The organism is Phycisphaeraceae bacterium, from assembly GCA_019454185.1.
Taxonomy (GTDB): domain Bacteria; phylum Planctomycetota; class Phycisphaerae; order Phycisphaerales; family UBA1924; genus JAHBWV01.
Genome location: CP075368.1, coordinates 691,159 through 1,152,531, shown reverse-complemented (window position 1 = coordinate 1,152,531; position 461,373 = coordinate 691,159). Strand labels below are relative to the sequence as shown.

394 protein-coding genes, 8 tRNA genes, 1 other RNA gene and 1 pseudogene (2 of these 404 cut by a window edge) are annotated in these 461,373 nt (G+C 63.6%); 185 read left to right on the top strand and 219 right to left on the bottom strand.

What is annotated here, in order from left to right:
- Both KF838_04775 and KF838_04770 read right to left on the bottom strand, forming a co-directional pair.
- A protein-coding gene (locus KF838_04775) for a tetratricopeptide repeat protein (GenBank protein ID QYK49167.1) crosses the window boundary here: on the bottom strand, positions 1–1,308 show its 5' portion. It extends 465 nt beyond the left edge of the window; the window shows 1,308 of its 1,773 coding nt (coding positions 1–1,308); it begins with the start codon at positions 1,306–1,308; the stop codon falls past the left edge of the window.
- Between the two features lie 127 nt (positions 1,309–1,435).
- Entirely contained in the window at positions 1,436–1,651 is a 216-nt protein-coding gene (locus tag KF838_04770) for a hypothetical protein (protein ID QYK49166.1), read from the bottom strand.
- An 89-nt stretch (positions 1,652–1,740) separates the two neighbouring features.
- Here KF838_04770 and KF838_04765 point away from each other — a divergent pair, with 89 nt between their 5' ends.
- The 3 genes from KF838_04765 to KF838_04755 are packed head-to-tail and all read left to right on the top strand — an operon-like array spanning position 1,741 to position 4,279.
- Positions 1,741–2,262 (top strand): DUF2924 domain-containing protein, encoded by a 522-nt coding sequence (locus KF838_04765; GenBank protein ID QYK49165.1) that lies wholly within the window; start codon positions 1,741–1,743, stop codon positions 2,260–2,262.
- Positions 2,259–3,851 (top strand): recombinase family protein, encoded by a 1,593-nt coding sequence (locus KF838_04760; protein ID QYK49164.1) that lies wholly within the window; start codon positions 2,259–2,261, stop codon positions 3,849–3,851. The genes KF838_04765 and KF838_04760 overlap by 4 nt, the downstream gene beginning before the upstream one ends.
- Complete coding sequence (locus KF838_04755) at positions 3,848–4,279, top strand: hypothetical protein (protein QYK49163.1); 432 nt, start codon at positions 3,848–3,850, stop codon at positions 4,277–4,279. Before KF838_04760 ends, KF838_04755 begins: the two co-directional genes overlap by 4 nt.
- A gap of 407 nt (positions 4,280–4,686) precedes the next feature.
- On the opposite strand, the gene KF838_04750 is transcribed toward KF838_04755, so the two are convergent.
- From KF838_04750 to KF838_04685, 14 genes are all read right to left on the bottom strand, one after another.
- Positions 4,687–5,658 (bottom strand): hypothetical protein, encoded by a 972-nt coding sequence (locus tag KF838_04750; GenBank protein ID QYK49162.1) that lies wholly within the window; start codon positions 5,656–5,658, stop codon positions 4,687–4,689.
- Positions 5,659–5,733: 75 nt separating this feature from the next.
- Positions 5,734–6,996 carry an ABC transporter permease gene (locus KF838_04745; GenBank protein QYK49161.1) on the bottom strand — a complete coding sequence of 421 codons (1,263 nt, stop codon included), beginning with the start codon at positions 6,994–6,996 and terminating at the stop codon, positions 5,734–5,736.
- Positions 6,997–7,007: 11 nt separating this feature from the next.
- A complete protein-coding gene (locus tag KF838_04740; GenBank protein QYK49160.1) occupies positions 7,008–8,171 on the bottom strand; it encodes an ABC transporter permease in 1,164 nt (387 codons plus the stop codon).
- A gap of 3 nt (positions 8,172–8,174) precedes the next feature.
- Positions 8,175–8,936: an ABC transporter ATP-binding protein gene (locus KF838_04735; protein QYK49159.1), complete on the bottom strand. Its 762-nt coding sequence runs from the start codon at positions 8,934–8,936 to the stop codon at positions 8,175–8,177.
- Positions 8,937–8,990: 54 nt separating this feature from the next.
- Positions 8,991–10,553, bottom strand: a complete 1,563-nt coding sequence (locus tag KF838_04730) for an efflux RND transporter periplasmic adaptor subunit (GenBank protein QYK49158.1) — start codon at positions 10,551–10,553, stop codon at positions 8,991–8,993.
- A gap of 150 nt (positions 10,554–10,703) precedes the next feature.
- Positions 10,704–11,174 (bottom strand): hypothetical protein, encoded by a 471-nt coding sequence (locus KF838_04725; protein QYK49157.1) that lies wholly within the window; start codon positions 11,172–11,174, stop codon positions 10,704–10,706.
- Between the two features lie 42 nt (positions 11,175–11,216).
- Complete coding sequence (locus tag KF838_04720) at positions 11,217–13,484, bottom strand: heavy metal translocating P-type ATPase (GenBank protein ID QYK49156.1); 2,268 nt, start codon at positions 13,482–13,484, stop codon at positions 11,217–11,219.
- 271 nt (positions 13,485–13,755) lie between these two features.
- Entirely contained in the window at positions 13,756–14,097 is a 342-nt protein-coding gene (locus KF838_04715; GenBank protein QYK49155.1) for a hypothetical protein, read from the bottom strand.
- Complete coding sequence (locus KF838_04710) at positions 14,072–14,368, bottom strand: hypothetical protein (protein QYK49154.1); 297 nt, start codon at positions 14,366–14,368, stop codon at positions 14,072–14,074. Before KF838_04710 ends, KF838_04715 begins: the two co-directional genes overlap by 26 nt.
- Before the next feature lie 78 nt (positions 14,369–14,446).
- A complete protein-coding gene (locus KF838_04705) occupies positions 14,447–18,088 on the bottom strand; it encodes a CusA/CzcA family heavy metal efflux RND transporter (protein ID QYK49153.1) in 3,642 nt (1,213 codons plus the stop codon).
- A gap of 30 nt (positions 18,089–18,118) precedes the next feature.
- Positions 18,119–19,483: an efflux RND transporter periplasmic adaptor subunit gene (locus KF838_04700; GenBank protein QYK49152.1), complete on the bottom strand. Its 1,365-nt coding sequence runs from the start codon at positions 19,481–19,483 to the stop codon at positions 18,119–18,121.
- A gap of 57 nt (positions 19,484–19,540) precedes the next feature.
- Entirely contained in the window at positions 19,541–21,019 is a 1,479-nt protein-coding gene (locus KF838_04695) for a TolC family protein (GenBank protein QYK49151.1), read from the bottom strand.
- A 251-nt stretch (positions 21,020–21,270) separates the two neighbouring features.
- Complete coding sequence (locus tag KF838_04690) at positions 21,271–21,723, bottom strand: hypothetical protein (protein ID QYK49150.1); 453 nt, start codon at positions 21,721–21,723, stop codon at positions 21,271–21,273.
- Between the two features lie 115 nt (positions 21,724–21,838).
- Positions 21,839–22,459, bottom strand: coding sequence for a hypothetical protein (locus tag KF838_04685; GenBank protein ID QYK49149.1), 621 nt, complete (start codon positions 22,457–22,459; stop codon positions 21,839–21,841).
- Between the two features lie 113 nt (positions 22,460–22,572).
- Between KF838_04685 and KF838_04680 the strand changes: the two genes are divergently transcribed.
- The 11 genes from KF838_04680 (at position 22,573) to KF838_04630 (ending at position 30,411) form a co-directional block, all read left to right on the top strand.
- A complete protein-coding gene (locus KF838_04680) occupies positions 22,573–23,721 on the top strand; it encodes a hypothetical protein (GenBank protein QYK49148.1) in 1,149 nt (382 codons plus the stop codon).
- Positions 23,722–23,862: 141 nt separating this feature from the next.
- Positions 23,863–24,120 carry a hypothetical protein gene (locus KF838_04675; GenBank protein QYK49147.1) on the top strand — a complete coding sequence of 86 codons (258 nt, stop codon included), beginning with the start codon at positions 23,863–23,865 and terminating at the stop codon, positions 24,118–24,120.
- Between the two features lie 65 nt (positions 24,121–24,185).
- A complete protein-coding gene (locus KF838_04670) occupies positions 24,186–24,455 on the top strand; it encodes a hypothetical protein (GenBank protein QYK49146.1) in 270 nt (89 codons plus the stop codon).
- The gene (locus KF838_04665; protein QYK49145.1) at positions 24,448–24,996 is read left to right on the top strand and encodes a hypothetical protein; all 549 of its coding nucleotides are present in this window, start codon (positions 24,448–24,450) and stop codon (positions 24,994–24,996) included. Before KF838_04670 ends, KF838_04665 begins: the two co-directional genes overlap by 8 nt.
- Positions 24,993–25,580, top strand: coding sequence for a hypothetical protein (locus KF838_04660; protein QYK49144.1), 588 nt, complete (start codon positions 24,993–24,995; stop codon positions 25,578–25,580). Before KF838_04665 ends, KF838_04660 begins: the two co-directional genes overlap by 4 nt.
- Entirely contained in the window at positions 25,577–27,925 is a 2,349-nt protein-coding gene (locus KF838_04655; GenBank protein QYK49143.1) for a DUF3987 domain-containing protein, read from the top strand. Before KF838_04660 ends, KF838_04655 begins: the two co-directional genes overlap by 4 nt.
- Positions 27,926–28,704: 779 nt before the next feature.
- A complete protein-coding gene (locus KF838_04650; protein ID QYK49142.1) occupies positions 28,705–29,055 on the top strand; it encodes a hypothetical protein in 351 nt (116 codons plus the stop codon).
- Between the two features lie 60 nt (positions 29,056–29,115).
- On the top strand, positions 29,116–29,379 hold the full coding sequence (locus KF838_04645; protein QYK49141.1) for a hypothetical protein: 264 nt from the start codon (positions 29,116–29,118) through the stop codon (positions 29,377–29,379).
- 30 nt (positions 29,380–29,409) lie between these two features.
- Positions 29,410–29,694, top strand: coding sequence for a hypothetical protein (locus tag KF838_04640; GenBank protein QYK49140.1), 285 nt, complete (start codon positions 29,410–29,412; stop codon positions 29,692–29,694).
- Positions 29,695–29,787: 93 nt separating this feature from the next.
- Complete coding sequence (locus KF838_04635) at positions 29,788–30,147, top strand: winged helix-turn-helix domain-containing protein (protein ID QYK49139.1); 360 nt, start codon at positions 29,788–29,790, stop codon at positions 30,145–30,147.
- Between the two features lie 3 nt (positions 30,148–30,150).
- Complete coding sequence (locus tag KF838_04630; protein ID QYK49138.1) at positions 30,151–30,411, top strand: hypothetical protein; 261 nt, start codon at positions 30,151–30,153, stop codon at positions 30,409–30,411.
- A gap of 102 nt (positions 30,412–30,513) precedes the next feature.
- Here the strand turns inward: KF838_04630 and KF838_04625 are convergent, their stop codons facing one another.
- From KF838_04625 to KF838_04590, 8 genes are read right to left on the bottom strand one after another with little or no spacing between them, the layout of a single operon-like run.
- Positions 30,514–32,688, bottom strand: a complete 2,175-nt coding sequence (locus KF838_04625) for a hypothetical protein (GenBank protein ID QYK49137.1) — start codon at positions 32,686–32,688, stop codon at positions 30,514–30,516.
- A complete protein-coding gene (locus KF838_04620) occupies positions 32,685–35,183 on the bottom strand; it encodes an AAA family ATPase (protein QYK49136.1) in 2,499 nt (832 codons plus the stop codon). Before KF838_04620 ends, KF838_04625 begins: the two co-directional genes overlap by 4 nt.
- Complete coding sequence (locus KF838_04615) at positions 35,180–36,760, bottom strand: hypothetical protein (GenBank protein ID QYK49135.1); 1,581 nt, start codon at positions 36,758–36,760, stop codon at positions 35,180–35,182. The genes KF838_04620 and KF838_04615 overlap by 4 nt, the downstream gene beginning before the upstream one ends.
- The gene (locus KF838_04610) at positions 36,744–40,067 is read right to left on the bottom strand and encodes an AAA family ATPase (protein QYK49134.1); all 3,324 of its coding nucleotides are present in this window, start codon (positions 40,065–40,067) and stop codon (positions 36,744–36,746) included. Before KF838_04610 ends, KF838_04615 begins: the two co-directional genes overlap by 17 nt.
- A complete protein-coding gene (locus KF838_04605) occupies positions 40,064–41,455 on the bottom strand; it encodes a hypothetical protein (GenBank protein ID QYK49133.1) in 1,392 nt (463 codons plus the stop codon). Before KF838_04605 ends, KF838_04610 begins: the two co-directional genes overlap by 4 nt.
- On the bottom strand, positions 41,452–42,243 hold the full coding sequence (locus KF838_04600) for a protein phosphatase 2C domain-containing protein (GenBank protein QYK49132.1): 792 nt from the start codon (positions 42,241–42,243) through the stop codon (positions 41,452–41,454). Before KF838_04600 ends, KF838_04605 begins: the two co-directional genes overlap by 4 nt.
- Positions 42,194–42,856 (bottom strand): VWA domain-containing protein, encoded by a 663-nt coding sequence (locus tag KF838_04595; GenBank protein QYK49131.1) that lies wholly within the window; start codon positions 42,854–42,856, stop codon positions 42,194–42,196. The genes KF838_04600 and KF838_04595 overlap by 50 nt, the downstream gene beginning before the upstream one ends.
- 45 nt (positions 42,857–42,901) lie before the next feature.
- Positions 42,902–43,204: a hypothetical protein gene (locus KF838_04590; GenBank protein QYK49130.1), complete on the bottom strand. Its 303-nt coding sequence runs from the start codon at positions 43,202–43,204 to the stop codon at positions 42,902–42,904.
- A 62-nt stretch (positions 43,205–43,266) separates the two neighbouring features.
- Here KF838_04590 and KF838_04585 point away from each other — a divergent pair, with 62 nt between their 5' ends.
- From KF838_04585 to KF838_04535, 11 genes are all read left to right on the top strand, one after another.
- The gene (locus tag KF838_04585) at positions 43,267–43,569 is read left to right on the top strand and encodes a hypothetical protein (protein QYK49129.1); all 303 of its coding nucleotides are present in this window, start codon (positions 43,267–43,269) and stop codon (positions 43,567–43,569) included.
- Positions 43,570–43,898: 329 nt separating this feature from the next.
- Complete coding sequence (locus KF838_04580) at positions 43,899–45,413, top strand: sigma-54-dependent Fis family transcriptional regulator (protein QYK49128.1); 1,515 nt, start codon at positions 43,899–43,901, stop codon at positions 45,411–45,413.
- A 59-nt stretch (positions 45,414–45,472) separates the two neighbouring features.
- Complete coding sequence (locus tag KF838_04575) at positions 45,473–47,761, top strand: DEAD/DEAH box helicase family protein (protein ID QYK49127.1); 2,289 nt, start codon at positions 45,473–45,475, stop codon at positions 47,759–47,761.
- 13 nt (positions 47,762–47,774) lie between these two features.
- Positions 47,775–49,277 carry an N-6 DNA methylase gene (locus KF838_04570; GenBank protein QYK49126.1) on the top strand — a complete coding sequence of 501 codons (1,503 nt, stop codon included), beginning with the start codon at positions 47,775–47,777 and terminating at the stop codon, positions 49,275–49,277.
- A complete protein-coding gene (locus tag KF838_04565) occupies positions 49,274–50,461 on the top strand; it encodes a restriction endonuclease subunit S (GenBank protein QYK49125.1) in 1,188 nt (395 codons plus the stop codon). Before KF838_04570 ends, KF838_04565 begins: the two co-directional genes overlap by 4 nt.
- Positions 50,458–52,182 carry an AAA family ATPase gene (locus tag KF838_04560; protein QYK49124.1) on the top strand — a complete coding sequence of 575 codons (1,725 nt, stop codon included), beginning with the start codon at positions 50,458–50,460 and terminating at the stop codon, positions 52,180–52,182. Before KF838_04565 ends, KF838_04560 begins: the two co-directional genes overlap by 4 nt.
- Positions 52,183–52,184: 2 nt before the next feature.
- Positions 52,185–56,045 (top strand): N-6 DNA methylase, encoded by a 3,861-nt coding sequence (locus KF838_04555; protein QYK49123.1) that lies wholly within the window; start codon positions 52,185–52,187, stop codon positions 56,043–56,045.
- Positions 56,046–56,107: 62 nt separating this feature from the next.
- Complete coding sequence (locus tag KF838_04550; protein ID QYK49122.1) at positions 56,108–57,118, top strand: ATP-binding protein; 1,011 nt, start codon at positions 56,108–56,110, stop codon at positions 57,116–57,118.
- Between the two features lie 298 nt (positions 57,119–57,416).
- On the top strand, positions 57,417–58,664 hold the full coding sequence (locus KF838_04545; GenBank protein ID QYK49121.1) for an ISL3 family transposase: 1,248 nt from the start codon (positions 57,417–57,419) through the stop codon (positions 58,662–58,664).
- 173 nt (positions 58,665–58,837) lie between these two features.
- Positions 58,838–59,260: a hypothetical protein gene (locus KF838_04540; protein ID QYK49120.1), complete on the top strand. Its 423-nt coding sequence runs from the start codon at positions 58,838–58,840 to the stop codon at positions 59,258–59,260.
- 60 nt (positions 59,261–59,320) lie between these two features.
- A complete protein-coding gene (locus KF838_04535; GenBank protein ID QYK49119.1) occupies positions 59,321–60,256 on the top strand; it encodes a DUF4268 domain-containing protein in 936 nt (311 codons plus the stop codon).
- A 362-nt stretch (positions 60,257–60,618) separates the two neighbouring features.
- On the opposite strand, the pseudogene KF838_04530 reads toward KF838_04535, so the two are convergent.
- The 4 genes and pseudogenes from KF838_04530 to KF838_04515 all read right to left on the bottom strand — a co-directional run bounded on the left by KF838_04530 (position 60,619) and on the right by KF838_04515 (position 63,877).
- A pseudogene (locus KF838_04530) lies at positions 60,619–61,706 on the bottom strand (IS3 family transposase).
- Between the two features lie 200 nt (positions 61,707–61,906).
- Entirely contained in the window at positions 61,907–62,230 is a 324-nt protein-coding gene (locus tag KF838_04525; GenBank protein QYK49118.1) for a hypothetical protein, read from the bottom strand.
- Between the two features lie 60 nt (positions 62,231–62,290).
- Positions 62,291–63,358: an integrase core domain-containing protein gene (locus KF838_04520; GenBank protein QYK49117.1), complete on the bottom strand. Its 1,068-nt coding sequence runs from the start codon at positions 63,356–63,358 to the stop codon at positions 62,291–62,293.
- Positions 63,359–63,382: 24 nt separating this feature from the next.
- Complete coding sequence (locus tag KF838_04515; GenBank protein QYK49116.1) at positions 63,383–63,877, bottom strand: hypothetical protein; 495 nt, start codon at positions 63,875–63,877, stop codon at positions 63,383–63,385.
- Between the two features lie 1,112 nt (positions 63,878–64,989).
- On the opposite strand from KF838_04515, the gene KF838_04510 reads away from it, so the two are divergent.
- From KF838_04510 to KF838_04455, 12 genes are all read left to right on the top strand, one after another.
- The gene (locus KF838_04510; GenBank protein QYK49115.1) at positions 64,990–66,111 is read left to right on the top strand and encodes a hypothetical protein; all 1,122 of its coding nucleotides are present in this window, start codon (positions 64,990–64,992) and stop codon (positions 66,109–66,111) included.
- Positions 66,108–67,994: a hypothetical protein gene (locus KF838_04505; protein QYK49114.1), complete on the top strand. Its 1,887-nt coding sequence runs from the start codon at positions 66,108–66,110 to the stop codon at positions 67,992–67,994. The genes KF838_04510 and KF838_04505 overlap by 4 nt, the downstream gene beginning before the upstream one ends.
- A 251-nt stretch (positions 67,995–68,245) precedes the next feature.
- On the top strand, positions 68,246–70,765 hold the full coding sequence (locus KF838_04500) for a hypothetical protein (protein QYK49113.1): 2,520 nt from the start codon (positions 68,246–68,248) through the stop codon (positions 70,763–70,765).
- A gap of 282 nt (positions 70,766–71,047) precedes the next feature.
- Complete coding sequence (locus KF838_04495) at positions 71,048–71,269, top strand: hypothetical protein (protein ID QYK49112.1); 222 nt, start codon at positions 71,048–71,050, stop codon at positions 71,267–71,269.
- Positions 71,262–71,780: a DUF2924 domain-containing protein gene (locus KF838_04490; protein ID QYK49111.1), complete on the top strand. Its 519-nt coding sequence runs from the start codon at positions 71,262–71,264 to the stop codon at positions 71,778–71,780. The genes KF838_04495 and KF838_04490 overlap by 8 nt, the downstream gene beginning before the upstream one ends.
- Positions 71,777–73,363: a recombinase family protein gene (locus KF838_04485; GenBank protein ID QYK49110.1), complete on the top strand. Its 1,587-nt coding sequence runs from the start codon at positions 71,777–71,779 to the stop codon at positions 73,361–73,363. The genes KF838_04490 and KF838_04485 overlap by 4 nt, the downstream gene beginning before the upstream one ends.
- A complete protein-coding gene (locus tag KF838_04480) occupies positions 73,348–73,776 on the top strand; it encodes a hypothetical protein (protein ID QYK49109.1) in 429 nt (142 codons plus the stop codon). The genes KF838_04485 and KF838_04480 overlap by 16 nt, the downstream gene beginning before the upstream one ends.
- A 70-nt stretch (positions 73,777–73,846) precedes the next feature.
- Complete coding sequence (locus KF838_04475) at positions 73,847–76,018, top strand: hypothetical protein (GenBank protein QYK49108.1); 2,172 nt, start codon at positions 73,847–73,849, stop codon at positions 76,016–76,018.
- Between the two features lie 288 nt (positions 76,019–76,306).
- On the top strand, positions 76,307–76,819 hold the full coding sequence (locus KF838_04470) for a hypothetical protein (GenBank protein ID QYK49107.1): 513 nt from the start codon (positions 76,307–76,309) through the stop codon (positions 76,817–76,819).
- 72 nt (positions 76,820–76,891) lie between these two features.
- A complete protein-coding gene (locus KF838_04465) occupies positions 76,892–77,722 on the top strand; it encodes an ATP-binding protein (protein ID QYK49106.1) in 831 nt (276 codons plus the stop codon).
- A 33-nt stretch (positions 77,723–77,755) separates the two neighbouring features.
- Positions 77,756–78,211: a DUF669 domain-containing protein gene (locus KF838_04460; GenBank protein ID QYK49105.1), complete on the top strand. Its 456-nt coding sequence runs from the start codon at positions 77,756–77,758 to the stop codon at positions 78,209–78,211.
- The gene (locus KF838_04455; protein QYK49104.1) at positions 78,199–79,983 is read left to right on the top strand and encodes a DEAD/DEAH box helicase; all 1,785 of its coding nucleotides are present in this window, start codon (positions 78,199–78,201) and stop codon (positions 79,981–79,983) included. Before KF838_04460 ends, KF838_04455 begins: the two co-directional genes overlap by 13 nt.
- A 7-nt stretch (positions 79,984–79,990) precedes the next feature.
- Here the strand turns inward: KF838_04455 and KF838_04450 are convergent, their stop codons facing one another.
- On the bottom strand, positions 79,991–80,215 hold the full coding sequence (locus KF838_04450; protein QYK49103.1) for a hypothetical protein: 225 nt from the start codon (positions 80,213–80,215) through the stop codon (positions 79,991–79,993).
- 30 nt (positions 80,216–80,245) lie between these two features.
- Between KF838_04450 and KF838_04445 the strand changes: the two genes are divergently transcribed.
- Both KF838_04445 and KF838_04440 read left to right on the top strand, forming a co-directional pair.
- A complete protein-coding gene (locus KF838_04445) occupies positions 80,246–82,477 on the top strand; it encodes a DUF3987 domain-containing protein (GenBank protein ID QYK49102.1) in 2,232 nt (743 codons plus the stop codon).
- 171 nt (positions 82,478–82,648) lie between these two features.
- The gene (locus KF838_04440) at positions 82,649–83,995 is read left to right on the top strand and encodes a ParB N-terminal domain-containing protein (GenBank protein QYK49101.1); all 1,347 of its coding nucleotides are present in this window, start codon (positions 82,649–82,651) and stop codon (positions 83,993–83,995) included.
- An 8-nt stretch (positions 83,996–84,003) separates the two neighbouring features.
- On the opposite strand, the gene KF838_04435 is transcribed toward KF838_04440, so the two are convergent.
- The 7 genes from KF838_04435 to KF838_04405 form a co-directional block, all read right to left on the bottom strand.
- On the bottom strand, positions 84,004–84,390 hold the full coding sequence (locus KF838_04435) for a type II toxin-antitoxin system death-on-curing family toxin (protein QYK49100.1): 387 nt from the start codon (positions 84,388–84,390) through the stop codon (positions 84,004–84,006).
- Between the two features lie 6 nt (positions 84,391–84,396).
- The gene (locus tag KF838_04430; GenBank protein QYK49099.1) at positions 84,397–84,624 is read right to left on the bottom strand and encodes a hypothetical protein; all 228 of its coding nucleotides are present in this window, start codon (positions 84,622–84,624) and stop codon (positions 84,397–84,399) included.
- A 147-nt stretch (positions 84,625–84,771) separates the two neighbouring features.
- Positions 84,772–85,038, bottom strand: a complete 267-nt coding sequence (locus KF838_04425; protein ID QYK49098.1) for a hypothetical protein — start codon at positions 85,036–85,038, stop codon at positions 84,772–84,774.
- 3 nt (positions 85,039–85,041) lie between these two features.
- Positions 85,042–85,695, bottom strand: coding sequence for a hypothetical protein (locus tag KF838_04420; protein ID QYK49097.1), 654 nt, complete (start codon positions 85,693–85,695; stop codon positions 85,042–85,044).
- Positions 85,696–85,797: 102 nt separating this feature from the next.
- Positions 85,798–86,049 carry a hypothetical protein gene (locus KF838_04415; GenBank protein ID QYK49096.1) on the bottom strand — a complete coding sequence of 84 codons (252 nt, stop codon included), beginning with the start codon at positions 86,047–86,049 and terminating at the stop codon, positions 85,798–85,800.
- Between the two features lie 99 nt (positions 86,050–86,148).
- A complete protein-coding gene (locus tag KF838_04410) occupies positions 86,149–86,520 on the bottom strand; it encodes a hypothetical protein (protein ID QYK49095.1) in 372 nt (123 codons plus the stop codon).
- Positions 86,521–86,559: 39 nt separating this feature from the next.
- Positions 86,560–86,811, bottom strand: a complete 252-nt coding sequence (locus KF838_04405; GenBank protein ID QYK49094.1) for a hypothetical protein — start codon at positions 86,809–86,811, stop codon at positions 86,560–86,562.
- A 268-nt stretch (positions 86,812–87,079) separates the two neighbouring features.
- Here KF838_04405 and KF838_04400 point away from each other — a divergent pair, with 268 nt between their 5' ends.
- Positions 87,080–87,520, top strand: coding sequence for a hypothetical protein (locus KF838_04400; protein ID QYK49093.1), 441 nt, complete (start codon positions 87,080–87,082; stop codon positions 87,518–87,520).
- The gene (locus tag KF838_04395) at positions 87,511–88,185 is read left to right on the top strand and encodes a hypothetical protein (protein QYK49092.1); all 675 of its coding nucleotides are present in this window, start codon (positions 87,511–87,513) and stop codon (positions 88,183–88,185) included. Before KF838_04400 ends, KF838_04395 begins: the two co-directional genes overlap by 10 nt.
- A gap of 500 nt (positions 88,186–88,685) precedes the next feature.
- Here KF838_04395 and KF838_04390 read toward each other — a convergent pair whose 3' ends face one another.
- On the bottom strand, positions 88,686–89,663 hold the full coding sequence (locus tag KF838_04390) for an SUMF1/EgtB/PvdO family nonheme iron enzyme (protein QYK49091.1): 978 nt from the start codon (positions 89,661–89,663) through the stop codon (positions 88,686–88,688).
- A 506-nt stretch (positions 89,664–90,169) separates the two neighbouring features.
- On the opposite strand from KF838_04390, the gene KF838_04385 reads away from it, so the two are divergent.
- From KF838_04385 to KF838_04340, 10 genes are all read left to right on the top strand, one after another.
- Positions 90,170–90,856, top strand: coding sequence for a tyrosine-type recombinase/integrase (locus KF838_04385; GenBank protein ID QYK49090.1), 687 nt, complete (start codon positions 90,170–90,172; stop codon positions 90,854–90,856).
- 96 nt (positions 90,857–90,952) lie between these two features.
- Positions 90,953–91,753 carry a TIGR04255 family protein gene (locus KF838_04380; GenBank protein QYK49089.1) on the top strand — a complete coding sequence of 267 codons (801 nt, stop codon included), beginning with the start codon at positions 90,953–90,955 and terminating at the stop codon, positions 91,751–91,753.
- A gap of 29 nt (positions 91,754–91,782) precedes the next feature.
- On the top strand, positions 91,783–92,250 hold the full coding sequence (locus KF838_04375) for a hypothetical protein (protein QYK49088.1): 468 nt from the start codon (positions 91,783–91,785) through the stop codon (positions 92,248–92,250).
- Positions 92,251–92,927: 677 nt separating this feature from the next.
- Positions 92,928–93,143: a hypothetical protein gene (locus KF838_04370; protein QYK49087.1), complete on the top strand. Its 216-nt coding sequence runs from the start codon at positions 92,928–92,930 to the stop codon at positions 93,141–93,143.
- A 29-nt stretch (positions 93,144–93,172) separates the two neighbouring features.
- The gene (locus KF838_04365; GenBank protein QYK49086.1) at positions 93,173–96,022 is read left to right on the top strand and encodes a DEAD/DEAH box helicase family protein; all 2,850 of its coding nucleotides are present in this window, start codon (positions 93,173–93,175) and stop codon (positions 96,020–96,022) included.
- Positions 96,019–97,587, top strand: coding sequence for a hypothetical protein (locus KF838_04360; protein ID QYK49085.1), 1,569 nt, complete (start codon positions 96,019–96,021; stop codon positions 97,585–97,587). Before KF838_04365 ends, KF838_04360 begins: the two co-directional genes overlap by 4 nt.
- Positions 97,584–98,432: a hypothetical protein gene (locus tag KF838_04355; protein QYK49084.1), complete on the top strand. Its 849-nt coding sequence runs from the start codon at positions 97,584–97,586 to the stop codon at positions 98,430–98,432. Before KF838_04360 ends, KF838_04355 begins: the two co-directional genes overlap by 4 nt.
- Complete coding sequence (locus tag KF838_04350) at positions 98,429–100,015, top strand: SAM-dependent DNA methyltransferase (protein ID QYK49083.1); 1,587 nt, start codon at positions 98,429–98,431, stop codon at positions 100,013–100,015. Before KF838_04355 ends, KF838_04350 begins: the two co-directional genes overlap by 4 nt.
- Before the next feature lie 26 nt (positions 100,016–100,041).
- Positions 100,042–100,746: a hypothetical protein gene (locus tag KF838_04345; protein QYK49082.1), complete on the top strand. Its 705-nt coding sequence runs from the start codon at positions 100,042–100,044 to the stop codon at positions 100,744–100,746.
- A 208-nt stretch (positions 100,747–100,954) separates the two neighbouring features.
- Positions 100,955–102,280, top strand: a complete 1,326-nt coding sequence (locus KF838_04340) for a hypothetical protein (protein ID QYK49081.1) — start codon at positions 100,955–100,957, stop codon at positions 102,278–102,280.
- Between the two features lie 88 nt (positions 102,281–102,368).
- Here the strand turns inward: KF838_04340 and KF838_04335 are convergent, their stop codons facing one another.
- Together KF838_04335 and KF838_04330 are read right to left on the bottom strand one after the other, a co-directional pair.
- On the bottom strand, positions 102,369–102,521 hold the full coding sequence (locus tag KF838_04335; protein QYK49080.1) for a hypothetical protein: 153 nt from the start codon (positions 102,519–102,521) through the stop codon (positions 102,369–102,371).
- 120 nt (positions 102,522–102,641) lie between these two features.
- Positions 102,642–104,354, bottom strand: coding sequence for a tetratricopeptide repeat protein (locus KF838_04330; GenBank protein QYK49079.1), 1,713 nt, complete (start codon positions 104,352–104,354; stop codon positions 102,642–102,644).
- 667 nt (positions 104,355–105,021) lie between these two features.
- Here KF838_04330 and KF838_04325 point away from each other — a divergent pair.
- A complete protein-coding gene (locus tag KF838_04325; GenBank protein QYK49078.1) occupies positions 105,022–106,704 on the top strand; it encodes an AAA family ATPase in 1,683 nt (560 codons plus the stop codon).
- Positions 106,705–106,766: 62 nt separating this feature from the next.
- Here KF838_04325 and KF838_04320 read toward each other — a convergent pair whose 3' ends face one another.
- Positions 106,767–107,924 carry an IS5 family transposase gene (locus tag KF838_04320; GenBank protein QYK49077.1) on the bottom strand — a complete coding sequence of 386 codons (1,158 nt, stop codon included), beginning with the start codon at positions 107,922–107,924 and terminating at the stop codon, positions 106,767–106,769.
- Positions 107,925–107,998: 74 nt separating this feature from the next.
- Here KF838_04320 and KF838_04315 point away from each other — a divergent pair, with 74 nt between their 5' ends.
- From KF838_04315 to KF838_04305, 3 genes are all read left to right on the top strand, one after another.
- Positions 107,999–108,577: an AAA family ATPase gene (locus tag KF838_04315; protein QYK49076.1), complete on the top strand. Its 579-nt coding sequence runs from the start codon at positions 107,999–108,001 to the stop codon at positions 108,575–108,577.
- Positions 108,578–108,652: 75 nt separating this feature from the next.
- Positions 108,653–108,964 carry a hypothetical protein gene (locus KF838_04310; protein ID QYK49075.1) on the top strand — a complete coding sequence of 104 codons (312 nt, stop codon included), beginning with the start codon at positions 108,653–108,655 and terminating at the stop codon, positions 108,962–108,964.
- Positions 108,965–108,988: 24 nt separating this feature from the next.
- Complete coding sequence (locus KF838_04305; GenBank protein ID QYK49074.1) at positions 108,989–109,381, top strand: DUF2924 domain-containing protein; 393 nt, start codon at positions 108,989–108,991, stop codon at positions 109,379–109,381.
- A 385-nt stretch (positions 109,382–109,766) separates the two neighbouring features.
- Here the strand turns inward: KF838_04305 and KF838_04300 are convergent, their stop codons facing one another.
- The 4 genes from KF838_04300 to KF838_04285 all read right to left on the bottom strand — a co-directional run bounded on the left by KF838_04300 (position 109,767) and on the right by KF838_04285 (position 113,560).
- A complete protein-coding gene (locus KF838_04300) occupies positions 109,767–110,615 on the bottom strand; it encodes a transposase (GenBank protein ID QYK49073.1) in 849 nt (282 codons plus the stop codon).
- A gap of 437 nt (positions 110,616–111,052) precedes the next feature.
- On the bottom strand, positions 111,053–111,856 hold the full coding sequence (locus KF838_04295) for a hypothetical protein (GenBank protein QYK49072.1): 804 nt from the start codon (positions 111,854–111,856) through the stop codon (positions 111,053–111,055).
- Entirely contained in the window at positions 111,853–112,701 is an 849-nt protein-coding gene (locus KF838_04290) for a hypothetical protein (GenBank protein ID QYK49071.1), read from the bottom strand. The genes KF838_04295 and KF838_04290 overlap by 4 nt, the downstream gene beginning before the upstream one ends.
- Positions 112,694–113,560, bottom strand: a complete 867-nt coding sequence (locus KF838_04285; protein ID QYK49070.1) for a hypothetical protein — start codon at positions 113,558–113,560, stop codon at positions 112,694–112,696. Before KF838_04285 ends, KF838_04290 begins: the two co-directional genes overlap by 8 nt.
- Before the next feature lie 95 nt (positions 113,561–113,655).
- Here KF838_04285 and KF838_04280 point away from each other — a divergent pair, with 95 nt between their 5' ends.
- Positions 113,656–114,504, top strand: coding sequence for a transposase (locus KF838_04280; protein ID QYK49069.1), 849 nt, complete (start codon positions 113,656–113,658; stop codon positions 114,502–114,504).
- 42 nt (positions 114,505–114,546) lie between these two features.
- On the opposite strand, the gene KF838_04275 is transcribed toward KF838_04280, so the two are convergent.
- Together KF838_04275 and rnpB are read right to left on the bottom strand one after the other, a co-directional pair.
- Positions 114,547–115,875, bottom strand: a complete 1,329-nt coding sequence (locus tag KF838_04275) for an aminoacetone oxidase family FAD-binding enzyme (protein ID QYK49068.1) — start codon at positions 115,873–115,875, stop codon at positions 114,547–114,549.
- A 1,245-nt stretch (positions 115,876–117,120) separates the two neighbouring features.
- An RNA gene (gene rnpB, locus KF838_04270) (RNase P RNA component class A) lies at positions 117,121–117,578 on the bottom strand.
- A gap of 80 nt (positions 117,579–117,658) precedes the next feature.
- Here rnpB and KF838_04265 point away from each other — a divergent pair.
- On the top strand, positions 117,659–118,699 hold the full coding sequence (locus KF838_04265) for a hypothetical protein (protein ID QYK49067.1): 1,041 nt from the start codon (positions 117,659–117,661) through the stop codon (positions 118,697–118,699).
- A 15-nt stretch (positions 118,700–118,714) separates the two neighbouring features.
- Here KF838_04265 and KF838_04260 read toward each other — a convergent pair whose 3' ends face one another.
- Genes KF838_04260 through KF838_04250 form a run of 3 tightly spaced genes read right to left on the bottom strand, consistent with a single transcriptional unit; the run spans position 118,715 to position 121,922 of the window.
- Positions 118,715–119,575: a class I SAM-dependent methyltransferase gene (locus KF838_04260; protein ID QYK49066.1), complete on the bottom strand. Its 861-nt coding sequence runs from the start codon at positions 119,573–119,575 to the stop codon at positions 118,715–118,717.
- Entirely contained in the window at positions 119,572–120,954 is a 1,383-nt protein-coding gene (locus KF838_04255; protein ID QYK49065.1) for an ABC transporter permease, read from the bottom strand. The genes KF838_04260 and KF838_04255 overlap by 4 nt, the downstream gene beginning before the upstream one ends.
- Positions 120,951–121,922 (bottom strand): ATP-binding cassette domain-containing protein, encoded by a 972-nt coding sequence (locus tag KF838_04250; protein QYK49064.1) that lies wholly within the window; start codon positions 121,920–121,922, stop codon positions 120,951–120,953. The genes KF838_04255 and KF838_04250 overlap by 4 nt, the downstream gene beginning before the upstream one ends.
- Positions 121,923–122,098: 176 nt before the next feature.
- On the opposite strand from KF838_04250, the gene KF838_04245 reads away from it, so the two are divergent.
- The 3 genes from KF838_04245 to KF838_04235 all read left to right on the top strand — a co-directional run bounded on the left by KF838_04245 (position 122,099) and on the right by KF838_04235 (position 128,625).
- Positions 122,099–123,190 (top strand): PCRF domain-containing protein, encoded by a 1,092-nt coding sequence (locus KF838_04245; GenBank protein QYK49063.1) that lies wholly within the window; start codon positions 122,099–122,101, stop codon positions 123,188–123,190.
- 163 nt (positions 123,191–123,353) lie between these two features.
- Positions 123,354–125,087: a VOC family protein gene (locus tag KF838_04240; protein ID QYK49062.1), complete on the top strand. Its 1,734-nt coding sequence runs from the start codon at positions 123,354–123,356 to the stop codon at positions 125,085–125,087.
- Positions 125,088–125,289: 202 nt separating this feature from the next.
- Positions 125,290–128,625 carry a prolyl oligopeptidase family serine peptidase gene (locus KF838_04235; protein ID QYK49061.1) on the top strand — a complete coding sequence of 1,112 codons (3,336 nt, stop codon included), beginning with the start codon at positions 125,290–125,292 and terminating at the stop codon, positions 128,623–128,625.
- 85 nt (positions 128,626–128,710) lie between these two features.
- Here the strand turns inward: KF838_04235 and KF838_04230 are convergent.
- A tRNA-Thr gene (locus KF838_04230) sits at positions 128,711–128,783 on the bottom strand.
- A 116-nt stretch (positions 128,784–128,899) separates the two neighbouring features.
- On the opposite strand from KF838_04230, the gene KF838_04225 reads away from it, so the two are divergent.
- From KF838_04225 to KF838_04215, 3 genes are all read left to right on the top strand, one after another.
- Entirely contained in the window at positions 128,900–129,106 is a 207-nt protein-coding gene (locus KF838_04225) for a hypothetical protein (protein ID QYK49060.1), read from the top strand.
- A gap of 150 nt (positions 129,107–129,256) precedes the next feature.
- Positions 129,257–130,354: a ferric reductase-like transmembrane domain-containing protein gene (locus KF838_04220; protein ID QYK49059.1), complete on the top strand. Its 1,098-nt coding sequence runs from the start codon at positions 129,257–129,259 to the stop codon at positions 130,352–130,354.
- Positions 130,347–131,204: a hypothetical protein gene (locus tag KF838_04215; protein QYK49058.1), complete on the top strand. Its 858-nt coding sequence runs from the start codon at positions 130,347–130,349 to the stop codon at positions 131,202–131,204. The genes KF838_04220 and KF838_04215 overlap by 8 nt, the downstream gene beginning before the upstream one ends.
- Before the next feature lie 99 nt (positions 131,205–131,303).
- Here the strand turns inward: KF838_04215 and KF838_04210 are convergent.
- Positions 131,304–131,377: transfer RNA gene (locus tag KF838_04210), tRNA-Val, on the bottom strand.
- 442 nt (positions 131,378–131,819) lie between these two features.
- Here KF838_04210 and KF838_04205 point away from each other — a divergent pair.
- Both KF838_04205 and KF838_04200 read left to right on the top strand, forming a co-directional pair.
- Positions 131,820–134,450: a sodium-translocating pyrophosphatase gene (locus KF838_04205; GenBank protein ID QYK49057.1), complete on the top strand. Its 2,631-nt coding sequence runs from the start codon at positions 131,820–131,822 to the stop codon at positions 134,448–134,450.
- 406 nt (positions 134,451–134,856) lie between these two features.
- Entirely contained in the window at positions 134,857–135,612 is a 756-nt protein-coding gene (locus KF838_04200) for a queuosine precursor transporter (protein QYK49056.1), read from the top strand.
- An 86-nt stretch (positions 135,613–135,698) separates the two neighbouring features.
- On the opposite strand, the gene KF838_04195 is transcribed toward KF838_04200, so the two are convergent.
- The 4 genes from KF838_04195 to KF838_04180 all read right to left on the bottom strand — a co-directional run bounded on the left by KF838_04195 (position 135,699) and on the right by KF838_04180 (position 137,963).
- Positions 135,699–136,109 (bottom strand): hypothetical protein, encoded by a 411-nt coding sequence (locus KF838_04195; GenBank protein QYK49055.1) that lies wholly within the window; start codon positions 136,107–136,109, stop codon positions 135,699–135,701.
- Positions 136,110–136,245: 136 nt separating this feature from the next.
- On the bottom strand, positions 136,246–136,848 hold the full coding sequence (locus tag KF838_04190) for a hypothetical protein (GenBank protein ID QYK49054.1): 603 nt from the start codon (positions 136,846–136,848) through the stop codon (positions 136,246–136,248).
- Between the two features lie 24 nt (positions 136,849–136,872).
- Positions 136,873–137,658: a RecX family transcriptional regulator gene (locus tag KF838_04185; protein ID QYK49053.1), complete on the bottom strand. Its 786-nt coding sequence runs from the start codon at positions 137,656–137,658 to the stop codon at positions 136,873–136,875.
- Complete coding sequence (locus KF838_04180) at positions 137,655–137,963, bottom strand: hypothetical protein (GenBank protein ID QYK49052.1); 309 nt, start codon at positions 137,961–137,963, stop codon at positions 137,655–137,657. Before KF838_04180 ends, KF838_04185 begins: the two co-directional genes overlap by 4 nt.
- Before the next feature lie 121 nt (positions 137,964–138,084).
- On the opposite strand from KF838_04180, the gene KF838_04175 reads away from it, so the two are divergent.
- From KF838_04175 to KF838_04160, 4 genes are all read left to right on the top strand, one after another.
- Positions 138,085–138,375 carry a virulence protein gene (locus KF838_04175; protein ID QYK49051.1) on the top strand — a complete coding sequence of 97 codons (291 nt, stop codon included), beginning with the start codon at positions 138,085–138,087 and terminating at the stop codon, positions 138,373–138,375.
- A 97-nt stretch (positions 138,376–138,472) separates the two neighbouring features.
- Positions 138,473–139,297: a 3-hydroxybutyryl-CoA dehydrogenase gene (locus KF838_04170; GenBank protein ID QYK49050.1), complete on the top strand. Its 825-nt coding sequence runs from the start codon at positions 138,473–138,475 to the stop codon at positions 139,295–139,297.
- Positions 139,298–139,381: 84 nt separating this feature from the next.
- Positions 139,382–141,439, top strand: coding sequence for a type II secretion system protein GspG (locus tag KF838_04165; GenBank protein QYK49049.1), 2,058 nt, complete (start codon positions 139,382–139,384; stop codon positions 141,437–141,439).
- Position 141,440: 1 nt separating this feature from the next.
- Complete coding sequence (locus KF838_04160) at positions 141,441–143,495, top strand: hypothetical protein (protein QYK49048.1); 2,055 nt, start codon at positions 141,441–141,443, stop codon at positions 143,493–143,495.
- Between the two features lie 25 nt (positions 143,496–143,520).
- On the opposite strand, the gene KF838_04155 is transcribed toward KF838_04160, so the two are convergent.
- The 3 genes from KF838_04155 to KF838_04145 form a co-directional block, all read right to left on the bottom strand.
- Positions 143,521–144,372, bottom strand: a complete 852-nt coding sequence (locus tag KF838_04155) for an anti-sigma factor (protein ID QYK49047.1) — start codon at positions 144,370–144,372, stop codon at positions 143,521–143,523.
- On the bottom strand, positions 144,369–144,956 hold the full coding sequence (locus KF838_04150) for a sigma-70 family RNA polymerase sigma factor (protein QYK49046.1): 588 nt from the start codon (positions 144,954–144,956) through the stop codon (positions 144,369–144,371). Before KF838_04150 ends, KF838_04155 begins: the two co-directional genes overlap by 4 nt.
- 153 nt (positions 144,957–145,109) lie before the next feature.
- Positions 145,110–146,069, bottom strand: coding sequence for a fasciclin domain-containing protein (locus tag KF838_04145; GenBank protein QYK49045.1), 960 nt, complete (start codon positions 146,067–146,069; stop codon positions 145,110–145,112).
- 391 nt (positions 146,070–146,460) lie between these two features.
- On the opposite strand from KF838_04145, the gene KF838_04140 reads away from it, so the two are divergent.
- A complete protein-coding gene (locus tag KF838_04140; protein ID QYK49044.1) occupies positions 146,461–148,416 on the top strand; it encodes a methyl-accepting chemotaxis protein in 1,956 nt (651 codons plus the stop codon).
- A 104-nt stretch (positions 148,417–148,520) separates the two neighbouring features.
- Here the strand turns inward: KF838_04140 and KF838_04135 are convergent, their stop codons facing one another.
- Entirely contained in the window at positions 148,521–149,057 is a 537-nt protein-coding gene (locus KF838_04135) for a hypothetical protein (protein QYK49043.1), read from the bottom strand.
- Positions 149,058–149,307: 250 nt separating this feature from the next.
- Between KF838_04135 and KF838_04130 the strand changes: the two genes are divergently transcribed.
- From KF838_04130 to KF838_04115, 4 genes are read left to right on the top strand one after another with little or no spacing between them, the layout of a single operon-like run.
- A complete protein-coding gene (locus KF838_04130) occupies positions 149,308–151,146 on the top strand; it encodes a methylmalonyl-CoA mutase (protein ID QYK49042.1) in 1,839 nt (612 codons plus the stop codon).
- A gap of 18 nt (positions 151,147–151,164) precedes the next feature.
- Entirely contained in the window at positions 151,165–151,467 is a 303-nt protein-coding gene (locus KF838_04125; GenBank protein ID QYK49041.1) for a nucleotidyltransferase domain-containing protein, read from the top strand.
- Positions 151,468–151,495: 28 nt separating this feature from the next.
- Positions 151,496–151,822 (top strand): DUF86 domain-containing protein, encoded by a 327-nt coding sequence (locus tag KF838_04120; protein ID QYK49040.1) that lies wholly within the window; start codon positions 151,496–151,498, stop codon positions 151,820–151,822.
- Positions 151,823–151,833: 11 nt separating this feature from the next.
- Complete coding sequence (locus tag KF838_04115) at positions 151,834–152,613, top strand: hypothetical protein (protein QYK49039.1); 780 nt, start codon at positions 151,834–151,836, stop codon at positions 152,611–152,613.
- A gap of 357 nt (positions 152,614–152,970) precedes the next feature.
- On the opposite strand, the gene KF838_04110 is transcribed toward KF838_04115, so the two are convergent.
- A complete protein-coding gene (locus KF838_04110) occupies positions 152,971–153,579 on the bottom strand; it encodes a DUF2726 domain-containing protein (protein QYK49038.1) in 609 nt (202 codons plus the stop codon).
- A gap of 136 nt (positions 153,580–153,715) precedes the next feature.
- Positions 153,716–154,051 carry a DUF4286 family protein gene (locus tag KF838_04105; GenBank protein ID QYK49037.1) on the bottom strand — a complete coding sequence of 112 codons (336 nt, stop codon included), beginning with the start codon at positions 154,049–154,051 and terminating at the stop codon, positions 153,716–153,718.
- An 81-nt stretch (positions 154,052–154,132) separates the two neighbouring features.
- On the opposite strand from KF838_04105, the gene KF838_04100 reads away from it, so the two are divergent.
- The 3 genes from KF838_04100 to KF838_04090 are packed head-to-tail and all read left to right on the top strand — an operon-like array spanning position 154,133 to position 156,215.
- Positions 154,133–154,744, top strand: a complete 612-nt coding sequence (locus KF838_04100) for a sigma-70 family RNA polymerase sigma factor (GenBank protein QYK49036.1) — start codon at positions 154,133–154,135, stop codon at positions 154,742–154,744.
- Positions 154,741–155,262 (top strand): hypothetical protein, encoded by a 522-nt coding sequence (locus tag KF838_04095; GenBank protein ID QYK49035.1) that lies wholly within the window; start codon positions 154,741–154,743, stop codon positions 155,260–155,262. Before KF838_04100 ends, KF838_04095 begins: the two co-directional genes overlap by 4 nt.
- A gap of 11 nt (positions 155,263–155,273) precedes the next feature.
- Positions 155,274–156,215 carry a hypothetical protein gene (locus tag KF838_04090; protein ID QYK49034.1) on the top strand — a complete coding sequence of 314 codons (942 nt, stop codon included), beginning with the start codon at positions 155,274–155,276 and terminating at the stop codon, positions 156,213–156,215.
- Between the two features lie 24 nt (positions 156,216–156,239).
- Here the strand turns inward: KF838_04090 and KF838_04085 are convergent, their stop codons facing one another.
- The 9 genes from KF838_04085 to KF838_04045 form a co-directional block, all read right to left on the bottom strand.
- The gene (locus KF838_04085) at positions 156,240–156,653 is read right to left on the bottom strand and encodes a hypothetical protein (GenBank protein ID QYK49033.1); all 414 of its coding nucleotides are present in this window, start codon (positions 156,651–156,653) and stop codon (positions 156,240–156,242) included.
- A 101-nt stretch (positions 156,654–156,754) separates the two neighbouring features.
- The gene (locus KF838_04080) at positions 156,755–157,723 is read right to left on the bottom strand and encodes a hypothetical protein (protein QYK49032.1); all 969 of its coding nucleotides are present in this window, start codon (positions 157,721–157,723) and stop codon (positions 156,755–156,757) included.
- Positions 157,720–160,518 carry a hypothetical protein gene (locus tag KF838_04075; protein QYK49031.1) on the bottom strand — a complete coding sequence of 933 codons (2,799 nt, stop codon included), beginning with the start codon at positions 160,516–160,518 and terminating at the stop codon, positions 157,720–157,722. The genes KF838_04080 and KF838_04075 overlap by 4 nt, the downstream gene beginning before the upstream one ends.
- On the bottom strand, positions 160,515–163,154 hold the full coding sequence (locus tag KF838_04070; protein ID QYK49030.1) for a hypothetical protein: 2,640 nt from the start codon (positions 163,152–163,154) through the stop codon (positions 160,515–160,517). The genes KF838_04075 and KF838_04070 overlap by 4 nt, the downstream gene beginning before the upstream one ends.
- Positions 163,155–163,176: 22 nt before the next feature.
- The gene (locus tag KF838_04065) at positions 163,177–163,590 is read right to left on the bottom strand and encodes a biopolymer transporter ExbD (GenBank protein ID QYK49029.1); all 414 of its coding nucleotides are present in this window, start codon (positions 163,588–163,590) and stop codon (positions 163,177–163,179) included.
- Positions 163,587–164,012: a biopolymer transporter ExbD gene (locus tag KF838_04060; GenBank protein QYK49028.1), complete on the bottom strand. Its 426-nt coding sequence runs from the start codon at positions 164,010–164,012 to the stop codon at positions 163,587–163,589. The genes KF838_04065 and KF838_04060 overlap by 4 nt, the downstream gene beginning before the upstream one ends.
- Entirely contained in the window at positions 164,009–164,779 is a 771-nt protein-coding gene (locus KF838_04055) for a MotA/TolQ/ExbB proton channel family protein (GenBank protein QYK49027.1), read from the bottom strand. Before KF838_04055 ends, KF838_04060 begins: the two co-directional genes overlap by 4 nt.
- A gap of 23 nt (positions 164,780–164,802) precedes the next feature.
- Complete coding sequence (locus KF838_04050) at positions 164,803–165,900, bottom strand: hypothetical protein (GenBank protein QYK49026.1); 1,098 nt, start codon at positions 165,898–165,900, stop codon at positions 164,803–164,805.
- Positions 165,901–165,908: 8 nt separating this feature from the next.
- On the bottom strand, positions 165,909–166,880 hold the full coding sequence (locus KF838_04045; protein QYK49025.1) for a VWA domain-containing protein: 972 nt from the start codon (positions 166,878–166,880) through the stop codon (positions 165,909–165,911).
- 235 nt (positions 166,881–167,115) lie between these two features.
- Between KF838_04045 and pyrH the strand changes: the two genes are divergently transcribed.
- Both pyrH and frr read left to right on the top strand, forming a co-directional pair.
- Positions 167,116–167,850, top strand: coding sequence for a UMP kinase (gene pyrH, locus KF838_04040; protein ID QYK49024.1), 735 nt, complete (start codon positions 167,116–167,118; stop codon positions 167,848–167,850).
- A 96-nt stretch (positions 167,851–167,946) separates the two neighbouring features.
- Positions 167,947–168,510 (top strand): ribosome recycling factor, encoded by a 564-nt coding sequence (gene frr / locus KF838_04035; protein QYK49023.1) that lies wholly within the window; start codon positions 167,947–167,949, stop codon positions 168,508–168,510.
- Between the two features lie 27 nt (positions 168,511–168,537).
- Here frr and sppA read toward each other — a convergent pair whose 3' ends face one another.
- The 3 genes from sppA to KF838_04020 form a co-directional block, all read right to left on the bottom strand.
- The gene (sppA, locus tag KF838_04030) at positions 168,538–170,325 is read right to left on the bottom strand and encodes a signal peptide peptidase SppA (protein QYK49022.1); all 1,788 of its coding nucleotides are present in this window, start codon (positions 170,323–170,325) and stop codon (positions 168,538–168,540) included.
- 112 nt (positions 170,326–170,437) lie between these two features.
- The gene (locus tag KF838_04025) at positions 170,438–170,845 is read right to left on the bottom strand and encodes a metallopeptidase family protein (protein ID QYK49021.1); all 408 of its coding nucleotides are present in this window, start codon (positions 170,843–170,845) and stop codon (positions 170,438–170,440) included.
- Entirely contained in the window at positions 170,826–171,728 is a 903-nt protein-coding gene (locus KF838_04020) for a hypothetical protein (GenBank protein QYK49020.1), read from the bottom strand. Before KF838_04020 ends, KF838_04025 begins: the two co-directional genes overlap by 20 nt.
- 223 nt (positions 171,729–171,951) lie before the next feature.
- On the opposite strand from KF838_04020, the gene KF838_04015 reads away from it, so the two are divergent.
- Both KF838_04015 and KF838_04010 read left to right on the top strand, forming a co-directional pair.
- Complete coding sequence (locus KF838_04015) at positions 171,952–172,881, top strand: AAA family ATPase (protein ID QYK49019.1); 930 nt, start codon at positions 171,952–171,954, stop codon at positions 172,879–172,881.
- Between the two features lie 21 nt (positions 172,882–172,902).
- Positions 172,903–173,145 carry a CDGSH iron-sulfur domain-containing protein gene (locus KF838_04010; protein QYK49018.1) on the top strand — a complete coding sequence of 81 codons (243 nt, stop codon included), beginning with the start codon at positions 172,903–172,905 and terminating at the stop codon, positions 173,143–173,145.
- On the opposite strand, the gene KF838_04005 is transcribed toward KF838_04010, so the two are convergent.
- The 4 genes from KF838_04005 to KF838_03990 all read right to left on the bottom strand — a co-directional run bounded on the left by KF838_04005 (position 173,137) and on the right by KF838_03990 (position 180,076).
- Positions 173,137–176,223 carry an FAD-binding protein gene (locus tag KF838_04005; GenBank protein ID QYK49017.1) on the bottom strand — a complete coding sequence of 1,029 codons (3,087 nt, stop codon included), beginning with the start codon at positions 176,221–176,223 and terminating at the stop codon, positions 173,137–173,139. The two genes, KF838_04010 and KF838_04005, sit on opposite strands and share 9 nt — an antisense overlap.
- A 210-nt stretch (positions 176,224–176,433) precedes the next feature.
- Positions 176,434–177,396, bottom strand: coding sequence for a type II secretion system protein (locus KF838_04000; protein QYK49016.1), 963 nt, complete (start codon positions 177,394–177,396; stop codon positions 176,434–176,436).
- Positions 177,397–177,588: 192 nt separating this feature from the next.
- Positions 177,589–178,935, bottom strand: a complete 1,347-nt coding sequence (locus KF838_03995) for a hypothetical protein (protein ID QYK49015.1) — start codon at positions 178,933–178,935, stop codon at positions 177,589–177,591.
- A 136-nt stretch (positions 178,936–179,071) separates the two neighbouring features.
- Entirely contained in the window at positions 179,072–180,076 is a 1,005-nt protein-coding gene (locus KF838_03990) for a prepilin-type N-terminal cleavage/methylation domain-containing protein (GenBank protein QYK49014.1), read from the bottom strand.
- A gap of 793 nt (positions 180,077–180,869) precedes the next feature.
- On the opposite strand from KF838_03990, the gene KF838_03985 reads away from it, so the two are divergent.
- Positions 180,870–181,370, top strand: coding sequence for a RidA family protein (locus KF838_03985; GenBank protein QYK49013.1), 501 nt, complete (start codon positions 180,870–180,872; stop codon positions 181,368–181,370).
- Positions 181,371–181,395: 25 nt separating this feature from the next.
- On the opposite strand, the gene KF838_03980 is transcribed toward KF838_03985, so the two are convergent.
- From KF838_03980 to KF838_03950, 7 genes are all read right to left on the bottom strand, one after another.
- Positions 181,396–181,956 carry a hypothetical protein gene (locus tag KF838_03980; protein QYK49012.1) on the bottom strand — a complete coding sequence of 187 codons (561 nt, stop codon included), beginning with the start codon at positions 181,954–181,956 and terminating at the stop codon, positions 181,396–181,398.
- A 63-nt stretch (positions 181,957–182,019) separates the two neighbouring features.
- Positions 182,020–183,642 carry a phosphoribosylamine--glycine ligase gene (gene purD / locus KF838_03975; GenBank protein QYK49011.1) on the bottom strand — a complete coding sequence of 541 codons (1,623 nt, stop codon included), beginning with the start codon at positions 183,640–183,642 and terminating at the stop codon, positions 182,020–182,022.
- Between the two features lie 39 nt (positions 183,643–183,681).
- Positions 183,682–184,365 carry a 4'-phosphopantetheinyl transferase superfamily protein gene (locus KF838_03970; GenBank protein QYK49010.1) on the bottom strand — a complete coding sequence of 228 codons (684 nt, stop codon included), beginning with the start codon at positions 184,363–184,365 and terminating at the stop codon, positions 183,682–183,684.
- Positions 184,362–188,402, bottom strand: coding sequence for an amino acid adenylation domain-containing protein (locus tag KF838_03965; protein QYK49009.1), 4,041 nt, complete (start codon positions 188,400–188,402; stop codon positions 184,362–184,364). Before KF838_03965 ends, KF838_03970 begins: the two co-directional genes overlap by 4 nt.
- 44 nt (positions 188,403–188,446) lie before the next feature.
- Positions 188,447–196,552, bottom strand: a complete 8,106-nt coding sequence (locus KF838_03960) for an amino acid adenylation domain-containing protein (protein QYK49008.1) — start codon at positions 196,550–196,552, stop codon at positions 188,447–188,449.
- Between the two features lie 85 nt (positions 196,553–196,637).
- On the bottom strand, positions 196,638–197,009 hold the full coding sequence (locus KF838_03955) for an aspartate 1-decarboxylase (protein QYK49007.1): 372 nt from the start codon (positions 197,007–197,009) through the stop codon (positions 196,638–196,640).
- Between the two features lie 284 nt (positions 197,010–197,293).
- Positions 197,294–197,995 carry a hypothetical protein gene (locus KF838_03950; GenBank protein ID QYK49006.1) on the bottom strand — a complete coding sequence of 234 codons (702 nt, stop codon included), beginning with the start codon at positions 197,993–197,995 and terminating at the stop codon, positions 197,294–197,296.
- 174 nt (positions 197,996–198,169) lie between these two features.
- Between KF838_03950 and KF838_03945 the strand changes: the two genes are divergently transcribed.
- Complete coding sequence (locus tag KF838_03945; protein QYK49005.1) at positions 198,170–198,730, top strand: sigma-70 family RNA polymerase sigma factor; 561 nt, start codon at positions 198,170–198,172, stop codon at positions 198,728–198,730.
- Positions 198,731–198,772: 42 nt separating this feature from the next.
- Here KF838_03945 and KF838_03940 read toward each other — a convergent pair whose 3' ends face one another.
- Complete coding sequence (locus tag KF838_03940) at positions 198,773–199,207, bottom strand: hypothetical protein (GenBank protein ID QYK49004.1); 435 nt, start codon at positions 199,205–199,207, stop codon at positions 198,773–198,775.
- A gap of 197 nt (positions 199,208–199,404) precedes the next feature.
- Here KF838_03940 and KF838_03935 point away from each other — a divergent pair, with 197 nt between their 5' ends.
- The 3 genes from KF838_03935 to KF838_03925 all read left to right on the top strand — a co-directional run bounded on the left by KF838_03935 (position 199,405) and on the right by KF838_03925 (position 204,282).
- Positions 199,405–202,629 carry a protein kinase gene (locus KF838_03935; protein QYK49003.1) on the top strand — a complete coding sequence of 1,075 codons (3,225 nt, stop codon included), beginning with the start codon at positions 199,405–199,407 and terminating at the stop codon, positions 202,627–202,629.
- Positions 202,630–202,686: 57 nt separating this feature from the next.
- A tRNA-Gly gene (locus tag KF838_03930) sits at positions 202,687–202,758 on the top strand.
- Between the two features lie 240 nt (positions 202,759–202,998).
- The gene (locus KF838_03925; protein QYK49002.1) at positions 202,999–204,282 is read left to right on the top strand and encodes an aminomethyltransferase family protein; all 1,284 of its coding nucleotides are present in this window, start codon (positions 202,999–203,001) and stop codon (positions 204,280–204,282) included.
- A 70-nt stretch (positions 204,283–204,352) separates the two neighbouring features.
- Here KF838_03925 and ribD read toward each other — a convergent pair whose 3' ends face one another.
- The 4 genes from ribD to KF838_03905 form a co-directional block, all read right to left on the bottom strand.
- Positions 204,353–205,498 carry a bifunctional diaminohydroxyphosphoribosylaminopyrimidine deaminase/5-amino-6-(5-phosphoribosylamino)uracil reductase RibD gene (gene ribD / locus KF838_03920; protein QYK49001.1) on the bottom strand — a complete coding sequence of 382 codons (1,146 nt, stop codon included), beginning with the start codon at positions 205,496–205,498 and terminating at the stop codon, positions 204,353–204,355.
- A gap of 24 nt (positions 205,499–205,522) precedes the next feature.
- Positions 205,523–206,569, bottom strand: coding sequence for a hypothetical protein (locus KF838_03915; protein ID QYK49000.1), 1,047 nt, complete (start codon positions 206,567–206,569; stop codon positions 205,523–205,525).
- 97 nt (positions 206,570–206,666) lie between these two features.
- A tRNA-Leu gene (locus KF838_03910) sits at positions 206,667–206,752 on the bottom strand.
- A 115-nt stretch (positions 206,753–206,867) separates the two neighbouring features.
- Entirely contained in the window at positions 206,868–207,281 is a 414-nt protein-coding gene (locus tag KF838_03905) for a hypothetical protein (protein QYK48999.1), read from the bottom strand.
- 228 nt (positions 207,282–207,509) lie between these two features.
- Here KF838_03905 and KF838_03900 point away from each other — a divergent pair, with 228 nt between their 5' ends.
- From KF838_03900 to KF838_03860, 9 genes are all read left to right on the top strand, one after another.
- On the top strand, positions 207,510–207,908 hold the full coding sequence (locus KF838_03900; GenBank protein ID QYK48998.1) for a hypothetical protein: 399 nt from the start codon (positions 207,510–207,512) through the stop codon (positions 207,906–207,908).
- Between the two features lie 189 nt (positions 207,909–208,097).
- On the top strand, positions 208,098–212,144 hold the full coding sequence (gene secA / locus KF838_03895) for a preprotein translocase subunit SecA (GenBank protein ID QYK48997.1): 4,047 nt from the start codon (positions 208,098–208,100) through the stop codon (positions 212,142–212,144).
- A gap of 107 nt (positions 212,145–212,251) precedes the next feature.
- Positions 212,252–213,097, top strand: a complete 846-nt coding sequence (locus tag KF838_03890) for a prepilin-type N-terminal cleavage/methylation domain-containing protein (protein ID QYK48996.1) — start codon at positions 212,252–212,254, stop codon at positions 213,095–213,097.
- A gap of 194 nt (positions 213,098–213,291) precedes the next feature.
- Positions 213,292–213,365: transfer RNA gene (locus KF838_03885), tRNA-Pro, on the top strand.
- 115 nt (positions 213,366–213,480) lie between these two features.
- A complete protein-coding gene (locus KF838_03880) occupies positions 213,481–215,046 on the top strand; it encodes a site-specific integrase (GenBank protein QYK48995.1) in 1,566 nt (521 codons plus the stop codon).
- 138 nt (positions 215,047–215,184) lie between these two features.
- A complete protein-coding gene (locus KF838_03875; GenBank protein ID QYK48994.1) occupies positions 215,185–216,426 on the top strand; it encodes a hypothetical protein in 1,242 nt (413 codons plus the stop codon).
- Between the two features lie 291 nt (positions 216,427–216,717).
- Positions 216,718–216,936 (top strand): hypothetical protein, encoded by a 219-nt coding sequence (locus tag KF838_03870; GenBank protein ID QYK48993.1) that lies wholly within the window; start codon positions 216,718–216,720, stop codon positions 216,934–216,936.
- A 1-nt stretch (position 216,937) separates the two neighbouring features.
- Positions 216,938–219,427: a hypothetical protein gene (locus KF838_03865; GenBank protein ID QYK48992.1), complete on the top strand. Its 2,490-nt coding sequence runs from the start codon at positions 216,938–216,940 to the stop codon at positions 219,425–219,427.
- 195 nt (positions 219,428–219,622) lie between these two features.
- Positions 219,623–220,969: a ParB N-terminal domain-containing protein gene (locus KF838_03860; GenBank protein QYK48991.1), complete on the top strand. Its 1,347-nt coding sequence runs from the start codon at positions 219,623–219,625 to the stop codon at positions 220,967–220,969.
- 8 nt (positions 220,970–220,977) lie between these two features.
- Here the strand turns inward: KF838_03860 and KF838_03855 are convergent, their stop codons facing one another.
- From KF838_03855 to KF838_03825, 7 genes are all read right to left on the bottom strand, one after another.
- Complete coding sequence (locus tag KF838_03855) at positions 220,978–221,364, bottom strand: type II toxin-antitoxin system death-on-curing family toxin (protein ID QYK48990.1); 387 nt, start codon at positions 221,362–221,364, stop codon at positions 220,978–220,980.
- Between the two features lie 6 nt (positions 221,365–221,370).
- Positions 221,371–221,598 (bottom strand): hypothetical protein, encoded by a 228-nt coding sequence (locus tag KF838_03850; GenBank protein ID QYK48989.1) that lies wholly within the window; start codon positions 221,596–221,598, stop codon positions 221,371–221,373.
- 147 nt (positions 221,599–221,745) lie between these two features.
- Positions 221,746–222,012, bottom strand: coding sequence for a hypothetical protein (locus tag KF838_03845; protein ID QYK48988.1), 267 nt, complete (start codon positions 222,010–222,012; stop codon positions 221,746–221,748).
- Between the two features lie 3 nt (positions 222,013–222,015).
- Positions 222,016–222,702 carry a winged helix-turn-helix domain-containing protein gene (locus KF838_03840; GenBank protein QYK48987.1) on the bottom strand — a complete coding sequence of 229 codons (687 nt, stop codon included), beginning with the start codon at positions 222,700–222,702 and terminating at the stop codon, positions 222,016–222,018.
- A gap of 102 nt (positions 222,703–222,804) precedes the next feature.
- The gene (locus KF838_03835) at positions 222,805–223,056 is read right to left on the bottom strand and encodes a hypothetical protein (GenBank protein ID QYK48986.1); all 252 of its coding nucleotides are present in this window, start codon (positions 223,054–223,056) and stop codon (positions 222,805–222,807) included.
- 42 nt (positions 223,057–223,098) lie between these two features.
- The gene (locus tag KF838_03830; protein ID QYK48985.1) at positions 223,099–223,461 is read right to left on the bottom strand and encodes a hypothetical protein; all 363 of its coding nucleotides are present in this window, start codon (positions 223,459–223,461) and stop codon (positions 223,099–223,101) included.
- A gap of 39 nt (positions 223,462–223,500) precedes the next feature.
- Complete coding sequence (locus tag KF838_03825) at positions 223,501–223,752, bottom strand: hypothetical protein (protein QYK48984.1); 252 nt, start codon at positions 223,750–223,752, stop codon at positions 223,501–223,503.
- A gap of 259 nt (positions 223,753–224,011) precedes the next feature.
- On the opposite strand from KF838_03825, the gene KF838_03820 reads away from it, so the two are divergent.
- Genes KF838_03820 through KF838_03810 form a run of 3 tightly spaced genes read left to right on the top strand, consistent with a single transcriptional unit; the run spans position 224,012 to position 225,127 of the window.
- Complete coding sequence (locus KF838_03820; protein ID QYK48983.1) at positions 224,012–224,464, top strand: hypothetical protein; 453 nt, start codon at positions 224,012–224,014, stop codon at positions 224,462–224,464.
- Positions 224,455–224,715, top strand: a complete 261-nt coding sequence (locus tag KF838_03815; protein ID QYK48982.1) for a hypothetical protein — start codon at positions 224,455–224,457, stop codon at positions 224,713–224,715. Before KF838_03820 ends, KF838_03815 begins: the two co-directional genes overlap by 10 nt.
- A gap of 16 nt (positions 224,716–224,731) precedes the next feature.
- A complete protein-coding gene (locus tag KF838_03810) occupies positions 224,732–225,127 on the top strand; it encodes a hypothetical protein (protein QYK48981.1) in 396 nt (131 codons plus the stop codon).
- Positions 225,128–225,677: 550 nt separating this feature from the next.
- Here KF838_03810 and KF838_03805 read toward each other — a convergent pair.
- From KF838_03805 to KF838_03780, 6 genes are all read right to left on the bottom strand, one after another.
- On the bottom strand, positions 225,678–226,751 hold the full coding sequence (locus KF838_03805) for a hypothetical protein (GenBank protein QYK48980.1): 1,074 nt from the start codon (positions 226,749–226,751) through the stop codon (positions 225,678–225,680).
- Between the two features lie 44 nt (positions 226,752–226,795).
- Complete coding sequence (locus KF838_03800) at positions 226,796–228,745, bottom strand: hypothetical protein (protein ID QYK48979.1); 1,950 nt, start codon at positions 228,743–228,745, stop codon at positions 226,796–226,798.
- Between the two features lie 526 nt (positions 228,746–229,271).
- Complete coding sequence (locus KF838_03795) at positions 229,272–229,955, bottom strand: hypothetical protein (protein QYK48978.1); 684 nt, start codon at positions 229,953–229,955, stop codon at positions 229,272–229,274.
- Positions 229,956–230,064: 109 nt separating this feature from the next.
- A complete protein-coding gene (locus KF838_03790) occupies positions 230,065–230,682 on the bottom strand; it encodes a hypothetical protein (GenBank protein QYK48977.1) in 618 nt (205 codons plus the stop codon).
- A gap of 149 nt (positions 230,683–230,831) precedes the next feature.
- Positions 230,832–231,461: a hypothetical protein gene (locus tag KF838_03785; protein QYK48976.1), complete on the bottom strand. Its 630-nt coding sequence runs from the start codon at positions 231,459–231,461 to the stop codon at positions 230,832–230,834.
- A gap of 28 nt (positions 231,462–231,489) precedes the next feature.
- Entirely contained in the window at positions 231,490–232,098 is a 609-nt protein-coding gene (locus KF838_03780; protein ID QYK48975.1) for a hypothetical protein, read from the bottom strand.
- Between the two features lie 471 nt (positions 232,099–232,569).
- Between KF838_03780 and KF838_03775 the strand changes: the two genes are divergently transcribed.
- The 8 genes from KF838_03775 (at position 232,570) to KF838_03740 (ending at position 237,340) form a co-directional block, all read left to right on the top strand.
- On the top strand, positions 232,570–233,256 hold the full coding sequence (locus KF838_03775; GenBank protein QYK48974.1) for a site-specific integrase: 687 nt from the start codon (positions 232,570–232,572) through the stop codon (positions 233,254–233,256).
- 108 nt (positions 233,257–233,364) lie between these two features.
- Positions 233,365–233,625: a YegP family protein gene (locus tag KF838_03770; protein QYK48973.1), complete on the top strand. Its 261-nt coding sequence runs from the start codon at positions 233,365–233,367 to the stop codon at positions 233,623–233,625.
- Positions 233,615–233,899 (top strand): hypothetical protein, encoded by a 285-nt coding sequence (locus KF838_03765; protein QYK48972.1) that lies wholly within the window; start codon positions 233,615–233,617, stop codon positions 233,897–233,899. The genes KF838_03770 and KF838_03765 overlap by 11 nt, the downstream gene beginning before the upstream one ends.
- Before the next feature lie 23 nt (positions 233,900–233,922).
- Entirely contained in the window at positions 233,923–234,615 is a 693-nt protein-coding gene (locus KF838_03760; GenBank protein ID QYK48971.1) for an SOS response-associated peptidase, read from the top strand.
- 193 nt (positions 234,616–234,808) lie between these two features.
- Positions 234,809–235,363, top strand: a complete 555-nt coding sequence (locus KF838_03755) for a DinB family protein (GenBank protein ID QYK48970.1) — start codon at positions 234,809–234,811, stop codon at positions 235,361–235,363.
- Between the two features lie 31 nt (positions 235,364–235,394).
- Positions 235,395–236,162: a hypothetical protein gene (locus tag KF838_03750; GenBank protein ID QYK48969.1), complete on the top strand. Its 768-nt coding sequence runs from the start codon at positions 235,395–235,397 to the stop codon at positions 236,160–236,162.
- Entirely contained in the window at positions 236,159–236,791 is a 633-nt protein-coding gene (locus tag KF838_03745) for a hypothetical protein (GenBank protein ID QYK48968.1), read from the top strand. The genes KF838_03750 and KF838_03745 overlap by 4 nt, the downstream gene beginning before the upstream one ends.
- Positions 236,792–236,935: 144 nt before the next feature.
- Positions 236,936–237,340, top strand: a complete 405-nt coding sequence (locus tag KF838_03740; GenBank protein ID QYK48967.1) for a hypothetical protein — start codon at positions 236,936–236,938, stop codon at positions 237,338–237,340.
- On the opposite strand, the gene KF838_03735 is transcribed toward KF838_03740, so the two are convergent.
- The 6 genes from KF838_03735 to KF838_03710 form a co-directional block, all read right to left on the bottom strand.
- On the bottom strand, positions 237,337–240,420 hold the full coding sequence (locus KF838_03735; GenBank protein ID QYK48966.1) for a type I restriction endonuclease subunit R: 3,084 nt from the start codon (positions 240,418–240,420) through the stop codon (positions 237,337–237,339). The genes KF838_03740 and KF838_03735 overlap by 4 nt on opposite strands.
- A gap of 35 nt (positions 240,421–240,455) precedes the next feature.
- Positions 240,456–242,063 carry an RNA-directed DNA polymerase gene (locus tag KF838_03730; GenBank protein ID QYK48965.1) on the bottom strand — a complete coding sequence of 536 codons (1,608 nt, stop codon included), beginning with the start codon at positions 242,061–242,063 and terminating at the stop codon, positions 240,456–240,458.
- A 120-nt stretch (positions 242,064–242,183) separates the two neighbouring features.
- Positions 242,184–242,522 (bottom strand): hypothetical protein, encoded by a 339-nt coding sequence (locus KF838_03725; GenBank protein QYK48964.1) that lies wholly within the window; start codon positions 242,520–242,522, stop codon positions 242,184–242,186.
- 179 nt (positions 242,523–242,701) lie between these two features.
- Complete coding sequence (locus KF838_03720; protein ID QYK48963.1) at positions 242,702–243,967, bottom strand: restriction endonuclease subunit S; 1,266 nt, start codon at positions 243,965–243,967, stop codon at positions 242,702–242,704.
- 345 nt (positions 243,968–244,312) lie between these two features.
- Positions 244,313–245,236, bottom strand: coding sequence for an Abi family protein (locus KF838_03715; GenBank protein QYK48962.1), 924 nt, complete (start codon positions 245,234–245,236; stop codon positions 244,313–244,315).
- Positions 245,237–245,423: 187 nt separating this feature from the next.
- Positions 245,424–247,376 (bottom strand): SAM-dependent DNA methyltransferase, encoded by a 1,953-nt coding sequence (locus tag KF838_03710; GenBank protein QYK49812.1) that lies wholly within the window; start codon positions 247,374–247,376, stop codon positions 245,424–245,426.
- Between the two features lie 1,850 nt (positions 247,377–249,226).
- On the opposite strand from KF838_03710, the gene KF838_03705 reads away from it, so the two are divergent.
- From KF838_03705 to KF838_03690, 4 genes are all read left to right on the top strand, one after another.
- Positions 249,227–249,481, top strand: a complete 255-nt coding sequence (locus KF838_03705) for a hypothetical protein (GenBank protein ID QYK48961.1) — start codon at positions 249,227–249,229, stop codon at positions 249,479–249,481.
- Complete coding sequence (locus tag KF838_03700) at positions 249,472–249,732, top strand: hypothetical protein (GenBank protein QYK48960.1); 261 nt, start codon at positions 249,472–249,474, stop codon at positions 249,730–249,732. The genes KF838_03705 and KF838_03700 overlap by 10 nt, the downstream gene beginning before the upstream one ends.
- Positions 249,733–249,748: 16 nt before the next feature.
- Complete coding sequence (locus tag KF838_03695; GenBank protein ID QYK48959.1) at positions 249,749–250,144, top strand: hypothetical protein; 396 nt, start codon at positions 249,749–249,751, stop codon at positions 250,142–250,144.
- A gap of 361 nt (positions 250,145–250,505) precedes the next feature.
- The gene (locus KF838_03690) at positions 250,506–256,433 is read left to right on the top strand and encodes a Hint domain-containing protein (protein QYK48958.1); all 5,928 of its coding nucleotides are present in this window, start codon (positions 250,506–250,508) and stop codon (positions 256,431–256,433) included.
- Positions 256,434–257,618: 1,185 nt separating this feature from the next.
- Here KF838_03690 and KF838_03685 read toward each other — a convergent pair.
- Complete coding sequence (locus tag KF838_03685; GenBank protein ID QYK48957.1) at positions 257,619–258,143, bottom strand: IS630 family transposase; 525 nt, start codon at positions 258,141–258,143, stop codon at positions 257,619–257,621.
- Positions 258,144–258,166: 23 nt separating this feature from the next.
- On the bottom strand, positions 258,167–258,478 hold the full coding sequence (locus tag KF838_03680) for a winged helix-turn-helix domain-containing protein (protein QYK49811.1): 312 nt from the start codon (positions 258,476–258,478) through the stop codon (positions 258,167–258,169).
- Positions 258,479–259,660: 1,182 nt separating this feature from the next.
- Here KF838_03680 and KF838_03675 point away from each other — a divergent pair.
- Positions 259,661–260,818: an IS5 family transposase gene (locus tag KF838_03675; protein ID QYK48956.1), complete on the top strand. Its 1,158-nt coding sequence runs from the start codon at positions 259,661–259,663 to the stop codon at positions 260,816–260,818.
- A gap of 181 nt (positions 260,819–260,999) precedes the next feature.
- Here the strand turns inward: KF838_03675 and KF838_03670 are convergent, their stop codons facing one another.
- The 3 genes from KF838_03670 to KF838_03660 form a co-directional block, all read right to left on the bottom strand.
- Positions 261,000–261,641 (bottom strand): hypothetical protein, encoded by a 642-nt coding sequence (locus KF838_03670; protein QYK48955.1) that lies wholly within the window; start codon positions 261,639–261,641, stop codon positions 261,000–261,002.
- Positions 261,642–261,949: 308 nt separating this feature from the next.
- Positions 261,950–262,633, bottom strand: a complete 684-nt coding sequence (locus KF838_03665) for a hypothetical protein (GenBank protein QYK48954.1) — start codon at positions 262,631–262,633, stop codon at positions 261,950–261,952.
- Positions 262,634–262,702: 69 nt separating this feature from the next.
- Positions 262,703–263,866 (bottom strand): hypothetical protein, encoded by a 1,164-nt coding sequence (locus tag KF838_03660; GenBank protein QYK48953.1) that lies wholly within the window; start codon positions 263,864–263,866, stop codon positions 262,703–262,705.
- A 166-nt stretch (positions 263,867–264,032) separates the two neighbouring features.
- Here KF838_03660 and KF838_03655 point away from each other — a divergent pair, with 166 nt between their 5' ends.
- Positions 264,033–265,271: a hypothetical protein gene (locus KF838_03655; protein ID QYK48952.1), complete on the top strand. Its 1,239-nt coding sequence runs from the start codon at positions 264,033–264,035 to the stop codon at positions 265,269–265,271.
- A gap of 143 nt (positions 265,272–265,414) precedes the next feature.
- Here KF838_03655 and KF838_03650 read toward each other — a convergent pair whose 3' ends face one another.
- The 6 genes from KF838_03650 to KF838_03625 all read right to left on the bottom strand — a co-directional run bounded on the left by KF838_03650 (position 265,415) and on the right by KF838_03625 (position 274,408).
- A complete protein-coding gene (locus KF838_03650) occupies positions 265,415–266,059 on the bottom strand; it encodes a hypothetical protein (GenBank protein ID QYK48951.1) in 645 nt (214 codons plus the stop codon).
- Between the two features lie 63 nt (positions 266,060–266,122).
- Positions 266,123–267,034, bottom strand: coding sequence for a DUF2950 domain-containing protein (locus KF838_03645; GenBank protein QYK48950.1), 912 nt, complete (start codon positions 267,032–267,034; stop codon positions 266,123–266,125).
- Between the two features lie 70 nt (positions 267,035–267,104).
- On the bottom strand, positions 267,105–268,319 hold the full coding sequence (locus tag KF838_03640) for a DUF3300 domain-containing protein (GenBank protein ID QYK48949.1): 1,215 nt from the start codon (positions 268,317–268,319) through the stop codon (positions 267,105–267,107).
- Positions 268,320–268,361: 42 nt separating this feature from the next.
- Positions 268,362–271,556, bottom strand: coding sequence for a multidrug efflux RND transporter permease subunit (locus KF838_03635; GenBank protein QYK48948.1), 3,195 nt, complete (start codon positions 271,554–271,556; stop codon positions 268,362–268,364).
- 9 nt (positions 271,557–271,565) lie between these two features.
- Entirely contained in the window at positions 271,566–272,738 is a 1,173-nt protein-coding gene (locus KF838_03630; protein QYK48947.1) for an efflux RND transporter periplasmic adaptor subunit, read from the bottom strand.
- 17 nt (positions 272,739–272,755) lie between these two features.
- Positions 272,756–274,408, bottom strand: a complete 1,653-nt coding sequence (locus KF838_03625; protein ID QYK48946.1) for an efflux transporter outer membrane subunit — start codon at positions 274,406–274,408, stop codon at positions 272,756–272,758.
- A 406-nt stretch (positions 274,409–274,814) separates the two neighbouring features.
- Between KF838_03625 and KF838_03620 the strand changes: the two genes are divergently transcribed.
- The 9 genes from KF838_03620 to KF838_03580 all read left to right on the top strand — a co-directional run bounded on the left by KF838_03620 (position 274,815) and on the right by KF838_03580 (position 281,164).
- A complete protein-coding gene (locus tag KF838_03620; protein QYK48945.1) occupies positions 274,815–275,021 on the top strand; it encodes a hypothetical protein in 207 nt (68 codons plus the stop codon).
- Positions 274,993–275,259: a hypothetical protein gene (locus KF838_03615; protein ID QYK48944.1), complete on the top strand. Its 267-nt coding sequence runs from the start codon at positions 274,993–274,995 to the stop codon at positions 275,257–275,259. Before KF838_03620 ends, KF838_03615 begins: the two co-directional genes overlap by 29 nt.
- A gap of 84 nt (positions 275,260–275,343) precedes the next feature.
- Positions 275,344–275,652, top strand: a complete 309-nt coding sequence (locus tag KF838_03610; GenBank protein ID QYK48943.1) for a hypothetical protein — start codon at positions 275,344–275,346, stop codon at positions 275,650–275,652.
- Between the two features lie 509 nt (positions 275,653–276,161).
- Positions 276,162–276,377 carry a hypothetical protein gene (locus KF838_03605; GenBank protein QYK48942.1) on the top strand — a complete coding sequence of 72 codons (216 nt, stop codon included), beginning with the start codon at positions 276,162–276,164 and terminating at the stop codon, positions 276,375–276,377.
- Between the two features lie 148 nt (positions 276,378–276,525).
- Positions 276,526–276,828: a hypothetical protein gene (locus KF838_03600; GenBank protein ID QYK48941.1), complete on the top strand. Its 303-nt coding sequence runs from the start codon at positions 276,526–276,528 to the stop codon at positions 276,826–276,828.
- A 420-nt stretch (positions 276,829–277,248) separates the two neighbouring features.
- Positions 277,249–277,926: a hypothetical protein gene (locus KF838_03595; protein QYK48940.1), complete on the top strand. Its 678-nt coding sequence runs from the start codon at positions 277,249–277,251 to the stop codon at positions 277,924–277,926.
- A 329-nt stretch (positions 277,927–278,255) separates the two neighbouring features.
- A complete protein-coding gene (locus tag KF838_03590) occupies positions 278,256–279,884 on the top strand; it encodes a hypothetical protein (GenBank protein ID QYK48939.1) in 1,629 nt (542 codons plus the stop codon).
- 219 nt (positions 279,885–280,103) lie between these two features.
- Positions 280,104–280,616: a winged helix-turn-helix domain-containing protein gene (locus KF838_03585; GenBank protein ID QYK48938.1), complete on the top strand. Its 513-nt coding sequence runs from the start codon at positions 280,104–280,106 to the stop codon at positions 280,614–280,616.
- Positions 280,613–281,164, top strand: coding sequence for an IS630 family transposase (locus KF838_03580; protein QYK48937.1), 552 nt, complete (start codon positions 280,613–280,615; stop codon positions 281,162–281,164). Before KF838_03585 ends, KF838_03580 begins: the two co-directional genes overlap by 4 nt.
- Before the next feature lie 143 nt (positions 281,165–281,307).
- Here KF838_03580 and KF838_03575 read toward each other — a convergent pair whose 3' ends face one another.
- The 6 genes from KF838_03575 to KF838_03550 all read right to left on the bottom strand — a co-directional run bounded on the left by KF838_03575 (position 281,308) and on the right by KF838_03550 (position 287,175).
- Positions 281,308–281,748 carry an SRPBCC domain-containing protein gene (locus tag KF838_03575; protein ID QYK48936.1) on the bottom strand — a complete coding sequence of 147 codons (441 nt, stop codon included), beginning with the start codon at positions 281,746–281,748 and terminating at the stop codon, positions 281,308–281,310.
- Between the two features lie 103 nt (positions 281,749–281,851).
- Positions 281,852–282,220 (bottom strand): DUF1428 domain-containing protein, encoded by a 369-nt coding sequence (locus KF838_03570; GenBank protein QYK48935.1) that lies wholly within the window; start codon positions 282,218–282,220, stop codon positions 281,852–281,854.
- 104 nt (positions 282,221–282,324) lie between these two features.
- Complete coding sequence (locus KF838_03565; GenBank protein ID QYK48934.1) at positions 282,325–282,792, bottom strand: SRPBCC domain-containing protein; 468 nt, start codon at positions 282,790–282,792, stop codon at positions 282,325–282,327.
- Positions 282,789–283,142, bottom strand: coding sequence for a winged helix-turn-helix transcriptional regulator (locus KF838_03560; GenBank protein ID QYK48933.1), 354 nt, complete (start codon positions 283,140–283,142; stop codon positions 282,789–282,791). Before KF838_03560 ends, KF838_03565 begins: the two co-directional genes overlap by 4 nt.
- Before the next feature lie 82 nt (positions 283,143–283,224).
- Positions 283,225–285,261: a M28 family peptidase gene (locus KF838_03555; protein QYK48932.1), complete on the bottom strand. Its 2,037-nt coding sequence runs from the start codon at positions 285,259–285,261 to the stop codon at positions 283,225–283,227.
- Positions 285,262–285,444: 183 nt separating this feature from the next.
- Positions 285,445–287,175 carry a carbon starvation protein A gene (locus KF838_03550; GenBank protein ID QYK48931.1) on the bottom strand — a complete coding sequence of 577 codons (1,731 nt, stop codon included), beginning with the start codon at positions 287,173–287,175 and terminating at the stop codon, positions 285,445–285,447.
- Positions 287,176–287,227: 52 nt separating this feature from the next.
- Here KF838_03550 and KF838_03545 point away from each other — a divergent pair, with 52 nt between their 5' ends.
- From KF838_03545 to KF838_03535, 3 genes are all read left to right on the top strand, one after another.
- Complete coding sequence (locus KF838_03545; protein QYK48930.1) at positions 287,228–288,127, top strand: pseudouridine-5'-phosphate glycosidase; 900 nt, start codon at positions 287,228–287,230, stop codon at positions 288,125–288,127.
- A 298-nt stretch (positions 288,128–288,425) separates the two neighbouring features.
- Positions 288,426–290,573, top strand: a complete 2,148-nt coding sequence (locus KF838_03540) for a hypothetical protein (protein ID QYK48929.1) — start codon at positions 288,426–288,428, stop codon at positions 290,571–290,573.
- A gap of 182 nt (positions 290,574–290,755) precedes the next feature.
- Complete coding sequence (locus KF838_03535; protein ID QYK48928.1) at positions 290,756–292,171, top strand: endonuclease/exonuclease/phosphatase family protein; 1,416 nt, start codon at positions 290,756–290,758, stop codon at positions 292,169–292,171.
- 18 nt (positions 292,172–292,189) lie between these two features.
- Here KF838_03535 and KF838_03530 read toward each other — a convergent pair whose 3' ends face one another.
- Positions 292,190–292,690 (bottom strand): response regulator, encoded by a 501-nt coding sequence (locus KF838_03530; GenBank protein QYK48927.1) that lies wholly within the window; start codon positions 292,688–292,690, stop codon positions 292,190–292,192.
- A 159-nt stretch (positions 292,691–292,849) separates the two neighbouring features.
- Here KF838_03530 and KF838_03525 point away from each other — a divergent pair, with 159 nt between their 5' ends.
- Complete coding sequence (locus KF838_03525; protein QYK48926.1) at positions 292,850–293,308, top strand: hypothetical protein; 459 nt, start codon at positions 292,850–292,852, stop codon at positions 293,306–293,308.
- A 134-nt stretch (positions 293,309–293,442) separates the two neighbouring features.
- Positions 293,443–294,981, top strand: a complete 1,539-nt coding sequence (gene dacB, locus KF838_03520; GenBank protein ID QYK48925.1) for a D-alanyl-D-alanine carboxypeptidase/D-alanyl-D-alanine-endopeptidase — start codon at positions 293,443–293,445, stop codon at positions 294,979–294,981.
- Here the strand turns inward: dacB and KF838_03515 are convergent.
- The 3 genes from KF838_03515 to KF838_03505 all read right to left on the bottom strand — a co-directional run bounded on the left by KF838_03515 (position 294,964) and on the right by KF838_03505 (position 297,697).
- Positions 294,964–295,641, bottom strand: coding sequence for a signal peptidase II (locus KF838_03515; protein ID QYK48924.1), 678 nt, complete (start codon positions 295,639–295,641; stop codon positions 294,964–294,966). The two genes, dacB and KF838_03515, sit on opposite strands and share 18 nt — an antisense overlap.
- On the bottom strand, positions 295,638–296,501 hold the full coding sequence (locus KF838_03510) for a TraR/DksA family transcriptional regulator (protein QYK48923.1): 864 nt from the start codon (positions 296,499–296,501) through the stop codon (positions 295,638–295,640). The genes KF838_03515 and KF838_03510 overlap by 4 nt, the downstream gene beginning before the upstream one ends.
- Positions 296,502–296,656: 155 nt before the next feature.
- On the bottom strand, positions 296,657–297,697 hold the full coding sequence (locus KF838_03505) for an acetyl-CoA carboxylase carboxyltransferase subunit alpha (GenBank protein QYK48922.1): 1,041 nt from the start codon (positions 297,695–297,697) through the stop codon (positions 296,657–296,659).
- Positions 297,698–297,843: 146 nt separating this feature from the next.
- Between KF838_03505 and proC the strand changes: the two genes are divergently transcribed.
- A complete protein-coding gene (proC, locus tag KF838_03500; protein ID QYK48921.1) occupies positions 297,844–298,725 on the top strand; it encodes a pyrroline-5-carboxylate reductase in 882 nt (293 codons plus the stop codon).
- A gap of 31 nt (positions 298,726–298,756) precedes the next feature.
- On the opposite strand, the gene KF838_03495 is transcribed toward proC, so the two are convergent.
- Positions 298,757–298,933, bottom strand: a complete 177-nt coding sequence (locus tag KF838_03495; protein ID QYK48920.1) for a hypothetical protein — start codon at positions 298,931–298,933, stop codon at positions 298,757–298,759.
- On the opposite strand from KF838_03495, the gene KF838_03490 reads away from it, so the two are divergent.
- Complete coding sequence (locus KF838_03490; protein QYK48919.1) at positions 298,932–299,417, top strand: hypothetical protein; 486 nt, start codon at positions 298,932–298,934, stop codon at positions 299,415–299,417. The genes KF838_03495 and KF838_03490 overlap by 2 nt on opposite strands.
- Before the next feature lie 35 nt (positions 299,418–299,452).
- Here the strand turns inward: KF838_03490 and KF838_03485 are convergent, their stop codons facing one another.
- From KF838_03485 to KF838_03475, 3 genes are all read right to left on the bottom strand, one after another.
- Positions 299,453–300,637, bottom strand: a complete 1,185-nt coding sequence (locus tag KF838_03485; GenBank protein QYK48918.1) for an ABC transporter permease — start codon at positions 300,635–300,637, stop codon at positions 299,453–299,455.
- Positions 300,634–301,695, bottom strand: a complete 1,062-nt coding sequence (locus KF838_03480) for an ABC transporter ATP-binding protein (GenBank protein QYK48917.1) — start codon at positions 301,693–301,695, stop codon at positions 300,634–300,636. Before KF838_03480 ends, KF838_03485 begins: the two co-directional genes overlap by 4 nt.
- A 73-nt stretch (positions 301,696–301,768) precedes the next feature.
- Complete coding sequence (locus KF838_03475; GenBank protein ID QYK48916.1) at positions 301,769–302,470, bottom strand: class I SAM-dependent methyltransferase; 702 nt, start codon at positions 302,468–302,470, stop codon at positions 301,769–301,771.
- Between KF838_03475 and KF838_03470 the strand changes: the two genes are divergently transcribed.
- Positions 302,469–304,577, top strand: coding sequence for a UbiD family decarboxylase (locus KF838_03470; GenBank protein QYK48915.1), 2,109 nt, complete (start codon positions 302,469–302,471; stop codon positions 304,575–304,577). The two genes, KF838_03475 and KF838_03470, sit on opposite strands and share 2 nt — an antisense overlap.
- Positions 304,578–304,586: 9 nt before the next feature.
- On the opposite strand, the gene KF838_03465 is transcribed toward KF838_03470, so the two are convergent.
- Together KF838_03465 and KF838_03460 are read right to left on the bottom strand one after the other, a co-directional pair.
- Positions 304,587–305,624, bottom strand: a complete 1,038-nt coding sequence (locus KF838_03465; GenBank protein ID QYK48914.1) for a hypothetical protein — start codon at positions 305,622–305,624, stop codon at positions 304,587–304,589.
- A 106-nt stretch (positions 305,625–305,730) separates the two neighbouring features.
- The gene (locus KF838_03460) at positions 305,731–306,105 is read right to left on the bottom strand and encodes a cupin domain-containing protein (GenBank protein QYK48913.1); all 375 of its coding nucleotides are present in this window, start codon (positions 306,103–306,105) and stop codon (positions 305,731–305,733) included.
- Between the two features lie 176 nt (positions 306,106–306,281).
- On the opposite strand from KF838_03460, the gene KF838_03455 reads away from it, so the two are divergent.
- Complete coding sequence (locus KF838_03455; protein ID QYK48912.1) at positions 306,282–306,947, top strand: MBL fold metallo-hydrolase; 666 nt, start codon at positions 306,282–306,284, stop codon at positions 306,945–306,947.
- Between the two features lie 84 nt (positions 306,948–307,031).
- On the opposite strand, the gene KF838_03450 is transcribed toward KF838_03455, so the two are convergent.
- The 5 genes from KF838_03450 to rpsL form a co-directional block, all read right to left on the bottom strand.
- On the bottom strand, positions 307,032–307,580 hold the full coding sequence (locus KF838_03450; GenBank protein ID QYK48911.1) for a DinB family protein: 549 nt from the start codon (positions 307,578–307,580) through the stop codon (positions 307,032–307,034).
- Between the two features lie 47 nt (positions 307,581–307,627).
- A complete protein-coding gene (locus KF838_03445) occupies positions 307,628–308,797 on the bottom strand; it encodes a ThiF family adenylyltransferase (GenBank protein QYK48910.1) in 1,170 nt (389 codons plus the stop codon).
- Between the two features lie 34 nt (positions 308,798–308,831).
- Entirely contained in the window at positions 308,832–310,130 is a 1,299-nt protein-coding gene (locus KF838_03440) for a metallophosphoesterase (protein ID QYK48909.1), read from the bottom strand.
- A gap of 217 nt (positions 310,131–310,347) precedes the next feature.
- On the bottom strand, positions 310,348–310,842 hold the full coding sequence (rpsG, locus tag KF838_03435) for a 30S ribosomal protein S7 (protein QYK48908.1): 495 nt from the start codon (positions 310,840–310,842) through the stop codon (positions 310,348–310,350).
- A gap of 130 nt (positions 310,843–310,972) precedes the next feature.
- Complete coding sequence (gene rpsL / locus KF838_03430; GenBank protein QYK48907.1) at positions 310,973–311,347, bottom strand: 30S ribosomal protein S12; 375 nt, start codon at positions 311,345–311,347, stop codon at positions 310,973–310,975.
- A 148-nt stretch (positions 311,348–311,495) separates the two neighbouring features.
- Between rpsL and KF838_03425 the strand changes: the two genes are divergently transcribed.
- Entirely contained in the window at positions 311,496–311,804 is a 309-nt protein-coding gene (locus KF838_03425; protein ID QYK48906.1) for a hypothetical protein, read from the top strand.
- 38 nt (positions 311,805–311,842) lie between these two features.
- On the opposite strand, the gene KF838_03420 is transcribed toward KF838_03425, so the two are convergent.
- Together KF838_03420 and KF838_03415 are read right to left on the bottom strand one after the other, a co-directional pair.
- Positions 311,843–313,309, bottom strand: coding sequence for a serine/threonine-protein phosphatase (locus KF838_03420; protein QYK48905.1), 1,467 nt, complete (start codon positions 313,307–313,309; stop codon positions 311,843–311,845).
- A 68-nt stretch (positions 313,310–313,377) separates the two neighbouring features.
- Positions 313,378–313,977 carry a cob(I)yrinic acid a,c-diamide adenosyltransferase gene (locus KF838_03415; protein QYK48904.1) on the bottom strand — a complete coding sequence of 200 codons (600 nt, stop codon included), beginning with the start codon at positions 313,975–313,977 and terminating at the stop codon, positions 313,378–313,380.
- Positions 313,978–314,143: 166 nt separating this feature from the next.
- On the opposite strand from KF838_03415, the gene recJ reads away from it, so the two are divergent.
- A complete protein-coding gene (recJ, locus tag KF838_03410; protein ID QYK48903.1) occupies positions 314,144–315,925 on the top strand; it encodes a single-stranded-DNA-specific exonuclease RecJ in 1,782 nt (593 codons plus the stop codon).
- Between the two features lie 16 nt (positions 315,926–315,941).
- On the opposite strand, the gene KF838_03405 is transcribed toward recJ, so the two are convergent.
- The 7 genes from KF838_03405 to KF838_03375 form a co-directional block, all read right to left on the bottom strand.
- A complete protein-coding gene (locus KF838_03405; GenBank protein QYK48902.1) occupies positions 315,942–317,201 on the bottom strand; it encodes a tetratricopeptide repeat protein in 1,260 nt (419 codons plus the stop codon).
- Between the two features lie 76 nt (positions 317,202–317,277).
- The gene (locus KF838_03400; GenBank protein QYK48901.1) at positions 317,278–319,572 is read right to left on the bottom strand and encodes a hypothetical protein; all 2,295 of its coding nucleotides are present in this window, start codon (positions 319,570–319,572) and stop codon (positions 317,278–317,280) included.
- A gap of 283 nt (positions 319,573–319,855) precedes the next feature.
- Complete coding sequence (locus KF838_03395) at positions 319,856–320,122, bottom strand: hypothetical protein (GenBank protein ID QYK48900.1); 267 nt, start codon at positions 320,120–320,122, stop codon at positions 319,856–319,858.
- Positions 320,119–320,667, bottom strand: coding sequence for a prepilin-type N-terminal cleavage/methylation domain-containing protein (locus KF838_03390; GenBank protein QYK48899.1), 549 nt, complete (start codon positions 320,665–320,667; stop codon positions 320,119–320,121). The genes KF838_03395 and KF838_03390 overlap by 4 nt, the downstream gene beginning before the upstream one ends.
- Before the next feature lie 41 nt (positions 320,668–320,708).
- Positions 320,709–321,041, bottom strand: coding sequence for a hypothetical protein (locus tag KF838_03385; protein QYK48898.1), 333 nt, complete (start codon positions 321,039–321,041; stop codon positions 320,709–320,711).
- A gap of 78 nt (positions 321,042–321,119) precedes the next feature.
- A complete protein-coding gene (locus KF838_03380; GenBank protein QYK48897.1) occupies positions 321,120–321,554 on the bottom strand; it encodes a prepilin-type N-terminal cleavage/methylation domain-containing protein in 435 nt (144 codons plus the stop codon).
- Positions 321,555–321,656: 102 nt separating this feature from the next.
- Complete coding sequence (locus KF838_03375; protein ID QYK48896.1) at positions 321,657–322,082, bottom strand: prepilin-type N-terminal cleavage/methylation domain-containing protein; 426 nt, start codon at positions 322,080–322,082, stop codon at positions 321,657–321,659.
- A 352-nt stretch (positions 322,083–322,434) separates the two neighbouring features.
- Between KF838_03375 and KF838_03370 the strand changes: the two genes are divergently transcribed.
- From KF838_03370 to KF838_03325, 10 genes are all read left to right on the top strand, one after another.
- Entirely contained in the window at positions 322,435–323,106 is a 672-nt protein-coding gene (locus KF838_03370; protein QYK48895.1) for a class I SAM-dependent methyltransferase, read from the top strand.
- Between the two features lie 12 nt (positions 323,107–323,118).
- The gene (locus KF838_03365; protein ID QYK48894.1) at positions 323,119–324,000 is read left to right on the top strand and encodes a BtpA/SgcQ family protein; all 882 of its coding nucleotides are present in this window, start codon (positions 323,119–323,121) and stop codon (positions 323,998–324,000) included.
- Between the two features lie 140 nt (positions 324,001–324,140).
- The gene (locus tag KF838_03360; protein QYK48893.1) at positions 324,141–324,833 is read left to right on the top strand and encodes a hypothetical protein; all 693 of its coding nucleotides are present in this window, start codon (positions 324,141–324,143) and stop codon (positions 324,831–324,833) included.
- A 139-nt stretch (positions 324,834–324,972) separates the two neighbouring features.
- Positions 324,973–325,653, top strand: coding sequence for a Maf-like protein (locus tag KF838_03355; GenBank protein ID QYK48892.1), 681 nt, complete (start codon positions 324,973–324,975; stop codon positions 325,651–325,653).
- On the top strand, positions 325,650–326,072 hold the full coding sequence (locus tag KF838_03350; GenBank protein QYK48891.1) for a hypothetical protein: 423 nt from the start codon (positions 325,650–325,652) through the stop codon (positions 326,070–326,072). The genes KF838_03355 and KF838_03350 overlap by 4 nt, the downstream gene beginning before the upstream one ends.
- On the top strand, positions 326,069–327,127 hold the full coding sequence (gene lpxK, locus KF838_03345) for a tetraacyldisaccharide 4'-kinase (GenBank protein QYK48890.1): 1,059 nt from the start codon (positions 326,069–326,071) through the stop codon (positions 327,125–327,127). Before KF838_03350 ends, lpxK begins: the two co-directional genes overlap by 4 nt.
- 125 nt (positions 327,128–327,252) lie before the next feature.
- Complete coding sequence (locus KF838_03340; protein QYK48889.1) at positions 327,253–328,866, top strand: MmgE/PrpD family protein; 1,614 nt, start codon at positions 327,253–327,255, stop codon at positions 328,864–328,866.
- Positions 328,867–328,901: 35 nt separating this feature from the next.
- Positions 328,902–329,642, top strand: coding sequence for a hypothetical protein (locus KF838_03335; GenBank protein ID QYK48888.1), 741 nt, complete (start codon positions 328,902–328,904; stop codon positions 329,640–329,642).
- Positions 329,639–330,205, top strand: coding sequence for a TIGR00730 family Rossman fold protein (locus tag KF838_03330; GenBank protein ID QYK48887.1), 567 nt, complete (start codon positions 329,639–329,641; stop codon positions 330,203–330,205). The genes KF838_03335 and KF838_03330 overlap by 4 nt, the downstream gene beginning before the upstream one ends.
- A gap of 56 nt (positions 330,206–330,261) precedes the next feature.
- Entirely contained in the window at positions 330,262–330,489 is a 228-nt protein-coding gene (locus tag KF838_03325; protein QYK48886.1) for a hypothetical protein, read from the top strand.
- A 221-nt stretch (positions 330,490–330,710) separates the two neighbouring features.
- Here KF838_03325 and KF838_03320 read toward each other — a convergent pair whose 3' ends face one another.
- Positions 330,711–331,181, bottom strand: coding sequence for an SRPBCC family protein (locus KF838_03320; GenBank protein ID QYK48885.1), 471 nt, complete (start codon positions 331,179–331,181; stop codon positions 330,711–330,713).
- Between the two features lie 170 nt (positions 331,182–331,351).
- Here KF838_03320 and KF838_03315 point away from each other — a divergent pair, with 170 nt between their 5' ends.
- The 3 genes from KF838_03315 to KF838_03305 all read left to right on the top strand — a co-directional run bounded on the left by KF838_03315 (position 331,352) and on the right by KF838_03305 (position 333,177).
- Complete coding sequence (locus KF838_03315) at positions 331,352–331,945, top strand: hypothetical protein (GenBank protein ID QYK48884.1); 594 nt, start codon at positions 331,352–331,354, stop codon at positions 331,943–331,945.
- A gap of 106 nt (positions 331,946–332,051) precedes the next feature.
- Positions 332,052–332,546, top strand: coding sequence for a hypothetical protein (locus tag KF838_03310; GenBank protein QYK48883.1), 495 nt, complete (start codon positions 332,052–332,054; stop codon positions 332,544–332,546).
- Positions 332,547–332,601: 55 nt separating this feature from the next.
- Positions 332,602–333,177 carry a hypothetical protein gene (locus KF838_03305; protein ID QYK48882.1) on the top strand — a complete coding sequence of 192 codons (576 nt, stop codon included), beginning with the start codon at positions 332,602–332,604 and terminating at the stop codon, positions 333,175–333,177.
- A gap of 66 nt (positions 333,178–333,243) precedes the next feature.
- Here the strand turns inward: KF838_03305 and KF838_03300 are convergent, their stop codons facing one another.
- The 20 genes from KF838_03300 to tadA form a co-directional block, all read right to left on the bottom strand.
- On the bottom strand, positions 333,244–334,446 hold the full coding sequence (locus tag KF838_03300) for a citrate synthase (GenBank protein ID QYK48881.1): 1,203 nt from the start codon (positions 334,444–334,446) through the stop codon (positions 333,244–333,246).
- Positions 334,447–334,628: 182 nt separating this feature from the next.
- Complete coding sequence (locus tag KF838_03295; GenBank protein QYK48880.1) at positions 334,629–335,285, bottom strand: OmpA family protein; 657 nt, start codon at positions 335,283–335,285, stop codon at positions 334,629–334,631.
- Between the two features lie 123 nt (positions 335,286–335,408).
- A complete protein-coding gene (locus KF838_03290) occupies positions 335,409–336,947 on the bottom strand; it encodes an A24 family peptidase (GenBank protein QYK48879.1) in 1,539 nt (512 codons plus the stop codon).
- Positions 336,947–337,234, bottom strand: coding sequence for an exodeoxyribonuclease VII small subunit (locus tag KF838_03285; protein QYK48878.1), 288 nt, complete (start codon positions 337,232–337,234; stop codon positions 336,947–336,949). The genes KF838_03290 and KF838_03285 overlap by 1 nt, the downstream gene beginning before the upstream one ends.
- 10 nt (positions 337,235–337,244) lie before the next feature.
- A complete protein-coding gene (xseA, locus tag KF838_03280) occupies positions 337,245–338,762 on the bottom strand; it encodes an exodeoxyribonuclease VII large subunit (protein ID QYK48877.1) in 1,518 nt (505 codons plus the stop codon).
- A 120-nt stretch (positions 338,763–338,882) separates the two neighbouring features.
- Positions 338,883–339,578 (bottom strand): hypothetical protein, encoded by a 696-nt coding sequence (locus tag KF838_03275; GenBank protein ID QYK48876.1) that lies wholly within the window; start codon positions 339,576–339,578, stop codon positions 338,883–338,885.
- A 207-nt stretch (positions 339,579–339,785) separates the two neighbouring features.
- Positions 339,786–340,913, bottom strand: a complete 1,128-nt coding sequence (locus KF838_03270) for a glycosyltransferase (GenBank protein QYK48875.1) — start codon at positions 340,911–340,913, stop codon at positions 339,786–339,788.
- Between the two features lie 9 nt (positions 340,914–340,922).
- Entirely contained in the window at positions 340,923–341,966 is a 1,044-nt protein-coding gene (locus tag KF838_03265) for an ABC transporter ATP-binding protein (protein QYK48874.1), read from the bottom strand.
- Positions 341,963–343,096, bottom strand: coding sequence for an ABC transporter permease (locus KF838_03260; protein QYK48873.1), 1,134 nt, complete (start codon positions 343,094–343,096; stop codon positions 341,963–341,965). The genes KF838_03265 and KF838_03260 overlap by 4 nt, the downstream gene beginning before the upstream one ends.
- Before the next feature lie 74 nt (positions 343,097–343,170).
- Positions 343,171–343,770 carry a hypothetical protein gene (locus KF838_03255; protein QYK48872.1) on the bottom strand — a complete coding sequence of 200 codons (600 nt, stop codon included), beginning with the start codon at positions 343,768–343,770 and terminating at the stop codon, positions 343,171–343,173.
- A gap of 5 nt (positions 343,771–343,775) precedes the next feature.
- Positions 343,776–343,849, bottom strand: a tRNA-Pro gene (locus tag KF838_03250).
- A 101-nt stretch (positions 343,850–343,950) separates the two neighbouring features.
- Positions 343,951–348,531 carry a hypothetical protein gene (locus KF838_03245; protein QYK48871.1) on the bottom strand — a complete coding sequence of 1,527 codons (4,581 nt, stop codon included), beginning with the start codon at positions 348,529–348,531 and terminating at the stop codon, positions 343,951–343,953.
- A 65-nt stretch (positions 348,532–348,596) separates the two neighbouring features.
- Positions 348,597–350,435, bottom strand: a complete 1,839-nt coding sequence (locus tag KF838_03240; protein QYK48870.1) for a type II secretion system protein — start codon at positions 350,433–350,435, stop codon at positions 348,597–348,599.
- A complete protein-coding gene (locus tag KF838_03235; GenBank protein QYK48869.1) occupies positions 350,432–351,415 on the bottom strand; it encodes a hypothetical protein in 984 nt (327 codons plus the stop codon). The genes KF838_03240 and KF838_03235 overlap by 4 nt, the downstream gene beginning before the upstream one ends.
- On the bottom strand, positions 351,412–352,449 hold the full coding sequence (locus KF838_03230; protein QYK48868.1) for a prepilin-type N-terminal cleavage/methylation domain-containing protein: 1,038 nt from the start codon (positions 352,447–352,449) through the stop codon (positions 351,412–351,414). Before KF838_03230 ends, KF838_03235 begins: the two co-directional genes overlap by 4 nt.
- The gene (locus tag KF838_03225) at positions 352,446–353,396 is read right to left on the bottom strand and encodes a prepilin-type N-terminal cleavage/methylation domain-containing protein (GenBank protein QYK48867.1); all 951 of its coding nucleotides are present in this window, start codon (positions 353,394–353,396) and stop codon (positions 352,446–352,448) included. Before KF838_03225 ends, KF838_03230 begins: the two co-directional genes overlap by 4 nt.
- A gap of 53 nt (positions 353,397–353,449) precedes the next feature.
- Positions 353,450–354,727 (bottom strand): type II secretion system F family protein, encoded by a 1,278-nt coding sequence (locus KF838_03220; protein ID QYK48866.1) that lies wholly within the window; start codon positions 354,725–354,727, stop codon positions 353,450–353,452.
- Between the two features lie 64 nt (positions 354,728–354,791).
- Positions 354,792–356,519 (bottom strand): type II secretion system ATPase GspE, encoded by a 1,728-nt coding sequence (gene gspE, locus KF838_03215; GenBank protein ID QYK49810.1) that lies wholly within the window; start codon positions 356,517–356,519, stop codon positions 354,792–354,794.
- 156 nt (positions 356,520–356,675) lie between these two features.
- On the bottom strand, positions 356,676–357,827 hold the full coding sequence (locus KF838_03210) for a type IV pilus twitching motility protein PilT (GenBank protein ID QYK48865.1): 1,152 nt from the start codon (positions 357,825–357,827) through the stop codon (positions 356,676–356,678).
- A gap of 60 nt (positions 357,828–357,887) precedes the next feature.
- On the bottom strand, positions 357,888–359,618 hold the full coding sequence (gene tadA / locus KF838_03205) for a Flp pilus assembly complex ATPase component TadA (protein ID QYK48864.1): 1,731 nt from the start codon (positions 359,616–359,618) through the stop codon (positions 357,888–357,890).
- 115 nt (positions 359,619–359,733) lie between these two features.
- Here tadA and KF838_03200 point away from each other — a divergent pair, with 115 nt between their 5' ends.
- The 3 genes from KF838_03200 to KF838_03190 are packed head-to-tail and all read left to right on the top strand — an operon-like array spanning position 359,734 to position 362,291.
- Positions 359,734–359,871 carry a hypothetical protein gene (locus KF838_03200; GenBank protein ID QYK48863.1) on the top strand — a complete coding sequence of 46 codons (138 nt, stop codon included), beginning with the start codon at positions 359,734–359,736 and terminating at the stop codon, positions 359,869–359,871.
- Positions 359,861–360,547, top strand: a complete 687-nt coding sequence (locus tag KF838_03195) for a phosphopantothenoylcysteine decarboxylase (GenBank protein QYK48862.1) — start codon at positions 359,861–359,863, stop codon at positions 360,545–360,547. The genes KF838_03200 and KF838_03195 overlap by 11 nt, the downstream gene beginning before the upstream one ends.
- Entirely contained in the window at positions 360,534–362,291 is a 1,758-nt protein-coding gene (locus KF838_03190; GenBank protein ID QYK48861.1) for a methyltransferase domain-containing protein, read from the top strand. Before KF838_03195 ends, KF838_03190 begins: the two co-directional genes overlap by 14 nt.
- Positions 362,292–362,305: 14 nt before the next feature.
- Here the strand turns inward: KF838_03190 and truD are convergent, their stop codons facing one another.
- Both truD and KF838_03180 read right to left on the bottom strand, forming a co-directional pair.
- Positions 362,306–363,472 carry a tRNA pseudouridine(13) synthase TruD gene (gene truD / locus KF838_03185; GenBank protein QYK48860.1) on the bottom strand — a complete coding sequence of 389 codons (1,167 nt, stop codon included), beginning with the start codon at positions 363,470–363,472 and terminating at the stop codon, positions 362,306–362,308.
- A gap of 10 nt (positions 363,473–363,482) precedes the next feature.
- The gene (locus KF838_03180) at positions 363,483–364,460 is read right to left on the bottom strand and encodes an iron ABC transporter permease (protein QYK48859.1); all 978 of its coding nucleotides are present in this window, start codon (positions 364,458–364,460) and stop codon (positions 363,483–363,485) included.
- Between the two features lie 98 nt (positions 364,461–364,558).
- Between KF838_03180 and KF838_03175 the strand changes: the two genes are divergently transcribed.
- Entirely contained in the window at positions 364,559–365,005 is a 447-nt protein-coding gene (locus tag KF838_03175) for a F0F1 ATP synthase subunit epsilon (protein ID QYK48858.1), read from the top strand.
- 18 nt (positions 365,006–365,023) lie between these two features.
- Here KF838_03175 and smpB read toward each other — a convergent pair whose 3' ends face one another.
- Positions 365,024–365,503, bottom strand: a complete 480-nt coding sequence (gene smpB / locus KF838_03170) for an SsrA-binding protein SmpB (GenBank protein ID QYK48857.1) — start codon at positions 365,501–365,503, stop codon at positions 365,024–365,026.
- Between the two features lie 101 nt (positions 365,504–365,604).
- Between smpB and KF838_03165 the strand changes: the two genes are divergently transcribed.
- The gene (locus KF838_03165; GenBank protein ID QYK48856.1) at positions 365,605–366,333 is read left to right on the top strand and encodes a hypothetical protein; all 729 of its coding nucleotides are present in this window, start codon (positions 365,605–365,607) and stop codon (positions 366,331–366,333) included.
- Positions 366,330–366,962: a LemA family protein gene (locus KF838_03160; protein QYK48855.1), complete on the top strand. Its 633-nt coding sequence runs from the start codon at positions 366,330–366,332 to the stop codon at positions 366,960–366,962. The genes KF838_03165 and KF838_03160 overlap by 4 nt, the downstream gene beginning before the upstream one ends.
- A gap of 9 nt (positions 366,963–366,971) precedes the next feature.
- On the opposite strand, the gene KF838_03155 is transcribed toward KF838_03160, so the two are convergent.
- The 4 genes from KF838_03155 to KF838_03140 all read right to left on the bottom strand — a co-directional run bounded on the left by KF838_03155 (position 366,972) and on the right by KF838_03140 (position 370,895).
- Positions 366,972–367,706, bottom strand: coding sequence for a fumarylacetoacetate hydrolase family protein (locus KF838_03155; GenBank protein QYK48854.1), 735 nt, complete (start codon positions 367,704–367,706; stop codon positions 366,972–366,974).
- Between the two features lie 23 nt (positions 367,707–367,729).
- On the bottom strand, positions 367,730–368,659 hold the full coding sequence (locus tag KF838_03150; GenBank protein QYK48853.1) for a hypothetical protein: 930 nt from the start codon (positions 368,657–368,659) through the stop codon (positions 367,730–367,732).
- A gap of 65 nt (positions 368,660–368,724) precedes the next feature.
- Positions 368,725–369,615 (bottom strand): serine/threonine-protein phosphatase, encoded by an 891-nt coding sequence (locus tag KF838_03145; GenBank protein QYK48852.1) that lies wholly within the window; start codon positions 369,613–369,615, stop codon positions 368,725–368,727.
- 122 nt (positions 369,616–369,737) lie between these two features.
- The gene (locus KF838_03140; GenBank protein ID QYK48851.1) at positions 369,738–370,895 is read right to left on the bottom strand and encodes a cobalamin-dependent protein; all 1,158 of its coding nucleotides are present in this window, start codon (positions 370,893–370,895) and stop codon (positions 369,738–369,740) included.
- Positions 370,896–371,030: 135 nt separating this feature from the next.
- Here KF838_03140 and KF838_03135 point away from each other — a divergent pair, with 135 nt between their 5' ends.
- From KF838_03135 to KF838_03085, 11 genes are all read left to right on the top strand, one after another.
- Complete coding sequence (locus tag KF838_03135; protein ID QYK48850.1) at positions 371,031–371,990, top strand: hydroxymethylglutaryl-CoA lyase; 960 nt, start codon at positions 371,031–371,033, stop codon at positions 371,988–371,990.
- Complete coding sequence (locus KF838_03130; protein QYK48849.1) at positions 371,987–372,733, top strand: enoyl-CoA hydratase/isomerase family protein; 747 nt, start codon at positions 371,987–371,989, stop codon at positions 372,731–372,733. Before KF838_03135 ends, KF838_03130 begins: the two co-directional genes overlap by 4 nt.
- Before the next feature lie 217 nt (positions 372,734–372,950).
- Positions 372,951–378,278 carry a S8 family serine peptidase gene (locus KF838_03125; protein ID QYK48848.1) on the top strand — a complete coding sequence of 1,776 codons (5,328 nt, stop codon included), beginning with the start codon at positions 372,951–372,953 and terminating at the stop codon, positions 378,276–378,278.
- A 103-nt stretch (positions 378,279–378,381) separates the two neighbouring features.
- Positions 378,382–379,137, top strand: coding sequence for an enoyl-CoA hydratase/isomerase family protein (locus KF838_03120; GenBank protein ID QYK48847.1), 756 nt, complete (start codon positions 378,382–378,384; stop codon positions 379,135–379,137).
- A 72-nt stretch (positions 379,138–379,209) separates the two neighbouring features.
- On the top strand, positions 379,210–380,136 hold the full coding sequence (locus KF838_03115; GenBank protein QYK48846.1) for an enoyl-CoA hydratase/isomerase family protein: 927 nt from the start codon (positions 379,210–379,212) through the stop codon (positions 380,134–380,136).
- 93 nt (positions 380,137–380,229) lie between these two features.
- Positions 380,230–382,251: an acyl-CoA dehydrogenase family protein gene (locus KF838_03110; protein ID QYK48845.1), complete on the top strand. Its 2,022-nt coding sequence runs from the start codon at positions 380,230–380,232 to the stop codon at positions 382,249–382,251.
- Between the two features lie 141 nt (positions 382,252–382,392).
- Positions 382,393–383,520 carry a pyruvate dehydrogenase (acetyl-transferring) E1 component subunit alpha gene (gene pdhA, locus KF838_03105; GenBank protein QYK48844.1) on the top strand — a complete coding sequence of 376 codons (1,128 nt, stop codon included), beginning with the start codon at positions 382,393–382,395 and terminating at the stop codon, positions 383,518–383,520.
- Positions 383,521–383,530: 10 nt separating this feature from the next.
- The gene (locus KF838_03100) at positions 383,531–384,634 is read left to right on the top strand and encodes an AAA family ATPase (protein ID QYK48843.1); all 1,104 of its coding nucleotides are present in this window, start codon (positions 383,531–383,533) and stop codon (positions 384,632–384,634) included.
- A gap of 58 nt (positions 384,635–384,692) precedes the next feature.
- Positions 384,693–385,673 (top strand): alpha-ketoacid dehydrogenase subunit beta, encoded by a 981-nt coding sequence (locus KF838_03095; GenBank protein ID QYK49809.1) that lies wholly within the window; start codon positions 384,693–384,695, stop codon positions 385,671–385,673.
- Positions 385,674–385,682: 9 nt separating this feature from the next.
- Positions 385,683–385,916 carry a hypothetical protein gene (locus KF838_03090; protein ID QYK48842.1) on the top strand — a complete coding sequence of 78 codons (234 nt, stop codon included), beginning with the start codon at positions 385,683–385,685 and terminating at the stop codon, positions 385,914–385,916.
- A 51-nt stretch (positions 385,917–385,967) separates the two neighbouring features.
- Entirely contained in the window at positions 385,968–387,392 is a 1,425-nt protein-coding gene (locus KF838_03085) for a 2-oxo acid dehydrogenase subunit E2 (protein ID QYK48841.1), read from the top strand.
- A gap of 13 nt (positions 387,393–387,405) precedes the next feature.
- On the opposite strand, the gene KF838_03080 is transcribed toward KF838_03085, so the two are convergent.
- From KF838_03080 to KF838_03070, 3 genes are read right to left on the bottom strand one after another with little or no spacing between them, the layout of a single operon-like run.
- Positions 387,406–389,028, bottom strand: a complete 1,623-nt coding sequence (locus tag KF838_03080; protein QYK48840.1) for a Na/Pi cotransporter family protein — start codon at positions 389,026–389,028, stop codon at positions 387,406–387,408.
- Positions 389,029–389,072: 44 nt separating this feature from the next.
- Positions 389,073–390,218, bottom strand: a complete 1,146-nt coding sequence (locus KF838_03075) for an anti-sigma factor (protein QYK48839.1) — start codon at positions 390,216–390,218, stop codon at positions 389,073–389,075.
- The gene (locus KF838_03070; GenBank protein ID QYK48838.1) at positions 390,215–390,787 is read right to left on the bottom strand and encodes an RNA polymerase sigma factor; all 573 of its coding nucleotides are present in this window, start codon (positions 390,785–390,787) and stop codon (positions 390,215–390,217) included. The genes KF838_03075 and KF838_03070 overlap by 4 nt, the downstream gene beginning before the upstream one ends.
- Before the next feature lie 152 nt (positions 390,788–390,939).
- On the opposite strand from KF838_03070, the gene KF838_03065 reads away from it, so the two are divergent.
- Positions 390,940–391,794, top strand: a complete 855-nt coding sequence (locus KF838_03065) for a DUF4394 domain-containing protein (GenBank protein ID QYK48837.1) — start codon at positions 390,940–390,942, stop codon at positions 391,792–391,794.
- A gap of 89 nt (positions 391,795–391,883) precedes the next feature.
- On the opposite strand, the gene KF838_03060 is transcribed toward KF838_03065, so the two are convergent.
- From KF838_03060 to KF838_03040, 5 genes are all read right to left on the bottom strand, one after another.
- Positions 391,884–392,648, bottom strand: coding sequence for a hypothetical protein (locus KF838_03060; protein ID QYK48836.1), 765 nt, complete (start codon positions 392,646–392,648; stop codon positions 391,884–391,886).
- Complete coding sequence (locus tag KF838_03055) at positions 392,645–393,262, bottom strand: hypothetical protein (protein ID QYK48835.1); 618 nt, start codon at positions 393,260–393,262, stop codon at positions 392,645–392,647. Before KF838_03055 ends, KF838_03060 begins: the two co-directional genes overlap by 4 nt.
- Before the next feature lie 11 nt (positions 393,263–393,273).
- Complete coding sequence (locus KF838_03050; GenBank protein QYK48834.1) at positions 393,274–393,912, bottom strand: lipid-A-disaccharide synthase N-terminal domain-containing protein; 639 nt, start codon at positions 393,910–393,912, stop codon at positions 393,274–393,276.
- Positions 393,913–393,938: 26 nt separating this feature from the next.
- Positions 393,939–394,739 (bottom strand): glycosyltransferase family 2 protein, encoded by an 801-nt coding sequence (locus KF838_03045; protein QYK48833.1) that lies wholly within the window; start codon positions 394,737–394,739, stop codon positions 393,939–393,941.
- Positions 394,740–394,823: 84 nt separating this feature from the next.
- Entirely contained in the window at positions 394,824–396,476 is a 1,653-nt protein-coding gene (locus KF838_03040) for a peptide chain release factor 3 (GenBank protein QYK48832.1), read from the bottom strand.
- Positions 396,477–396,762: 286 nt separating this feature from the next.
- Between KF838_03040 and KF838_03035 the strand changes: the two genes are divergently transcribed.
- The 3 genes from KF838_03035 (at position 396,763) to KF838_03025 (ending at position 398,144) form a co-directional block, all read left to right on the top strand.
- On the top strand, positions 396,763–397,161 hold the full coding sequence (locus KF838_03035; GenBank protein QYK48831.1) for a 2Fe-2S iron-sulfur cluster binding domain-containing protein: 399 nt from the start codon (positions 396,763–396,765) through the stop codon (positions 397,159–397,161).
- Between the two features lie 46 nt (positions 397,162–397,207).
- Complete coding sequence (gene iscX, locus KF838_03030) at positions 397,208–397,453, top strand: Fe-S cluster assembly protein IscX (GenBank protein QYK48830.1); 246 nt, start codon at positions 397,208–397,210, stop codon at positions 397,451–397,453.
- Between the two features lie 70 nt (positions 397,454–397,523).
- Positions 397,524–398,144 (top strand): RlmE family RNA methyltransferase, encoded by a 621-nt coding sequence (locus tag KF838_03025; GenBank protein QYK48829.1) that lies wholly within the window; start codon positions 397,524–397,526, stop codon positions 398,142–398,144.
- Positions 398,145–398,173: 29 nt separating this feature from the next.
- Here KF838_03025 and KF838_03020 read toward each other — a convergent pair whose 3' ends face one another.
- Together KF838_03020 and KF838_03015 are read right to left on the bottom strand one after the other, a co-directional pair.
- Positions 398,174–399,190, bottom strand: a complete 1,017-nt coding sequence (locus KF838_03020) for a M48 family metallopeptidase (protein ID QYK48828.1) — start codon at positions 399,188–399,190, stop codon at positions 398,174–398,176.
- 117 nt (positions 399,191–399,307) lie between these two features.
- Positions 399,308–399,886 carry a LemA family protein gene (locus KF838_03015; GenBank protein QYK48827.1) on the bottom strand — a complete coding sequence of 193 codons (579 nt, stop codon included), beginning with the start codon at positions 399,884–399,886 and terminating at the stop codon, positions 399,308–399,310.
- Between the two features lie 125 nt (positions 399,887–400,011).
- On the opposite strand from KF838_03015, the gene KF838_03010 reads away from it, so the two are divergent.
- Positions 400,012–401,202 carry a hypothetical protein gene (locus tag KF838_03010; protein ID QYK48826.1) on the top strand — a complete coding sequence of 397 codons (1,191 nt, stop codon included), beginning with the start codon at positions 400,012–400,014 and terminating at the stop codon, positions 401,200–401,202.
- The gene (locus KF838_03005; GenBank protein QYK48825.1) at positions 401,202–401,498 is read left to right on the top strand and encodes a hypothetical protein; all 297 of its coding nucleotides are present in this window, start codon (positions 401,202–401,204) and stop codon (positions 401,496–401,498) included. The genes KF838_03010 and KF838_03005 overlap by 1 nt, the downstream gene beginning before the upstream one ends.
- A gap of 1 nt (position 401,499) precedes the next feature.
- Here KF838_03005 and truB read toward each other — a convergent pair whose 3' ends face one another.
- Positions 401,500–402,246, bottom strand: a complete 747-nt coding sequence (gene truB / locus KF838_03000; GenBank protein QYK48824.1) for a tRNA pseudouridine(55) synthase TruB — start codon at positions 402,244–402,246, stop codon at positions 401,500–401,502.
- Between the two features lie 14 nt (positions 402,247–402,260).
- Complete coding sequence (locus tag KF838_02995; protein QYK48823.1) at positions 402,261–404,033, bottom strand: glycosyltransferase family 39 protein; 1,773 nt, start codon at positions 404,031–404,033, stop codon at positions 402,261–402,263.
- On the opposite strand from KF838_02995, the gene KF838_02990 reads away from it, so the two are divergent.
- The 8 genes from KF838_02990 to KF838_02955 all read left to right on the top strand — a co-directional run bounded on the left by KF838_02990 (position 404,011) and on the right by KF838_02955 (position 409,847).
- Positions 404,011–404,913, top strand: coding sequence for a phosphatase PAP2 family protein (locus KF838_02990; GenBank protein ID QYK48822.1), 903 nt, complete (start codon positions 404,011–404,013; stop codon positions 404,911–404,913). The two genes, KF838_02995 and KF838_02990, sit on opposite strands and share 23 nt — an antisense overlap.
- 39 nt (positions 404,914–404,952) lie before the next feature.
- Positions 404,953–405,174: a DUF2798 domain-containing protein gene (locus KF838_02985; protein ID QYK48821.1), complete on the top strand. Its 222-nt coding sequence runs from the start codon at positions 404,953–404,955 to the stop codon at positions 405,172–405,174.
- Between the two features lie 149 nt (positions 405,175–405,323).
- Positions 405,324–405,719 carry a hypothetical protein gene (locus tag KF838_02980; GenBank protein ID QYK48820.1) on the top strand — a complete coding sequence of 132 codons (396 nt, stop codon included), beginning with the start codon at positions 405,324–405,326 and terminating at the stop codon, positions 405,717–405,719.
- A gap of 301 nt (positions 405,720–406,020) precedes the next feature.
- A complete protein-coding gene (locus KF838_02975) occupies positions 406,021–406,452 on the top strand; it encodes a heavy-metal-associated domain-containing protein (GenBank protein QYK48819.1) in 432 nt (143 codons plus the stop codon).
- 14 nt (positions 406,453–406,466) lie between these two features.
- Positions 406,467–407,384, top strand: coding sequence for a transporter (locus KF838_02970; protein ID QYK48818.1), 918 nt, complete (start codon positions 406,467–406,469; stop codon positions 407,382–407,384).
- Positions 407,385–407,447: 63 nt separating this feature from the next.
- Positions 407,448–407,948: a DUF1569 domain-containing protein gene (locus tag KF838_02965; protein QYK48817.1), complete on the top strand. Its 501-nt coding sequence runs from the start codon at positions 407,448–407,450 to the stop codon at positions 407,946–407,948.
- 44 nt (positions 407,949–407,992) lie between these two features.
- The gene (locus KF838_02960) at positions 407,993–409,213 is read left to right on the top strand and encodes a GNAT family N-acetyltransferase (GenBank protein ID QYK48816.1); all 1,221 of its coding nucleotides are present in this window, start codon (positions 407,993–407,995) and stop codon (positions 409,211–409,213) included.
- A gap of 34 nt (positions 409,214–409,247) precedes the next feature.
- On the top strand, positions 409,248–409,847 hold the full coding sequence (locus KF838_02955; GenBank protein ID QYK48815.1) for a MarC family protein: 600 nt from the start codon (positions 409,248–409,250) through the stop codon (positions 409,845–409,847).
- 5 nt (positions 409,848–409,852) lie between these two features.
- On the opposite strand, the gene KF838_02950 is transcribed toward KF838_02955, so the two are convergent.
- Together KF838_02950 and KF838_02945 are read right to left on the bottom strand one after the other, a co-directional pair.
- Positions 409,853–410,878 carry a polyprenyl synthetase family protein gene (locus KF838_02950; protein ID QYK48814.1) on the bottom strand — a complete coding sequence of 342 codons (1,026 nt, stop codon included), beginning with the start codon at positions 410,876–410,878 and terminating at the stop codon, positions 409,853–409,855.
- A gap of 110 nt (positions 410,879–410,988) precedes the next feature.
- Entirely contained in the window at positions 410,989–411,825 is an 837-nt protein-coding gene (locus tag KF838_02945; GenBank protein ID QYK48813.1) for a class I SAM-dependent methyltransferase, read from the bottom strand.
- A gap of 98 nt (positions 411,826–411,923) precedes the next feature.
- Between KF838_02945 and KF838_02940 the strand changes: the two genes are divergently transcribed.
- Positions 411,924–413,276, top strand: a complete 1,353-nt coding sequence (locus KF838_02940) for a UDP-glucose/GDP-mannose dehydrogenase family protein (GenBank protein QYK48812.1) — start codon at positions 411,924–411,926, stop codon at positions 413,274–413,276.
- Positions 413,277–413,324: 48 nt separating this feature from the next.
- Entirely contained in the window at positions 413,325–413,930 is a 606-nt protein-coding gene (locus KF838_02935) for a hypothetical protein (protein ID QYK48811.1), read from the top strand.
- 55 nt (positions 413,931–413,985) lie between these two features.
- On the opposite strand, the gene KF838_02930 is transcribed toward KF838_02935, so the two are convergent.
- Positions 413,986–415,323 carry a hypothetical protein gene (locus tag KF838_02930; GenBank protein QYK48810.1) on the bottom strand — a complete coding sequence of 446 codons (1,338 nt, stop codon included), beginning with the start codon at positions 415,321–415,323 and terminating at the stop codon, positions 413,986–413,988.
- A 762-nt stretch (positions 415,324–416,085) separates the two neighbouring features.
- Between KF838_02930 and KF838_02925 the strand changes: the two genes are divergently transcribed.
- Positions 416,086–416,934: a transposase gene (locus tag KF838_02925; protein QYK48809.1), complete on the top strand. Its 849-nt coding sequence runs from the start codon at positions 416,086–416,088 to the stop codon at positions 416,932–416,934.
- A 301-nt stretch (positions 416,935–417,235) separates the two neighbouring features.
- On the opposite strand, the gene xylA is transcribed toward KF838_02925, so the two are convergent.
- Positions 417,236–418,405: a xylose isomerase gene (gene xylA / locus KF838_02920; protein QYK48808.1), complete on the bottom strand. Its 1,170-nt coding sequence runs from the start codon at positions 418,403–418,405 to the stop codon at positions 417,236–417,238.
- Between the two features lie 111 nt (positions 418,406–418,516).
- Here xylA and asnB point away from each other — a divergent pair, with 111 nt between their 5' ends.
- Positions 418,517–420,478, top strand: a complete 1,962-nt coding sequence (gene asnB, locus KF838_02915) for an asparagine synthase (glutamine-hydrolyzing) (GenBank protein ID QYK48807.1) — start codon at positions 418,517–418,519, stop codon at positions 420,476–420,478.
- A 9-nt stretch (positions 420,479–420,487) separates the two neighbouring features.
- Here the strand turns inward: asnB and KF838_02910 are convergent, their stop codons facing one another.
- Positions 420,488–421,507 (bottom strand): mechanosensitive ion channel family protein, encoded by a 1,020-nt coding sequence (locus KF838_02910; GenBank protein QYK48806.1) that lies wholly within the window; start codon positions 421,505–421,507, stop codon positions 420,488–420,490.
- A 214-nt stretch (positions 421,508–421,721) separates the two neighbouring features.
- Here KF838_02910 and KF838_02905 point away from each other — a divergent pair, with 214 nt between their 5' ends.
- A complete protein-coding gene (locus KF838_02905; protein QYK49808.1) occupies positions 421,722–422,432 on the top strand; it encodes an N-acetylmuramoyl-L-alanine amidase in 711 nt (236 codons plus the stop codon).
- 11 nt (positions 422,433–422,443) lie between these two features.
- On the opposite strand, the gene KF838_02900 is transcribed toward KF838_02905, so the two are convergent.
- Complete coding sequence (locus KF838_02900; protein ID QYK48805.1) at positions 422,444–423,313, bottom strand: YggS family pyridoxal phosphate-dependent enzyme; 870 nt, start codon at positions 423,311–423,313, stop codon at positions 422,444–422,446.
- A gap of 183 nt (positions 423,314–423,496) precedes the next feature.
- Here KF838_02900 and KF838_02895 point away from each other — a divergent pair, with 183 nt between their 5' ends.
- Positions 423,497–423,985 (top strand): redoxin domain-containing protein, encoded by a 489-nt coding sequence (locus KF838_02895; GenBank protein QYK48804.1) that lies wholly within the window; start codon positions 423,497–423,499, stop codon positions 423,983–423,985.
- Positions 423,986–424,116: 131 nt separating this feature from the next.
- Positions 424,117–425,793, top strand: a complete 1,677-nt coding sequence (gene gpmI / locus KF838_02890; GenBank protein QYK48803.1) for a 2,3-bisphosphoglycerate-independent phosphoglycerate mutase — start codon at positions 424,117–424,119, stop codon at positions 425,791–425,793.
- A 42-nt stretch (positions 425,794–425,835) separates the two neighbouring features.
- Here gpmI and KF838_02885 read toward each other — a convergent pair whose 3' ends face one another.
- Positions 425,836–426,081, bottom strand: a complete 246-nt coding sequence (locus KF838_02885; GenBank protein ID QYK48802.1) for a SlyX family protein — start codon at positions 426,079–426,081, stop codon at positions 425,836–425,838.
- Positions 426,082–426,145: 64 nt separating this feature from the next.
- Between KF838_02885 and KF838_02880 the strand changes: the two genes are divergently transcribed.
- Positions 426,146–426,802, top strand: a complete 657-nt coding sequence (locus KF838_02880; protein ID QYK48801.1) for an acyloxyacyl hydrolase — start codon at positions 426,146–426,148, stop codon at positions 426,800–426,802.
- Positions 426,803–426,812: 10 nt separating this feature from the next.
- Here the strand turns inward: KF838_02880 and KF838_02875 are convergent, their stop codons facing one another.
- The 6 genes from KF838_02875 to rpsT all read right to left on the bottom strand — a co-directional run bounded on the left by KF838_02875 (position 426,813) and on the right by rpsT (position 430,199).
- Positions 426,813–427,766, bottom strand: a complete 954-nt coding sequence (locus KF838_02875; GenBank protein ID QYK48800.1) for a diguanylate cyclase — start codon at positions 427,764–427,766, stop codon at positions 426,813–426,815.
- A 21-nt stretch (positions 427,767–427,787) separates the two neighbouring features.
- Positions 427,788–428,132, bottom strand: a complete 345-nt coding sequence (locus KF838_02870) for an Hpt domain-containing protein (protein QYK48799.1) — start codon at positions 428,130–428,132, stop codon at positions 427,788–427,790.
- A 153-nt stretch (positions 428,133–428,285) separates the two neighbouring features.
- Positions 428,286–428,360, bottom strand: a tRNA-Glu gene (locus tag KF838_02865).
- Positions 428,361–428,474: 114 nt separating this feature from the next.
- A complete protein-coding gene (locus KF838_02860; protein ID QYK48798.1) occupies positions 428,475–428,777 on the bottom strand; it encodes a hypothetical protein in 303 nt (100 codons plus the stop codon).
- A 221-nt stretch (positions 428,778–428,998) separates the two neighbouring features.
- On the bottom strand, positions 428,999–429,829 hold the full coding sequence (locus tag KF838_02855) for a CPBP family intramembrane metalloprotease (GenBank protein ID QYK48797.1): 831 nt from the start codon (positions 429,827–429,829) through the stop codon (positions 428,999–429,001).
- A gap of 106 nt (positions 429,830–429,935) precedes the next feature.
- Positions 429,936–430,199, bottom strand: a complete 264-nt coding sequence (rpsT, locus tag KF838_02850; GenBank protein ID QYK48796.1) for a 30S ribosomal protein S20 — start codon at positions 430,197–430,199, stop codon at positions 429,936–429,938.
- 154 nt (positions 430,200–430,353) lie between these two features.
- Between rpsT and KF838_02845 the strand changes: the two genes are divergently transcribed.
- Positions 430,354–430,427, top strand: a tRNA-Arg gene (locus tag KF838_02845).
- Between the two features lie 133 nt (positions 430,428–430,560).
- Here KF838_02845 and KF838_02840 read toward each other — a convergent pair.
- The 17 genes from KF838_02840 to KF838_02760 all read right to left on the bottom strand — a co-directional run.
- A complete protein-coding gene (locus KF838_02840; protein ID QYK48795.1) occupies positions 430,561–433,272 on the bottom strand; it encodes an insulinase family protein in 2,712 nt (903 codons plus the stop codon).
- Positions 433,273–433,324: 52 nt separating this feature from the next.
- Positions 433,325–435,076, bottom strand: coding sequence for a hypothetical protein (locus KF838_02835; GenBank protein ID QYK48794.1), 1,752 nt, complete (start codon positions 435,074–435,076; stop codon positions 433,325–433,327).
- Positions 435,077–435,172: 96 nt separating this feature from the next.
- Positions 435,173–435,463 (bottom strand): PAAR domain-containing protein, encoded by a 291-nt coding sequence (locus KF838_02830; protein ID QYK48793.1) that lies wholly within the window; start codon positions 435,461–435,463, stop codon positions 435,173–435,175.
- Positions 435,464–435,475: 12 nt separating this feature from the next.
- Positions 435,476–436,612, bottom strand: coding sequence for a hypothetical protein (locus KF838_02825; protein ID QYK48792.1), 1,137 nt, complete (start codon positions 436,610–436,612; stop codon positions 435,476–435,478).
- A 2-nt stretch (positions 436,613–436,614) separates the two neighbouring features.
- Entirely contained in the window at positions 436,615–438,747 is a 2,133-nt protein-coding gene (locus KF838_02820; GenBank protein QYK48791.1) for a hypothetical protein, read from the bottom strand.
- A gap of 45 nt (positions 438,748–438,792) precedes the next feature.
- On the bottom strand, positions 438,793–439,185 hold the full coding sequence (locus KF838_02815; protein QYK48790.1) for a hypothetical protein: 393 nt from the start codon (positions 439,183–439,185) through the stop codon (positions 438,793–438,795).
- A 10-nt stretch (positions 439,186–439,195) separates the two neighbouring features.
- Positions 439,196–441,283, bottom strand: coding sequence for a type VI secretion system tip protein VgrG (gene tssI, locus KF838_02810; protein ID QYK48789.1), 2,088 nt, complete (start codon positions 441,281–441,283; stop codon positions 439,196–439,198).
- A gap of 173 nt (positions 441,284–441,456) precedes the next feature.
- A complete protein-coding gene (gene tssH / locus KF838_02805; protein QYK48788.1) occupies positions 441,457–444,147 on the bottom strand; it encodes a type VI secretion system ATPase TssH in 2,691 nt (896 codons plus the stop codon).
- A 46-nt stretch (positions 444,148–444,193) separates the two neighbouring features.
- The gene (gene tssG / locus KF838_02800; protein ID QYK48787.1) at positions 444,194–445,219 is read right to left on the bottom strand and encodes a type VI secretion system baseplate subunit TssG; all 1,026 of its coding nucleotides are present in this window, start codon (positions 445,217–445,219) and stop codon (positions 444,194–444,196) included.
- Entirely contained in the window at positions 445,183–447,063 is a 1,881-nt protein-coding gene (gene tssF, locus KF838_02795; GenBank protein QYK48786.1) for a type VI secretion system baseplate subunit TssF, read from the bottom strand. The genes tssG and tssF overlap by 37 nt, the downstream gene beginning before the upstream one ends.
- Complete coding sequence (gene tssE, locus KF838_02790; GenBank protein ID QYK48785.1) at positions 447,056–447,556, bottom strand: type VI secretion system baseplate subunit TssE; 501 nt, start codon at positions 447,554–447,556, stop codon at positions 447,056–447,058. Before tssE ends, tssF begins: the two co-directional genes overlap by 8 nt.
- A 6-nt stretch (positions 447,557–447,562) precedes the next feature.
- A complete protein-coding gene (locus KF838_02785) occupies positions 447,563–448,372 on the bottom strand; it encodes a hypothetical protein (protein ID QYK48784.1) in 810 nt (269 codons plus the stop codon).
- 116 nt (positions 448,373–448,488) lie between these two features.
- Positions 448,489–448,986, bottom strand: a complete 498-nt coding sequence (locus KF838_02780; GenBank protein ID QYK48783.1) for a type VI secretion system tube protein Hcp — start codon at positions 448,984–448,986, stop codon at positions 448,489–448,491.
- A 95-nt stretch (positions 448,987–449,081) separates the two neighbouring features.
- Positions 449,082–450,578, bottom strand: a complete 1,497-nt coding sequence (tssC, locus tag KF838_02775) for a type VI secretion system contractile sheath large subunit (GenBank protein QYK48782.1) — start codon at positions 450,576–450,578, stop codon at positions 449,082–449,084.
- A gap of 2 nt (positions 450,579–450,580) precedes the next feature.
- Positions 450,581–451,099: a type VI secretion system contractile sheath small subunit gene (gene tssB, locus KF838_02770; protein ID QYK48781.1), complete on the bottom strand. Its 519-nt coding sequence runs from the start codon at positions 451,097–451,099 to the stop codon at positions 450,581–450,583.
- A gap of 40 nt (positions 451,100–451,139) precedes the next feature.
- Positions 451,140–452,165, bottom strand: coding sequence for a type VI secretion system protein TssA (tssA, locus tag KF838_02765; protein QYK48780.1), 1,026 nt, complete (start codon positions 452,163–452,165; stop codon positions 451,140–451,142).
- Positions 452,166–452,219: 54 nt separating this feature from the next.
- On the bottom strand, positions 452,220–461,373 hold the 3' portion of the coding sequence (locus KF838_02760; protein ID QYK48779.1) for a filamentous hemagglutinin N-terminal domain-containing protein. 2,447 nt of this gene lie beyond the right edge of the window; 9,154 of the gene's 11,601 nt are visible here — the last part of the coding sequence; the start codon falls outside the window, past its right edge; it ends in the stop codon at positions 452,220–452,222.

The window sequence follows — 461,373 nt, the reverse complement described above, 5'->3', positions numbered from 1 at the left end:
TTCGAGCTCGACAGCTCGCCTCCACACCCCGATGGCTTTGGAGTACTCCCCGCGATCCATTAGTCCCTTTCCGATCCAAGCCAGTACGTCGGGAGTGCAGTTCCTGAGGAGACTTGGCTCCGGAAACGATGGAGACGCACTCCAAAGCGCCCGCGGTGACATCGCAATGAGCAGTCCTTGGACGTGAAGAGACTCTCGGTCGGTCGACAAACCGGCGACGTTTCCCATCTCATGATTCCAGAGCGCCTGCGCCGCGGATCTGTCTCCAATCACCTCAAAGCACTCTTGAATCCGAGCTGCAGGACCCTTCTCACCAGCCACCACAATGTCGTCGATCCAGAGCGGGCTGCTTTGGTGATTGAGCCAGTATCCAAACAAAGCCTTGCTGGCGTCGAGCCGGGTACTCATTCGCAAGGTAAGGACTTGGGTAACGAGCAGGGCCTCGCGCGGCAAAGGAAGTCTCGACTGCATATCCAATGAGAGTTGCACGAGACACATGAATGCACTGAACAGATCGATCAAGTGCGCCAGTTCCAAGTGAGGAGCGAGACTGACCCGAATGCTGATGAGGGACCATTGAAGGCGAAGCCAGCCGAGAAGTTCCCGTTCATCGTCAGCCGACCTTGCGAAGTGCTTCGCGAGGGCCCGCATGTTGGCGTCGCGGGGCACCGTCATCATGTCCATCCAGTCGTCAACCGTGGACTTCTCGACGCCGATAGAGCGGGCGAGTTCTTCCCGCGTGACATGGCGGGAGGCTCTCTGCATCATGCTCGATATGATCGCCTTCCCGGGTTTCTCATCGGTGACATGGATAACAAACCGGGGCCAGTCGCAGCCGCCCGTGAGTTGCAACAGAGCCGTCACGCGCAACGCAAGTTCAATCACAAGCTGACGACCGAGCACGTACGCTGCGAGAGAGGGATGAGGATCGGGCCAGCCCATCGAGCCTTGCAAATAGATCGCGTCCCACTCAGACAACACGTGATGAAGGACATCGGCCAAGAACTCCTTGGCGTCCGGGGCCCTGCCAGAAGCGTCCATTGGCAGGGCAAACTTCGACAAGAGTCCAGCATCGAAAGCGGCATCGACTACCCACCGGCAAATGTCCCGCTGGCGAGGTTCAGCGACCCACTCGCCACGGAAATACTCGCGGGCGGCCCGACCCAGCGACGGATCGCTGCCAATGTGCTTGGCAGCTCTTTCCCCGCCTACGTCGGGGTTGCCGAGGTCAAACGCCTTCACAAACACGCCAAGCAGCACCCCAGACTTCGGGCAGTTCCATGACCTGATTACCTGATTGCGTTCCATCAGTAGTCTCCTTAATCGACTGCGTCATTCTGGGACACTCGCCTGAAAGGTCAGCCGTGCCGATTGGATAACGCTTGTTTGGAAGCGTGCTCTCAATGGGGAGGTCGGCGGACTTCCAACTCACCTGTTAACCCAGAGCATACCGAACCGATGCCGTCCAGCGAGTCCGATTCGACGGTTTGAACCCGTTCCGATCGGGGACGACGCGCCCGCCCCCACCACGCTCGACCCCGATGCCCCGACCACGCCCGCCGCGCGGCTGGACAACATCGCCGCCATCTTTGCCGAGGGCATCCGCCGCCGGCGGCGACACGTCGCCATTTCGGGGCCGAGCATCGAGCATCAAGAAGGCTCTCCGACTCGACTTGAACTCTCCGAGCATGCCCGCCCTGATGAGTCGCGTGGTTAACGACCACGAGAACGGAGACCCCGATGGCGATCGATGTGAATGCAGCCGAACGGGCCTTGGAACAGATGACGGTGCCGCAGCTGAAGCAGCGGTACGCCAAGGTCTACGGCGAAGAGACGCGGACGCACCACAAGGTGCTGCTGATCAAACGGATTCTCTGGCGGATGCAGGCGCTTCGGGAGGGGGACCTCTCGGAGCGGGCACGCCAGCGGGCACGCGAACTGGCCAACGACGCTGACCTGCGACGAAGCCCGCCACGCGCCCAATCGCCGGACGCGCCCAAGCCCCGGGCCAACGGCGAGAGCGTGGTGAGCGTGCCCATCCACACGCGAGAGGACGGGCGGCTGCCGCCACCCGGGACGGTCCTCCGCCGCGAGTACAAGGGCCGCGCCGTGTTCGTCCGGGTGCTGCCCAAAGGCTTCGAGTTTGACGGAGAGGTCTACCGGTCGCTGAGCGCCATCGCGGCGAAGGTGACCGGCTCGCACTGGAACGGATTCCGCTTCTTCGGGCTCAATGAGCCCGGCACCACGGAGGGCAACGTATGAAATCGTCCATCAATACAGCACCACACAAGCAGTCCGGCGTGCCGACGGTGCGGTGCGCCATCTACACCCGCAAGTCCAGCGAACAGGGACTCGAGCAGGAGTTCAACTCGCTGCACGCCCAGCGCGAGAGTGCGGAGGCCTACATCGCCAGCATGAAGCACGAGGGGTGGGTGGCGCTGCCGGACCAGTACAACGACGGCGGCTTCACCGGCGGGAACACCGACCGACCCGGTTGCCAGCGTCTCATGGCGGACATCGAAGCCGGCAAGGTCGACTGCGTGGTGGTCTACAAGGTCGACCGCCTGTCGCGCTCGCTCCTGGACTTCGCCCGCATGATGGCGGTCTTCGAGAAGCACCGCGTGTCATTCGTGTCGGTAACGCAGCAGTTCAACACCACGCAGTCGATGGGGCGGCTCACGCTGAACATCCTGCTCTCGTTCGCCCAGTTCGAGCGCGAGATCATCTCCGAGCGCACCCGCGACAAGATCGCCGCGTCCAAGCGCAAGGGCAAGTGGTTCGGCGGCAAACCGATCCTGGGATACGACCTCGCGCCCCAGCCCGCGGGCGGGAGCAAGCTCGTGGTCAACGCCGCGGAGGCGGAGCTCGTCCGCGAGATCTACCACTTGTATCTGGAGCACCGCTCGCTCACCAAAGTGGCCCAGATCCTCAACGCCCGCGGCTGTACGAGCAAGCGTTGGACGACCCGCAAGGGCATGGCGGTCGGCGGCCGGGTGTGGGACAAGCACCTTCTGATCAGCCTGCTCACCAACCCGGCTTATGTGGGCAAGGTCAAGCACAAGAAGGAGCTGTTCGCCGGCGAGCACGCGGCCATCGTCGACGAGCGGCTTTGGCAGCAGGTCTTCCAGACGATCAAGCACAACGGCCGCACCGGCGGCATGCACGTCCGCAACCAGCACGGGGCGCTGCTCAAGGGGCTGATTCACTGCGGGCCGTGCGGGCACGCGATGGGCCATACCTACAGCGTCAAAGATGGGAAGGCCGCGTACCGCTACTACGTCTGCTACGTCGCGCAGAAACAGGGCTGGCACGCGTGCCCGTCGGGTTCCTTGCCAGCCGAGCAGATAGAGCGGATGGTGGTAGACCGAATCAAGCACATCGGCGGCGATGCGGCGCTGATAGCGGCGACATTCCGCCAGTTGCAGATCGGCATCCGCTCTCGGAGCGCCCAGATCGACAAGGACCACACGGCGAGCACGCGTGAGATCCAGAAGATTGAGGGCGACATCCGCAAGGCCGCGATGACCGCAGGCACGGACGCCAACGCCGCCGCCCGGCTGGCCGACCTCCACGAACGCCTGGCGACGGCCAGCGAGCGGGCTCGAGTTCTTTGCGCCGAGGCGGAACAGATCGAGAACGAGTCGATCACCCAGTCCGACGTCGCGGCCTCGCTTCGCGAGTTCGCCGCGACGTGGGACGTGCTCTACCCGCGGGAACAGGCGGCCGTGCTTGCGAACCTCGTCAAACGGGTGGACTACGACGGTGCGAAGAAGACGGTGTCGATCACGTTCCATCCGGCCGGGCTGCGCACGCTCGGCCAGGCACCCGTTGAGCACGAGGAGGTCGCATGAAAGACATGCACGACGTCACGATCGAGTTCCCAGTGCACTTCACGCGGGGGGCGGCGGGCCGGAAAGAGGTCAACGTAGGCGTGGAGCCCGCCGCGCCAGCCGTTGAAGCAGGCCACGTGCCCCGCATCGCCCGCCTGATGGCGCTGGCGATCCGGTTTGAGGAGTTGGTTCGGATGGGCGAGGTCGAATCCCACGCCGACCTCGCCCGGTTGGGGCAGGTCACGCGGGCTCGGATCAGCCAGATCATGGACCTGCTGTGCCTGGCTCCGGACATCCAGGAGGAGTTGCTTTTCCTGTCTCGCGTTGAGCGTGAACGGGATGCAGTCAGCGAGCACGAACTGCGCACCGTGTGCGCCGTCTCGGACTGGCGCGAGCAGCGTCGGCGCTGGCGGGAGTTGGCGGGTGCTGCACGCGGCCCACAGAACTGACAACAGCCCGACGGACCTCGTAAACGTGGGAAGCGCAGTCTGAGGCATGCACACTCAAACGACAACCAGCGAGTCTCGCGACCCGGGAGGGTATGCGAAGAGAGGATGGATATCGGGTGTCGAACGGGGCTCCGCCGCTCACGCCCGTCGCCGCCAGGATCGGAGGGACTGGCGCGTCTCACCCGGTGCGGTCGTGCGACCGCACGTGGTGAGTTGAGTGTCCGTATCCACAACTTCCTCAAACCGTTTCTCTCTAGTGAATATGGCCAATTGGCCTAAAAAGTCCGGTTGCCGCGCGACGCCGGGATGTGGGGACACAAGCCGAACGAGCCGATCGGGGTGATGCGGAACCTGGCGGAACCCCGTTTCTGTCCCGCCCGCTGGGGTATTCGACCGTGTCCGTCAGGTCACTGGACCGGATACACCGCCTGGGCATTGACTACCACCGCCTTGCCGTCTGCCGACGAGACGTTACCGATCACGACGATTTCCGTCAGTTCCTTCAGCCCGCGCCGCCCCTTCATGTCCGTTCGGAGGATTTGCCCCTTGGCATCCACCACCTGCACTGTTACTGAGTTCGCGAGGATGTCCTGCTTGGTCTCGCAGCAGTAGTCCCAGGGCTTGGAGCATTTGTCGTCGGGGTTTTCGTTGCAGGCCTTGAGCCCTCTGCCCATCAGCGTAAGGACAGCGCGACCCGCGACGAATGGTTCCTTGCTGCCGCCGACTCGCCCGCGAAGCACGACCTCATCACCTGCCTTGAGCGTTCCGGCCTTGCGGATCTCCGACACGTCCTTGGCGTTCTCGGGCTGCTTCTCGACAAAGAACCCGCTCGGCAGCGGGGCCTTGGACACATGCATCGAGGTCGCGGTGAGCACCAGCGCATCGGTGCCGTTGGCGGTCTCGACTTTGCCCGTCACGAACACCTCCGCGCCCGGCTTGAGCCCGTGCTGGCCATTGAGTCCGGCGCGGAGCGCCTTCCCGTTCGCGTCAACGATCTGCACAGTCGCGCGCCCTTCCGCCGGGATGTCGCACGCGGTGTCGGGCAACTTGTCCGAGGGCGGGCAGCAGCCCTTGCGGGTGGACTCATCCACCAGCGTGAACATCGCGCGGTTCTCCACGAAGGCATCCTTCGACATCGCCACGGTGCCGCGCACCGTGATCGTCTCGCCCACCTTGGCGGACTTCATCGCGGCGGTGATCTCCAGCGCGTTCGCCGGGAGTTCCGGCTTGAGCATGGTCTTCACGTCCGCGACGTTCTTGACCTGCGCTAGTGCCGCCACGGGCGTCAGCATGCCCAATCCCGCCGCGCCCGCGATCAGCATCGCGGCCACCGTCATCGCCCGCATCGAACCCGTCACGTTCATCTTCATCGCTTTCATATCGAAACTCCTTGCAAACGTCGTTGGACTCTTGTCGCCCCGCGGCACACGCCACGGCGGCACACTCGTTCACCATCACACCGCCTTGAGCGCGACAGGGATCGTCGGCCTCAGACAACGAATCGCCGGGGGCAACGCGCCCGCGACGCCCAGGGCCAGGCCCGTCAGCAGCCCCAGCCCGATCACCGTCTCGTCGATCAGCAGCCCGAACGCCCCCATCGAGAACCGCACCGCCAGCCCGTCGAGCAGGAACACGCCCACCGCGCACGCGAGCAGCCCACCCGCCGCCGTCGCCAGCGTCGATTCCTGGATCATCGACCAGACGATCGCCAGCCGCCGGTAGCCGATGGATTGCAGCGTCCCCAGTTCGCGGATGCGCGAGGCGAACGCGGCGTACATCGTGTTCAGCCCGCCGAAGAGCCCGCCGACGGCGATCAGCCCCGCCGTCACCCACGCGACAATCTTGATGGGCCCGAAAAAGCTCGCCAGTTTTCCGTAGTACTCGCGCTCGGTCATGGGCACCAGTTCGAGGTCCGGCCGGGTCTTGGTAAAGGCCGCGATATCACCGAAGTCGGCCCCTTCGCCCGTCGCCTCGTTGTAGGGGTCGAGCGTGAGGACCACGCACGAAATGGTCTCGCGTTTGGTTGCCGTCATGAGGTCTGCCAGCGGGAGCCACACCTCGGCCTCGACAACCGTCCCCGGCGCGCTGAAGCGCCCGACGATCGTCCACGGCCTGCCGTCGATCACCAGCGCCTTGCCGACTTGCACATCGCTCTCCGAGATGCCCAGTACCGTCCCCGTCATGCGACCGACCATCACCTCATCCGCTCCCGATTCGGGCCATCGCCCCTCGGTCAACGACACCGACTCGTGGACCAGCGACGCCGCGGGAGTGACGCCTCGCATCATCACCTGCCGTCCTTTCGGCCTGGGAACCCTGGAGCCGCCCGACCCCTCCGCAACCACCGATTCAGCCCTGCTCTGCGGGTTCGCCGCGCTCTGCGACGGACCCACACGGACTGGGAGCATCACATGAACCTCAGGCGAGACATAGGCCACACCGGCACGCGTGCGGATGCCCGAGACGCTGGCCGCGAGCACACCCGGCACGCCCGCCTCGATCTCGGAGCGCTCGACGCTCTCCTCGCTCCCCGCGCCCATGAGGATGACGTTGTGCTCCCCGCCCGTGGCCTTGAGCGCCCGACTCATACCGTTGACGAACCCGCCCGCGACCAGGATGAGCAGTACAACCATCGCCGCCCCGGCGACAGAGAGGAAGAGCCGCGAGGGCGAACGGCCCAGATTGCGGACGGCGTATGCGAACGGAAGAAGTCTCATATGTCCCTCTTTCAAACGGCCCTGAAGCACGATGCGATCTCTCGGCGGCCCGCCCGCCACGCGGGCACCAGGCCCGCCACGATTCCGACGCCTGCCGAGATGAGCAGGCCCCAGGCCAGGACCGACCACGAGGCGCTCACGCCGATCGAGAGTCCTTCCTGCGACAGACTGAAGTTGCCGAAGTGAACGACGGAGAGAGCGATGCCCGTGCCGAGCGCGCCCCCCAGCACGCCGATGAGCATCCCTTCGCTCACGATCAGGCGGGCGATGAGGCCGGAGCGGAACCCCAAGGTTTGCAAGACGGCGTGCTCCTTGATTCGATCCTGCACGCTCAGCACGATGGCGTTGGCGACAAGCGCCAGCACCGCCGCCAGGCAACCCCAGCCCAGCCACTGCGTGAACTTCACGATCTCCACGATGTCAGCCCCGGCCTGCGCCACGAAGGCCTTCTCGGGACTGGTCATCGTCGGGTCGGCCTCGGTGCGGAACTCGGCATCGATGGCCTCCGCCACGGCCTCCATCTTCGCCGGATCATCGACGCGGACGGTGAACTGCGTGACGCTCCCCAGCCCGCCGCCCTTGCCCGCGGCCTGCTGAAGGAAGTCGAGGTGGACGTAGGCGACGTTCTGGTCCTGCGCTTCGGGGGAGCGGATGATCCCCGCGACTGTGACGGTGATGCCCGAGGCGTCGAAGGACTGGCCGACCTGGAAGCCGCGCCGCGCGGCGAGCGTCTCGCCGACCAGGGCCGAGTCCGAGCGCCTCTCCCACTCGGCCACAGAACCAGAGATGAGTTGCCACTTGCTGGCCCAGCCTTGGGGACCCGCGAGGTCCTCGCGGGGTACGCCCCGGAACGTGATGACGTCCAGCGAGGCCCGGCAGTTGTTGACCACGATCTTGACCGGCACCGCCGAGACTACGCCGGGGATCTTCTCGATCCGGTCCACATAGAACTGCGGCAGCCGGCTGGCGGCGGGGCAGAAGCGGTTCTCGCGGTAGACCACGAGTGTCGTGTCCCCCGCGGCGGCTTGCGTGGATTGGCGCACGCCCTCTTGCAGCGTCTGCACCGCGATGAACAGGAACATGGCGATGGCGACGCCCGAGAGCGTGAGCACGCTGCGGACGCGGTGCCGCCAGAGTTGCTTGAAGACGACGGGCATGAACTTGGGAGCGATCATGGGTCAGGCCTCCTGGGGAACGAGTGGCGCGTGGCGCGTGGCGAGGAGTTCGGCCTCGACCAGGCGGCCTTTCTCCAAGTGCAGCGTCCGCTTGGCATAGGCCGCGCTCTTGGCATCGTGGGTCACGATGATGAGGGTCTTGCCCAGGTCCTCGCAGAGCCGGACCATGAGGTCCATGATCGCCTGCGCCGACTCTTGGTCGAGGTCACCGGTGGGCTCGTCGCCGACGATGATGGTGGGGTCGGTCACGATGGCGCGGGCGATGGCGACTCGCTGCTCCTGGCCGCCCGAGAGTTGACGCGGGTAGTGGTCGTGCCGGTCGGCGATCCCGACGAGCTGCATGGCGGTCTGCACCTTCTCGTGGCGGTCCTTGGCGGACATGCTGTGAAGCAGAAGCGGAAGTTCGACGTTCTCGTAGGCTGTGAGCACGGGCACGAGGTTGTAGAGCTGGAAGACGTAGCCGACGTTCACGCTCCGCCAGTCGGCGAGCTTGGACCTGGACAGCGTGGAGATGTCCGTGCCGCCGATGATGAGTTGCCCGCCGCTGGGCCGGTCGATCCCCGCGATGAGGTTGAGGAGCGTGGTCTTGCCGCTACCCGAGGGGCCCATGAGGGCGAGGAAGTCGCCCGCGGGCACGTCGAGGTCGAGCTCCTGCAAGGGCGTGATGGTGTTGTCGCCCTTCTTGTACGTCTTGGTGAGCCTGCGGCACTGGATCAGCGGAGGGCCTTGAGGAGTTGTTCGTGCGTGAGCGTGGTTCGTAGTCATAAGGTATCTCGTCGATGCCGCGAGTTCGTCGCGGAGATGCTTTGGAACGGGGAGTTACGGGGTTGAAGATGCGGGCTCCGAAGGTGCGGTGGTGCGTTCGCCCAGAACCTTGAGCCGCGTGCCGTCCTTGATTGCGGGTGGGGCGGGCGGATCCAGGATGATGCGGTCGGTGAGCCGGAGTCCGCTTGTCACGGCGGTGAAACCCTCGTCTGCCGCGGGCGTCGTCATGATGTCGCGGCGGCGGGCCACCGGGCTTCCGCCGGAAGTATCTACGACCCAGACCTGGCCTCGCCCATCGCCGATCGCAGCAACGGCGGCCGTCGGGACCAGAAGCAACGAGTCTCCCCCGCCGCCGTCGCCGGTGGAAGGGCCGCCGATGCCGCCGCCCGAGTGCCGCTGAGAAGCCGCCGCGGGTGCGTGGAGTTTGACGCGGGTGAGCATCTCGGGCTTGAGAACGGGCGATGGCGCGTCGAGCGCGACCTTGAACTGCACGGTGTTCCGCTGGATGTTGGCCTCGTGTACGACTCTCGACACCACGCCGCTGAAGGTCCGGTCGGAGAGCGCCTCGGTGCTGACGGTCGCGCGTGTGCCCACGCTCACCTTGGCGGTGTCGGCCAGCGGCACGTCCACACGCACCTGGAGTTTCGCGGGGTCGTAGACGCGGAGGATCGCGCCCGTCATGCCGCTGGCAGAGGCTGATTCGCCGCCCTTGCCGCTCATGCTGATGCGAGAGCCCGGCTCGACCAACCGGGCGAGCACCACGCCCGCGACCGGCGAACGCACCTCCATCCGCTCCAGCCGCAGCGCGGCCTCGTCGTGCAGCACATGCGCCGCGGCGTGGGCCGACTCCGCTTGGGCGAGAGCGGCCCGTGCTTCGTTCACCATCTTTTCCGCCGTGGCGATCTTGGCCTCCAGCCCCCCAAGGCGGATCTCCATCCGCCGGAACGTCCCCTCGCTCAGGCCGCCCACAGCGACCAACTCGCGTTTGCGTGTCACCTCATCGCGCAGTTCGGCGGCGGCGGTCCTCTCAACCTCGACCTGCGACTCGGCGGTCGCGAGCGCCGCCCGAGCCCGGGCCACATCCGTGTTGCGTTCCGCGACGGCCGCATCGGCGGCGCGCAGCGTTAGACGCGCATCCTCGTCGATGAGCCGGGCGACGACCTGACCGGCTTCGATGCGCTCGCCCTCGAGAACCAACACTTCGCGCACCACGCCCTCGGCCAGCGCGGGGACGCTGACCGCGTAGGGTGCCGGTTCGATCCACCCTGGGGCCTGTACCGCGACGGGGCCGAGCGGCGCATCGGATGGGGACTCTTCCGAACTGCCCGCCGAGACCGGAACGGCCCCGGCGTCCGCCGCCCCGACGCCACTCTTCGGAATCGCGGCGGCGACGTGGACCGCAAGCCGTGTCTGGAGCGCATCGCGGGCGGCATAGGCCAGCAGGCCGCCCGTCGCGAGCAGCACGACGGCGGGAATGAGCAGGCGCGTCGCCCATCGCGCCTTAGGGCGCGCGATGACGGTGGTGCTGCCCGCAGGCTGTGGCCTTGGTATGGAATCTGATTGGGTGGGCTGCGGGGCTCGACGGAGCGCCCGCAGGTCGGTCTGCGTGGTAGCCATAGGTGGTTCCTGCAATGCGCCGGCGGCCAAGGACGAATGACCGAGGGCGGGCGCGTAAAGCAAAGACACCCCTCGCACGAGCGGCACGGAGCCGGTCGCGGAAGGACGATGCGGACGCTGGGGAGAGCGAGCGTCCGTTGCAGGATTGAACTACACCACGAGCGCGCAATGCCACCGCAAGGCTTCGCGGTTGGCCTTCAGGTGAGGCGGACCCAAGACCCAGCCCGGTGACAAGGGCACGACCCTGGCATCGTGAGTAGGAATGGTCCACAGGACCGCGAGCGAAAACGTCGCCAGTGCGTCCCATTGCTGCTCGAACGCAGGGAGTCTACTTTCAGCCTTGACACCGGTACCGCCGGATGTGCCCTGGCACGATGGGCAAGATGGGCATTCGTCCGGCGAGAGCGGCGGCTCCTCGTTCGAATCATCCGGCTGCGGGTCCGACGCCCGGTGTGATGCCGTCTCGGTCGAACACCCACCGCAGCAAGAGTCCATCTCTACCGCGACGAGGTGCTTCCCGTCACAGGCGCTTCCCACGAGCAGCGCCGCCTGGCAGCAGCACAGCGGCGTGACCACGCCGATGAGCAGGGCAACCAGAATGCGGAGCAGAGGGTGACGCATAATGCTCATGAGTATATCGGCCAAACGAACGCCAGATTCACTTTACGCGGGGCTCCGACCCTTGTTCGACCCCAGCGTCGCCACCGGACCCGTCCGCCACCCCAACAGCCGCAGCCCATTCCCGACGACGAGGAGGCTCGCCCCGACGTCCGCAATGACGGCCATCCACATCGTCCCCCACCCGCCCAGGGTCAGCGCGAAGAAGACGACCTTGATGCCGACTGCCAGTGCGATGTTTTGGGTCAGGATCGCGCCGGTGCGTCGGGAGAGCAGGACGAACTCGGGGAGCCCCCGAAGGTCATCCTGCATGAGGGCCACGTCGGCGGTTTCGAGTGCGGTATCGGTCCCCGCCGCGCCCATTGCGAAGCCGATGGTGGACTTGGCGAGGGCGGGGGCGTCGTTCACACCGTCGCCGACCATGCCGATCGCGTCCCCGTGCTCCTTCGTGAGGCGTTCAATCTCCGCGAGTTTGTCCTCGGGGAGCATCCCGCCGCGGGCCTCGTCGATGCCGACCGTCTTGGCTATGGCCGACGCGGTGGATTGATTGTCTCCCGAAAGCATGAGCGTCTTGATGCCCATGTCGTGCAGCGATTTGATCGCTTCGACGCTGCTCTCGCGGGGCGTGTCCGCGACCGCGATCACTCCAAGCACCGTGCTCGCCGACGCGACAACCACCGTCGTCTTGCCCTGCACCTCGAAGCCCGCCAGCACCGCCTCGACTTCCGGCGAGCAGACCTGCCGCTCCTCGGCGAGGCGGTGGTTGCCGACGAAGTACGCCGCCCCGTCGATGCGGCCCTCGACGCCCCGGCCCGTGAGCGACTTGAACGCCTCAACGCTCGCACGCTCGCCGCTCCACGCCGCCACAACCGCAAGAGCCACCGGGTGCTGCGAGAGCGCGTCGAGGCTCGCGGCGATACGGAGGACTTCATCCTTGCTCGCGCCGCCGATTGGCTGCACATCGGTCACACGCGGCTTGCCCTCGGTGATCGTCCCGGTCTTGTCGAGCGCCACCACCTTCAACTTGCGGCCGTTCTCCAAGTGGACGCCGCCCTTGATGAGGATGCCCCGCTTTGCCGCCGCCGTCAGGCCGCTCACGACCGTCACCGGCGTTGAGATGACCAGGGCGCACGGGCACGCGATGACGAGCAGCACCAGCGCCTTGTAGAGCCACGGATAGAACGGCTGGCCGAACGCCAACCACGGCACGACCGCGACCAGCACCGCGACGACACACACGATGGGCGTGTAGACCCGTGCGAAGTTGTCCACGAACCGCTGCGTCGGGGCGCGGCTGCCTTGGGCCTCCTGTACGGTTCTGATGATCTTGGCGAGGGTGGTCTGGTCCTTGCCGCCGGTGGTCTTGAACTCCAGCACGCCGGACTCGTTGATGGTCCCGGCGAAGACTTTGTCGCCGACCTTTTTGTCTACCGGCACGCTCTCGCCCGTGACCGGGGCCTGGTTGACGCTCGATTCGCCCGCGACCACCACGCCGTCGAGCGCGAGCCGCTCGCCGGGTTTCACCTGCACAACCGCGCCCACGGGCACCGCGCCCGCGTCGGTCGTGCGCCACGAACCATCCGGCTGCTTGATGCTCGCCTCGTCGGGGGCCATCGCCATCAGCCCCCGCACCGAATCGCGAGCGCGGTCAAGGGCCTTCTTCTCGATCAGTTCGGCGAGGCCGAAGAGGAAGACCACCAGCGCGATCTCCGGCCACGCGCCGATGAACATCCCGCCGATGACCGCCACGCACATGAGAAAGTTGATGTTGAGCGTGAAGGTCTTGAGCGCGATCCAGCCCTTGAAGAATGTGTCGCGGCCCCCCAGCAGCATCGACGCGAGCGACATCGCGATGATCGGCCACGAGGTCTCCTTCACGCCCGCGAAGTACGCCGCCTCCGCCCCCGCCGCCAGCACGCCCGAGAGGATGAACGGCCCGTACTTGATCCACCACGACCGCGCATCATCGACCGGCCCCACCCGCGCGGCATCGGTCGCGCACGCCGCGCCCCCGCAATCGGCCCCGGCGGGCGAGCCCTCCGCGTGCGCGCCCGAGCCGTGCGCCCCCGCCGCTGCGCCGCCAGTGCCCGGGGCCGCGATGATCGTCGGCGTCATCCCCACCGAACGCACCCTGGCCGCGATCGCCTCGCCGGTCACCGCCGCCGCATCGTGCGTGACGGTCATCCGCCGCGTGACGACGTTGCACTCCACGAGCGCCACGCCCGCCATCCCGCCCACGGCCTTCTGCAGCACCTGCTCCTCGGCAGCGCAGTCGAGTTGGGCGATGATGAAAATGGTCGTGGCAGTGGGCATGGTGGATTCTTTCGCAGCGATTCAATTGTCTGCCCGGCGGCCGCGCCCGGGAAGGGTCCGCATCGGTGGTGCGGCCTCACGAATCGGATGGACGACCGCGCGGCTCAGATGCACGGCCAGACACATTTCCCGTCCGGTCGTCCGGTTCGCCTGGACGCCTGTTCCGGCGGGCGGGACGACATGCCGAAGGCCCGAACGATCGGCCAACGGGGTTGCGTGCCTGGCCAACCCGCTCAAACGCTCGCGCACCCCGCACCCGCGCGGGCTGCGGTCACGCTCGCTTGCCCGGGCGCGGACTCATGGGCGACGTGCGACCCGCTCGCCGGGCCTTCCACCACCAACGGAAGGCCACTACGGCCAGCACGGAGAGCGCAATCCCCATGATCGTCAGCATGACCTCCAGGTGGAGGTGTCCGCACTTGCGGTACTCAGACACCGTGAAGAGACAGGCCGCCGTGTCAATCAGCAGGGCGAGGCACGCGACGACCAATGCCCCGATCAGCAGCGAGCGCGGGGACTCACCCCGCGCCCGCCGCTGCGACGGAGCGGACGGAGACCGGGCGAACGAAGCGCCCGATCCACGCTTCTTACTTCTTGGGCGCGGGCTTGCCATGATCGTGCCCGTCGCCTTCCTTGTGGTCGTGGTCGTCGTGGCCCTTGGCCTTGCATTCCTTGCACTCGCCATGCCCGACGACGCGGAGGGCCGTGCCTTCGCGGACCCACAGGTGAGCGCCCTCGCCATCCGCGGTGACGAAGTACTGCGGCTCGGATTTCACGGGCTGGCTCGCGCCCTGCCCCATCATGACGGCGGCCAGCGCGGTGAGGCCGACGCCGGCGGCGAGGCCGACGAGCACGGACTTGGAACGGGGATTGGACTGGTTCATCGAAAGACTCCTATCTGAAAGAACGGAACAGACTCGACCGCTCGTCTCCCGAGGGCAACTCGCCCGCAGGCCTTGCGATCACGGCTTGGGATCGGACTTGGTCTCGGCCTTTGGCGGGGACGGGGGCGGAGCGGTTGGTGCGGGTGGTGGGACGGACTTAGCTGTTGACGAAGAGGACGGCGGGGCGACGTCCTCGCCCGTGCGGCTCGTGCCCGATGTCGCGTGGATCGAGTCGGCCGCACCAAGACCGGCGAGCGCGGGCGTGGGTTCATCCTTCTCCCACACTTCGGGCCTGGGTCCGGGCAAGCCGTCATTGCTCTTGCCGGTAAAGATGCGATAGAGGGCCGGGAGAACAACCAGCGTCAAGAGCGTACTGGAGATCAGGCCGCCGATAACGACGGTGGCGAGGGGCCGCTGCACCTCCGAACCGGTGCCTCGCGCCAGCGCCATGGGTACGAAGCCAAGGGAGGCCACCAGCGCGGTCATCAGGACAGGACGCAGTCGCGTGATCGAGCCGTGGATGATCGCATCTTCCAGCTTCTCGCCCTTCTCGCGCAGCTGGTTGATGAAGATGATCATGACGAGGCCGTTCAAGACGGCGACACCCGACAGCGCGATGAAGCCCACCGCCGCCGAAATGGAGAACGGCATGCCACGGACCCACAGAGCGATCACGCCGCCGGTGAGACCCAGGGGCACCGCCGCAAAGACGAGCAGTGAGTACTTGAAACTCTTGAATGTGGCAAAGAGCAGGAGCAGGATCAGCAGGAAACAGATCGGCACGACGATCGTGAGGCGTTCCTTGGCCGCCACGAGATTCTCGTACTGCCCGCCCCACACCAACCATTGCCCGGCGGGGAGGTTGACCTGCGCCATCTTGACCTGTGCCTCGTTGACGAAGGAACCCAGGTCCCTCCCTCGCACGTTGCACTGCACGACGATGCGCCGCTTGCCGTTCTCGCGGCTGATCTGGTTGACGCCCTCGGCGATCTCGACCTTTGCCACCACGCCCAGCGGCACGAAGCCCATCTCCTCCTGCCCTTGCAGCAGACCGGTGCCCCCGTCGATGCTGGCCAGTTGCACGGCCTGCTTGGGCTCGCCCTCGCCGCGCGGCAGCGGGATCGGGAGTCGATCAAGCATGTCGATCTTGCCGCGCAGGTCGTCTGGAAGGCGCACCACCAAGTCAAAGCGGCGGTCTCCCTCGAAGACCAGCCCCGCTTCGCGGCCACCCATCGCGACCGCCACAACCTCCTGCACGTCCGAAACGTTGAGGCCGTAGCGGGCCAGGGCCGCGCGATCGGGCTCAACGGTCATGACGGGCAATCCCTCGGTCTGCTCGACCTTGGCATCGGCCGCGCCGGGCACGCTCTGGAGCGTTGCGAGCACGCTCGCGGCGGTCTTCTGCATCGACGCGAAGTCGTCGCCGTAGACCTTGACGGCCACATCGCCGCGCACGCCCGAGATGAGTTCGTTGAAGCGCATCTGGATGGGCTGGGTGAACTCGTAGTTGTTGCCGGGGACGGTCTGGAGCGTGAGTTCGAGCAGACGTTGCACCTTGCCCTTGTGGCCTTCGGGCGGCGGTCCGTGGGCGTGCGCATCCTCTTCGCCTCCTTCCGCTCCACCAGCACCGTGGTCGTCATGGCCGGCGTGGGCGTCGCCGTGCGAGCCCATCTTCTCCATCTCCTCGGTCTTCTGGGCGATGAGTTTGTCGAGTTCGGCCTCGCTCCGCCACTGGCTCTTGTCCTTGAAGATGATGAAGGTGTCCGACACGTTGGGGGGCATGGGGTCGCTGGCCAGTTCGGCCGTGCCGGTCTTGGAATAGACGAACGCGACCTCGGGGAACGAGGAGACGGTCTTCTCCACGTCGTACTGCATCTTCTGGGATTGCGTGATCCCGGTGGAGGCGATGCGCATGGCGTGCATCGCGATGTCTTTCTCGTCAAGCGTGGGGACGAACTCTTGTCCCAGCCGCGTGAACAACGCCAGAGAGCCGACGAACAGCACCACCGCAGTCACGACCACCGCGTAGCGGAGTTTCACCGCCCAGCGGACCACCGGCTCGTAGATCACCTTGGCCCACCGCACCAGGAACATGTCCTTCTCCGTGACCTTCCCGGTGATGCACAGGGCCACCATCGCGGGAATGAAGGTCAGGGAGAGGATGAAGGCCGCGATGAGGGCGAGGATGACCGTGATGGCCATCGGGTGGAACATCTTGCCCTCGACGCCCGAGAGGGCGAGGATGGGGAAGTAGACCGTGATGATGATCGCCTCGCCGAAAGCCGTGGCCTTGCGGACCTCCTTGCTCGCGTCAAAGACGATGTGCAGACGCTCCTGGAGCGTGAGGAGCCTGCCCTTGTGGTGCTGCTCCTCCGCCAGTCGCCGCAGGCAGTTCTCGACAATGATGACCGCGCCGTCCACGATCAGGCCGAAGTCGATCGCGCCCAGGGACATAAGGTTACCGCTCACGCGCGTCTGCACCATGCCCGTTGCGGTCATCAGCATCGACAGTGGGATCGCCAGTCCGCAGATGATCGCCGCCCGCCAGTTGCCGAGCATCAGCAGCAGGACCACGATCACCAGGATCGCGCCCTCCAGGAGGTTCTTTTTCACCGTCGAAATGGTCGCGTCCACCAGTTTGGTCCGGTTCAGGACCGTCTTGGCCTTGATCCCTTCGGGAAGCGAGCGCTGGATCGTGGCCATCTTCGCGTCCACCGCCGCCGAGACGGTCCGGCTGTTGGCCCCGATGAGCATGATGGCCGTGCCCACAACCACGTCCTCGCCGTTCTCGCTGGCCGAGCCGGTGCGGAGTTCCCGCCCTAGCCCCACACCCCCCGGCCTAACCACATCGCGGACATACACGGGTACGCCGTTGCGCGTCCCGAGGACGATGCTCTCGATCTCCTCGATGGATTGGATGCGTCCGGTGGCGCGAACGAGGTAACTCTCCCCCTTGTGCTCGACATAGCCGGCGCCGGTGGAGACGTTGTTCTTCTCCAACGCCTCGATCACGTTGTGGAACGTCAATCCGTAGGAGACGAGTTTCATCGGATCGGGCTGGACGTGGTACTGCTTGACGAAGCCGCCGATGGCGTCCACGCCCGCCACATCCTTCACGCCCTTGAGTTGCGGGCGGATGATCCAGTCCTGAACCTCGCGCAGATACGACGCGAGTTCAACTTCGGACTTGAGCCGCCGCCCCTCGGGCGAAAGGTACGAGCCATCGGACTGCCACCCGACCTTGCCGTCCTCGATCTTGGCACCCTTCCCATGCGGGTGCTCGTACTCGACGGTGTACATGTAGACCTCGCCCAGCCCGGTGGCGATGGGGCCCATGAGCGTCTCGACGCCCGGCGGCAGGCTCCCGCCCGCTTCGCGGAGCCGCTCGCCAACTTGCTGGCGCGCGAAGTAGATGTCCACACCGTCGTCAAAGACCGCCGTCACCTGTGAGAACCCGTTGCGCGACAGCGATCGTGTATATTGCAAACCGGGAATGCCAGCGAGCGCGTTCTCCATCGGGAACGTCACTTGCTGCTCGACCTCAAAGGGCGACAGGCTCGCCGCGACGGCGTTGATCTGCACCTGGTTGTTGGTGATGTCCGGGACAGCGTCGATCGGGAGTTTCTGGAGTTGGAAGAAGCCGACGGCGGCGACCACCGCCGTCAGGATCACGACGAGCCAGCGGTTCTTGATTGAGAAGTGGAGCAGGGATTCAAGCATGGGATGGGTCTCCTTGAGCGGCGTACTGGTTTAGTGCTCGTGCGCCGCGGAGCCCTTGCCGAGCTCTGCCTTGAGAATGAACGTGCCAGCGATGACAAACCGCTCGCCCTCGACTAACCCGGCATAGACGGGAACCAAGCCGCCGATGGGCTTGCCGACGGTGACGGCTCGCTTGGCGAAGGTGTTGGGTTCGTTGGCCACGGGGACAAAGACGGCCGGGCCGCCCTCCACGGTCTGGATCGCCTCGTCGGGGATCGCGACCATCGGTGCCGGGTCCGTGCCGCCCGGCATGGATGCCACGATCTCGGCCTGCGCGAACATGCCGGGGCGGAGCATGAGTCCGTTCTCGAGCGAGGCGGGCACTTCGATACGCACTTGGGCGGTGCGGGTGGTCGGGTCCACCAGCGGGGCAATGAACGCAACCACGCCCTCAAACTTCGGGGCGGCCACACCTTCGCTCTCGCCCGTCGCCGAGCCGATGGTGATCCACGCCCTGGCCCCGACGGCGATGCCCGCGAGTTTGGCCTCGGGCACATCGGCCAGCACCCAGAGCAGACGCGTGTCGGCAAGGATCATCAAGGCCTCGCGGTCGGGGCCGACGAGTTCGCCCAGGGTGACCTCGCGTTGCACGACTTGCCCATCGATCGCGGCCTTGATCGCGTGACGCGGCGCGATCTCGCTCGTGCTCGCGAGGGTGGCGACCTCGTCCTGCTTCATTCCAAGGAGGTGCAACCGGTTCTCGGAAGCCATCGCGGCGGCCTCGGCGGCCTTGACGCCCGCGATTGTGGCCTTGTGCTCGGCCTCTCGGCGCTGCACCTCGGTGAGCGAGATGCCCTGCGACTGCTCGTACAGCCCCTTGGCCCGCTCCCACGCGATCTTGCTGAGTTCGACGGCTGGCCCAGCGGTCAGCACCGCAGTCTTCTTCTGGAGGTAGTCCGCCTGGGCCTCGCCGAGTTCGGGGCTTTCGATGATCACCAGTTCCTGCCCGGCCTTGACCATGTCGCCCAATCGAACTTTCACTTCGACCGCGCGGCCCCGCAGCGGCGAGCCCACGTGCGCCATGGCCTCGGTGTTGAACGCGACGCGAGCGGGAGTCACCACTGTCGGCTTCAGCACCCAGAGTTGTGCGGACTCTGCTTTCACGCCGTAGCGTTCGACGGCTTCGGCGGTGAGCTTGACCTCGTCGGTGTGCTCCTGTTTCCCACCGCTTTCAGAGCCGTGGTCGTGGCCCGCGTGCTCATCGGCCTTGGCGGGCGTCTTCGCGCCGTGATCGTGACCATCCCCCTCGGCGTGCTTCTTGCAACCGGTCAAGACGACCAGCATCACGACGGCGGCGGCGATTGCTGGAGAATGGAAGCGAGTGAGTATTCCGTGGTTCATCTTCGTGGTTCTCATAGAGGATCTCGCGATCTGGCTTTGGGTCTCGGCGGTGGTGTTTGCAGGTGGCTGGCGTTAGCGGTACGGGGACGCTGGTAGGGCTGAGAGCGGCGAAGCACTCGCGCTCCCACTCGCCGGAGCGGGTTGCGATGCTGTGGGCGACGAGGGTGAAGTCAGGAGCGGCACGGCCACCCCGGGCCCGCCAACCGCACGCTGGAGACGGACGAACGCGGTTGCGGCCTGCCTCTCAACCTCGATCGCTTTCGCCTGGGTCAGTCGAAGGTCCTGCTCAGCGAGGAAGAGTGCGGTCACATCGCTCTGGCCGGCGCGGTAGGCGTCTTCCGCAAGCGTGCGGCGTTGCTGCTGGAGCGGGATCAACTCACCGCGGATGCGGGCGAGGTTCGCGTTGCTGGCGGTCATAGTCTGATACGCGACGCGAACATCCTCAACGATCTTGCGCCGGGCAAGCGTCAGTTCGTGCCTCGCCTCAAGCTGCTCGGCTGTCACCCGTGCTCGCTTGGCCTGACCCATGTCGAAAATGGGCAGCGGCGTTGATACAGATGGACCTGCAAACCACTTGTCGTCCCGCTGAGCATCGACGCCGACGCTTGCGCCCTCCCACGGCAGCAGGCGAACGATCGCTTCATCATCGCCCAGCGCCCGAAGCTTCCAGGCAATGGCCTGGATCTCAGGACGGTGCAGGAGCGCCGAATCGACCCAACGGGACTCGGGCTGAAGGTCGGTGCCCGGCGCGGTCCACGCATCCAGCGTCCAGGATGCAGCAGAAGAGGGTTCACCGATCAGGCGCGCGAGCCGTAATCGTTCTTCTTGCTCGGAGAGGACGGATTGATCGATCTCGACTTGCAGTTCCACACGCTGCGCCTGGAGGGTGGCCAGGTCGCTGCGCGTCCCTTCGCCGGCGTCTAGCCTGGATTTAGCAACCGCCGCGAGGCGCTCCAGAAGCACCATCCGATCACGCAGCAGCGGCACGAGTTCCGCCGCGGCCTGAGCCGTCGCGTACCGCTCCTGCACCTCGCTGGCAACGTCGATCGCCACGGTCACCGCATCGGCAGCGGCCTGCCGGAGCCGATTGTCAGCGGCGCTGGAGCGACGGGGAATCTGCAGTGCCTGGACAAAGTCCTGTGCCAGCGATGCTTCGATCTGCGGCTTTCCCGGCCCCCATCGGAGCACGACATTCAGTACAGGGTTCGGAAGCAGTCTCGATTGATCCGCGTCCGCGAGCGCAATGCGCACTCGCGCCATCGCGGCCTGAAGTCCGGGGTCGGTGGTGACGGCTCTCTTGAGAGCCTCGGCCAACGTGAGGGTGCCGCCTGGCGCACTTGGCTCGTCGAGCGGGCCGCCGTCGGGGCCGACGGCGATGAACTCGATTGGAGCGGATAGTCCCGCAGCCTCGGCGGCGCTCTGAGCAGCGTCTACGTCCGCCCGTGGCGTAGACTGGCAGCCTGTGTTGAGCGCTGCAGAGATGATCAGCGCCAGAGCGGCCCCGATCGGGCGGTGAAACGATGCGTTGACGTGGGTGCTTCTTGGGTTCATGGTGGACCTTGGTTGCGGGAATGCTGGGCCGGGATGTCCCGTGACCGACGGTGTCCACCACGAGCACAGAATCAGGTCGATTCCGCGAGTGGCCCGACGGCCCGGGTCCGAGAGCACAGGTTGTTGAGATATCCGCACTGTCCGCGGAGGGTGGTCGTCACGTCGCGCAGCGACCATGCGGGTCCATGCGCAATGACAACACGATCACCTCGGCCGATGAAGCGGCGAAAGGTGATCGGGCCAGCTCAAAACTAAACGATGAGGATGACCGAGCGCAAACGCGCAAGCGAGTCGGGAGGACGATCGCGATCGACCTCAGGGTGGCGCGGGCTCACCGGCTGATAGGTCGTGAATGACCAGTGGTCCCAGAGAATCGCCACGAGAGCCGCCGCGAAGACTGGCTCCAAAGACACACTCGATGGAATCAACTTGGCTGCCGCCGCTTGCGAGCTTAGGGGCTCGTCTTCACACGGCGTCGGCGGGGCATCGTCGGATTCGTGGTTGTCATCCGCGGCATGAACCCCAGGATCGATACAAGCCTTGAGACACGCGCCCTGAGATGTCTTGATGCACGCATACTCAATGCGAGTGTCGCCCGAGGCATCCGTGCACCGTACGCCCATTGACGCAAACAGCGTCTGCCCGAGGCCAAAGGCCACAAGGCAGAGGAGGGTAATCAGGTGTTTGGGCAATGATCGGTTCATGGGTATCGAGGTACACAGTATACGGGCTCCTCGCCCGGAAGTTCACGGATCGAATATCGGTCCCTTTCATTGCGGACTGAACGCTGATACCGGTCAATCCGGCCTTGGCGGCAGCTCATTGAGGAGCACCGTGTCGTCTTTGGTTGTTCCTTTCCATCCGACTGAGTCCGAGGCCTCGGTTCGCGGACCAAAGTGGTTGGTGGCGGCATCGATTCTCCTCCACCCACGTCCCGGCGAAGAGATGCGCTGCTTTCAGGAACGACGAGGCGTCGGGATTGGACTTCGACTCTCCGACCGTCGGGTGGAAGTACGCGGGCGGGTAGAGAGCAACGTCGTCGTACTGGGTGACCACGCGAGCGAGGAGCCCCGGTCCGGCTTGATCGCCAACGTACCGGCGCTCGAAGAAAGACTCTTCGATCATCGCCACCATGTGCCACATCGCCGGGTGGTTGGCCGGAAAGCCCATCGCCGCGTTGGAGACGATGTCGAGTTGCTCGCACGCGGCCCAGGCACGAACTTCGGGCGGACACATCTCGTCGAGCGGACGGATGGGCTTCACGTCGGTGTCGAGGTAGACGCCGCCGAAGCGGGCCAGGAGTTCCAGCCGCAGGATGTCCGAGCGCATCACGCAGCCGGGCGTGCCGCCGACGCCGCCACAGGCTTCCCAGGCGTTGCGGTTGAGGATCGGCGGCAGGCTGTGGTCGGTCCACAGCCGCATCTCCCAGTGCGGGTTCATCTCGGCGAAGGCCCGAAAAACCTTCCTGCTTATGCGTAATCGCGATAGGTCCACACGAACAACCGCTCGAGTCGTAGTGACGCCCGGTCCCCAGCGGTTTACGATCGGGCTGCATGAATCAGGAACTGGCAAAGGCGATTGAAGACCTCCTCCGTCGCATACCGGACAAGTGGCAACGTGTGGATACCGACCAGTTCTCGGTTAACGAGCAGCAATCGCTCCTGCGCCTTGTGGGAGCGGGACTTGTGGAACGGCGCAACACCATCCGCCTGGACATGGCGGGCCAGAACGAGGGCTTTGAGGCCACCATCGCCGTGACGGGCGAGGCGGGGTTGCTTCAAGCGATCGAGCCAGCGCTCGCCGAGTCCTGGAGCCGATGGTCGGGGGCCATTGAAGACTGGCGTCGGCGCACGGGGTCGGCCAGCCGGCCGTTCAGGGTCACGAAAATCGGCGGCGACGAATGGCGACTTACCGAGCACGGGCTGCTCGCGAGAGCGGACCTCAGCATTCCCTTGGACCCGAAGCTGTCCCGCGAGCACGCCGCGGTCATCGCCAGTCGAGAGCGGGTGGTCGATTTCGTGATGAAGGCCGGCGCTCTCGAGGATCGCCCTCCGGTACATGGCACCGGACAGCTTGTCTCCCTTCGCAGCGTGGCCGCCGAGACGACCGCACCTTCGAGCTCGCCGCCGACCACCCATGTGAACCTGACCAACGCCACGGATATCGCTGCGGCCTTCCGCGAAGCGATGCTGCCGATGGTGGAGGCCATCGTGGGTGGGGCAGTCCGCGACTCGGGTCGCGCGAAGGCTCCGAATGCACCACAGGCCGGCGCGATGTCATGGCAAGAAGCGATGCGTGTGGCCGAGGAACACGTCAAGAAGCACGGCGGCTTCTTCCCCGGCCGCAACGAACTCGCCAGCATCGTTGGTTGCTCCCCAGCGACGATGACGAAAGTGCTCAAGCACTCCGCGTATCTCAAGGCCCGGCGCGCGGAGTCACCGGGGTCGGGCAAGGCCAAGGAGGTTGGTTCGTCCATCGAACACGGCGACACCCCGAGAGTTGCCAAGTCCAAGCAGGAAGCGATTGATGATCGCATCGACGCCGGAGAACCCCACGCGCCCCTTGACGCCTATCACGCCGGCGATGACGAGGCACCCGCAGACCGCGACGAAGCGATCGCGAATCTGATCGCGCAGCAGAGGGCTGAGCGCATGCGAGAGGAACGCCAGGGGAAAGCAGCCAAGAAGCGGCCGGAGCGATAGGTCGTTGCCAAGCTCTGTGCCCGGTGGTCGCGACCAGTCGCGACCGGTCTCAACCTTGCCAATACCGAGACATACGACGTAGTCACGCGACCACTTGCGGACTTGTAACCGGGCCCATCGCCCGGGAACGGAGTCGCCGCAATGGCAACCGCGTCCCCAGTCAAGTGTCATAGTTCATCGCCGCCGCCTGTTCTGATTACCGCCGGGGTGATCGCCAGTGAGCTCGGCCAACCCATCCATCGCGTCGTGCGGGTCTTGGCCACGCGCCCGTGGATCAAGCCGGCCGCTTTGGCCGGCCGGATCCGGCTGTTTGACCGCCGGGCCATCGAGCAGGTCCGCGCCGAGCTCGTCGCGATCGATCGTCGCCGCGTGCCACTCGGGCAAGGCGGTGCGGCTTGAATACCGCCAACGCTCAGGTTCACACCTCATCGCTCGGTCAAGACCCACGGAGGCTGATCGCGCTCATGCAGCGCATCGGATTCGGCCGGATCGAGTCGCTCCGGGTTGCCGGCGGCCAGCCGGTTCTTGACCCGCCCCCGCGCGTAATCCGCGAGGTCAAGCTGGGCACGGAGCCCGCCAATCAGAAGCATGACGACCCTGCTGACTACACGGTCAAAAGGGCGGTCGTTGATCTTCTTGCCGAACTGGCCAGCGTCGGTACCGCCACGGTTGCCATCGAGGTCCGCCAAGGTCTGCCGGCGCGGCTGATCGTTGAGGAGGTGGCTCGTGGTTGAGATTGCACCTTCTCCCTCTCGCTATAGATTCGATTCGCTCGACCTCGACCGGCTGGGAGCCACGGCCCATGGCGTGGCGACCAGGCTGATCGGTCGCCGCCACCTTGATGACGGCGGAGCGGATCTGCGCGCCGACCTGATTCTGGCCGCGCTCGAGCGCTGGCCCAAGTTCGATCCGTCGCGCGGTCGCCCGATGGCGTTCCTGGCCATTGCCATGACTCGGGCCGGGACGTCGATCTTCCGGGCCCAGCACGCGGCCAAGCGCGGCGGCCAGACGACGACGCTGCCGCTGTCCGACGTGCCGGGGGCCGGACACGGGCGGTACCCGTCGCTCACCTCGGCATCCCCAATCGCTCGGCGGGATTTCGAACTCGACGTTCGCGCCGCGATCGACGCTCTGCCCGAAGACCTCGCCACTGTCTGCAACGACTTCCTGGAAGCGGCCACGGATGGCCGCCGTCGCCCCTCGCTCGGCGCTGCGGCAACAGCCGCGCTGCGCCGCCACTTCGAATCCGTCGGATTCTCGGAGCACATGTCATGACGACTCGCACACTCTCATCAATCCCGCCCAGCACAACGCCCCGGTCCGCCGTGGCGGCCTCGCCCAGTCCCAGGCCCAAGCGGCGGGTGTACCTCGCCGGGAAGATGCACGGATCGGGCAACTGGCGATTGCCGCTGGTGCCGCAACTGGGCGCCTCGCCGTTCGGACAGCCGATCGACTGCGGCCGTTTCATCTTCACTGGGCCGCACTTCGTGCCGTTCGGCGGCGAGAGCCACGAGTGGGTCGGATGGCACGCGGGCGTCGGGCAGCACGACTCAAGCCCATCGTGGCCCGCGCCAGTGAATAGTCGCCCCCGCTGGGTGGTGCCGGGGCTGTGCATTGAGTGGATCAGGGAGTCGGACCTGTTCTTCGCCTGGATCAACGCCACGGACTGCCACGCCACGCTGCTCGAGCTCGGCTGGGCGCACATGCTCGGCAAGCCGGTGTACCTGGCGTTCGCGTCGCGGGACCTGGCGCGGCAGATGTGGTTCGCCCGCAATTGCCCGCGGACGACCGCGCACGTGCATGCCTCTCCCGCCGAAGCGCTCGACCGAGCGCTGGCGTGGGAGGTGCCGTTCGAATGACGCTCCCGTTGCCCTCAACCATTGACGCTGCCCGGCGATATACCGCTGCGGGGCTCTGCGTACTGCCGGCGATCCGCGAGGGCGACGACAAGCGCGTTGCCCTGCGCTCGTGGAAGTCGTACCAGACGCGGCTCCCAACGCCGGCGGAGCACGCGCGCTGGTTCGCCGGGCCCGCCCGGCGTGATCTGTGCCTGGTGTGCGGACGCGTCTCGGGTAACCTCGAGATGATCGACTTCGACCTGGCTGGCGTGGCGTTCGAGCCGTGGCGAGCGCGGGTCGAGGCGGTGTGCCCTGGCCTCATCGATCGCCTTGTCGTCGAGACCACACCCTCGGGCGGTCGCCATGTCGCATACCGGTGTTCGGACCCGGTCTGCGGCAACATGAAACTCGCGCAACGGTCCTTCGACGCACCCGGGGCTGATCCGATCGAGGTTGCGGGCAAGCGCTTCACTCCGCGGAAGGGTGTCGATGGCTGTTGGCGTGCGGTCGCCACGATGATCGAGACCCGCGGCGAGGGCGGGATGTTCCTGTGCGCACCATCGAACGGGTACGTACTCACGACTGGCGATCTTGCCGCGCTGCCGGTGATCACGACCGAGGAACGCGAGTGCTTGCTGGCCTGCGCATGGGAGCTCAACGAGGCTTTGCATCCTGTAGAGGATGGTCCGCGCCCCAAGACACCCTCGGCCTCAATCTCCGGTGACCAGAAGCCCGGCGATGACTTCAACCAGCGCGGCGATGTCCGGGACCTATTGGTCGAGCACGGCTGGACTCGGGTGAGCGGGGGCGAGAACGAGCACTGGGCCCGCCCCGGGAAGGACCGCGGCTGCAGCGCCACGCTCAAGGGCGGCGTGTTCTATGTGTTCTCGACCAACGCCCCGCCCTTCGAGGACGGCCGCGGGTACTCGCTCTTCGCCGTGTACTCGCTGCTCAAGCACGAAGGTGACTTCGCGGCGGCCGCCCGAGCGCTGCGGCGCGAGGGATTCGGCGCGGAACCTGCCTCCGGCGATGTCGATCTGTCCGCCTTCAAGGTCACATCCCCGCAGGCCGAGCCGCCGCCGGCCGCGCCGGTCGATCCCGGCCCCGTGCCGCCGGCGCTCTTGCGCGTGCCGGGGTTCATCGACGAAGTCATCGATTACACGCTCGCCAACGCGCCGTACCCCGAGCCGGTGCTGGCGTTCTGCGGCGCGGTGGCGCTGCAGGCCGCGCTGGCGGGCCGAAAGGTCCGCGACCCGCAGGACAACCGCACCGCGATCTATCTCCTGGGGCTGGCCAACACCGGCACGGGCAAGGACTTCCCGCGCAAGGTCAACCAGCGGATCCTCGCGAGCGCCGGCATGGCCGGCGCGGTCGCGGACGGCTTCGCCAGTGGCGAAGGCCTCGAGGACCGGATGCACCTCACGCCGGCGATGCTCTTTCAGACCGACGAGATCGACACGCTCATGCAGGCAATCACCGGGTACGGCACCAAGCGCGACCCTCGGTACGAGGGCATCATGCAGACGCTGCTGAAGCTGTACACCTCGGCCAACACGATCTACCCGCTCCGCGTCAAGGCCAGCGACGAGGAACCGCGCATCATCGACCAGCCGTGCCTGTGCCTCTTTGGGACGGCGATCCCGGACATCTTCTATGAGGCGCTGTCGCCCAAGATGCTCTCCAACGGCTTCTTCGCACGCATGCTCATCTTCGAGGCCGGACGCCGAGGGCTCGGCCAGGATGTGGATGTGCACGAACTCCCGAAAGCGATTCTCAAGCGGGCGCGGTGGTGGGCGGAGTTCAAGCCGGGCAAGGGCAACCTGAAGACCGCGCACCCCGAGCCCAAACTTGTCGAGCCAACACCCGATGCTCGGGTACGCCTCGGCGAGATTCGCGCCCTGGCCGATGCCGCGTACGCCGAGGCCGAAGCCAAGTCGGATCAAGCGGGGATGGCGCTGTGGGCCCGCGCCAACGAGAAAGCCCGGCGTCTCGCGCTCGTGCATGCGTGCAGTATTGGGCACCGCAATCCCGAGATCTCCGTCGAAGGGGTGAACTGGGCGTGGTCCTTGGTTGAACATCAGACCCGCCGCATGCTCTTCAAGGCCAGCCAGCACGTCAGCGCCGGCGACTTCGAGAGCCAGTGCAAGGCGATGATCCGCGTGCTCCGGGAATGGGCGGTCAAACACCCCGGCGACCCGTGGATGCCCTTCTGGCAACTCAGCCGGCGCTTGGCCTGGTCGCCCCGCGAGCACGACGAGGTCCGGCAGGCGCTGATGGATCAGCGCCGCATCCAGTTCGCCGAGCGGGCGACCGGCGGCACGCCCCAGCGGCTGTACAGGCTCATCGAGGACGTTGCCGGAGCATGAAAACGCGATCCAAAGCCACACAAACCGGTCTGCGCAGCGCCCTTTGCCGCTCAAACACAGCGAAGAAGCGCTCCGGCGCAGCGCGAGCACGGGCGCGGACCCTCGATTCCGCATCGCGAGCGGGGGTGCGCAGCAACCTGTTGCGCCTATTGCAACCTCTTGCGCGCAATAGGTTCATCGCGGAAACATTGAGAAATCATGGAGCAAACAACAACACACCCCCTCTTTACTACCTGTTGCGCCCACCCCCCCCCCCGCGCCGGCGCTGGCGCGACGGGCGCGCAACAGGTTCGGCGCAACGGGCAACCGGCGTGCGGATCGCACGCCATCGACGCACGGTTTCGGACATGCAGTTGGCGTGCCAGGCAGCGCCTACCCGGAGCCTTACAGCCGGAGTCCGAACGGGGAGGGGGAGGGGGTCAATAGGTACTTCCCCGCCAGAATCGAGAGCCGACGCCGCCGGGAACAGCCGCGCTTGGAGACAGAGTTTGTTTGCGCGTCCGAGCGCCGACGGTCGCGTGGCGGGGATTGGTACGCCCCGCCGTGAGGATGCGACGTGGGCGATCGTGGGCCAACCCGTGGCCAGCGGGCGGGTAGGGAAGCCGCGCTATGCGGCCCGCTTTCCCGCGCCGCCCACATGTTTGGCCGAGTTGCCCACATGTCTCAGAATCATCGAGAAATGCAGGCCGATCGCCTTGCCTGTTCGCCATCAGCCGGCCAATGTGTGTCACACGCGAGCGGGAACAACGCACCCCCCGCACGCGACGGAGACCACGACCATGAACGCGACCACGAAGACCACCCTCGACCTCGCCAAGACCCTCGCCAAGAGCGGGTTCCATATCCCCGCGATCGAAATCCACACGCCCGACGGGCGCACCTGGAACATCGCGACGGTGCCCGCCGGGCGCGGCCGCCACCTCGACGGGCACTGGGGACCGCGCCCCGGAGCGCTTGGCGGCTTCCGCCTCTTCGAGATCGACCGCGATACCGACGCACCCAACGAGCACGACGCGATCGATGGCGACACCTGGGCCGCCGACGAGTTGGTCGACTACCTCCGGGCGGTCGGCCAGCCGAAAGACACGACGAGTTGGGACCGCAAGAACGACAACCACCCGACGACCTGAAGCCCGCGTAATGCGGGCTTCGCTTTTTACCAGAGACCACCAACCCAAAGGAGCACGACCATGACGAAGCGCACGACCAAGACCACCAAGCCCGAACCCACCGCCGCCGAGACGTACGCAGCGAGGCGCAACGACATCGCCCGCCTGATGGACGTGCTGCAGATGGAACTCGACAAGCACGCCGAGGGGGCCAAGGCCGACCCGCGGAACTGGGGCTTCGCGGGAAGCCTCGGGAAGGTGCGCAGCGACCTGACCGATCTGGTCGGGTTCCTCAGCAACATGGACCCCGAGCACGTCGAGGCCTTTCTGAACGACGCCGAGTGACCAGAACCACCGACCGCAAGGAGCAACGCCATGAACATCAGAACGATCGTGATCGAAGGCATCGAGAAGGACGTGAAGATCAGCCGCACCGAGCGCGGCGCGGAAGTGACCATCGAGCAGAACACGCGCCACGCGGGCAGGCAGGACATCTGCATCGCGCACATCGCCCGCGACGAGGACCGCGAGCGCCGCTACGCGAAAGCCACCGACGTCGCCAAGGAGGTCTACGGGACCGACCGCCGGGGCCGGGCCGCCGCCACCAACTCGATGGTCCACGAGGTGCTCAACGAGATGGAGCGCGTCGCGGGCTTCTGACAGAACCCACGCGGCGTCGCGGGGAACCGCGACGGCCACGCTTCCCCGCCGCAGCGTGCGACGGGATTCCGCACCAGACAGAAGGAGTTTCACATGGCTCGCAAAGGCACGATCAAGAACATGGGCAAACTGCAGCGCGAATTGAGCGATGCGCGGAAGTCCCGAAAGGCGGCGAAGGCCGCGCCGCCCGCCAAGGAGACGACGCCCACCCCCTCGAAGCGCATCAGCGCCCTCAGCGCGGCGGCGCAGGTGCTCGCCGCGAGCGAAGTGCCAATGCGGGCCAAGGAGATGATCGCCGCGATGGAGGCGAAGGGTCTGTGGACGAGCCCCGGCGGGAAGACGCCCGAGGCCACGCTCTACGCCGCCATCATCCGCGAGATCGCCGCCAAGGGAACGGCCGCACGGTTCAAGAAGCACGAGCGCGGGGTGTTCGTGGCGGGGAAGGGAGCCTGAATCATGAGCACGCCCCCCGCCCCCAGCCGCGAAGCGCAACTCGAAGCCGTGCTGCAGGCCGCGCTCTACCTGCTCGGCGCACGCCAGGACCACATGCTCACCATCGAAGAGTGGACGGACCTCGCGCGGGCCGCCGCCACGTGCCAGGAGCGGATGACCGCCGAGTACCTGACCGACCAGGACCTCGAGGACATCGCCGAGCGCTACGCCCTCGAATGGGACGAAGCGACCGACGGCGCTCTGCCCACGCTCGACGACGAGTGAAGCGTTCATCACGCCTTGCTCCCAGCCGCGACGCGTGTCGCGGCTTTCTCTTCGGTCGCAAGGTGCCGTCCAAACCCCGATGGCGACTCATCGACACATCGATCATCCGGGCTCGACGAGTGTGTCGTCCTGAGGCGAGTGGGCACTGCACGCACATTGCTTGCAACTCGGACATACCAGGCTCACCTTGCCCCGGGATTGATGGCACGGCACGGATAGCACGTCACAGCCAAGGAGGGCATCGATCCATCCCTCACCACGGAACGAGCTGCTGTTGACCAAACGTTCGATGTTCTGCAACTGAATGACCGGGAACCGTGTGCCGCAACGGCATCGAAACACGCCCCATACCGAACTGCATCCAGAGCACTCGACGCTGAATGCCGCCGATGGGAGGTCAAGAAGCTCAAGATTGCCGTGCGCTTCCCAGCAAACCGGACATACGCACAACTTATCGATGCTCACGAATGCTGCGTCAATCTGTGCACGACACTGCTCGGCACGTTCATCTGCATCTCGGCGTGCATGTTGGGCAGCCTTGCCGCCAGCGGATGCCGTGGCCTTGTAGAGGGCGTCCCTTGCAAAGGACAACAGGTCGGCCAGTCCCTTTTCACGCGGCTTCGGGCGTCTCAGCACGCGCCACTCGTCACGATTCTCTCCCCGCACCGTCCACTCCATGCCCGCAGGTGTGCCGGGTATCGAGCATCGCACTTTGGGTGGATACGCAAGCAACTGTGGAGCATGCAGGTGCCACCGCAGGTACCGGGCGACCCGCTCAACGCTCGCGATGTCCCATGGGGAAATGGGCAGTGTCGAGAGCTTCGTTCCGTGCGTAGTGCCAGGCACCCAAGCAGAAGTTGAGTGCCAATTGGCCGAAGGGTGCAGCTCGGCGGGAGAGCTCGCCTGCACGCGAGGCGCGGGCAGGTGTAGAAGCAGGACATGGTCCTCCGAAGCTCCCGTCGCTGCGTCGCCTAGTTGTCGTCGCAGAGATTCAATGTCGCCGCCAGTTTCGCCGTCAAGCACCGCTGGAACGCCAACCACTCGAATGGCGACGCTGCTGCAGCGGATCGTCACGACCGCATCTCGCGGCGGAGTGATAGTGCAATCCGCGACAGGGCCCACCAGCTGGATCGGTATGTCATCAACGGTCGTGCTTTGGAAGGACGCTTCCGGCTGGAGGTGCAGTTGCTTAGCAGCCCGCACTACAACAAGCCAACTGAACCACGACATTGCCGAACACACTGATTGCTGCCGCTCGTAGACCTGCTGATCAGAAAGCGGCCGCTCAGCCCCGAGCTCCGTCCAGCGTTTCCACAGTGTCGCCACTTTGCGATAGTGCGGGTCATTTGAGAGGATGTTTGTATACCTCAAGCCGCTGACGGGCGCACCGTGCGGCACTGCACGGTACAGTGGGGAATCGAGCAGTCCAAGCACTCGTATGTAGAGGGCGTCGAGCCGGGCTTGGGTGTGAACGGCGACATCTGCCGCGGCATCGTCTTGGATAGCCTCGGCCCAGAGTGCGTAAAGACGGTCGCGTCGCCAGTGGTGCCCACTCGCTGCCCCAGAAGCGTGGTCGCTGATCTGGCTCAACATCCGTCGAATGTCTGCCAGCCTCGCCAGCCGCACCTGCAGGTACAGCCTGATGTGGTCAACAAGCCGAGCCGCCAGCCGATTTTCATAGATGTCGGCGTTCTCATCCGGCACTAAGCACAGGACCCTTCGCGGGCGCACACCGAGAACAGTTGGCCGCTCCCAGTCTTCACGGTGGGAGGCGAGCCGAGCGATGGCCTGCCGGGCCACACGCCGCGCTCTCGCTGTGGGAACCAGGTCGGATTCCACCTTGAGATGCGTTCGAGGCATCGCGCACACAGTCTCGAGGAATACGAGATTCTCTTCGAGAATCTCATCGAACATACGAATTCGAAGGTAATCATCGAGTCGCGGCGCCAACGGTGATGCCGCCACCCAGTCGTCCCACACCGCCCGCGAAGCGAGCCTCGCCTCGAACTGCTCATTCATCTGGGAAAGCGCGTCGGTGTCCGCCGACGACGCGAGCACACGCTGGCTGAACTCCCCGTCCCACCTTGCCAATCGGTCGCAATGGACCGACCACGAGCGATCTCGCCGAGGTACGACACGGTCGCCATCAGCAGCCTCTATCTCGTTCACGGCGGCCCCAGCAGGACACGACGGCAACCACCAGCGCCCCGGCACGAGCGCGTTGTCGCCCTTGCGGACGGGTCGCCCCGATAGCAGATCCTTGAGGTCGGTGGTCATGACGCGGCCTCGCCCTCCTCAAACGATCGGGTGCGTATGAGCGAAGTCAACAGCTCCTCACACTGAGTCGGTGCCGGATCGAGCTTGCGGTCCTTCCACCGCGACCGAAGCGCCGTGCGGAGTTCCTGCAGTTCCTTCACGCGTACATCGTGGCGATTGCGCAGCTTTCGCAGAAGCTTGGTGGCGACGACATGGTCGATGGCTTCGCCGACCGTGCCCCCAGCCGCCACGATCACCGGGGCATATCGGGTGATTTGCCTCTCCAGGCGATTGCCCCAGCCGATGTTGAACTTGCCTTTGAGCTCCGGTTCCAACGCTGTGACGAAAGCGTTGGCCTCTGTGGCCTCCCGCACATGGCGCTGGCACGCTGTGTCGAACAATCCGCGAAGCGCGCTGCACGACGCTGGCGGCGGCACTGATGCCGCAGCTGGCTTGAAACTGGTCGGATGCCGGGGCAGTTCCATTGTGTGCGCTCGGTCATACGTCTTGTCCGCAAAGTCCTTGGTCGTTTCGTCGTGGTTGGCGGTACCCACAAACCACACGTTGGGCGGTACCGCAATCGCCGTGCCCTCTTCGAGCAACCGCGTCGGCCGCCTCGGCGGACGACTATCCATCAGCCCAAGTTGCGGGAGATTCGGCTTCTTGGGGCTTTCGAGTTCCGACAACAGATCAGCGCCGAACTGTTCGATGTACGACAGGTTCATCTCGTCCAGCACCACGATGAAGAGACGATCGGACCAGGTAGGGCACTGCGCGGCGTACAGCGCCTTGACAAAGGACGATTCGTGATACTTCTTGTCGAACGCGTTGTAGTACCCGAGGAGGTCCTGACGATCACGCCATCCGGCCTGCACGGCGACGATGTCGGCGTGTCCGCCGAGCGCCTTGGCAAATGCCCTGGGAAGGCTGGTCTTTCCTGTTCCGCTTATTCCCTGAAGAAGGTGAAGGCGGCTCATCGCTAGACCGGCCAGGAAGCAGCGGATCGTGCGGTCGTCGTAGAACAGAGCCTCATCTGCGGCCATCCGATTGCGGACGTCATCCACAACCTGCTTGAGGTTGGGAGGCTGATGGAAGCGTGCTGGGGGATTCTGGTATTCGGAATCCGCAGCGTCCATCCGCTCGAGTTCAGGGTACGGATTGCGGCCCGACGCCTGATTCAGCCGACCTTCAACCTCAATCTGAAGCTGGTCGTTCGCTTCCTTGAGCGCGGCATTCCGTAGTTCGAGGCTGCGCAGCGCCACACGCTGAGTTTCCATCTCGCCCACTGGCATCCGCATTCGTTCGAGTTCTGATCGCGCTTGGGACAGGGCGGCACCCAGGCGTTGGTTCTCGACATCCAGAACGTCGACACGCTCCTGCGCCTTCTTGTATAGTTCCACTGTCGCCTGTCCCGGCCGCGCGTTCAACTCCATTTGCAGACGGTCCACCTCCTTCCGAAGGTGGTCTCGCTCGCTAGTCAGGTCCACAAGCGATGCGCCTCCAGCGGTGCCAAGAATCGCCTCCAGTTCCTTCACTCGCAGTTGCGACCTCTGGAGTTGGTCACCCACGCGCTTCTGTGACTCAACGCCTCGCTCAATGGACCTTTCCAGTGTTTCAATGCGGTCGTTGACCCGCGCGGTCGCCTGCTCCTCGGCCAACAGCTCCATGTCCTTGATATGCTCAAGCTTGTAGGTGATCTCTCGCTGTGCACGCTCGATTTCAACGCGTTCTTTTCCGAGGGCAGCACGGTCTTTGTCGAGGACCTCACGCTCCTGCTGCAACAACGCCCTCTGGGCATCCACATCCGCAACACGGCGCTGGTGCGCGGCCTCGAGTGCGTTCCGGGCATCGCGCAGCTGCTCAGGAAAACCCTCACTCGCCGCAGCCTGTAAAGCGATCAACTCCAGTCTGCGGGCTTCCATTTCGGAATCTCGTTTGGAAACGTCGGTCTCTCTAACCGACAATGCAAGTTCGCGTCGTTCCAGTTCCTCCAGCCTGGTCGCCACTTCTGCTTTCGCCCGCTCATGTGCGACCCGCGCGGCGTCCGCTTGATCCTTCAGGCGATTGAGGGCGTCCCTTGTGTGTCGCACACCGCGAAGGGCCTCAACAAGCTCTGCCCTCGATACCTGCGTACTGACGGGGGGCGCGACACTTGCTGGCGAGGCTTCGGGGCTTCCGCCGTCCTTGAGCGGGTCCGGTGAATCTGTAGTTGCCGGGGCCAACGCCTCGGTCTCTGCCCGGGCTTCGTCGACAAGCTGCTGATCCGACATGGTCTCAAGTCCATCGGTTGGTCCAACTGCCCCAGAAGGGGAGTCCGCACCTAACTGCCCGGACGCGCCGATGCGACTGTGATGGTCTGAAGTGGGAGTTCCCCCCTTCGACAGGGGAGAGCCACCTGCCGATGACAGGATGGTCTGCGCAGAATGCCCAGGCAACCCACCAAAGCCGCCGGTACTTCCGGGATATCCGCCGGCCTGCTGCCAAGGCTTGTTTTTGTTCTTGTTCTTCTTGCTCATGCCTGCCTCCGCGTTGCGACGGGGGCTGACGCAGCCACACCGGCGAGTAGGGTCTCAATCATCCAGTACACCGTTGCGATCAGAAACTCCACGTCATCTGAGCTCGGCGGTGCGCCGCGAGAATGGTGGGCTGCGTCGCCAGCAACCTCGAACGCGCGATCGAGGTCTTCCATAAGGGTTGGTCGAACTCGAGCAGCGAGGCGAAATGGGTGGTCCGGCCGTTCTTTCGCCACGAGGGCCGTTGCCATCACGGTTGCTGCCAGTTTGTAGTTGTTGCCATATTTGACAACTGACCACACTTCTTTCGGTCGCACGGCAAATCGTGTTGGTGGCGGACCCGCAATCCCGCACGAGTGAATAGCTGACAGCATCCAGTTCTTCAGATAGTCTTCGTCACGCGGGGTATTCTGAAGGAGGCGCACTCGCTCATGCAGCGTGGAGAGCGGATAAGCGTCTGACAACGAAGCAAAGCATGCTTCCATCGCCTTGCGCGCAGCCAAGGACGCACGATCAAGGTTGCTGCCACGCTGCCGTGGGTTCTTCGACTCACTGGCCCACAACAGTGCATCTTCCATGCTGACAAGGTGGTCATGCCCACGCCAAGTACGAAAGCTCGTGCCGAGCTTTGTCGCCACCTGATCCTGCGCCATCTGCCAGACCAGAGATGGATCGACCGTGTCTGCCGAGGTGGGGTGCAATGTCTGCTTCCTCGTCAGCCGCCGAATCTGTTGGTCGAACTCCTTGTCGAAAGCACGCAGTCGATCGGCGGAATCCAGAAGCCGGCGGCTCTCGCCCAGTCCGAATGGATCCATGATGCGCCAGTCGTCGCCTTCATCGCCCTCTTCGAGTGCGGTGCTGTAGGCCACCGTGGCGAGGAACATTGGCGTCGCACGCACATCGATGACATTGACGCGCCTCAGAGCCGTCGGGCGGGCGCGATAGCCATCAGGGGCCGTGTCATGCGCGTCGGCGCGCCCCGACGATGCCGATCGCAGATCCCCGAAATGCCGCCGAATGGCTGCGAGAACGTCGTTGGCCTCAGGCACGGCCGGCTCGTCCGGATGCGGCGGTCTCACCGTGATACATCGCTGTTGCCGGGAATCGGCCACTGAGCCGGTTTCGATTCGAAGGCCATCTTCTCCCCGTGTCACGTCGGCATACTGCAGTTGGTCGGCGACCCGAGGCATCACCAGACCCGTAATGCCACACTGGAGAACATGGACGACATTGATGCTCGTTGCCTCTATCTCGCCGGCATCCAAGGCGTCCATCCCTTCGGTTGTGATGCCGGCGCTCTCATCAAGTGTTCCTTGCTGCACGAGGGATTGCTGGATGATCTTGACGAGCTTTCGGTCGATGTTCAGCAGACTGCCGATATGCTCGGCATCCGAGATACGGGCTCGAGCGCAACCGAGCACGGCCCGCTCGAACGGACCGAGGCGGGTGTTCGGACGCGATGGGGCAGCAACTCTCCTCACCCAAACGGGCCAGAGAAGCCACTGGCCCTTGCGGCCATCGGGCCATCGAAGGTTTGCCATCTGGATGGTTGTGGCCAGGTTATCAAATGCGGACGCCATGGGCACCTCCGCAGAACATGTGGAACTGTCGCAACGCTGAAACCCCAGGTTCGTTCGCCAAGACGTCGTCCTTGAACATGTCGGCATCACCAACCACAACCAGTAGCCGTTGCTGGCGGCTCATCGCCACGCACACCCGGTTCTCCAGCAGCAAGAATCCGAACTTCCTTCGGAGGCTGGCTGCGTCCGAGGTGGGAAGCCGGTTGCTGCGCACCAATGAGAGGAACACGATGTCGAACTCCATCCCCTGGAACGAGTCAACCGTTCCAACCCGGAGTCGAGCCCGACTCTCGCTTGTTCCTGAAGTAGATTTCCACGGCGATGTGGGCTGCCACACACCTTGGGGATCCTGTTCGACGATGCCTTGGTGACCGAGCGCCCGATTCAATGCCTCAACCTGCGCGGAATAGAACGTGATGACACCGACGGTGAGGTCGGGGCGATCTTCCATGAGCCGTTTCACTTCGCCAGCGATCCAGTCGGCCTCGAGCGGGCGGCTCTTGCTCTTGCCGCCGAGTTCCTGGCCTCGTTGCAGCGGCATGTCTACCCAGGCTGCCACTTTGCCTGCATACTGACCGGTGAGGCCGTGTGCGAAGTCTGTCGCTGGCCGGCCGTTGGTGAACTGCTCTCCGTAAGGCGCGTAGAACGCGTCGTTCACAAACGTTCCGAGCGCCGGCGGCATGCGATATTGGGTGTCGAGGCGAACATATCGCTTCACGCCGTCTTTTTGCTCCAACGCCCTCACGTGGCCGACCAGCCGTTCGAACATGCTTCGGCCAAGTGCCTCCTTCGTCGCCTCTGTAGCTGTCGTGGAGAGTTCGCGCTCGACGCTCGGCTCCAGAACATGCGGCAGCTGTCGGTGGTCGCCGACGAGAACGATGCGCCTCTCCGCGATGGATAGCGGAATCATCAGGTCCAGAGGATTGCACCTCGCCGCTTCGTCCACGATCACGGTGCGGAAGCGGGGCCATTCTTCGGCCGATAGGTCGATTCCAGATAGCTTCACCGCCTGCATGTCAGTTCCCACGGAATGCTGCACAGTCGACGCGAGGGAAGATGCGTACCGCGAGAGCTCCTCCCGCACGGCCTGCGGATCGGCCTCCAGCTCGTCGATCAAGTCCTCAACGGCCACGGATGCGTCAAACGCGGTGTTTCTGGCGACGCTTTCCAGCTGAGCTTGGACGCGCAGGAGCGCCTCTTCTACAAGCACATTATGTAGTGGGCCAGCTTCTTTCACCCGGGGAGGCTGGAGCCTGTCCATGAGTGCCGTGCGAAGGTCGGCGAGAACGGATAGGCCGGGAGGAACGCCCTCACCCTTCCAATTTGCCATCGACGAGATGACCTGTGTTTCTAGTTCGGTGAGGAATCCTGTGCCGAGTCCCTCAAGCGCGATAAGGGCCTTCGTAGCGCGGTGCGGTCCGTCATCGCTCGCTGATGCAGCAGTCGTCGGGAGGCCGGCGACCGCCCGCAGAGCCAGTTCCTGCTCGAGCGGGAGCCTCTGAGCTGTGGCTGGATTCCTCAGTTGCCGAATCAACTTGTCCAACTGCTCGGCCATTGGAGCGTCCAGCCATGGGCCAGCTTCAGCGAGCACCTGCTGAAGCAGATCAGCACTCGCGTCGTTGCCCGAAGGAGCCTTCTGCTGGGCCAGGGCCAGGCGTCGCACATTGCGTCGAACGACATGCACCGGCGTCGCGGGCTGATTCGCGACGCTGCCCTTGAGTTTGGCAACAAGGTCACGCCTCCAACGCTCGGTCGCATCGCCGTCGTCTGTGTGACCCGACTTCACGCCGATACGGAATGACGGCAGGCCAAATGCCGTGCTCGCCGCAGCAACGTTGTCCACCGCGTCATGCTGGTAGCTCGTCAGGAGCGTCTGACCGAATGGACCTGAATCTCCCTCTCCAAGCTCCGCCAATCGTGCCTGAAGCGCCGCAATCACGCGCGTCTTGCCTGTTCCAGGAGGTCCCTGAATGATCGCGATGTCGGGCGTATTCAGCGCGGCATCAATAGCCATTTCTTGCGCTGGCGTGGGATCTCCCTTGAATGCTTTGCGAGCTACCGGTGATAGAGCGATCTCGCGCCGCCGCTGCTTCACAGGGAAGGGTTTGCCCTCCAGCAATAGTCCTAGCCACGGCACCGGACATCGTGCCGATGCAACCAAGTCTCGTGCCTTTTCGCGTCGCGCCAACCGCTTGCGGTCACCAAACACGGCGATGCTCAAGAAGCCCGTCTGCGGTGGCGGGGGCCAGTCGGCTCCCCTAGGACGGACAATCACGCCGATGGAGTCGACATCGACCGGCGCGCCGACAAAGGTGCGTGCGCCGCCAGGCCGCTCGTCCGAGGCGGCCGGCTCCTCGGTTGCCTGCAGGCCGACGCGATCTTCCCGACAGTCGCGGAGTCGCTCACGCCCCTGCGGATCCAGGCCGGGACATGCAAAGCGAATGCCCTCTCGTACTTCAGACCAACTCGAGTAGGCCAGGTGCCCGAACTCGGTCGCCTCGTTCTCCAGGGAACGGCGTTCGACCTCGTTGTACTCTTTCCAGATGCCTAGGTAGCTGCCTGCCTGTTGAACGAGGGCATTCAGATCGGTGCGCACCGCGGACGCCACCGACCCTTTCGAGGCATCGCGGAAAGCGATGTCGGCTTGGATCAGCCTCTGCGCGGTTGCGGCACCGCCGCTGCTACGGCTTGGGGCAATGCGCTTGACAAACAACGCCGCGGCCTTGCTGTCATCTCCGGGGATCTCTCGCCGCTGGATATCCATCACGAGACGCGGACCATGTACTCGGAAGCCGCTTCCGAGTGCGCTTCCAACTGAGCGCCCCGCTGACACGATGATCCTCCAGCCGTTTTCTTTGTAGGCGGGAGCAAGCAGGAACTCCTGTCGCAAAAACTCCTCGATGGCGTCGAATGTGCCGAGCGATCGGTTCGCCATCAGAGTTTCTGTGAGCTCGTCGTCAACGTGGAGCGCGAGTTCATCAGGCAGCAGGAGTCCACTTGGGAACTCGTGCACCTGCAACAGCACGGCACGACAGCTCGCGGGCGCACCATCGGTCTGCACAATCCACGCGATGCGTGGGAGATCCCGCTGGATCACATCCTCGATCCGACGCCTCGCTCGGGGATCCTGCCCACTGACACGAAACCCACGCTCTCCCACCTTCAGCGTTGGGCCGAGCTCGGGAGAGCTTGTCAGTAGAGCTTCGACGCCAGCGGTCACTGTACCGTCGAATGTCTCGCCGTGAAGGGGGCGCAGCTCAAGCCGTACCACTGATCCGAACATTCCAGTCAACTCTGTGGGCTTCATGACTTCTTGCCTCCCATCAGCCAGAGGTCAAGCACTCGGTGCAGTTGATCGCTCGGTCCAAGATGAATCGTTGTCTGGGGGAGGTCGCCGTCAGCCTTCAGAGTGACGGGCGCATCGGTGAGTGCGTGCCGGCGCGGTGGCTTGCGGAGTTCCAATACCGCCTCCGGCGCACGCCGCTGGACATCCACGCCTTTCCCCGTGAAAGACACGGTAAGCAGTTCAGATGCCGCATGGCCATGAGAGTGACCGGCGGCAAGGCTCTGGTCGATGAGCATCTGATCTCCCGCGGCCAACGCGAACGAGTCAACGACCTGGTCGTGCTTGTCGGGGCCAATGACGTAGCCCCCCGTTTTGTCGTTTAGGGCCGGATCCCAGATGCGGAGCCGCCCATAGAGAAACGGCGATCGCGGCGTTGAGCACCACGGGCACGATTCGGCGGTGCGGTAGAAGGTCGCCTTGCAGTTTGGGCAAACGAGACAGTTGCGGCTCGCACGCTCAAGCGCCTCGGCCCACTCGCTTGCTGACGGGCGTTTGCGTGGATCGGACAATCCGTCTCCGAAGGCCTGTGACGCCAGATGCCGAAGATTGCCAGAGAGCACGACGTCGCGCTCGCGTATCCCTCGACTCGATCGATTCGCAGGATCGGTCGGGTGGTCGATCCAGGGCAGGAGGCCGCACAACGCTCTCTCCTCCAGATCGGGATCGCCTTCCTCCACAAGGTCCCCCTGCAGTGGATGCACTAGGACCAGCGTTGCAAAGGCAACAACGGCGAGTCCATGGGCATCGGTCAGCGTCGACACGAAGCCACGACGGGCAAACACCTCGGGAGCGCCGTATCCGGGCGTATAGACGGGTTGGTTGTTCGGCGAGGATTCATAACGCAAGTTGTCTGCGTCGATCAGATACACGGTGTCCGATGTCGTGACTGTGGAGACGAATATGTTGGCGGGGGACACGTCGCCGTAACACAGTCCCTTGGCGTGCAGCATTGCGAGCGCCGTCGCCGCGCGCCCGCACACCTTCAGCCGGCGGCGGAGTCCGCCGGTATCGAGGTACCAGCGCCGCAAGGAAGCAGTCCCCGATGGAGGCACCATCAGCTGCTTGAGCGAGCTCATGTCTGTGAGAAGGCGCATGATGTAGCCTGCGTTAGGTGATGCGAGCACGGCCTCGGGCTGGGCGATAGGAATGCCTGCAAGGTCCAGGGTTCGAAGGAACTGCAGTTGCCTCTCGAGTCTCTTGGGATCCGTCTTAGAGCCAGCAGCGAGCACCTTCGCTGCGAGTCGGCCACCCTGAACCGCGTAGACGGCACCCTGCCCGCCTTCACCGAGACACTTGCCGAGTTGGTACTTGGCACCCCGAGAGTCAACCACGAAGGTGGGCTGGGTCACGTCGCCACCTCCCCGCCTGTCCACATGACCGCGAGAGTTCGATCGTCCGTAGCTCCTGGGGTCGGCCAGGCCTGGAGTTGCCGTCGAAGGCTCGCCCGCCATCTTCTCGTGCTGAGTTTGCCAAATGTCGCGATCAACCAGTCATGAAAGGCCTGGAGCCGGTCCTGCGACAGGTCCTGTGAAACGCCGTCGCTGGCCAGCAGCGTGCGAAGTTGTCCGGCGCGATCATCGAACTCCTCCACAACCCAACCCCGGCTTTCACGTCCGTCTCCAAGTGCCACCGTCTCTCCGAACTCACCGCCTCGAAGCGGAATCACCCGGGGCTCCGCCGCTCCGTCGGAACGGGTCACGACCGCCAGGCCGTCGCCGAGCCCGCCGACAAGGAGTCGGCCGCCGTGAGTGCGCACGGAAAAAAGGCATGTCGCGGCGCATTCGGTTGGATTGCGCCTTTCCAACCGCGAGTTCCATGCGGCCGTGATACGTTCTGTCAGTTCTGTTGGGGGTGTCTCGGGCTTCATTGATTGCACCGCATCTCTTACCGCACGACAGGCCGCCCGAGAGCCGATCTCGGCGTAGCGGCAAGATCCCACACCATCCGATACCACGAGGACGACACCTTGGGGCAGCCGGCAGCTTGCCCAGGTGTCCTGATTTGCGCGACCCTCGCGGACGTGTCGAGGCCCCGCGATGGATGCGCCGATCGTCCGAACTCGGGGTCGAACAAGTCGGCACGATCCATCAGAAGGTGTCGCGTGCGAGATCGGGGGGGGGTTGGATGGGTGCCGCATTTGGTGTCGCGCTCCTCGAGCGTGACGTGACGCTCATCGTTACCCAGCGGAAAAATGTCTGGACCTGGCGGGCATCGCTCGCTTGCAGTACCACTTTCGCTGGATCGCCGAGGAAAGCGGCGAGCATGGCCTTGTCGGCGTCATCGCCGATGCCGAGCGCGAAGCGATCTGCACGGCTACCTCGCTCCGAGGCCAATAGCCGCTTCACGGGCTCCTTCCACTCGTCTGTTGGTTGGCCATCCGACACCAGCACAATCGCCGGCCTGTACGCACGGCCGGGAATCCGCTGCCGATCCTCCACGAGAGATGTTGCCAAGCTGATAGCTGCGCCTAGTGGCGTGCCGCCGTCAGCCTGCATCGGTGACCAAGCCGCCTTCGACGCGGGAGTGAGCTCGGAGTGGATCTGAGCTCCAGTCTTGCCGAAGGTGATCACGGAGACTTGGATCTCGGCGCGATCCTGAGCTTCGGTCGCAAATGACTTGATCATCTCATCGAGAGCATGATTCAGCGAGTCAATCTTGCCGTTCTCGCTCATGCTGCCGCTGATGTCCGCAAGGACAATCACGGGCAAGGGTCGGGGAGTGGCGATGGTAAAGTCCGACAGGGTGGTCATAGGGTCTTTTCCTCCTGACACGGGAAACGATCCCGTGCAACAAGTTTAGTGCCGTCCGCGCCAGCTGCGCTTGGGTCTGGCCACATGCTGAACAGTGACGATGGCGTCGTCTTTGGAAACAATGACGGCGGTGTCACGCCAGCGGTCAAGGTCGATTCCGTGGCGGCGTTTTGCCTCAACAACCGCACGTTTGCCAAGGAAATAGGCCTTTGAGCCGTCCCCGGCGTGATACTCCTGGCCGTGCGCCACGACGAACTCAACGGCATCGCCAGTGAGCCCTCGCTGCTGGCACCGGACGACGGCGTGGGTGGTGAAGCGAAGGACGTGTCTGGTGTTCAAGGCGACCATTCGCGAGCTCCTTTTCTAACCATTTTGCTGAATGCGAAAGACGTGCCACTCGACACACACCGGTGTGCTGGCCAACGACCTCAGGCGGGATGACCAGCGGGTTCGGCGTCCGCCGTCGGCCGCGGCCGACGAGCGCCAACGTCCTCGTCGCCGTCGGCTTCGGGCTGCTTGAACTCCGCGATGGCACGGACGAACTGGCGAGAAACTGCGATCAGCCGTATGCCGCGGAGATCAAGGATCACCGGCCCAACGTGACCTCCACCTGGCTGGAGAACTGCGCACGCGAGGAATGGCAGAGAAATGGCCCGAATCTGAAGGGGCATTCCAAAGCCAAGCGGCGGCCCCTCGCGGCACGGCCGGCCTGACATCCGCCGCTCCGGTTCCTCTGGGCAGGTACGCGGAGCAGCAGCCACCGAGTGCACCGCCACATAGGCTCCAACGCGAAGGTCGTCGGGGGCGAGGATCGATCCGGATGGTTTCTGGCTCGTCATGCCGGTGCTATGGCAACGGCCGTGCCAAGAGTTGACGCGAGATTTCGGGCGGCGATGCTCGCACCGCCCATGCTGGATACAATGCCCGTTGTCCGCAGCACAAATGGAGTTGTCCAATCGCCCAAGGCATTCGAAAACTCGTCTTCTGCTGGATCGGAGACGCCGACCTGTTTGCCTGGTCGGCCGCCGCTGGCGAAGTCGCCGTGGAAGCTGTGAAGCAGCTCCTCGGTAAGCAACTTCGGCACGTTGAAGGGTCAGGCCCGGTCAAGACCCTGACGGATCAGGTCGAGTTCGATGAGGTTCACCTGCTGAGCGATAAGGAGCCTGAACTCGCCAAGCAGTTCGCTGCCTGGATCGGCTCAAAGGCCCGTGTCCACACCGTCAGGCTTCCGAGTCCCGTCGACTATTCCGCCATCTTCGAGGCCGCTGACGGAGTGCTTGGCAAGGTCACGTCGCAGGTTCAAGGTGAGTGCTCGGTGTCAATCCACCTGAGCCCCGGGACGCCGGCGATGACGGCCGTTTGGGTACTTTTGGGCAAGAGCCGGTATCCAGCGACCTTCTACCAGACCTTCCGCGGTCGCGTGATCCCCACGTCGATTCCATTCGACCTACTCGTCGACTACCTCCCGACCGTACTCCATGCTTCCGATCGGTTGATCCAGGGCGCGAACGTCGCCGACGCCGCCAGTGAAGGCTTCGGAGGCGTGATCGGCCGGAGCCCCCAGATCCGCGAAGCCATCACCCGCGCCAAGCGAATCGCCCTCCGAGACGTTGGCGTTCTCCTCCTTGGCGAGAGCGGCGTCGGCAAGGATGTCTTTGCCCGCGCGCTGCACGCTGCCAGTCGTCGCAGCGCCAAACCCTTCGTCGCCATCAACTGTGCCGCTGTGCCGAAAGAACTCCTCGAATCTGAGCTGTTCGGCCACAAAAAGGGTTCGTTTACAGGTGCAGCCGCAGATCGGGTGGGAGCTTTCGAACAGGCGGATTCCGGCACCCTCTTCTTGGACGAGGTCGGTGAGTGTGACCTTTCGATGCAGGCCAAGCTCTTGCGTGTGCTTCAGCCCGGACAGGATGAGCCTCCATCGGCCCGCACGTTCAAGCGGGTTGGCGATTCCGAAGACAGGCACTCTGACGTCAGGATCATCGCCGCAACCAACCGCGATCTTCAGGCCGAGGTGGCTGCGGGCAGGTTCCGCGAGGACCTGTACTACCGGCTGGCCGCGTTTACGCTGAAAATCCCGCCGCTCAGGCAACGAACGACCGACATCCCCGCCATCGCTGACCACCTGCTCGCCCGGATTAATGCAGACTTCGCCAAAGCCGAACCCGGCTACCAAGACAAGCGGCTTTCTGTGGGCACAAAGAGGTTTCTCTGCCAGCAGGCCTGGCCGGGGAATGTACGACAACTCCAGAATGTCCTCCTCCAGGCGGCAGTGATGATCGATGGTCCGTCGATTGAACCACGAGACATCGAGGCGGGGCTGTCGGACTCTGCACGCGGCGATCGCCTGCTCGGTGCGGAGTTGCCTATCGGCGAGGGTTTTTCGCTCACAAAGCACCTCGAAGAAGTCCAGCGGCGCTATTTGGCCCGCGCCATGCAGGAGGCAAACGGCAAAAAGACCGTGGCTGCCAAGCTCCTCGGCTATCCCAGCTACCAGACGCTTGCGGCGCAGCTTGAACGTCTAAAGGTAGATTGGGACGAGGGATTAGACGGCGTCTAGGGAGGCCTTGCCGTTGGCACGCAGCTTGCATTAGGGTCACTGGAAGGATCAGAACCACGATGAGCCGGAATGAAAGCACAACCCGAAAGGAACTCATCGAGCCGGCGCTCGCGTCGGCTGGATGGGCTTGGACGTCGGACGTCCAGATTGGTCCCGGACGGGTCAACATCACCGGCGATTCGATGTACGACGAGTCGCAGAGCATCATCGCTGACTATGTGCTTCGCTGCCGCCAGCTCCCGTTGGCCGTGCTCGAAGCAAAGGCAGAGCTGGAATCGGCTGCCGATGGAATCCAACAGGGATCGCGGTATGCCCGCCGCCTTGGGATTCGGTTCACAATCGCCACGAACGGCCGGGAATATCTGCTCACCGACACCGAATCCGGCGATCTCGAAACTCTGTCCGCACCGCCAACGCCGGCGCAGATTCTCCACAAGCTCGGAATCGATATCGACTGGGACCGCTGGGCACCGGCCCTGGAGACTCCGTGGCACATTGACCAGGTGACGCGGAAGAACGTTCGGCCTTACCAGGAGATGGCCATTACCAAGGTCATCTGCGCATTCGCGTCGGGTCGCCGTCGCGCTCTGTTGCTCATGGCGACCGGCACCGGCAAGACCTTCACGGTCTTTCAACTGGTCTGGAAGCTCGCGCAGAGTGGCGTTCTCCCTAAGGGACGGGTGCTGTTCCTGACTGATCGGAACTCCCTGAAAGATCAGGCGTACCGAGCGTTCGCCTCGTTTGCCGCGGACGAGCGGGTCGTGATCGACAAGGACACCGTCTCCGCGGGTCGTCACCGCATTGGCAAGGTGTTCTTCGCGAACTACCAGAACCTCGACGAGGAACTCGACGGCAAGAAGCTCTTCGAGCACTACGAGCCCGATTTCTTTGACCTCGTCATCGTCGACGAGTGCCACCGGTCAGGCTTTGGCGACTGGTTCGGCGTGTTTGAGCACTTCAAGTCAGCGTACCAGCTTGGTCTCACCGCCACGCCTCGCGAACTCGACCAGCAGGGCGTCCCCCTGACCGACGCGGAGAAGCGGCGCGACACGTACGAGTACTTCGGCGATCCGATCTATACGTATTCGCTTCGTCAGGCAATCGAAGACGGCTATCTCGTGCCGTACCTGCTCGAGGAGCGGGTGACAAACTTGGACGCCGCGGGCTTCACCGCGCCAGACGGCAAGACTTACGACACCGCGAACTTCGAGCGGGACATCCGCATGCCGGACCGCACGAAGTTCATCGCGGAGGATCTCTGGGCCTTGCTCGGGCAGTACGCTCTGCGCGATGAGAAGACGATCGTCTTCTGTGTGGACGACACACACGCGGCGTTCATGGCCCAGGAACTTCGGCGTGTATCGGGCGATCCCGATTACGCGGCCCGCATTACGCGCTCCGAGCGCAACTCGCACATGCTGGAGCGGACGTTTGCCGAGGTTGGTCGCGCCAAGCCGCGCGTGGCCGTCACCGTCGACCTGCTGACCACTGGGTTTGATGCGCCCGATGTCAAGAACATCGTGTTCGCCAGGCCGATCAAGAGCAGCATCCTGTACAAGCAGATGAAGGGCCGCGGCACACGCCTGTGCGAGGACATCGACAAGCGGTACTTCACGATCTTCGATTACGTCAGGGCCGCGTCGCTCGAAGATGCCGAGTTCGACGGCCATCCTGCAAACGTGCAGAAGAGCAAGGCGGCTTCCAAGAAGAAGCCTTCAACGACCACGCCCACCGAGAAGCCGATCGGCAATGGCGCGACCCTCTTCCTGTCCGCATCAGAGCGGTACGTCTGCTTGGCCGACGGGCGCAAGATCCCGTTTGACGACTACATCCAGCAGTCGAAGGCGATCATTCGCAAGATCGCTCCCAGTTCAGTGGCAGACCTGCTGAAGCTCTGGGTTGATCGCTCGACCCGGCGCGATATCCGGGCAGAACTCGTGGATCAAGACATCCACCTCGCCGCATTCCGTCACTTTCTCGACTTGGAGGAGACCGACGATGTCGACATCCTCTCCAAAGTCGGGTTCGACCTTCCCCGCGTGCCAGCACGTCACGACCGAGTCGTCCGCTTCTGGGACCAGGATTCCCCGTGGCTGATCCGCAATGTTGGCGAGGACTCCGTCCCGGAGCCCGAGCGCTTCAAGTCCAAAGTCTGGGAAACCAGTCTGGATCACTACGCACTCTTCGGAATCGATGATCTGGAAAAGGGCGCCACCTACAGCGCCCCGCAGTTCGTCGAGCAGTTCGGCAGTTTCAGCAGTCTCCTGGCTCGCTACGGCGGAGCCGCGGCCCTCAAGGCGGACCTTGAGGCTGTCAAGCAGCACCTGTATGTCCCCATGATCGCGTGAGAGAAGGATCTCGATGCCCCCAGTCGCCCCCGCCAGGAAGAATGGTTCGCTTGAGCACCGCCGCCAAGAGGTTCAGCAGGCCGTCAAGAACGCTTGCGACCAACTGAACAGCGACGGCGTCAATGCGCGCGACTACGTCGAGCAGTTGGCGTGGCTCTTCTTCCTGAAGGCGTTTGACGAGACCGAGAGCAGGCTCGAGGAGGAAGCGGCGTTCGAGGGCGAGACCTACAAGCGCCGTCTCCGCGGCGAGTTCCGCTGGTCGGCTTGGGCATCGCTCACCGACAAGCCTGACGACATGCTCAAGTTCGTCAACGGTCCCCTTTGGGACAAGCTGACGGGAACGGGCAAGGACGGCGTCGGCGATGACGCCGTTGGAGACAGATTCCGCCGCATCTTCACGTCGGTGCGGAACCACTCCCGCCGTGGGGCAGCGTTCGCCCGCACAGTCGAGCAGGTCAACAGGCTCCACTTCAGCGATGAATCGGACGTCATCGTGCTCTCGGAGTTGTACGAGAACCTGCTCAAGCAGGTCGCTGCGGACTCGGCCGGGTACGCGGGGGAGTTCTACACCCAGCGCCACATCATCCGCGCGATGGTTCAGGTCGTGAAGCCCGGAAAACAGGACCGGGTCTACGACCCTTGCTTCGGGACCGCTGGCTTTCTTGGCGAGGCCGCGGAGTACATCCGCAAGAACTCCGGCCGGCTGAGCGACAGCGACCTCAAGCGCCTTCAGAACGAGACCTTCTTCGGGATCGAGCTGAAGCCACTGACGTACCTGCTGGGCACTATGAACATGCTGCTTCACCGCATCGAGGGCGCCCGGTTGGAGATGGCAAACACTCTTGAGCTTCACAGCGCCAACGTGCCGGAGAAGAACAAGTACAGCGTCATCCTCTCGAATCCCCCGTACGGCGGCAAGATGTCTCGCGAGTTGCAGACCAACTTCACGATTCAATCTGGTTCTACGGAGATCCTCTTTCTGCAGCACATCATGGCCACCTTGGCTAAGGGTGGCCGAGCGGCAGTGATTGTCCCAGAGGGCGTGCTCTTCCGGGGCGGCCCCGACGCGAAGGTGCGAAAGAAGCTCATCGAAGAGTTTGACCTGCACACTGTCCTGTCCCTTCCCGCTGGCTGCTTCTTGCCGTACACGGGCGTCAAGACAAACGTTCTGTTCTTCGATCGACCCTCAGCGGGAGGCGGAACGAAGAGTGTGTGGTACTACGAGCTCACCAACGATGGCTTCGAACTGAGGCAAACCCGCCGCCCCATTCCTGGCGAGCAGCTTTCTGATTTCTTGGGAAAGATGTCCAGCCGTCCAGAGGCCAGCAACTCTTGGAGCGTCTCCTACGACTCGATTGCGAATGCGGCGTTCGACCTATCTGCACGCAATCCGAACACCCCTGCCGACGTCGAACACCAGCCGGCACTACAGCTCGTTCAATCCATTCGCTCGAAGGAAGAGCGCATCACGGAGCTTCTCACGGAGCTTGAGTCACTGCTGGAGGATCCAGAGTGACGCATTCTGCCACATCACAACCCCTTGGCTCTCTCTGTCGACTCCAAAACGGCCGCGCTTTCAAACCGACGGACTGGAGCGACACCGGATTGCCCATTATCCGGATTCAGAACTTAAACGACATCGAGGCGCCATTCAACCATTTCGACGGTGAAGTCGAAGACAGACACCTTATCCGCGACGGCGATGTCCTTCTCTCGTGGTCGGGCACTCCGGGAACGTCGTTTGGCTGCTTTATCTGGGATCGAGGCTCGGCCGTCCTCAACCAGCACATTTTCAAAGTGCAGGTCGACACCGCAACCGTCGAGAAAGAGTTCTTTGTACACGCGGTAAACTCCCGCCTGGGGGAGATGATTGATCTATCTCATGGTGGTGTGGGTCTGCGGCACATCACGAAGTCCAAGCTCGAACAGATAGAGCTGCCCACCCCCCCCCGAGACAAGCAAAGGTCAATTGTCACGCGGATAACGGCAGCTTTGGACCGCGTACATGAAGCCAGTCGGTTGCACTCGACCGCTTTGGCGGAAGCCAATGCACTCCCGGCTGCGGTATGCGGCGACTTGTGCCAATCGGAGGAGTGGCCACTGCTACCAATCGAGTCGGTCGTGTCGAACACCCGGAACGGCCGCTCGATAAAGCCCGGTGGCGAGGAGAGCAACGGGCGAGTGCTCACGTTGTCAGCTGTGCGAGATGTCTTCCTCGACACACAATGCGCCAAGCCCATCGTGCTGGAGCCGAGCGTGGCCAACGACTTCAGCATCAACGCCGGTGAGGTCTTTGTGTCGCGCTCCAACACACGGCAGTTGGTGGGGCTCGCTTCGGTCGCCCTTGAGAATGGTCCTGCCTCGCTGATCTATCCGGACTTGCTCATCAAGCTCGTTCCAGATCCCAGTCGCATCCGGGGCAAGTACTTGGCTTTCGCGCTCCGAATTCCAAGTTCTCGCGATCAGTTGAAAGGTGCCGCCCAGGGAAGCAGCCAAACTATGGTCAAGATCTCTGGTGCGGCCCTTCGACAGATCAGGATTCCCGTACCGCCCTTGGTCGATCAAGATCGAATCATCGCGAAGATGGAGGCGGCCTACGCACTCTCGACTGCACTCCGTTCCGAGTTGCGGTCAATCAATACCGCAGCGCTATCAAACGCGGTCATCCGAAAGCTAATCCCTGGAGCGCCGAACGCGTGAAGATCGCTCGAATCCACATCGAGAACTTCCGCTCGATCAAGTCCCTCGACTTCGACCCCGGGTCCTACTGCGTCCTGATTGGCGAGAACAACTGCGGGAAGTCGAACATTCTGCGGGCGCTCAACCTTGCTCTCGGCGAGACTTGGCCGAGCGAGCGGAGTTTCACTGAGGAGGACTTCCACGGCCAAGACACGGTCAACGACATCGTCATCCAGGTGTACTTCGACACGGTCGTTGAGGAGTGGCGCAACAACTTCAAGATGGAGATTAGGGGCATCGAGCTTCGATGCAAGGCCTACAAGCGAGCCGTGAAGGGCAAGCCCGCTGGCTCGCTCAAAGTCGACTATGTTTGCATCGGCGCCGACGGCAAGGTGGTCTCGTGCCCGGCAGAACCGCTGCAGAAGGGACAACAGTTCAAGGGTCAGTGGTTGCCTCAGAGGGTGAGTGGCGACCTCCGAGAGTCCATTCCCTTCATCTACGTCGATGTCCTTCGGGAGTATGACCGGCAGAACCCCAGCAGCCGATGGTCAGTGCTGCGCAGGCTGTTCAACGAGGTCAACGCGGAGTTCAACAGCGACAAGACCGCCGTCAAAGTGCGGCAGCCTGACGGCTCAGAGGTCAAGATGACTCGCCGCGAGGCGTTCGAGCAGACTGTCCAAGGGGCGTACAAGTACCTCCGCACGGAGCGCTTCGAGGAGATTGAATCGCGCCTTGCGGCCAACGCCATGGAGCAGATGGGCCTTGCCGAAGGCGACAACAAGGTCGGCCTCCGATTCGGGAGCCACGATTCGACCAACGCCTTCAAGTCTCTTGATCTGTACGTGGACCAGCTGGGCATCAGCAGCCCGGCCGGTGAAGTCGGTGCCGGTCTGCAAAGCGCCATCGTCGTGGCCATCTTCCGCACCTACGAGGAGCTGAAGAAGACGGGCGCCATCATCGCGATCGAGGAGCCCGAGGTATTCCTCCACCCGCAGAAGGCCCGGTACTTTGCCGGCGTCTTGCGCACGCTCACCGAGAAGGGCAATCAGGTCTTCCTCACGACCCATTCGCCCGTTTTCGTCCAGATTCACACGCCCGAGTCTGTCGCGCTCGTTCGACGGAACGCCGCTGACGGGACAAAGGTCTCTCAGGCCGCCAAGGTCGAGCTCGCGGAGACCGACCGGCAGGCTCTGCGATTGCTCACCGAGTTCGACTCTCAGCGGAACGAGATGTTCTTCGCCAAGAAGGTCATGCTGGTCGAGGGAGCGACGGAGAAAGTCGCACTTCCGCTGGCCTTCAAGGCTCTTGGAGTGGACATCAACAAAGAGAATCTCTCGGTCATCGAGTGTGGCGGGAAGACGAAGATCCCGCTGTTCGCCCGTGTGGCGAAAGCGCTGGATATTCCCTTCGTGATTCTGGCCGACCACGACGTGCGGGAGATCAAGTCCGATTGGTCAGAGGGTCGCAAGAAGGAGCAGACGGAGAAGAACTTGAAGCACGAACGCTGGAACAGCGACCTTGTGGCCGCGGCCGCCTACGAGAAGCGTGTGTTCTTCCTGCGCCCAACATTTGAAGACGTGATGGGCCTATCTGGCGACGACAGTCAGAAGGTGGACCAGGCGTTCGAGAAGTTCACGACCATTACCGGAGCCACGCTTCCCGCCGCTCTCCGGGATCCGATCCAAGCGCTACTCGGCACGCAGATTGCACAGAAGGCTGAAGAGAAAGCGAGTGTCGCTTAGGCATGGAAAGCCGCGGATGGACAGTTTCTGAAGCCTCGATGGAGGAACTCCGCCGACAAGGTCGGTGGATCAAGGGCATCGAGTTCTCCCCTGAGGAGGTCGGCCTGCTCGCGCTCCTGCTGTATCTCCGCTGGCTCGACCACGACGAAGCCGAGCGTGAGGCAATTGCCTCGTTTGACGATGCGCCGTTTGAGCGCAGGATGCCCCGGTTCCTGAGATGGGAGGCATGGCGTCATTTCAGAGGCGAGAGGCTCTGGGAGTTCGTGCAGCGCACCGTCCCCGATGGCGCATCGAGCGGCTTGGGTCGACTTCCCCGGCGCTTGGACACGCTCTTCGCGGGCACGTTCTTCGCCGCGAAAGGTTCGTCGCCGGCGATTTTGGATCGATTCGTCGACTGGGTCGGGGAACTGGACTTCAGCACCAGGACGGGTAATGACCGCGCCTCAGCGATCTTGGAGCTCGCGATTGACCGCTGCACTAAGCGGCGGGAGTTTGGGCAGTATTCGACGCCGCGGCGGATCGTCGATCTGATCGTTGAGTTCGCGGACCCCAAAGCCGGGGAGCGCATTTACGACCCATGCTTCGGGATGGGCGGACTGCTGGTGGCATGTGGCCGGCGCATTTTGCAGTCCACCAAACGGATACGCGTGCCGGAGTGGGAACGCGTGCGATCCGACAGCCTGTTCGGCGTCGAGATTAATCCTCTGGCGTTCCTCATCGGTGCCACGCGCGTCGCGCTTGCCGGCATCCCCGAGGCCGGTCTTGAACTCGGTGACGCGCTCGAACGGCCGACCGGCAAGTCGGCCGGCGCTGGCTTCGATTGCATCGTTTCAGTGCCCCCGTGGGGACGCCGTTCCGACGTGCTGCCGGAGCGGACCGGGCTCCCGGTGCCATCTGGCGACCTGGCCAATCAGTTCCTGCAGCACATCATGGCTTCGATGAGGCCCGGCGGCCGCGCTGTTGTCGCGCTGCCAGAGGGCGTTTTGTTCCGATCAGGGCCAGACCGCCAGGTGCGCAAGCGCCTGCTCACGGAGTTCGACGTCGAGGGGGTCATCGGCCTCCCCGAAGGCGCATTTGCCCCACTGACCAGCATCCGCACGAGCCTGCTGCTGTTTCGTCGAGCGCCGAGCCGCAAGACGGTGCGATTCCTGTCGGTCCCTGCTTCGCGTCCCGAAGTGATCGGCGAGTTCGCCGCCCTGAAGAACGAGGAGATGGTGGCGCAGTTCCGGAGCGGGTCTGGAGCCGACACCTGGGACCGGACTGTCGAAGACCTCGTCCGCCACGATTGCGAACTGGTGGCCCGCCGATCCGGCGACGAGGAGTTGACCACATTCCTCGATTCTGTGAGGCGGGAGCTTCCCGCATCTCGAATTGTCTCCCTCCGCGAAGTCGCCGATGTTCGCGCCGGTGTGTCATATCAGCGTGACCGGGTGACCGACGTGCCTGGGGGCGATCCAGCGGCGAGCCGGGGTCTCATTCGCGTTGCGGACCTCGTCGAGGGTCGCATCCGACCGCCGACCATGTTTATGGACTTGGCCGTCACAGGCGAGCTGGACGAACGCGCCGTGCTCAAGCCGGGCGACATCGTCGCTTCGATCTCAGGCTCGGTCGGCAAGATCGCGGCCGTCGACGTGCACTCGCAGGGATTCGTGGCATCGAAGAGCATTGCGGTTATCCGCCCACACAGCACCATCGGTGTCGGTTTCCTTGCTGCCCTGCTGGCGTCGGAGCCTTACCAGGCATGGATGAAAGGGCATGCTCGTGGTGTTTCCATTCAGCACCTTTCGCCTCGACTACTCGCGGAACTTCCGATTCCGATGGTTCCGCCGGCGGTGCAGCAGCAAATGGCCGCATCGTCGCGGCGGTCCTTGGCGGAGCTCGTTTCTGTCGTCCGCAGGCCTTCGGCCGTAGACCAGCAGCTTGAGCAGTTGTGGGAGGAAGTTCGATCGATCGATCGGTCCTCGTCCGACCCGCTTCCAGTGTTGCGTCGCTGGTCTGAACTCCTTAGGCACTGGAGAAACCAGACGGTTCACGGAGAGCGGCCTGCGGACCAGCCCGTTCGAGAGTGGCTGCTTCGCACATCGGACGCACTGCGCCCGCTGGCTGACACCGACCGGCTGAAGTCTGGCACGTCGTGGGTCGCCCTGCTCCAAGCTGTGCGATCGAGCCTCGATACCCGCGATGACCACCTGACCAAGTGGCTCGCGAGCACGTCGTTCCAGTGGAGGGAGATTGACGATCGGCTGCGCTCCCGTGTGAGGGAGGCGCTTGCCGCCATGTACGGCGAGGTGCGGCTTGAGTTCAAGCTGCAGCCCAATCCATATGTGGTTGGTTCCCCGGACGGAGTGTGGCTGCTCGTACAGAACCGCTCATCGCTGCCCGTGCGAGAGCTGGAGATCGAGACCAGTCCGCAGGCGGGAGAAGTCATGCTTCCCCTGCTCGCGGAGCAGGCCGAACAGGCGGTACCGCTCGAGTTCGCACTGCCGCTCGTTCCGGGGCCGTTGCCGTTGCACATCACATGGCGGGCCACAGCATTGGATGGCAAGGTGCATGAAGGCAGAACCTCTCTCGTTCTGGACGTGCAGCCGAACTCGGCCGACACCCAACCGCGTGACATCGGCACCAACCCCTACATCGTCGGCCCGATCGTTGACCGCGATGAAATGTTCTTCGGGCGTGGTCCACTGGTTGACCGAGTGCGCCGCCAGGTGAACTCGCCGAATCGCCAGACGGTCATCCTCTTGGAGGGCAATCGCCGGAGCGGCAAATCGTCTGTTCTGCGCCGGCTTCAGTCACCGGAGATGCTGTCAGATTGGCTCGTGGTTCCTTGCCAGTTTCAGGGGGGCGAGGGTGACCCGACCAAACCAGGTCTGCCCACTAGAGAAGTGTTTCGCCTCGTTGCAAGGGACATTGGCCTCGCGGCCATGAAGAGCGGCGTAGAAATCTGGCCTCAAGGCGTCGCTGCTCGTGAACCCGGAACCTCGTTTGATCTCGCCTTCAAGCGAGCGCTCGATCGTGTGATTGGTAGCGACCAGCCGTTCCAGGATTTCGAGCAGTACGTCAAGCAGGTGCTCGTCGCGATGAAGCCGAAGCGACTGTTGCTCTTGCTCGATGAGTTCGACAAGCTGCAGGAGGGTATCGACAGCGGTGTCACAAGCCCCCAAGTACCGGAGAATCTCCGATACCTGCTGCAGTCCCACCCCGAAATCTCGGCGGTGTTCAGTTATTCGCGGCTCATGGGCCGGCTACGGCGGCACTACTGGTCGATTCTCTTCGGCATGGGCATCCCGATGCCGGTGGGCGCATTGGATCCTGCCGATGCTGCACGACTGGTTGAGGAGCCCGTGAAGGGGCGCGTGCGCTTCACAGCGGGTGCCCGGGACATGGTGGTTTCGGAGTGCGCATGTCAGCCATTCCTTATACAGAGTGTGTGCAGTGAGCTGTTTGATAGCCTTGCGGCAGAAGGCGGCCGACTCGTTGACGAGAAGTTGGCACGCAGGGTATTGGACCAGGTCGCAGAGCGGAGCGAGCATTTTTCCACCCTTTGGGACGCGGCCGGCACGGAGCGCCGTCGCCTGTTGATCGCGCTGTGCGAGAGCCTCGCACAAGGACCGGACCCCGTCACATTGGAACTGCTGGAGGCCAAGCTTGCCGAGCAACGCATTCCCTTGCCCAAGAGTGACAGCCTCGGCGAGGATCTGGATGTCCTCCGGCAGCTAGAGGTTGTGTCGCTAAATCGGACAACGCAGGGCTCGGTGTATCGCCTGCTCGTACCCTTGATGGCTGCTTGGGTCCGAAACAACGTGGACGTTGCTGACCAGATGCGGCGTGCCTCTCGGGAGGCTGTGGAGAAGCTTCAGTGAGCACTACGCCATACTCGTTGTCTGCAGTCAATCTCGGGCCGACACTCGGTCGCACTCGCGAGATGACACGCATCGTCAGCGCCCTCACGAAGCCCACGCCTGATCATCTCACAATCGTCGGTCCGAAGCGCTTTGGAAAAACGATGGTCCTGCGAGCGACAGTGGCAGTGCTCTCCGATCCAAAGAAGGGTTACGTGGGCGCAGGCTACTGGGATCTTCGCCATGATCGCCCCGAATCTGACGCCGCGTTCCGTAGCAAGCTCGCCGCTCATCTGAAACAAGCGCTGGTGGCGAATCGACCAGACTTTGCTGCGCTGTTGGACCCCAACGACCCCGCCGGCTTAGGCCTGCAGATGGTGGTTGATGAGCTCGCGAAGACCAAAGAGCGAGTGCTCTTGGTCCTTGATGGATTCGACCATGCACCGATTGGGGATGGACTGACTGTGAATTTACTCGGCCAACTCCGACAGTTGGCCGATGGATCTGCCCTCAGATTCGTAACGGGGAGTCGCGCCAAGCTCCGGGAGGTTTGTCGCACCGTCGCGGCACAGGAGTCCGATTTCTGGAACGTCTTCAACCCGAATCCCATCGAGATTGGCAGATTCGACGATGGCGATTGGGACGATCTGCTCCGACCGTGTGTTGAAGCTGGGCTTACCGTCGAGGGGCCGGCGAAGGCAGAGCTTAAGAACTGGACAAATGGCGTTCCGTTGCTGACCCTCGCCCTCCTCGGCGAGCTGTACGCAGCCTCCGCGACGCGAGGCTCAATCACAAAGGAGATGGTGGACAACACGGCGGCCGAGGCACTGGCGTCCCATGCCACGATTCTTGATGATTTGTGGGATGGCTGCAGTTCAGAGCTTCGAGACGACCTGCGAGCTGCGTCGCATTCTGACGGATGTCCAAGTTCTCAGATTCCGCAGGTGCGACGCCGAGACCTCTTGTCACGGGGCTTTATCGTGGAGACATCTGGGCGCGTGCGACTTGGGTGCCGTGTCTGGCAGTCGTTCATTGAACAACAAGCCAAGTCCGTTGAAGAGGTGGATCGACTTTTTGGATCTTCCGACTTTTGAGTGGGTACGGAAGTGCCGGAGGCCTTTGTCTCTGGTACGGGACGGCCTGGTGATTCGGTCGCCCACACCCCAACCGGCGGAGAATTCTACCGAACTCTTCTGCGTTGCTTGAGGCCTGAGGTTCGAGCGGTTCGGGCCGATTCCCGGGCCGGCCGCGCGCTCCGCCGATTGGGGTGCGGGCTCGACGGGCCGCTGCGGGCGGAGGCGCTGCGGGCAGGGCGCTGCGGGCAGGGCGCTGCGGGCGGAGGCGCTGCGGGCGGGCCGCTGCGGGCGGGGCGCTGCGGTCATAGCGTCCCGCATGGAAAGCAACCAGCTGTATCAGCAGATCCTGGATTTGCGAGCGCCGTGGCGGGTGAGCGAAGTCAAGCTGGACCTCGAGGGCGGACGCGTGGACGTGATGGTCGAGCACCTTGCGGACACGCCGCGATGCTGCCCCGAGTGCGGCAAGGCCTGCCCCGGCTACGACCACTCGCGGCGAAGCTGGCGGCACCTGGACACGTGCCAGATGCAGACGATTCTGACGGCGGATGTGCCGCGGGTGAAGTGTCCCGAGCATGGAGTGCTTCAGGTGAGCGTGCCCTGGGCCCAGCCCAGGGGGCGGTTCACGGCGCTGTTCGAGGCGCTGGTGATCCACTGGCTCGAGCAAGCCTCGATCAAGGCGGTGGCGGTGCGTCTGGGGCTGAGCTGGGACGAGGTGGACGGGATCATGACGCGGGCGGTGGAGCGTGGCTTGTCGCGGCGTGAGCACCGGGCGCCCACTCGGCTGGGCGTGGACGAGACCAGCTTCCAGCGCCGGCACGAGTACGTGACGGTGGTGAGCGACCAGGAGCGGGGCGTGGTGGTGCACGTGGCCGACGATCGCGGCAAGCAGACGCTGGAGGACTATCTGCTGTCGCTGAGCCAGGAGGAGCGCGGAGCGATCGAGGTGATGGCGATGGACATGTGGGAGCCGTACATCCGCGCGGCAGAGGAGCACGTGCCTGAGGCGGCGGAGAAGATCGCCTACGACAAGTTCCATGTGGCCCGGCATCTGGGGGACGCGGTGGACAAGGTGCGGCGGCGCGAGCACCGCGAGCTGATGGTGCAAGGGGACCAAAGGCTCAAGGGCACCAAGCACCAGTGGCTGCGCCATCCCAAGCACCAGGACGACGCCCGGGACCGGGGCCGGTTCGCGGCCCTGCGCACCAGCACGCTCCGGACGGCGCGAGCCTGGTCGCTCAAGGAAGCGGCGATGGAGGCCTGGGAGCACACGGACGAGATCAACGTGCGGGCGATGTGGAAGTGGTGGCTGGGCTGGGCAAGCCGCTGCCGGCTGGAGCCGATGAAGAAGGTGGGGCGGATGATCAAGGAGCACCTCCAGGGAATCGTGACCGCGATCCTCAAGAACGCGACCAACGCCGGGGCCGAGTCGATCAACGCACGAATCCAGAAGATCAAGCGCATGGCCTGCGGCTTCCGAAATCGCGCCCGCTTCCGCAACGCCATCTACTTCCACCTCGGAGGGCTCAACCTCCTCCCCTCCGCAGTTACCCACTCAAATGTCTGAAGCCCCGACTTTTTAGCGATGCAACGCGATTTGACAGGAACATGCGTCGCGTGCTTGAACTTCGCCTTGATGGGCTTCGGGGCACCGTGTCCGCGGGTCTGGAGAGTGCCGTGCGAGCAGCCATTCAAGATCTCGCATCGGATCCTGGAGTATCGATCGGACGAGGGCGGCTCGTGCTGGATCGGGCGTTGTCAGAGGTGGCGAAGCTGGAGAACATTCAGGGTGATGCCATCCCGGCATCCTGGCTATCTGAGTGGAAGAGCAGCGGACGCACGTTCACCGGGATCATGGACGAAGCCCTTCGAACCGGGAAGTTCCCCGCGAAACCGAAGGCCATCCTCGCGGTATTGAGAACCGCGACTGGCGATGTGGGGGCGCGGAGAGTGGCAAAGTTCTTGTCCAAAGCAACGTCCAACCTGCTCGACTTTGTGGCGGCCGTCGGTGATTTCGCGCAACACCCGGAGGGAGAGGAAGTAGAGCCAGGCTTTGCCAACGCTTTTTGCTTCGCTTCCGTGGAACTATGTGCGTCCATCGCGTCGGACCTCCAAGCAGCGGCGACACCAGCGAGGTCGAGCCCAGCGGGCGGCAAGGTGTAGTACATCGCTTGGGAATCCAACGCCACTGGTCGCTTCGGAGCGGAAGTGAAGGAGCCTTTCATGCCAGAGCCGGGTATCGGCAAACTCGAGCGCGTCCCTCTCCGCGAAGTCTGGAAGCATGAAGCCCTGGACTTCACAAAGTGGCTTGAGGGCAACATCGACGTGCTCGGCGAACTCCTCGACCTGGTCCTGACGAACGTCGATCGCGAGCAGGACGCTGGAGATTTCAGCGTCGACCTCGTCGCCGAGGACTCCCTTGGTGAGGCCGTCATCATCGAGAACCAGCTCGGCAAGAGCGACCACGACCATCTCGGAAAGCTGCTGACCTACCTCGCCGCGCTTGAGGCCAAGACCGCCATCTGGATAGTCGGCGAGCCACGTCCGGAGCATGTCAAGGCGGCCGGATGGCTCAATGAATGCGGTCTTGCACGGTTTTACCTCGTCAAACTGGAGGCGGTCCGAATCGGCGGATCGTCTCAGGCACCGCTCCTCACGCTGATCACCGGACCGAGCGAGGGGACGACCGAAGCCGGGGAGAAGAAGAAGGAGCTCGCTGGGCGGCATGATTCCCGTTATCGCTTTTGGACGGGATTACTTGAGCGAGCGAAGCAGCGCACGAAGCTCCACGCCAACATCTCGCCCGGCACCTCCGGCTGGGTGGGAGCATCCGGCGGCCGCAGTGGGCTCGCCTTCAACTACGTCATTCTGAAGAAGGGCGCTCGTGTCGAGTTGTACATCGATGTGGATACCGACTCCGGGGAGGGCAACAAGAAGTTGTTCCGCAGGCTGGAAGAGCAGAAGGCAGCCATCGAGGCGGACTTCGGCGGCGCGATGGAGTGGGATCCGCTCGAGGGTGCACGTGCCTGCCGGATCTCTGCGGCCGTCGACGTCGCCGGTTGGAAGGACGAGACCAACTGGCCCGCCGCGCAGGACGCCATGATCGACACCATGATTCGGTTCGAGAAAGCACTACGCCCCCGGCTAGACAGTTTGTGACCCGTGACGCCTGATCTCTGTGGCCTGCTCACTTTCCCATTCGGCAAGCAGCCAGTCTCCCAGGTGTTCGAAGAGAAGCGCATAGCGCTCTTTCGCGTCCGGTACATCCACAAACTCGATGTGGAAGTGGATCCCGGAAATCTCGATTTCCGACAACGGCAGATCGTCTGAAGATATCTGAGGAGGCGGCAACTCGGGACGGTCTGACCTTCCCCCACTTTCTGTACCAGGTCCTATGAGAGTCGGTTGATTGTACCGGCCATCGCCTCGATCATGAACGAATCCGTCTCGTGGGGGGTAGAGGGGTGAGTTTGAGAGGGGAGAGGGGCCTCGTCTCCCCTCTCAAGATTCGCCGCGTACACCGCCGGCGGGACATACCCCAGCGACGAGTGCGGCCGACGATGGTTGTACTCGTTCTTCCACGCCGCGGCCAGCGCCTTGGCCTCCCGCACATCCGCGAACTCTTCAGCGTTGAGCAGTTCATCCCGCAGCCGCGAGTGGAAGCTCTCGGCGTACCCGTTCTCCCACGGGCTCCCGGGCGCGATGTACAGGTTCTCTATGCCCGTGATCTCGGCCATCCGCCTGAGGGCCTTGGCCACGAACTCCGGTCCGTTGTCGCTGCGGATGTGCACCGGCACCCCGCGGATGATCATCAACTCCGTCAGCACATCAACAACGTCCGCGCCGGTGATGCACCGGTCCACCTCCAGCGCCAGGCACTCCCGTGTGAACTCATCGATCACGCTCAAGCACTTGAGCTGACGGTCACGCTCATCCCGGTCATAGATGAAGTCCACGCACCACACATGGTCCTTGTGCTCGGCCCGACGCCGCACGATGCCGTTCTCCGAGTGGCCCAGACGCCTGCGTTTGTGCTGCTTCTGGGGCACTCTGAAGCCCTCACGACGCCACAGCCGGTGCACACGCTTGAAGTTCACGCGGAACCCTTCGAGCCGCAGCATCCCGCACATCATCCGGTAGCCACGCCGAGGATGCCGACGGACCAGCTCGTGCATCCGCTGCACCAGACGCGCATCATCGTCTCTGGGCACAGCCTTGTACCGCTGGGTCGATCGCGCCTGGCCGAGCACGCGGCACACGCGCCGCTGCGACCGATGCAGTTGATTCTGTACGTGCGTCACGACGCCCCTCCTCCGCGAGGGGCTCGCGGCTTTCCCAGGTAGTCGTTGGCCTCCTTAAGGATCGAGATGTCGATCGCCTGCTCGGCCACCAGCCGCTTGAGCCGCGCGTTCTCGAGTTCCAGATCCTTCAGCCGCCGCGCCTCATCGGCCTGCATCCCGCCGTACTGGTTCCGCCATCGGGTGAAGGTCTGCTCGCTGACCCCCAGAGCCTGCACCACCTGCGCCACGCTCTTGCCCGCCGCGAGCATCGCGTCCGCCTCCCGCAGCTTCTTCACGATCTGTTCCGCCGAGTGTCTTGTCCGCTTCATCTTCGAGAGTCTCCTGGCCGCGACCGGCGGCCCTCGGGACTCTCATAGTTGGTGGATCAGGTTTCGGGGGGCAGGCCAGGTCTCTTGACTTCGGCATGGTCGTGTCCTGTAAAGCCTCGAAAAGCCGAATCGCTTTCAAGCCACAAGAACGCTTCGAGGCGGTATGAATCCCGCAGCGGCCCTGCCAGATGCTCCATCAATCAGGAGCGAAACCACGGATAGCCGCGGTGTTCAAGGTATTTCTCGCAGATCAGCTGCGTTGCTTGTTCCGGCGTTGACGCCGCACATGTGTTGGCGACCGCACCGCCCAAGCCAAACTCACCGGGCACCTTCACACCCGCGCTGTTCTCTGTCGCCATGTGAATATGTGGCACCCAGACCTTTTCCTTGCCGCGGAAGGTCCCGTCACATCCCACCTCAAAGCGAAACTCGACTGCTCCAACGTTGCCCCCGTGCTCGGCGTTCCAGTCCGTGGCCACATCAGGTGAAACCGAAAACCGGTACTCTGTAAGTCGTCGGATCATGACGCAATCGTATCTGATGGCAGCTGCGACGCGATGGGCCCTTCGGGCATCCTGCGGATTTCATCCTGCCAATCGGTAGTAGTGCTTCAGCACGCCACCGAGCCGGGTTCGGCACCGGACTGCCCCCGGGTGATCGGCCAATCGCAGCGGGGGAGGCCTGCCCACCGGCGTGCGGAACTTGATCGACGAGTGCGGGCGCTCCCGGATGTAGTGCTCAAGGAACTCGGCAATCAGGTGATCGAGGTGTCGCGTGCCCAGCACGATGAACCGGTCGAGGCACTCGTCCTGCACGGTCTGAATGAACCGCTCGACGTGGGCGTTGAGGTTCGGAGCGCGATACGGCAGGCGCACCGGCGTGATGTTGTGGGCTCGCAGCGCATCGTCGAACGGTCGTCCGAACTTAGTATCGCTGTCCCGGGTGAGCACGCGGCACTCGGTTGCGCCGTCGCCGGCCGCGGCCTTCAACAGCGGGACCTGCGCCGCGACCCACTCGGCATCAGGGTGCTCCGTGCTTGCCGTGGCGACGGCCCGGCGCGTGGCGACGTTCACGAAGACGAGCGTGTACGCATCGCGGAAGCCCCATTTCGTGACGATCCGGTGCCGCAGGAAGTCGCACGCCCACAGGGTCTTGGCGTGGGACTTGATGAACTGGTCCCAGGTCGCCTCGCCGCGCTCCGGGCCGGTTGGCAGCCCCGCATCCTTTAAAATGTTCACGACGGTGCTGCGGGAGACCTTGACGCCCAGTTTCTTGAGCTCGCCGAGGATGCGGGTGTATCCCCAGCCGGTCTCCCTCGCGAGTCTCAGGACCAGACGCCGGATCTGCTCGGGCGACTTTGGCCGTCCCGGCTTCCGCCCGGTTTTCTTCCTCGGCCGGCGATTGCCGGCATCCCGGATCCACCGCAGGAAGGTCTGTGGACTGACGATCGAAACCATCGCCTTGATGGCCGACCCGAGGGGCTTGGCCAGGCGGACCAGCCGGGACCGCTCCCCGGGCGTGACCCGGACCGGCCCGTTGATCTTCGAGCGGAGGACCTCGTTCTCGGCTTTCAAGTACTGGATCTGGCGGCGAAGGTCAGCCTGGGTGGACCCGGCCAGGACATCAAGCAGGCGGCGGAAGAGATTTGGCATCGCCGAATCGTGTGGGGCCAGTGGCTATTTCGGTGGAGTCGGGGTTGGTCCATCCATGAAATAGCTGAGTGCACTCTCGACCAACGCCTCAGCCTCGGCATCCGATTCGCCCGTTGCCGCGCAAAGGTGACTGAGCGCCGGCACCCACCGGCGGTCCATCAAGTCTGCGAGCCGTTGGCCGTGGATTCTGGCTCTCGCTTCCTCGGTCAGGAATGGGGGCAGCATGCAGAGCGCCAGGCACTGCAGCCCGGTGTATTCGCGAGCCATGAAGTAGAGCCAGTACGGGAATGCCGCATCGAGTTCGCTGACATAGTTGCGGACAGCGGGAATCTCGAACAACTCCTCTGGAGAGTCGTCATAGCCAAAGAACGCAACGTTGACACGTGTTCGAAAGGCCTGAATCCTGGCCGGCGATTGGAGCAATCCCTTCAGGGTCGCGATCGGTCCCGACGTGTCGCAGCTCTCAACCTCGTTGCGGCTGATCACGACCGTCAGAAAGTCGAAGTCCGAAAGGTCCATTGGACGGATTCCATGCGGGTAATGGCCCCGCTGGCGCGAATCGTATCACAGCCATCGATGCGGTTCGGGTAGCGGCTGGCATATCTGAGGCGACGTGACGATGCAGATGTGTGGGCCGGAACCCTCAATCGTCGGGGCTCCGCGGTGGGGTGCGGGGGGAGGGTGCAAAAACGTGCGACTTTGAGACTCGGCACCGTGCAGCCGGCGATTCTGGCCCGCCCGACACCCCGATCCGGTCTCGACCAGTGGTCGGCGTGAGACTTCTCAGCCTGGCCACAACCGACGGGCGCGGCGGCAGAACGAGGGCGTCGCCCATATCGTCCCGGCGGGACCGCGCGGAGGTCGCCCCGCGACGCCAATGGACGGGGCTGGAGTATTTGTACCCCGCTAGCGGCCCTGAAAACGCGGTTTCCGGCTGTCCCCGTTAACGCCCCGTATCGATCGCACACCCCTCGGGCCACCCCGAGAGTGGTCCGCCAACCCTCCGAAACGGTCTTGTACAGGGAGTTCAAGGCCCTCGTCAAAGGTGACGGGGGCCTTATCGTTTACAGACCGGGCGGCGAAATCGCCCCCGTTGCCGTGCTGTGGCGGGGGTTCGGCGCTCTCGGCTTCGATCTGGAGAGCGGGGTGCCCCTCCGAACGACCCCGTTTCGGCACCCAAACCCCCTGAACTCTCTCGCTCTCAGGTCCTCGCAGCGTTTCCAGTTAACAGGAGCGTTCCGAGCGGGGGCCTGATGCGAACGCAGCTTCGATCCAGAGCCGCACCCTTTGCTATATCACCTCATCCTCCATTGGATGAAAGAGACCATCCCGCAACACTCGCAAGGACACTCGGGCCAGGGGAGGGCGTGCCATGCGCCGCGTACTCTTGAACAACTTTCATTCACGCCGGAACCCTGGAGCCCCCGCTTGCACGGTCCGAACCGGCCCGAAGCGGTCTGACTTCTGCAATGAGCAACTCTTCAACACTCTGGTTCTCTCCCGCGCCGAGCGAAGTCACGGCCTCTCGGATCTCGCTCGACTTCGATCTGCGGGCCGCCGACCTGTACTTCCGCGAACTCGTGGTGCCCGAGCTTGGTCGCATCTGGTTTGTGAGGCAGATCTCTTGGCCCTTGGCCGCACTGGCGATCCACGAGGACCTGGCTACCCGCGGCTCGAACCCGCCGAAGCCCACTGCCATCTGTCACGGCATCGAGGCGCTCGCGTGCAAGCTGGAGTACCTCGTCGATCCGCAGGACCCCTCGCGCCGCATCCTCGGGCGGCGAGCGTTTGGTCGCGACACCGAACGTGACGTGTGGTCATTCCACCGGCTGCGCCAAGCGACGAACTACGTCCGCAACACGCACCGTCAGGCCGCAACGCGCGCGATCCGGGTCGATGGTGGTCTCGGTTTCGCGAGTGGCTCGCGATTCGATCAGCTCGAACTGGAGCCGGTCGGGCGAGCGCTGTCCACCGCATTCCTTGAGCAACGCGTCGGGAAAGGCGGCACCAGCATTCGCAAATGGCTGCTCGGTTGGCTGGAAGGCGACCGCGAAATCTCTGGCTGGCCCAAAACCCTCCTGCAAGCGCTGTCCCCCGAACACCCCACCGACGACGAACGCACCCTAGTCCGTTCACGACTGCTCGGCACGTCGACGTCTGCGAGCGAGAAGCGGCTGCGGTTGGCCCGCGCGATCGGTCGCGCAGCCGACCTGCCGAGCATCGAGGATGGCGTCGTCGCTCGTCTCCGCGAGGCGGGTCATCGCGAGCAGGCCAACGAAGTTGTCGTCGCACGCGCGTTCGGCGCGGTACTCGACCGAGCCCGCGACGCAATCTCGCAACTGACAAGCGCGGTGGAGCCTGGACGCGGTGGCGTGAAGCTCGCGACTCTGGCCAGTGACTCGGTGCTCAAGAAGTCAATCAGGGATCTCCGGACTGCCTCAAGGAACTTCGTCGAGAAGGCGAACACGGCGGACGTCAAGGAAGCCACAAGCCGGACATTCGCAGACGCAGTCGCTGCAGGCGACGACGCGGAGGTTATCCGAGTCCTCGTCCGGCGTTCTGGCAAAGTTCTCGGGCTCGCCGACTGCTCAGTCACCCGTGGCCCGCTGTTTCGCGTCGTCGACGCCAGCGGTGAAACGCGCGACCTCGAGGACGGCGCGGACAGCATCGAGCCCGATCGGACGGGTCGAACATTCCGCATGGCGAATCTTCACTCTCTTCTACGTGACGTCGACCAGCGAGGTGTGCGATGAACGCGGAGACGCTTCTCGACATCTTCGTGCCGCCTGAGGGCATGGTCGGGCACAGCGCTGCGCTCGTCGCCATGACCGGCGCGGAGGACTTCCTCGAGGACGCCGTGCAGCGATTCACGGGGCTCCGACCACGGCAACGAGCAGAGCTGGGCAACGTGCTCGTGTTCCTGATGCTGGACGGGCATGCGTCGACATCGCGGAAGGAGGTGCTTCCACCTGGGCGCATCCCCGGTCTCCACGAGTTTCAGCCGCGAGAAGTCGAACCCGGTTCGCTCCTGCACGCGAAGGTCGCGGTGCTCGCGTTCGCCCCGAACCGGACGGGTTCGCCCGTACACCTTCGGCTCGCTGTGCTCACGGCCAACTACACCTACACCTCAGCGCGGCAGCAGCTCGAGCTGGTGTGGGTTGTCGATCTTCCGCTCGGTGGTAGTGCCCCTGTCGAGGACCGGGCCGACGTCGCAGCGGCCGGGGCGTTTGTCGGGACACTCCTCGCGCGGCGGTTCCATCGTGATGAGCAGACGCTTCCGCTGAAGGACCGCAAGCTGACCGCACGGCTCGACACGCTCCTCGCCGCGGCATCTTCGCTTGCTCCTGCGAACCGCAAGCCACGCTTCATCCACTCGCTCGACAGGCCTCTCTACGACCAGATCCGTGAGCGATTCCGCAACGCGATCGACAAACCTAGGAACCTCCTGCTGTGCGGTTCTGGCTTCTACGAGGAACCAACCAAGAAGGCGAGCAAGCCCGCTGTCTTTAGCAAACTTGAGGACCTGGGAGTGTTCACGGCCAATGTGCGGCGGGTAGCAGTCGTCGAGCCGTGCGAAGCGGGTGCCGTGGCGATGTGGGCCAAGGGCGGGGATACTGATGGTTGGGAGGTGGTTCGGGCATACGACGCGCTGGCTCACAATCGCAGACTGCACGCGAAGTTCGTGTACGTGGGCTACTTCCGCGATGGCTATGCGAGCAATGGCTGGCTCTACCTCGGGTCGGGCAACCTCTCGCGCCGGGGTATCCTCACGCACGGCGCGATGGATGAGGGAAATGTTGAAACCGGCATGGTCTTCGCGGTCGACGAACGCCTCGACTGTGAGACGATCAGCCGCCGGCTGTTTTGGTCTGACGAATCCGAGACGGTCGGCGACGAAGACTGGGCAGTTGGCCCGGTGGGCGACGCTCCAGACGCACAGCCCATCCTGGAAGCACCGCCGATCCTCTCGGCGACGATTGAGATTGCGCCGTCCCGACGTCTGCGCCTGCACTGGCGTGATGACTTCTCGGCCGAGTCCCTCGTGAGGATCTCTTGGACGGGTCGTGACTGGATCGACGTAAGGCAAGGGGAGGATGTCCCGCTTCTGGACGGCGAGACTCCAAACGCACTCACTGTGTCCAGCGAGAGCGACCGCAAGTGGGTCGTGCCGGTCGTGGACGTCGCAGGGCGCGTCGGATGGCAGCCTCCGCGCTTCGAGACTTTTGCTGACGCCCTCGCCGCGCTCCTCGACTTCCCGATCCGCCCTGCCGAGGCTACCGACGACGGCGATCGCGATGGGGGCGACGGCGACGGCACCAATGGCGACGGCACCGGGGCAGAACTCGAACATGAGAAGAGCTACGCGTTGCATGCCGCTGCTGAGCTCGTCGAGAAGGTCGCTGCGCTTCAAGCGGCGCTGCCGGAGTCGATGCTCGACGACTGGATTGACCACCTAGACAGGATGTTCCGCGCATCATTCCCAGGGCCCTTGATCGCGACGTGGCGAACGTACCGGCTGGACGTTTTTGCACACCTTCGACAGCCGGAGTTACGATCTCCGCACCTGACTGACAAGCAGCGGGCACGCTACTTCGAGGTGCTCGATAGCGCGGCGTACGCATGGGGGCTCCGATGAGCTTCTCGTGGACGCGTGCGGCTACTGCGCTTCAGAAGCTCGTCACAGAGGACGCGGCTAAGCCACGTGAGGAGCAGCATCTTGACGACGGCCAGCGGGACTCGCTCGCATGGATGGCCAAGCGACTGCCTCAGAGCGGTCTCGTACTCGCCGACGAGGTCGGAACAGGCAAGACACGCATTGCATGCGCAGTGGTTCACGCCGTGCTCGACGCGGGTGGTCGCGCGGCGATCGTCGTGCCCCACGGACTCATGCACCAGTGGATTGCAGAGTCGCGAAAGATACGAGCCAACGCGCCAGATCCAAAAAAGCTGACGACGTTCACCGAGTTTCTCCGTAAGGCCTCCGCCCCCAATGCTTCGTGGGAAGACATCGGCCCGGGTCCCGAACAGTGCGAGTGGTGGCTCATTTCTCACGGGTTCCGCGCGCCCGTGGTGCGCAGCAATTCTAACTGGTGGCGTGCAGCGCTTCCTGCGTTTGTCGAGCTCAATCTGGCGGCAAGGGCCGAGCGGGAGGACGCGCGGACTCGCATCGGAAAGCTCAATCAGATGATGGAGGGCGCGCGGGCATCTTGGTGGGGCTGGAACGGGATGGCGCGAATAGCGAGTGACGTCGCGCCGCGCGTTCGCGGACGACGTGACCTCCGGAAGCGTATCGATGCGCTGCCTCCACTGAGCGTTGCGAGCCAGAACAACGATGCGCTTCTCACACAGTTCGGCAATAGCGGCGATGGGCGGCCCCTGACTGAAGAGCTGTTAGGCCTCTGGCTTGGCAAGTTCGACCTCCTCGTTATCGACGAGGCCCACAAGAGTCGGGGCGAGGTGAACGTGGAGGATGGCGAGCTCGGCGCAGCGTCGGGGACGGTGCTCGCGCGCCTTGTTGATGTGCTACTGAAGCAGTCCGAGGACGGGCGGCGGCTCTGCCTCACAGCGACGCCGATGGAACTGGAGTTGTCTCAGTGGCTTGACCTGCTTTGGCGTGCGCGCAGCGGTCTCGATCACGAGCGTGGGCTGCGGGTCGTCCAGAGGTTGCACCACGCCGCAAACCAAGCTGCTGTAGCGCCAGACGAAGGAAGCCGACTCGACGAGTTGTGTGCAGCAGCGAGGGAGTTCGCCAAGACGCTCGCTCCCCATGTGACGCGGCGTCGACGAGACGAGGATCCGCTTGTCCTTAGCTTCCGTTGTGGCGCGGCGCTACCTGACGGACTGCCTCATCCGCACCGACGGCTCCAGCGCGTGCAGATCGGCTGGACCGAGACGATGGGAAAGGACTCGCCTTGGCTCGACGTGCTCTTCGCTGCTGAGGGCATGAGCCAGAGCGCTCGCGGATTAACACTGAAGGACACCGCGGACTGGCCCCGGGCTGTACGCGACGCCTACACGAAGCTGTCGGCAGGGCACGTCAGCATCGACCTTTCGGAGACGAGCGAACCGCTCCCGGTGCCAGCGCCCGGCGTCGTCGATGATTACACGCGCGGGAAGATTGCGCGCACAGCCTACTGGTACCGACGCCTCCGCGACGGCCGCAAGCGGGTACTCGAAGGACTGCAGCCTGTGAACGGTGTTGAACTTGACCCTGACGCCGAGCACCCGCGCATCCTCGCCGCCGTGAAGGAGATTGAGAGCTGGACGCTGATGCAAGAGAAAGTGCTGGTCTTCGGCGTCTTTCTGCGCCCACTGCGGCTGCTTCGTGACGTGCTCAATGCGCGGCACGCGTTGCGAGCGGCCGACGCCGGGAGGCCCATCGCCCACGCCGTCCACACCGACGCTGCGTTATTCGGGATTGCGTTCCGCCAGCTCGAACGCCTGCGATCGGAGGGCGCACTCTTAGGCCGACTAGCCACGGGCAATGGTGCAGAGGTGCGTCGTGCGCTGATCGACAGCCACAAGGCCTATGAGCGCCTTCGACGGCAGGTGCGTAATCTGGCGAAGAAGTTGGTCATGGCATGGCGCAACGACTCGACACTGCTCGGCGGCGCGCCTGTTGACCGCAGGCTCGAGAGTTCGCTTGAGGACCATCTCGTCTCTTTCGTGCTCGATGACTTTCTTGCCGCGACGTCGGAGACTGACAAAGTGATCCCTGAGCGACTGGTGGCGCTCGCCAACGAGTTCGTGGAGGAACGGCTACGCCCGCTCCTAGGCGAGCTGGGCGACGAGGATGTGGACGAGGAGCAGGCCGTGCTCCGGCAGAAGGCGCTGCGTACGTTGCTCGAGGACGACGATGGACGGCAGAGCTTTCACGCGCGACTGCTCCAAGGAGCGACTGGCTGGGAGACGCGGCGCTACCTCCAAGCCGCGTTCAACCGACCCGGAGCCTCGCCGCGGGTTCTCATCGCGCAGAGTCAGGTCGGGCGTGAGGGGCTCAACCTGCACGAGTCCTGTCGCATCGTCATTCAGTTTCACGCCGAATGGAACCCCGCCGTTCTCGAGCAGCAGATCGGCCGCGTCGACCGCAAGGGCAGCCTGTGGGAGCGGCTCGCCCAGAAGTGGCTCGACGAAGGGGCGCAGGGCGTACCGCCATTCATCGAGGTCCGGCAGCTCATCTTCGAGGGGACCTACGACGCGTTTCAGTGGGATCGTGTAATGCGCCGGCAGCACGTCTTCGATGCGAGCCTCTTCGGCTCGCTTCTGCCTGCAGCCGCATGGCAACGCGTTCCTCCCGATCGCCTCGCCGACCTGCTAGATGCCGCGCCATCTTTTCGGCCGGCACGTGCGGCACCCATAGACTCTTCAGCCAGCGATGTGGGCGTACAGCGATCCGAACCGCAATGATGCTCAACCCTCATGTCGATGCAGTCGCAACCACCGACACAGGTGTTGGGTCGATCACTCTCCATACGACCAGATCCGCGTTGAATGGGAAGACCAGGAAGTTCACTGTCCGGTGAGCAGCGTTCAGCAAGCAAACGCGGCAACCTTCGCGCGACAGATTCGATACCACGCGCAGATATTGGGCTGTGATCCACGGCGGTCTCGAAGGGCCGCCATAGAGGACCACCGATGCCCGATCCGACCCAGCCGCCCTCGGCGCCGCGGCCGCGATGCCGTGCCGACATGTTCGTTGATCCCCGCACACGCCGGCGGGAGTTGGTTGACCTGATCGCGACCGGCCTGGTCCGCATCGCGGGCGCGCCGACGGCGAACATGCCGCCGGAGGATTATCCGGGCGACGGACTTGAACTCCCGGAGCATGCCGCCCTCAGTGTCGTCGCTCGCGGTCCCACGGGTGAACACCCCGAGGCGAACGCGGGCAAGGCTGGAGAGCAGCATGGCTGACGACGTGAAGCGACAGATCGCGGCCCTGGAACAGATGACCGTGGGCCAGCTCCAGACGCGGTATGGCGAGGTCTTCGGCGAGACGGCCCGCTCGGGCAACCGGCAGTGGTTGTTCCGACGGATCGCGTGGCGCATCCAAGCGCTGGCCGAGGGCGACCTCTCGGAACGGGCACGCCAACGGGCGCGGGAACTGGCCCGCGACGCGGATATCCGGGTGCGCCCGCCGAAGGATCAGGAGGTGTGCCCGCCCGCTAAGGCGCGGGCGGTGACGGGCAGGCTGGTTGTTGCTCGCGACGAGCGCATCCCGCCGGCCGGAAGCCGATTGACCAAGGCCTACAAGGGCCGGGAACTCACTGTGACGGTGCGGGTCGACGGCTTCGAGTACGACGGGCAGGTCTACCGGTCGCTCAGCGCCATCGCGCACGCCATCACCGGCTCGCACTGGAATGGCCTGCTGTTCTTCGGGCTGGCCGGGGTGAAGGCGAACGACCAGCGGGAGACGATCGCATGAGCCGACGAACCAACCGGCATCCAGCCGCGAACACCGACGCTGCCCGCGGCACCGTTCGATGTGCCATCTACACCCGCAAAAGCAGCGAGGAAGGACTTGAGCAGGAGTTCAACTCGCTCGACGCCCAGCGCGAGAGCGCCGAGAACTTCATCGCCAGCCAGAAGCACGCCGGGTGGGCTTGCCTGCCCGAGCGATATGACGACGGCGGCTTCACGGGTGGGAACCTTGAGCGTCCGGCCGTGCAACGGCTCCTGGCCGACATCGAGGCGGGCAAGATCGACTGCGTAGTCGTCTACAAGGTGGACCGCCTCTCGCGGTCCCTGATCGACTTCGCCCGGATGATGGAGACGTTCGAGCGCCGGGGCGTGTCGTTTGTATCGGTGACGCAGCAGTTCAACACGACGCACTCGATGGGGCGGCTCACGCTGAACATCCTGCTCTCATTCGCGCAGTTCGAGCGGGAGATCATCAGCGAGCGCACGCGGGACAAGATCGCGGCGGCGAGGAAGAAGGGCCGCTGGGGCGGCGGGAGGCCGGTTCTCGGTTACGACATCGAGTACCTGCCCGGCGGGAACCGACTCGTGGTCAACAAAGCCGAGGCCAAGCTCGTGCGGCGGATCTTCGATCTCTACCTGGAAGCGCAGTCGGTCCAGCAGACGATTAGACGTCTCGACGAGATGGGCGTGAGGAACAAGGCGTGGCAAACCAAGGACGGGAAGCCGTGCGGCGGGAACGGGTTCGAGAAGTCCACGCTCTTCAAGCTGCTCACCAACGTGACCTACCTCGGCAAGGTGCGGTACAAGGCCGAGGTGTACGACGGACTCCACGAGGCCATCGTCGACGAGGACCTCTTCCGCCGCGTCGGCGAGACACTCCGCGACAACCGGACCCACGACGGGAAGGGGTACAGCAACAAGCACGGTGCGCTCCTGCGCGGGCTGGTGCGGTGCACGGCCTGCGGGTCGGCCATGAGTCACCATTTCGCTACCGACGGGCCGAAGCGGTATCGCTACTACGTCTGCGTGCGCGCGCAGAAGCGCGGCTGGAAGCAGTGCCCGGGTCCCTCGTTGCCCGCAAATGACCTGGAATCGTTCGTCATCGACCAGATCCGTGCACTCGGGAAAGACGAGGCGCTTATGTCGGCATCCATTCTCCGTGCGCAACAGCTGCTGAAAGCGGATCTGGACGCCGCGAGCAAGCAACGGGTTGAAGTCGCCGCCCGGCTCGAGGAATGTCGCGCCGACCTTCGGAAGCTGATCGAATCAGGCCGCGACCGCAACGGCTCGGCTGCCATCGCCGGAGAACTGCGAGAGCGGATCCGGGAGCACGACGCGGAGGCTCGGCAACTGGACGCTCGACTCCGGGCGATGCGGGGACGGGTGATCGACGATGACGAACTCGCCGGTGCGTTGGAGGCGTTCGACCCGTTGTGGAACAGCCTCACGATTGCGGAGCGGGAGCGTCTGATCCAGCTCATTGTCCGGAGCGTCGAGTATGACGCGGTCGCCGGGACGATTAGCGTGACGTTTCACGACGGGGACGAAGATCCCCTTGATAAGGAGGCCGCATGCAGCCCGGCATGACGGTGACCAAGCAGGTTCACTTCAACACCCGGAGCCGTGGGCGTCGCGCGATGGGCGTCGGCCCCGCGACGCCACGACCGAACATAGCCGAGGGATCCATCCCGCACGTCTCACGGCTTATGGCGCTCGCGATCAAGCTCGACGGCTTGATTCGATCCGGGGCCGTCACCGATCAGGCGGGCCTGGCGAGGGTCGGCCACGTCTCCCGGGCGCGCGTCACACAGATCATGAATCTCCTGCTACTGGCCCCGGACATCCAGGAAGAGATCCTTTTTCTGCCTGCCACGAGGAAGGGGCGCGACCGTGTGACCGAGTCGGCGCTTCGACGGGTGTCGAGCCATGTTCAATGGGCGGACCAGCGCCGAGAGTGGCGGACCTTGGGGGGGCACTCCGATCGGCCTCGAGGCCGCTAGCGGGGTATTGTTACTTTCCAGAAGCGGCAGGTGCTGGAATCACCTGTCGAGCCATTCTGGAGCACGACGCGTGGGCAAAGGAAAGCTCAGACGGTTCATCAAGCCCGATGTGCTCAGATCCATCGCGCCGGATCGACTTCTCCGCCTCCTCCAACCGCACGAAGCGTACTTCACCAAGCAGGGCTTTACGCTCCCGGCGTCGGGTGAGGTGCTCGATTTGGAAGCGGTCGGCCGTTCGCTCATGAACGTGCCGCAGGCCGGACCCGCACTCCTCGTCGACACGCTGGACTTGATCGATAGGCTCTCGACGCCCAGCGGTCTGGACGCGATTCAACGCGTGCGGCACGGCCTTGGGCTTCCCAAGGCGATGACCGAGGAGCGCTCGGCTGCCGACGTTGCTGTTGAAACCTGGCTTGAGAATCCGGACGTGCTGTCTAGAGCCGATGCGTGCATGCTGTCAACACAGTCACGCACGCTTCGCCTCTTCCGTGCGAGCGCCTCAGCGTCGCTCCGTGACGACCTTGACTCACCAAGCCTCGTCTCGGAGTTGAAAGCTGCCCTGGCGTCCCGCATGAATACGCCTCTAGACAACAACGAGCTTGAGATCTACGCGTTCAAGAACGGCGATGGAGTGCTCTACGTCGTGCGTCGCGGCGGTCCTTACACCCGCGTTGGTGCGATCAAGTCAGGTAAGGCAGAGTCGATCGGCTATGTGCCACTGCAGTTCGACTTCGTGTCGTTCGATGCCCACCACCGCGAACTCGGCGTGAAGGGAGAACCAGTCGGCGAAAGGGACCGGTTCCGGCAGGTGTGGGGCGAAGTGTTGGGGGGGGATCCGGAGGCATTCAAGGATCCGGTCGCGGTCGATCTCAACCCCATCAGGGTCCGGCAACGAGCGTGTCTGCACTGCGATGACGTGCCGGGCATCGTTCGCGTTTCGCTCGTCTCGCTATCCGCGACTGTGCAGCAATCGAGGGGTCACAAGTGGAAGGAGAACGCGGCGAACCTGTTCGACGCATGGGATGCTGTGGGCCAGGGGGTGCCGGAGTACGGCGACCTGACTGCCGCCACGTTCGAGTTCCTCTTCGATGATCGAATGAAACCACGTCGGGTTGAGTGGCGGCAGGGCGGAGATATGCGGGTCGTGCGGGACGATGATGCCCCACTCGTTCAGGAATGGCTGCGTCGCCGCGGGTTCATCCCAGCCGCCGACCCAGTTCGCCCGGCGACGTTCAAGGTGTGGAATCTCCTTGGATCCATCGCAGATTGGTCTGGAACGCTGTCACAGTGGCAACTAAAGGCGGGAGCGGAGTTCCAATGCGTGAAGCCGTTCCTCATCGCCACTGGATGGCCGGTGGCGCAGGCGGAGATCCATGAGCGGGGACTCGCTGGGGCTGTGGCCTCGATCGATACAGCTGACATGCTGGTCGACAGTCTCACGGGCGAGGTCGTCGATGTTAATGTGGACGAGGTCTTGATGTGGGCGATCGATCTGTCCCGCGTGTGCAAGGCCGTCGCTGCAGCATTTGGACTCGTTCCTGCTGACTCGGTGGCGATACGCTCGAACTGGGCGGTGGTGATCGGTGGGTATTCTCCCTTCGCCGGAGAAACGGTGCCCGTCTACTTCGTGACAGCCCCAAGTCCGAGCGCCCTCGAGGGTGCTGCGAGCATTATCAGAGGTGAGGGTCATCGGGCGATCATTCTGACGCCCACGAGGCCTCACGCGCCAGCTCCCAGGTCGCGACAGTTGCTGGGAGTCAACTGGATCGCCCTGGACGAGTTCGCGAGGCTCACGTCCGAAGGTACTTGCAAGCTCAGTCAGCCCGTTGCCACAATACTCGAACCATACCTGAAGCATTACTTCCCCGAACGGTTCGGCCGCACAGCGCGGCCTCGCTTCCCGACCCCGCCCGATGCGCTTTGGGGCGACGTGCACATCAAGTTCGAGCTCGGCGATCGCTTGTCGATTCGAGTTGGCCAGCAGAGCGGCATCTACACCCACCAAGAAATGGACATGGCGGACGGCCGCTCGAAGGTCCCGGACGAGCAGTGGAAACTGCTACGAGACCTTGCCGAAGAGCACGGCGACATGGGGTGGGAGAGCCGCCGTGCCGGAAGAAAAGTCAAGGGTCGTGTGAAACGCCTCAACGATTGTCTCAAGGCCTTTTTCGGTATCTCCACTAATCCGATCACATGGAAGGACAAGGCATACCGCGTCGCCTTTCACCTGTCGCGCGACTGATGCGTGGGCTCCTTTCACACTTGATCGTGCTGTTCAGGGACTGTGGTACGCCTGAGCAAACGCTCCTCGGTTACATGTAACCGGACGGGGGCTGTTCAAATGCAAAATGGGACGCGACGTAACCCCATGCGCTCTAAGCACTTGGGCGATTCCCGTCGCGCGCCGAGTTCCCTCCGGTTACAAGTTGCCAGTCGGACCTGACGGGTCCTTTCCACCCCCAGTCAGGCCCGCGGGAGCTCCCCCGGCCCCGTCGCTCCCCGGCCTCGGCCAGATGGCCCGAGGTGACAAATGGACAGCAGCGGCAGTTCACAGGCGACGAGTTTCGAGCAGTTCGTGATCGAGCGGATCAGGTTCCGGGTCTACCGCCTCCAGCGTGTCTTTCCGCTGAGCGAGCACGACGCGGAGGACGTGGCCCAGCAGATGCAGGTCGAGGTCTTGGGCGCGATGACTCGCTACCGCTCTGGAAGGTCGAGCGAGCGGACCTACGCGTGCCGCGTGCTGGATCGCGCGTACTGCAACCTCGCCAAGAAGCTTAGGAAGCGCCGGGCGACGACCGTCCGTTTGGAGGCGGTCGCTCACATTCTGACGGACGCCCGGGACCCTCGGCCGTGCGTTGACCTCGCTCTCGACGTGGCGGAGGCGGTGTCGGCCTTGCCCGATGGCCTGCGCGGGACGGCGCTCGCGCTGATGCACCACAATCCGAAGGACGCGGCGGACTCACGCGGGCTGCATCGGGGCACTGTCTATCGCCAGATGAGGGCGATAGAGCCGCACCTCGCTCACCTGGTGCGGAACGAGTAAGCGCGACAGATTCGAGCGATCGGCAGAAGTAGTACTCCGGAGGCGGGTCTCTCCCGTCTCCGGAGTACCCCAATGCCCATCACCCCAACCACTTCGCTCCTCGACTCGATCGTCACTGGACGCCGGCCCAAGCCCCGTCGCGTGATGCTCTTCGGCACGCACGGCGTCGGGAAATCCACGTTCGGCGCGATGGCCGAGGCGCCAATCTTCATTCCCTGCGAGGACGGGCTTGCCGACATCGACTGCGCCTCGTTCCCGCTCTGCCACTCTGTTGCCGACGTGATCGGGTGCATGGAGGCGATCTACAACGGCGGGCACTCCTTTAAGACGGTCGTCATCGACTCGCTCGACTGGCTTGAGCGTCTGATCTGGGCCGAGGTCTGCAACGACCAGCAAGTCCCCAACATCGAGTCGATCGGCTACGCGAAGGGGTACTCGTTCGCGCTCGACCACTGGCGGAGGATCCTGCGCGGACTCGATGCCCTGCGCGATGAGCGCGGCATGACGATCGTCCTGATCGCGCACGCCAAGGTTGAGAAGTTCGAGAACCCCGAGACCGAGCCCTACGACCGGTACTCGCCGCGCCTGCACAAACTCGCATCGGGGCTGATCCAGGAGTGGTGCGACGAGGTCCTCTTCGCCACCTACCGCGTCCACGTCCGCAAGACGGGCGAGTCCTTCAACAAGGCAAGGTACAAGGGCATCGGCACGGGCGAGCGGATCATCCGCACCACCGAGCGGCCCGCGCACGTCGCCAAGAACCGCCTCAATCTCCCCGACGAGATCCCGCTCGATTACCGCGTCTACGCCGCCTTCGTGCGCGGCGAGCGCCCGGATGTCGAGGCCCGGACCGACGCAGGCACAGCCGACGAGCCCGCACCAGCCAACACGTCAACCAGTTGAGCCACTGACCCACTCACGAAGGAGCATCCCCCCATGGCAACGCTTACCGGATTCGACGCGACGAACGTGGAACCCAACGCCGGGTTCGACCCGATCCCCGCGGGCACTTACCCCGCCGTCGTCATCGAGTCGGAGATGAAGCCGACCAAGAAGGGCGACGGCAAGTACCTCGAGGTCACGATCGAGGTCCTTGAGGGCGAGTGCAAGGGCCGTCGCATCTGGGACCGCATGACGATCGAGCACCCCAACGAGCAGACGGTGCAGATCGCGATGGGCGCGCTGAGCGCCCTCTGCCGCGCGGTCGGTGTCGTCCGCCCCAACGACTCCTCTGAACTGCACAACATCCCGCTCGACGTGAAGGTCGGGCTCAAGAAGCGCTCCGACACGGGCGAGATGACCAACACCGTCAAGGCATACCTGAAGAAGGGCGGCGCGACCGCGCCCGCAACCGGCGCTGCCAAGGGGAGCAACCCGCCGTGGAAGCGCTGAGCGCCCATCACCAGACGGAGGGGATCGGCGGCGGGCTTGGGGGAGCCCCCGCCGTCCCCGACGGCGCGGGCAGCACCGGGCCGCTGGTCCTGCGCCGCTACCAGCAGGACGCCGTCGATGCCGTCTACGCGCACTTCCGCGCACGGCCCGCGTCCGACAGTCCGTGCGTCGTGATCCCGACGGGCGGCGGCAAGACCCCGGTCATCGCGGCCATCGCCAAGGACGTCGCCACGCTCTGGAACGGACGCGTGCTGGTGCTGGCGCACGTGAAGGAACTGCTCGAGCAGAACGCCGAGAAGATCCGCAAGATGGCCCCGGACGTCCCCGTGGGCGTCTACTCGGCGGGCCTCAGGCGGCGTGAACTCCGGCACCCGGTCACGGTCGCGGGGATCCAGTCGATCTGGAAGCGCGCGGGCGAACTCGGGCCGGTGGACCTCATCATGGTGGACGAGGCCCACATGGTGTCGGACGCTGAGAGCGGCATGTACCGGTCCTTCCTCGCCGACGCCCGGCTCGTCAACCCGAACGTACGGATGCTGGGCCTGACCGCGACGCCCTACCGCTACAAGTCGGGTCCGATCTGCACGCCGGACAACATCTTCAACACCATCTGCTACGAGGTCGGGGTCCGGGATCTCATCGACCTCGGGTTCCTCGCAGCCCTCCGGTCCAAGGCGGGGTCGATGGAGGTGGACACCAGCGGCCTGCACATGCGAGGCGGCGACTTCGTCCAGAGCGAGGTCGAGGAACTCATGGATGACGTGTTCCGCGTCGAGAGCGCGTGCCAGGAGATCATCGACCTGACCCGGGACCGGGCGTCGGTGCTGATCTTCGCGTGCGGCGTTCAGCACGGACAGCACGTCGTCGACGTGCTGCGGCAGAAGCACGGCGTGGAGTGCGGCTTCATCACGGCGGAGACGCCTGCCCCGACTCGGGCCGCGCTCATCGACCGCTTCAAGCAGGCCAGCCTCAAGTTCCTGTGCAACGTCAACGTGCTGACCACCGGCTTTGACGCCCCCAACGTGGACTGCATCGCCATGCTCCGGCCGACGGCCTCGACGGGCTTGTACTACCAGATGGTCGGGCGGGGCTTCCGGCTCCATCCGGGCAAGAGCGACTGTCTCGTCCTGGACTTCGCGGGCAACATCTCGCGGCACGGCCCCGTGGACGCCGTGGTCCCCGAGGAGTGCGCCGTTGAGTTCGGCACCGGGCCCACGAAGGAGTGCCCGCGCTGCGACGCGACGGTGGCGCTCGGAGTCATGACCTGCCCGGAGTGCGGCCACGAGTTCCCGGAGCGCGCTCGCAAGTCGCACCACCACACCGCGGGCACCGAGGGCATCCTCAGCGGGCAGGTGAGCCGCGAGGTCGTCAAGGTGCTGGGCATCTCGTACCACGTTCACCGCAAGCGCGGCGACGACTCCGCGCCGCCGACGATGCGGGTGGAGTATCGCATCGGTCTGGCTGATGTGATCAAGGAATGGGTCTGCTTCGAGCACCAGGGATACGCCCGCGCTAGGGCCGAGGCGTGGTGGACGCGGCGGTCGCGCGAGCGCGTGCCGCTGACAGTCGAGGATGCCGTCGACTGGGCCCGGGCTGGGGCGCTGGCGACGACCCACGAGATCATGGTCGAGCGGACCGCCGGGAAGGCGTTCCCGATCATCGTGCCCCATCGCCTTGGCGAGCGTCCTGCGCCGCTGGAGAGCGACGAGGGCGTCACGGACGCCATGCTGGCGGCGGCGCTGTCGGACCCGTGCACGGAGACGCCCTTCTGATGACCGCTCAGCCCTTGACAGCCCTCGTCACGAGCTTGGCCTTGCGGCACCGCGAGCAGGTGTCCTTGTCGCGCACGAAGTCCGAGGTGAGCCCGAGCGCCGTCGCGATCGGATTGACGGCGATTCTGTTGGTGATCCCCGCCGATGCCGCGATGCAGTCATCACACAGCGCCGGACGGGAGCCGGTTCGGAGCACGTCGACCACTCTTTCGGGGTTGGACTGCCTGGCCATATGCCGCACCTCCTCTGTCGGAGGTTACCAATGACGGCCGTTTCCGCCAACGCGTCTTCTCGTCTCGCGGCGGCACGGTCCTACCTGGCTCGCAACCTCATGCCGGTGCCGATCCCGGCTCGCACGAAGGGGCCCATCGAGAAGAGCTGGCCAAGTTGGCGGTTCACGGAAGCGGACCTGGCGCTGCACTTCGGGGGCGACGGCAACATCGGCCTGATCCTCGGCGAGCCCAGCGGCAACCTTGTGGATGTCGATCTCGACTGCCCTGAGGCGATCGAGTGGGCCTCGGCGCACCTTCCCCCCACCGCCGTCGTAACCGGCCGGGCGGCCAAGCCGAACTCCCACTGGTGGTACCGCTGCCCCGGCGTCGTCACGACGCAGTTCCGTGACCCAGTCACGGACAAGATGCTGGTCGAGCTGAGGGGCACAGGCGTGCAGACGGTCGTCGGCCCGAGCATCCACCCCGACGGCGATGTCTACGACATGCTCGATGGGGAGCCAACAACAGTCGAGCGCGAGGTGCTCGAAGCGGGCGTCCGGGCGCTGGTCCGGAAGATCCTCGAACTCCGGGGCCACGATCCTGATCACTTCGATCGGGACCGGAGCGCCGAGCCGGCGCGGGTCTTCGTGCCGTGCGGCCAGTCGCCGGAGTTGATCGAACGCCGCGCAATTGCCTACCTGGACAGGATCCCGGGCGCGATCTCCGGATGCGGCGGGCACGCCCAGACCTACGCAGCCGCGACGGCGCTGGTGCACGGGTTTGGACTCGGCCCAGAGACCGCGCTGGCCATCTTGCTTGAGCGGTACAACCCGCGATGTGAGCCGCCGTGGACCGAGCGGGAACTCCGGCACAAGGTCGAAGACGCCGCGAGCAAGACGCACCGGATGCCCTTCGGCTGGCTGCGAGACGCGGCATCGGACGCGACTGGCGAGATCGATCTGTCGGGGCTCATGGGAGGCGAAGTCGCGGTCGCGGGGACGGAGGACGCCATGATGGAGATCGACATCGGCGAGCCCGAGACCCCTGCAGATCCCCATCCCGATCCGGGTCCCATGCCGGAGCACTTGCTGGACGTCCCCGGTCTGATCAGCGAGGTCATGGCGTTCAACCTCTCGACCGCCACCCGCGCGCAGCCCTCGCTGGCCCTCGCCGGAGCGATCTCGCTCATGGGGGTGCTGGCCGGGCGGAAGGTGATGGACGAGCGCGGCAACCGGACGAACGTGTACGTCGTGGGGGTCGCGCCCTCGGGCGCGGGGAAGGACCACGCCCGCAAGGTCAACAAGGCGATCCTGGCGGCGGCGGACATGCTGGAACTGGCGGGCAACGAGGACGTGGCGTCCGACGCTGGTCTCATGTCGGCGATCGTTCTGCAGCCCGCGCTGCTCTTCCAGATGGACGAGTTCGGGCGGTTCCTCAGGACGACCGGCGACGCGCGGAAGTCGCCGCACCTGCACAACGTCGTCACGCTGTTCCTGCGGCTGTACTCGTCAGCCGACGGCGTCGTCAAGAGCAAGGCGTACGCGGACACCAAGCGCAACCAGACCGTCGATCAGCCGTGCGTGGTGTTGTACGGAACCACGGTGCCGGAGAACTTCTACGAGTCCCTGACCGCCGAGAGCCTGCGTGACGGGTTCATGGCGCGGCTGCTGGTCTTTGAAACCGGCGTCCTGCCCGAGCGTGTCCGCGCTGCGATGCTGAAGGTACCGGCTTCGATCGTCGAAGCGACCCGCTGGTGGGGCGAGTTCAGGCCCGGCGGCAACCTCGGTGGGCAGCACCCGGAGCCGATTGTGGTGAAGGCCACGCCGGAAGCCCACGCGATCTTCGACGCGCTCAACGACCGGATCGACGCCGAGATGCGGAAGACAGACTGCGTGGCGCCTTCGCTCTGGGCCCGCACCGAGGAGAAGGCCTGCCGCCTGGCGCTGGTGTACGCGTGCTCGGCCAATCGCGAACATCCGGTGATCGATGCGGCCGCCGCTCAATGGGCGTCCGAACTGTCCGAGTACCTGACGCGCCGGATGCTGCACCTGGCCGGCCGCTGGGTCACGGAGGGGCAGTTCGAGGCAAGGGTCAAACGAGTCGTCCGCATCCTGAGCGATGCGGGCAGGCCCATGTCGGCATCGGAGCTGACACGCAAGACGCAGTCCATGAACGTGCGGGAGCGCCGCGACGTGATCGAGCACCTTGTGGCGGCCGAACAGATCACGGTGAAGCTCGAGGGCGGCGTCACCAAGCCGAGGAGCATGTATGCACTCAGGTGATGACGGAGATAGTTCAATCTTTCAAACCTGTTCACGGAGTGACCAAGGGGGCGGTACGTCCACCGAGAACTGGTTTGAAAGATTGAACTATCTCTCTTCTTCTCTATCTCCTCTCTCTCCAGAGAGAGACATGACGGGTACACGGGTCGCTGTGGGAACAAGGGGAACGACATGACGAGCGCGACGACGACAGGGATGGCGATTGAGATGCGGGACGTGGACGAGGTGAAGCCCTACCCGAACAACCCGCGCGTGAACGACGGCGCGGTTGAGGCGGTGGCGAAGAGCATCCGCGAGTTCGGGTTCAGGCAGCCGCTGGTTGTGGACAAAGACGGCGTGATCGTCGTGGGGCACACGAGATGGAAGGCGGCCAAGCACCTCGGGCTGGACAGGGTGCCGGTGCATGTCGCGGACCTGACGCCGGAGCAGGCCAAGGCGTATCGCCTCGCGGACAATCGCACCGCACTGATCGCCGAGTGGTCGGACGAACTGCTCGCGGTCGAACTCGGCGAGTTGAAGGCGCTCGACATCGACCTCGCGGGACTCGGGTTCACCGATGTCGAGATCTCGAAGTTGCTGGAGCCGGGTCTCGAGGTCGGCGCGACGGATCCCGACGACATCCCTGCGCCGCCCGACGAGGCGATCACGCAGCCGGGAGACCTGTGGATCCTCGGCAACCATCGACTGCTCTGCGGCGACAGCGGGAGCGTCGCGGATCTCGATCGACTGCTCGACGGCGCGGTGATCCATCTCTGTAACACGGACCCTCCGTACAACGTCAAGGTCGAGCCGCGGAGCAACAACGCGATCGCGGCCGGGTTGTCATCGTTCAGCGCGACGAACACGCAGCCGCGTAACCACCACCAGCGCTTCGATGCGGCACGCAACCCCGCCAGCAAGAAGGGCACGGGCAAGCAGATGCGCGCGAAGGACCGGCCGCTGGCCAACGACTTCGTCACCGACGAGGAGTTCGATCGTCTGCTCGACGCGTGGTTCGGCAACATCGCGCGTGTGCTGATGCCTGGTGGTGCGTTCTTTTGCTGGGGCGGCTATGCGAACTGCGCGAACTACCCGCCGGTGCTGAAGCGGCACGGGCTGTACTTCTCGCAAGCCATCATCTGGCACAAGATGCATCCGGTGCTGACGCGGAAGGACTTCATGGGTGACCACGAGTGGTGCTTCTACGGGTGGCGTGAGGGCGCAGCGCACCGCTTCTACGGGCCGAACAACGTGCCCGATGTGTGGCAGGTGAAGAAGGTCAACCCGCAGAGCATGGTGCACCTGACGGAGAAACCCGTCGAGTTGGCCAAACGCGCGATGGAGTACTCCTCGCAGCCGGGAGAGCACGTACTCGATTTGTTTGGCGGAAGTGGCAGCAGCCTGATCGCTGCCGAGCAGACAGGCCGCAAGGCGTTCTTGATGGAACTCGACGCGCCGTACTGCGACGTCATCGTGCAGCGCTGGGAGAACTTCACGGGCAAGAAGGCGGAGCGGATCGCCGCGGCGGTGCGATCATGAAGCACGCTTCAATCCACGACGTGCTCCTTCAGGAACGCGGCGATCTCCGGCTTGGCGATCCGGCCCTGCGCGACGCCGAGCACATGGTCAACCAGCGCGTCATCGTCGATGGCCATCTCGATCCCGTTCAGATCGAGGAAGACCAATGCCGCCGCTGTGCCGGTCCGCTTGTTCCCGTCCATGAACGGATGGTTCTGCACGATGTGGAAGAGGTACGCCGCTGCCATCTCAAAGAGATCCCCGTGAAGGCATCTCCCATCGAACATGGCGCGCGGCGTCTCTACGGCGGAGGTCAGCAGGCCTGGATCGCGGAGATCCGGGCTGCCGCCGTAGCGCTCGATCTGATCCTGGTGGATCTGCAGCACGTCATCGACGCGCAGCCATTCCGGGGTCATGCGAGCTCACTCCGCAAGACGCTTCAGGGCCTTGCCGTGCTTGGCGTTGACCTTCGCGAGCGACTTTGCCAACCGGCCATCGCGGCTAGCGTCGCTTGCCCGGCTGATCGTCAGCACCTTCCCGTCGGTGCTGACTTCCAAGGGAGCGCCCGGCTCGAAGTTCAGGAGTTCGAGGATCGGCTTGTCGATGACCAGCGCGTAGCTGTTGCCGTGCTTGGTGAGTGTCTTGATCATGGGGGCCTCCGGGAACCGTTACTACATCGTACATACGAAGTATACACTTCGGCGGTTTGCTCGCAAGGCATGAGCTGCGGGATGCCGCCGCACAAACACCCCGGCCATAGGCCGAGGTGGGGTTGTTCTCGGGCCTCAGGGGTCCGATCAGAGCGATTCTGCTTCGGGCAGCGCGCCGTCGCGTTCGGTGTCCCAGTCCACCTCGTCCTCGACGACCTGATCGAGGTCACGGTCGGTCAGGTAGCCGACCGTCTGCATGCCTTGGCACTTCGCCACCGCGCGGGCGAGGGCCACCCACTCGTCAACCGTCAGCATGTGCGAGATGCGGGCTTCGAGGAGCGCGAGCGCAGCCTCAAGGACGGCGTCGCGGGGATCGAACTCGGGGGAACTCAGGTCGGGCGTCATGGTCGTCATGGCTCACCCGCCCTTCCCGGACTTGGCGGTCGCGGGGGCCGCTGGGGTGCTGGCGAACATCCCGCGATCGACCTTCTTGAAGCGGGCGTCGGTCCCTTTGGCGGCGATCTCGCGGGTGATGGCGGCGTAAAGCGTGGCCTCGGGCGTCTTGCCGCCGGGGCTGGTCCACAGACCGCGTGCGTGCATCACCTCGATCATGTCGATGGCGCGGAGCGGGCGGTCGGACTCGGCGAGAACCTTCGCGGCGGCGTCGAGCGCGGAGATGCGCTTGGGCTTGGCTGGCTTGGCCTTGGGGGTCTTTGCGTCCTTCGCACCCTTGGCCGTCTTGCCACCCGTCGCCCGAGGTTCGCCCGTGGGCGTTCCCTTGGCGGCCTTGGCGTTCTTGCCGCCACCCTTGGCGGGCTTCGTGCCGTGGGCGATCGTGGGCGGCGTCGGGGCCGCGTTCGTTCCCGCAAGAGCGGCCTCAAGTGCCGCGTCGTTCTCAAGCGGGTCGTTCTCCCACCCCTCGGGCTTGGACCCGCGCGATGGCTTGGTCCGCTTGGTGGCATCCTTGGCGGGTGCCGCGTTCAACTTGGCCAGCGCGTCGGCGCGTGCCTTGTCGTTGGCGCTGATCTCATTGGTGGATGCGGGCTTGGTGGTCTTGGTCTTCTTCGACATGACGTTCTCCGTCGTGGGTGTGGAACCCGGCGCACATCGCTCCGGGGAAGCGCGCTGGCACCGGTGTCCCGGAGTGGCGCGTGGGGTCGCTCGTGGGGGGTTTCACCTGCTCTGGACGATCGAGACCTGGAAGACCGAGCCGTCGCCGAAGCGCAGCACGATCCCGGCGTTGGTCGTCATCAATCCGGCCCGCTCGAAGGTCGTGACGCTCGCGAGGTCGTCAAGGTCGTTGACCATGTCGCGGGCGATCTCCGCAAGGGCGATGTCGTCGTCCTCGCCCTCGATCTCCTCACGGGCGTCGAGGATGTTCTGGATGGCGTTGAGCAGGATGTCCTGAAGGTCGGTGTCGTGCATGGTGGTGCTCCTGTCTGTGGTGGGGAGCGCGTGGTCGCGCCCGGTGGTACTGGGTCCAAAAGCAGCGAAGCCCGCCGTCAACTCTCGTTGGGGCGGGCTTCAGGTCGTCGGGTCGGTTGTGGATCGGTCTACGAGGTCGGGGTTGCGGGGCTGGGTTCGGGCCTCCTTGCCGCGTGCCTCGTCGCAGGCATCGCTTCGCCCCTGGCGGTAGCCAGCGTGCAAGCCGGACCTGTACCCGCTCTCGAAGGCGTGCCGCACGATGTCCCGGATCGACCAGACCGGGATCTCGTGGAAGTCCAAGGCGTCGCGACCGCGAGTCTCCAAGGTCTCCAGCAGGAGTTCCGCCTTGGCCCAGTCGAGTTCCTCGTCGAGGTCGTGTCGCTTGGCCAGCGCGTCGAGCGAGGGCTTGCGGTTGAGATGATGTTTGGCGTGGGGGGCGTGGGGGTCGTGGGGGTCGTGGGGGTTCGTCATGAATCGTCTCCTTCGGTGTGTAGTGCGTTGGTCGTTGGTTCAGCGGCTCGTCGGCCTCGGGGCGTACTCGTACCCGGCGTTCACCAGCCGCTCGGCGTCGGCGAGGCAGACCACCCAGTACGCGCCCTCGCCCAGCAACACCGTCCCCGCGCTGGTGTGGTCGGCGATGCTGAAAGCGCTCTCATCGCTGCGGACCACCACCGGTTGGTGGCGAAGCCCGAGGCGCTCGTGCGCCGCCCTCGCGGCGGCCTTGAGTTGGTGGAACGACGAGATCTGGTTCGCGTGCGTCATGGCGTTCTCCTTCGCGGGCGGCTTCGCCCACGTGGAACACATCAAGCCATGACACGCGTACACATGCAAGGCGTCAGCGGCCGGAATATGCTGTATTCCAGCGGATTCCGAGGGGTTTGTGGGCAAGTGGGCAAGCAGGGCGGACATGTGGGGGCGCAAGTAGGCAGTTGCCTACAAGCAGGTGCGACGGGGTGCGGGCGGGTGCGAAGGCATGTGATGGGGTCAGGGGTCGCGGGGGCCGCGTGAGCGCGGCGCATGGGGGCACACGTTGGCAACACGAAGGTCCAGTTCGGGTCTGACGACGGCGCAGGAGAAGGCGATCCTCGCGCTGCTCGACGAGCCCACGGTTGCGCACGCCGCCAAGGCCGCGGGCGTTGGTCGCCGCACGATGTACCGGTGGATGGACGACCCGAACTTCTCGAAGGCGTTCCGCAAGGCGCGGAGGGAGTCGTTCTCGCAGGCGATGGCGGCCAGTCAGAAGTTCGCGCCGGTGGCGGTGCAGGTGCTCGCGAAGATCATGGCCGACACGTCCGCGCCGATGAGCAGCCGCGTCTCGGCCGCGACGGCGCTCCTGAAGTTCAGCCGCGAGTCGATCGAACTCGACGACCTTGCGACGCGCGTGGACGACCTGGAGCGGTCGATGAAGGAGGCGTCGAGTACGCCGCCATCACCACAGCAAGTCAGTTGGGGGGATCGAGCATGCGCCTGACCGGACGGCTGAAGCGGCTGGAGGAGCGGCGCGGCATCGTCGGGGCGTGCCCGAGGTGCAACGGGCGCGGCTGGCCGCAGCACTTCGTGCAGGGGCCGCCCGAGTGCGATCTGACCACCAAGCCCGGCGACCGGATCGGGTGCGACCGCTGCGGGCGCGTGTCGCACCCTCGGCTGGTGATCCTCGACAAGGCCGCGCCGAACCCGCTGGAGCAGTGGCTCGCGGCGGGCGGGACGTTCGCGTCACGTCGTAGCCAGGAGGAGCCGCCCATGCGATCGCTGAGGTCGCGTCTGACTCGGATGGAGCGGCAGTCGCAGCGCGACGACGCCGAGAGCCGCGCCCGCGACAACATGCTCACGCACCGGATCTGCGCCCTGAAGGCAGCGCGCGAGCCGGGCTTGGCGCTGGTGAAGCCCGAGCACACCGACGGCGAGACGTACCGGCACATCCAGGAGACGCTGGCGTGGGCCCGCGGGGACTTCCGGGAGGCGGAGCGCCTGGCGAATCTGGACCCGAACAAGCACGTTCCCCCACCTCCCGGTACGCCGTGGGAGGAGCAGATGCGTCTGGCGCGGGAGGCGCTCGATGCGACCGCCGACGAAGCGCACGACCTGACCAAGCGCGTGGCAGCGGCCGTGCGGGCGGCAAGGGACGCGACGGCGTAGGTGGACCCGTGCGGCCCATGCGGCCCGTTGACTGGGAAGACGCTCACGCCGGGTGCGGGAACGCGGCATCCGTGGGCTACGTTCCGCGATTGAAAGCGGGGCTGGGGGATGGAGTGCAGCCCGGGGCCGTGCGGCCGTTGCGGCCATGCTTTGCACCATGTGTTCTGCCATGCCGCGATACATGCGACACATGCGATACGTTGAAACACGACTTCTGCAGTGCGAGCGTCGCGCGGACCATGCGGCCCCACCATGAAACCAGCCCCTTCCCGTTGAGGAAGAGGCTGGCTGCTGAAGACGCTTGGCCCGATCGGGCCGCGACGCGGATGCTGCTGATCAACCAGTCGCAACAGCGTCTTGGGAGGATCTACGACCAATATACCCCACGTTCTGCTGATCGGCCACCGCTCCCGTCACAGAACCAGCGCAATGCCACAACAGCATCACCGGAGGTCGGAACTTGGGAAGGCACAGAGCCCGGCGGCGAGAAGCCGACTGCCTCAACACCCTTGCGCGAACGCATCGATGAAGTCGAGGAAGTCCACGATATCCACGATCGTGTCGCCGTTGATGTCGGGGTTGCCGAACTGGCCGCAGGGCGCGGGGAGATTGGTGCACGACCCGAAGTCGTCCATGAAGTCGAGGAAGTCGATGATGTCGCCCACGTCTCCGGAGCCGTTGTAGTCAGCGGGACATGATGGCAGGCCAATAGCTTGGGAGACACGAAACCCGAGGTTGAAGCCGTGGCCCCCCCCGTTGATGTCCATGCGGTTGTCGGCCCGCTGGAAGAAATCGCTTTCGTTGTACGACCCGCCGCGGTGGCTGCGGAGGTTGCCGAAAATGACGGCCTCGTTCCACTCCCACACGTTCCCGCCCATGTCGAACGTGCCGTAGAAGTTCGCGGCGTACGAGCCGACGGGCGTGGTGTTGCCGATGACGCTGTTGTAGTTCGCCTGCGAGGTGTTGATCGTGTTGCTCGATGTCGGGTACAGCCAGTAGTTGTCGCTATCGCCGCCCGCGCTGGCGGGCTGGTGGTACGCGGCCTTGTACCACTCATCCTCGCTCGTCACCGCCCACTGCCACCCCACGTTGCGGGTGATGGTGTTGAACCAGATGCCGTCGGGCGTCAGCGTGTACGCACCAGTCTCTGTGTCGCCGTCGCTCTGGCCGTTGTGCAGCCAGTTGGCGAACCTGCACGCATCCCAGAAGGATACGAAGTTCACCGGGTTATTCGCCCGGCCGCTGACGGTCGAGTAGGTGTATGAGCCCGGCGAGCCCGAGCGGGTGATGCCGCCCACCGACCCAGCCATGTTCGTGTTGTACAGGTCGAACGGGTCCGACGCGGCCTTGGCGTTCAGGAACGCCGCGTACTGCGCGTTGGTTACCTCGGTCTGCCCGATGTTGTAGGTGTACGCCACCGAGCCGTAGAGATTGCCCGTGAACGGGTCCGGCGCATTGCCGGGGTTGCCGATCGGCACGGTCGGGATGGTGATCTGGGCGGATGCGCCAGCACAGCACATTCCGATTGCAGCAGACAAGGCCAAGACGCGCGCACACTGAATTCGCATCACGATCACTCCCGCTTGTTTCGTCCGATCGGAAAGTTTGCATGTTACCGAGTGCTGCACTTGGCACAATGCCGCAGCGACTCGATTCGCAAACTTCATGTGCTTGCAATCCTCGCCTGCTCGCCCCTCCATCAACCGGTACCGCTTTGGTCGCCGGAACGAAGCCGCGGGATGCTCCCGCGAACGGCCTCCCCAGCGGTAACCCCAGCGGGAGCAACGGGATGCGAGGACGGCAAGCGAGCAGGAAGGACACGGGCAGGGGGACGCGGCAGGAAATACATGATGTCGCCAACCAACGGGCCGCAAGGGCCGCATGGGCCGCGAGCGAGCGCGTCGAACGAGAGAGCGCGAAACAACGTGTCGCATGTATCGCATGTGTCGCACGAGAAGAACGACCGGTGGAAACCTTGGCCGCCGTGGCCGCAACTGCCGCACGACCCCAGCGTCGGCCCAAGCCCAAGCGCCGCCTGCCGCCCGAGGTGCTGACCGACGACGAGGTCCGGGCCCTGCTCGACGCCTGCGGCAGGTACACCCCCGTCGCCCTCCGTAACCGCGCCCTGATCACGCTGATGTACCGGGCCGGGCTCCGGGTATCCGAGGCACTCGCCCTACATCCCAAGGACGTAGACCTCGAGAGCGGGATCGTCCGCGTGCTGCATGGGAAGGGTGATCGGTACCGGGCCGTGGGCCTCGACCCCGGAGCGGCGGCCGTCGTGGCCACCTGGCTCGCCGAACGCGGCAGGGGCCAACGTGCCGCGGCACGGGCGAACCCCCCACGGGGCCGGGCGGGTGACGGCCAGCGCGACCCACTCGCAGCCGCTCCGCTGCTCTGCACCGCCTACGGCACGCCCGTCACGACCGGGTATGTGCGGCGTCTGATGAAGCGATTGGGCCGCCAAGCCGGGATCGCCAAGCGCGTCCACGCGCACGGGCTGCGGCACACCCACGCCGCCCAACTCCGATCCGAGGGCGTCGATGTCGGCATCATCTCCCGCCAACTCGGGCACCGGTCGCTGTTGACCACGATTCGCTACCTCGACCACGTCCAGCCGACGGCGGTGGTGGATGCGGTGAGGTCACGCCGCTGGGAGATCTGTGCCTGAGCGGTGGTCAGCGCTGCTCGCCCGTTGGCTGGCCAGCCTCCAGATGCCTTTCGAATCCCCCTGTACACGGTTCAAGATCCGCCCGATAATGCCTACATGGCCAGCACTGTGTCGTTGAACCTGGATGAAGAGTTTCCTGCGCTTCGCCGGGCTCCCATCGTCGAAGCAATGATCACGCTCGTCGCTCGCGCGACGCTTGAATGGGCACCCGACGCGATTTTCAAGCAGGTTACCGCGCGGCTTCCCGATTACCCGACTTCTCAACACATGAATCAAGCCCGCTTCTCTTTCGCAATGCAGGCTGATGCTCCGCGCGTTCCGCCAGTGAATCCAGCCACGGCACACGCGACAGCAGAAAATTTGGGGTGGCTTGGATTGCGGCTGGTGTCTGCGGATCAAAGACGGGTCGTCACTCTGGCTCGAAATTCTCTGTCTCTTAGCTGGCTCGGTGAGTACGTGGGCTGGTCAGAGCTCTCAGCGGAGTTAATGCGCCTCTTGACCGTGCACCGGGAGATCGCCGGGATCGAGTCGATCGACCAAATGCAGATTCGCTATGTCAATCGACTGGAAGTACCACAAGAGGATTTTGAACCTGGTCTGTATTTCACCGGATTCGGGACACCTCCGGCCGGAATGGTTCAAGGCCCCTTCCTACATCAGGACACCCTCGCACACCCTTCCTTTCCACAGCACGTGGTCAACCTGGTAAGGACCTTTGAGCAGCCGACGGCGCTGAGTCGGAGTCTCCCCCTGTTGGTGGTGCTGGAGGCAATTCATGCAGAGCCAGTTCCTGTCGAACCTGCTATGATTAACCAACGGCTTCGGGAGATGCATTGGCTGAAGAACTACGCGTTTTTTCAGTCAGTCACGATGGCATTTCGAGATCTGTGCCAATGACTAAGCCTGCGTGGCAACTGGGTGCGATCATGACCTGCTCAACGCTCGTGAACCCCGCTAGCGGGCTCAGCGATGAATCAGTCTACGTTGATATGCGGCTGAGCATGCTGCGAGAACCGCTGAAGGATTCTCGCTCGATCGGTGTGCAGGCGCTCTTGGACGACCTCTACTTGCTGGCAGACGAGTGCGGCAAGGCGAACTGGGATGGTCACGGTGCTGTACCGGTCAGTCCGGATGCTCTCGCTAATGCTGAGGCGTTCATTCGCTGTCTTCGAATGGATTTGCGTGAGGCTTCACTCGGCGCGACCTCGAAAGGCTGGGTGACCATCCAATGGGGCGTCGGTCCCCGTTGGACGCTTTCGATTGCGGTTACAGCTGATGGCTGGCTCCATTGGGCAGCACTCTTTGGATCAGAGCGAGCCCATGGTACAACGCCCTTTTTGGGTTCGATTCCGAAGAATCTTGTTGAGCGCATCCAACGCGCATGCATCACATGACTGCGCCTATCCCTGAGCCAGAAGGAACACCATTAGCTGGTGAAGAGCACGTGGCTCGCGCAGTGCTTTCCGATCGCTGGATTGTGAAATCGACGCAACGAATCCGGCCTGAAGCGTTTGATCCACCTCCGCACGGAAAGCTCTCTGTGCTCCGCCACGCGGAGTGGGCAGAGGAGACACTGTTGCGACGGTGCCACCAGGTTGCTGAAATACGAAAGAAGCGGCTTATTGGCCGCGCAGACCTGACGGTGGACGCGGTTGCTGCCAGTGGCAAGGCAATGGCTGTTGTGGCAGCGCCGCGCGAACACGACCCTTGGCACGCTCACGTTGTGGGGTTTCCCGCTGATGATTCATCGCGACTGAGCGTTCAACAAGAACTCGCGGCCCGTGCGACCTTCGTTCCACTGGAACACCACTCAAAGGCGGAACCCAGCTAGGCGAATGATTCCCGACTGAAGCTGGTTCATTGGGCTGAATGGACTGGCGGAGCGATTACTCTGCGCGGTGATAGAGCCGAGCGAGACACATTCCGCGGTAACCAGGAACACGTCCGACGGATTGAGTGCGGCCCTTGCACGAGGCGATCGACTCCATATTCTCTCAAGGGGAACATCAGACCGACTGTCCGCGCGTCTCGCCCGCGGGAGCGCGATCAGCGATCAGCTCCGTTCCCGCCGTTGTCCCGATCCCCGGCGATGGGCGCACCGGGGCTTGCGGGGCGCGGCTGTCCCGTCCCGCCGCCGGGCCCGTCGTGGGCCGAGCAGATCCGGCCAGCCCGCGAGGCGCTGGACAGAACACTCGAGGACGGGGGCGACGAGATCAAGCCGGTGAAAGCGGCAGTCGAGGCCACCTTCCAGCCATCCGCCGTGACAAGGCCACGGCTGGCTGTGTAAACTGCCCCCACTCCGATGCTGATGGAGGCATGTTGACGACACCCGAACAAAAGGCGCGAGAGGTCATCGACTCGAAGCTGGCCGCTTCCGGGTGGATCGTCCAGTCCTATCGCGACATGAACCTCGGTGCCGGTCTCGGACTCGCCGTGACCGAGTTCCCCGGCGCGCACGGCCCGGCCGATTACCTGCTGTACGTCGACGGCAAGACAATCGGCGTGGTCGAGGCGAAGCCAGTCGGCCACACGCTCCGCGGCGTGGAAGGCCAATCGGCCAGCTACAGCGATGGTCTGCCAGCAAGCCTGCCCGCGTGGCGTCGCCCCCTTCCGTTTCAGTACGAATCCACGGGCGAGGTAACCCAGTTCACCAACTGGATGGAAGCGCACGCCCGAAGCCGCGACATTTTCTCGTTCCACCGCGCCGAATCACTCCGCGAGATGGTGCAAGAGGAAAAGCCCCTCCGGTCTTGCCTGCGCGAGATGCCGGCGCTGACGCCCGATGGTCTCTGGCCAAAGCAGCACACCGCCATCATCAATCTTGAGAAGTCGCTCAGGCTCGCCAAGCCCAAGGCCCTGATCCAGATGGCCACAGGCTCCGGAAAGACCTTCACAGCTGCGAACATCGCGTACCGCCTCATCAAGCATGGTCACGCCCGCCGCGTCTGCTTCCTCGTCGATCGCACGAACCTGGGAACGCAGACGCTGAAGGAGTTCCAGCAGTTCCAGCCACCTGGCGAACGGCACACGTTCGACAAGCTCTACAACATCGCATTCCCTCAAAAGAACCGATTCGACCCGATCAACCGGGTGGTGATCACCACGATCCAACGGCTCTACTCGGTGCTAACAGGCCAGCCGGACCTTGCCGAAGAGGATGAAGAGCGCTCCGCGTTTGAGGGTGCCGGGGGGCCGGGCGCTTTCAGGAAGCCGCCCGTCCCCATCACCTACAACCCCGCGATCCCGCCCGAGTTCTTCGACGTGCTCATCGTCGATGAATGCCACCGCTCCATCTACAGCGTCTGGGGCGACGTGCTGAAGTACTTTGACGCCTTCCTGATCGGTCTCACCGCGACTCCCAGCAAGCAGACCATCGGGTTCTTCAACCAGAACCTCGTGATGGAGTACACCCACGAGCAGGCTGTTGCCGACCGCGTGAACGTGCCGTACGACGTCTACGAGATCCGCACGCGGATCACGGCGCAGGGTTCTCAACTCGACGCGGGCTACTTCGTCGGCAAGCGCAGCCGCAAGACGCGGGCGGAACGCCAGGAGGCCCTCGATCAGGACCTCCAGTACGGTGCAGACGACCTCGACCGCGCCGTTGTCGCCGAGGATCAGATCAGGACCGTCATCCAGACTTTCCGCGACCGCCTGTTCGTGGACATCTTCCCCGGCCGCACCGAGGTCCCCAAAACCATCATCTTCGCCAAGGACGACTCCCACGCCGACGACATCGTCCGCATCGTCCGCGAGGAGTTCGGCAAGGGCAACGACTTCTGCCAGAAGATCACCTATCGCACGGGCGTGATGCGTCTGACCCGCAAGGTGACCGATCCTGACGGCACGGAACGCGAGGAGGCCTACTACGAGAAGACCAAGGGCAAGACCGGCGAGGACGTGCTCGTCGCTTTCCGCAACTCGTTCAACCCCCGCATCGCCGTCACGGTGGACATGATCGCCACAGGAACCGACGTGAAGCCGGTCGAGATCGTCTTCTTCATGCGCTCAATCAAGAGCAGCAACTACTTCGAGCAGATGAAGGGCCGCGGTGTCCGCGTGATGCCCGCCGACATGCTCAAGGGCGTCACACCCGACGCCAAGAGCAAGACGCGTTTCGTCATCATCGACGCCGTCGGCGTCTGCGAGCAGTGCAAGAGCGAGAAGGGGCCAATCGACCGCGAGCCGAACAAGTCGCTCAAGCAGGTCTTGGACTACATCAAGGCCGGCGGCACCGACCCGGACGCCGTCTCCGCCCTGGCGGGCAAGCTCAACCGCCTCGCCGCGGACATGTCGGAGAAGCAGCACGCCGACTTGAATGCCCACGCAGGCGGCAAGACCATCGACACCCTCGTCGGCGGCCTCGTCGCCGCGATCGACGACGCGAACGTCGAGGCCAAGGCGCAGGCCATGAATCCCGGCGTCGCGCTCTCCATGCTCACGGAGAAGCAGCTCGAAGCCGCTGAGCAGGAACTCATCAAGGACGCCATCAAGCCCTTCTATGACCCGAAGCTCCGCGACCTCATCCTCCAGATCAAGCTGGACAACGAGCAGACCATCGACCGCGTGAGCAAGGACGAGGTGCTCGGCGTCGGCTACTCGCAGGCCGCGCTGGACAAGGCCAAGACGAAGATCGAGAACTTCAAGAGGTTCATCGACGAGCACAAGGACGAGTTGACCGCCCTCCAGGTCTTCTTCGGCATGGCCACGCCCGACCGGCTGAAGTTCCGCGACCTGAAGGAACTGGCCGACCAGATCAAGCGTCCGCCCGTCTCCGCGACGCCTGAGGAACTCTGGCACTGCTACGAGGCGATCGAAGCCGCGAAGGTTGCTGGCAAGGGCGGGCAGATCATCACCGACCTCGTCTCGCTCATCCGCCACACGCTCAAGCCGAGTGAGCCGCTGACGCCGTTCGCCGACGTGGTCAGGCAGCGGTATCAGGCCTGGCGGGCCCAGCAGGCGGCGGCGGGGGTGATTTTCACCGCCGAGCAGACAGCGTGGCTGGACAAGATCGCCGAGCATATTGCCACCAGCCTCGCGATCGAGATGGAGGACTTCCACGACGGCTGGTTCGCCCAGCGCGGCAACCTTGGCAAGGCCTATGAACTCTTCGGCGACCGTCTTCAGATCATCGTCGCCGACATGAACAAGGCTCTGACGGCATGACGAACAGCAACGGCCACCACAAAGCGTGCCCGCTGCCTGTTGGATGGGCTGCATGCAGTCTTGCCGATGCGGTCGCGCCCGGAAGGCCGAGAGGCAACCCTGCTGACTTCGTCGGGCAGCCGTTCATCGGCCTTGAGCACATCGAAGCGCATACCACGCGCATGCTCGGCTTTGTGCCCGCCGAGACGATGCGTAGTTCCTGCGTTCAGTTCAGCGCCGGAGACGTGCTCTACGGCCGCATGCGTCCATATCTGAACAAGGTGTGGCTGGCGGATCGCGACGGGCTCTGCTCCGGCGAGTTCATCGTGTTTCCGAGGACGGGGGCGCTTCGCGGCGCGTTCTTGAAGTACCGCCTCAACGCCCAGGACTTCGTGACCTTCACTGATCACGCAACGACCGGGGACCGCCCCCGAGCGGACTTCGCCGACTTCGGCAAGTTCCCGGTGCTCGTGCCTCCTCTCGCCGAGCAAACCCGCATCGCCGACCGGATCGACGAGTTGTTCACCGATCTGGCCGCGGGCGTGGCGGCGCTGGAGCGGGTGAAGCGGAACCTGACGCGGTATCGGGCGGCGGTGCTGCACGCGGCGGTCACCGGGCGGCTCACCGAGGCGTGGCGGACACAGTATGGGCCGCCCGATGAGCCGGGGCCGAAGCTGCTCGAACGTATCCTCGCCGAGCGCCGCCGCCGGTGGGAAGAACTCACGCGGGCGAAGTACGAGAAGGCGGGCAAGCAGCCCCCGAAGAACTGGCGGGAGCGGTATCCCGAGCCGTCGCCGCCGAAGTTGCCTTCAGACGGGTCGCGGCTCCCGAAGTTGCCGGAGGGATGGTGCTGGGCGAGCGTTGACCAGTTGATTTGGGACGGCTCCTACGGCACATCGGTGCGTTGCGACTATGGCGCGTCTGCCGAGCCCGTTCTGCGCATCCCCAACATCGCCAAGGGTGAGCTTGATCTGGAAGACATCAAGAACGCAACGTCGTCCCTTGGCATCGCCGACGATGCAGAGTTCCTGGCTCCGGGCGATCTGCTCATATGCCGCACGAACGGTAGCATCCGGCTTATCGGCAAAGCCGCACTCGTGCGATCCGCGTTTGCTCAACCGACGTACTTCGCGTCGTATCTGATTCGCTTGCGTGCTATCGACATGGCACTGGGCACACATCTGCATCTCACCTTCACATCCGCCCACGGTCGCGCCTTCATTGAAGCCAATGCGGCGTCCTCCGCCGGTCAGCACAACGTCTCGATGACCACGTTGCAGCAGATGCCCGTGGCAGTACCGCCCGCGCGCGAGCAAGCCGCCATCGTCGAAACCGTCAACGAGAAGCTCTCGCAGATCGACGGCCTCGAAGCCGAGATCGAGCGTGGTCTGGCCCGGGCCTCGCGTCTGCGGCAGTCGATCCTCAAGGCCGCGTTCGAGGGCAAGCTTGTGCCCCAGGACCCCTCCGACGAGCCCGCGCGCGTGCTGCTGGAGCGAATACGCGCTGCGGCCGTTTTGGCAGAGGCGCCCCGAGGCGGTAGCAGGACGCGCGGATCGCAGGCGATGACGAATGGAGTCTCTTCATGACTGGCTCATCTCCCCAGCCCGGCCCCATCACAAAAGGGCGAAAGAACGGCGACTTTTCCGCGACCGCAATCAAGACGCTTGAGCAGCAGGCCGCTTCGCGTTGCTGCAACCCCGGATGCGGGCAGCCGACACGGGCACAATCCTGGGACGGCGCGAAGGCGATCAGCATCGGCACCGCCGCCCACATTCATGCGGCCGCGCCGGGCGGTGCGCGGTACGACGCGAGCATGACCCCGGAGCAGCGCAAGTCGGCAGACAACGGAATCTGGATGTGCAGGAACTGCGGTACGCTCATTGACGCGGATGAAGGCGGCTTCCCGGCAGACTTGCTGCGTGAGTGGAAGAAGACGGCGTTGGAGAGCCGGCGTGCGGACGTCATCGCTCCCGCTCGCAGGCTGCACCCTCAACCCTCTCCCAACGGCGTGGCACCCCCGAACGCGGCCGACGTGGAGCGTTACCGCGACTTGATCGCCGAGTTGCCTTCGGACGGCGCGGCGATGACTTGGCTAAGAGACTGGGATGCGGGGGGCTCATTCATCCGCGCGCGGCTTCACCCGCTCGAGGAGTTTTGGAGGCGGTGGACTGCGCCGGAACGGGCGTTCAACACGCCCCGCGTGCAGGCTGCGATGGTCACGATGACGAAGGCGCTGGGCTTGTTCCTAGGCCAGGTGTCCGTCAAGACGTTTCCTCTCAAGGGCGATCTGCAGGGCGTTCCGCCCGAGTGGGCAGACAGACTTCCAGAGAAGTTCGAGGAGGCAGTCGCGGCGATCAATGCGCACGCAGACGCGACAGTGGCAGCCCATGCGGAGTTCATTCGCGTGGCCAAGGAGGAACTGGGAACATGACCCGCGCCGATAGCACCCCGGCATCCAGCGGAACCGCTTCATCGCCTACTGCGAGCCAGATCGGCACGCGCGTATGGTCCTACGCGGGGGTGCTCAAGGATGATGGCCTGTCGTACATGGCCTATGTCGAGCAGCTCACCTTCCTGCTCTTCCTGAAGATGGCGGATGAGCTAACCAAGCCGCCGTACAACCAGCCCAGCCGCATCCCCAAGGGCAAGGACGATGACGGAAAGGCGTTCGACTGCGACTGGCCGAGCCTGCTGAAGCTCGATGGGGCGGAGTTGTACGCCCACTACCGCCGCCTGCTCACGGCCCTCAGTGGGCAGAAGGGGCTGCTGGGCACGATCTTCAAGGAAGCCGAGTGCAAGATCAAGGACCCGGCCAAGCTCCGCCGCTTGATCGTGGACCTGATCGACCGCGAACGGTGGCTTAGTCTCGATCTGGACGTGAAGGGCGTGATCTACGAGGAGTTGCTCAGCCGCAGCGCCGCGGAGAGCACCGGCGGCGCGGGCCAGTACTTCACACCTCGGCCCATCATCCAGGCGGTGGTCGATGTCATGCGCCCCGAGCCAGATGACACGATCATCGATCCCGCGGCGGGCACGGGCGGGTTCCTGACGATGGCGTACGAAAGCGTGCTTCGGCGGCACGTCAAGGAAATGGACCGCGACGAGAAACGTCGCATCCGTGAGTCGCTGGTGATCGCGCAGGAGTTGGTGCCGGAGACAGCGCGCCTGTGCGCGATGAACCTGTACTTGCACGGCATCACCGGCGGCAGGGACGAACTAGCGACGCCGGTCATCAGCGGCAAGAGCAGCTTGGACACGCCTCCAAGCAAGCAATACTCGATGGTGCTGACCAACCCGCCCTTCGGCAAGAAGCAGAGTTTGAAGACCGTGAACGAGGAGGGCGATCTCGACAGCGAGGACGAGGTCGTCGTCCGCCAGGACTTCTGGGTCTCGACCGCCAACAAGCAGTTGAACTTCGTGCAGCACATCTTCAACCTGCTGAAGGTCGGCGGCCGTGCGGCGGTGGTCGTGCCCGACAACGTGCTCTTTGAGGGCGGCCCAGGGCAGAAGATCCGCGACCAGTTGATGAAGCAGTGCGACGTGCACACGCTCCTGCGCCTGCCGACGGGCATCTTCTACAAGCCCGGCGTCAAGGCCAACGTGATCTTCTTCGATCGAAAGCCGCCTCAGGAAAAGCCGTGGACCACACGCCTCTGGGTGTACGACCTGCGGACCAACAAGCACTTCACGCTCAAGCAGAACGCGATCAAGCGGTCGGACTTCGATGAGTTCGTTGACCTGTTCAAGCCCGGGGCGATCCACAAGCGAAAGGCGACATGGAGCGACGCCAAGCCGGACGGCCGTTGGCGCAGCTTTGAGTACGAAGACCTGCTCAAGCGGGACAAGCTCAGTCTCGACCTGTTCTGGATCAAGGACGAGAGCCTTGAGGACAGCGCAAGCCTGCCCGACCCAGACGTGCTGGCGGCGGAGATTGTCGAGGACCTGCAGGACGCGCTGGAGCAGTTCGCCGGGATTGCGACGGCGCTCGCGCCGACGAAACGCAATGCCCGCTGAGATCGCGAGGATTTATCGTGTCGATCGTGCGACTCATCACGCCCTCGGAGTTGGCGGCGAATGTCCGGCGGGACGGCATGATCGCAACCGCCGACTTCTGGGACTCGCATCAGAAGTTCGTTGAGAAGCTGTATGTTGAGGGCGAGTTCTGGGCCGACGCGGTCGCGCGCCTGAAGCGCGAGCGAAGGCACATCGAGGCGGCGGCGATCTGCCGCAACCAACGACCCCTTCCGGCGGCGTATCGGGACCTGTTGATCTGCATTCGGGCGATGATCAGAGTGAGCGATGACCAAGATGCCCTGTTTCGTGAACTCTACACCGCTGCAGTCGAGGCGACAGTTCTGCACCGAGTGCCGTACATCGAGTACGAGGTGAACGGCCACAAGACCGGCTGCCCCGGGTTCAATGCGGCATCTATTCTCTTTGAGCGCATGGCCGCACGCCCTGTCGCAATCGATTACCGGCAGATTGGCTACCGACACGTCGAGTGGCTCAATAAGACTGATTGCATTCGCATATCCCAGCACTGGGGCGAGCCAGCCACTCACGCCGACCCATTCGACCTGTTCGCCGAGCCGTGGCAGGCCGCGATCGGTGAATGGGTCGCCGCACAGCGGCGACAGAGCGATGAGTTTCGAGAGAGCATGTCCAAAATCTTGCGCGGCGAGAACGACCCCGACCGTGGGGAAGTTCAGCGCAAGAGCTGGCTCTCTCGCCTCCTGGGCAGGTAAGCGTGGAGCTGCGCCTTGTACCCGGAAACGATCCCCAACAATTGCACTACCGTGCCTCCTGCCCCTCCCGTCCCCTGGCCGAATGCCGTCGATTGGCTGAGTAGGAGCTTGCCAAGCACCCTGATGACAGGGTCACACAGAAGTATCGATGGCTTCAGCATTACGTGGAGAGCAAGTGTCGGACGCAGGCTGTCGAGGGCGGCGAACGATGAGCAATACGAACGGACCGTCAAAGCCACCAGTTGGGACTCTCGGTGAGGACTTCGTCGAATGGGCGTGCCACGCTCCTTTCGGCAAGGACTTTCTCTTTCGGGGTCAGAAATACCGTGCTGCGTGCAACAACGAGTTCGAGCTATGCGACCTGCTGCTCTTGCTGGACGACACGGCTGTCCTGATAGAGGTCAAGACGGCGGATCGGGAGAAGCGTCCGAACCGGACAGACGAAGACTGGTCGGGCTGGGCCAATACCCGCCTGAAGAAGGCCCTGTCGCAGATCGAGAGGGGTGTGAACGCGATTCGGTCAGGGCTAGTCAAGGCCGTCGAGAACGAGCGGCAGGGCCAGGTGCCGGTCGATGCAGTCAGAATCAAGCACTTCTACGGCATCGCTATCGTGGACCACCCGCAACTCGATAAGATTGGCAAGGGTCCAACCATCGATATCGGGGGCGTTCCGGTCAGCGTGCTGACGACGACACATACTGAACTCTTGGACCTGCTCACCGAACTCTCGACTCCCGGCGATCTGATCGAGTACTTGCAGGCCCGGGAAGCATTCTTCGAAAAGAACATGCTCATGGGAGTCACGGAGCTCGATCTGCTGGCCGTCTACAAAGGCGATCCCGACCAGTTCCGGAGGAACGTCGCAGACCATGATGACTTCATCATCGGCGAGGGCTGCTGGGAGGAGTTCTCCAAACTGGAAGCCCGGAAGCGACGGGATGAGATGGATCAACCCTCCCTACTCGTGGATGCCATCATCGACATCCTGCACGAGGCGCGGTACGCAAAGCTGCCCCACATCGAAGCGCGAAGAGCCCGTTTGGAGCAGCCCGTCGATCCCCGAGAGGCTTACGCCAAGGTCGCGGCGGAACTCGCTAAGATCCGACGGATCGACCGCCGCATCATCGGCGAGGGACTTATCGAGAAGAGCCAGAAGTGCATTGAGCAGAAGCGGGACCGATGGTTTGCCAACTCGCCGATGACGCGAGATAACGCGACTATCGTGTTTATGGTTTCCACGAGCAGCCGCGAGGAGCGGATGAAATCGCTGCAAATGCTCGCGATGGGCGCCATGCTGAAACTCAACGTCAATCGTGTGGTGGGCATCGCTACCGAGCCAGTCAGGGGCGGGCTCGGCTTCAGCGTGGATGCGTTCATGATCAATGGCGACCCCGACGACTACCGGAAGAGAATGTCGCCCGAAATGCTGGAGCACCTTCTCAAGCAGTTCGGGACACCGCGGAAGCCCGATGTCACCGAATTCGGTGGGCAGTCCGGTCCCACGCCTAACGGCGCAGACCAATCCGGGGAGTAGCGGTGATGTCGCCTCAAACAAATGCCCCCGAACCTATCGGTCCGGGGGCATTGGCGCGATCTATGGTCTCACCATCCCGACTTCGAGATCACTTCCCGGGCGGGTTATTGCCGCGTCCACCTCCTGACGGTTTGCCCGTTGTGCTGGGACCATTCGGCGGGTTGCCGCCCCCCTTGCCTCCGCCACCGCTGTTGCCGCCGACCGGACTCTTGCCGCCACTGCTGTTGGACGAGTGTGCCATGCGAACTTCCTTTCGTGTTGGCCTGATCAGGGTGTGGTCTACACGACCATCGCTGACCAAGTTGTGACGGAAGCATCATCGTCTGGAACATTGGCAAGGTCAGCCGCCTGAGTTGGAGAATCAACCCGTCATCGGACGAAGCCATTTGTCGTAGCTCAACCGATTGCCCAAATGCAACGCCACGCGAGCAAGTCGTCCGCCTTCAGCCTTGTCACCCATGGCAAACGCGCATTCGGCGGCGAGATGAGCCGCGGCCGCATAGGTGGGATCTAACTCGAGCGCCCTGACAGCTGCTTTCCCAGCCTCGCAGTACTGCTTGGACGTGAACTGGGCGAGGGCGAGCATGAACGAGCAGTCTTGCGATCCGTGCACTAGACACGGGGGCGCGGACTCAAGGTGCTGGATGGCGTGCCCGGTCCAGCCGCGGTGCAGGTACACCCTCGCGATCTCGGCAACGGGGTAGTCCCAATCCGGTCGCAACTCGGACGCTCGTTTCAACTGCTCAATCGCTTCATCAAACTGTGGATTGGGTGTCGCATGCCACAGTGCGACTCCGTAGTGGCAGTGTGAGTCGGCGGACTCTGGGTCTTTCGCGATCACTTCTTTCCACATCTCGATCGCTTCACGATGCTCCCCGCGCGACATGCGGTCCCTGGCAAGCCAAGCCAGCACGTCGGGCAGCGGGTACTTCGGAATGACGGACTTTCCGATGCGATCCAAGTCGCCTCGGAAAGCGCGCGGGGACATCGCAATCAGGTACGCGCTGCTCTGTTGTATCCGCCTTTGAGCCACTGAAAGCGCAGCCATGTCGTGGTCGGCATCCCATCGCTTGCGAGTAGTCGATTCGTCGCCAATCACTTCGAAGCACTCTTGGATACGCGCGGCTGCCCCCTTTTCGCCCGCAACCAGAATGTCGTCGATCCAGAGCGGGCTGCTCTGATGGTCGAGCCAGTAGCCGAATAGAGCCCTGCTCGTCTCGAGGCGACTGCCTTTGCGGAGGGTCAGCACCTGGGTGAAGAGCATCGCTTCGCGCGAGAGTGGGACTTGTGCTTGCATGGCCAAGGAGAGTTGGACGAGGCACATGAATGCACTGAACACGTCGGCCAAGTGTGCGGGCTCCATGTGAGGACAGAGGGCGGCTTTGATCGCGACGAGCGCCCATTGAAGCCGGAGCCACACCAGGAGCTGCTCTTCGTGGCTAGTCGATTCGGCGAAGTGCTTTGCAAGCGCTCTCAAGTTGATGTCGCGAGGCACCGTCATCTTGTCCATCCAGTCGTCAACGGTGGACTTCTCCACGCCGATTGACAGGGCAAGTCCTTCTCGCGTCTGATGTCGAGACCCTGTGGCCATCAAGCTTGAGAGGATCGCCTTTCCCGGCTTGTCTTCCGTGGCATGGGTAACAAACTGAGTCCAGTCGCATCCGCCGGAAAGCTGTACCAAAGCCGTCACACGCAGGGCCAGATCGATCACCGCTTGGCGACCGAGCACAAACACTGCAAGTGAGGGGTGAGGGTCGGGCCAGCCCGTAGAGCCTTGGAAGTAGATGGCATCCCAATCGGACAACCATTGAACCAGTACGTCGGTCAAGAACTCTTGGGCTGGCGGCGCATCGGTATTGCCATCTCTCGGCAGCGTGAATGTGGAAAACAGCCCCGCACTCGTCGCGGCCTCGACAACCCAGCCGCATATCTCTCGCTGGCGTGGCACGGCCACCCACTCGCCGCGGAAATACTCGCGGGCGCTACGGCCGAGCGACGGCTCGCTGCCGAGATGCTTGGATGCTCTCGCCCCCCCCACATCGGGATTTCCGAGGTCCAATGCCTTCACGAGCACGCCAAGCAACACTCCCGAGGTTGGACACTTCCAGGGATTCCGATCGTGGTCACTCTCCATCAGCAGTCTCCTGTTTCGACTGCCCCATTGTTGGAAACTGGCCCATCGGATCAGCCGTGCGGCTTGGACAATGCGACGCCGGGAAAGTGCCTCAAGGGTGAGTCGGATGGTTATCACGACGGCTGTAAACCACGGCGCTACCGAACTGAGCCCAACCACGGGGCCCGATTCGGTGGTTTGAACCCGTTCCGATCGGGGAGTTCACTCCCGCCACGTGAAAGCGTGGCGGTTTTGCTTGGCGGAATGGGCGGTTTTGGACCTCCGGGCGAGGTCGCGGAAACGTCGTAGTTTTCGGGATCAGACGCGGGGTGGATCGAGACGCCGCGCTCTCTGGTATGGGTGGTCCAAGGAGCGTGCGATGGGAACCCCAAGCGTTCCGGTCCGACTCTCGGCCAAACCTCTCAAACTCTCTCCGACTCTCGGTTAACACATCCGAGGATTTGGCGCGGGGTTGCGATAAGGGGTGCGGCGGGGATCGGAACGATCACGAAACAGAGACCACGCTTATGCTCACCGACATCGGCATACATGTGGCAGGCGCTGTTCGTGTCTCCTCGGAGTAGATCGAGTGCCCATAGACAGAATGCACCAACTCCGCGGTTGTGGCGTGTTCCGCGACTTCTCGTGGCCAGCGGACCTATCGGATTTCGGGCGGTACAACCTCGTGTACGGCTGGAACGGCACCGGAAAGACGACGCTCAGCCGCTTGTTCCGCTCCCTCGAGCTGCGCCGACCGCCGACGGTTGGCGAGGCTGTTCTCAGAGTCGGGGGCACGGATATCGCCGGCAATGAGTTCCCGTCCTCGACGTTTCCGATTCGCGTCTTCAACCGCGATTTCATTCATGAGAGCGTGTTTCCCATTGGCGGCGGCGATGTCCCGCCGATCTACGTCGTCGGCCAGGAGAACGTCGAGAAGGCGAAGGAAGTGGACCGCCTCAAGACTGAGCGGAACGTCAAGCAGGAGGAGCTGGGTGCCGCCCAGCGGGCAAAGGAACAGGCAGATCGGGACTTTGAGAAGCACTGCATCGACCGGGCCAAGGTCATCAAGAATACACTTCAGAAGTCGGGTAGCGCGTACAACAACTACAACAAGTCGGACTATCAAAGCCGGGCGCAGCAGATGGCGGCGAATGGAGACGCCGCCTTACATCGATTGCGCGATGACCAGCGCGAGGCATTGCTGGCGCAACACCACCAGGCGACCCCCAAGCCAAAGGTGTCGGAAGTCATCTATCAGGTTCCCGCCCTTCAGGGGCTGGCTGATCAAGTCGCCGCGCTGCTGCGCACAACCGTCGTCTCGTCGGCCATCCACGCCCTGAAGGATGACTCTGCGCTTGCGGAGTGGGTCCGCCGTGGGCTCGGTTTGCACAATGACCGCCGATCGGACAAGTGCCTCTTCTGCGAGCAATCACTGCCCGCGGGCCGCCTCGGTGAACTGGAGGCGCATTTCAACGCCGAGTACGAACGGCTTCTGCGGGAGATTGATGAGCAGATCCGGGCGTTGGAAGCAGCCAACGGGCAGGCAGCCGGGGTGAGGCCTCCCAATCGGGCTGAACTGTACGATGATTTGCAAGCGGACTTCAGCTCCGCCGAACGGGCGTTCCGGCAAATGATCGATACCGTGCGAACGTACCTCGCCGTACTCGTGGAGAACCTGAAGCGCAAGAGGGGCGTGCCGTTCGCGGCTCTGTCTCTCAGCGAGGCTGTGCCGACTGTTGATACGGCGGCCCTCGACAGGCTGAACGAGATCATCCGGCGGCACAATCAGGCGTGCGACGAGTTCGACCGCCGCGTGAGCGAGGCACGCGATCGCCTGGCTCTCGACATGATCGCGCAGGCCATGGACGAGTTCGTGCGGCTCCGAGATGCCGTGCAGGCGGCAACGACAGCGATTGGTCTTATCGAAGCCGAGATCAAACGACTGACGGCGGAAATCGAACGGCTCGAGAGCGAGATCAGGGAGCATCGCCGCCCCGCCGAGGAACTGAACGAGGACCTGAAGCGGTACCTCGGACACGGCGACTTGCAACTGACCATCAAGGACAACGGCTACGCCATCACTCGGAACGGCGTCCCTGCCGACATGCTCAGCGAGGGTGAGATGTCGGCGATCGCGCTGCTGTACTTCTTGAAGTCGCTGGAAGACCGAACGTTTGATAAGCTGAATGGCACGGTGGTGCTCGACGACCCTGTATCCAGCCTCGACGGCAACGCGCTCTTTCTCGCGTTTGGCCTGATCCGCGAGCGCACTAACAGGCCGTTGAACAATGGCCGACACGCCGGGGCCTGATTCGGTCCAGCGGCACGAGCCCTGCTTGATCGGCCCCGCCTGCTCGGCTCGTGTGGTCCGATTCACCCGGCCAGCAGGTTCTTCATCCGCACGAGGTTGTACGCCGCGGCCGCCAGATCGAAGCACTGGCTGATCTTCTCGCGTCCCACGTGCCTGGCTCTTCTCATCCCCGCCACCGTCTTGGCCCATCCGAAGAACTCCTCCACCAGCTTTCGTCGGCGTTGGCTCTTTTTGAACGCCGCACTGCGTTGCTCGCTGCGTGCGAACCATCGGGCCCAGGTCCCGTCGTCGGCCCGCTCGCTGGTCGGATCGATCTTCCCGGCCTTGATGGCCACGTGCGGCTCGATCCAACGCCGCTCCAGTTCCAAGAGGAACGGCCCCGCGTCGTACCCCTTGTCGGCGCCCAGTGTCGCCGGACGCACGCCGTGCCGCCGCTCCAGATGATCGAGCATCTTCAGCGTGTTCTCCCGCTCGGCCGTGCCGCTGGCCTCGTCGATCCGCACGCTCATCACCAGCCCGTGCCGGTTCTCGGTGAGCGCATGCCCCGAGTGGCAGAGGAACGCGCCCACGCCGTCGCCCTTCCTGTACAGCTTCGCCTCGGGGTCGGTCGTGCTCTGGTGGGTGGCGTTGGTGCGACGCTCCCCCTTGAAGTCCACAGACGGGTTGCGTCCCTGCGTGCCCCCGGCCGATGGCGGAGGAGCGCCCCCATCATCCTCTCCGGCGGCCTCCCGCTCGATCTTCTTGAGACTCTTGAGCGACGCATGGCTCTGGATCAGGGAGCCGTCCACGGTGAAGTGCTCGTCGCTGGTCAGCCCGGCATCAATCGCCTGCTTCACCACGTGGTCGAAGAACTTCTGTGTGATCCCATGCTCGCTCAGCCGCACTCGGTTGTGCGTGAAGACCGAGTGATCGAACACGTCGTCCGACGGCTGGAGGTCCAGGAACCAGCGGAACAGCAGGTCGGTCTTCAGCCGCCGGCACAGCTCGCGTTCGGACCGGATCGTGTACAGGCACTGCAAGAGCAGGGCCTTGAGCAGCGTCTCGGGCGGGATGCTCGGGCGGCCACGATCGCTGTACGCGGCCTTGAACGTCCGGGACATGTCCGCCAGAGCGCGATCGACCATCCGCTTGATCGCACGCAGCGGATGGCCGGGCTCGATCAGGTCCTCGACGTTGAACGTGTGATAGACTGCCGCCTGACGCTCGGGTTTGCCCTTCATACCCAACTGTTCGCAGCACCAGCCGTTGCGGATGCGCCCGCTCAAGAGCACTTTTTCAACGGCCTGCTAAGGGTGTGGGCCAGTTGATTCTTTTGACCCACGACTTCTCGCTCTTCCGGCAAGTCCGAAACTGGTTTCACCATCTGCAGGGCCAGAGAAAGAACGATGTGTCGCAGCGTCCAGCGCGGTTCTTTATGCTTGAATGCATCAGTCGCAACGGACAGCGAACAAGTACTCTTCGGTGGGTTGACTCGCTCTTGGAGCAATACGAGTCCGAGTATCACTTTCTGTTTGCGAGCGTTTACAGAGTTTGGTCGGCCCCGCCAGCGACGAGCATTGCGGACTACTACCACGTGCCCAACATGGCTCGACGTGTGCTCGAAGCCTTCCTGGCGTTCAAGGTGCCACAAGCATCAGGCGAGCTGCACAACGCCCTACAGCTCGTGAGTTTCGACGAGAGCAAAAAGTCTCGCGTCCTCCGTTTCCTGCACACACAGTCCCACGGTGCTGATCTCGATCCTGGGCACGACCCCACCGTTCTCGGTGAATGTCGAGCTGTTCTCGAAGATCTGCTGGCCCTAATGCGCAGCCTCGACGACGGTCACTTCTCTGCAATGGTTCGGTTGGTCAATCAGACCCCGACGGAGAGTTGACGCTCAGCCGTTCGATTGTGCCTCGCTTCTGGATCTCGGTCATCGTTTTCGCCACGATTCGCATCGATTGCGTAGATGGTGGTTAACGCCCCGCTGGCGGGCGGCAACCCATCCCACGCATGCCTGACGCCGGGCTCGCGCACGGACGCACGCATGACCATCGACCTCGACGAGGGGACCGAGCGCGATGACCTCGCGCACCCCCACCTGCTGACCCCGACCAAGCGGCTGCACACCATCGCGCAGATCCTGGCGAACGGCATCCACCGCCAGCGCGAGGATGCCCGCCGCATGGGCGAGTCGGGCAACATCTCGGCCCCGTCAGAAAGAGAGGGAGATGGACTTGAACCCTTGGGACCGGTCCGCCTTGATCGTCCGCTTGGTTGACGCCTTGCGAACCGGAGAGTCTCGATGATCCATACGCCCGATGACATTCCCGCGACGGTGAAGGCCCTTGGCCGACTCACCGTTCCCGAACTGAAGCAGCGCTACGCCGAGGTCTTCGGCGAGCCAACGCGGACGAACCACAAGCAGTACCTGATCAAGCGGATCGTTTGGCGGATGCAGGCGCTCCGCGAGGGCGGCTTGTCGGAGCGGGCACGCCGCCGGGCGGTTGAACTGGCCGACGAGGCCGAGATCCGGCTCACGGCCCCGAGAGCGCCTGCGCCGGGACCCGGCACGGTGATCACCTCCGCGTTCGACGCCGGGCGACCGGCGATGACGATACAACGCGGCGAGCGCGATGCAAGAGCGTGTTGCGAAGAAATCTCGGAGTGTGGGTGTTTGGGCGCGCAGATGGCGTGACTGCGCGCGGTGTTACTGACAACAGTCTGTCAGTGAGGTGGAGTCAAGGGGGAAAATAGCAGATCGCAAATGGCCAGATGGCAGACAGAGGGAGGGGTGGGCGGGTGTGCAGTGATGTGGTGATGAGCCCTGTAGGGGCTGCTGAGTGTGTTGGTGTTGTGCGTGAGTGTTGCGCGATGCGGGGAGAGATTCGGGTCTCCGTTGGGGACCCTCCGCTGAGGAAGCCGCGGCGCGGGGACTTGAACCCAGCCGTCACGGGCTGGGCTGGATTCTGTCGGCACTGCGTGCCTCTGGAGGGTCGCGGTGGGTGCGATGCTGAACGCATCGAAGCACGCGCGTGCAACCGTGCGGCGACGAAGCACCCCGGGCTCGCGAGCTTTTTGCGTCATCGCTTCATTGCCTGTGTGTGTCGATCAAGGATGATGATGGCTTGGATCCATCGACGGACTCGCTCGATGCCGCGCACGTGCGGCGGGATAAGCCCCACATGGTGGGTCATTTCCAGGCGTGCAAACACACGCTCGATCACGCGCCGGAGTGACAGCAGGCCCCTGCCGAAGCCCGTCATGCTCTGCTCCAGCATGTCGATGGCTCGACGGCGGTCCGGATGCGTTCCGGACCGCCGCACGCCGCGACCCACGCGGCAGTCCTTCCGCGGAACCACCAGTTGTCCGCCCTTGCACGCGCAGAGTTCATAGAGCTTCACGCTGTCGTAGTTCGAGTCGGCCAGCACATACCCGTTCAACTCCATGTCTCGCATCATCCGCTTGGCCATCACTGCTTCATGGCAGTGCATGGGCGTGAGACGCCAGGAGACGATCGAGCCCGCGAGATCGCAGATCGCATGGAGCTTGTAGCCGCGCAGTCCCCATGCGCCGAAGGTCGCGGTCCGGTCTCCGGAGTGCGAGGCGACGCGCAGGGCCTTGCCGTCAAGAGCCAGCACCAACGCTCCCGATGCAGAGACCAGATTCTCCGCCTCCGCCGCGGCAAGTAACGCCTGGACGCTGGTGGTTCTCAGCCGCCGGCTCATCCTGCTTGGCGAGGGCAATCGACCACGCCGCCACAACGGCCATGCATCGCGTCGGCACGCCCAGGAGGTGGGTCGTCGGTGCAAGACGGCCCAGAGAAAGGTCAGCACGATGTCCGCATCGGTGAAGGTGAAGCGACCGCCACGCGGGCTCCGATCCAGCTTCCGCACGCTCGCCGCCAACACCCTCCAACTCGCGTTGTCCATGCTCGGTCTCCTGTCTGGCAGCTCCACCAGTGGGACCGAGCATGGCATGAGCCATCAGATCGCGCAAGTCTCCACAATGGAAACACTTGGAACACATGGCGCAAAATGCTCTCGCGCCCGGGGCTCCCTTTTGCGGCATTCGAGTTGAGGGATCCAACGGGAACGAGTGGCGTTTGAGGGGAGTACGCGGCACTTGACCGGGGGTGTCGCTTGTCGCCCCCCCACATTGCGCGACGGCGCTCAACACCTCGGCTACGAGCGATTCGCACTTCGTGCTGTGAGGCGAGCCGGGGCCGTTCGGCCCGCTCCACTAAGGAACGCCCTTCGGGCGATGCGCCCAGATGCTGCGGCGGTCCCTTCGGGACGCGCCTTGCATCTGGCTACGGGCGTGCGCCCGCGTCGCGGGCGAAGAGAGGGGCACGTCGCTGAGCTGGCGATCAGAGCTTCTTTCCCCAGCCGCATTCGGGGCAGCCACGGGAGAAGTCGGCGAGGAGGTCGTAGGAGCATCGTGGGCAATGGCCGCGGCGGGCGCGGCGCCAGCGTCGGAAGGGTGGCCAGGGAGTCCGCACGAGCGTCCAGGCGCCCCAGATGAAACCGCCAAGCACGATGGCGTCGTGCAGCAGCAGGCCCCACACGATGCGCGTCTCATGCCGATTCCCCATTCGCAGTTTGTCGGCATACTGCGCGACTGCCGGCGACGCACGGGGCGATTCGTTCGCCAACCACTCGCAGAAGGTGTCGCGCATGTACGCGGCCTCAGATTCGGGGATCTCTTGCCCGTGCATTGGTTCGAGTGTGAGCCAGTGTGTATCCAATTGCATGAAGGGTGTGAAGAGACCATCGCCGTCTGGATTGAGAATCACTTCCATAAACTTGGCTCGTACGCGTTCATCCCATCCCGGCGGCGGGAATTCGCCGTACTCCGTCACGAGTCGGTCAATGGACGGGTCATCGCGCGGTACCGCCCGCATTCCCTCGGGTGTCGCGAAGAAGTGCATCTGGAACATACCCGCCCGACGCCGCTCGCCCCCGGTCACCAAGACACGCACGAACGACTCCTGCCAGCGGCCAAAATCAATCGATGCCACGATCGCCACCTCGATCAGCAGCAGAACGAGCAGCAGCATGGCCTGTCGAAGCCGCTTCCAGTGTCGGGTGATCTGCTGCAGATCGCTGTGGACATTCGCCGCTTGGTCGAACGGCAAGCGAGCGAGATCTTCGGCGTGCGTCCTTTCGCTCATGATGTGCCTCCCCGCTCTTTTCCCCATGCGCATTCGGGGCAGCCGCGGGAGAAGTCGGCGAGGAGGTCGTAGGAGCAACGCGGGCAATGGCCGCGGTTGATGCGGCGGGCACGGGCAAGTGTTGGGAGCGGTGTGCGGAGGATCGTCCATCCCGACCACGCGAGTACCACCAGCGCAGCGGCATCATGCACGAGGAACGGCCAGACGATTCGCGTGACCGTGCGATCGCCCTTCTTCAACTCTGCGGCGTACTTCGCGGTCTGTGGTGATGCCCAATCAGATTCTGTCGCGAGCCAGTCGCAGAACATTTCTCGGTACGCGGCGGTCTGCTCGCCCGTCAACGGCTGCATCGTGGTGCTCTGAACGAAGCAACTGTAATCAACGATCTGATGAGCGGGGGTCAGGAATCCATATCCGTTCGTGTACAGCCGCGACGAGAGCATGCCGGCAACAGCGATTGGTTGCCATTCCGCAGGCGGGAAGTTCGCTATCGCGGCTTGGGCCTGGTTCCAGTTGTCTGGGTCAACGCCCGCAGTCTCAGCCGCGACACGCTCCATATCCGTTCCACCACCGGAGACGATGCGGACACCGTCTGGCGTGGCATAGAGGCGAGCATCAACCAAGCGGAAAGAGGGACCTCCCCGGCCTGAGAGCATATCGAGAAGGCAACGGAAGACTGTTTGGTTACGGGTGCCAAAGTCGGCGTTCGCCACGATGCCCAGATCAACGACAACGATCGCGATGAACACCATCGCGATGCCCAGCCGCTGCCCGGCACGGAGGATCCGCTCGACTTCGGCGTTGAGGGCCGGAGTTTCGCCGCCTTGCGAGGTTGTATCAGACATGCGGGGTCCTTCCCCAGCCGCATTCGGGGCAGCCGCGGGAGAAGTCGGAGAGGAGGTTGTAGGAGCAGACGGGGCAGTGGCCCTGATGGATCCGCATCGCGGCTCGTGACGTTCCGAGGACCGCACCGGTGATCAGAGTCCACACACTCCACACTGCGGCGCACACAAAGGCGATGTCATGGAGGAAACAGAGAAGCGAGAACGATCGCTCGACGTGATCGCCCTTGCGGAGCGCTCGCCCGACGCGTGCGGCACGCTCGCCATGTCCCGATGCGCCGCTCACAAGCCAGTCGCAGACGATCCCGCGCCACTGTTCGACGGGAAGGTCCTTGTCCTTTGCCGCGGTCGTTGCGCCCAATCTGTAATCCGTCTCGCGACTCCAGGGCGTCAAGAGCCCGTAGCCATACCCCTGAAATCTGACCGGACTCCAGGCGACCCAGGCAACGGGCGTCCAGTGCGGCGGCGGATCCTCGACCAGTGTGCGGCGGTCGTCGGTGTATCCTGCCGCATCCTCCCACATGACGCGCTTTCCCTCCGGCGTTTCGTAGATGAAGACGGTGCAGTGCGGCGTGTAACTCGGATACGTGCCCCGCGGCGGAAACTGAGAGAGCAGCGTCCGATTCGACACGCCGTAGTCCATCATCCTCACCATACAGAGATCAAGAAACAACACGAGCAGCACGCGGCCAGCGATGCTTGAGGCACGCTTGCGTTTGCGGATTCGCGCGAGGTCCTGTTGGATGACGGACTCCGCGTTGGTGGACAGAGGCGTCGGCGGCTCGGGTTGCTCGTCGTTGGTTGGCGGTTGCTCGCTCATGCCTGCATCTGCAACCCTGAGCTTGCGAGCATTTTGCGCCATGTGTTCCAAGTGTTTCCATTGTGGAGACTTGCGCGATCTGATGGCTCATGCCATGCTCGGTCCCACTGGTGGAGCTGCCAGACAGGAGACCGAGCATGGACAACGCGAGTTGGAGGGTGTTGGCGGCGAGCGTGCGGAAGCTGGATCGGAGCCCGCGTGGCGGTCGCTTCACCTTCACCGATGCGGACATCGTGCTGACCTTTCTCTGGGCCGTCTTGCACCGACGACCCACCTCCTGGGCGTGCCGACGCGATGCATGGCCGTTGTGGCGGCGTGGTCGATTGCCCTCGCCAAGCAGGATGAGCCGGCGGCTGAGAACCACCAGCGTCCAGGCGTTACTTGCCGCGGCGGAGGCGGAGAATCTGGTCTCTGCATCGGGAGCGTTGGTGCTGGCTCTTGACGGCAAGGCCCTGCGCGTCGCCTCGCACTCCGGAGACCGGACCGCGACCTTCGGCGCATGGGGACTGCGCGGCTACAAGCTCCATGCGATCTGCGATCTCGCGGGCTCGATCGTCTCCTGGCGTCTCACGCCCATGCACTGCCATGAAGCAGTGATGGCCAAGCGGATGATGCGAGACATGGAGTTGAACGGGTATGTGCTGGCCGACTCGAACTACGACAGCGTGAAGCTCTATGAACTCTGCGCGTGCAAGGGCGGACAACTGGTGGTTCCGCGGAAGGACTGCCGCGTGGGTCGCGGCGTGCGGCGGTCCGGAACGCATCCGGACCGCCGTCGAGCCATCGACATGCTGGAGCAGAGCATGACGGGCTTCGGCAGGGGCCTGCTGTCACTCCGGCGCGTGATCGAGCGTGTGTTTGCACGCCTGGAAATGACCCACCATGTGGGGCTTATCCCGCCGCACGTGCGCGGCATCGAGCGAGTCCGTCGATGGATCCAAGCCATCATCATCCTTGATCGACACACACAGGCAATGAAGCGATGACGCAAAAAGCTCTTGCGCTCAGGGCTCCCTTTTCAAGGTTCGCTACAGGGCTGCGCCGCGGCCCGCGAGGTAGCCGCTGGCCCATGCCCACTGGAAGTTGAAGCCGCCGATGCGGCCGTCGACATCGCAGATCTCGCCAGAGAGGTGAAGACCCGGGCAGGTGCGGGACTCCATGGTGTCAAGCTTGAGTTCGGACAAGGGGACGCCTCCGGCGGTGACCTCGGCGTAGGTGTATCCGCGATCGCCGGTGATAGGGATCCGCATTTCCGTGAGGGCGGTGACGAGCGAGCGGCGTGCGTCGCGCGTGAGGGCGTTGCCGGAGACGCCGGGGGCGACGCCCGCTTCTTTGCAGATGGCTTCAGCGAGGCGTTCGGGCAGGCGGACGGGGAGACGGTCGCTGAGGAGTCGGATGGGTGTGGAGCGGCCGAGGTTCTGGAGGGCGGCGTCGATCTCGGCGGCGGGGATGTCGGGGAGCCAGTTGATGGCGAGCCATGCGCCGGGGTCGTCGTGGCGTGCCGCGGTGAGGTAGCGGGAGATGTCGAGGGGGCCGGGGCCGGAGAGTCCGAAGTGGGTGCAGAGGGTGGAGTTGGTGAACTGGGCGAGGCGTTTGTTGGTCGAGGCGCGGACTTCGAGGGTGACGACAGCCGCGAGGCCGGAGAGGGAGCGGATGAAGCAATCCTCGGGGACGATGAGGGGGACGAGGGCGGGGAAGATGCGCGAGGTGATGGAGTGGCCGAGAGCGCGGACGAAGTCGTAGCCCCTGCCGTCGGAGCCGGACTTGGGGAGAGAGCGGCCGCCGGTGGCGAGGATGATGCGGCGGGCGAGGATGGTTTCGGCTGGTGAGTCGGACTCGGATTTGGTTGCGGAGGGTTCGCACGCGATATGGAAGAGCCCCGCGTCGTCGCGCGTGATGGAGCCCACGCGCCAGGGGTGACGGATCTGGACGCCAGCATCGCGGGCGGCGTCGAGGAGTGCGTTGAGGATGGTGCGGGCGGAGTCGGTCGTGGGGAAGAGTTTGCCGGTGTCTTCGCGTTTGAGTTCGACGCCTCGCTCGCGGAAGAAGTCGATGGTGCGTTCGACGGGGAAACTACGGAGGACTTTCTTGATGGCGTTGCGACTGGAGCCGGCGTATGCGGATTCGTCGACGGCGTGGTGGGTGACGTTGCAGCGGCCGCCTCCGGCGACGAGGATCTTGGCTCCGAGCGTGCGTGCGCCGTCGAGGGCGATGATGGTGAGGGGGTGGCCTTGCTCGCGGGCGGCGCGTCCTGCGGAGATCGCGGCCATGAGGCCCGCGGCTCCGGCACCGATGATGGCGATGTCGATGGGCTCGGCGGGCGTGCGCGGCGGGGTGGGATGTTGGGAGGGGCTCACTCGTGGGATCATTCGCGGGTTGGGAGGGGGAAGCGGGCAAAGGAGGGAATGGTTGTGCCGCCCTTTCAGGGCTCAGGTAGAGGGGCGGAAGCGGGTGGTGGGTTGGCGTTGACCCAGGGCGTTGGTCGTGCCTTCGGCACTCCCGTGCCCTGGGCTCCGGCTATGGCGGCCCGTTGGGCCTTCGGTCATCGAGTCCGGTAGAGTGAAGAGCGATGGACGCGAAGCCACTCATGCCGACCTGTGCCACGTGCGGTTACGACCTTGCGGGGTTGGACAGGGATGGCGTGTGCCCCGAGTGTGCCACGCCCGTGCGACAATCGCAGAACTGGTCGGGACCTGATTGGAAACTCGCCTCCCGCCAGGCCATATGGCTTGCCGTGGCGGCACTCGTCACGTCCTTTCTGCTCGTGTTGCCCGCGCCCGTGTTCTTGGTCCTCGCAATCGTTCGAATCATTCAGGCTCGCCGTCACATCCGCAATGGCACATTGCCGCCGTCTGAGCGGCCCTTTGTCAGCATGGCGATCGTCTTCAGCGTGATGGCGGCGATCGCGATGTCGATCATGGCGGTGATGATTCTTCGATGATCGCTGCGTCGTCGGGTCGGTGACTTGATGGAGAGGGGAACGGCCGTGATCCCAACCAAGCCCGCCTGCATCAAGTGCGGCTATGACCTTGCAGGGTTGCGCGTTGATGACAAGTGTCCGGAGTGTGGTGGATGGGTTTGGAGTTCGGCGCACGCGATCAAAGATCCCGTCGCGGAGCAAGCTGCCCGAGCTCTGGCATTGGGTCGTATCGCACTCGGTGCAACACTCGCGCCCTTTGCCGCATTTCTGCTCGCCATCGGGTGGTTCATCACGGTTCCGGCATGCGTGGCCGTTGCCCTCGTGTCGGGAATCACGGCAGTCGTTATGGCGCGTCGCTGCCGTGGTCTGCAGGAAGACAGAAGTGTGCGGTGGGATCTGAGGCGCAAGGTTCACGCTGCTGAAGTCTTGGGCGTGATGAGTGTCCTGATCATCGCGCTCGCCCTTGCTGCTGTGGTGCTTGGGCTCATCCTGTGATGTCTCCCCCGCCGGCGGATTCACTCTGTCGGGGGCGTCGGTTGCAGATTGGAGTGATGCACACCGCTCTGGAGAGCGGTGCCACCAAAGGCAGTGCCACCAAAGGCAGTGCCACCGAAGGCAGCGCCACGTTGGCGAACTCCAAAAAGGCCACAGGCCCCCGGGGTTTCCGGAGGCCTGTGTCTCGCGCCACGTGCGGCTGGTAAGCCGAGTTCTGTGCCTCGCGCGGTTCCCGGCCCTTGCTTTGACGGGGGCTCGGAGCCGGGCCTTCGCGTGGCGGCGGCCATTTCTCTCGCCGCGCCGTTGCCGACGCGGTCGGGGTCTTTCGACCCCAGCGGTCTACCCGCCCTCGACGCCCGGACAGGCGCTTCCGGCTTTCGCCGGACCGGGGGCTGCTTGACCTTGCACGCGGTGGGGTTTGCCGTGCCTCGGCCGTCACCGGTCGAGCGGTGCGCTCTTACCGCACCGTTTCACCCTTACCTGATCCCCCGAAGGGGCCATCGGCGGTTTGCTCTCTGTTGCACTTTCCCTCGTCCCGTGGCGTGGGACGGGTGGGCGTTACCCACCACCGTGTCCTTTCGTGCTCGGACTTTCCTCGGACCGGCGCGGGTCACCCCGGCCGGGCGCGGCCGCCTTGCCGCACATTGCGGAGGATTCTAGGGGAGGCGAGGCTGGGATGTTGGCGGCGGGATGCGGGGGAGGGCGCGAAGTGGTAGGATCCGCGGATGTCCTCGCGCGTGGCGATCTGGGCGATGCCGAAGCAAGTTGAGCTTGTCCGCCTGGTGGCGAGCGGGGCGGGCCTTGAGATCGCGTGCGCGGGTTCGCCGGCCAAGGGACAGTCGGGCGCGGTTGCCAGCGAGCTGGGGGCGGAGACGCTGGCGGATCTGCGGTCCGCTCTCGCGGAGAAGATCGCGGATGTGGTGCTGATTGCCTCGGCGGGGGACTTCGGGGCGGACCCTGACAGGAATGATGCGGAGTTGCTGGGGGGGGCTGCGGGGCGGGGGTGCCGCGTGGTGTCGTTCGAGCCGCTGCCTCCGAGTTCGATTCTGTTGTCGCGCGGCTCGTGGCTTGAGGGAGCGCGTGGGCTTCGCCCGGTGGATGGGTATCGGTGGTGCCCGACGCTGCGGCACAGCCACGGTTGGAGGCAGGCGCCGGATGCGTTGGAGAGTTTCGGGCGGGTTCGTGCGGCCTCGGTGGAGTCGATCGGTTCCGGTGCGGAGGGGACGCTTGGGGCGCGTCTGATCGGCGCGATCGAGGTGGTGTGCGCGACGCTGGGTGTGCCGGAGTCGATCGATGCGGCGTTCGTCGGCGCGACGTGGCCGGGTTCTGTGCATGCGATACCGGGGGAGTCGCTGCGGGATCTTGAGGGGAGCATCACGGCGAATCTGCGGTTCGCGGACGGGCGTTCGGCTTCGCTGATTGCGTCGAGCGTCGGGGGGCTGTGGCGGCGGGCCGGGACGTTCGTGGGTGAGGGGGGGACGCTGCGGATCAGTGATGATGGGGTGGAGTGGCACAGGCCGGACGGGACGTTGCAGGACCGTTCGCGGCCTCGGGTTGATCGCCCGTGGAGCACGCCGGCGTCGGAGGTTGTGGCGGAGGCGTTGGCTCGGTCGGTCGATCCGTCGATCGACAGCGCACCGGGACCGGCTGGGTGGATGGTTGATCACGCGACGATGCTGATGGTGGCGCAGGCGGCGTTGCTGAGCGCTCGGACGGGTCAGACGGAGAGCATCGAGACGATCCGGCACATGTCGGGGGTTGAGTAGGTTGCGGCGAGGGGTTCAGAGGCGAGCACAGACGCAGGCGATGAAGGATTCATCGAGGTCGGGACCGTCGACGGGCTGCATGTAGACGCGGCCTTCGCCGTCGATGGCGCTCGGCACCTTGTCGTAGACATCGAACGCAGCGAAGCCGGCTTCTTCCATGGCGTCGGCGAGTTCGGGGATGCTCCAGAGGCGCCAGTGGTAGAGGAAGGCGTCGGCGAAAATGGTGTCGATGTCGCCGTCGCGATCGATCTGGAAGTGCATCGCGTTTGTGACGATGCCGGTGATGGGATCGGCCTCGCGTTGCTCCCAGGTGTAGATCACGCGGCGGCCGTCGGGGAGGCGATGCTCGCGCTTGACGTGTCCGGTGGTGAAGGCGGATGCGCCGCCGTAGGTGTCGCAGACGAAGATGCCGCCTCGTTTGAGGCGGCTCCGCGATCGCTTGAGGTATCTGACGAGGGTGCGGCGGTCGTGGATGTAGCCGATGGAGAAGTTGCCGACGAAGATGGCGTCGCAGGGGGGGAGGGATGCGGGGTTGACGCGGTGGATGTCGCGGGTGAGTTTTTGGATGCGCTTGTGCGCGGGGCGGCGGGAGAGCGCTTCTTCATCGAGATCGATGGCAATGGCTCGGCGCTTGGGATCGGACTCAACCCAGCGGTGCGAGAGCGCGGCGGTTCCGGCTAAGTCTTCGCCGAGCGTTGTGCATCGGCGCCCGTGCATGCCGGCGATCATGCCGACCAGATCGTCCGGGGACTGCACGCAGCGTTCGTAGAGATCGTGGCGATCCAGCGGCGCGTGGCTGGGGCTTCCGGGCGGGGGTGCCGGATGCTCTGCCTGAGGCGGCGGGGCGGCTTTGGCTCGTTGCGGCTTCTTGCTCACGCCATCTTGACCCACTTGATGAGGGTCGAGAGGTTCGGCGGCTTGCCGTACATGAGGAGGCCGACGCGGAAGATCTTGGCGGTGAGCCGCAGCATGATGTAGACGCCGATGACGTTGATGAGGATCGAGGCGGGGATCTGCCACATGGGCGGGGGCTCGGTGGAGTTGATCCGGAGCACCATGACGAAGGGGCTGATGGGTGGGAGGAGGCCGAGCACGGTCGCGAAGGTGCCGTTGGGATCGCGGGAGATCGGGAGCCAGAGGAGATAGGGGAGCATGGTGACGAGCATGACCGGGGTCATGAGGGACTGGGCCTCGCGGAGGTCGTTCACGGCGGCACCGATCGCGGCCATCATGGAGGCGATGAGGAAGTAGGCGAGGATGAAGTAGACGACGAGGAGCGCGGCGTTGAGGAAGGTGATGCCGGCGGTGAGCGTGAAGATGATGAGGGAGCCCCATCCGACCGCGCCGTACATCAGGAGCAGCGCGAGGCCGACACCCATCTGGCCGAGGATTTTGCCGGTCATGAGTTCCATGGGTGAGACCGCGCTGAGTATGACCTCGACGATGCGGTTGGATTTCTCTTCGATGGTTGTGGTGAGGAGGTACTGCCCCCCCACCATTACGGAGATCATGATGAGGGCCATGAAGCCGAAGGGGAGGAACATCTGCCACTGGCTGGACTTTTTCTCACCGTCCTTGCTGACGGTGACGGCGTCGGGGCGGGCGACCTGTGTGAGAGACCGGATGTAGGCGGGGTCCTGGCCGGCGGCGGTGATGCGGGCGTCGAAGATGGCTTCGCCGACGACGGAGCGGAGATCGCCGCTGATTCGATCGTCGAGCTTGGGCTTCACGAAGAGATCGAAGCTGCCGTAGGGTTGGGAGGGATCGGCACGTTCGACGGCGCTCGGTGAGATGGAGATGAGGGCGAGGCGGCCTCCGTCCTGGGCTGTTCCTCGTTTGAGAGGTTCTTTCTCGGTTTCGATGTCGGAAGCGGGGTCGAGGACTTCGAGGGTGAGTTCGGTTTTAGGGACGGTGGCGGCGGCCTTTGCGGCCATGTCGATCTGGCCGTCGGATGCGAGCCCCTTCGGCGCGGCCTGCCCCATTGCTTCTTTGAGGCGTGCCTCGCGCGATTCCTGGCGTCTGAGCATCGCTTCGGGCTTCATGGCCTCTTGCACTGCCGGTAGGACGGCACCGGTGGGATCGACGATGGCGATGGTGCCGGAGACTTTCGGCGCTTTCTCGGTCATGAGGATGGGGAGGAGTACGAAGACCAGCCCCATCATGAGAAGGGGGACGATGAACGCGCCGAAGATGAAGCCCTTTGTGAGGGCGGTGGATGCGAACTCACGGGCGGCGACGCGGAGGACCTTTCTCATGACTCGACCTCCTCGGCGGCGATGCCTGAACGGAGCGATTCGCGGACTTCCTGGGCTGACTGGCCCTCACCCTGCACGATCTCGACGAAGATGTCTTCGAGGGTCGGCCTGCGGAGTTCGATCTTTGCGACGGGCATCATTCCGACGATGCGCTGGATGGCATCGCGAGGGGACGTGTCGTCGTGGATGCCGATCTCGAGGATGCCGTCACGATCGGCGACCTCACGGACCCAGGGGAGCGCGGAGAGGTGAGAGGCATCGGCCTTGTCGAGGGGTTCTACGAGGATTGTGCGAGGGTCGTAGTCGGACCTGATCTCGGCGAGGGTTGAGTCGAGCACCTTCTGTCCGCGGTTGATCATGACGATCCGGTCGCACAACTGCTCGGCCTGGTGCATCTGGTGGGTGGAGAAGATGATCGTGCGGCCGAGTGCGTGCTGTTCGAGGAAGAGGTCTCGCATCATGCGCATGTTGACGGGATCGAGGCCGCTGAAGGGCTCGTCGAGGATGAGGAGGTCGGGATCGTGCATGATGGCGGAGAGGAACTGGACCTTCTGCTGCATGCCCTTTGAGAGTTCTTCGCACTTGAGCTTGTAGCACTTGGCGAGATCGACTCGCTCGAGCCACTCGTAGACCTTCTGCCTGAGTCCGTCGGGGGATGCGCCCTTCAACTGTGCCATGTGGCAGAGGAATGCGCCGACCTTCATCTTGCGGTAGAGGCCTCGCTCTTCGGGGAGGTAGCCGATCCTGTCCTTTGATTCGACCGCGCTGGGGCGATCGAGCACGGAGATCGTGCCGGTGTCGGGGAAGATGATGGACATGATCATGCGGATGGTTGTGGTCTTGCCCGCGCCGTTGGGGCCGATGAACCCGACGAGCTCGCCCTTGCCGACCCGAAGGTCCATCGCTTCGACAGCGACTTTGGGTCCGAAGGACTTTCGCAGACCGCTCAGTGTGATGGCATCGCCCACTCGCATTTCCTCCGCTTGGCCCTTGCTCGGGCCGGGCTCGTACTCGGCTCGGACTTCGGATTGCCGCGGGACATCGGCCCTTCCTTCGGCGGCACATTCTATTGACCGACCCAGCCCCGGCTGCGTCGGACCGAGCAATGATTGGGATTCGAGCATAGCGAGGTTTCACGGCATCGATGACTGACCCTTTGCGGACACTCCCTGATTCCCTGCGAGAGAAGCTCGATGAGCTGGAGGCGCAGCACGCTCGGATCGAGCAGGACCTGCTTGATCCGTCCGTTGTGGTCGATCATCGACGCGTGAGAGAGCTCTCCATGAAGCGGGCGGCGAACGAGCCGGTTGCGATGGGGTGGCGGCGACTGAAGGGGATCGCGCGTGAGCAGGGGGAGCTTCGGGCGGTGCTTGATGATCCGGAACTTGGCGAGCTGGCGAGGGAGGAGCTGGCGCGGCTTGAGCGCGAGGGGGGGGATCTGCTGGCGCGGGTGAAGGGGCTGTTGGTGACGACCGACGATCGCAAGGTCGGGTCGGTGATTCTTGAGTTGAGAGCGGGGACGGGCGGGGATGAGGCGACGCTCTGGTGCCGCGACCTGATGGAGATGTACACGCGGTACGCGGGCCGGAAGGGTTGGCAGCACGAGACGATGGAGCTGACTGCGGAGCCGACGGTCGGGGGTGTGCGTCATGCGGTGATGAACTTTCGGGGTGAGGGCGTGTGGTCGGAGCTTTCGTTCGAGGCGGGTGTGCATTCGGTGAAACGGGTGCCCGCGACGGAGACGCAGGGAAGGATCCACACATCGACGGCGACTGTCGCGGTGCTTCCTGAGCCGGAGGAGGTCGAGATCAAGGTCGATTGGGAGAAGGATGTTACCGAGCACCTCACGACTGCGCAGGGGCCCGGGGGGCAGAACGTGAACAAGGTGACGACGGCGTGCCACATGGTGCACAACGCGACGGGGATCGAGGTTCGGATGCAGGAGTCAAAGTCGCTGCAGCAGAACCGGGAGCGTGCCCGGCGGCTGCTGATCGCCAGGTTGTATGAGCGGGAGCGGCAGCGGAAACTCGCGGAGCGGAGCGCAGCGCGGAACGTTCAGATCGGGAGCGGCGAGCGGTCCGAGAAGATCCGGACGTATCGGTACCAGGAGGGGATTGTGGCGGATCAGCGGCTGGATGAGAAGTACCAGCTGCGCGACGTGCTGGCAGGGGATCTGGGGCCACTCTTCGAGGCATTGATGTCGCAGGAGACGGCCCGACGATTGGCGGAGCTTTGAGGGGCGGTCATCGCGGCGCGGTCGGGCGTGCCGCGTTCGTGAAAGGGGTGACGGCGAGAGGTGGAATGGCCGATGAGAAATCGGACACGCGTATACTTCATTGTGGGATTGCGGGGGATCTGGGAGCGTGTACGGACGCCTGAAGGATGAGGGAGAAGCAGCGATGAACGGTGGCCATGCGGACAAGATCGAGATGCAGAACCGGCTCTTCTCGGAGCTTTCTCGTATGTTCGGGCGCGAGGTTCCGCTGTATGACAAGTCGCTGCTTGTGAATCATGTCTGCAACCGGGCTGTGTGCGATCTCCTGGCGAGGATGCACGCGGGATTCTCCGTCAGCGATGCGCAGCTTGAGAAGACGAGCGGGGAGCGTCACGGGGCGATCAGGATCGGCAGGCCGGATGAGTACAGGTTGATCGCGCGGTTCTTCGCGTGCTTTGCGATGGAGCCCCACAACTTCTATGACATGACGAGCGTGGGGCAGAAGAGCCAGCCGGTGATCGCGACGGCGTTCCGCTCGCTGGTGCACCCCGAGCATCGCGTGTTCACGTCGCTGCTGCGGACGGACTATTTTGACCCTGAGACACGGGAGCGGATCGAGTCGACGCTGGCCCGGCGACGGATCTTCTCGGATCGTGCGAAGGACTTGATGGAGCGATCGGAGCGGGCGGGGGGGCTTTCGTGGGAGGATGCGGACGCGCTGATCGCCGAGGGTGTGGAGCGAATCTTCAAGTGGACGGGCCGGGCGTATGACCACGGCCTGTATCTGCACCTTTGCGATGCCGGGTTCAAGATCGCGGCGGACATCGCGTGCTTCGAGGCGCACCACCTGAATCACCTGACGCCGAACACGTTCTGCATGGACCTGTACACGGCGGCGATGAAGCACTGCCTGGGCGAGATGGATGAGCGGATGTTCCGATCGCGGGCGGCGGCGGCGTTGGAGCACGTGCTGCGGACGGGTGACACGGACTTTCTGAGGTTGTGCTTCAAGCACCTGTCGCGGGAGGAGATCGCGGGGTTTGCGCGGAGGACGCCTCACGCTTCGGCGATTGAGGATCACGTGTCGGCCCTGGTCGAGCGGCTCGGGCGGGATGATCTTCGTCTCGCTTTGATGAAGCACTCGGGGTTCAAGGACAGCACGGAGGGGCCGTCGGCGGATACGCCCGTGCTTCTGAGGCAGGACGCGTACAAGGCGTTGACCGAGCCGGTTCACTTTGTGAACCCTGACGGGAGCGAGTTGGACACGGTTCACACGGCACGGTTCGGCGAGATTGAGCAGCGGTTCTACGCGACGACGCCGGAGGGGCGCAAGCTGTACGACGAGTGCCTGGCGGCGGCGGAGTCTCAGAAGGAGAGCGGCTCGGGGGGTGCGAAGCTGGACCCTGCTGCTGCGGACGCGGCGTATGCGAGTCACTTTGCGCGATTCCCCAAGACGCTCGGCGAATTGGTGCGGCGCGGGCTTGTGTATGCGAGGTACGAGGTGACGGCTGAGGGGCGGAGCGCTCGGGGCAGGGTGCACACGACGGACATCCATGAGTTGGTGCGTGACGGCCTGGTCGCGTGCGATGGGTTGCGGTATGAGGACTTTCTGCCGGTGAGCGCGGCGGGGATCTTTGCGTCGAATCTGAATCAGTACGGAACGCGCTCGACGGCGGCGGTCAAGCCGGTGTACACGCGGGAGATGCTCGAAGAGATCATGGGGAAGCCGATTGTGGATGCGGACGCGGTGTACCGGGGGTTGTGGGCCGACTCGCTGCTGAGTGTGTATTCGGAGCTCGGGCTGATGGACCGTGTTGATCCGGCGCAGCGGGCTTCGCTTGAGCGGGATGCCGCGGCGTGCCCTCGCGTTGCTCGGGCACAGTACAGCGAGCGGAGCGTGCTGGCGGCGCGTGCGTGAGGGTGGTTTCGGGTTCCTTCGGGCACCCGGATGCGGTGTCGGGGTGGTTCGAGGGGCGAGGCGCGGCCTGAAGTGTTGGCGATTCTGCGCGCGGATGTCTCCGGGGCTCACCCGGAGCGTCGGTCTGTCGGTATGCTCTGGGGCTCGGCCCTGTGACCATCGCGAGTGGGTGGTCATCGGGACGGTGTGACAGGAGCGTGCGATGAACGATCGGCGTGGAGCGTGGTGGTCTGGGCGGAAGATGGCGGCGTGGACGACGGCGGCTTCGCTGGCGCTTGGCGCGGCGGTCTGGCTTGCGTCGGACGCGAGCGCGGTCACGGGGATGGCTCCGGCACCGGAGGAGTCGGCTGCGGCTTCGAAGGACGCGGCACCACCGGAGAAGCTGACGCTGGATCGGGTCTTTCCGAAGAGGAGCTTCTTCGGGCCGAGTGCACGCTCGATGACGTTCAGCCATGACGGCCGCTTCGCGGCGTTTCTGTATCGCCCGTATGCGGAGCGCCGGCATGGGAACGATCTCTATATCTATGACACGAAGAGCGGGGAGACGCGGCGCATCACGAGTGTGGGGCGCATGTCGGAGTTTCAGGCCGAGGCGAGGAAGGTGCGCGACGATCGCGAGAAGAAGGCGAAGCAGGCGGGGTACTCGGTCAGCCGCCTGGCACGGGAGCAGTATGAGGCGTTGGGGTGGACCGATGGTCTGATTGTGGGTGAGTGGACGGGGGTTGCGCCGGCGGGTGGGACGCCGCTGGCCGGGGATGTTTCGCTCAAGATCACGGAATCTGGATCGGGGAAGAACGGTGGGACGCTGCGGGTGGGGCTTGCGACGCTGACGCTTTCTTCGGTGGAGGTTGATGAGACAGCGGGAACGGGCAAGGCCTCGATCGATGAGGCGGCGTTGAAGGCGAAGGGTGATGTCACGATGCGACTCGAGGGCGGCTCGCTGACAGCGGTTGTGACGCTGTCGGAGCCGGCTCAGACACTGACGCTGACACTCGCGCGCGTCAAGCCGGATGCGGCTGTGACGAAGGGCAAGGCGGTGGCACCCGTGGGCGTGATCGGGAGCATCGGCGAGCGTCTGACTCTGGGCGACGTGGTGCTTGATGATGATGCGGACATCAATGAGGAGAAAGACGGGAAGCCGGTGAAGGATCCCGCGCCGCGCTACGACGGTGTTTCGGCGATCGAGTGGTCGCCGGTTGCGACAGAGATGCTGGTGCAGTCGGGCGGAGATGTCTACCGGCTGACGATTGATGGCACGGCGTGGGAAACCCCGCTCCGTCGGCCGGGGAAAGAGGATGCATCACCCGTGACAGAGGAGTCGGGAGAGGCGGAGGGCGGCGCGGAGTCGTCGGATGAGGCGACGGCGGAGGGCGAGGGGGCTGCATCAGGGGAGGGTGCGGCATCGGGCGAGTCGAACAAGGAGACGAAGCCGGAGGATTCGGCGAAGAAGGGGAAGCAGCAGAAGGTTCAGCTCAAGCCGGCGATTCCATATAGGGGCGAGCTTGTGCGCCTGACGCGGACGCGTGAGCGCGAGTCGGACGTGCAGTATCTGCCGGACGGGTCCGGGTATACGTATCTGCGCGGGGGCGCGCTGCTTCGGGTCGGGTTCGGCGATCATGAGATTGTGCAGCTCGATCCGGAGTTGAAGGATGGCGAGCGGATGGTGGGTTATCGCATCAGCCCGGACATGAAGCGGCTGGTGTTCCTCGCGACGCGGGGGCAGACCACGAACGATCGCGCGGCGACAGTGACGATTGTGAACTATCGGGATCGGTTCGCACGCGCGACCGAGGTCAGACGGCACATGCCGGACAGCCCGTGGCCGGACTCTTACTCCAGCGTCTATCTGTACGATCTGCGTGGGCACGGCAAGGAGGAGGGGAAGCTTGAGCGGGTCTTCACGCGGAAGGTGAGCGGCCCTCGTGACGTGATGCGTGTGCCGGAGTGGTCGCCCGATTCATCGCGGATCGCGTTTGCGGCTTATGACCAGAGCATGGGACACATGAAGATTCTTGAGGCCGGCTTCAAGGTTGATGACAAGGGGGGGAAGAAGGAAGAAGCGAAGCAGGGTGCGAGCGCGGCGGCTTCCGGAGAGGATTCGGCGAAGGGTGCTGGGCAGGATGGCGCGTCGCAGAGCGGAGACGCTTCGAAGCCCGAGGAAGAGGAGCCCGAGTTCAAGATCGAGAACGCGCGGGTTGTGTACGAGTTTCTGCACGCGGGCGGGCCGAACACGCCGGGGATGGTTCGCCCGATGTATCTGCCGGACAGCCGCAGGATGGTGTTCATCACGGAGCTTTCCGGATTCCGGCAGCTCCACCTGCTTGAACCCAGGTACGAGCAGTTGACGCAGGTGACATCGGGGCAGTTTGAGTTGTACCCGTTCCACCTGACGCGAGACAATCGCTTCCTGTTTGCGACCTCGACGGAAGGGGATCCGAACCAGGAGCAGGTGCACAAGATCGATCTCGACACGCTGGCTGTGACGAGACTCACGGAGACACCCGGCGTGTTCAGCGGTGCTGCGGTTCGTGAGGACGGCTCGATGGTGCTGGCGTTGCACGCCGACTTCGGCTCTCCGACGGAGCTCTATGCTGTGATGCCGGGGGGTGAGCACGCTTCAGTGAAGCGGCTGACCGACTCGCATCCGGAAGAGGCGCACAAACTGACTCGTGCGGCTCCGGAGTATTTCACGTATGAGAATCGCCATGGGCAGACGATCCATGGGCATATGTTCAAGCCGGCTGACTGGACGCCGGAGGATAAGCGGCCGCTGCTGATTTATGTGTATGGCGGGCCGCTGGGTGAGCGGAAGATGGCGACGCGCGGGACCTTCGCGGCTCCGAGTTACTTCTTTGCGCGGTACATGGCGGAGAACCACGGGTGGGTGGCGGTGACGATCGATCCGCGTGGGGCGTCCGGGTATGGCGCGGTGTTTGAGAAGGCGAACTTCGAGCAGGTCGGGAAGCCCCAGACGGAGGACCTAGTGGACGGGGCGCGTTGGCTGGTGAAGCACCACGGGGTGGACGAGAAGAAGCTGGCGATGCACGGGTGGTCGTTCGGCGGGTTCCAGACGCAGATGGTGATGTACACCGAGCCGGATGTGTTCGCGGTGGGGATCGCGGGCGCGGGACCGACGGAGTGGCACAACTACAACTCGTGGTACTCGACGGGGACGATCGGAGCGAATCAGCCGGGCAGGACGGACCTTGAGAAGTACTCGCTGCTCCCGCTCGCAAAGAACCTCAAGGGGAAGTTGCTGCTGGTCCATGGTGTCGAGGATTCGAACGTGCTGTATCAGGACACCGTCCGCGTCTACCGGGAGTTGCTGAAGGCGGACAAAGAGGTGAATGTCGAGTTGTTCATCGACCCCACGGGCGGGCACGGGCTTGACGGTGATGTCAAGACGATCGGACGTTACCGCAAGTACGAGGACTTCCTGATCCGCCATCTCGGGAAGGGGACTGCGGCGAAGCAGAAGGTTGAACAGAACGCGGCACCTGCGGAGCCAGCTGGGGCAACCGGCGGCGGTGGCCAATAGCAAGAGCAGGGTTGAATCGGTTTGACGGGTGAGGGGCTTTGCGCCGGGGGGGGGCGCGCGGAGCAAGGGCGTGAGGGGAGAGGAAAGCCGCCTGCCGGACTCGAACCGGCGACCTACGGTTTACAAAACCGTTGCTCTACCAACTGAGCTAGGGCGGCGTCGCACCCATTCTACGCGACCCGAGCCCGGGTGTTTCTTTTTTCAAGCTGCGACATCTGAATTGGGGATCGGTCGTGCGACGGGTCCCTTTGGCTGGGCTTACGAGGTGGCTGTGATGTCACTGGTGCTGGTTCTTGTAGGGGTGTATCTGGCGATCGGTGTTGGGTTTGCGGTGGTGTTCACGGTGTTCCTGGCACCCCGGATGGATGATGCCTCGGCTCGGGGTTCTCTTGCGTTCCGTGTGGTGATCGTGCCGGGTGCGGCGGCGTTGTGGCCGCTTCTGCTGGTGCGTGCGATTGCCGGGAGAACGAGGGGTGCGTGATGAACGAGAGTCAGCAACGGGTTCATCGATGGGTGTGGCCGCTTCTTGCTATCGCGCTTCTTTCACTGTTGGTTGCGGCGGTCGGGCTGCGTCCTCCAGCAACGGATCTCGGCAGTGGCCTTGGCACTCGTCAGCCGTGAGGAGCTCGTGGTGAGTCACTCTTACCGGCTTGTGCAGTGGAATCGTCACAAGGTCGTGTATGACCTGATTCTGGCGGGCGCGATCGGTGTATACCTCGCGGTGTTCGCGGGATTGAGCGTGATGCTTGCTTCGGAGAACGAGGGGATATCCGAGCCGATTGTCGCGATGCGGGCGATCGGTTCTTGCGCGTTTCTTCTGCTGCATGTTGCGTTGGCGATCGGGCCGCTGGCACGGATCGACAAGCGGTTTGCGCCGCTGCTCTACAACCGGCGGCACCTCGGGGTCGCGACTTTCATTCTCGCGCTGCTGCACGCGGCGATTGCCGTGGGGTTCTACGGGGGTTTCGGGGTGGATGACCCGGCGACCGCGGTATTGGCGCGCTATTCCGTCGACAGCTTTGGCTCGCTCACGGGCTTTCCGTTCGAGATTCTGGGCTTTCTGGCTCTGTTGATTCTCTTTGTGATGGCGGCGACAAGCCACGATTTCTGGCTCGCGAACCTCGGTGCCCGTGTGTGGAAGTGGATCCACATGCTCGTGTATGTCGCGTACGGGCTGCTGGTCATGCATGTCGTGTTGGGCGCGATGCAGTCCGAGCGGTCGCTTGTCTACCCGATCGTGCTTGGGCTCGGCATCGTCACGCTCGGCTCGCTGCACGTTGTTGCGGGGTGGCGCGAGGTCCGGAAGGAGAGGAACGCCATCGACGTGCCGACTGGGACCGATTCTCGAGAGCGTCAATGGATCGATATCGGCTCTGTCGATGAGATCCGTCCGGACCGGGCGAAGATCGTCTGTCTGAAGGGGCGTGAGCGCATCGCGGTCTTTCGACACAACGATGCGATCTCTGCCGTGGGCAACGTGTGCGCTCATCAGGGTGGTCCGCTCGGCGAGGGGAAGATCGTTGACGGGTGCGTGACGTGCCCGTGGCACGGATACCAGTATCTCCCGGAGAGCGGGCAGTCGCCGCCGCCGTATTCGGAGAAGGTTGCGACATACCAGGTTCGCGTGGAGGGGCGACGGATTCTCGTCAATCCGGATGCGCTCGCGCCGGGGACACCGGTCGAGCCCGCGCGTTTCCAGACACTGGACGGGGGGAATTCGCGTGAGTGAGACCTCGCCACCACCTGAGGTTCTTGAGGATGATGCGTTCTATGTCGGCTATCTGCCGCTGCCGCGGGAGCACCGAAGGTTCGTGTTTGTGATTATTCCCGCGCTGCTCTGGACGCTTGTGGCGATCGGCTTTGTGATCGTGTGGCCCCGGCGTTCGGCCGGCGACGGCGTGTGGGAGACGGGCAAGCCGATCGAGCGCACGGGCCTGCTCGTTGCAACTCCATACCCGATGCTTCTCGGTTTCGACGACGCGAGCGAGTTCCAGAGTGGTGCGGAGTCGGGTTCGGCCGATGCCGCGATCGGCAGCGCGAGGGTTACGCTCTTGACGGAGATGGGCAAGCGCGGCGCGCTGGCACGCGCAACGCCTCACGATGGCAGGATCGTGACTGTGACGGGCTATCGGTTGCATCGGGATGGGCGCGAGATCCTTGAGCTTGTTCCTGATGAGGACGCGATTACTCCTGCGGCAGACCAGAGAGGTGCTGAGGCCCTTGCACGAGCCGCGGGGCGTGCGCTGTCGCCGCCGTCTGACGAGGCAGGGCGTGTGACGACCCGTCGGGGGGAGATCCTGGATTCGAAGTGTTATCTGGGCGCGATGAAGCCCGGTGATGGGAAGCAGCACAAGGCGTGCGCGATGCTGTGTATACGGGGAGGGATCCCGCCGCTGCTGTTCGGTTCACCGGTCGCCGGCTCTCCGGGTCATGCGCTCGTGCTGGACGTTGACGGGGGGCGCATCGATGACGGCATGATTTCACTGGCTGGGGAACCCGTCATGCTGACGGGCTCGGTCGGGAGGGTCGGTGATCTGGATGTGTTCTTTGTCAGCGGAAGAGTGAGAGATCCGGGTTGAGCTGCGGGAGATTCCCACAACAAAGACACAAGCCGCCCGGCGTGGGGCGGCTGGGGTGAACGGAAGAGTCGTTCGCCGGCTCTTTGATTACGGGGAAAGTGGGCGATACAGGACTCGAACCTGTGACCTCATGCGTGTCATGCATGCGCGCTAGCCAACTGCGCCAATCGCCCATTTCTCTGCGAGCCCGACTGTATCGGCACTTGGCCGGTCGGACCCCTTGTTGATTGTGGGTGGAAGACCCATCGTCGTCAAGGGCACGAGTATAGACCGGCAGGGATCGGTCGTCATCCATGTTCGTATCCGGGATGGGTCGGTGGGGAACGCCCTCTCCCCTCTTTCCACACGCTGAAACGCCTCTTCCAGCTATGCCGAGGGGCACCAGTGTGGAGGTGCCGCGGGGGAGGTGCCGCGGGGGAGGTGCCGCGGGGGAGGGGGTGTGGCCATGCGGGACTTGGGTGTCCGATTTGACAAGCGGGGAGGGTCTGTTGTTACTCTGGGGCGAGATGGCTCAGAACCGGTGCTCGCACGCGAGAAAGCGTGGCACGCCGGACGCTCGTCGGGAACTCATCGCCTGGCAGCACACCCAGCACAATCCAACTCAGGAGTTCGCGCGTGTCCCTCGATCTGAAGGTCCGCTCGGCGTCGGCTTGTGGCCTGCTCACGGGATTCGGCTGTTTCTTGATCCTGTTTGTGATCACGGCGTGTGTGGGACTGGGGTTCGGCGCGGCCGCGCAGGATCTGTCGATCGGTGGTGCTGAGGCGTCTGGTCCCGCGGCATCGGCGGGGGGAACGGGTGGCGAGCATGGATCGCACACACCGGGTGGTGAGGCGAATCTGAAGCTGCCGGATCTCTCGACGGTGGACTTTCTCAACGGCACGATCGACGGTCGCAGCCTGCTGCTGATCGGGATCCTGGTGAGCGTACTCGGGATGGGGTTCGGGCTGTGGATCTTTGTGCAACTCAAGAACCTGCCGGTGCACCGGTCGATGCTCGAGATCTCGGAGCTGATCTACGAGACGTGCAAGGCGTACATGATCCAGCAGGGGAAGTTCCTGCTGGTGCTGTTCGCGTTCATCGGCGCGATCATGCTCCTGTACTTCGGATTCCTGATCCCGACGACGGATGGGGAGGGGAATCCTTCGCGGGGGTTTGAGTTCTACAAGGTCGGGATTGTTCTGGCCTTTGCGCTTGTCGGGATCGCGGGTTCGTATGGGGTGGCGTGGTTCGGGATACGAGTGAACACGTTTGCGAACAGCCGCGCCGCGTTCGCGTCGCTGAGGGGCAAGCCGTTCCCGTGCTATGCGATCCCGCTGAAGGCGGGGATGTCGATCGGCATGGCGTTGATCTCGGTCGAGCTGTTGATCATGCTCGGGATTCTGCTGTTTGCGCCGTCGGATCTTGCGGGGGCGTGCCTGATCGGCTTTGCGATCGGTGAGTCTCTTGGGGCGTCTGCGCTGCGGATCGCGGGCGGGATCTTTACGAAGATCGCGGACATCGGGTCGGATCTGATGAAGATCGTCTTCAAGATCAAGGAGGACGACGCGCGGAACCCGGGTGTCATCGCGGACTGCGTGGGGGATAACGCGGGCGATTCGGTCGGGCCTTCGGCGGACGGGTTCGAGACGTACGGGGTCACGGGCGTTGCCTTGATCACGTTCCTGATGCTCGCGATCAACGCGTCGACCGCGGGGCCGGACTATGAGAAGATCCAGATCCAGCTGCTTGTGTGGCTCTTTGCGATGCGGATCATCATGGTGGTGGCTTCCGCGCTCTCGTACTTCATCAACGAGGCGCTGGCCACGGCGAAGCACGCGAATGCGACGAGGATGAACTTCGAGAAGCCGCTGACGAATCTCGTGATCCTGACGTCGGTGATCTCGATTGTGCTGACGTTTGCGGCGTCGAAGCTGCTGATCCCGGAGGTTCACGGGAACGGGGAGATGTGGTGGATTCTGTCTCTGATCATCACGTGCGGCACCGCGGCGGGCGCGATCATTCCTGAGCTTGTCAAGGTGTTCACCTCGACGGAGAGCCGCCACGTGCGTGAGGTGGTGACATCCTCGGAGCAGGGCGGCGCGTCGCTGAACATTCTGTCGGGGTTTGTGGCCGGGAACTTCTCGGCGTTCTGGCTCGGGATCGTGATCGTGGGATTGATGGGGATCGCGGCGTCGATCAGCGGCATGGGGCTTGGCGAGTTCATGATGGCGCCGGCGGTCTTCGCGTTCGGGCTGGTGGCGTTCGGCTTCCTGGGGATGGGGCCGGTGACGATCGCGGTGGACTCGTATGGTCCGGTGACGGACAACGCGCAGTCGGTGTTTGAGCTTTCGACGATCGAGTCGATCCCGGGGATTGCGGACGAGATCCAGCGGGAGCACGGCTTCGAGCCGGACTTCGAGAAGTCGAAGCGGTTTCTCGAGGAGAACGACGGGGCGGGCAACACGTTCAAGGCGACGGCAAAGCCGGTGCTGATCGGCACGGCGGTTGTCGGCGCGACGACGATGACTTTCTCGATCATCGTCGCGTTGACGCATGGGCTGGAACCCGGCTCGTTGGCGAAGCTGTCGCTCCTGCATCCGCCGTTTCTGCTCGGGCTGATTACGGGTGGTGCGGTGATCTACTGGTTCACCGGCGCATCGACGCAGGCGGTCTCGACCGGGGCGTATCGCGCGGTGGAGTTCATCAAGCAGAACATCCGGCTGGACGGGGCGACAAAGGCGAGCGTGGAGGACAGCCGCAAGGTCGTTGAGATCTGCACGCAGTATGCGCAGAAGGGGATGATCAACATCTTCCTGGGTGTGTTCTTCGCGACTCTGGCGTTTGCGTTCTACGAGTCGTTCTTCTTCATCGGGTATCTCGTATCGATCGCGCTCTTCGGGTTGTACCAGGCGATTTTCATGGCGAACGCGGGCGGGGCGTGGGATAACGCGAAGAAGGTGGTCGAGACCGAGCTCAGAGCCAAGGGGACGCCTCTCCACGATGCCAGCGTGGTCGGCGACACCGTGGGCGATCCCTTCAAGGACACGTCGTCGGTCGCGATGAACCCGGTGATTAAGTTCACGACGCTCTTCGGCCTGCTGGCCGTTGAACTGGCCGTCAGCATGAAGGACCAGACCGATGGGCACCACTCGATGCTGACGGGGGTGCTCACGGGCGTGTTCTTCATTGTCTCTCTGACGTTCATCTGGCGGTCGTTCTATGCGATGCAGATCAGCTCGAGCGCCGAGATCAAGACACACGGGTAGGAGGTGTAGGTCCTGATTCTGCCCCCTCTTCCCTTCGTCCCTCTCCTACTCACCCCCCCACTCACTGCCCCCCCCACTCACCACTCACCACCCCACTCGTGTCCCACTCCTTACCCCTGGTGCCTTCACCACTGGGGGCTGGTCGGATCTTCCTTCCCGGGCTGGGATTGGCTACCGCAACGGGGGTTTCGACCGGGAGACGGGATCCCCTTGACACGGACCGGTTCGAACTCTGGTACAGTGGCGTGTCCCCTCCTTGGGCGGCAGGCAACCTTCGGGCCCTGCCGCCCCTTTGCTTTGATGTGGGGTACGCCATCTGGGCGTGCCCGGAGAATCCGTGATCGGTATCGTCTCGAAGCGGTGGGTCCGGTTCGTTTGTTTTTGCCAGGTCATGCGGAGTCCACTCGTGCTTACCCGTCACACGTCGGCTCTCGATCCGCTGCCGCCCGATATGCTGACGCCTCGGCAGGGCATTTACATCTGGCTCGCGGCGATCTTTGTGACGTGTCTCGTCCTGGCGAACATCATCGGGGTGAAGGTCTTTCGCTTCGAGCTTCCCATCGGGCCGTGGGACATCCCCATCGAGCACACCATGGGCATGCTCCCCTTCCCGATCACCTTCCTTCTCACCGACCTGATCAACGAGTATTACGGCAAGAAGGGCGCACGCCGCGTGGTCTACATCGCGTTCGCAATGGCCGCGCTCGCCTTCATCCTCATCGCGATCTCACGGGCCGTGCCCATACGTGAGGGCATACCGGGGACGGCCACCCAGGCCGCCTTCGAGAACATCTTCGGGGCCGCCGCGCTCATGTACATCGCCTCGCTCATCGCCTTCCTCTGCGGCTCGCTGCTGGACATCGTCCTCTTCGGGTTCTTCAAACGCCTCACCGGCGGCAAGATGATCTGGCTCCGCGCCACCGGCAGCACAGTCATCTCCCAGCTCTTCGACTCCTTCGTCGTCACCTTCACGTTCTTTCTTTTCATCCCGCTCCTCCTCGGCATGGAAACCAAGGCCGTGGGCTGGATCTTCGGTACCGCCCTCACGGGTTACATCCTCAAGTTCGTCCTCGCGGTCCTCGTCACACCCTTCATCTACCTCGGACGCTGGATGATCCGCGAGTGGTTCGGGCTGAGACCGCTGCCGGCGACCGGCATGTGAGAACACTGAGGTTCGACGGAGCGAGTCGAGGCGTGCGACGAGTACCTCTCGCCGATGCCCCGACCAAATGGGTGGGCGAAGGAACATCATGCACCCAGCGACTTGCAGTGCTGGTGCGCACGAATCACCTTGAGAGCCGCCCACGCAGTCCAGCCGATGCTGGCGACGATCAGGACGGTGAATCCAAACCCCGCTTCATACTTAGAACGCCGAGCCGGCGGACCGATGTCCATCGAACCGAGTTCGATGAAGCACACAATCCGCAGATACACCAGCACGGCCATCCACCCCAGCAGCAGCCCGAACACGCAGAAGATCGCTGTCGTCCCTTGCCGCGAACTGAGCAACGCGACTGCGAAGCGATGGCTTCTCGCGGCCTTGGCATCGAGCGAACTCAACCCAGCCACGGTCTTCGCCTCGTATCCCAATGCGACGGAGATCAGAAAGGGAGTGTGAAGGAGCGCGAGTAAGAAATTGAGAGCAGGTCTCGATGACATGCCATCAAGCTCATGCGCGAAGCGCGCGGCCAGCTCGTACATCCTCGTCTCCCAGCACTCGGAGATCCATGCAGGGGGCGTCGGGTGCCTCCACACTCCTACCACCCGAGTCCGGCCTCGGCCGGACTCGGATACTCTACCACAGCCACGCGAAGATCGCGCCCGTGATAAGGCCGTATGCCACACCGTCGATGATGTTCATGAGGATCGCGCGCTTGGATGCGCCGAACCAGAGACCGTTCGGGATGTGGGAGAAGGCGTAGGCGAGGATGCCCGCGGTTCCGGTGATCTGGAAGATGCCGGCGAATGTGGGGCCTGGCCGGGACTCGATTCCCGCGACGCCGCCCAGTGATGCGCCGGACGCGTTGCCGATGGTCACCCATGCGAGGTAGCCGATGGTGACGCTGACGGCGAGGTTCACGCAGAAGGTGCCGATCATGCTCGGGCCCATCTTGGGAGGCGTCTTCCAGAGACTGATGAAGCCGAGTGGGCCTTCTTTCCAGCATCGCTGCACTTCGGGATCCTTCATGGCCTCTTTGCTGCATCCGCCACCGGGGAAGACGTAGTTTCCGGGGGGCAGTCCGAGTGCGCGGATCTTCTCGATCGTTTCCTTCTGGTCCGGGAGTTCTGCCATGTCCTTCTTGTGATGGGGCAGGGCCATCCAGAAAGCAGCACCGGCGATCCACGTCGCGACTGCGGAGACGATGATCGGCAGCCAGAGATTCGTGAGGAAGTCCATCGGTTGCCCCTTGTGAGAATGGCCTCAGTCGTCGAACGCCTGATCGAGGCGGAGCCCACGCTCTCGCAGCGCGACGATGACCGCCTCTTTCGCGAGGTCTTCTTCATACCCCTTGCGGGCGAGGACGCCCATGACTCGACGAGCCAGAACGTTCACATCGGCCGGATCGATCGCTCGACGCGAGAGTTCAGACCTTGCAACTTCAAGTGCTCGCGCGGCATCGCCGTGGTCGCTGCCGCAGGGGGGCGGGTCTTCGGAATCGGTGTGCGTGCCAATTCCACGTGATGCCATGCGATCGGCGAGGGCACGCGCACTGAGTCCTTTGGCCACGGCTCGGCGGCGTTCGTCTTCAACTACTTGGGTATCGCTGATCAGCCCGATTTCGGCCAATCGCTCGATGGCTTCGGTTGCGACCTGTGGATCCGTCCCTTTGGAGGTCAGCCATTGGAGCATCTCGGCACGGGATCGTGCCCGTGAAGCAAGGCGTCTCATCGCCATGGACTTCGCGGCGTTGACACGTTCCATCCGGGCGGCGAGCGTTGCGAGTTCGTCGGTCCAGGGGACGCCGGGGGCGAGGGCGAGTTCCATCGCCTGGGTCGCCAGCAGGGTTGCGACACGCCGGCGGCCCCCCACAAGCACCGAGACGCGTTTGGGAGTGCCCGTGAGTTCTCGCACCGAGACGATCACGCTGTTTGATGCGGAGCTTGAGCCGCTGCTGGTGGGGAAGAGAGCGTCTTCACCGTTCTGCTCGCGTTGTCGCTCGTCCTCATCCACGCGTTCTTTGTCCGGTGCATAGTCTGACCTGCTCACTCCAGCATATCGAGATACCCGGAGATCTCCGAGAGGGCGTGAGAGTCCCCCGCTTTCTTTGCCGCGGCCTTTCCGGCGTGAAGCGTCTCGATCGCTTCGGCGAGGAGTCCGGCATCTTCCAGGGCTTTGGCCTTGTGGTAGTAGGCGTAGCAATAGGCGGGATCGGCGGCGAGGCAGCGGTCGTAGTGCTCGACCGCATCGGATGTCCGGCCCGCCTTGGCGTATTCCTGGGCGAGCCCGTAGAGGGTGAAGGGGTCGTTCGGCTCAGCCGCCAGCACTTTGAGGAGTTGGTCGATGCTCGGCATGCCATAGGATACACGAACGTCGGCACAGTTCCTATACTCTACCGGAGATCGACCTATGGCCATCACGCTTGACGCACCGATCAGAGCTCTTCCAAGAACACACTCCAGAAGTGGAAAGAGTATGTACGCGATTGCCTTTGACATGGACATCGAGTCGCTCCGTCAGAACTATGGCGATCCCTACAACAACGCATACGGCGATATACGGAAGGTCTTGGAAAGGCACGGATTCACACGACAGCAAGGAAGCGTCTATTTCGGGGATGAGACTGTGAACGCGGTTACCTGCGTTCTCGCGGCTGTTGATCTCGCTCAGTCGCTGGCTTGGTTCGGCGCATCCGTCCGCGACATCCGCATGCTCCGAATCGAGGAACTCAACGATCTACGCCCAGCCGTTGATCAGGCGATGTGATTTCACCGACACGACATTCTCCCGTAACCGATACCTTTCTGGAATTCGATACTTCATGCACAACGTCAAGCGTCTCGCTGTTATTGGAGCAGGTCAGATGGGCGGAGGCATCGCCCAGGTCGCCGCCGTCAGCGGCATCGACGTCACCGTCTTCGATGCCTTCCCCGGGGCGACGGACAAGTGCCGGGCCGTTCATCAGAAATCTCTTTCGAAGCTGGTCGAGAAGCAGAAGATCACGCAGGACGTGATGGATGGTGCGCTGAAGCGGATCTCTTTCGTCACGGATCTGGATGGGCTGAGGGGTGCGGACTGGGTGGTCGAGGCGATCGTCGAGGACGCGGGCGTCAAGAAGGATCTTTTCAAGAAGCTGGCCGCGATTCTGCCGGACGACAACGTGGTGCTTGCGACGAACACGTCGAGCATCAGCATCACGGAGATCGCGACCGCGACGGGCGCGGCGGCGTCGCGTGTTGTGGGCATGCACTTCTTCAACCCCGTGCCGCTGATGGCGCTGGTTGAGGTGATTCCCGGGCTTGCGACTGCGCCTGCGGTTGTTGAGCGGACGATCGCGCTGGCTACGGCGATGGGGAAGACACCGCTGAGGGCCAATGATCGCGCGGGGTTTGTCAGCAATCGCGTGCTGATGCCGATGATCAATGAGGCGTTCTACGCGTGGATGGAGGGCGTCGCGGAGCCGGAGGCGATCGACGGCATCATGAAGCTCGGGTGCAACTTCCCGATGGGCCCGCTGCGGCTTGCCGACTTCATCGGGCTCGATACCTGCTTGCACATCATGAACGTCCTCGCCGACGGGCTGAACAACGATCGCTACCGCGCCTGCCCGCTCCTGAAGCAGCTCGTAACCGCGGGCCGCTTGGGCGATAAGTCGGGACGAGGCGTGTACGACTACATGAAGAAGTGAATCTGTTTTGACTCGGCGCGAGGCGGGTGATCACCCTAGAGCCGACGCTGGCGGCATGCCCACGCTTTGTGTTATGCTGCTTCGATGTCGCTGCTGCGAGTCTCGCTTCCACGTCTGCCTGTACGCCGCGTGTATCGGGCGTTTCCCGAGCTCGACGGCTACACGGATGAGCAGTGCGCGAGGTTTGTGAGGGCGGCGAGGGGGAGTGTCCGGCGCAGGGTCATTGCGGGTGCGATCATCGCGCTAGTCACGCTGATCGGTATCAGTGCTGGACTCGTCGGATTCTGGTATGTCCAGAGTACTTGGCTCGATCCCCACCGCTCGCTGAACATCGGCCACCAACTGGTCACCTGGTATGGCCTGCTGCTGAACATCGTCCTGGCCATCGCGGGCGTCACCCTCGGCCCCATACTCGGCTATCTTACACGGGACCTGTTTGTCATCCGTCGTGTCCGTTTCATTCTTCGCACACGCGGCACGTGCATCTCGTGCGGCTACACGCTCGTCGGCCTTTTCGTCGGTGAAGAACTTCAGGTCATCTGCCCCGAGTGCGGCACGACCACCCAGGTCGACCCGGCCCTCGGCGAGCTCGTGACCGATGAGGCCGGGCGCCCGAGCTTCAAGCCGGCTGAGTCTCGGCACAAGGCCCGTATCTTCTGGACACGCCGTCGCCGGCGCGTGCTCGGTTTCGGTTCTCTTGCTCTCGCGATCCTTGCACTGGTGCTTTCGGTTTCATATGAGCTCTTCATCCGTTGGCAAGCCGGCATCGCGCGGCGAGAGCAGCCGAGCGTTCTCGACCTGCAAGCTCTCGCGACAGCGTACCAGCCCGAGGGCACTCGTCCGAGCGATCCGAACGCCTTTGACGTGTTGATGAAGTTGTCTCTGCTGAGAACCGAGGCCGACCACGCGGTGTGGCTTGCTCGGGGTTCGCCTTCTTTCGGCATGTACCCGGATTATCAGATGATCTATGCGCCGGAGCGTGTCGGAGATCTTGGCGAACTGCACGCGGTACGTCTCAGAGAGATACAGGAAGGGGAAGCGGTCGCCCGGATGCTTCTCGAGAAGCAGAGGGAGCTTGGGGTCCCTGAGACACTTGCGATTCTGGCGTCGACGCGGCGGTACGTTCCTGGTTACGACATACCACCCGGGCAGCCGCTGTTCTTGATCCCGCTCAAACATCTTGGTGACAGTCGGCAGCTCGCCATGGCTTGTCTCTCTCGAATGCGTCTGGCGGCGGAGGATCGAGACCTGGCCGCGTTCTCCTCCGCGATGGAGGGCTCGCTCGCACTTGCCCGTGTCCTTCGGCTTGAGCCGAACCTGATCTCGCACCTCGTCTCGTACCACATCGAGATGGAGACACATGGGCAGATACGGCTTGCGCTCGCTTCGAGTCCCGATGCCGAGTGGCTCGACGCCATCTCAGACATTCTTGAGCGGCAGCGGTCGTCGGTGCCGCATGAGTTCTGGATCAGGAGCGAGGCGTTGACCTCGCACAATCTGATCTGCCACTTCTTCAATGAGCCGCACCATGCTCGCTTCGGGCGTTGGTCGCGATCGGTGCGTCAGCTCCGCATGTCGCTGTTTATCGGCGACACCATGAGACAACCATCACGGCTCGGCACTTACTACGAGAACCGGAAGATACTGAGGGAGCAGGAGGAACGCTTTCGCGAGGTCGCGAGTACGCCGCTCCGCGAGAGGGGTCCGCATGATTCGGCGTCCACATCACTTATCCCGGCCTGGTATTGCATCAACACGGATCCGACTGAGACGCTCGATCAATCTGCTGTGCTGCAAGCCGATCGTGACGGGCTCGACATCATGATCGCACTCGAACGCTTCCGTCTGGCTGAAGGTGAGTATCCGGATTCGCTTGAGCGCATCGTTCCGGCGTACATGGAAGCCCTTCCGCTCGATCCCTGGTCGGGGGTTCCGTATGTCTATCGACGACCCGGTGATTCAGATCACTGCGCACCCGCCGGGTATGTGCTTTACTCGATCGGCTCTGACCAAGTCGATAACGGGGGAAGGCCGCCTCCTGCACGTCGAGCCAAATCACAGAACATCGTGATGGGAGCGGCAAAGAAGCGGGACTGTGTCGGGCTCGACTGGATCATCAACTCTGCTGCCAGGAACCACTGACATGCGCGTCCCGATCAAGCATCTCCATCGGGCGTTTCCCGAGCTCGACGGCTACACGGATGAGCAGTGCGCGAGGTTTGTGAGGGCGGCGAGGGGGAGCACCCGGCGAGATCGATTGGTTCGATCCCTCGTCCTTTTCTTGATCATCGGGTTGATCAACGTTGCCTGCTTCGCCTTCGTGGTCATGCTTCTCGGTTTGTCGATCGGCAAGAACGGGGGTCGATTGCCGGGCTTCGGCCCTGGTCCGCGGCAGAGCATCGCCGAGGCCATTGCGATGGTGGCCTTGCTTGTTGTTCTTGTAGGCGTAGGCCCGATTCTGGGATACCTGGCCCGCGACTTCCTGATCATGGACCGGATCCGCTGGATCCTGCGTTCTCGGGGGTTGTGCGCCAAGTGCGGGTATTCCCTCGTCGGGCTCGGCGTGTCCGCAGAGAATCTCGTGACCTGTCCGGAGTGCGGGAGTGTCAACACGGTCGATCCGTCTCTCAGCGAGCTTCAGATCGATGATGCGGGCCATACGCGGTTTCGACCTGAGATCGCCTCAGGGGTGCGGCCTCCTCTGCTGATCAGGATGCCGGGTTGGTGCAAGAGTCTCGCCAGGTCACTGCTTCGGATCGCGGCGGGTGGTCTCGTGATCATGCTCGTCGCCTGCATCGTCTATGAGATATTCCTTCGGGTGCAAGCACGCGAGGCGACTCGCCACTTTCTGACACAGGAAGCGATTCAGAGACTTGTTCTTGAAGCCCAGCCAGCGGGCATGTCGGCGGACGAGCCGGATGCTCTTGAATCGGGGAGAGCACTCGCGGCTCTTGTGCGAGAGATCGGGGAGCGCGTCGGCGAGGAACCAGACTTCAAGCGTGATCGCGCACTCATGCCGGGGTACTGGTATGTCGGCATGAGCGACGAGCAGATTGCAGACTCCTCGTCTATCGACGATGTGGCTCTGCTTGAGCGCGATCTGGCGTTGAGGTGTATTGAAGAGCTGCATCGCACTGATTTCCGCGATGTAGCACGCCAGTTGTGCGATCGTCGACGGGTGGCTTACACGATCGAGGACACAGACGGCTCGGTCGCTGATCATCCGTGGCCCGCAGAGCCCCACTTTCTTTGGCACGTGGTGTATGTCTTTTCGGCTGACGCTCACCTAGCTCGCCAGTCTGGTGATACTGATCGGTTTGCAGCGGCCATCGAGGCCATGCTTGCGATCGCCCGCATCTACTCGTTGCACCCGGGGTTCTCGACCTGGTTCAGGCGGCCAGCCATCGATCTGATGGTGTTCGATCTGCTGATAGACGCTTTCAATGATCGCTTTGTTGACGGCTTGCTTGCCGTCGCGCTGCGGGATGCGATCGAGCGGCAGCAATCCGAGGTCAGATACGAATGGAACTATGAGATCTTGCTGAAGGTGACAGAGGACCAGACTGCCCGCCTTTTCGCGGATCCTTCTGCGGTCAGACTCGGTCCATTCTCATCGAGCATTCGTGATATCAAAGAGCGGTTCGCGCAGAGAGGCGGCGTAGCGAGCGGGCGTGTCGGGACCCTTGCCTCGAACCTCCGTGAGATCGAGGAGATCCGCGGCGCGACTGCGGCGGCGTTCGCTGCGGACCCAGTTCATGCCCCGGGGATCGCGTCTGCGGTTGCCCACCCGGCGCACCTGGTACCTGTTGTCAATCTCTATCGCATGGACCGACTGCTCCTTGATCGATTGCATCGAGACCTGTTGTTTGACGGCCTCAGGGTGATGCTCGCTCTTGAACTGTTCCGGGATGGCAATGGCACGTACCCGGACGCGCTCGACGAGCTCACACCGATGTACATTGAACGGCTTCCGCTCGATCCATTCGACGGCAGACCTTTGAAGTACCTCCGGATCGATCCCACACTGGATGGGGCAGGACGTGCATATCTGCTCTACAGCGTCGGAGCCGACGGGCAGGACGACTTCGGCAGCACGTACACAGATCCACGTTCTATCCAGACTCTGCTGTGGCTGCCAACTCGAGACGATGCGATTGGCATGGACGTTGTTGTCAATCAACGTCGGCAGAAGCGATAACGGCACATGTTCCTGATCACGACTATCACCCCTTCGCGCCGATGACGACGCGACGGGTCATGTCGGAGACCCAGACGCCGCCGGGGGGCTCGATGGTGAGGGCGAAAGCGGCGGCACCGAGTGTGGCGATCCGGGGCTCGATGCGGACGATGACCTCGCCGGTTGCGGGGTCAGGCTTTGCGTCGAAGAGGGCGCCGCTGATGCGCTGGCCCATGCCGCGGGAATCGACGATCCACAACTGGTACTGCTCGATGGTCGGATCGTTGGGCTTGAGGCCGGACAGGCGGAGGAAGCCGGTCTGCTCGGTTTCGGACCAGACGACATCGCCGGTGACGCCCGGCTGCTCAGGGTTGTCCCAATCGGCCATCTTGATGAGGACCGCATCGGTTGCGGATGCGAGGAGTTGCTGACGGACCTCGGCGGCCGAGCGGGTGGCGACGGGCGGGGTGACGTCGGGGGTGAGAGCCGGGGTGGCGGGACGGAGCCAGCCGATGGCGGCGAGGACGAGGGCAGCTGCGGCGGCAAGCCAGCCGGCCATTCTCAGCGAGTCGCTGCGAGCGGGGCTGCTTGGGGTGAACTTCAGAGGAGAGGATGACTGGCTGCTGCGTGCCATACCCGCGACGATGCGCTCGCCTTCGGACTGGATCGACCGCATGAGATGGGCGGGCATAGGTTCAGCGGGGGCGCCGAGTGAGTATGCGAGATCAGCGGCAGCGGCGGCACGTTCGAATGAGCCGTCGTTCAGATCGGGGAACTCGCTGAGCAGTGCGTCGAACTCGGCACGCTCGGCGTTCGAGAGGCCGCTCGTGGCTTCATCGCACAGGAGGTCGAGAAGGCGATCGCTTCCCGCGCTTCCTTGGGGATTGGTGGGGCTCATTCGCCACCTCCCGAGCCGTGCTCTGCGTTCTCTTTCGACACTCCGAGCAACTCCCGCAGGCGTATCAGGCCGCGACGGGCATGGGTCTTGACCGTTCCGAGCGGAAGACCCGTTGCCTCAGCAATTCTTTCGTGCGAAAGCCCGTGGTAGATTGAGAGTCGTAAAACTCTTTGCTGCTCGGGGCTGAGCCCATTGAGGGCTTTCTGGACCTTGATTATCTCATCGGAACGTTCAAATCGTTCATTCTGTTCGCGGGCTCCGTGGTGCTCTGGTTCCACGGCGAGGGTGGTGCGAGCGGCATCGCGTCCGGACTTTCGTGCCCGGTCGATGAGTCTGCGGCGGGCGATGGTGGCGATGAAGGTGACTTCGGCGCCGAGGGAGGCCTCATAGCGGGATGCGCTGCGCCAGACATCGAGAAAGATGTCTTGTGCTGCGTCGTCGGCTTCCTGCTCGTTGCGGGTGAATCGTCTGGCGAGTGAGTAGACCAGGCCGCCGTATGCCTCCATGACCTCGCGGACGGCACCCGAGTCGCCTCGTGCGACGCGTTCGAGCAGCGATCCATGCTGTGCGGCTGTGGTTGTCACGCGGGGAGAGTTTAGTCGCATCCTCTGCGGCATGACAAGAACGGCGGTACTCACAACAGTCGTTCCGCTGGAAACGTTCATGGGGGATAAACGGAACGAGGTCCCGGACGAATGATCGATCCGGGACCTCGTATCGATTCGGGGTGTATGCGATTACTTGGGCATGATGACGGTGTCGATCACGTGGATGACGCCGTTCGATGTCTCGATGTCGGTGGCGACGATGTTCGCATCGTTGATCATCGCCTTGCCACCCTCGACCTTGAACGTGACCTTGCCACCCTGAACCGTCGCGGCGTTCGGCGTCTTGACGACCTGGTCGGCGTAGACGCGGCCGGGGATCACGTGATAGGTGAGGATGGAGACCAGCTTCTCCTTGTTCTGCGGCAGAAGCAGAGAGGCGACGGTCTCCTTCGGCAGCTTGCCGAAGGCCTCATCAGTCGGGGCGAAGACGGTGAACGGTCCCGGGCCCTTGAGGGTGTCAACCAGCCCAGCGGCCTTGACTGCGGTGACGAGCGTCGCGAATGAACCGGCGTTGACAGCGGTGTCGACGATGTCCTTGTCGGCAGGGAGGATCACGGCGTCGATGACGTGGATCACACCGTTGGTGCAGGCGATATCGGTCTTCGTGACCGATGCGTTATCGATCATGACCTTGCCATCCTTGGTGCGGATGTCGATGCGCTGGCCGTTGACAGTTGTTGCGTTGCTCAGATTAACGACGTCCTTGGCCATCACGTTGCCGGGGACGACGTGGTAGGTCAGGATGGCGGTGAGGAGGGCCTTGTTCTCCGGCTTGAGGAGGTTCTCGACTGTGCCGGCGGGGAGCTTGGCGAAGGCCTCGTCGGTCGGTGCGAAGACCGTGAAGGGACCGGGGCCCTGGAGAGTCTCGACCAGTCCGGCGGCGGTCAGGGCTGCGGCGAGGGTCTTGAATGAGCCAGCACCCACCGCTGTGGTGACGATGTCGGCGGGTGCGAGTTCGGAAGCATGCGAAGCGGCGAGTGCTTGGGCACGCTGCACCGGGCAGGTGTATGCCTGGTCGCAGGACTTGGGGGGCTCCGCGGTGCCGGCGAATGCAGAGATGGCGAGGACTCCGATCGTCGTGATGCTCATGAGTGACTCCTTTGCGTGGTGCGTCCCGCGTGTGCACGAGGCACAACGTGGCTCAGCGTTGAGCCCTACGGGCTAAGACTTTGGGGAACGCCGCGAACGCCTCGCGGCATGCCCACGCAATCGCAGCCGCACTGGAAGCGGATTCACGGACGCTTGAAAGAGCGTCAAAGTCTGAGTGCGTTGGCGCCGATGATATGGGGCATTTCTATCCTGTTTCTTCCGGTCGGCTCCATCACATCGGACGTTCGCACCCCCACCCGACCGGGCGAACGGGGCCGCTCGCTGCCACACATATGGGTGGAACTGCGCACCTTGCCTTGACGAAGCGGGGGCATGCACGTGTCGATCTCTTGCGTCCCCGGCGAGTGTGTCGGGCACACAGGAGATGACGATGAAGTTGCTCAACTCACTTCGCGTGCGAACGAAGCTCGCCATTGGATTCGGAGCCGCGCTCGCCTTCATGGCGACGCTGAGCGGCGTCGCGCTCTATCAGGCGTCGAACGCGAAAGAGACCGCGCAGGCACTGTCTGAACTTGCGGTGGAAGTCAACGAGAGCGGAGAGCTGGGCATCGCGGTGAATCGTCTCCGCGCGAACGCGATTGCCTATCTGCTGGACTCGAGCCAGCGCCGGAAGGACCTCTACATGGAGCGTGAGCGGGAGGCGTTTGCTGCATTGGACCATTCGGCGGAGACGTTCGAGCATCCTGCTGCTCTCGAGAAGGTTCGCGATGTGAAGGATGGGGTGAGCGAGTATGCGAAGACGTTTGCACGCATCACGGCGCTTCGCGAGAGGATGCTCTCGCTTTACAGCCAGACGATGGATCCGATCGGCCTGCGTGCCGCGGCGGAGTTCTATGAGCCGGCGGTTGCGGCGTCCAAGGCGGGACACGGTGATGTAGCGGTTGGCGGGTTTGAGGGTGTGCTTGAGATGAATCGCACACGGGTGCGTGTTCAGCGGTACTTGATCTCAAAGAACCCCGAGGACTTTACGGGCGCGATCAATGCTGCGGAGAAGTGCATCGCGTTGCTGAAGGAGACGGCCGCGAAGTCGCCCGCGGAGTATGGCTCACGCTTCAAGGTCGGCGCAGAGCAGTTTGAGCAGTACTGGGCCGCGGCGCAGGAGGTGTATTCCCTGAGCGAGCAGATCGAGACGATCCGGCGTGAGACGCTTGATCCTCTCGCATCCCGGATGAGCGACACCTGCAACGCGTTGGCCACGATGGTGACGAAGCAGGCGGAGGAGGTCTCGGCGGCGTCGATCGGATCGCTGACTCGTTCGAGTCTGAAGACGATGATCATCGCGTTTGTGGCCATCGGCTTCGGCATTGCGTCGGCGATCGTCATCACCCGGAGCATCACGGTGCCGGTGCGGACCGTGATCGACCGGCTGAAGGACATCGCGCAGGGCGAGGGGGATCTCACCCGTCGCATTGACCTCGCACGCAGCGACGAGTTCGGGGAGTTGTCGAACTGGTTCAACCAGTTCGTCGAGCGGATCCACAATGTCATGAAGCGTGTCGCCGAGACCACGAACATTGTCAACTCGGCATCGGCGGAGATCGCGGCGGCCGCTGAGGAGACAGCGACCGGCCTGCAGCTTCAGAGCAAGCAGGCGCACCAGGTCTCGGCTGCGGTCGAGGAGCTGTCGGCAACGGTCGCGGACGTTGCGAAGAAGTCTGAGGGGGCTGCGTCTGCGGCGTCGGATGCGAAGCGGGATGCCCGCGAGGGCGGGACGGTGGTGTCGGACACCGTGACGGAGATGAAGCGGATTGCCGAGGAGGTCGGGACGTCTGCGTCGGCTGTGAACACGTTGGGGCAGAAGTCCGAGGAGATCGGCAGGATCATCGACGTCATCAATGACATTGCGGACCAGACGAACCTGCTCGCGCTCAATGCCGCGATCGAGGCGGCGAGGGCTGGCGAGCACGGGCGCGGCTTTGCCGTCGTCGCCGACGAGGTTCGGAAGCTCTCGGAGCGCACGACCCGGGCGACGGAGGAGGTCGCGTCGTCGATCCGCGATATCCAGGAGAATACCTCTTCTGCGGTGCAGCTCATTGAATCCGGCTCCAGCCGGGTGACAAAGGGCGTTGAGCTCGCGAACGCGGCGGGCAGCGCGCTGGGTCGGATCGTGGACGGCAGCGGCACTGTGGGCACCATGGTGACCTCGATCGCGGCGGCGGCCACTGAGCAGGCGGCGGCAGCGGAGCAGATCGCCCGCTCGGTTGAGCAGATCAATGCGGTCACCAATGAGGCGGCCCAGGGCGCTCAGCAATCGGCACAGGCCGCGAGCCAGTTGCGTCAGCAGGCGGAGCACCTCACGTCACTGATCGGCAGCTTCAAGCTCTGAGCCGCAGGACGCATCAGCCATCGCCGGAGGCGATAACGCACACGGGGCTCCCGATCAAGGACGATCGGGAGCCCCTGTCGTTTCATGCGGGAGGGCGCGGGATCTCACTCGTCCTTGACGCCCATTTCTACGTGCATTTTGTCGCGGAGGGCGGTGATCTCGCGCAGCTTCTTCGCGGCATCGTCGAGTTTGCCGTCGAGGATTGACTCCTCTGCTTCGAGCATGAGTTCCATGGCCGAGAGGAGAGAGCGGTGGTAGCGATCGGCGATCTTGGCGCGTTCGGCATCGTCCGCGCCTCTTGCCAGGGCATCATCGGGGGCGGGCTGACCCTTTGCGGCGACGCACCCCTGCTGCATGGCGTTGATCAGGCGGAGGTTCTCTTCGCGCTTGGCCGCGTCCTGCACCTGCCCGGCGAGTTGACGCAGCGAGCGGTTCATGATGTTCATGGCCTGCGACGTAGGGATCTGCATGCCTGCGCCACGCCCACCGGGGCCCCCCGGGCCACGCGCCCCTCGCTCGCCGGGCTGGGCCTGATTCTGCCCCTGATTCGCGGGACGCTCGGGCTGGAAGGCGAGCACGCTGGAACATGCGACGAGAACGACTGCACCCGCAACCGCCATGGCTGGAACTCGCTTTGACACGTTGGACTCCTCTTTGTGCGAAATGTGCGACAAGGGCAGAACCGGACACGATGCGAAACGCCCACACCCCCGGCGGCGAGGCCGCCATGCACACTCTAACGAGTCGACGCGACCAGTATTGCCTGAACCCCAGCCCCCCCTGACAAAGACTGGCTCGGGCAAACGGAATACGCTAGATTCAGTGGCAGCAGTGCTTTGAATCGATTACCCCCGCCGTTCACTGGGGACTTTCTCCGAGGAGCCGCACGAGATGTCCAGTTCCGAGACGCGACTTCATGCCAAGCCCCATGACTCCTCGAATACCCCCGCGATCGACCCCCATGCCGTAACAATCAGCGGGATCGTGGTGCAGCCGGCGTATGGCCCGGACTCGCCGCCTGAGTCGCTGAAGCACATCCCGCGGGATATCGCGGCTCCGGGTGAGTTCCCGTATACGCGAGGGCTGTTCCCGCAGGGGTACCGCACGCGGCTTTGGACCATGCGTCAGTTCGCGGGCTTCGGCTCGGCCGACGATACCAACCGGCGGTTCAAGTATCTGCTGGCCCAGGCGAAGACCTCGACGAAGGCCAATACGGGGCTCTCGACGGCGTTCGATCTGCCGACGCTGATGGGGCGTGACTCGGACGACCAGTTGTGCATCGGCGAGGTGGGGAAGTGCGGCGTTGCGATCGACACGATCGAGGACATGCACCGCCTGTACGCGGATATTCCGATCGATCAGGTGACGGTGAGCCAGACGATCAACGGACCGGCGGCGGTGATCTGGGCGATGTACCTCGCGCACGCGCTTCAGAGGGGAATCTCCTGGTCGACGCTGGGCGGGACGTTGCAGAACGACATTCTGAAAGAATTCCATTCTCAGAACGAGTTCATCTACCCACCGGAGCCGTCGGTGAAGCTGGTGGTGGACACGATTGAGTTCCAGTCGAGGCATGTGCCACGGTGGAACTCGGTCTCGATCTCGGGATACCACATCCGCGAGGCGGGGAGCACGGCGACGCAGGAGCTGGCGTTCACGCTGCGCGACGGCATGGAGTATGTCGAGGCGTGCATGGAGCGCGGGCTTGACATCGATGACTTTGCCCCGCGGCTGTCGTTCTTCTTCAACTCGCACAACGAGTTCTTTGAGGAGCTGTGCAAGTTGCGGGCGGCGCGGCGGATCTGGGCGCGGGTGATGAAGAATCGCTACGGCGCGAAGTCCGAGCGGTCATGGTTCATGAAGACGCACGTGCAGACGGCGGGGTGCTCGCTGACGGAGCAGCAGCCGCTCAACAACATCGTGCGGGTCGCGTACCAGGCGATGGCGGCGGTGCTGGGCGGTTGCCAGTCGCTGCACACGGACTCGATGGATGAGACGCTGGGATTGCCGACGGAGCAGGCCGTGACGGTCGCGCTGCGGACGCAGCAGATTCTGGCGCATGAGACGGGCGTGACGCGCGTGACGGATCCGCTGGGCGGGTCGTGGTTCATCGAGGCGCTGACGGACAAGATGGAGGCCGATGCGCTGGATTACATCCATGAGATCGACTCGATGGGGACGTACGCGGACTGGCATTCGAAGGGTGCCTCGGGCGCCGGCGCAACGCTGGAGCAGCACGCGGCGTATGCGGCTCGCAAGACTTTCGGGCGCGCGGCGATCGCGGGGATCAACAAGGGGTACTTCCGGCGTCAGATCGCGGAGGCGTCGTACCGCTTCAGCGAGGAGTGCGAGGCGGGGGACCGGATCATCGTCGGCGTCAACGAGTACGTGGATAAGGACGAGAAGCGGCCGATCGACATTCTGGTGATCCCGGACTCTGTCGAGACGGAGCAGGTTGAGCGGCTGAAGGCGTTCAAGAGCAAGCGGGATGCGGGGCATGTGCAGCAGGCGCTCGAGAACATCCGGCTCGCGTGCGTGGGCAAGCACCACACCCTGATCAACGACCTGCCGGGGATCGGGAAGGCGGGCGAGGTTTGCGGCGGGAACCTGCACGCGACGAACGTCATGCCCGCGTTGATCGATGGTGCGCTGGCGAACTGCACGCTGGGTGAGATGGTGCAGGCGATGGCGGATATGTACGGCAGGTACGGTGGTGGGCCGGAGTGGTAAACTGGCGATAGGACACGAATGGTCGCACACCTTTCCATCTCCGACGACCGTATCGCGGACCTCTGCCGCCGGTGGAGGATCGTCGAGTTCTCGCTCTTCGGTTCCGTGCTGACGGACGATTTCGGGCCCGAGAGCGACGTTGACGTGCTGGTGGCGTTCGAGGCGGGAGCGACGCCGACGCTTGAGAGGTGGCTCGACCTTATTGACGAGCTTCGCGCAGTGATCGGTCGGGAGGTCGATGTGGTTGAGCGCCGCCTCGTGACGAATCCGTATCGGCGTCACCACATCCTGACGCATCGCAAGGTGCTGTATGCGGCCTGAGGAACGGGACGCGGCGTTGCTCCTCGACATGGTCGAGCACGCGCGACGCGCGTGCCGGTATGTGGATGGCCGCACGCTCGAACAGTATCGCCGGGATGACATGTTGCGCGACGCGGTAAACCGCGTCGTCCAAGTGATCGGAGAAGCCGCGGCCAAGGTATCCAAGCAGTTCCGCGATGCCCATCCCGAAATCCCGTGGCGACCAATCATCGCCCAGCGGCACATCCTCGTGCACGAATACGGTCACATCGACGATGACAAGATCTGGCGAGTGGCGACGTTGTACGCGCCGCAGTTGATCGCACTCGTCGAGCCGCTCCTGCCGCCTCCGCCCGCCGATCCACTGCCGGAGTGAGGATACTTCCAATGCGTAACGGTCAAGTCGGCGCAGATTCTGATCTGGACCACGTGCGAGGTACGTTTGGCGCCAAGTGCGACCGCTATCGCGAGGCATTGAAGAGCTCGGACTCCAAGGCGGCGATGCAGTGGGACAAGCGCTTCACATCTTCGGAAGAAGAGCGCTGCGAAGGGGCCATCGGAGAGGCCGTGACATGGTGCTATCTCAGGGACCATGGAGTAGCGGCTACGCCGCTTGCTCCCTTGGGAACCACAAAGACACCTGACTTCAGGTGCGCGATTGGCAGCAACGACTTCTATGTCGATGCGGCCACCATTAGAAGCAGTATGTGCATACAGAAATCGAGCATCGTGTTTGAAAGTGATGAAAGCCACGATTCTGTGCATGAAGTAAACCAGTTACGCGTCGAGATTCAACGCATCGCCCGGTCGAAGTTCGCACAGCTTGCCGTTTGCGAAACGCGAACCGCGATCATGATCGCGATGCTTTGCGTCGAGGGACACGTATGGCTTTCCTCAGACGAGATCGAGGAAGCGCTGACTGGACCCGTTGACTGGATCCCGCGATTGGATGCACGTACCGGGCGTATTTCTGGCGAGCGCCTCCGCGCACGGCCCAATTGGACAACCTTCTTTAACAGCGATGGAAAATCGACGGGTCATGGTCTCTCAGCGGTGTTTGTCGGTTCCTTCGGCGCAAGAGCATCGCGCGTCTACGGGATGTCCAATCCGCACGCCACACACCCATGGGATCACAGCCTACTTCCCGCGCCGACGTGCTGCATCTGACGTGTTCCCGGCAACCCACGAATGGCAGAATCTGTGTGGCACAACAAGCCAATCCAAACCGATCCGTGGTTCTGACTCTGAATGGGGCGTGTGGCACCACGATGACCACATACCATGCAACCGAGATCGTCAGCTCTAGGACGCTCTCGGTGCTCGTGATCTGAGCAGCACGAAGTGCTGCACGCTCGTAGCCGGGGCGTGGAGCGAGGTCGCCGAAGGCGACTGTCGCGACAGCCCCGGTAAGGTTTGCCGCGAAGCGGCTTCCTTTGAACGCCTTGAAGTCGCCGGAGGCGACTGGAGATGGGTTCGTCTTGCACCCCTTCGGGGTGCAGGGATTAGGGGGTCCTACCCCGGGGGTCACGCTCGGCTTGGCCTCGCTGACCCCCGGCTATTGACTTCCAGCCCTTTGGGCTGAGGAGTTGCGCCCATCTTCTTCTCCAACTCCTGAGCAACCGCTGCCACGTCGTACTGCGCTCGCGCGGCACACCTCACCAGCACAACGCCCGCCGCCGCACACGCCTTCTCGACAAACTCGTCCCGCTCCTTGCGGCTCTGGCGACCATGCGAAGCATCATCGAGCTCGATCGCGGCTCTCACGTTGAACCCTGAGTCGACGACCACGAAATCGACCGACTTCCGATCGATCTTGTTGTGCGCTCGCTGACGCTCGCTCGCATCCCCTGCATTCGCCTCGATCAAACGCGATAACGGGATCTGTGCGAGCACTCGCCCTTTGCCGCCGCTGATCTGCGCGACGGCCTGCTCCAGTGCCGCAAAGAACCGCTGCTCGGCCGGAGTTAGGACAGACGCATCCCTGCGGCGATACGGCAACGGCCCGTCGGATGACCCGGGCTCCTCACTCGCATCCTTCGCGCGAATGCCCTTTTTGGCTTCGAGCAGTTTCACGAGAAGCGCCAAAGCACCGATCAGCAGTAACAGAGGCAGCAGGACCAGCAGCGTCTTCATAGAGCAGACTCCCTCGCAGCAACGTGCGGGACATGATAGTGCCCAACCCGTGGGACGCACCAGGCCCGTGTCGGCTACAAGAGAGCCGGTGCACCGACTTTCGGAGCACTCAAGCCCCCCCCCCACCACCACCACTTCATCGCTCGTATACGAAGTGGATCGAGGCGATCTCGCGTCGGAAGGTGATGCCGGTTTCGGGTCCGAAGTGAGCCAGCCCGTCGGCTCTGAGGGCGGGGGCGTGGGCTTGCAGGTAGTGCTGGTAATCCGCGCGTGTCGGAAACTCGTAGACGGACCTCACGGTGTGGGTTTCCTCGTCTCCAGGGGTGTCGGGTTCGATCACGAGGAGACGAGCCCGGGTGGCTCCTGAAGCGACGACCGCTTGGACATGGCCACCCGTGAGCCAGCCGAGGTATCGATTGAAAAGGGCTTTGTTCGGGATGGATGCGGTGACGGCGTACTCGACCTGTTGCATGGCGGGAGCGTATGCGAAGGGTCCGATATCGTGTGTTGCAATGACGTGCTCGGTGCGGCGTTATGCCTACCGGAAGTAACCATGAGGACCGCGTTGGTGCAGAGCCATGACGGCCGGACATCCGCGCCAGACCTGACCCAGACGCTCGCTCGTGCGGCGTCGGGAGAGGAGGGCGCGTGGCGAGATCTCGTCGCCCTGTACGGCCGGCGCGTCTTTGCATTGGCCCGGAGCCGGGTCGGCGGCGATGATGCCGCAGAGGAGATTGCTCAGTCCGTGTTTGCAACTGTCGCCATCAAGCTCCGCGAGGGTGGGTATACGGAGCAGGGCCGATTCGAGCCCTGGCTCTTCCGTATTGCGATGAACCGGATCCGGGATGCGGTTCGGTATGCGAAGCGTCGGAGCGGGACGGTGGCTCTGGATGGCTCGCCGGAGCCGAGTTTCGAGGCCAACGACGGGCCGAGCGGGCACGCGGAGCGCGTTGCGCTTCGGGGCGCGATCGAGCGGCTGTCGGATGCGGACCGCGAGATTATTGAGTTGCGACACCACGCGGGGATGGGGTTCAAGGAGATGGCGGAGCTGCTGGACGAGCCGGTCGGGACGCTACTGGCTCGGCACCACAGGGCTCTGCGGAAACTGAGGGAGATGCTCGGGCCGGTGATCGAGGATCAGGAAGAGAGCGAGGGCGAATCATGACAGCGCCTCACGATGACATGACGATGAACGAGATGCCCGAGGACCTGCACGAGATGCATGAGATGCTGGATGCGCTCGGCGACGGGATGCGGTCCGGTCCTGATGCGGGATTCGAGAGCCGCCTTGTGGCGGCTTCGCTCGCGGCGAGGCCGGGAGCGCAGGGACCGGGAGCGGAGGGACCTCGTCTCGTGCATGAAGCCCAGCCGCGGGGCGGGCGGGTGGAACGGCTTCATCGGCGCTGGCTCGCGCCGGCCTCGCTCGCGGCGGCGATGCTGGTCGTGGCATCGGTGTTGGCGGTTCGCATGAGCAGCAACCGGCTTGCGCCGGCGGACTCAGACATGAGACTGGCACTCGTCGCACACACCGATCTTGATGAGATCGCCGAGGCGTGGGACATTCTGGATGACCAGGAGATCTGGTCGGTGGTCTCATCGCTGCGCGGCGAGGCCTCGACACTCCAGAGTTCCATGCAGGGCGACTGGGTGTCGGAGACTTGGAACAGCGAAGACCCGATGTGAAAGGATGCCACATGCGTGCGCACGGACTCTCTTTGATTCTCTCCATCTCGCTCCTGGCGGCATCGGGTGCTGACGCGCAGCAGGGATCGCCCCGCGGCGTGCAGCCCGCATCTCAACCGCCCGTCGCGCCCGCTCGGGCGGCTTCAGACGTGAATGACCCCGCGCGGCTACGAGAATCGCTGGAGCGTCGTCGTGATGTTGCGGAATCGATGCGTGCGCGTCTGGACGAGGCGATCGCACGACTCGACAGGGGAGAAGCGATCGACCCCGGCCTCGTTGAAGGTCGAGCCCCGTTCGGCGGGCCGGACGATAACTGGGCGGATGGTCCCCGTGGTGCTCGTGTCGGGCGGCCTGAGGGGCGCGAGAACCCTGTCGGCCGGCCGGGCGAGGGCGGTGATGTCATCTCTAACGAGGAGATCAGGCGGCTGCGCGGCTTTATCGATGAGAACCTGCCGCTGCTGGCCGAGCGTCTGCGGGCTTCGGAGCGCATGGATCCACAAGCGGCGCAGCGGATGATCACGCGCATCGCGCCTCGTCTGCGTGAGGCGCTCGAGTCCCGCGCCCGCTCGCCTGAGGTGTTCCGGATTCGAGTCGTCGAGCTTGAGCAGGGTTTCCAGTTGCTGGAACTGGCGAGGCGAACTCGCCGCATCGTGGAGACTGAGGGCGCGGAGAGTCAGGAAGCGATGGCCGCGATGGCGAGCTTCCGCGAGCACGCGACAGCGCACTTTGATACGCAGATCCGGCTGCAGCGTGCGGAGGTTGCGGAATTAGAGTCGAGGTTGCTGGAGCTTCGCGCGGAGATCGACCGCCGAACAAGTCAGCGTGAGGCGGAGATCGACGCTCGGGTAGAGGATGTGTTGCGTTCTTCTCGCCCGGATCGCCCACAGGGCGCGAATCGACCTGACCGGACGCCGCCCGGCGAAGGTCAGCGCAGGCGTCCTGGTCCGGAGTGAAGTTCCGGGTAGATTCCGAGTGGGTCAGGAGACGGTTGAGCCGGGGGGCATGTCGGTAGCGGTCGTGAGGATGACGACACGACGCGAGCCATCGTCGGCTGCGTCCTTGGGCTTGTCGCTCGCGGCGAGGAGCATGCCGCGTGATTCCTCACCACGGATGACGCGGGGTGCGAGGTTCGCCACGATGATGATTGACTTTCCGACGAGGTCCGCGGCGGCGTAATGCCCTTTGATGCCGGCGCAGATCTGACGCGGCTGGCCTGAGCCATCGTCGAGCTGGAGTTTGAAGAGCCGGTCGGCCTTGGGGTGATCCTCGGCGTGCGTGATGCGTGCGACACGGAGGTCGAGACGCGCGAAGTCCTCGAACGCCACGAGCGGCTTCGCGTCGGACGACGGAGCGGGCGTGGGCGTGGTTGCGGCGGAAGGGGTGTCGGACATTGCCGTTGGCTCCTGGCTGGTCCCGGCGGCGGGGTTCGGGTTCGAGTGAGGGGAAGTCTAGACGGTGTAAAAAGGGGGAACAGCCGTTCCGTCTTGTGAGGTCAGTCACCAGGGGCGGACGTCGGGTCGGATGGCGAACTGGGGGCGACACGCTCATGAACCCATGCGCCATCGCGGTAGAGCACCAGCGAGGTGTCGATGCCGAAGGCGGATGGGACCAGGTCGGGATTCGGATCTCGAAGGGGTGCGCCGCCATCGATCTCTAACTGCGCGGACCAGACGGTCGCGTCGCCAGCGAGGAGCAAGGACTCGACACGCAGGTGCGCGATGATCTCGTCGGTTCGAAGACGGGGGCCGGGATCGCCACGGCAATGGCCGCACACGATGTCGCGGAACTCCTGGGTTCCGCGTGAGGAGACGAGGCGCCTGTTGCGGCAGTCCGGGCATGGCCATACAGCGGCGTCTCTGTGGAGTCTTGAGAGCCCACCCGCGGACTGGAGGAGCGAGTCGTACCTGCTGAGCGCCCGCAGGACTCGCGGGTCTGAGAGCAGTTGTCGGGCGGAGATCCCATCCCCGGCCCTGACTGAGCCGAGGGCCTGCGCGGCCATCAACGACGCCTCGGGATCTGACTCTGTCCACGAGGAGGGGTCCCAGTCGACACGCGCACGCCTCGGATCGATCGAGGCCGCGATCGCACGAAGCCATGCACGATCGCGTTCGCTGCTGACGACGGTTGTGAGCGCGAGGCACGCGGCGGCGGCGTTGCGATCGTCGCCAGCGGACCGCCATCGTGTATAGGCGATCAGAAAGAGGCGTCGCGCGACTTCTCTCTCGTGCTCTTCGACTGCGATGTCGGCGATCTCTTCGCCGAGCAGAAAGTATGTCTCGGGGTCGGTCGGCGTGAGCGTTGCGAGGCGTGTTTCGATATCGGGGATCGCCGATGCGATTGCGTGCACGCCGCGAGGTCCTGCGGGAGTCTGGTTGGGAACTGCCGGCTGTGCGAGCGAACCAGTAGCCATGAGGCAGCATGCGAGGGAGATGATCGCGGCTTGGATGATGCTGCGCTTCATGGGGATTCCTCCCGCCTGAGGCGAACCGCCCAGATGTGTGCCATAGCGGCTTCGCAGTCTCTGACCTGAGCACCAACATGGACGGCGACGGCGAGGCGGTTGCTGAGCGTTGAGACGATCTCCCAGATCTCGGACGCTCGCTCGGGGTGTTCGCTCGCGACGACAAGGCCCATGAGGCGAGCGATCTCTTGCAACTGGACGATATCACGCTGGATGATGCCGGATGCGATCTTTGATCTTGCGAGAGAGCCCGAGGTGATCTGCGTGAGCGTTTCGGGGTATGCACGCGGGCGTGTGAGATCCTCGGCTGCGGATCTCCACAGCGCTCTTTCCGCGGCCAGGAAGACGCCGAGCTCGGGCGTTGACGCGCGAGTTGGGGATGCCCCGGCGGCCACGACGGGTGCGGAGCGGACAGAGTGCGAGTTTGCCAGTGCGGCCTGGTACAGATCTGCATCGGCGTAATCGCCTCGCGATGCGAGCATCTCGAGGAGTCGGCGAACGAGGATGCGCCGGGCGTCGTATCTCCAGCTCCGGTCGTCGAGACGGAGAGTTGTGTCGCCTGTGAGCATGGTGATGAGTTCGGCGGTCGATGCGGTGCGCGGCGCGGTTGAGATCGCCTCGAGCAGGGCGTTGACCATGACGGGAGAAGCTGATGTACGCGAAACAACGGCCCTTGCGGCCTCTCGGACCTGAGCGGGCGTTCCACGCAAGGCATCGGCCATGACGACCTCGGCGTCCGCCGGGTGGATGTCGGACGAGGGAAATGAGCGGAGCAACGAGGTTCTGGCGTTGATATCTGATCCTGCGTTGATGTATGCGCGAGTCCACATCGGTGGTTCATCGCGACGGAGCGTGTTTGAGGCGCGGGTGGGCGGGCTCGTGGACGCGGGCAGCGACAGATGGGCATCGGCTCGATCGAGCGCCGCGGTCGCCAGGTCTGAGAGCCCCTGCCATCGGAGCCATGCCGCCTCGCTGACACGGGACCATGCTGCGGCGAGCCGGAGTGCGTCGTCGATGGATTGAGAGGCAGATTCGGCGGCGCTGATGCGTGTGATTGTTTCGACGACTCTTGCGTCGAGGGCGGCTCCGTCGGATGCGCCCGCGAGCCCGAATCGCATCGCGTAGTCGTCTCTGAGGCGTCGTCGATCGGCCTCGGTTGCCGCGGCGGCCAGCACCATGGTGGTGTCGATTCCCGGCGAGGAGGACTTCGATGCGATCGAACGGGTCAGAGTCGTGAGTGCATCTCTTGATGTGTCGAGACCATCGAAACGGGCGAGAAGCCAACGCTGGGCCTGCGGTTCCCTGTGCCAAGCGATCTTGGTTACCGCTTGGTCGATCAGAGCGGCGTTCCACGGCTTTGCATGTGCGGAAAGGGCGTCGCCGATCGCGAGAAGGAGGAGGTCCGTCCTGCGTGAGGGCATGGTTTTGGCGACAGCTTCGGCTGCGGCGAGCCACCCCTCCCACGCCTCGGCGGAGCCAGTTGCTGCGATAGTGTTGCTGCTTTGGATGAGATTGGAAATGACACCGGACTCGAACGCGCTTTCGGGTACGGCTCGCTCTCTGCCGCCGGCGTGCGCGATGCGATCATCGATCGCCGCGAGAACTCCCATTGGGAGGTCCCGTTCGACGCTGAGTCTTGCGAGCACGCCGGAATGCCATGCGGATTGGAGGACTCTCTCGCGATTCTGAGAGATCGCACCCGGGTTTATTATGCCGTCGAGGATTCGTTCGGCGTCCTCGACCGAGTCCGCCTGATAGACGGTGTCAACGATGCAGCGCAGGGCTACTGCGAGTTCGGCCGGCTCCAGATCAACCCATATCGAGCCGCCACCTCTCAAGAGTTTGATCAGATCATCTCTTGACTGTTCGCGATCCGGATCGAGACCGGAAGACGCGGCGGTGAGGCGTTGCAGCCATCGCTGCGCCTCGTTCGTCGCGGGGGCGGTGACTACCGGTGCAGAGGGTGAGGTGATCGGTCTGAGGGTGGGGAAGAGTTGCCCTTGTGTATCACGGGCGGGCGTTGAAGACACCTGATCGGCGTCTGGCACAGTCTGTGCTGTGGCCGTTCCGGCTTGAACAGGAGGTTTCGCGGGGAGTGAGAGTGCAATCACAGCGGCGATCACAACGGCCATCCCGGCAAGCGTGATCAGTACGGCGAGCTTGACCGCTGTGGGAACCCGGCGCGAACGGTGCGATGTCGCTTCATACGCCGGTAGCGAGACCCGCGAGGCGGACTGAGGATCGGGAAGCGACCTTGGGGCTGTTGCTGCTGTGGCAGATGGAACTGAGGTAGCGGTGTATCCACCCTCGAGGCGCGCGATGGCTGCCTGCACTTCGTCGGGGCCACACCCTTTGGAGAGTGCGAGCATCATCACACGTGCCTTGGCTCTGTCGTTCCATCCGCCACACGCGGCGATCGCCATGACCGCGTCCTGCTGGAGCATCATGACGAGCCGCTCGTTCTCGGGGATGACGGGGCTTGCCCGCGGTGCCGACCTCGGCGCGGCAGTGTGCGGCCCCCAGCGAAGAAGCATCGCCTGGCGTGTCGGCGGATCGAGCAGTTGTGCGGCCGCGGCGTGGAGTGCAAGCCGGACTTCATCGGCTTCCGGCGTGGTGCCTTCGGGGTGGTTGGCTGTCTGTTGGAGTCGGTCGCGGAGCGCGATGAGGATGGACATGTCATCGCGATCGTCGCTTGAAACATCGAGGATTGCAAAGGGACCGCCGCTCGATGCTCTCGCACCGAGAAACTTGGCAACGAGATCCGACTCGGCTCCACGTGTGGTGCTTCGGGTCATGGCGGCCCTCCCCCAGCACCTGAAGCTTCGTTCAACCGAGCGCGAAGGAGTTCAAAGCGTGTTCGCCAGGGTTCCGGCCCGAGATCGGGCCTGAGCGCGGCGTACTGCGCCATGACTCGCGCGGCCTCTTCCGGGTCATCGTCAGCGAGGAGGCGGAGAGAGTTGTATCGAGACTCGAACCAGTCGGTGGTGCCTTCGCGATATCCGGCGAGCATGGACCGCCACGCTTCGATGGCTACGGAGCGGAGTCCCGCATCCTCGGCGAGTTCGGCAAGACGCCTCAAGACCTGGCCGGTGGCGAGACCCGACTCGTAGATCCTGCGATCGATCGAGATCGAGGTGTCACGCATGGAGCGATCGCCGATTGCTCGCCAGATGTGTGCCGCGGCGGCGGAGACCGTGTCGCAGAGGCCGAATGTCGCGGGATCTGAGAGGCGTGTCGAGTCGGAGCCGATGCGTTCGATGAGTCGGAGGCCGATCGCAACGACTCGGCGCGATCTGGCCTCGTCGTTGGGCGTGTCTCTCCAGAGTTCGAGGGCGTGTCGGTACGCGAGACGGTCGCCCGCTTCGGCGAAGCGCCCGCCGGTTGATGCAAGGCGAGTTGACGCCTCAGCGAACGCATGATCGTCCTTCGCTGCGAGTGCGAGCTGGAGTCTGCGATAGAGCAGTTCAGCGGCGAGATCGTCGCTCTGGTCTTGGCTGCCCGCAAGCGACTCGATGTTTCGGATAGCCAGCGCGGCACGCTCGGTATCGGGATCTTGGGAAGAGAGAACGACATCGAGCACCTGTCGTTCACGCAGAATGAGCTCGGCTTGCAGGGTGCCTGCGGCATCAACGGAAGCGACGGCGATCGCCTCGGTGTCGAGCGTGAGGAGCTCGTCCGCGAGAGCGCGGAACTGGCGAGCGGCCCTGAGGCGATCCGCACCCGAGGCATTGCGCCAGATGCGATAGAGCAAGCGGGAGGCGTATCGCCGAGCGGATGGGTATAAGGGGCTGTTTGCCTGCACGGCCAGCAGGATGTCCGCAGCGTTTGCATCGGTGAGGAGGTTGTCCGAAGCTCGCCGGATGAGGAGTCTGGCGGCACGCTCGGTGGTGGGGAAGCGTTCGAGATAGAGTGTCGCGAGCCGGTCGCGTCTGGGCGCGAGCGATGGACGGTTTGAGTCCACACCCATGTCGAGCGATGCGATCGCAAGCCACATGGCTTCCTCTCGTCGCTGATCCGAGGTTGCGGATGCAGCGAGACGCTCGAGTGTGTCGGCGGACTCTTCGAACCGTCCGGCCAGGAAGAGCGCAACCCCGGCGAGCACCAACGAACGGTCGCGATCGCTCGGGAAGGCGTCCGCATCCGGAGCTGCGGCGGCCTGGCGCAGCAGCGTAGAGGCGTCGCGAAGAAGGATCAGGACCTGCTCGTCTGTCGCCGGCTCTTCTGCCGACTTTCCTGCCGCCTTGTGAGACTCCATCGCACGGTCGTACGACTTGATGGCTCGTACGTACTCAGCGACGAAGCCCTCGGTCCCCACCGGTGTTGAGCCGTACCGGTTGACAAGATCGACGATCTGCCCGAGTTCGCCGTGAGCGATGAGGTCCTTGAACGCGACCTGCGAGAGTGAGGCGAGCATCGCCTCTCGGCCAGCGGCACGTGAGCGATCCTGTGTGGCGTCGAGTGCGATCACAGCGAGAAGCCGGGCGTCTGCGGCTGCGAGAGCGGCTCCCGTGCGGAGGCGTTCGCGCGTGACGAGGCGTTCGATGTCGGCCCAACGTCTGGCGTTGGCGTAGACGACAAGTCTCCGCGTGAAGAGTTGGGAGAGGACATTCTCAGAAACCTCGGGCGCGGTCTGGATGAGATCGAACCACCGCTCTGCCTCGGCATCGTTGCCGAGCATCGAAGCAGCCATTGCGCACCCGATTGCTGATCGGGCGATATGCTCGTATCGGAGCATGGGCTTTGACGCCTTCTCGACTGCGGCGGGCTTTCCCGGCGAGCCCAGGAGCCAGCCGAAATCGGTAGCGGCACCCGTGGCGAGCATCGGTTGTCCTTCGACGAGAGCTCGGTAGTAGCGTGACCAGCCGGAGTAGTATCGCGCGAGTGAACGCTCGCGTCGTGATCGCTCGAGCCGGCGCCGGATCTCGCTTGTATCGGTGCCGGCAACGGCCCTCCGCTCGTGACGCTCGAGAGAGTCGATCACCGTCTGCACACGATTGGCGATGTCCTCGAAGGCGGACGCGACATCACGCAGGATGCGTTGTGCCTCGGCGCGTTCTTCTTCTGTCGCGAGTCTGAGCCGGTGCTTCTCAGCGATCTGCTCGGCGATCAGGTACCGCGACTTGGTGAGATTGAGCCGGAGCAGATAGGACTCTGAATCCGGGACGAGGCGGATGAGTTCGCGACCGAGCGTCTCGATCTCGGCACGCTGCTCGGTCGTGCCGGCGCTCGCGTGCATTCTTGCGTACACCTCGCCGAGCCGATCGGCGATGCGCTGGCGATCTTCACCCGTGGCTTGCATAAGTCGATCGCGCAGGTGGACGGCGAGCAGTGTGTCGAGACCGTTGTCGGTGAGGAATGACTCTGTCGCGTCGATCGGTGCGCGATCGGCGACACCCTGGGCCGAGGCAAGCCCGGCCAGCATCGCGAGCACACATGCCCACACCAAGGTGTGCTCACATTGAGACCGGAACATAGCTCACCTTCGTGAAACCGGCATCCTTCGCGGCCTGGAGCGCGCCCGCTGCGGCTTCGATCGGTACATCGCCCGCGACCCGAACGAACACGCCGGGATCCTTCGGGAGTTGCCTGAGCATGGCCTCAAGCTGCGCGGGCGTTCGCATCAGTCGATCGCCGAGTTTGTAGCCCGGCACGCCTTCGATCTGCTCGACATTCACGACTTGAACCTGCATGTTTGATGCGCCGGCTCCGGAGCGTCGCTCGGCCTGCAATGCCGAGGAGAGTTCGGACTCACGCGTCGACTGGGACGTGAGCATGAAATAGATGAGGAGCAGGAAGACCACGTCGATGAGACTGGTCCAGGGAAGCCGCGCCTCGCCTTCGGACGTAGATTTCGGGCGGAATCTCATGGAGTGCCCCCCGAGGTCGCGAGTTTCCATCGCTCGACGCCGACGTCCTTCAATCGTTCGGCGATGAGGTTGACATATGCCGCGGGGCAGGATCTATCCGCTCGGATGAGGACCTGGAACTGGCGATTCTCGCGGCGTGCGTTCTCGAGTTCGAGCGCGACGACCCTTGAGAGGCGATCGGGTCCGGCGATGACCGCGTCGAGGTACGCGGCACCATCGGCAGTGACGTCGATCACGAGCGAAGCCGGGGCGGCTTCTTCGACCTCTCCCTTGTGTCGGGGCAGGTCCATGCGCATCCTGGCCATCTGCGAGAATTGCGAGGTGAACATGAAGAAGATGATCAGCTGAAAGACGACATCGATCATCGGCGTCATGTCGAAGACCGAGCGTGAATCGCGTGTTTTGCCGGGACGGAAGTTCATGCCGTGCGGGGCTCCCTCGGTCCGGGGGCGGGTGCGGGGCGTGAAGGACCGGCGGTGCGCGGCGCGGGCTTTGATCCGTCTGCGTTACCGGATCGTTCGATGTGGGAGGCGAGTGATTCGACGATCAGGGCCGCGTCGCTGGAGAGGCGATCGATGCGTGTGCGAAGGAAACTGAACGCGGCGGTGCACGGGATCGCGACGATGAGGCCCATGACGGTTGTGATCAGCGCGACCGAGATCGACCCGGCGAGCTGCCCCGGGCGTGCCGTGCCCTCTGTGACCGAGATGGTCTCGAATGCTCCGACCATGCCGACGACTGTTCCGAGCAGCCCGAGCATCGGTGCGACTGCGGCGATGAGCCCGATGGCCTCGGTCCCTCTGTGCAGTCGTGCAACCTCGCGCTGCCCTGCCTCTTCGAGCGCGGTCCTGAGCTCGAGGAAGCCGAAGGATGAACGCGAGCAGCGTTCGAGACCGGACCCGACGACCCGAGTGATGAATGATCCGTTCTCCTCGGCACCGCAGTAGGTGATTGCATCGGCGACCCGACCGGATCGGAGCATCTGATCGAGCATGCTCGCGTGCGAGTCGGGGATCAACGCCTGCTTCCTCAGCACGAGAAACTGGGCGATGATCAGGCCCATGCCGACGAGCGAGAGGGCGATGATGAGGTACCCGATCACTCCGCCTCGCGCGACATAGTCAAGCAGTGATTGTGCCGCGACAGGCGCGGGATCACCGGTGCTTTGTGCGAGCGTGATGAGATTCATGTGGAATGGGACAGTCACGATGTTCATCCTCCTTCATCCGAATCCGGAATCGGGCTTTCTTCTCTTTGGGTCGCGCGGGGCCTCGGCACCGGGATGAGCCCCGGCTTCATCGAGGGGTGTCCCGGGTAGGCGATCTGGAGCTCTCGCCAGAGGACGGACGCAGACTCAGATTCGCCAATCGCTTCGCACGTGTGAGCCGCATCTGCAAGTGCTAAGCCCGCGAGGAAAGGCACGTCCGCCGAGTGGAGCGTGTGGACAGAGATCAACTCGACGATGCCGCGGCGGCGCGACTCGATATCCGACTCGCGGATCAATGATCGACCGAGCGCTGCGAGGCACCAGCTCTTGACCCAGTTGGGAGGATCGGTCTCGAGACGCTTGCGGATGGCATCACGGGCGATGGCGCGAGCGCGGGCGTCCGTGACCCGAGCAGCGACAACGTCGCGAACGAGTGAGACTGCGGGATCCGAGCCGATCATGGAAGGGATCGGCTGCTCCGATCCTTCGGTCTCGAATCTTGCGGCTGCGATGTAGAGATCCATCAGTGTTCGTGCAGGCCCCACACGAGACGCTGAATCTGCGGTCGAGGCGAATGCCCGCAAGGCGGGCGAGTCGCTCCAGATCGGGGGGATCGCGGCGATGAGCGTGACCTCGCGCGAACCGAGCGTCGAGGCCATGCCGATGGATGTTGCGTCGCCTCCCCCGCTGGCGAGCCAATCCAGCCACGGCTCGATGGCGGAGGTGTGGGCCTGGCGCGCGAGGCGACATCTCAAGAGTCCCTCGCTCACGATGGCTGCGGTTGGCCCGCGTTCGCCCCGGTAGTCGGCGATGAGCGATTCGAAGAGGGGCTCTGCGCCCAGAGCGTCACCACGATCGAGACGGGAACGGGCTCTCCAGAGTCGCTCGGCGTTCTCCGCGACTGCACTCCATGACTCGGCCATCGGACCGGTCACAGAGCGGACACGATCGAGTGAGATCTGCTCGGGGGTTCCGGGCTTCTCGGGCCAGGCAACAACGACCGCGTTCGCATCGATCCGCAGCACACGGCCATCGCGCGGCGTGAGTTCTCCTCGCATGGAGATGTCTCCTGCGAGCGACACGCCGACGACTGCGAGGGCCATGCACATGATCAAGGGCCGGAGACCTCCACGTGCGTGTATGTGCCGCCCGAGTCCTGGGCGATCTGTCGCATCTGTCGTTCGGCGCTTCGGTCGCCGAAGGTGATGCAGTGGATCGGGATCTGCATCTCCATGTTCATTTTCTGGAGTTCGGCGACGACGGCCTCATCGAACTGCCCGTCGGTCATGAAGAAGATGGCGTCCGGGCGGGGGCGGGTCGAGAACGCGATCAGGAAGGCGGGCATCGGTACGGTTGCTCCGCCCGGCTCGATACGTGAGAGGGCTGCCCGTATCCACTTTTTGTTTCGATCGATCGCCTCCGACCATGTCCGCCTGTTCTCTAGAAGCGCGGCATCTGACGAGAAGAGAACCACAAGGAACGATGCGCCCTCAAGAAGTTCCTCGATGGAGGCGATGAGTTCCTGACGCGTGCGATTCCACTTTCCGGCGACACCCATGGACCCTGAGACATCGACGATGTAGACAATCCGGGATCCCTCTGCTTCGACGCCGAAGAACGAAGTTCCGGAGCCGCTCACACCTGTCGCCAATCTCGATATGGCCCCGACATCACCCGCGCCTGCGCTGGAGCCGATTGAATCGAGATCGAGCGAGATCGACGACAGATCTGCCATGAGTGAGGTGTCGAGCAGATCGAGTGTGGGCTGGGCTGTGTCTGTGGTTGCCTCAGGAACCACCGGCGCCTGCTGGGGCAGTTCCTGGGCCTGGATCTTTGCGAACTCCTGATCGGTCATGACGGCGAACTCGACCTCGCTTGCCGGGAGCCCGCCGGGCCTTGAGTTCGAGTATGTAAAGACCATGATCAGGCCCGCGAGGAGCCACATGAACAGGTGTACGCCGATCGAGATTGCGATGCCGGCGAGCGTCGCTCTCCGCAGCCAGAGCCAAGCCGACGCGGAGCGATCGGCAGCGTCCGCGTCTTGGGGCTGGCCGATAGAAGTTGGGTCCGATCCATGAACCAAGCGTGTACCTCGGGTTGCCTGCTGTCCCCATTATCGTACAGAATCGGACGGGTCTCCGTCGCCCATTCGCATCCCGCTGCACAAGGTTCGGCGATCCGGGGTGCCGCTTGACGTTGGGGCGCGGGAACCGTTCAATCAGCCGAGGCGTTGGACGCTTACGAGTGCGGATGCCGCGGTCGTATTTACTGTCACGGATCGGCCGCAAGGCCGCGAACCATTGAGGAATGAGCCCTACATGAGCCCCACCACGGCACGGCGTCCTTACAAGCGTGTACTGCTCAAACTCAGCGGCGAGTCTTTCTGTGCTCCGGGCGGTTTCGGGATCGACCCAGCGGAGTTGGGCGTGATCGCGGGCGAGGTGAGGGACGCCTCGCGGCTGGGGGTTCAGCTCTCGGTTGTGGTCGGGGGCGGGAACATTATCCGTGGCGCGGAGCTCGCGGCCTCGGGGCATATCCACCAGGCCACTGCGGACTACATGGGGATGCTGGGTACGGTGATCAACGCGCTGGCTTTGAAGGAGAAGCTGGTATCGATGGACGTGGAGTGCCGCGTGCTTTCGGCTCTGGAGGTCCGCTCGGTGGCGGAGCCGTTTATCCGCGGTCGAGCGGTGCGTCACCTTGAGAAGGGGCGTGTGGTGATTCTCGCGGCGGGAACGGGTAATCCGTTTTTCACGACGGACACGTGTGCCGCACTCCGCGCGACCGAGTTGGAGTGCGAGGTTCTGCTGAAGGCGACGAAGGTTGACGGGGTGTATACCGCGGACCCGAAGCGTGATCCGAGTGCGACCCGGTACGAATCCGTCACTTTCGCTGAGGCGATCAGCAAGCGTCTGGGCGTGATGGACATGACCGCGCTCGCTATGTGCCAGGAGCGGCACATTCCGGTGCTTGTCTTTGACTTCAAGAAGTCCGGGAACATTTCTCGCGTGATCCAGGGGGAGTCTATCGGGACATTGGTCCACAACGGCTGAGCGGCGAGAGCGGCACTATCATGGATTTCCTTTCGTTCGCCACGCGACCGGGCGAGCGGCGTCTGCCGCCGGCCTCGACGCAAAGAGGGCTTCGCCATGACTGATCCGGACACCATTCTCCTTGAAGCCGAAGAGACGATGACCAAGGCGGTCGATTATCTGAAGCATGAGTTGAGGGGCATCCGCACCGGGCGCGCGACACCGGCGCTTGTCGAGTACCTGAAGGTGGACTATTACGGCTCGCCGACGGACCTGAAGGCATTGGCATCGATCACGACGCCCGAGCCGACGCAGATCCTGATCAAGCCGTTCGATGTCGGTGCGGTTTCGGACATCAAGCGAGCGATCGAGACCTCGGGCATCGGGATGAACCCGATCGTCGAGTCGAAGCAGATCAGGATCAGCGTGCCGCCGCTCTCGCGTGACCGACGCCAGCAACTCGTCACCCACTGCAAGAAAATGGGCGAGGAGCAGAAAGTTGCCCTGCGGAATGTCCGGCGCGATGCGAACAAGCACGCGGACGGACTGAAGGGAAGCGGGAAGATCTCTGAGGATGAGATCGAGACGCTGAAGACCGAGATTCAGGACCTGCTCAAGAAGTTTGAGGCCGAGGTAGACCGGCACGTTGAGGACAAGAGCAAGGAAGTCATGGAGCTCTGATCATTCCAGGTCGCGTGGGCTTCCCGATCACCTCACGATGACAGCTCTCGGCATCGAGAGGATCACCGGCTCTCGACGGAGTTGGGACAGCGAAGCCGCTGCGTCACGCACGGCGGGCCACGCCCTTGGTCCGATGATTGTCCTTGCCATCTCGAGCATGGGATTGATCGTGATGGCTCCGCCGACAGCGGCCGAGGGTGAGCGGACCAGCCCGCCGAAGGCGGACTCAATGAACTCGTCGAATCCCATAGGTCCGGGGTAATCGACGATCTCATACCGATCAATACCGAGCGATGCGGCCATATCCGAGATTGCTTCGCTGAGGGAGCCGATCTCATCGGCCATCGCGAGTTGCACGGCCCTTTCTGCCGTGAAGAGCCGCCCCTCGGCCGTCTTCGAGACATCGATGCCCTTTCGGCCAGCGGTCACCCTTGAGAGGAAGATGTCGTAGGTCTCCTTCATCTTGGACCGAACGAGATCGCGTGTCGCGTCGTCCCAGGGTTTGGAGGAACTGAAGACGTCTGAGCCAGGGCCTCTTCCTCGGGAGACCACGCGGACCTTGAGCGTGTCGTAGAGCTCACCCATTGAGAGTTTACCTCCGACCACGCCGATCGAGCCGACGATGCTTGATGGGTTCATGTAGATCCGGTCGCCGGCGACGGCGATGTAGTAACCTCCGGAAGCGGCCATGGAACCCACGCTGACCCAGACGGGCTTTTTCTCGGCAACCCTTTTGACGCCCTGCCAGATCACCTCGCTGGCGATTGCCGAGCCGCCGGGCGAGTCGATTCTGAGCACGACGCCCTTGACGAGTTTCTCATCTCGGGCTTTCTCGAGCGCGTTTCGGATCGTTCGGCTGCCGACGCTCTGCTCGCCGAAGAGCCCGCCGAACGAGGAGTCGCCGTCAACGATCGGCCCCGTGATATGCACGACGCCGATGGCCGGGCCTGTGGGCGTGTTGCTCGGCGTCTTGGAGAGCATCCCGAGAATCGCGAAGGGATTGCTCACGTCGATGCTGCTCTTGCCGGCTCCGATCTTGGCGTCGATCCACTGGACCTGCCCGCCGAGACGAGTAGCTAGGTGCTCGTCGATGGTTGCGAGATCGACGACTGAGTCGATGAGGCCCGAAGCGATCTGATCTTCGGGAAGCGAGAGCCAGATCGAGGACATCGCGGCGTCGAGCTGGGCGTCGGTCAGATTGCGGTTGGTGATGAGCGTGGAGCGCATCGCGCCGTACATGCCATCGAGCAGCTGGTCGATGTTCTGGTCCCACTGAGGGCTGGGCGCGTTGCGAGTCATCTGTTCGTTCGCACCCTTATAGTCTCCGACTTGGATGAGTTCTGGCTTGACACCGATCCATGAGAGCGAGTCCGCAAGGTACATCTCTTCCATGTACATGCCGGAAAGGGCGACGGGTCCGCCGGACTGGACGATCACTTCGTCGCCGAATGATGCGAGCACCAGTTCGACATTGCCGTATGCCTCGGCGAAGACGTGGACCTTCTTCCCGGCCTTGCTCAGGGCAGAGATCGCTTCGCCGATCTCCTGGGCCTGGGTGAAGCCGAGCTCGGCGTCCTTGAGCCGGATCACACAGGCGTTGATCCTGGGATCCTTGGCCATGGCACGGATCCCCTCGACGAGTTGTCGGGTTGTCGGCTCTCCGTCTCCACCCATCAGCCAGGCGAGCGGCGAGGGAGCATCGGCGGGCTTGCCCTTGATCTCGACCATCGCGACGCCGACCTTGTCTGCGGCGAGCGCGGCTCCTGCCAGAAGGAAGGTTGAGAGCGTGACGCTGATGAATCGTGCTGCGGACATCTCGGTATCTCCTCTGGCCGGATTGCGTCGGCCGACGTGACAGTGCTACTGGCATTCATGGGAAACGGTTCCACCCTGTGTCGGGTGCAACGCCAACTTTCAATAGGCGCGCTCAGTCATACCCCAGATCGTAGAGATCGTCCTCGTCGAGCCCCATCTCGTGACCGAGTTCGTGCAGAATCGTCACGCGGATCTCCTCTGCGACGGCTGCATTCGAATCGGGGCTCTCCCACCCCCCCGCCAGCGAGACGATGCCGATCCTGAAGAGATGGATCTGGCTGGGTAGCTCGCCGGATTGCTCGATGGACCGATCCGTGATGGAGTGACCGGTGTGGAGCCCACAGAGTGATTCAGGATCTTGTATGACTTCGGGATCCTCGATTCCTTCAAGAAGATCCGGGGTGGGCTTGTCGAGGACCACGATCGGCACCTCGTCAAGAGCGCGCCGAACCGAGGCGGGAAGGGCACGGATGACCTCTTCGACGAGACGATCGAACCTTTCACGCTCCGCGGGGCTCATCCGAACCCTCCGATTTCGGGGGGCCAATCAACTGATCGAGATCAAGCGGCTCTGACAGCACGGCACGACGGAGCCGCCATGTATCGACGAAGATGCTCACCAATCCGAGCGTGCAGAGCAGAGCCGAGAGGACGGACAGAGCGACGCCGATGCTGCGGAGGACGTCCATCCTGACTGGTCTGAGCCCTCCGGATGCGAGTTGGATGGCATCGCCAAGCACGCCGACGCCGAATGCCGCTGCGAGGGCGTACATCGTCTGACGATCCATGCGTCCTGTCCTCAGGACGAGCGAGCGCGAGACCAGAACTCTGGCGTTGGGTCGAAGGCCGATGGTGATCAGGACGCCGAGCAAGCCACAGAGCAATCGAACAGCGACCCGCTCGGAATCGACTCTCGATGAGAAGTAGTCGAAGCCAAGACCGTTTGCGGTGTTCGAGAAGAGATCCCAATGCAGCCAGGCGAGCGGCAGGAACGCGGCCGAGGCAGCGGCAGCCGCGAGGATCTGGCGTCTGGGGATCTTGGCATGAGGGCGTATGAGAACTGCCGCTCCGAGCCCTGACAGGAGGGTCGCGATGCATATGGCGAGTGGCCCCCAAGACGGGGTCAAGGTGATTGAGAACATGGAGTAGGCCATGCTGCCGAGATGCATCACCCACATGAGGAGAGACACGGCCATCGCTCCGGAGGCCCAGAGCATGAGGCCGGCGAAGGTCAGATGGGGCCTTGCAATAGGTTGCAGTTCCTTGGCGTATGGATCGACGACGGCGAGAATCGTGACGCCGATGGGCAGTCCGCACTCGGGGCAGTTTGAGGCGATTGATAAGCCGCGCAGTTCGTACCGGCAGCGAGCGCACGGGATGTGTCCTGAGAGTTGGTGGCCCACGCGCTCTCGTGGGGGCAGGGGCTCAACAACTCCGGGTACGGAAAATGGATGATCGCTCTCTGGCGATGACGGCATCAGGACTCCGGCCCCTCCGCGAGGCCTTGGTGAAACGTCAGCAACGTCCACAGCGTACACAAACAGGGGCGGCCCGACGAGCCCGCAGCCCGGAGGGGGGCGGACACTATACTCCGCGGCTCAACCCGTACCGAGGACCCGCTCTGCCATGCACGATGCCATCGAACGTTTGAGACGGAACATCGGGACGGTCTTTCTGGGGAATCCCGGGGCGATCGATGCCGCGATCTGCTGCCTCTTGGCACGCGGGCATCTGCTGATCGAGGACGTGCCGGGGGTCGGGAAGACGATTCTGGCGAGCGCGATCGCGAGATCGGTCGAGTGCTCATTCAGCCGCATTCAGTTGACACCCGACATGATGCCGACGGATGTGCTGGGCGTCTCGATATACGAGAAGGACTCGGGTCAGTTCGTGTTCAAGCCGGGAGCGATCTTTGCGAACATCGTTCTTGCCGACGAGATCAACCGGACGACGCCTCGGACGCAGACGGCGTTGCTGGAAGCGATGAACGAGGGGAGCGTCTCTGTCGATGGTCGAGCGCTCACGCTGGACCAGCCGTTCATGGTCATTGCCACGCAGAATCCGTATGAGTTCGAGGGAACCTATCTGCTGCCTGAGAACCAGTTGGACCGGTTCCTGATGCGGATCGACGTCGGATACCCCTCCCCGGCCGACGAGGCACGGGTCATCGAGCTGCGTCCGGCCTCGACGCCGCTGCACGACCTCAGGCCGATCATGCACAAAGAGGATGTCATCCGGCTTCAGCAGGCGGTCGATGCGGTGCGGCTTGACCGGACGCTGGTTGACTACATCGTCTCGCTCGCGAACGCGACACGACGCCACGAGGCGGCCCAGGTGGGGCTCTCGCCCCGCGGCTCGCTCGCGCTGGCTCAGGCGGCACGGGCGGCGGCGTTGATCGATGGACGCGACTATGTGATCCCGGAAGACATCACGTCGAACATCTTCCGCGTCTGCGCCCATCGCGTGATCCCGAGGGCGGCGGTCGCGGAGACCGAGGGTCATGCCTCTCGTCGCATACTTGAGGACTCGATCCGGGCTGTCGCTTCGCCGCTCTGATGAACCGCTGGGAGTCACTGCATGCCACGACTTGTCCGCTTCAGCCAGACCGGCCCAATCAAGATCGACCCATCTACGCTCCCGCTCGATGAGCAGGGGAAGCCGAAACCGATCTTCATCTGTGCGTGCGGGATCAGCGAGAAGTTCCCGTTCTGCGACGGATCGCACAAGGCATGTCGCCAGGAAGATCCGGCGACGCTGTATCAATACGACCCCGCGACGCGACAGCCCACCGAGATCGGACCCGACGCATCGTCAGCGTGATCGGCGGGGCTGGTTCGTGTCGGGGCAGATCAGATCGGCAACGATCTCGATCGGGTGGCGAGCTTCGGTCCCTGCCCCGTCGTGGACCTGATGGCGGCAGGAAGTTCCCGGCGCGGCGATACACGCGTCTGGCCCGGCATTGCGAACCTCGGGCAGGAGCGAGAGTTCTCCGATCTTCATGGAGAGGTCGTACCGCTCGGGCGCGTAGCCGAACGCGCCGGCCATGCCGCAGCACCCGCTGTCGAGCACACGGAGGCGTGGGCCGACGAGACGCATCAGGAGTCGCGATGAGGTCTCAACACCCCAGAGTGCTTTCTGGTGGCAGTGGCCGTGAAGGATGACGGGACCAAGGGCCGCGTCCTTGAGCGTCGGATCGGGCTCGCACCGCTTGGGGTGGCTCTCCCACTCACGCTCGACGAAGTCTTCAATGAGCATCGACTTGGCCGCGAGCTTCAGGCGTGACTCGATGGGCGTCTTGACCTTGAGTTTGAGCCAGTCGTCCTTCATCGCGGAGAGGCACGACGGCTCCAGAACGACGATGGCACGGACCGCGGTGTTGTCGACGAGCGGGCGGAGGCGTGTCATGGTGCGATCCACGGATGTGATCGCGTCTTCGAGCATGCCGAGAGAGATCATGGGGCGTGCGCAGCAGCCCACATCGGCGAGCACGACCTCGTATCCGAGGTGCGTGAGCACACGCCCCGCTGCGAGGCCGATACGCGGCTCGTTGAACATCGCGAAGCAGTCGCCGAAGAGCACAACGGCGGGGCGTTTGCCCGTCGGGCGCGGCGTGGCCCGCACGCCCGCACGCCTCAGGACGCGGTGAAGGGGCTCATCGAAGGCGGGGATCGAACGGCGCGGGTCGAAACCGAGCAGCCGATTGATCGCCCAGCGACCGGGGCGGCTGTTGTTGACGGTGTTCGTGAGCCAGGGGGTCATGGACGCGAGCCGCCCGAGCGCGCGAGCCCGTCCGAGGATCTGTGTCGCGAGCGGCACGCCGGATCGCTTGAAGCGCTGCGCGGTGTACTCGGCCTTGAGCCGGGCGATGTCGACGTTGCTGGGGCACTCGGTCTTGCACGCCTTGCAGGAGAGACAGAGGTCGAGGGTGCGGATTGTCTCCGGGTCGTCCCACGCCGCGCCGTGGGTGCCGGGGGCGTTGAGTTGGCCTGTGATCGCGAGTCGGAGCGCGTTGCCTCGTCCGCGGGTCGAGTGGCGTTCGTCGAGTGTGCCCATGTACGAGGGGCACATGGTGCCGCCGGATTTTTTGCGGCAGACGCCGGCACCGTTGCACATCTCGACGGCGTGGTCAAAGCCGTGCTGGTCGGTGTAATCGAAGTAGGTCTCGACGGCGGGGACGATCGCTGCGCCACCCTCCCAGCGGCGGCGATTGTCGGATTCTGGTTCGCTCGGCGCGGGCTCGATCCTGAGATTCGTGACGATCGAGCCGAGAGGGCGCGGCTCGACGATGTTGCCGGGGTTGAGAAGGCCCTGCGGGTCGAAGACGGCCTTGATGGCGCGGAACGCCTCCATCAGGCGGGGGCCGAAGAACTCTTCGAGCAGGGGGCCTCGCACGCGCCCATCGCCGTGCTCTCCGGACATGACGCCGCCGAGAGAGCGGGCAAGGTTGGCGACCTCGGATGCGATGGCCTGCATGGCGACCCTGTCTTCGGGATCGCGGAGGTTGATGAAGGGCCTCACGTGGAGCACGCCGACGGAGGCGTGTGCCCAGAACGCGGCGGTGGTGCCGTGAGATTCAACGATGCGTCGGAACTCGCGGACGAACTCCCCCAGGCGTTCGGGCGGGACGGCGTTGTCCTCGACAAACGTGACGGGCTTGCGGGCTCCGGGCACGCCGTGCAGCAGGGGTTCGCCGGCCTTGCGGAGTTTCCAGGCGCGCATCATGGCGTCGGGCTCGGTGTAGGTTCGGAGCGATTCCGCTCCGAATCGACGCTTCAAGACAGTGAAACGCTCCTCGATCTCGGCCTGCGCGCCGCGGGGCGTGCCGTCGCCATCCGCGAAGTATTCGACGTAGAGCACGGCGCGGAGTTTCCCGTCGAGCGGCTGGGGCATCAGCGCGACGTAGCGTGCGTACTCGGCGTTCGCGAGCGCGAGGTCGATCACCGTGTCGTCGAGGAGTTCGACCGCGCTCGGCCCGGTGGCGAGGATCGGCATGAGGGCCTCGATCGCGGCATCGACCGAATCGAACGCGATGGTCGCCAGCCCCTTTGCGATCGGGAGGGGGTGGAGTCTGAGCCGAGCGCCGAGCGTGAGGGCGAGGGTGCCCTCGCTGCCGCACAGGAGATGGGCGAGATTGAGGGCGAGCGGGTCGTTGTTGTTGCGCTCGAGCTGGTCGAGCATCATGTCGAGCGCGTAGCCGGCGTTGCGCCGGATCGTGCGCGGGAAGCGGGCGCGGATCTCTTCGGCGTGGGCGAGGACGATGGAGGCGACCCTGCGTGAGAGATCGGCGACGACGGGATCAGACCGACCGGCCCCCTCGTAGAGCGTGAGACGGTCGCCCGTGCCGAGGAGGACGCTCGCGCCGAGGAGATTCTCCGAGGTGCGACCGTACCTGACGGACCGCGCGCCCGCGGCGTTGTTGCCGATGCAGCCGCCGATGTTCGCGTGGCGACTCGTGGCGGGATCGGGCGCGAAGAAAAGTCGCTTCGGCGCGAGAAGGGTGTTGAGATCGTCGATAGCGATTCCCGGCTCGACATCGCAGGTGCGGGCGTGCTCGTCGATCACGAGCACGCGACGACAGTTGGGGGAGAGGTCGATGACGACCGCGTGATTGGTGCACTGGCCGGCGAGACTGGTGCCTCCGCCTCGGGGGAGGATCGGGAGCCGGTTCGCGAGGCAGAATCGCGCGGCAGCGAGTGCGTCATCCGTATCGGCCGGGATGACAATGCCGAGCGGCTCGACCTGGTAGAGCGAGGCGTCGGTCGCGTAGAGCATCCGATCGTGGAGCCCCAGGCGGACCTCTCCGCGGACCACGGCGGTCAATTCGCGGAGCGCGGCGTGGTCTTGCTTCGAGTCAGCGGAGCGGGATGTTTCGGGTGTTTGGATGACGGGCAGGTGCATGGGTGACCCCGGTGGCGAGACTCTATCGCCACCGGGCTCTCTGGATCCTCAGGAAGGGGGGGTGGGAAGGCCACGGGGACCAGAAACATCGGCTCGGAGAGGCGAGCGTACCCAGAGAAGAGGCACGCCGCACTGGAGAGCGATGCCACGCAAGACTGTGCCAGCATAAAGACACACCGCTCTGGAGAGCGGTGCCACCATGGAGCAGATTCAGTCGTAGAAGGGTGTGATGCGGATGCGGGGATCGGATCCGACGACTGTCTCGGCAGTGACGTTGTAGAAGGGGTTGACGTAGCTGTTGGTGCCGATGTAGGCGTTGGCCTCGATGCCCGCGCCTGATTCGCTGCTCTCGCGCTCGTTCTTGAAGATGTTGTCCTTGTAGGTCCGGGGGGGAGCGGTGGTGGAATCGACAAACTCGAACTGGTCGGGATCGGGCTTGTTCGCAAAGGCGACGGACCCGTCACAGACGCCGAGGTTGCCGTTCCACTGCTTGGATGCGCCGTGGATGCGGAGCGTGTTGGATCGGTTGCTTGCCGGATCATCGAAGAGGACCCATGCGCCGGGAGTCCCGTTGTAGCGAGGTCCGCGATTGGCGACGAGGACGCTGTCGCCGTCGGTGTCGAGGCGCCACTCGTCGGCCCGCTGGCCGAAGGGGGGTATGAGCCCGAAGGAGAGATTGGCGTTGGTGCCGCGCCGGCCGGTGCCGATGCCGGTCGCGCTGGCGTCGATCTCCTCGGTGTTTCCGGCGAAGCCGGGATCCCAGAGGGCGTCTGAGGGAGAGGCGGCCCTGTCGGACGAGCCGTATTGATAGTCCTCGGCGCGGGCGATGCGTGGGTTGGTCTCGGCGGCGGAGACGGCCTGCTCGACCTTGAGGAGGTTGTTGAAGATCAGCACGGAGATGATGTTGCCGGCGTTGTCCTTCTCGCGCGGGTGGGCCGCAGCCATGGTCGTGTCGCTGCGATCGAGGCGGCTGGGGAGGGGATAGGCGCCATCGTTGTTGCCGGACCAGACGTGAAGGGCCTGGACGATCGAGCGGACGGAGGTCGAGTCCTGCAACTGGCGGGCGGATTGACGCGATTTGCCGAGAGCGGGTATGAGGATGCCGATCAGCACCGCGATGATGGCGATGACGACGAGGAGTTCGATCAGAGTGAAGGCGGTTCGAACGCGCATTGCTGCTGCTCCATCTCTTAACAGGCCGCCAAACCGACGATCCATTGCAGAGTGTATTCGCACGGGACGTGCCGCGTGTTGCCTCGTTCCGGCGTCCGACGGGGCGAGCGATTTCTCGAAGCAAGCGTGGCCGGACGATTGCTCGCCCGGCCACGACGTGCGGCAATTAGGAAAGCATGAGAACGCCACCGGTCAACAGCCGATCCCATACCAATCGGCAAACAACAAGAAATCGAGTATGTCGATCTCTCCATCCTCGTTCATGTCAGCCAACTCATCCTCGCTACCGTATGCGTCAAGAAAGTCCAATAGATCAAGAATATCCAGAACACCATCATCATTGAAGTCGCCCAAGCAGTACATGCTTAAGAATGCATCAACATCATCTTCATCAATCAACCCATTGCCATCGATATCCGCCAATGGGTGATACTCACCATTCTCGTCATCTTCAATATCGACACCGAGCAGAGAGACGAGTAAGTCGTAATCGACGGGGCGCACATCGCCACTATCATTGATGTCGCCCGGGGCTATGCAATTTAGCGACATCCTTAATCTAGTATCTAGCATAGAAGGTATGTACCGAATCTCTTGCGTAACTTCAACACTACTCGGCTCGCCGTCAATGCTTACTACATACGATGACGAAGAAGCTTCCGTAACAACCTGCGACGATCCACCGCAGTCACCACCGTAAGACGCAATCGATGTCTGTGGATGCGCAAACCACCCTTGCCGCGAGAGAACTGTGCCGTCAGTGGTTACAACTGCCTGACCTTGTTTAATAGAGTTTGTTATATACACGGAAGTACCAGACTCCATAGATCTGACCGTTGACTTCCAGTACACTCTCAGTGTGCCAGTGCCGACGTCACTGACTAGGCAGTCATCATGAAACGAATTATCCCCTTTAACAAGATCAGTACTTACCAAGTCAATTGCAACTGTGATGAGGTCATCGTATGGAACGTTGCTAGCAGTCCGCTCAATCGCCACCCTTGATACACGCTTAAAATGCGATGACGCCGTACTACCAAATCTACTTGGCCCACTGCTGACTTGATAGCCTGCAAGGAATGCGTTTGCCTGCATGTACGATGACATAGGTGTTTGAGAGAAATCAAGCACCTCGTTAGAGTCATACGAAGCTACGGGTTCATAGAATCCTCCAGTTCCAATCTGAATCATGTTATCGTCGGCATATGAACTCGCAGGCGAATCTAGGAGGACACTCCAAGGAACGCGCAGACGTATAAAACCATCGATATCACTTGTACATGCTCCATCCACAACAGCCTTCACGCAGCCAACGTACCAGCCCTGAGAATCGTACTGAATTCCCCTTGCAACAGCTATGCCGCCCGAACCTATTCCAGACCGTACTTCGACTATTGAATCTAAACCACCAGCTGCTCTTCTTATAACACCTGTACAACCGCAGTCTCCAGGTGGTATTGCGCACTGTGCTGCGGCTGAATGGGTCACCGCACAGCTCGCCCATGCAATACAAAATATCCTAGAAATCGACGTTCTCATGCAAGTTCCTCCTATTTTGTGAATCTACAATCAGCAACATGATACGCGAAATGAAATTGCGCCGTGTAGTTTCCAACACGGCGCACTACATTAACAGGTGAACGACAGACGAGCGATCTGTGCTTATCAGTTGGTGTCAATCGAAGAACGGATCAACAAGCCTGCGATTGACGCCTGTGACCTCTGCGCCGCGGTAACCACGGAGGTAGACGTTCGAGTTATCGATGCCGGACGTCACCATATCTCTCGCACTGGAGGAGCTAACTGTCCGGTCGCTGTCCTTCTCGTTCATGAAGAGGTTGTCGTTCTGGGTACGAGAGGCGACGGGAAGGCCGGAGAAGATGAAGGTGACGGAGTCCGGATCGGGACGGGTCTCGAAGTTCACGTGGTTGTCGTTGAAGCCGATGTTGCCGGACCACTTGGTGCGGCTGCCGTGGATCAGGAGGGTGTTGGAGTTGGTGCCGAGGGGGGTCTTGTAGGTGTTATCGGGAGACGACTTGCTGGTATCTTCGAGCTTCCAGCCGACGGTGGTGTCCAAGGTGAAGGACGGGCCACGGTTGCCGAGGGAGGCCTCGGTCGCGACGAAGGTGTTGCCCCACTTGCTCTTGCGGCGGCCGAAGGGAGGGGTGTGGGCGTAGGAGAAGCCACCCGGATCGGTGACGTTCTCACCCGGCCCGATCGCGGTATCGCCGGGATACGCGCGGAAGGCCGGGTCCCAGAGGGCGAGGGACTTGTCGGAGGCCTTGGCGGCTTCCGGCGAGTCGAACTTGTACTTGTCGTAGACCTTGATGTCGCCGTTCACTTCGGCGGGGCTGATGAGCAGTTCGGGGGCGATGAAGGAGTTGAAGACCAGCACCGAGAAGAGGTGGCGGGTGATGTTCTTCTGCTCATCCTTGCCCGCGCCCGGGTCGGCCACGGTGTTGTGGGCCTTGTCGAGGCGGCTGGGGTATGGGTACTCGTCCTGATTGTTCTGGGCCCAGATCACCATGCCCTGCATGATGCCACGCACCTGCGTGGAGTCCTTCAACTGGTTGGCCGCCTGACGGGCCTTTCCGAGGGCCGGCAGGAGGATGCCGATGAGCAGCGCGATAATCGCGATGACCACCAGCAATTCGATGAGGGTAAATGCACGACGCTTCATGTTGGCTTCACTCCGTATATACGAATGAACCAGGGCAGACGCCGGGAACGCCCCGGACGCGAATTGAACCGAATCGCCCGAACGGTATGGGGAGGCCTCAGGAGGGAGGGCACCACCATGTCGGGCAGCCAAACTCAAGTGTAAAGCAGACTCAAACTACGCGATGCTCAACGATCCATGAGCGAGATCCGCGAGCGTGGTTGGCACGCTACACCGAGCCAGTGGATGCTCGTGCGGGGGCTCGATCGAAGCGGGAAGCAGCACGCGACAATTGTCGGCGATGCGTGGACCTTCGCGGGTCGATCATCGGGATGTCGGCTGCGTGTTGGCCCGTGCGATTATCACGGGGGCGGTCAAACGACCGCGAATGAGGGCATGAATGGTTCATGCACAGGACCAGTCGCCAGCCAGCCGCCGGGATTGCGCATCCTGACGGCCCATATAACCTACAACGTTCCTTTCGCGTGTCAAGGGGGGGAGGTTCCGTCTGCACGATTTTGGGTGAAGAATCGGGAGTTCCCCCCCCCCCCCCCCCCCCACGCCCCCGCATCACCCCCATCGCCCGCCCCTTGCGCCTACTCCCCCGTCCACTCCCCCACTATCCTCCCCTCGGGCCTCCCCTCGGGCCTCCCCTCGGGCCTCCCCTCGGGCCTCCCCTCGGGCCTCCCCTCGGGCATCATGCCGCGCGACGTTGGGGGCTGGTGCGTGTATGCAGGGGGTGGGTGCCGCGTAGGGTGGAGGACGGGGGCGATTCCGGGTTTCGTCATGCGAGCGCCTTTGTGGAGTATGAGCGATGAGCCAACCTATCTCGGAGAACGTCGGGACCCACACCGGATCGCCTGAGAAGCGTCTTGCCGAACTCGGGATCGTGCTTCCTCCGGCCCCGAAGCCGGTGGCGGCGTATGTCCCGGCGGTGCGGAGCGGTTCGCTGCTGTTTGTTGCGGGTCAGATCCCGATGCGAGAGGGGCGGCTGTTGCACCAGGGTCGCGTGGGTGTTGAGGTCTCGATCGAGGATGGGATCGCCTCTGCTCGGCAGTGTGCGATCAACGGGCTGGCGGTGATCCGAGAAGCGCTGGGCTCGCTCGACAGTGTTGGGAGGGTTGTGCGGCTGGGGGTGTTTGTCGCGTGCGATGCCGGGTTTCATGACCAGCCCAGGATCGCGAATGGCGCGAGCCAGTTGATGCTCGATGTGTTCGGGGAGGCGGGGCGTCACGCGCGTGCGGCGGTTGGGACGAATGATCTGCCGCTGGGTGCGCCGGTTGAGATCGAGTTCACGATCGAGGCGAGGGGGTGAGACGGCGGCGCGGGGGGCTGAGAGGTCAGCGCGGCTCGTATCGCATCTGGAGGTTCGTGTCGCCCCAGACGCGGAGGCGGACCTTGGCGGGCTCCGTGGGATCGAGATTGGCGATGACGGCGGTTTCGGTCGGCTGGAAGCGGTGGGATGCGCTATCGCCGGGGGAGAGGCGGGCGACGACGATCGTGCCGGGGCCGCGCGAGGCGGAGATGAGCACCTCGGTGTCGCCGGTGTTCTCGATGTCGCTGAAGAAGGATGAGGGCTGGCCGCCTCCGAGGAGGAAACGCTGCGCTCCGGGAACGGTGAGGGCCGAGATGAGATCGGCACGCCGGATGGGCGGGATGCCTCCGACGATGCGGGTTCCCTTGCGCCGGGGCGTTTCGGTCGCTTGCGGTGCGTCGGTGCCTGGATCGACCTCGGGGGCGGACGTCGGCTCGCTCGATGCGGACTGGGACTCGTTCGGCGCGGGGATGTCTCGCGACTGGCAAGAGGGAAGAACGAAGGCCATGAGCAGCACGAGGAGCATCAGGGGTGGAACGGGGCGACGCGGTGCGAGACCTCCGGCATGCCCGACCAGAACTGACATGGGGATGCTCCCTGGGAATTTGTATTGAGGCGATGGTGCTGAGACGTTCGCGGGGATGATCGTTCACGATTGGGCGCGTGCGGCGACGAGCGGCTGTGAGCCGATGTCGCGTCGATAGTGCATTCCATCGAAGCGGATTCTGGAGCACCCCTCGTACGCGCGTCGGCGTGCGTCTTCCAGCGACGCGCCGAGGGCGGTGACGGCGAGCACGCGGCCGCCGGTTGTGATGAGTGTGCCGTCGGGTTCTCTCTTGGTTGCGGCGTGGAGAACGGTGACGCCGTCGATGCTTGAGGCGTCCTCGATGCCTGAGATCGCGGCACCGACGCGGGGCTTGGCTGGGTAACCGGGGCTTGCGATGACGACCGAACAGGCGTGGAGGTCGGTCCAGCGGACATCGGCATCGGCGAGCCGGCCCTCGCACGTGGCGAGCATGATCTCGAGCAGGTCGCTTTCGAGGCGTGCCATGAGCGGCTGGCACTCGGGATCGCCGAAGCGGCAGTTGAATTCGAGCACTTTGGGGCCGGCGTGGGTGAGCATGAGTCCGGCGTAGAGGACGCCCTTGTACTCGATTCCTTCGCGGCGCATCACGTCGAGGATCGGCACAAGGACATCGCGCTCGACGCGGGACATCATGGCATCGTCGAGCGCGTCCGAGGGGCAGTATGCGCCCATGCCGCCGGTGTTCGGGCCGTCGTCTTCGTCCAGCAGGCGTTTATGGTCCTGGCACGGCGGGAGGACGAGGATCGATCGTCCGTCGGTGATGGCGAGCACGCTGACCTCTCGGCCCTTGAGTTTCTCTTCGACGAGCACCGCTGCGCCCGCATCGCCGAAGATGCGTCGGCGCATGATCTGATCGATCGCCTCTGCGGCCTCGGCGAGTGTGCGGGGAACGACCACGCCCTTGCCGGCGGCAAGGCCGCACGCCTTGATGACGGGGAGAGAGGGGAGATCGAGGGAGTAGAGTCTGGCGATGGAGACGGCGAGTTCCTTCAGATTCTGCTCGCTGGGCAGAGGATTCGACGCGCGTCCGTGTCCTTTGGAAGATGAGAGGATGTCCTTGAGGAGCGTCATGTCTGCGGCGGCGTAGGTCGTGCGTGCGAGCGCGGCATCGCCGATTCGGCGGAGTGCGTCGATCGAGCGTCGAAGCATCGGGGCACGCTCGACGCGAGTCTGAAGGTCTCGCAACTGCAGGAATCGATCGTCTGCGAGGCAGGAGGCCTCGATCGCGGCGATGGCTGCGTCGGCATCCGTGAAGGCGCGGGCTTCGGCGGTGGGAACTGCGGCGGCACGCATCAGCTCCTTCGCGTAGGCCTTGTCGGCTTCGAGCCGAGCCCCCGCAGCCGAGGGGCCGAAGACGTGACGGGTCGGTGAGGCGAGCCGATCCGCGAAGCCGTCGGCAAGTGGCTGTTCCGGGCCGATGACGACGAGGCCGATGTTGTGCTTGTCGCAGTACTGGTTGAGGCGGTAGATCTCACGGATGCTGACGGGGACATCGACGGGCGTGCCGATCGCGAGCAGGCCGGCGTTCGCATCCGGCTGGACGTGGAGCGTGCCGAGACGAGGAGATTGGCGGAGCTTGAGGGCGAGCGCGTGCTCGCGGCCACCTGTACCGAGCAGGAGCACATTGACCGTTGACGAGCCGCCGAACCTGGGAGATTGACTGGAATCTTCTGGAGACGTCCGCATGAGCGATCGTATGCGGGAGCGGCCTGAACGGGCGTGTCATCAGCGGGACTGGTTTTGCCCGAGCGCGACTGCTCCGACGTAGCCGGACGGAGCTGGAAGGTCGTGGAGTTCGATGGCGAGTGGCAGCGGTGCGGCGTGCGTGATGAGCGTCGGACCGATGACGCTGACGGTCGGCGGGTCGGTCGCGAAACCGGTGCCGATCGCTTTGAGCGCGGCCTCTTTGCGCGACCAGAGTCGGAAGAACCCGAGCGTGTCGCCATCTTGCCACTTGCGGAGTTCGTCTGGCGACATAAAGACCGCGGCCGCGGCGGGGGATGCCTGATCGGGATCGAGGCGAGCGAGATCGACGCCGAGCGGAAGGTCACGGCACCAGGCGATGAGAGCGAGTTGCCCCGCGCTGGAGGTCGAGATCACGAGAGAACTGATCTGATCAGGCCCCATGACCCGGGGACGGCCTAGTCGATCTGAGTCGATGCGGATATCAGCGGGGTTCAGGTCGTGCTCGCGCGCGATGAGGACTCGCCGCAGCCATCGCCGGCGGATGAACGACTCGCGTGCATCCGGGCTTCGGAACGCCGTCGCACGGAGGCGTTCTGCTTCGTCGATATCCGGCAGGAGGGACTGGGGTTCGGGCAGGAGGCGCATGTCGCCCAGGAAGATGCGCAGGCCGGTCGGTCCGCAAGGGCACTCGATCTCGCTCACACCCGCGAGCGTCGCCGTCATGACGAGGCACCGGCGGGTGATTCACGCGGGGGTGTGATCGCCGCGTTACACGCCGGCGCATCGTGGGTGCAGGCATCGGCGAGTACCCGCTCGAACGCTTCTCCGACGTTGTTGATCGTCTGGAGGCCGAAGAAGTTCGCGTGGTCGCACTCGACCGGGATCAGGTCGAGGCCTCCGATCGCGATGTGCTCCCATCCGAAGGCACCCATGTTCTGGAACATCTCTTCCTGGATCGTGGCGAGGAGCATTGAGGTCTTGCCCCCCCATGGACGGGGCGCGTATGTGAAGTATGCCTTGAGATTCGCGTAGCGTGTGTCCAGGCGGCGCAGGGAACGTGGGATAGGCAGATTGAATCGCTTGAGGGCCTTGTACGCTTTCACTTCGACAACGCCGATGTACATCTTCCTGACGAACTCGACCGGGCCGTTTCGGAAGTGCCAGCGCAGACGCTGTACGAGTGTTCGCTTCGCCAGATTCTGGCCCACGACTCGGGGGACACGAGTGTCGAGGATGACAAGACGCTCGACGGTCTCGCCGCGTTGCGCGAGACGATGCGCGATCTCGAGTGCGATCATGCCACCGAGCGAATAGCCGCCGATGACGTACGGTCCTTCGGGCTGAACCTGGCGGATCGCCTTCTCGTAGGTTGCGGCCATTTCTTCGACGCTTGTCTGGGGCTGCTCGACGCCGTCCATGCCGCGTGCCTGCAATCCGTAGATCGGCTGGTCAGGCGAGGTGACCGAGAGCAGACGCTGGAGGAAGAGCACGTCGCCGTCCATGCCGTGCACGCAGAAGAACGGCGTGCGAGAACCCGTGGCGCGAACTGGTACAAGCGGCGAGCGATGATCGTCTGACGAATCGGCATCAATGACGGCGGCGAGTTCTCGCGGGGTAGGAGCGGCCATGAGCGTCGCGAGGGGCAGGCGTCGTTTGAGCTTGTCCTCGATCAATGCAAAGAGTTTGACAGCGAGGAGCGAGTGGCCACCGAGATCGAAGAAGCCGTCGTCCTGGCCGACGCTGTCGCGTCCGAGGACCTGACGGAACAGCCCCACGACTTCCGAAGCTGTTGAGCCGGGGATCGGCTCGTCCGATGCAGACCCGGCGCGGAGCTTTGTCGGATCTGGGAGCGCGGCCCGATCGATCTTGCCGTTGGGCGTCCGGGGGAGTGCCTCAAGCACGACGAACTCGCTCGGCACCATGAACGGCGGGAGCTTCGATTGGATGTAACGACGAAAGTCGGCTGCATCGAGCGACCCGTTCCTCGGCGCGACGTACGCAATGAGGCGATTGTCGTTCCCTTGGCGTCGTGCGATGACAACTGTTTCACCGACCTCGGGGTGTGCGATGATCGCCTGCTCGACATCGCCGAGCTCGATGCGGAACCCTCGGACCTTGACCTGGTAGTCGGCCCTGCCCATGTACTCAACGACGCCGTCTCTCGAGCGCCTGGCGAGATCTCCCGTCTTGAAGATGGTCGAGATGCCCAGCTCCGGGAACGGATTGGGGAAGAACCGCTCGGCAGTGAGATCCGGACGACCGTGGTATCCGTCGGCGAGCGGATCACCCCCGACATAGATCATGCCGGGAGAGCCGGGCGGCGATGGTTGCATGTCGTGATCGAGCAGGAGTACGGCTGCGTTGTCGATCGGCTTGCCGAGCGGGATGCGCCCGAGGATGATGTCCTCACGCGTCACGGAATGGGCGAGCACGTCCGCTGCGACCTCAGATGAGCCGTAGAGGTTGACGAGCTCAATCCTGGGCGCGACGTCGAGCAGACGCGCAGCGAGTGCGGGCGCAAGAGCTTCGCCGCTGGAAACGACGATCCGCAGCGAGGGAACACGCTTGGCGAGATCGGGCGCATGATCGAGGATTGCTTCAAGCAGGGCCGGGACGACGACGAGGCGCGACACCCTGTTCGCGGCGAGATGGTCTACAAGGGCACGCGGGTCCTTGACGATCTCCTGCGGGATCACCACGGTCTCGATGCCGGCGAGCATCGGACCGAAGACTTCCCAGACGTGGTCAACGAAGTTGATCGTGGTGCACCAGCAGGTGCGTTCGCCCTGCTGGAACGGACGCGTGCGATACATCCACTCGAATCGGTTGATTGCGCCACGGTGCGTGCCTCGCACGCCCTTGGGCTTCCCGGTCGAGCCGGAGGTGTAGATGATGTACGCGGCATCGTTCGGAGTGATCGGAACATCAACCCAGCCGCCGGGCGAGTTGCGTGAGGCACGATCGATACGCATGAATCGAACAGCGTTCGATTCTCCGGTGCCGATCACGGTCTCTCCGAGCGAAGACGCCACGATGATCGCGGGCTTTGCATCTTCGACGATCTGCGACAACCGTGCCTTCGGATATGTCGGATCGAGCGGCACATATGACGCGCCAGCACGGAGAACGCCGAGGAGAGCGACAGGCAGATCCAGCGAGACCTCGACGCACACGCCGACCGCTGCGCCGTGTGTAACACCGGCGGCCATCAGGTCTGAGGCCAATCCTGCAGAGCGTGCATCCAGTTCGGCGTATGTCAACGACGATTTGCCGAATCTGTATGCCACGGCGTCTGGTGACTTCGCTGCTCTGGCGTGGAACGCCGAGACGATCGTTGCGTCACGGTCCCGAGGGTGGGTTGTGCGGAGCGTGTCCGACATTGCGCCGGCCCGGTCTTCTGGAGAGAGCACCGGCACCTCGCGAAGCGGGCGTGATGGATCGGCGGACAACTCTCGCAACGCAAACGCGAACTGTCCGAGCACTTCGCGCACACGGTCGCGATCGAATGCCGCGGCGTCGTAGCGGGCCTCAATCTCCAGATCCTTCCACGGCATCACCATGAATTGCATAGGAACCACGGCCCATCCATAGGACTTCGGTTCTTCGATCGTGAGTGTTGCGGAGCCGTCCCGCCTGGCATCGTCGAGGGGGTAGTTCGCGAGGATGACGAGCGAGTCGAAGAGCCCTTCGCGCCCTGTCATGCCGCACGCTTCCTGCACGGCCCGCAGACGTGTCTGCTCATATGGAGCGGATGCACGCACCTGGGACTGGATCGTCTGAAGGTACTCAGCCACGGTCGAATCGTGCGTGTAACCCGTGCGGATTGGCAGAGCGTTCATCACCAATCCGACGACCGCATCGACGTCGGGCACATCTATTGGTCGAGCCGAGACCGTCATGCCGAAGACCGGTTCGGAGGACATGGCATGCCGCGCCATCACCAGGCCCCACGCGCCGAGGATCAACGTACCGATGGTGACACGCATGGAGCGTGCGGCGGATCTCAATGCCTCATACTCATCGCCTGTGACTTTCACGCTGCTGGTCGAGAGTTCAGCGGAGCGACCAGCGGCCTCTTGCTCGCTGCGTCGAAACGGCAGCGGCGTGAGCGTGTCGTAGCCGGATAGTGCCTTGGCAAAGTGTGACTTTGCTCCGGCGTTCCACGCCGGGTCGGCTTCCTTCGCCGCGATCCACGCGACGACGTCTCGGAGCCGCTTGGCGGGAGGAAGCCCATCCGGCACGCCCCTTGTGATGGACGAATACAACTTGTCGACATCGCCGAGGATGATCGAGACGGACCACGCATCGACGAGGATGTGGTGGAATGTCCAGATCAACCGATGCAGATCTGGCCCCAGACGCACGAGTACGAAGCGAATCAGCGGCGGCTTCGACACATCGAAGTTGCGACGACGATCACTCAGGAGAAACGCATCCAGTCGCGCCTGGGCCGCGTCGGCCGTGAGCCCGGTCCAATCCTCCTCGGTCCACGGGAGGTCGACCTCGCGTGCGATGGCCTGGAGCGGACGCTCGCCCTCGGGCCAGGCGAACCTCGCGCGAAGGGCCTGGTGGCGGTGCACGACCCGCCTCCACGCTTCGCGATAGGCGGCGGTATCGAGTGGCCCACGGATGAGAAACGTGAACTGCTCAAGGTTCGCCGCACCACCGGCTCCATACAGCGAGTCGAAGAGCATCGCCTCCTGCATGGGCGTTGCGGGATAGATGTCCTCGATATTGCGCAGTTGCGGTCGCTCGGCCATGTGGAACCCTCACGTTGCGGAGCATTCTACATGATCGCGTTGCATCACTGCGCGTCTGTGGTTTCGAACAGTGCCGAGAGCTTGGCAAGCCCTGCATCGGAGAGACCGGCAAGCGGGAAGGCATCGGAGCTCGTGCCCGCGCCCGGCTCGGATGCGGAGAGCTTGACCAATGCCGCTCGGTAGCTATCGGCGAGAGCGGCGATCGTCTCCGGCTTGAACAGGTTGGCGCTGTACGTCCAGTCCACGACCATCTTGTGACCGACCACCATGACATCGACCTCGATGTCATAGAAGCGCGGGCTGGCGGGATCACGAGTCGGGCCGCAGCGCGTGCGAGCGACGCCGAGATTCCAACCCGGCTCCAAGGCCTGATCGAACTGGCCGAGGTAGTTGAACGAGATCGGGGCGTTCTCCGAGCGTGCCAGTGACTGGTCCGCGCCGTCCATCCAACGGAGCAGCCCGTAGCCGAGGCCGCGAGCCGGAATCGAGCGCAGGTGGTCGCGCACCGGCTCCACGGCGCCGACCGCGTCGAGCGAGCCGACGTCGAGCGTCGCGGGGAAGAGTGTGGTGAACCACCCCACCGTGCGAGAGACGTCGATGTCCTCCACGCCGATCTGCTCGCGCCCGTGGCCCATCATGTCGATCCGCATCCGCGTCGCGCCTGTGGCGTCGCGCAGCGTCACGCCGAGCGCCGCGAGCAGGATGTCGTTCATCTGCGCACGGTGCGCGGAGGGCGCATCATAGAGAAGTGCCCGGGTCAGAGACTCGTCGAGATGCAGCGTGTGCACTCGCGAGGAGGACTCGATGTTCGCGCCATGAGTGTCTCGCTTCACGCGCGCAGCAGGGGCCGCGGACTCTGCGGCCCACCACGCACGCTCCGCCTGCACCTCCGGAGACCTCGCGTGCTTCCCGAGCAACGACGCCCAGGATGCGAAGGACATCGTCTTCGGCGGCAGCGCGATGGGCTGCGACTTGGACGCCTGGCCGTGCGCCGTGATGAGGTCCTCTACAATGATGCGCCACGAGAGTCCGTCGAGCACGAGATGGTGCGCGACCATCAGGAGCCGTGCCGCAGAGTTGTCCCGCGCCTTGAACAGGACCGCGCTGAACACGGGTCCCTTCGCAAGATCGAGCGAGCCCTGAATCTTGCCACCCTCTCGCTGGATGAGCTCATCGGTCTCCGGTGTGCCGAAACGATCGACCATGACCACCGGCAGCGCGATGCTGGCCTCTGCGACCGGGACGTGCGAAGACTTCCAGGTTCCGCCGGCCCCTCGGGAGAAACGCAGCCGCAGCGCATCATGATGCGCGACGATCGCCTGGAGAGCTCTCTCGATCGATCCCGCGTGAACATCTGCGGGAGTCTCGAGCATGATCGCGGCGTTCCACTGATCCGGACGGACGAGCGGCTGCTCAAGCAGCCACTTCTGGATCGGGATGAGCGCGGCAACGCCCGTGACGGGCCCCGGGTCGATCTTCGCCGCGGCGGAGAGCTTCACGTGGGGCGAGAGCTGCACGATCGTCGGATGATCGAAGATCTGATTCGGCGTGATGAGGATGTTGTGCTTTCTCGCCTTCGCGCAGATCTGGATGCTGAGGATCGAGTCTCCGCCGATCTCGAAGAAGTTGTCGGTGGCGTTGACTGTGGGCAGGCGGAGGACCTCTGCCCAGATCGTCGCCAGCGTCTTCTCAACGTCCGTCGAGGGACGGTCCTCCGGGCGGTCCGAGGACTCGTCAGATCCACGCGCCGGCGCCGGGAGAGCCCGGCGGTCCAGCTTCCCGTTGCTCGTCACCGGCAGGTGATCCAAGAAGACGAACGCCGTCGGCACCATGTACTCGGGAAGGTGCTTGCCGAGGCCCGTCTTCAGGTCCGCGGCCTTGAGGTCGCTCGTGGAGGTGTTGCCGACGACGTAGGCAACGAGCCGCTTGGTGCCGGGGACGTCCTCACGCGCCAGCACCACCGCGTCCTTCACACCCGGCTGCTTGCTCAGCACCTGCTCGATCTCGCCAAGCTCGATACGGAAGCCGCGGATCTTCACCTGGTCGTCGATGCGCCCCAGATACTCGATCGACCCGTCAGGCAGCCACCGGCCAAGGTCGCCCGTCTTGTACATCCGGCCATCTGGCCCCCCCACTGGCGCGTTGTGGGGGTCTTGGACGAACCGCTCGGCCGTCAGCTCAGGGCGTGAGACGTACCCCATGCCCACCTGCACGCCACCGATGTACAGCTCGCCCGGCACCCCCACGGGCAGGGGACGAAGCTCCTGATCCAGCACGTACATCCGCGTGTTGGCGATCGGCTTGCCGATCGGAACGATCGGCTGATTGGGCTTGCACTCCCAGCTCGTCACGTCCACCGCCGCCTCGGTCGGGCCGTACAGGTTCGCCAGCTTCGCGTGCGGGATCCGCGTGAAGAACCGGTCCACAAGGTCCGTCGGCAACGCCTCGCCGGAGCAGACCACGCGGCGAAGGGACTCGCACGACTCCAGGCCACGCTCTTCCAGGAAGACGCGAAGCATCGACGGCACGAAGTGCATCGTCGTCACACGCTCACGCTTGATCAGCTCAACCAGGTACGCGCTGTCGCGGTGCCCCTCGGGCTTGGCCACCACGATGCTCGCGCCCGTGATCAGGGGCCAGAAGAACTCCCACACCGACACGTCGAACGAGTACGGCGTCTTCTGCATCACCCGGTCGCGGCCATCGAGCTGGTAGGCCTCCTGCATCCAGAAGAGGCGGTTCACGATCCCCTTGTGCGCGTTCATCGCCCCCTTGGGACGGCCGGTCGAACCCGAGGTGAAGATCACGTACGCAGGGTCATCCTCCGTCCCGACCAGTTCCAAAGGCTCGGAGGGCGTGATGCCCTTCCCGTGTGGCCCGTCGTCAAGACGGACCACCTGCACCCCGCCGGGAACAGATTGGAACGCCGCGCCAGCGCGTGCGAGCTCATCCCCACGCGTCAGCACCACCGGCATCTTCGCGTCCTGGCACATCCCTACCAACCGGTCGGCGGGATACCCAGGGTCCAGAGGCACGTACGCCCCACCGCTGTAGCTCACACCCACCAACGCCGCCACAAGCTCCACGCTCCGGTCGACGCACACACCTACCAAAGTCCCCGGCTTCACGCCCAAAGACCTCAGCTGCTTCGCGATACCCCACGCCATCCCATCCAATTCCGCGTAACTCACCACGCGACCCTCGAACACCAGAGCAGGTGCAGAGGGCGTCTTCTTCGCCTGGCGAGCAATGAGCGACGCGAGCGTCTGCCCCTTCTCGTACGCCTTCTCTGTCGTGTTGAAGGTCGCTGTGACCTGCTGACGCTCGTTCTCGGGGACCATCGAGTCCGTCGAGGCAAGGTTGTCGGGCGACGAAGCGATCGAACGCATGGCGTTCTGGTAGTACTTGCCGATCTGCTTGACCTGATCGGCGGTCATGTGCTTCGTGTTGTAGTTGAGCACCACGTCCAGACGATCGTCGAAGGCGTCGACGCGGAAGTTGGCGACGAACGCGTAGTGGAACGGATCGGTGAAGTCCACGTGGATGAGCTCGAAGCCCTGCTTGCCCTTCAGCTTGTCGTAGATGTGGAACTTCGTGTAGTTGAAGCCGGTCTCGAACATGTTGTCCTGGCCGGCACGCCCGAGATCACGCAGCAACTGGGCGCCGATGTAACGCCTGTGAGGCAGGGCGCGGAGCTCCGACTCGTACGCGTCCTTCGCGATCTCGGCCCATGTGCGACCGACGCCGAGGTCGAGCCGGTACGGCATCGTGTTGAGGTGGTTGCCGAGGCAGCGGTCACCGCTCGGCTCCTCGATGCGACCGTTCATCACCAGACCCGTCACGATGTCCGTCTGCTTGGCGAGCATGCCGAGCACGCGCATGTGCGTCGCAAGGTAGAACGCCTTGACGGGCATGCCGAGCCGCCGGGCGTGCTCCTCGACCTGCCGGTTGATCTCGTGGGGGATCGGGACGATCACGTCGAGGTTGCGCGGCACGCGCACGTCGCGCCCAACGCCGGGGAGGCGCGGGATCGGCGTGAAGGGGGCGTCGGCCAGGAGGTTTGTCCAGAACTCGCGTGCGGCAGGGTCCGTGATCGTCGAACGCTCGAGCGTCACGAAGTCGCGGTACGTGATCGGATTCGGTGCGTCCGCCGTGTCCTCACCCCCGTTGAGCATGGTGACGTAGCGATCGAAGATCTCCGTCATCATGTTGGAGGTCGACCAGCCGTCGAGGATCGCGTCGTGGAACGTGATGCCGAACTGGAAGGTCTCGTCCGAGCGCTTGTGCACCGTGTAGGTCAGAAGCGGCGGCTTCCGCCAGTCGAACACGTACTCCGCCTCGTCGTCGATCCACTTGGCGAGGATCTCCTTCTGACGCGCCGCGGGCGAGCCCGTGATGTCGTGATACTGGATGATCGTCCGGGCTTCCTTGTGCACCAGCTGCATCGGCTCGCTGAAGGAGCCGAGATCGAAACTGGTCCGCAGGATCGGATGGCGTGAGACGACGCGATCGACCGCACGCTGCAAGAGCGTCATGTCGAGCTTCGCCTTGACGTGGATGCTCATCGCGACCTGGTACAGGTACGAGCCGATCGCCCGCTCGCTGTGGAAGACCATGCCCCCCTGGAGCGCCGACAGCGGGTAGGCGTCGACGATGTTCTCCGGCAGGCGAGCGCGGTCGGCCGCGCTGATAAGTGAGAACGGCTCCGTGCGGAAGCCGCTGGCCTTGACGGGCGTCCCGATCTGGGCGGCGAGCGTGCGGATCGTCGGCGTGCGGAAGAGATCGTGGATCGCGAACGTCAGGCCCGCATCCTGCGCCTTGGCGACGATGCGAAGACCGAGGATCGAATCTCCGCCGATCTCGAAGAAGTTGTCGGTGGCGTTGACTGTGGGCAGGCGGAGGACCTCTGCCCAGATCGTCGCCAGCGTCTTCTCAACGTCCGTCGACGGACGGTCCTCCGGACGGTCCGAGGACTCATCAGACCCACGCGCCGGCGCCGGGAGAGCCCGGCGGTCCAGCTTCCCGTTGCTCGTCACCGGCAGGTGATCCAAGAAGACGAACGCCGTCGGCACCATGTACTCGGGAAGGTGCTTGCCGAGGCCCGTCTTCAGGTCCGCGGCCTTGAGGTCGCTCGTGGAGGTGTTGCCGACGACGTAGGCAACGAGCCGCTTGGTGCCGGGGACGTCCTCACGCGCCAGCACCACCGCGTCCTTCACACCCGGCTGCTTGCTCAGCACCTGCTCGATCTCGCCAAGCTCGATACGGAAGCCGCGGATCTTCACCTGGTCGTCGATACGACCCAGGTACTCGATCGACCCGTCAGGCAGCCACCTGCCAAGATCGCCCGTCTTGTACATCCGGCCATTGGGTTGATTATGCGGGTCCGTCACGAACCGCTCGGCCGTCAGCTCAGGGCGTGAGACGTACCCCATGCCCACCTGCACGCCACCGATGTACAGCTCGCCCGGCACCCCCACGGGGAGGGGACGCAGCTCCTGATCCAGCACGTACATCCGCGTGTTGGCGATCGGCTTGCCGATCGGAACGATCGGCTGGTTGGGCTTGCACTCCCAGCTCGTCACGTCCACCGCCGCCTCGGTCGGGCCGTACAGGTTCGCCAGCTTCGCGTGCGGGATCCGCGTGAAGAAACGGTCCACAAGGTCCGTCGGCAACGCCTCGCCGGAGCAGACCACGCGGCGTAGGGAGTCGCACGACTCCAGGCCTCGCTCTTCCAGGAACACACGCAGCATCGACGGCACGAAGTGCATCGTCGTCACACGCTCACGCTTGATCAGCTCAACCAGATACGCGCTGTCGCGGTGACCCTCGGGCTTGGCCACCACGATCGATGCGCCCGTGATCAGGGGCCAGAAGAACTCCCACACCGACACGTCGAACGAGTACGGCGTCTTCTGCATCACCCGGTCGCGGCCGTCCAGCTGGTACGCCTCCTGCATCCAGAAGAGGCGGTTCACGATCCCCTTGTGCGCGTTCATCGCCCCCTTGGGACGGCCTGTCGAACCCGAGGTGAAGATCACATACGCAGGGTCATCCTCCGTCCCCACAAGCTCCAAGGGCTCGGAGGGCGTGATGGATCCATCATCCAGACGGACGACCTGCACCCCGCCGGGAACAGATTGGAACGCCGCGCCAGCGCGTGCGAGCTCATCCCCACGCGTCAGCACCACCGGCATCTTCGCGTCCTGGCACATCCCTACCAACCGGTCGGCGGGATACCCAGGGTCCAGAGGCACGTACGCCCCACCGCTGTAGCTCACACCCACCAACGCCGCCACAAGCTCCACGCTCCGGTCGACGCACACACCTACCAAAGTCCCCGGCTTCACGCCCAAAGACCTCAGCTGCTTCGCGATACCCCACGCCATCCCATCCAATTCCGCGTAACTCACCACGCGACCCTCGAACACCAGAGCAGGTGCAGAGGGGTGCTGCTTGACGCGGCGACGGATCAGATCGCCGAGTCGCAGGCCCGTCTCGTACGGCGTCTTCGTCGCGTTGAACGTCTCGAGCACGCGGGCGCGTTCGTGCGCGGGCGTGAAGTCAAGACCGGCGAGCGTCTTTGCGCCCGCGTCCGCGGACTTGAGGAGCACCTGGAACTGCTCGGCGATGGCCCGCGCGGTCTCTTCGCCCACAATCTCGCGGCGGAACACGAGGGACACCTTCCCGGATCCGTCTGCGCGTAGCGTGATCGCTGCACGCGGAGCGGCCCCGATCGTCGTTCCCAACTCGATCGCGGCGTGCCACATCGCGCCCTGCTTCAGTTCCGCGACGTTTCTCAGCGTCGGGAATCGGATGGCGACGTCCTTCGCGAATGAACCCATGCGCTCGGCATCCGCAAGTGCGGTGCGGACCCGATCGGCGAACGGAGCCGTCGCGTCCGTGGGCTCGCACTCGATCTTGATCGGTACATGCGAATCGAAGAGGGCGGCAGCCGGCGATCCCGTGGGAACCTGCCCCGGCGTATGCAGCAGCAGGTCGAATGAGGCAGCTCTCGATACGCGGGCCAGATACGCACAGAAGAGCGCCGCTGCGGAGGACGCATCACGCGAACCGACATCGATCGAAAGGACGCCGGACTCGCCTGTCGGCTTGCCCGAGATCAACGGCATCACGATCGGGCTCATGGCTGCGAGCCGCGCGACCCACTTCTTCTCGTGCTTGTGAGCCGCGGCGTCGGTCTTGACGATCTCGGCAAGCGCGTCTGCAGGCGGCGACATCAGCGTGCGCGCGACAGCGAAGCGAGAATCCGTCAGGTTCGCCGGAGTGCCGTCCAGTTCCTTCAGGCCCAGCAGGCGCACATCGCGTGAGCCGTCGGCGGCGGCCATGCGCAGCCAGTCTGGACCGGTGTTGATGATGGTGCCGGGGAGCGCGTGAGGCCCGGACTCCGCGAGCGCGATGCTCGACGCCACGATGAAGCGATCGCCAGTCCAGATGCGAGCTGCGCACAGCGGATTCTCGTAGACACCGAAGTCGAGCGCACGCCCGAGATTCTCGAGCGTCTGTGCAGGCGTGTTGGGATCGATGATTCCCGCGTTCGCCGGACGCTTGTGGCGTCCGAAGAAGGTGCGTGCGGCCTCCGACTGGGGCTTGCGGGCCGTCGTGCCCCGTTCGAGGTGCCCGAGCAACGATCGGAACGCGCGCTGCGCTGCGGCGTAGCACTTGGCGTTGAGGGTGAGGGCATTGTCATCGGGCGCGATCCCGAAGTGCTCCTGGACCAGAATGTCACCGAAGTCCACTCGATCGGACATCACGTGCCAGGTGATCGCGTGCTCCTTCTCGCCAGCCATCAATGCCCACGACGTCGCGTGGATGCCCGCGTAGCGGGGAAGCGGCGCATCGTGGTAGTTGATTGCCATCACACGCGGGAGCGTCAGGGCCGAGGGAGGCAGAACCTCGTCGTTGACGATGCTGAAGAGAAGGTCCACCTTCTCGCCACGCACGGCGGACTCAAGGTCCGCCCACGTCGCGACGTGGGGAACCTTGTTCGTAGCGGCCCAGGATGCGACCTTCGGGTCTGGCGAGGCCACGCAGAGGATCGCGTGGCCACGCGAGCGCAGTTCTTCCGCGGACTGCACGAGCAAGCTGCCCGTGCCGATGACGGCACACCGGAACGACGTGTTGGCGTTCAAGGGGATTCCCTCGGCTGAAATGTCGAGACGTGGACGACCGCTAAGGCGAGAGCATTCTGTCCGGGCATGGCCACGGGCAGAGGGCTCATCGATTGTCGTAGTGGATGATCTCTTCGATCGTGTTATCGGGGCGCATGAGAGCGACCGCGGGCTTGTGGGCGCGGTACTCGTCTTCGGAGGCGAACGCGTAGTGCATGATGATCACGGTGTGGCCCTCGCCGGCGAGGCGGGCTGCTGCACCGTTGATGATGATCTGCTTGGAACCACGCTCACCACGGAAGACGTAGGTCTCGAAGCGCTCGCCGTTGTCGCAGTTGGCGATGACCACGGCGTCATTGGCGCGAAGGCCGACGGCATCGAGGATGTCCGCATCGATCGTGATTGACCCGACGTAGTCGAGCCGGGCCGAAGTCACGCGAGCACGATGGATCTTTGAGTGCAGGATCTTCCGGAGCATTTCTTTCTCACCTCAGTCGAGACATGGAGCAAGCATCAGCCGCCGAGACCTCCAAGGCGTGTTCTGAAGTTGCGTGGTCCGCGTCGGGTTCCCTCCTCGGATCCTTTCCGCGCGGTCAATAGTCTAGTGACTACTCCTGAATCAGATCAATGGATTCCGAACAATCTAAACGTACTTCTGATCAAGAAAGCGTCTGCTAACGACGCTTGATTATGGGTCCAGAGAAGGCCGGGCCCGCCCCTCGCAGCGAGCCCGGCCTGGTTATTTGTCCCTGGGATTGATGCTCAGGCACACCCCTCAGCGAAGACCTGCATGAACTCCAGGAAGTCGAGGATGTCGACAAACTGGTCGGGCATCAGATCGGGATCGCCCCACTGGCCACAGGGCATCGCGTTCCCGTCGCACGCCGCAAAGTCGTCCATGAAGTCGAGGAAGTCGAGGATATCGGAGATTCCGTCGTCGTTGTAGTCCGCAGCACAGCGGAGAGCGACGAAGTTGCCCGAGTCATCGAGATTGATCCAGCCGACGTTCTCGCCCCAGGCGAATCCCTGGAACCGACGTGTGCTGAGATTGAGCCTTGCGTGCTTGCCCATCGCTCCGAGGTGGTCGAACATGCTGAAGTTGATCCAGCCGATGTTCTCGCCCCATGCGAGCCCGCTGAGGTCGCCGTTCGCAGCGATGTTCACACCATAATCGGATCCGTCGGTGTTGCCGTAGCGCGTGCCGCCCGCGGCGGCTGGCGTGCCATTTCCGAGAGAGATCCAGCCGACGTTCTCCGACCAGATTCGACCAGACAGAAACCCGTCATGGACGCGAACGCCATGGACCCCGGCATCTCGCCAGTTCATCCAGCCGATGTTCTCGCCCCATGACCATTTCCGTGTTCCGTCAATCTTGTCCTGGGCCAGTGCGGAGGGCGCGCACGATGCAATGACGATTACGCCAGCCAAAGCCCGAGGTGAGAGGATTTCCTTTGCGAAGTTCATGGTCCGTGCCTTCCTTGAGGTGTGCGTGTGGTTCAGTCCTTCCCCTAGGAACGCAGCAGGATGACGCTCCCCTTGGCTAAGTAGACCAACATTTCTCGCGCGGACTCGGTTATCATGCCACGGTTGAGACCTTCAGCCCCCACACAGGGGCAGCACCCCGCATCGGAGCCCTGCATGGACGCGGCTAACGTGACCCTTGTCCTCCAGCGGATCGCTGACGGCGACCGCGAGGCAGCCGAACAGCTCCTTCCCTTTGTGTACGACGAGCTCCGGCGCATGGCCGGCGCGGCGATGAGTTCCCAGAGCAAGGCCCACACGCTCCAGCCGACGGCCCTCGTTCACGAGGCGTATGTCCGGCTGATCCGGCCCGAGGACGGGTACCAGAATCGCTCGCATTTCATGGCGGTTGCTTCGATGGCGATGCGTCAGATTCTGACCGACCATGCACGTCGGAAGCGAGCAGCCAGACGAGGCGGGGAGGCACACAAGGTCTCTGCTGAGACGGTGCAACTCGAAGGACCCGACCAGGGAGGGGTGGATATTGTCGCCTTGGACGATGCGCTCAGCAAGCTCGCCGAGTTGGACCCGCGGAGGCACAGAGTCGTGGAACTCAGATTTTTCGGGGGTCTGAGCGTCGAAGAAGTCGCGGAACTCCTTGATGTGTCGAGGAGTACCGTTGAAGCCGATTGGCGAGCGGCACGGGCATGGCTCGCGGCTGAGCTGTCAGAAAGCTGACGATCTGGCTAGGTGTGGTTCCGAACGCGATCCGAGTGCAGGTCACCCTGCTTTCATTGTCGGCGAGGACTGAGTCGCGCCATCGATCATCGCATCGCTGACGAGCCGCATAACCATGCGCCACTCGTTCTTGACCATCGGGTCGAGCAGGCCCCCGGTGACTTCCTCCATGGCCTCAAGAAATGTCTCGATGACAAGGTCGTAGTGCTCCGGCTTCGCACCGTAGTTCGCGTGCCGCTTGCCGAGATCTCGAAGAAAGGCCCGTTGAGCCGGGGGATCGGTTAGAAACTGAACGATGGTTTCGAGTGAGGCGACCAGTTTCTGCTGCTGGATCTCAATGGGCTGCGTGAACATCTCCCGGACAGGAGGGGCTTTTTCGAACAAACGCCGATAGAAGGCCGCAGCGAGATCCCCAGCCGCCGGCCTGAGAGCGTTGAAGGAGGCACTAAGTCGTTCGATGAGCCCGCGATCGATCACAATCCCTGGCAGAGGAGAACGGGAATCTTCCCTAAACAGGGGATGCAGACTCACCGGCGGCATGCTACAGGGCTCCTTGTGACGGTAGAGTGTACAACGAGTCAACGTATTTCGCATCGGGTTCCCTTGACCCGATCCTTGCGTTTCGCTCGATTATTCTGATCTATTGGGGGAAACCCGCAGGAGCGTCCGGCAGTATGCAGCATGGAGACTACAAGTCTGCGATGGAGCTCTTTGAGAGAGCTTCGTCGCTCCACCCTGCTGAGCGACGGGCGTTCCTTGATGCCTCTGGTGCTCCTGCTCAAGTTGTCCGCCGCGTTGTTGCCATGCTCGAGGCAGATGCAGCGGAGAACGACGACCGGGGCGGGGGCATGGGTATCGTGGCCCAGTTGGTGCAGGAGGATTCTCAAGAGCAGGCCATTCGGAGCGTCTTGCCTGAGTTGAGAGGGCACTACCGCATCATCCGTCTCCTTGGAGAGGGCGGGTCCGGAGCGGTCTACGAAGCAGAACAGACTTCGCCTCGGCGTTCTGTCGCACTGAAGGCATTGCGACCGGGGCGCACATCACATCGAGCTCTTCGCCGGCTCGAGTTCGAGGCGCAAGTACTCGCCCGACTCCAGCACCCAGCGATCGCGCAGGTGTTCGAGGCAGGCGTTGCGGATTCGGAGCACCCGGATCAGGCCTTCATCGCGATGGAGCTCGTTCGTGGCGTGTCTCTGACAGCCCATGCCCGCTTGAAGCAGCTGGGACTCAGCGAACGCCTGAATCTTTTCCTGGAGATCTGTACAGGCGTCGCGCACGCGCATCAGCGCGGCATCATCCACCGCGATCTCAAACCCGCCAATATCCTCGTGGACGAGGTCGGGCGCCCCCGCATTCTCGATTTCGGCGTCGCCCGAGTCACGGACGAGAGTTTCGGGATCGATGCTTCGATTACCCAGCAGGGCCAGATCGTCGGCACACTTCAATACATGAGCCCGGAGCAGGCGTGGGGTGACCCTTCCGCGATCGATACACGGAGCGATGTCTATGCGCTGGGAGCGATCCTGTTCGAGCTTCTGACCGACAGAGTGCCACTTGAACTCGACGGTCTGCCGCTCGCTGCTGCGCTTGATCGAGTGCGTTCGGCTCGCCCTCCTCTGGCGGGCGATCTTCGCCCCGAGCTTCGTGGAGACATTGAGACCATCATCTCTCGCGCGATGGAGCCGGAGAAGGAACGCCGCTATTCATCTGTCATCGCGCTCGCTGATGACATACGGAACCATCTCGAGGGCAGGCCGATCGAGGCGAGACGGGACAGTCTCTCGTACGTCGCGTTCCGAGTCGCCAATCGTCACCGAAAGAGTCTTGGCGTCGCCATGCTCGCCCTCCTCTCGCTGATCACGTTCGGCGTGATGTCTTCGCTTCAATCGCGTGAGAACGCCCGGTTGGCAGAATCCGAGTCGCACGCACACAGAGAAGCTCGGATCGCGCTCGAAGAACGAACGAGAGAGAAAGAACGAGCGGACTCGACCGCGGAATCGCTCCGGCGGAGTCTCAGTCTCAGCAACATCGCAGTCGCCCACGCGGCGGTGTTTGCCGGCGATCGACGAGGCGTCCGCCGAGCCCTTGACGCCTGCCCTGAGGACCTTCGCGCCTGGGAATGGTCTTTCCTGCGACGCTATGTCGAGCGAGCGAGCACAGAAGCCGCGGTCTTCCCCCCAGGCCAGTTGGGTCTCGATACATTGGGCACAGGTTCCTTGGTCGTGGTATCACACGGCACGGCGGGACTCGCCGTTGTCGATTCAGCACTTGGCACGGTCGTAGAACAAACCGCCCACGACGGCTTTGCCGTTGCTGTGGCGGGAGCAAGCAACGGTGTCATTGCGGTCGCAGACGTGCGAGGGCGCGTCACGGTCAAGCATTCGGTCGGCGAAGCCGTTGCTGCATCATTCGAATCGGGCGTCGGTCAGCCCTGCGGACTCCTGCTGTCCGATGATGGCACCCGCGTCACGGTTGTCGGACAAGCCGGCTTCATCGAAGAGTGGTCTTTTCCCGATTGCGAGATGGTCGCCGTGTGGAAAGTGCCCTATGAGGGCTTCACGCTCGCGATATCCAACCCACCCCAGAGCAATCGCCTCTATCTCGCCGGCACATACGGGGTTGCCCGCCTTGATTTTGCGAGCGGTGCATTTGAGCACCTGCTGACGACTGATGCGTCAGTCCTCAGCGTCGACGTCGATCGTGACGAGCGGTATCTTGCGATCGGCGACGACGTGCGCACGGTCGGCGTGTACCAGCTCAGTGACATGCGCTCGGTGTTTCTCTATCGAGGGCACGGCAGCCGCGTGATCGCGGTCCGGCTCTCGCCCGATGGGTCGCATCTCGCAACCGGCAGCGGCGACTCGACCGTCCGATACTTCAACATCTCAACCGGCGATGAGATCGAGCGATTCCTCGCCCACGAGGCAACGGTGACGGGGCTGGCCTTCCTCGGCCCGGATCGGCTGGTCTCCGCCGGTCGAGACGGTTTCGTAAGAACATGGACATTGTCCATCAATGCTCGAGCAACGTCGGCTCGATGGAAACGGACCGACATCGCTCATCTTCTTCCAACGCACGATGGGCTCTTCATAGCTGGCGAAGGCCCCGCGTTTGCAAAGATCGACGCCGAGAGCGGCGTCTCCCTGTGGTCGGACAACTCGGCAGTCCGCGGGCTGAGACTCTTCGAAACAGACAGCACGCTCATCGGTCTGACCAACGATGGCAGACTCACCGCGTGGATGTCCGATGAGCCGATCTGGTCGGTTGATGTGGGAGAAGCCGCCAAGGGCGGGCTGCTCAGGGATCAACACTTGTCAATCACCGTTGACCATCGGCTCGTGACCGTGGACGCAGCGTCAGGGCGTGTTGTCGAGTCGATTGATTTCGGAGACGAAACGCCGGTCGGCATCGCCGCAGGAGGGGACTGGCGGCTTGTGACCTGCGCCAGCGGGCGTCTGATTGTTGTGCGAGAGGGGCGAATCGCCCGAGTGTTCGATGGTCACGCTGACGGTGCGTGGTGTGCCGCAACACACCCGGATGGCACGCTCGTGGCGACGAGCGGGGAGGACGGCGTGATCCGCCTCTGGGACCCTCGAGATTGGAGTGCAGTCGGCACCATGGGCGGCGATCAACTCGCTATCCTCGGGCTTGATTTTTCACCTGATGGTTCCCGACTGGCGACGGCCGGCTTTGACACCACTGTGAGACTCTGGAGTTTGGCCGAGCGGGCGGAAGTCCTCAGACTCTCAGGACATGTCTGGGCAGTCCAGTCGGTCGCGTTTGATCCAGTATCCGGCAGCTTGTATTCCGGCGCTGCCGACGGCGTCATCCGGCGCTGGCGGGTTCAGGATCGATGGTCATGGAGTGCGACAGGAGCGAGCCCGGGCAGCACGCCGTGACCGTCTCAGTACGTTCCGACGCCGATCCAAACCAATGGCGGGCTATGATGTCCCAACGCGGGCGTAGCTCAGTGGTAGAGCGTCAGCCTTCCAAGCTGAACGTCGAGGGTTCGAATCCCTTCGCCCGCTTTGTCTCTCGTGTTGATGAGATCGTGGGAAGCGGCGAGAGCGGGCGCTGACACGCCTCGATTCAATCACGCGGCGTATTTGCAACGCACATCAACACCCGCACGCATGATCTGATGCATATGGTCGGTGTGCGAACGTTCCCATCCAATCTGCTTGTCGATCGCGGCGCCATTCGGAAGGGCGAATCGCTTGAGACTGGCGGCGTCGCCATAGCGTCAGAGCAACGATTCGAGTGATTTGATGGCATCACCTTCACCGATTCTGGCATTGATGGAAGCCGCCGACCCGAGCATGCGGGCGTATGGCGACGCACCCGAAGGGTTCGCCGAGCCGGTGATGGTTGCCGAGCAGTTTGTCGAGTTGGAACTCGAATACGCCGCCATCCGCAAGCACGCGGCACTCATGGACCAACCGCAGCGCGGCGTGATCGTTGTGACCGGCGCGGACCGCCTTGAGTTCCTGGGGCGGATGATCACGCAGGAGATGGAGGGGCTGGAGCCCTTCCATTGGCGGCACTCGTTTTGGCTGAATCGCAAGGGCCGCATAGATGCCGACATGCGGGTGATCGTCCTTCCCGATCGCGTCGTGCTGGAGATGGACATCCACGCAGTCGCTCGCGCCAAGAAGGGATTGGATGCGTACATCATCACGGAGGATGTGACGCTGACGGAAGCGACGCAGATGGTGCATCGGCTGGGGCTGCACGGGCCCCGTGCGATCGACGCGCTGGCGTCGATCGTCGATGAGACCATCGTGGACAAGTCGGGGGTCATGGGAGGGGCGGAGAAGGGCGCGACACCGGATCGCCCGCGCCTGCACACGTTGGCGCAAGGCCAGGCGACCACGGTCGCCTTCGGTTCCTCGATCGTGACCGTTGTGCGCGATGATGCGACGGGCGAGATCGGGCTTGAGTTGTTCGTGCCGGCGGAGGGAGCACGCTCCCTCTATGAAGCTTTGATGGGGCTGGCGCACGACCACGAGGAAGCGCCAGCTGGTGCGGCGGGCAGGCCGCGGCCCCCCATGCTCCGACCGATCGGGTGGCACGCCTTCAACATCGCACGGATCGAGGGGGGCACGCCGCTCTACAACCTGGACTTTGGGCCAAGTAATCTGCCGCACGAGTGCGGGGATGAGGTGCTGCGTTCGCGCGTGTCGTTCAAGAAGGGGTGCTATCTCGGCCAGGAGATCGTGGCGCGGATGGATGCACGGGGCCATCCCAAGGTGCGGCTGGCGGCGCTGGCGCTGGATGGCGCGGATGCACGCGACGAGCACGGGACACCCCGACAGCCCGTGACGGGCGGACCGGTATTCGCGCCGGTCGATGGGATGCCGGATCCGAACGCCGCGCCGATCGGCGCGATCACGAGTTCGACGGTGAGCCCGATGCGTTCGAGCACGCCGGTCGCGTTCGCGATGGTGAAGTATGCGATGGGCGAGCCGGGCACGAAGCTCTACGTGGCGGCGGAGGGACGGATGGTGGAGGCGACGGTGCAAGCGGGGATGGCGTTCTGGAAGCGATCGTAAGAGAACGCGAAGAAGCAAGAAGAAGACTCACCACCGAGACACAGAGACCACAGAGAAGAGAAATGCTGCGCTAGTCTCGGGAGCGCCGATAGTGCAGTTCGAGGTCGTCGCCGAGGCGCTTGGTGCGGAGCAGTCTGAAGCGGCGGCCCTCGGCCAGGTGTGCGGCGATCCGGCCGCTGGCCGCGCTGAAGGCCTGCTCATCGCCGAGGACGAGGGGCGCGAGATAGACAACCGCCTCATCGATGAGGTCGGCTTCAAGGAGGGAGCCGAGCATCCCGCCTCCGGCCTCGACCATGACGGTGGAGATCTGCTTGTGATCGACGAGGGCGCGAAGAAGCCGTTCGAGATCGAGCCCCTTGTTGAGCCCCCCGCTGAGGACCTCATGCGGCACACCCATGACTTCTACGCCCGCTGCCTCCAGGCGCTCGACCTTGTCGGCCATGAGGTGCGCGGTCGAGAGTTCCTTGGAGCAGCAGACGATGGTCGGCACGACCGCTGCCGTCCGAACCAGTTGGGTGTTCTCGTCGATGTCGAGGCCGGTATCAACGACAACGCGGGTGGCGACGCGGTGGATACGGCGTACACCCCGGGGCGTCAGCATCGGATCGTCGGCGATGACCGTACCCATCGAGGTGAGCATGGCATCAACGCGGGCGCGGAGCTTGTGGACCCGCGCTCGGGACTGCTCGCCGGAGATCCACTTACTCTCGCCGCTGCGAGTGGCGATGCGGCCGTCGATGGTCTGTGCCCACTTGGCGATGACCCATGGGAGGCCGGTGGCGACACGTTTGCAGAAGGGCTCGCTGATCGCGGTGGCGAGGGAGGAGGAGGGATCGAAGCGACAGATGATGCCGGCTTCGCGCAGGATGCAGAAGCCGCCACCAGAGACATCGGCAGGATCAGGGCGTGCGGCGATGACTTCGGCGATACCGGCTTCGATGAGCGCATCGGTGCAAGGGGGCTGCTTGCCGAAGTGGCGGCAGGGCTCGAGCGTGACGTAGGCCGCGGAGCCGCGTGGGTCGTTGCCTTTGGCTCGAGCATCGGCGAGGGCCTCGCGCTCGGCGTGCAGGTGTCCGAATCGCTTGTGGTGGCCGATCCCGATGATACGGTCCTCCTTGACGAGTACGCACCCAACGAGCGGGTTGGGCTCGACATCACCGAACGCGCGGATGGCGGCACGGGCGGCGATGTCGAGATAGCGCTTTGGTTCAGTCATAGCAGGTGCGAGCGGATGTGCGTGTCATGCGTTGCGAATGAGGGCGCGGCGGTCATCGGGTGTGAGAAGTTCTCTCGCGTCTTCGAGCCAGCGTGCGGCATCCTGGCGATAACCGGCCGTGGGTTTCAGATCGATGCTGGCGAACTCGGTGGCGCGGCGGCACCAGTAGCGATTGAATCGGGCCATGGCGAGTTCGCGCACGAGCTTGGCGACCATCGAGGCGAGTGCGACGGACATATGGGCAGACTCGGCTTCGGGCATAAACGTGACGATCATGCGCCGGGTGCGATCATTGACTTCGTAGCGGCAGCAGCGGTCGGACTCTTCGAGCACTTTCACGGAAGCGGTCCAACGCGTGGCGCCATCTGAGCGCGAGCGGCACTCGCGGGCGAGCATGGGGGCATAGTCGGTGCGTCCGCCCTGGCGGTCGCAGACGATGCGTAGCTCGCCCTGCTTGCCACTCCCCCACTTCTCGAAGGCCATGCGGAGATACTCACCGATCGCCAGCACGGTGGCCTCGGCCTTGGATCCGGTCTCGCCGACGATGGCGTTGAAGCGGGTCTCGCCGATGGTGCGGCACCAGAGTCCGAGGCAGTCAACAGACGCGTTTTCCAACGCCGCGCCGAGCGAGTTCGAACCGATGGCAATCGACTGTGCGGACGAGCCGACTGGGACCGGCGTGGGCTTCACCTCTTGGTACCACGGACGCCGCTCAAGCTCGACGCCGAGTTTGTCAAACAGGGCCGCATCATCGGCGGGGAGATCGGGAGCGGCCCCTTCTGCGAATCGCATGAAGGAGAGGACGGCGCGTTCAAGATGCACCAGAGGGTGACGGGTAGTCACGGAGTTGGCGAGCTTGAGTTTCTTCGAGTCGGCGACTGGGATGCGCGGGTTTGCGCCCTTGGCCTCGCGGGGTTCTTTGCACACAGCGGTGGAGAGGAGTTTCCAGAAATCAGGAGCGGGGTCTCCATCCGACCAGTTGCCTGCCCGGAGTGCGGCCGCGCCGACGGATAGTGGCCCCAGCAGGGGTCCGTAACCGGCCTCATCAATCCCGAGCAGGATCAGTGCCATGAAGGTGCATGGTACTGCGTCGGTCGAGAGAGCGGACGATGGAGAGGGGGTTGAAAAACAGAACCGGGCGGCCTTGAGAGCCGCCCGGTGTTCACAATGCGGACGAGAGGAGTCGAACCTCCACGGGGTATTAATCCCACTAGGACCTGAACCTAGCGCGTCTGCCAATTCCGCCACGTCCGCGTGGGGAACGTGAGGTTAGGGGGGCACGAGAGGAACGGCAACTTTGACCAGTACGCGAGCCAGGGGCGTAGAGCATCGCTGAACCTAGGCCAGCAATCGAGCCCTACAGCGAGCCCTACCGCCGGACGATCGTGTCGCCGTAGTGCAGTTCCATGTAGCGGGCGACGTAGTCCACAATCGAGAGGGCCTCGGGGATGTCGGGGTTGCTTGTCGGGCCCATCGGCTCGAATCGCATCCCTTTGAAGCGTGAGACCGCGTCGTTGACTGTGAGGCCGTATTGGAGAGCGATCGAGAAGGCGCGGCAGAATGCCTGGCACATGCCCGACATCGCGGAGCCCTCCTTGGCGATCTTGATGAAAATCTCGCCGGGAGTTCCGTCGGGGTACAGCCCGATCGTGAGGTAGCCCTCGTGACGATCGATGCTGAACTTGTGGGTCAAAGAATCCCGGGTTGCAGGAAGGGACTGGCGAGTCGCGACCATCGGTACGTCCTTGCCGGGGGTCTGATCATGGGACTGTTCGTTGCTCACGCCGAGGGGCTCCGCCGCCTCTCAGAGTGGCCACGCGGAGCATCGTGCTCAGCGGGGCGGTACCGAATATCGGACTCCGAGAGAGGATGGGACCAGAATACGCTCGCTGGCCGGGTTGGTGAAGGGACTGTGAAGGTTCTGGAGTCTTCGGCCCCTTGTTTGTCAAGAATTGCTTTCGGAAGGTGCTTGCTCGGGTGGTAGAACCGGCCGATACTTCTCCATAGCTCAATGAGCACTCGCCCAGACAGTAAGTCGCCCGATCCCACCCGCCAGCGCTGGAGCGGCCTTGCCGTATTGATCGCGGTGGCGATCACCACAGGGTTCGCTCCGAGCTCGTTCGCCTGGGCGGTTCTCCCCGGTGTTGAGCGTGCTCTGTACGCGTCTGGTCGAGAATGCGGGCAAGAGCGTGCTTCGGCCAGGCAGATCCATGAAGCTCTCGCTCGTGCTGTGCGTGAGCTGCTGAAGGGATCTGGCTCGGATCAGGCCATCACGAAGAACCAGTCGGCGGCCTCTTTCCTCCTCTGCGACTCTGTTGCAGCCATCGAGACTCCTGCGGCACCGATCGGCCTCATGCGAAGCGAGACGCTCCTGAGTGGGCGTCTGCCGCAGCCCCCTCCCGCGGCCTGATCGCTCGCGCATCCTTCGTGGGCCGCGCCTTTACACATTCACTTCCATACCAGATTGACGTGCGTGAGGCCGTTCCGGAGTATCGGAAACGCGCCAGCCGCATCGTGTTCGATTGAACAATCGGTCTTACAGCCGAACAGAACCGGCGAACCCTCGCGAGTTCGTCGGCAGCAAGAAGAAGGTAGAGCCATGGCGACACAGGGCATCCCAGTTGTTGGACCGTTGCTGAACAGGATCATCGGTTCGCGGAACGACCGTTTCGTGAAGAAGTACACGACGCGGGTCGCCTCGATCAACGCGCTCGAAGCCGAGACGCGCCTGCTGACCGATGGCCAGTTGCGTACCAAGCTCCTGGAGTTCCGCGAGCGTCACGATAAGGGGCAGACGTCAGAGGATTTCCTTGTTGACGCTTTCGCCATCGCAAGAGAAGTGATGGACCGCTCCGTCGGCATCCGATCGATCTTCAACCCTGATCGCCAGTTCGATGCCTCACGGCTGAACTCCGACGCCCGCGCCATGTACGACGAGACCCGCGCGGCGATGGAGGCCACGCCGATCATCTACCCGCGGACCTATGTCGGAGCCCTGCCGGAGGGCACTGCTCGCGAGACGGAGGACCGCTTTCTCGGCCACTCTTCGCCCGTGCCGGGTTGGATGCAGGTCGAGATTCCCCCGAAGCTCTACGACGCCGTCAGAGAGCTGATCCCCGAGAGCCGCCCGCCGTTCAGAAGCCGGCCGTTCGATGTGCAGTTGATCGGCGCCATGGTCCTTTCCGGGGGCAAGATCGCCGAGATGAAGACGGGCGAGGGCAAGACGATCGTCGGGCCGCTGGCGTGCTATCTGGCGGCGATCGAGCGGATGAAGATCCACGTCGTGACCGTCAACGACTATCTCGTGCAGCGCGACCGCGACTGGACGTTCCCCTTCTTCCACTGGCTCGGTCTGAATGTCGGGGCGATCCACCCGATGCACATGCAGCCGGAGGATCTGAAGCGGCTCATGTATCGGTGCGATGTTGTCTACGGCACCACAGCCGAGTTCGGCTTCGATTATCTCCGCGACAACATGAAGCGTTCGACGGAGCAGCAGGTCCAGAGAAAGCGGCAGTTCGCCATCGTTGACGAGGTGGACTCGATCCTGATTGACGAGGCACGAACGCCGCTGATCATCTCGGGACCGGCACACGAGGATCTTCCTCGGTATGAGCTGGCCGACCGCCTGGCGCGTCACCTCGTAGAGAAGCAGCGTCCGTGGAATGAGGCGGACGAAATCGTTCAGGCGTGCAAACGCAAGATCAAGGGTATCGAGGGCGATATACGGCAGGTACGGGACAAGGGCCAGATCCCCGAGCTTCAGAAGCAGCTCGCTGCGGCAAAGGAAGAGCTGCCGGGTGTGGAGCAGGCCCGCGATCGGCACACCCAGTACTACGAGCTCCACCTCGAGAGAAAGAGCTGCCACGTGACACACGATGGCGTCGCGGAGGCGCAGCGTGTCGCGAACATCGGCTCTTTCTACGTCGGTGAGAACATGGATGTCCCCCACCTCCTTGAGCAATCGCTGAGGGCTCACGCGGTCTATTACCGCGATCGGGACTACATCGTGATGGATGTCCAGAACGCGCAGACCGGACGCCCAGAGCCGAGCATCGTGATCGTCGACGTGAACACCGGGCGGCCGATGATCGGGCGCCAGTGGTCCGACGGCCTCCACCAGGCGATCGAGTGCAAAGAGAAGGTGCCGATCAAGCAGGAGACACAGACGGTCGCAACGATCACGATCCAGAACTTCTTCAAGATGTACAAGCGGCTCGCCGGCATGACGGGCACGGCCGATACCGAGGCACAAGAGTTCCACGACATCTACAAGCTCGACGTGGTCGCGATCCCCACGAACAGATCGGTCGTCCGCCGAGACTTCAACGACACGGTCTACCTCACCGGCAAGGACAAATGGAACGCGATCGTCGATGAGATCAAGGCGTTCAACGACGTTGGCCGACCGATCCTGGTCGGCACCACGAGCGTCGAGAAGAGCGAAACGCTCTCACAGATGCTGACGCGGCGTCACGGCGTCAAGCACGACGTCCTGAACGCCAAGCAGCACGAACGCGAAGCACACATCGTCGAGAACGCCGGCCAACTCGGGCAGGTCATGATCGCAACGAACATGGCCGGACGCGGCACGGACATCAAACTCGGCACGCTCACGCGCGAGGCGCAGCTGGAGCATTGGCTGAAGCGCGGCATCTGCCCGAGAACTGTTACGATTGAGTCCTCGGACGAGCAGCTCCGCGAGGGTATCTACAGAAAGGTCGCGCAGACCGATCTTGAGATGCGCAAGCAGGACGCCGAGCAGACGCCGTATGAAGAGCTGGAACTCCGACTCCTACGCCATTGGGCGACGAAGTACACGATGGTCGGCGAGAAGCAGGCCGCGTCGATGGATGCTGAGTCCCTGCGGAAGGAACTCGATACCAGCGGGCGGTTCCTGCTGCATCGCATCCGCTGGTTCACGAGCATCGAGGATCTGGGCGGCCTGCACGTGATCGGCACCGAGCGTCACGAGTCGCGTCGTATCGATAACCAGCTGCGTGGTCGCTCCGGGCGCCAAGGCGACAAGGGATCGAGCCGCTTCTATGTCGCTCTCGACGACGACCTGATGAAGATGTTCGCCGGCGAGACAACGATGCGGATCCTGGCCCGCATGGGCATGCGCGAGGGCGACGCCATCGAGCATCCGATGCTGAACAAGAGCGTCGAGCGAGCCCAGCGCAAGGTCGAGGAACGCAACTTCCAGATCAGGAAGAACATCCTTGAGTACGACGAGGTGATGGAGCACCAGCGTCAGACGTTCTACGGGCTGCGTCAGCGCGTGCTCGACGGACGCGACGTCAAGGGCCTCATCTTTGAGTATCTTGAAGGCGTTGTCGATGACGCTTGCGATGAGTATCTCGACAAGCACTACGCTACGCAGTGCGCTGCGACATTCGCCGGCCAGAAACTCAGTTGCGAGATCCCGCCTGATCGTCTCCGCGGCAAGGACAAGAACGAGATCGAGATCCTGTGCCGGCGTGAAGCAGTCGCGGACGCGAACACGGTGATCACCGTGACGCTCGGCGAGTACATGCCCACCGAGGGATCGGACGTCGAGATGGACTTCGACTCTGCCGGCCTTATCCGGTGGGCCAGCAACCGCTTCGGCGTTGAGATCGCCCCGGAAGAGGTCAAGGAGCCAACGGCCGAGGTCCGACGCGCGATCCAGGAACGCCTCTCGGTCGCGGCTCAGGCGAAGATCGAGGAGACCGATCTCAGCGGACTCGATGCGTTCTTCGCCCCGGACTACGGCGCGAAGACGCTCGCAACATGGGCGATGAATAAGTTCGGCCTTGAGATCTCCGCCGACGAGATCGTGAAGGCGGAGGAATCTGAGAACTCCTCCGCTCGCGACGCGATCATGGCCCGCGTCTCCGAGATGTACCGCGAGCGCGAGGTCACCTACCCGGTCGAGTTCCGGATGGAGATCACGATGATGGCGGCTCAGCGCGGCCCGCTTCAGGCACTTGAGGCGTTGGCGGCCTGGGCACGACGCCGCTTCGGCGTCGATTGGACCGCGGACACCCTGAAGAGCACGCCGCCTCCGAAGGTGAGAGACATGCTCCTCGAGCAATCAAAGGCGTTTGTCGAGCGTGATCAGCTCCAGAAGGACATCGATGAGGCGATGGCCTTCAAGACAGATGAAGAGTTGGATGCGCATCTGAAGGCGAAGTACGGCGGATTCCTGCCCGAGAACCTCAAATACCTCACGCCAGATGAACGTCCTGATGCAGTGCGTGCGCTCATCGAGAACGTACAGCGAGCCGAGCTCGTGAACCTTGAGCGGACGATCGTGCTGGACATTCTCGATCAAACGTGGCGTGACCATCTCTACGCGATGGATCAATTGCGGGACGCGATCGGTTTCCGCGCGTTCAGCCAGCAGGATCCCAGAATCGCTTACAAGCGGGACGGCTCCGCGCTGTTCAATACGATGCTCGGCGATGTGCGAGAGCGTGTCTCCGACTACATCTTCAAGGCAAGGGTCAGCGCGGCATCACTGCTCGGGCATGTTGTGCAATCTAAGGGCGGGCCGGCCATGCCGCCATTGGGCGGCTCGCGTGGCCCCACAGCAGCGCCACCGGCCGCGCGAGGCCCCGCCATGGGTCCGGGCGGCATCACCGGCCCGGGGCTCGACGGATGAACGCAACCCTACAGATCGCTGGATCCGACAGGTTGAGTCAAGCGTATCCCTCCGTGGACGGGTGGGCCGCCTTAGGATGTCACTCCGCACATGATCGAGGGCTGCCTATGAACTTCGCCAATACCCAGACCCACGTCGATCGTTCCTCCAGGGGCGGCTTCACGCTTCTGGAACTGCTGATTGTCATCGCCGTCATCTCGCTGCTGATCACGATCTCGCTCGCCGTTGGCAGCAAGGTCCTGTCATCAGGGAGAGAGACGCTGACAAGCAACGTCGTGAGGTCGCTCGAAACCTCGTTGACATCGTACATCGCTGATACGGGAGACAAGATCCCGAACCCGCTTGTGGAGCACCCTGATTCAACATCTGGCTCGATTCGGTGGCAGCCCGTCTCGGATGTCCTGCGCGGCTCTGGCGACTCACCCGACGATGAGATGGTGAACTCTGTCGGGTGGTACATCTACCAGATGAGGGACGTCTCTTCCGTGAATGCCACGATCTCCGGTCTTGCGACGAACGTTGTCAAGCAGTTCGCACCCAAACTCGATTCCACTGGGTCTTACCCGGCGTGGGGTCAGCCGCCGCTCACCACCGTCTTCGACGGTTGGGGACGACCGTTGCGTTACGTACATCCCACCTTTGATGGCGTGATCCTGCAAAGTCCTAGGCCATACGACTTCGGCAAGAACCCCGGAGATAGAGGCGGCGGGATCAGCGAGACAGACATCAGGGAACTCGCTCCGATAAAGACAGGCGAATCATTTGCGTTCAACAGTCTGCGAAGAAACATGCGGACAAATATCGACCCAACAGGCAGAATCAACTTGGCCGACAGCGATGGAGCACTCTGCCCGAACAACCGCCCGTACTTCTATTCGGCAGGGGCCGACGGCGATCCGTCCACGATCCTCGACAACGTCTACTCGACGAAGCCGACTTTCCAGACCGAGTGATCGACCGGTTCAGACGATGGCGACGCACTTCCTGCCCCTCCGGATGCTCAAGGAGTGTCAAGCACCCATCCGAGACTCCCAGGTATCAGACCTGTGAAGATCGAGTGGCATCGTACTTTCTGCTTGGCGGAGGGCTATCATCCGCCCGAAGTTCAAGATGTCGTATGCGGCCCAATGCCGCAGCGGCACACATCCGGGGTGTAGCGCAGCTTGGTAGCGCGTCTCGTTCGGGACGAGAAGGTCGCAGGTTCAAATCCTGTCACCCCGATTTCCGTAAGTCTCGCTGAATACGCAGTTTGCGTATACCCGCTCGATGTCGAGTGGTGCAGCCGGACGCCATTTCAGCGCGGTGTTACACCGCGCTTGGCGCTGGAGTGCACCGAATGAGCGGCAAAGAGCGTCGGAAATCCACCCACAAGCAGTTGGAAAAGGGCTCGAAAGAGGGCGGTTTGCGTGCGCGAACCTGCGACCCTCTCGCACCCAAAGCGCAGGTCGCAGGTTCAACGCGAGCTGGGGATCGCGGGCCTCGCAGCGGCGCGCCGAAAGCCACATCAAGAGGTTCATCCAAAACGCCCGCGTACCGCGCGCGGCCAGAGTACGGGCAGGCGATCGTCACGCTGACGGACAAGACCTCTGGCGCGCGGCGTGACTACTGGCTGGGCGAGGTGGGCTCGCCCGAGAGCCGCGAGCGGTATTACCGAACCCTGGCGGCGTGGGAGTCGCGCGGGCGCACCCTGCCGACGTTCGAGGAGTGCGGACTTGTGCCGACCTTCCACGCGATGAAGCGGAGGCGGGCCGAGCTGAACGCCACCGGCGGTGGCACCCGAGGAACCATCGCGGCCGCGTTGCTCCTGCACTGGCGCGAGGTGAAGGACACGGTCAGCTCCAAGCGGGCCAACGCCATCAAGGTGACGCTCCGGCTGCTGCGGGAGATGGACGGCTCGACGGCGATGAAGGACTACGGGCCGAATCGGTTGCGGCTCCTGAGGGAGCGGATGCGCTCCGGCGACGCGGACTCGGACCCGCCGCGTGAGCCGTGGTCGCGTCGGACGACCAACGAGCGGGTTCGGATCGTGCAGGCGTTCTTCAGGTGGGCGGTGGCGAGGGAGATGGTCCACGAGAGCGTGGCGAGGGCGCTGGAGATGGTGGACCCGCTGAAGCGCAGGCGGGGCGAGGCGGACGATCGGAAGAAGGTGCTGCCGGTCACCCAAGACCTGATCGACGCCACACTCCCCCACTGCTCGCGGCAGGTCCGCGCGCTGATCGAGTTGCAGTTGCTGACCGGCGCGAGGCCCGGCGAGTTGGTCGGGCTCCGCGCGATCGACATCCGGACCGATGGGGGCGATGGTGGAGAGGGGGTCTGGGTTTTCGAGCCGCAGGACCACAAGAACGCGCACAGGGGCCACACCCGAGTGATCCTGTTCGGGCCCCGGGCGCAGGAGATCCTGCGCCCGTTCATGTCCAGCCGCCCAGTGGACGCGCCGCTCTTCTCGCCCAGGGAGGCGGAAGAGGAACGCCGTCGTGCGGCACACGAGGCCCGCAGGACGCCCAAGGGATATGGGAATGGGCCGGGCACCAACCGGTCGCGGGCTCCGCGTCGGCCGCCGGGTGACGCCTACGACGTGGGCAGTTACCGGAGGGCGATCTGGCGTGCGTGCGACGCGGCGTTCCCCTTGCCGAAGGAACTGCGGAAGAAGAGATTCGAGACCGCCGAGGCGTGGCGCGAGCGGGTCGGTGACGAGGGCGCGGCGGCGGCCGCGCGGTGGCGGGGTGAGCACCGCTGGAACCCGCACCAATTGCGGCACACCGCCGCGACGCGGATCCGGAAGGAGCACGGGCTTGAGGCCGCGAGCCTGATCCTGGGGCACGCGAGCGCGGTGGTCACCGACGCCATCTACGCAGAGCGCGACCTCGGGACGGCGGCACGGGTGGCGAGGGCGTACGGGTGAACAGCGGCAGACGGCTTGACACGTCTTCAGCCCACTACGACCTGCCTGATCTGGACCGGCCCTTGACCGGGCGCTACGTTGGAGAATCCGAGCCGCGAACCTGTGAATGCGGCCGGATTCTGCTGAAAGGGGACGCGCATGGACGCGACAGAGCTGAGGGCTTTGAGGGCACTGGCGGAGCGTGACGTGTGGCCTGTGAATGAACTGCCGGAGTGGATCGATGTTGACCTCTTGCGTTGTCTCGATGTTGAGGGTGTCATCGAGGGGAGGTACGTGACAGCGCACAACAATGCGAAGTACCCGGGGGACGCTCCGAACATCACCTACAGCCAATCAACGTGGTTCTCACCACTTCAGAAACCGAGTTTGGCTGGCCCATGGGAGAACTGGGTTCGACCCGAGGGATACGACTGCTGGAACCCGCCGCGCGAGATCCGTATCTCGGATAAGGGCAGGGCGGTGCTTGCCCGGGCCGTGCGTTACTCCGAGTCGAAGCACCCGACGGATCCTGAAGCAGAAGAGGTGATGGCCCGGGCCGCGATGTTTCGCGCGTCGGGCGCGGATGTCTATCCGGGGGTGCTCCTCGTCATCCGAGGGGACAACTTCGCGCTGCGGCCTGTTGAGGACGTGGACTACTCGCCCGGGCGCGACGGAATCATCGGTATCGCCATGTGGGGTCTTGAAGCCAATACATCGGTGATTGGCGAGGATGGCGTTGCAGAGGGTGCCGTACGCATGATCGCAGTTGATCGCGAACAGCCCAGAACCGGTCTGTCGTTGGCTGACGCGTGGATCGCACGAGCGGACGTGGTGAGGCGGGTGCTTTCTGGCTCCACGCTGGGCGAGTCGGGCATGGATGCCGTTATGGAAACAGCGGCCATCAGACAAGTCGTCTCGGTGCTGAGGTCCCAAGCCGTCGCTGTTATTGCATTGCTCCCCGAGAATGCGACGGCTGCCCGCGCGGCGCTGGCCCGTGTTGCAGACGGTGAAACTCCGAAGGTGGACGATCTGAACGACGCGATTCAGGCCATCCTCGCGTCAGCGGTGGTCGATCGTTCGGAATCGCCGGCCCCACCAAGGACCGGTGCGACGGAGGACGAGGTCTCGGGAACCTCGAAATCGTCGAATGGCGCTCCAAAGCAACGCGTTCTTAAGGACGTGCATTGGACAGTCCTATGCGAAGTAGCGGCCTCGCTCTCCCCTTTCGAGCCTGCGTTGCGCGCCAACTCCAAGGGCTTGCCGAAGTACGACGCGCTCCTGCGTCGTCTTCGGGAGTTGGAGGTCGAGGGGCTTGTCGAACGCCCGCTCGGGGAGCGAAGCGGGTGGTGCGCTACGGAAAAGGGTCGTCAACGGCTCAAGGACAACGGCTTCAACATCTAGTTGCAAATTGCGCGCCGGTTAGCTGCCATTTCGCTCGCGACGGCGTGCGAACATATTGGCGTGAACGGAAGCCAGCGAAATCACGGGATTGCGGGCGAAGCAACGCGAAGGTTGGGCGACCTCGGCGACGTTCAGCCGTCCGCCGCACCGTCGTACATCTCCCTTTCGCAAGCCGCCCGCCTGGCTCCCGGTCGTCCTTCAGCCTCGGCGACGTGGCGGTGGTGTCGGAAAGGCCTGAAGGCTCGCGATGGGTCGTCTGTCTATCTCAAGCACGTCCGCGTTGGTCGGACAGTGTACACCACTGCGGAGTGGCTCCACGCCTTCTTCGAGGCCGTTGCCGCCGCCGACCAGAAGCACTTTGAGACCCGTGAGTCGCTGGCGGTTCAGGCTTTGGAGGGCGTCCTTGATCGGCCTCCTGCTAGCCCCAGCCCTTGCACGGGTCTGACGGGTCCTGCCGCACCGACAGGTCACGACGAACTCAACGCGGCACTCAAACAGGAGGGACTGTGAGATGATCGCCACCAGCGACCAGCATCCTGATCCTCGTGTCGTCGCCGAGTGCATCCCGGCGGAGTTGAAGACGATGCCGCGATGGGCGTGCTGGAAGGCAGTTTCGAACAGGGAAGGCGGCAAGCCCAAGAAGATCCCCATCGATCCACACACGGGGGGTGCCGCCAAGAGCACAGACCCGGCGACCTGGGGCACCTTCGATGAGGCGATCGCGAGTCTCGCGAGAGACCCCTCGCTCTCGGGCGTGATGTTTGCGCTCGGGGAGGACATCGGGATTGTCGGCGTCGATCTCGACGGCTGCATCGATGCCGACGGGGTCATGACACCCGAGGCACGGGTGCTGGTCGAGGAGTTCGACACCTACGCGGAGCGATCTCCGAGCGGCTCGGGTGTGAAGATGCTCTGCTATGGCAAGAAACCCGGCAAGCGGTGTCGCAAGAAGGACGTTCACGGGTGTCACGAGATCGAGGTCTACTCCAAGAAGCGGTTCTTCGTGATCACGGGCCTGCGTCTCGACGACGTCAGCCCGGTGATCAACGAGCGACAGGTCGAACTGGATGACCTGTACGCGACGATGTTTCCTCCGAAGCCAGAGCCGCCGCCGACGAACTCCGGTGGCGGCTTCTCCGGCGATGACAACGCACTGCTCCAAAGGGCGCGCGATGCAGCCAACGGCGGCAAGTTCACGCGCTTGTACGACGCGGGCGACATCAGCGAGTACGGCGGGGACGACAGCGCCGCGGACCTGGCGCTCGTCTCCATGCTGGCCTTCTGGGCCGGGCCGGACCCGGACCGGATCGACCGGCTGTTCCGTGGGTCGGCTCTGATGCGTGAGAAGTGGGATCGCGAGGACTACCGGGAGCGGACGATCAGCACTGCGCTCGATGGTATGACCGAGTTCTTCGGGCAGAGTCCGCCGCGCGTCAGTGCCTCTGGCACGCCCCTTCCTGAGGTTGAACTCGGCCCCGACGAGTACCGAGTGATCGACCAGGTTGTGGAATCGCTCGCGGCGGATCAGGAGGTCTACCAGCGCGGCGGCGTGCTCGTTCGGGTGGTCCATGTCACCGAGGGGAAGTCGTCGCGATCGGTCATCGTTCCGCTGGAACCGCCGACGCTCCGCGAGGTGATCACGCGCAATGTCGTGCTGCTCAAGTTCGACAAGAAGGCCCAAGACTTCGTTCCCGCTCACCCGCCGGGGTGGCTTGTCACGGGCGTGCACGCGCGCGGCACCTGGCCGGGCATCCGAACACTTGCGGCCATTGCGTCCGCGCCAGTGCTCCGTGCAGACGGCAGTGTGGTGCAGATGCCGGGATACGACGCCCAGACTCAGGTGCTGTACGAGCCGAACGTCGGGTTCCCGGTGATCCCGGACGAGGCCAATCTTGATGATGCGTCGGCGGCGATGGAGCGACTCCTCGACCTGGTGCGTGACTTCCCGTTTGCATCGGACGCCCACCGGGCGGCGTGGCTGGCGGGGCTGCTGACCTTGGTCGCTCGCCACGCATTCATCGGCAACGCGCCCATCTTCCTCATCGATGCGAACATCCGCGGCGCGGGTAAGACCTTGCTCGTGCAGGTCGCGGGCTGGATCGCCCTTGGGCACGACGTGCCCGTGAGCACATACAGCCACGATCCCGTCGAAATGCGGAAGGCGCTGACGACAATGGTGATGGCCGCCGAGCCCATGGTCCTTCTCGACAATCTTGCTGGGGTCTTCGGGAACGACGCCATCGACCGGGCCGCGACGAGTCCGAGGTGGAGAGATCGCATTCTCGGCGGGAACACGCAGGTCAACCTTCCGATGACGACGGTAATCTGGGCCACCGGCAACAACATCACGCTTCAGGCGGACACAACCAGACGCGTGATCCACATCAGGCTGGATTCGCCACTGGAGAGGCCCGAGGACCGCGCGAACTTCGTCCATCGCGACCTGCTCGCGTACGTGGCAAAGCACCGCCAGTCGCTCTATGTCGATGTGGTCACGATCCTTGCGGCATTCGTGCGTGCGGGGTGTCCGCTTCCCGAGGATCTTCGCGCCCTTGGATCGTTCGAGAACTGGTCTCGAGTGGTTCGTGGCGCGGTCATATGGGTCGGTCTTCCCGATCCGTGCTCCACGCGGGATGGCCTGGAAGTCGCCGCCGACGCCGAGAAGGAGATCCTGACGGACCTCCTCGACGCGATGGAGAGATACGACCCGCTCGGCAACGGCGTGGTCTTGGCGACGCTGATGGCGGATCTCTACCCCGCGCTCGGTTCTCCGCCCGCCGATGCCGCGAGCGTAGCCATGCGCACCGCGATCGAAACCGCAACCAACTGCCCGGCGGGCAAGCCCCCCGCCGCGCGCCAGGTCGGCAGCAGGTTCAAGCGGCTGCGAGACCGGGTCGTCGGAGGCCGCAAACTGACGTCCCGGCCGGGTGAGAAGCGGGCCGGAGGCGTGGTGTGGCGGGTCGTGAAGCAGGACCAGACCGGGGAAGGAGTGACTCAGTGACTCAGATGACTCAGAAATCGGTCATTCGCGAGATTTGGCGGAGGGGGCGACGCGGACCGGACGTACTCCCCGCTCTGCGAAATCCTCAGATCGTGCGTCGGCTGAGTCATCTGAGTCACTGAGTCATCGATTGAAGCGTGAGAAGTACGAACGGATGACGGACGGATGGGTCGCTGTGGGAACAAGGGGCACGACATGACGAGCGCGACGACGAACGGGATGGCGATTGAGATGCGGGGCGTGGATGAGATCACGCCCTACCCGAACAACCCGCGCGTGAACGACGGGGCGGTCGAGGCGGTGGCGAAGAGCATCGAGGAGTACGGGTTCAGGCAACCGATCGTCGTGGACAGGGAAGGCGTGATCATCGTCGGGCACACGCGATGGAAGGCGGCCAAGCACCTCGGGCTGGAGAAGGTGCCGGTCCACGTCGCCGACCTGACGCCCGAGCAGGCCAAGGCGTATCGCCTCGCGGACAATCGCACCGCACTGATCGCCGAGTGGTCGGACGAACTGCTCGCGGTCGAACTCGGCGAGTTGAAGGCGCTCGACATTGACCTCGGCGGACTCGGTTTCACGGATGTCGAGATCTCGAAGTTGCTTGAACCGGGCCTCGAGGTCGGCGCGACGGATCCGGACGACATCCCAGCGCCGCCTGATGAGGCGATTACGCAGCCGGGCGACCTGTGGATCCTCGGGAACCATCGCCTCTTGTGCGGCGACAGTGGGAGCGTCGCGGATCTCGATCGCCTGCTCGACGGCGCGGTCATTCACCTCTGTAACACGGACCCTCCGTACAACGTCAAGGTCGAGCCGCGGAGCAACAATGCGATCGCGGCGGGGTTGTCATCGTTCAGCGCGACGAACACGCAGCCGCGCAACCACCACCAGCGCTTCGACGCCGCTCGCAACCCCGGCAGCAAGAAGGGCACGGGCAAACAGATGCGGGCCAAGGACAGGCCGCTGGCCAACGACTTCGTCACCGACGAAGAGTTCGACCGTCTGCTGGATGCGTGGTTCCGCAACATCTCGCGTGTGCTGATGCCTGGCGGCGGGTTCTACATCTGGGGCGGCTATGCGAACTGCGCGAACTACCCGCCGGTGCTGAAGCGGCACGGGCTGTACTTCAGCCAAGCCATCATCTGGCACAAGATGCATCCGGTTTTGACGAGAAAGGATTTCATGGGAGACCACGAGTGGTGCTTCTACGGGTGGCGTGAGGGCGCTGCGCACCGCTTCTTCGGGCCGAACAACGTGCCGGACACGTGGTCCATCAAGAAGGTGAACCCCAACGCGATGGTTCATCTCACGGAGAAGCCCGTCGAACTCGCGCGACGCGCGATGGAGTACTCCTCGCAGCCTGGCGAGAACGTGTTGGATTTGTTCGGAGGATCTGGCAGCACTCTGATCGCGGCCGAGCAGACGGGACGCAAAGCGTTCCTGATGGAGTTGGACGCGCCGTACTGCGATGTGATCGTGCAGCGCTGGGAGAACTTCACGGGCAAGAAAGCGGAGCGGATCGCCGCGGCGGTGCGATCATGAAGAACGCTTCAATCCACGACGTGCTCCTTCAGGAACGCGGCGATCTCCGGCTTGGCGATCCGGCCCTGCGCGACGCCGAGCACATGGTCAACCAGCGCGTCATCGTCGATGGCCATCTCGATCCCGTTCAGATCGAGGAAGACCAATGCCACCGCTGTGCCGGTCCGCTTGTTCCCGTCCATGAACGGATGGTTCTGCACGATGTGGAAGAGGTACGCCGCTGCCATCTCAAAGAGATCCCCGTGAAGGCATCTCCCATCGAACATGGCGCGCGGCGTCTCTACGGCGGAGGTCAGCAGGCCTGGATCGCGGAGATCCGGGCTGCCGCCGTAGCGCTCGATCTGATCCTGGTGGATCTGCAGCACGTCATCGACGCGCAGCCATTCCGGGGTCATGCGAGCTCACTCCGCAAGACGCTTCAGGGCCTTGCCGTGCTTGGCGTTGACCTTCGCGAGCGACTTTGCCAACCGGCCATCGCGGCTAGCGTCGCTTGCCCGGCTGATCGTCAGCACCTTCCCGTCGGTGCTGACTTCCAAGGGAGCGCCCGGCTCGAAGTTCAGGAGTTCGAGGATCGGCTTGTCGATGACCAGCGCGTAGCTGTTGCCGTGCTTGGTGAGTGTCTTGATCATGGGGGCCTCCGGGAACCGTTACTACATCGTACATACGAAGTATACACTTCGGCGGTTTGCTCGCAAGGCATGAGCTGCGGGATGCCGCCGCACAAACACCCCGGCCATAGGCCGAGGTGGGGTTGTTCTCGGGCCTTAGGGGTCCGATCAGAGCGATTCTGCTTCGGGCAGCGGGCCGTCGCGTTCGGTGTCCCAGTCCACCTCGTCCTCGACGACCTGATCGAGGTCGCGGTCGGTCAGGTAGCCGACCGTCTGTATGCCTTGGCACTTCGCCACCGCGCGGGCGAGGCCGACCCATTCATCCACCGTCAGCATGTGTGCGGCGCGTGCTTCGAGGAGCGCGAGGGCTGCTTCAAGGACGGCGTCGCGGGGATCGAACTCCGGCGAACTCAGGTCGGGCGTCGTGGTCGTCATGGCTCACCCGCCCTTCCCGGACTTGGCGGTCGTGGGGGCCGCTGGGGTGCTGGCGAACATCCCGCGATCGACCTTCTTGAAGCGGGCGTCGGTCCCCTTGGCTGCGATCTCGCGGGTGATGGCGGCGTAAAGCGTGGCCTCGGGCGTCTTGCCGCCCGGGCTGGTCCAGAGGCCCTTGGCGTGCATGACCTCGATCATGTCGATGGCGCGGAGCGGGCGGTCGGACTCGGCGAGAACCTTCGCGGCCGCGTCGAGCGCCGAGATGCGCTTCGCCTTGGCTGGCTTCGCGGGCTTGGCCGCGGGGGTCTTTGCGTCCTTCGCCTCCTTGGCCACCTTGCCACCCGTCGCCCGAGGTTCGCCCGTGGGCGTTCCCTTGGCGGCGGTGGCGTTCTTGCCGCCACCCTTGGCGGGCTTCGCGCCGTGGGCGACCGTGGGCGGCGTCGGGGCCGCGTTCGTTCCCGCAAGGGCGGCCTCCAGCGCCGCGTCGTTCTCCAGCGGGTCGTTCTCCCACCCCTCGGGCTTGGACCCGCGCGATGGCTTGGTCCGCTTGGTGGCGTCCTTGGCGGGTGCCGCGTTCAACTTGGCGAGCGCGTCGGCGCGGGCTTTGTCGTTCGCGGCCGTGTCCGGCGCGGGCTTGCTGCTCGTCTTGCTGGCGGGCTTGGACTTCGTCGTGGGGGTCTTCTTGGACATGGTGGTCTCCGTCGTTGGGGTGGAACCCGGCGCACATCGCTCCGGGGAATCGCGCTCGCACCGGTCTCCCGGAGCGGCGCGTGGATGAGCGAGGTGTGGGGATCACCTGCTCTGCACGATGCTGATCTGGAAGACCGAGCCGTCGCCGAAGCGCAGGACGATCCCGGCGTTGGTGGTCATCAATCCGGCCCGCTCGAAGGTGCTGACGCTCGCAAGGTCCTCGAGGTCGCTGACCATGTCGCGGGCGATCTCGGCGAGCGCGATGTCGTCGTCCTCGCCCTCGACCTCGTCCCTGGCGTCGAGGATGTTCTGGATGGCGTTGAGCAGGATGTCCTGAAGGTCGGTGTCGTGCATGGCGTTGCTCCTGTAAACAGCGAAGCCCGCAGGTCGCGGGCTTCAGGTCGTCGGGTCGGTTGTGGCTCGGTCTACGAGGTCGGGGTTGCGGGGCTGGGTTCGGGCCTCCTTGCCGCGTGCCTCGTCGCAGGCGTCGCTTCGCCCCTGGCGATAGCCAGCGTGCAAGCCGGATCTGTACCCGCTCTCGAAGGCGTGCCGCACGATGTCGCGGATCGCGCTGACGGGGATCTCGTGGAAGTCGAGCGCGTCGCGGCCGCGAGTCTCCAAGGTCTCCAGCAGCAGTTCCGCCGTGGCCCATTCGAGTTCCTCGTCGAGGTCGTGGCGCTTGGCCAGCGCGTCGAGAGATGGCTTGCGGTTGAGATGATGTTTGGCGTGGGTGTCGTGGGGGTCGTGGGGGTTCGTCATGAATCGTCTCCGTCGGTGTGTGGCGCGTTGGTCGTCGGTTCAGCGGCTCGTCGGCCTCGGGGCGTACTCGTACCCGGCGTTCACCAGCCGCTCGGCGTCGGCGAGGCAGACCACCCAGTACGCGCCCTCGCCCAGCACCACCATCCCCGCGCTGGTGCGGTCGGCGATGCTGAAGGCGCTCTCCTCGCTGCGGACCACCACCGGTTGGTGGCGAAGCCCGAGGCGCTCGTGCGCCGCCCTCGCGGCGGCCTTGAGTTGGTGGAACGGCGAGATCTGGTTCGCGTGCGTCATGGCGTTCTCCTACGCGGGCGGCTTCGCCCACGTGGAACACATCAAGCCATGACACTCGTACACATGCAAGGCGTCAGCGACCGGAGTATGCTGTATTCCAGCGGATTCCGAGGGGTTTGTGGGCAACTGGGGCGACGTGGCGGACCTGTGGAAGCGCAAGTAGGCAGCCGCCTACATCGGGACGCGACGGGGTGCGGGTGGGTGCGAAGGCACGTGATGGGGTCAGGGGTCGCGTGAGCGCGGCGCATGGGGGCACACGTTGGCAACTCGAAGGTCCAGTTCGGGTCTGACGACGACGCAGGAGAAGGCGATCCTCGCGCTGCTCGACGAGCCCACGGTTGCGCACGCCGCCAAGGCCGCGGGCGTTGGTCGCCGCACGATGTACCGGTGGATGGACGACCCGAACTTCTCGAAGGCGTTCCGCAAGGCGCGGAGGGAGTCGTTCTCGCAGGCGATGGCGGCCAGTCAGAAGTTCGCGCCGGTGGCGGTGCAGGTGCTCGCGAAGATCATGGCCGACACGTCCGCGCCGATGAGCAGCCGCGTCTCGGCCGCGACGGCGCTCCTGAAGTTCAGCCGCGAGTCGATCGAACTGGATGACCTCGCCACCCGCGTGGACGACCTGGAGCGGTCGATGAAGGAGGCGTCGAGTACGCCGCCCGTGCCGCCGCCAACATCACAGCAGGTGAATTGGGGGGATCGAGCATGCGCCTGACCGGACGGCTGAAGCGGCTGGAGGAGCGGCGCGGCATCGTCGGTGCCTGCCCACGCTGCAACGGGCGCGGCTGGCCGCAGCACTTCGTGCAGGGGCCACCCGAGTGCGACCTGACGACCAAGCCCGGCGACCGGATCGGGTGCGACCGTTGCGGGCGCGTGTCGCACCCTCGGCTGGTGATCCTCGACAAGGCCGCCCCCAACCCGCTGGAGCAGTGGCTCGCGGCGGGCGGGACGTTCGTCACGTCGTAGCCAGGAGGAGCCGCCCATGCGATCGCTGCGGTCGCGTCTGAACCGAATCGAGCGGCAGTCGCAGCGCGACGAAGCCGAGAGCCGCGCGCATGACAACATGCTCACACACCGGATCTGCGCCCTGAAGGCGGCCCGCGAGCCGGGCTTGGCGCTGGTTCGCCCCGAGCACACCGACGGCGAGACGTACAGGCACATCCAAGAGATGCTCGCCTGGGCCCGCGGCGACTTCCGGGAGGCCGAGCGTCTGGCTGATCTCAACCCGAACAAGCACGTGCCGCCGCCGCCCGGTACGCCGTGGGAAGAGCAGATGCGATTGGCGCGGGAGGCGCTCGATGCGACTGCCGACGAAGCGCACGACCAGACAAAGCGCGTGGCAGCGGCCGTGCGTGCGGCGACCGGCGCGGACGCCTAGGTGGACCCGTGCGGCCCATGCGGCCCGTTGCCCGGCAACACGCCGAACTCTGGCGCGGGAACTCGCCATCGCCGGGCTACGTTCCGCGATTGAAAGCGGGGCTGGGGGATGGAGTGCAGCCCGGGGCCGTGCGGCCGTTGCGGCCATGCTTTGCACCATGTGTTCTGCCATGCCGCGATACATGCGACACATGCGATACGTTGAAACACGACTTCTGCAGTGCGAGCGTCGCGCGGACCATGCGGCCCCACCATGAAACCAGCCCCTTCCCGTTGAGGAAGAGGCTGGCTGCTGAAGACGCTTGGCCCGATCGGGCCGCGACGCGGATGCTGCTGATCAACCGGTCGCAACAGCGTCTTGGGAGGATCTACGACCAATATACCCCATGATCTGCTGATCGGCCACCCTCTCGCATGGGGAACCCCCAACAACGCCGTGGATCGTTACTTGCGAGGGAACGGAGCCGGGGAATGAAAACACAGGTCACGTTGCGAATGTTGCCTATCAACTGGGTTCGACCGAAGCCCAAGAGGCTCTGCGTGGTCACATGTCAGAGCCCATCGAGAATCGGTTCCTCCGGCGAGATGTAATGGGTTCTTCTGGTCGCAGGCTGCCCGTACAACTCGGGGCGGAGGTAGGTGCCGCGTTCATGATCCGGCTTCATCTTTTCCGTGGCAGGAGGATTGGCACGGACCCAGAGGTCATTGCGAACGGCCGTTACGGTCCAGCAGACCTCAAGCCCGGGAACTCCGCCACCGATGGCGAATGTGCCCTCGCTCACCTTCCGAGCAACATGCAGTGATGGCGAGGGCGCGCCGACGGGCGTGAGTTGGTACTGCGGATCCCTGGCAACCTGATCAAAGTAGTGCGGCAATGCGACCTGCGCGACGCCCGCATCATCGAGCGTCACCGTTCCCCGATACACGAGGTAGGGCTCCGGTCCCTCCGCGCTGTAGTGCAGCAGTAGGCGATTCTCAGGATCCTGCGGGTGGTCGATCACGAACGTCTTTGTGCCGCTCGCGGCGAGCGCCCCGTCGGCGTACACCGCATAGCCGGACGCCGATGTTGTGTAGCCGATCACGCCGTAGGTCGTGCCGTCAGCGCTGTTTGCCTCCCCGTACACGCCACGACCGCTCTGGCCAGAGGAGCGTCCATGGACGCCGACTGCGTTGACGCCCACGCCCGTCGCGCCCGCGACGCCCCGGACTCCGAATCCGAGCGGTGAGTCCGTCACGCCGCGCACGCCAAAGTTCACCCCTGAAGTTTCCGAGGCGCTCCCGTACACGCCGTGACCCGTGGACGACCGCGTGACGCCGAGAACACCGATGTTCGCACCAGTCTCCGCGACGGCTCTGCCATACACGCCACGGCCCGTCGTGTGTAGGCTCTGAGCCCAGAGGCCGTAAGTGGGATCGCCAGTGATTGTCGAGTTCTCGACATAGATGCCAACCGCCCGGTCTGTGCCGGACTGAACGGACAGCCGATGCACGGGTCCGTTCGTTCCGATCCCAACGTTGCCGCCAGTGAAGAAGATGTTGGGATTGTTCTGCACCCAGTTGTTCTGTGCTTGAGCGGAGAGTGAGACGCAGAACGACAACGACAGCACTCCGAGGGTCGCACGCATACGAAAGCCCTTTCTTCATGTGTTGAACGGGATATCTGCACGCGTCACCGCCAGACGCGGGCGTTTCTTGGAGAGAGCATCGTGAAACGGCCAACCGGGATGCGGCCTGTCGCGTAGTCCCACGCCGCGCCGACCTTGGCGTACTGGCCGCCCCAAGCAACCGGCGTTCCACCCTTGCGAACGAATGTGTAGATGTCGCCGAAGCGGAGGTTGTTTGAGTCACCCGGGTTCGTGGATGTTCTCGTGAGGTCGAGTTCTTCTCCACGCTGGATACCGAAGTAAATCGGCTCCGTGTCCCAGTTTGCCGTCCACTGGACGTTGTATCCCCGGTTCTTCTGGCTCTCGTTCCACCACGGACCGCTTGGCACGCCCACGAGCGCGATCCACGGCGCTCGTAGCCGCGCGGCCTGATTCGTCGAGATCGACTCACCCACCAGCGTGAAGTCCTCTCGGATCTCTTCGGAGTGGACCATCTGGACAAACCGACCGTCAAACTTGATCGCCGAGTCGAGCATGAGGCAGCGGTACCTCGTGTCCTGGGCGGCCCAGAAATCCAGCACGCTCTCCCGGTAGAACGCCGGTGTGAGGGGGGTGACAATACGTGCAAGGCACCCCGCGTTCTGCGTCACGTTCCCATCGTCGTCGAGCGACATTCCGCCGCCGGTGTAGAACCAGCCGCGGCGTCTCTCGTCGGACGGCCAGACACCCACGCCGCGCACGTTGTGGTCGGAGATCCCGAACTCGTCCCACGTCTCCTCCATGCTCGCCCACTGGGCGGCAGAGACGCACGGCGTGCCCGGTTGATCTCGCACATCGCCGAAGATGCCGGACGACACGATGTCGCCGGGGTACTGCCCGGCGACGCGGTTGAACATGATCTCGTACTCGTCGCATCCGTTGAGGCAGCCCAGCACCTGCTCCTTCAGCCACGCCGTGTTCGCTGCATACCACTGCGGAACGCGTCCCAGCGGATCGTTGTCGTAGTTCGCGCCGCCGAAGAGATTGATGAGCGCGACGGGCCGACGGTCCAGGCGGCGTTCCGGAGCCGGATTATCCGGCCCATAGGCCTGTGTGGCCGGATCTGGCTGCGTGATCGGCTTGCCGAACTCGATCGTCGCGCGCCGGGCCATCTCGTGGAAGACGAGGTTCAACTGCCCGTCGGTCAGGCGCTCAGTGTAGATCGCCACTTGGTCAACGGAGCCGGGGACTTCGCGGAGCGCGGGGGGCTGGTCAGGATCATCCGGGGGCGGCGGCGGAATGATCGTGTCGAGAAAGTCCGTCCACGTCGTCGGCGGGTCGTTGTTGTCGGTGGCGCGGGCTCCGACGGTGAGCCGCTTGTTGGCTGTGGTGTTGATACCGAAGCCGGTCGGGCCGCCGGTCGTCACGAGTTCGCCGTTGATCCAGATCTCGCGCACGGCACTCGGGCCGCCGGAGGCGCGATAGACGATCAGCGTCCGATTCGCCAGGTTGTCCACGGGCGCGTCGAGTTGCGAGATGAAGAGGTTGCGGGCGAACTCGACGCGGACGCTCGGCTTGGGCGAGGTCGTCGGGATGTAAGCGATGCGCCAGGAGCGATTCGCGTTGGCCGAGCCGCTCCACCGCCCCACAAGATGGGCGGCGGTCGTCTGAGTGGTCCACGCGACCACGGCCAGCGTGACGTTGGCGGGGCCGATGCTCAGGTCCGCCGCGACGGCGTCGAGCGACAAACGACTCTCGGACTGGCTGAACAGCGGGGCTGCCCCGACGTATCGAGTGTAGGGATTGGTCTTGGAGGTCTGGACCCGGAGGCGTGGTTGGCGACCAGTGACGGCCTCGGAGAAGAGCGGGCCGCCGATGCGGAGATTGCGCCACTCGCTCATGGCGATCGTGACCGGCGTCGTGTCACTGTTGGTGCGGGCGACACGCTCGGCCTGTGCATCGCAGTGGACACGAAGTGCTGGCGAGCCATCGTCGTAGCCGGGGAGTTTGCCGACCGGCCAGGCGCTCGGCGTCATGCTCAGATTCTCAAAACCGGTTCCTATGCCGGTGATTCGAAATGCTGTATTGCTCGTAGATTGCCCCGCTGGCGTGCCACGCAGGATGACACAGCCAGCGTCGATCGCACTGACAAATAGTCTTTCGTCATACGCAGTCGATGCATTGCTCTCATTATTAATGGCAATTTGCTCGGTCTGCTTTAGGCGTATAGCCACAGTTACGAGCCAATCGTCGCCGTCTGAGTCAATACTAAATATTGAAGATGCGGCAGGCAACCGTTCGTAGTCAGTAGTTATACGCCTGAACAAATGTCCTGCGTCTGCGTCCCAGCGCCACCCAACAATTGGTCCAAATGTTGCTAGCTGTACATCGCCGATCTTCTTGGTATCAATTACTCTTGACTGATCAACTTTTGGCACGAATTCTACAAGGCCTGTCACTCGGAATACAATACAGATACTGGTGCCTTCAGGGCCAGCAGCGTACGTACTTTCTAATGACCACAGGGCTGGCATGACACAAACTCGTTTCGGGATCACAGTGCTAGAGAGATCGCCTCTTGCGGTTCGCAGCAGCCGCCGCGCCCATCCCAAGAGCGACAACAGTCGGGGATGATGGTATCAGGTTCCGTACAAGTACCGGCACGCCTGAGTCGTTATACTCGTATCCAATAAGCCGCCACTGCGTGAGTGTGACTCGCTGAATCTGCATGAATCCAAACATGCTGAAATCGGACTTCGCATACCCGATATACACACTTCCACCATCGGGAATGGGCCTGATATCGAAGTCACCATCGTCACCCGTCTGGCTGATACTTGCTGGCCTGAGATCGCCGGTGCTGGAAGAGTACACCGGTGTGTCCCAGACGCGCATTGAATTGATTTCCGTATTGAGCTGGTTCAGTCCACCGTCAACAACAAGAGCCGGCGTCTGATATGGGAATGGCGGAAATTGAGGAAGCGCATTACCTGAAATACCTGCCTCAAGTGTTCCGCTAAAGGGCAGTGTAACAAATCCAAGTTTGAGCGAGTTCCGCAGTATCGGGCCAGCAGGGTATGGAGCCGTTGTCAATGCTGGCTCGAACAGCGCGATCACCATGTCATTGTTCGTCACGATCAACTCGTGGCTGAGTGTGACTGTCACGATACCGGCCATGGCGTCTCCTCCCAGCGCGACCGTGCAGCCGATCGCGGCGATGCGTGCGAGTGTTTGTGCGTGACTCATGCGCGTTCTCCTGCTCCAAGTGTTCCGCATTTCTCCAACTCCATCGACACTCCGCGGCGGCTGGCCCCGGGTACTCGGTATGAGCGCCAGGGGCCTGGCGTCGCGTCTCTCACACACATGCCGACCGCCGCTTGCGCCCACTGACTCCTACGCCAGCTCCGAGAATCGCAAGCGTGCTGCCGGATGGCACGATGTTCTGAACGACGATCGGTGCGCCAGAATCGTCATAGGCGTATCCAATCAATCGCCACTCATAGAGGGAGAGACGCTGGATCTGCATGTACCCAAACATACCGAGATCGGACGTAGCGTAACCGATATACGCGTAGCCACAGTCCGGTATCGCAGAAATATCGATCTGTCCACTACTATTGAACCCAATGAGCACTGCGGGGCTTACAACCCCATTGTCCAGATCAAAGTTAGGAGTTGCCCACTCTCGGCTTGAATCCATCGTTGTACCAAGCTGATTGAGCCCTCCGTCGATACACAGCGACAGCGTGAGAAATGGCTCCGGAGGGAATAGAGGCAGATCGTTGCCGGAGATAAGAGCTGTGATGTTCCCTCCAGATGGCTCAAACGCGAACCGAAGCGAGTTGTGCAGGATCGTGTCCGTCGGTGCTGTCGTGAGCGCGGGCGTGAACCCTGCAATGAAGATGTCGTTATGGTTGACGATCAGGTCGTCCTCAAAGTGGTCCGCGTAGCGATAGACGACGAGTCCGGCCATGGCGTTCCCTCCGATCGCTATTGCGCATCCGAATGTGGCGATACGTGCGAGTGCTGATTTGCGGTTCATTGTTTGATCCCCTCTTCTACTCAGTCCGGCCCGTGCATCCTTCGATTCGCATCATGCCGACATTCAGTTCGTCCAATTCCCTACGCTGATCTCCAGAAGAACCCCAGCCCGTTGCTCGCGGCAGAGGATGCTGTCCAACGCAACGACACAGCGATCCTCCTGAATCCCATCGCATCGAACACGACCGACGGGACACATGCCGAGGTAGCGGAGGCCAAGGAGCGATCCGAGCCCATGACAGCCAGTCCCGGTGGCTTCAGACCCCGGTCGTCCGTCACCCTGATCTGAGAGGCCATGAACCAGTTCTCCGCGAAGACGTTCTTGGGCGGGTTCGAGACGAAGGGGATGCCGTGGGTGGCTCCGATCGTGAACTCAACCTCGCCGAGGTACACACCCAGATAGGGCGTTTCGTTCTCGGGTCCGGCAGTCGCCTGTGACATCCCCCAGATTCTGGCAATGGCCGTCGGGAGTGGGGTCGCGTTCTTCACGAAGAAGAAGGCAAGCGAGCAGGACATGTCTCCCACGGGCTCGCCGGGCGTTGTGTCGTGGTCGAGTTGGAAGACGTAATTCCCAGAGAATGCAGGGTCGCCAACTGGCAATGAGGCCCTGTAGGCGTAAGCACCGACCGATGGCATTGCCGGGAGCGTCCCCGCGATAGGCGCGTACCGCCGCCACGCTCGCTGCATCGTTCCAGGTGTGAGTGTCGTCATCGTTGGTGCTCCTTGCCCCATGGTCCATTTACAAAGCCCGGGCCGACACGCCGCAGTTGAGCATGCCGTAGTCGTCGGCACCGTTACCGAGCCGGCGCGTCATCTGAATGCCAAGCGAGCCCGAGCCGATGGAATCGAAGAGGAGCATGCACATGCCAGACACGGCGTCCTGCCCCGCCACGCGGCAGGCAGGTGGCGTGAGTGAGCGGTCGGTAGTCACGATGATGTCGCGGGCGAATCGGTAGGGATTGGATTCAAGGCCGCCGGGGAAGACGTTGCTGGTGTGCGGGATCTGTGTGCCACCGAACTTGATGGTGATGTCTGCCAAGAGGACGCCGAGCCACGCCTCGGGAGGATTGGCCTGATGCGCGGCTTCCGAGAACGCCCAGATGCGAGCGAGCACTTCTCTCGGCTTGTCGCCGTCGGTCCGAGGCGTGCCGTAGAACGCGAGCGCAAGCGAGTTCGAGACCGCCAGCGGCGCTGCCGTTGAGCCGACAACGAAGAGACCGGTGCTGGTGTTTGTGACGGGCCGCGCCGCCTGATAGGAGTAGTCACTAGCGCCGAGCAACGAACTGATGTTGTCGGTGTACCCCTGGTTGGACCACGGGCGCTGTGCGGTTCCGAACGTCTCTGGCATGAACACTTCCTCCTGGCACGGCGAGCATTTCGCCTTACGGGGTAAGGACCGAGCGTCACACAGCAGCCGCCCAAGCAGGTCCTGACCCTTCGCCACTACATACGACGAGTGTGCCACGTTTCAGGCGATCCGCCACCCAAAATAATGGGATAAGTGATATTTCACACGCTCGCGTCCCTTCTTGGCCCATTCTGTCATAACCACGGGCCGCCTTGCCTCGACGGCCTGCTCGCCCCTCCATCTTCCGGTACCGCTTTGGTCGCCGGAGCGTAGCCGCGGGATGCTCCCGCAAACGGCCTCCCCAGCGGTAACCCCAGCGGGAGTAAGGGCATGCGAGGACGCCAGACACAGGACGCCACGGCGCGTCGGAGGGATCAGCTGACGGGAGGGCACGTGGAACAAGTAGGGGCGAGACCAGTCGCACCGGTCGCACGCGTCGCAAAGGGACGATCAGCGCGACCGGGGGAAACCTTGGCCGCAGCGGGTGCCGGTCGCGGGCCGCGCTCCAAGCCCAAGCGCCGCCTGCCCCCGGAGGTGCTGACCGACGAGGAGGTCCGGGCCCTGCTCGACGCCTGCGGCCGGTACACCGCCGTCGCCCTCCGTAACCGGGCGCTGATCACGCTGATGTACCGGGCCGGGCTCCGGGTCTCCGAGGCGCTCGCGCTCCAGCCCAAGGACGTGGACCTGACGAACGGGATCGTCCGGGTCCTTCACGGCAAGGGCGACCGGTACCGGGCCGTGGGCCTCGACCCCGGCGCGGCGGCCGTCGTGGCCGCCTGGCTCGCCGAACGCGGCAGGGGCCAACGTGTGGGGGGGCGGGTCGCGGCACGGGCGAACCCCCCGCTCGCGCGGGTTGCGGATCCCCTCGCGGCCGCGCCGCTGCTCTGCACCGCGTACGGCACGCCGCTGACGACCGGGTACGTGCGGCGACTGATGAAGCGGCTGGGCCGCCAGGCCGGGATCGCCAAGCGCGTCCACGCCCACGGCCTACGGCATACTCATGCGGCCCAACTCAGATCCGAGGGCGTCGATGTCGGGATCATCTCCCGCCAACTCGGGCACCGATCGCTGCTGACCACCATCCGCTACCTCGACCACGTCCAGCCGACGGCGGTCGTGAACGCCATTCGCGAGCGCTCGTGGCGTGCATCATCCTGAGACAATCGGAAGCGCCCAACTCCAGCACTGAACACGAGATAGATGCATCGCTCTCTACACCTATCAAAATCCTATTGACACACCGATCGCATACCGTACACTCCCCGCATGTCCACACGCATGGATGCGTCAACTCCCGCCTTTGTGGTTGGTCCCAACGAGTACGGGGAATGGGGATGGTGCCTTATCACCGGCAGCGGCCGCGTGCTGGCTCGCTCGGGAATGGAGTACGAGTCGCGTGCCGACTGCGAGGACGCGGTCGATCTCATCCGACGCCTCGCGCCTGTGGCCCGGTTCGACAGGCCGGACGCTTCCCGCGCTGCCTTCCTGGGCTCGTTCGACATGCGAGGGACGCCGCGTGCTGAGTGAGCAGTTCATCTTCGGCGAGACGACCACGGGTCGGCCGTACGTGATCCACCGGCACCATCCGCGCTTCGTCGCCCAGATCATGGCTGCTGCCGACGCCCCGACCGACGGGCGCGTGCTCCACCTCCATGAGCAAGGACTCGTCATCGCCAACTTCGCGTGGGTGGACGAGGTTGACGGGGTGGACATCGAGCCCGTGCTGCGCGGGCTGCATCGCGCGGCGTGCGACCCATCCGCGCTCCGCGCGCATCGCCAGACGTTCCCCGGCGACGTGTGATCGTTCGACTACCCTTCTCGTGCATGTGCGGCCGCTACACGCATCTCGTGACATGGTCGCAGGTCCACCAGTTGCTGCGGCTGTCGAGCGATCCGATCGATCTTCCTCTCCGGTACAACATCGCGCCGACGCAGATGGCCCCCGTGGTGCGTCAGCGCGGCGGCACGCGATCGCTGGAGATGCTCCGGTGGGGGCTGGTGCCGTCGTGGGCCAAGGATCCGGCGATCGGCAGCAGCATGATCAACGCGCGGGGCGAGACGCTCGCGACGAAGCCAGCGTTCCGCGCGGCGTTCAAGCGCCGTCGCTGCCTGGTTCCCGCCAGCGGGTTCTACGAGTGGGACAAGGTCTCGGGCGGCACGAAGAAGCAGCCCTCCTACATCACGGCCTCGGATGACGGGCCGCTGGTGTTCGGCGGGCTGTGGGAGTCTTGGACTTCGCCCGAGGGCCAGACCATCGAGACCTACACGATCGTCACCACCGCGCCCAACGAGATGATGGCGAGGTTCCATGATCGCATGCCGCTGGTGCTCGACGCGAGCGACCACGACGCGTGGCTCGATCCCGAGCGCGAGGACGCGTCGGCCCTTGTCCGCCCGTACCCGGCTGAACTCATGCTGGCGCGGCCCGTCTCGACGCGCGTGAACAGCCCGAGGAACGACGACGCGTCGCTGATCGAGCCGGTCGAGCCGCCGCGTGCGGAGGGGCTGTTTGGGTGAGGGAGTGCCGCGGGATCATCAGCGAGATCGGGTAGGGGTGGATCCTGACCACGAACCGCTGCCTCAACCATGTGCAAGCGAGGATGGGGGCGAGGTGATGAGGTGGAGGGTGTGGGCGTATTGATGATCGCGCTCCTGCAACAGTACTGCAGGCGGGCGGCTGTGTCGGCTACGCTCATTGCGGAGGTGCCGGATGGCGTTCGAGATCAAGCGGTCCCTTGAAGTGCTGGAGCGAACGCCGCGTGTGCTGCGGGAGATGCTTCATGGCATGAGCAACTTCTGGACACTGAGCAACTACGGAGATGCGACCTTCAGCCCGTTTGATGTGGTCGGACATTTGATCGAGGGCGAGCGGCACGACTGGATGGTTCGAGCACGGGTGGTTCTGGAGCGGGGCGAAGGGACGCCATTCAAGCCGTTCGACCGGTACGCGATGTACGAGTGGAGCAAGGACCGATCGATGGAAGACCTGCTCGGGGAGTTCGCGACGCTGCGAGATCGAAATGTCGCCGACCTTCGAGCGATGGATCTGACGCCCGACAGACTCGATATGACCGGGACCCATCCGGCGTTCGGAATGGTGACGCTCAGGCAACTGCTGGCGACATGGGTTGTCCACGACCTCGGGCATACGCACCAGATTGCAAAGGCGATGGCGTACCAGTATCGGAACGAGGTCGGGCCGTGGGCGGAGTACCTGACGATTCTGCCGCGTGCTGAGGGCGAGCACACGAGTCTGCGGCCCTAGCCTCAAGTGCGTCGTGAGACAGGGAGTGCTGATGAAGGCAATCTTGATTCGTGTGGGCGCGGACAGCACAGACGGCGGCGGCAACTGGAGAGCCCCTGTGGACCCGGAGACGCTTGAGTACGTCTACGTGCCCATTCCCGAGTACACCAGCACGTTCCTCTATGGATGCGACCGGCGGTTCGACGAAGCGCTCGATCCGCTGTCCCGGTTCCTCGACAGCCGCGGCTCGCTGACCGCTCGGTGGCAGAAACGGATCGCCGCGAAGCGTGGCCAGATCATGCACCTGGACCCGGACTTCGAGCACCTGACGTACGGCGACATTGGCGACGCTCGGGGCCGGGACCTCAAGCATCTCAGCCCCGGGGACCTGCTCGTGTTCTATGCATCGCTGCGATCGATCCGACAAGCGGACCACCTCGTGTATGCGATGATCGGCCAGTTCGTTGTGGATGAGGTGCTGTTCGCGCCAGCGGTCGAGTCATCCCGTCGGTACGAGAACGCCCACACGAGGAAGGACCCTGTGTTCCCGCGAGACATTGTCGTTCGCGCGAGAGTCGGATGCTCCGGACGCTGCCTTCGGTGTGTACCGATCGGCGAGAGGCGTGATGGGGGGAACTATTACCTCACACCAGAGATCGAATCGGCATGGGGCGGACTGGTGAAGTCCGACGGCTCGCCGCGTCGGAGTTCATGGCTCAACATGAGCGGAGCGCCGCCGCTGATCGGTAATGCGGAGGCCTTTTCGTCGTGGTGGGCACGCCAAGACGTGGCGCTGGTCAGGAGCAACTTCGGATCATGAACGAATCGCCAGTTGTCATCGTCCTTCTGCGCAAGCCCCGGAAGCGGCGGGAAGACGAGTCTCGCTCGGACCCGTTCTACGAGCACGGGAGTTTCGGGTGTACGAGGTGCCACGCCGCAAACGTGATGCACCCCGCTCGCGCCGGGGAACTTGAGGGATCCCGCATCGCGTTCGCGCAGGGCGGTAGGCGACAGATTCGGCTGGTATGGCTGACGCCGCCGGTGCGGGTCAAGACACACAGCGACCGGTCCGAACTCATCTGGACCCCGTCGCACCAGCCGTTCAGGTTCGACGCCGCTCCGGTGCTGGCTCATGACACGCTTCCGACCGACTTCCCACGCCTGATGGATTCCATACGCGATGTCAAGCGAAGCACCAGCGTCGCCCAGTTCGCCAGCGCCTTTCGCGCGCGGCGGAAACCATTGGACGCAGAGATCGCGCGAGAGGTTATCGATGTGTTCGAGCGTGCGCGCGAGAACGCTGCGCCGGAGGACATTGCTGCGTCATACGTGGACGCGCTTCCGTACCCACCAAACCACCCGGACACCGACAGGGCCGCGAGACTATGGGATCTCCGGGCGAAGATCGCAAGGAACGAAGGCGGTCCAACCGGTCGCGCCACCTGCTGATCGTGTTCGCAGAGTGTCGAGATCATCACGCGGCTCCGCTCCCGCCGTAGTTGCGATCCCCGGCGATGGCGGGCCGGGGCGCTGAATATTCGGCGTTCTTTCCCGATTCCTGCGATAATCCCCCATCGCGAAAGGGGTACCGGCATGCGAGCGGTCAGGACCAAGGTCACGAGGATGGAGCGGGCGGCCCGCGAGAAGGCCGACGCAGCGTGGCAAGGCGACTGGTTGCTGATGCACCGGCTGTCCGCGTGCCAGGTCGCGTACACGCCCGGCATCGAGCGCGTGCGGCCGGAGCACACGGACCCCGAGACGTACCGAGACATTCAGGAGACGCTGGCGTGGGCACGAGGCGACTACGCCGAGGCCGAGCGGCTGCACGCCCTCGACCCCAACAAGCAGGTCCCGCCGCCGCCGGGCACGCCGTGGGAGGAGCAATTGCGGCTCGCGCGTGAGGCCCTCGACCGGTGCGCGGACGAAGCGCACGACAGCACGGAGCGGGTGAGGCGTGCGATTGAGATGGCGCTGGCGTCCCAACCCCTCAATGTCTAGGCGACTTCAGAGCAAAGCAACTCGGCCTGCTCCAACACAGTTAGCGTCGCCTGTTCCTGCTTATCCGGCGGATAGCCGTACTTTCGCAGGATCCGCTTCACGATCACCCGCAACTTCGCGCGGGCCGATTCCTTGATCGTCCAATCGATCGACGTGTTGGCCCGGACCGATGCCACCAACTCGCGCGCGATCTGCTGAAGCGTCGGCTCCCCGAGGACCTTTACGGCGCTGTCGTTGACCTCCAGCGCGTCGTAGAAAGCCACCTCGTCCTGCGTGAGCCCGAGTTGTTCGCCCCGATTGTCAGCCTCGCGCATGTCCTTCGCCAGCGCGATTAGTTCCTCGATGACCTGGGCCGCCTCGATCGCTCTGTTCTGGTACTTCTTGATCGCGTTCTCCAGCATTTCGGAGAACGACCGGGCCTGCACAAGATTCTTCCTGCCGCGCGTCTTGATCTCGCCCGCGAGGAGTTTGCGGAGCAGTTCGACCGCCAGATTGCGGTGCGGCATGCCGCGCACCTCGGCCAGGAACTCCTCGGACAGGATGCTGATGTCCGGCTTCTTCAGCCCGGCCGCAGCGAAGATGTCCACAACCTCGTCCGAGGCCACGGCCCGGCTCACGAGTTGCCGGATCGCGTGCTCGATCTCCTCGGGGGATCGCTTCTGTCCCTCCGTGGACTTTGTGAGCACCGCCCGCACCGCCTGGAAGAACCCCACGTCGTCCCGGATGCGGATCGCTTCCTCGTGCGGCACCGCGAGCGCAAATGCCGCCGACAACTCCTTGACCGCCTGCAGGAACTGGGCCTTGCCATCCTTCTCGGCCAGCACGCGCTCCTGAGCCGCGGGCAAGAGCGAGAGTCTTTCCTCGGGACGGCCGCGCGTCCACGCTCCCCAGTCGAAGCCCTCGAAGATCTCGCAGCACGCCTCGTGCTTGGCGAGCATCAGGGCGACGGCCTCCTCTTGGTCGATGGCCGCCTTTCCCTTGCCGCCGCTCTCGGTGTAGACCGCAAGCGCCTGCTTCAACTCGTGAGCGATGCCCAGGTAATCCACCACGAGACCGCCCGGCTTGTCGCGGAAAACCCGATTCACCCTTGCGATGGCCTGCATGAGCCCATGCCCCCGCATCGGCTTGTCGAGGTACATCGTGTGCAGGCACGGCGCGTCAAAGCCCGTGAGCCACATATCGCGGACGATCACGATCTTGAAACGGTCCTTCGGGTCCTTGAACCGTTTGGCCAGTTCCTCGCGCTTGGACTTGTTCCTGATGTGCCCCTGCCATTCGACCGGATCGGACGCCGAGCCGGTCATCACAACCTTCAGCAGCCCCTTGTCGTCCGCATCGTCATGCCACGCGGGTCGCAGCGTCGCGATCTCGTTGTAGAGCGCGACGCAGATCCGGCGGCTCATGCAGACGATCATGGCCTTGCCGTCCATGCCGTCTTCGAGGCGCCGCTCCCAGTGCGCCACCAGATCCTCGGCGATCAGTCTGATGCGCTTCTCCGAGCCGACGATCGCCTCCAGTTGCGCCCACTTGGTCTTCAGGCGCTCCTTCTTCTCGACCTCCTCCCCTTCGGTCGCCTCCTCGAAGCCGGGGTCGAGATTCGGCCGCTCCTCAGGCTTGATCGCGAGTTTGGCGAGTCGGCTCTCGTAGAAGATGGGTACGGTCGCGCCGTCCTCCACCGCGCGCTGGATGTCGTAGACGCTGATGTACTCGCCGAACACCGCCTGCGTGTTCTTGTCCGTGTGCTCGATGGGCGTGCCGGTGAACCCGATGAACGACGCCCGAGGCAGCGCGTCCCGCATGTGGCGAGCGAAGCCGTCGATGAAGTCGTACTGGCTCCGATGGGCTTCGTCCGCGATGACGACGATGTTCCGCCGATCCGAAAGCACCGGGTGCTTGTCGCCCTTCTCCTCAGGGAGGAACTTCTGAATCGTCGTGAACACCACGCCGCCGGAAGCCCGTGAAAGCCGGGCCCGCAGGTCCGAGCGATCAAGCGCCTGCTCCGGCGGCTGTCGCAGCAGTTCGCTGCACCGGGAGAAAACCCCGTGCAACTGGTCGTCCAGATCGTTCCGGTCCGTGAGCACGACGATCGTCGGGTTCTCCATCGCCGGATGGAGCACCACCCGCCCGGCGTAGAAAGCCATCGTGAGACTCTTGCCGGAGCCCTGCGTGTGCCACACGACGCCAACGCGGCGGTCCCCGCCCTCCGCCGACGCATTCACCGTCTCCGTGATCGCCCGGTTCACCGCATGGAACTGGTGATACCCGGCCATCTTCTTGATGACCTTGCCCGCGCCCTCGTCCTCGAACACGATGAAGTGCCGGAGAAGTTGCAGGAAGCGCCGCTTCTCAAACACGCCCGCCAGAAGCACTTCCAACTGCGACATCCGAGCCGGTGCGAGCGCCTCGCCGTCGGTCGTCCGCCAGGGCATGAAGCGCTCGCGATCCGCCGTCAGACTGCCGATCCTCGCCTCCAACCCGTCGGAGACGATCAATGCCTCGTTGTACGCAAACAGCCGCGGGATCTGCGCCTTATACGTCTGCAACTGGTTGAACGCGTCCCAGATCGTCGCCTGCTCATCGGCGGCGTTCTTCAGTTCGAGCACCGCGAGGGGAAGCCCGTTGATGAAGACGACGATATCCGGTCGTCGGTTGTGGCCGTTCGCGCCGCCTGAGGTCACCGTGAACTGGTTCACGGCCAGCCAGTCGTTCGCATCGGGGTCGTCGAAGTCGATCAGCCGGACGATCACGCCGCCGACGGTACTGTCCCTTCGCCTCTCCTCGACCGTGACTCCATCCACCAGCATCCGGTGGAACGCACGGTTCCGGGACACCGCATCCGCTGCGTCCACCCGCATCACGCGCCGGATCGCTTCATCCAGCGCATCGGAAGAGACGGCGGGATTCAGCCGCGCGACCGCCTCCCGCAGGCGGCCTTCGAGGAGCGCCTCGTCGAACGACTCCCGCTCGCCCGCGGGCTCGCCGGGTGCGATCGCCAGACCGGAGACGATGGAGTAGCCAAGCCCATCCAGCCAAGCCAGGGCGGCTTCCTCGACCACTGATTCGGTGAAGGTCTGACTCATGATTCAACGGATCCCGTATGAACTTCCTTGGTGCCTCAAGGCAAGCCATCCTCTTCGGAAGCCTCCATTTCGGGCTCCACCTCTTCAGCGAGTTCGTCCATTGTCGCGGTGCGAAGAAACGACACACCCTCATCGGCTAACAACTTCAATCCAGACTGCTCCGCGTATGTGTGGCACCAGTCCTCCGACATATCTACTTGAAGTTCATGAATGAGCAGCCAGTGCTGATCAGCATCATACGGAATGGCTGTGGACAGCGACTTGACGAAGTCAACCACCTTGTCCTTGTGCTGCTTGATGGCAAGGAGTGCTGCCATCGCCATGCAGTCCTTGGATTTGATGATCTCGTCAGCGAGCCCGTCAGAAACAACGGCACCACACAGCCCATACATATAGAGCGTCCAGCAGGCCGAATCAGACCGACGGAAGAACAACTGCCGTTCGAGAATGGCATCGAGATGCGAGGTTTGCAAGACTTGCCGGTGCCGACGCACAACATCCGCCAGGACCGGCAGGACGATCGGTGCATCGGCCGCGACTTGCAGCAGGTACTTCGCGAAGATTCCCGCGGATTCGGCAGACAACTTGTTTGCCACCGCTCTCGCGGCGTACTTGATCACACTGCCCGCCGGAAACCGGTTCTGCAATCCCATCGCTCCATCCATACAGGCGATGACCTCCCGAGAAGTCGCGATGTCACCCGATGGGAGCCGCGCGGCCATCTCCGTCACCCATTCCGACTTCGTCGCCAGCGGCAACTCCTCTATGGTCACCTTCTTGGAGTTGAGCAGGAGCAAGTACTTGCCGAGTTCCTTCTCAAGGTCACGGAGGAACTCGTCGGCCATGTCGCGTGACGGGCAGTAGCACTTATAGTCGTCAATGTACCGAACGAACTTGTACCCCGCAGTCGTCAATACCTCATCGACCTTGCCGAGGATGACCTCGTTGATGATGTTCGAGGTCGCGGGGCCGACCGGCACGCCGTGCGTCTCATTCCGTTTCAGATGACGCTGGCACCAATCGACTTGGTTATGCCAATGAAACGGCCCCTTGTGGTCCTTGGCATGCTTGTGGCCGACGAGGGCCCACGGGATCGCGTGCGTGTACAGAGAAGGAAAGCATGAAGACACATCCGCCTCGACGAAGTACTTCGCGCCGAAGGACATGTCCAGATGCCGCTCGGCGTCGGTGGGGAAGTTGTCGTGGCCCTTTACAACGACTCGTTGATCTACTTCTCCCGACACTTCTGTGGCGCGCAGCACTCGCTTATCCGCGTGAACTTCTGGCTTGATCTGGCTGGCGTCATTCGAGCAGATCCAATTGATCTCGTGCCAGTTGTCGCGGAGGCAGCCGCAGAGCCGCGCGAACGGGCCCGGACAAGGAATATGCATCAACCGCGAGGCGTTGTTGAACCGGGTCGTGCGATACTCGATCTGGTCGTAGCCGGAGTAGGCTCGCGAGTGCGGCTTCGGGGCACAGGGATCAACTAGGGAAGTTTGCTGCGCAATCAACTTCTCGCCAATCTCCGTCGTCAATCCCTCGCTGGAGAAAAGCGGCGGAATGTCGTCCCGCTTCTCTTTGACCATGGGGAAGTAATTGTGCCCGAGCAGGCCCTCGAAGAGATAGTCCTTGTCAACGGGCATGGTACTCTCCGGGCACCAGCATGTGTGGAGCGTGGAGGTGATGCATCACAGAGCGATCCCGACGATCGTCTCGGCATCCGCGATGCGGAATGCGCCTGACATCCAGTCCAAGCACGCGCGTCATGGCTTCGTCGCCTCCTCCCATTGAATCGGGTGTCGTGCACGATACACGATGTCGCGATACGCGCGGTGGCCAGTGTCGTCCACCATAACTTCAACCTTCACTTCGCCGTCCAACTCGGTCCATGAGTCGTATCGAGCCATTACCACATAGGATTCGGGCCATCCATCGGAGTTGAAGTTCAGCCACGTCCTCCGACCATCCACAAGCATCGAACCATCAAGACTGAAGTATGCTGCTTGGCGATAGCCGAATGCCGGGCCTGATGCCTTTACCTCCACCTCGATGTGCACTGTCCAGCCCTGGGCGTATGGTTCCTTCTCGCGAGTGCTGGACAAGATCTCCGATGTGACGCCAATCGAGTCAGCAGCCGCCCGGGCTCTTTCGCCACTCTGTGGGGCAGCGCATCCAGCCAGTACAAGAGTTGCGCAAGCGCATGTGATGAGGCAGGTGAGGCTCTTTGATGTGCGCTCATCGAGTAGGCGAGCAATAGCGAGCGCGCTTATGAGTCCGGACGTCATGTCAATCTCCCGACAATCTGCTCGGCGTCCGCAATGCGGAGTTCGCCAGAGATCAGTTTGGGTAAGAGCGTGTCACGGAGCGCGGCGAGGGTGCGGTTCTGCTGCGTCGCCAAGCTCATGCGTGCGAACATCGGCTCGACGATGGTGGCGAACTTGCTCGCGATCGTATCGCCCTTGACGGTGGGCACGGCAATCAGGAAGTGATCGAGACTTTCAGCGGGCACTCGCTGCCGCCCGGACGATCCAGTCATCGCTTGGATCGCGTGCGTGCGGAACCGCTCGCTTCTGGCGAGCAGGTACGCAAACACCGGCGGCAGGGGCGACTTAGGCCGAAGCACGATGTACTCAGTCGAACCCCAGGCGACTTCGCCATCGGCCAAGAAATCCACGAACGCCGTCTTGCCGTTCTCCAAGCAAGGCGTGATCCGTGCGACCAGCGTGTCCCCGTTCTTGAAGCGCATACCTGACCCGACGGCACGCCGCACCCACTCGGCGGGCGCGTGCCCCTGCGTGGGCATGTTTGACATGTCGAGATACGCGGCATCGACTCCCTTGGAGAGTGACCGAGTCGGGTTGACCTCGAACACTTCGGGCATTGCGACCACCCTCCACCCCTCCGGCACCTCGCCTAGGGGCGAGTCCACGAGGCGGTCGGGGAAGAGGTGGGCGATTGGGCCGTAGACAGCGTCCCCAGCGGGGGCGACGAGGTTCCCGGCCGCGTCGTGGATGGTGATGTCGTCACCCGTGCTGACGAACCGGCCCGCACGGCCGAGGGCGGCGTGCTCGCGTTGGCGGATGTTGTACCGGACGGGGTCAAAGTCCACGAACCACGAGGTGAAGACCGCCCGCGCGATCCCCTCCAGCACCCGGGCCGTCTTGCGGTTCACCTCGATCTTGTCGTCGAGCGCCCCCAGCACCCCCGCGATCGCCCGCTGCTCGGGGAGGGGAGGAAGGCGGATCGGCAACCGACGAACCACATCCTCGTTCAGGTTCGGCATTACGGCACCTACTGCGTGCGTCCGAAGCCATGATCGAGAAACATCCGCGATGAGGGCGAATGAGAGGTACTCAGGAAGCACATTCACCTTGTCGTGAATCCGGAGTCGCAGAGCACCGGTTCCGCAAATCGCGCCTTCATGCTCTTGCTCGACGAGCGCCGATAAGCCGGTGGCTTGCGCGCCCCGCCGCGCGAACACGATGTCGCCTGCTTCGAGACGATGGCGAGTCAGTCGGTCAGCCGTCGCGCACGTGATACGCGGCATGCCTTCGGACAAGAGCCGACGCCAACCGATGGACTCCGTTGCAACGACTGGAACGCCTACGGCTACATACTCATGCGAATGTAACTGCGAGCCAAAGGGACCAGTCTGGACCGCTGCTTTACCCGCGTCGATCAAGGCGCCGATCGTGGTGTGTTCCGAAACTTCAGCCACGCCGCACCCGCCTTCCGGTCGCGGCGAGTTGGTCCACCGTGGCCCCAGGGGTGTCTGCGCCCTCCGGCACAGCCCCGCCCAAGACATGGGCACCACCCGCGATAGCGTGGCCGCCAATGCTCAACGGGCGGATCGCCAAGGAGGTCCCCAGCATGTCTGGACGACATGCGCGGCTCACACTTCACCGACCTTCCAGATCGGGCAGTCCCGCCAGTTGGGCGGGAAGCCCATGCTTTCGAGCGGGATGCCGTCTGAGTCGTTCATCAACGCGTGCAGACGGTCTGCCCAGCGGCTCTGGGGTGCGATGCGGTCGAGCGACCACTTGCAGATGGTCAGAGTTCCGAAGACCCGATCGCCGGTGACCCTGACCGGGGCGTGCCACTCGGTGAGCCGCTCCGGGATCTTGGGCTTGATGCCCAGTTCGCGGTTCCAGAGGCGGCTGTGGTGGGCGCAGATGTTCCGCACGCTGTTCAGCGCGAGCAGCCAGGAGGCAAAGACCTTCTCGTGCACGCCGTAGTGCCTGGCGATCGTGTCGCGGATGGCGGGGTCGCAGCCGCGATAGAACGTGAGCAGTGTGCCGAAGGCCATGACTTCTGCGGCCATCCAGAGTGGGAGCATCGAGTGGCTGTCGCCGTACTTGGCGTAGAAGTGCTTGACGAAGGTGTCCTTGCTCCGTGTCTGCTCCTTGATGATGTCCGCCCGATAGTCGGCGAACTTGCTCGCGTCGAGACTCGGCACCGATCGTTGATCTGTGGCGTACGCGAACGCGCCGTACCGCTGCGAGTGGTGCGTGGCGAGCAGGGCACGGAGCGACACCTCGATCCGCTCGATGGCGTCCATCACCAGCAAACGGAGCCGCCGGTCGAACGCGTATCGGCACCAGACCTCATCGAAGGTGGTGCCGGGCTTGAACTCGTCGAGCAGATGGCGGGCGTCGCTTGGATGAGGTTTGCGAAATGGGTGCCAGTACGCGCTGAGTCTGTAGTACCCGACGGTGGTGAGTCGCTCGATGATGAGCGCGCGATCACCCTGCATGCCGCGCAAAATGAGCACGTCGGCCTGCTTCTCGAAACTCAGGGGTGGCTTGTCGTACCTCATGCCCGACCCCCGAAGGGGAGCGGCAATGAAAAACCCGCCGAAGTGAGCTGCCTTACGGCGCGCCCGGCGGGTGTGCTGGGAGAAATATATCGGCTAGGTTGCCCGGCCGCAACAAATCCAAGCGGGAATGAGTGCAAGTATGCAGTTAGGGGGCCAATTGCAGGGCCGGATAAGGGGGGAGGTAGGGTCATTTCCGGGCCTCCGGTGCGGGGATTGGAAACCCGATCGCCGCGAGGTTGGCCGCGATGGCCCGGTCGAGGTCCGCGCCTTGGGCGGTCAGCGCAGCCAGTTCTCCCGTGAGTTTGGCCATCTTCACTTCGAAGGGGACGCCATCGTCCTCGACCTCCTCGGCCCCGACGTAGCGCCCCGGGGTGAGGACGTGTCCGTGGGCGCGGATCTCGTCGAGCGTCGCCGACTTGCAGAAGCCCGGGACATCGGCGTAGGTCTTGCCCTTTGGCAGGTTCTGCTTATCGCCGCGCCACGCGTGGAAGGTGTCGGCGATGGTGGCGATGTCGGCGTCGGTGAGCGTGCGCTGCACGCGGTCGATCATGGTGCCCATCTTGCGGGCGTCGATGAAGAGCACGTGGCCGCATCGGTCGCGGAAGCGGCCGTTCTTCTTGTCGCGCGCGAGAAACCAGAGGCAGACGGGGATCTGCGTGGAGTAGAACAACTGCCCCGGCAGCGCGACCATGCAGTCAACGAGATCCGCTTCAACAATCGACTTGCGGATGTCGCCTTCGCCCGAGGAGTTTGACGACATGGAGCCGTTCGCAAGGACAAAGCCTGCGATGCCGGTGGGTGATAACTTCGAGAGGAAGTGCTGCACCCACGCGAAGTTGGCGTTCCCCGGTGGCGGCACGCCGTGCTTCCACCGCTTGTCTTCCTTCAGCAGGTGTCCGTTCCAATCGGAGTCATTGAACGGAGGGTTGGCGATGACGAAGTCGGCTTTGAGGTCCTGGTGCTGGTCGTTGTGGAAAGAATCACCCTGCGTGATCTTGGCGTCGATGCCACGGATCGCGAGGTTCATCTTCGCCAGCCGCCACGTCGTGTAGTTGGACTCCTGGCCGTAGACGGCGATGTCGCCGACGCGCCCGCCGTGGTGCTCGATGAACTCCTCCGACTGGACAAACATGCCCGCCGAGCCGCAGCAGGGGTCGTAGATGCGACCCTTGTACGGCGCGAGCATGCTGACGAGGAGTTTGACGACCGGGCGCGGCGTGTAGAACTGGCCGCCCTTCTTCCCCTCTGCGCTGGCGAACTCGGAGAGGAAGTACTCATATACCCGCCCGAGCATGTCCCTCGAGCGGCTGCTCTTGCCGCCGAAGCCGATGTTGCCGATCAGGTCGATCAACTGGCCGAGCCGCTGCTTGTCGAGGCCGGGCCGAGCAAAGTCCTTCGGCAACACACCCTTGAGTACCGGGTTGTCTCGCTCGATGGCGTCCATCGCATCATCGACCACCTTGCCGATTGTCGGCTGCTTGGCCATCTTCAGGAGGTGGGACCACCGCGCCCCCGGCGGCACCCAGAAGATGTTCTCAGCCTTGTACTCGTCGGGGTCCTCGGGGTCGGTTCCCTTGGACGTGCCCGCCTCAAGTTCCGCGTGCTTGGCCTCGAAGGCGTCGGAGATGTACTTCAGGAAGATGAGGCCGAGGACGACGTGCTTGTACTCCGCCGCGTCCATGTTGTTGCGCAGGGCGTCGGCGGCCTTCCAGAGTTGGGCCTCGAAGGCAAGGTCGCGATCGCTGCCCTCGGCAGGAGCGGGATGGGCTGGGTCGCTGGATGTCGCACGCTTTGCCAACTCGGGCTCCTGCGGAGGGGTTGCAGCGGCCGGGCGAGCCGCGAGGAATGCTGCATCGGATGGGCCGCATGATACCGGGGTCGGGAAGCGCCCAGAGTCTGCGTCGGGCCCGTCGGAAGGGGGAACGGTCGTGCCCGACGCGTAGGAGCCTGCCGCGGGTGGCTGGCTGGATGAGTCGGGAGGTGCGTTCCGCTCGTCCGACCGCGGGATGGAAAGGAACAGACGCCAATCAACAGTGCTACGAGCCAGCAACAGCCCAAAGACAACAACGAAGGAGGCAACCCACAGCACCAGGCCAATCACAGACCGCCAGAATCGCCCGGACGTGATTCCTCGGAACATCGCAGTCAACTGTGATCGCTGCCTTCGACTGTCCCCCATCGCGTTGTATTCGTCGAGCGTTGGAGATCGGCGGATTTCCCGAAGCTGGTCCTTTAGCGAGAGGTCGTAGAAATCGCTGGCAAAGTACTTGATGTCCAACCCATACCTCTTCATGTTCTCGTGGTAGAGGCCGAGGCGGGCTCGCTCCGATTCAAAGTCACTTCCCAGTGGGACTCTGCTCGGCAAAACAGGACCAGCCCAGAGACGAGTGGCGAGGCCCATTGCCGCAATGCAAACAAGCATGGCCGCGAGCCATTGCCACCACCTCAGAGGCTCATTGGATCGCATCAAGATGTGCTGAGACGGCCGCATTGTGGAAAATCAAGGCTTGAGGAATCAGAACCAGGTCGTTACGAACGACCCCGGTCAGTCTGCCGCTGGTTCCACGGAAGGAGCGACCGGTGCGTTCGCCCTTCAACGAGCCACGTTACGGGTTCAAGTGGAACGAACTCACCTTTCACAGCAGTGTCCAAGCACCATGTGAGCCAAGCAACCCCAATCTCGCGGCTCTCGAAGGACTGGGGAATCTCGCCCCTCAACTGAGAGATGGTGCGAGGGGTCCGAATCGTCCCAGTGAGGAGCACCACATTGCCGAGTCGTGGCGTTAGGCAGTGGATGGCAGTGACGATGGTGTTTCCGAAGTCATAGATCAGTGCTCCTGGTGGGTCAGATTCAATGGATTCGTCCGGCTTGAATCCGAGGGAAGTCAGCACGTCCCAGGTCCTTACCGTCGGGGCCTTCTGTGCGCCGTCCAAGAACCGATCTTCATCACTCAAGGGTTAGTCCTCCCGATTTCAGTGTATCACCGGGCGGTGTGCCAATCGTTGGACATGTATCGAGAACGCGACCGAGCGCCGTCAGGGATTCGAGGACACCGAGATACACGGCGCGACAGGCGCCGGGCTCGCTTTGTGGGCGCAAACGTAGCGCAACAGTTAGAATGTGCAGACGCTTCGGTCTCATGCTCTCTCCGCACGTGCGGCGCGAGAGCTGATGACGCCGCCAGCGCGCGGTGCACACCGCGCTGAAGTCGCCGATTTCGAGCGAGGAACGATCCCCAACGATGCGGCAAACTGGCCTCTTTGATGCGTCGATTCATGCGAGGAAGTCGCTCGCCAAGATCTGCTATGCATGCTCACATCCATGCGGCGCGGTGTACACCGCGCAACCGCCCGAAACTGGCCGCAAACGGGCGCAAGGGCGACATCCCTCGCCTTTCGTAACTGTCGCGTCTAACGTGGTTTATGGAATGCGTTCGGCAGGTGATTGGGCTTCGGGACGAGAAGGTCGCAGGTTCAAATCCTGTCACCCCGATTTCTGTAAGTGACGCTGAATACGCGAGTTGCGTATACCCGCCCGGGAACGAGCGGTGCAGCTGGACGCCAAATCAGCGCGGTGTAACACCGCGCTCGGCTCCGGAGTGCACCGAATGACCGGGAAACAGCGGCGGAAATCCACCCACAAGCGGTTAGAAAACGCCTCCAAAGAGCCACTTTCGCACGCGCATGCGGTAGCGCATTACGCACCGCACGAGACGGTCGCAGGTTCATCGAAGGGACCGCGTGGCAGGGCCAAGGTCCCGGCGTACCGGGCGCGGCCGGAGCACGGACAGGCGATCGTCACGCTGACCGACAGCCGCTCGGGGGCGCGCCGAGATTACTGGCTCGGCGAGATCGGCTCGCCGGAGAGCAGGGAGCGGTACTACAGGGCGCTCGCGGCATGGGAATCCGGCGGCCGCGTGCTCCCGACATTCGAAGCGTGCGGGCTGGTGCCGACCTTCCACGCGATGAAGCGGCGCAGAGCGGCGGCGCATGAATCGGGTGGCGGCCAGTCAGAAGTTCGCGCCGGTGGCGGTGCAGGTGCTCGCGAAGATCATGGCCGACACGTCCGCGCCGATGAGCAGCCGCGTGAGCGCCGCGACGGCGCTGCTGAAGTTCTCGCGCGAGTCGATCGAACTCGACGACCTGGCCACGCGCGTGGACGATCTGGAGCGATCGATGAAGGAGGCGTCGAGTACGCCGCCCGTGCCGCCACAGGTGAACTGGGGTGAGCGAGCATGCGCCTGAGCGGACGGCTGAAGCGGCTGGAGGAGCGGCGCGACATCGTCGGCGAGTGTCCGAGGTGCAACGGGCGCGGCTGGCCGCAGCACTTCGTGCAGGGGCCGCCCGAGTGCGATCTGACCACCCGGCCCGGCGACCGGATCGGGTGCGACCGGTGCGGCAGGGTCTCGCACCCTCGGCTGGTGATCCTCGACAAGGCCGCGCCGAACCCGCTGGAGCAGTGGCTCGCGGCGGGCGGGACGTTCGTCATCTCGTAGCGAGGAGGAGCCGCCCATGCGATCGCTGAGGTCGCGTCTGAACCGAATCGAGCGGCAGTCGCAGCGCGACGACGCCGAGAACCGCGCGCACGACAACATGCTCACGCACCGGATCTGCGCCCTGAAGGCAGCACGCGAGCCGGGCTTGGCGCTGGTTCGTCCGGAGCACACCGACGGCGACACGTACCGGCATATCCAAGAGACCCTCGCCTGGGCCCGCGGCGACTTCCGGGAGGCCGAGCGGCTGGCTGATCTCAACCCGAACAAGCACGTTCCCCCGCCGCCCGGTACGCCGTGGGAGGAGCAGATGCGGCTGGCCCGCGAAGCGCTCGACGCCACGTTCCACCAAGCGGGCGACGAGACCGAGCGGGTGCGGGCGGCCGTGCGCGCGGCGACCGGCGCGCACGCCTAGGTGGACCCGTGCGGCCCATGCGGCCCGTTGATAGGGAAGACGCCGAACTCTGGTGCGGGAACGCGGCATCCGTGGGCTACGTTCCGCGATTGAAAGCGGGGCCGCGTGATTCTTCCGTTGAAGCCCCTGATCACTTGTCCGTGCGTTGCGGATGAAGTCGTTCATTTCCACATCGGATAGTCCTGTGGAACACGCCCCGTGATGTGAATTCTCTCTTCACGATTCGGTCCGCAACTCTCTGGTAGACAACGGGCTGCGATGCGAGACCGAGGCATCTCAGACACTTTGATCGCGCGAACCCTGTGAACCGCCTTGCATGCTTCGTAGAAACCTGTATGCTGGCGGCTGCTGGAGGAACTATATGAACATGGCTCGGCTGCTCGCTGCTGTTCTCGTTATTCCTGTGATCTCATGGTTCGCGGCCGTTGCCGACTGCCGCGCACAGGATTTCGATCAGGATGGCATACCCGATTACGTTGATGCGATGGTTGTTGCCCCGGGCGGCACCGTGCCGGGTGTTGTAACCGTTCGCTCGGGCACCAACAACGCGGTCCTGCTGCAGATCGAAGCAACAGAGCCGGACAACGCCTTTGGCTGGGACTTCGAGATTCTGCCCGATCTGAACGGTGACGGCGTTCCAGACGTCGCAGTTGCCGCGCCCAGATCGCATCTCTGGACCGATGCGATCGGCAGAGTATTTGTCTATTCAGGTGCTACGGGAGAACAACTCTTCACGCTTCGTGGGCGGCGTGGCGATCGCATCGGCTTCGCGCTGGGCGGCTCTCACGATGTGAACGCCGACGGTGTGCCCGACATCTTTGCCTCGGGCATGCGGCTCGATCCCATCGGTATACCTGTTGAGAGACACTTCTGGTTCTCCGGAGCGACCGGCGAGTTGCTCTTTGACCAGTCCTACCCCCACCCGGGGCTGAAGCCGGTCATCCTCGAACCCCTTTCTGTCTGGGGAGATCTCAACCAGGACAACGAACTGGATCTCTTTGATGTGATCGAGTTGGACACGCTCGTCCAGCAGGGCGCACCGCCCCAGGATGGTGGCGATCTCAACCAAGATCTCTCGACCGATGACCTTGATCTCGACATGATGATCGAGTCGGTGATCGCTGGCGAACCGGTGATCGCGGCCGAGGACCGTCTTCTCTCCGCAGCGGACTGGGGCGATCTGGGCTCTGTGCTGGCGACGTGGTCTCTGCTGTATCCGGAAGACCCGATCACAGCAACGCTGGACCCCGCACACTGGAGCGGCGGGAACGCAGTCCTCGATTACTGGCAGAACGGCAGATTCACTGTCAGCGGGCAGAGCATCGTCGCAGCGACAACGCAGACGGTCTGCGACGTCGATCCGATCGTTCTGGGCCAACGAGCGGAGGGCATCGCAACGGCTGGGTGCCCGGACTGCAACGCGCAGGTGCAGATCACCTCCGCGCCGGAGATCATCCGGCTCGGCGAGCCCTTCACGGTTCATGCGCTCTGGGGCAGTGATTGCGATGAGCGATACTGGATCGTGCACTTCGGGACGATGACCGTGGGTCCCATCGAGGCCGACACACTTGAGTACCAGATCGACTTCTTCGAAGGTTCCGAGACCGACGTCATCATCAAGGCCGTGTGCGTGGATACGGAGGGGAACTGCGCGAAGATCGCTACGGTGACGATCCCATTTGCGGATTGCGCTTTGGATCTCAGCGGATGCCCGTGGGAGGTATACGGCGGCGAGCAGATAACCCTCACAGCAACGGCAGTGCCGCCCGGAGGCACATTCACCTGGACACTGACCGACGAGTCGTGCTATGTGGCCTCGGTGTCCCAGCGGGACAGCACGTTCCAGTTCACGCTCCGCGAGTCACCGACATGCAACCCTCGCTTCGGAGTACCTCTGTTCGTCACCGCCATCGTGACGTACGAGCTGAATGGATGTGTCAAGCAGAAAGTCTGCATCTTCAGCATCCGTTTCGACACGGACGGCGATGGACTGTTCGACGAGGAGGAGTCGGGCGGCGAGTGTCCATTCGGCTTCGCGGCAGATAGTGATGGGGATGGAGTCAATGATGGAGATGAGATCGCTGCGGGTCTGAATCCGTGCAGCTTCGACTCGGACGGTGACGGTGCGAATGACGGCTGTGAGATCCGCTACGGCACTGTGGTCGGCGATAAGGATGAAGACCATGACCGGCTTACCGGTGCTCAAGAGTGCGGACTGGGTACAGATCCACGGAAGTGGGACACAGACGGCGATGGGCTGAGCGATGGTGTGGAGGTTGGTCAAGGCTGGGATCCGCTCGACCCAGATGATCCGCCCGGTGCGAGAGACGACACCGATAATGACGGCCTCGTTGACTACATGGAGGCGATCTTCGGCACTGATCCGCTCAATCCTGACACGGACGGCGACGGGCTGCTTGACGGATACGAGGCGCGCGGCATGTCATGCATCGATCCGCTCAATCCCGACTCCGACGGCGATGGGCTGAGCGATGGCGACGAGGTGATAATCCACGGCACCTCCCCCTGCGGCTATGACACAGATGGCGACGGACTCTCCGACGGTTTCGAGATCTTCAGCATCCGTTCTCTTCTGCTCAATCCGTTGAGCAGTGACTCGGATAGTAACGGCACGCTCGATGGAGATGAGGACTTTGACGCAGACGGTCTCTCGAACAGGGACGAGCAGTTGTGGGGAACGGATCCACTCGAAGCGGACACAGATGGTGATGGAATAGTCGATGGAATCGAAGCCGTTGCGGGCGATCCGACCAATCCCGAGGTCGTCGGAGCACGAGACCGCGAGCAGACCTATGAGGTCAGTGTGTCCGCATCGCCGAACGGAGGGGAGGGCTCTTGGTCGGTCCAAGTCGGCCCACGCCACTTGGGTTCGACGGGCTTCGGGGGCTCTATTAATCGGACTGTGCGCCTCTCTGGCGACGGTCCACACGACGCGAAGCTGGTCTATGCCGGCACCGAGCCCTTGTATTTCGCGGACAACTGTCTGCATGATTTTGACTACTGCTTCAATGTGTCTCCCGCTACAGACGAGGTTGTTGTCGAGGATGTCAGCGGCCTGCTCGGGTGCAAGCAGATCGATGAGACGTATGACAGTTACGAGTCCAATCCGGCCAAGGGCAAGAAGGCAAAGATCTGGCGACCTCGGGTCGATGTCGATATAGACTCTGATAACGACGATGGCTTGAGCAACCCATCCCGGTCAAGTGACGAAGACGAGGCCGAGATGTCCGGCTATGGCAAGATCATGTTCGCATCTCTGGGCGATCAGGACTCCGATGGCATCCCAGACTATGCAGACGGTTTCAACCTGGACGAGGCCAGCAGCACAATCTCTGAATACCGTGACAATGAGTCAGAGGGTGTCAACTTCATTCCAGTCGTCGTTGAGCTGAAGGACTTCCCGCCCGGCGAGTTGACCATCACCGTGTCGTACCCGGCTTCAGACCCCAATGAGATGGCGGCCGATGGTTCGTACGTTCCTGCTGAGGGCGTGTATCGACTCTGGAGGTCGAAGAGCCCATCTCGAGACAAGAGCCCGCTCAAGGAAGGCGGCGACTACATCGCACCAGGTTCGTACACAGAATCCGAGTGGGGAGCGACAGGGAAGAGAACGTTCTATCTCGAAGCAGTCAGGACTGACGCGAGCACGCACACGATCGCCGTGTCGGCCACGAGCACGGGCGGGGGCGGTTCCAGAAGCGACTCGGTCCGGGTCACTCCCGTTGCGATCCAGTACGTTCCGGTTGAGCGCGGCCCCCTCGGCCAACCACTCCTCGGCACACCTACGCAGGTCCTTCCGGTATCGCACCCGACACCAACAATTGACTTGGCTAACCGAGTGGTCATGGATCCGCGTCCGGATCCGCTCGATGCAAGTAAGCTGATCGCAGACATAATTCTGAACGGTAGCGTTGATGATGCCATGAGCGATCTGAGCACTTCGTGGCTTGGATTCATTCCAACAGGGACAATCGACTCAATCGAGATCACGCTAAATAAGGGTGCCGACTCAGAGAGGTCCTTTACACAAAGCATGAACGTGGTCAAGAACCCGGGGACGGGTGGCATCGCTAGAGTTCTGGACCCGTACGACTACACAGGTTCCTTCGCGACCGTCCTGAGCGGTGTCGAAGTCCAGCCCGGCTGGAACACCATCGAGATCCGTGCGATGAACGACATGGGCCACGTGGGTGTGCTGTCGTTCGGCTTCCGTATCAATCTCACGCTTCCTGACGAGATCGATGAGCCCCTCTCGTACGAGGACTACGACATCGCGGTTGGCCAGTACAGCGACACACGCGCCTCCGGGGGCGGGATCTTCAGCCCGTTTCTCATCGAGGTGCTCATGCCGGGATCGGTGGCTGAGGCGGTAGACACATTGGAGTACGGATCGCAGTCGTACCACCTCGTGTCATATGGAGGCCGTATCTTCGCATCAGTCGATATCAACGAGACGATGACGCCACGTGCCTTGGTCGCCATACCGAGTGCAGGATATGAGACCCCGAGTCTGACGCAACTGTTGGAGGACCAATTCGGCACGGCGAACCAGATGGGGCAGGCGGCCTTCTTGCGTGGTGTTGGGGCAGGCGTCATTGACACTGGCGTGGGAGTGTGGGACGGCTTTGTCTCGATCGCCGAGGGCGGTTGGTACCTTGCGAGACACTACAACCCGGTAACCACCAACATCCGCATGAAACTGACCGGAAGCCCACTGCGTGTGGAAGACCAGCAGCGGATCCTCGCGGCGGCGGGCTTGGTAGAGAGGATTGCCCCGATCTTGTGGGAGTTGGTAAAGGATGGAGATGCAGCCATCGAAGCTGTCCTGACGGGAGACCACGACACGCTGAACCAACTCGGCGAGGAATACGCGGTCTATCTCGAAATCGCCTACGAGATCATCGACGAACTAAAGGGCGAACTGGCCACGATGAACGACTACGAAGCCGGACGCCTGGTCGGACGGGTTGCCGCTGAGGTGGCGCTGGCCGTAGGTCCTGGACTCGCCGGCGTGGCCGTCAAGAGTGTGACAATGGTGAGTGCCGCGAGCAAGATCAAGCAAGGTGCTCTCGCGGCCAAGTACGGCGACCGGATCATAGATGCCATGGAACGCGTTCCCGTGCGTGCCGCCGCCATCGCAACTTCCGGCATGTGCTTCGTAGCGGGAACGCTCGTCCACACGAACGAGGGCCTCGTCCCGATCGAGCAGGTGCAGGTGGGCGACATGGTGCTCTCGCGTCATCACGAGACGGGCGCACAACTCTACAAGCGGGTTGTCAACACGATCACGACGCACCCGAGCGAGTTGTACGTGATCGAATCTGGGATTGACGCGGATGGAGATGGGACTGCGGACTCTGTGGAGTCGCTGACCACCACGGCGGAGCACCCGTTCTATGTGCAGTCGCTCGGTGCGTTCATTCCGGCGGCGGAGCTTGAGGCCGGGCACTCGCTCCTGCTGGCAGATGGAACAGGAACGACCGCGTTCGTCACCGATATCCAGGTGCAACGTGGCCCCCCGGCATCCGGCTCGTCCCAGCACGGCTGGAATGGTGCCTCATACACTACATACAACTTCGAGGTTGAGGACTTCCATACCTACTTCGTTAGCGCAAGTGGAGTATGGGTGCATAACCAAGGCCGGGAAGTATGCGAGCGATTGTTCGCGCTCTACCTCAGATACATAGATCGCACAGGGGGTGATCGCGTCGCCGCTGCGACACAGTTAATCGCTCGTCTCGACACCATGCTTGGCAAGAGTATGGACTCGCCCGCTATGGTTACTGCCGTACACATGATGATGGACGATATGTACGCTGCCGCGACTGCTGGTCCAGACATAGATCTGTCGCAACTCATGACTTGCTCACAGGCGAGCATTGCCATGCGCGGACATTTGTTAAGCAATGATCTGGAAGTACATCATTCGTCCACACAGCAGTGGACCAATCGGCTGTTCTTTCTACAGTTCAATCGATATCCAACTCCCGAAGAAATGCACTCCATGCCCGCACTTATCACGCCTCGGACATTACACAATTTCGGCGTGAGTCACGCCCCCAACATGCCGACGATTCACGATATAATCGCCGCCAGACTTGGTCATGACCCGAGCCTCATCACGAACAAAGACGAAATCATTGATGGACTGAGACAAGCTTACAACGATATCGATATGGTGTGGGGCTCGCAAGCGGGCATGGCGTTTGATTATAGACGCGTGTGGATCTCTGGACGACAATGGTTACTTGATAGAGGAATCGATTAGTGCATATGCGAACCAGACTCGTGGTTAACAAGGGTGGCGTGTCGTCCGATGTGTTTAGTCGCATTGCCGACATGATAACTTCAGATGGACGCCATCGCAGCATCTTGTACATCGACATGGTATCTACGGATCCACGGCTACGGAACATCCTTCATATGATTCTGACCAACAGCGGATCACCATGGAGCGGCCAGGCGATTGATGTCCAACGGCTTGGCAGCTATTCGTTTAGGCAGTACAGGGTCTACAGCCATGACGACTGGCGGGGTCACGAGTTGCTGCGGCTGAACCCATTAGAGCATCTGTACCCCTCCAGCGATGACGCTGAAGTAATGGAACGTACAGCAGAAGGTTTGGCAAGAGTGGCTGTTGATGAGATCCCTCCGGGAGTGGACTTCTTGCGAGCACACGGTGTGTCGGCTCTGGTGCCACACCGTGTGCGTTTCGTGCTTGAGCAAGCTGGGCTTTACAGGTTGCGGTTTCGGCCCACGGTCCCTGTCCGAGTGGTCGACGAACTGAAGCCGATCGCCGATTGCTCATGGAATGAGTTCCCAGAGCCCTGGTGGGAGCTGACGAGCGATCTCGTCCTGCCACCGGTCTCGCCATCAATGACACTAGTGAGTTGGTCGGGGAAGCCGGTTGTTCGAGGGGCGACCGATATGTGCGCAGCGTCGGATGGGTCTGGGTTTTGTGGATTCCCGGAGTTGCGTTATCTCCGAGCGGAAGTGGAGGCACTCGGATATTTTGACCTCGCACAAGTGTTTGAACGAACATCCCCGAGCACTCTGGATCGCGCACTTATTGCTTCTTGCCGATTCTATGAAGTATGCCGAGACCATGACCTCGGCGTCAACTGGATTCCGGTACATCTAGAGGACCAGCCGCCGCCGAGAGGTGTGGCGAATCCATCCGACTGCCTCGGTCGATACCCGGGCACGAAATGAGGGCTTCTGGGACCGTGATCTGATGATTGCCTCACATGACTGACAGCGGCTGGACTTGAAGTCGCTCCCTGCTCGCCCCTCTATTGGCCGGTGACGGTTTGGTCGCCGGTGCGTAGCCGCGGGATGCTCCCGCGAACGGCTCCCCGAGCGGTAACCCCAGCGGGAGCAAAGGCATGCGTGGACGCCAGACGGGCAGGGACGGGACGGGCAGGGGGAATCGGCAGGCCATATCTGATACGGATCACCCATCTTCCTCGTGCGTGAGGTAGGTGCATGAGCAGATGGAGCGGAGCAGTTCTTGCGTGAGTTCCTGCCACGCCTCTGCGCCTGCGTCGAGCAGGTGCTGGTAGTCGTCGAACACGCGGTTGCTCAGGTAGTGGCTCCGCAGGTACGCCCACAGCCGCTCCACCGGGTTCAGTTCCGGGCTGTACGGCGGCAGCAGCAGCGTCGTGATGTTCTCCGGCAGCTTCAACCGCCGCGACTTGTGCCACCCCGCCTGATCCATGATCAGGATGGCGTGCTCATCGGCGGCCAGTTCCTCGGACAGCATCTTCAGGAACACGTTCATCGTGTCCGTGTTCACGTGCGGGGCCTGCAACGCCACGCTGTGACCCGTCGCCGGTTCCACCGCCGCGTAGAGATACACCCACTCGTACCGCGTCTGCTTCACAGCCGTCGGGCGTGAGCCCCTCTTGGCCCACATCCGCGTGGTTGTCCCCTGCTGGCCGAACCGCGCCTCGTCCATGAAGTAGACCCGCACACGCATCTGGCATGTGTCGGCCGCGTCCCTCACGGTGCGGAGAAAAGGGGGGCGACCTCGTCCTTGAACTTCTGCTGAGCCGCCAGATCCTGCTTCTCGTGGCGTGGACGCGGGGCCAGGCACGAGTAGCCCATGCGCTGGAGCGTGCGATAGACGCCGTTGAGCGAGATCTCGACGCCCAGTTCCTCTCTGGCGATGCTCTGGATGTCCCTGCCGCGGAGCGTGCAGACCTTGTCCTTGGCCGTGGGTCCGGCGTCGATGCGGGCCCTGAGCGTTTCGAGCTTCTCACCGGTGATCTTGCCGACGCTGCCGCCACGCGGCTTGTCCTTGAGGGCCTCGATGCCGCCGTCGCAATAGGCGTACGCCCAGCGCTAGACGAAGCCCCTGCTGCGGCAGAGGGCGTGCTGGATGTCGGAGGTCTCGATCTGCTCGACCGCGAGTGCCGCGGCCATGAGCCGGTCCTTCTGCTCGGCGTTCTTCTCGCGTGCGGCCAGCTTCCTGAGCCGCGTCAGATCGCCGGGTTGCCGCTCGGTGATGTGCATCGATGCCTCCTCTGACGCGGCATCATGCCGCGAGTGAAGGAGCATCATCCCACAACCGGATCGATGGCGCAATGCCCAACATGCGCCGAACGCGCTCAAGAAAGAGCGGGGATCCGTATGATGTCGCCAACCAGCGGGCCGCACGGGCCGCAGCCGAGCATGTGGAACAAGCAGGAGCGGGACCGTTCGCACCAATCGCACCCGTCGCGGACGGCCATGCAGAACGGGTGGGGGCTGGCTTGCGAGCCATGTCTGGCTGCTGGACTCGCCCTCGCCTTGGCGACTACAATCAATGCTATTCGCGATGCATGACAGATCTGTTCTCACCGCTTGGTGAATTTTGCAATGTTGCTTGCAAAGAGTGCAGTTTTTCATTCACCACGTTTACGATCGTCTCTTGTTTCGTAGGATGCTTTGCCGAAAATGGGGGCCAGCTTGATCCGATTAAGTGTGCAGAGGGCTGTCTGAAGGGCGCAGCAGGCGTTAAGACATTCGCTTGTTTTGTTTGTATCGGATGTCATTACACCGCAAGTCAGCGCTGCAAGTCCATGTGTGGCACATTGTTCCCCGGCTGGTAACGCCAGCGATCAAGGGATGCGAATATGAACAAGAATATGACTGGCATAGTTTCTACAGCGGTTTGGTACGCTTTGTTCTTCTCTATGTGTATATTCACCCTTGGCTGGATTGATGATCGTGAGCATGCATGGCAATCCATGAGCGAGAACGATCGAGGGGTATTTTTTTCGGTCATGAAAGCCGCTTCGTGTTTGGCAGTTGCGTTCATTGTATTTGTCGCGGCGCGCCGGACTGCCCGGTATCTAGTCGTCCATCGGTCGAGGTCGCGACGGGTGTAGCTTGCTCAGGTCGGCACCCCATAAGTTGTTCTTCGCTTAAGCTTGATTTCTGATCTAGCAGGCCGTTGAAAAAGTGCTCTTGAGCGGGCGCATCCGCAACGGCTGGTGCTGCGAACAGTTGGGTATGAAGGGCAAACCCGAGCGTCAGGCGGCAGTCTATCACACGTTCAACGTCGAGGACCTGATCGAGCCCGGCCATCCGCTGCGTGCGATCAAGCGGATGGTCGATCGCGCACTGGCGGACATGTCCCGGACGTTCAAGGCCGCGTACAGCGATCGTGGCCGCCCGAGCATCCCGCCCGAGACGCTGCTCAAGGCCCTGCTCTTGCAGTGCCTGTACACGATCCGGTCCGAACGCGAGCTGTGCCGGCGGCTGAAGACCGACCTGCTGTTCCGCTGGTTCCTGGACCTCCAGCCCTCGGACGACGTGTTCGACCACTCGGTCTTCACGCACAACCGAGAGCGGCTCGCTGAGCATGGGATCACACAGAAGTTCTTCGACCACGTGGTGAAGCAGGCGATTGATGCCGGGCTGACCAGCGACGAGCACTTCACCGTGGACGGCTCCCTGATCCAGAGCCATGCGTCGCTCAAGAGTCTCAAGAAGATCGAGCGGGAAGCCGCCGGAGGGGATGATGGGGGCGCTCCTCCGCCATCGGCCGGGGGCACGCAGGGACGCAACCCGTCTGTGGACTTCAAGGGGGAGCGTCGCACCAACGCCACCCACCAGAGCACGACCGACCCCGAGGCGAAGCTGTACAGGAAGGGCGACGGCGTGGGCGCGTTCCTCTGCCACTCGGGGCATGCGCTCACCGAGAACCGGCACGGGCTGGTGATGAGCGTGCGGATCGACGAGGCCAGCGGCACGGCCGAGCGGGAGAACACGCTGAAGATGCTCGATCATCTGGAGCGGCGGCACGGCGTGCGTCCGGCGACACTGGGCGCCGACAAGGGGTACGACGCGGGGCCGTTCCTCTTGGAACTGGAGCGGCGTTGGATCGAGCCGCACGTGGCCATCAAGGCCGGGAAGATCGATCCGACCAGCGAGCGGGCCGACGACGGGACCTGGGCCCGATGGTTCGCACGCAGCGAGCAACGCAGTGCGGCGTTCAAAAAGAGCCAACGCCGACGAAAGCTGGTGGAGGAGTTCTTCGGATGGGCCAAGACGGTGGCGGGGATGCGAAGGGCCAGGCACGTGGGACGCGAGAAGATCAGCCAGTGCTTCGATCTGGCGGCCGCGGCGTACAACCTCGTGCGGATGAAGAACCTGCTGGCCTCGTGAACACGAAACCAGAGCAACCGACGACCAGCCCGTGAGAACAATCCGCCGTCACGCCGCGAGCGAGTTCCGCCCGGAGAGACAAAGCGTGCTGCCGCCGGGGTTCTACAACGACCTGCTAAACGCTCATTCAACACTGCCGGATGTCGTGGGCAAGATCAACGCATTATTAGCATGCTCCCCCTCACTCCGCGGCACCGAACGTCCTTGCGAACGCGAACACCTCGCCCTTCATCGCAGAAGCGACCGCCGGTGCGGCACTGACGCGCACCGTCCACGTCTGGTTCGCGTTAGTTTCGAAGATGCTGGCAACCACGATGTGCTGCTCGGCACCTTCGATGTGCAGGAGTGACCCGCTGAACCGATCGTTCTCGAACGGCTCGATCATGTCAGCAAGCTCGGATTCTGTCGTAGGCGGCAGGCCGACCTGTCCCCGCCAACGGTTCACGTTTGCGAGCATGCCGCCGACATCGCCCGGAAAGCGGCTGATCGCGACTTCAATCGGACCCGAAGGCCCCTGCATCTCGTACGTCGCCAGACGCATCGGCCTCTCGCCAGGCACAAGCCGCCACGCTACCGGGGCACGCCACGGCCAGTTGTCGCTGCGCGAGGCCTCCGGTGCCGGGGCCGTCAGCGAGTCCTGTGGCGCAGGCGCGGCTTGCGTCTTCTCAGAATCCTTGTTCGGAAGTGACGGGGCGGCTCCCTCCTTCTCTACGCGGTGCTCTTCGACTCCCGCTCGCTCGCACGCGAGAACCGAGATCGAAGCAAGCAATCCGATCGAGATCCGGATCACGGAGAAGAGAACAGCGTGACGTGGTGCGTTCATGCGATCATGCTAGCATCGGAGCATTCACCTTGCGTTCTGTTCGTGCGAGCACAAGCTCATCGCCAACGTACGAATCGCCGAGCTTCCAGTTCCAGCGACGCGCGGCCACCTGCGTACACGCCCGAGTGTAACTCAAAGCCAATGCGATGGCATGACTCGCGCCTCTCGCCCACAGTTGATGATGCACGTGCGCGGAGAAAGGGCGGCACGTGCTCGACGTCGCTCAGAGAACGATGGAGGTTCGTTCCTTGATGGTCCGTGCTGGCACCTGCCGCCCAGGGAGGGCGAGTCCGAGTTGATGCTGTCGATCAGCGACGCCGGCGAGTGGCCGCGAAGCCGAACGCGGCCACGACCAGCGTGCCCGGAGCGGGAACTCGGGAGATCGTCATGTCGGTGAACTCAATGCCGACAACCTCGAAGCCAAGATCAACGAGGTTGAAGTAGTAGTTTGTGAGCGTTCCGGGACCGCCGTTGCCATAGCCGTAGGTGCCGACAGCACCCGCGATGTCGATCGATGAGAGCGTGTTGCCGGTGTACCCGACCGAGAACGCGGCCTCGAACGGGTCGCCGAAGAGCCCGGCCTCGGTGATGGGCAGGCCGAACGGCAGCTCGATGCCGCCCCACGTGATGTAAAAGCCATCGACAGCAGGATCGTTGTCACGCACGACGAAGTAGGGTGTCGAGCCGCCGGGAAGGGGATACGACATGCCGGCGGAGAAGCCCTGGTTGGTCGTGACAGCGAAGGAGGCGGGATCGATCTCGTACGCCCGGATGCCGAAGGTCGGGTGGCCGACAAACGCATCGGAGTCGACCGTGAACGTGTACGAGAGCAGGTGGCCCGGACGGATCGCAAGAATGTCCGGGTTTGTATTCGGATTCGTGGGATTCGCGATGTTGAACTCGACGCGCCCGTTGATGCTGACCTCGAACAGGTCAGCACAGGCGACACCGGAAAGCCCGGCGAGGAACGCCAGCGAAGCAATCAACTTCATCGATGATCTCCGTGCAGAATGGACGTGTGAAATGAGCCGTGCACCCACACGGGTACACACTCGCAAGGATCAGCAAGAGCGACGGCGCCGTGCCGCGAGCAGTCCAAGCGATGCGACCGCGAGCGTGCCGGGCGCGGGGATGGTCACGCTGAAACTCTGGTACTGGAAGGTGCGCCAGTCGATGCCATAGCCGATCAGGGTCTTCCCGTCGGCGGAGACTCCAGTGAGCGATATGAAATCGAAGAGCGGATCCACGCTCACCCCGTACATCGAGAGGTACGACTCGATGCTCACCATGCCCAGCCCGGCCGTCCAGACAAACCCTGTCGTGTCGGAGAACGGACCGAAGTCATACACGTTGTATCCCACGACGACAGATCCGTCCGCGGAGACACCGTTCGCGATCGATCTCCCCCAGAACTCGAACGTACCCGGAAGCGTGCCCAGTATCTGCTCGTCCCATGATGCGCCGTCCCAGCGCCAGATCGCGGCTTCTCGCGTCGATGTCGCTTCGTTCCAGGCGTCCCCCACCACCATGTCGCCCGCAGCATTCACTTCCACCGCCTCTGTGAACGCACCCTGATCGTGCAGGATCGTCTGGACACCATTGACCCAGACGACCGAACGCCAGTGGCCGTCAGCGGCCTCGTCCCACCCAACGATCACGGATCCGTCGTAGTTCGACGCATTCGCGCGGCTCGCCCCCCCCGTGCTGCCCAAGCCGACCACTCCGCCAGCCAGAGTTCCGGTCGAAGCATGGGCTATGCCGTCGGTAGCGCCAGCACGCCAATAGAGCCCGACAACATGGTTGCCATCGCCGGAGATATTCCAAGCAGAGCCCGCGTTAGAGTCCACAATCCCCATGTCAGACGGATAAGGGGAGAGCGTCTGCCACCCGGAACCCTCAGTCCACAACCCCTGCGTGATGAACGTGCCATCATCGCTCGTGATCGTCGCAGAGATCCGCGTCCCATCGTCTGAGACGCCGGGAATGCCGGCACCGACGCCGAACACACTCATGGTCTCGCGCCCGAGTCGAACAACGCCATCCCCCACTGTCCACCGAACGGTCTCGAAGAGATTGTCAGCCGAGTTGCCGACGATCACCGAGCCATCTGCGGATACACCTGTTGCATAGAACTCACCGAGCAGATTGAACTGCACGCCGCTCGCGCACGCACTTGTGCCGACGATCGTCGCGATGATCACAGCCGTCAGATTCCTGGTCTTCACAAGGTTTCTCCTTCCACTCTGGTGCCGCGGCGATCCGGGACACTCCCTTCGGTCCGCATACAGAGAATAATGCCAGTCTGTGTCATGTCAAGCGTCACACGTGACAATTATAGTGACGTTTGACTTGTCTTCACATGCGTTGTCATGTACACTTTCCGAACAAACCATGCCGAACCAGATCACCGAATCTCAAGTGCTCCCCGACCAGACGCCCGCCTCCCTCGGAGAGGTGCTGAACGCCTTCCATGCCGTGCGCACATCGATTGCCGAGCTGATGGACGCGGTAGGCGTTGATCCGAACAAGACTCGGGAATCCGCTCGACTGCTCGGCCTCAACCGTGGTTTGGCCTGGAGACTCTCACGCGTGGTACGAGAGGGAGATGTCCCCTCGGTCGTCGGGGATGTCCCTGGGAAGCAGAGCATCCGCAAGTTCATCTCAGCCTGCCGCGAACGCGGTGCGGCTCCGGGCGCGCTGAATGAGGCGGAGCGCGCCATCGACGCCTTCGAAGATGCGGTCCGTGAGGCGTGGGGTGATCGCAAGACGCTCTCAACGCTGATGGCCAGCCGCGCAGAAACCGATCCATCCCTCGAACAGGAGCGTTCACGCCGAAAGCTCTACGAGGGGGCCTTTGCGTACTGGGGCGTGCAGGCACAGGTACGGTTTGTGACCGTCTTCGTCTTGCCATCGAAGGAGGATCCTTCGATGCTCGACGCGGCCCACGTCACCGGATACCTCGGTTTCCGCCGACTCAGCGAACGAGCGTGGCCGCTGGCCTACGAAGTCGTCGAGAACGCCGAGGGAGAAGCCAGGAAGTTCCACAAGTCCCCGCTTGATCCCACCGGTGGGAGCGAGGCGCATCGGCAGTTGATGAAACAGTTCTGTCGTCCGGAGTCGCCGGAGATCCGAGTCGTGGAGTGCGGCGGCGAGAAGCGCTTCGAGTTAGCACCCGGCCCGGTCGGGAACGCCGGCCTGACGACCTGTGTATTCGGCAGTTACCTCCACCAGATCGCGGAGCGATACCCCTCAACGCCGGACACGTGCGGGTTTATGGTGCGATTGCAGACACCGGTCGAACGGCTCATCTTTGACATGTTCGTGCATAAGGACATCGGGCTCGCCTCGCCGCCCGCTGCTCAGCTGCTCGATCGGATGACCTTTCAGCACACACACATCGAGTCAGACTTTCCGAGGCAGGCACTGCCGCTCTCAGAGCGAGTTGTCCCACTCCACGGCGGGCGCCATGCGGTGACATCGCATATTCCATGGTATCCACGGATGCTGGATTGGGTGTCCGAGCGAATCGGGCTGGGTCTCGATGCATTCGATGCGTCGCGCTTCGAGATGACCTATCCGCCTATTTCGACAACGTTGAGCAGACGCTTCCCGACTTTGCCCAAGGCGTAACGCTCTGGGACTTCTCGCGTCATCAACGTCTGTCAACCACTCCTCACGGTCGACTCGAACGTGAGGAGCAGATACAGAGGACCAGTGACCTCGCCGCCGGATGCGCCGAGCATTATGACTTGCATCTGTCACTCCACGCCGGATCAGGCGCTGATCTCGTGCTTCGCCACGTAGTCTTTCTTGGACTGCTCAGATGCGAAGTAGACAGTCGCTCCCTTGTGCTCGATCGAGGCCGCAGCATCCTCCTTCAGGAACTTCGCCTTGGTGATCGGATCCTCGACCAGGATTCGGCGGATGTAGTACTCATTGTCCTGCATCGAGAGGTATGCCTTGACGCACGAGACGAGCCGGTCGTCGAGCCACGCGCCAACCGCGTACTTGTCGATACTGCTCAGGGGCATCTCCATTCTGGCATGCCGCTCGTAGTCGAAGTACGTCGGGACAATGAGCAGGTTGTAGTCGAGGACGAGTTTCGTCGCATCGGGGCTCGCCGAGACGCCGACCGTGAGCGTCATCGTTGCCAAATCAGTGAGGAACGTGCAGCGAACTTCGCGCTGCTCCGGGTTCACGACGGGGGTGATCTTGATCTTGTCGCCGAACTGCTTGGCAAACTCCTGGAACTTCGGCGTCCAGACCGCCTTCAGCTCCTCGCACGCCTTCTTGAATCTCTCGATGCCCGCCTCATGCGCTTCGCGTGACTTTGCACGGTCCGCCTCTGCCGCCTTCTGACGGGTCTCGCGGGCTTCAAACTCGGCCTTGATGCGATCAGCAAGAGTTCCGTTCGACATGGTCCATCTCCTTATGAAGTCTGTGGTTGCGAGGTTCTCGGCTCGTGCGGAGCCGCCACATGCTCACGGCGTAACGGCTTTCCACAGCGTGGGGTCTGGATCGAACGCATTGATGTCTGCCGCCGCGGACTCTGTCTCTGGGCCGAGATCGGCTTCGTACACAACTCCCGCGTGACTGACGATGAAGGTCATCACGCCGGTGCCGTCCCACACATCCGGCCAAGCCACCACTGCCCAACCGTTCAGCATCCGGCCATCGACGACGTACTCCATTGTTCCACCTTGCGCGTGCTGCCCTTGGCGATTGAGCAGGCGGAAGCGATAACCATTGAAGGGCACACGGTTGCCCGCATCATCGGTCCGCACCGCTGCTTGAGCAAACACCGGACCGATCGGCGAGGGATCGACTCCACCGTATGAAGGCCAGTAGAGACCGTCCTTCGCTCCCGGTGTGCTCATCAGTCGCTGGGCGTACTCAGAAATCCCATCGCCGTTGCGATCGACCGAGCGATAGACACGCTGCGCATCCACAAGTGTGCGGCACGCTGCGATCGTCCGCAACTCGTTGCGCCCAATGCGACGATTCTCCAACTCCTCGATGCCCGCATCGGTATCGAAGAGCCATTTCGAGTCAGAGCGACGCACGAGCGGCACGGCGAAAGGCCAACGCACCTCGCCCATGAGCAGTATCGCCTGATCTTCCGATACGGTCTCGATCTCGCGGCCCTCGGCGAGGGCTCGCTGGAATGAGGCGAAGTCGAGTTTGTCCTGGTTCTCGTCCTCGGACCGCAGTTCCGCCGTGCGAGGGCCGAAGATCCTGCGAAGCTCCGACTTGTCTCTGGTTTCTGTGGCTCGAGTGAGCGCTGCGACCGCGGCTTCGGGCGAATCGAAGCGGCGCTGCGACTGGCAGCCGACCGATGCGAGACTCGCGATAGACAACAGAACGGCGGTTGCAACTTTGGCGAGGGACTTCATTGTGTGTCCTTCGAATGACGTGGATGATGAGATCAACCCAGAATGATTTCGAGCGACTGTCGCTATCGAATCAGCGCCGACCACCGCCGCGTCCACCGCCACCTCGCGAGACGCCGCCCGAGCGGCTTCCGCCGTAGGAGCCCCGGCTTGCAGACTGACGGCTGCTCGACCCGCGGCTGGAAGAAGCCCGCGTATCAGAGCCGCCACGGAACGCGCTCTGTGCTCGGTCCGACGACGGAGCGGCCGGTGTGCGTGCCGCACCCGCAACACGCGATGAGCTCGGTGTCTGGGTACGACCCGACGATGATGGCGTTGCCCTCGGCGTTGGACGCGCAGGCGGCCGTGCTGCCGAGCTGGCATGAGGAGCTGCGGCACGAGGCGAGCCACCATCGGCGTTGGCTCCCCGGAAGTTCTGGCGTTGATCCGGCTTGTTGATCGCGGTGGTCTTGTCGCGATTGGGTGACCATGCGCCGCCCGCCTGCCCGACTCGATTGCGATGATCAACACGGTTTCCGCTGCCGATGTTGACATCGTTGCCGATGTTGATATCACCGTTGAAATTGCGGTCGATGTCTACGTCCACATCGCCCCAACCGACACAGCCGTGGTGCCAATCACAGTCGAGGTCGGCCCAGATCGCGCCGACAATGATGCCGGTGCCGAAGCCGATCAGCCCCGCAGCGACCACGTTGTCGTAAGGATCGTCAACGTACACAACGGTCGGCTCGTACGACGGCACGTACACAACCTCAGGGTCAGCAGACTGGATATAGATGATCTCCTGCTGCACAACCACCATCTGCTCGCTATTGGAAACCAGCGAGCCGTTCGCCCGGGCCTTCTTTCGCAGCGTCTGGACTGTTGCCATCACGTCCTGCGCCTGCGTGAGATACGCCTGTCCGAGCGCGATGGTCCAGTCCTGGTACTCGGCCATCATCTTCAGCACGTCGGGCACACGGGCCACCGCCTTCACTGGTGCTTCCCAATCACGCGAGTCGATCTTGTCCTTCGCGCCGGCACTCCGCATGAACTTCGCGGCTTCCATGACCTCATCCGGATACACCGACGCCGCGAGCACATTGGCAAGCAGCTGGTCTGGGTAAAGCGCGATCGGCCCGACAAGATTCTCAAGGTCCGCAGCACTGAGCGATCCGCCAGGAATCGCCGGCAGCGCCGACGGCTGTGCTTGCGAACTCGCCTCCTGTGCGTGTACACATGGTTGCACGACCACGCCCGCTCCCAGCCAGAGCGAGACAAGTATCGAAATCGCGAAGGATCGTTTCACGATGATTCTCCGGGTGAGTGACTGCGGAGTGAACGTTCAGAATCAGTGAGCGGGCAAGGCCGAATGCGACGGCTCGCCATCGGTCGGTGGTGCAATCGGGGATTTCGGCTTCGGGGGGCCGAAGACCTTCTCCGTGAGGACCTGAATGACGACATACAGCACCGGCGTGAAGATCAGGCCGAGGAACGTGTTGCCGATCATCCCGAAGAAGACCGCAGTGCCGATCGCCTGGCGGCTCGCAGCACCGGCACCTGTCGCGATCATCAGCGGCAGCACACCAAGGATGAACGCGAGCGCGGTCATCAAGATCGGACGCAGCCGCTGACGCGACGCCTCTACGGCAGATTCGACGATCGGCTTGCCCGACTCTCGATACGCCTTCGCAAACTCAACGATCAGAATCGCGTTCTTCGCTCCCAGCCCGACCAGCAGCACGAGCCCGACCTGTGTGTAGATGTTGTTGTCCATGCCGCGCAGCATGAGCCCAGCCATCGCGCCCAGCACCGCCAGCGGAATCGAAAGAATGACCGAAAGCGGGATGAACCACGACTCGTACAGCGCCGCCAGAATCAGGTACACAACAACGAGCGCCATCGTGAACACGACGATCGCCTGGTTGCCGACCAGCTTCTCCTGATACGAGAGCGCGGTCCACTCATACGTCATGCCCGGCGGCAGCTTCGCATCCGCCATGCTCTCGACGACCTTCAACGCCTCGCCGGACGAGATGCCCGGGGCGGGCTGGCCCTGAAGCACCGCAGACGGGAAGATGTTGTAGCGGATCACGCGATCCGCACCCATGCTCTCACGAACGTTCAGCAGCGAACCCAGAGGAACCATGCTGCCGTCCGGCTTGCGCACGTCGAGCGACATGATGTCCTCGGGTGTTGCGCGGAAGCGGCTGTCAGCAGAAACGTTGACCTGCCATGTGCGACCGAACAGATTGAAGTCGTTCACATACGCCGAGGCGAGATACCCCGACATCGTCGAGAAGACATCCTGGAGCGGAATCCCCAGCTTCTTGACCTTCTCGCGATCGACATCCGCGAACAACTGCGGCACCGCGGCACGATACGCGCTGTTCACTCCGGTCAGTTTCGACTGCGCGTTGCCGTCCGCGATCATCCCCTGCACCACCTCACCGACCGCCGCACGACCGATGCCCGAGCGGTCCTGCAGCCGCAGATCAAAGCCGGACGCGCTGCCGACGCCGTCCACTGCGGGCAGAGAGAACACGATGCAGAGCCCATCCGGGATCTGCGCGGTTTTCTGACGCAGGTCCTGCATGATGGTGGCGAGATCTCGCCCCTTTGGCAGACGTTCTGACCAGTCCTCCAGGCCGATGAAGAACATCGCGTAGTTCGAGCCGTTGTTGTTGATCATCGAGAAGCCGGGCAACGCCGTAAAGTTCCGCACGCCCTCGGTCTCGGACAGAATCTTCTCGACTTTCTTCACCGCTGCGAGTGTTCGCTCCTGCGACGATGCATCCGGCATCCACACATCGATCAAGACCATGCCCCGGTCTTCGAGCGGCACGAAACCCGTCGGCACCTTAGTGAACGTCCAGACAATCGCGACAAAGCACGCCGCGAAACCGGCGAGAGTGAATACGACGATCGCCGGATGCACAAGGAACTTGATCAGACGCGCATACCCATTGGCGAGCGCGTCGAAGCACGCATTGAACCACCGAACCAGAATGAACGGCTTGTGCCCTTCCTTGTGCGCCTTGAGGATCACGCCGCAGAGAGCAGGCGTGAGCGTGACGGCGCACACGCCGGAGAGGAACGTGCTCGCCGCGATGGTGAGCGCAAACTGCCTGAACAATTGGCCGCTGATGCCCGGGAGGAAGGCCGTCGGAATGAAGACGGCCATGAGCACAACCGTGATGCTGATGACGGGCGCGAGCACCTCTTTCATCGCGATGATGGTTGCTTCTTTCGGAGACTTGTGCGTCTTCTTCATCACCGCTTCGACGTTCTCGACCACGACGATCGCGTCGTCAACGACGATGCCGATGGCAACGACCAGCCCGAACAGCACCGGCATGTTCACGGAGAATCCGAAAAGCTTGGCGAAGAAGAACGACCCGATGATCGACACCGGGATCGCCAGCATCGGAATGGCCGAGAGCCGCAGACTCCCGAGGAAGATCACCACCACCGCGAGCACGAGCGCGAGCGCCTCGTAGAACGTGTGGAAGACACCCTCGATCGCGCTCAACACGAACTCCGACGTGTCGTAGACCGTCTGAAATGCGAGTCCATCGGGCAGAGCTTCGGACTTGGTTTCCAGCAGCTTCTCGACGTCGCGCGCGACCTGCACCGCGTTGCCGCCCGGTGCCTGGTAGATCACCATGCATCCGGCCGGAAGCCCCTTGTACCGCGCGAGCAGATCGTACGACTTGCCTCCCAGCTCGACCCTCGCAACATCCTTCACGCGGATGATCCGGTTGCCCTCCGCACGAACGATCACCTGCTCAAACTGCTCCACGCTATTCAGACGCCCGAGCGTCGAGACCGTGTACTGGAACGCCTGCCCGCTCGGCACAGGGGGCTGACCGATCGCACCCGCCGCGACCTGGACATTCTGCTCCTTGAGCGCGTTGATGACGTCCATCGTCGTCAGCCCGCGCGCCTTGAGCAGCTCCGGATCGAGCCACAGCCGGATGCCGTAGTCCTTGGCGGGGAAAACCTTCGCATCGCCCACACCCGGGATACGCCGGATCTCGTCGTACACGTTGATCGTGAGATAGTTCGCGATGAAGAGATCGTCGTACCTCTTGCTCGCCTCCTCGTCATTCGGGGCGAGCGAAAAGACCGTGATCACGTTCGAAGAAACGCGATCCGTCGTCACGCCCTGACGTTTCACCTCGTCCGGCAGCTTCGGCATCGCGATGTTCACGCGATTCTGCACCAGCACCGAAGCGATGTCGATGTTCGTCCCCAGCTCGAACGTAACCTTCAGCGTGTACGAGCCGTCGCTCGCCGACGTGCTCTCCATGTAGATCATGCCCGGCACGCCGTTGACCTGCTGCTCGATCGGCGACGCAACCGTGTCCGCCACCACCTGAGCGCTCGCGCCGGGATACGTCGTCGTCACCTGCACCACGGGCGGCGTGATATCCGGGTACTGCGCGATAGGCAGCGTCGGATACGCGACCACGCCCATGATCACGATCAGGATCGAGATCACAATCGAAACAATCGGTCGCCTGACCGGAAACTCCGCAAGCATGGATCCTCCTCAGCGGCCCTGAGCCGCGGGCTCCTGCATCTTCGGGCTGACCTTGGAGCCGGGACGGGCCTTGAGCACGCCGAGCACGATCACGCGATCCTGCGCCGTCAATCCCTCCTCGACGACACGCATGCTGCCGTCGAGAGCGCCGATCTTGACACGCTTCTGCACCACCTCGTCCTTATCGTTCACAACCATCGCAAACCGACCGAGCTGGTCAGACAGCAACGCGGCCTCCGACACCACGAGAGACCTCGTAGTCGCCATCGGAAATCGCACACGCGCGAAGAGACCGGGCAGAAGCACCTCGTCCGCGTTCTCATACATCGTCCGAAGCCGCAGCGTCGCTGTGACCGGGTCCATCTTCGGATCCACATAGTCAACTCGACCCTTGAACGTGAACTCTTCCCGATCGGCGAGAGAAAGCTCCGCCGGTCGCCACACGCCAGGCGCGATCTGCCCGGGCTCGGTCCCTGCGAGCGTCCCCGCTGCTTCGCGTTCGCGCCGTACCTTCAGCACATCCGCCTCGCTCACGTTCACCGAGACGTACACGGGCGCGGTCTGCACAATCTCCGCCAGAAGCGTCGTCTCGCCCCGCCCGACCAGATTCCCGATATCCACGTAGTTGTCGGTGATCCGCCCGTCGATCGGAGCGACGACATCGCAGTACTCAAGATTCAGCATCGCCTCGGTCAGCATCGCCTTGGCTTGCGCCAGGTCGGCAGCGACAACGTCGCGCCTCGCCGCCTTGATGATCGCATCGATCTCCGGACCCGCACGCTGATCCGCAAGCTCCCGCGCCAGCCGAGCGTCGTTCTCCGCTCCCAAGAGCGCGGCTTCCTGCGCCGCGACCGACGCACGCGCCCGCTCGACAGACGCCGCATACTGCCGCTTGTCAATCACGAACAGCACGTCACCCTTCTTCACCCTCTGGCCCGGGCTGAAGTTCACGCTCTCAAGAAACCCCTGCACCCTGGCCCTGAGCTCCACCGTCTGAGATGCCTCGATCACGCCCGTATACGTAAGGTAACTCGTCACCTCACGCTCGACCGGGTTCGCAACGATCACCTCAGGCGGCGGCGGCGGCGCATACGTGTTCGCCTCTTTATCATGCTTGCAGGCGCCGAGCGCACACAGCAAGCCGAGGATCGGCCCCCACGCCAGTGATCTCTTCCGTCGCATCTTCTGCTCCATGGCGCTCACAGCCCGCCTTTCGTCTCGCCACCGTGGGGCACGGGTGTCGATCCCGGCGCATCCGGTCTCGGGAAGCCCAGGTCCTTCCCCTCTTGCCAACTCGGGTCGAGCACCTCGCCCCAGTTCGTTCGCTCTCTCATCCGCATCGCGGTATCGCCGTCCACATACTCCGATTCACCCCTCACCTCCCAGCCGCCGCCCAGCGCGCGATACGTCCGCACCGCCCCGAGCGCGATCGAGGCACGCGAAACCACCAGATTGTCCTGCTGCGCGACCAGCTGCGTCTGCGCATCATTCACCCGGATGAAGTCCACAGCCCCCGCCCGGTACTGGATCAGAGAGAGCTCCACGCTCCGATTCGAAGCGTCCACCGCTTCCGAGAGGTGGGCCGTTCGCTCACGAGATCGAAGGAACTCAGCAAGCCCCGCCTCCACATCCGCCGCGGCACGCAGCACGACCTCTCTATAAGCCGTCACCGCCTGCTCATAGCGTGCATCCTGCACCCTGACGTTCGACCGGATCCTCCCGTAGTTGAAGATCGGCCAGTTCACCGACAACCCGATGAATCCCGTGAACGAGTCCGCATCGAAGATGTCGCCCAGGTCAGACCCGCGCCCGTTCTCGAACGTGCTGCTGGCAAAGCCGGTCGAGCCGGCGATCGAGATACTTGGATAGAGATCCGCCTCCGCCTGACCGATCCGTGCGCTCTGCGCCGCCGCGAGCCGCTCCGCCGCACGCACATCCGGACGCCTCCTCAGCAGATCCGCCGGCACACCCGCAGCGATCTGGGCCGGCGCATCCGGCACACGTATCGCCTCGCCCTGGGGTGTCGCAAGCGATGCGGCAAGATCCGATGGCGTCTTCCCGAGAAGCACGCCCAGCGCAAGCGTTGTCTGCCGCAGCGCAAGCTCAAGCTCAGGAATCAAAGCCCGCGTGTTCGCCAGCGTCGCCCGTGCCGTCGCCACATCAAGCTCCGAGACTGCGCCGGCGCGGAATCTCGTCTCCGTGAGTTCCAGCGTCTCCTTCTGCAACTCCACGTTCGCACGCGCAAAGCCCAGACGCTCCTGCAGAGACCGGATCAACACATAGTTTGAAGCAACCTCCGCCGTCAGCGTCACAAACACCGCATCAAAGTTCGCGACCGCCAGCAACACCCCGGCATCAGCCGCCTCGATCCCTCGCCGGAACTTCCCCCAGAAATCCAGCTCCCACGCCGCTTCCAGACCGATCCTGTCGCTTGAGAACACACGATCACCCGCCGCCCCCGCCTCGTTCCGGCTGAGCTGGTCCGCTCCGACAGAACCAAACGCGTTCTGCACCTGCGGAAAGAACTCCCCCACCGCCACTCCACGTGCCGCACGCGCCTCAATGACGCGCAGCCCGGCCACACGAAGACTCAGGTTCTGCCCGTGCGCCTCCGCAATCAACGACGTCAGCACCGGATCGTTGAACGAACTCCACCAATCCGGAACCGTCGGCGACTCCTGCACACCATCGATCGCTTCCCACGCGCTGTTCACTGCCGCGCTCGGCCGCTCATAGCTCGGCCCGACCATGCAACCCGAGATCACGCCTCCGGCGACCGCTGCAAGGCCAACGCGCGCCAGAACCAGACGCATCCCGCGCGACAGTGGGACACGCACGACATGGCTCGTCATACACGGACTCCCGGGCAACAGTAAATCAGGACACTCGCATCCCCTACGCCAGTATATCACGAGCCCACATATCACGTGCCTTGCGATCACACCGCTTCGCAAAGTTTGACTCCGCGCTGATGCTGAAAACTCCGCGGCACAGCCCATCCCACCTGACGCATCACCCGCAACGCTTGCGCGTCATCTCCCACCCTCATCGCACTCGCCCGGCTTGTGACTCATCACACAAGGCCATCAGCAAACCGAGAACACACACCCCGCGCCGATCACGCATCACGCCGGACCCGGCGCTCCCGAGCATTTTGCGCCATGTGTTCCAAGTGTTTCCATTGTGGAGACTTGCGCGATCTGATGGCTCATGCCATGCTCGGTCCCACTGGTGGAGCTGCCAGACAGGAGACCGAGCATGGACAACGCGAGTTGGAGGGTGTTGGCGGCGAGCGTGCGGAAGCTGGATCGGAGCCCGCGTGGCGGTCGCTTCACCTTCACCGATGCGGACATCGTGCTGACCTTTCTCTGGGCCGTCTTGCACCGACGACCCACCTCCTGGGCGTGCCGACGCGATGCATGGCCGTTGTGGCGGCGTGGCGATTGCCCTCAAGCAGCAGGATGAGCCGGCGGCTGAGAACCACCAGCGTCCGGCGTTACTTGCCGCGGCGGAGGCGGAGAATCTGGTCTCTGCATCGGGGAGCGTTGGGCTGGCTCTGACGGCAAAGGCCCTGCGCTCGCCCGCACCCGGAGACCGGACCGCGACCTTCGGCGCATGGGGATGCGCGGCTACAAGCTCCATGCGATCTGGATCTCGCGGGCTCGATCGTCTCCTCGGTGTTCACGCCCATGCACTGCCATGACAGTGATGGCCAAGCGGATGATGCGAGACATGGAGTTGAACGGGTATGTGCGGCCGACTGGAACTACGACAGCGTGAAGCCTCTATGAACTCTGCGTGCAAGGGCGGACAACTGGTGGTTCCGCGGAAGGACTGCCGCGTGGGTCGCGGCGTGCGGCGGTCCGGAACGCATCCGGACCGCCGTCGAGCCATCGACATGCTGGAGCAGAGCATGACGGGCTTCGGCAGGGGCCTGCTGTCACTCCGGCGCGTGATCGAGCGTGTGTTTGCACGCCTGGAAATGACCCACCATGTGGGGCTTATCCCGCCGCACGTGCGCGGCATCGAGCGAGTCCGTCGATGGATCCAAGCCATCATCATCCTTGATCGACACACACAGGCAATGAAGCGATGACGCAAAAAGCTCTCCCGCGTGGGCGCGTCACGATCCCACCATCACCCCATACTGCCACACCGAACGCCAACCCTCGCACTTGCCCATCCATCATCACATGGCTTGCCACACGGGCCAACGCGTGCGGCAGAATCATGCCCCATCACTTCGACAACCCCTGCCTCACCCCACATAACTGAAACAACAGCCCGAGCACGCCCCCCACACCCCCACGCCCCCAGGCACTCTCCCCGACCCCCCCAATACCCACCCCAGACCCCGCGATCCCTCGCTCGCCCCCTCAACCCCTGCACCGACCAGAGAGCGGCCCATGGGTAAAGCCCGCCAGGCCCTGTGCGGCCGCCGAATACGCGGGATCTCACCTTTGATCGCCGGTTTTTCTGGCACAACCACGTTTCATGTGGCAAACTTCTCCCTGACAACGTACCGGAGGAACATGCTGCTGCGCCACCCACGGGATCCCGTTTGTCTCGAACCCGCCCAAGAACGTCTTCGCGGAGAACTGGTTCATGGCCTCGCAGATCAGGGTGACGGACGACCGGGGTCTGAAGCCACCGGGCCTGGCCGTCATGGGCTCGGATCGCTCCTTGGCCTCCGCTACCTCGGCATGTGTCCCGTCGGTCGTGTTCGATGCGATGGGATTCAGGAGGATCGCTGTGTCGTTGCGTTGGACAGCATCCTCTGCCGCGAGCAACGGGCTGGGGTTCTTCTGGAGATCGGCGTAGAACGAGCCACGAACTGGATCCATCCGCCATGCGAATGGACATGTGCACGGAGAGGTCCAACGAGAAGAGGGGAATCGCAATGAACAGAAAGCAAAGACTCGCACGTATCGCCACATTCGGATGCGCAATCGCGATCGGAGGGAACGCCATGGCCGGACTCGTCGTCTATCGCTACGCGGACCACTTTGAGGACGACCTGATCGTCAACCATAACGACATCTTCATTGCAGGGTTCACGCCCGCGCTCACGACAGCACCGACGGACACGATCCTGCACAACTCGCTTCGGTTCGCGTTTGAGCCATCTGGAGGGAACATCACAGCTCTTATCTCCGGCAACGATCTGCCTCTATTCCCTCCGGAGCCATTTCTCACGCTGTCGCTGTGTATCGACGGAGGGCTCAATCAGCTTGGTACAACGATGGATTCAAGCCGAGAGGGCAACTCCTAACTTTGATCTGGACAATGGGGTTGTAAGCCCCGCAGTGCTCATTGGGTTCAATAGTAGTGGACAGATCGATATTTCTGCGATACCGGACTGTGGCTACGCGTATATCGGTTACGCTACGTCCGGATCTTCGGTATGTTTGGGTACATGCAGATCCAGCGTCTTCCCTATGAGTGGCGATTGATTGATACGCCTATGACGATTCTGGCGCACCGATCGTCGTTCAGAACATCGTGCCATCCGGCAGCACGCTTGCGATTCTCGGAGCTGGCGTAGGAGTCAGTGGGCGCAAGCGGCGGTCGGCATGTGTGTGAGAGACGCGACGCCAGGCCCCTGGCGCTCATACCGAGTACCCGGGGCCAGCCGCCGCGGAGTGTCGATGGAGTTGGAGAAATGCGGAACACTTGGAGCAGGAGAACGCGCATGAGTCACGCACAAACACTCGCACGCATCGCCGCGATCGGCTGCACGGTCGCGCTGGGAGGAGACGCCATGGCCGGGATCGTGACCGTCAAGCTCAGCCACGAACTTATCGTCACGAACGGTGACATTAGGATTGCGCTGTTTGAGCCAACGCTTACGACGGAACCGTCGCCCTCAGGTCCACTCCTTGAAAACTCTCTGAGACTACGATTCACGGTCCCTCCACTCGAAGGTGTTATCACCGCTGTGATCCAAGGCAATGGCCTTCCTCCGTTTCCGCCTGAGCCGTTTCAGACACCATCATTAGTTGTCGATAGCGGGCTCGATCAGATTGGGAAGACCGTTGGTTCTAGTCGTGTGTGGGCCATGCCAAGCTATTCATCAAGCACCGGCGATCTGCGGCCGGTGGAGCTCTATCAAGTTGGCGATGATGGCGACTTTGATATCAGGCCGATTCCGAACGGCGGTAGTGCGTACATTGGGTATGGTAAGTCGGACTTTTCGATGTATGGCTTCATGCAAATCGAACGTATCTCACTCACTCAATGGAAACTCATCGGGTACCAGTACGACGACTCCGGTGCTCCAGTTGTCGTTCAAAACCTCATACCTTCTGCTCCATCATTAGTGACGCTGGGCCTGGGCGTCTCTGGACTTGGAATGCGTAAACGGAAATGAGATATCAGCATACAGCGACGTGAGGGATATCGATGGCGGAGTCATGGGCAATCGAGTCTGCGCAGATCAATACCCCGGAGGGTTCGGGCTTTCGCATTGTGTTCCGGGTGACGGCGCTGCCTGCTGGGTTCGTACCAACTATCAATGCGTCGAGAATTATCGATGAAAAGACGGTGGATGGTGTGAAGCTGTCAACCTTGGGGCCTCTTGTGGCATGGAGATGGGACCGGTCCACGGGTCAACTTTACAGATCGACCGTAGAGTCGAAGGAGACCACCCCGGCAGCGTCCTCGATTGCGAGCATTGAGGCAGACGGAGAAGATTGGCTGGTGTCAATCGTCGCACGTCTGAAAGAAACTGCTCAGGTAGCCATCAACAATGAGAGCAACGCCGGAGTGCCGTTTGATGGACGCTTGTACATCAACGCCATCGATGCCGGGACCGTGACGCTCCGCGGGACTCTCCATGGGACTCCATCGAGCTTCGCGTCAAGCAACACGGCTTTCAATTTACAGGACGGTATAGGGATCGGGGTCATCAACCTCAGCATGACGCCGAGCGCCTGGCCGGTCGGCAAACTCCCCGGCTACGACGACGGCTCGCCGTCGCTCCGCGTCCACTGCGATGCCCAGGCGGAGCGTGTCGCCCGCACCAACAGCGACACGACGCCTGTCACGATCGCCATGAGCGAGTGGCGCAATCTCCGCATCGGCGGCCCGTTCTTCGCCGAAAGCGTCGCGAGCCGCCAGCCGCGGCTGAGAGTACGAACATTCAGAGTGAACCCCTACACCCGGTTCCTCGGTGTCACGGCGGAGTTCGGCCAGAGCCAGAGCCGCCTGACGCTCGACGCCGCCGCGGCGGACCTGAGCATCGGCCCCGCCAACGTCACGCTGGCCGTCGTCGCGTGGACCACTCAGACGACCGCCGCCCATCTTGTCGGACGCTGGAGCGGCTCGGCCAACGCCAATCGCTCCTGGCGGATCGCCTACATCCCGACGACCACGCCCAAACCGGTCGTCCGCGTCGAGTTCGCACGGAACCTCTTCATCTCCCAACTCGACGCGCCCGTGGACAATCTGGCGAACCGGACGTTGATCGTGTATCGCGCCTCCGGCGGCCCGAGCGCCGTGCGCGAGATCTGGATCAACGGTGAACTCGTGACGACCGGCGGCCCGACCGGCTTCGGCATCAACAACGCCGCCAACAAGCGGCTCACCATTGGCGCCCGCGCCACCGACGACAACGACCCGCCGACGACGTGGACGGACTTTCTCGACACGATCATTCCGCCGCCGCCCCCGGATGATCCTGACCAGCCCCCCGCGCTCCGCGAATTGCCCGGCTCCGTCGATCAGGTCGCACTCTACACCGATCGCTTGACGGACGGGCAGTTGAATCTCGTCTTCCACGAGATGGCCCGGCGCGCGACGATCGAGATCGGAAGGCCGATCACGCAGCCAGATCCGGCCACACAGGCCTATGGGCCGGATAATCCGGCTCCGGAACGCCGCCTGGACCGTCGGCCCGTCGCGCTCATCAATCTCTTCGGCGGCGCGAACTACGACAACGATCCGCTGGGACGCGTTCCGCAGTGGTATGCAGCGAACACGGCGTGGCTGAAGGAGCAGGTGCTGGGCTGCCTCAACGGGTGCGACGAGTACGAGATCATGTTCAACCGCGTCGCTGGTCAGTACCCCGGCGACATCGTGTCGTCCGGCATCTTCGGCGATGTACGAGATCAACCGGGCACGCCGTGCGTCTCTGCCGCCCAGTGGGCGAGCATGGAGGAGACGTGGGACGAGTTCGACATCTCCGACCACAATGTGCGCGGGGTGGGTGTCTGGCCGCCCGACGAGAGACGCCGCGGCTGGTTCTACACCGGCGGCGGAATGTCGCTCGACGACGATGGGAACGTGACGCAGAACGCGGGGTGCAACAAGACCCGCCGCGCGGCGTAAATCCGCCTGTGCCACCGAATGCCATCCGGATCCTGGCCCCACCGGAACCCTCGAACATCGAGTGCCGGGTATACGCAATTCGCGTATTCAGCAAGGGTGATACGGATCCCCGCTCTTTCTTGAGCGCGTTCGGCGCATGTTGGGCATTGCGCCATCGATCCGGTTGTGGGATGATGCTCCTTCACTCGCGGCATGATGCCGCGTCAGAGGGAGACATCGATGCACATCACCGAGCGGCAACACGGCGATCTGGCGCGGCTCAGGAAGCTGGCCGCACGCGAGAAGAACGCCGAGCAGAAGGACCGGCTCATGGCCGCGGCGCTCGCGGTCGAGCAGATCGAGACCTCCGACATCCAGCGCTCCCTCTGCCGCAGCAGGGGTTTCGTCCAGCGCTGGGCCTACGCCTATCGCGACGGCGGCATCGAGGCCTTGAAGGACAAGCCGCGTGGCGGCAGCGTCGGCAAGATCACCGGTGAGAAGCTCGAAACGCTCAGGGCCCGCATCGACGCGGGGCCCACGGCCAAGGACAAGGTCTGCACGCTCCGCGGCAGGGACATCCAGAGCATCGCCAGAGAGGAACTGGGCGTCGAGATCTCGCTCAACGGCGTCTATCGCACGCTCCAGCGCATGGGTTACTCGTGCCTGGCCCCGCGTCCACGCCACGAGAAGCAGGATCTGGCGGCTCAGCAGAAGTTCAAGGACGAGATCGCCCCCCTTTTCTCCGCACCGTGAGGGACGCGGCCAAGGTGTGCCGCCTGCGTGTGCGGGTCTTCTTCATGGACGAGGCCCGGTTCGGGCAGCAGGGGACAACCACACGGATGTGGGCGCCGACCGGCTCACGTCCGACGGCGGTGAAGCAGACGCGGTACGAGTGGGTGTACCTCTACGCGGCGGTGGAACCGGCCACGGGTCACAGCGTGGCGTTGCATGCCCCGCACGTGAACACGGAGACGATGAACGTGTTCCTGAGGATGCTGTCGGAGGAACTGGCCGCCGATGAGCACGCCATCCTGATCATGGATCAGGCGGGGTGGCACAAGTCGCGGCGGTTGAAGCTGCCGGAGAACATCACGACGCTGCTGCTGCCGCCGTACAGCCCGGAGTTGAATCCCATCGAGCGGCTGTGGGCGTACCTGCGGAGCCACTACCTCAGCAACCGTGTGTTCGACGACTACCAGCACCTGCTCGACGCAGGAGCCGAAGCGTGGCAGGAACTCACACGAGAACTTCTCCGCTCCATCTGCTCATGCACCTACCTCACGCACGAGACAGACGGGTGATCCGTATAACTACCCTGGGCAATCTGGCCCTCAGGGAGTTCGCTGCTTCAACCGACCAGACGTGCCAGGCCGGATGATGCAAAAAGCTCACTCTGCGGTTGGTACAGCTTCGGATACGAGCGCAATAGTTCGGAGTCTTGCGGTCATTGTGTCATCAAGCGATCAGTCGTCCGCTCGACATACTGAGCATAGCTATCGAGAATGGACTGCCAGCCGTCGCGCTGCATCTCGACCGGGTTTGTCGCCTCTGGGTCAAACACTGTCTTGACACGAGTACTCGTGCCATCGGGCTTAAATGTAGTCGTAGCGCGACGGCCGTCAGCGAGTCGCAGGGTGAGGACTGTGGGTGCATCGACTTCTTCGTAGACGCCAGTGAAGTCGAAGCCTGTCGAGCCGTCGCGTGCCTCCATGCGGGCGAAGTGCTCTCCTCCTACACGCAGATCAACGCGGGCTGAAGGGCAATGCCAGTCCGGTGACGCCTGATTCCATTGCACGATGGCGTCGGGCGATGTAAAGGCCTTCCACGCTTCGGCAGGCGATACGCAAACAATCGTCTCGATGGCGATCTGATTGGCGATACTCATGCCTTGCCTTCTCTGTGTGTACGTGCATGAACACGAGCGTAATGACCGTCAACAGCGATCGTTGCTGAGGAAGATGATCTTCCGGGATTCGCTCTGCTGCTGATCACGGCTGGCCGGCTTGCACCACGACCTTGAAGCCCCCATAGGACATTCGCTTGCAATCAAATGGTACATCTCCCTTCGACATCGCTGCTGCGATTCGAGGGTCCGCCATGACCTTCTTGTTCACCGCGTTCCGATGCGCCTTTGACTTGTATGTGATCCATGCAAAGACCACAGTCTCTCCCGTCTTGCACGAGGCGATCTTCCGGAATGAGACCATGCCCTTGATGTTCAAGTCGTCACCGACAGTCTCATAGTACGAAAGCGCGCCATGGTCGAGCCACACCTTGCTCGCGACTCTGGCGAGCTTCTTGTATGCAGCGAGGTTCTTGGTGGGAATGGGAATCACGAATCCATCGACGTACGCCATCCGATTACTCCTTTGGTGGTGACCACGCACGCTGTGCGAGCAGTGTAGCAGCAGCTCATGCTGATACAATCACTCTGCGCCTTACGGCATACTTGCCGCTGTTTTCAGGCGAGTACTCGTTCCGCCTTCTCTTTGATTTTCGATAACTCGTATGCCCACCCTTCGTGGACTCCCTGCGCGTGCTCAGGGTCGATGAGCCCCATCGCTCGATGCGTCAGCCGCAGGATGCAACGCCCGCCGTCCGGCAAGATGCGATACTGAACGTGCGAGATCGCTGGATACGACATGAAGAGAGGTCCCGCGATCTCGATGAGCGGCTTCGGGTGGGGCGGCGGCTTGATCACCTGCACATGGCCCCAGAAGTGCCCGGTGTTCTTGCCGAGATCTCGATACCACCGCCCGCCTGGCCACGCCTCGAAGACCATCGGGTACTTCGAGCCGTCGGGCATCTCACTCTCCGGACCCAGCAACGCGAGGATGGATGCGTACACATCCTCGACACCGGCATTGATCTCGATTTCCTGCTCGATACGCAAGGTGTCGATGCGGTCCATCTGGTTTGTCGTGGTCATGTCAATTCCTCCTTTGATCGCTCTTTGCCGGGCGACTCCGCACGACGTTTGATTCGATCGAGTTGGTGAGACCAGTGCTTCTCGAAGGAGCTCACCCAGTCGTGAACCACTTTGAGCTGGCGCGGACTCAGCCGATACACGCGTTCGCGCCCGCGGCGAGTCACAGCAACAATCCCCACCTCACGGAGCACCGCGAGGTGCTTTGAGACAACGGGCTGCGGCAGGTCGAGAGCGACCACAAGCGCCCCCACCGGCTTCTCCCCCTCTCGGCCCAACAGTTCGATGATGCTCCGACGCTTCGGCTCTGCTATGGCTGCGAATGCATCTGCGTGAGACGAAGGTCTGCCCATGACCCATCATATTCCGTTATTTGCATATGTCAAATGCTACCTTCGACTTCGCGTGAATGAGCCGCACGCTCGACGCACCTGATTAGTCAAGACGGTCATACGTGCGTGGATGTGCGGCCTCGATCAATTCTGCGAGGCGTCTCGCCGCGTGGTCGAGCGATTCACGGTCATTGTGCTCGATTGCTCGACGAACCGCAGGCAGCAGCCAGTTTGCATATCCAGAGGTCTCGTCTGTCGCCACATACCAGTTGCGGAACCATGGTCTGCCCGGCAGTCCTTCGTCAACGATCCATCTGCTTCCAGTCAGCGTCGCCCCGACACCCAGCGGGCGTCGACCGAATCGGTCGGCATTCCGGAGCGCGTGGAGCGATGCGTGCTCGAGACCGGGCACGCCCCATGCGTCGGGTGTGGCGCGTTGTGCGAGGCCCCTCTCGACCGCGAGCGTGTCGAGTTCTCGGATACGCCTCGCACACTCATCAAAAGAGCGAGCGACATCATGCGGAACTCTCGGGGCACTCGCCAGCCGCATGGCGATCACCGATGTCATGCGTGTGATCATCAGTGCGGGTTCATAATCGTCGCCGACGACTCGCCAATACCACGGCAGGGAGTCGTAGACCGAATGGTAACTGTTTCCGGCACTACCGCTCGATCCGAGACTGATGCTCGGCACGCCGGCGTGCATCAGGAATGGCACGTGGTCCGAACCGCCACCCAGATCGCCGATTGGCGGCTCCTCAAGACGAGGGGTGTCGGGCCGTTCATCGGTGGCTTCTGAGGCCGGCATCGATCGTGCAAGCCACTCATCGAACACGCTTGTGCCGACCGGCTTCCGTGCCGCGGGCACGACGCGTGAAGAGTCAGCGATAAGTGACTTGAGTTCAGGGCTTGCGGCCGCGCCGAAGTGCGGCCCCATCGATGCCATATCGAGGTTGATGTAACCGATGCAGTTGCGAGTCAGATCATCGCGACGCCTCTCCACATACTCGCTCGAGCCGATGATACCGAACTCCTCTGCGCCCCACGCCGCGAAGACGATCGAGCGGCGGGGCCGATAGCCATTCTTTGCAATCGCGGCGAACGCTCGTGCAGTCTCTATCAACGCGATGGTCCCGCAGGTCGGATCGGACGCTCCGTTGACCCAGGCATCATGGTGGCAGCCAATGACCACGTGCTGCGCCCTCTCAGCGACAGAGCCCGAGCCCTCGAGCCGCGCGAGGACATTCGCCGTTCGCATGATCTCTCGCTCCTGCTTGACCACGAGGCGGACTCGGAGATCTGAGCCACCGGACAAGACATAGCGAGACGGGAGACCACCGCTCCACCCTTCCGGCACATCAGGACCGCTCATCCGCTTCAAAATCTCCGATGCCGCGCCGTAACCGATCGGCTGAACAGGAATCCTCGGAAGCTCGACTTCGTTGGGATCAAGGCGGCTGGCATTCGCTGAAGCAAAGATGCCGGGTGTCAGCGGATCACCCTGATAGCCGAGCGTGACGATGGATCCGCGTTGGATGCAGCAGTCATTCGCCCATCCGCCCTCCGGGTAGACAGCGCCACGAGTGAAGCCGCTATCGGCTGGATCTGTGTAGATGATCAGGCCGGCGGCACCTGCCGCCTCCGCGTACTTTGCTTTGAATCCGCGATAGTTCCCGCCGTATCTGGCGATGACGATCTTTCCTCTGCAATCGATCCCGAGACTGCTGAGGCGTTCAAAGTCCTGCTTTGTGGCGTAGTTCGCATAGACGATCTCGGCGGTGACATCGCCCGAGCCGCTGTAAGCATTCCACGCGAGCGTGACCAAGGGATCCGGGTTTGCGCTCGTCGGGTCGCCGAGCACGGGACGTTCGCGCAGCTCGAGCGAGAGATCCCCGCCATCGACGCCAGCCCCAAGGATCTCGACGCTCGCGTGAACAGGCCGAGCAAGCAGCGGAAAGAACTCCTCGATCTCGACGCTCCATCCCTCGAGCAACTGGCCTTCTTCGGTCTGCCCCATCGCGCGGAAGGTACGGGCGATACTCTCGATCGTCCTCCAATCACCGGGAGTTCCCGCGACGTGGGGCTCCTCGGCAAGCATCATGTGCAGCCGAAGGAGCTCTTCGCGGGTTGGAATGGACACAAGCTCACGCTCTCGTTCAAGGTATGCCGCTCTCTCGCTCGCGCGCCAGGATGACAGCGACGCACCTTCGGATCCTGTCGCTCGCGCTGAACGGTGACTCGGTGTGCAACCCGCTGCGACGAACAGGATCGACACGATGAGCACGAGGAACATGATGTGAGTTCTGGCCAAAGTCGTGCTCCATTATGGAACTTCGGGTTGCTGACGCGGAGTCGCTCGGATCGACTTGACCGCCTGCGTCACGAAGAACACCGCGAGTGCAAGAAGAATGATCGCGACCACTCCGTTAATGACCGGGGTAAAGTCCTTTGCGCCGGCTACCGCAGCCCGAAATCCGTGCACCACCTGAACCACCAACGCAGTGACTGTGATCACCATCACGAAGACCATCGGGATGGCCGTGTACCAGCACCTCTTGCCATTCCGCTTGAGCCAGACTGTGATCCCGAGCAGCGTCAGGGCCGCGAGCAACTGGTTCGAAGACCCGAAGAGTGTCCAGTATGCGCGATAGCTGCCCGGTGCTGAGGTCAACAGAATCCCGAGCGGGACTCCCACTGTCGCAAGAGCCGCGACGGCTCCACCAACACGCCCCTTGACGTCGAAGAGTTCCTGCAAGAGGTAACGTCCGAGACGTGTCGCGACATCGAGTGTATCGAACACGAAGGTTGCGACGGCCATGGCGCCGAAGGTCTTGGCAAAGAGCAACGCGTTCTCACCCAGGATCAGGGTCAGAAAGCGAGCGATCCCGTCTCCATAGATGCTGCCGGGCGGCACACCCTTGGTCTGCTCCGCGCTCATGATCATCACCGTCGAGAGCGCGATGATCGCGACGAATCCTTCAAGAAGCATCGCACCGAACGCGACGGGCTTGCAGTGGCTCTCCTTCTCGATCTGCTTGCTCGTCGTGCCCCCACAGACCAGACCGTGGAAGCCGCTGCACGCCCCACACGCGATGGTGACAAACAGGAACGGGAAGAGGATCGTGGTAATCTTCGGCACATCTTCGCCCCCCGCGAAGAAATGGAAGAGCCCATCGAAGCCGACGCCGGGTGCAATCATGGGCTGCTCGACGCGATACCCACCGAAGAGAAGCCCGACCAATCCGATGCCGATGGCGAGGTAAAGGACAAATCCGCCGAGATAGCCCCGAGACTGCTGGAGAAGCCAGAGCGGGAACATGCTCGCGGCAAGACAGTACCCGAGAACAATGCAGTACCAGGTCTTCGCGTCGAGCAGCAGGATCGTGCTCATCTTCGTGCCTAACCAGACGACACTAAGTGTGGCAGGAACGAACACCGCTGTCAGCAGCCACATCGGCCATCTGAAGAACTGCTGCACGACGCCCATCACGGTCGCCAGCAACAGGTACATCACGCTGGCCGCGGCAACCGCCCCTCCCTTGTTGAACTCGACCCCCGCCAATCTCGCCAGTTCTTCGTCGTTGTTCGTGAATGTGGCGACGGTGACATCGGTGAACGCAACGATCACATACAGCAACGCCAGCCAGATGAACGCGACCAGCGCGGCCCACGCCTTCTTGCTGATGTTCGCGCGGGCGATCTCTGCGATGCTGTGCGCCCCGTGGCGCACGCTCGCAACGAGCGCAGAGAAATCATGCACGGCACCGATGAAGACGACGCCCAATAAGATCCAGAGCACACACGGCAGCCAGCCGAAGTCTTGGCACGCCACGATCGGGCCGACGATCGGACCGGCCGCGGCTATCGCAGAAAAGTGCTGCCCGAGCAGGTAGAAAGGCCTTGTCGGAACAAAGTCGATCCCATCCGCACGAGCAACCGCCGGCGTGGTCGTTCGGTCATCGAGCCGAAACTGTCGCGCGATGAATCTGCCATAGGTCAGGTACCCTGCTGCCAGAACCGTCATCGTGACCAAGGCGAGTGCGAGTAGACTCATCCGAATTCCTCAATCCGTCGCCCACTCGGGCTCCGGGCATGCCAAAATACAGATGATGCAGATTCTGAGCCGGATCCCCCAACCCGCCTGCCGCGCCGTTGCCTTGGAGACGACGCTTCTTGTGCATGGAGTCCCGCGCGAGAGCGCCGCGCGGCTCGGAGCAGACCTTGCCCAGATTGTGCGGGGCGAGGGAGCGAACCCGGCACTCATTGGTGTGCATGCGGGGGTCCCCACAGTCGGACTCTCAGATCAGGAACTCGATGTCCTCTTGGCGGCCAAAGAGGTTCCCAAGGCCAATACCGCCAATCTTGGGGTGTTGATGCACCGCATGTCACACGCCGCCACCACGGTCAGCACCACCATGGAACTCGCGGCGGCCGCAGGCATCTGCCTGTTTGCGACGGGCGGCATCGGGGGCGTGCATCGCGGGTACGCGACAAAGCTCGACATCAGCAGCGATCTGGCCGCATTCGCGAGGCATCCGGTTGCAGTCGTCACCAGCGGCGTGAAATCCATACTGGATGTCGAAGCCACCCGTGAACTGCTCGAAACCCTCGGCGTGCCCGTGATCGGGTACAGGACATCTTCCTTCCCGGCCTTCTACCTTCGAACTTCGAAGGCGGACGTGGATGCCCGTTTTGACGATCCGGAGCACCTGGCCTCATTCGTGCGTGCCGAACTCGCCCGGACTGGCTGCGGCATCGTGATAGCGAATCCCGTGCCCCACGAGCACGAGCTTGACGTGAAAGAGTGGGAAGAGTGGCTTGGTCTGGCCAACAAAGCGGCTGGAGGCGAGGCGGGCCAAGGGCGATCAGCCACTCCCCTACTATTATCCAAACTTCATGAGGTATCCGGTGGCCGAACGCTGAGCACAAACATCGAGCTCGCAAAGTCAAACGCTGCTCTGGCTGGGCGGATCGCCAATCTGCTCGCCGGTGAGATGACGAGCTGAGATCCTCGCACAATCTACGTAGATTACCCAGTTTACGGGCGGTTTCCTTCACGAACACTTCATCGGTATACCGCTCGTCGTGCGTTGCCGCTCACGCGCACACGGTTTACCATCCTGTAGCCCTATCGGGCTTGATATCGGTGAGACTCAGGTGTCACCCGGCAGAGAGAAGAGAGTGCCGGACAATGCGTTACGAGCGGTGTAGCCGTCCCGGCATCGGGTCGGTTTGATATAGGTCTCACGAAATCACTGGCAGAAACCGAGAGTTTGGTTCACACTTACAGAGGAGCCGTTGAAGATGAAGCTTTCCCGCACCACAGCCCTGATTCTTGCCGCCGGATGCGCGGCCCCTGCCATTGCGCAGGACAGCGTGAGCAAGTTCGTCACTGGCCTTCCCGGTGATGCGAACACGGAGTTCACGTCCGGCCAGGCGTATGTTGTCGATCTCGTTCCCTTCACGACTCGCTCGAACACCACCTTCGGTATCGCTCCGATCGCGAAGGCCAGTAAGACTGGCTCCACGTTCTTCACCTCTCTCGTGAGCGCCCAGACAATCAGCCGAAGCGTGCTGACCGGCGTCGCCCCGGCAGCCGGCAGCTACGCCGTGTGGAACACGCCTGGACAGGGCATCAACGCAACGAACAACAACCCTGCCGGCTCGACGACAGCTCCTGCCAGCACGGCGCAGTTCGCGTTCGCGGCAGCGGAGTTTGACGGCCAGCCGAACTCTGTGTTCGGCGGCATCGCCAACTTCGATCCTGCTGACCCCACACGCCTGTACGTCAAGCGAGTCATCGCCGCGACGAATCGCGCCGATGGCTCGACGACGCTCGGCACCGCAGCGATCGGCCTCGGCGGGGTCGATGCACACGGCAACGTCGTATTCCGTGCCGACAGCAACCTCCAGACCGGCCCCGGCGTTGTCTCCGGCAACAACATCTTCAGGATCTCCATGGCTGCCCGCAACAACGCGGCTGTCAATCAGATCACTATCGGCGGTGCTGCAGATGCCGCCGCATCGGTTCATATTGTCAACGCTTCAGGAACGACGCACGGCATCCCCAACATCCTGCCTCAGGATGAGGGTGGCCCCGCATACTTTGGCCCGAACTTCGACAACCAGATCGTTCGCGGCTCAGCGGCTGGCATCACGACCAGCGATGCCTCACACCGCCCCGGCGGTTTCGCCCAGCACCGCGGCGCAATGGCATACTCCAAGCAGGTCCTGCTCGGAACAACCGGTGCTGTCGGTAGCGCGGCCGTGTACGTTCGCGCTGGCACGACTGGCCCGATCGACACCATCGCCATCTTCGACATCGATGCCGCAGGCAATCCGGTCGGCACACCTCGTGCAGTGACGCTGCCCGCTTCGGCGTTCACAACCGGCCTGAACGACGCGCTCGATCCCCGCGTGAACCCATTCCTGGTCCGCCAGTTCGATCACTATCAGTCGCAGACCGCCTTCCAAGGCGGCATCAGCCAGGTGGCGATCGGGAAGGACCAGCAGGGCCGCATTCTGGTTGCTGCGACCGCGTACGAGGAGCAGCCGTTCTTCCCTGCCCCCGGACTCACGAACCCATACAACGCGATCATCGTCGGTCGCCTCGACACCCCCGCTTCCGCTCCGGTGTGGAATCTCGCCATCTGGAACGACATCAACTCGCTCTCCGGCAAGCCCATTCGTGACGAGAACGGCACCCAGATCGGTCGCATGGGCGGCCTCTTCGAGGTGACCGGCGGGATACCGGTCGGCCCCTCGATGTCGGCTCCCGCGATCGACTCGGTCGGCAACATCTGGTTCGTCGGCGTGGGCGTCTTCGACGAGCTCGCAGGAGCGAATCCAGACAACGCGCTCTTCCGCGCTGTCTATGACCCCTCCGCAGCGGTCCCCGTTTACACGCTCGAAGCGGTTGTCGACACCGGCAACGTCTTCGCCGGCGCGAACTCGGGCCTCAACTGGCAGCTTCGCTTCATCGAGATCGCTGACAACAACTCCGTCTCTTCCGGCACGTTCTTCTCACAGAACGTCGCTCAGGACGGCTTTGCGGGCATCGACGTCTCCGGCCTTGATACCATGGATCCCCGCACCAACGGCGGCGTGATTCTCTCAGCCGGCATCATCTACGACCGCAATAACGATGGTCAGTTCGACGACCCCGTTGTCAGCGGTTCTCCGACCGGCAGCGTCGACGAAGAGTACAACGTCCTGCTCTACATCGCGAACATCACCGCCGATGCCGACCCCTGTGCGGCCGCGGATTACAACGGCGACACGATCGTTGATATCCAGGACTTCCTCGACTTCTTCGGCGACTACGGCCCCTGCGAGTTCCAGGTCACGCCCTGCCCGGATGCCCTCTTCGACGTTGACCGCTACAACCCGGACAACTTCGTCGACATCCAGGACTTCCTTGGCTTCTTCGATATCTTCGGCCAGTGCTCCTGAGTTGCTCTGACCGCTGATCATGCTTCTACAGGTGGCCCCCGCATGAAGCGGGGGCCACTCTTTTTACGTGTATCGGACCATGAGAGAATTCGATGCCGGAAGAGCTCAGACAACAGGTGAATCGGCGGAGCCGCACGGTACAATTCAAGTCACTTGATCGACGTTGAACGACGGAGCGTTCCATGAGCCATGTACGCAGATTGATCGCGACCTTCGTGATTCTCGCCTTTCTCTCCATCCAGACGATGGCGCAGTGGGATCCCGCGAATGCTCTTTGGGGGAAGCAGGATCAACGCCACGTCCGTGTCATGTCGTGGAACGTGCTCGATGCGATCTGCTCGAGCAACAACGCGAAGACCGACACGCCGGTCCGATGGAACGCGCTGGTGCGAGTGGTCGCGGCGATCCAGCCGGACGTGCTGATTCTCCAAGAGTGTGGTGACAACGCGGCGTTCTCCGGCTCCGGCTCGGTGGACACGGTTGCGAATCTGACCACGACAATCGGCCTCTTCATCAACGGTGGCAACGACCCGTTTATCGCGGGCAACCCGCCTGTCACGTCGTATGTGAAGAAGTTTGTGCCCGACTACGACCTGCCCTATGTGATCGTGAGCACCGAGACCGACGGCTTCAATCGGAATGTCATCCTGAGCCGCTTCCCGTTTACGGATCTCAACGGCGACACCCGCACCCACGTCAACAGCTTCTTCATGTTCGCCAATGCATACGCGACGACCGGCAACTCTGGAATCCGCGGCTACATGTTCGCCGAGATCGACCTTCCAAATGACGTCTACGCGGGCGATCTCGTCGTGGGAAATGGACATCTGAAAGCAGGAGGAACGACGAGCGACCTCGCTGACCGACTCGCGGCGGCGCAGCGCATCGCGTACTACATCGATTACCTCTTCAACGGCGCGGGCGGCACAGTCCCCGACCCCAACAACGCGATCCTTGATTCGCCAGCCGCGACATCTGTTCTTGGTCCCAACACGCCGGTGATCTGGGGCGGGGATATCAACGAGGATGAGAACACCAACGGGCGTAAGGGTCCTGTGGAGTGGATGACGCGTGCCGCCACGACAGGCGGCACCGACGGCACCGACCGGGACAGGAGCGATTCCACGCCCGACACGGCCGTTGAGCCCTTCACAGGCAACAGGCGGACCTTCGGGTCATCGAGCAAGCTCGACTACCTGATGTTCCAAGACTCAATCGCGTCCCCCGTCATCCAAGCGGTCTTCAACTCTGCTTCGGTCCCATCCGGCAAGCTGCCATACCCGGTCAGCACATTCCCACTGATACCGTCCGCTGTCAGCTCCAGCGCGTCGGATCACCTGCCGGTCTTCGTTGATTTTCTGCTTCCCTACACACGCCCACCGTGCCCTGCCGACCTGAACGGAGACACGACCGTCGATGTCGTCGACTTCCTGGACTATCTCGACGCGTTCGGCCAGTGCGAGTTCCAGCCCGGGCCCTGCGTGCCGCCCGGATCGACCGTAGACGCCGACCTCAACGGGGATACCTCCGTCGACGTCCTCGATCTGCTGGACTTCTTCGATGCGTTCGGTCAGTCGGTGGGCAACTGCCCGGTTTGAACGCACGGCCCGTGCCGATCACTCGCTATCGGACTCGTGTCCCTCGGTTGACTCTCTGAGCCGCTTCATTTCGTTCATGGCCTGGTCGAGTTGCCGACGAAGCAGTCGCACACGCATCAGAGACTTGACCCTCGTGAGCAGCTCGAGCTTATTGACCGGCTTGGTCAGAAAGTCATCCGCCCCGCACTCGACCGCTCGCTCAACATCGCCGACCTCGTTGAGAGCGGTCACCATGATCACCGGAATGTCCCGGGTCCGGGGCGTGCTCTTCAGGCGTGCACACGCCTGGAATCCGCTCATTCGCGGCATCATCACGTCAAGCAGCACGATATCGGGCTGAGTCCGTTCGATGGACTCTAACGCTTCTGCACCATCCGTCGCCACACGCACCGGACAGCCAAGGTCTTCCAGATACGCCTGCATCAACTCGAGATTCTGCTCGTTGTCGTCAACAACGAGCACAGAGCACGAACTCAGATCGCCCCCGGCATCAATGTTCGTGCGGACATCCTCATTCATCTCAATCTCCAGAACTCGGCCAACTCTGCCTGAAGCCGTGTCACGCACTTTAGCCGCTACAAATGGGCTTTACATGTCCCCCTGTTTCTGGTACACCATTATCGACACAAGCTGCCTGCTCGTTCATGTTTTGTAAGGTTATCCATCCGGAGCTCTGTCGTGGCACGCCCCGTGAGACGCACGCCTTGGGAAGACCGGTTCAGCCAGCCGACGGAGCAGGAAGTGCTTTCGCACTACAACCGCCAGCTGACTGGATGTGCCACTGGCGCGAGAAAGGCATTGCGGACCGCATTGACCTCTACCGAGCGACTTGAGTGGAAGGGGATTCCATGGCGTTGGACGTTCGTCTACAACAGCCCCATTCCAAACATCTCCGCGTTCCTCGTTCCGCTTCCCACTTCGCCTCGGGTCGTTCTGACGCTTCCCGGCACACTCGCGGCACAGCTTGCCACACGCCAGTCGCCCCGCATCCTGCGTGATGCGATCAGTGCGGCCGTCGGAGTGGGTGGCAACCTCTGGCCGACCTGGGACATCGAGACAAGGTCGCGAGCCGATGAACTGGCAGAAGCACTGGGCATGATTCGAGACTCTGTCATGGCCAACGCTGAGGTCGCCTGATCAACCCTGACCAGCCCGGCGGGAGATACGACCCGGTCTGTCACGCAGATTGCAGCCGGCCGGCACGGTTCGTCGATCACTTAGTGATACGTACTGTGTGTCGCGAAAGCGCCCTCAGGAGGGAGTGTACGGTTATGCACACGTTGGCCCTACGGTCTCGCTTTGCCGCCGCTCTTTGCTGGGCGGTCGCTTCATTGCTGATCTCCTTCGGTACGGCCGCGCAAGAGTTGAACTCCAGAGTTGAGCGAGCCGTCTCATCAGCCCGACTTGGCAATGGCAAGGTTGGAGTCAGCATTCTCGACACGGGATCGGGGCGGCGTCTCGCCTCCCTCAACGCCGATACGGCCATGATCCCCGCCTCGAATCAGAAGCTCATCAGCTCCGGCGTCGCTCTCTCGGTGCTCGGGTCAGACTTTGTGTTCAAGACCGAGTTAATCCTCAGCGGGCAGACGCTGATCGTGAAGGGTGCCGGCGATCCGGGTCTCGGCGATCCGAAGCTTCTCGGACAGGTCGCCGGAGACTCCATCACGGTTGACAAACTGGTTGCGATGCTGGCATCCGCCGTGCAGAACGCAGGAGTCTCGTCGCTTGAAGAGATCGTGATCGATGACACGATCTTCGACAGAGAGTTTGTCCACGCCTCATGGCCAGTCTCCCAGCTGAACCGCTGGTACTGCGCCGAAGTCGCCGGCCTCAACTTCCACACGAATGTCCTCAGCGTCTATGTCCGCCCCACCAAGCTCGGTGACGCTCCACTGGTGCGACTGCAGCCGCACTCACCGTGGATGGAACTCCAGAACAATGCGCGAACAGTGGCAACGGGCGAGAATACAACGTGGATCGCGCGTCCGAACACTGCGAATCGGTTCACCCTGTACGGAGACGTCAGGCACCCCAGCCAAGCACCGGTGGATGTCACCGTCCACAATGTCCCGATCTTCTTCGGGAGACTTCTTGCCCAGTCCCTCTTGGACGCCGGCGTCCGCGTCGGTGGCATCGTCAACGCCTCCGATGCCTCACGAGCTCCAGTCAGGACACGTGCGGTCGATGAGCCCGCGCCGGTCGGCGCTCGCACAATCGCGGTAGTCACGACCCAGATCTCAGATGTCCTTACACGCTGCAACGCCGATTCACAGAACCTCTACGCCGAGGCCCTTCTCAAACGGGCAGGTCATCACGTCACGGGCGATCCCGGCTCGTGGAGCAATGGGGCAGCGGTGGCTCGCATGGTCATGAGCGAGCGTGTGGGACCAGACGCCGCGGCCGGCACGGTCATCGCCGACGGTTCCGGAATGTCGCGACTGAACCGTGTCTCTGCGGACACCATGGTCCGCTGGCTTCAGGCGATCTCTCAGCAATCAGAGATCCGGGAGACGTTCCTGCAATCGCTGGCAACGGCCGGCACTGGCACCCTCAGCCGCAGATTCCGCGAGTATCGCCCAGCGAACGCCCTCTATGCGAAGAGCGGAGCGATCGATGGGGTCAGGTGCCTCTCAGGTTACCTTGTCCACGGGCAGACGGGCCGCACCGTCGCGTTCGCGGTTCTCTGTAACGATCTTACGACCGGGGAGGCGTCGACGAACGCCCTCAAGCTCCATGAACAGATCGTGCGGATCGCGGATGAGTGGCTCACAACGCAGGCAAATGCCGACGCCTCAGTGTTTGGCGGGTGAGTGCGGGTGTCCTTGCGATGCCGCCTCATGCGGCCCCGCTCGAAGCATCTGGACCATCAGGATTGCGATCCCCACCAAGAGCCATAGATCCGCTATATTCGAAACGTACGGCCATACTTCTCGTCCCCCCCACGGCCATGACCATCCGAAGGGGAGCATGACGCTGGGCAGCGGGTGCAAAAAGTCCCTCACGCAGGCGTAGACGAGTCTGTCGTAGAGATTGCCAAGCCCACCTGCCAAGATCAGCCCGATCGCGACATGTGAAGCGCGATCTCTGACGGTCGTCCATGTCGCGAACATCCATAAAGCGAAGGCGACCGCGCCGATGGTGAAGAGAATGAAGTACATTCTTTTGCCTGCGCCCATGCCGAAGACCGCGCCAGGATTCAGAACGAGAGTCAGATCAAAGAGGCCGGGGATCACCTCACGACGCGAGCCCGGCGGGATCAACGAGCCAAGGTCCCGCGTCTGAATGACGTGGTCCCGCTCTATCAGCACGGGAGCAGGCCCTAGATGCTGAAATGCAAGCGACTTCGACGCGAGATCGATGACAAGACCGAGCACGGTGACCAGGAGCAGCACAAGCCATGCGGCTCGCGAGCGCCACGCGGCAGGCGACGCTTCGTGATCCGTTTGATGCTGTGCAGACGAACGATTCACGATCTGCCCGTACGCCGCTCGATCTCGCGAGCCGCCTCGATCGAGTGCCGCGCCCACGGAATCTCATCGAGCCGCTCCAGACGGATCGGCTTGCCGGTGAGCTCGCAAAGCCCGTACGTGCCATTATCGATCCGCATGATTGCGTCGTCGATCTCTTTGATCAGACGCCGATCAACCGCGGCAAGATCAAGCGCGAGTGCCTGGTCATACGCGTCTGAACCCTGATCTGCCATGTGCTGGGGAAGGTTCGAAAGAGACCCGGCGTTGCCACGGAGCGCTTCCTGCTCCATGTTCTTGACATCACCGATCAGTTCACCCCGCTTCTGCATCAGGAGCGCACGGAACCGAGCGAGTTCTTTCTTGTTGAACGGGCTCTTCTTGCCGGTGAGATCGGCACCATCGCCCAAAGAGACCTGCTTCGCCTGAGTGGGTCCGGAGGGAATGAGCGGCTTTCGGGCCGGAGATCCGGGACCGAGCAGACTCCCCCCGAGAGATGGGTACTTGGAGACCGACTTGGCACTCGAAGGACGCTTCTGGGGCTTAGGAGTGACGATTGTGATGCCCTTCCGTCCGGGAGCAGCCCCCCCCCCCGCGACTGGTGCTTTCGCCGTCGGAGGAGCCACCTTTGCAGCGGCCTTTGCTGAGGGCTTTGCCGCAGGCTTCGCAGCGGCACTCTTTGCGGGTACAGCTTTCGACGTTGCCGACTTTGCGGGAGCGGCTTTGGCCGAGGCCTTCGGAGCTGCCTTGGCTGGCGGAGCGGACTTCGCCGGAGGGGCCTTCGCCTTCTTTGCAGGTGGCTTCTTGGCCTTCGGAGCGGCCTTCGCTACGGACTTTTTCGGGGGTGAGGACTTCTTCGCCACCGGCTGCTCCCCTCCGTGAACGACTCGTCAAGCTGCGAGAGACCTGCGCACGCGGCCTCCAAAGGGCCCGAACGGTAGCCAGAAACTCGATCGCTGTCAAAGAGAGGCCTCTGTGATCTCCTGAGCAGCTAGGAGGCCTCCTCGCGAACACACACCTATTTAGGCAGTTCCTGTTCGGGGCCAGTGGCGTCGAGCTGCCCTGACTTGTCCACATACGCGCCGAGCCGCCGGAATCGCTGGTACCGGCGATCCACCAGTACGTCCCGATCAACATCCTTGAGATCAAGCAGGGTGGATGTAATCCACTTCTCTAGGTTCGCCGCGGCATCAGCAGGCGCTCTGTGTGCCGCACCCAACGGCTCTTCAATGACATCATCCACGATGCCAAGCTCAATGTTATCCGAGGCGGTGAGCTTCAGTGCGCGAGCGGCCTGCGCGTTCGTCTGCTCATTCGCTTGTTTCCAGAGAATCGCCGCACACCCTTCGGGCGAGATCACCGAGTACCACGCGAACTGCAACATCGCGACTCGATCGGCAACAGCGATTCCGAGCGCGCCGCCAGAGCCACCCTCGCCGATGACCACGCTGACAATCGGAACTCGCAGCCGGCTCATCTCGAGCATGTTGACCGCGATTGCTTCCGCCTGGCCGCGCTGCTCCGCGCCCAAGCCCGGATAGGCACCAGGGGTATCCACGAGCGTCACGATCGGGAGGCCGAACTTCTCTGCCATCTTCATCTTGGCGAGGGCCTTTCGGTATCCCTCAGGATGTGCGCAGCCGAAGTGGCAGGCGATTCGCTCCTGTGTGTCACGTCCCTTCTGGTGTCCAACGATCAGGCACTTGATGGATCCGATTCGAGCAAATCCCGTCACGAGAGCGGGGTCGTCGCCGTAACGCCGATCGCCGTGCAACTCCGCAAAGTCGCGGCAGATGAGTTTGATGTAATCACGCGTTTGCGGGCGAGTGGGAACCCGTGCGACACGGACGGTCTCCCAAGGACCAAGCCCCGCGTAGATGCTCGCGAGGGTCTCTCGGTACTTCGCCTTCAATGCTTCAGGATCGTCCAGAGAGACGCGAGTGCCGAGGTCAAGGGAGACGCCGGGCGGCGTGCCAAGTACGCCGTCACGAGCGGCAGACGCGGCCTCGATCTGACGCTCCAACTCGACCAATGGTTTCTCGAAGTCGAGATATGACATGGGTTTGGAACCTCTCTTGGCCGAGATCCTCGCTCCGGACCCGACCCATTCGTCATCATAGGGGCCGGATTGGACACACGTGCCTTGGTGGCTCGCCACAGTACGCCGACAGAACAGACTACGGACTGGGCGGATAGTCTCATCCCATGACCACTCAACACACCAGCGACAAGAGCCGCCCCGCGCTCTTCATCGGAGGGGGCAACATGGCTTCTGCGATTGTGCGCTCCGGACTGAGGTCCGGAGTTCTCGCGGCACCAAGCACGATCGTTGCTGAGCCGGAAGAAGCTCGCAGGGCCGAACTCTCGATGCTGGGCGTCATTGCGGTACCGGACGCAACTCGCGGCATTGAGTCGATGCTCCTCATCGAGGCCGGTCACCGTTGTCATGGCAAGGGCGTTGTCGTACTGGCTGTCAAACCGCAGGCCCTCGGCACGGTTCTTTCGACGACACCTTCTCTCGGCTCGCTCGGCCCACGGTGCTACGTGAGCATCATGGCAGGAGTCACCTCCGCCCGACTTGCTGCTTCAGTGCCTGCCCCCCGCGGCGGCTCGCACCGCTTCGTGCGTGTGATGCCAAACCTCCCCATCAGCGTTGGGAAGGGCATGACGGCTATCGCTCAGTCTGCATCGATAACCGAGCAAGATCGTATCTGGACGGAATCGCTCTTCGCATCCGGTGGTGCCACGGTCGTACTGCCCGAAGAGCTCATCGATGCGTTCACAGCGGTTGCCGGCTCTGGGCCTGCGTATGTCTTCTACTTAGCGGAGGCCATGGAACGAGCGGCGCAGTCAGTAGGCTTCGACGCGAGCACCGCAAGGACGATCGTCCGCCAGACGATCATCGGAGCCGCCTCGCTTCTGTCGGACGAGGACTCCGATCCTTCGGCTTTGCGACAAGCGGTCAGCAGCAAGGGAGGAACAACGCACGCCGCGTGCTCGGTACTTGATTCTTCAAGCGTGATGGACGCTTTCGCACGAGCGGTCGTCGCGGCCCGTGACCGAGGCCGAGAGCTTTCAAGTGGCTGACCGAGCCCCCTGCACACGCTCGCCGAATCGGCTAGTCTGGGCCGATGATGAGACACACCCACAATCCGACACGCCCATCGACGATCGTGGCCTGGCTGGGCTCGCTCTGCATCGCCAGCACCGTATTGGTTGCTGGATGTGAATCCGGATCGCGCAGCGCCGCACACCGGCAAAGAGATGCCTTGGCCCAGCCGCAGGAAGAGTTCATGCGGCAACTCCGTCAGATGTGCGGCAAGGCATATCAAGGCCGATTGGTCGAAGACTCGACAGGCAACCCTGACTTCGCGGGCAAGGTCTTCATCATGCACGTTCGTGTGTGCGAATCAGACAGGATACTGGTTCCGTTCCATGTCGGCGAGGATCACTCGCGAACCTGGGTCTTCACGCCCGGCGAAGGCCGCATCTTGCTGAAGCATGATCACCGCCACAAGGATGGCTCAGAGGATGAGATCACCATGTACGGCGGCTGGACTCAAAGTGCGGGATCGCCAGAAAAGCAGGAGTTCTATGCCGACGCACAGACTTCGTCGCTCATTCCTGCTGCATCGACCAATGTGTGGACAGTTGAGCTTGTGCCGGGCAAACGCTTCGTCTACTCGCTGCGTCGGGAAGGCACAGACAGGCGGTTCCGCATCGAGTTCGATCTGACAGAACCCGTGCCCGCCCCGCCGCCTCCTTGGGGCTGGGAGTGAATCAATCCCCGAACGCTGCCCCAAACACGTTCGCTTCAGAAATCTCGCCTCGTGAAAATGACGCATGCGATACCGAGTACAACGATCTCGAAGCTAAGCGAGGTCCCGAGGATCCACCACACGGATCGGTCCCGAAAGGCCTCTTCCGTTCGACGTGCAGCAACCTGATGGTGAACGTAGGGGTCGTCTGAGTCCGCAGACGTGTTCTCTGATACCCGCCCTGTGCGCTCATACTCCTCCTGACGTGAGAGGAGTTTCATATCGTCGGAAGAGAGCAGACTCCGTTCGAGCAGCTTGATCGTCTCCTGCGTCTTTGGAAGCACCGTCTTGACGCCGGTGGCGATCTTTGACCACTGCGTCCACTTATCGAGTGATTGCCTCGCTTCTTCGAGATTGCGCCTGTTGCTGGCGAGCATCGGGTTCGCCACCTCGAGCTCAGTCGTGAGCCCCTCGGGGAAGTTGCCGTCTTCATCCGTCAACGAAGACCCCATCTCCTTGAGTGCCTTCAACTGCCCCTCTGCGACTCGGAGAAGAGGCGCTTGGCGTCGCTCGTAGTGCTCGATCTTTGCTCGTGCGGTCTCACGCTGCATCACGAAAATGGAATCCGTAGCGTTCATAGCGAACAGGAAGATCCAGAACAGAAGCGTGAGCAGAAGAGCGGCGATCGATGATCGCGTAAGCAGCCCGATCAGCGCACACATCGCGAACAGATAGCTGTAGAAACAGAGCACGATCGGTATCGCGAGCAGGAGATCGGGCTCCCACGATTTGCCGCGGACTCCGATGACTGCGATGCACGCGAGCGTGAAGACGCCGACCTGAAAGCCGACAAAGAGCAGGCCCGTGAAATACTTGGTCAGGAACAGCCGCACACGTCCGATCGGCTTTGAGAGAGAGAGTTCGATCGCGCCGCCCGACACAAAGTCGGGAATGATCCCTGCGGTCGAGATCAGCGCGAGAATTGACGCAATCCATGTGAGCCAGACCGGGATGCCGATACTCGCAAAGATGAACTTGTAGAACTTCTCAGGGGGGATGATGCGGCTGTTGAAGAACGCATGATCAAACTTGAACCAGAGCGCGCTGTAGCCCCCCGGATAGAGCCCGAATGCACCGAACGCACACACGACCAGGAGCGAGAGTGCCATCGTGATCCAGAACAGCTTCTTGGAGTTCAGTTCTCTGTACGCGTCAACCAGCAGAGCCCATGTCTGGATCATGCTCCACCCCCGTTCCTGCGACTGCCTGCCCGCGCCGCCCCGGGCGCGAACGCTTCGCCCGTCGTTGAGTCCACGACCGCCTGCATGAAGAGGTCTTCCAGCGACGGACGAACCTGCCGAACCGAGCTGATCGTCAACCCTCGCCTCCGGATCTCGTCCAGCACGGGCTGCACCCGCTCCGGGTCCGTCGTCTTGAGTGTCAACATACCCCGATCGATCGCGCCCTCAATCTCCGGCGCGACAGCCACCCGCGCGAGTGCTCCCGTCGCACCATCACCACTCCCACCAGCGACGAGCAAGCCCGCAAAGTGGGCAGATGCAGTGCTCGCCTCGTACGCGAGCTCGATCTCATATCGCCTCCCGTCTCGCGTGAGTTCCTCGATGGTTCCCTGGCTCGCGACCTTCCCCTGCACCATGATCGCGACCCGATCGCACACCATCTCCAACTCGCTGAGCAAGTGACTGTTCAGAAACACAGTCTTGCCTTGGGCCTTGAGCTGCTGCAGCACGTTCCGAATATCACGCCGCCCCACAGGGTCTACACCGTCAGTCGGCTCATCGAGCACAACAAGATCCGGATCACTCATCAGGGCCTGCGCGATCCCGATTCGTTGCCTCATGCCCTTTGAGTACGACTTCACGCGCTTCTTGGTCCACTCGCTCATCCCCACGAGCTCCAGCAGCGGCCCGGCCCGGCGCGTGCGTTCACGCTTCCCGACACCCGCCATCGCCCCGAAAAAATCAAGCACCTGCCCGCCGGTCAGATAGTCGGGAAACCGATGATGCTCCGGCAGATATCCGACCCGCGCCAGCATCCCCTTGTTGCCGACGGGCCCGCCAAGCAGCGTCCCGTTCACGGCGCTCGCGCGGATCACGGTCATCAGGATTTTCACGAGCGTGCTCTTCCCCGCTCCGTTCGGACCGAGCAGCCCGAAGATCTCACCCCGCTTGACGTACAGATCAACACCGCGCAGCGCGTGCACACGCCCCTTGTACGTTTTTTCAACGCCCTTGACGTCGATCGCCGCATCCGCGAGCACCGCTACCGAGTTCGACATCCGCTTTGCTCCTCTGTACGCATCCGATCGCTCGCACCCGATCACATCACTTGGGTCTTTGCATGGCCGCATTTCATGCATTGCCGCGCTTTCTTGCCACTATATGGAAGACATGCCATGGCTTGGGCTTTCCGTCGTGATTCGTGTCCGGCCGCTCCTCTTCCCGCAGCTCCTCGAACACGAACCCTTCAAAGAGGCCGTCCAACTCTCCCCGACGATGGTGCGTCCTGTCCGGCAACACTGCCCAGCCATCCCGATCGCCGAACAGTTGCCCCGCAAACCTCCCGCCAGGCCGTATCGAAGCCACGATCCGCTGCCACAGACTCTCCCAGTCCTCTGGCTCGCAGAATGGCAACGAGAAACTCGCGTTGAAGAGGTCCACGCTTTCCGGCCACGTCGCATCAGCGAAAGACGCAACACAGGTCTTCAACCGCCCGCGATCCTCAGGACGAACCCGGGGCTCCAGTAATTCGACTGACTTTGGGTGCCCATCCAGGGCCACAACACGCCAGCCGCGCGACAGAAGCTCAAGTGTGTCGCGACCCTCACCGCATCCCAGATCCACCGCCAATCGCTCTGGAGTCGGATCCCCGCCTGCCGCGTCCTCTCTTGCGAAGGACGCGAGGGCCGCAACCAGCGTTTCTCGGGCCGGCTTTCCGACCATCAGATCAAAGTACCCCGGCCAGTCCCGGACTGCCGCAAAGTCCTGCGCCCGTTTCGCCCCCCCGGCTCCTTTCGCCGCGGCCACTGGATTGGTCATACGCTGCTCGGACATGCACACGTCTCTGCGTGACTTCGTTTCGGTGCTCGATCGCGCCGGTGAGCTGAAGCGTATCACCGATCGCGTCTCGCCTGTGTTGGAGATCTCGGCCCTCGCCGATCTGGCGAGCAAGGCCAGAGCACCCCACCCCGGCTCAGCAGCCACTCGACACACGGATCCACGCTTCTACGACCGAGGCGGCCCTGCCCTGCTGTTTGAGAATGTCGTGGGCTCGCGCACGCCCGTCCTCATCAATGCGTTTGGATCGTACCGACGAGTTGAGATGGCACTGAATTGCTCGGCTGACTGCCAGCCGTGCGTCCACGGCGAAGGGCTGGAGTCCCTTGCCTCACGCATCGGCTCACTCGTCAAGCCCGAGCCCCCTCGCTCGCTCATGGAAGCCCTCGCGAAGGCGAGACAGTTTGCACCACTCCTGACAATCGGCCCGAGGCGTGCCCGCCGAGCCGGCCTCTGTCAGGAGGTCTTTGTCACCGGCGAAGACCTCGACCTGACCACACTCCCGTTCCTCCGGTGTTGGCCACTCGACGGCGACTTCGCCTCCGTCGGATACCCAAGAGGGGTCAATGACGCTGTCCCGGGGCTCGGAGCCGGCGCGGACTGGGATGCACGCAATCGCGGAAGGTACATCACGCTCGCGGGCATTCACACGATCCATGCCTCTGAGATCGACGATCCGAAGCCCGCAAGCCACAACATCGGGATGTACCGCGTCCAACTGCTCGGGAAGCGCACGCTTGCCATGCACTGGCACATGCACCACGACGGCGCGAACCACTGGCGATCGTGGAAAAAGCTTGGAAAGCCCATGCCCGTCGCCATTGCCCTCGGCGGCGAGTCCGTTCTCCCCTACGCGGCCACCGCGCCGCTTCCCCCTGGCATCAGCGAACTTCTCCTTGCCGGCTTCCTCAATGGACGCGGCATCGAGATGACCCGCGCTAAGACTGTCCCGCTCTGGGTGCCTGCAAACGCCGAGATCATCATCGAGGGACTCGTCCGGCACGACGCGGGCTTCATCGACTACGACCCTCGAACTGGAGAGCCGCTCGGGCCCGGCGCGGTCTTTGAAGGTCCGTTCGGAGATCACACCGGCTTCTATTCCATGCCGGATCGCTACCCGATCCTCGAGGTAACTGCGATGACTCACCGACGCGATCCGATCTACCCCACCACTGTCGTCGGGCTCCCCATTCAGGAAGACTACTTCCTCGGCAAGGCCACCGAACGAGTCTTCCTGCCCCTCTTAAAGACGCTCATCCCGGACATCATCGATTACGACCTGCCGCTCTTCGGCGCGTTCCACAACTGCGCAGTCGTTCAGATCAAGAAGCATTACCCGCTCCATGCCCGTCGCGTCATGCACGCGATCTGGGGCGCGGGACAGATGTCCTGGACCAAGACAATCTTCATCGTTGACGATTCCATCAATCCGCACGACACGCTCGCCGTCCTCCGTGCCTGCTCGCTCCACTGTCGCCCGGACCGCGATGTCGAGACCGTGAACGGCCCGCTCGACATCCTCGACCACGCGGCACCGCGTCTGGGTGCCGGTACAAAGATCGGCTTTGATTGCACTCCCAAGATCCGAGGCGAGGAGATCAGGGGCATTCCCCTGGCCGAGACACGCGGCCGGAGAACCGCAGAAGAGCGTGCGGCATTCATCGACGCGGCACGCAAGATTCCCGGCGTGCTCGACACCTCGTGGCCGGACGCCTGTGGCGAGTGGCTCTTTGTGCGTGCCGATACATCTCTCGGTGACGCCGAGAAGCCCGCTCTCGGCCGCGTCATGCTTCAGGATGTTCTCTCGATTGATATCCCCGGCCCGCGATTCGTCGTGGTTCTGGGCCGTGATGTAGACATCCACGACCCCGACAAGGCCCTCTTTCACTGGGTCGCCAACGCGGACGCGGGACGCGACATGATTCATGTGAAGACGGCTTGCTCAGCTCAAGACGGCGGCCGACTCGGCTTTGATGCAACACCCAAGCGAGCTGGAGATGAGGCCAACGGTGAACCGGTTCGTGCCTGGCCTCCCGTGCTCACGATGGACCAAGAGGTTCAAAGCCGCATCGAGCCGATTGCTCGTGCCATCGGCATTCTATGACCAGAAGGATCAACCCAACGGATGCCCCGCGGCTGCGGTCCCGGTCGCTCGCTCTCGCACGGCATCGATAAGCTGCCTCACCTCATCGGCCATCCGAGAATTCGGGAACTCCCGCAGGATCCGCTGCCCGATATCGTGGGCCTCGCTCCACTGCCTGTCCTTGACCGCGAGCTTGAACTGTGCGCCGAGATTGTTCCTGGCCTTCCCGATCACACCGCGCGCCACCTCGCGATATGGAGCCGCCTCCCCTTCCGAGAGGTACGCGTCAAGCTCCTTCAGAAGCGCCATGGCATCCTCAACTCGGTCCTCACGGGCGGAGGTGAGGAATCGGCGTTCCAGATCGGCCTTGTACATCTCGCGCGCCTGATCGACCCGACGCTCCAACGCCGCGGCTCTCGGCAACTCGCGGTACAACCGGCCGATACGCCTCGCCTCGGCCCACGCCTCGTCCCATCGACGCTGGATGATCATCTGATCAACTCGCGAGGTCGCGGCGTTTACGCTCTGCATCACGTACTCGTACCGTGCGCTCTCGATCCGCGCTCTCGCCTCCTCAGCGTCCTGGCGATAGCCGAATCGGTCCGACAACTCGCTGCAAAGCAGCATCGCCGCTTCCCATTCCTGAGCAGCGATGTCCTCTTCGATCGCGCGACGCAGGAGTTCCCGCTCGCGTCGCCGATTGATCGCTCGCCTGGCATCATCAGAGAGTGCGGCCTCTTCCCGCATCGACTCGATGGCGCGCCGAGTCTGCACCAACTCATCAACCATCCGGCGCTCGGAGTACGAATCCTCGCGTCGCGCCGACAGCATCATCGCCAACGGCGACGTACAGGCAACAAACACCAATCCGAGCATCCCGATCGAGGCAACGATGAGCGTGCTCTCTGCTCCCCCCCGCTGCGTCAGCGCAACGGCGAGCATCCCTGCGCTCGCCAACCCCGCGAAGACATACACCGCGGCCATGAGCATGCCGCTCGGCCGATCGGTTCCTTTTCCGCCCCCGATGCCGTTGCCCGCATGAGTGCCCGTTGGTTCATTGTCCGCCATGACGACCGAACCTCCAATCTCTGCCCACTCCCCGCTCCGGCTCGTGCTCCGCCATCATCTACGACACAGATGATGACCTTTGTCGATGTCCGTCACCAAACACCTATCAAGATCCGGGCGTCGGGTCGCCGCAGTTCCTCGACATCGGCACCAAGCATAAGAACCGCAGCGGTTCATGCTGGTCCGAGGCGGACTTGAACTGGTGCAACTCGTCCGCCGGGACATAGATCACATCACCCCCTCGAATCGGACGTTCCTTCCCCTCCAGGAGGATCGTCCCCTTCCCGCTCACCACAAAGACTTCGTGCTCGTAATCGTGGCTATGCCGAGGCGTATGACCGCCAGGAGCGACCGCAAACTGACGCATCGCGAAGTTTGGCGCACCGTCCGAACGCCCCACCATGACGGCCATCGTCGCACCCTGCACCCCGTCCATCTGGACCGGGCGCATCTCCATCTCGCCGATGTTCCGAATCAACATCGTTCAATCTCCGCACGTGCCGATCCCTTGTGAACAGACACTCAAGGCCTCGCCTCTGTGAGCCGGCCCACGGGACAGCGTTCCCCCTATCGTACCGATTCGAGACCGTTTGCGGTGCCCCACTTTGCTGCCCTGAGACACCCGATCCCGTCCCATCCCGAAACGCGAGCGCAACCATGCCAGCCCCCCTTCTCACTCTCCATGGCTTCGAACTCGGGCCATGGGGGACCAACTGCTACGTTGTCGCCCCCAGCGATCCGGTCTCCCGTGCAGCCGCCAAACCCTGCTGGATTGTCGATGCCTCGTTCGAGCCGGAGCCGCTGATCGAGCACATCCAATCCGAAGGTTTGGCACCTGAGGCGTTGATGTTCACTCACGCCCACATCGACCACATCGCAGGTGCGTTCGACGTCCGAAAGGCGTTCCCGGATATTCCGATCCTGATCCACACGCTCGAAGAACAGTGGCTGATGGATCCGGAACTCAATCTGTCAAGAGGCGCGGGGCTCCCCGTCACAGCACCGCACGCGACTCGCCTGTTGAATGATGGCAACACGCTCACACTCGGCCCCACCTCCTGGCGAGTCCTCCACGTCCCCGGCCATTCACCCGGCAGCATCGCCCTCTGGTGCGAATCCGAGGGCGTCGTTCTGGGCGGCGATGCCCTCTTCAACGGCTCCATCGGGCGCACCGACTTCCCGGGCTGCTCATTCGAGCAACTCGAACGATCCATCCGCACCAAGCTCTACACACTCCCTGACAACACCGTCGTGTACCCCGGCCACGGACCCGCGACGACCGTAGGTCGAGAGAAACGCTCCAATCCGTTTGTCAGGCCCTAGCGGCGTTCGACGTCCGCTCCTCCGAGATCACGATCGACGGTCTGCCATTTGGCCATTTGCGATCTGGCCATTTCGGCTGAGCCGTCACATCGCCGATCCAAGACCCATGCACCGGCGCCACGCACTCATCTGACCCAGGTGCATCATCGTGTGCGAACAGAGCAGGAAACCGACCGCGCTCCCCACCGTCGGGAATCTTGCTCGCATCCCTTCGTGAGGCGTCTCACGCGCGAACACCGCGTCATCAACACCCCCCACCACTCCCAGCACCGTTTCATGTGCCCGGCTGTAGATGGACACGATCTCATCCATGGCCGGATAGATCGTGCGATCCGCGTCGTGCACACACTCCTTGCCGTGCGAGAAGAGGTCCTGATACCGCTGCCCGGCGTCGATCTTCGAGCCGTCCAAGCCCATGAAATCCATCATCCGAGCCGGATAAATCGCAAGGTGCCCATACACGAACGCCGGATGGTTCGTCTTGATCAGGCCGCTTCCTTCCGATCCGAGCGTTCCAGCCGCCGCGATGGGCTGGCGCGCGAAGTCCTCCGCCCGCACATCCTTGAGCAGCGCCTGCCCAAGTCCGAGACCACGCGCCCCCATCAGCTCGATCGTCTTGCCTACCTGTCCCATCGACTCTCTCCTTGTTCGGTGTCGCTCATGCCAACGATGTGCTCATCTCACACGCCCACGTACCTCGCGAAGATCGCTCTCGCGATCTCCGGGTCAGCGGGTTTCCCATCCCTCCGCTTCCCGATGACGGCCCGCCCGTCATGAAACACAGTCAATTCTCGCCCGCCCTCGCTCTCGAGAACGCCCCGCACCATCGTGCGTGTCACCTCAAACGTTCCATGGGCCCCAAGCCGCGCTGCAAGAAGCTCGAGATCGATAACAACCTCCGCCGCCGGCAGGACCTGGATCGCACCCCTTCCACACAACGATGTGGTCATCGTCTCACCCGCACCCGCGAGGAACTCAAACGCGCGACGGCCGCAGCAGACGCAGTCCTTGAGCGGCTCGCCCACGTTCAGCCGACGCATCACGCCCGTCCATCCGTCGATCTCCACCAGCGACCCCGCCGTAAACGTCCGCCGCGCCACGATCAACCTGATCGCCTCCATCGCCTCCATCGACCCGGCCATCGCCGACACCGGCCCGAGGATTCCCGCCGTGTCGCACGTCGGCATCGTGCCAGGCATCGGCGCATCAGGGAAGAGGCACCGCAGGCACGGTGTCACGCCCGGCACGATCGTCATCTGTGTCAGCCGCGTCCCTACCGCTCCCGCGTATACGAGCGGCACGCCCCGCTTCACACACACATCATTCAGCAGGTAGCGGGTCTCAAAGTTGTCCGTTCCGTCCACGACCACATCCACGGCCGGCCAGACGCTCTCGACCTGATTCCTCACAACCGCGTGTCCCGCGAGCAGCCGTTCCACGTTCCGGTGCGACACGTCCGCCGCAACGCCTCGGACGCGCACCGCCGAATTCACCTCGCGCAGCCGTCTCGCGGCAGATTCCGCTTTGGCGTCGCCCACGTCCGCCTGCGCGAAGAGCGTCTGCCTATGCAGGTTTGTCAGTTCCACTACATCCCGATCGACGAGCGTTACCCGCCCCACACCCGCTCGCACAAGCAGGTCCGAAGCAGGTGAACCGAGCGCTCCGCACCCAACCACCAGCACATGTGCCGCTCGGAGATTCGACTGCCCATGCTCGCCGATACCCGCGACCAGCATCTGCCGGTGATACCGCCCGGGACCCTGTGCATCTATCCCAGTCGAGACGCCATCGCCCCCGCCATCCCCGAGCGGATACTCCGCGCCGCGATCCGCTGTATGCGCATCACCCATGTGAAGTTGTAGGATGCTCCTCGCCCCGTTGCCGTCACATTCGAGCGAGCGTCACTTCCACCACCTCGGGCCTCACCCCAATCCGCACCGGCAGGAACGACATCCCGATCCCGCGCGACACCACCACCGGGCACCGCGGCCCCTGCGCGAGCCCCGACGCGTACTTCTGCCCATACCGGCTCAGCGTCACCGGCGCACCGACCAGTGGCAGACGAATCTGCCCACCATGGGTGTGCCCCGCGAAGATCACATCCATCCGGGGCCCCTCGACGAACCCTCGCGTCTCTACGGCGTCCGGCTGGTGCTGGAGCACGATACGGGGCATTTCTTCCGGCACACCCCGGAACGCCGCCTCAAAGTCCATCGTGTCCCTGCCGAAGTCACCAAGCCCCGCGATGCACAAGCCCGCGACCGGCGCCTGTTCCCACATTCCCCGCGTCGCGGCATCAATGAACACGCGATCGTTGTCCACCATCCGCACGCCCACACCCGACAACTGCCTCTTCATGTCCAAGCCGTCACCGTACCAATCATGGTTCCCAAGAACCCCGATCACAGGTCGCCCCGTCCGGACAAGCGGCTCGAACAACGCCGCGGCCCGCGCGTTGCAGTCTGTCCCACGATGCACATAGTCACCCGTCAGCAGGAACACATCCGGCTTGAGAGTGATCGACTCGCGCACCACCCGCGCCACAAACTCCGGCGGCACGTGCGGCCCGAGATGCGTATCCGATATTTGCACCAACCGCATCCCCTCAAGCCCGCGCGCCAGATCCTTCACCGCGACCGTGTACCGCTCAATCTTCAGATCAAACGGCGCGACCACCACGCTGTGCGCCCCCACAAGCCCGCCCGCAGCACCTCCGATCACCAGCGGCCCATCCAACAGGAACGCCCGCCTCGACGGAATAGAGGGCCCACCAATGTCAAGGCCCGCGTGCCGCTCTCGCACCTTTCTCGGCTCTCTGCCCATCAGCACAGAACGGCTCCATACCCATACGCGCAGCATTGTCCGAAGCCCGAACAGCACGCACGCCCAGCCGATCACCACCGAAGACACAATCAGCAGTGCGCTCCGGTCGGCCCGCATATGCAACAGGGTCATCAGCGCGACATTGAATGCCTGTGTAGGCAACGCAATCAGATTCGCAATCGCCCGTCCTGCTTGTGTGGAGAGCACACCATCAAGGTGCGTCGAACCGCCCCACAAACCGAGTTGAACCCAAGATCCCACAACGCTCAGCACAGCCCAGGCAACAATCCATGGGCCAAGACTCGCCACCGCACGCGGCACACGCAGGTCCTCACCATTGCCCTCCGCCAGTGCCCACATCCTGATTACTCCTGGTACCGCATCGAATCGACAGCCGTCGAATCGCCGCACGCTCTGGTACGTCGGCCTCCGGATCTTGTTCAATGAGCGATGGACACCGGCCCCCGTCAAGAACCATCACTCGACACGCAATAACCAAACTCGGACGCTCGCGCGGCAAAAACAAAGAGGCCCGGCAGATCTGCCGGGCCTCGTGAAAGCTCGAAACGGCGCTCGATCAGTGAGCGAAGTGCGCGAATGCCTTGTTTGCCTCGGCCATGCGGTGCGTCTGATCACGCGTCTGCATCGCCTTGCCCTCACCCTTCGCGGCGGCGACGATCTCATCAGCGAGGCGATGGGCGAACGGACGACCCTTCTCGCTCCGGACCGCAGCGATGATCCAGCGGAACGCCAGCGACTGCTGACGCTTGTTGTTCACCTGCATCGGCACCTGGTAGTTGGCGCCGCCGATTCGCTTGGAGCGAACCTCGACATACGGCTTCACGTTGTTGATCGCCATATGGAAGCAGCCGATCGCGTCGGCTGGCTTGTTCGGATCCTCGATCTTCGCAAGCTTCTCGTCGATGATGTCCATCGCGTCGTAGATGATCCGCGTCGCGACAGACTTCTTGCCGTCTTCCATGACGCAGTTGATGAACTTCGAGAGCACCTTGTCGCCGTACTTCGGGTCGGGACGGAGCTGCTCAACAGACGCTGTGAAACGACCACCCATGGAGGCCTCCTTCGTGGCTCATCCGCCGCAACGCTGCGGCCCTGTTCACCGGCCCGGGCGGGCAACCCGTCGCCGATTACTTGCCCGTCAAGCACAAGCGGCATCCACGTGGATGCCGGCGCATGACAGATTACTTCTTGCTACGCTTCGCGCCGTACTTGGAACGACCCTGCTTGCGCCCCTCGACGCCGAGGCAGTCCAGAGACCCGCGAACGATGTGGTAACGCACACCGGGAAGGTCGCGAACACGACCGCCGCGAACCAGCACGATCGAGTGCTCCTGAAGGTTGTGCCCCTCACCGCCGATGTACGCCGTGACCTCGCGCCCGTTCGTCAGGCGAACACGCGCGATCTTCCGCAGAGCCGAGTTCGGCTTCTTGGGCGTCGTCGTGCGGACGATCGTGCACACGCCCTTCTTCTGAGGCGACCGCTGGAGATCGAGCGTGCGAGACTTGGAGGCCTGCACACGCCGTGGCTTGCGAACGAGCTGATTGATGGTCGGCATAGGTATTCCAAAAACGAGCGGGCGAGAACCACCGGGCATCGCCGGGCCACAATGCTAGCCCATCCCCAAGCCGCTTCAAGCGGAAGTTCGTCCAGTGTTTGCACCCAGACGCCGCCGGCTGCGGCATGACTTCGCTTACTCTTCGGGCATGAACCACCCCCTAAGCGTCCAGGCCTTCCAAGCATTGATCCGGGATCGCTACTACGCCACCGATTCGGCCAGAGGGCCTGCCGGCACCTTCCTGTTGTTCATGGAGGAGGTTGGCGAGTTGGCGACCTCTTTGCACGAGAATCGGCCAGGCAAAACCCCCACTTCCGAACAAATTATGAACATGCAGGAGGAGTTTGCCGACGTCTTGGCGTGGCTGGCGACACTTGCGAACATCATGGATGTCGATCTCGCGACAGCTTTGTCAAAGTACACAGACCCTGACCGGGTAAAGGGCGTCAAGGATTAACTGGCTGTCCGAAATCGTCCAAGACAAGCCCCGTCGGACTACCGCATCGTCGAAGCGTGGCTTTCACGCTCCGCAACACTTTCTCGCGGCATGCTGTCAAGCGTCCGGAAGACCTCGATCACGAGCGTGTCGTCCGCTGGCGGACCATGCCGGTGCTGCTCAACGACTCCCAGAATCACCTGAGGCCACGTTCCGCTCGGACAGTGGGATGGAGATCCCACAATTCGCTGCATGCCGCGGGTGCCCAGCATCTTGCCGTCTTTGTTCTTCGCTTCGAGCGCCCCATCGGTATACGCAATGACGGAGTCTCCCGGCCCGAACCGAAGGGTTCGCGGCTCAGGATCGAACTCCGCATCAGGGCACGCCCCGAGCACCAGCGCAGTGGACTGAAGCTCCTCGATCGTGCCATCGACCGCGCGCAGAAACGCCGTCGGATGGCCGCCGCTCGCATACTCAAGCGTGTCGTGAAGCGGATCGATGCGGCCGCAGATCGCTGTCACATACACCGAGTGGTTGGCGAGCGTGAGATGCACGTACCTGTTCAGCAGCTTGAGGACTTCACCGGGTCGGATGCTCGGATACTCGGCGAACAAGCGGCTCAGCTCCCCGTGCAGGCGATTCACGGTCAGCGCCGCCGGAATGCCGTGGCCCGTGACATCGACCACAACAAAGCTCAGCATCTCGCGACGACCATCATCCGTCGGAGAGCTCGCAACAAAGAGATAGTCACCGCCGATCTGTCGCATCGGCTCGTAGAGGTAGTGAAAGCGGATATCGCCCGAGTCCTGCGGCTTGGGAAAGAGCGACTCGTGGATCCGCCTGGCATCCGTGAGTTCCCGTCGGAACTCGCCGTACTTCGTCGCGAGCGCCCGCATCTTGAATTGCTCAACGCGCCTCGAGTGACGCAGCCAGCAGATCAGCGTTCCCGGCAGACCGACCAGGGGGCTGAGTCCGATGTTCACGATCATCAGTGCCACGCGAGTCTCGCCGCCCGCTCCCGGCTTCGTGCCCAGCACGATCGCAACCGCATTCACAAGCACAAGCACCACGATCGGACCGAGGGCTTGCATCGCAGTCCATGGCAGGAAACTGCACGCGAGCATGTGCGTCAGCAGCACACCCCACATCCCGAATCCCGCATGAGGATCGGTGAATGTCCAGAGTCCGATGTGAAGGAGGCCATCCAGCACAACGATCGCAAATGCAATCGTGTGGACACGCTCACGCGAGACATGACCGAGTAAGACGATCAGGTACGCGGTGATGTAGACAAGCAAGGACCCGATACCCACTCCGTACCCGATCAAATCTAGATCAGTTGTCTCACGCCACAGGTCCACCGCGGCCTTCATCACGATCGCGAAAAGCCCGACGACGCTGACCACTCCTGTGAACCACAGGAAACGCTTGTGCAGCAGTGACAGCGTCTCCGCCTCGAATTCCTGACGGAACTCCAGCGTCAGCGGACTCGAAACCGATGTGCTGTCCTTTGCTCGCTTCGCCACCAACGGCTCCATGAAGCACCCGCAATCAATGGTTCAAACAGAGTGCCGCGGGTAAGGCGACGAGTTTACTAGACTCGATTGGACCCAGGAACCCAGAGCGTGTCCGTCGCACCATTGTCGTTGGCGACACGCGAAAGAACAAACAGCAAATCACTCAGCCGGTTGAGATACCGAACAGAAACCTCCGAGGTTGCGTCGGGTTCGGCTCGTCGCAGTCCCACCACGAGTCGCTCCGCCCGACGCACGACCGTCCGTGCGAGGTGCAGCCCTGAAGACAGTCGGCTCCCACCCGGCAAGACGAAGCTGGTCAGGGGCGCAAGGTTCTCATTGAACTCGTCAATGAGACGCTCAAGTCTGTCAACCTGGCCGGGTGTTAGACGAAGTCTGGACCCCTCGGTCTCGGCCGAAGCCCTGGGCACGCAGAGATCCGCTCCCAGATCGAACAGATCATGCTGGACACTCAGGAGCACCCCCACGATCCGCTCCCCGTTCCCACCTGGCTCGCACGCGCCTGCCATCGCAATCGCCAGGCCCAACGCGGCATTGGCCTCGTCCACGGTGCCATATGCCTCAACTCGAGGATCGTCCTTCGCAACACGCCCCCCGGTACCCAAGCCAGTCGTCCCGTCATCCCCGGTGCGTGTGTAAATGCGGTTGAGTTTGACCATGCGGCCTCCCAATTACCCGTTGCCCGATCGCTCCAATCGTACATCATGCACAATCACATCATGACGGGTTGCAGCGGTCCCCGCACGGTCGTACGCTCGCTACATCGCTGGCCGCCCCCCCCGGTCGCGCCGGCTCGAACAATTCAACCGGAATGCGGCGCCACGGATGACGCAAGTTCACACAGTACGCGGCTTAACCAAGCTCTGGCGGCCGATCTCGTCGGGCTCCGACACATCGGCACGCCCCGGATCGAGCGAGTTCGCTCGGGGATATGAGCCGCTCACAGCCAGAGTCCTCGAGGCACGGGGGCTGCTGAACGAAGAATCCGTGAAGTTCCTTGCACCGCGCCTCGCTCACCTGCACGATCCTTCACTGCTCCCTGACATGGACCGTGCTGCGGAGCGCATCCTGCACGCGGCGGCTTCAAAGCAGCCCATCGCGATATACGGCGACTACGACGTCGATGGTGTCACCGCTTCAGCCATCCTCGCGCGAACCCTGAGAGCCATCCATCCTGAAGCCCGAGTCATCACATACATACCCCACCGTATCGACGAGGGATACGGGCTGAACGCCGAAGCGATCCGCTCGCTCGCCGAAGCGGGTGCGACCGTCGTCGTGACGGTCGATTGCGGCATCACGGCAAACGGTCCGGCGATGGTTGCACGTGATCTGGGCATCGATCTGATCATCACGGACCACCACAATGGCGCGGAGAATGAGGCCGACCTGCCGCCCGCGTACGCGATCGTTCACCCTCGCCGCCCTGGGTCTGTGTATCCCTTCGGTGATCTCTGCGGAGCCGGCGTCGCGTACAAGCTTGCTTGGCGGCTCTGCACGATGCACACGGGACATTCGAGACTCCCCCAACTGCTCCGCGATCTACTGGTTGATCTCCTCGGGCTGGCGGCTCTCGGTGCGATCGCCGATGTCGTCCCCCTGCTGGGGGAGAACCGTGTCATCGTTCGGTCTGGCCTCTCTCGCATCCGCACATCGCCGTTCATCGGCCTCCGAGCGTTGGTCAAGGCGAGCGGACTCGATGGCGACAGAATCGACACCGATGGTGTCGGCTTCTCGCTTGCGCCGCGCCTGAACGCGTGCGGCAGACTCGGCCACGCGAGAGAAGCTCTCGAGCTCATGCTCACCGACGACCCCATGAGAGCCGCCGAGATCGCCAGAGATCTGACACGCCTGAACGACAATCGCCGCGCGGTCGAGAAGCAGATCGCCGAACAGGCGTTCGAACTCGCCGGAGTGAGCGGCATGCTCGATTCCGACACCCGAGCAATCGTGCTCGCTCACCCAGATTGGCACACTGGCGTCATCGGCATCGTCTGCTCCCGACTCGTCGAACGTACCGGACGACCAACAATCCTGCTCCAGGATCAGGGAGAAATGCTGGCGGGCTCAGGCCGCTCCATCGACGGTTACTCGTTGCACGCCGCACTCTGCGAGTGCTCGCCGCACCTGCACACCTTCGGCGGACACGACATGGCTGCGGGGCTGAAACTCACGCCGGACAAGCTCGACGCCTTTCGCGACGCGTTCACTTCTCACGCGTCACGCATGCTCAATCCCGAAGATCTCATCCCAAGGGTACAGTTCGATTGCGACGCCTCGATCCGAGACCTGACGCCGCTCGCGATCCGTCAACTCGATCTCCTCGCACCTTTCGGGCGCGAGAATCCGCCGGTTCGGGTGAAGCTCAGCGGGCTTCGCGTCTCGGCGCGGCCCGAGCCGTTCGGCAAAGCCGGCGGGCACATCAAGCTCACCGTCCGTGACGGCGAACGTTCGCTGCGCGTGATCGGGTGGAACTGGGCGTCTCGTCACCCAGAAACGGCAGCGTCGATCCCCGTTGGCACGAGGATCGACGCGCTCGTCATTCCCAAACTCTCGACGTGGTCAGGCCTCGTCGAACCCGAACTGGTTGATCTCCAGCCGGGTTGACCTTGCAGGCGATCTCTCAGAGCTCGCCTGCCGACGCCATCTCCGCCTGCTCGACCGAGCCGAGGAGCACCGCAACATCTGAGTTCGCCGGATCCGCGCGGAGCGCGGCGCCGAGCGCGATGCGTGCGTCCTCATACTGACCACGGTCGGCAAGCATGATGCCCTTCAGCGTCAGTGCCGAGGCATGGCTCGGGCTGCGTTGCAGGGTGCGCTCCACCTCCAGCAGGGCGCGATCCGTGTCTCCCATCCGTCGATGCCACAATGCCTTCAGCATGTACCCATCCGGACGATCGGGCGCGAGTGCGATGACCCGCGCAGAGGCCGTCCTGACGCGATTCGGATCCTTGAGAACATACGCCACGTTCCCGAGACCGATCCACGCCTCTGTGTCAGCAGCGCCCTCAAGCCCGCTCGTGAGCTGCACAAGCACATCTCGTGCTTCCACCATCCGGTTCAGTTCCGTCAGGCAGCGAGCCCGGACGTGCAGAAGGTCGCGACGCGATGCGTTCTGAGGATCACGCAGCAGGCGAGAGACATTCATCTCCGCCTCGCCGAAGGAACCGATCGCGAGCTGAGCACGAGTCAGGTCTTCGAGGATCGCGCTGTCATCCGGCGCGAGCAGACGGGCCTCGTTGAACATGATCGATGCGGTCTTGGCATCGTCACGCATCATGGCGAGGTGACCGAGCGTCTGGCGAACGCCGGCGTTGTGCTCGAAACGCTCCGTCTGGCGCGTCAGGTAAGACTCCGCCTCCTGGGTACGTCCGAGATCGATCATCATCTCAGCCGCCGCGACGACGTGCTGCGCATTCGTGGGGTCAAGCTCGGCAGACTGCATGAAGTAGGACAGTGCTTCCTCGCGCTTCAGGACGCGCTCATACGCGATCGCCTGGAAGTAGCTCGCATCCGCGTTGGTCGGGTCGAGGGCCTCACCCCGCTTCAAGGAGATCAACGCCTCCTCGATCATGCCACGCTCGATGAGGATGCGCCCGCGGAGTACGTGCGCCCGAGCAACCGTCGGGCTCATGGCGAGTGTGGCGTCGATCAGACGCTGCGCCTTCTCAAGGTCGCCGGCCCGATACGTCTGCATCGCCATATCGAACTGCGTCGCGGCCTTCATCTGGTCAAGCCGCTCGCGAGACTTGTTGATCTGCTCCTGCGTGTACTTGCCGTGGCCGCGGAATGCGTTGCAACCCGTGGCCGTCATCACGCACGCGCCAAGCATCGCCATCGCGGCATTCCGCACGAACTTCGACTTCAGTGTATTCTCACCCATGATTCGTACTCCTTCTCTTGGCTTGTGCCAGAGATTGCCCGCCCTTGTCGAGCGGTCGGACCTTACACCCCGGATATCACTTGCTCATGTACAGGCCGGAAAGCTTCCGACCAGACCCGTTTGTCTCAACTCCGAACATCACGCCCCACGTCCGCTGCAACATCGCCCACACCGTCGCGAGCCCCTGGACAGCGGCGTTCCCGTCGGGAAGGACCCACGAGATCTCAGCATCGTCTTGCGCGCCGGCGCCCTGCTCACCCTGGCCGGGAATCTCGTCCATTCCGCTCTCGTCGCCGATGCGCTCCCACCAGGGAAGAGTGCCGTCGAAGTTGGCCGGCGTCTCGGCCTGGTCGTACGCGTTGCCCTCGAACATGGCATCTGCGAGCGTGCCACCCGTGCTCGAATGATCCAACTCCGTAGTCTGAGCGTCGGAACCGTCCTGCGCTGCGCTCGACTGGTTGCCGAGGGGGCGGGCCGCATCGGTCGCGCGGGCCGCCGCTCGGGCCTCGTTTCCGATGATCTGGTCGAGCATGCTGCCTGAAGGCCAGGACTTGACCTTCGCGGGAGCGATCTGCTCGCGGAGCAGGTGCGCATCCGGCTGGTGCTTGTTGAGAGCCAGGGCCCGGTTCAACTTGTGGTTCGCCCGAGCAACGTCGCCGGAAGCCGCAAGACGCTGCGCCTCCACCACATGCTGCTCGCTCTGGCGCGTGCGGCTGAAAGGCAGCAGACCCGCGCGGCTACCCGTCCTCACGGCCTCGACGTAGGTCTCGCCGCGACGACCCTGATCAGTCAGGATCGCATCGCTCACGATCGACGGCGTCACCATGAAGATGATCTCAGACCGCTGAACATCATTCTCGTGGCCGCGGAACGCGGCACCGATGATCGGCAAATCGCCGACAACCGGAATCTGACGACGGGTCGCCTTCGTGCTCTCACGGAAAAGGCCGCCGAGCACGATCGTCTGACCATCGCGGACCATCACATTCGCGACCAGCTCATTCGTGACCTCATCGGGGATCGTGACCGCGGCACCAGTCGCGTCGGTCACGTCACGGATCACCGCCTCAGAGACCTGTGGCTTGAGTTCCATCCGGATCGTGCCCTCCGTGGTGACGAAGGGTCGGACGTACAACTGAGTACCCGTGTCAAGGAACTCAACAGTCTGGGTTGTTGATGTGTCAGTTGCAGTCGTGCTCAGATAGCCGACCTTGCGACCGACCAGAACCCGTGCCGGCTGGCGATTCAGCGTGAGCAGCTTGGGTCGAGAGATCACCGACAGATCGGTCACCTCGTCGAGCAGCCGAAGGAAGACCGCGACGTCGCCCTCGACGATACCCGCCTTGAATGTCGCCGGTCCGTTGATGTTGCCGACGTTCGACGTCATGGCGCGGCCGTCACCGCGAGCGCCGGGGATCGGAACCTTTGTTTCCGAGCCGCCATTCAGCGAGCTGCCGACGCCGCTCACGAGTCCTTCGACCGCCTTCAGCGGCCCGCCGAGTGACACGAAGTCAGCGAAGTTCAGATCGCCGATCACGCCGAAGTCGATGCCGAACGCATTGGCTTCATTCAACTCGGTCTGAAGGATGGTCGCCTCGATCAGGATCTGCGCCGGGCGCGTGTCGAGTGCCTGGATCAGCTTCTCGATCTCGGCGACGTTCTCCTCGTAGTCATAGATCACGAGTGCCGACTCGTTCGCGTAGTCCTCGCCGCCCACCGGGGAATTATCAGGAATGTTGAACACCGCAACCCGACCGTTGGACTTGATCTGGCCACCATCGGAGAGAAGCGGCTTGACGAACTCCGCGGCGTCGATCGCGTTCAGGTAGTTCAGCTTGACGACCTTGCCGATTCGGACTCGAGTGGCCTCAGAGATCCGCTCGATCTCTTCGAGGGTGTACACATAGATGAAATTGCCCTTCTCGACATACCCGAATCCGTTCGCGTGCAGAATAGAGTCGAGGGCCTCGAAGAACGTCACACCGTAGAGATTCGCCGTGACCGTCGCGGAAACCGACTGGCTTGCGATGATGTTCCTCTGAGACTGCATCGAGAGCATCTGCAGCACGGTGGACAGATCCTCATCCTTGACATGCATCTCAACGATCAGGTTCTCATCGACCTCGACCTTGCCGTCCTTCGCGGGTTTCCCGCTCGGAGCGGTCGAGTTCGACGGAGCGCGACCACCCTGCGTCCCGGCAGATCCGGCCGTGCTCTGGCCGGTCGTGTTCATGACCTCGCGGAGCATGTCGTTCAATCCCTGAGCGGCACAAGGGGCCGCACCGGCAACGAGCGACACGGCGAGAGCCGCCGAAACCCTGCGGAGGGTGGGAGTGCCGATCATCATCTCGCGATTGCCATTCTGGGTCATGACTCGTCCTCATTGCCGCTGATGCCTGCCCGCTGATGCGGATGCCCGATATCCCCTCCGGGCCCGGCCCCCCGTCCAGCGTGCGCGACGCGGGGAGCCGCATCATGAATGTCGTCGCTTCCGGTTCCGGACTTTGGGATGAGTCTGACGATTGGCAGAGAACTCCGGTCCGCGCGGGTCCGAACGCATCATGCCAGCGTCGCACCGCGACCGGCTGACGCCGGAAGGCGGATCGGGCCTGCGATCGTCATTCTGATTTGTGTGTGATAGTGTCGGAACAGCGTCAATCCGGAGCATTATCCGGACGCTGCTGATTCTCTGAATGCGAGATGCCGGACTGAGTGGTCGTGGGGTCCGCAACTGCTTTCGACCGCGCTTCCGGCGCGGCATACGCTGTTCGCGGGATATCGGTGACCAACCGCAGCTTCGCCCAGATCAGCAGGCCGCACAGCAAGGATGCGCCGATCGCACCCGAAGCCGCGAGCTTTCGCTTTGCCCTGGCCGTCGCCGCTCGGCCGCGATCATTCTGAGCTTGCTTCAGGTCACTCATTCCGCGTTCCGCCTCTCGACGGTCACCCGCCCCGTGTATGCATCAACATTGACGCGATAGATCGATCCGGATCCGGTCACCTCAACGAAACCGCCAAGTCCAGGCGTTGAGGCATCAGGGTCTCGCTGGGGGCTGCCGAGTTCATCGAAGATCAGGATCTCGTCATCGTCGAACGCTGCCGCTGTGATCCTGGCGCCCCCGTAAACCTGGTCGCCGAAGTCCCGCATGTACCTGTTCCGCGGTCCCCCGCTATCGAACATCGCATTTGCCTCAACGTCGATCTCGCCGCCGATCACTTCGACGAGCGTGTAGCTGTTTGCCGTTGTGTCAAAGACTACAGCCCTCGCCTCTTGCATCGCAAGGGCATCGGACTGTGCAAAGGTGATGTCGGAGACGATCGTCCGGACTGATGCCTGCACTCGCAGCGAGTGCGCCGACGACATCTCAGGTATGACGAGAGCAGCCGCGATCCCAAGCACCGTGACAACAACAAGCACTTCGATCAGTGTGTATGCGCGTGCGGTCGTGCGTCTCAGAGATCCCATGCCTGCACTCCTGCGCCGCCCGAACTCACACATAACACGCGTCACTGTCCCGCGGCGGGTGCCGGCTTCTCTTTCTGAGCCGGCATCTCAAGCACCTTGACCTGCAACGGCTTGGCTAGTCTCCGCTCAACCGCGTCGATGCGCTGCGAGATCAGTTTCAACTCAGCGATCATCTGCTTGCGCTGATCCGCCGCGCTGATGAGGCCGGACTGGCCGTCCGGCTGCGATCCGGACGCGACAGCCGCCGCCCCGCGCCCGGAAACGCCCCTCGCGTCCACCCGATCCAGAACGAGATACCCGAGCATCACTGCGATCACGGCCATCAGAACCGTTGACGGGTCCGGCCGACGTGCGACGTGGCGTTGAGTGTTCATGCCATGAATATCGGTTCGGCAGTCCCTGCGCTTCACGGAATCACCCCGATTCAGCCACCAGTCCCCGAACCGCACACACTATTCGGCTCTGATCGGACGGTCAGAGGCGTCGAACCCCGCGGCCCAGACCCTCCCCGAAACGTCGTCGAAGATCCACCCATAGTCTGTGTGATAGGACTCGTCGGGTGTGTCGCGAATCACAATCCTCTTCGCGTTGACGTCGCCGACATAGGGGTTCATAGGAGCCCCCTTGAGATACTCGCCCCCGGTCGAGATCAGATCACCCCAGGTGCCGTCCCCCTCAACGACGTCAGGTAGGCGGTTGTCGTGGCGGGCTCTGTAAACGTCTACAGCGCGACGAAGCTTCTCCAGCTCGTAGACCGTGGTTCCTTCCGCTGCTTCGCGCCGTGCGCTCGCAAACTGGGGCACAACCATCGCAGCCAGGATTCCGAGAATCACAACGACGATCAGGATCTCGACCAGAGTGAATCCGCGACGGCACAAGTACGCCATACATCGCCCTCCGAGAACCCTGCACCAACGACATTCCCAAAGACGGCCGGCCCTGTTTCCAGTGCCGGCCGCGACTTCATCAATCAAGCGTGGACGTCACGATCAGGGCAGACGAGCCGCACGGATCGTGCCGGTCGCCCGGTCGTAGAACCAACCCGTGCCACCCTCCTCGGCAGCGCCGGCAGCGTCATCATCCGGATCCTCGCTGGCAGCAACAGTGGATGTGCCCGTAAAGGGGTTCACAGGAACGGCCTTGAGATAGTTCAGGCCGACCATGCCCTCGCCGCTGTCACGATCGCCCCAGCCGTCGGTCACGAGGTCGGGGTAGATGCCGTTGTTGCGGGCAGCCCAGAGCTCGAGCTGGTTCTCGATCGTGCTCTCCTGCGTCGCGGTGTTGCCGCCACGCGCCTCGTTGGCCGCGTTCGTGAACTGCGGAACGACGATCGCGGCAAGAATGCCGAGGATCACGACCACAATCAGGATTTCAACGAGCGTAAAGCCGCGCTTCACCGTACGACGAACATTCATGCTTGCGTCTCCTTGCACCACTGGCGAACCCCGGGGATTTCTCGCCCTCCAGGGCAAACTTTCGGGCTGACCGGATCTCCGCCGACCAGGCCCACCCGTGGCACGCCCGACGCCACACGACGTCACCGAGGCGGTCCACGACCATCGAGGTACGCATCGACCCCACAAGCCCGACACTTCAGCACTACACCACCCACACACGCGACTCCAACTTCCGTCTGACGGCTGTAACGCGCATCCCATCTCGAACGGCAAGTAACCTCAACTCGCCCCGACCAACGTATCATCGCCACATGATCGGACCATGCTGATCGCAGACACACACGCCCTACACCTCCCCAGCAGCTAAACCATGCGACCATCTCTTGCACAAGTCCGCGTTGGCTACGACCGCTGGGCCTCGATCTACGACCACGACGCGAATCCGCTCCAGGCACTCGAAGGCCCCAAGGTCCGAGAAGCCGTCGGCAATCCCCGCGACTTGCACGCCCTCGACCTGGGCTGCGGCACAGGCCGACACGCCCTCTGGCTCGCCGCCGAAGGCGCAACCGTCACCGCGCTCGACTTCTCCGACGGCATGCTCGATCAGGCCCGCAAGAAGCCCGGATCCGATCGCATCCGCTTCCTTACACACGACCTTCACACCCCCCTCCCCTTCGCCGCCGAGTTCGACCTCCTCGTCAGCGGCCTCGTGCTGGAGCACATCGCCGAGCTCGATCACTTCTTCTCGGAGGCCCGCCGCGTCCTCCGCCCCGGGGGGCACGCCGTGATCTCCGCCATGCACCCCGCCATGTTCCTCCAGGGAACTCAGGCCCGCTTCAAGGATCAAGCCACGGGCGAAATCATCATGCCGGGCAGCGTCCCCCACTCCATCAGTGACTTCGTCATGGCCGCGAATCGTGCTGGTTTCACCATCGCGAGCATTACCGAGCACGCCCCCGATGCCGACTTCGCGACGGACTTCCCCCGTGCCGCCAAATACGTCGGCTGGCCGATGCTCGTCGTGATGTCACTCTCGACCTGATACCCTGATCCCATGCCCTCCACTCCTCGGTCCACATTCCTTGGCCGACCCGGCGCACTCGTCGGCATGGTCCACGTCCACGCCCTCCCGGGAACACCCGGCTCATCTCTCTCGCCGGACCAACTCGTCCGCCGCGCCGTTGCCGATGCCCGCGTTTACCTACGCACCGGCTTCGACGCCATCATCATCGAGAACATGCACGATCGCCCCTACGTCCACGGGCCCAAGCCGCCCGAGGTCGTCGCTGTGATGACGCGCGTCGCGCTCGCCATCCGCGAACTCGACGCCCGCATCCCGCTTGGTATCCAGATTCTCTCAGGGGGAAACGCCGATGCCCTCGCCGTCGCCCTCGCCACTGGCGCGTCCTTCATCCGTTGCGAGAACTTCGCCTTCGCGCACGTCGCCGACGAGGGCCTTCTCGCCACCGCCGAGGCAGGCCCCCTCCTCCGCTACCGTCGCTCGATCGGTGCCGACCACGTCAAGATCTGCTGTGACATCAAGAAGAAGCACGCCTCCCACGCCCTCACCGCAGACCTCTCCCTCGCCGATGTCGCCCACGGTGCAGAGTTCTTCAGCGCCGACGCCCTGATCGTCACGGGCGCCGCCACCGGCCGCCCCACCAGTCCGGCAGACCTGGCCGAAGTCCGCGCCGCATCCGATCTCCCGCTCCTCGTCGGCTCGGGTGTGACCCCCGCGCAAGTCCCCGACCTACTCACCCACGCCGACGCGCTGATCGTCGGATCCTCCGTCAAAGTCGGGGGCCACTGGGCCAACGACCCCGACCCTGCCCGCTGCCGGGCACTCGTCAAAGCCCGCGACAAAGCCAGCACCCCGCGTGCGCCTCTGGCCAACTCTGGCCGCTCCGCCTCCGCCAAAGCCCGTCGCTCCCTCTGATCGCTCCGTACCGATCCCCCAGCCCCACCAGATCGAACCCCAGCGCACCTCTCCCCCCACTTCCGCTCGCCCATCCCCAAGCCCCTCCCGATAACCGGCTCGGGACGCGCACAGACGCGTCCGACGGGAGCAGGAATCGGATGCCAGCGGCAACGAACCAACGCGCCACACGCCCCAGCCAACTCGCATGGCTTATCTGGCTCTTCACGGTCGCCACAACAGCCATGGTCGCGTGGTCCACACCCACCGAGGGCGATGTGTCCCTCCAAGCCCATGAACTTGGCCTCATCTTCACCGCCTATGCCCTCGGAGCCCGCGCCATCGCCTGCGCTCTCCACGACTGGGGCACCTTCGTCATGGCAACGCTGGGTATCACCTTCGGACTCTGGTTCCCCTATCTCACCCAACAAGGCGGGCCGCAGATCCTGAGTGTAATCGCGCACACCGGCATCACCGACCCCCTCCTCAGTCGTCTCGAACTACCCGCTGTCATCGCCGCGGCAGGCATCATCACCGCCGCGGGCACCTACCTCGTGACGCATTCCGGTCGCGCCTTTTTCGAGATGGTCACGATCAGCGTTGTCTGTGGTTTGGCTCTCGTTGTTCCGATCGAGCAACCGACGGTCGCTCGCATCGCCGTGCTGCTCTGGCATAGCTGTGTCTGCGCTTCACTCTGCCGCTGGGCGTTGGTCGCTGCTCGCCGAGCCAGAGGCGTGGGCTGCCCATTCTGTGGGTGCGACCTCCTCGGCCTGACGACCCCCGTCTGTCCGTCGTGCAAACATGCCCTCCCGAGCGTCTGCCGACTCCCGGGACACAACCGAAAAGCAGCATAAGTCGCTACCTCAGGCAGTACCGCTTGGGCTGTGCCGCCCCCGGTTACGCGTTCAAGACCGATTCGCTCCAGAACCCGGACCCAGCCGGAAACTGTACAATACTCGCGACGAGAGCCCCTCCCGCTCACACGCCACAAGCATGAACGCGACACCGTCCAATTCCGGCAGCGCTGAGCCCTTCGTGGCCGAGACTGTCGTCAAGCGCGACGGTGTGCGGCTCTTCCTCGCAAGCCGCTCTCCACGTCGTCGCGAGCTTCTTGCGGAGGCAGGGTACAACTTCGAATTTGACCACCCCGGGCTCGAAGACTCCGATCTCATCCCAGGTGATGTGACACCCAGGGAATGGGTCGCCTCTCTCGCCTACTTGAAGGCTCGCGCCGGCACGCACGTCGCACAGGCGACAAGTCGCGTGGCAGATGTCATCATCGGGGCAGACACCGCGTGCGTGCGAGACGGGCGACTGATCGGCACTCCTCGCAACGCCGCAGAAGCACGAGACATGATCGTTGATTTTGCAGGGCGCGAGCACGAAGTCGTCACTGGCCTCGCGCTCATCTGCGTCCAGAGTGGCCGGCGGCTTCTGATCGCCGATTCCGCGCGTGTACGAATCGGCACGCTCTCCTCCGAAGAGATCGATCGGTACATCGACACCGAGCTCTGGTCCGGCAAGGCGGGTGCATACAACCTCACGGAGCGTCTCGCTGCGGGTTGGCCGATCCAATTCGAAGGAGATCCCGCCACGATCATGGGCCTGCCGATGAAGCTGCTACATATACACCTTCACCGATTCATCACGTCCCACGCGGAGGCCAAAGCGTGACGCTCGGCGACTCAATGACCCTCTTTGCCGCATCGCCGGTCGCACCCGCGTGGATCGTCTTCCCGCTTGGCGGCTTCACGCTTGTTGTCGTTCTCTGGCATCTCTGGACCGTTATCAGGAGCGATGCAGCCCCGGCCCATTCAGCTCGACGCCGGATCCGCCTGGCGAATGCCGGGGTCATGCTCTGCCTCGTGCCGCTCGTCACCTTCGCGTTTGGTGTCGCCACCACCGCCTCGCCTCGATTATTCGCTCTGGCGTGGCTCGCAGTGATGGGGCTCCTCGCGCTCATGGTCCTCCTTGCGATGATGGACTCCGCAAACACGGCACGCATGCACCTCTCTGATCGGGCAGATCTCAGAGAACAGCTCAGACGCGCCATTAAAGATCCCATCGCCAGAATGCCGGACCGTCACCCATGACGCACGGACCGGTCCCCTGGCTCCCCACACCCCTCGCCTCTCTTGCCTCACGCCTCTATCTGCGAGAACTCAACCGCCGCAACCGCAACTTCGACGCCGGCAAGAACGTCACCACGCTCTACGTCCCAGTCATCTCCATCGGAAACCTCTCCGTCGGCGGCACAGGCAAGACGCCCCTCGTCGAACACATTGCTCGCACGCTCACGGCCTCCGGCGCACGCCCCGCCATCGCGATGCGCGGCTACCGCGCCGCCAACGGCCTGAGCGACGAGGCACGCGAGTACCAACTCGCTCTTCCCGACGTCCCCACGCTCGTGAATCCCGATCGCATCGCCGCCATTCGCGGCGCTCAGTACTTCCTCAAACGCCAAGGCGTCCCGCCCCTCACCTGCGTCATCCTCGACGACGGCTTCCAGCACCGGAAGCTCGCTCGCAAGCTCGACATCGTCCTCATCGACGCAACACGCTCCCCCTTCAACGACCACCCGCTCCCCCGCGGCTGGCTCCGCGAGCCAGTCGAGTCCCTCCGCCGCGCCCACGCCATCATCATCACGCGCGCCGACCTCGCACCCGATGCCGCCGCCACCATTGCGGAACAGGTTTCGTCCGTCGCCCCCGGACTCCCCTTCGCGACCATCGCGTATGAGTGGTCAGCACTTGATATCACTCACAACGCTGAAAATCGTACCGAACCCATAGAGTGGCTGAAGGGCAGACGCCTTCTCCCATGCGCCGCCATCGGAAACCCAGACGCATTCCTCAGGCAGATCTCAGCCCACGCCGACTCGCCCCTCCTTGAGTCCCTCTTTATCCGCGATCACGACCGCTACGCCCCTCGCACCATCGACTCGCTGATCACCATGGCCCGCGCCTCCAGTGCCGACGCCATCATCACCACTCGCAAGGACTGGACCAAGCTCTCCCGCGTCAGCCCGACCCGCTGGCCCTGCCCCGTCGTCCGCCCCATAGTTCAGGTCCGATGGCTCACGGGGGGTGACACCCTCCACGGCCTCATCTCCACCGCGGCCCGCTCCCCACATCTCCACACGTCCTGATCCTCCCGCGGCTCCCTTGTCGCCGGCGATTCCGTGTCCTCTGTCTGCCATCTGGCCATTTGCTATTTGCCATTTGCTCCCCCTCCACCCCTACCCTCTCTCCCCACCCCCCTCGGAGCCCGCCCATGGCCGACGCATTCGTCAATCTCCCCGCCGACTCCAACCAAGCCCTCGGCATCGCCAAGTACGCCATCGATTTCATGTCAGACGGCCCGACCGGCGGCTCTCCCGACAAGTCCGTCATCGAAAAGACCAACCTCTTCCACACCGACGCCGTTCTCTGCGGCCTCTCCGCCATCGCCCTCGGCACCAACGCCCCGAACCTCCTCCGCGCCGAAGCCCTGCAATACGCCGTTCCCCCGGGCGACCACGGCCCCGGCCTCGGAAAGTCCAAGTTCCACGGCGCGACCTGCTTCGGCTCCTCCATCCGCGTCAAGAGCGAGAAGGCCATCGTCGCCAACGCCTCCGCCGTTCGCGAGTGGGACTCCAACGGCACCAACTTCGGCTACAACCCCAAGACCAACTCCATCGCCGGTGAGTTCGGCCACAACGACTTCTACCCCGTTGCCATCGCCGCCACGCAGATGATGGGCCGCGACGGCGCATACGCCTTGAAGGGCATGATTCTCCTCGACGAGATCCGCGGCCGCCTCGCCGAAGTCTTCTCACTCAAAACCTACAAGATCGACCACGTCCTGCACGGCGCAATCGCCTCCGCCGCCACCTTCGGCGCAATGGTCGGCGCCACCGCAGAACAGATCGAGTCCGCCATCGGCATGGTCGTCGCCCACTACGTCCCCTTCCGCGCCATCCGCGCCGGCAAGCAGCTCTCTGACTCAAAGGGCGCATCCGCCGCGATCTCCACCGAAGCCGCCATCCTCTCCATGAAGCGCTCCATGGCCGGCTTCCTCGGCCCGCGCGATATCTTCCGCAACCCCGAGGCCGTCTTCCGCATCTTCGAGGGTCCCGGCCAGATGTTCCAAAAGGTCGGCGCGACCAAGGCCAACACCGACAAGGCCGACGCATCTCCCTTCAATCTCCTCCTCGCCCGCTCCGGCTCGGACTTCGCCGTCATGGGCATGCACTTCAAGCTCGGCCTCTATGAGCACCAGTCCGCCGGCGCGCTCCAGGCGATGATCGACCTCATCCAGAAGGCCCCCGCCCTCATCGCCAACGCCCAGGGCGAGAACATCAAGCAGATCAAGATCGTCGCCTACGAGCCCGCCTTCGGCATCATCGGCGACCCCGCCAAGCGCGACCCCAAGACCCGCCAGTCGGCCGACCACTCCATGGTCTACATCGTCAGCACGCTCCTCCGCAAAGCCCTCGAGCAGAAGAAGGCCGGCTGGAAGGACCTCATGCTCGCCCCCGTCGACTACGGCCCCGAAGCCATCAACAACCGCCTCACCCGCCAGTTGATGTCCAAGATCGAGTTCGCCCACGGCGGCCCGGACTACGACCGCCGCTACCCCGACGGCATCCCCACCTCCGTCGTCATCACCGACAACACAGGCAAGACGCACGACAGCGGCCTCGTCATGTACCCCGGTGGTCACGCCCGCAACACCACCGCCGACCTCAAGGGCATCCTCGCCCACAAGTTCCAGCTCCTGGGCTCCCTCGCCTTCGACAACCCCGCCCCCATCATCGACCGCTACTCCGACATCCACACCAAGTCCGCCGACCACATCCAGACCATCAACGACTTCGACCTCACCGTCAAGGGCAAGTTCGACTGAACCCGATGCGAAGGACCGGAGTCAGGGGTGCTTGCATGAAACTGAGATCCTCACTGTTGACAGTCGGCTTCGGAATAGCGATCGCTGCGGGAATCATCGCGTTCAGCATTCGTCCCACGGCATCCAGCCGCGCGTTCTCAGTCTCAATGCTCGTGGACGGCGATCGCTGCGTCTACTACCCGAACGGATTCGATAGCGATCCGCTCGACCCGGGCTTCGATGTTCAGAGTGAGATGTGGGCATTCAAGCGGCACGATGCCACACTCCACGTGCATCAGAAGGCCTACGCATTCTCCCCATCTCGGAGAGGCAGTCGTACCCAAGGCACACCGATCGTCACGTACACCTGGGCGACGCTTGATTCGCCGCGTGTTCGCACGGCCGCAGGACGCGCGGCGCCAGAACCGACAATACCCGATCTTTCCACCGACGATATGGCCGCCCTGCAGGCATACCTCGCCGAAGACCAGGCCTTCCGCAGAAATCCCGCGTACTTCGAAACAATCCCACACATCCGTGAGCACGCGCTCAACTACTTCGCGGGACAATGGCCCACCGAAGTTGCGATGATCCGGGCCGACGCGCCGCCGGTACGCACCTTCCATCCGCGCGGCCTCGCCTTTCCCGCCATCATCTTGCTTCTCGCGCCCGCCGCCATGGTCGGCCAGGCATACGCCCACGCCGTTCGCGCAAAGCGACGTGCGGCACAGATGGCTGAGGGCCTCGCCAGCTCCAGTCCATCAGACGCTCCTGATACGTCGAAGGATCCAAAGTGACCACCCCCTCCATCTGCATCTTCTGCGGCTCAAAGCCCGGCAACAACCCCGCCTACATCGACCTCGCGCACCGCACCGGCCAGGCTCTCGCCGCACGAGACCTCACCCTCGTCTACGGTGGCGGCAGCAAGGGCATGATGGGCGCCGTCGCCGATGCCCTGCTCGACGCCGGAGGCCGCGCCGTCGGCATCATCCCCGACTTTCTCATCGGCAAAGAAGTCGCCCACCCCCGCATCTCCGACATGCGCATCGTCAAGAGCATGCTCGACCGCAAGACCATGATGCTCTCACTCGCCGACGCCTTCCTCACGCTCCCCGGCGGCTACGGCACCCTCGACGAACTCTTCGAAGTCGTCACCTGGAACCAGATCGGCACCATCACCAAGCCCTGCGGCCTCCTCAACATCAACAACTTCTACACCCCCACCCTGCAGCAGATCGACCTCATGGTCCAGGAGGGCTACATCTACGAGAAGAACCGCTCCCTCATCCTCGACGACGACAATCTCGACCGACTCCTCGATCGCCTCGTCGAACGCATGCCGACGCTGTCTGCGCAATAGACGCCCCTCCGCACATCTGCCTTATCAACCCCTATCGCGTTCCTACGGAGCATCCAATGGCACTTGAAGCGATCATCAACCGCGAGGGCATCTATCGCATCGTCCTTGAGGAGTATACCGAAGGCGTCTACGTACTTGTCTACGACTCCCCGCAAGCGCCACGTGGTCCGTGCAAAGACCATCTTCAGGACGACTGGGAGATGGCGAAGATCGCGGCTTTGGAGGACTACGGCATCACCGAGGACCAGTGGAAAGAAGCTCCCGACACACGCTTCAGAGGTTAGCGATTCACCGAGCGCCACCAGTGCCAGCCACACAACGTGAAGATGAACTGGTGCTCTTCAAGGCAGCACGAAGTGCTGATCGAAAGTAGCCGGGGCGTGGAGCGATGGGCGCCTCGCCCGAGCGACACCCCCGGTAGAGCCGCCGCACAGCGGCTTCCTTTGAACGCCTTTCAGTCGCCAAAGGCGACGCACTCCTGACTCACTCAACGCGTCGCGTGACGTCACCCCCCATCCGGAATCTCCGGCTCGACAACAAGCGCCAATTGCACCAGCGACTCCTGCCATCCGAGATAGCACATCTCCACCGGAATCATCGCCGGGATGCCCGTCTGCACAATCTCCACTTCCGTCCCGCAGATGACCTTCTTCAACCTCACCGTCACCTGCATCTCGCCCGGCAGATTCGGGTCGTCGAACTTGTCCGTGTACCGGATCCGCTCGTGCGGCGTCAGCTCCGTGTACGTCCCGCCGAACACGTGACTGCTGCCCGTCCCAAAGTTCGTGAACGACATCTTGTAGCTCCCGCCGACCCGCGCATCCATGCTGTGCATCTTGCCCGTGAATCCGTACGGAGGCAGCCACTTGACCATCGCATCGGGATCGACGAACGCCCTGTACACACGCTCCGCCGGAGCGCGAAGAACACGGTGAAGCCGAACGCTGTTGCCTGTCGATGACCCTGCCGATGACATGGTTGAGTTCCTTTCTGGGAGCCGACGTCTATTGAAGGCGCCCATCGTCCATCGCATCGCGCTGGCCCACGCGCACGTGCCGCGATCGTGTCACTACTCCGCCCGCCCGACCATGCGCCTGCCGGTGCCTCCCCAACACGTGTACGCCCGGTTCGCCGTACAATCAGCACGTGCTTGACGAGCCGCCGAAGCCGATAGACCTCCTCCAACGCATGGTGGATGCCGTGGAACATGTGCGTCAACGCTTGCTGCGTGCCTCAGCTGCCCTCCGCGGCGCGGGTGTTGAATACGCCGTCGTGGGCGGCAATGCAGTCGCCGCCTGGGTCGCGACCATCGATAGTGCCGCCGTCCGCAACACGCAGGATGTCGATGTCATGATCCGGCGCGCGGACTTCGAACTCGCAAGAGACGCCCTCGAGAGCGCGGGCTTCGTCTATCGTCGCGCCGCGGGGATGGACCTGTTCCTCGATCACGCAGCCGCCTCTGCGCGTGACGCCGTCCACATCATTTATTCCGGTGAACTTGTCCGGCCAGAGGAGCCCGCTCCCAACCCCGACGTGAGCGAGTCAAAGGACATGGGGACATTCACGGTGCTCGACCTCGAAGCCCTTGTCCGAATCAAGCTCACCGCGTTCCGCCGCAAAGACCAGGTCCACCTGACGGACATGATCGATGTCGGACTGATCGACGCGTCGTGGACGACGCGGCTACCCGCGCCTCTCGCCGCACGTCTGCAGCAGCTGCTCGACACACCGGACGGCTGAAGACCGCCGCGGCCCCAATCCACTCCGACCTTGGCATGCGGTGGTAAAGTCCTGCATGGGATTCTTCTGGCCATTCTCTACAGAGAAGTCGCGTGAGCAATCTCGCATGAAATGGCAGGCCTACGAAGCCGAGGCCGACGCTGTCGCCCGCCGTGTCTTCGCAGAGCTCGCCGCCCGGTTCCCCTCGCTGACGATGGAGGAACATCCTGAAGACCCCGTCGAGATCAGCATTGTCATCCCCGAGCAGGAGGGATGCAGCTACCGGGTCTCGCTCAACTTCCAGAACGCCGATGAACTCCACCTCGTGGTTGAGAGCTTCTGGCTCGAATGGTTCCCCTGCACGAATCCGAAGGTCGCCGAGTTGTATCTCGCGGCCGTATCCGGATTCCTCTCCGGCGAGTACCGGATCATGGAGTATTCATTCCTCGGCGAGTGCTACCTCGCCCGGCTCCAAGTGCCGCACGCGCGCGGCTGGAAGACCATCGGCTTCTGGACCAACGCAGGCGTTCGCCTGCCCGGCTTCATCAAGACCCGCGAGATCCGCAACGACCCGCCGCCTGTTCAGAAGGGCACCGTCGCTCCGAATTCGCATCGAACTTGATATGCTGTCGCGGTCCATCAGCGAAGCGGAGCACCGAACGGCAGGAGACCCACCCATGCTCAACGCAGCAGCGTTCCTCTCTTCTGGCTTCCTCACCATGACAATCTCGGCGGGATCGCTCACCAGCACTCAACCCGCTCCTGGTCAGCAACCACCCAAAGAACCCGCGACCGTCACGAGCATCCCCGCGGTTATCGCCGATGCCGCCTTCCTCGCCGGAGACTGGTCCGCCGTGCGTACCAGCGAGCGCGGAGGCAATGAGTTTGTGCAGGAGGTCTGGACAGCACCGGCAGGCAACAACATGCTGGGCATGTTCCGCTGGGTCAACGCCGCCGGTAAGCCGATCGTCTTCGAGATTCTCACCATCGTCGAAGAGGGCAACTCTCTTGCACTCCGTCTGCGCCACCAGACCGCTACGGGTGTATCGTGGGAGGAGAAGGATAAGCCCGCAACCTTCACACTCGCTGCGAAGTCAGCCACACGTCTCGACTTCGTCGACACCGCCGAAACGTGCGACCTCTCTGCCTGCATCTACGAGCGCACAACGCCCGACACGCTCGTCATCACAGTCAGGTTCGACAATCCCGCACAGAAAGACCTGGTCTTCAATCTCACGCGATCCACGCCCTGAACCGGACGGACGCAGAGACACAATCCCAGACCCTTCGCTCCGCGCTGCAGATCCTCAGGGCGTCGTCTACTTCCCGGTCCAGCTCATCAACTCGGGACCGTTGTACTGGGCGATCGGCCGAATAAGCCGGTTGTTGGCGTGCTGCTCCATGATGTGCGCCGCCCACCCCGTGACCCGAGAAGCCACGAAAATCGGCGTGTACTGCGGCACGGGAATCCCCATCGTGAAGTACGTCAGGCCGCACGGGAAATCGACATTCGGATGGATCTTCTTCTTGTCGAGCATGATGCGCTGCACCTGCTCGCCGAGCTCGAACCACCGAAGGGCCGCGTGTCCACCGGGATTCTTCGTGTCCTTCTCAGCGATCGCACGCCCGAGCTTGTGCAGAATCGGAGCCCGATGATCCCCGTTCTTGTAGACTCGATGCCCGAAGCCCATCAACTTGCGCTTCGTGTCGAACGCCTTCTGCATCCACTTGTCAACGGCGTCCGTGCCGACACCATTCTCGCTGACGTCGCGCATGATCTCCTTGAGCATCTCCATCGCTTCCTCGTTGGCGCCACCGTGCAGCGGGCCTTTGAGAGCCGCGATGCCGCCAGCCATCGCGCCGTGCATGTCGGACAGCGTCCCGGCAATGACGCGCGTGGTGAACGTGCTCGCGTTGTAATCGTGCTCGGCGTACAGGATCAACGAGACGTCAACGACCTTGGCGTACTCGGGCGATGGCTTCTGGCCCGACATCAGATACATCAGATTCGCCGCGTGCGAGAGATTGGGATCCCCGCCTGTCTTCGGCTCGACAATCTCATGCCCATCCAGCACGTTCTGCATGTGGCCGATGATGGTCGGCACCTTCGCCAGAATCCGCTTTGCCTTGCGGAGATTGGCCTCAGGCGTGATCTCCTGTGAGTCCTTGTCGAGATTGCCGAGGATGGAGACACACGTCCGAACGATGTCCATCGGAACAGCGGTGCCGCTCTTGAGCATCGGGCCGGTCGTCCTGATGAAGTCGATCACATCGCCCGGAAGGGCACGCTCGGACACGATCTCCTGCGTGAATCGCGACAGTTCCGATGCCGAGGGCTTGTGCCCTTCGAGCAGTAGAAACGCGACCTCCTCAAACGTCGCGTGCGCCGCGAGGTCGTGGATCTCGTAGCCGCGATAAATCAACTGGCCTTGGCCGACGTTGCAGATCGCGGTCTCACCGGCGATGACACCTTCAAGACCCTTGGCGAGCGTCGGAGCGGGTGTGGCGGCTGCAGTGGTCATCGGAACAACCTCCGTTTGATCGGTTGGCGATTGGGTTCAAGTCCGGAGCGCGCCGAATCTGCGGCACGCATTCGCCGAAGATCGTATGTCCCCGGGACCCCCGAGGAGCGACACCCACACACAAAGAAGCGGGGCCCGCACGATGGCGAGCCCCGCGTCACTGCCGTCTTAGGAAACACAACTTATCTGGTGCCTTCCGCGAGAATCACGATCTCGACGCGCCGGCTGTCCTTCTTGGTCCCCTTCGGCTTTGCCGGACCAAAGGCCGCAGAATAGACCCGATTGTTGTTGACACCCTTGGTGACGAGGTACTCCTCAACAGCCAACGCTCGCTCTGCGCTCAGTTGCTCATTGCTGCGCCACTTGCTCTTCCGGATCGGATCAGAATCGGTGTGGCCTTCGACGCGAATGACATTCCGCCGATACTGGTTGTTCAGCACGCCGGCGACCCGATCCAGCGTCTGCTTCGATGTGTTCTTCAGAACCACCGAGCCGGAATCAAACAGGACGTCTCCGGCGACACCGACGATGATCTCGCCGCCGGAACCGTAAGAAACATCGACATTGCTAATGCCCTCAAACCCGGTTCCAGAGGTGCCGTAACCCGCCGGAGAAGTGGGTGCCGAAGCGAGCTGCTGCTCCAGACCCGCCTTCTGCGCATCGCAGTCGCGAAGGGCCTGCTCCAGCGACTCAATGCGCCCCCGAAGCTCGTTGTTCTCCATCAACGCGGCATCAAGCTGGCCATTGTTCTTCTTGCAGCCGCCCGAAATCGCGGCCACAACGAAGACTGCTCCAAGAAGTGCGACGCGAATGAATGGTGAGATGCCAAGACGCGACATGACCTATGCCTCCATGACGTACGAGTGCGAGCGTGCCGGGACATCATCGGCCCGGGGCAACTAGGGTAGCCAAAGCGGGGCGTGGGCGGAGCCCTCCCCTCCCCGAATCTTGCCCATGAGCCGCTAAGGCAGATTCACAGGACGGTGCAGGATCGCCTCGAGAAGCATCTCCACACAGGGCTTCAACAGGACGACCACCGCAGTCCCCAAAGCCAGACACGGCCCGAAGGCCAGGGTGCGTCTGACCCGTCGCGCAAGGATCGCGCGGACGACCTCAAAGAACACGCCAATAAACGCCGCCGCAAAGAACGCCAGAATGGGGTCAATCCATCCGAGGCAAGCCCCGACCCCCGCCATCAGATGGACATCGCCGAGCCCGAGGGCCTCCTTGCCGAACGCCAGAGATGCCAGAATCCGAGCCGCCCATACAACACCCCCCGCGACCAGATACCCCATCAGACTGCCGCAGATCACGTCCAACCAAAGCGGAACAGCGTGCGCTGGTGCGAAGCCAAGCGCGAAATCCGGGGTCCACGGACCAGCAAGGTGTTTCGCAAGCTTTCCACCCAGAATCGCGAGTGTCACGCAAGGAGCCAGGAACGCAAGCTCTCTGATCATCTCGCGACGTGCATGAGGATACTGGATCCACAGCTCTGCCTGGGCCTCGGGATCGCCCTGAACATCTCCGGAAACAGCGGGTTTGGTACTCCCCTCATCTTGCAACGCGCCCGCAGGAGCCCACCCGCTCTCTTCCCCCATCGGCTCTGGGTCTCCGGTGACGTCTCCAGACAACGGATCATGGTCGGGCGCCTCGCCACCCATCTCGGCTGGGACAGCCGAGGTCTCGTCAGACGGCTGGAGAGGCACCTCATCGCTCTGGGCGGGGCATGCTGAAGGTGGTTCCGAGCTTCCCACGCTCCCCGCGAGTGTCGATCGCTCCCACTCGTCATAGTCCGCAAAGCTGCGGCGAATCAGGCCTGTCCAGAGCAGTAGGTTCCCGATCCCGAGCCCGACCATCCCTCCGATCGCAGCCCCAACCCACCACCATCCGGCAGGACCCGGCAACGGAATCGCCCATCGAAAGCCCGGAGCAAATCGCCTCAGCTCGATCTCCCTGGCTTCAAGCACGACAACATGCAGCGCATGGACGACGAAGCCGACAATGGCAGGAAACCACAGCAGGCCAAGCGGGATCAGACGCGTCTTGGCGTCGATCAGCGTCATTGCTGCGAGGCAACTCATCATCGACAGCACAATCACGAGCATCGGCCATGTCAGCGCAAGCCCATTCGCCGCCCACTCAGGCCGGAGCCACGCCACCCACCCCCACTCACGCGGCAGCATGTACCAGACGGAATAAATCGCTCCGAACAAGAGCGCAATCGCCGCCTCAACCAGCGGATACTCGGGCGAGATCTTCGCCCTGCAAAAGCGACATCGCCCGCCCAGAAACACCCAGCCGAGAACGGGGATGTTCTCTCTCCAGGTCAGCCGCGTATCGCACACCGGACATCGGCTTGGGGGCGAGACAATGTCAAGCCCCCGCGGAAGCCTGTACACCAGCACATTCATCAGCGAGCCGACACACGCCCCGAACGCGATGACAAACAGAAGCTTCGTTGCCTCAGCGAGAGAAATCAGCAGTGTGTACTCGCTCGGCATCAGAAGGAGGACTCCTCGTCCCCACCTTCATCGTCCGAGTCCTCATCGGGGCTTGACGCCTGGCCGCTCTCAATGTCGGAGAGTGAGAGCTGCTGGATCCGCTGCTCCGCCCGCGAGAGGATCTCGCGGCACCGCCGGATCAGCCCCACACCTCGCTCATACTCCCCGATGGATTCCTCCAGGCCGATCTCGCCGGACTCAACCCGAGCGATGATCGACTCGAGTTCCTCCAACGCCCGCTCGAAGGTCGGAGACTCACGTTCCTCGTTTGTCCGTCGCTTCGCCACATATGTCCTTTCACTGATCCTGTCCGCCTCCGTGAGGAGCCGAGTCAAAGAGCATCGGGGTGCCGGGATCCACCGCTCTTCGCCGAGATGCGTGAGAGCCGCGGAGACGTCCGAGCAGTTCCACGCTTGTGCTTCCCCCCACGACCGACTCAACTCGACCGTCGGCGAGTTGCGTCGTCAGAGTGTCGCCGGCAGCCACTTGCGACACAGACCGAAGTATCGAGCCATCCTTGCGAATGGTCCAAGAATAGCCACGACCGAGCACGGACCTCGGGCCCACCGATTCGAGCTGCCTCGACGCCGCGTCGATCCGCTGAACTCGCTCTCTCTGGAATCTCTGGAGCGCCACTCCAAGCCGCCCTGTCGAAGCTTCCAGTCTCGATCCGAGATACTTGATCCGGACCTCCGGCGAGACTCTCTCTGCTTTCTGGGATGCTTGGGCGATGGCGACTCGCCCATCGAGCACCCGACGCCTCACGACACCGGCAAGACGCTCAGATGCACGCACGACCTCCGCCTGCGACCGCCAGAGAAGCCAGCCCGGATCTCGGAAGATCGGCTGTCGAGCCACATACCGGAGTCTCTGCCCCTCGGATTGCAGCACGCGCCGGACCGCTGCATGCAGTCTCGAGCGAGAGTCACCTACCTGCCGGAGCAGCTCGCCGCGATCGGGCATCAGACGCATCGCGGCCTGCGTCGGTGTTGAGGCACGCTCATCGGCAACAAGCTCTGCGATCGTCGTATCCGTCTCGTGACCGATCGCCGCGACAACCGGAATCGGTGAATCAACAATGGCGTGCGCCACCACTCGCTCGTTGAACGTCCAGAGATCCTCCTTCGAACCCCCGCCGCGCGCAACAATGATCGCATCGATCAACAACTCAGCACTGCGGCGGCCGATCGCGCGAATCGCCCTCGCGACCTCCTCCGCTGCTCGCTCACCCTGAACACGCACATCCACAACCACAATGTCCACCGCAGCGCACCTGACGCCGGCTGTCTTGATGACATCCTGGAGGGCCGCGCCCGTGGCGCTCGTCACGACGGCCACACGCCGCGGGAACGCCGGCAGGGCCCGCTTTCGCTCCGGCGCGAACCAGCCCAACGCTCGCAACTCCTCGCACAGTCTTCGAAACGCAGCATCGAGCTCACCCTCGCCGATGGGCTCGATCCGGTCGACCAGAAGCGAGACCTTGCCCGACTTCGCATAGAACTCGACCCTGCCGGAAAGAACGTACGTTCGACCGTTCTCAATGGCGATCCTCGATCGACTCGCCGCGGATGCAAACATGACGCACGAGACGACCGCCGCGTCGTCCTTGGCATTGAAGTACCAATGCGTCCGCTGTACCGCCCCACTAATCTCGCCAACGACCCGGATCGTCCTCGGAAGCCCGCCCTTCAACGCGCCATCGATCCGTTGCGCAAGTTCAGCAACGGTCAGCGGACGATCCGCCGGTAAACCCGCGCTCAGCGAAGCAGACCGAGGAGGCAATCTCGCAGGATCAAACGGCAACCGACCGGACATCAGGCGTCGCTCCGAGGCGGCACCGCACGACCCGCTCAGAAAGCGAATACCGACCGGCCGATCGCCACCACGGGATCAGCCGGTCGTCATTCGGTGCCACAGACAGCATATCGCCGACTGTCAGTCCTTGTTTGCCATACGGATCACGCCCTGATCATCTCCGACGTATCCCCCGGTGCGACCGACATGCCGCACGATTTCTGCCGATGCGCCGGGCGGCAATGAGATGCGTGCAGGACCCTCGACCCGCATGTTCCGGTGGAGCCGGGGCTCTCCCTCGGGAATCTGAATCCTCGCGCGAGGGGTGGGAAGTGCCGAATCACGACGATCCGCAGGAGCATGCAGGGTCGCATCGTTCACGTGGGTACGAACGCCGCCCGTGAGCCCGTTCTCGCGCAGCCACTCGTGCCGCGCCTGCTCAAGGCGATCGCCCGCCCGATTCCTCGCTCGGTTGTAGGGATTCGTCACCCGGCTGCCCCGCTCCGATCGATCGTTCGCGACCTGCCACGGGCTCACGATGCCGTAGTCGAACGAGTTGAATGGCTCAATCGGATCAACAAAAACCCCGATCGCCATGCTCTCCGCCCCATGGGCTCCGTAGTAATCAGCACCAGGGCTGCCGCTCTCGACGGCCCAAACGTCAACACCGCCGATCACCGGGCGCCTGGTGTACATCAGCCCGTTGAAGCCCGGACGCCTCACATCATCAACCATCGCACTGGGGTACCGAGCCGACGATGCCGGCATCACCACGCACTGAGCGTGCGTCGAGCCGCTGAGAATCGCCAACACAACGACGGAAGCCACTCTGAGCATGTCCCACCTGCCTCTTTGTCCCGCGATCACCGAACTGCCGTTCGTAACGCCGCTCACACGGGCGACTCACCATGCACGACTGAAGAGAAACTTTCTCCCTCTTCAGCATGCACGATGTTCTGGCAGAAACAAGCCGAGTTTGAGGCGATTTGCGGCCCCATAACCCGTTCTATCGCCCGAGAACGCCCCGAATCCGCCGCACGCCGATCATGACCTGGGTCCAACCCGGGCCCGCGGGCCTCCGACGACCCACTCATACGCCCCGAGAACCGAAGCGACATGCGAGGTCGCGCGATGCTCCTGCGCGACCTGCGCGGATGCTCGCGCCGCAAGAGCCCTCGCTCGGGCCGGATCACTCAACGCTCGCGCGATCGTGTTCGCCCACACGCGAGGCGTGTGCTCATCCACGAGCCAAGCCGTCTTGTCATCCACGAGCCACGAAACACCCGGATCCGCCGCGGCTACAACCACCATGCCCGCCGCCATCGCGTCGAGCAGCACGCTCCGCTGCTCGCCCACCGCCTCCGGCTGCACCAGAATATCAGCACGCAGCGCGATATCCCGGCGCATCTCGATATCGTCAATCAGCGACAGGCGACCGAGCAGCCCCAACCGCTTCGCAACCGACCACGCCCTCGAACGCCGCGCCGCCATGGCATCCATGAAAATCACCGCGTCGGCACGCTCGGATGTCGCCAACCCGACCCCCTCAAGAGCCGCGAGCGTTGCCCTTGCGTCTCTCCCTCCTCCCGTGATCACGATGCTGACGGAACGATCCGGCGATACCGCCGGTCGAGTTCTCGCGATCGCGTGCACTCCCCACGGCGCGGCACGCACCGCCGTCAATCCCGCCGCCTTCAGCCGCCGCTCAATCGTAATGTCCGGCGCCAGAAACACCCGCTGCACCTGCGGGTCCCGCCTGCTGATCGAGACCGCTCGATCCACCAGTCCCATACGCCAGACCTCGAAGGCAATGGCAGATCCGATGCGCCGGGCAACATCCAGAGACAGATCCCACGCCGCGCCCCCGAAGGCGTGAACAACATCGACCGACCTGCCCGAAGCTTGAGACTGGCCCCTCTCCGATTCGGCTTGCTGGATCGAGACCGCTTGAGACGCGAGCCGTGCCGCACGGAGCCCGCGCGTAAACGGCACCCGCGTGGCATCGTAACTCATGGCCTCAATCAACGGCCCGACACCAGCGACACCCGCAAGCCCCTCGGGAAGAGCGTGCGCGACACGAACCCCCTCGTCCGCCAGCCCGATCTCTAGACGCGAGAGCATCGACCGCTCCCGCGTGCCGAAAATCTCATCGGCGATGATCAAGACCCGCATAGCACCACTTTACACGTCCGTGCTTCCGCACGCGAGAGCCATCGGCTCCGCCCACACCCCGACAAGCCGCCCGGGCCCTACAGGAACAAGCACGCTGCTCTCCCCCACCGGAGTCCCCCCGGGGGGAGGGCCATGCTCAGGCCACCACGGCGTCAGCCCGCCGAGCGTCCCACGTATCGACTCCACGCTGCTCATGATCTCCGACACGATCGGAAGCCGCCCGCCCCTTCGCCCCACTCCCGGCATACACGAAATCAAGGCACGCGTGTACGGATGCGCGGGCGAGGCAAGCACCTCACGTGTCGAGCCGTATTCGACCACCCGTCCCCGATACATCACACAGATTCGGTCGGAACGTTGCGCGACAAGACCGAGATCGTGGGTGATCAGCATCACGCCCAAATCCCTCTCACGGCGCGCCTGGTCGATCAAGTCAAGCACCTGCGCCTGCACAGTCACATCAAGAGCCGTCGTCGGTTCATCCGCGATCAGCACGCACGGACGACACAGAAGCGCCATCGCGATCATCACACGCTGACGCATCCCGCCCGAGAACTCGTGGGGATACGCGCCAAGCCGCGAGCCCGCACCCCGGATACCCATGCGTTCGAGTTCCTCCGTGACGAGCCGCTCCGCATCGGCCGCTTCAGGCCGGTGCAAACGCACCGCCTCGAGCAACTGATCGCCGATCGTCAACACGGGATTCAGCGACGTCATCGGCTCCTGAAAGATCATCGCGATCCGCCCACCCCGAACCCGTACCATCTCGCGTTTGCCGAGCGACTCCAGAGCGGTCGTCGCACCGCCCTCGCACAGGTGAATCTGCCCCCGCTCAACAACCGCCGAATCCGGCAACAGTCGCATGATCGCGAGCGCGGTCATCGACTTCCCGCTGCCCGACTCTCCCACAACAGCGAGTGTCTGGTTCCGAGCGACACTCAGAGAGACACCCTCAACCACCCGAGCCGGGAACCCGGTCCCCGGAAATGAGACCGTGAGATCACGAACCGTGAGCAGTCGCTCCGACCCGGCATCCTGTACCCTCTGATTCATCGCCGACGCCTCCAACGCGGGTCGAACGACTCACGTAACGCCTCACCGACAAAGTTCAGCGACAGCAGCGTCGCCGCCAGCAGCACGCACGGAAACGCCAGCAGCCACCAGTGCGACCTGAAGGTGTTGATCTCTGCCAGGCCATCCGCCGCGAGGTTTCCCCAACTCGGCAGCGGAGGACGCACCCCAATCCCGAGAAAGCTCAGGAAGCTCTCCTGAAGGATCGCCTGCGGCACGGTCAACGTTGTATACACAACGATCGGCCCCACGAGATTCGGCAGCAGGTGTCGTGCGAAGACACGGACCGGCGATGCCCCCGCGGCTCGCGCCGCCTCCACAAAGGGACGCTCCTTCAGCGAGAGCACCTGCCCCCTGATCACCCGGGCCATCGTCAGCCAACTCACGCACCCGATCGCGACCAGCAACGTCGCGGCGTCGAGAGCGGCTCTCGTTCGCTCAGAGATCACCCGAGGGGGCAGAACCACCAACGCCGCCTCTTCGAGTGCGTCGCGCTCGGCCGGATTCACGACCATCCAGCAATCTATCGTCTCACGAGAGGGCCGAGAGGAAACGGGGCTGGCCGCTGACTGATCGGCCTCCACAATTCGCTGGGCCGCTTCAGCTCGCACCCAGGACGCACGCTCTTTCGTCCGGGCCTGGTACTCCTCGGTGATCGCCTGACCTGCAACAGCGAGCAACACAACCAGCAGAACGTACGGAAGCCCGTAGAGCACATCGACCACTCGCATCATCACAGCGTCAACACGCCCACCGACGTAACCCGCAATCGCGCCGTACAGGGTCCCGATCGACACAGCGAGGATTCCCGAGGCCAGCCCGACCAGCAATGAGACCGCCCCGCCGGCAAGACATCGCACCAGAAGCGAACGCCCCAGGTGGTCGGTGCCCAGCACATACCCATCACCCGGCGACCTCCTCGCATCCTCGACCAATCCGGTCGCGTAGGCCGGGCCCGCACCCGTCGACGCGAGTGTCCAGGGCAGACTGCCGAGGCAGATCGCCAGCATGAACAGGACGACCGCACCCCCGACAGCACCGGAGAGCGGCCACCGGGCTCGCGCCACAGCGGGCGTGATGGAACTCGTGGTTGAACCGAGTCGCGTCGTCACGGTCGGACGATACGCAGAGCAGCGAAGTCGGGCCCAGGGACTCGGCTCGCGAATCAAAGAGCGAGGCCCACCCCTTACTCGATCTCCTCGAATGAGGGCGCATCCTCGCCGAGCTCGTCGATGTCACCCTCCTGAAGGGATACATAACTCACCACCGCAACCGCCTCGGGAAGCCCCAATGCCTCGGCCAACGCCGCCAAACGCATCTCCTCAGAATCAAATGCGCTCTCGTCGAAATCGGCTTCCACGTCCACCTCAGGATCCGACCATTGATTCAGGATCCGCTCCACCTCCGCCACTCGCTCCGAACCGAAAGCGCGGCAAAGGGCGGCAGCGTCGGCACCCGATGGCGCCTGCGGCTCCTCATCCTCGAAGTACGAAGGGGCCGAGTTGTAGTCCATGACGACACGCCCTTGCTCAAAGAGCATCAGGATGAGCACGTCACTATCGTGAACCATGGCGCCGAGTGCAGGGCACTTCAGATCTTTGGACAGCGCGGCACCCAGCTCTGCGAGCGATTCGGGTTCCTGCTCATCGCAGACGCTGTCGCACACGACCGTGCATCCTCGCACCTCGCCGGACACAAACGCCTGACGCTCGTTCTTCCGAAGCCAATCCGAGACGCGCTGGGGCGCAACACCTCGTAGCGTGATGTTTGTCAGAAAAACTCCCATGCGAATCAGGGTGACAGGATTCGAACCTGCGGCCTCGTGGACCCAAACCACGCGCTCTACCAAGCTGAGCTACACCCTGGGACGTGACAGTGTAGGAAAGGTGACGCGGCGGCATCGCCGATCGATACCGCCGCGTCGGGGGGTGGGGCAGATAGTCTCAGGCACCGGGCCTCTGTCGCCTCAGTACGGCACTTCCTTGAAGAGCAGAATCTGGGGCTCGTCGCCCCGAACCGCGACGCTGGACCTGTCCACAATCATCAGGAACCTGCGCGCGACCGAGGGCACCAGCGGGTCCGTCGGCTTGAGCGACGCCAGGTCCGACTCGGCATAGCCGTGCAGAACGAACCAGACCGCGAAGTAGTCGGACCTCACGGTGAACAGATTGGCCACGCCGTTCACGATCGCGAGCCGCTCGCCGAAATCATCGCTCAGGCCATCACCCGATGAGCCGGTCTCCGTATCCATACCGGGAGCGGACAGGTTCTGCGTGTCGAATCCGAGACGATCGATCGAATGAAGCGTCCGCTCGGGATTGGTCGGTCGCGTATCCCTGAGGAGGAAGAGTTCGCCGAGAGATCGGATGCCGGGTGTCTCTCGTAGCCCGGGCACGTCGGTCGTGAAGAAGCGACCGTTGTTGTCACCCTCGTAATTGAGCGTATCGGCTCCATCGTTCAAGTCGGTGAAATCGAGAATCGACGCGACGTTGAAGCCGGCTCCGCGACGCGGATGGACCGGGATCTTGTCGCGATACGCCACCAGCGTGGAAGCGATATCCGACGTCCGGTTGTGCTGCGATGCAGGCGTGAACCACCAATCAGAACTCCGCTGGTCGAACGGGCTCAGCAACCTCGCTGCACGGAGCACCTCGACCGGCGCAGTGTTGATGTTGATGAGGCCCGATGTCGCGACTCGCTGAGACCTGTACCGATCGTCCATCGTGTGGAAAATGTCCATGAGCGACAATGCCGCGGGCGCACCAGACCCATACAGGATGTCCAGCGGCTCGCCGGCAACCGGATAATCAAACCGCAGTGCACCCCCACCGTTCCTGAACAGAACGTAATCGTCGAGGACCAGATGCCCGCGATCGAGGGCGGGACGAGGATCGGCAATACCCGGATTCCTCAGCGGGTTCCCGAGCCCCTCCATGGGCGACCCCGCCGGTCCTCTGTCATAATCGAGTGCGAGCGCCAACGCCTCGCCCAGCGTGTAGAACCTGTCGGTTGCCGCGCTCGCGTCGTTGAGCGTTGCCGCGCCGGTCTCGTCCATCTCAACAAAGGGACCAATGGCCATCGGCAGATAGAGATCCGCAAGCCGCAGCGTCCCGTTGTTGACCCTGTTCCGCAGCGAGCGCGGGAACTCCACCACCAGATTGCTGAAAGCGACCGATGAAAGATTGTTACCGATCCCCGAACCCGTCTTGATCCCGGCACGCTGGCGCGCCGTTGCCAGAAGGATGTCTGAAGGGGGCGCCCCCGTCGTGCCCGAAATAAAGGTCGTGAACCGCTGGTATGCACCATTGGTATTCGGTGTGAAGTCCGACTTGTTCAGCGAAGCCGTCGAGAGAGAATCCGACGTGCGAGAGTTGCGGCTGTTCGTCTTCGACTCAATCACATATGCCGGAATGCCCGTATCGCCAACCGTGCCCTCGTCGGGACGGCGGATCGAAGCTCGCAGGGCGATCGTGAAGCCCGTGTTGTCATTGCCTGCGGGGAGAGAGCCGGAGAAGCTCTCCTCGCGCCCGATCGTGCCGCCGATGTCGTTCTGTCCGGGCGGCAGATCCCTCTTCAGAGAGACCCCCGAAGCCGCGGGATCCCGCAGTCGATCGACCAGGTAGTCATTCTCTCTGTTATTCGCACCAGATGATGCGGTGAGATTGTCATCTGTCGCACCGCTGATCATCGCTCGCCACAACCGGATCGACCGATGCTGAGACTCGGTGCCTGCGAATATCTCTCCGGCTGAGGCAAGAGTGCCGCTCGTGGCGTTCATCGCTGGGATGATCACGGGCTGGACAACACCCGTGGTGTTCTCGACTGAGAGCTGGGCGTTCAGCCAGGAACGGAACGGAGAGCCGTCAGGGTCGATCGGGCCGGTAGAGTACCGAGAATACACAGCATTCCAGCGTGCATTGAACGTCGAGTATTCGGCATCGAGAATCACGAAGTTGCGTGTCTCGCCGCGCCGGAGCACGATCGCCTTCTGCGGCGAGGAAAGATCCGTGGGATCGATCGCGACGAGCTTATACGTCCTGCCTCCGAACTCGATGTAATAAGTGTACAGAACATCAGTCGGCGAGAGTGATGTTCCATCCGTGGTCACATCATCCCTGCTCAGCGGAATGTCCACATCTTTGAACGGGTTCGTCAACTGGATCGCCAATATCCGTCCGAGATAGTCAGAGTTCCCCCAGCTCGCATCGCCGTTGATCGTGATGGGGCGCACCTCGATCACCGGCGGCACCCCGCCGTCGCTCGCCCCGATATCGGCATCGCCGCCAAGCACCTGCGGCGCATCGATGTAGATCGTGTACGCGCTGGCCTGTGTGATCACCGGCTGGGGCTTGACACCGTACACCGTGACCGCGTGCGTCGGGGACGTCGTACCGGTCGGCGCGATCCGTGTCGATGTCAGATCGAGCTGGCGTTCGATCGGCTGCCACCACCCCTGCCTGAACGTACGCCCGGCAACCGGAAGACCCGAATCCGAGATCAACTGCGTGCGGGCTCCCTCATGAAGAATCAGTGTGTAGGGATAGGGCTCGAACTCACGCGTATCGACGGTGCCGTCACGCCCGCTCGCAGCCAGAAGATTGATCGCGCTGTGCGCTGCAAGACGCACCGCCACCTCCGGACCGTCGTAGCCGTAGGCAAGGAACCTGGTCTGCGCGAAGTCCGATGCTGTCCTGTTCCAGACGCCGCTGATCGCGCTGTAAGGCGCAAGCGCATCCGCGTACCCCCTGAACAGCCGTGCGGCGTTCCGGTTCCGAACGAGCGAGATCACATTCGTCGAGAAGTCGTAGCTTGAGACAGCAGTGTTCGTCTGCAAATCAATCGAATTCGTCGGTGCCGGTCGAATCGGTCTCGCCCCCGAGTGCGTCGTCAGACGCTGCCTGATGTCTGTCGCGAACAGAAGCCGCGTCGCATCCAGCTTCCCCGCATCCGTTGGAAGCAGCGTCGCCCCGGGAATCTCAAACGAAAGCTGGCGATTGTCACGCAACGGGCTGTACCGACGTGTGCCGGCCGCATCCGCGCCCGCCTCAGGGAACCGACCGCCGAGTGCAGACTCAAGAATCGAAACCTGCTCGGGATCGTTGGCTACGCGATACGTCAGCAACTCCGTGAGATCGGACAGCCCGAACCCACCCGAGAACGCGAGACCGTCCGTGAGCAGGGTCGCCCCCGCCGACCCGGAACCCGACGCGAGAAACGATTTCTCCCGCTCGAGCCCGTTCGGCATCACGCGATTCCCCGTCGCCCCATCGCCGAGATACTGCGTGGCAAAGGTCGTCAGGTTCGTGCGTGGAGGCGGAACGATCGACGTCTCAAGAGACAGACGCAACGCGTTGTACCCACCGATGCCGACCTGATAGGCAAAGTCGTTGTTCAACGCGGAATAGTTCTCGACCGAAGTCGCATCCGTCGGGTTCCACACACGATAATCGCCCGTGCCGTGTGTTCCGACCGGGCTCCCGAACGCCGTTGCGTACACCTCGTAGGAATCCTGCATCGTCAGGATCGAACGCAGATCGATATCAGCAGGACTCATACCAGCAGGCGAATCGTTCGACGGCGCATTCACAAAGTCCGTCGCTGTGTTCACGTTGATCCGACCGGAAAGATCCACGATTCGCGCAGCGACGAAATAACGCCGCCCGTCCGCAGCCCTGATCAGATCCGTCGCTGCGGCTGACGGATTCGACGCGTTCACCAACTCCTGCCACCGTGAGTCGACGAATCCATCGCCGTCCGCGTCCGCATAGGAATACGGAATGTAATCGCGATCGTTGTACGGCCTGTCGTCATACAGCGGCCGAAACGCGTGCCGCTGGCGGTAAGAGAGATGCGCCGGCACCTCCGGATCGAGCGCCGTCGTGTCGTCATCGAGCCGCGTGTACCCGGGATTCCCGTTCTGGTCGAAGAGAGACAGGTAACGACGCATCTCGATCGGAGTCGCCCCGAACCCGCCCGAAGGTGGCCCGCCCGCGGAGCTCGGCCGAAGGTTATAGAGATTCACGTAGTTCCCATCGGGCGCGATGTTGCTGAGATGCAGCCAGTCACGCTTGCTCCGATACGACTGGTGCAGCGGCTCGTCCGACCATGTCCGGCCCGTACCCAGAATCGTCGGCTCGCTCGACGCGAGGTAGGGGTCATCGCCCCGCGTGCCGATCGGGTTGAACCGGAGCGCGGGTGTCGCAGAGACCGTCCGCCACACCGGGCTCGTCCAGGGGTAATCCCACGCCTCGCGCTGATACCGCTGCACCCGATCAATCGCGCCAGAACCCGGATCGATCGATGCTCTCACATCGTCCGCAAGGATCATCTTGATGTGGTCGCGCACCACGATCGCAACATCGTCACGCTTGCTCGCGCTGACCATCGCTGCGCTCGAGCGCGCATCGCCCTGACCGATCGAGAAGTACACGACCGCGAGAATGGTCATCAGCGCTAGCATGCCGACAACAAGCACGATGAACGTGCCCCGTCGCTGGCTGCGAAGCGTGCGTCGCGCAAGGGATCTGGCGTTGTGGAGGATGCTCATCGGTTGGTCTCCATGGCTCCGGAACGGCCCACCCGCCCACGGACAACGCGTGCTCACTCAAGAAGTCACGGCATCGGATCTGCAGGAAGTTCGAACACAAACTGGAACGTCTCTTCGACCGACGGGTCAACGGGATCGGACAGCGTCATCGTCACACGAATCAGCTTCGGCCACGCCCACGGCAGCGTGCGCGGCTCGCTCGCACCCGGCGACCCCGCACCCGGCCACGTCGGATCGATATAGCCAAAGTGCGCGGTCGCCTGGGCATTGGTGTTCATAGCCGCAGACGCCGGCTCAAAGTTCGCAAGAGCCAGCGCGTCATAGATCAGATAAGGCGAGAGCCGGTGATCTCGCGCCGCACTCGCAGAGGCCGGGAGCGACGAGAACGGACGATACCACGCAGCTTCAGAGGCGGGAGGCTTCAGCGACGGCAGCCCCGGATACAGCCGGATCGTGTCGCCCGCGATACCCGGCGTCTCCTTCCCGCCGTACCACACCAACCGACCGTTCGTGTCCGCCTGGCCGAAACTCCACTCGATGATCAACTCCGAGCAACGCGGCACAAACACAGAAGAAGTCAGCATCAACTGGTCCGCACGCCGGTACGTCCGCTCAAGGTCGTTCACCAGCGACGAAGCCGTGAAGTAATCCGGCGGCACCTGCTCCGCCCTCATGCGGATATACGCCCCTGACTCCGCCGCAAGAGAACTCGGATCGCCGAACGAATTCGCGGGGAACGCCTCTCGCATCCAGTTCTGGATGTTGCTCAGAACATCGCGATCAGGATTCGCAGAGGGCGACTCGATGTTGGGACGAGTGAGGCGAGGAATGACGTTGAACCCTCCTGGGCGTCTCACCGGGTCGTTCGCGTCCTCCTCGATCTGCTGCTTGCGGAAGTTCTCGAACCGCCCCGCCCCGGCGATGTCGCCCGGCCTAAGGATGTCGGTTTTGTTGCTCTTCGCCATGGACTGAGAGATCGATCGGATCTCCGCAAGATCAGTCGTTGCGATGTCAACCAGACCGGTCGAGCGAAGAGGCCGCCTGGTCAGAAGCCCGCCCGAGGTCGATTCTCGCAGAGGCCGGATTCCCGGCCCGACAACGGGCCCGCCACCCGCGCCAAGGTTCATGCGCGAGAGTGTGCGGAACAAACTGACGGCCGCGGGCTGCAGAGCGATCTGCGTATCCTGATCGATCAGGAACGGACTGCTTGCCGGATAACCGAACGCCCCGCTCGGCGCGTAGCGTGTCTCCGTCGATGCGAGCGGCGCGAGCAGTGTGACGTGACGCAGCAGATTCCAGGATGAAGAAAACTGGTTGGGGAACTCCTCGACAGAGGCCGTCGCACTCGGGCGATACCCCAGCGTCAGAGGAGCAGTCACCGTCGGAATCGAGTTCACCTCGGGCCGACGCCAGATGTTGCCGAGACTGTCGAACCCGACAGGCCAGACCGCGCCGTGCCCGTAGTAAATCGCGGCAGTCCCCGATCGCGCAATCACGCCCGGCGACATCGGCTCACGACCAGAAGTGAAATCACCCTTCGCAAAAAACAAGATCTCATCGATCCGCCGCTGACGTGCCTCCGATGCAAGCGCACCCTCATACGGCAGCACATTGATCCGCCGCCCGTTCAGATCGGACGCGTACTGGTGGTGGATCACCAGGTAGCCGTCACGCGTCATCCTCGAAAAGTCAGCCCGCATCTGACGCTCGACGAGCGTCGCGAACTGCGAGAAGTTGCTCACACGCCGCCCCGTGGTCACCGTCCGCCCGACCGACTGAAAGATCGCCGCGATGCCGACCGAGATCAGCGCGACCGCGCCGATCGCCACGAGCGTCTCTACCAGCGTGAAGCCCCTCCGCCTCACTCCGAAGCACTTCGCGGGTTGTTTCGTGGTGGCTTTCATGGGATGATCATCACCTTGGTCACGGCCGCGGGCGTCTGCGGCACGAAATAGACCGGACCGATGTCCCTCGCGTTGGCGACGGACGACGGAATCGGCGGCTCAACCAGCACCGTGAACTCCCGGGGCGACGACTTCGGAATCCCGACAACGGTGTAAATCGTCCCGAGTCGATCGACGAGCCGCTGGCCGGTTCGAACGACAGTCGATGCGAGAGCCCGCTCAACCGAACCGGATGGCGACAGCGAGATGCGATTCCGATCGTCGTCAGGCGTTGTATTCGTGTCGTTCAGCACAACACTCGCGACCTGCATCTCAACCGGTACGGAATAGTCCCCGACTCCGGCGAGCGTCGGCAGCCGTGTCGAACGATCCACCGCGACCGCCAGCTTCGTGGGGTTCAGCAGATCGCCCGACGAGTTGGTCGGCGCGAGCGCATTCGACAGATTCTGCCCGGGTGTGATGCGAATGTTCGGATCGATCGGCCGAACGAAGATGAAGACCTCGAGACGATTGGAGCCCGCCACCCGGTACGCCAGATCCCACACGTAGCGGGGCTGCGCGCCAGTCAGACTCGGCGCGGGATAGAGCCGAGCAGCCAATGGAATGCTCGCAACGCTCGCCCCTTCACCGATCCGCATCACGCCTGTGTCGGACTCGTATGTGGGCATTGCAAGAAACGTACTACCAGCAAGTGAGACGAGAACACTATCCCAAGGATAAATTCCCACCTCGTCTACTGGCCCACCCGAAGTCGCGGGAATAACCGCTTGCCCTCGCAGTAGCCCGTTGTTCTCCAACTCAAGTCTCGCCGCGTTCGCCGCCATCGTGCCCAGAACGGCGTCCGTCGCGTTCCGCTGCTGGCGGATCACAACCGGGAACATCGCGCCGAGCCCCAGCAGCCCAAGAGCCAGCACCAGAACCGAGATGAGCACCTCGATCAGAGAGAACGCCGACAGCAAACGATGGTGTCTGCGAATCATGGGAACATCTCCCTGAGCGATCCCGAATACCGCTCGACGAAGTACACACGTGCGGCCTTATCGGGCTGCTTGGACGGCCCGTCGCTCGATACATTCCGCCCTTCGAGCCAGTTCATGATGTCCGCTCGCGTCACACCCGCGACCAGCTCCGGGCGCGTACTCGACCGATAAATCGTCTGCGTGTCACGGTCGAGTCTCACCCTCAGAGCACCGGCCAGCCGCGTCTCGTCGTACAGCACAACCTGAGTCACCTGCCTCGCGAGAACCGTGTCGGGAGACTCATCCCCGAGCAACTCGCGCCGGCGCGAATCGCTCGGAGGAAGCTGGAGGATCGACCGTACGTACGCCAGATGGCTCGCAGCACGCTCGATATTGAACGTTCTGAATGGCTCTCTATCACGCAGAACTCTCGACGTGCTCGGGTCCAGGAGCAGCGCGTCACGCGCCTTCGGGACCGATGCAGTCCCGTCAACCGCATCGAACCGAATCAGAAAGGTCTGACGCTCGCCGCCGCCGTCCGTATCACGAGGATCGTACAGGTGCGTCTCTGGAAAGACCCAGTTGCCCTTGTTGCGGTCGGCCGCCTCGACAGTCCGCTCATACCACTGCTGATCGACCGAGTACGCCGGGGCATACCCGCGAACAGACCAGCCACGCGGAAACTCGATCGCCTCGAACGTGTCCACCTGAACGAAGACATCGCGCTCGATCGGATTCCCCGAGGCATCCTCATCCTCAATCACCCCGGCCTTCACGAACGGCACCGCTCGCATGCGCCCGCCCGGCGCGTAGAAAAACGCCACCGCGCCGTCGCTCCCCCGCCCGGATCGCACCGCGGCATCTCGCCCGAGCGACGCCGCGATCTTGAGCTTGCTGTCCGCGAGCGCCCGCTCATTCGATTCCAGCAGCGACGAGAAAGCCGGCACTGCAACAGCAAGCAGAATCGACAGCAGCGAGACGACCACCAGCAACTCGATCAGCGTGAACGAGCGCTCAAGACGAGAAAATCCCGCATCGCGTGTGGATCGCGTCATCGTCCCACCTCCACGATGTTGTCCTTCCGACCCTCTTGCTCGACCGCGATATCCGTGCGAGAGGAAGGCAGCCCGAGCGTGCGACGGATCTCAACCAGCGACTCCGTGCCTGTCCCCTTGTCCGCACCGATCTTGATATCGCCGAACACCCGGTTCGGACCCGCCGCAACGATCGCGAACTCCGCGTCTCGCAACGCCGGATTCGCGTCGGCAGGGGAGGCACGCTCGTCCGCATCGCTGGTCGGATCACCGAGGACCTTGGGTATGTTCAACGCCCGCAGACCCGACCGAGCGATCTCAGCGTCGGACTCCTTGGCCCAGCGGTAGTAACGGATCGCGATGCCCGAGCGATCTCTGAACTCCACCACATAAGGACGCGAGGTGTCGCTCGATGGCCATGCCCGAAGCGTCTTTTTCGAAGTGTCCACGAACGGCTGGTAAGAGGGACCTGAACTCGCGAACGTCCCGTCACGACGCGGAGCCCGGAACCCGGGACCATCGACGCCGTCAGCGTTCGCGTCAAGAATGCCGCCGAGGTAGAATGGCAACGACTGCCGCGAGAAACGGAACGCCGAGTCATCGCTGATAGCCGCACCATCCGCAGCTCCCGTTCGCCCACGAAGAAAGTTCAAGTCCGAAGCGACAGACGGGTTGTAGACGTTCACTCTCCGCTCGGACGTCAGGAACGGCTCCTCACTGCCGGGAGGCACCTCACCCTTGGCCAGCGGCGGCAGGAAACCGAACTCCTGCTTGAAGCTCTCCACACCGACCTTCAACGAGAGCACCGCCTGACGATCCGCAGACGCCTGAGCGCTCCGCGAGGCCGCCTGAATCCCCACGATCGAGATCGAGATCAGGATCGCGATCAAAAGGATCGAGAAGATGACCTCAACCAGCGTGAAGGCCCGCTGCCCGCAAGAACCCGTTCTCTGCCGTGCCATCATCATGTCGAAAGGCCCTCCGGGCTCCGTAGCCCCGGTCACGATCAGACCACGCACGATCACTTGCTGCTCTGCAGCGAGTTGATCATGGCCACGAGCGGCAGGAACATCGCGACGACGATCGTTCCGACGATGCCGCCCAGCACGACAACCATCAACGGCTCGATGAGCTTCAGCAGCGAACCGACCGCGACATCGACCTCTTCGTCGTAGTTGTCCGCGATCTTCAGCAGCATCGTGTCCATCTCGCCGGTCTCCTCGCCGACGTCGATCATGTTCACCACGATCGCATCGCAGGTCTTGGACTCACGAAGCGGATCCGCGAACGACTCGCCCTCTCGGATCGAATCGTGAACCTTGTTCAGCGCCTTCTCGAAGACGTAGTTGCCCGATGTGTCGCGAGTGATCAGAAGCGCCTCGAGAATCGGAACGCCCGCCGAGATCAGCGTGCCCAGGGTTCGCGTAAACCTCGCGATCGTCGACTTCTTCACCAACGGCCCGAAAATCGGGGTCTTGAGCAGCACCCAGTCCGTCGCTGCACGTCCGGGCCCCGACTTCCTGATCAGCTTGAGGAACGTGAAGATGATGAAGGGCGCAATCAGCAGGAACACCCAGCCGCCGATCTTCTGGCCCGGGTTGATGCCCGCGACCCAACTGCTCGTATTGATGAGGAACACCGTGAGCGTGGGGAGCGCAACGCCGAAGTCGGAGAAGATCTCCTGGAACTTCGGGATGATGAAGATCATGATGAACGTCAGGATCAGAGCCGCGATGATCACGACCACGATCGGGTAGATCATCGCGCCCTTGATCTTCCGCTTCAGCGACTGGCTCTTCTCCATGAAGTTCGCCAGACGCTGCAGAATGATGTCGAGCACGCCGCCGATCTCGCCCGCGTTCACCATCTTGCAGTACAGGCGATCGAAGCACCGCGGGTGCTTCGTGAACGCATCGGAAAGCGACGAGCCGCCCTCGACATCCTCACACACGCCCAGAAGAACGTTCTTCATCAGACCCGGCTTCTGCTGCCCCTCAAGAATCTGGAGCGACCGCAGCAGAGGCAGGCCCGCGTCCTGAAGGGTCGAGAGCTGCCGCGTGAACAGCGTCAACTGCTTGGCCTTCACCTTGCCGAACGAGAGCCCCTTCTTCGGCTTCTTCTTCGCCTTCGACGTGTCCTCGGCGATCACGGACTTCTTGACCTTCTGCTCACGCACAGACGTCGGGAAAAACCCCTGCGCCTTGATCCGCTGGATCGCGTCATCGCTCGTCGATGCCTCGATCGTCCCCTTCTGGGGCTTGCCGGCTGCGTTGAGTGCCTCGTACGCGAACGTGCCCATGACCGTGTCTCCGTCGTTCCACGCGGCGTGCTCCGCCGCGTCTCGTTGTCATTCCCCGAATCGCTCATTCCTCGGCCAGCGTCTCCCTCACCACCTCGTCGATCGTCGTCTGGCCCTCGTAGATCGCCAGCATGCCCGAGTCGCGCAGCGTCCGCATGCCGCGTTTGATCGAGTGCTCTCGAAGAACGGCCGTCGAGGCGTTCCGCATGATCAACTCACGCAGCTCGTCCTCGATAGAGAAGATCTCGAAGAGAGCCATACGCCCGCGATAGCCCGACTTGCTGCAGTTGTCGCAGCCGCGCCCGCGGAAGAAGTGACGCCCCTTGACCTTGTCGGGCGTGAGGTTCAGCTCCATAAGCTCCTCATCGCTCGGCTGGTACGGCTCCTTGCACTTCGGACAGATCGTCCTCGCAAGCCGCTGAGCGACGACGCCCTCGATCGTCGCAGTCAGCAGGAACGGCTCGACACCAAGGTCCACCAATCGGATGATCGAACTCGGCGCGTCGTTCGTGTGCAGCGTGCTCAGCACCAAGTGACCCGTGAGCGATGCCTGAATGGCAATCTGAGCCGTCTCAAGGTCTCGGATCTCGCCCACCAGAATAATGTCAGGATCCTGACGAAGGAATGAGCGAAGCGCCTTTGCGAACGTCAGCCCGACCTCTTCGTTCACCTGCACCTGGCAGAGGCCGTCAATGTCGTACTCGACCGGGTCCTCGGCCGTCAGGATCTTGGTATCGATCTGATTCAGCTCAGCGAGAGCCGCGTAAAGCGTCGTCGTCTTGCCCGAACCGGTCGGCCCCGTCACCACGACGATGCCGTTCGGCTTGTTGATGAGGTAACGGAACTTCTCCAGGTCATCGGGCCGGAATCCGATCCGATCCAGTTGCAGCTTCACGTTCGAGCGATCCAGAATACGCATCACCACCGACTCACCGTGCATCGTCGGCAGCACCGCGACACGAAGATCCACCGGGCTCCCTCCGACTGTCAACTCAATGCGACCGTCCTGAGGCAGACGCCGCTCGGCGATATCCAGGTTCGCCATGACCTTCACGCGGCTCGTGATCGCCGGCCCCAGATGCTTCGGCGGAGGCACCATCTCGTACAACACACCGTCGATCCGGTACCGCATCTTGAACTCGTTCTCGAACGGCTCGAAGTGGATGTCAGATGCGCGGTCCTTGATGGCCTGAAGCAACACGAGGTTCAGCAGCTTCACGACCTGATTGTCCGACGCAAGCTCCATCACCGCGTCGAGGTCGATCGACTCGCCACGCCCCTCAAGAGACTTGAACTTCGAGTCCGTCGCGAGCGCGCTCACGACATCCGTCATCGACTCCTGCTTCGTGTAGTGCTTCTTGATGATGGCGTCGATCGCGTCCTCTTCCGCGACGACCGCCTCAACATTGAAACCCATCAGAAGCCGAAGGTCGTCGACCGCGCGGAAGTTGTTCGCGTTCTTCATCGCGATCTTCAGCCGCTTGCTGGTCGGGTTGTGTTCAATGGGAACCACCTGATACGTCTGGACGTTCTCAGCAGGCAGGATATTGAGCACCTCTTCAGGGATCGTCATGCTCGAGAGGTCAACGAACTCCATGCCCGCCTGCCCGGCGAGCGCGGCGTTGATATCTCGCATCGAGCAATACCCAAGCTCGACCAGCAACTGCCCGATCGGCGCCTTCTTTGTCTTTTGGACCGATAACGCCTCATGAACCTGCTCGCGCGTCACCTTGCCGAGTTTCGTCAGCACTCTGCCGAGCTTCCGACCCTTCAATTCTTGTGCGATGTCCATAGGCATGACGCGACAACCTCCGGACGTATGTCTTCAACGACACGTCCTATACGACCAGATATCCACAGATGATTCAACGGAAAAAGGTCCAAATCAGGGCAAGTGAAGACACGACAGCGTGATATTGACTCATAAATGGCCCAGCGTTTCCATGTATCACGCCGACACGTCGTCCTGATCCCACTCCGAACGTCCCACCGTGCGGCCCAGTCGATGGACCTTGTCCGTCAGGTCAGCCGGATTTTTGCTCTTGTCGATCATCTCTTCTGCCGAGATCATGTCGCGGCTGTACAGAGACCAGAGGTGATCGTCGAGCAACTGCATGCCGAACCGCTTGCCGGTCTGGATCGCCGAGTCGATGCGGAACGTCTTGTTCTCACGGATCAGGTTCGCGATCGCGGGTGTGACGACCAGGAACTCGTACCCAGCCACCATCCCGGGCTGGTCCGTACGAGAGAGCAGCACCTGCGAAAGCACCGAAATAAGGGCCGTCGAAAGCTGAACGCGGATCTGGTTCTGTTGGGTAACAGGGAAGGCGTCCACCAGTCGGTCGATCGTCTTCGCGGCACCCGTGGTGTGCAGCGTTCCGAAGACCAGGTGGCCCGTCTCCGCGGCACGGACCGCCGCCTCAATCGTCTCCAGATCTCGCATTTCACCGACCAGGATCACGTCCGGGTCCTGACGCAACGCACGGCGAAGTGCCTCTGCGAAGCTGGGAACATCGTTCCCCACCTCGCGCTGGTTCACGATCGATTTCTTGTGCTTGTGGTAATACTCGATCGGGTCTTCCATCGTGACGATGTGACGGTCCATCGTCTGGTTGATGTAGTCGATCATCGTCGCGAGCGAAGTCGTCTTTCCAGAACCCGTCGGACCCGTGACCAAGAACATCCCACGGGGACGCCGGATCAACTCGCGGCACATCTCCGGAAGGCCGATCTGCTCGAACGTCAGCAGCCGGTTCGGGATCTGCCGAAGCACGATCGCGATGTCACCACGCTGACGGAAGACCGACACACGGAAGCGTGCGGCATCGCCGTATGCAAATCCGAAGTCCGTGCCTCCCTCCTCCTGCAACTCCTGCTGGTTCCGCTCGGGCGTGATCGACTTCATCAGGCCAACCATGTCGTCCGAGTCCAGAATCTTCGTCTGCAGATCCTTCAGGTGGCCGTGGTGACGGATCGTGGGACGCCGGTTCACCGTCAGGTGAAGGTCCGACGCGCCAAGCTTGACCACAGTGTCAAGGAGTCGATCGATCTGCATCGATGGACCGACGCGTGCTGATTGGCTGGATTCCTGAGAAGACATGGAACGCTCCGTGAGATGCTCGCCCCGCGCACTGCCGCGACGCCGAGCGGAGAATGTGGATCAGTGTGACTCAACCTGCGTCGTATTCGCGATCTCGTTTGGTGTGGTGACGCCGGCCAGGATCTTCAACTTGCCGTCCTGCACCAGCGGACGCATGCCGTTCGCCAGAGCCGCCTTGCGTAGATCCGAAATCGGTGCGAGATTGAACGCCAGATCGCGAATCGCTGCGTTCATAATCATCATCTCGAAAATCGCCTTTCGGCCACGGTATCCCGTGTTGTTGCACTCGGCACAGCCGACCGCACTGTGGACACGCCCCACCGCCTCGTCCATGGTGATGCCGGTCAGCGAGAGATACTTCGGATCGATCTCCTCGGGCTTGGCGATGCGCTTGCAGTGCTTGCAGAGCACGCGGATGAGCCGCTGCGCCATCACCGCCTGGATCGAACTGGCGACAAGGAACGGCTTCAGCCCCATGTCGATCAGACGAGTGATCGCCGACGGCGCATCGTTCGTGTGCAGCGTCGAAAACACCAGGTGGCCCGTCAGCGCGGCCTGGATCGCGATCTCCGCGACTTCCTTGTCTCGAATCTCACCAACGAGGATGATGTTCGGGGCCTGACGCAGCATCGACCGAAGAATCGCCGGGAACGTCAGACCGATGTGCTCTCGCACCTGGCACTGATTGATACCCTCGAAGTTGTACTCGACCGGGTCCTCCGCAGTAATGATCTTGCGGTCAGGACGGTTCAGCACGTCAAGCGCCGAATAAAGCGTCGTCGTCTTTCCGGAACCGGTCGGGCCGGTCACCAGGAAAATGCCGTTCGGACGCCGGATGATCCGGTTAAAGATCGAGAGGTTGTCGGCCTCGAATCCCAGGTTCTCAAGACCGATGCGCACCGAGTCGGGACGAAGAATACGAAGCACGATCGATTCGCCGTGGTACACGGGGCACGACGACACACGGAAGTCGATGAACTTGTCGTCCACCGGGAGCTTGATACGACCGTCCTGCGGGATCCGCTTCTCCGCGATATTCACGCCGGACATCAGCTTCATACGGCTCAACACCGCGTTCTGCATCCGCTTCGGCAGATTGTCACGCTCCATACAGACGCCGTCGATCCGATACCTCAGCCGCACACGATCCGCGAACGGCTCGATATGGATATCCGAGGCCCGCATCTTCACGGCCTCGATGATGATCCGGTTGCACAGCTTCACGATCGGCGCATCTTCCGACGCGACGTCGATCGACTTGTCCACCGAGCGGTCGACCGACCGATCGATCGACCGATCGATCGAGTCCGTCACAAGCCCGGCACCCGGCTCGACCATCTTCGGAGCCGACGAGGGCGACTTCCCTTTCGTCTCGATGAACGCACGAATCTGGCTCTTCGATGCGACCTTCGGATCGACCTCGACATTCAGGCGAAACCGCAGCATGTCCAGCAGTTCAAGATCCATCGGATCGTGGATCGCAAGCGCAAGCTTGTTCCCCGCCTTGCCCAGCGGCAGAATCGTGTACCGCTTGATCAGATCCTCGGGTATCGCCCCGAACTCGATCTTGGAAGTCACGCCGTTGGCGTTCAGGTCGACAAACTCGAGCCCGAACTGCTCCGCCAGCGCGCGAGCAACCTGGTCTTCTTTCGCAAACCCGCCCTCAACGAGTGCCTCGCCGAGTCTCTTGCCAGACCCCTTGGCAACAGCCGTCGCCTTGTCGGCCTGCTCCGGCGTGAGAACGCCCTTCCCTACAAGTATCTCACCGAGTTTCTTCCTCGATCGTGCCATTCACGCATCCCATCCTGGGCAGGCCTGCTCGGCCAACCGTTCAAGTTCCGATCAAAGTCCCTCTCGATCGTATCGAGGCGAACGCCTCTACGCCGCTCACACGAGGGCTCACATTATGAGAAGACTCGATGTGGCGATCAAACGCCCGGTCTCCAAAGATCACGGCTCCAACCGCCGACTCGCGAACACAGCGGCGGCGAACATCCCTCCCCCGTCGGTCGAACTCCTGAACGGAGCTGTCCGTGCCGCCTGATACGACAAAGCCCGTCGCCACACCCGGGCGACTGCTCATTACAGCCGGCCCGACACAAGAGCCCATCGACGCGGTTCGATTCATCGGCAACCGATCCTCCGGTCGGCTCGGCGTCGCGCTCGCAGATCACGCCGCGTCGCTCGGATGGAATGTCCGGCTTCTGCTCGGGCCGACATGCCTGAGCAACTCCGATTCGCGGGTCGAACTCATCCGGTTCCGCACCACCGCAGACCTGCAAGCCGCGTTAGAGCACCACCTCCCGTCCTGTGACGTGCTCGTGATGGCCGCCGCTGTCGCTGATTACCGCCCGCGGATCACCGACCAGATGCTCCAGGGAAAGCACCGCCGCAAGGCCGAAGGCATGTCGATCGAGCTGGAAGCCACGCCCGACTTGCTCGCCGGCTGTGCGGCACGACGCTCCGAGGGCCAGACTCTTGTGGGCTTCGCGCTCGAACCCCGTGACCAGATGATCGCCTCCGCCAGAGCGAAACTCACACGAAAGTCACTCGACCTCATCGTCGCAAACCCCCTTGAAACGATGGACGATGCGTGCATCGAAGCGATCGTGCTGACCAGCCGCGGCCATGAGCACCGCACGGCCGGTGCGATCCCGAAGACGGCCTTTGCGCCTTGGCTCATGGGCGTCATCGCGGAGTATCGCCATGCCAAGACCTGACAACAAGCCGAGTGCTCGACGCGTGAAGCCCCCAACGGGTTCATCCCCGAGAACCGGCGCGAAACCCTTCAAGAAGCCAGTGCCGGCAAAGAAAGTCGAAATGGGCCGCGGCTCCCGACGGATCGCGCTCCCGCTCGGGCTCTCGATCGTCTACGAAGACCGGGACATCATCGTCGTCGACAAGCCGGCGGGCCTCCTCTCCGTCGCGGCACCCGGGGAAAAAAAGAAACACAGTGTCTTCGACACGCTCAAGGCACTCGCCCGATCCAGGGGAGGGCGAGACGCACGTGTCTACGTCATCCACCGCCTCGATCAAGAGGCCTCCGGGCTCCTCGTCTTCGCAAAGTCCGACCGCGCGTTCTCGGTCCTGAAAGAAGATTTCCGATCCCGGCGGGTCCATCGCCTCTATCACGCCCTGGTGGAAGGCGTGCTCCTGCCCGATTCTCCCGGCGAGGCGCTCGGCACCATCCAGAGTCTTATCCGAGAGTTGCCGGACGGCTCAGTTGAATCACTCCCACCCGCATCCGGCTCTTCACACGCTCCCGACGAAGCAAACGGTGAGATCCCGCGCCTGGCGATCACCCACTATCGCGTGCTCGCAAGAGGAGAGAAAAGAACCCTCGCCCAGGTCCGTCTTGAGACAGGTCGGAAACACCAGATCCGCATCCATCTCGCGTCCATCGGCCACCCGATCACCGGCGACCCACGCTACGGCAAGGCAGGCGGCCCGCTCGGTCGGCTCGGACTTCACGCCACCGAACTCGGCTTCCGGCACCCCGCAACCGGCGAGAGCGTGAAGTTCTCCAGCCCCGCCCCGAGCTCATTCTGGAAGGCCGCCGGTGCCGATTCCCCCACCGATCACGGCCCGCGCACCGTGCTCGCCCCTACACCCACCCGCGCGAAGCCCTCCGAGGGCTCGTGGGACCACGTCGCACAGTGGTACGACACGCTCATCGATGATCGCGGCAGCGACCTCTACTCAACCGTCATCATGCCCGGCTCGCTCGGGCTGCTCGCCGCTCGCCCGGGCGAACGCATCCTCGATCTCGCGTGCGGCCAGGGCGTGCTCGCACGCTCACTCGCCACCATCGGCGCCAAAGTCGTCGGCGTAGACGCCTCCCCTCAGCTCATCGAGGCGGCACGCCCGCGAAGCGGCCCTATCGACTACGCCGTCGGAGACGCCAGAGATCTCGCGCCGCTCGGACTCAAAGACTTCGATGCAATCGCCTGCATCATGGCGCTCATGAACATCGATCCGCTCGAATCCGTAATCCGCGGCTGCGCAAACGCACTCAAAGATGGTGGCCGATTCGTCGCTGTCATCCTCCACCCCGCATTCAGATCCCCCGGACAAACACGATGGGGCTGGGACGAGGGCGATGCCCCTCCAGGGTCTCCCCGCTCAAGAGGAGGCAGCCCCGCCAGACAATCACGTGAACACGTCGGCTTGCAGTTCAGAAGAGTGGATGGATACCTAACCACCGGCATGCGCACCATCGTGATGAATCCCGGCGAGGTCGCCGAAGGCCACGAACCCATCGTGACCGTGACCTACCACCGGCCGCTCCAGACATACGCACGAATCCTCAAGGACGCTGGATTCCTGATCGACTCCATCGAAGAGTGGCCGAGTTCCAGAACCAGCAAGCCGGGTCCGAGAGCGTTGGAAGAGAACCGCGCCAGACGCGAGATCCCGATGTTCCTCGCGCTGAGAGCCATCAAGCGGACATCCTCTCCCGCTTGAGAACGCCCCTCCGATCAGGGCTCAAGCATCCGAATCAACACGGTCGCGTACGAACCGCGAGGCAGGCAGAAGCGCAGCCGCATCGCACACGGCTTCGAACTCCGTTCTGGCGAGGTCTCGTCCGCGAACGGCTCGGACACCTCGACGTCGAACGCGCTGACGCACAATCGGCGAAGAACCACGCCGAAAACCGGCCGACGTAGGCCCGGCAGACGCATCAGCTCCGGATCGAGTCCCTCCTCGTGCAACACTTCGCGGGCCGCATCCGCCCACAACCCTTCCAGCACAAGTCCCGGTCCGAACGTCGGAATCTCGACATCCTCGACTTCGCCCCGCCCACCGGGATCCGTCTGATCCAGTACGCGCTTCGCGACGCGATTCCACAGCCAGGATTGGTACGCCTCAACAGCCATCGACTTCGTGAGCGACGGCAACGCATCGAACGCATCTCTCGCCTCTCCACCCTCTGCGAGTATCTCGATCGCACGCCGCTCGGGACACACCGGCAGCATCCGCACCGCCGTCCCCCAATCCCCCCATCGCTCGGCGAGCACGCGCGTGAACTCCCTGCGGAGCCCCGAGTCCTTCCGCGCCGGCGTACCGATCAGCAATCGCAGGGCTCCCTCTAAGTCTCCAGCCAGCATGGCCCGCGCCGCGAAGCCGTGACCATGACGCGCCGACCCGAATCGCTGCTCACCGAACAGATTCGGCAGCACGATCCGACCACCCCCGGATGCCGCCCGCATCCCATCCAGCCGGGCACGAATCGATTCCGCATCCGCGATGCTCAGCGACCGAACCACGATCTCAAAGCGGTTGTGATCGATCCACGATGCACGCGCGGTCTCTCGGGTCCACCCCACTCTCACCGCCTCGCACCCATCCGAATCGAACCGACCTATCCGAGCCGTCTCCCACACCCTCCCGTGCAGACCACCGATCGTCACCTGCTGCTTCGTGACGGCATGCTTGTCTTTGAGGCCCGCATATGAAACCTCAGACGCACGCACACCAATCGCCTTCGCGATCTTGCCGACCGCCTCAGGCGTTGAGAGCGACCGCTTCGACAACCTGTACAACGCGATCCGCCGGTCCGGGCCCGGCAACTCCGAAATGCCCGATCGAACCTCCTCGACGAGCCGCTCGTCGACGAGAAAGTCCTCAGGTAGACGCCGGATCACCACGGTCCCCTCACCCTCCCCACGCCCCGACCCCGCGCCGCAGCATCAGGATCAACACCGGCGCGCCAAGCAGCGCAGTCACAACCCCGACAGGCAGACGTCCGTACTCCAGACTCACAAGTCTGACAACCACGTCCGCACCGATCAACATCGTCGCTCCGACCAAAAGCGTCCCGACGACCAGCGTTCGATGCGATGGCCCCACCAGCGACCTCACCAGATGCGGACACACCAATCCCACAAACCCGATCGGCCCCCCGAGCATCACCGCAACCGCAGTCAGCAGCCCCGCGAGCAGAAACATCAGCACGCGAAGCGCGCGCACTCGCACACCCACAGACGCCGCCTCTTCATCCGACATCGACGCCGCATCCAGCGATGGACCCAGCCGAATCACCACCAAAGATGCACTGGCCACCACTCCGGCCCCGACCACCACAACCCAACCGGGCATCTGCTCATCGAGCGAGCCGACCATCCATCGAATCGCCGAGCGTGCCGGATCGGGCGGCATCAGATGCTGCACCAAGAGCCCCATGCTCGTCGCCACAATCCCCACGCACACGCCAATCAACACAAGTGCAATCGGATCTCCGCGCCCCCGCCGCCGGGCAAGCGAACCGACAATCGCAAGTGTCACAAGCGCCCCGACCACCGCCGCCGGACCGAACATCACCGGCGACAGCGTCTGCCCTCCACTGTAAGCCAGGTACGACGCAACCAGCACCCCGAGCCCCGCACCCGAAGCAACGCCCGTCAGATCAGGCGACGCGAGCGGGTTCCGCAGGAATGTCTGAAGCAACACGCCAGCAACCGCGAGCCCACCCCCACACACCGCCGCCAGAGCCACCCGGTGCCAACGCAGCGAGAGCACCTCCGGGTCACGAGGCCACACCAATCCCTCCGTGCCAAGCAGCAGCCGCACCCACGCCACCGCCACAAGACCGGCTCCGAAGACCGCGATGATGGCATAACGTCGGCTCAGCACTTCAGGAGCGTACCTCCGCCGCACAGGGGCCGGAGCCGGATTTCGCGACTATCATCGCTCCCTCTTGGCACACCCATGCCCCGGATCGGAGCTGACACATGGCCTCGAAGACCTTTCGCTGCCGCCTCGTAACCCCCACAGAGTCACTGCTCGACGAGCAGGTCTCCTATGCCTCTATCCCCGCGTGGGACGGGCTCTTCGGCATCCTTCCCGGCAGAGCGCCCATCGTCGCCAGACTCGGTCTCGGTGAACTCTCCCTGCGCTTCGCCGACGCAAGCACAACCGGCGGAACGCGCTCCTACCTCGTCGATGGCGGCTTCGTCCAGATGGCTGGCGACACACTCACGATTCTCGCAGAGCGTGCCACCCCCACCGAGACCCTCGTCGAAGCAGAGGCACAAGCCGAACTCGACGCCGCCTCCAAGAAATCACCATCACAAAGCACCGGCGACCGCCAAGCCGAACTCGAACGAATCAACCGCGAAAAACGCCGGGCAGCCCTCGCTGTCAGACTCGCAAAGTCCGGTCGCGGCCGCGGCATCTAAGTCGCCACCCTTCTGCCCTCATAACCGCTTCCGCGACAACGCCCGATCGATGTCGCGTTTCGCCTCGCGCTCCGCGATCCCCTGCCTCTTGTCGTGTGCCGCCTTGCCCTCCGCAACACCGATCAGCACCTTCGCGTAACCGTTCTTGAAGTACAGCCGCAGCGGCACGATCGTCATGCCCTTCTGCATGACCTGCCGGTGCAACTTCAGAATCTCGGACTTGTGCGCAAGCAGTGTCCTCGCCCGATCCGCAACATGCTGGCGGCTCCCCGCAGGGGCATACTCCCCCACGGTCATGCCGAATAGCAGCAATCGTGGCGGATTCGGCTCCACCTTCACGTACCCCTCCGCCAGCGAGCAGTTGCCCGAGCGAATCGGCTTCACCTCCGTACCGTCCAGAACGATCCCCGTCTCCAGCGTGTCGTGGATGAAATAGTCGAACCGCGCACGGCGGTTCTCGATCGTCGGAGTGTCGTTCTTGGCCTTCTTCGCTGCCATGGCTTTATCAAAATCTCAACCGCGGTTCGTGCAACGATACGCATGAGATCAATGCTCGCACGCCGATCGATTCGGCTATCTTCCACCACACGGACACACCCATGGAAGCCGCACTCGTCATTCTGGGAGGAATCCTCGTCGTCGCGGGGCTCATCGCGATCGCCGTCCAGGTCCACAAAGCCCACCTGCGCCGCCTCGCCGCGCTCCGCGCCTTCGCCGATTCAATGGGCTGGACATTCTCCACCCAGCAAGACCGCTCGCACGACGACGAGTACGCCCACTTCGCCGCATTCCGCAGAGGCACCAACCGACACGCCTTCAACACCTTGCAAGGCCCCCTGACGATCGGCAATCACACCTATCGCGCCAAGGCGGGAGACTTCTACTACGAGGTCCAGCACTCAGACGGCAAGAACACCTGGACAAGCCGGTACACCTTCAGCTACCTCATCCTCGTCTCTCCATTCCCTCACATCCCGGACATGTACATCCGACGAGAGGGCGTACTCGATAAACTCGCCGGCATGCTCGGATTCGACGACATCGACTTCGAATCAGCCGAGTTCAGCCGCCGGTTCCACGTCTCCGGACGCGACAAGCGATTCGTGTACGACATCGTGTCGCCGCCGATGATGGAGCACCTGATGAAGTCACTTCCCGGGTTCATCGAGATCGAGCACGGCCGTTTCCTCATCACCGACGCCACCACCCGATGGAAGCCCGAGCATTACCCGTCGATGGTCAACTGGTCAAAGAGCTTCTTCGAGCTCTGGCCTCGCCACGTCATCAAGCAACTCGAAGAGGCCTCCGCGTCGGGGAGAAGAGCATGACGCTCGCCGCAACAGACTCCGGGCTCATCCTGATCATCGTCGGAGCGGCAATCGTCCTCCTCCCGTTGATCTGGCTCATCGCAACCTTCAACCGCCTCGTGCGCACGAGACAGCACATCAAAGAGAGCTGGGCCGACATCGACGTCGAACTCAAGCGACGCTACGACCTGATCCCAAATCTGGTCGAGACGGCCAGGGGATACGCCTCGCACGAGCGTGCCGCCTTCGAGAGAGTCGCCGAACTCCGTGTCCGCGCAATGTCCAGCACCGGAGCGGCAAACACCCAGGCGCTCGACGAATCCGCCCTGCTGCTCGGGCTCAAGCAACTCTTCGTCGTCTGCGAGCAGTACCCAACCCTGAAGGCCGACGCGCACTTCCTCTCGCTGCAGCAGGAACTCGCCCTCACCGAAGACCGGATCGCCGCCGCCCGAAGGTTCTACAACGCCAACGTCAGAGAAATGAATCAACTCTGCCAGACCGTCCCGACAAACCTGGTCGCAGCGATCTTCGGGTTCAAGCCCGAATGCTTCTTCGAGCTCGCACGCGAGGCCGAGCGGGTCGTCCCCCGCATCCACGCCGCGTCCATGACACAACCAATGGTGCTCCCGGAACAGCCCGGCACAGACTGAGCCCGCCGCTCACCGCTCAAACACGACGCGATTCCGCAGCAACCCGATCCCATCGATCTCAACCTCAACGCTGTCCCCGTCTCGCAACCACACAGGCGGCTTCCTCGCCATCCCGACCCCGCTCGGCGTGCCCGTCAGGATCACCGTCCCAGGCAACAGCGTCGTCCCCTGCGACAGATCCGACACAAGCCGAGACACGCTGAAAATCATGTCACGCGTGTGCCCGTCCTGCATCAACTCCCCATTCACGCGGCAGCGAACCGCCAGGCCCTGCGGATCAGACACCGACGCCGCCGGCACGACAAACGGACCCAACGGGCAAAAAGTGTCGAACGACTTCCCGCGGCAGAACTGCCCGCCCGACCCCTCCTTCTGCCACCAACGCGCCGAGACATCGTTCGCACAGCAATACCCCAGCACATGAGACATCGCCCGCTCGACCGACACGTCTCGCGCCGCTCGACCGATCACAACCGCAAGCTCCGCCTCCCAGTCAACCTGATCCCGATCCTGGCAGATCTTCGGCACCACGATCTCATCCCCGTTCAGGCACGCCGCCATGATGTTCTTCGTGAACACCATCGGCCGATCGGGCACATCCGCCGCCTGCTCCTTCGCGTGCTCCGCGTAGTTCCGTCCGATACCGATGATGTGCCGAAGGGGCAGGAGACCAGAACCCGGCACCTGGAACGCGACGCCATCTGACATCCTGACGATCGGAATACGCACGCCCTGTGTCTCCATCGCTCGCTCCAATTCCACCGAACTCAGATCGCATCGATCTCGCCCGGATCAACGCACAATCCCGCCGCCGCGCCACGGGCAAAGAGGGTTCGCAGCGATCTCACCCCCTCCTCTCCCATGTCAATGGTCTGCTCATTCACATACATCGAGAGGTACCGCTCCAGCAGACCCGGCTCCTTCCACTCAGGCCGCTCATCGCTCCGCGCCAGCAGAAACGCGCGAGTGAGTTCGCCGTGATCGATCGCGTACCGCACGGACTCCCGAAGCAGATGCGCAACCGTCTCGCTCGTCCCCACACCAAAGCGAGCGTCCAGATCCCTGCGCATCACATTCAGGCCCAGCGGCAGCGGCCCACCCGCCCACGCCATCCACGCCGGACCGAGTTCCAGAATCGTGCGCAGCCCCAACACTTCAGGGTCGAGCTGGGCCTCATGAATCAGCAGGCCCGCCGCAACCTCGCCGCCGAACACCGCCTCTGGAATCGCGTGAAACGGCATCTCACGCGTCGGAAACGCCCGCTCCGCCAGCACACGCAGCGCGAGGTACGCCGTCGTGTGACGCCCGGGAATTGCGATCATGCCGCCACCCGAGTCGCACGCACAAAGCGCCGCATCCAGAGAATCAATCCGCGACGACGCCGACGCCACCAACTTCGGCCCATACGCCCCGCCGATCGAAGCGCCGCACCGCGTGACGCGGTACACACCCGATATGCCCGGGTATGCGCCCGCGGAAATCGCCGTGATATCCAGATCCCCTCGCTCGATCGCTCGCAGATTCAATTCCTGAATATCCGCGGCAAGCGTCTCAAACCGAAAGCCCCGCGTGTCGATCGCCGGCTCGCACACGCCCCCCGACAACGGAGCACCCGAGCGATCACGCATCCCCGTGAGAGGCCACCACATCGCCATATCGTCGGCGTCCGGAGAATGTGCGAGCGACAGCGTGATCATCGCGCCAGAGGATAGCTTCGCACGAGCCGACATCGCCAGAGACCAACAACCCTCCGAACGATCGCTCAATCCACGGCCGCGTTGCCCGAATGCCTCATCCTTCCGAACGAAGGCATCGCACGCACACCCGCACGCAGTCGCGCCGCCCCGGCGCTCACCAGCCCACTCGCAATCATCCGAAAGCTCGCCCGGCTCTCGATGTCGTTCGGCGAGATCGCCATGATCGTCGTGTCGTCCATCGCCGGCAGCCCGCCGCGATACGCCGCAACGCCATCAACCACCCGCCGCACCAGCTGCGACCCATCCGTAGCGTGGACCGACCGCACAAGTTCGAGCAGTCCCGACTCTCCGAGCATCCGCCCATCCGACGCCGCGGCCTCGATCAGAGCATCCGTATAGAACAGCACCACATCGCCAGCCCCCAGCTTCACTCGCACCTGCGAGTACGACCCCTCCGCATCGATGCCGAACGGCAGATCATCGCCACCCCCCAAATCCTCTCCTGCCGCCGAATCGTCGATGCTGATCCTCCCCCACTCCTTCGTCGCGGCCCGATACACCAAGGGCCTCGGATGCCCCGCGTTCGAGATCACCAACGATCGCGTAGGAGCCCAATACGTCGCAGCGACCGCCGTCGCGAACGAACCACCCGCGTCCGAATCCGTGAACGCACGGTTGAGCCCCCGCACCATCCGCATCGGATCCACAACATTGATATGCCGGCGCATCAGATCTCTCAGAGACTGCGCAATCGAGGCCACAGACTCCCCATGACCGCTCACATCCGCAAGAAGCACACGCGCGATCCGACCGGTCGCGCAACTCGACAGATAGTGGATATCGCCCCCGGCAGTGCTCGCACCATGTGGAATTGAGAGCACGACCGCATCCAGCCCGGCCATCGAAACCGTTCGATCCGTGGGCTCGTTCCCCCCCCACACCTCGAGGCATTGCATTCGTTCGGCATGGTTCCGCACCGACATCAACTCCTTGAGATCCCAAGAAGTCAGATGCCCCTCGCGCCCGAAAGATGCTCAGGATTCCATGGTTCGCCCGGATTCCGCGCTCGTCGCCGGGTTCAAGCCATCAGGGCATCGAGCAGTTCCGACACACCCTTGCCCTGCGTCGCGATGGTTTCGATCACCGACCGCCGACCCGCAACATCCCGAAGGTCCCTCATCAACTCGTTCTCTCCGGGATGATCCGCCTTGTTGCACACGAACACGTCGGCGATCTCCAGTATCCCCGCTTTATCCATCTGCACCGCGTCCCCCATCCCCGGCGTGAGCACCACCGCCGTGCGATCCACGTGCTTGCGGATCCGCGTCTCATTCTGACCGGCACCGACAGTCTCGACGAACAGCATCTCATACGACCGCTCGCCCTCATACGCCCCGCCGATCAACCCCACGATCTCATCCAGCGCGTGATAATCCTCACCGCTGATCGCAAGCGAACGGTAATACACAGTCTCATCGACCGCGTTGAAATCCACCCGCAGCCGATCCCCGAGCAGCGCGCCCGATGTAATCGGACTCATCGGGTCAAACGCCACGACAGCGCACCGACCGAGCGTCGGATCCTGCTTCGCACGCCGGCTGTACTCCCCGACCAACTGCGCAACCAACGTCGACTTCCCCGCTCCCGGCGAGCCCGTCACCCCCACCACGCGCCGAGGCCGACGCTTCACCCGCTCCGCCCCGACACCAAGCCCGGCGTGCACAAGCGAGATATCCCTCGCCAGCTGCGCCGTCCCGTGACCGCTCTCCACCTTCGCCGCCAACGGACGCACCGCGCCCTTGACCGCCTCAACGATCTGCTCAAGCCCCGTCCCCGTCGTGAAGCACTTCTGCACGCCCAACTCCAAAAGACGAGTAATGTCTTCCTGAGGCAGAATCCCACCCATATACACGGGGATGTCCCCACGACCCAGATCCCGCAACGACTCCACAAGCCGAGGCCCGAGCGCGAGGTGTGAGTTCGACATCATCGATGCAGCGATCACATCGCAATCCTCGTCACGCGCGGATATCGCCAGCGAGCGAGGCGTCTGCCACAGCCCCGAATAGATCACATGAACGCCCGAGTCTCTCAGCGCTCTCGCGATCACCTTCACACCGCGATCATGACCGTCAAGACCCATCTTCCCCAGCAGCACACGCGGCCGATGCGGCATACCCGCACAGCGGTCACGCTTCTCAAACTCGCTCGTCGCATGGTTGATCGTGCTCGGCATGGACAATACTCCGCGTGGCGAACCCACAGACAGGCCCAGAACAGAGCATAGCCGCCAGAGCATCCGCCGCGACCGCCCACGCATCGAGTCCGACGAATTGGCACCATTCCAACGGGCTTGTTAGCATCACCCCGAATGCACGATCTCGTACGAATCACCGACGTCTCGCCTCGCGATGGGCTCCAGAACGAGCCAAGGACTGTCCCCACCAGACTCAAGGTCGAACTCGTCCGCTCGCTCTGCGAGGCCCGCGTGGACGAGATCGAGATCTCGAGTTTCGTCTCGCCGAAGTGGGTCCCCCAGCTCGCCGACGCCTCCGAGGTCTTCGCCTCCCTCCGCAACCAGAAACCAGATGGCATCTCGTTCTCCGCACTCGTGCCGAACGAGAAGGGGCTCCAGGCAGCACTCGCAGTCAATCAGAACGCCGGCGAACGCCTCATCGACAAGATCTCAATCTTCACCGCCGCGTCCGAGACCTTCTCGGCAAAGAACACGAACGCGACGATCGCCCAGACGATCGAACGCTTCAAGCCCGTCATCGATCGCGCCAAGGAAGCAGGCATCCGAGTGCGTGGCTACGTCTCATGCATCATCGCATGCCCCTTCGAAGGACCGATCCCTCCCGAACGCGTCACAGAAGTCTCCGCTCGCCTTCTCGACATCGGCATCGACGAACTCGACCTCGGCGACACGATCGGAGCAGCCACCCCAGACCGCCTCCGAGACCTCCTCCTCACCGTTCGCGATCGACTCGGAGATCGCCTCGATATCACCGGCGAACAGAAACATCACACGCCGATCCCCACCATCATCCACCTGCACGACACCAACGGGCTCGCCGCGTCATGCGTCCCAGTCGCCCTCGACCTCGGAGTTCGCTGGTTCGACGGGTCCGCCGGAGGACTCGGCGGCTGCCCATACGCCTCGACTCCCGGCAAGAGAGCCCCCGGCAACATCTCCACACTCTCGCTCGTCGAAGCCATCGAACGCCACGGCCTGCGGACCCGAGTCAACAAAGACCGACTCGCCGCAGCATCCACTCTTGCTCGCCGATTGCTCGACTCCGAAGATCCCACCCCGGGGCCGCAACCATGATGACGTCGGCAACATCCGACGGAATCGCCGTCCTATCGCTCGCACGACCCGAGCGACGCAACGCCCTCACCCCGGACATGCTCGATCAACTCGCCGACATGGCTCTCTCGCTCGGCAACACCGCGCAAGTATTGCTCCTGACCGGCCAAGGCCCCTGCTTCTGCGCTGGCTTCGATCTCGATCTCTGCCGAGACGATGCTGCATCAGACGTGCTTCGCTCGCTCCTGACCGGACTCTCCCGGGCGATCCAGTCCCTGCGCGACCAGCCCAGCCCCGTCGTGATGGCGGTACACGGAGCCGCCATCGCCGGGGGATGCGCCCTCCTCGGCGGAGCCGACATCGTCATCGCCGAGCGTGAAACAAAGCTCGGTTACCCCGTCACCCGGCTCGGCATCTCCCCAGCCGTCAGTTCCCCGTTCATGGCCGCGCAACTCCCTCCCGGGACAATCAGATCCATGCAACTCGACCCCGGACTCATCCCGGCATCCACCACCCACACCTCTGGACTCCTCTCTGAACTCGTGGATGGGGACGCCGCGACAATCGAACGAGGCATGGCAGTGGCGAGAACGCTCGTCTCCAAACCCCAAGAGGCACTCCGCTCGACCCGCAGACTCATGCAGTCGCTCTCTGAATCCGCTCCAGAGACCGCACGGCTCGGGCTCGCGGCTTCACTCGGGCTTATCGGCGGCCCCGAGCAGCTCGAAATGCTCCCAAGGGCATGGAAACCCAAGGCCCCCTGAGCCCTTCGCCCCCGAAGGGAAAGATTCGGGTATCCGGAACCGCGTGCATTGACAACGCGAACACGCTATCATGGGGTAGGGAAACGCGGGCCGGCCTCGGCAAGAGGCGTCGGCCTGCGTCGCAGGGCCAGGATGCTCAGCGCTAGTTGGGCGTCCGGCTGCAGCACGCAGCCAGGCACGGACGGATGGACCCCGAAGAACGCGGGAGTTACTGATTATGCCGACTGTTCGGAACGACGCGAGGCGCGGCGATGGTCAGTCTGTAAAGCACACAGCGACCGGCATGATGGACTCGCTTGAGCAGCGCACACTCCTCTCAGGTGCCGACGGACTCGGCTCTCTGACGTGGTACGGCACGCCGCTCGACGTCAAGCAAGGTGCATGGGTCGTCTCCTTCGACGAGCCCCTCGGTGAGACCGAACTCCAAGCCAGGGTTCAGGAGGTCGCCTCCAAGCTCCGGATCGAGGTCGCCGATGTCCGGTCGATCGCCCGAGGCAGGTACGCCGCCTTCACCACCACCAACCGGATCACCGACCTCTCGGCGACCCGAACCGCCGGCATGGTCGATGGCGTGAAGTCCATCCTCCCCGACTTCGTCTCCAAATCATCCCGTATCCCCAACGACGAGTTCTTCACATTCCAGTGGGGACACGACAACACCGGCCAGTTCATCCCCGGTCTCGGGAATGGGCTGAACGATGCCGACGCCGACTCCACGAACGCGTGGGACATCACCATCGGCTCGCAGTCCGTCATCATCGCCGTCATCGACACCGGCGTCGATATCAACCACCCCGACCTCGCCGCCAACATCTGGCGCAACCCAGGTGAGATCCCGGGCAACGGAATCGACGACGACGGCAACGGCTTCGTCGACGACGTCTTCGGATGGGACTTCGGCGACCTCGACAACGATCCCTCAGACGAAAACGGACACGGCACCCATGTCGCCGGCATCATCGGCGCGGTCGGCAACAACGGCATCGGCGTCGCAGGTGTCGCGTGGAACGTCTCCATCCTCCCCATCAAGGCCGTTGACGAGTCGGGCACGTTCCCATTCTCGGCAACACTCGGCGCATACGACTACATCGTCACACTGAAGGAAGCCGGACACAACATCGTCGCCAGCAACAACAGCTACGGCGCGTTCGCACCCCTGGTCTTCGAGCAGTTCCTCCAAGACCAGAAAGACGCCATCCAGCGGACCATCGATGCAGGCATCGTCTTTGTCGCTGCCGCAGGAAACGACGGCGCGGACATCGACGCCATCGAAGAGCAGGACCGCACCGCATTCCCCGCCGGATACGACCTCCCCGGAATCATCTCCGTCGCTGCAACCGACAACTCCGACGGCCTCGCAGGATTCTCAAACTACGGCGCTCGCGAGGTCGATCTCGGCGCGCCAGGCGTACAGATCCTCTCGACAGTCCCCGGTGGCGGATACGCCTACTTCAGCGGCACATCCATGGCCTCGCCCTTCGTCGCCGGTGCTGTCGCCATGATCGCATCCGCCCGTCCAGGAGCATCGCCAGTCGAACTCCGAACCGCCCTCATGGACTCGACGGACCCGGTCCCCTCCCTCCAGAATCGCGTGCAATCCGGCGGCCGCCTCAACGTCTGGCGCGCCGTGCAGCTCATCAGCCGCGACGGCCCCGTCGTCACCTCCTTCGCACCAGGACCCGTCTTCGGCCAGCTCTTCTCAACCGGCCAGCCCGTCGACACCCTCACGCTGACGTTCAACAAGCCCATCGACTCCAGCTTCCTCGGAACCGCGGGCGTCTCCGTCATCGGCGCAGGTCTCGACGACATCTTCGGCAACGGCGACGACATCACCATCCCCGTCTCCGCAGTCGCCGTCAGCGGATCAAACCCGAATGTCGTCACCGTCACACTCAACCTGAGCGGATTCCCCAGCCAGCGCCTCCCCCTCGACATCTACCGTATCACCATCGACGACTTCTTCTTCAGAGACACCGCCGGCAACTACCTCAACGGAAACACCTCCGGCGGATTCGACACCACGCTCAATTTCCGCGTCGTTCCTGTCAGCGGCACCTACGAGCCCAACGACGTTCTTCTCAACGCCATTCCCGTCACCTTCGATGTCAGCGGCAAGGCATCCTTCACCGGGCTCCGCATCGGTGACGGCCTCCAATCGACCCTCGACGTCGATCTCTTCCGCATCGACATGCCCAAGGGCGGCCTCATCACCGCCGAAGTCGTAGCAAAGCGCCTCCCGGTCGCCTCGACACTCGACTCGTACATCCGCCTCTTCGACGCCTTCGGGCAGCAGATCGCCGCGAACGACCAGTTCTTCGGACAGGATGCCTACCTCGACTACTTCGTCAGCACGGGTGGCACCTACTACATCGGCGTCTCCGGCTTCGGAAATCCGAGCTACAACCCAACCCTCGCCGGCAGCGGATCGTCACAGTCCACGGGCGTCTACAACCTGCTCGTCGGCTCGACCCTCATCACCGACGATCGAGTCACCGTCGAAGACTCACTCACGGCCCCCCTCCGCATCCCCGCAGTCGGCACACAGGGAGTCGCCACCAACTCCATCCTCGTCCGCGACACGCGCCAGATCCTCGACCTGAACGTCCGCGTCAACATTGAGCACACATTCGTCGGAGACCTCCGCCTCATCCTCACCGCCCCAGACGGCACCGAGACAGTCCTCTTCAACCGCCGCGGCTCATCCGGCATCAACATCACCAACACCTTCTTCGACGACGAGGCCGCCAACGCCATCTCCGGAGGAACCGCCCCCTTCACCGGCGCGTTCCGCCCCGATCAGCCCCTCAACCGCTTCGACGGAAAGTCCGCCGCAGGCACGTGGACCCTCCGAATCGTCGACACAACCTCGCTCAACGACGGGCAGTTGCTCTCGTGGTCCCTCGACTTCACTCTCAGGAACGACGTCTTCGGTGCCCTTGAATCCAACGACACGCTCGTCACCGCACGCGTCCTACAGGAAATCAACGGAAACGGTGCCGCAACCCGCAGCGCAAGCATCGGCGATGGCGGATTCGGCGTCCTCGACCGAGACATCTTCCGCTTCGTCGCCAGCCAGGGCACTACTCTCAACGCAACCGTCACCTCCGGCGGAAACCTCGACACAGCCCTCCGACTCTTCGATGCCGAAGGACGCGAACTCCGCTTCGCAAGTCTCGGCGGCACTCTCAACGCAGTCATCGACGACTTCGTCTTCTCCGAAGGAGGCGTCTACTACATCGCCGTCTCCGAAGCGTCGAATCTCAACTACGACCCCTTCGACGTCACTTCCGGCGTCGCGGCCGCCACCACCGGCACCTACACACTCAACGTCACCGTCGCCCCCGGCGTCAGCGATCAGCCGGTCGTTGTCAGAGGCAACAACGTCGCGGCGGGCGTCGGTTCCGACGGCACCCTCTTCGCCCGCGATTCAGAAGGCAACCCCGTCGGTCTCTCCTTCAACGACATCGAGTTCCTCTTCCCCTCCACCAACCCAGGGGTCACGAACTTCTACGGTGGCACGGCCAACGGCTACAACTTCCTCAACAACGGCACCATCGCCGCGTCGAGTCTCCCCGTCGTCCTCACCGACGAGAGCGAAGTCGGCAATCGGCGCGTCAGCGTCTCCGGGTCTTTCCGCGGGCTCCAGCTCAACCGCTCGATCGCCTACAGCAACAACGACAACTTCGCCGTGGTCGATGTCTTCTTCAGGAACACCACCTCCGCCAGCGTCGCGAACGTCGCATGGATGGAGGGGATGAAGCCATCGCAGGGCATCAACATCGGCGGCACCAGCACCCGCACCATCAACGATGTAGACCCCTCCGGCAAGGTCGCAACCGCCCGGTTCACAACCAACTCATTCGAAGAGGGACTCACCATCGCCCTCGCGGCCCCCGACGCCGACTCCCGCGCTGTCGCCTCGTTCCTCAATCTCGGCACAACCGTCCGCGATCCGCTCCAGTTGATCTCCTTCGGCGTCAACGACCCCAACGGCCTCTCCGCCGATCAGGTCATGACCATGGCGTTCGACATCGGCACCATCGCTCCCGGCCAGACCGCTTCCGTCCGCTACTTCGTCTTCTTCGGCAACACGCCCGCAGACGTCGACGGCATGCTCGCACAACTCAACAACGGCACCGGCACAGGCCACCTCACGGCGAACTCCGCTACGCCGCAGACCGAGATCCTCTCCGAAGGCACGCCCGTCCCGACGCTCCCCTATCGCGTCTACTACCCCGAGGGCTTCGCCAACAGCAAGACTTTCACCGCTATCCCCATCATGAACCCCAACGATGAGCCGACGCGTGTCGTCATCATCGCTCGCTACGCAAACGGCGAGCGTGACCAGGTCATCAAGGACGTCGTCATCGCCGGCAACAGCCGAGGCGGCGCAACCCTCGTCACCCCCACGCTCTTCGCGAACGACACACTCCTCGTCAGGAAGAACACCCCCTACGCCATCGAGATCCGCTCCGAGCGTCCCGTCGCCGCACAGTTCAGCCACTACGACGAGTTCATCCTGAAGGATCGGCGTGCCGCTATCGGCGAAGCGTTCACCAACCGCACCGACACGACATGGACGTTCGGCCAGATCGAGAAGGGCTCAAACGTCGCCGAAGCCCTCGTCTACTACAACACCACCGCCGAAACAATCAAGGTCACAAGCACCTTCTTCCCGACAGGTGGCGGCGCACCCATCGAGGTCGTCCAGCAGATCGAGGCCTTCCGCAGAGGCGGAATCAACATCCGCAACAACACCTCAATCCCCGCCGGCTCATACGGCGTGACCGTCACCGCCGATGTCCCCATCGTCGCATCGCTCTCCCACTATGGCCTCGACAACGGCAACGCCTACGGCATGGTCGGCACCCCCGGCGCAGGCACCGCCATCGGCGCTGTCCCCGAGGGCCAGCTCGGACTCAACAGCGTTGCCGAGGTCGTCGGCGTTCTCAACGCAACCGCAACCCCCGCCACGATCATCTTCTCCTTCCTCTATCAGGACGGCTCCGCCTACCGAACCTCGCTCAACGTTCCCGCTCGTCAGCACGCCGTACTCGACGTCGCCTCACTCCCCAACTTCCCACTCGGAACGCCATACTCCGTCCTCTATGAGTCTAACGTCGCGGTCTCCATGAGTCTTCCGACCCAGGCCTTCAATGACGGCCTCGCAACAAGCTTCAGCTCACAGGCATACACCTACTGGGGCTTCGGCGAGGGATACCGCCCACGCAACGACGGCATCGTCACCGAGTACCTCCGACTCTTCAACCCCACAACCGAAGACGTCGTCGTCGAGATCACGCTCCAGTTCGGCGGCGCGAGCGGCGTCGAAACCTTCAGACGAGTCCTCTCTCCCCGTCGAGTCGCGGAGTTCGACATCCACGATTTCGTCCTCGGAGAGCGGCGTAACTCACAGCAGTTCTACGGCATCACCGTCAAGGCCGCCTCACCAATCGTCGCCTACATGGGCCGCTACGACAGGTTCTTCCCCGGCGGCTTCGGCACGCTCGGCACACCGCTCGGCACCAGCCAGCTCGTCGTCTGAACACCACACGCTCAGCAATCCACCCCCACATCTGTCCCCCCGCGACCGAGCCACCCGGCTCGGTCGCTTTGTTTCCTGCTGCTCGCGTTGCTATAAACGACCTATGCCATCCCCGCTCTCGATCCTCTCCACCGAAGCCCGCGTCGCCACGCTCACCCTCAATCGACCGGACGCGCGAAACGCGATCTCGCTCGATCTTCTCGAAGCCATCGACCACTCACTCACAGAAATCGAATCCCGCAAGGATTCCCTCTCCGCCCTCATCATCACAGGCGCAGGTCGCTCCTTCTGCGCTGGCATGGATCTCAAAGCCGTCCTCGGCAACAACGCCCTCGCCCACGAACTCCTCACCCGCCTCGGCCTGCTCACCCTGCGACTCCGAAAGCTGCCCCTTGTCACCATCGCTCGCGTCAACGGTGCCGCAATAGGAGGCGGCTGCGGGCTCGCCTGCGTCTGTGATGTCGCCCTCACACACGAAGACTCGAAAATGGGGTTCCCCGAGGTCGATCTCGGCGTCTGCCCGGCCGTCGTCACTCCCTGGCTCGTACGCAAAATCGGTCCCGGACCCGCCCGCCGCGTGCTCCTCCTCGGCGGGCTCATGTCGGGAGCCGAGGCCGCCCAGGTCGGTATCGCCAACCGCGCCCTCCCCACACTCCAGGAACTGGATGTCGCCGTCACCGAAACCGCATCCAGGATCGCTTCCGGAGGCCCTCTCGCAATCGCCGCCACCAAGTCCCTCCTCAACGAGCTCGACGGCTCGCTCGACGAAGCACTCATCCGTCGCGCTGCGGATCTCTCCGCATCGGTGCTCGCGACCGACGATGCTCAGACACGCCTGAGACAGAAACTCTCAAACTGATCCTCCGCGGCTTCGCCCACTCGATCCCCCTCAGCGTGTGGGAATCGACCGCTTCGGGGCATAAACTCGGGAATGCCCCACGGAATGCCGCCACTCCCGATTCGGCGGCACGCGGACGGCCCCTGTCCGGGTGCCATCAGCATCGTGCTCGAACAGCCGGGTAAACCGGTCGTCGTGCTCGATCTCGAACTCATCCAACGTATCGAATCAACGCTCCGTCTCGTTCCTCGCGATGCGACCGGGCTCATCTTGGAATCGGCCAGCGAACGCGTCTTCGTCGCCGGTGCCGATCTGAAGTCCATCCGCGAACTCTCAGACGACCAACTCGAACGCTACCTCGCCTACGGATCGAAGGTCTTCGGTATGCTCAGCGCGTGCCCTTTCCCCACCGTCGCAGCCATCAACGGTGCCGCGCTCGGCGGCGGACTTGAGATTGCGATGCACTGCGACGCGCTCATCGCGTGCAAACCGCCGATGCGTGACGGCCAACCCGGCAAGCCCTACCCGGTCGGGCTGCCCGAATCCGGCCTCTCCATCTGTCCCGGCTGGGGCGGAGCCAGTCTGCTCCCCGCCCTGATGGACCCCGCAGAGGCCATCCGACGCACCGCCACAGGAACCCCCCTCACCTTCGACGAAGCCGTCAAACATAACCTCTTCTCAGAGGTCGCCGACGACCGCCACGAACTTGAAGAAACCTGCTTGGAGTGGCTCGCCCACAATCGGGGATCAACCCCCGCTCGCGATGGCCAACCACTCCGCTGGACCGGTCGCCCCGCGACACGCGCAGCCGTCCTCGCGGCTTTGGACTCCATACGTGCCGACCTCCCCGACACCGCGTCGGCAAGAGCAGTCGCCGCCGCCGTCGATGCGGGGCTCTCCGGGGGGTGGCAAGCTGCCCTCACCTCCGAACAACGATCGCTCGTGCATCTGAGGCACACCCCAGAAGCGATCAAAGCGATAGACGGTTTCTTCGCCAAGTCCGCAGGCCCCAAGGCCTAAGGTTGATTTCTTCCCGTTCGATCCGATTCGAACTTGTCACATCCACTCACTCGGCGCTGTTGAACGACTCGTCCGTTGTGCGGAGCACCTCGAATGGCTGATCTCAAGCAGATGAAGGGCATCTCGGAAGCCGACCGCAAGCTCCTCGAGCAGGCGGAAGAATGGCTCGGCGCAGAGCCCACAAACATGGGTCCCGTCAAGAACATCTTCTGGGGCAACGTGAAAGAGTCCTACTACTTCCCCTACCCCCAGCAGGACGCACGCGAACAAGCCGAGTGCGACCAACTGCTCGCCCGCCTCGACGAGTACCTCCGCAACGAGCATCCCGCCGTCGCCATCGACCAGGATCAGGAGATCCCACGCTGGGTCATCGATCGACTCTTCGAGATCGGCGTGCTCGGCATGACCATCCCCAAGGACTTCGGCGGCCTCGGACTCGGCATCACCTCCTACAACCGCGTCCTCGAACGCATCGGCATGTACTGCGGCTCCACCGCCGTCCTCGTCTCCGCACACCAGTCGATCGGCTGCAAGGCCGTCATGCTCTACGGCTCAGAGGAACAGAAAAAACTCTGGCTCCCGCACCTCGCCAAAGACTGGCTCAGCGCGTTCTGTCTCTCAGAACCCAACGTCGGCTGCGATGCGGGCGGCTGCGAAACCACCTTCACCAAAGACGAGAACGGCGACTACATCATCAACGGCGAAAAGAAGTGGGCGACATCCGGAGCAATCTCCGGCCTCTTCACCGTCATGGCCCGCGAAAGCCGACCCGACGGTAAGGGAAAGATCTCCGCACTCGTCTGCCACCCATGGCTCGAAGGCGTTGACATCTTCCAGAAAAACCGCTCCAAATGCGGCATCCGCGGCACATGGCAGGCCCGCATCCGATTCAACAACGTCCGCGTCCCCAAGTGCAACCTCCTCGGACAAGAAGGACGCGGGCTCCAGATCGCCCTCTCATGTCTCAACTACGGACGCTGCACCCTCTCCGCCGGAATGCTCGGCGGCGCGCGCCGCTGCCGCGACCAGGCCACAAAGTGGTCGCAGACGCGATTCCAGTTCGGGCTCCCCCTCGCGGACAAGGAACTCGTCCGCCAGCGCATCGCCCGAATGGCCGCGTACGACTACGCGATGGATGCAGTCCTCTATATGACGACCGGCATGCTCGATCGCCACGACGAGGACATCCAGGTCGAAACCGCCCTCTGCAAGGTCTTCTGCTCCGAGTACGGATGGCGAGTCGTCAACGACGCCGTGCAGATCATGGGCGGCGAGTCCTACATGACCGAGAACGAGGTCGAACGCATCTTCCGCGATTCGCGCATCAACCTCATCGTCGAGGGCGCAAACGACGTCATGCAGGCCTATATCTTCGGATACGGAGGCAAGCAACTCGCCGAGAAGATGCTCGCCGTCAAAGAAAAAGTCGACTGGGACAAGGACGAGTCCTTCGCCAAGAACCTCGCACGCATCACCCCCAACCTCCTCAAGCCCAAGATCATGCGAGCCGCAGTCCCGCTCGGTCTCGAAGTCTTCCTCGGCATCCGCCGACGCGTCCCCACCATCTCCTCCTCAACCATCGACTCCTCGCTCCGCCCCTACGCCGAGCGCATCTGCCGCATGGTCCAGGAGCACACCTACCAGTTCAAGATCACGAGCAAACGCTTCGAGGAACGCCTGCTCGTCCACCAGGCAGTCCAGGCAAGACTCGCCGACTGCGCCCTCCTCGCCCACGCCGCCCTCTGCACCCTCGCCAAGCTCGACTCCGATCTGAAGTCGCACGCCGGCAAGGGCAACGGTGCCGATCTCGAGTTCGAGCGCGATCGCGCCGCGGCCATCCACTTCCTCGACCTCGCCGAGTGCGAGTTCCACGCCAACATCCGCGCGCTCTACGACAACGCCGACGAGACCATGCTCAAGGCCGCCGACGCCGCGCTCAAGCACTCCGACGCGATGTCAAACAACCAGTTCATCATCTCCGAGCGTTCGCCGAATGCCAAGGGCTCAGGCCGCACGCCCAAACAGGACGGCATCAAACAGTTCCCCGGCGATCGGCAAAGCCAGTTCGCGCAAGCCCCCGCCGACCACCGTGCCCACGCCGCGTCCCACCAGTAGCCCGCAAAGCCGCTGGTGACACTCCGCGTGAGCGATCCCCCACCACACGCCACTCGCCGCGTGCCGTTTCTTCTCATCACGCGGGGCGCGATCGCCACCTTTCTGGCGTAAACTAGGACCGAACCCAGAGGAGCCCGGCTCATGCCCAGCCGCACCGTCTATTCGGCGTCCGTTGAGTACCTCCAGATCATGGACGAGGAGGGCCACGTCGACGCCAAGCTCGCCAAGGACACCCTCTCCGACGAGGAGATCCTGAAGCTCTACCAGTTCATGATCGACTGCCGCCAGCTCGACGAGATCGCCTTCAAGCTCCAGCGATCCGGACGCATGGGCACCTACCCGCAGAACAAGGGCCAGGAAGCCGCCGCCATCGGCTCCGGCTACGCCGCCAAGAAGGGCGTTGACTTCCTCGTCCCCTGCTACCGCGAGAACGCCGCCCTCTTCCTGCACGGCCTCCCCATGCACTACATCCTCCTTCACTGGATGGGCGACGAGCGTGGCAACCAGATCCCCGAGGGCGTCAACATGACGCCCCTCTCCATCCCCATCGGCACCCAGATGCTCCACGCCACCGGCATCGCCTGGGCCTTCAAGCTCAAGAAGGAGCCCCGCGTCACCATCACCTACTTCGGCGACGGCGCCACCTCCGAAGGCGACTTCCACGAGGCCATGAATTTCGCTTCCACCCTTCAGGTCCCCTGCGTCTTCTTCTGCCAGAACAACCAGTGGGCCATCAGCGTCCCGCGTGACCAGCAGATGAACTCCGCCACAGTCGCCCAGAAGGCCCTCGCCTACGACATGCCAACCATCCAGGTCGACGGCAACGACCTCCTCGCCGTTCACAAGGCCAGCAAGGATGCCATCGAACGCGCCCGCCAGGGCGGCGGCCCCTCCTTCATCGAGGCCGTCACCTACCGGCTGGCCGACCACACCACCGCCGACGACGCCCGTCGCTACCGCGACACGAAGGAAGTGGACGCATGGGTCGGCAAGGACCCCATGATCCGCCTCCGAAAGTACCTCGAACGCAAGAACCTCTGGTCCGACGAGAAGCAGAAGGCCGCCGAAGAGAAGGCCAAGGTCTTCGTCGCCGACGTCGTCAAGGCCGCCGAGACCATCGAGAAGCCCCTCATCAGCGACATCTTCGACTACACCTACGCCGAGATCCCCGAAGAACTCGAGCGCCAGAAGCGCACCATGCGCACCAGCTCGCTCGGCCAAGACCCTACCCAGGCCGGACTGGCAGACCATCAGTCAAGCGTGGCTTGAAGGGATCACCATGCGACACGTTGAGCATCTGTCGTTGCGAAGCTACAAGGCGATCAAGTCGCTCGATATCAATCTTGACGACCTGACCGTGATTGTCGGAATTAATGGCTCAGGCAAGTCAAGCTTGCTGTCATTCTTCCAGATGCTCGGATTCATGCAAACCGGCGCATTTCAATCCGAGTTCGTTCAGCAGCGATGCGGAGGCGCGAGCAAGGTACTGCACCACGGACCGAGCGTATCACGCATCATCGAGGCTTCAATGACGCTCCGTGCTGATCAAGGCACCAATCAATACAGCTTTAGCATCGCTCATGCGGCAGGAGATTCATTCGTATTCACCGATGAACGAGTAAGCTTCAAACGCACCGGCTCGACCCAGCCCGAAGCCGAGCATTCACTTGGTGCAGGCCATCGAGAATCTTCACTGCGATCGGCTTCTGAGGACGGCGTCAAGCCAGCAGGTGTAGTGCGATGGCTTTTGAACGGATGCCGTGCCTTTCAGTTCCACGACACCTCCCTGACGTCGCCGCTCAGGCAAAACTGCTCTGTCAATGACAATGTCACACTGAAGAGCAATGGCGGAAACCTCCCCGCTGTCCTTCTTGCGATACGAGATGGATATCCAGACGTCTACAAGGAAATTCGACGGCACCTCAGAGCCGCGATACCGCAGTTCGATGACTTTGTGTTAACGCCAATGGGCCTTGACAGGAGATCAATCCGGCTTCGATGGAAGGAGACATCGGTTTCCACCGAGTTTGACGTCGATCAAGCATCGGACGGAACGCTCCGACTGATGGCCTTAGTCACTCTCTTGCTCCAACCCTTGGAGCACCGTCCGAAGTTCATGGTGATCGATGAGCCCGAGTTGGGTCTCCACCCTCTCGCACTTCATGTCTTGAGCGGCTTGCTTCGAGGAGCCACAGAAAAATGTCAGGTCCTGATGGCCACTCAGTCCATGCCGCTCGTGCAAGACTTGATTGATGCGACTGGGCTCAATCCAGTCGTTGCCGAGAGTGTCGGAGGGCAAACCACAATGAAGAGATTGAGCCCGCTTAGCTTGGACCAATGGCTTGACTCGTTCTCAGTCGGATCGCAATGGAGCAATAGTTGAGTCCTGTCCACCTAGTAGTTCGCATTTCACGGAGCCGTCCATGCCCCGCACCGACATGATGAAAGAGAAGGGCCTCACCCTCGTCGACGCCATCAACGAGGCCCTCTACCAGGAGATGGAACGCGACGATCGCGTCGTCTGCCTCGGTGAGGACGTCGGACTGAACGGCGGCGTTTTCCGCGTCACCGACGGCCTCCAGAAACGCTTCGGCGCCGACCGCGTCGTCGACACGCCCCTTGCAGAGTCCGGCATCATGGGCACCGCCATCGGCCTGGCCATGGGCGGCATGCGTCCCATCCCCGAGATCCAGTTCGAAGGGTTCATGGGCCCCGCATACGACCAGCTCACCAACCACGCCGCACGCTATCGCACACGCTCACGCGGAGCGATCACCGTCCCCATGACCGTCCGCGTTCCCGTCGGCGGCGGCATCCACGCCCCCGAACTCCACTCCGACTCCCCCGAATCCATCTACGCCCACACGCCCGGCCTCAAGGTCGTCATGCCCTGCACACCCTACGACGCCAAAGGGCTCCTCCTCTCCGCCATCCGCGACCCCGACCCGATCGTCTTCTTCGAGCCCAAGCGCGTCTACCGCTCCTATCGCGAGCAGATCCCCGAAGACGAGTACACCATCCCCATCGGCCAGGCCAAGGTCGTCTCCGAAGGCACCGACATCACCGTCGTCTCCTGGGGCGCATCGGTCTTCGAGTGCCTCGCCGCCCTCGACAAACTCCCCGAAGATGTCTCCGCCGAGCTCATCGACCTCCGAACCATCTACCCCATCGACCAGGACACCATCATCCAGTCGGTCCAGAAGACCGGCCGCTGCGTCATCGTCCACGAAGCGCCCAAGACCTGCGGCATGGGCGCCGAACTCTCCGCCATCATCCAGGAACACTGCTTCCTGCACCTGAAGGCCCCCGTGCAGCGCGTCGCCGGCTTCGACACCGTCATGCCCTACTACAAGCTTGAGCTGGAGTACCTCCCCAACGCCGAACGCATCGGCGAAGCGATCGTTCAAACGCTTTCGTACTGAGAAGCCCGGATGCGGACGACCAACGCGATCATCTCGTTCATCGTCGTCTTCATCGGCTGTTTCTTTCTCGGCGGCTGGTTCCTGATGCCGCACCTTCCACCCGTTCCGCCCCGCCCCGTTACCGTCTTTGAACTGGAGTACTGGACGACAAACTGGGCGGGTGCTGTTCTCGGCCTCGTGCTCGGAGGGCTTTCAGCCCGCAGTGTCTTGAAGAAGGGACGCGCCCCACGCGCGCCGAAGTAGACCATGGGCCATCGCATGCGGATGGCTGGAAATCTGTAGGAGTTGCGACCAATGGCGCATCAGAAGTCCGCCGACCCCAACGTCTTCATCCTCCCCGATCTCGGCGAGGGTGTGCACGAGGCCGAACTCATCAAGTGGCGTGTACAGGTCGGCCAGACCGTCGCCGAGCACGACATCCTCGCCGAGATGGAGACCGACAAGGCCCTTGTCGAAGTCCCAAGCCCCCGCGCCGGCACCATCAAGGAGTTGCACGGCGTCGAAGGCGAGATCCAGCACGTCGGCAACCCCCTCGTGACGTACGTCGGTGACGCCGCCAGCGAGTCCAAGCCCGCGGCTTCCGCCAAGCCCGCTTCCTCCGGCCATGCCAACGGCGCCCACGCCGAGCCCGCCGAACCCGCCCATCGCGAGGACGCCGGCACAGTCGTCGGCAAGATGTCGGGCGAACTCGCCGGCATGTCCGCCGCTCCGGGCAAAGCCCTCGCCACCCCCGCCGTCCGCCGCCTCGCCCGCGATCTGAACATCGACATCGATCGCGTCAGCGGCTCCGGCATCGGTGGCCGCGTCACGGAGAAGGACGTCCGCGCCGCCGCATCCGGTGGCGCATCCGGTGGCCCCCGTTGCGATATGGCACAGCCGTCCATCCCCGCCGCCGCAACGACCACAACCTCGCGGACCCCGGCACCAGCACCGCGCACACCCGCGCCCGCCGCTCCGGCTCGCGCCGCAACGCCCGCTCCAGCTCCTCGCCCCGCCGTGACCTTCGCCCCCGGCGAAGCCGTCACACGTATCCCCTTCCGGGGCGTCCGCCGCACCATCGCCAACCGCCTTCGCGAATCCGTCAACCAGGCCGTCCACTTCAACGTCATGGACGAGGCCGATGTCTCCGCGCTCGACACCCTCCGCAAGAAGCTTGCCGCCGCGTCCGGCGAGAAGGTCTCATTCCTCCCCTTCGTCTGCTCCGCCGTCTGCCGCACGCTCTCCATGGACCAGTTCCGCGTGCTCAACAGCACGACCGACGATGCCAACGAAGAGATCATCCAGCACCGCGCGATCCATATGGGCATAGCCACCGACACCGACAACGGCCTCATGGTCCCCGTCGTTCGCGACTGCGATGCCCTCGGCGTCCTCGAGATCGGCCGCCACGTCAACCAGATCGCCTCCTCCGCTCGCGACCGCTCTATCCCGCGCGATCAGTTGATGGGCTCCACCTTCACCATCAGCAACGTCGGCTCATACGCCGGACGCTTCGCCACCCCGATCATCAACTACCCCGAGGTCGGCATCCTCGCCGTCGGCCGCACACGCGAGGGCGTCGTCGTCCGTAACGGCGGCATGTTTGTCGGCAAACTCATGCCCCTCTCGCTCGCCTGCGACCACCGCGTCGTCGATGGCGCGACCGCCGCCCTCGCCCTCGCAGAGATCGTCCGACTCCTCCAGGATCCCGAAGCCCTCCTCGCCCCTGCCCGCGGCTGAGCCGCCTCCGGCCCTACGTGGAATGATCGACACCGCCCATACTCTCCGAGTGGGCCTCATTCACTGCGCCCCCATCGACAGGCACGGGCTGAAGATGCGCCGTGGCTCGCCACGCATGGTACATCAATCGATCCAGCCACTTCAGCTCTTCGATCCACGCTGACGCCTGCGTCGGCGATGCCAACCCCGTGGCCGTGCGTTCAAGGATCGCCGCTCGCGTCCGCGTGCGAGCGTTCGCGATCCCCTTGCTCAACCTCCCGATCGCCTCGACATCGATCCCCTGCTCTCCCATCCCCCATCGCTGGATCTCGCCCAACCTGACACCCGCCTCGGCCCTGAGCTGTCTCAACTCATCTCCGGCATACCCATCCCCGCTACCCCGCGGCATCTCCCGCAGCGTCTCAATCCAACGTCCCAGATGGTCGATCGCGTGCATCACCGCAACCCGTGAAGCCACATGCGATCCCCCGCCATCTCCCGCCGTCTGCGTCAGAAACCCCGCCGCCTCACCCACCGCATGCCCCGCCGCATCCAGCTCCCGAAGTGCGACCCCTCTCTGTCCGCCAAGCACCCCCGCGCACTCCCTCGCGATGATCGCCGTCGCCTCGAGCAGCGTCCGTCTCGCCGCCTCCGGAGCAACCGAAGGCGTCTCACGAATCCGCGGGTCAAGGTGCGCAAGCATCGACGATCGACGCTCCGGCAGCATCCGCTCGATCAGCCGCGAAAACTGCCCGACCAGCGGCAGCAGAATCACCACGCCACACAGATTAAACAGCGTATGAAACATCGCGATCGCGATCGAGTCTCCATGCTCCCCAGCGTGCGCCCTCACCCACTCCGCACCCCATGTCAGCACGGAGAGCCCGCCCACCGCGATCGCCGCCGCAACTACATTGAACAGCACATGCGACAGCGCGGTCCGCTTCGCCGCCGTCGACCCTCCGATCGCCGCGATCGCAGATGTCACCGCCGAACCGATGTTCTGGCCGATCACGAGCGCCGCCGCCTGGTCCAACTCGATCGCGCCCGCGTGCAACGCCGTCAGCGTCGTCGCGACCGCCGCGCTCGAAGACTGCATCACCACTGTCATCGCCAGCCCGATCCCCACCAACGCAAGCCGCCCGAACAGTGTCGGCTGAGGCAGGTCCGAAGGGCTGAATCGCTCAGAGAGCCCCGACATGCCCGACTGGAGCGTCGCAAGGCCGACGAACAGAAGCCCGAACCCCGCGACCGCCAACCCAGACTGCGACAACCTTCCCCGCCCAAAGAGCCGCATCACCGCCCCGGCAAAGACCAACGGTAGCGCGAAAGCCCCGACCGACACCTTGAACCCGAGAAGCGAAACGAGCCACCCCGTGCTCGTCGTCCCGAGGTTCGCACCGAAAATCACCCCGACCGCCTGCGGAAACGTCAGCAGCCCCGCACTGACAAATCCGATCGTCGTCATCGTCGTCGCCGAAGACGACTGAACAAGCGCGGTCAGCACCGCCCCCCAGAACACCCCGCGCCCGGGGCTAGAAACGCGTCGCTCAAGAATCGCCCGCAGCGTCCCGCCGGCCGCCGCCTTCAGCCCCTCGGTCATGAGAGACATGCCGAGCAAGAACAGACCCACGCCGCCCAGTATCGTCCACATCATCGATCAGATGCTAAGTCACCTCTCGCCGCCGGGCATCCGCCGGCTCACTCACCCCGTGGAGCAACCACAACCCGGCGCTTCAAGTCGGGTACCCACGTCCCACCCGGATTCTCGACCGTGATCGCAAACAGTGCCACACGCCCCACCGCGATCCCCGGCTCAATCGGCACCACGATCTCACCCTCAGCACTCGCATTGAACACGCCGCCGGAAACCTTCTGCTCCAGCCCCCGCTCATCGATCACCCAGACCTGGTACTGCTCGATATTCGGATCATTCGGGTTCAGCCCGACGAATCGCAGGAAACCTGTCTGCAACCGATCGTTCCACACCACATCTCCCTGCACGCCCAGCTGCTCCGCCGGAGAGTCCGGAAGATTGAACGGAGCCCACGCGATCTGGACCGAATCCGGCACGTCCAGCAGCTTCGTCCGATTCTGGCGAAGCTCCGCCGGATCGATCGGCGCCTGCAACCTCGCCAGCGTCAGACGAGACTCATTCAGCTCACGCTCGACCGAAGCCAGCCGCGAACCCGCCGATTCAAACTGCGCCGTGACAGACGCAAGCCGCTCCGCAAGCTCAAGCTCACGCTTGGCCGCCTCCACAAGCCGAACATCACGGTCGCTCATCCCTTCACGCGCGGCACTCAACTCACGCTCCAACTCCGCCGCGCGGCTCCGTGCCGACGCCAGCACCGTCTCGTTCGACGTGGCCCGCGTCTGCATCTCATCAAACTTGCTCTGAAGGACCGCATACTCAGCGTTCCGCCGCTGAAGCGCCTGATTCCCCGTGTAGCCGGTATACACCGCAAACGCAATCCCCGCCGCCGCCGCAACCCACGGAACCACACGCCAGATCATCGGCTTTCTCCTGCGACTCGTGCCCTGAACGTCCGGAACCCGGCCCGCGCTCTCAACCAACCGAGGGATCTCCCCCGACACATCACGCTGCGCCATCCGCGAGGCCATGGCCGCCTCCAGACGCTGGCGCACCGAATCGGGCATCCGCTCCGCCGGAGCCCGCGCGATATGGATCGCCGCCGCCGCACGCTCCTCCTCAGTCGGCGGCGCGAAGTCGTCCGAAACACCCCCCACCTGTCCGGTCGCCGCATCGATACGCGCATCCTCAATCGAGCGAACGTCTCTCGAATCCTCGCGGTTCCCGAAATTGGGTGGACGCTGCTCGCTCATGGCGTCGCCCTCCCGATCTCCTTCGCACGTGCCAACCTCTCACGAACGCTCGCCAAGCCCCGACGGATGTGGGTTTTCACAGTTCCTAAGGGAATTCCCGTGTGGTCCGCTATTCCCTCGTGCGTAAGCCCGTGCGCGATCGAGAGCGTGATCACCAGACGCTGGTCCTCTCCGAGCTCCGAAATCGCCCGCATCGCCTCTTCAACATCCTCGCTCCGGATCACACCCGAAACCGGACGCTCCGCATCCCCGGCCGAATCCACGCCCGCATCCGGCATCGTCCCCGGCTGCTTCGACTCCTTCCGCCACCGATCAATCAGACGACGACGCGCGACGACGGACACGAACGTCACCTCCTCGCCCAGTGCCGCAGAGTAACGATCCGCACGCTCCCAAAGGCAGACAAAGATGTCCTGAACCGCCTCCTCCGCGTCAGCCGTCGATCGGGTGAACGACCTCGCCAGCGACCACAACAGATCCCCGTACCTGTCCATCAACTCCGAAACGGCCGATTGATCGCCCGCGGCAATCCGCGGCAGCAACGGAGATGGGCGTTCAGAGTCAGGCATCCGTGTTCCATCATAGCAATTCTCACACTTCTGAATCCGCAGACACTCCAGCCCCGTTCATCCCTCCGACCCACCAACGCACACAGACAAGGCCGGCGCGTGCCGCCTCAGGTTGTGCATTGGTCACACCAAGAGCAGAAAGAGGGATTGTCATGAAGAGAACCACCGCGATCGTCGCCTGCCTCGCACTCACCGCCGTCGCCGCGCCCGCGCTGGCAGGACACACCGTCTTCGGCGTCACACTGGATCAGACCCTGGTCACATGGGACTCCTCCGCGCCTAACGCCATCCTCACCGGCGTCGCCATCAACGGGCTCGCCTCCGGCGAAACCATCCGAGGCATCGACTTCCGACCCGCGACCGGCCAGCTCTACGCCCTCGGCAGCTTCAACAACCTCTACACCATCAACACCATGAACGGAACTGTCTCCTCCGTCGGCGCAGGACCCTTCGCTCCCGCCCTCAACGGATCAGCGTTCGGCTTCGACTTCAACCCCACCATCGACCGCATCCGCGTCGTCAGCGATGCCAACCAGAACCTCGTCCTCCACCCCGATCTCGGCACCGCCACCCTCGCCACCTCCCTCTTCTACGCCCCGGGCGATCCGAACTTCGGCGTCGATCCCAACGTTGTCGGCTCCGCCTACGACAACAACTTCGTCGGCACCATGACCAGCCAGCTCTACGGCATCGACACAGGCCTCGACATCCTCGTCAAGCAGGCCAACAGCGCGGGCACCCTCACCACCGTTGGCTCACTCGGCGCCGACATCACAAACCTCGTCGGCTTCGACATCTCCTCAAACAACTTCGCCTACGCCGCAAGCCAGGATGTCGGACAATCCATCTCCATGTTCTGGCGCATCAACCTCATGACCGGAGAGGCAACCGCCGTCGGCCAGATCGGAGGCGGCATCATGATCACCTCCATGGCCGTCCTGCCCGCCCCATCATCGCTGGCAGTCTGCGGCCTCGCAGGTCTCGTCGCCACACGCCGCCGCCGCTGATCTCACACACACACTCACACATACACCAACGCTCGGCGTGCCGGAGGGGCCACGCCGAGCGTTCTTCATCGCGCACAAACTGCGATCCATCACCACCCATCATCCCCGATCCGATTCCACTTCCCTTGCATCAGCCGCGTCGCTCGACGCGACTGCTTCGGGGCTTCGACACCCACACACGCGCGGCACGCGTCCGCCAGCACCTGGTGCAGCTTCTCATGCAGCGGGTGGCAATCCAGAAACTCCAGCAGATCCTCCACCCTGTGGTGTGGATGGTCCTTCGGATCAACTATCGAGATCGCGGCATCACCCACCGCCTCCGAGGCAGCAAGAAACCACGCCTCGTCAGGCGGCCCCGGCGCGCGATCACGCGTCGGTGAACCCGCCACCACTTCCAATGTCCACGGCGGTGCAACCCGCGCCCGAATCGCAACCTCGCCGTTCACCATCGCGACCGGCCACAGCCCGGCATTCGTCATCGGCTCACGCGTCAGCACATGCACCGGCACCTCGCGCCGATCCGCATCCTGCACCAGCGCCCTCGCCTCGATCGCAATCGCGGGCGGCTGAACCAGATACAACCCACCACGACGCAACCGCTCGCTCGCATCGTCCAGGACCCTGACACACCCCGCGTCCATCGCCAACTGCATCTTCTGCCGCCGCGCCTCTTGCAGCGGAAGCGTGATCCTCGCCATGCGATCGAAGTCCTGCTCGCGATGCGCAGCCCCAAGCGCACGCAGCGCACAACGCTCCGCCTCAAAGTACCGCATCCGCACGAGCGCCTCGCACGCGCGTTCCATCAGCTCATCGATCTGACTCAGGTGCAACTCGCCCACAACCGAACGCCTCACTCTCCCTCAGCCAGCGACTCCGCGATCGCCGTGAGCAGATCCCGCCAGGCAAGCGCCAGAGATTCCAGCTCATCCTGCATCACATCCGCCAGCGTCGACCAGTCATGCCCCTGCACGCACCGCTTCACCTCCGTCAGGGCCGAAGCCGTCCGCTCCGCGATCCCGCTCTCAACGCCCGGCCTGCCCGCCCGAGCCGCGAGCGAGCCGAAGTCCGCCGCCATCAGCGTGCAGACCTGGTCCGTCCCCTCGCGCACACCCTGCCAGACGCTGAGAACCTCCTGCAGCGCGTTCATCGCGGGCTCCAGCTTCGTCGCCAGAATCTGCTCAGCGACAAACCGCTGGGCCGACACCAGATCCGAGAGCGCGCCCGACGCCGCCATCAGCACGCTCGCGCCGAGCTCACCCTTCGAGGCCGTCAGAAGCGAGACCTCCTCGAACGTGCCCGGCACATCAGGCGCAGACTCAATGTCACGCTCCGCGAGCGTCACGCCGTCGGCGCGAACCTCCACCACGATCCGCCCGAGTGAGTCGGCATGAGCCGCACCCGCCGCGATCGCCGCCGCCAGCGTCGGACGCTCCAATGCAACCTGCGCATCATCCACCATGAGTCTCATCACGCCTCCGATCAAACCGCCTCAGCGATCGCGCCGTTGCGACGCTCCCGCCTGCGCTGCTTGTAGATCAGCCGAATGTTCCTCGCATAAATCACCAGCCCCGACGTCTGACCGATCACCCCGACCAGCTCCTGTCGCCACGCAAAGTAAGCGAACAGCATCATCCCCCCGATCAGACTCATCCACCAGAACGCCTCCGGCACCGTGCTCTGCCGCTGCTTCTCAGAAACGAACCACTGAACAAGCATCCGGCCCGAGAACGCGAGCTGCCCACCAAACCCAACCGCCACCCACGCAAGCGAAGCCCACGACGTGATCTTCAACAATCGAAACGCCCAGTTCGCCTCGGTCGATATCGCGTCAGAATACGTCCTCTCGCCGAACGCGCTCCTGAACGCCGCCGCGTCCATCACGTCAGAGGCGTGCACCTCGCGCGATCCCCTCTCCCGCGTCAGCACCCGGAACGTCGCCTCCCCGCTCGCAGGATCAAGCAGCACCTCAACCCGCCCGCGTGTATGAACCGCCTGGAAATCGTGCAGCGTCGCCCCGTCGCGAGTAACCCCGTCAAAGCTCCCGACCCCCGGCGCGAGCACCAGCGCAATGCCGACAATCAGCACCGCCACCATCGCCGCCGCAGGCTCCCACTTCACCCGCTTTCTCTTGGCCGGCGCATCACTCATCCCTGTGCCCCGGAACTCGCCTCTCCACTCCCACTCACCTCAGCGAAAACCTCAACCGATGTCACCGGCCTTCGCCTGCTCCGCATCCACCTCACCGCAAACAGATCGTGCAGCCCCGGCAACGCACGCTTCGTAATCCCCATCCCGTACTTCGTCTCCCCCGCAACCCGCGCCCGGTGATTGACCCTCATCTCTACCACCTTGAACCCAAGGTGCCGCGCCGTCGCCGGAATGAACCGGTGCATCCCCTTGAACTCCAGAGGCAGCCCCAGCGCAACCTCGCGCTTCATCACGCGCAGCGAGCACCCCGTATCCCTGATCGTGTCACCCAGCAGCCACAGCCGAAACTTCCTCCCCACCACACTCCCCCACCGCCTCACAACATTGTCCTTCCTCGCGTGAGAGCGATCCCCCTGCACCATGTCCGCGCCCTCGCGCTCCATCTGCTCAAGCATCGCCGGAATATCCGCAGGATCATTCTGAAGATCCGCATCCAGCACCGCGATCACACGCCCCCGCGTCGCCCGAAACCCCGCGTGGAACGCCGCAGACTGCCCGTTCCCCTTCCCCGGCGGCGTGCTCGTCATCGCCACGCATCGCACACGCGGCCGACTCTTCATCAACTCCCGCAGCCGCTCCCTCGTCCCGTCCGTCGAGCCGTCATCAATCACCACGATCTCATAGGACATCCCCGACGGACCGATCGCGCGCTCGATCTCCTCGACCAGAGGCGCAACGTTCGCCTCCTCGTTATGCGCCGGCGCAACCACCGACAACTCGATCTCGCCCTGGCTCACGCCGCTGCTCAAACGTTCACCTCACCAATAGATCGCAGCCCAGAAGAAGAATCATGCCCCGCTCCGAAACCGCTCCATACCCGCTCATGCAGTCTCCGTGGCCGCCGCGGCCGGCGGCCTGCTCCCGATCGGTAGCGGAGACAACTCAACCGCCGGGTTCCGCGTCATGAAAGCCCGCTCCGCCCACTGATCGGCAAACAGCACCACAGCCCTTCCGCGATCGTCAAACGCCAGCAGCGAACCATCAAGCGTCTCCGGCAACTCAAGATCCTCATCCTCCGTCGTGTACGGAGCCCTCCCCTTCACGTTCCACCACCTCACCAACGTCCACGGCGCGCCCTCCAGCAACGCCTCCGCCCCGTACTCACCCTCAAGACGATGCTTCAGCACCTCGAACTGCAGCGGCCCCACCGCCGCCAGCAGCACGCGGCTCTGCGCCGATCCCACACTCCCCACGCTCTCAAACCGCCTCGCCACACCCTCACGCATCAACTGGTCCAACCCCAGACGGAACTTCTTGAAGTTCGACGGCTGCGGGTTCCTCAGATACGCGAAACACTCCGGCGTGAACTCCGGAATCTCATTGAACACGATCGTCCGATCGTCGGTCAGCGTGTCGCCGACGCCGAACAGATCGTTCCCCACAAGCCCCACCACATCCCCGGCCACCGCGTCATCCACCGTCTCACGCTGGTTCCCGAACAACTTCTGAGCGTTCCCCAGCCGCACGCGCTTTCCCGACTGCGCGTGCACGACAAACATGTCGCGCTCGAACCGGCCCGACACGATCCGCACAAAAGCCACCCGGTCCCGATGCTTCGGGTCCATGTTCGCCTGGATCTTGAACACAAACCCGCTGAACCTCGGGTCCGTCGGCTCGATCACCTGGTCACCCGCTCGCCGCGCCGTCGGCGGGCTCGAATACCGAAGAAAACTATCCAGCAGCAACTGCACACCGAAGTTGTTCATCGCGCTCCCGAAGAACACCGGAGTCGTCTTCCCCGCCAAGACCTGCGACGCATCGAACGCCGCGCCCGCCCCGTCGAGCATCCGAATCTCCTCCAGAGACTCAAGATGCGCCTCAGACGACAACTTCTGCTGCAACGCCGGATCGTCCAGCCCCACCAGACTCACAGGCGCCTCGAACATCCCGCCAACCGTCCGCTCAAAGAGATGGATCTGACGCTCAAGACGGTCGTACACGCCCTTGAACTCCGGACCGCTCCCGATCGGCCAGTTCATCGCAAACGACTGGATCCCCAGCACACGCTCCAGCTCATCCACCAGCTCCAATGGGTTCCGCGTCGGCCGATCACACTTATTCATGAACGTGAAGATCGGCACCCCACGCTGGCGGCACACCTCGAACAGCTTCCGCGTCTGCGGCTCCACACCCTTGCCCGCGTCAATCACCATCACCGCGGCATCAACCGCCGTCAACACCCGATACGTGTCCTCAGAAAAATCCTTGTGCCCAGGCGTGTCCAGAAGATTCACCCGACACCCGCCATACTCAAACTGCAGCAGCGTCGAACTGATCGAAATCCCACGCTGCTTCTCAAGCTCCATCCAGTCGGACGCCGTCGCCCGCTGGTTCTTCCTCGCCGTCACCGAGCCCGCACGCTCGATCTGACCGCCATACAGCAGGAACTTCTCCGTCAGCGTCGTCTTGCCCGCGTCAGGGTGAGAGATGATCGCAAACGTCCGGCGAATCGAAATGGCGTCTGAAAGCGTCAACAAGAATGATCCAATCCGAGCAATAAGCCGCACGCGGCACCGTCAACACTCACCACAAAGAGACCCGGTCGAGATGACATCCGCACCCAGACCGATCCCGCCGCGGCACCACAAACCCGACAAAGACGCCAAGCGTAGGAACATCCCGTCTCAGAAGCCCCAAGAGATCCCAACGAGGCCCGAACCACGCCGATTTCGACTCACCCGCGGCTAGAATGATTCCAAGCCGCAGAATCTGCCCGGCTCAACCACCTTCCCGACATCTCTCGACACCGAGGTTCACACCATGCATCTTCGACGCTCCGACCACGACCACGGCCCGGAAACGGTCCCCGTGACATTCATCCTCGAAGACCCGCACTCACTCACGGGGGGCGACCAGAAAGAGCTCAAGGTCATGGCCGCCAAGGGCGAGCACCTCCTCGAAGTCGCCATGGACAACGGCATCAACATCGAGCATGCATGTGGTGGCGTCTGTGCATGCTCCACCTGCCACATCTACATAGAGGAAGGCGCAAAGAACCTCTCCGAACCCACCGAGGCCGAAGAGGACCGTGTCGAAGAAGCCCCGGGCCTCCAGCGTAACTCCCGCCTCTCCTGCCAGTGCGAGATCGAGCGCGAAGGACCGATCGTCGTCCGCGTCCCCGCATGGAACCGCAACGCCATCAAAGAAGTGCCGCACTAAGACATCGCGATACCCCCTTCACAAGCCGCTACGCCGGAGAACACGCATGAGCAGGTCCTTTGGCTGGCTCGACGTCCAGCGGATCGCCGAAGAACTCGCCGACCGTCACCCCTCAATCGATCCATACACGCTGCGTTTCACCGAACTCCGTGCCCTCGTCGAAACGCTCCCCGGCTTCGAGCCGGACCCCAAGCATCCCGTGAACGAGAAGATCCTCGAAACCATCCAGGCCAACTGGGCCGAAGAACGCGACGACCTCCCCGCCGACGACTCTGACGGATCCAACGACTAACCCCCCGCACACTCCACCGACATACTCACGCTGTTTGCCATCTGCCCATGTGCCATCTGGCCATTTCTGTATGCCACGCAAACGCGAACTCCATGACCGCTACTTCAAACAGGCAAAGACCGAGGGGTACGCCGCGCGCTCCGCATACAAACTCAAAGAGATACAGGAGCGTCACCGCCTCATCAAACGCGGCGATCGCGTCCTCGACCTCGGCTGCGCCCCCGGCTCGTGGCTCCAGGTCGCAACCGAACTCGTCGGCCCCGAGGGCCGAGTCGTCGGCATCGACCTGCTCCGCACCCGCGTCCCCGAAATGCCCAACGTCAACGTCATGGAAGGCGACATCTACACCACAGATCCAATGTCGCTCCGCGCCATGGCCTACCCCGAACTCACAGGCCAGCCCCCGCAGTTCGATGTCGTCATCTCCGACATGGCCCCGAACACCACCGGACACGGAGACCACTTCCTCTCCGTCCGGCTCTGCCGTAGAGCACTCGAGATCTTCCCCTCCCTCCTCCGCCCGGGCGGCTGCGCCACCCTCAAGGTCTTCGAGGGAGAAGAGTTCCCAGACTTCGTCAAAGAGTGCCGCGCCGCCTTCGGATCCGTCTGGATCTTCAAACCAAAGGCCAGCCGCGATGTCTCACGCGAGACCTACATCGTCGGCAAGGGCTACGCCCGCTCACGCCACTGACGCCCCGCCTCCATACCTTCGTGCCTTCCCTACCTCGTCAACGCCATCAGCCGAGCGATCCGCTCGCTGACCGGCGGATGCGACGAGAACAGCGAACTCCGCTCTCCGTGCGATGTGCGGCTCTTCCGCAGCGGATTCATGATGAACATGTGCGCCGTCCCCCGATTCGCCGCCTCCACCAGCGGCTCCGAGTCATCCGCCAACTTGCGTAGCGCCCCCGCGATCCCCAGCGGGTTCCGCGTCAACTCCACCGCCCCCGCATCCGCCAGATACTCGCGCTTCCTGCTGTAGGCCATCTGGATCACCCGCGCGAGCAACGGCGCAATCACCGCCAGCATCATCGCGAGCACAAACAGCACGACTATCGCCGCCCCCTCATTCTTTCCCGACGCCCGCCGCGCCCCTCTCACCATGCCGCGCCGCGTCCCACGCAGAAACGCGTCGCACGCGAACACAATCAACCCCACCATCGTCGCCATCAGCATCGAGAAGCGAATGTCGTAGTGCCGGATGTGCGCCACCTCGTGCGCGATCACACCCTGCAACTCATCCCTCGTCAACTTCTCCCGCAAAGCCGTCGTGATCGCCACCGCCGCGTGCTCAGGGTCCCGACCAGTGGCGAACGCGTTCAAGGCCGTCTCCGGAATCAGGTATACCTTGGGCATCGGCAGACCCGCCGCGATCCGCATCTCATCAACCACGTTGAACAACTCAAGGTCCGATTCACGCGTGATCTCAACCGCCCCGGACATCCGCAGAATCGCGCTCGACCCGCCATACCAAGACCACAACGCGCCGAAGCACGCCACAACCAGCGCGGCACCGAAACCGATCGCCGCGGAAACCGCCATGTCCTCCCTCGTCGCACCCATGGCGATCGCGCCGCCGATCAGACATCCGATCACGCCGCCCAGCAGAATCATGAGCGCAACCAGAACCGCGCTCTCCCGCTTGTTCTTCCTGATCAAGTCAAGATACGTGAGCGTCCCCGGATACGCCTTGATCCGCTCGCGCAACCGCTCATCCTGCGTCAACGCCTTCTCCATGCCGCGCGACTCTTCGCCTCCGTGCCTCCGTGCCTTGGTGCCTCCGTGCCTTGGTGCCTCCGTGCCTTGGTGCCTTCGTGCCTTGGTGCCTTCGTGCCTTGGTGCCTTCGTGCCTTCCTACTTGAACGACACCTTCGGCGCCGCACGCTCCGCCTCGTTCTCAACCGTGAAGTAGTCACGCTTCTGGAACGCAAACAGTGCCGCCACGATGGTCGTCGGGAACGTCTGCCGCGACTCCTCGTATCGCGCGACCACGTCGTTGAAGTGCTGGCGAGCGAAGCCGATCTTGTTCTCGGTCCCCGTCAACTCTTCCTGCAGCTTCATGAACGAGCCGTCCGCTTTCAGACTCGGATACGCCTCGGCAACCGCCAGCAGCCGCCCGAGTGCCATGGTCAGCGCGCCCTCCGCCTTCCCCTTCTCCATCGCGTGGGCCGCATCGCTCGAAACCGCAACCGCCTGGTTCCTGGCAGAGATCACCGCCTCCAGCGTCTCGCGCTCGTGCGAGGCATACCCCTTCACCGTCTCAACGAGATTCGGGATAAGGTCGTACCGCCGCTTCAACTGCACATCGATCTGGGACCATCCGTTGTCACAGTCGATCCGCTTCCGGACCAGCACGTTGTACATCGCGATGAACCAGAACAGGACAACAACGAACAGGCCCGCAATCACGACCCCAATGACCAGTCCCGACATGGCAACCTCCTTCACAACCGGGGCATTCCCAGTGCACGATCATACCGAAACGACTCATTCGGCGAATGGCCGGTAGACTTGCACCCAACGAGCCCCCATCCGCGCGCCCGGAAACGGAGATCCCAATGTCCGAGCCATCGCCCAAGGAATCTGCCACTCGGATCATCACCGTCAAGGAATCGCGGCTCACCCTCCCCGATCTCCTCGACGATCTCCTCTGGCCCAAGCTCTTCCGCGCCTCGCCCCTGGCGTTGCAACCCGGTCACATAGGAATCGCCCTCTTCACGCTCGCGATCGTCGGCCTCATCGGCTTCGCCAACACATGGTGGAGCGACTCACCGAACTTCTTCATCACCCTCGCAGCGACGCTCGGCACACCCTCCCAGGATCTCACCGCAGGCCGTGCCGGCCCGCTCGCCGACATCATCTCACGGGCATCGAACCTCCTCCACACCCACCCGCTCGCCCTGATCTTCCAGGGCGTGCCGATACTCGCGATCCTCTCGATCGGCATCTGCACCATCTCGCGCATGACCGCCACAGAATTCAGCGCGGGCGTCACCATGTCCTGGACCGAGGGCCTCACCTTCACACTCAAAAGGTGGCCCTCCACACTCGGCGCGGCGTTCGGTGCTCCGATCCTGATCGGGCTCATCGCACTCCTCCTCGCCATCTTCGGTGCCGCCTTCTTCTACATCCCGGGACTCGACATCGTCGGATCCATCGTCTTCCTTCTCATCGTCCCACTCGCCCTTCTCGCCGCCATCCTCACCCTCGGCCTCCTGCTCGGACACCCCATGCTCGTGCCCGCCTTCGCCTGCGAAGGCAGCGACGCCATCGACGCTCTCCAGCGTGTCTACGCCTACGTGCTCGCCCGACCCGGGCGGCTCATCGTCTACACGCTCATCCTCGGGCTCATCCTCCTCGCGACATCCCTCGTCGCCTACGCACTCGCCGGCGCAACCGATGCTCTCGCCCGCTCCGCAACCTCCGCGTGGCTCGCCCCGAACCCCTCACACATCCTCGCAAGCGACGCGATCCCCGAAGGCCCAACACGAAAATTCGCCTCAACCATCATCAGCACATGGCTCTCATGCGTCTGGCTCATCGCCGCCGCGTGCGTCCTCGCGACATACGCCTCCGGCTCAACAATCCTCTACCTTCTCATGCGTCAGGCCAGCGACGGCCAGGACTGGGGCGAACTCTGGTTCCCAGAGCACGCCAACGCCGGACGCGATGAACTCTCCACCGCAACCTCCGGCGACACCTCGCTCCGAAGCATGTCCTCCGCCGCGCGATCCGAGGATCCCGCCTGATGCGTTCAGGCACTCACCAGCTCGACCCATCTCGCCTCCCCACCTGCTGCGCCGAGATCGCCGGCACCCTCGCCGAGCACGCCATCACCTTGCTCACGCTCGAATCCCCCGGAGCCCCTCCCCGCTCACTCCGCGCCCGCCAGACAGACCTCCCCGGCGAACTTGAGCTCGCCATCCCATGCACCCTCCGCGCAGAAACTCCCGCCAACCTCGAACTCCACCTCACAGCCACCATCATCCGCTGGTCCACCAACAACAACGCACTCGCCGACGCACTCGCCCGCGAGCTCCCTTGATTCACGCCGGATCATCCACAATCCCGAGCGGCAGCAACGCCTCAGGCCCGATCACACTCGGCCCATCCGGCACCGTCAATGCCCGCTCCAGCGTGAACGCCCCAACCCGCGTCCGTCGCAACGAGTGCAGCATCCCGCCGCCCGAAAGCTCCCGCCCGATGTCACGCGCCAGCGACCGGATGTACGTCCCTCGACCGCACGCGATATCCAGACTCAGCAACGGAAACTCGTACGCAACAACCACGATCGAATACATCGTCACAGCACGCGCCTTCAACCCCGGATCCTCACCCCGACGCGCGATGTCATACGCACGCTGACCATCCACACGCATCGCCGAGTGCGCCGGTGGTAACTGCTCAATCACCCCGACATATCGCTGAAGCGTGCGCTCGACCTCCGCAATCCGCGGCACACGCGCGTTCTCAACGATCCGCGCCTCGCTCTCGTGATCGTCCGTCACCGACCACCTCGAAAGATCCACCTCCGCGAGATACCCCTTCCGCTGACCCATCACCCGCTCACACAGCTTCGTCGCCTTCCCCACCATCACCACCATCACACCCGTCGCCAGCGGATCCAGCGTCCCACCATGCCCCACCTTCATCCGCTTCGACGCCTTCGCATCAATCCTCGGATCAAGCCCCGCACGCACCCGCGTCTGCACCCATCGCACCACCTGCGTCGACCGCATCCCCAGCGGCTTGTCCACCACCACAAACCCGCTCGGAAGCGCCGGCTCACACATCCCTTCACTCCCGCTCACGGCACACCCCTCACGCGCTCCACGATCGAGAGATCAACACGCCGACCATTCGAGTAGTTGTACCCCGGCTCTCTCCATCCATCGGTCAACACCCGCACACCCTGCATCGACGAGACCGACGCCGTGGGAACGATCGCCAGCCCGTCCGGCCTCGAGTCCAGCCACGCCTCCACCTGCTCCACCCCGATCCGCTCGATCCGCCCCCGAGTCGCGAAGACCAGACTGTCCTCGTGATACCCCGCCGCCGCCAGCCGCCTCGTGCCCGAAGGATCAATCCTCCCGACCTCGACCATGATCCGCTCGGTGTTCCAGAGCGATCTCGCCTGGGGCAGCGAGAACTGGAACAACACAACGCTCAGCACAACCGCCACTCTCATCCCCGACCCGAGCAACCCGAGATGATCCACCCCGAACCTTCGCATCGCAAGCGTACGAAACAGCGTCGCCGCCGCCATCGCACACGGCACATACACAATCCCGAAGTACCACGGCAATCCCGCCAGATCCCGCGCCACCACAGCCGCCGCGCCCAAACCGAGGATCATCCCGATCACGCCCCACAGCCGAACGCCGAACCTCATGCCGATCGAACGAATCCCCGGCAATGAACCCGCGACGAGCAACGCCCGCGCGCTCAGCAACGCAAGCGCGGGATACATCGGCATCGTGTAATGAGGCAACTTCGTCAGCACCAGCTCAAACACCACCCAACTCGGCACGATCCACGCCAGCAGAAACCGCTCCGCTGGCCTCGCGCCCAGCCCGCGCCGCGCCGCCCGCCTCCACAATCCCCCGCGCCGCCACGCCCGCCCGACCGCCGCAAGCGTCAACAACGAACCCGGCCACAGCAACACCGCCGACAGCACAGTGTGATATCCCGGTGGCCCGAAGTGCCCCTCCTTCGCCTCACCCGCCCGCCCCAGCGTCTCATCGACGATCGTCGACAGATACGTCTCCCACCCCACCGACGATCCCACCGCATACACCCACGGCCCGCAGATCACCCCAATCACAACCACCCCGGTGACCGGCCGCAACCTCCACAACAGCGACCACCTCCCCGTCGCAAACGCCAACCCCGCCGCCGTCAGCACACACACCATCGGCGTGATCGGTCCCTTCGCCATGATCCCGATCGCGATCGCCGCCCACAGCAGAATCCCATCACGCAAAGGCAGCGCACCCCTCGCACCGATCGTCCGCCACGCCTTCCAAAGCAGCGTCTGCGTCGCAAGCACCGTCACAAGCAGCAACTGATCCGCCCTCGCCATGTGCGCATCCACCACCATCAGCGGGCACACCGCAAGCAACGCCGCCCCCAGAACCGCCGCCCTCGCATCAAACAGCCGCAGCCCCAGACGCCACGTCAGCAGCACCGAGAGCACCGCGCACACCACCCCCGGCACGCGATACATCCAGATCGCATCACGCCGCGGCTCACCCCCCGTGAACACCGCAACGCTCAAACCCTGCACGTAATACACCAGCGGCGGCTTGTTGATCCGCGCCTTCCCACCCACCAGCGGCACCACGATCCCCCCGGCATGCAACACCGGATCCCGCTCATCCTGTGGCAGCAGCACCGACTCAACCATCTGGCGAGAGGCCTGCGCAAACCGCGTCTCATCACGATCAATCGTGGGGATGCTGAACAACCCGGGGAGATAACATACAAGGCACAACAGCACCAGCGAGAGCCCGGCGCGCAGCGACGACGCCCAGGCAATCCGCCCGGAACGACCGTCGATGCCGATCGATCGATCACGCATGCTCCGCGACTATAACCGGGGTCTCGCGCCCCCGGTGCGTGCCGCACACCGCATGCTTGCGCCCGTCTCGCGAATCATCTCGCCCCTTTGGGCCTGGTCGGGACTTCCCCACACCCGCGCATGGGCTCGCCCCCTCATCATCACCGCCCTCGCCACATCCTGCCTCCTCCCCTTCGACGGCATCATCGCTCGCGCCTCCCGAGACGCCGCAATCGGAGGCGATTTCCGCAGAGTCCTCGGCTGGTTCGGCGAATACGGCCAGGGTGGCATGATCATCCTCACGGCCGCCCTCGTCTTCCTCCTCGACAAACACAACGCCAGGCGCCTCCTCGACTACGCGCTCGCACTCATGCTCGCCGCCGCCGCCACACTCCCCCTCAAGATGCTCACCGGACGCCCGCGCCCCCGCGAGAGCATGCTCGAAACCTACACCCACCTCGACTTCCTCGGACCCTTCGGAGCCCACCCATTCTCCCCGGAGGTCGGCGTCCGCCACGCATGGGAGTTCTGGTCCGACACCAACGCCGCACTCTGGTCCATGCCCTCCTCCCATGTCGTCTACGCCGTTGTCATGAGCGTCTGGCTCGCCGCTCTGTACCCACCACTTCGCACGCTCGCGTGGATCCTCGCCGCGCTCGTCGCCATCGCCCGCGTCCTCTTCGGAGCGCACTACCCCACCGACGTCATCGTCGGCGCGGCACTCGGCTACCTCATCGCCACACCCTGCATCACTCGACTCTGGGGCATCCGCCTCCTCGACTGGATCTGGCAGATGGTCGTCGATCCCGATGCCCCCCCGGCCGCCCCACGATTCGAACAACACCGATCCCGCCCGGCCGACTCCCCGCACACCCCCCCAGCCGCGAGTCCCAGCCGATAATCCGGACGCACAGCATCATCGCACACCCAAGACGAGCCCATGCCCAAGCGAAACCGCGCCAACATCATCTTCATCGTGCTCATGTGCCTCGCCATGTGCTCGGTCATGTCTCTGGCCATGACTCTGCTCAACCGGGGTCTCGATCCCGGGTTCTTCCGCGCCTGGCTCCGAAGCGCCTCCATCGGCTTCCTCGTCGCCCTCCCGACAGCCCTCCTCATCGTCCCCCCGCTCCGCAGGTTCTCCGAACGACTCGCCGGCTGAAGCGACACACGCGCACGCAACACACCAGGCCATCATCACGACCCCACCAGACGCCCCAGCAACAACTCCCTTCGATATCTGGTACAATCCATGTATCAAGCGATCCACGCGTGGCCACCCATCGGCCACGCTTAGGAGTCCTCTTCCGCATGCACTGGGCCCTCGCGGCAATCCTCTTCATCCGAGCCCTCATGCCGGGCGGCATGCCACTCTCGACATACGCCCAGTCCGCCTCACCCTTCGGCTCCAACTCAGCGATCTGCAGCCCATCCGGCTCACCCGAGGACGCCTGCTTCTGCTGCCCCCCTGATGCATGCCCCTGCATCGCGCCCGTGCCGGACGCTCCGACCCCATCGCAAGATCCCGCGGCACCACCTCACAACACCCCACGCCCGGTCGTCCTCGCGATCGAACCCACGACCGAAATGACCATCGGCTGGCTCGATACGTCTACCCGGCCGGTTGCCACCTCCCTCTCCCTCCGCCCCACACACGCAACCCTCGGCTCGAACGCACAGGCCGCCCTCTGCATCTGGCGAACGTAGCCACTGGCTTCTGGGCCCCCGCAGCGCGCCCGAACCCGCGCCCGAACCCAACTCCCAGCAGATCCACACGCACGCGCCGCGAACGATCGAATCTCGCGCCATCCGCGCCAGACCGATCGATCACGTCCGCACGAAGACATCCGCCCAACGGATGCCCGTGCCGCTGGATTTGCTCATCACCGCACTCGTGCACAGCACAAGCCGATCGCAGGCGATCTCGCGCCGCGCCTCGGCCCCTCATCAAACCCGCAATGCGCCGGCATCACGCATCTCGTCGCCGTGCGCAGAATGGAGTTCCCCCATGCATCCCTCACTCGCTCTGCGTCTCATCATCGGAACCATCGTGGTCTCAGCCATCGGCTCACTCCTCCTCGGATGCGCGACCACGCAATCAACCTCGACCGACACCTCGAACACGACGCCCGCAACCGAACGCGAACCCGGCGAGAGCGTGGTCCACGCAGCTTCAGACAGGGACCGCGAGTACCTCGCGAGCAAGACGCCGATCACCGCCGACAAGGTGACGCTCGCCGTGAACGGGCTCTCCTGCCCCCTCTGCGCCACCAACGTGGACAAGCAACTCGCCTCACTCAGAGGCGTGCAGGACATCCGCATCGACTTCGAGAAGGGCGAGATCGAACTCCAACTCAAGGATCCGCGCCCCTCCCCATCCTCACTCGCACGCGCGATCGACCAGGCGGGCTTCACGCTCGTCAGGATCTCACACCACTGAGAGGGAGCAAGCACATGAGACCGACCTCGCCGACTCGGAGCGTCAGCAACTCTCTGCGCCCTCCTCGGTGCGTTCTGCGCCCCTCTCCGATCGTCTTCCTGCTCTGCGCCGCGCTCTCCGCACTCTTCGCACCGGCCGCGCCCGCCCAGGAAGCCCTCAACATGGACTCCGCGACACAACCCTCCCCGGGTGTGATCTATCTCTACGAACGCGCACGCTACACCCGCTACGGACGCTCGCCGCACGACAACGACACCGCGGATCACACGGACCGCACCAACCAACTCCGACTGGAAACCAGCATCATCGCGGGACTCACCAGAGACCTCGCCCTTTTCGCGACCATCCCCGTCGAGAAACGAACCGAACACACCGCCTCCGGTGACTCCGACTCCGACTTCGGCCTCGCCGATCCCGAGATCCTCTTCAAGTATCGCATCTACAAGTCCGACTCCGGAACGCTCGACACGCTCCGCATCGCCCTCCTCGCCGGCGCAGAGATCCCCAGCGGCGACGGCAACTTCACCTCCGGCTCCGTCGATCCCATCGTCGGAATCGCCGCAACCACAATCAGAGGCAGACACGGGCTCAACGCCGCCGCACGATTCAAGTTCAACACCGGTGGCGACGACGAGCACAACCTCGGCGGCGATGGCCCGCACGATGCCCTCTGGTACAACGCCTCCTACCTCTACCGCCTCGCCCCCGGCGCATGGACAGCAACCAGCAGCGCGGCTCTCTACGCCGTTCTCGAACTCAACGGCCTCTACGAGACCAGCGGCGACAACGAGATCCTCCTCTCCCCCGGCCTTCTCTACGAGGCACGCACCTGGGCGGGCGAGATCGGCGCCCGCATCCCCATCCTCGAAGATGTCAACGACCGCCCCGAGATGGACTGGGGCATGACCATCGGAGTCCGCTTCCTCTTCTGACGCTCCCCGCATCAACTCCCTTCGGTTGCCACCCCGTAACCCCATGCGCTGTACGATTCTCATATGACCTCAACACGCACCGACAATCCCGGCACGAGGACGCGGGTTCCGTGCCGCGAACTGTCGCTCGGCTCATGGGATGACCTCGAACGAGAGATCGCCGCTGTCGAAGCCGCCGATCGCGCCGGCACACTCCAGACCTGCGGCAACTGGTCCGCCGGCAGAATACTCGGTCACATCGCCGCATGGATCGACTACGCCTTCGACGGCTACCCCATGAACCCGCCGTGGTTCGTACGCATCATCGGCCGATTGATGAAGCGCCCCATGCTGAAACAACCCCGCATGAAGCCGGGCTTTCGCATCCACGGCGCGCCCGAAGGCACCTACGGAGTCGCCGAGATGTCCGTTCCGGAAGGTGCCGCACGTCTCCGCAAGGCCATCGCTCGCTTCAAGACCGAGCAGCCGGGACCCAATCCAATCTTCGGCCCGCTCACCAAAGACCAGTGGACGCGCATGCACATGAACCATGCCTCCTTGCATCTAGGATTTCTCAGAGTCTGATCTCACGCCCGCATCCGACCCCTTCGCCTCCGGAGTCCCTCACGATGCCCCGCACCTACGAGACATTCGATCCAACGCGGGACACCGATGCCGTCTGCCGCATGGTCGCCCTCGCCTTCGGCGGCACCCAGGAAGGCGCACGCGATTGGCTCACCAACGCAGGGGTCGAGAACCTCCGAGTCGTGCAGGACGAAGGCCGCACAGTCGCCTCCCTCCTCCGCATCCCGATGGGCGCTTACTTCGGAGGTCCCAGCGTGCCCCTCCTCGGCATCGCGGGCGTCGCTGTCGCTCCAGAGGAACGAGGCCGCGGGCACGCCGCGTTCCTCATGCACAACCTTGTCCGCTCGGCGTTCGAAGAGGGCTGGGCTCTGGCTGGCCTCTACGCCTCGACCCATCGCCTCTACCGCAAGTTCGGCTTCGAGCACGCCGGACACCGCTTCCAATACACCGTCCCTCTCGTTCGCATCGACGCCGGCGGGCCGCCCAGCGCCGTTTCCACACTCCCCGGAGAACTCCGCATCGTCGCCCTGCAGGACTCGGACGATCCCGACATCCGCGCGTGCTACCAGAACTTCGCACGCATGTACGAAGGAACCCTCGACCGCGGCCCATACATCTGGGCACGCATCCGCAAGCACCGCGAAGACACATACACCGGCTTCGGCGTCCGCGACGCCGCCGGCTCCCTCCGTGGCTACCTGTTCATGAGCCAGCAGCGATCGAACCCGCTCGGACGCTTCAGCGTCGCCCTCTCAGACTTTGTCTTCACCGACGAAGCCGCGGGTCGCCGACTCTGGGAACTCCTCCACGACTTCTCCATGATGGGCGAGAACCTCACATTCTGCGGCGGCCCCACCCACCCCGCCCTCCAACTCCTCCGCCAGCAACGCCATAAGGTCGAACTCAAAGACGACTGGCTCATCCGCGTCCTCGACTTCAAACGCGCCGTCGAGTCCCGCGCCTACTCGCCCGCGATCAACACCGAACTCCGCCTCGAACTCAACGACGAAACCATCCCGGAGAACTCGGGACGCTGGCTCATCCGCATCGCCGACGGACGCGCCTCCGCCGCGCGAGACCACTCCACCGCCGAATCAAGCAGCACGCTCCGCCTCTCCGCCCGCGCCATCGCAACCCTCTTCAGCGGCTTCAACACCGCTCACCAGGCCCGCCTCCTCGGCCTCGCCGACGGCGACGACGCCGCCCTCTCGCTCGCAGACAGCGTCTTCGCACGCTCAACACCCTGGATGAGCGACATGTACTGAACCCGCAGCGCTCTTGCCGTGGTACCATCGCCCCATGCCGCCGAGCGTGCTCTCGAATGCCGTCGTGCTCTTCTTCATCATCGACCCCTTCGGTCTGATCCCGGTCTTTGTCGGGATCCTCAAGGGCGTCGCGCCCGAGCGAAGGACACGCATCCTCGTCCGTGAGTTGCTGATCGCCCTTGCGATCCTGCTCCTCTTCTTCTTCGCGGGTCGGCACATCCTGGGCACCCTCCACATCTCAGAGCCCGCCCTCACGCTCGCCGGCGCAATCATCCTCTTCCTCATCGCCCTGCCGATGATCTTCCCCTCCATCAAACTCAGCTTCGAGACAGAGGGCTCGGGCGAGCCGCTCATCGTCCCCCTCGCAACCCCCATGCTCGCAGGACCATCGGCCATCGCGATGGTCATCCTCCTGGGAACGGGCGGCACCGGCTCAACCGCCGAACGCCTCGGCTCCGTCGGCATCGCCTGGCTCGCCGCAGCACTCACCCTCGTCATCGGCATGCGCATCGCCGCACGGATCGGCAAACGCACGCTCATCGCCATCGAGCGACTGATGGGCATGCTGCTCGTCGCCATCTCGGTCGAAATGTTCCTCGGCGGGCTCCGCGCCGCACTCGCAACCATCCCCTGAATGCCTCAGAGCGTCCGCCTCACCGCGGCATCTGCCATCCGCTCCAGCACGCTCCGCGCAGGCGACGGCGCGATCGCATCCAGAGACGCCCTCGCATCCGCGACACGATCGAGCGCGATATGGTGCGCACGCGCCAACGCGCCCGACGCGAGCAGCCGATCCGCGAGGATCGCCCGCTCCTTGCCGCCCCCCGCACTCGATGCCCCCTCGATCAGTCTGATGCACGCCGCACGCTCCGACGCCTCCGCACCCGCAAGATGCAGGATCAGCGGCAGCGTCAGCTTCCCCTTCTCGATGTCCTTCCCCACCGACTTCCCGACCGAGCCCTCCTCACCCGTCAGGTCGAGCAGGTCGTCCTGTATCTGGAACGCGACGCCGAGCCGGCGGCCATACGCCCCGAGCGCGCCCGCGACTCTCGCATCCGCGCCCGATATCAACGCCCCCCGCTCGCACGCCACCGCGATCAGCGACGCCGTCTTCCGCTCCAGAATCTCGAAGTACGTCGCCTCATCCAGCGACCAGTCCTCGCGATGATCGATCTGCAGCAACTCCCCCGCGCACAGCACCCGGCTCACACCCGCGATCGCCAGCGCGTGGTCCTGCGACCGCATCTGCGAGCAGAGGTGATACGCCGACGCGATCAGATAATCGCCCAGCATCACCGCCGCCTCATTCCCCCTCAGCGTGTTCAGCGTCCTCCCCCGACGCCTCACGTCCGCCTCATCCAGCACATCATCGTGAACCAGCGTGGCCATGTGCACCATCTCGCACACCGCCGCCATCGTGATGTGCTCATCCCCCAGGATCTCCCCCGGCTCGCTCGACGATCCCTCGGGATGCGCCGCCAACCCAGCAAGCAGGACCAGCACGGGCCGCAGCATCTTCCCCCGATACCGCTCGACGTGCCCGCACAACTCGTTCACCACCGGCAGATCAGAACGCAACTGCTCCGCGAACCGGCGTTCGACACGCCCGAGCGCCGAAGCGACGGCCGTCTGCACGCCTTCCAGTTCCGGTGAGAGTTCGAGCACGCCTCGCATAGTGGGTCTTTCGGTCCGTCAGAGAGGATTGGCGGTTTCAATACTTCCTGAAATCATAGCGCAGCAAACGCCTCCACGCCCCTCCCCCCGCACCCTCCCGATCACGGCTCCGCCACGATGTAAGCCAGCCAAGCCAGGCAGTTCTCGCCCACCGATGCAGGCACGAACTTCCCGTCACCGCCCCCCTTCCCGTCATCACCTTCGAGATAGACCGTCGATCGCCCGAACCCCGCCTCCGCAAGCAACTCCCGGATCTCCACCAAGCTCCACAGACGCCACTCGTACGTGAACGCGTTCCGCATCCGCGACCCATCCGGGAACGCAAAGTGGATGTGGCACGTGTAGTCCCCGGTCAAGGCGTCGTAACGAGACTGGTCCCAGACATAAGTGAAGCCGCGGCACGGCCTCCGCTCCCGCATGATCTTCACGCTGTCGGGCCCACCGTAAAAATCCATGAAGAAGAGCCCGTCGGTCGCCAGCGACTTGCGAACGCTCTCAAAGTACCTGCGCATCAGCGGTCGGGTCTTGAAGATCCAGTACGAGAAGTTCATCGCCAGCACGGCATCGACCCCGCTCCCCTCGCGCCCGGGTGACAGCACGTTGCGATTCAGCAGCGTGACCCGCTCACGCTGCGCCGGGCGCAGCTTCGACAGGTTGTGCTCGATGCCCCAGTCGAGCGTCGGCTGGTCGAGATCGACGCCGATCGCCCGGTGCGAAGGCCCCCGACGCACCCACTCGCAAGAGGTGTTCGCCGTCCCGCAGAAATCCTCCCGGATCACCGAGGCGCGACGCCTGCGGATCCGCTTGAACTCCCCCTCGACAAAGTCGATCTCGGAGACAACGTCCTGCACCGCCCTCTGGTACAGATCGTGGCGATCCGCACGGGCAGCACGGGACATCCTGGAACGGCTCGGCTCGGGCTTCTTGGGTCCTGGCATGGGCGGGGAGTGTACGGAGGACGCGGCACTTTGTCGCGCGGCTATAGTCAGACCCGTCGGCCAGACCGTCGGCGGATACGTCATGGATGAGGTGCGCAATGCGTCTGACGATGGTCGGAACCGGTTATGTCGGGCTCGTCACGGGAGTCTGTTTCTCCAACACGGGAAACGCCGTCACATGCCTCGACATCGACGAGCGAAAGATCGAGAAACTCCGGCGCGGCGAGTGCCCCATCTATGAGCCGGGGCTCACCGAACTCATGGAGAAGAATATCGCCGCGGGCCGCCTCCGCTTCACCACAGAAAAGGTCGAGGCCTACCGAGATGCCGATGCCATCTTCATCTGTGTCGGCACACCCAGCGACGACAACGGCCACACGGACCTCCGCTACATCCATGCCGCGGCGGACGACATCGCCGCAGTCCTGAGAACGCTCCCTGCGGGCACCCCCGCAAAGACCATCGTCGTCAAGAGCACCGTGCCCGTCGGCACCTCGCTCGCGGTCCGCGACAGGATCGCCTCGGGCGCGCCCGGCGTGAGGTTCCACATCGCCAACAACCCCGAGTTCCTCAAGGAAGGCGCCGCGATCAACGACTTCATCAAGCCCGATCGCGTGGTGTGCGGCGTCGAAGACCCCGAGGCCGGTGAGTTCTTCCGCGCCATCTACGACCCCTTCGTTCGCAACGGCCACCCCATCTACATCATGGACATCCTCTCCTCGGAGATGGTCAAGTACGCCTCGAACAACTTCCTCGCCACGAAGATCTCGTTCATCAACGAGATGGCCGCGTTGTGCGAGGCGTACGGCGCGGACATCGGACGCGTGCGAGAGGGCATGTGCGCGGACAAGCGCATCGGCTCGGCCTTCCTGTATCCGGGGCTCGGGTACGGCGGCTCCTGCTTTCCAAAGGACACGCTCGCGTGCATCATGATGGGCGACAAGTCGGGCGTGCCCACCCCGCTCTCCAAGGCCGTTCACGAGGTCAACCAGCGTCAGCGCGACCGCTTCTTCTCGAAGATCGAACGCCACTTCGAGCAAGGGGGCCTGAAGGGGAAGACCATCGCGTTCTGGGGGATCGCCTTCAAGCCCCAGACCGACGACATCCGCGAGGCACCCGCGCTCACACTCATGCGCAAGGCCCTTGCGGCGGGCGCGATCGTTCGGGCCTTCGATCCGGTCGCGAACGCCAACGCCCGGGCCGATCTCGGCACTGGGTACGGTCCGGCCCTGTCGATCGTTGACGACATGTATGACGCCGCGACGGGGGCGGACGCCCTCGTGGTCTCCACGGACTGGGACGAGTTCAAAAGCCCGGATTTCCAGCGGCTTCGGTCGCTCATGCGGTCCCGGGCTGTCTTCGACGGACGTAACCTGTACCGGCCCTCTGTGATGGCGCAGGCCGGATTCACCTACCACTCCGTCGGACGCAAGAGCGTCAGTGGATCTTGACGAGCCGGGTCCGATGCGACGTGCCCGATGGAAACCGGATGATCCGCCATGACCGGCAGACTCTTCAAACTCTACCAGCAAAGCCGGCTCTTCAATATCAATTTCAACGTGGTTGCCGCCGGGCTCCTCGCGATCGCTATCTCCAAGTACCCCGTCCTTCTGGTCAGCGAGTGGATCGGGCCGGAACGCAAGTTCCTGATCACCCTCGCCGCGGCGGGAATCGACGTTGTCGCGGATGTCGTCATCTATTACGGCCTCCACTGGCTCGCGAACCACTGGCGCCCCGCCTCTCGCCGCCCTCGCGTGCGCAAGAGCAAGCGCGCGTTCTTCAAAGATGCGTCGCTCGTCCAGTTCGAGCGAGCCATTCTCTCGCCCCTGTACTACATGGTCGCCGGCGGCCTGATGTACCTCCTCCAGTACCAGGGGATCAAGGCGAACTGGGCCTTCGTCTTCGGCTTTGTCAGCGCGATCGTCGTGACCCGCATCGTTCACACGATGTGGGGTCTGCGAACCGGCAGATTCAAGAGCGATCCACACGAGTTTGCCGCCGCGTCCGACACGCCGGTCACAACCGCCGATGATGCGCCGAAGCCCGCGAATACCGATGAAGCAGCCGCGCAGCACGACCGGCCGGTAGGATCCGGTACACCCTGACTCGCCGGTACACCCTGATTCGAAGTTCGGATGGCGGCTCGGTTGGCGAGCGCGATCATGCCGCGTGGTGTGGTCGCGGGACTGGAGCAGGTGGGGATGGGGGTGGGGCAGAGGGGGGATCTGAAGTTGTGGGTTGCTCGGGTGGCATGGCAGAGGCCGCATCGTCCTTGAGGGCCGATGGGGAGTTCGCGTCCGGCTTGAGGCCGGCCGCGATGGGGAGGTTGGGGAGAGCGCCAGCCGGATGAACCGGCTGGCTTGGGAGTGGAGAGTCGGAGGAAGAAGGAGAAGAGTAAGAAGAGGCAGAATAACCGCTCTGGCCCCCCACGGCGGTGCCACTAGGAGAAGAGGTCCGCTCGCTGACGCTCGCGGCTCGGTTCGAGTCGGATGCCTCGGCCTGGAGCACTGGTTCCGTCTCGCTGGGCTCGGCGGGAACCAGTGGCACCCGAACATCCAGTGGCACCGGAACAACCTGTGGCTGGAGCACTGGTTCCGCCTCGCTGGGCTCGGCGGGAACCAGTGGCACCCGAACAACCTGTGGCACCCGAGCAACGTGTGGCCGGAGCAATGGTTCCGCCTCGCTGGGCTCGGCGGGAACCAGTGGCACCCCAGCATCCAGTGGCACCCGAACATCCTGTGGCACCGGAACAACCTGTGGCTGGAGCACTGGTTCCGCCTCGCTGGGCTCGGCGGGAACCAGTGGCACCCCAGCAATCTGTGGCACCCCGACATCCTGTGGCACCCGAGCAACGTGTGGCACCCGAACAGAGTGTGCGTGTGCGAGGGCGAGGATGGAGTCGTCGATGGGGAGGATGCGGGAGAGGCGGTAGAGGTGGTGGCAGGCGCGGCGTGCGCCCTCGGCTCGGCGGAGTTCGAGGCGTTGGGCTTGCAGTGATGTGTCGCCCAAGATCGCTTCACCGGGGAGGAACGAGCGAGCGGGGTGCGCGTTGAGATGCGAGGGTGGGAGCGGGTCGTATCGGGACGCGCCGGGCGCGAGGTGTTCGTGCTGGGCGCGGAGTTGGCGGGCGTGGGCGCGGGCCTGGGTGTAGTCGTCGATGATGGTTTGCAGGACGCCGACGGTGGAGGCGAGAGAGACGGAGGCGGCCATGCGCGTGTGGGCGCAGCCGCCTTTCTCGATGGCGAGCATCTTTTCGCGCGTGTCGGGTTCGGTGAGCCACATGGCGAGGATGTCGACGGCGATGCGGAAGTCGCGCGCGACGGAACAGAGCGATGAGCCGGGGTGGCAGAGCGCGGAGAGGATCGGGCTGTGGAGGTGGGCGGGGATGAGGGAGTCGTCGGAAGAGGAGGACTCAACGCGGAGAGCCGCGGAGTGCCGCGGAGGGGACGATGAAGAGGAGGAAGCAGAAGGGGCAGAGGGAGGTGGAGCACTCGCCATCGGGCGAGTGGCACGAGGAGGTGCAGAGCCACCGCTCTGGAGAGCGGTGCCACCAAGAGAGGAGTCATCAAGAGTTGCCGCAGCGTGTGCGACCATGCGACGACGATACAGCGCGGCGAGCGCGATGCAAGAGCGTGTTGCGAAGAAATCTCGGAGTGTGGGTGTTTGGGCGCGCAGAGGGCGTGACTGCGCGCGGTGTTACTGACAACAGTCTGTCAGTGAGGTGGAGTCAAGGGGGGAAATAGCAGATCGCAAATGGCCAGATGGCAGACAGAGGGAGGGGGCGGGCGGGTGTGCGGGATTTTGATTGGAAGCCCCAAGGGGGCGGTCCAGGAAGAGCCCGGGGCAAGCGCAGCCGCGGAGCGGCGAGTGTCGCCCCGGGTGTGCGGTGATGTGGTGATGAGCCCTGTAGGGGCGACAGAGTGTGTTGGTGTTGTGCGTGAGTGTTGAGCGGTGCGGGGAGAGATTCGGGTCTCCGTTGGGGACCCTCCACTGAGGAAGCCGCGGCGCGGCGGACTTGAACCCAGCCTTCACGGGCTGGGCTGGATTCTGTCGGCACTGCGTGCCTCTGGAGGGTCGCGGTGGGTGCGATGCTGAACGCATCGAAGCACGCGCGTGCAACCGTGCGGGGACGAAGCACCCCGGGCTCGCGAGCATTTTGCGCCATGTGTTCCAAGTGTTTCCATTGTGGAGACTTGCGCGATCTGATGGCTCATGCCATGCTCGGTCCCACTGGTGGAGCTGCCAGACAGGAGACCGAGCATGGACAACGCGAGTTGGAGGGTGTTGGCGGCGAGCGTGCGGAAGCTGGATCGGAGCCCGCGTGGCGGTCGCTTCACCTTCACCGATGCGGACATCGTGCTGACCTTTCTCTGGGCCGTCTTGCACCGACGACCCACCTCCTGGGCGTGCCGACGCGATGCATGGCCGTTGTGGCGGCGTGGTCGATTGCCCTCGCCAAGCAGGATGAGCCGGCGGCTGAGAACCACCAGCGTCCAGGCGTTACTTGCCGCGGCGGAGGCGGAGAATCTGGTCTCTGCATCGGGAGCGTTGGTGCTGGCTCTTGACGGCAAGGCCCTGCGCGTCGCCTCGCACTCCGGAGACCGGACCGCGACCTTCGGCGCATGGGGACTGCGCGGCTACAAGCTCCATGCGATCTGCGATCTCGCGGGCTCGATCGTCTCCTGGCGTCTCACGCCCATGCACTGCCATGAAGCAGTGATGGCCAAGCGGATGATGCGAGACATGGAGTTGAACGGGTATGTGCTGGCCGACTCGAACTACGACAGCGTGAAGCTCTATGAACTCTGCGCGTGCAAGGGCGGACAACTGGTGGTTCCGCGGAAGGACTGCCGCGTGGGTCGCGGCGTGCGGCGGTCCGGAACGCATCCGGACCGCCGTCGAGCCATCGACATGCTGGAGCAGAGCATGACGGGCTTCGGCAGGGGCCTGCTGTCACTCCGGCGCGTGATCGAGCGTGTGTTTGCACGCCTGGAAATGACCCACCATGTGGGGCTTATCCCGCCGCACGTGCGCGGCATCGAGCGGGTCCGTCGATGGATCCAAGCCATCATCATCCTTGATCGACACACACAGGCAATGAAGCGATGACGCAAAAAGCTCTCGCGCCCGGGGCTCCCTTTTGCGGCATTCGAGTTGAGGCATTCAACGGGAACGAGTGGCGTTTGAGGGGAGCACGCGGCACTTGACCGGGGGTGTCGCTTGTCGCCCCCCCCCCACACACACACATTGCGCGACCGGCGCCCGGGGCTCCCTTTTGCCTACTCCCATGCCACCCGGCCTTCCCCTCTGCGTCACTCTGCGCTCTCCGCGCCCCACCCAGGCGGGACTGCGATCTGCGTTCTCTTCGCCTTCGCGATCTTCGCGGCCTTCGCGTTCAAGACGCCTTCGCTCAGAGACCCATCAGGATCTCCATGGTGCGCTGGTCGAGTCTCTCGTAGGGGAGCGGGCGTTCGGCGAGGGCGTTGCGATCGAACCGCATGGCGAGCAGCGTTTCGGCGTGTGCTCGGGAGTACTTGGCGGAGAGGGCGTCGAGATCCTTCCCGGCCCGGTTGATCTGCTTGAGGAGGGCCTTGATCGTCGCGTCCTCGCTCCACTTCCGGGCTTTGTCCTTCAGGATGAGATAGGTGCGCATGCACCCCCGTGCGAACTCGATGACATCCGCTCGGTCCGACGTGCGGTACGCGTGGGCGTCGAAGTGCTTGAAGCCCTGGTACTTCGCTTCCTCCAGCAGCTTCACGAGGAAGAACGCGGCCTTCGGGTTGGCGGAGCCGAAGCGGAAGTCCTGGTCGAATCGCCCGAACTCCTGATCGTTGAGATCGATATGGAAGAGCTTGCCCGCACCGAGCGCCTGCGCGACCGCGTGAGAGAAGTTGAGCCCCGCCATGTGCTCGTGAGCGACCTCGGGATTGACCCCGACCATCTCGCCGTGCTTGAGCGTGGAGATGAACGCGAGGTAGTGGCCGGTGGTGGGGAAGAAGATGTGGGCCCGCGGCTCGTTGGGCTTGGCCTCGAGGGCGAACTTGTAGCCGTAGCCGCGGTCGATGGAGTAGGCACAGAGGAAGTCGATCGCCTGCCTGAACCTTCCCTCGGCCTCGACAGGATCCTTCGCGCCGTCGGTCTCGGTTCCCTCGCGTCCGCCCCAGAAGACATAGACCTGCGCGCCGAACTCGGCCCCGAGATCCATGGCCCGCATCGTCTTCTGGAGGGCGTATGCCCGGACCTCGGCGTCGTTGCTGGTGAACGCGCCGTCTCGGAAGGCGGGATCCGAGAAGAGGTTGGTTGTCGCCATCGCAACGCGGAGCTTCGTCCGCTTGAGCGCCTTGGTGAAGTCGGACTTGATCTGGGACGCTTCGGCCTCGGTCGCGTCGATGGGGATGAGGTCGTTGTCGTGGAAGTTGACGGCGCACACCCCCCCCACCTCGCCGAGCAGATCGACGATCTGGGCCGGCGAGAGGGCCGGACGCGTGGGAAGCCCGAAGGGGTCACGGCCTGTGTTGCCGACGGTCCAGAGGCCGAAGGTGAACTTGTCCTTGGGCGTGGGCACGTATCGATCGGGCATCTGGCGGCTCCTGGTCCTCAGTCTCGTGCGCGCGGCGCGTCGGTCCGGCGGCGTCGGATAGTTTGGCACGCGCCGAGACAGCGTGCAAGCGGCACGGTACGCTGCCCCACCATGTGCGGCATCGCGGGCATCTTGAGACTGGCTCCGGAGGTATCGCCCGAGGTGGCGATACCCGAGCCGTGGCTGGACGTCATGGACCGGGCCATCGCGGCACGCGGCCCGGACGCTTCCGGGCGGTGGCGGACACGGTCGGCGACGGAGAACGGCTTGATCGCCCACGTCGCGCTCGTCCACCGGCGGATGGCGATCATCGACATCGGCGGCGGAGCCCAGCCGATGGTGGCGCCGGCGCGGAACGCGGAAGATGGCGAGGTCGCCGTCACGTTCAACGGGTGCATCTACAACCACAGGGACCTGCGGCGACGGCTGTCGGACCTCGGGCACGAGTTCAGGAGCGATCACAGCGATACGGAGACGGTGCTGCACGGGCATCGCGAATGGGGGCGCGGGCTGCACGAGCATCTGGAGGGGATGTACGCGGCGGGGATCTGGGATGGTCGCGAGCGGTCGCTCGTGCTGATGCGGGATGTGGCGGGTGAGAAGCCGCTGTATTTCACGGAGATCCGCGTCCGCCCGGATGAGGGCGAGGGCGACGGGCCTCGCGAGTCGATCGTGGCGTTTGCCAGTTCGGCTGCGGCTCTCTTCGGGCTTGTCCGCACGATGCTGAAGGAGGCGGACCAGCGGGGGCTGAGCGAGCGGATGCGGCACGAGGCGGCGCGTGCGATCGAGATCGATCCCGACCTGATGCGTCGGTGGATTGCGTTTGGCTGGGGAGAGGGAACGCCGTGGGTGGGGATCCGGGAGTTGAAGCCGGGACAGATCGCGTGGTTCGATGCGCAGGGGAGGTCCGGGCGAAGGAGGATCAGTTTTGACGTTGAAACGAGCCGCTCGCTGCCGCTGGATGCGAACTCGGCGTGGTCGCTGATCGAGCGTGCGGTTGAGGAGCGGCTTGAGGCGGATGTACCGCTCGGGTGCTTTCTTTCCGGTGGTGTGGATTCGGGGCTAGTGGCAGCGGCGGCGCAGCGGGTGCTGTCGAAGCGGGGTGAGCGGCTGCGGACGTTCACGATGCGGATGCCGGACCCGTCTTGCGATGAGTCTGCGCTGGCGGCGGCGACCGCGGCGCACCTGGGCACGGAGCACACAACGCTGGATGCGGACCCGAAGGGCGCGGCGGATGTGGTGGCGTTGGTCGAGTGGCTGGGTCTGCCGTTCGGCGACAGTTCGATCCTGCCTACGTACTGGCTGAGCGGCGCGGTGCGCGAGCGGGTGCGGGTTGTGCTCTCGGGCGACGGAGGGGATGAGCTGTTCGCGGGATACGAGCGGCACCGTGCGGCGCGGTGGCTGGGGGCGTTGCGTCCCGTGGGGCGGGTGCTGGGCGCGGTGCCGTGGCCGCGGAAGGATCCGCGATCGTTCGGCGGGAGGATGGCGCGGCTGTGCGAGGCGTCTGCGGGTGCCGGGTACGCGGATCTGGTGGCGATCTTCCCGAGCGCGGCGATGAGGCGGTTGTGCCCGAACGGAGGGAGCGATGTGGTGTTCGAGGTGCCGAGCAAGCCCCACAAGCGGGACTTTGAGACGTATCTGCCGGGGGATCTGTTGAGGAAGGTTGACACGGCGTCGATGCGGGTGGCGCTGGAGGTGCGGGCACCGATGCTGGATCGGGATCTGGTGTACCGCGCGATGGCGACGCCGCTCGGCACGCTGATGGCTGGGGGGAAGCGGAAAGGGATGCTGCGTGAGGCGGCGAGGGGTGTGCTGCCGGCGCAGGTGGTCGATGGGCCGAAGTCGGGGTTCTCGATCCCGATCGGGCGGTGGTTCAAGGAGGAGGCGGGTCTGAGGGAGTTGCTGCGTGCGACGCTGGATGCCGGGGATGCGTTTGACGGGATCGGTGTTGAGATCGATCGTGCGTGCGTGCGGCGGATGATCGACGAGCACGAGTCTGGCGCGCGGGATCACGCGCAGCGGCTGTTCGGGCTGCTGTCGCTGGGGGTGTGGAACCGGTGGCGGCGCGGGTGAGGCACCGGTTCAATGGCGGTCGAGAATCGAGACGCTGACCGCACCGTCGAGGTGGAGGTCGCGCTGAGGGAAGGGGATCTCGATGCCGTGGTCGGCGAGGGACTTCTTGATGCAACCGATGGCATCGCTGCGGACCTTGACGACGTCTGGAGGGGCGCACCAGACCCGCACTTCCCAGTTGACCGAGGAGTCGCCGAAGGCCGTGGCGATGACGACGGGTGTTGGGGTCGGGAGGATGCCGGGGACGTTGGCGGCTGCGGATTCGAGGGCCCGGCGGGTCTGCTCGAAGTCGGCCTTGTAGGAGACGCCGACGGGGATCTCGACGCGTCTCTGCGGGTTGCGGGTGAGGTTCTCGATCTTGTTGCCGTAGATCTTGCTGTTGGGGAGGATGATGCGGCGGTTGTCGAAGGTGTCGATGCGTGTGGTGAAGAGCTCGATGTCGGCGACGGTGCCGAGTTCGCCGTCGAGGCGGACGACATCGCCGAGCCGGTAGGGTCGGAAGATGAGGAGCATCACGCCCGCGGAGAGGTTGGTGAGCGCGCCCTGGAGGGCGAGGCCGACGGCGAGGCCGGTGGCGCCGAGGAGCGCGGCCAGACTGGTGACGTTCACACCGACGGTGCTGAGGATGGTCAGGATGACCAGGCCGATGAAGGTCCATGAGGCGACCTTCGAGAGGAAGCGGGCGAGGGTGATCTCGATCCTGGCCCGGGTGAGGGCTCGCTCGGTTGCCTTGCGGATCTGCTTGGCAGCGAAGAGGCCCAGGACGAAGACGAGCAGCACGCCGATCAACGGGAGGAGCACGCGAAAGGAGACGAGCAGGAGGACGGACTCCCACTCTTCGGCGGTCTCGGGCCACTTGAGTGCTTTGAGCGTTTCAACGAGCGACTCGGCCTCACCCGACACCAGATCGGGCGATGCGGCAACGGAGGGCTGGGATGCGTCCGGCGAAGGCGGGACGGGTGTGGATGGATCCGGAGCGGCCTCTTGGAAGAGCCCGAGCATGGTGTTGAGAAGGATGATCGGCAACATCGTGGCGTTCCTCTGGATGCAACAGAACCCTAGCGTAGTACGGTCTGCGTGGATGTTCAGTGGTTGGGGGTGAGGACTTTGGGCGAGGTCGGGGCTTGACACGCCCGCTAATATGATTCGCGAGAGGGCTGTCCATGCGGAGCGTGGACTTCGAGGTCGCGGACCGTCTCCGGAGTTGGGGCGTGCGGGTCCGGTTGGACGATAAGAAGTGCCCATGGATCAAGTAGCCAGACGTCAGTTCCTGCGGGTGGGTCTTGCGACGAGCGCGGCGGTTCTGCTCGCGGGTTGCGAGGGATCGGGTCAGAAGGCGACCGGGCTGCCCGGACCGTCTTGGCCGTCGGAGTCATCGCGGCGTGCGAGCCAGCCGCGGGCCACGCCGCCCCCGACACAGCCCGCGCCGACGGGGTTGCCTCAGGGCGTTCAGGCGAGGTCGGAGTGGACACGTGCGACGCCGATCGCGGCTCTTGCGGATCCGATGGGGCGGATCGGTCGGATCACGATCCACCATGACGGGATGACGCCGTTCTATTCGGTGAACAAGGCGGACGCGGCGAGGCGGTTGGAATCGATCAGGAACTCGCACGTGCAGCGCGGGTGGGCGGACATCGGGTACCACTACATCATCGATCCCTCGGGGCGTGTGTGGCAGGGACGGCCGATCAATCTCCAGGGCGCGCACGTGAAGGATGAGAACCCGGGGAATCTCGGGATCATGGTGATGGGGAACTTCGACAGCCAGCGGCCGACGCCGGCGGCGTTGAACTCGCTGGACCAGTTCGTTGCGGTGCAGATGCGTCAGTACCGGCTCTCGGTGCGGAACGTCTACACGCACCAAGAGCTTCGTCCGACGGCGTGCCCTGGACGATCGCTCCAGGCGTATATGACGCAGACGCGGGCGATGAGCGGACGCATGGCCAAGGCGTGAGCGGACCGGCATCAATCAAGGTCGTCGGCGGGGGCATCGTCTTCGTCGGCATCGGTGTCGGCCGGGTGTTCGCCGAAGATCGCGCTGCCGACCCTGACGATGTTGGCTCCCTCTTCGATGGCGATCTCGTAGTCGCCGGACATGCCCATTGAGAGCAGGTTGAATGATCCTTCGCTGATGCCGGAGCGGCGGATCTCGTCGAAGAGTTCGTGACAGCGGGCGAAGGTAGCGCGGATCTCTGATTCCGGGACATCGGGTGCGGCCATGGTCATAAGGCCGCGGACGCGGACGTTGATCATGGTGTCGATCTGTTCGGCGAGGGGTCCTGCGGCGGGGACGGGGCAGCCGTGTTTGCTGGCCTCGCCGGAGCAGTTGACCTCGACGAGGATGTCGAGGGGCTTGTCGCGGCGGAGGGCGATGGTCTGGAGTTCTTCGGCGAGTCGGAGGGAATCGACGGAGTGGATGAGGCGTGAGACCTCGCAGGCCTTGCGGGCCTTGTTGCGTTGGAGGTGGCCGATCATGTGCCAGCGGACGGGCTCTTTGCCGCCTGCGCCGATGGCGGGCGCGGCCTTGTCGAGTTCGATGAGGGAGCGTCCAGCGTTGCTGCTGACGCGGCCGAGGGTCTGGGGGAGCACGCGGAGGCGGGCGAGGTGCTCTTCGACCATGGCGGCGCGTTGGAGGAGGTTCTGGACGCGGTTCTCGCCGAAGTCACGATGGCCGAGTTCGATGAGGCGTCGGATCTGGTCCGGCTCGGCGAACTTGGTCACGGCGACGAGGATGATGTCGTCGGCGCGGCGTCCGGAGCGGGCGGCGGCGGCGGCGACTCGCTCGCGAACGGCCGCGTATCGCTCGTCGAGGGCAACAAGGTCGAGATCGATCATGGGTGTTCCGCCTCCGTGCTCGATGCTGCGCTCTCGGCGCGTGTGTCTGGTCGGGTGAGCCGGTTCCACCGGCGTGGCCACCCGAGATCGACGCTCTAGGATAAGCCCCTACTTCCGACCGGGACTTGGCATCCGTCGATGCGGCGAGTCCCGAGCGGGAGGTTGATTCCTGAGGAACACGACATGGCGAGTGAGAATCTGACGCCCCGCGCGGGCCTGATCGGTGTGGGCGAGACGGCCCCGGACTTCACGCTGCTGACGCCGACGCGGGCGGAGTGGCGCCTTTCGGACGCGGTGAAGAAGGGGGATGTGGTGCTGTGCTTCTTCCCGTTTGCCTACACGGGCGTGTGCGGGACGGAGATGCATTGCGTGTCGAAGGAGTTGGCGACGTGGACGGCGAAGGGGGCGCAGGTGGTCGGGGTCTCGTGCGACTCGACGTTCGTTCTGGGCGCGTGGGCTGCGGCCGAGGGGTACAAGCACACGCTGCTGTCGGATCAGCACCGGCAGGTGTGCAAGGCGTATGGCCTTTCATGGGCCGACATGAACACGACGCACCGGGGAACGGTGGTGATCGGTCAGTCGGCGGATGGGATGGGCAAGGTGAAGTTCAGCCAGAGCCGCGAGCCGAAGGATGCGATGAACTTTGGTGAGATTCTGGCGATGATTGCGTGAGGAAGTGACGGAGTGACGGAGTCAAGAAGTCACGAAGTCACGAAGTCAAGAAGTCACGAAGTCACGAAGTCACGGAGTCAAATCCGCTCGCTGACGCACGCGGTTCGATGAGGATGAGAGGGGTTGTGTGCATGAAGAACGTGCCGCTGGTGTTGATCATCCGTGACGGGTGGGGCGAGAACCCGAACCGGGAGCACGACGCGTTCAACGCGGTGAAGCTGGCGAAGACGCCGGTGGATGATCGGTTGCGTGCGGAGTGGCCGTGGACGCTGATCAAGACGAGCGGGGAGGATGTCGGGCTGCCGGCGGAGACGATGGGGAACTCGGAGGTCGGGCATCAGAACATCGGGGCGGGTCGGGTTGTTGACCAGGAGTCGGTGGCGATCACGAAGGCGTGCCGCGCAGGGCTGGAGAAGAACGCGGTTGTTGCTGAGGCGATTGCGGAGGCGAAGGAGAAGGGGCGAGCGGTCCATTTCATGGGGATCAACTCGGACGCGGGGGTTCACGGGCTGCTGGAACATCTGTTTGCCGGGCTGAAGGCGTGCAAGCAACTGGGGATGCCGGGGGACCGCGTGTTCATCCATCTGTTCACGGATGGGCGTGACACGGGACCGTACAGCGGGCTGGAGTACGCCGCGGCGGTCGAACGGGCGTGCGTGGAGATCGGTATCGGGCGTGTGGTGTCGGTGATCGGTCGGTACTACGCGATGGACCGTGACAATCGGTGGGAGCGGGTGCAGCGGGCGTATGAGTGTCTGACGGGGCGGGGCGTGTGCGCACAATCCGTGAGTGCTGGTGAGGCGATCAAGGCGTACTACGACGCGCCGGCGGGTGAGAACCTGAAGGGGGATGAATACATCCCCCCCACTGTGATCGCGAGAGATGATGCGGACGCACGTGCGACGCGGATCTCTGACGGGGACAGCGTGATTTTCTACAACTACCGGGGAGATCGCCCGCGCGAGATCTCGGCGGCGTTCGTCTTCCCGGATGACAGATGGGCAAAGGTGAAGCCGTCGCCGGATTCGGGCAGGCACGGGTTCGAGCGCGGGAAGAAGCTCGACCTGCACTATGTGACGATGACGGCGTATTGGGAGGAGTTGGCGGGGCTGGTGCGGGTTGCGTTCCCGAAGCCGCCGAAGATGGTGAACATCGGCGGGGAGTATGTGTCGAAGCTTGGTCTGACGCAGTTCCGTTGCGCGGAGACGGAGAAGTACCCGCACGTAACGTTCTTTTTCAACGATTATCGTGATCCGCCGTTCGAGGGGGAGCGGCGCGAGAACCCGCAGAGCCCGAAGGTGGCAACGTATGACCTGAGGCCGGAGATGGCGGCGAACGAGATCTGCGAGGCGGTGCTGGGGCGTCTGGCGGCGCGGGATTGCGAGTCGTTGATCGTCGTGAACTTTGCCAACGGCGACATGGTCGGGCACACAGGAAATCTGGAGGCGGCGATCAAGGCGTGCGAGGTCGTGGACGCGTGCGTGGGTCGGATTCTTGAGGCGACGCTGGCGCGGGGCGGCTCTGCGATTGTGACGGCGGACCACGGGAACTGCGAGCAGATGTGGGACCCGGCTTCGAACGCGCCGCACACGGCGCACACGACGTATGACGTGCCGCTAGTGGTTGTGGGTGAGGCCTTTCGAGGGAGGACGCTGCGCGGGGACAACCGGGTGGAGAATTGGGGAGATGTGGCGGCGCGGGCGAGCCGCGGACGTTTGGCGGATATTGTGCCGACTGCACTCGCGATGATGGGGCTGGAGAAACCTGTGGAGATGACGGGGATGTCATTGCTGGGGGCGGGGGAGTAGGCAGTAGGCGATGGCGGAGGGGAGTGGCTTGCGGCCGCGCCTTCAGGCGGAGTGCGGGGGTTTGTTTGCGCGGAGTTCTTCGTCGGTGATTCGACGGGGTGTGCCCGGTTCTGGTTGCCGCGTGTCTTCTTCGAGGCGTTTCTCGATCGCTTCGAGGCGTCTGGAGAGTGCGTCGAGCCGCCGGTAGAGGTCGAGGATCTGTCGTCCGGCCTCTTCGGCGGCCCGGTCGGCGTAGGCGAGCGATTCTTCGAGGCGTGTGAGCCGCGATGGATCTGGTTGATCTGACATGGCGTGCTCCGGAAGTGCGGCGGAGGGTGGCGTGGTCGGGGTGACGCTCGCTACTCTACGTCCCATGAATGATGAGATGAATATGCATGTTCGGCGGCGGTTGCTCGGGTTGCGGGTTGCGGCGTGGCTGCTGCCTGTTGCATGCTTCGGGGTGGCGCACGCTGAGGATGGCGCGCTCTCCGGGGGGCGACTGACGTTCCAGCCGAGCGAGAGCGTTGAGGGGGCGGCGGCGCGGAGTGTGCCGGAGTATGCGTCTGCCGAGTCGAAGTGGTGGACGCTCGGCGCGGGCGTGGCGTACGACTTTGACGGTTCGACGGATGTGCCGCTGCGCGGGGCGTTCAGTTACTTTCTGGGCGATGGGGTTGAGTTGTCGTTCGAGCTTGCGGGGTGGTACTTCGCGCAGGAAGGGGACGACCAGATCGGTGCGAGTGTGTCGACGATCTTCCGGTGGCACTTCTATCGGAAGGATCCGTGGACGGTGTATCTTGATGCGGGGATCGGTCTGCTCGGCGCGAGCGGGGATGTGCCGGATGGAGGCACGGGATTTAATTTTCTTCCTCAGGCGGGTGCGGGGGTGACGCGTCGTCTGAATGATCGCGGGCTGCGTTTGCAGGTTGGAGCGAGATGGCACCACATCTCGAACGCGCGGATCTTCGGTGACGATGAGAACCCGGACCGGGACGCGCCGATGGTGTACGGGGGGCTGATTTTCCCGTTCTGAGTTGGCGGGGTCAGCCGGCTTTCGGGAGCGAGCGACCGGCAGCTTCCATGGTTGACGAGATGGTTCTGTTTCGGCCGCCTGTCTTCGCGGCGTAGAGGTTTCGATCGGCTGTTTCGAGCCAGGCGCCCTCGGTGTGGAAGCCGCAGCGGTTTGAGCCGGCGATGCCGGTGGAGACGGTGACGGCGTGGTCGGGGTGTCTAGGCCAGGCGACCTGCTCGAGGGTTGTGCGGATTCGCTCGCAGACGGCGAGTGCGTCTTCGGGGCAGGTGTCGGGCATGATGAGTGCGAACTCTTCGCCGCCGTATCGGCAGGGGATGTCGGTCTCGCGGATTTCGCGTCTGAGGAGACTGGAGAATCCGGTGAGGACCGCGTCGCCTGCGGGGTGACCGTAGGTGTCGTTGATGAGTTTGAATCGATCGATATCGAAGATGGCGAGTGAGACGGGGCGTTCGTGGCGGGCGCAGCGTGCGAGTTCTTCGCTGAGCCGTCGGTCGAAGTATGCGCGGTTCCAGAGCCCGGTAAGGCCGTCGATCTGTGCGCGCTGCGCGAGCATCTGGAGGAGGAGATGGGTGCGGATTGCGGCACGGATCCGGACTCGGAGTTCTGCGATGTCGAAGGGCTTTGTGACGTAGTCGACTGCGCCGAGGTCGAAGGCGGTGACTTTGTCGTGTGCGCTCGAGAGCCCTGAGAGCATGATGACGGGTGTCTGGACGGTCTCGGGGCGTTCCTTGAGTTGGCGGAGGATCTCGAAGCCGTCGATGTCGGGGAGTTCGATGTCGAGGAGGATGAGGGCCGGATTGAGGCGTTTGGCCATCTCGAGGCCTTCGGTGCCGGTGCTTGCGGTCTCGAAGTCGAGGGTCTCGTGGCGGAGTCTGGCCTTGAGGAGACGCAGCACGTCGATGGAGTCATCGACCGCCAGCACGAGCGGGCGGGATGCTTCCAGGTTGGCTGCTTCGATCCTCACGTGGTTCGCGGCTTTCTCTGGTTATGCGGGCTGGTGCCCTGCGATGGCGCGGCGGCAGACATCGACGAGTGCGTCGACGGCGTGCTTGACGGTGGTTGGATCGGGTTCCGGGCCGCCCTCGGTGATCGATGCTTCGAGGGTTCCGGCGATGCGGCTGAGATCGGGGTAGCCGTATCCGCCGGCCGCGCCCTTGAGTTGATGGGCGAGGGTGCGGAGGTCGCCGAGGCGCTGCGCGTCGAGGTGGCTCTGGAGGGACGCGATGCGTTCTCCGAGTTCAGCGACGAAAAAATCGAGGAGCTCGACCATGTCGGGGTCGTCGGCGAGGTCGCTTCGCAGCGGGCTGGTGTGTTGAGCTTGGGGCTCCATGAGACCTCCGATTCCGGTCGGAGATCGGCGAGCGGAGACCCGGAGTTGATGAGGTCCACGAAAACGAGAGAATCCACTCGGTGTGGGGATGGGCTGGAGTGGCCAATCGGCAAAAACAGCGCGGGCCGCCTGTAAGAGGCGGCCCGGTGAGAATGACCCCACGGGGATTCGAACCCCGGTTTCCAGGATGAGAACCTGGCGTCCTAGACCAGGCTAGACGATGGGGCCATCGTGCTGGGAGACGATAACTCGACTCGGGATCGGGTCAAGCCCGGAGCCGAGGATTGGGTCCAAGAACAGCGGTGGGAACGGCGCGGATGTGGCGTGAGGCGAGGGATGGAGTCAGCAGGCGGCCGTGGCCAGCGAGCGACGGAGCTGAGAGAGTGCGTAGACCGCGGCTTCGACATCGGAATGTCCGACGACGGCCCCGGATGCGGAGCCGGAGCGATCGACCCACTCGGCACGGTGGCAGTCGAAGAGCTGGATTCTGCGGATTTTGAGCTCGCACCCTGCGGCGGTGAATTCTTCCTGCACGCGCGCGCACGAGGGATAGGGGCGCCCATCGGTGTGGAAGGCACACCCCTGTGAGTCGAGTGAGCTCCAGCCGGTCGCGTACAACTCGTCGATTGCAAAGTCGAGTCCCATGTGCTGGCCCTTTCGCTGGATTGCGCGAGCCGCGTGTGGAGCGCGGCGGAAGTCACGCTGCCATCAACCCGGGACGGAGAACGAAGGACGCACCGGGACTCTCTTTCCTGATGGAAGAGTGTACCCGACAAGATTGGGAGAATTCCAGCAGAAAAATCGGTGTGGAGAATGGGAGGACAGGGCTGCCCTACGCGATTTTTTCCCTAACGGGAGGTCGATTCTCAGTCGGTGATTGAGCGGCTGGCTGGGAGGAGGACGAGGGCGACGACGTCGTAGAGGGCGTGGACGCCGACGACGATGCCGAAGCCGCGCCAGATGTAGAGGATTCCGAAGTAGACGCCGGCGAAGAAGAGGAAAGCGGTGAGCGGGAGATTGAGGTTACCGGCGGGCGTGCGGAGGTCGTGGTAGAGGGTGAAGGCGATGGCGGAGAAGAGGACGGCGGCGATTGCTCCGGCCTGCTTCTTTGCCCCGAGGACATCGACGACGATGGTGTGGATGATGGCGATGCAGACGACTCTGAAGACGAGCTCCTCGTATAGGCCAGCGCCGATGGCGATGGTGAGGCGGGCCTGGGTCGAGAGATGATGGATCTCGTTCGTGCCGGTGGGTCCGGCGAGGGGTGCAAGCTCTGCGGCGGCGACGAAGAAGGGGATGATGGTCGCGACGACGACGAGCGGGATCGTCCAGACGATCGACTCCATCGCCATGACGGGGATGACGGGGAGTTGGACCGTCCAGCGGTCCTTTCGCAGCGTGTGCCAGACGAGGAGGACTGTGGCCAGGACGAGGCCGGGGAGATAGAGACCGAACGCGCCGAAGATCTCGAAGAAGGCGGAGATCATGCGTCGTGCGCTGATTGTTTCGACGGCGCCTGTTGAGGGATTTGAGAGATAGAGGATCGACCCGATCTCGTAGAGCACGAGGAGGGGAGCGAGAAAGACGAGGATGTGGAGGGGTCGCGTGGAGAGGTCGCTGTACGCGGCGGCGGCGTCATTGGATCGCGACGGCTTTGCGGCCGGCTTTCTGCGTGCTGGTCGCTTTGCTGTCGTCATCGAGTCACAAGAATACGCGAACCCCGCTTGCGCGGGGTTCGTGCTCAGGAATCAGTGTGTGGGTAGACGTTCCGGCGCGTGACGCGGAGCGTAGGTCGTTCGCCGGTCAGGCCTTGGCCTTGAGGCGGGCGTTGAGGCGGCTCTTGCGGCGAGCGGCCTGGTTGCGGTGGATGACGCCGCGCTGCGCGGTGCGGTCGATCGCCTTGATGCAGGCCTTGAACGCCTCGCCCGCCTCGGCCTTTGAGCCGTGGAGCATCTTGTCGTTGAAGTCCTTCAGTGCGGATCGCATGCTGCGAAGACGCCAGCGGTTGAGGGCGCGGCGCTTGAAGTTCTGACGGACACGCTTGCGGGCGGAGAGTGAATGAGCCATGCGGGAGACAACCTCGTTTCGAGTCCGCAGGGCTTCTGCGGACGGGAGAGAAGTATTGGGTGGTCTCGGGCAGAGTTCAAGAGTTCGGGCTCCGGCAGTTGCCGAGCGTGGAGTGGCCGCTTAACCTTTGGCCTTGCCCTTTGGTGGGCAGTGCGCAGGCGTAGCTCAATTGGATAGAGCACCTGACTACGGATCAGGAGGTTAGGGGTTCGAGTCCCTTCGCCTGTACTTGCAGAACGACCCCGGAGCGGATGCCCCGGGGTCGTCGGCTTTTTGAGGTCAATCGAATTCGATTGTTTTGTCGTATCGATCGGATTTTGTCTGGGTGACATGCGGCCGGTCTTGCCGTCGGCATCGCGGCTCAGCGGGATGCCGGTGCGCCATGGACATCGACCTCGATGGGGGTCGGGAGTTTGAGACCTTCGAGTTGGCTGAGGATGAGAGATTTGTCGCCGACGAGGACGAGGACCGCGCGGTCGAGATCGACGGCACGGGCCGCGGCGTTGTTGATGGCATCCACGGTGATGCTGTCGAGATCGAGCAGGTCCTTCGCGATGGTTTCGTAGGACATGCCGACGGCGAGAGGACGCGTGGCGTTTGCGAGGAGTCCGGCGAGCCCCTGGAAGCTCTCGACGAGATCTGTCTTGACGGTTTCGCGGCTCTTTACGAGTTCGGACTGGTCGATGGTTGCGGTGCGGAGCGCGTCGAATTCCTTGAGGAACTCGGCGACGGCGGGGCCGGTGGCATCGGCTCTGATGGCGGCTCCTGCGGTGAGCATGCCGCGGGTTCGGAAGGGGGATATCGATGAGCGTGCGCCGTAGGTGTATCCGTTGCGTTCGCGGAGGTTCTGGTTGAGTCGGCTTGTGAATGAGCCGCCGAAGAGCGTGTTGATCATGGTGTTGACGGCCCGCGCGGGCGAGTCGTATGGAGGCGCGGGCATGGCGAAGCGGACGACGGTCTGTACGGCTCCGGGGCGATCGACGATGAGGACTCTGAGGCCGGAGGGGGAGTCCGTATCGGCGGTGAGAGTTTGGGAGAGCGGTTCTGCAACGGGCATTGTCCAGCCGCCGAAGGCGCGTTCGAGCGTCTCTCTGGCTTCGTCGCGCGTGATGTCGCCCGCGATGAGGATGGTGGCGTGCTCGGGACGGAAGACCTGGCGGACTTTGGAGGTGACGTTCTCGATCGTGATGGATTCGACGCTCTGGCGTGTTCCGGAGAGGGGGCGTCCGTAGGGGCTGGAGTCGCCGAAGAGGGCGCGGTTTGCCACGCGGGCGGCGACGACCTGCGGGTTGTCGTCCTGCTGGCGGAGATTCTCGATATGGAGCGTGCGGACGCGAGCCCAGTCTTCGGGTTGTAGGGCGGGGCGGATGAGGGCGTCTGCGAGCAGCGGGATCGCGCGGTCGGCGTTGCGTTTGATGACTGTCATGGAGGCGTGCGCGGTCTCGACGCTTGCGTCCGCGTCGAAGGTCGCTCCGAGCGAGGAGACTGCGTCTGCGAAGCCGATGGCGTCGAGGCCTGCGGCGCCCTCGTCGAGCATGTCGGCTGCGAGCGTGGCGAGTCCGGGGCGGGCTGGATCGTCGATCGGGGCACCGGGCGCGAAGAGGGTGGTGATGGAGACAAGCGGGATGGAGGGCTTGTGGAAGTGGAGCACCGTGATGCCGTTCGAGAGCGCGAATGAGTCGGGGCTCGGGGGCATCCAGGGCGAGCTGGCGGGCTCGTCGGGTTGGGTATCTCTTGCGCTTGGGAGTCGATCGGGCGTTTCGGGGAGGATGCGTCCGATGAGCCGCGCGTCGGGCGTGAGGACTTGTGCGGCCCAGCGTCGGACGGACTCGGGCGTTGCGTTGCGGTAGCGGTCGAGATCGCGTTTGAATGAGTCGGGCTCACCGAAGTAGAACTGGTAGGCGTTGAGCGCGTCGGCGCGGCTGAGGACATCCTGCATCGAGCCGAGCATCTCGAGCTCGCGTGATGCCTTGAAGCGTTCGAGTTCGTCGGCGGTTGGGCCGCTCTCGAGGAGCGTGCTGATCTCTTCGTCGATCAGTGCTTCGAGTCGGCCGAGGTCGGCATCCGGCATGGCGTAGATGTTGAGGGCAAGCACGGATCCGAGGAGGTTGGAATCCTGGTAGGCCTCGACTTCGGCGGCGATTCCCTCGTCCATGACGAGACGCTTGTAGAGGCGGCTGGACTTTCCATCGGTGAGGATCTGTGCGAGGAGATCGACCTCGGCGTTGCCATCTGTGTAGATCGCGGGCGAGTGGTACCAGATGCTGATGAGGGGCAACTGGACCTTGTCGAGGGTCGTGTAGCGGACGACGCGGTCGAGACGGGCGGGGGGCGCGATCTTTCCGGGTGTTGGCGCGCCGGCGGGGAGGTCTGCGAAGAGTGATTCGATGATGGGCTTGATTTCTTCCGGATCGAAGTCGCCGACGATGCTCATGGAGATGTTTGAGGGGACGTAGAAGGAGGCGAAGAAGTCCTGGACATCGTGGACCGTTGCGGCCTCGAGGTCCTGGTGCGTGCCGATCGTGGGGATGTGGTACGGGTGCGACTCGGGGAACATGAGTTGGGTGGCGATGAGGTAGGAGCGGCCGTACGGGGCGTTCTCGTAGGACTGGCGGCGCTCGTTGCGCACGACGTCGCGCTGGAGGTCGAGTTTCTCCTGGGTCATCATGCGGCCGATGTCTTCGAGTCGATCCGCTTCGAGCCAGAGGAGTGTCGGGAGGAGAGAGGAGGGCCCGGACTGGAAGTAGTTTGTGCGGTCGTATGAGGTGGTCGCGTTGTTGGAGCCGCCTCCTGATTCCATGATGAGGTCGAACTGGTTCTCGGGAACGCGTTCGGTGCCCATGAACATGAGATGCTCGAAGAGGTGGGCGAAGCCGGAGCGGCCTTTCGGTTCGTCTTTGGAGCCGACGCGATACCAGAGGTTGAGAGCGGCGAGAGGGAGCGAGCGATCCTGGTGGAGGATCACGGTCATGCCGTTGTCGAGTTGGTAGCGCTCGTATGGAACCGATTGTGCGGCGATGGGGAGCGTTGCGAGCGAGAGCAGCGCGGCGACGGGGAAGATCCTGGGCAGCATGAGGGCTCCTGGCGTTGGTGGCGGAGGTTGTGGCGATGAGTCTCGGAAGAGATTACGGGTTTGATGATTCGGGCGGGAGGTACTCTATTGTCATCGGTGCGTAGCACTCGAACGCTCCGTCCTGCGCGTTCACGCGTGCGGGGCGGACCTTGTCCTGATCGGCCTCGATGGTCGGGATACGCGGGGATCGGTATTCGATGATGTCGGATGTCAGGACGATGGCACCGGCGATGCAGGCGGCGGCGCAGATCGCGATTCTTGCGGAGCGTGCGTGATCGATGGGCCAGAGAAGCCCTGCGGCAGCGAGGACGTAGAGGGCGGGGAGGATTGATGCGCTCTGGCGGGCGTAGCCGTAGAAAGCGATGGTGACGACCAGCTTTGCGAGCACGATGAGGGTCCACTCTACTCCATGGCGGGCGAGGAGGAACCGGATTGCGCCTGCGGTGATGAGGAGGAGGATCGGGATTCGCCACCAGAGCGCTTCTGGCCAGGGAACCGCAGCGACATCGACGGGTTGGCGGATGAGGGTGCGGCCGAGCGGCGCGTTGGTGATGCCGATGCCGCCGGTGATGCCGCCCTCGAAATGGAGGAGTTTCCGGCCGACGAGCGAGAGCCATGCGGCTGGGTCTTCGCGGATGTATCCGAGTCCGACACGGTAGCCCTCGTTGTAGAGTTTGAGGTGGCTGGGGAGGGCGAAGGTGAGGTTCGGGTCCGAGCCGAAGCGAGCATCGAACGCGGCGCGAGAGAACCCGCCTCCGGAGTCGGGGTGGTTGGCGAGTGCGAAGCAGAGCGGCCCCTGGCTGGAGACGAAGATGGGCGTCTTGAGGGGCGCGGGGATGTAGCCGAATTCCTGCTCGAAGTAGCGGCGGACGCGGGCTTCATTGATCTGCGGCTCTCGGGCGGCGAGGGCGATGGAGCTGAGGTACGCGGCGTTGTCGAGGCGAGCGAAGGGGGGGATGGTGTCCATGAAGGAGCGGGCGTCGGGCGTCCACGCGGGGCGGAGGGTTGCGTAGTCGGGGAGACGCTCGGCGTTTGTGTTCATGCGCTCGGTGGCGCGGGTGCCGGCGATGCTCCAGGGGAGGCAGACGAGAACTGAGCAGATGATGGTGAGCACGCCGAGGAGCGAGCGCCGAAGGCGCGGGACGCCAGAGGCACGGGTGATGGGCTTTGCGACCTCCCACGCGATGAGCAGGAGCATGAGGAGTGTGTGCTCGGCGCGGACGAGGGTGGCGAGACCGTGGAGGATGCCTAGGGCGAGCGCGCTCGCGATCGAGGCGGGCAGGGCGGTGTGCGGTCTTGCGCCGAGCGCGATGATCGAGACGAGAAGGAGCGTGTAGAGCGTTTCGCCGTTGAGCGACGTGGCGAGGGCGGAGGCATGGAAGGAGAGGGCGAACCAGAGGGACGCGACGATGGCGATGCAGCGGGCGCGGGGGGCGGAGAGTGGGCCGCTGAGTGTGCGGAGCGCGGCGATGTAGAGGATCGGGCAGGTGAGTGCGGAGCAGACGCACCAGAGGATCTTGTATGAGGTCCAGTCGGTTGTTGCGGGCGATGCGCCGAGGATGGAGAGGATGTGGGAGACGGCGGGCGAGTGGATGGGGAGGCCGTACTCGAAGGGGGTGCCGGCGTGGATGGCTTTGATCCAGTCTGTCCAGAGCGGGGCGTCGCCTTCGAAGAGGACGGAGTGGGGCCATTTTCGATCGACGGAAGAGAAGAGGAAGAGGAGGCGAGAGGCGAGGGCGATGAGGGCGAGAGCCGCGGCGATGGAGAGATTGAGGAGAATCGTGCGCCGGGCGGGTGCGGTCATGGGGAAGGGTAGGGCGAGTTTGGCGGCATCTTCGAGCGTGGTGTGTGGTGAGTGGTCCCCCACTGTTGCCGGCGCACGCATTGAAGGGCCAGTGATTCAGCCGATGAGAACGGTGAAGCAGCCGAGGATGATGGTGCCGCCGTGGGCGGTCGTGTCGCCCATGCGTGCCGCGGGGAGTCCACCGATAAGGACGGTCCCGGAGCCCTTGACGATAACGTCGGGCGGTCCGACACAGACGGCCATGTCTGTGGCTCGTGCGGCGGGGAGGCCTCCGATGAGGACGGTGGGACAGCCGGGGGGGAGGATGGGGCCGCCGACGTGGGGCACCACGCCCGTGACCATCGGGCAGACGTGCATGTCGGAGATTCGTGCGGCGGGCGTTCCCATGGGGGCTCTCGCTCAGTATTGCTCGGGGAGATCGTCCCAGAGGAACTCGATCGGTGGCTGTTTCTCACGTGCGACTTTGTATTTTTCGATTCGCGGATCGGTGAGTTCACCTGCGAGATAGACGGTGGCGCGTGCGGAGGCACAGATGCGGGCGATGTGGGGAGGATTGCCGGCTTCTTCGAGCGGGACTTCGTCGATGTGCTTGGCGAACGCGGCGTGGGCGGGCTTTGGAGTTGCGGCGATGGCGTCGGCGCGGATGCGACGTGCCGCCCAGACCTGGAGGTAGGCATCGCTGACGGTGTCTTTGGGGAGATAGGTCTTGATGAGGTCGGGGAGGACTTCGGGCACGGGCTTTCCTGCGATTTTCTGCTTGGCGGCGATGAGGCGTTTGGTTCGCGGGATGTCGTTGCGTTCGATGGCTTCGACTTTGTCGAAGGCCATCATGCTTTTCTCGCTGTCGGCTTGGCGAGGTTCGAGACGCGCGACTTCGGTTCGGACACGGCCGGCGAAGGCGTCAACGCTGCCGTGCGGGCAGAGCACGAGAAGCGTAGAGAGCATGAGGTTTGCGTAGTCGACGGCCCAGGTAGACTTCACGAGGAAGCGATCGAAGTGGTCGGCGGCCTTCGCTGCGGCGGCGTCGTCGAGGAAGTCGCCGACCATCTGGCATGCGTAGGCCTGGCGCTGGAACTCTTTGCCGTCTGTGGGAGGACGGAGAAGGTTCTGTGTTGTGAGTTCGGGGACGACATCGGGGCGCTCGTAGAAGCGGATGAGGTCGAGCACTCTTGAGTAGGTTGACGGTCCTGAGGTCGGCTTGACACGTTCGCGGATGAACTCCGACACGTGAGCGGGTTCGATACCCCGGGGTACGCGGAAGCCGCCGTAATCGCCACCGAAGACGAAGGCGTCGAGAAGCTCGTTTGCCTCGCTCTGGTTGTAGCGCACGAGAGTGATACGGGGCTTACCGGATGGATCTTTGAAGCCGGCGAAGCCGCCCTTGGGCGGGAACTTCGGCGGCTGGATGGGGGACATTCCGCCGGGGATTCCGGGCGCACCGGGAACGGAAGGGACACCCGGCACTCCGGCGGGTGGTGTAAAGCCCGCGCCGGCGGGAGGTATGTTGGGCGGCTTTGGAGGTTGGAAGCCCGACATTGTCAGCTCCAGTTTTCGGTGACGGGGCCGCTGATGGTTCGGAGACGGGCGACGGCGGAGTCGTGGTACCACCCTGTCTTGCCCACGGGAGGCGGTGCGGCTGGAGGGGTGTGGGGCTCGAAGCAGGCGTACCAGATTTTAAGTGGCGTGTCGCAGATGCGCTTCGACGCGTCTACGGCGTTTGACTCGGAGGTACCGACTCCGGTCATGAGTTCGGTCGCGCCGAGCGGATTGACACCTACCGGGTTGTCTTTGGCGGTGTGGAAGGTCTCGAACATGACGTGCCCGGATTCGTGCGGATAGGTGAACGGGAGATTGTCCGATGCGTCCATGACAGGGCCTGAGGTTGTGTTGCATGCCATGATGCATGCCCACCTGAGCGGCGCTCTGGGCCTGTAGTCGTCGGGGAGGTCGAGCATGAGCATGAAGGCGATGCCGCGGAGCGAGTGGCCTTTGAACTCGTCGATGATGTAGCAGTCCATGCGATCGTCGGTTCCTGGCGCGGCGCGGATGACCCGTCGCATGTCGGGAGAACCAAGGGCGAAGGCGGGATCGGGCGTGTCGTCCTCGACGCTCGCGAGGTCGAGCCGGACAACTGAGATCGTTGCGTTGGCATCGTCCGTGGTTTCTTTGCGGATGATGATGCGTTTGCCATCGTTGCGGGAAATGATGAGATCGACGGACCCGTGCGAGTCTCCTGAGCCGGGGTTGTTGACGGCCTTGTCGAACGCAGTGGGATTCGGGTAGGCGTGTCCTTTGTACTCTTTAGGTAGCGCGGCGATGATGGCACGAGCGATCTCGAGGGGCGTTTGTCCGGACGAGAGGGTGACTTTGACCTCGTCCTTCATGGACGCGGCGATGATGGCGGCGGCAACGCCACCCGCGACGGCACCGACGGCTGCGCCGATGGCTGCACCCTTTGCGGCGTCGCCTCCGGCTGCGTGACCGATGCCGGCTCCTGCTGCTGCGCCGACCGCGCCGCCACCGAGAGCACCGAGGGCCGCAGCGCCGGCGATTGCGCCTGCGGAGGGTGGGTCACCGAGGATGAATGACATTGTTGAGCCGCCCGCGGCGGGCGAGCCGTGTACGTCGGAGATGACGATCATGTCAGCGGCGGGCGGATCGATGTACTCGATCTTGGGATCGACGAGTTTGGGAGCCATTTCGGCCTGGGCGAAGGAGCGACGGTACCACTTGAACGTGCGGCGGCGGAGGATCTTGTCGGTCATGCCGCCGACGGGAGCGCCGCCGACCGTGGAGCGGAACACATGGAAGCAGAGGCGGATGCGTTTCTCGTTGGCGGGATTGCCGACGGGGAGCGTCGCGTAGAGGGTGCACTTGTCGGAGGCCTTGCATCCTTGTATGACGTACTTGGCCTGCACGGCCTGGTCGAGGATCTCGCAGGCGTCTTTGGCTTCGGTGCCGTCGGCCATGTCGGAGGTGAAGAGGCCCTGGGCTGTACCGTCGGCCTTGATCGGATCGCCGGAGAGTTCTTTGAGGTCGGCCTCGTCTGTGACGAGGCGGAGGTAGCGTGAGCGATAGCCCTTGAGCTTGGCATCGAGTTTCTTGCACTTGACCTTGAGCTTGCGTTTGGCGGCATCGGCGTCGGTGAAGGGCTCGTGCTTCTCGATGGACCCGTCGGCCTTGTAGACGGGCTTGAGAGCCATCAGTTCGACTTCGATCTCGTCGGCACTTGCTCCCGGATCGACGGCTTCGATTTTGAAGGAGTCGGGGTCGTGGGCGGCGTCGGCGTTGTGTCCGTAGGCGGTCGGGAAGGCCTTCAGCCCGTCGGCGCCTGTTTTGTTGCAGACGTAGTTGCTGACGTTCAGGAAGTCGTCGATTGTGCGATCGTCCTGATACTTGGGTTTTTTCTGGTCATCGACGAAGCGGAGACTCGGCGGGGGTACACCCTTTCGCTTGAACGGATGCTTCTTATCGGTGCCCTTGTCGTGCTTGTTCTTCTTGATGTCGGGGATTGTGACCTTGTCGCCCTTCTGGAGCGGGCGTTTCTCGAGTTCTTTGAGGAGCGCGGCGTTGGCTCCGTCGCCGCGCAAGGGGTCGCAGTTGAGAAAGCCGTTGGCGATAGCGAGCGTGCAGAGCGTGTCGCCGCTCCGGGCTTCAACGACCTTGGGCATCGCTCGCTCCTGTGGCGTTCGGATTGGATGGGATGTCGGCGGGGCTCATTTGTTCTGCCATGCTTCCTTGTCGAGGTTCGGGAATGTGACCTCGGCTTCACCGGGATCTATGCCGTCGACTCTTGCGGTTCCTTTGTCGTCGAGTGTTCCGCTGACGATGCTGCCGTCGGGGAGCTTTACCTCGTAGTACTCACCGGGCACCGGGTTGTCTTCTTCGTCCTTGAGTTCGATGGCGATCCAGTTCTTCTTTTCCTCTTCGTCGGGAGATGCACCGAACGGCTTGACCGCGGCTTCTCCGTACTTGCCGCTCTGGGTCTTGCGTTGCTCGGCCTTGATCTCTTCGACCTCTCCGGGGTTGGCGTTGTCGGCCTCGTGCGGCTTCTTCGGGCCTGCGGGCGGTACGAGTGTGCAGAGTTTGCCGGACTTTGGGGATGCCATGGCGGGTGTCTCAGTTGATCATGACGAGGCCGCCCTTGAGGGCGAGCATGCCGCTGCCCACGACGTCGGTCTTGGGGCTCTTGAGTTCTGCCATGCCCGATGACTCGATCTTTGCTGATGCGTCGGATTTCATTTCGAGCTGGGCGGTCTTGGTCTTGATGCTGGCTGCGGAGGTGATCTCGATCTCGCTGTCGGCCTTGATCAGGATGCTGGTCTGGTCGATGGCGATGGCGGTGCCACCGACCTTGATGGTGATGTTGGTGTCGGCTTCGAGGCAGATGTTCTTGGCCTTGAGGTAGTAGTCGGACTTGACCTTCTCGGAGTGGTTCGATTCGAACTCTTCGGCGACATCACCGGCGACGGCGAGGGAGAGGGTCTTTGCGACCTTCGTGGCCTGCTTGCCCTTGACGGTGAGACTCCGGTCGTTGCCGACTTCTTCGACGTGGTCGTTGTCGACGGTCTCGTGGCGGTCGTGCTTGATGTGGTCGTACTGGTCGTTGTCGACGGTGAGGTGGCGGTTGTGGAGCACGGACTCGAAGCGGTCGTTCTTGACGCGGATGTCGATGTTCTTTTCGGCGTGGATAAAGACCTGCTCGTCGCCTTTCTTGTCTTCGAAGCGGATCTCGTTGAAGCCCTGTCCGCTCTTGCTCGAGTTGGACTTGATGCCGCTGATGGTCTTCATACCGGGGAGTTCGTAGGGCGGCCTGTTGATGCCGTTGTAGACTCTTCCTGTGATGATGGGGTGGTCGGGGTCGCCTTCGATGAACTCGACGATGACCTCCTGCCCGACGCGCGGGGTGTGGATCGCGCCCCAGCGTTTGCCGGCGACGGTCTGCGAGACGCGGATCCAGCAGGAACTGGTCTGGTCGCCCTTGGCGTCGCGATCCCAGTGAAAGAGAACCTTGACGCGGCCGTGTTCATCGACGTCGATCTCCTCGCCGGACTTTCCGACGACGGTCGCGGTCTGGCAGCCGCTGATCAGGGGCTTGGGCGTAGAGCGGGCGGGACGGAACTGCTGCTTGGCGTCCATGACGACCATCGAGCATGAGTAGGAGTCTTGACCGGAACCTGGTGAGGCCCCGCTGCGGTACTCGGCAACGGTGGCCTCGCGGACGACGGCGACGATGAGGTGCTTCTTGTTCTGGTCTTCGCGGGGGTGCTCTTTCAGGTCGAACGTGTAGCCGGGACGGACGGGCCGCGAGTCTGTTTCGGCGCGGACGATGGCGTGCTCTGCCTGGAGTTCCTGAAGTCGGATCTTGGCGTACTTGTCGCCATCGGAGGACTCGACATATTCGCCCGGCCAGTCGTACATCTCGAACTCGGCGGCGGCGTGCTGCTTGGGTTCGGCGGCCTTGCTGAGGAGGAGTTTCTTAGGGACTTTGAAGTCGAAGTCTTTCAGGACATATGCGCCGGGCTGGACGTGGTGCTCGATGGTCCATGAATCGACGCGTTCGCGCATGCCCGCGCCGCGCTGCTCGGGCCGGTAGATCATGGACTCGAGCCCCTCGACGGGGCCGTGCGCGCTCGGCGCGTCGGCGAGCATGAGGGTGTGCTTCTTTTCCTCGTGCTTGAAGTAGTAGTAGATGCCTTCCTGTTCCATGAGGCGGCTGAGGAAGTTGAAGGCGGTCTCGCGATACTGGACGCAGTACTCCCAGGTGCGGTAGGTGCCGGTGAGGCCGCTGGTGTCGAGATCGGAGAAGCCGAAGTCGTTGCAGACCTTGCGGATGATGTCGGGGACTGTCATCTCCTGGAAGATGCGGCAGTCGGATGTTCTGGTGAGGAACCAGAGCCAGGGTACGATGGACATTTCGTAGCGGGCGAGTTCGCCCTCGGCATCGATCTGCGAGAATCGAGAGACGAAGCCGTTGAAGAACTCGGGCGTGCGAGAGCCGTCGGCACGTTCGAGGCGGAGCACGACGCGCTCGCCGAGGATCTTGTCGAACTTGATCTGCTTGTCGGTGCTGGAGACCCGGAGGTCGAAGCGGAAGGGGCGGCTGAGCTGCTCGGTGCCGCGGAAGGAGTCGATGACGAGCACGTCCTCCCCGAGGGGCGTTCCGAGCGCCATGAGTCGCTGCGACTGGGTTGGGAGGAGTGGCATGCGACGCTACCTCGGGGAATCTGTGGGACTGGCTGCTGGCCCTGCACTATACCAAACGGCGGGGGCTCGGCCCGATTCCCGCGCGATCGTGATGCTCAAGAAAGGACCGTGGAGCGGCTTCCGGCGCGAACAAAGCGGTATCTGGAGCGTGTGGGGCACTTTCCTGGGCGTGTTCAGGTGAAGTCATAGACGAAGTCGGCGTCCTTGGCGGAGACGCGGACGCCTGTCAGGGCGGCTCCTTCGAGCATGGTGGAGAGGAATCGGCGGCTGAGGGCGGGGAGGAGGGTCCCGGTGAGGATGGCGTCGATCATGCGTCCACCGGACTCGTGCTCGGTGCAGCGGCTGCGGATGAGTTCGATCGCGGCGTCGTCGATCTCCATGCTGACCTTGTGGTTTGCGGCGACGCGTTTGACGATGCGTCCGAGTTGCAGACGGATGATGCTTCGGATCATTTCGTCGCTGAGCGGGACGTAGGGGATCACGGTGATGCGGCCGAGGAGCGCTGGTGGGAAGACCTTGAGCAAGGGCTCGCGCAGCGCCTTGGCGAGCGAATCGACGTCGGGCATGAGTTCCGGGTCCTTGCACATGTTCATGATGAGGTCGGTGCCGGCGTTGGTGGTGAGGATGATGACGGTGTTTTTGAAGTCGATGAGGCGTCCTTCGCCGTCTTCCATGAAGCCCTTGTCGAAGACCTGGAAGAAGATCTCGTGGACGTCGGAGTGGGCCTTCTCGACTTCGTCGAGGAGGACGACGGAGTAGGGCTTGCGGCGGACGGCTTCGGTGAGTACGCCGCCCTCGCCGTATCCGACGTAGCCGGGGGGCGCGCCCTTGAGGGTGGAGACGGTGTGGGCCTCCTGGAACTCGGACATGTTGATGGTGATGAGGTTGTGCTCGCCTCCGTAGAGGGTTTCGGCGAGTGTGAGCGCGGTTTCGGTCTTTCCGACGCCGCTCGGCCCGGCGAGCATGAAGACGCCGATGGGCTTGTTGGGGTTGTCGAGTTTGGCGCGGGAGGTCTGGATGCGTTTGGCGATTGCTTCGAGGCCGTGGCTCTGGCCGATGACGCGTTTGCCGAGCGTGTCGGCGAGGTTGAGGACCGATTCGATCTCGTTCTTGACCATGCGTCCGACGGGGATTCCCGTCCAGTCGGCGACGACGGAGGCGACGGCCTGAGCGTCGACGCTTGCCATGATCAGGGGTGAATCGCCCTGGAGGGCGGCGAGATCGGCCTGGAGCGTTTTGAGTTGTTCGAGAAGTTTGGCGCGGTCTTCGCTGGGGGGCGGGGCCACGGGGGAGGGATCGGCGGGCTTGTCCTGCTGGGGGCCTCGGAGGCGGGTTCGCAGGTCGAGGATCTTCTCGACGAGTGCACGCTCGCTCTCCCAGTGTTTTTCGAGCTTTGCGAGGTGTTCTTTCTGTGATGCGATGCGTGCTTCGATGTCTGCGCGGCGGGCGGTGTGCTCGACGCCGACGGCCTCTTCGCGACCGATGATCTCGATCTCGGTTTCGAGTGCCTGGATTCTGCGGCGGGTGTCTTCGACCTCAGGGGGGACGGCGTGCTGACCGATCGCCACGCGTGCGCAGGCGGTGTCGAGGAGACTGACGGACTTGTCGGGGAGTTGTCGGGCGGGGATGTAGCGATGGCTGAGGCGCACGGCGGCCTCGATGCCCTCGTCGAGCAGTTGGACCTTGTGGTGGCGTTCGAGCATTCCGGCCATTTTGCGCATCATGATGATGGCTTTGTCCTCGGTCGGTTCATCGACCTGGACGACCTGGAAACGCCTTGTGAGCGCGGGGTCCTTCTCGAAGTACTTCTTGTACTCTGCCCATGTGGTGGCGGCGATGGTGCGGAGGTTGCCTCGGGCGAGGGCGGGTTTGAGCAGGTTGGCGGCGTCGCCGGTGCCCGCCGCGCCGCCGGCGCCGATGAGCGTGTGGGCCTCGTCGATGAAGAGGATGATCGGCTTCGGGGATGCCTGGACCTCGTCGATGACCTGTCGCAGGCGGTTCTCGAACTCGCCCTTCATGCTTGCGCCCGCCTGGAGGAGCCCCATGTCGAGCGCGAGGAGCGAGACGTTTTTGAGCGGAGGGGGCACATCGCCCTGAACGAGACGGTGGGCGAAGCCCTCGACGACGGCGGTCTTTCCGACGCCTGCCTCACCTGTGAGGATGGGGTTGTTCTGGCGGCGGCGCATCAGTATGTCAACGACCTGCCGGATTTCTTCGTCACGTCCGACGATGGGGTCGATTTTGCCGGTGCGGGCCTGCTCGGTGAGATCGACGCAGAATCGCTTGAGGGCCTCTCCCTTGCCCATCTGAGCCGGGGCCATGGAGCCGCTGGCTTCGCCGGGGGTGCCGGCCTGCGCGCCCCCTGCCTCGCGGGCGGCGAGGGTGTCTTCGACGGAGCCCTCGACGATCTTTGCGAAGTTTTCGGAGAGGTCTTCGGCCTTGATCTTGTCGAACTCGCCGGAGATGCGTTTGAGGACGTTTCGGAGGTCGCGGGTTTCGAGGATGCCGATGAGGAGGTGCCCGCTTCGGATGGCGGATTCGTTGAACATCAGGGAGCCGTAGACCCATGCGCGTTCGACTGTGGATTCGAACTGGACGGAGAGATCGGAGATCGAGGATGCGCCGCGGGGGAGCCGGTCGAGCGCGTTGGTGATGTCGGCGGCGAGGCGGCTGGGTTCGAGTTTGTAGTGCTTGATGATGCGGAGGAGATCGGAGTCCTGGAGCTGGAGGATCTGGTGGATCCAGTGCTCGAGTTCGACGTAGGGGTTGCCCCGCATCTTGCAGAAGACGGTTGCTGCTTCGGCTGCGCGGTAGCAGAGACTGTTGAGTTTGCCGAAAAGAGCCGCACGAGAGATCTCTGCCATTTCATGCTCCGATGGCCCGTTCGATGGGCGATTGAGTGATTCTACACTACGCCATTCCCTTGAGGACGAGGTCGTCGGCGTCTCTCTCCGGCGGATTGGTGTTGAGCCATGTGGTCCACCCGAGACGGCCGGACGAGCCGAGTCGGACTGCGGGGACCTCTTCCCGCTTGAGGATGAGGCGGCAGTCCCAGCAGAACTCGCGGCCGCTGTAGTTGAGTACCCAGTCGTAGAGGCGTCCGAAGCTCTTTCCAAAGGGGAGGAACCGCTCGTAGTCGGCGAGCCCCATGGGTCCGAGACGGATGCGGAAGGATTGGAGCACGTCCCATGTGCGTGAGCCGACGATGCAGGTCTTGCCCAGCGTGCCGCTCGCGGGATCTGCGCCGAGGACGCAGACGGCGTCTGTGGGGAGATCCATCCACCGTCCGACGTATTCCTCGATGGAGCATCGGACGCCGAAGTAGCTTGAGATGATGGCGGCCAGGCCCTCGGGGTTTCTGGTCTGGATGGCGAGGCGACCGGCGAAGTGCTGCTTTGCGAGGTCTGAGACCCGGTCTCGATCCTGGAGCGAGGGCGTGCCGTATCCCGCGAGCGAGAGGACGTAGTTGCCGAACGGGTCTTCGTCGGGCCTGTCGAAACTGACGGCCTGATGACCGACGCTCCAGGCGCGGTACATCAGAGAGATCATGCGATGATTGAAGATGTCGAGGAAGCGAGAGAGCGTCTGGTCTCTGGAGTTCAGTTCGCGATCGTGTGCGTATTCGGTGACATGGAGCGGGAGAGGGCCGTTCGGTCCGAGGAGACCCATGAAGTGGACGAGCATGCGCGGGGATGAGACGGTGTGGTCTCCATCGGGCTTTACCACGCGGGAGATCGTTGAGGGGGGGAAGGCGAGACTGGCTTCCTGGCCGAAGCGGACGGGGTCTTCGGAGATCCGATCGGATCTGCCGACGCGGGGGCGTTCGGCGTGCGCGGCTTCGAGACGGCGCACCGCCTGGAGGAAATCGAAGGCGTGCGGCGTCTGGCAGAGCCGCTCGATCAGATCGTGTGTCGTTTCCCGATCGTCGCCGGCCATCGCATCACCTCTCCTCGTTCGTTGGAGACGATGACCGTCTCAGTGAACGAGTTGATGGAAACGTATTGTGTGAAGAACGCGTCGAGGACTGAACCGAGGACGAAGATGCCGAGCCCTTCGAAGGGTTGCTCTTCCATGCGGAGCGTGACTTCGGAGCCGCGTGCGAAGGAGACGGGACCGGAGGCGTGTACGCGGCGTGTGATCGGCTGGGCGGCGATGGATCGGACGCCTGCGATCTGTTTCATCATGGCGGCGTCGGTGGGATCGACGTAGAGCGTGAGGAGGTCGCGGAGAGCGGCGGCACCCTGGCTTTCGTCGCTGTCGGCGAGCGAGAGGTAATTGAGTCCGAGGTGGCTGACGAGACGCCACGCGGTTTCGCCTTGTGCGAAGGAGGGCCTGGGGGGCGTGGGACCTGCGAGGACGCGGGTGGATTCGATGGCGACGCCGACGTCGAGTTGGAAGTCGGTCTGCCCGACACCGATCGGCATGCGGAGCGGCAGGTCTCGGTTGGTGCAGAGTGCTTCGACGCCGAGTTGTCGGAGATCGCCTCTGTAGGGCGCGGCCTTGGCGTCGACGAGCGAGACGTAGGCCTCGGACCCGCCGTAGCTGGAGCGGCGGCCGCCTTGTCGCTCGCGTTCTGAGAGTTTGCGGGGCTGCCTGTGGATGGCGAAGTATGCGGGTGCGTCGTTGTCGGCGTCGAGATCTGTGGCGGAGTAGAAGGGCTTGAACTCTGTAAGGTCTTCGAAGCCGGCTCCGTAGCCGGTGACGCGTTCGATCTGGTAGACCTCGAAGTCGAGCGGTCTGGTTCGATCGGGAACGACGTGGAACTCGTGGAAGCGGTCCGAGACGTGGATGCGGTCGAGCTTCTTGGGGAAGAGGTTGATGACGGGGGTTGCGAAGAGGGCGATGTTGTTGAGGTCGATTTTCTCGAGTTTGGGATCCTCGGCCTTGAGCGGCACGATGATCTCCATCTCGTTGGTTCCGTTGCGGCGGACTCCGGCCTGGAGGCCTGAGAGTTCGACGAAGAGGAATCGCTGCGGGAAGCTGAAGTATTCGTGCAGCATGCGGTAGCCGTGGAAGGACCTCGGGCCGAAGCGGAGCATGGCGTCTTTCGGATCGAACCCGACGCGTCGGACGTGCTCTTTGCCGGCGCGTTCCTGCCATTGCACGGGGCGTGCGGCGGGGCGTGTGATGACGCCCTCGGCGTGGGCGAGGAGGGCCTCGTAGATGCGGGCGGGGACGTCGCCGGAGCCGCGGAGGAAGATGGTGAGGCGATCGAGCGAGATCTCTTTGAAGGAGAGTCCGGCGGTGGCGCGGAGTTTGATGCGGATGGCGGCTCTTCGTATGCCGGTTCGGGGCAGGGAGAGCGTTTCGACGTCTCGGGTGTGGTACGACACCTCGGAGATTGCGATCGGGAGGAGCGTGACTTCCTGTGAGGTGCGGTATTCGCACGCGGTCTGCTCGTTGCGTGCGATCTGGCTTCGCATGGATGCGCCGCGCGGGATCGGGAAGCCGGGGGCGAGCCCTGCGTCCTCTAGATCGGGCATGATCTGCACGACGGCCATCGAGGGCGTGGGCGCGAGGTAGTGCGGGCAGACGCTTTCGAGCAGGGAGTTGGTGAAGCGGGGGAACTCGGCATCGAGTTTGAGTTGGACCCGTGCCGCGAGATAGGCGAATGACTCGATGAGGCGTTCGACGTATGGATCGTTGCAGTCGAACTGTTCCAGCGAGAGTCGCTGGGCGATCTTGGGAAACTCCTTTGCGAACTCGTGTGCGGACTCGCGGATATGTGCGAGTTCGCGCTCGTAGTAGTCGAGGAACTGGCGGCGGCCCCGATTATCCATCGAGACCCTCCTTCACGCGGCACTCTCCGGTTTCGAGATCGACTTCCGTGCGGAGGTAGAGGCGTTCGGGGAGGGGATATGCCCAGAGTTCTCCCTCGATCTCGATTCCGATCGAGGGTCCGGAGCCGGGTGTTGTGACGACACGGATGGAGAGGCCGGCGCTTGCGATCCTGGGCTCGAATCTCTCGATCGCGGCTGTGACGAGGCGTTCGAGCTGGTCGGGCGGGAGACTGGTTGAGGAGCGGCCGGAGAGGTCGGGCATGCCGTAGTTCAGGACGGATGTGGCGACGGTGGGATAGTCGTTGAGTTCTCCGGTGAGCGTCTTGTTGGGCGAGTTGAGGAGCCAGACGAGATCGCGGAGTACGGCGCGGCGGTACTGCCTCATGGACATGATCCGGCGGTCTCTGCCTTCGACCGCGGAGCCGGGCTCATCGTCGGTGAGCCGATCGAGGAGGCATGGCTGGAGTCGTTCGCTTGGGGTCAGCTCCGGCATCGGTGATCAGGCCTCCGATGCGGGGTCGCCCATGACGATCGAGCGGACTTCGAGGATGGGATGCTCGGAGGCGTCGGTGGCGAGCATCCGCTGGCCGAGGCCGATCTGGAGATCCGAGCCGGCATCGACCCAATCAGTCTTGCGTCCGAGGCGGATCGCGTCGTCGTTCACGCTCTCGGAACCGGGATACCGGGAGGGGATCAGGCCGACCTTCTTGCCACCGTTTGTCCACGTGAAGAGTGCGGGCATCCAGACGACGTCGCGGAGGTCGGCCGGGGGCTCGATCGCGATCTCGCTGATGTGGTTCATCGGGACCCAGTAGTACTTGCCCTCGATGATCGCCTCAAAGACCGGCCCGAGACGCTGGTCGGCATCGGAGATCCATTCGAAGGGCTCGTCGTTGATACGGCCAGGGGTGGCAGGGGCGGCTTCGAACGCTTTGGCGCGGAGTTCGGCGGCGGCGGCGGCCTTGCCCTGGGCCTGCAACTGGAGGGCCTGCACGAGCCAGCCGACCCATTCCTGCGGCTCGCCGAGGAGGAGCGGGCTTCGCTTGCCCTCGAAGATCTGTTTCCGGAGGACCTCGCATGCGAGGGCTGGGCGGCAGACCTCGGCCATGAGGAGCGTGGAAGGATCCATGTCGGCTGCGACGTTCAACTGCGTGAGGGCTCGGTCCCACGAACCGAGTACGGAGAGCAACTGGAAGAGAAAGACGCGGTGCTCGGGCTTGGCCGGTTCCTTGCGGACCTGGTCCTGGAGTCTTGACAGGGCGTCAGCCAGTCTTCCCTCTTTGACGAGCGAGGCGGCTGTTGCGTCCATACTTCAGGGCTCCTGGCACGGCGAGGGTTGGAACGTGTTGCTTTGGATCGGGGGCGCAAGCAAATCGCCGGCGCCCACTTTCGAGGACGCCGGCGTGATTGTATCGAGTCGTGAGATCAGCCGCCCTTGTTGCCGACGAGATCCCAGTGTGCCTTGACATCGCCGGCCGCCTTGCCGGTCTTGTGATCGGTGGTGGTGTAGGTCCACTCGATCTTGCCGTAGTTGAAGCTGACCTCTTCGAGCGGGAGAGCATCCCCGCTCTTTGCGCTGCCTCCGGGGCGGACGGAGGAGACGATGACGTCGAACATCTTGTAGACCATGTACTTCTGCTTATCGCCGGTGGCGCGGCAGAGTTCGACGGAGACCTCGGGGATGTGCTCGCCGTTGCAGCAGGCGAGGTTGAGCTTGGGCGAGGCCTTGTCGAGGGTCTTGACGATGGAGAAGTCGGCGTGGTCGGTGCGCTGCGCGGTGCGTGCGCCGCCGCTGGAGTGCGACCCGCCGGAGAGCTGAGAGAGCCCGTGGCTGAAGGAGAGGATTTCGATCCAGTCCTTGTGCTTGTCGTCTGTGGACTCTCCGGGAATGGTCGAGATCTTCAGGAATGCGTCGAAAGGCATGTGAATCCCCTTGTTGGAACTGTCGTGGTTTCAGTGGTGAACGTGCGACCGCTAGAGAAGAGAGACATTGGCGTGCGTTCTCGGCGCGCCGGTTGTTATCCGCCGCTCTTGACGGAGGGCAATTTCGAGACGAGGCGGAGCGAGACTGTGAGGCCTTCGAGCTGGTAGTGCGGCCTGAGGAAGAACTTGGAGGTGTAGTAGCCGGGGTTCCCGGGGACCTCTTCGACCTTGACTTCGGCGGCGGCGAGCGGGTAGCGTGCCTTGGTCTCTTCGGAGGCGTTCGGATCTGCGGTGACGTACTGCATGATCCAGTTGTTGAGCCAGCGTTCCATGTCGCCGCGTTCCTTGAAGGAACCGATCTTGTCGCGGACGATGCACTTGAGGTAGTGGGCGAAGCGGCAGGTTGAGAAGAGGTACGGGAGCCGGGCGCCGAGCTGCGCGTTCGCGGAGGCGTCGGGGTCGTCGTACTGTGCGGGCTTGTGGAGCGACTGGGCACCGATGAAGACTGCGTAGTCGGTGTTCTTCCAGTGGGAGAGCGGCATCATGCCGTTCTTGGCGAGTTCGGCCTCGCGTCGATCGGTGATGGCGATCTCGGTGGGACACTTCATGTCGACGCCGCCGTCGTCGGTCGGGAAGGTGTGGCATGGAAGGCCTTCGACCATGCCGCCGGACTCGACGCCTCTAATGCGGGAGCACCAGCCGTACTGCTTGAAGGACTTGGTGATGTTGGCGGCCATGGCGTAGGCGGCGTTTGACCAGACGTACTTGTCGTGCTTGGCGCTCTCGGTTTCTTCCTCGAAGGCGAACTCTTCGACGGGATTGGTCTTTGAGCCGTAGGGGATGCGGGAGAGGAAGCGTGGCATCGCCAGGCCGATGTAGCGAGAGTCTTCGGACTCGCGGAGGGATCGCCAAGGGGCGTACTCGGCGGTCTGGAAGATCTTGGTGAGGTCGCGAGGATTGGAGAGCTCCTGCCACGACTCCATGTTGAGCAGACTCGGTGCGGCTGCGGCGAGGAAGGGGGCGTGTGCGGCGGAGGCGATCTGGGCCATACCGGAGAGCATTTCGACATCGGGGGGGCTGTGGTCGAACTCGTAGTCGCCGACGAGCGCGCCGAAGGGCTCGCCGCCGGGCGTTCCGAACTCGTCCTCGTAGAGTTTCTTGAAGAGGGGGCTCTGGTCCCAGGCGGCTCCCTTGAACTTCTTGACGACCTTGCCGGCGTCTTTCTTCGAGATGTTCATGACGCGGATCTTGAGGGTCTCGTCGGTCTCGGTGTTGCTGACGAGATAGTGGAGCCCGCGCCAGGTGCCTTCGAGCTTCTGGAAGTCGCTGTGGTGGAGGATGAGGTTCAGCTGCTCGCTGAGTTTGCGGTCGATCTCAGCGATGATCGCGGAGACGGACTTGACGACATCGTCGGAGAGGAGGTTGGTGTCCTTCAAGGCCCATTCGGCGAGTGTCTGCACGCCGTCCTTGATCGCCTCCTGGGCGCGATCGGACTTTGGCTTGAAGCTCGACTTGAGAAGGGACTCGAACTCGCCGACCTCGACGGTTCCGGCGGATGCCTGTGATTGTGCCTGTGGGTTGCTTTCTGCCATGTTCAGCTCTCCGATCCTTCGTTGCCTGAAGACTTGGGCGCGGACGCGAGCGTCTGGAGGAGCGTGGGATCGCTGAGGGCCTTGGAGAGGACCTTCTCGGCGTCTGCCTTGCCATCCATGTACGACAGGAGGTTCGAGAGCTGCGTGCGCGCGGTGAGGAGCTTGTTGAGGGAATCGACCTTGCGGGCGACGGCCGCGGGTGAGAAGTCGTCCATGCTCTCGAAGGTGAGATCGACGCTGAGGTTGCCCTCGCCGGTGAGCGAGTTTGGAACCTGGAAAGCGACTCTGGGCTTTGAGGCCTTCAGGCGCTCGTCGAAGTTGTCGACGTCGATCTCAAGGAACTTGCGCTGCTCGACGGGCGCGAGCCCATCGGCGGGATTGCCCGAGAGATCGGCCATGACGCCCATGACGAAGGGGAGATTGATCTTCTTCTCCGCGCCGTAGAGCTCCAGGTCGTACTCGATCTGGACACGGGGCGCCCGGTTGCGGGCAATAAACTTCTGGCTGCTCTGCTTGGCCATGGCAACTCCTTGGGACTGTCGGGCGGGGCGGACTTCGGGCTTAGCCCTCCGAGGTCAGGTTCTCGCCGCTGATGGTGGAAAGTTTGTCCAACGCTTCGGGGGACATATCCCGAATGATGTCGAGAAAGTTCTTCGAGACGAGCCGCTGCGCGCGACGCAGAAGAATTGGTATGGGGCTGGACGGCTCATGCCGGTCATAATACTGGCAGATGAGGTCCAACGCGCGGCGAACATCCTCGGCGTTGCGAATCTGGCCTGAAACCCCCTTGGCGTTCTGCTCGCCGGAGGGGGCTGACTGGTCGGATTCTGAAGAGCCGGTGGTTCCGAGCCGAGCGGCGAGGTGGGTGTCGAGCCGCTTGAGCATGTCAACGAACAAAGCACGAAAGCCGCCGAGCGAGGGGCCCGCGCCGGGGCCGGCGTGGGTCTGGAAGGCGTTTTCGATAGCTTTGCAGGCGTCCAGGCATGCTTGAGCAGCGGCGCGGTTTGCCTGGAGCGTCTCGACAGGAGTGTCCGTGAGGGCTGCTTCGATGACGCTGGGTTCAGGCGCGGCCTTGTCGGGAGGGGGAGAGGCGTCGCCAGTGGCGATGCGCATGTCGCCGAGCGAGAACCTTCCGAGCTGGGGGGATTGGCAGAGCGGGACCTGGAGGAGGCGGTCCTGGAATTTCAGGGTGTCGCCGAAGGTGGCGGGAGTGACAGCCAGAGCAGAGACGATGTTTGCCCGTTCGGCCGGGTCGTTGTTGTCGTCGGGATCGAGGCGTGGATAGGCATCGGTCCAGAATGTGTCGAGGATGTCGGCCGTGAGCCGGAGCCCGCGGCCAAGCCCGTCGATGCCCTCGAGCTGCATGCTTGAGAGCGCGAGGAGCATGGCGAGGCGCAGGTCCTTTGAGCGGGCGAGGAGCTCGAGCGTTGTGTCGCGGATCGTCGGCCAGTGCGGATCCTTTGCGGGGATGATCGATTCGCCGGTCTGGCGTTCGGGGGTTCCCTCCGCGTCCTTGAGGAGCGTGACGTAGGCGGCGTCATAGGAGAGATCTTCGCCGCACGGGCTCTCGGCGGAGATGGGTTCCATCAGTTTGGCTACTTCGAACGCGCTCACATCGCACCTTTCTGCGTATTCAACTGCTCACCGCTGCCCCGCGTCGGCCTCGACTTCGGCTTCTTCTTTCATGTCGGCCGGCGCGTCTTCGTCGGGATCGGCTCCGAGGTCGTCGGTGACATCGCTCGGGAGTGTGTCGGTTGATGGATCAGCGGACGAATCACCGGCCTCGATGGCGCGACGGAGTGCGCTGGCGGGGAGTCGGCGATCGGTGATGCTGCTTGCGATCTGCTGCCATGCCTTGTTGAGTTCGAAGTCGGTGAGCGCGAGGAGTTTGAGTTGGTCGAGGAGTCGCGAGAGGCCTTCGAGATCGGCCAGCGCGGCGGCGTGCTCGGGAGAGGATTCCACGAACTGCCGGAAGGCGGCTCCATCGGCGACGCGGGAGCGATCGACCGTGTCGAGGTACGCCTGGGCGGCGTTGAGAAGGTTGTCACGGATCTGAAGGCGCCGCTCGGACTCGTTCTCGCCCAGGACTTCCGCGACGGTCTGGAGGGCGGAAGCGACGACGGACTGTGTGAGGCGGCCCTCGGTGATGCGAGCATCGCCGGGGAGGTACTGGGGCATGTTGGGCAGGTCGTCGTAGACGGCGCGACCGACGAGTGCCTCGATGAGGGTCTGGACATCGAGGCCACGGGGGTCGATGCCGATCTCGCGGAGCTGCTCTTCCTGAGCGGAACCGATCGAGGTGCCGCGGCGGACGTTTCCGCTTTGTGACTCACGAGGTGCGGCGCCGGCGATGGCTTCGCTGACGTTGGTGTTGGTGGGACCTTGCGCTCTGAGATCAAGGACGGTGTTGCCACGGAAGAAGATGTCGTTGCTGAAGCTGCCGAAGGCCCGCTGAGAGAAAGAGCTGAGGGTAGAGGAGAGGCCTGAGCCGGTCTCGGTCGCGAAGAAGACCGGCCCGTCGCCATTGACCGCCGGCACCACCGAGAAGTTGATCTGGTCACGGGCGACGAAGTCAACGCCCTGGTCGGTGCCGGGTGTGACAGGTCCGAGCACGGTGCCGCCTTCACGGGCGAGGATGGTGATTGCGGAACCGGCGACGTTGATGTTGCCGAGTGCCGAGAGATCGCCGAGGATGACGTTGTCTGCTGTGATGCTGATGTTGCCGACTGATGTGAACTTGTCGTTTCGGCCCATCTGGAAGAGATCGCCGGAGTTGACCGAGATGCTGTCGCGTGCGGCGATGGTTGCGATCTGAGGAACAGAGTCGCGTTCGGCAGGGTTGAAGCGGAGCGAGCGGAGCGGGCGTGTGGAGCCGATGTCGCCGCCGAATTCGATGACGGGGATCAGCTCGGGGTTCACGGGCAGATTGGCGGCGAGGGTTTCGGTCTGGATCGTGAGTGCTGCGTTCTGGCTGGGCGCGGAGTCGATGGTGGAGCCGAAGATCACACCGCCGAGACCGGTCACGCTGGAATCGGCAGCGAGGAGGACGGGGGGCTGGATCTCGATGAGGCCATCGGCGACGATATCGCCCGAGAGCGTGAGTCCTGCTGTGCCGCCTGAGTCGGTGACCTGGAGCGAGGCGAGTGCGAGGCGGGTTCCTGCGTCTGCGAGCGCGATCTGGCCGCTCGAGATGACCTCAAGCGAGCGGGCGGATCCGGAGGAGCTGACATCCTGATTGAGCGTGATCTGTGAGCCTTCGAGGATGACGTTGTCGGTGAGGGAGACGGGACCTGCGAAGGCGATCGGGGTGGCTTCGTTTCTGAGGTTCGAGCCGAGGAGGACTTCGCCCGCGCCGTCCTGCGTGAACGCGCCGCCGTACTGGATGGAGGTGCCGGGCGCGATACGAAGTTCGCCGGCGTTGGTGATCGTGATCGGGCCTGTTCCTGCGGCGTTCATGCCGCCTTGGATGCGGATGGCGTTGCCGTTGAGATCGATGCCGCCCGGGGCAGTGGTTGAGAGGAGGCCGGAGAAGATTGAGAGACCGGCTCCGGCGGTCTGGGAGATGGTCTGGGCGGAGACTGCGCCGGCGGTGACGTTTCTGGCGTTCGCGATCGTGAAGTTCGCGAGGCGGGTCGAGCCGCCGACGGGCCCGCTGAGTGTGATGTCGCCCTGAGAGCCGCTGTTCAGGGTGAGGTTCTGCGCTCCGTTGACGGAAGCGAGCGAGATGTTGGCTCCGGCGGTGCCGCCCGTTGTGAGTGTGGTCGGTCCAGCCAGAGTTGATGCGCCGGCGAAGCGCTGTGAGCCGGAGGTGGTGGTTGAAGCGAGGGCGATGGAGTTTGCTTCGGCATCGATGCTCTGGAGTGGCGTTGTGCCGCCGACCGCGCCGCCGAAGGAAATCTGGCCGAGCGGTGCCTGGAGCGTGACGTCGGATGCGCCGTTGAGGGTCTGCTGGAACTGGATCACGCCGCCGTTGGCGGTGGCGAACTGCGTGCTGGAGGCCGGGAGGGTGACGGGGCCGCGGTAGGTCTGGTTTCCGACGGTGCTGACGCCTGTGGTCGAGATGGATGAACCGGTTGCGTCGAAGGAAGCGAAGGGCGTGGTGCCGCCGACGAGCCCGCTGAGTACCACTGCCTGTGAACCGGCGTTGTGAACGATGTTGTTCGCGCCGTCGAGCGTGCTTGAGAAGTCGATTGAAGCTCCGGCGCCGCCGTTGGTGGCGAAGGTGATGGTGCCGGGGAGCCCTGAGCCGGGGTTGAAGGTGATGGCCGGGCCGTTGAAATCCTGCGAGCCGACGGTGCGAACCTGGGAGCCGCCGAACCGGAGGAGTGAGCCGGTTGCGGTGAGCGATGCGGGACGGGTCGTGCCGCCGACATCGCCCGCGAATGTGAGTGTGCCTGCGCCAGCATTGGCGGTGATCGAGCCGGCCCCGTCGAGCGTGCCGTTGAAGGCGATGTCGTCGCCTGCGGTGCCGCCGGTTGCGAAGACGGGTGTGGCACCTGTGGCGAGGGTCGAGCCGTTGTAGGTCTGCGCGCCGGTGGTTGTCGCGCCGGGGAGAGTGATGCTTGAACCGGTGGAGGTGAAGGTGGTGAGGGGCGTGACGGCTCCGACGAGGGCGTTGAGTTGGATGGAGCCGAGTCCGGCGTCGAGCGTGAGTGCGTTCGCGCCGTTGATCGGGCCGGTGATCAGGATGTTTCCGCCCTTCGGGAGGCCGGCGCCTCCCTGGGTCGAGAGAGCGACATCGGCTCCGACGACGACGGCGTCGTTGATGGTGATGTCGTTTCCATTGGTCGTGATGCCGGCGTTGAGTGTTGTTGTGGCGTCCGGTCCATCGATGAAGATCGAGGCGTTGTCGTTGCCGAGCATCGCGGCGTTGACGGTCACGGAGCCGCCGAAGGGCGTCAGGATCCGGACGGGGTCGCGGAAGGTGATGGGACCGGTGACGATCGCGTGGGCACCGTTGTCCTCGCGCCCGATGGTGATCTGTGAGAATCCGTTGGTGAGGAATCCGAGTTCGGCGATGGTGAGATTCAGCGGTGCTCCGGTGACGCCTGCGGCGATGGTGATGCCGAGATTGGGCGTGCTGGGCTGGAGGACGATCGTGTTGCCAGCGACCGAGCCGGTGATGTCGATCTCGTCGCCCGTCAGGACGAGCGCGGCGCCCGAGCCGCCGCCGCTGCGGATGGCGACGCCGCCGAGGGTTGTGGTGCCGGTTCCGGAATCGAACGCGATGGACTGTCCAGAGGCGGTGCCGATGAGGGCATCGGTGGTGATCGCCCCGCCCGCAGACTGGATGGAGAGTCCGGAGGAGGCGGTCAGATCTGTCTGGCCTCCGCTGAGGGTCAGCGCGTCGTTGCTCGAGAAGAAGGTTGTTGATCCTGATGCGAGCGTCTTGAGGGGCGCGGTGTAGGTCTGCTGGTTCGCGCGGTAGACCAGACCGTTGAAGGTAATCGACGTTGACCCGACGATGGAGGTGATGCCGCTGACGCCCTCGCCCGCGGCACCGATCGCTTCGAGCGCGATGTTGGCGGCGGAGACGGTGAGTGCGTCGAGGGCGGTGTCGGCCCCTACGGCACCGAGTGAGGCGTCGGCGGAGCCGGCGTTGACGACGAGGGCGTTGGACCCGTTGATGGAACCGGCGATCGAGATGTCATCGCCGACAGCGCCTGCGGTCTGGATCGACACGTCAGAGGCGAGCGTGGTGGGTCCGGTGACGGAGATGGAGCCGCTGCCTGTGCTGGTCAGATCGCCCGCGAGCGCGACGCTTGTGGATCCCTGGATGGACTGTGCGCCGGTGGTGGTGACAGAGCCGACCTGCGCGGTGCCGGCGGCGACGTTGACGGAGCCGAGCGGCGTGGTCGAGCCGACCGGACCGGCAAGGGAGGCGAGGTTCGACGCGAGAACGGAGAGAGACTCCGATGCGCCGCCGGGCGTGCCGTTGACGGCAGCACTGAACGTCGAGTCGGTCGCGGCGTTGACGTTGAGACCCGCGGCGTTGCGGAGCGTGACGGGACCAGTGAAATCGACCGCGCCGGTCGAGGAGATGACGGCGGTTGCGGGGCTCTGCACGGCGATCGACGCTCCCTGCAGGGCGAGGGAGCCGGCGCGATAGGTCGCTCCGGAGAGGGTCAGGGCGTTTGTCGCCACGAACGAGGTCGCGCCTGTGACGCCGTTTGCCGATGAGCCGATGTTCGCCAGCGAGATATCGGTGCCGGTTGATGTCAGGGATGCGATTGCTCTGGTCGCGCCGACTGTGCCCTGAAGATCGACATCGCCGAGGCCTGCCTGGGTGGTGAGCCCGAAGGTGCCCGCTGCTGATGTCGCGACCTGATCGATTGTTCCCTCGACGGTGATGTTGCCTGCGCTGGCGGGGCCGGTGCTCAGGAGGACGTTCGCACCGATGAGGACGGAATCGCTGATCGTGATGTCGTCGCCGTCTGTGACGATGTTGGCGGCGAGGGTTGTTGTCGCTCCGGAACCGTCGATCGTGACGGAGGCGTTGTCGGAGCCGGTGATTCCGCCGTTGCCAATGAAGACCGACCCGCCGAGGGGTGTGCGGATCGAGACGGGATCGCTGAAGGCGAGGGTGCCGACGCGGATCTCGTGCTGCCCGTCTGTTCTGCCGAAGGCGACGGAGTCGAATCCGCCCGCGAGGGTGGCGACTTCGGCGGTTGAGAGCCCGAGGAATCCGCCGGAGGGGTTGATTGCGGGGCTGGCGAGCGCGATGGCGCGGGTCGGGCTCGAGGGTTGGATCACCAAGGCACCGCCATCGCCGCCGGAAGTGATTGAGCCGGCGACTGATGCGAGGTTCATGTCGTCGGCGGTGAGTGTGAGAGCGTTTCCATCGGTGTCGATGGAACCGGAGGCACCGAGCGTGAAGGTGGATGTGCCCGCGTTGAATTCGGAATCGGAGGCGAGTGTTGTCGCGCCGCCGAGCGAGATCGGATTGTTGGTTGAAGAGAACGTTCCACCAAGGAGAGCTGGTCCGGTGAACTCGATCGCGCCATTGGTCGTGAGGCCTGAGAGGAGCGTGAGGAGCCCAGAGTTCGTGATGCTGACGCCGCCGGAGGAGGTGAGTCCGGCGTTGAAGGTGAAGACGGTGCCGTCCATGTCGAGCGAGCCGACTGAGACGGGTCCGTCAGCGACGAACGGGCCGGTCAGAGCGGCGACGGTTGTGAGTGCTCCGGCGATCGCGATGCCTTCGACATTCACACCCGCGCCACTGCCGAAGGTGAGCGTGGTGAGTCCGGTCGGATCGGCGGCTCCACCGAGTCCGGAGAGGTTGCCCTGGAGGTCGATCAGGCCGGTGCCGGCGGTAAGCGTCAGCGACTCGGCTGAGCCGCCGGTGGTACCTGTGATATCGCCAGTGACCGTGATATTGCCCGCCCCTGCGCCGGTGGAGAGCGTTACTGCAGCACCTTGCCCGATCGTGGCGGGGCCGTTGATCGTGATGGCGCGTCCGGGGTTCGAGATGCCCGCGTTGAGAGTTGTCGGGCCGGTGAGTGTGAGCGTTGCATCGCCGGCACCGGTCAGCCCGCCGTCACGCACAAGGATCGAGCCGGTGGAGCCGGTGCGGATCGTGAGCGGGTCGTTGAAAGTAGAGGTGCCGACGCGGACGGCGTGGGACGAGGTCGCGGGATCGCGGCCGATCGTGATGGAGCTGAACCCGTCGAGGCGCGATGCGGAGGCCGCGCTCAACGTCATTGTGCCGGCGCTTGAGCCGCCTGTGATGGTGCCTATGTCGATCGGCGTGGAGGTGGCTGTGGGCTGGATGAGGAGGGTTGCGCCAGCGCCCGTCACGTTGGAAGCGAATGAGACGATTCCGTTGCTGATGATTTCAAGGTTGTTGCCACCCGTTGCGAGTGTCGAGCCGAAGGCGACGTCGCCGGTGCCGCCCGTCAGCGTGACGGGAGCGGTGAGCGTGGACGCACCGGCGAACGAAACGCCGGCGCCGGTGATGTCTGATCCGATTGAAGCGGCACCTGTGCCGTCCTGTGTGAACGCGCCCGCGGCGCTGATCGGGGCTCCGCCGGCGATGGTGAGCAGTCCGGAGTTTGTGACTCGGACGATTCCGGTGCCAGTGGCTGTGACATCGTCGTTGAATGTGAATGCCGCGCCGGCGAGATCGACGCCTCCCGCGCCGCTGGTGTTCACGACACCGTCGAAGCGGGTCAGTTGCTGGCCCGCGAGCTGGCGGACGACAGCGGCGGAGACTGATTGCGTTGCGGTGACGTCTTCGGCGTTTGCGATCTGGAGCGTGGCGAGGCGGGTTCCGGCTCCGACAGCGCCTGAGAAGAGGACATCGCCACCGGTACCGGCGTTGATCGAGAGCGACTGGCCTGCGGCAGTGGTTGCGTCGATGGTTGAGGAGAAGGTGACGTTCGCACCGCCGGTTGCGCCGCCGTTGGTTGTGTTGATGCTGACAAAGTCGGAGGCGGTGTCTGCGAGCGTGACGGCACGGAGGAAGGAGACGGGTTGGCCGTTGGTCGTGATGTTTGCGCCGAGCGAGACGGCTCCTGCGCCGTCCTGCGTGAACCCGCCAGCGGCGAGGATCGGGGCTCCATCGGCGATCGTGAGCAGCCCCGCGTTCGTGACGCGGAAGATGCCGAGCGATGTGGAAGAGACATCGTCGTTGATCGTGAATGCGGCACCGTCGAGGTCGACGCCCGCGGCGGTGTTGGTGTTGACGATTCCGTCGAACCTCGTGAGACGCTGGCCGGCAACCTGCCTGACGGCGGCGGCGGTGAGCGTTGAGGAGGCGATGAAGTCGCGGGCGTTGGTGATGGTGAGCGTGCCGAGGCGGGTTGCGCCGACTGCGCCGGTGAAGGTGGCGTCGCCGCCGGTGCCCGCATCGATCGTGAGCGATTGGGTCCCTGCACCGGTTCCTGTGAGCGTGCTCGCGAAGGAGACGTTTGCTCCGGCGGGATTGCCGCCCGAGGTGGTGTCGATGGTGACGAGGTCGGATGCGGTATCGGCGAGTGTGACAGCGCCTGCGAAGGAGACCGCATCGCCCGTCGTTGTGATGTTCGCGCCGAGCGAGACCGCGCCCGCGCCATCCTGGGTGAAGCCGCCACCGGCGACGATTGGCGCGCCGTCGGCGATGGTGAGGAGCCCGGAGTTGGTGATGCTGACGATGCCGGTGCCGGAAGCGGTGACATCGTCGTTGAATGTGAATGCCGCGCCGTCGAGGTCAACGCCACCGGCTGCGGTGGTGTTCAGCGTTCCGTCGAAGCGTGTGAGCCGCTGGCCTGCGACCTGGCGAACTGTGTTTGCAGAGACCGTGCTGGATGCGATGAAGTCTCGTGCGTTGGTGACGGTGAGCGTTCCGAGGCGTGTGGTGCCGACGGCTCCGGTGAAGGTGGCATCGCCACCTGTGCCGGCGTTGATCGTGAGTGACTGGCCACCGACGGTTGCGGCGTCGAGGGTTGATCCGAAGGAGACGTTCGCGCCCGCGAGTGAGGGGCCGCTGGTGGTGTCGATCGTGACGAGGTCGGAGGCGGTGTCCGCGAGCGTGACCGGCCCGGCAAAGGAGACCGCGTCACCGGTGGTCGTGATGTTCGCACCGAGGGAGACTGCGCCGGCGCCGTCCTGTGTGAAGCCGCCGGTGGCGGTGATCGCCGCGCCGGCTCCGACGGTGAGGAGGCCGGAGTTTGTGACGGAGAATGCGCCGCTGCTCGCCGAGTTCACCGCACCGTTGAAGGTGAATTCGGTTCCGTTCAGATCGATGCCGCCGCCGATTGCGGTGAGTGTTGAGCTGAAGAGCGTGGTGCCGGTGCCTGCGACCTGCTGCACCGAGTTGGCCTGGACCGCGAGCGTGGCTGTGACGTTGCGGGCGTTGGTGACTGCGAGCGTGCCGAGCCGTGTCGTTGCGCCGACGCCGCCCGTGAAGAGGATGTCGCCACCCGTGCCGGCGTTGAGCGTAAGCGACTGGGCACCGGCAACGGTGCCGTTCGTCGTGCTGGAGAAGGTGATGTTGGCACCGGCGGCATTGGCGCCGGCATTGGTGGTATCGATCGTGACGAGGTCTGAGGCGGTATCGGCAAGGGTGACGGCCCGGAGGAATGAGACCGCGTCGCCCGAGGTGGTGATGTTCGCCCCGAGTGAGACAGCACCTGTGCCGTCCTGGGTGAAGCCACCACCGGCGAAGACTGGCGCGCCATCTTCGATGGCGAGGACGCCGACGTTGGTGACGCGGACGATACCGGAGCCGTTTGCGTTGACATCGTCCTGGAAGGTGATTGCGCCGCCATCGATATCAACACCCGCCGCAAGGGAGGTTGTGATCGAACCCGTGAAGGTGACGTTGTCGTTGCTTCCTCCGGCGACGTTGACCGAGCCGGCGTTGATCTGCCCGAGTTGGGCCGCGAACGCACCGGCGTTTCCTGTGTCGAGTTCGACCGTGAGCGCACCGGCACCGATCGAGATGGAGCCGGTGGTGATATCGCCACCAGACTGGATGCGTACCCCGGACGCGCCTGAGGAGATGTTCCCCAGCATGACCGAATCGCCGGTGAACGCGACCTCGGTGCCCGCGCCGCCTGAGAGCGAGAGGCCGCTGGTGGCAGTGATCTCCAGGTCGCCGGCGGAGTTGAACGAGCGGTTCGCGTTGATCTGGACGTTGTTTGTGCCGCCACCACCGGCATCGGAATCGCCCTGAAGGATGAGGTCGCCGACGGTTGTGCTGAGGTCTCCCTGGACGATGACGGAGTCTGCGGCGCGTGCGGCGACGGCGCGGAACTCGGCGTTCGATTGCAAGGTGATCGAGCCGCCGGTTTGCAGTGTGAGAAGATCGCTGATG

Bases quoted from the DNA above. Each gene is read 5' to 3' on its own strand.
- KF838_04095 (QYK49035.1), top strand. From the start codon at position 154,741: ATGACAGCGCCTCACGATGACATGACGATGAACGAGATGCCCGAGGAC.
- KF838_02990 (QYK48822.1), top strand. From the start codon at position 404,011: ATGCCGATCGATCGATCACGCATGCTCCGCGACTATAACCGGGGTCTC.
- KF838_03400 (QYK48901.1), bottom strand. From the start codon at position 319,572: ATGACCCAGAATGGCAATCGCGAGATGATGATCGGCACTCCCACCCTC.
- KF838_03700 (QYK48960.1), top strand. From the start codon at position 249,472: ATGCGCCTGAGCGGACGGCTGAAGCGGCTGGAGGAGCGGCGCGACATC.
- KF838_03255 (QYK48872.1), bottom strand. From the start codon at position 343,770: ATGGGAGTTTTTCTGACAAACATCACGCTACGAGGTGTTGCGCCCCAG.
- KF838_03490 (QYK48919.1), top strand. From the start codon at position 298,932: ATGCGGCAACTCCGTCAGATGTGCGGCAAGGCATATCAAGGCCGATTG.
- KF838_04335 (QYK49080.1), bottom strand. From the start codon at position 102,521: ATGGCACACTCGTCCAACAGCAGTGGCGGCAAGAGTCCGGTCGGCGGC.
- KF838_03715 (QYK48962.1), bottom strand. From the start codon at position 245,236: ATGAGGTACGACAAGCCACCCCTGAGTTTCGAGAAGCAGGCCGACGTG.
- KF838_04715 (QYK49155.1), bottom strand. From the start codon at position 14,097: ATGGCAAGCCCGCGCCCAAGAAGTAAGAAGCGTGGATCGGGCGCTTCG.
- KF838_03890 (QYK48996.1), top strand. From the start codon at position 212,252: ATGAACTTCGCCAATACCCAGACCCACGTCGATCGTTCCTCCAGGGGC.
- KF838_03565 (QYK48934.1), bottom strand. From the start codon at position 282,792: ATGACCACGACAAACCAGATGGACCGCATCGACACCTTGCGTATCGAG.
- KF838_03540 (QYK48929.1), top strand. From the start codon at position 288,426: ATGAAGCTTTCCCGCACCACAGCCCTGATTCTTGCCGCCGGATGCGCG.
- KF838_04590 (QYK49130.1), bottom strand. From the start codon at position 43,204: ATGGTCGCCTTGAACACCAGACACGTCCTTCGCTTCACCACCCACGCC.
- KF838_04080 (QYK49032.1), bottom strand. From the start codon at position 157,723: ATGAAGCGCAGCATCATCCAAGCCGCGATCATCTCCCTCGCATGCTGC.
- truB (QYK48824.1), bottom strand. From the start codon at position 402,246: ATGTGTGAGCCGGCGCTTCCGAGCGGGTTTGTGGTGGTGGACAAGCCG.
- KF838_02995 (QYK48823.1), bottom strand. From the start codon at position 404,033: ATGCGTGATCGATCGATCGGCATCGACGGTCGTTCCGGGCGGATTGCC.
- KF838_02885 (QYK48802.1), bottom strand. From the start codon at position 426,081: ATGTCAGATCAACCAGATCCATCGCGGCTCACACGCCTCGAAGAATCG.
- KF838_04060 (QYK49028.1), bottom strand. From the start codon at position 164,012: ATGAACTTCCGTCCCGGCAAAACACGCGATTCACGCTCGGTCTTCGAC.
- rpsG (QYK48908.1), bottom strand. From the start codon at position 310,842: ATGGGTGGTCGTTTCACAGCGTCTGTTGAGCAGCTCCGTCCCGACCCG.
- KF838_02840 (QYK48795.1), bottom strand. From the start codon at position 433,272: ATGCTGCCCAGGATCTTCCCCGTCGCCGCGCTGCTCTCGCTCGCAACG.
- KF838_03855 (QYK48990.1), bottom strand. From the start codon at position 221,364: ATGACCCCGGAATGGCTGCGCGTCGATGACGTGCTGCAGATCCACCAG.
- purD (QYK49011.1), bottom strand. From the start codon at position 183,642: ATGCGGACGTCTCCAGAAGATTCCAGTCAATCTCCCAGGTTCGGCGGC.
- KF838_03840 (QYK48987.1), bottom strand. From the start codon at position 222,702: ATGTCCAAGAAGACCCCCACGACGAAGTCCAAGCCCGCCAGCAAGACG.
- KF838_04685 (QYK49149.1), bottom strand. From the start codon at position 22,459: ATGAACCCGCACTGGGAGATGCGGCTGTGGACCGACCACAGCCTGCCG.
- KF838_03690 (QYK48958.1), top strand. From the start codon at position 250,506: ATGAACATGGCTCGGCTGCTCGCTGCTGTTCTCGTTATTCCTGTGATC.
- KF838_02880 (QYK48801.1), top strand. From the start codon at position 426,146: ATGAATGATGAGATGAATATGCATGTTCGGCGGCGGTTGCTCGGGTTG.
- KF838_04280 (QYK49069.1), top strand. From the start codon at position 113,656: ATGGACAACGCGAGTTGGAGGGTGTTGGCGGCGAGCGTGCGGAAGCTG.
- KF838_03460 (QYK48913.1), bottom strand. From the start codon at position 306,105: ATGTTGATTCGGAACATCGGCGAGATGGAGATGCGCCCGGTCCAGATG.
- KF838_04155 (QYK49047.1), bottom strand. From the start codon at position 144,372: ATGAGCCCCACCAATCCCCAAGGAAGCGCGGGAAGCGATCGCCTTCTC.
- KF838_03405 (QYK48902.1), bottom strand. From the start codon at position 317,201: ATGGGTGAGAATACACTGAAGTCGAAGTTCGTGCGGAATGCCGCGATG.
- KF838_03750 (QYK48969.1), top strand. From the start codon at position 235,395: ATGAAGGCAATCTTGATTCGTGTGGGCGCGGACAGCACAGACGGCGGC.
- KF838_04495 (QYK49112.1), top strand. From the start codon at position 71,048: ATGTTCGTTGATCCCCGCACACGCCGGCGGGAGTTGGTTGACCTGATC.
- KF838_03610 (QYK48943.1), top strand. From the start codon at position 275,344: ATGAACTCTGCGTGCAAGGGCGGACAACTGGTGGTTCCGCGGAAGGAC.
- KF838_03465 (QYK48914.1), bottom strand. From the start codon at position 305,624: ATGGCGGACAATGAACCAACGGGCACTCATGCGGGCAACGGCATCGGG.
- KF838_03635 (QYK48948.1), bottom strand. From the start codon at position 271,556: ATGCTTGCGGAGTTTCCGGTCAGGCGACCGATTGTTTCGATTGTGATC.
- tssH (QYK48788.1), bottom strand. From the start codon at position 444,147: ATGGCAGAGATCTCTCGTGCGGCTCTTTTCGGCAAACTCAACAGTCTC.
- KF838_03770 (QYK48973.1), top strand. From the start codon at position 233,365: ATGTCCACACGCATGGATGCGTCAACTCCCGCCTTTGTGGTTGGTCCC.
- KF838_03380 (QYK48897.1), bottom strand. From the start codon at position 321,554: ATGGCGTACTTGTGCCGTCGCGGATTCACTCTGGTCGAGATCCTGATC.
- KF838_04700 (QYK49152.1), bottom strand. From the start codon at position 19,483: ATGAGAACCACGAAGATGAACCACGGAATACTCACTCGCTTCCATTCT.
- KF838_03005 (QYK48825.1), top strand. From the start codon at position 401,202: ATGCGTTCAGGCACTCACCAGCTCGACCCATCTCGCCTCCCCACCTGC.
- KF838_03915 (QYK49000.1), bottom strand. From the start codon at position 206,569: ATGGCACTGATCCTGCTCGGGATTGATGAGGCCGGTTACGGACCCCTG.
- KF838_03300 (QYK48881.1), bottom strand. From the start codon at position 334,446: ATGACCACTGCAGCCGCCACACCCGCTCCGACGCTCGCCAAGGGTCTT.
- KF838_02820 (QYK48791.1), bottom strand. From the start codon at position 438,747: ATGCCCAAGGTCGTTGAAGCCCGGAGCGGCGACACGCTCTGCACGCTC.
- KF838_04090 (QYK49034.1), top strand. From the start codon at position 155,274: ATGCGTGCGCACGGACTCTCTTTGATTCTCTCCATCTCGCTCCTGGCG.
- pyrH (QYK49024.1), top strand. From the start codon at position 167,116: ATGAGCCCCACCACGGCACGGCGTCCTTACAAGCGTGTACTGCTCAAA.
- pdhA (QYK48844.1), top strand. From the start codon at position 382,393: ATGCCCAGCCGCACCGTCTATTCGGCGTCCGTTGAGTACCTCCAGATC.
- KF838_03945 (QYK49005.1), top strand. From the start codon at position 198,170: ATGGACGCGGCTAACGTGACCCTTGTCCTCCAGCGGATCGCTGACGGC.
- KF838_03445 (QYK48910.1), bottom strand. From the start codon at position 308,797: ATGGGTGATGCGCATACAGCGGATCGCGGCGCGGAGTATCCGCTCGGG.
- KF838_03630 (QYK48947.1), bottom strand. From the start codon at position 272,738: ATGCGACGGAAGAGATCACTGGCGTGGGGGCCGATCCTCGGCTTGCTG.
- KF838_03865 (QYK48992.1), top strand. From the start codon at position 216,938: ATGATCGCCACCAGCGACCAGCATCCTGATCCTCGTGTCGTCGCCGAG.
- KF838_04290 (QYK49071.1), bottom strand. From the start codon at position 112,701: ATGTCTGATACAACCTCGCAAGGCGGCGAAACTCCGGCCCTCAACGCC.
- KF838_03115 (QYK48846.1), top strand. From the start codon at position 379,210: ATGCCCCACGGAATGCCGCCACTCCCGATTCGGCGGCACGCGGACGGC.
- KF838_03010 (QYK48826.1), top strand. From the start codon at position 400,012: ATGTCCGAGCCATCGCCCAAGGAATCTGCCACTCGGATCATCACCGTC.
- KF838_04235 (QYK49061.1), top strand. From the start codon at position 125,290: ATGAACGATCGGCGTGGAGCGTGGTGGTCTGGGCGGAAGATGGCGGCG.
- KF838_04645 (QYK49141.1), top strand. From the start codon at position 29,116: ATGACGAAGCGCACGACCAAGACCACCAAGCCCGAACCCACCGCCGCC.
- KF838_03850 (QYK48989.1), bottom strand. From the start codon at position 221,598: ATGATCAAGACACTCACCAAGCACGGCAACAGCTACGCGCTGGTCATC.
- KF838_03085 (QYK48841.1), top strand. From the start codon at position 385,968: ATGGCGCATCAGAAGTCCGCCGACCCCAACGTCTTCATCCTCCCCGAT.
- xseA (QYK48877.1), bottom strand. From the start codon at position 338,762: ATGTCCGGTCGGTTGCCGTTTGATCCTGCGAGATTGCCTCCTCGGTCT.
- KF838_04450 (QYK49103.1), bottom strand. From the start codon at position 80,215: ATGGCCAGGCAGTCCAACCCCGAAAGAGTGGTCGACGTGCTCCGAACC.
- KF838_02970 (QYK48818.1), top strand. From the start codon at position 406,467: ATGAGACCGACCTCGCCGACTCGGAGCGTCAGCAACTCTCTGCGCCCT.
- KF838_04555 (QYK49123.1), top strand. From the start codon at position 52,185: ATGGAAAGCCGCGGATGGACAGTTTCTGAAGCCTCGATGGAGGAACTC.
- KF838_02860 (QYK48798.1), bottom strand. From the start codon at position 428,777: ATGGGACTCGACTTTGCAATCGACGAGTTGTACGCGACCGGCTGGAGC.
- KF838_02780 (QYK48783.1), bottom strand. From the start codon at position 448,986: ATGCCTTTCGACGCATTCCTGAAGATCTCGACCATTCCCGGAGAGTCC.
- KF838_04675 (QYK49147.1), top strand. From the start codon at position 23,863: ATGGCAACCGCGTCCCCAGTCAAGTGTCATAGTTCATCGCCGCCGCCT.
- KF838_04015 (QYK49019.1), top strand. From the start codon at position 171,952: ATGCACGATGCCATCGAACGTTTGAGACGGAACATCGGGACGGTCTTT.
- KF838_03985 (QYK49013.1), top strand. From the start codon at position 180,870: ATGAGCCAACCTATCTCGGAGAACGTCGGGACCCACACCGGATCGCCT.
- gpmI (QYK48803.1), top strand. From the start codon at position 424,117: ATGAAGAACGTGCCGCTGGTGTTGATCATCCGTGACGGGTGGGGCGAG.
- KF838_03340 (QYK48889.1), top strand. From the start codon at position 327,253: ATGGCCGACGCATTCGTCAATCTCCCCGCCGACTCCAACCAAGCCCTC.
- KF838_04735 (QYK49159.1), bottom strand. From the start codon at position 8,936: ATGACTACGAACCACGCTCACGCACGAACAACTCCTCAAGGCCCTCCG.
- tadA (QYK48864.1), bottom strand. From the start codon at position 359,618: ATGGCACGATCGAGGAAGAAACTCGGTGAGATACTTGTAGGGAAGGGC.
- KF838_03125 (QYK48848.1), top strand. From the start codon at position 372,951: ATGCCGACTGTTCGGAACGACGCGAGGCGCGGCGATGGTCAGTCTGTA.
- KF838_03265 (QYK48874.1), bottom strand. From the start codon at position 341,966: ATGAATCAGAGGGTACAGGATGCCGGGTCGGAGCGACTGCTCACGGTT.
- KF838_03360 (QYK48893.1), top strand. From the start codon at position 324,141: ATGCCAGCGGCAACGAACCAACGCGCCACACGCCCCAGCCAACTCGCA.
- KF838_03245 (QYK48871.1), bottom strand. From the start codon at position 348,531: ATGAGCATCCTCCACAACGCCAGATCCCTTGCGCGACGCACGCTTCGC.
- KF838_03200 (QYK48863.1), top strand. From the start codon at position 359,734: ATGAGAAGACTCGATGTGGCGATCAAACGCCCGGTCTCCAAAGATCAC.
- KF838_04160 (QYK49048.1), top strand. From the start codon at position 141,441: ATGCGCGTCCCGATCAAGCATCTCCATCGGGCGTTTCCCGAGCTCGAC.
- KF838_03785 (QYK48976.1), bottom strand. From the start codon at position 231,461: ATGACGACACTCACACCTGGAACGATGCAGCGAGCGTGGCGGCGGTAC.
- KF838_04440 (QYK49101.1), top strand. From the start codon at position 82,649: ATGACGAGCGCGACGACGACAGGGATGGCGATTGAGATGCGGGACGTG.
- KF838_04100 (QYK49036.1), top strand. From the start codon at position 154,133: ATGAGGACCGCGTTGGTGCAGAGCCATGACGGCCGGACATCCGCGCCA.
- KF838_04120 (QYK49040.1), top strand. From the start codon at position 151,496: ATGGTCGAGCACGCGCGACGCGCGTGCCGGTATGTGGATGGCCGCACG.
- KF838_03135 (QYK48850.1), top strand. From the start codon at position 371,031: ATGCACGATCTCGTACGAATCACCGACGTCTCGCCTCGCGATGGGCTC.
- KF838_04600 (QYK49132.1), bottom strand. From the start codon at position 42,243: ATGCGGCACCCATCCAACCCCCCCCCGATCTCGCACGCGACACCTTCT.
- KF838_03355 (QYK48892.1), top strand. From the start codon at position 324,973: ATGAACGCGACACCGTCCAATTCCGGCAGCGCTGAGCCCTTCGTGGCC.
- KF838_02945 (QYK48813.1), bottom strand. From the start codon at position 411,825: ATGCCAGGACCCAAGAAGCCCGAGCCGAGCCGTTCCAGGATGTCCCGT.
- KF838_03470 (QYK48915.1), top strand. From the start codon at position 302,469: ATGCACACGTCTCTGCGTGACTTCGTTTCGGTGCTCGATCGCGCCGGT.
- recJ (QYK48903.1), top strand. From the start codon at position 314,144: ATGACGCAAGTTCACACAGTACGCGGCTTAACCAAGCTCTGGCGGCCG.
- KF838_04755 (QYK49163.1), top strand. From the start codon at position 3,848: ATGAAAGACATGCACGACGTCACGATCGAGTTCCCAGTGCACTTCACG.
- KF838_03550 (QYK48931.1), bottom strand. From the start codon at position 287,175: ATGAGTCTACTCGCACTCGCCTTGGTCACGATGACGGTTCTGGCAGCA.
- KF838_04240 (QYK49062.1), top strand. From the start codon at position 123,354: ATGAACGGTGGCCATGCGGACAAGATCGAGATGCAGAACCGGCTCTTC.
- KF838_04615 (QYK49135.1), bottom strand. From the start codon at position 36,760: ATGGCGTCCGCATTTGATAACCTGGCCACAACCATCCAGATGGCAAAC.
- KF838_03320 (QYK48885.1), bottom strand. From the start codon at position 331,181: ATGTCATCGGCAGGGTCATCGACAGGCAACAGCGTTCGGCTTCACCGT.
- KF838_04365 (QYK49086.1), top strand. From the start codon at position 93,173: ATGTTGACGACACCCGAACAAAAGGCGCGAGAGGTCATCGACTCGAAG.
- KF838_04550 (QYK49122.1), top strand. From the start codon at position 56,108: ATGACACGCATCGTCAGCGCCCTCACGAAGCCCACGCCTGATCATCTC.
- KF838_03710 (QYK49812.1), bottom strand. From the start codon at position 247,376: ATGTTCCGAGGAATCACGTCCGGGCGATTCTGGCGGTCTGTGATTGGC.
- KF838_03670 (QYK48955.1), bottom strand. From the start codon at position 261,641: ATGAACGCACCACGTCACGCTGTTCTCTTCTCCGTGATCCGGATCTCG.
- KF838_03720 (QYK48963.1), bottom strand. From the start codon at position 243,967: ATGCCGCGTATCACGTGCGCGACGGCTGACCGACTGACTCGCCATCGT.
- KF838_04720 (QYK49156.1), bottom strand. From the start codon at position 13,484: ATGCCCACTGCCACGACCATTTTCATCATCGCCCAACTCGACTGCGCT.
- KF838_03570 (QYK48935.1), bottom strand. From the start codon at position 282,220: ATGGCGTACGTCGATGGATTCGTGATTCCCATTCCCACCAAGAACCTC.
- KF838_03665 (QYK48954.1), bottom strand. From the start codon at position 262,633: ATGAAGTTGATTGCTTCGCTGGCGTTCCTCGCCGGGCTTTCCGGTGTC.
- KF838_03160 (QYK48855.1), top strand. From the start codon at position 366,330: ATGACGCTCGCCGCAACAGACTCCGGGCTCATCCTGATCATCGTCGGA.
- KF838_04640 (QYK49140.1), top strand. From the start codon at position 29,410: ATGAACATCAGAACGATCGTGATCGAAGGCATCGAGAAGGACGTGAAG.
- KF838_04245 (QYK49063.1), top strand. From the start codon at position 122,099: ATGACTGACCCTTTGCGGACACTCCCTGATTCCCTGCGAGAGAAGCTC.
- KF838_04000 (QYK49016.1), bottom strand. From the start codon at position 177,396: ATGCGCGTTCGAACCGCCTTCACTCTGATCGAACTCCTCGTCGTCATC.
- KF838_04635 (QYK49139.1), top strand. From the start codon at position 29,788: ATGGCTCGCAAAGGCACGATCAAGAACATGGGCAAACTGCAGCGCGAA.
- asnB (QYK48807.1), top strand. From the start codon at position 418,517: ATGTGCGGCATCGCGGGCATCTTGAGACTGGCTCCGGAGGTATCGCCC.
- KF838_04025 (QYK49021.1), bottom strand. From the start codon at position 170,845: ATGAGCCCCGCGGAGCGTGAAAGGTTCGATCGTCTCGTCGAAGAGGTC.
- KF838_03075 (QYK48839.1), bottom strand. From the start codon at position 390,218: ATGAGCGAGCAGCGTCCACCCAATTTCGGGAACCGCGAGGATTCGAGA.
- gspE (QYK49810.1), bottom strand. From the start codon at position 356,519: ATGGACATCGCACAAGAATTGAAGGGTCGGAAGCTCGGCAGAGTGCTG.
- KF838_03845 (QYK48988.1), bottom strand. From the start codon at position 222,012: ATGACGACCACGACGCCCGACCTGAGTTCGCCGGAGTTCGATCCCCGC.
- KF838_04470 (QYK49107.1), top strand. From the start codon at position 76,307: ATGGACAGCAGCGGCAGTTCACAGGCGACGAGTTTCGAGCAGTTCGTG.
- KF838_04360 (QYK49085.1), top strand. From the start codon at position 96,019: ATGACGAACAGCAACGGCCACCACAAAGCGTGCCCGCTGCCTGTTGGA.
- KF838_03695 (QYK48959.1), top strand. From the start codon at position 249,749: ATGCGATCGCTGAGGTCGCGTCTGAACCGAATCGAGCGGCAGTCGCAG.
- KF838_03140 (QYK48851.1), bottom strand. From the start codon at position 370,895: ATGCCGAGCACGATCAACCATGCGACGAGCGAGTTTGAGAAGCGTGAC.
- KF838_03070 (QYK48838.1), bottom strand. From the start codon at position 390,787: ATGCCTGACTCTGAACGCCCATCTCCGTTGCTGCCGCGGATTGCCGCG.
- KF838_04055 (QYK49027.1), bottom strand. From the start codon at position 164,779: ATGAATCTCATCACGCTCGCACAAAGCACCGGTGATCCCGCGCCTGTC.
- KF838_04225 (QYK49060.1), top strand. From the start codon at position 128,900: ATGTCACTGGTGCTGGTTCTTGTAGGGGTGTATCTGGCGATCGGTGTT.
- KF838_02910 (QYK48806.1), bottom strand. From the start codon at position 421,507: ATGTTGCCGATCATCCTTCTCAACACCATGCTCGGGCTCTTCCAAGAG.
- KF838_03095 (QYK49809.1), top strand. From the start codon at position 384,693: ATGAAAGAGAAGGGCCTCACCCTCGTCGACGCCATCAACGAGGCCCTC.
- KF838_04420 (QYK49097.1), bottom strand. From the start codon at position 85,695: ATGTCGAAGAAGACCAAGACCACCAAGCCCGCATCCACCAATGAGATC.
- KF838_04725 (QYK49157.1), bottom strand. From the start codon at position 11,174: ATGCGTCACCCTCTGCTCCGCATTCTGGTTGCCCTGCTCATCGGCGTG.
- KF838_04545 (QYK49121.1), top strand. From the start codon at position 57,417: ATGGAAAGCAACCAGCTGTATCAGCAGATCCTGGATTTGCGAGCGCCG.
- KF838_03290 (QYK48879.1), bottom strand. From the start codon at position 336,947: ATGCCGAGCGAGTACACACTGCTGATTTCTCTCGCTGAGGCAACGAAG.
- KF838_04405 (QYK49094.1), bottom strand. From the start codon at position 86,811: ATGACGCACGCGAACCAGATCTCGTCGTTCCACCAACTCAAGGCCGCC.
- KF838_03925 (QYK49002.1), top strand. From the start codon at position 202,999: ATGGCATCACCTTCACCGATTCTGGCATTGATGGAAGCCGCCGACCCG.
- KF838_04355 (QYK49084.1), top strand. From the start codon at position 97,584: ATGACTGGCTCATCTCCCCAGCCCGGCCCCATCACAAAAGGGCGAAAG.
- KF838_04650 (QYK49142.1), top strand. From the start codon at position 28,705: ATGAACGCGACCACGAAGACCACCCTCGACCTCGCCAAGACCCTCGCC.
- KF838_04380 (QYK49089.1), top strand. From the start codon at position 90,953: ATGGCCAGCACTGTGTCGTTGAACCTGGATGAAGAGTTTCCTGCGCTT.
- KF838_03780 (QYK48975.1), bottom strand. From the start codon at position 232,098: ATGCCAGAGACGTTCGGAACCGCACAGCGCCCGTGGTCCAACCAGGGG.
- KF838_03415 (QYK48904.1), bottom strand. From the start codon at position 313,977: ATGGTCAAACTCAACCGCATTTACACACGCACCGGGGATGACGGGACG.
- KF838_04745 (QYK49161.1), bottom strand. From the start codon at position 6,996: ATGAGACTTCTTCCGTTCGCATACGCCGTCCGCAATCTGGGCCGTTCG.
- KF838_03230 (QYK48868.1), bottom strand. From the start codon at position 352,449: ATGACGCGATCCACACGCGATGCGGGATTTTCTCGTCTTGAGCGCTCG.
- KF838_03270 (QYK48875.1), bottom strand. From the start codon at position 340,913: ATGCGGGTCTTGATCATCGCCGATGAGATTTTCGGCACGCGGGAGCGG.
- KF838_04525 (QYK49118.1), bottom strand. From the start codon at position 62,230: ATGATCCGACGACTTACAGAGTACCGGTTTTCGGTTTCACCTGATGTG.
- KF838_04430 (QYK49099.1), bottom strand. From the start codon at position 84,624: ATGATCAAGACACTCACCAAGCACGGCAACAGCTACGCGCTGGTCATC.
- KF838_04655 (QYK49143.1), top strand. From the start codon at position 25,577: ATGACGCTCCCGTTGCCCTCAACCATTGACGCTGCCCGGCGATATACC.
- KF838_03240 (QYK48870.1), bottom strand. From the start codon at position 350,435: ATGAAAGCCACCACGAAACAACCCGCGAAGTGCTTCGGAGTGAGGCGG.
- KF838_02935 (QYK48811.1), top strand. From the start codon at position 413,325: ATGACCGGCAGACTCTTCAAACTCTACCAGCAAAGCCGGCTCTTCAAT.
- KF838_03220 (QYK48866.1), bottom strand. From the start codon at position 354,727: ATGGGCACGTTCGCGTACGAGGCACTCAACGCAGCCGGCAAGCCCCAG.
- KF838_03730 (QYK48965.1), bottom strand. From the start codon at position 242,063: ATGCCCGTTGACAAGGACTATCTCTTCGAGGGCCTGCTCGGGCACAAT.
- KF838_04575 (QYK49127.1), top strand. From the start codon at position 45,473: ATGAGCCGGAATGAAAGCACAACCCGAAAGGAACTCATCGAGCCGGCG.
- KF838_04295 (QYK49072.1), bottom strand. From the start codon at position 111,856: ATGAGCGAAAGGACGCACGCCGAAGATCTCGCTCGCTTGCCGTTCGAC.
- KF838_04165 (QYK49049.1), top strand. From the start codon at position 139,382: ATGTCGCTGCTGCGAGTCTCGCTTCCACGTCTGCCTGTACGCCGCGTG.
- KF838_02900 (QYK48805.1), bottom strand. From the start codon at position 423,313: ATGATCGATCTCGACCTTGTTGCCCTCGACGAGCGATACGCGGCCGTT.
- KF838_03235 (QYK48869.1), bottom strand. From the start codon at position 351,415: ATGATTCGCAGACACCATCGTTTGCTGTCGGCGTTCTCTCTGATCGAG.
- KF838_03145 (QYK48852.1), bottom strand. From the start codon at position 369,615: ATGCAATGCCTCGAGGTGTGGGGGGGGAACGAGCCCACGGATCGAACG.
- KF838_03530 (QYK48927.1), bottom strand. From the start codon at position 292,690: ATGAATGAGGATGTCCGCACGAACATTGATGCCGGGGGCGATCTGAGT.
- KF838_04750 (QYK49162.1), bottom strand. From the start codon at position 5,658: ATGAAAGCGATGAAGATGAACGTGACGGGTTCGATGCGGGCGATGACG.
- KF838_03275 (QYK48876.1), bottom strand. From the start codon at position 339,578: ATGCTCAGAGTGGCTTCCGTCGTTGTGTTGGCGATTCTCAGCGGCTCG.
- KF838_03825 (QYK48984.1), bottom strand. From the start codon at position 223,752: ATGACGCACGCGAACCAGATCTCGCCGTTCCACCAACTCAAGGCCGCC.
- KF838_03035 (QYK48831.1), top strand. From the start codon at position 396,763: ATGCATCTTCGACGCTCCGACCACGACCACGGCCCGGAAACGGTCCCC.
- KF838_04175 (QYK49051.1), top strand. From the start codon at position 138,085: ATGTACGCGATTGCCTTTGACATGGACATCGAGTCGCTCCGTCAGAAC.
- tssG (QYK48787.1), bottom strand. From the start codon at position 445,219: ATGGCCGGCGACGATCGGGAAACGACACACGATCTGATCGAGCGGCTC.
- KF838_03535 (QYK48928.1), top strand. From the start codon at position 290,756: ATGAGCCATGTACGCAGATTGATCGCGACCTTCGTGATTCTCGCCTTT.
- KF838_04690 (QYK49150.1), bottom strand. From the start codon at position 21,723: ATGAACCGATCATTGCCCAAACACCTGATTACCCTCCTCTGCCTTGTG.
- frr (QYK49023.1), top strand. From the start codon at position 167,947: ATGACTGATCCGGACACCATTCTCCTTGAAGCCGAAGAGACGATGACC.
- KF838_04305 (QYK49074.1), top strand. From the start codon at position 108,989: ATGATCCATACGCCCGATGACATTCCCGCGACGGTGAAGGCCCTTGGC.
- KF838_04515 (QYK49116.1), bottom strand. From the start codon at position 63,877: ATGGACCTTTCGGACTTCGACTTTCTGACGGTCGTGATCAGCCGCAAC.
- KF838_04300 (QYK49073.1), bottom strand. From the start codon at position 110,615: ATGGACAACGCGAGTTGGAGGGTGTTGGCGGCGAGCGTGCGGAAGCTG.
- KF838_04625 (QYK49137.1), bottom strand. From the start codon at position 32,688: ATGACCACCGACCTCAAGGATCTGCTATCGGGGCGACCCGTCCGCAAG.
- KF838_03090 (QYK48842.1), top strand. From the start codon at position 385,683: ATGCGGACGACCAACGCGATCATCTCGTTCATCGTCGTCTTCATCGGC.
- KF838_04130 (QYK49042.1), top strand. From the start codon at position 149,308: ATGTCCAGTTCCGAGACGCGACTTCATGCCAAGCCCCATGACTCCTCG.
- KF838_04630 (QYK49138.1), top strand. From the start codon at position 30,151: ATGAGCACGCCCCCCGCCCCCAGCCGCGAAGCGCAACTCGAAGCCGTG.
- KF838_03055 (QYK48835.1), bottom strand. From the start codon at position 393,262: ATGAGACTCATGGTGGATGATGCGCAGGTTGCATTGGAGCGTCCGACG.
- KF838_04125 (QYK49041.1), top strand. From the start codon at position 151,165: ATGGTCGCACACCTTTCCATCTCCGACGACCGTATCGCGGACCTCTGC.
- KF838_03740 (QYK48967.1), top strand. From the start codon at position 236,936: ATGCGAGCGGTCAGGACCAAGGTCACGAGGATGGAGCGGGCGGCCCGC.
- KF838_02825 (QYK48792.1), bottom strand. From the start codon at position 436,612: ATGTCGGGCTTCCAACCTCCAAAGCCGCCCAACATACCTCCCGCCGGC.
- KF838_04710 (QYK49154.1), bottom strand. From the start codon at position 14,368: ATGAACCAGTCCAATCCCCGTTCCAAGTCCGTGCTCGTCGGCCTCGCC.
- KF838_04705 (QYK49153.1), bottom strand. From the start codon at position 18,088: ATGCTTGAATCCCTGCTCCACTTCTCAATCAAGAACCGCTGGCTCGTC.
- KF838_03100 (QYK48843.1), top strand. From the start codon at position 383,531: ATGCGACACGTTGAGCATCTGTCGTTGCGAAGCTACAAGGCGATCAAG.
- KF838_04140 (QYK49044.1), top strand. From the start codon at position 146,461: ATGAAGTTGCTCAACTCACTTCGCGTGCGAACGAAGCTCGCCATTGGA.
- iscX (QYK48830.1), top strand. From the start codon at position 397,208: ATGAGCAGGTCCTTTGGCTGGCTCGACGTCCAGCGGATCGCCGAAGAA.
- tssA (QYK48780.1), bottom strand. From the start codon at position 452,165: ATGGAACCCATCTCCGCCGAGAGCCCGTGCGGCGAAGATCTCTCCTAT.
- sppA (QYK49022.1), bottom strand. From the start codon at position 170,325: ATGTCCGCAGCACGATTCATCAGCGTCACGCTCTCAACCTTCCTTCTG.
- KF838_03150 (QYK48853.1), bottom strand. From the start codon at position 368,659: ATGATCACGCTGTCGCTCGCACATTCTCCGGACGCCGACGATATGGCG.
- KF838_04395 (QYK49092.1), top strand. From the start codon at position 87,511: ATGCGCCTGACCGGACGGCTGAAGCGGCTGGAGGAGCGGCGCGGCATC.
- dacB (QYK48925.1), top strand. From the start codon at position 293,443: ATGCACACGTTGGCCCTACGGTCTCGCTTTGCCGCCGCTCTTTGCTGG.
- KF838_03020 (QYK48828.1), bottom strand. From the start codon at position 399,190: ATGGAGAAGGCGTTGACGCAGGATGAGCGGTTGCGCGAGCGGATCAAG.
- KF838_03575 (QYK48936.1), bottom strand. From the start codon at position 281,748: ATGAGTATCGCCAATCAGATCGCCATCGAGACGATTGTTTGCGTATCG.
- KF838_04570 (QYK49126.1), top strand. From the start codon at position 47,775: ATGCCCCCAGTCGCCCCCGCCAGGAAGAATGGTTCGCTTGAGCACCGC.
- rpsL (QYK48907.1), bottom strand. From the start codon at position 311,347: ATGCCGACCATCAATCAGCTCGTTCGCAAGCCACGGCGTGTGCAGGCC.
- KF838_04660 (QYK49144.1), top strand. From the start codon at position 24,993: ATGACGACTCGCACACTCTCATCAATCCCGCCCAGCACAACGCCCCGG.
- KF838_03365 (QYK48894.1), top strand. From the start codon at position 323,119: ATGCCCTCCACTCCTCGGTCCACATTCCTTGGCCGACCCGGCGCACTC.
- KF838_02965 (QYK48817.1), top strand. From the start codon at position 407,448: ATGACCTCAACACGCACCGACAATCCCGGCACGAGGACGCGGGTTCCG.
- KF838_03560 (QYK48933.1), bottom strand. From the start codon at position 283,142: ATGGGCAGACCTTCGTCTCACGCAGATGCATTCGCAGCCATAGCAGAG.
- KF838_03800 (QYK48979.1), bottom strand. From the start codon at position 228,745: ATGACGCCGAGCGCCTGGCCGGTCGGCAAACTCCCCGGCTACGACGAT.
- KF838_03650 (QYK48951.1), bottom strand. From the start codon at position 266,059: ATGTCGAACGGAACTCTTGCTGATCGCATCAAGGCCGAGTTTGAAGCC.
- proC (QYK48921.1), top strand. From the start codon at position 297,844: ATGACCACTCAACACACCAGCGACAAGAGCCGCCCCGCGCTCTTCATC.
- KF838_03310 (QYK48883.1), top strand. From the start codon at position 332,052: ATGAAATGGCAGGCCTACGAAGCCGAGGCCGACGCTGTCGCCCGCCGT.
- ribD (QYK49001.1), bottom strand. From the start codon at position 205,498: ATGACTGAACCAAAGCGCTATCTCGACATCGCCGCCCGTGCCGCCATC.
- KF838_04730 (QYK49158.1), bottom strand. From the start codon at position 10,553: ATGGCTACCACGCAGACCGACCTGCGGGCGCTCCGTCGAGCCCCGCAG.
- KF838_04500 (QYK49113.1), top strand. From the start codon at position 68,246: ATGCACCAGTGGATTGCAGAGTCGCGAAAGATACGAGCCAACGCGCCA.
- KF838_04190 (QYK49054.1), bottom strand. From the start codon at position 136,848: ATGGACTTCCTCACGAATCTCTGGCTGCCGATCATCGTCTCCGCAGTC.
- KF838_03370 (QYK48895.1), top strand. From the start codon at position 322,435: ATGCGACCATCTCTTGCACAAGTCCGCGTTGGCTACGACCGCTGGGCC.
- KF838_03505 (QYK48922.1), bottom strand. From the start codon at position 297,697: ATGTCATATCTCGACTTCGAGAAACCATTGGTCGAGTTGGAGCGTCAG.
- tssI (QYK48789.1), bottom strand. From the start codon at position 441,283: ATGCCACTCCTCCCAACCCAGTCGCAGCGACTCATGGCGCTCGGAACG.
- KF838_04435 (QYK49100.1), bottom strand. From the start codon at position 84,390: ATGACCCCGGAATGGCTGCGCGTCGATGACGTGCTGCAGATCCACCAG.
- KF838_03210 (QYK48865.1), bottom strand. From the start codon at position 357,827: ATGTCTTCTCAGGAATCCAGCCAATCAGCACGCGTCGGTCCATCGATG.
- KF838_03110 (QYK48845.1), top strand. From the start codon at position 380,230: ATGGCTGATCTCAAGCAGATGAAGGGCATCTCGGAAGCCGACCGCAAG.
- KF838_03675 (QYK48956.1), top strand. From the start codon at position 259,661: ATGAAGGGCAAACCCGAGCGTCAGGCGGCAGTCTATCACACGTTCAAC.
- KF838_04350 (QYK49083.1), top strand. From the start codon at position 98,429: ATGACCCGCGCCGATAGCACCCCGGCATCCAGCGGAACCGCTTCATCG.
- KF838_04770 (QYK49166.1), bottom strand. From the start codon at position 1,651: ATGCTCGATGCTCGGCCCCGAAATGGCGACGTGTCGCCGCCGGCGGCG.
- KF838_03545 (QYK48930.1), top strand. From the start codon at position 287,228: ATGATGCAGATTCTGAGCCGGATCCCCCAACCCGCCTGCCGCGCCGTT.
- KF838_03805 (QYK48980.1), bottom strand. From the start codon at position 226,751: ATGCGTGCGACCCTCGGAGTGCTGTCGTTGTCGTTCTGCGTCTCACTC.
- KF838_03450 (QYK48911.1), bottom strand. From the start codon at position 307,580: ATGGGACAGGTAGGCAAGACGATCGAGCTGATGGGGGCGCGTGGTCTC.
- KF838_02975 (QYK48819.1), top strand. From the start codon at position 406,021: ATGCATCCCTCACTCGCTCTGCGTCTCATCATCGGAACCATCGTGGTC.
- KF838_04760 (QYK49164.1), top strand. From the start codon at position 2,259: ATGAAATCGTCCATCAATACAGCACCACACAAGCAGTCCGGCGTGCCG.
- KF838_03760 (QYK48971.1), top strand. From the start codon at position 233,923: ATGTGCGGCCGCTACACGCATCTCGTGACATGGTCGCAGGTCCACCAG.
- KF838_03980 (QYK49012.1), bottom strand. From the start codon at position 181,956: ATGTCAGTTCTGGTCGGGCATGCCGGAGGTCTCGCACCGCGTCGCCCC.
- KF838_03685 (QYK48957.1), bottom strand. From the start codon at position 258,143: ATGCGTGTGCGGGTCTACTTCATGGACGAGGCGCGGTTCGGCCAGCAG.
- KF838_04670 (QYK49146.1), top strand. From the start codon at position 24,186: ATGCAGCGCATCGGATTCGGCCGGATCGAGTCGCTCCGGGTTGCCGGC.
- KF838_03065 (QYK48837.1), top strand. From the start codon at position 390,940: ATGAAGAGAACCACCGCGATCGTCGCCTGCCTCGCACTCACCGCCGTC.
- KF838_04340 (QYK49081.1), top strand. From the start codon at position 100,955: ATGAGCAATACGAACGGACCGTCAAAGCCACCAGTTGGGACTCTCGGT.
- KF838_02870 (QYK48799.1), bottom strand. From the start codon at position 428,132: ATGGAGCCCCAAGCTCAACACACCAGCCCGCTGCGAAGCGACCTCGCC.
- KF838_03190 (QYK48861.1), top strand. From the start codon at position 360,534: ATGCCAAGACCTGACAACAAGCCGAGTGCTCGACGCGTGAAGCCCCCA.
- KF838_03130 (QYK48849.1), top strand. From the start codon at position 371,987: ATGATGACGTCGGCAACATCCGACGGAATCGCCGTCCTATCGCTCGCA.
- KF838_03120 (QYK48847.1), top strand. From the start codon at position 378,382: ATGCCATCCCCGCTCTCGATCCTCTCCACCGAAGCCCGCGTCGCCACG.
- KF838_03860 (QYK48991.1), top strand. From the start codon at position 219,623: ATGACGAGCGCGACGACGAACGGGATGGCGATTGAGATGCGGGGCGTG.
- smpB (QYK48857.1), bottom strand. From the start codon at position 365,503: ATGGCAGCGAAGAAGGCCAAGAACGACACTCCGACGATCGAGAACCGC.
- KF838_03335 (QYK48888.1), top strand. From the start codon at position 328,902: ATGAAACTGAGATCCTCACTGTTGACAGTCGGCTTCGGAATAGCGATC.
- KF838_04265 (QYK49067.1), top strand. From the start codon at position 117,659: ATGTCCTCGCGCGTGGCGATCTGGGCGATGCCGAAGCAAGTTGAGCTT.
- KF838_02930 (QYK48810.1), bottom strand. From the start codon at position 415,323: ATGGCGAGTGCTCCACCTCCCTCTGCCCCTTCTGCTTCCTCCTCTTCA.
- KF838_03655 (QYK48952.1), top strand. From the start codon at position 264,033: ATGCCGAACCAGATCACCGAATCTCAAGTGCTCCCCGACCAGACGCCC.
- KF838_04375 (QYK49088.1), top strand. From the start codon at position 91,783: ATGACCTGCTCAACGCTCGTGAACCCCGCTAGCGGGCTCAGCGATGAA.
- KF838_03480 (QYK48917.1), bottom strand. From the start codon at position 301,695: ATGTCGAACTCGGTAGCGGTGCTCGCGGATGCGGCGATCGACGTCAAG.
- KF838_04115 (QYK49039.1), top strand. From the start codon at position 151,834: ATGCGTAACGGTCAAGTCGGCGCAGATTCTGATCTGGACCACGTGCGA.
- KF838_04065 (QYK49029.1), bottom strand. From the start codon at position 163,590: ATGAGATTCCGCCCGAAATCTACGTCCGAAGGCGAGGCGCGGCTTCCC.
- KF838_02960 (QYK48816.1), top strand. From the start codon at position 407,993: ATGCCCCGCACCTACGAGACATTCGATCCAACGCGGGACACCGATGCC.
- KF838_03625 (QYK48946.1), bottom strand. From the start codon at position 274,408: ATGACGAGCCATGTCGTGCGTGTCCCACTGTCGCGCGGGATGCGTCTG.
- KF838_03485 (QYK48918.1), bottom strand. From the start codon at position 300,637: ATGATCCAGACATGGGCTCTGCTGGTTGACGCGTACAGAGAACTGAAC.
- KF838_03605 (QYK48942.1), top strand. From the start codon at position 276,162: ATGGCCTCGCAGATCAGGGTGACGGACGACCGGGGTCTGAAGCCACCG.
- xylA (QYK48808.1), bottom strand. From the start codon at position 418,405: ATGCCCGATCGATACGTGCCCACGCCCAAGGACAAGTTCACCTTCGGC.
- KF838_03155 (QYK48854.1), bottom strand. From the start codon at position 367,706: ATGGAGACACAGGGCGTGCGTATTCCGATCGTCAGGATGTCAGATGGC.
- KF838_02955 (QYK48815.1), top strand. From the start codon at position 409,248: ATGCCGCCGAGCGTGCTCTCGAATGCCGTCGTGCTCTTCTTCATCATC.
- KF838_04535 (QYK49119.1), top strand. From the start codon at position 59,321: ATGCCAGAGCCGGGTATCGGCAAACTCGAGCGCGTCCCTCTCCGCGAA.
- tssF (QYK48786.1), bottom strand. From the start codon at position 447,063: ATGGATAATCGGGGCCGCCGCCAGTTCCTCGACTACTACGAGCGCGAA.
- KF838_03620 (QYK48945.1), top strand. From the start codon at position 274,815: ATGGACAACGCGAGTTGGAGGGTGTTGGCGGCGAGCGTGCGGAAGCTG.
- KF838_03325 (QYK48886.1), top strand. From the start codon at position 330,262: ATGGCACTTGAAGCGATCATCAACCGCGAGGGCATCTATCGCATCGTC.
- KF838_03745 (QYK48968.1), top strand. From the start codon at position 236,159: ATGAACGAATCGCCAGTTGTCATCGTCCTTCTGCGCAAGCCCCGGAAG.
- KF838_04480 (QYK49109.1), top strand. From the start codon at position 73,348: ATGCAGCCCGGCATGACGGTGACCAAGCAGGTTCACTTCAACACCCGG.
- KF838_04460 (QYK49105.1), top strand. From the start codon at position 77,756: ATGGCAACGCTTACCGGATTCGACGCGACGAACGTGGAACCCAACGCC.
- KF838_03830 (QYK48985.1), bottom strand. From the start codon at position 223,461: ATGACGAACCCCCACGACCCCCACGACACCCACGCCAAACATCATCTC.
- KF838_03375 (QYK48896.1), bottom strand. From the start codon at position 322,082: ATGAATGTTCGTCGTACGGTGAAGCGCGGCTTTACGCTCGTTGAAATC.
- KF838_03305 (QYK48882.1), top strand. From the start codon at position 332,602: ATGCTCAACGCAGCAGCGTTCCTCTCTTCTGGCTTCCTCACCATGACA.
- tssE (QYK48785.1), bottom strand. From the start codon at position 447,556: ATGCCGGAGCTGACCCCAAGCGAACGACTCCAGCCATGCCTCCTCGAT.
- rpsT (QYK48796.1), bottom strand. From the start codon at position 430,199: ATGGCTCATTCACTCTCCGCCCGCAAGCGTGTCCGTCAGAACTTCAAG.
- KF838_04145 (QYK49045.1), bottom strand. From the start codon at position 146,069: ATGAGCATCACGACGATCGGAGTCCTCGCCATCTCTGCATTCGCCGGC.
- KF838_03165 (QYK48856.1), top strand. From the start codon at position 365,605: ATGGAAGCCGCACTCGTCATTCTGGGAGGAATCCTCGTCGTCGCGGGG.
- KF838_04005 (QYK49017.1), bottom strand. From the start codon at position 176,223: ATGCACCTGCCCGTCATCCAAACACCCGAAACATCCCGCTCCGCTGAC.
- KF838_02785 (QYK48784.1), bottom strand. From the start codon at position 448,372: ATGGACGCAACAGCCGCCTCGCTCGTCAAAGAGGGAAGACTGGCTGAC.
- KF838_03965 (QYK49009.1), bottom strand. From the start codon at position 188,402: ATGGCCGAGCGACCGCAACTGCGCAATATCGAGGACATCTATCCCGCA.
- KF838_03225 (QYK48867.1), bottom strand. From the start codon at position 353,396: ATGATGATGGCACGGCAGAGAACGGGTTCTTGCGGGCAGCGGGCCTTC.
- KF838_03295 (QYK48880.1), bottom strand. From the start codon at position 335,285: ATGTCGCGTCTTGGCATCTCACCATTCATTCGCGTCGCACTTCTTGGA.
- KF838_03955 (QYK49007.1), bottom strand. From the start codon at position 197,009: ATGCTCCGGAAGATCCTGCACTCAAAGATCCATCGTGCTCGCGTGACT.
- KF838_03995 (QYK49015.1), bottom strand. From the start codon at position 178,935: ATGAGAACGTCGATTTCTAGGATATTTTGTATTGCATGGGCGAGCTGT.
- KF838_02815 (QYK48790.1), bottom strand. From the start codon at position 439,185: ATGGCATCCCCAAAGTCCGGCAAACTCTGCACACTCGTACCGCCCGCA.
- tssB (QYK48781.1), bottom strand. From the start codon at position 451,099: ATGGCCAAGCAGAGCAGCCAGAAGTTTATTGCCCGCAACCGGGCGCCC.
- KF838_03795 (QYK48978.1), bottom strand. From the start codon at position 229,955: ATGAGTCACGCACAAACACTCGCACGCATCGCCGCGATCGGCTGCACG.
- KF838_03475 (QYK48916.1), bottom strand. From the start codon at position 302,470: ATGTCCGAGCAGCGTATGACCAATCCAGTGGCCGCGGCGAAAGGAGCC.
- KF838_02830 (QYK48793.1), bottom strand. From the start codon at position 435,463: ATGGGAACGCCCGCCGCACGAATCTCCGACATGCACGTCTGCCCGATG.
- KF838_03705 (QYK48961.1), top strand. From the start codon at position 249,227: ATGAATCGGGTGGCGGCCAGTCAGAAGTTCGCGCCGGTGGCGGTGCAG.
- KF838_04505 (QYK49114.1), top strand. From the start codon at position 66,108: ATGAACGCGGAGACGCTTCTCGACATCTTCGTGCCGCCTGAGGGCATG.
- KF838_04320 (QYK49077.1), bottom strand. From the start codon at position 107,924: ATGAAGGGCAAACCCGAGCGTCAGGCGGCAGTCTATCACACGTTCAAC.
- KF838_04075 (QYK49031.1), bottom strand. From the start codon at position 160,518: ATGACCCGAAGCACCACACGTGGAGCCGAGTCGGATCTCGTTGCCAAG.
- KF838_03645 (QYK48950.1), bottom strand. From the start codon at position 267,034: ATGAAGTCCCTCGCCAAAGTTGCAACCGCCGTTCTGTTGTCTATCGCG.
- KF838_03815 (QYK48982.1), top strand. From the start codon at position 224,455: ATGCGCCTGACCGGACGGCTGAAGCGGCTGGAGGAGCGGCGCGGCATC.
- KF838_04415 (QYK49096.1), bottom strand. From the start codon at position 86,049: ATGCACGACACCGACCTTCAGGACATCCTGCTCAACGCCATCCAGAAC.
- KF838_04410 (QYK49095.1), bottom strand. From the start codon at position 86,520: ATGACGAACCCCCACGACCCCCACGACCCCCACGCCCCCCACGCCAAA.
- KF838_03735 (QYK48966.1), bottom strand. From the start codon at position 240,420: ATGAGTCAGACCTTCACCGAATCAGTGGTCGAGGAAGCCGCCCTGGCT.
- KF838_03495 (QYK48920.1), bottom strand. From the start codon at position 298,933: ATGAACTCTTCCTGCGGCTGGGCCAAGGCATCTCTTTGCCGGTGTGCG.
- tssC (QYK48782.1), bottom strand. From the start codon at position 450,578: ATGGCAGAAAGCAACCCACAGGCACAATCACAGGCATCCGCCGGAACC.
- KF838_03595 (QYK48940.1), top strand. From the start codon at position 277,249: ATGAGTCACGCACAAACACTCGCACGCATCGCCGCGATCGGCTGCACG.
- KF838_03755 (QYK48970.1), top strand. From the start codon at position 234,809: ATGGCGTTCGAGATCAAGCGGTCCCTTGAAGTGCTGGAGCGAACGCCG.
- KF838_03810 (QYK48981.1), top strand. From the start codon at position 224,732: ATGCGATCGCTGCGGTCGCGTCTGAACCGAATCGAGCGGCAGTCGCAG.
- lpxK (QYK48890.1), top strand. From the start codon at position 326,069: ATGACGCACGGACCGGTCCCCTGGCTCCCCACACCCCTCGCCTCTCTT.
- KF838_04255 (QYK49065.1), bottom strand. From the start codon at position 120,954: ATGAGAAAGGTCCTCCGCGTCGCCGCCCGTGAGTTCGCATCCACCGCC.
- KF838_04285 (QYK49070.1), bottom strand. From the start codon at position 113,560: ATGGCGCAAAATGCTCGCAAGCTCAGGGTTGCAGATGCAGGCATGAGC.
- KF838_03585 (QYK48938.1), top strand. From the start codon at position 280,104: ATGCACATCACCGAGCGGCAACACGGCGATCTGGCGCGGCTCAGGAAG.
- KF838_03990 (QYK49014.1), bottom strand. From the start codon at position 180,076: ATGAAGCGTCGTGCATTTACCCTCATCGAATTGCTGGTGGTCATCGCG.
- KF838_04620 (QYK49136.1), bottom strand. From the start codon at position 35,183: ATGAGCAAGAAGAACAAGAACAAAAACAAGCCTTGGCAGCAGGCCGGC.
- KF838_03025 (QYK48829.1), top strand. From the start codon at position 397,524: ATGCCACGCAAACGCGAACTCCATGACCGCTACTTCAAACAGGCAAAG.
- KF838_02925 (QYK48809.1), top strand. From the start codon at position 416,086: ATGGACAACGCGAGTTGGAGGGTGTTGGCGGCGAGCGTGCGGAAGCTG.
- KF838_02940 (QYK48812.1), top strand. From the start codon at position 411,924: ATGCGTCTGACGATGGTCGGAACCGGTTATGTCGGGCTCGTCACGGGA.
- KF838_03900 (QYK48998.1), top strand. From the start codon at position 207,510: ATGAGCACTCGCCCAGACAGTAAGTCGCCCGATCCCACCCGCCAGCGC.
- KF838_03175 (QYK48858.1), top strand. From the start codon at position 364,559: ATGGCCTCGAAGACCTTTCGCTGCCGCCTCGTAACCCCCACAGAGTCA.
- KF838_04195 (QYK49055.1), bottom strand. From the start codon at position 136,109: ATGTCATCGAGACCTGCTCTCAATTTCTTACTCGCGCTCCTTCACACT.
- KF838_03440 (QYK48909.1), bottom strand. From the start codon at position 310,130: ATGTGGGCACTGGCGGAGGGCAATGGTGAGGACCTGCGTGTGCCGCGT.
- KF838_03880 (QYK48995.1), top strand. From the start codon at position 213,481: ATGAGCGGCAAAGAGCGTCGGAAATCCACCCACAAGCAGTTGGAAAAG.
- KF838_03970 (QYK49010.1), bottom strand. From the start codon at position 184,365: ATGACGGCGACGCTCGCGGGTGTGAGCGAGATCGAGTGCCCTTGCGGA.
- KF838_03600 (QYK48941.1), top strand. From the start codon at position 276,526: ATGGCCGGACTCGTCGTCTATCGCTACGCGGACCACTTTGAGGACGAC.
- KF838_04520 (QYK49117.1), bottom strand. From the start codon at position 63,358: ATGCCAAATCTCTTCCGCCGCCTGCTTGATGTCCTGGCCGGGTCCACC.
- KF838_02980 (QYK48820.1), top strand. From the start codon at position 405,324: ATGCACTGGGCCCTCGCGGCAATCCTCTTCATCCGAGCCCTCATGCCG.
- KF838_02895 (QYK48804.1), top strand. From the start codon at position 423,497: ATGGCGAGTGAGAATCTGACGCCCCGCGCGGGCCTGATCGGTGTGGGC.
- KF838_03385 (QYK48898.1), bottom strand. From the start codon at position 321,041: ATGAACACTCAACGCCACGTCGCACGTCGGCCGGACCCGTCAACGGTT.
- KF838_02985 (QYK48821.1), top strand. From the start codon at position 404,953: ATGCCCAAGCGAAACCGCGCCAACATCATCTTCATCGTGCTCATGTGC.
- KF838_04010 (QYK49018.1), top strand. From the start codon at position 172,903: ATGCCACGACTTGTCCGCTTCAGCCAGACCGGCCCAATCAAGATCGAC.
- KF838_04740 (QYK49160.1), bottom strand. From the start codon at position 8,171: ATGATCGCTCCCAAGTTCATGCCCGTCGTCTTCAAGCAACTCTGGCGG.
- KF838_04485 (QYK49110.1), top strand. From the start codon at position 71,777: ATGAGCCGACGAACCAACCGGCATCCAGCCGCGAACACCGACGCTGCC.
- KF838_04595 (QYK49131.1), bottom strand. From the start codon at position 42,856: ATGACCACCCTGTCGGACTTTACCATCGCCACTCCCCGACCCTTGCCC.
- KF838_04085 (QYK49033.1), bottom strand. From the start codon at position 156,653: ATGTCCGACACCCCTTCCGCCGCAACCACGCCCACGCCCGCTCCGTCG.
- KF838_03395 (QYK48900.1), bottom strand. From the start codon at position 320,122: ATGAGTGACCTGAAGCAAGCTCAGAATGATCGCGGCCGAGCGGCGACG.
- KF838_03835 (QYK48986.1), bottom strand. From the start codon at position 223,056: ATGCACGACACCGACCTTCAGGACATCCTGCTCAACGCCATCCAGAAC.
- KF838_04105 (QYK49037.1), bottom strand. From the start codon at position 154,051: ATGCAACAGGTCGAGTACGCCGTCACCGCATCCATCCCGAACAAAGCC.
- KF838_03950 (QYK49006.1), bottom strand. From the start codon at position 197,995: ATGAACTTCGCAAAGGAAATCCTCTCACCTCGGGCTTTGGCTGGCGTA.
- KF838_04170 (QYK49050.1), top strand. From the start codon at position 138,473: ATGGGCGGAGGCATCGCCCAGGTCGCCGCCGTCAGCGGCATCGACGTC.
- KF838_04445 (QYK49102.1), top strand. From the start codon at position 80,246: ATGACGGCCGTTTCCGCCAACGCGTCTTCTCGTCTCGCGGCGGCACGG.
- KF838_04765 (QYK49165.1), top strand. From the start codon at position 1,741: ATGGCGATCGATGTGAATGCAGCCGAACGGGCCTTGGAACAGATGACG.
- KF838_04610 (QYK49134.1), bottom strand. From the start codon at position 40,067: ATGAAGCCCACAGAGTTGACTGGAATGTTCGGATCAGTGGTACGGCTT.
- KF838_03875 (QYK48994.1), top strand. From the start codon at position 215,185: ATGGACGCGACAGAGCTGAGGGCTTTGAGGGCACTGGCGGAGCGTGAC.
- KF838_03790 (QYK48977.1), bottom strand. From the start codon at position 230,682: ATGGCCGGACTCGTCGTCTATCGCTACGCGGACCACTTTGAGGACGAC.
- KF838_04050 (QYK49026.1), bottom strand. From the start codon at position 165,900: ATGGCCCTCGCAGTCGTCGGCGTGTCGCTCGCAGGAGACATCTCCATG.
- KF838_04110 (QYK49038.1), bottom strand. From the start codon at position 153,579: ATGAAGACGCTGCTGGTCCTGCTGCCTCTGTTACTGCTGATCGGTGCT.
- KF838_04180 (QYK49052.1), bottom strand. From the start codon at position 137,963: ATGCCGAGCATCGACCAACTCCTCAAAGTGCTGGCGGCTGAGCCGAAC.
- KF838_03390 (QYK48899.1), bottom strand. From the start codon at position 320,667: ATGGGATCTCTGAGACGCACGACCGCACGCGCATACACACTGATCGAA.
- secA (QYK48997.1), top strand. From the start codon at position 208,098: ATGGCGACACAGGGCATCCCAGTTGTTGGACCGTTGCTGAACAGGATC.
- KF838_02835 (QYK48794.1), bottom strand. From the start codon at position 435,076: ATGACCGCACCCGCCCGGCGCACGATTCTCCTCAATCTCTCCATCGCC.
- KF838_03455 (QYK48912.1), top strand. From the start codon at position 306,282: ATGCCAGCCCCCCTTCTCACTCTCCATGGCTTCGAACTCGGGCCATGG.
- KF838_04695 (QYK49151.1), bottom strand. From the start codon at position 21,019: ATGAACCCAAGAAGCACCCACGTCAACGCATCGTTTCACCGCCCGATC.
- KF838_04680 (QYK49148.1), top strand. From the start codon at position 22,573: ATGAATCAGGAACTGGCAAAGGCGATTGAAGACCTCCTCCGTCGCATA.
- KF838_04490 (QYK49111.1), top strand. From the start codon at position 71,262: ATGGCTGACGACGTGAAGCGACAGATCGCGGCCCTGGAACAGATGACC.
- KF838_02855 (QYK48797.1), bottom strand. From the start codon at position 429,829: ATGACGACAGCAAAGCGACCAGCACGCAGAAAGCCGGCCGCAAAGCCG.
- KF838_04310 (QYK49075.1), top strand. From the start codon at position 108,653: ATGGTGGTTAACGCCCCGCTGGCGGGCGGCAACCCATCCCACGCATGC.
- KF838_03425 (QYK48906.1), top strand. From the start codon at position 311,496: ATGAACCACCCCCTAAGCGTCCAGGCCTTCCAAGCATTGATCCGGGAT.
- KF838_03080 (QYK48840.1), bottom strand. From the start codon at position 389,028: ATGATGTGGACGATACTGGGCGGCGTGGGTCTGTTCTTGCTCGGCATG.
- KF838_02905 (QYK49808.1), top strand. From the start codon at position 421,722: ATGGATCAAGTAGCCAGACGTCAGTTCCTGCGGGTGGGTCTTGCGACG.
- KF838_04425 (QYK49098.1), bottom strand. From the start codon at position 85,038: ATGACGACCATGACGCCCGACCTGAGTTCCCCCGAGTTCGATCCCCGC.
- KF838_04465 (QYK49106.1), top strand. From the start codon at position 76,892: ATGCCCATCACCCCAACCACTTCGCTCCTCGACTCGATCGTCACTGGA.
- KF838_03015 (QYK48827.1), bottom strand. From the start codon at position 399,886: ATGTCGGGACTGGTCATTGGGGTCGTGATTGCGGGCCTGTTCGTTGTT.
- KF838_03935 (QYK49003.1), top strand. From the start codon at position 199,405: ATGCAGCATGGAGACTACAAGTCTGCGATGGAGCTCTTTGAGAGAGCT.